Source organism: Streptomyces sp. NPDC052043, from assembly GCF_044548235.1.
GTDB lineage: Bacteria > Actinomycetota > Actinomycetes > Streptomycetales > Streptomycetaceae > Streptomyces.
Map to the genome: position 1 here is coordinate 1 of NZ_JBIUBT010000003.1, position 461,373 is coordinate 461,373.

At 71.8% G+C, this 461,373-nt stretch carries 383 protein-coding genes, 3 tRNA genes, 12 pseudogenes and 3 riboswitches (1 of these 401 only partly in view); of the genes and pseudogenes, 219 read left to right on the forward strand and 179 right to left on the reverse strand.

From position 1 onward, the window contains the following. Positions 1-227: 227 nt before the first annotated feature. Positions 228-2,603, reverse strand: coding sequence for a Tex family protein (locus tag ACIHCX_RS07980; RefSeq protein WP_400027732.1), 2,376 nt, complete (start codon positions 2,601-2,603; stop codon positions 228-230). Between the two features lie 195 nt (positions 2,604-2,798). Between ACIHCX_RS07980 and ACIHCX_RS07985 the strand changes: the two genes are divergently transcribed. Both ACIHCX_RS07985 and ACIHCX_RS07990 read left to right on the forward strand, forming a co-directional pair. After that, positions 2,799-3,761, forward strand: coding sequence for a GlxA family transcriptional regulator (locus tag ACIHCX_RS07985; protein ID WP_400027733.1), 963 nt, complete (start codon positions 2,799-2,801; stop codon positions 3,759-3,761). A gap of 20 nt (positions 3,762-3,781) precedes the next feature. Then, the gene (locus tag ACIHCX_RS07990) at positions 3,782-4,417 is read left to right on the forward strand and encodes a DJ-1/PfpI family protein (protein ID WP_400027735.1); all 636 of its coding nucleotides are present in this window, start codon (positions 3,782-3,784) and stop codon (positions 4,415-4,417) included. Positions 4,418-4,424: 7 nt separating this feature from the next. On the opposite strand, the gene ACIHCX_RS07995 is transcribed toward ACIHCX_RS07990, so the two are convergent. Then, positions 4,425-5,180 (reverse strand): enoyl-CoA hydratase/isomerase family protein, encoded by a 756-nt coding sequence (locus tag ACIHCX_RS07995; protein WP_400027736.1) that lies wholly within the window; start codon positions 5,178-5,180, stop codon positions 4,425-4,427. Positions 5,181-5,320: 140 nt separating this feature from the next. Between ACIHCX_RS07995 and ACIHCX_RS08000 the strand changes: the two genes are divergently transcribed. After that, positions 5,321-5,899, forward strand: a complete 579-nt coding sequence (locus ACIHCX_RS08000; RefSeq protein WP_400027737.1) for a DUF308 domain-containing protein — start codon at positions 5,321-5,323, stop codon at positions 5,897-5,899. A gap of 230 nt (positions 5,900-6,129) precedes the next feature. Then, positions 6,130-6,663 (forward strand): ATP-binding protein, encoded by a 534-nt coding sequence (locus ACIHCX_RS08005; protein WP_400028650.1) that lies wholly within the window; start codon positions 6,130-6,132, stop codon positions 6,661-6,663. An 81-nt stretch (positions 6,664-6,744) separates the two neighbouring features. On the opposite strand, the gene idi is transcribed toward ACIHCX_RS08005, so the two are convergent. After that, the gene (gene idi / locus ACIHCX_RS08010; RefSeq protein ID WP_400027738.1) at positions 6,745-7,335 is read right to left on the reverse strand and encodes an isopentenyl-diphosphate Delta-isomerase; all 591 of its coding nucleotides are present in this window, start codon (positions 7,333-7,335) and stop codon (positions 6,745-6,747) included. Positions 7,336-7,617: 282 nt separating this feature from the next. Further along, positions 7,618-8,556, reverse strand: a complete 939-nt coding sequence (locus ACIHCX_RS08015) for a cation diffusion facilitator family transporter (RefSeq protein WP_400027739.1) — start codon at positions 8,554-8,556, stop codon at positions 7,618-7,620. Positions 8,557-9,109: 553 nt separating this feature from the next. Here ACIHCX_RS08015 and ACIHCX_RS08020 point away from each other — a divergent pair. From ACIHCX_RS08020 to ACIHCX_RS08115, 20 genes are all read left to right on the forward strand, one after another. Further along, positions 9,110-10,915, forward strand: coding sequence for a DUF5941 domain-containing protein (locus tag ACIHCX_RS08020; RefSeq protein WP_400027741.1), 1,806 nt, complete (start codon positions 9,110-9,112; stop codon positions 10,913-10,915). Beyond that, a complete protein-coding gene (locus tag ACIHCX_RS08025) occupies positions 10,912-11,664 on the forward strand; it encodes a sugar phosphate nucleotidyltransferase (protein WP_400027742.1) in 753 nt (250 codons plus the stop codon). The genes ACIHCX_RS08020 and ACIHCX_RS08025 overlap by 4 nt, the downstream gene beginning before the upstream one ends. After that, entirely contained in the window at positions 11,652-12,716 is a 1,065-nt protein-coding gene (locus ACIHCX_RS08030) for an iron-containing alcohol dehydrogenase family protein (RefSeq protein WP_400027744.1), read from the forward strand. The genes ACIHCX_RS08025 and ACIHCX_RS08030 overlap by 13 nt, the downstream gene beginning before the upstream one ends. Then, on the forward strand, positions 12,694-13,473 hold the full coding sequence (locus ACIHCX_RS08035; protein WP_400027745.1) for a CDP-alcohol phosphatidyltransferase family protein: 780 nt from the start codon (positions 12,694-12,696) through the stop codon (positions 13,471-13,473). Before ACIHCX_RS08030 ends, ACIHCX_RS08035 begins: the two co-directional genes overlap by 23 nt. 5 nt (positions 13,474-13,478) lie before the next feature. Then, a complete protein-coding gene (locus ACIHCX_RS08040; RefSeq protein WP_400027746.1) occupies positions 13,479-14,372 on the forward strand; it encodes a glycosyltransferase family 2 protein in 894 nt (297 codons plus the stop codon). A gap of 102 nt (positions 14,373-14,474) precedes the next feature. After that, on the forward strand, positions 14,475-15,404 hold the full coding sequence (locus tag ACIHCX_RS08045; protein WP_400027747.1) for an ABC transporter permease: 930 nt from the start codon (positions 14,475-14,477) through the stop codon (positions 15,402-15,404). 19 nt (positions 15,405-15,423) lie between these two features. Beyond that, a complete protein-coding gene (locus ACIHCX_RS08050) occupies positions 15,424-16,206 on the forward strand; it encodes an ABC transporter ATP-binding protein (RefSeq protein ID WP_400028651.1) in 783 nt (260 codons plus the stop codon). Between the two features lie 360 nt (positions 16,207-16,566). Continuing rightward, positions 16,567-17,463, forward strand: a complete 897-nt coding sequence (gene hpnC / locus ACIHCX_RS08055) for a squalene synthase HpnC (RefSeq protein WP_400027748.1) — start codon at positions 16,567-16,569, stop codon at positions 17,461-17,463. Beyond that, a complete protein-coding gene (gene hpnD, locus ACIHCX_RS08060; RefSeq protein ID WP_400027749.1) occupies positions 17,460-18,407 on the forward strand; it encodes a presqualene diphosphate synthase HpnD in 948 nt (315 codons plus the stop codon). Before hpnC ends, hpnD begins: the two co-directional genes overlap by 4 nt. An 11-nt stretch (positions 18,408-18,418) precedes the next feature. Further along, a complete protein-coding gene (locus tag ACIHCX_RS08065) occupies positions 18,419-18,553 on the forward strand; it encodes a DUF6380 family protein (RefSeq protein WP_400028652.1) in 135 nt (44 codons plus the stop codon). Further along, on the forward strand, positions 18,550-19,980 hold the full coding sequence (gene hpnE / locus ACIHCX_RS08070) for a hydroxysqualene dehydroxylase HpnE (RefSeq protein ID WP_400027751.1): 1,431 nt from the start codon (positions 18,550-18,552) through the stop codon (positions 19,978-19,980). The genes ACIHCX_RS08065 and hpnE overlap by 4 nt, the downstream gene beginning before the upstream one ends. A 71-nt stretch (positions 19,981-20,051) precedes the next feature. After that, complete coding sequence (locus tag ACIHCX_RS08075) at positions 20,052-21,116, forward strand: polyprenyl synthetase family protein (protein ID WP_400028653.1); 1,065 nt, start codon at positions 20,052-20,054, stop codon at positions 21,114-21,116. Between the two features lie 119 nt (positions 21,117-21,235). Then, positions 21,236-23,275: a squalene--hopene cyclase gene (gene shc, locus ACIHCX_RS08080; protein WP_400027753.1), complete on the forward strand. Its 2,040-nt coding sequence runs from the start codon at positions 21,236-21,238 to the stop codon at positions 23,273-23,275. After that, complete coding sequence (locus tag ACIHCX_RS08085) at positions 23,275-23,916, forward strand: 1-hydroxy-2-methyl-2-butenyl 4-diphosphate reductase (RefSeq protein ID WP_400027755.1); 642 nt, start codon at positions 23,275-23,277, stop codon at positions 23,914-23,916. The genes shc and ACIHCX_RS08085 overlap by 1 nt, the downstream gene beginning before the upstream one ends. Before the next feature lie 5 nt (positions 23,917-23,921). Further along, entirely contained in the window at positions 23,922-24,944 is a 1,023-nt protein-coding gene (gene hpnH, locus ACIHCX_RS08090; RefSeq protein ID WP_400027757.1) for an adenosyl-hopene transferase HpnH, read from the forward strand. Between the two features lie 4 nt (positions 24,945-24,948). Then, complete coding sequence (ispG, locus tag ACIHCX_RS08095; protein WP_400027758.1) at positions 24,949-26,124, forward strand: flavodoxin-dependent (E)-4-hydroxy-3-methylbut-2-enyl-diphosphate synthase; 1,176 nt, start codon at positions 24,949-24,951, stop codon at positions 26,122-26,124. 30 nt (positions 26,125-26,154) lie between these two features. After that, the gene (dxs, locus tag ACIHCX_RS08100; protein WP_400027759.1) at positions 26,155-28,092 is read left to right on the forward strand and encodes a 1-deoxy-D-xylulose-5-phosphate synthase; all 1,938 of its coding nucleotides are present in this window, start codon (positions 26,155-26,157) and stop codon (positions 28,090-28,092) included. Continuing rightward, the gene (locus ACIHCX_RS08105) at positions 28,089-29,471 is read left to right on the forward strand and encodes an aspartate aminotransferase family protein (protein ID WP_400027761.1); all 1,383 of its coding nucleotides are present in this window, start codon (positions 28,089-28,091) and stop codon (positions 29,469-29,471) included. The genes dxs and ACIHCX_RS08105 overlap by 4 nt, the downstream gene beginning before the upstream one ends. 73 nt (positions 29,472-29,544) lie before the next feature. Next, positions 29,545-30,168 carry a helix-turn-helix domain-containing protein gene (locus ACIHCX_RS08110; RefSeq protein ID WP_400027762.1) on the forward strand — a complete coding sequence of 208 codons (624 nt, stop codon included), beginning with the start codon at positions 29,545-29,547 and terminating at the stop codon, positions 30,166-30,168. Beyond that, positions 30,165-30,284 (forward strand): DUF6126 family protein, encoded by a 120-nt coding sequence (locus ACIHCX_RS08115; protein ID WP_400027764.1) that lies wholly within the window; start codon positions 30,165-30,167, stop codon positions 30,282-30,284. The genes ACIHCX_RS08110 and ACIHCX_RS08115 overlap by 4 nt, the downstream gene beginning before the upstream one ends. A 42-nt stretch (positions 30,285-30,326) precedes the next feature. On the opposite strand, the gene ACIHCX_RS08120 is transcribed toward ACIHCX_RS08115, so the two are convergent. After that, positions 30,327-31,124 carry a tyrosine-protein phosphatase gene (locus ACIHCX_RS08120; RefSeq protein WP_400027766.1) on the reverse strand — a complete coding sequence of 266 codons (798 nt, stop codon included), beginning with the start codon at positions 31,122-31,124 and terminating at the stop codon, positions 30,327-30,329. Between the two features lie 172 nt (positions 31,125-31,296). Here ACIHCX_RS08120 and ACIHCX_RS08125 point away from each other — a divergent pair, with 172 nt between their 5' ends. Together ACIHCX_RS08125 and ACIHCX_RS08130 are read left to right on the forward strand one after the other, a co-directional pair. Next, positions 31,297-33,369 carry an alpha-galactosidase gene (locus ACIHCX_RS08125; RefSeq protein ID WP_400027769.1) on the forward strand — a complete coding sequence of 691 codons (2,073 nt, stop codon included), beginning with the start codon at positions 31,297-31,299 and terminating at the stop codon, positions 33,367-33,369. 145 nt (positions 33,370-33,514) lie between these two features. Continuing rightward, positions 33,515-34,300 carry an SGNH/GDSL hydrolase family protein gene (locus ACIHCX_RS08130; RefSeq protein ID WP_400028654.1) on the forward strand — a complete coding sequence of 262 codons (786 nt, stop codon included), beginning with the start codon at positions 33,515-33,517 and terminating at the stop codon, positions 34,298-34,300. A 69-nt stretch (positions 34,301-34,369) separates the two neighbouring features. Here ACIHCX_RS08130 and ACIHCX_RS08135 read toward each other — a convergent pair whose 3' ends face one another. Continuing rightward, positions 34,370-34,954: a carboxymuconolactone decarboxylase family protein gene (locus ACIHCX_RS08135; RefSeq protein WP_400027771.1), complete on the reverse strand. Its 585-nt coding sequence runs from the start codon at positions 34,952-34,954 to the stop codon at positions 34,370-34,372. Positions 34,955-35,101: 147 nt separating this feature from the next. On the opposite strand from ACIHCX_RS08135, the gene ACIHCX_RS08140 reads away from it, so the two are divergent. The 4 genes from ACIHCX_RS08140 (at position 35,102) to ACIHCX_RS08155 (ending at position 38,848) form a co-directional block, all read left to right on the forward strand. After that, positions 35,102-36,310, forward strand: a complete 1,209-nt coding sequence (locus tag ACIHCX_RS08140; protein ID WP_400027773.1) for an MBL fold metallo-hydrolase — start codon at positions 35,102-35,104, stop codon at positions 36,308-36,310. A gap of 297 nt (positions 36,311-36,607) precedes the next feature. Continuing rightward, positions 36,608-36,901, forward strand: coding sequence for a LysR family transcriptional regulator (locus ACIHCX_RS08145; protein ID WP_400027775.1), 294 nt, complete (start codon positions 36,608-36,610; stop codon positions 36,899-36,901). Positions 36,902-37,049: 148 nt separating this feature from the next. Beyond that, positions 37,050-37,532 (forward strand): cobalamin B12-binding domain-containing protein, encoded by a 483-nt coding sequence (locus tag ACIHCX_RS08150; protein WP_400027776.1) that lies wholly within the window; start codon positions 37,050-37,052, stop codon positions 37,530-37,532. Beyond that, a complete protein-coding gene (locus ACIHCX_RS08155; RefSeq protein WP_400027777.1) occupies positions 37,529-38,848 on the forward strand; it encodes a methylaspartate mutase in 1,320 nt (439 codons plus the stop codon). Before ACIHCX_RS08150 ends, ACIHCX_RS08155 begins: the two co-directional genes overlap by 4 nt. Before the next feature lie 187 nt (positions 38,849-39,035). On the opposite strand, the gene ACIHCX_RS08160 is transcribed toward ACIHCX_RS08155, so the two are convergent. The 6 genes from ACIHCX_RS08160 to ACIHCX_RS08185 all read right to left on the reverse strand — a co-directional run bounded on the left by ACIHCX_RS08160 (position 39,036) and on the right by ACIHCX_RS08185 (position 44,613). Beyond that, the gene (locus tag ACIHCX_RS08160; protein WP_400027778.1) at positions 39,036-39,503 is read right to left on the reverse strand and encodes a flavin reductase family protein; all 468 of its coding nucleotides are present in this window, start codon (positions 39,501-39,503) and stop codon (positions 39,036-39,038) included. 92 nt (positions 39,504-39,595) lie between these two features. Next, positions 39,596-40,666, reverse strand: a complete 1,071-nt coding sequence (locus ACIHCX_RS08165) for a MupA/Atu3671 family FMN-dependent luciferase-like monooxygenase (RefSeq protein WP_400027779.1) — start codon at positions 40,664-40,666, stop codon at positions 39,596-39,598. Positions 40,667-40,847: 181 nt separating this feature from the next. Beyond that, a complete protein-coding gene (locus ACIHCX_RS08170; protein ID WP_400027781.1) occupies positions 40,848-41,642 on the reverse strand; it encodes an ABC transporter permease in 795 nt (264 codons plus the stop codon). Between the two features lie 13 nt (positions 41,643-41,655). Further along, positions 41,656-42,807 (reverse strand): methyltransferase domain-containing protein, encoded by a 1,152-nt coding sequence (locus ACIHCX_RS08175; RefSeq protein WP_400027783.1) that lies wholly within the window; start codon positions 42,805-42,807, stop codon positions 41,656-41,658. Positions 42,808-42,853: 46 nt separating this feature from the next. Further along, positions 42,854-43,642, reverse strand: a complete 789-nt coding sequence (locus ACIHCX_RS08180) for an ABC transporter permease (protein WP_400027784.1) — start codon at positions 43,640-43,642, stop codon at positions 42,854-42,856. After that, a complete protein-coding gene (locus ACIHCX_RS08185) occupies positions 43,639-44,613 on the reverse strand; it encodes an ATP-binding cassette domain-containing protein (RefSeq protein WP_400027786.1) in 975 nt (324 codons plus the stop codon). Before ACIHCX_RS08185 ends, ACIHCX_RS08180 begins: the two co-directional genes overlap by 4 nt. A 382-nt stretch (positions 44,614-44,995) precedes the next feature. On the opposite strand from ACIHCX_RS08185, the gene ACIHCX_RS08190 reads away from it, so the two are divergent. After that, a complete protein-coding gene (locus tag ACIHCX_RS08190; RefSeq protein ID WP_400027787.1) occupies positions 44,996-45,529 on the forward strand; it encodes a DUF3995 domain-containing protein in 534 nt (177 codons plus the stop codon). 22 nt (positions 45,530-45,551) lie between these two features. Here the strand turns inward: ACIHCX_RS08190 and ACIHCX_RS08195 are convergent, their stop codons facing one another. The 18 genes from ACIHCX_RS08195 to ACIHCX_RS08280 all read right to left on the reverse strand — a co-directional run bounded on the left by ACIHCX_RS08195 (position 45,552) and on the right by ACIHCX_RS08280 (position 99,364). Next, positions 45,552-46,340, reverse strand: coding sequence for a thioesterase II family protein (locus tag ACIHCX_RS08195; protein WP_400027789.1), 789 nt, complete (start codon positions 46,338-46,340; stop codon positions 45,552-45,554). Further along, positions 46,337-47,608, reverse strand: coding sequence for a cytochrome P450 (locus tag ACIHCX_RS08200; RefSeq protein WP_400027791.1), 1,272 nt, complete (start codon positions 47,606-47,608; stop codon positions 46,337-46,339). Before ACIHCX_RS08200 ends, ACIHCX_RS08195 begins: the two co-directional genes overlap by 4 nt. A 141-nt stretch (positions 47,609-47,749) precedes the next feature. Continuing rightward, positions 47,750-59,452, reverse strand: coding sequence for an amino acid adenylation domain-containing protein (locus ACIHCX_RS08205; protein ID WP_400027793.1), 11,703 nt, complete (start codon positions 59,450-59,452; stop codon positions 47,750-47,752). Next, the gene (locus tag ACIHCX_RS08210; RefSeq protein ID WP_400027794.1) at positions 59,446-73,626 is read right to left on the reverse strand and encodes an amino acid adenylation domain-containing protein; all 14,181 of its coding nucleotides are present in this window, start codon (positions 73,624-73,626) and stop codon (positions 59,446-59,448) included. Before ACIHCX_RS08210 ends, ACIHCX_RS08205 begins: the two co-directional genes overlap by 7 nt. Further along, positions 73,623-87,869 carry an amino acid adenylation domain-containing protein gene (locus ACIHCX_RS08215; protein ID WP_400027796.1) on the reverse strand — a complete coding sequence of 4,749 codons (14,247 nt, stop codon included), beginning with the start codon at positions 87,867-87,869 and terminating at the stop codon, positions 73,623-73,625. The genes ACIHCX_RS08210 and ACIHCX_RS08215 overlap by 4 nt, the downstream gene beginning before the upstream one ends. 228 nt (positions 87,870-88,097) lie before the next feature. Beyond that, a complete protein-coding gene (locus ACIHCX_RS08220; protein ID WP_400027798.1) occupies positions 88,098-89,774 on the reverse strand; it encodes a phytoene desaturase family protein in 1,677 nt (558 codons plus the stop codon). A gap of 34 nt (positions 89,775-89,808) precedes the next feature. Beyond that, a complete protein-coding gene (locus ACIHCX_RS08225; protein WP_400027800.1) occupies positions 89,809-90,519 on the reverse strand; it encodes a 2-hydroxychromene-2-carboxylate isomerase in 711 nt (236 codons plus the stop codon). A gap of 44 nt (positions 90,520-90,563) precedes the next feature. Next, positions 90,564-91,310 carry a 3-oxoacyl-[acyl-carrier-protein] reductase gene (gene fabG, locus ACIHCX_RS08230; RefSeq protein ID WP_400027801.1) on the reverse strand — a complete coding sequence of 249 codons (747 nt, stop codon included), beginning with the start codon at positions 91,308-91,310 and terminating at the stop codon, positions 90,564-90,566. A 76-nt stretch (positions 91,311-91,386) separates the two neighbouring features. Further along, positions 91,387-91,872, reverse strand: a complete 486-nt coding sequence (locus tag ACIHCX_RS08235) for a 3-hydroxyacyl-ACP dehydratase FabZ family protein (RefSeq protein ID WP_400027802.1) — start codon at positions 91,870-91,872, stop codon at positions 91,387-91,389. Continuing rightward, positions 91,869-92,339 carry a 3-hydroxyacyl-ACP dehydratase FabZ family protein gene (locus ACIHCX_RS08240; protein WP_400027803.1) on the reverse strand — a complete coding sequence of 157 codons (471 nt, stop codon included), beginning with the start codon at positions 92,337-92,339 and terminating at the stop codon, positions 91,869-91,871. Before ACIHCX_RS08240 ends, ACIHCX_RS08235 begins: the two co-directional genes overlap by 4 nt. Continuing rightward, complete coding sequence (locus tag ACIHCX_RS08245; RefSeq protein WP_400027805.1) at positions 92,336-92,599, reverse strand: acyl carrier protein; 264 nt, start codon at positions 92,597-92,599, stop codon at positions 92,336-92,338. Before ACIHCX_RS08245 ends, ACIHCX_RS08240 begins: the two co-directional genes overlap by 4 nt. A 71-nt stretch (positions 92,600-92,670) precedes the next feature. Next, positions 92,671-93,774, reverse strand: coding sequence for a beta-ketoacyl synthase N-terminal-like domain-containing protein (locus ACIHCX_RS08250; RefSeq protein WP_400027806.1), 1,104 nt, complete (start codon positions 93,772-93,774; stop codon positions 92,671-92,673). A gap of 27 nt (positions 93,775-93,801) precedes the next feature. Beyond that, positions 93,802-94,842: a thioesterase family protein gene (locus ACIHCX_RS08255; RefSeq protein WP_400027807.1), complete on the reverse strand. Its 1,041-nt coding sequence runs from the start codon at positions 94,840-94,842 to the stop codon at positions 93,802-93,804. A 21-nt stretch (positions 94,843-94,863) separates the two neighbouring features. Beyond that, entirely contained in the window at positions 94,864-95,712 is an 849-nt protein-coding gene (locus ACIHCX_RS08260; protein WP_400027809.1) for an alpha/beta fold hydrolase, read from the reverse strand. After that, on the reverse strand, positions 95,709-96,671 hold the full coding sequence (locus ACIHCX_RS08265) for a beta-ketoacyl synthase N-terminal-like domain-containing protein (protein ID WP_400027811.1): 963 nt from the start codon (positions 96,669-96,671) through the stop codon (positions 95,709-95,711). The genes ACIHCX_RS08260 and ACIHCX_RS08265 overlap by 4 nt, the downstream gene beginning before the upstream one ends. Beyond that, on the reverse strand, positions 96,668-97,804 hold the full coding sequence (locus ACIHCX_RS08270; protein ID WP_400027813.1) for a beta-ketoacyl-[acyl-carrier-protein] synthase family protein: 1,137 nt from the start codon (positions 97,802-97,804) through the stop codon (positions 96,668-96,670). The genes ACIHCX_RS08265 and ACIHCX_RS08270 overlap by 4 nt, the downstream gene beginning before the upstream one ends. Next, positions 97,801-99,057 (reverse strand): beta-ketoacyl-[acyl-carrier-protein] synthase family protein, encoded by a 1,257-nt coding sequence (locus ACIHCX_RS08275; protein WP_400027814.1) that lies wholly within the window; start codon positions 99,055-99,057, stop codon positions 97,801-97,803. Before ACIHCX_RS08275 ends, ACIHCX_RS08270 begins: the two co-directional genes overlap by 4 nt. A 55-nt stretch (positions 99,058-99,112) precedes the next feature. Then, positions 99,113-99,364, reverse strand: coding sequence for an acyl carrier protein (locus ACIHCX_RS08280; RefSeq protein WP_400027816.1), 252 nt, complete (start codon positions 99,362-99,364; stop codon positions 99,113-99,115). Positions 99,365-99,710: 346 nt separating this feature from the next. On the opposite strand from ACIHCX_RS08280, the gene ACIHCX_RS08285 reads away from it, so the two are divergent. From ACIHCX_RS08285 to ACIHCX_RS08350, 14 genes and pseudogenes are all read left to right on the forward strand, one after another. Beyond that, positions 99,711-100,928 (forward strand): cytochrome P450, encoded by a 1,218-nt coding sequence (locus tag ACIHCX_RS08285; protein WP_400027818.1) that lies wholly within the window; start codon positions 99,711-99,713, stop codon positions 100,926-100,928. A gap of 136 nt (positions 100,929-101,064) precedes the next feature. Continuing rightward, a complete protein-coding gene (locus ACIHCX_RS08290; protein WP_400027819.1) occupies positions 101,065-101,289 on the forward strand; it encodes an MbtH family protein in 225 nt (74 codons plus the stop codon). Between the two features lie 130 nt (positions 101,290-101,419). Further along, on the forward strand, positions 101,420-101,614 hold the full coding sequence (locus ACIHCX_RS08295; RefSeq protein WP_400027821.1) for a ferredoxin: 195 nt from the start codon (positions 101,420-101,422) through the stop codon (positions 101,612-101,614). A gap of 403 nt (positions 101,615-102,017) precedes the next feature. Beyond that, complete coding sequence (locus ACIHCX_RS08300; protein ID WP_400027822.1) at positions 102,018-102,920, forward strand: response regulator transcription factor; 903 nt, start codon at positions 102,018-102,020, stop codon at positions 102,918-102,920. Between the two features lie 295 nt (positions 102,921-103,215). Beyond that, positions 103,216-104,916: pseudogene (locus ACIHCX_RS08305) on the forward strand (ATP-binding protein); the annotation flags it as partial. A 974-nt stretch (positions 104,917-105,890) separates the two neighbouring features. Next, positions 105,891-106,325, forward strand: a complete 435-nt coding sequence (locus ACIHCX_RS08310; protein WP_400027824.1) for a roadblock/LC7 domain-containing protein — start codon at positions 105,891-105,893, stop codon at positions 106,323-106,325. Further along, a complete protein-coding gene (locus ACIHCX_RS08315; RefSeq protein WP_400027826.1) occupies positions 106,322-106,696 on the forward strand; it encodes a DUF742 domain-containing protein in 375 nt (124 codons plus the stop codon). Before ACIHCX_RS08310 ends, ACIHCX_RS08315 begins: the two co-directional genes overlap by 4 nt. Continuing rightward, positions 106,674-107,294: a GTP-binding protein gene (locus ACIHCX_RS08320; protein WP_400027827.1), complete on the forward strand. Its 621-nt coding sequence runs from the start codon at positions 106,674-106,676 to the stop codon at positions 107,292-107,294. Before ACIHCX_RS08315 ends, ACIHCX_RS08320 begins: the two co-directional genes overlap by 23 nt. 84 nt (positions 107,295-107,378) lie before the next feature. Beyond that, the gene (locus ACIHCX_RS08325) at positions 107,379-107,969 is read left to right on the forward strand and encodes a GAF domain-containing protein (RefSeq protein WP_400027828.1); all 591 of its coding nucleotides are present in this window, start codon (positions 107,379-107,381) and stop codon (positions 107,967-107,969) included. A gap of 228 nt (positions 107,970-108,197) precedes the next feature. Then, positions 108,198-109,226 (forward strand): L-threonine 3-dehydrogenase, encoded by a 1,029-nt coding sequence (gene tdh, locus ACIHCX_RS08330; RefSeq protein WP_400027830.1) that lies wholly within the window; start codon positions 108,198-108,200, stop codon positions 109,224-109,226. 44 nt (positions 109,227-109,270) lie between these two features. Next, a complete protein-coding gene (locus tag ACIHCX_RS08335; protein WP_400027831.1) occupies positions 109,271-110,470 on the forward strand; it encodes a glycine C-acetyltransferase in 1,200 nt (399 codons plus the stop codon). Between the two features lie 42 nt (positions 110,471-110,512). Further along, entirely contained in the window at positions 110,513-111,415 is a 903-nt protein-coding gene (locus ACIHCX_RS08340) for a LysR substrate-binding domain-containing protein (RefSeq protein ID WP_400027833.1), read from the forward strand. Positions 111,416-111,498: 83 nt separating this feature from the next. Then, positions 111,499-111,858, forward strand: coding sequence for an MmcQ/YjbR family DNA-binding protein (locus tag ACIHCX_RS08345; RefSeq protein ID WP_400027835.1), 360 nt, complete (start codon positions 111,499-111,501; stop codon positions 111,856-111,858). A gap of 123 nt (positions 111,859-111,981) precedes the next feature. Then, on the forward strand, positions 111,982-113,412 hold the full coding sequence (locus ACIHCX_RS08350) for an MFS transporter (RefSeq protein ID WP_400027836.1): 1,431 nt from the start codon (positions 111,982-111,984) through the stop codon (positions 113,410-113,412). Between the two features lie 62 nt (positions 113,413-113,474). On the opposite strand, the gene ACIHCX_RS08355 is transcribed toward ACIHCX_RS08350, so the two are convergent. Next, complete coding sequence (locus ACIHCX_RS08355; protein WP_400027838.1) at positions 113,475-114,419, reverse strand: transketolase family protein; 945 nt, start codon at positions 114,417-114,419, stop codon at positions 113,475-113,477. Positions 114,420-114,524: 105 nt separating this feature from the next. Further along, entirely contained in the window at positions 114,525-115,232 is a 708-nt protein-coding gene (locus ACIHCX_RS08360; protein WP_400027839.1) for a transketolase, read from the reverse strand. A gap of 153 nt (positions 115,233-115,385) precedes the next feature. Here ACIHCX_RS08360 and ACIHCX_RS08365 point away from each other — a divergent pair. Next, positions 115,386-115,459, forward strand: a tRNA-Pro gene (locus tag ACIHCX_RS08365). A gap of 594 nt (positions 115,460-116,053) precedes the next feature. Here ACIHCX_RS08365 and ACIHCX_RS08370 read toward each other — a convergent pair. Further along, on the reverse strand, positions 116,054-116,380 hold the full coding sequence (locus ACIHCX_RS08370) for a putative quinol monooxygenase (RefSeq protein WP_400027840.1): 327 nt from the start codon (positions 116,378-116,380) through the stop codon (positions 116,054-116,056). Positions 116,381-116,382: 2 nt separating this feature from the next. After that, on the reverse strand, positions 116,383-116,769 hold the full coding sequence (locus ACIHCX_RS08375) for a VOC family protein (RefSeq protein ID WP_400027842.1): 387 nt from the start codon (positions 116,767-116,769) through the stop codon (positions 116,383-116,385). A 63-nt stretch (positions 116,770-116,832) separates the two neighbouring features. Between ACIHCX_RS08375 and ACIHCX_RS08380 the strand changes: the two genes are divergently transcribed. Beyond that, a complete protein-coding gene (locus ACIHCX_RS08380) occupies positions 116,833-117,798 on the forward strand; it encodes a helix-turn-helix transcriptional regulator (protein ID WP_400027844.1) in 966 nt (321 codons plus the stop codon). A gap of 280 nt (positions 117,799-118,078) precedes the next feature. Here ACIHCX_RS08380 and ACIHCX_RS08385 read toward each other — a convergent pair whose 3' ends face one another. From ACIHCX_RS08385 to ACIHCX_RS08395, 3 genes are all read right to left on the reverse strand, one after another. Next, positions 118,079-118,684, reverse strand: a complete 606-nt coding sequence (locus ACIHCX_RS08385) for a TetR/AcrR family transcriptional regulator (RefSeq protein ID WP_400027845.1) — start codon at positions 118,682-118,684, stop codon at positions 118,079-118,081. After that, positions 118,681-119,625 (reverse strand): SDR family NAD(P)-dependent oxidoreductase, encoded by a 945-nt coding sequence (locus ACIHCX_RS08390; RefSeq protein WP_400027846.1) that lies wholly within the window; start codon positions 119,623-119,625, stop codon positions 118,681-118,683. The genes ACIHCX_RS08385 and ACIHCX_RS08390 overlap by 4 nt, the downstream gene beginning before the upstream one ends. 139 nt (positions 119,626-119,764) lie before the next feature. Continuing rightward, positions 119,765-120,838, reverse strand: a complete 1,074-nt coding sequence (locus ACIHCX_RS08395; RefSeq protein ID WP_400027848.1) for a LacI family DNA-binding transcriptional regulator — start codon at positions 120,836-120,838, stop codon at positions 119,765-119,767. 89 nt (positions 120,839-120,927) lie between these two features. Here ACIHCX_RS08395 and ACIHCX_RS08400 point away from each other — a divergent pair, with 89 nt between their 5' ends. The 9 genes from ACIHCX_RS08400 to ACIHCX_RS08440 all read left to right on the forward strand — a co-directional run bounded on the left by ACIHCX_RS08400 (position 120,928) and on the right by ACIHCX_RS08440 (position 130,405). After that, positions 120,928-121,998: a C45 family autoproteolytic acyltransferase/hydolase gene (locus tag ACIHCX_RS08400; protein WP_400027850.1), complete on the forward strand. Its 1,071-nt coding sequence runs from the start codon at positions 120,928-120,930 to the stop codon at positions 121,996-121,998. A 26-nt stretch (positions 121,999-122,024) separates the two neighbouring features. Beyond that, positions 122,025-123,653, forward strand: a complete 1,629-nt coding sequence (locus tag ACIHCX_RS08405; protein ID WP_400027852.1) for an amidohydrolase — start codon at positions 122,025-122,027, stop codon at positions 123,651-123,653. Next, entirely contained in the window at positions 123,650-124,669 is a 1,020-nt protein-coding gene (locus ACIHCX_RS08410) for an ABC transporter permease (protein WP_400027854.1), read from the forward strand. The genes ACIHCX_RS08405 and ACIHCX_RS08410 overlap by 4 nt, the downstream gene beginning before the upstream one ends. Next, the gene (locus tag ACIHCX_RS08415; RefSeq protein WP_400027856.1) at positions 124,666-125,541 is read left to right on the forward strand and encodes an ABC transporter permease; all 876 of its coding nucleotides are present in this window, start codon (positions 124,666-124,668) and stop codon (positions 125,539-125,541) included. Before ACIHCX_RS08410 ends, ACIHCX_RS08415 begins: the two co-directional genes overlap by 4 nt. After that, entirely contained in the window at positions 125,538-126,560 is a 1,023-nt protein-coding gene (locus ACIHCX_RS08420; RefSeq protein WP_400027858.1) for an ABC transporter ATP-binding protein, read from the forward strand. Before ACIHCX_RS08415 ends, ACIHCX_RS08420 begins: the two co-directional genes overlap by 4 nt. Continuing rightward, on the forward strand, positions 126,557-127,363 hold the full coding sequence (locus ACIHCX_RS08425) for an ABC transporter ATP-binding protein (protein ID WP_400027860.1): 807 nt from the start codon (positions 126,557-126,559) through the stop codon (positions 127,361-127,363). Before ACIHCX_RS08420 ends, ACIHCX_RS08425 begins: the two co-directional genes overlap by 4 nt. A gap of 14 nt (positions 127,364-127,377) precedes the next feature. Further along, positions 127,378-129,036, forward strand: coding sequence for an ABC transporter substrate-binding protein (locus ACIHCX_RS08430; protein ID WP_400027862.1), 1,659 nt, complete (start codon positions 127,378-127,380; stop codon positions 129,034-129,036). Positions 129,037-129,201: 165 nt separating this feature from the next. Continuing rightward, positions 129,202-129,993 carry an SAM-dependent methyltransferase gene (locus ACIHCX_RS08435; RefSeq protein ID WP_400027864.1) on the forward strand — a complete coding sequence of 264 codons (792 nt, stop codon included), beginning with the start codon at positions 129,202-129,204 and terminating at the stop codon, positions 129,991-129,993. Between the two features lie 46 nt (positions 129,994-130,039). Then, positions 130,040-130,405, forward strand: coding sequence for a DUF4440 domain-containing protein (locus ACIHCX_RS08440; RefSeq protein WP_400027866.1), 366 nt, complete (start codon positions 130,040-130,042; stop codon positions 130,403-130,405). A 104-nt stretch (positions 130,406-130,509) separates the two neighbouring features. On the opposite strand, the gene ACIHCX_RS08445 is transcribed toward ACIHCX_RS08440, so the two are convergent. The 6 genes from ACIHCX_RS08445 to ACIHCX_RS08470 all read right to left on the reverse strand — a co-directional run bounded on the left by ACIHCX_RS08445 (position 130,510) and on the right by ACIHCX_RS08470 (position 138,114). Further along, positions 130,510-131,250, reverse strand: coding sequence for a TIGR03943 family putative permease subunit (locus ACIHCX_RS08445; protein ID WP_400027868.1), 741 nt, complete (start codon positions 131,248-131,250; stop codon positions 130,510-130,512). Beyond that, a complete protein-coding gene (locus ACIHCX_RS08450; RefSeq protein ID WP_400027870.1) occupies positions 131,247-132,320 on the reverse strand; it encodes a permease in 1,074 nt (357 codons plus the stop codon). The genes ACIHCX_RS08445 and ACIHCX_RS08450 overlap by 4 nt, the downstream gene beginning before the upstream one ends. Before the next feature lie 138 nt (positions 132,321-132,458). Then, complete coding sequence (locus ACIHCX_RS08455; RefSeq protein ID WP_400027872.1) at positions 132,459-133,430, reverse strand: oligopeptide/dipeptide ABC transporter ATP-binding protein; 972 nt, start codon at positions 133,428-133,430, stop codon at positions 132,459-132,461. Further along, positions 133,427-135,469 carry a dipeptide/oligopeptide/nickel ABC transporter permease/ATP-binding protein gene (locus ACIHCX_RS08460; protein ID WP_400027874.1) on the reverse strand — a complete coding sequence of 681 codons (2,043 nt, stop codon included), beginning with the start codon at positions 135,467-135,469 and terminating at the stop codon, positions 133,427-133,429. Before ACIHCX_RS08460 ends, ACIHCX_RS08455 begins: the two co-directional genes overlap by 4 nt. Before the next feature lies 1 nt (position 135,470). Continuing rightward, positions 135,471-136,421 (reverse strand): ABC transporter permease, encoded by a 951-nt coding sequence (locus tag ACIHCX_RS08465; RefSeq protein WP_400027876.1) that lies wholly within the window; start codon positions 136,419-136,421, stop codon positions 135,471-135,473. Between the two features lie 118 nt (positions 136,422-136,539). Next, positions 136,540-138,114, reverse strand: coding sequence for an ABC transporter substrate-binding protein (locus ACIHCX_RS08470; RefSeq protein ID WP_400028655.1), 1,575 nt, complete (start codon positions 138,112-138,114; stop codon positions 136,540-136,542). Between the two features lie 151 nt (positions 138,115-138,265). Between ACIHCX_RS08470 and ACIHCX_RS08475 the strand changes: the two genes are divergently transcribed. The 5 genes from ACIHCX_RS08475 to ACIHCX_RS08495 all read left to right on the forward strand — a co-directional run bounded on the left by ACIHCX_RS08475 (position 138,266) and on the right by ACIHCX_RS08495 (position 143,377). Then, a complete protein-coding gene (locus ACIHCX_RS08475; RefSeq protein ID WP_400027878.1) occupies positions 138,266-139,030 on the forward strand; it encodes a FadR/GntR family transcriptional regulator in 765 nt (254 codons plus the stop codon). A 236-nt stretch (positions 139,031-139,266) separates the two neighbouring features. Further along, positions 139,267-140,226: a dihydrodipicolinate synthase family protein gene (locus ACIHCX_RS08480; RefSeq protein ID WP_400027880.1), complete on the forward strand. Its 960-nt coding sequence runs from the start codon at positions 139,267-139,269 to the stop codon at positions 140,224-140,226. Further along, positions 140,223-141,167 (forward strand): ROK family protein, encoded by a 945-nt coding sequence (locus ACIHCX_RS08485; RefSeq protein ID WP_400027882.1) that lies wholly within the window; start codon positions 140,223-140,225, stop codon positions 141,165-141,167. The genes ACIHCX_RS08480 and ACIHCX_RS08485 overlap by 4 nt, the downstream gene beginning before the upstream one ends. Beyond that, the gene (locus ACIHCX_RS08490) at positions 141,164-141,850 is read left to right on the forward strand and encodes an N-acetylmannosamine-6-phosphate 2-epimerase (protein ID WP_400027884.1); all 687 of its coding nucleotides are present in this window, start codon (positions 141,164-141,166) and stop codon (positions 141,848-141,850) included. Before ACIHCX_RS08485 ends, ACIHCX_RS08490 begins: the two co-directional genes overlap by 4 nt. A gap of 60 nt (positions 141,851-141,910) precedes the next feature. Beyond that, entirely contained in the window at positions 141,911-143,377 is a 1,467-nt protein-coding gene (locus tag ACIHCX_RS08495) for a sialate:H+ symport family MFS transporter (protein WP_400028656.1), read from the forward strand. A 58-nt stretch (positions 143,378-143,435) separates the two neighbouring features. Here the strand turns inward: ACIHCX_RS08495 and ACIHCX_RS08500 are convergent, their stop codons facing one another. The 4 genes from ACIHCX_RS08500 to ACIHCX_RS08515 are packed head-to-tail and all read right to left on the reverse strand — an operon-like array spanning position 143,436 to position 147,496. Next, on the reverse strand, positions 143,436-143,963 hold the full coding sequence (locus tag ACIHCX_RS08500) for an NUDIX hydrolase family protein (RefSeq protein WP_400028657.1): 528 nt from the start codon (positions 143,961-143,963) through the stop codon (positions 143,436-143,438). Between the two features lie 34 nt (positions 143,964-143,997). Continuing rightward, on the reverse strand, positions 143,998-145,221 hold the full coding sequence (locus tag ACIHCX_RS08505) for an amidohydrolase family protein (protein ID WP_400027886.1): 1,224 nt from the start codon (positions 145,219-145,221) through the stop codon (positions 143,998-144,000). After that, a complete protein-coding gene (locus tag ACIHCX_RS08510; RefSeq protein WP_400027888.1) occupies positions 145,221-146,624 on the reverse strand; it encodes a glutamine synthetase in 1,404 nt (467 codons plus the stop codon). Before ACIHCX_RS08510 ends, ACIHCX_RS08505 begins: the two co-directional genes overlap by 1 nt. Before the next feature lie 59 nt (positions 146,625-146,683). Then, positions 146,684-147,496, reverse strand: a complete 813-nt coding sequence (locus tag ACIHCX_RS08515; RefSeq protein ID WP_400027890.1) for an SAM-dependent methyltransferase — start codon at positions 147,494-147,496, stop codon at positions 146,684-146,686. A 399-nt stretch (positions 147,497-147,895) separates the two neighbouring features. Between ACIHCX_RS08515 and ACIHCX_RS08520 the strand changes: the two genes are divergently transcribed. Next, the gene (locus tag ACIHCX_RS08520; RefSeq protein WP_400027892.1) at positions 147,896-148,768 is read left to right on the forward strand and encodes a Cof-type HAD-IIB family hydrolase; all 873 of its coding nucleotides are present in this window, start codon (positions 147,896-147,898) and stop codon (positions 148,766-148,768) included. Positions 148,769-148,804: 36 nt separating this feature from the next. Here the strand turns inward: ACIHCX_RS08520 and ACIHCX_RS08525 are convergent, their stop codons facing one another. The 3 genes from ACIHCX_RS08525 to ACIHCX_RS08535 form a co-directional block, all read right to left on the reverse strand. Continuing rightward, the gene (locus tag ACIHCX_RS08525) at positions 148,805-149,509 is read right to left on the reverse strand and encodes a DUF3566 domain-containing protein (RefSeq protein ID WP_400027894.1); all 705 of its coding nucleotides are present in this window, start codon (positions 149,507-149,509) and stop codon (positions 148,805-148,807) included. Between the two features lie 104 nt (positions 149,510-149,613). Then, on the reverse strand, positions 149,614-150,153 hold the full coding sequence (locus ACIHCX_RS08530) for a hypothetical protein (protein ID WP_400027896.1): 540 nt from the start codon (positions 150,151-150,153) through the stop codon (positions 149,614-149,616). A gap of 199 nt (positions 150,154-150,352) precedes the next feature. After that, the gene (locus ACIHCX_RS08535; protein ID WP_400027897.1) at positions 150,353-150,835 is read right to left on the reverse strand and encodes a Dps family protein; all 483 of its coding nucleotides are present in this window, start codon (positions 150,833-150,835) and stop codon (positions 150,353-150,355) included. Between the two features lie 270 nt (positions 150,836-151,105). On the opposite strand from ACIHCX_RS08535, the gene ACIHCX_RS08540 reads away from it, so the two are divergent. After that, on the forward strand, positions 151,106-151,879 hold the full coding sequence (locus ACIHCX_RS08540) for a sulfite exporter TauE/SafE family protein (RefSeq protein ID WP_400027899.1): 774 nt from the start codon (positions 151,106-151,108) through the stop codon (positions 151,877-151,879). Positions 151,880-151,925: 46 nt separating this feature from the next. Here ACIHCX_RS08540 and ACIHCX_RS08545 read toward each other — a convergent pair whose 3' ends face one another. Continuing rightward, positions 151,926-152,081: a hypothetical protein gene (locus ACIHCX_RS08545; RefSeq protein WP_400027900.1), complete on the reverse strand. Its 156-nt coding sequence runs from the start codon at positions 152,079-152,081 to the stop codon at positions 151,926-151,928. 314 nt (positions 152,082-152,395) lie between these two features. Here ACIHCX_RS08545 and ACIHCX_RS08550 point away from each other — a divergent pair, with 314 nt between their 5' ends. Together ACIHCX_RS08550 and ACIHCX_RS08555 are read left to right on the forward strand one after the other, a co-directional pair. Beyond that, complete coding sequence (locus tag ACIHCX_RS08550) at positions 152,396-153,532, forward strand: protein kinase (RefSeq protein ID WP_400027901.1); 1,137 nt, start codon at positions 152,396-152,398, stop codon at positions 153,530-153,532. 82 nt (positions 153,533-153,614) lie between these two features. Then, complete coding sequence (locus ACIHCX_RS08555; protein WP_400027903.1) at positions 153,615-154,100, forward strand: RpiB/LacA/LacB family sugar-phosphate isomerase; 486 nt, start codon at positions 153,615-153,617, stop codon at positions 154,098-154,100. A gap of 79 nt (positions 154,101-154,179) precedes the next feature. Here ACIHCX_RS08555 and ACIHCX_RS08560 read toward each other — a convergent pair whose 3' ends face one another. Continuing rightward, positions 154,180-155,250, reverse strand: coding sequence for a galactosyldiacylglycerol synthase (locus tag ACIHCX_RS08560; protein ID WP_400028658.1), 1,071 nt, complete (start codon positions 155,248-155,250; stop codon positions 154,180-154,182). Between the two features lie 299 nt (positions 155,251-155,549). On the opposite strand from ACIHCX_RS08560, the gene ACIHCX_RS08565 reads away from it, so the two are divergent. The 4 genes from ACIHCX_RS08565 (at position 155,550) to ACIHCX_RS08580 (ending at position 159,286) form a co-directional block, all read left to right on the forward strand. Beyond that, positions 155,550-156,398 carry an SDR family NAD(P)-dependent oxidoreductase gene (locus ACIHCX_RS08565; RefSeq protein ID WP_400027904.1) on the forward strand — a complete coding sequence of 283 codons (849 nt, stop codon included), beginning with the start codon at positions 155,550-155,552 and terminating at the stop codon, positions 156,396-156,398. Positions 156,399-156,406: 8 nt separating this feature from the next. Continuing rightward, positions 156,407-157,423 (forward strand): DMT family transporter, encoded by a 1,017-nt coding sequence (locus tag ACIHCX_RS08570; RefSeq protein WP_400028659.1) that lies wholly within the window; start codon positions 156,407-156,409, stop codon positions 157,421-157,423. Between the two features lie 181 nt (positions 157,424-157,604). Continuing rightward, on the forward strand, positions 157,605-158,369 hold the full coding sequence (locus tag ACIHCX_RS08575; RefSeq protein WP_400028660.1) for a polysaccharide deacetylase family protein: 765 nt from the start codon (positions 157,605-157,607) through the stop codon (positions 158,367-158,369). 95 nt (positions 158,370-158,464) lie between these two features. Next, the gene (locus tag ACIHCX_RS08580) at positions 158,465-159,286 is read left to right on the forward strand and encodes a cobalt-precorrin-6A reductase (protein ID WP_400027906.1); all 822 of its coding nucleotides are present in this window, start codon (positions 158,465-158,467) and stop codon (positions 159,284-159,286) included. Here ACIHCX_RS08580 and cobF read toward each other — a convergent pair. Beyond that, a complete protein-coding gene (cobF, locus tag ACIHCX_RS08585; RefSeq protein ID WP_400027908.1) occupies positions 159,237-160,016 on the reverse strand; it encodes a precorrin-6A synthase (deacetylating) in 780 nt (259 codons plus the stop codon). The genes ACIHCX_RS08580 and cobF overlap by 50 nt on opposite strands. An 84-nt stretch (positions 160,017-160,100) precedes the next feature. After that, positions 160,101-160,661, reverse strand: coding sequence for a DUF309 domain-containing protein (locus ACIHCX_RS08590; protein WP_400027910.1), 561 nt, complete (start codon positions 160,659-160,661; stop codon positions 160,101-160,103). Between the two features lie 101 nt (positions 160,662-160,762). Between ACIHCX_RS08590 and ACIHCX_RS08595 the strand changes: the two genes are divergently transcribed. From ACIHCX_RS08595 to ACIHCX_RS08625, 7 genes are all read left to right on the forward strand, one after another. After that, positions 160,763-160,836, forward strand: a tRNA-Pro gene (locus ACIHCX_RS08595). Positions 160,837-161,037: 201 nt separating this feature from the next. Then, positions 161,038-161,436: a hypothetical protein gene (locus ACIHCX_RS08600; RefSeq protein ID WP_400027912.1), complete on the forward strand. Its 399-nt coding sequence runs from the start codon at positions 161,038-161,040 to the stop codon at positions 161,434-161,436. Continuing rightward, a complete protein-coding gene (locus ACIHCX_RS08605) occupies positions 161,433-164,060 on the forward strand; it encodes an AAA family ATPase (RefSeq protein WP_400027913.1) in 2,628 nt (875 codons plus the stop codon). Before ACIHCX_RS08600 ends, ACIHCX_RS08605 begins: the two co-directional genes overlap by 4 nt. Before the next feature lie 140 nt (positions 164,061-164,200). Then, positions 164,201-164,641 carry a hypothetical protein gene (locus ACIHCX_RS08610; protein ID WP_400027915.1) on the forward strand — a complete coding sequence of 147 codons (441 nt, stop codon included), beginning with the start codon at positions 164,201-164,203 and terminating at the stop codon, positions 164,639-164,641. Then, positions 164,638-167,481 (forward strand): hypothetical protein, encoded by a 2,844-nt coding sequence (locus ACIHCX_RS08615; protein WP_400027917.1) that lies wholly within the window; start codon positions 164,638-164,640, stop codon positions 167,479-167,481. The genes ACIHCX_RS08610 and ACIHCX_RS08615 overlap by 4 nt, the downstream gene beginning before the upstream one ends. A 34-nt stretch (positions 167,482-167,515) precedes the next feature. Continuing rightward, complete coding sequence (locus ACIHCX_RS08620) at positions 167,516-170,764, forward strand: DEAD/DEAH box helicase (RefSeq protein ID WP_400027919.1); 3,249 nt, start codon at positions 167,516-167,518, stop codon at positions 170,762-170,764. A gap of 5 nt (positions 170,765-170,769) precedes the next feature. Continuing rightward, positions 170,770-171,327, forward strand: a complete 558-nt coding sequence (locus ACIHCX_RS08625) for an NUDIX hydrolase (protein WP_400027921.1) — start codon at positions 170,770-170,772, stop codon at positions 171,325-171,327. Here the strand turns inward: ACIHCX_RS08625 and ACIHCX_RS08630 are convergent. Continuing rightward, a complete protein-coding gene (locus ACIHCX_RS08630) occupies positions 171,316-172,080 on the reverse strand; it encodes an alpha/beta hydrolase (protein ID WP_400027923.1) in 765 nt (254 codons plus the stop codon). The two genes, ACIHCX_RS08625 and ACIHCX_RS08630, sit on opposite strands and share 12 nt — an antisense overlap. Positions 172,081-172,381: 301 nt before the next feature. Here ACIHCX_RS08630 and ACIHCX_RS08635 point away from each other — a divergent pair, with 301 nt between their 5' ends. Continuing rightward, a complete protein-coding gene (locus ACIHCX_RS08635; protein WP_400027925.1) occupies positions 172,382-172,792 on the forward strand; it encodes a VOC family protein in 411 nt (136 codons plus the stop codon). A 12-nt stretch (positions 172,793-172,804) separates the two neighbouring features. On the opposite strand, the gene ACIHCX_RS08640 is transcribed toward ACIHCX_RS08635, so the two are convergent. The 6 genes from ACIHCX_RS08640 to iolC form a co-directional block, all read right to left on the reverse strand. Further along, positions 172,805-173,347, reverse strand: coding sequence for a GNAT family N-acetyltransferase (locus ACIHCX_RS08640; RefSeq protein ID WP_400027927.1), 543 nt, complete (start codon positions 173,345-173,347; stop codon positions 172,805-172,807). 97 nt (positions 173,348-173,444) lie between these two features. Continuing rightward, entirely contained in the window at positions 173,445-174,230 is a 786-nt protein-coding gene (locus ACIHCX_RS08645; protein ID WP_400027929.1) for a GntR family transcriptional regulator, read from the reverse strand. A 64-nt stretch (positions 174,231-174,294) separates the two neighbouring features. Continuing rightward, positions 174,295-176,178 (reverse strand): 3D-(3,5/4)-trihydroxycyclohexane-1,2-dione acylhydrolase (decyclizing), encoded by a 1,884-nt coding sequence (iolD, locus tag ACIHCX_RS08650; RefSeq protein WP_400027931.1) that lies wholly within the window; start codon positions 176,176-176,178, stop codon positions 174,295-174,297. A 7-nt stretch (positions 176,179-176,185) separates the two neighbouring features. Then, positions 176,186-177,079, reverse strand: coding sequence for a 5-deoxy-glucuronate isomerase (iolB, locus tag ACIHCX_RS08655; RefSeq protein ID WP_400028661.1), 894 nt, complete (start codon positions 177,077-177,079; stop codon positions 176,186-176,188). 78 nt (positions 177,080-177,157) lie between these two features. Continuing rightward, positions 177,158-178,036: a deoxyribose-phosphate aldolase gene (locus ACIHCX_RS08660; protein WP_400027932.1), complete on the reverse strand. Its 879-nt coding sequence runs from the start codon at positions 178,034-178,036 to the stop codon at positions 177,158-177,160. Between the two features lie 12 nt (positions 178,037-178,048). Next, a complete protein-coding gene (gene iolC / locus ACIHCX_RS08665; protein ID WP_400027934.1) occupies positions 178,049-179,029 on the reverse strand; it encodes a 5-dehydro-2-deoxygluconokinase in 981 nt (326 codons plus the stop codon). Between the two features lie 287 nt (positions 179,030-179,316). Between iolC and ACIHCX_RS08670 the strand changes: the two genes are divergently transcribed. From ACIHCX_RS08670 to nhaA, 7 genes are all read left to right on the forward strand, one after another. Then, on the forward strand, positions 179,317-180,351 hold the full coding sequence (locus tag ACIHCX_RS08670) for a sugar ABC transporter substrate-binding protein (RefSeq protein WP_400027935.1): 1,035 nt from the start codon (positions 179,317-179,319) through the stop codon (positions 180,349-180,351). Between the two features lie 5 nt (positions 180,352-180,356). Continuing rightward, positions 180,357-181,427, forward strand: a complete 1,071-nt coding sequence (locus ACIHCX_RS08675) for an ABC transporter permease (RefSeq protein ID WP_400028662.1) — start codon at positions 180,357-180,359, stop codon at positions 181,425-181,427. 5 nt (positions 181,428-181,432) lie between these two features. Continuing rightward, a complete protein-coding gene (locus tag ACIHCX_RS08680; RefSeq protein ID WP_400027938.1) occupies positions 181,433-182,350 on the forward strand; it encodes an ATP-binding cassette domain-containing protein in 918 nt (305 codons plus the stop codon). A gap of 4 nt (positions 182,351-182,354) precedes the next feature. After that, positions 182,355-183,257: a sugar phosphate isomerase/epimerase family protein gene (locus tag ACIHCX_RS08685; protein WP_400027941.1), complete on the forward strand. Its 903-nt coding sequence runs from the start codon at positions 182,355-182,357 to the stop codon at positions 183,255-183,257. 22 nt (positions 183,258-183,279) lie between these two features. Continuing rightward, positions 183,280-184,296 (forward strand): Gfo/Idh/MocA family protein, encoded by a 1,017-nt coding sequence (locus ACIHCX_RS08690; protein ID WP_400027943.1) that lies wholly within the window; start codon positions 183,280-183,282, stop codon positions 184,294-184,296. Between the two features lie 118 nt (positions 184,297-184,414). Then, positions 184,415-185,020 (forward strand): GPP34 family phosphoprotein, encoded by a 606-nt coding sequence (locus ACIHCX_RS08695; protein WP_400027945.1) that lies wholly within the window; start codon positions 184,415-184,417, stop codon positions 185,018-185,020. Positions 185,021-185,456: 436 nt separating this feature from the next. After that, positions 185,457-187,373: a Na+/H+ antiporter NhaA gene (nhaA, locus tag ACIHCX_RS08700; protein ID WP_400027947.1), complete on the forward strand. Its 1,917-nt coding sequence runs from the start codon at positions 185,457-185,459 to the stop codon at positions 187,371-187,373. Positions 187,374-187,419: 46 nt separating this feature from the next. On the opposite strand, the gene ACIHCX_RS08705 is transcribed toward nhaA, so the two are convergent. Together ACIHCX_RS08705 and ACIHCX_RS08710 are read right to left on the reverse strand one after the other, a co-directional pair. After that, entirely contained in the window at positions 187,420-188,424 is a 1,005-nt protein-coding gene (locus tag ACIHCX_RS08705; RefSeq protein WP_400027949.1) for a Gfo/Idh/MocA family oxidoreductase, read from the reverse strand. Positions 188,425-188,523: 99 nt separating this feature from the next. Beyond that, positions 188,524-189,711, reverse strand: a complete 1,188-nt coding sequence (locus tag ACIHCX_RS08710; protein ID WP_400027951.1) for a phytanoyl-CoA dioxygenase family protein — start codon at positions 189,709-189,711, stop codon at positions 188,524-188,526. 189 nt (positions 189,712-189,900) lie between these two features. Between ACIHCX_RS08710 and ACIHCX_RS08715 the strand changes: the two genes are divergently transcribed. Further along, positions 189,901-190,935 (forward strand): LacI family DNA-binding transcriptional regulator, encoded by a 1,035-nt coding sequence (locus ACIHCX_RS08715; protein WP_400027953.1) that lies wholly within the window; start codon positions 189,901-189,903, stop codon positions 190,933-190,935. 14 nt (positions 190,936-190,949) lie between these two features. On the opposite strand, the gene ACIHCX_RS08720 is transcribed toward ACIHCX_RS08715, so the two are convergent. Then, on the reverse strand, positions 190,950-191,294 hold the full coding sequence (locus tag ACIHCX_RS08720) for a cupin domain-containing protein (RefSeq protein ID WP_400027955.1): 345 nt from the start codon (positions 191,292-191,294) through the stop codon (positions 190,950-190,952). 268 nt (positions 191,295-191,562) lie between these two features. Between ACIHCX_RS08720 and ACIHCX_RS08725 the strand changes: the two genes are divergently transcribed. Both ACIHCX_RS08725 and ACIHCX_RS08730 read left to right on the forward strand, forming a co-directional pair. Continuing rightward, the gene (locus ACIHCX_RS08725) at positions 191,563-192,513 is read left to right on the forward strand and encodes a VOC family protein (protein WP_400027957.1); all 951 of its coding nucleotides are present in this window, start codon (positions 191,563-191,565) and stop codon (positions 192,511-192,513) included. Positions 192,514-192,674: 161 nt separating this feature from the next. After that, a complete protein-coding gene (locus ACIHCX_RS08730; protein WP_400027959.1) occupies positions 192,675-194,036 on the forward strand; it encodes an MFS transporter in 1,362 nt (453 codons plus the stop codon). Positions 194,037-194,065: 29 nt separating this feature from the next. Here the strand turns inward: ACIHCX_RS08730 and ACIHCX_RS08735 are convergent, their stop codons facing one another. Further along, a complete protein-coding gene (locus ACIHCX_RS08735) occupies positions 194,066-194,983 on the reverse strand; it encodes a DUF2690 domain-containing protein (protein ID WP_400027960.1) in 918 nt (305 codons plus the stop codon). 162 nt (positions 194,984-195,145) lie between these two features. Further along, positions 195,146-195,613: an SH3 domain-containing protein gene (locus ACIHCX_RS08740; protein WP_400027962.1), complete on the reverse strand. Its 468-nt coding sequence runs from the start codon at positions 195,611-195,613 to the stop codon at positions 195,146-195,148. 256 nt (positions 195,614-195,869) lie between these two features. Between ACIHCX_RS08740 and ACIHCX_RS08745 the strand changes: the two genes are divergently transcribed. The 4 genes from ACIHCX_RS08745 to ACIHCX_RS08760 all read left to right on the forward strand — a co-directional run bounded on the left by ACIHCX_RS08745 (position 195,870) and on the right by ACIHCX_RS08760 (position 197,618). Further along, positions 195,870-196,394, forward strand: a complete 525-nt coding sequence (locus ACIHCX_RS08745) for a MarR family winged helix-turn-helix transcriptional regulator (RefSeq protein WP_400027964.1) — start codon at positions 195,870-195,872, stop codon at positions 196,392-196,394. Positions 196,395-196,474: 80 nt separating this feature from the next. Further along, on the forward strand, positions 196,475-196,837 hold the full coding sequence (locus ACIHCX_RS08750; RefSeq protein ID WP_400027966.1) for an ArsR/SmtB family transcription factor: 363 nt from the start codon (positions 196,475-196,477) through the stop codon (positions 196,835-196,837). Further along, on the forward strand, positions 196,834-197,469 hold the full coding sequence (locus tag ACIHCX_RS08755) for an SRPBCC family protein (RefSeq protein WP_400027967.1): 636 nt from the start codon (positions 196,834-196,836) through the stop codon (positions 197,467-197,469). Before ACIHCX_RS08750 ends, ACIHCX_RS08755 begins: the two co-directional genes overlap by 4 nt. Positions 197,470-197,544: 75 nt before the next feature. Beyond that, positions 197,545-197,618, forward strand: a tRNA-Pro gene (locus tag ACIHCX_RS08760). Positions 197,619-198,172: 554 nt separating this feature from the next. On the opposite strand, the gene ACIHCX_RS08765 is transcribed toward ACIHCX_RS08760, so the two are convergent. After that, entirely contained in the window at positions 198,173-199,738 is a 1,566-nt protein-coding gene (locus ACIHCX_RS08765; RefSeq protein WP_400027969.1) for a TIGR04141 family sporadically distributed protein, read from the reverse strand. After that, positions 199,735-200,826 (reverse strand): integrase core domain-containing protein, encoded by a 1,092-nt coding sequence (locus ACIHCX_RS08770; protein ID WP_400027971.1) that lies wholly within the window; start codon positions 200,824-200,826, stop codon positions 199,735-199,737. The genes ACIHCX_RS08765 and ACIHCX_RS08770 overlap by 4 nt, the downstream gene beginning before the upstream one ends. Before the next feature lie 234 nt (positions 200,827-201,060). On the opposite strand from ACIHCX_RS08770, the gene ACIHCX_RS08775 reads away from it, so the two are divergent. Next, on the forward strand, positions 201,061-201,336 hold the full coding sequence (locus ACIHCX_RS08775; protein WP_400027973.1) for a NucA/NucB deoxyribonuclease domain-containing protein: 276 nt from the start codon (positions 201,061-201,063) through the stop codon (positions 201,334-201,336). Positions 201,337-201,444: 108 nt separating this feature from the next. Next, entirely contained in the window at positions 201,445-202,044 is a 600-nt protein-coding gene (locus ACIHCX_RS08780) for a hypothetical protein (RefSeq protein WP_400027975.1), read from the forward strand. A gap of 82 nt (positions 202,045-202,126) precedes the next feature. Here the strand turns inward: ACIHCX_RS08780 and ACIHCX_RS08785 are convergent, their stop codons facing one another. The 3 genes from ACIHCX_RS08785 to ACIHCX_RS08795 all read right to left on the reverse strand — a co-directional run bounded on the left by ACIHCX_RS08785 (position 202,127) and on the right by ACIHCX_RS08795 (position 205,390). Then, positions 202,127-202,720 (reverse strand): hypothetical protein, encoded by a 594-nt coding sequence (locus ACIHCX_RS08785; RefSeq protein ID WP_400027977.1) that lies wholly within the window; start codon positions 202,718-202,720, stop codon positions 202,127-202,129. 293 nt (positions 202,721-203,013) lie between these two features. Next, positions 203,014-204,129, reverse strand: a complete 1,116-nt coding sequence (locus tag ACIHCX_RS08790; RefSeq protein ID WP_400027979.1) for an integrase core domain-containing protein — start codon at positions 204,127-204,129, stop codon at positions 203,014-203,016. Between the two features lie 373 nt (positions 204,130-204,502). Continuing rightward, the gene (locus ACIHCX_RS08795) at positions 204,503-205,390 is read right to left on the reverse strand and encodes a hypothetical protein (protein WP_400027981.1); all 888 of its coding nucleotides are present in this window, start codon (positions 205,388-205,390) and stop codon (positions 204,503-204,505) included. A gap of 675 nt (positions 205,391-206,065) precedes the next feature. Between ACIHCX_RS08795 and ACIHCX_RS08800 the strand changes: the two genes are divergently transcribed. Continuing rightward, positions 206,066-207,979 carry a LamG domain-containing protein gene (locus ACIHCX_RS08800; protein ID WP_400027983.1) on the forward strand — a complete coding sequence of 638 codons (1,914 nt, stop codon included), beginning with the start codon at positions 206,066-206,068 and terminating at the stop codon, positions 207,977-207,979. Between the two features lie 873 nt (positions 207,980-208,852). Here ACIHCX_RS08800 and ACIHCX_RS08805 read toward each other — a convergent pair. The 4 genes from ACIHCX_RS08805 to ACIHCX_RS08820 are packed head-to-tail and all read right to left on the reverse strand — an operon-like array spanning position 208,853 to position 214,632. Next, a complete protein-coding gene (locus tag ACIHCX_RS08805) occupies positions 208,853-210,553 on the reverse strand; it encodes an ABC transporter family substrate-binding protein (protein ID WP_400027985.1) in 1,701 nt (566 codons plus the stop codon). Positions 210,554-210,567: 14 nt separating this feature from the next. Then, positions 210,568-212,694, reverse strand: a complete 2,127-nt coding sequence (locus ACIHCX_RS08810; RefSeq protein ID WP_400027986.1) for a dipeptide ABC transporter ATP-binding protein — start codon at positions 212,692-212,694, stop codon at positions 210,568-210,570. After that, the gene (locus ACIHCX_RS08815; protein WP_400027988.1) at positions 212,691-213,647 is read right to left on the reverse strand and encodes an ABC transporter permease; all 957 of its coding nucleotides are present in this window, start codon (positions 213,645-213,647) and stop codon (positions 212,691-212,693) included. Before ACIHCX_RS08815 ends, ACIHCX_RS08810 begins: the two co-directional genes overlap by 4 nt. A gap of 1 nt (position 213,648) precedes the next feature. Beyond that, complete coding sequence (locus tag ACIHCX_RS08820) at positions 213,649-214,632, reverse strand: ABC transporter permease (protein ID WP_400028663.1); 984 nt, start codon at positions 214,630-214,632, stop codon at positions 213,649-213,651. 715 nt (positions 214,633-215,347) lie between these two features. On the opposite strand from ACIHCX_RS08820, the gene ACIHCX_RS08825 reads away from it, so the two are divergent. The 9 genes from ACIHCX_RS08825 (at position 215,348) to ACIHCX_RS08865 (ending at position 225,685) form a co-directional block, all read left to right on the forward strand. After that, a complete protein-coding gene (locus ACIHCX_RS08825; protein ID WP_400028664.1) occupies positions 215,348-216,568 on the forward strand; it encodes a substrate-binding domain-containing protein in 1,221 nt (406 codons plus the stop codon). Positions 216,569-216,572: 4 nt separating this feature from the next. Then, positions 216,573-217,385 (forward strand): ABC transporter ATP-binding protein, encoded by an 813-nt coding sequence (locus ACIHCX_RS08830; protein WP_400027990.1) that lies wholly within the window; start codon positions 216,573-216,575, stop codon positions 217,383-217,385. After that, positions 217,382-218,209, forward strand: a complete 828-nt coding sequence (locus ACIHCX_RS08835; protein WP_400027992.1) for an ABC transporter ATP-binding protein — start codon at positions 217,382-217,384, stop codon at positions 218,207-218,209. Before ACIHCX_RS08830 ends, ACIHCX_RS08835 begins: the two co-directional genes overlap by 4 nt. Next, on the forward strand, positions 218,209-219,096 hold the full coding sequence (locus ACIHCX_RS08840; protein WP_400027994.1) for a branched-chain amino acid ABC transporter permease: 888 nt from the start codon (positions 218,209-218,211) through the stop codon (positions 219,094-219,096). Before ACIHCX_RS08835 ends, ACIHCX_RS08840 begins: the two co-directional genes overlap by 1 nt. Next, a complete protein-coding gene (locus ACIHCX_RS08845) occupies positions 219,093-220,226 on the forward strand; it encodes a branched-chain amino acid ABC transporter permease (RefSeq protein ID WP_400027996.1) in 1,134 nt (377 codons plus the stop codon). Before ACIHCX_RS08840 ends, ACIHCX_RS08845 begins: the two co-directional genes overlap by 4 nt. A gap of 190 nt (positions 220,227-220,416) precedes the next feature. Beyond that, complete coding sequence (locus ACIHCX_RS08850; RefSeq protein WP_400027997.1) at positions 220,417-221,892, forward strand: PHB depolymerase family esterase; 1,476 nt, start codon at positions 220,417-220,419, stop codon at positions 221,890-221,892. A gap of 277 nt (positions 221,893-222,169) precedes the next feature. After that, the gene (locus tag ACIHCX_RS08855; RefSeq protein ID WP_400027998.1) at positions 222,170-223,087 is read left to right on the forward strand and encodes an alpha/beta fold hydrolase; all 918 of its coding nucleotides are present in this window, start codon (positions 222,170-222,172) and stop codon (positions 223,085-223,087) included. Between the two features lie 101 nt (positions 223,088-223,188). Further along, on the forward strand, positions 223,189-224,610 hold the full coding sequence (locus ACIHCX_RS08860; RefSeq protein ID WP_400028000.1) for an APC family permease: 1,422 nt from the start codon (positions 223,189-223,191) through the stop codon (positions 224,608-224,610). A 52-nt stretch (positions 224,611-224,662) separates the two neighbouring features. Continuing rightward, a complete protein-coding gene (locus tag ACIHCX_RS08865) occupies positions 224,663-225,685 on the forward strand; it encodes an acetamidase/formamidase family protein (RefSeq protein ID WP_400028001.1) in 1,023 nt (340 codons plus the stop codon). A 21-nt stretch (positions 225,686-225,706) separates the two neighbouring features. Here the strand turns inward: ACIHCX_RS08865 and ACIHCX_RS08870 are convergent, their stop codons facing one another. Further along, positions 225,707-226,186 (reverse strand): carboxymuconolactone decarboxylase family protein, encoded by a 480-nt coding sequence (locus ACIHCX_RS08870; protein WP_400028003.1) that lies wholly within the window; start codon positions 226,184-226,186, stop codon positions 225,707-225,709. A gap of 124 nt (positions 226,187-226,310) precedes the next feature. On the opposite strand from ACIHCX_RS08870, the gene ACIHCX_RS08875 reads away from it, so the two are divergent. Then, on the forward strand, positions 226,311-227,300 hold the full coding sequence (locus ACIHCX_RS08875; RefSeq protein WP_400028004.1) for a pirin family protein: 990 nt from the start codon (positions 226,311-226,313) through the stop codon (positions 227,298-227,300). Between the two features lie 41 nt (positions 227,301-227,341). Then, a complete protein-coding gene (locus ACIHCX_RS08880) occupies positions 227,342-227,680 on the forward strand; it encodes a GNAT family N-acetyltransferase (protein ID WP_400028005.1) in 339 nt (112 codons plus the stop codon). Between the two features lie 88 nt (positions 227,681-227,768). On the opposite strand, the gene ACIHCX_RS08885 is transcribed toward ACIHCX_RS08880, so the two are convergent. The 4 genes and pseudogenes from ACIHCX_RS08885 to ACIHCX_RS08900 all read right to left on the reverse strand — a co-directional run bounded on the left by ACIHCX_RS08885 (position 227,769) and on the right by ACIHCX_RS08900 (position 233,240). Further along, entirely contained in the window at positions 227,769-228,620 is an 852-nt protein-coding gene (locus ACIHCX_RS08885; protein WP_400028665.1) for a DUF1080 domain-containing protein, read from the reverse strand. Between the two features lie 78 nt (positions 228,621-228,698). Next, a pseudogene (locus ACIHCX_RS08890) lies at positions 228,699-230,861 on the reverse strand (ThuA domain-containing protein); the annotation flags it as partial. Between the two features lie 6 nt (positions 230,862-230,867). Then, positions 230,868-231,803 (reverse strand): annotated as a pseudogene (locus ACIHCX_RS08895) (ThuA domain-containing protein); the annotation flags it as partial. 309 nt (positions 231,804-232,112) lie between these two features. Continuing rightward, positions 232,113-233,240 (reverse strand): multicopper oxidase domain-containing protein, encoded by a 1,128-nt coding sequence (locus tag ACIHCX_RS08900; RefSeq protein WP_400028007.1) that lies wholly within the window; start codon positions 233,238-233,240, stop codon positions 232,113-232,115. A 619-nt stretch (positions 233,241-233,859) separates the two neighbouring features. On the opposite strand from ACIHCX_RS08900, the gene ACIHCX_RS08905 reads away from it, so the two are divergent. From ACIHCX_RS08905 to ACIHCX_RS08915, 3 genes are all read left to right on the forward strand, one after another. Then, positions 233,860-236,220, forward strand: coding sequence for an OmpL47-type beta-barrel domain-containing protein (locus tag ACIHCX_RS08905; RefSeq protein WP_400028008.1), 2,361 nt, complete (start codon positions 233,860-233,862; stop codon positions 236,218-236,220). A 259-nt stretch (positions 236,221-236,479) separates the two neighbouring features. Continuing rightward, on the forward strand, positions 236,480-237,661 hold the full coding sequence (locus ACIHCX_RS08910) for an ROK family protein (protein ID WP_400028010.1): 1,182 nt from the start codon (positions 236,480-236,482) through the stop codon (positions 237,659-237,661). A 269-nt stretch (positions 237,662-237,930) separates the two neighbouring features. Continuing rightward, a complete protein-coding gene (locus ACIHCX_RS08915) occupies positions 237,931-238,956 on the forward strand; it encodes a TrmB family transcriptional regulator (protein WP_400028012.1) in 1,026 nt (341 codons plus the stop codon). 123 nt (positions 238,957-239,079) lie between these two features. On the opposite strand, the gene ACIHCX_RS08920 is transcribed toward ACIHCX_RS08915, so the two are convergent. Together ACIHCX_RS08920 and ACIHCX_RS08925 are read right to left on the reverse strand one after the other, a co-directional pair. Next, positions 239,080-242,085, reverse strand: coding sequence for a M36 family metallopeptidase (locus ACIHCX_RS08920; protein ID WP_400028013.1), 3,006 nt, complete (start codon positions 242,083-242,085; stop codon positions 239,080-239,082). A gap of 333 nt (positions 242,086-242,418) precedes the next feature. Continuing rightward, positions 242,419-244,983 carry a CHAT domain-containing protein gene (locus ACIHCX_RS08925; protein ID WP_400028666.1) on the reverse strand — a complete coding sequence of 855 codons (2,565 nt, stop codon included), beginning with the start codon at positions 244,981-244,983 and terminating at the stop codon, positions 242,419-242,421. Between the two features lie 158 nt (positions 244,984-245,141). Here ACIHCX_RS08925 and ACIHCX_RS08930 point away from each other — a divergent pair, with 158 nt between their 5' ends. From ACIHCX_RS08930 to ACIHCX_RS08940, 3 genes are read left to right on the forward strand one after another with little or no spacing between them, the layout of a single operon-like run. Next, positions 245,142-246,578, forward strand: coding sequence for a S8/S53 family peptidase (locus tag ACIHCX_RS08930; RefSeq protein WP_400028014.1), 1,437 nt, complete (start codon positions 245,142-245,144; stop codon positions 246,576-246,578). 59 nt (positions 246,579-246,637) lie between these two features. Beyond that, entirely contained in the window at positions 246,638-247,213 is a 576-nt protein-coding gene (locus ACIHCX_RS08935) for an RNA polymerase sigma factor (RefSeq protein ID WP_400028016.1), read from the forward strand. Next, the gene (locus tag ACIHCX_RS08940) at positions 247,210-247,728 is read left to right on the forward strand and encodes a hypothetical protein (protein WP_400028018.1); all 519 of its coding nucleotides are present in this window, start codon (positions 247,210-247,212) and stop codon (positions 247,726-247,728) included. Before ACIHCX_RS08935 ends, ACIHCX_RS08940 begins: the two co-directional genes overlap by 4 nt. 24 nt (positions 247,729-247,752) lie before the next feature. On the opposite strand, the gene ACIHCX_RS08945 is transcribed toward ACIHCX_RS08940, so the two are convergent. From ACIHCX_RS08945 to ACIHCX_RS08970, 6 genes are all read right to left on the reverse strand, one after another. Further along, on the reverse strand, positions 247,753-248,553 hold the full coding sequence (locus ACIHCX_RS08945) for an N-formylglutamate amidohydrolase (protein WP_400028019.1): 801 nt from the start codon (positions 248,551-248,553) through the stop codon (positions 247,753-247,755). Between the two features lie 120 nt (positions 248,554-248,673). Then, a complete protein-coding gene (locus ACIHCX_RS08950) occupies positions 248,674-249,834 on the reverse strand; it encodes a homoserine O-acetyltransferase (RefSeq protein WP_400028667.1) in 1,161 nt (386 codons plus the stop codon). Next, positions 249,831-251,201 carry a bifunctional o-acetylhomoserine/o-acetylserine sulfhydrylase gene (locus tag ACIHCX_RS08955; RefSeq protein ID WP_400028020.1) on the reverse strand — a complete coding sequence of 457 codons (1,371 nt, stop codon included), beginning with the start codon at positions 251,199-251,201 and terminating at the stop codon, positions 249,831-249,833. Before ACIHCX_RS08955 ends, ACIHCX_RS08950 begins: the two co-directional genes overlap by 4 nt. Before the next feature lie 485 nt (positions 251,202-251,686). Then, entirely contained in the window at positions 251,687-253,903 is a 2,217-nt protein-coding gene (locus ACIHCX_RS08960; protein WP_400028021.1) for an NADP-dependent isocitrate dehydrogenase, read from the reverse strand. Positions 253,904-254,001: 98 nt separating this feature from the next. Next, positions 254,002-254,766 carry a crotonase/enoyl-CoA hydratase family protein gene (locus ACIHCX_RS08965; protein WP_400028022.1) on the reverse strand — a complete coding sequence of 255 codons (765 nt, stop codon included), beginning with the start codon at positions 254,764-254,766 and terminating at the stop codon, positions 254,002-254,004. 118 nt (positions 254,767-254,884) lie between these two features. Then, positions 254,885-255,853 (reverse strand): YbhN family protein, encoded by a 969-nt coding sequence (locus ACIHCX_RS08970; protein ID WP_400028023.1) that lies wholly within the window; start codon positions 255,851-255,853, stop codon positions 254,885-254,887. Between the two features lie 201 nt (positions 255,854-256,054). Here ACIHCX_RS08970 and ACIHCX_RS08975 point away from each other — a divergent pair, with 201 nt between their 5' ends. Next, positions 256,055-257,989, forward strand: a complete 1,935-nt coding sequence (locus ACIHCX_RS08975) for an ABC transporter ATP-binding protein (protein ID WP_400028668.1) — start codon at positions 256,055-256,057, stop codon at positions 257,987-257,989. A 65-nt stretch (positions 257,990-258,054) separates the two neighbouring features. Here the strand turns inward: ACIHCX_RS08975 and ACIHCX_RS08980 are convergent, their stop codons facing one another. Both ACIHCX_RS08980 and ACIHCX_RS08985 read right to left on the reverse strand, forming a co-directional pair. Further along, the gene (locus ACIHCX_RS08980; RefSeq protein ID WP_400028669.1) at positions 258,055-258,693 is read right to left on the reverse strand and encodes a DedA family protein; all 639 of its coding nucleotides are present in this window, start codon (positions 258,691-258,693) and stop codon (positions 258,055-258,057) included. A gap of 100 nt (positions 258,694-258,793) precedes the next feature. Next, positions 258,794-259,318 carry a PadR family transcriptional regulator gene (locus tag ACIHCX_RS08985; RefSeq protein ID WP_400028024.1) on the reverse strand — a complete coding sequence of 175 codons (525 nt, stop codon included), beginning with the start codon at positions 259,316-259,318 and terminating at the stop codon, positions 258,794-258,796. 115 nt (positions 259,319-259,433) lie between these two features. On the opposite strand from ACIHCX_RS08985, the gene ACIHCX_RS08990 reads away from it, so the two are divergent. From ACIHCX_RS08990 to ACIHCX_RS09025, 8 genes are all read left to right on the forward strand, one after another. Beyond that, the gene (locus ACIHCX_RS08990; protein ID WP_400028026.1) at positions 259,434-260,786 is read left to right on the forward strand and encodes an MATE family efflux transporter; all 1,353 of its coding nucleotides are present in this window, start codon (positions 259,434-259,436) and stop codon (positions 260,784-260,786) included. Positions 260,787-260,854: 68 nt separating this feature from the next. Beyond that, complete coding sequence (locus tag ACIHCX_RS08995) at positions 260,855-261,796, forward strand: NAD-dependent epimerase/dehydratase family protein (protein ID WP_400028027.1); 942 nt, start codon at positions 260,855-260,857, stop codon at positions 261,794-261,796. Next, positions 261,793-262,716: an RNA polymerase sigma-70 factor gene (locus ACIHCX_RS09000; RefSeq protein WP_400028029.1), complete on the forward strand. Its 924-nt coding sequence runs from the start codon at positions 261,793-261,795 to the stop codon at positions 262,714-262,716. Before ACIHCX_RS08995 ends, ACIHCX_RS09000 begins: the two co-directional genes overlap by 4 nt. A 13-nt stretch (positions 262,717-262,729) precedes the next feature. Continuing rightward, positions 262,730-263,275, forward strand: a complete 546-nt coding sequence (locus ACIHCX_RS09005) for a hypothetical protein (protein ID WP_400028031.1) — start codon at positions 262,730-262,732, stop codon at positions 263,273-263,275. Between the two features lie 182 nt (positions 263,276-263,457). Next, positions 263,458-264,240: an SDR family NAD(P)-dependent oxidoreductase gene (locus tag ACIHCX_RS09010; protein ID WP_400028032.1), complete on the forward strand. Its 783-nt coding sequence runs from the start codon at positions 263,458-263,460 to the stop codon at positions 264,238-264,240. A 264-nt stretch (positions 264,241-264,504) separates the two neighbouring features. Continuing rightward, entirely contained in the window at positions 264,505-265,830 is a 1,326-nt protein-coding gene (locus tag ACIHCX_RS09015; protein ID WP_400028033.1) for an MFS transporter, read from the forward strand. A gap of 44 nt (positions 265,831-265,874) precedes the next feature. Then, positions 265,875-266,360 (forward strand): DUF4265 domain-containing protein, encoded by a 486-nt coding sequence (locus tag ACIHCX_RS09020; protein WP_400028035.1) that lies wholly within the window; start codon positions 265,875-265,877, stop codon positions 266,358-266,360. A gap of 595 nt (positions 266,361-266,955) precedes the next feature. Further along, on the forward strand, positions 266,956-267,303 hold the full coding sequence (locus ACIHCX_RS09025; protein WP_400028037.1) for a VOC family protein: 348 nt from the start codon (positions 266,956-266,958) through the stop codon (positions 267,301-267,303). A 33-nt stretch (positions 267,304-267,336) separates the two neighbouring features. On the opposite strand, the gene ACIHCX_RS09030 is transcribed toward ACIHCX_RS09025, so the two are convergent. The 3 genes and pseudogenes from ACIHCX_RS09030 to ACIHCX_RS09040 all read right to left on the reverse strand — a co-directional run bounded on the left by ACIHCX_RS09030 (position 267,337) and on the right by ACIHCX_RS09040 (position 269,104). Further along, entirely contained in the window at positions 267,337-267,567 is a 231-nt protein-coding gene (locus tag ACIHCX_RS09030) for a hypothetical protein (RefSeq protein ID WP_400028039.1), read from the reverse strand. Positions 267,568-267,863: 296 nt separating this feature from the next. Then, positions 267,864-268,498, reverse strand: a pseudogene (locus ACIHCX_RS09035) (DUF6000 family protein). A gap of 90 nt (positions 268,499-268,588) precedes the next feature. Continuing rightward, on the reverse strand, positions 268,589-269,104 hold the full coding sequence (locus ACIHCX_RS09040; RefSeq protein WP_400028040.1) for a GNAT family N-acetyltransferase: 516 nt from the start codon (positions 269,102-269,104) through the stop codon (positions 268,589-268,591). 457 nt (positions 269,105-269,561) lie between these two features. Between ACIHCX_RS09040 and ACIHCX_RS09045 the strand changes: the two genes are divergently transcribed. The 4 genes and pseudogenes from ACIHCX_RS09045 to ACIHCX_RS09060 all read left to right on the forward strand — a co-directional run. After that, positions 269,562-269,888 (forward strand): hypothetical protein, encoded by a 327-nt coding sequence (locus ACIHCX_RS09045; protein ID WP_400028042.1) that lies wholly within the window; start codon positions 269,562-269,564, stop codon positions 269,886-269,888. Positions 269,889-270,251: 363 nt separating this feature from the next. Next, on the forward strand, positions 270,252-270,896 hold the full coding sequence (locus ACIHCX_RS09050; RefSeq protein ID WP_400028044.1) for a dihydrofolate reductase family protein: 645 nt from the start codon (positions 270,252-270,254) through the stop codon (positions 270,894-270,896). A 698-nt stretch (positions 270,897-271,594) separates the two neighbouring features. Continuing rightward, on the forward strand, positions 271,595-272,326 hold the full coding sequence (locus ACIHCX_RS09055) for a class I SAM-dependent methyltransferase (RefSeq protein ID WP_400028045.1): 732 nt from the start codon (positions 271,595-271,597) through the stop codon (positions 272,324-272,326). Between the two features lie 118 nt (positions 272,327-272,444). Beyond that, positions 272,445-272,797, forward strand: a pseudogene (locus ACIHCX_RS09060) (transposase); the annotation flags it as partial. On the opposite strand, the gene ACIHCX_RS09065 reads toward ACIHCX_RS09060, so the two are convergent. Beyond that, complete coding sequence (locus ACIHCX_RS09065; protein WP_400028047.1) at positions 272,716-273,078, reverse strand: winged helix-turn-helix transcriptional regulator; 363 nt, start codon at positions 273,076-273,078, stop codon at positions 272,716-272,718. The pseudogene ACIHCX_RS09060 and the gene ACIHCX_RS09065 sit on opposite strands and share 82 nt — an antisense overlap. Before the next feature lie 55 nt (positions 273,079-273,133). Here ACIHCX_RS09065 and ACIHCX_RS09070 point away from each other — a divergent pair, with 55 nt between their 5' ends. Continuing rightward, complete coding sequence (locus ACIHCX_RS09070) at positions 273,134-274,360, forward strand: MFS transporter (protein WP_400028049.1); 1,227 nt, start codon at positions 273,134-273,136, stop codon at positions 274,358-274,360. A 5-nt stretch (positions 274,361-274,365) separates the two neighbouring features. Here the strand turns inward: ACIHCX_RS09070 and ACIHCX_RS09075 are convergent. Next, positions 274,366-274,593 (reverse strand): annotated as a pseudogene (locus ACIHCX_RS09075) (transposase); the annotation flags it as partial. 106 nt (positions 274,594-274,699) lie between these two features. Here ACIHCX_RS09075 and ACIHCX_RS09080 point away from each other — a divergent pair. Further along, positions 274,700-275,263 (forward strand): DinB family protein, encoded by a 564-nt coding sequence (locus tag ACIHCX_RS09080; protein WP_400028051.1) that lies wholly within the window; start codon positions 274,700-274,702, stop codon positions 275,261-275,263. 125 nt (positions 275,264-275,388) lie between these two features. Here the strand turns inward: ACIHCX_RS09080 and ACIHCX_RS09085 are convergent, their stop codons facing one another. The 3 genes from ACIHCX_RS09085 to ACIHCX_RS09095 form a co-directional block, all read right to left on the reverse strand. After that, positions 275,389-275,766: a hypothetical protein gene (locus ACIHCX_RS09085; protein WP_400028052.1), complete on the reverse strand. Its 378-nt coding sequence runs from the start codon at positions 275,764-275,766 to the stop codon at positions 275,389-275,391. A gap of 172 nt (positions 275,767-275,938) precedes the next feature. Next, positions 275,939-276,430: a type II toxin-antitoxin system Phd/YefM family antitoxin gene (locus ACIHCX_RS09090; RefSeq protein WP_400028054.1), complete on the reverse strand. Its 492-nt coding sequence runs from the start codon at positions 276,428-276,430 to the stop codon at positions 275,939-275,941. Between the two features lie 23 nt (positions 276,431-276,453). Beyond that, entirely contained in the window at positions 276,454-277,674 is a 1,221-nt protein-coding gene (locus tag ACIHCX_RS09095; RefSeq protein WP_400028056.1) for an NUDIX domain-containing protein, read from the reverse strand. Positions 277,675-277,819: 145 nt separating this feature from the next. Between ACIHCX_RS09095 and ACIHCX_RS09100 the strand changes: the two genes are divergently transcribed. Together ACIHCX_RS09100 and ACIHCX_RS09105 are read left to right on the forward strand one after the other, a co-directional pair. Beyond that, complete coding sequence (locus tag ACIHCX_RS09100; RefSeq protein ID WP_400028058.1) at positions 277,820-278,641, forward strand: helix-turn-helix domain-containing protein; 822 nt, start codon at positions 277,820-277,822, stop codon at positions 278,639-278,641. Further along, positions 278,638-278,820, forward strand: a complete 183-nt coding sequence (locus tag ACIHCX_RS09105; RefSeq protein ID WP_400028059.1) for a DUF397 domain-containing protein — start codon at positions 278,638-278,640, stop codon at positions 278,818-278,820. Before ACIHCX_RS09100 ends, ACIHCX_RS09105 begins: the two co-directional genes overlap by 4 nt. A gap of 4 nt (positions 278,821-278,824) precedes the next feature. On the opposite strand, the gene ACIHCX_RS09110 is transcribed toward ACIHCX_RS09105, so the two are convergent. Beyond that, complete coding sequence (locus ACIHCX_RS09110) at positions 278,825-279,472, reverse strand: hypothetical protein (protein WP_400028060.1); 648 nt, start codon at positions 279,470-279,472, stop codon at positions 278,825-278,827. Positions 279,473-279,527: 55 nt separating this feature from the next. Continuing rightward, positions 279,528-280,298, reverse strand: coding sequence for a maleylpyruvate isomerase N-terminal domain-containing protein (locus tag ACIHCX_RS09115; protein ID WP_400028062.1), 771 nt, complete (start codon positions 280,296-280,298; stop codon positions 279,528-279,530). A 165-nt stretch (positions 280,299-280,463) separates the two neighbouring features. Between ACIHCX_RS09115 and ACIHCX_RS09120 the strand changes: the two genes are divergently transcribed. Both ACIHCX_RS09120 and ACIHCX_RS09125 read left to right on the forward strand, forming a co-directional pair. After that, positions 280,464-281,246 (forward strand): Fpg/Nei family DNA glycosylase, encoded by a 783-nt coding sequence (locus tag ACIHCX_RS09120; RefSeq protein WP_400028063.1) that lies wholly within the window; start codon positions 280,464-280,466, stop codon positions 281,244-281,246. A 77-nt stretch (positions 281,247-281,323) separates the two neighbouring features. After that, a riboswitch (cobalamin riboswitch) is annotated at positions 281,324-281,446 on the forward strand. Between the two features lie 117 nt (positions 281,447-281,563). Continuing rightward, positions 281,564-281,905 carry a (2Fe-2S) ferredoxin domain-containing protein gene (locus ACIHCX_RS09125; RefSeq protein ID WP_400028670.1) on the forward strand — a complete coding sequence of 114 codons (342 nt, stop codon included), beginning with the start codon at positions 281,564-281,566 and terminating at the stop codon, positions 281,903-281,905. A gap of 63 nt (positions 281,906-281,968) precedes the next feature. Here the strand turns inward: ACIHCX_RS09125 and ACIHCX_RS09130 are convergent, their stop codons facing one another. Further along, complete coding sequence (locus ACIHCX_RS09130) at positions 281,969-282,889, reverse strand: cobalamin-binding protein (RefSeq protein WP_400028065.1); 921 nt, start codon at positions 282,887-282,889, stop codon at positions 281,969-281,971. A 78-nt stretch (positions 282,890-282,967) separates the two neighbouring features. Here ACIHCX_RS09130 and ACIHCX_RS09135 point away from each other — a divergent pair. Beyond that, positions 282,968-283,147 (forward strand): annotated as a pseudogene (locus tag ACIHCX_RS09135) (acyl-CoA dehydrogenase family protein); the annotation flags it as partial. Continuing rightward, positions 283,144-284,220 carry an enoyl-CoA hydratase/isomerase family protein gene (locus tag ACIHCX_RS09140; RefSeq protein WP_400028067.1) on the forward strand — a complete coding sequence of 359 codons (1,077 nt, stop codon included), beginning with the start codon at positions 283,144-283,146 and terminating at the stop codon, positions 284,218-284,220. The pseudogene ACIHCX_RS09135 and the gene ACIHCX_RS09140, both read left to right, overlap by 4 nt. 118 nt (positions 284,221-284,338) lie before the next feature. On the opposite strand, the gene thiI is transcribed toward ACIHCX_RS09140, so the two are convergent. Continuing rightward, positions 284,339-285,616, reverse strand: coding sequence for a tRNA uracil 4-sulfurtransferase ThiI (gene thiI / locus ACIHCX_RS09145; protein WP_400028069.1), 1,278 nt, complete (start codon positions 285,614-285,616; stop codon positions 284,339-284,341). A gap of 128 nt (positions 285,617-285,744) precedes the next feature. Between thiI and ACIHCX_RS09150 the strand changes: the two genes are divergently transcribed. The 4 genes from ACIHCX_RS09150 (at position 285,745) to ACIHCX_RS09165 (ending at position 290,641) form a co-directional block, all read left to right on the forward strand. Continuing rightward, positions 285,745-286,800 (forward strand): sulfite oxidase, encoded by a 1,056-nt coding sequence (locus ACIHCX_RS09150; RefSeq protein ID WP_400028070.1) that lies wholly within the window; start codon positions 285,745-285,747, stop codon positions 286,798-286,800. Positions 286,801-287,023: 223 nt separating this feature from the next. Continuing rightward, positions 287,024-287,959: an SDR family oxidoreductase gene (locus ACIHCX_RS09155; RefSeq protein ID WP_400028072.1), complete on the forward strand. Its 936-nt coding sequence runs from the start codon at positions 287,024-287,026 to the stop codon at positions 287,957-287,959. An 85-nt stretch (positions 287,960-288,044) separates the two neighbouring features. Beyond that, on the forward strand, positions 288,045-289,157 hold the full coding sequence (locus ACIHCX_RS09160) for an SDR family NAD(P)-dependent oxidoreductase (protein ID WP_400028074.1): 1,113 nt from the start codon (positions 288,045-288,047) through the stop codon (positions 289,155-289,157). 641 nt (positions 289,158-289,798) lie between these two features. Next, positions 289,799-290,641, forward strand: a complete 843-nt coding sequence (locus tag ACIHCX_RS09165; protein ID WP_400028075.1) for a ParB N-terminal domain-containing protein — start codon at positions 289,799-289,801, stop codon at positions 290,639-290,641. 36 nt (positions 290,642-290,677) lie between these two features. Here the strand turns inward: ACIHCX_RS09165 and ACIHCX_RS09170 are convergent, their stop codons facing one another. Genes ACIHCX_RS09170 through ACIHCX_RS09180 form a run of 3 tightly spaced genes read right to left on the reverse strand, consistent with a single transcriptional unit; the run spans position 290,678 to position 294,220 of the window. Further along, on the reverse strand, positions 290,678-292,192 hold the full coding sequence (locus ACIHCX_RS09170) for a glycosyltransferase (RefSeq protein WP_400028076.1): 1,515 nt from the start codon (positions 292,190-292,192) through the stop codon (positions 290,678-290,680). Between the two features lie 49 nt (positions 292,193-292,241). Continuing rightward, positions 292,242-293,057 carry a glycosyltransferase family 2 protein gene (locus ACIHCX_RS09175; protein WP_400028077.1) on the reverse strand — a complete coding sequence of 272 codons (816 nt, stop codon included), beginning with the start codon at positions 293,055-293,057 and terminating at the stop codon, positions 292,242-292,244. 41 nt (positions 293,058-293,098) lie between these two features. After that, on the reverse strand, positions 293,099-294,220 hold the full coding sequence (locus tag ACIHCX_RS09180) for a glycosyltransferase family 2 protein (protein ID WP_400028078.1): 1,122 nt from the start codon (positions 294,218-294,220) through the stop codon (positions 293,099-293,101). 501 nt (positions 294,221-294,721) lie between these two features. On the opposite strand from ACIHCX_RS09180, the gene ACIHCX_RS09185 reads away from it, so the two are divergent. From ACIHCX_RS09185 to ACIHCX_RS09200, 4 genes are all read left to right on the forward strand, one after another. Continuing rightward, entirely contained in the window at positions 294,722-295,393 is a 672-nt protein-coding gene (locus tag ACIHCX_RS09185) for an ATP-binding cassette domain-containing protein (RefSeq protein ID WP_400028079.1), read from the forward strand. Next, positions 295,390-296,070: a hypothetical protein gene (locus ACIHCX_RS09190; RefSeq protein ID WP_400028081.1), complete on the forward strand. Its 681-nt coding sequence runs from the start codon at positions 295,390-295,392 to the stop codon at positions 296,068-296,070. The genes ACIHCX_RS09185 and ACIHCX_RS09190 overlap by 4 nt, the downstream gene beginning before the upstream one ends. 501 nt (positions 296,071-296,571) lie before the next feature. Further along, positions 296,572-297,306 carry a geranylgeranylglyceryl/heptaprenylglyceryl phosphate synthase gene (locus tag ACIHCX_RS09195; RefSeq protein WP_400028082.1) on the forward strand — a complete coding sequence of 245 codons (735 nt, stop codon included), beginning with the start codon at positions 296,572-296,574 and terminating at the stop codon, positions 297,304-297,306. Beyond that, a complete protein-coding gene (locus ACIHCX_RS09200; RefSeq protein WP_400028084.1) occupies positions 297,303-298,133 on the forward strand; it encodes a Moenomycin biosynthesis protein MoeN5 in 831 nt (276 codons plus the stop codon). Before ACIHCX_RS09195 ends, ACIHCX_RS09200 begins: the two co-directional genes overlap by 4 nt. A gap of 64 nt (positions 298,134-298,197) precedes the next feature. On the opposite strand, the gene ACIHCX_RS09205 is transcribed toward ACIHCX_RS09200, so the two are convergent. From ACIHCX_RS09205 to ACIHCX_RS09235, 7 genes are all read right to left on the reverse strand, one after another. Next, positions 298,198-299,787 carry a carbamoyltransferase C-terminal domain-containing protein gene (locus ACIHCX_RS09205; protein ID WP_400028086.1) on the reverse strand — a complete coding sequence of 530 codons (1,590 nt, stop codon included), beginning with the start codon at positions 299,785-299,787 and terminating at the stop codon, positions 298,198-298,200. Beyond that, positions 299,787-301,070 carry a hypothetical protein gene (locus ACIHCX_RS09210; RefSeq protein WP_400028087.1) on the reverse strand — a complete coding sequence of 428 codons (1,284 nt, stop codon included), beginning with the start codon at positions 301,068-301,070 and terminating at the stop codon, positions 299,787-299,789. The genes ACIHCX_RS09205 and ACIHCX_RS09210 overlap by 1 nt, the downstream gene beginning before the upstream one ends. Continuing rightward, on the reverse strand, positions 301,060-302,571 hold the full coding sequence (locus ACIHCX_RS09215) for a B12-binding domain-containing radical SAM protein (RefSeq protein ID WP_400028089.1): 1,512 nt from the start codon (positions 302,569-302,571) through the stop codon (positions 301,060-301,062). Before ACIHCX_RS09215 ends, ACIHCX_RS09210 begins: the two co-directional genes overlap by 11 nt. 66 nt (positions 302,572-302,637) lie before the next feature. Further along, positions 302,638-304,173, reverse strand: a complete 1,536-nt coding sequence (locus tag ACIHCX_RS09220) for an asparagine synthetase B family protein (protein WP_400028090.1) — start codon at positions 304,171-304,173, stop codon at positions 302,638-302,640. After that, complete coding sequence (locus ACIHCX_RS09225) at positions 304,170-305,387, reverse strand: Moenomycin biosynthesis protein MoeGT1 (RefSeq protein WP_400028092.1); 1,218 nt, start codon at positions 305,385-305,387, stop codon at positions 304,170-304,172. Before ACIHCX_RS09225 ends, ACIHCX_RS09220 begins: the two co-directional genes overlap by 4 nt. Before the next feature lie 11 nt (positions 305,388-305,398). Then, on the reverse strand, positions 305,399-307,336 hold the full coding sequence (asnB, locus tag ACIHCX_RS09230; RefSeq protein ID WP_400028093.1) for an asparagine synthase (glutamine-hydrolyzing): 1,938 nt from the start codon (positions 307,334-307,336) through the stop codon (positions 305,399-305,401). 4 nt (positions 307,337-307,340) lie between these two features. Continuing rightward, positions 307,341-308,360 (reverse strand): NAD-dependent epimerase/dehydratase family protein, encoded by a 1,020-nt coding sequence (locus ACIHCX_RS09235; RefSeq protein ID WP_400028094.1) that lies wholly within the window; start codon positions 308,358-308,360, stop codon positions 307,341-307,343. A gap of 330 nt (positions 308,361-308,690) precedes the next feature. On the opposite strand from ACIHCX_RS09235, the gene ACIHCX_RS09240 reads away from it, so the two are divergent. The 3 genes from ACIHCX_RS09240 to ACIHCX_RS09250 all read left to right on the forward strand — a co-directional run bounded on the left by ACIHCX_RS09240 (position 308,691) and on the right by ACIHCX_RS09250 (position 312,798). Further along, positions 308,691-310,415: an ABC transporter ATP-binding protein gene (locus tag ACIHCX_RS09240; protein ID WP_400028096.1), complete on the forward strand. Its 1,725-nt coding sequence runs from the start codon at positions 308,691-308,693 to the stop codon at positions 310,413-310,415. A 27-nt stretch (positions 310,416-310,442) separates the two neighbouring features. Beyond that, the gene (locus ACIHCX_RS09245) at positions 310,443-312,209 is read left to right on the forward strand and encodes an ABC transporter ATP-binding protein (RefSeq protein ID WP_400028097.1); all 1,767 of its coding nucleotides are present in this window, start codon (positions 310,443-310,445) and stop codon (positions 312,207-312,209) included. A 100-nt stretch (positions 312,210-312,309) separates the two neighbouring features. Next, positions 312,310-312,798: a GNAT family N-acetyltransferase gene (locus ACIHCX_RS09250; protein WP_400028099.1), complete on the forward strand. Its 489-nt coding sequence runs from the start codon at positions 312,310-312,312 to the stop codon at positions 312,796-312,798. A 104-nt stretch (positions 312,799-312,902) separates the two neighbouring features. Here the strand turns inward: ACIHCX_RS09250 and ACIHCX_RS09255 are convergent, their stop codons facing one another. Continuing rightward, positions 312,903-313,934, reverse strand: coding sequence for a medium chain dehydrogenase/reductase family protein (locus tag ACIHCX_RS09255; protein WP_400028101.1), 1,032 nt, complete (start codon positions 313,932-313,934; stop codon positions 312,903-312,905). Positions 313,935-314,040: 106 nt separating this feature from the next. Here ACIHCX_RS09255 and ACIHCX_RS09260 point away from each other — a divergent pair, with 106 nt between their 5' ends. Continuing rightward, the gene (locus ACIHCX_RS09260) at positions 314,041-314,718 is read left to right on the forward strand and encodes a TetR/AcrR family transcriptional regulator (RefSeq protein WP_400028103.1); all 678 of its coding nucleotides are present in this window, start codon (positions 314,041-314,043) and stop codon (positions 314,716-314,718) included. A gap of 303 nt (positions 314,719-315,021) precedes the next feature. On the opposite strand, the gene ACIHCX_RS09265 is transcribed toward ACIHCX_RS09260, so the two are convergent. Continuing rightward, positions 315,022-315,963: a LysR family transcriptional regulator gene (locus tag ACIHCX_RS09265; protein WP_400028105.1), complete on the reverse strand. Its 942-nt coding sequence runs from the start codon at positions 315,961-315,963 to the stop codon at positions 315,022-315,024. Positions 315,964-316,019: 56 nt separating this feature from the next. Between ACIHCX_RS09265 and ACIHCX_RS09270 the strand changes: the two genes are divergently transcribed. Both ACIHCX_RS09270 and ACIHCX_RS09275 read left to right on the forward strand, forming a co-directional pair. Continuing rightward, positions 316,020-317,018: an NADP-dependent oxidoreductase gene (locus tag ACIHCX_RS09270; RefSeq protein ID WP_400028107.1), complete on the forward strand. Its 999-nt coding sequence runs from the start codon at positions 316,020-316,022 to the stop codon at positions 317,016-317,018. After that, a complete protein-coding gene (locus ACIHCX_RS09275; protein ID WP_400028109.1) occupies positions 317,015-317,416 on the forward strand; it encodes a nuclear transport factor 2 family protein in 402 nt (133 codons plus the stop codon). Before ACIHCX_RS09270 ends, ACIHCX_RS09275 begins: the two co-directional genes overlap by 4 nt. A gap of 393 nt (positions 317,417-317,809) precedes the next feature. On the opposite strand, the gene ACIHCX_RS09280 is transcribed toward ACIHCX_RS09275, so the two are convergent. Then, a complete protein-coding gene (locus ACIHCX_RS09280; RefSeq protein ID WP_400028110.1) occupies positions 317,810-319,273 on the reverse strand; it encodes a PLP-dependent aminotransferase family protein in 1,464 nt (487 codons plus the stop codon). 41 nt (positions 319,274-319,314) lie between these two features. Between ACIHCX_RS09280 and ACIHCX_RS09285 the strand changes: the two genes are divergently transcribed. From ACIHCX_RS09285 to ACIHCX_RS09315, 7 genes are all read left to right on the forward strand, one after another. Further along, positions 319,315-319,839 (forward strand): carboxymuconolactone decarboxylase family protein, encoded by a 525-nt coding sequence (locus tag ACIHCX_RS09285; protein WP_400028112.1) that lies wholly within the window; start codon positions 319,315-319,317, stop codon positions 319,837-319,839. Then, a complete protein-coding gene (locus ACIHCX_RS09290; protein WP_400028114.1) occupies positions 319,839-321,266 on the forward strand; it encodes an MFS transporter in 1,428 nt (475 codons plus the stop codon). Before ACIHCX_RS09285 ends, ACIHCX_RS09290 begins: the two co-directional genes overlap by 1 nt. After that, a complete protein-coding gene (locus ACIHCX_RS09295) occupies positions 321,263-321,610 on the forward strand; it encodes a Tn3 family transposase (protein WP_400028116.1) in 348 nt (115 codons plus the stop codon). The genes ACIHCX_RS09290 and ACIHCX_RS09295 overlap by 4 nt, the downstream gene beginning before the upstream one ends. Before the next feature lie 99 nt (positions 321,611-321,709). Next, complete coding sequence (locus ACIHCX_RS09300) at positions 321,710-322,399, forward strand: ABC transporter ATP-binding protein (protein ID WP_400028117.1); 690 nt, start codon at positions 321,710-321,712, stop codon at positions 322,397-322,399. Further along, a complete protein-coding gene (locus tag ACIHCX_RS09305; protein ID WP_400028119.1) occupies positions 322,396-323,721 on the forward strand; it encodes an FtsX-like permease family protein in 1,326 nt (441 codons plus the stop codon). Before ACIHCX_RS09300 ends, ACIHCX_RS09305 begins: the two co-directional genes overlap by 4 nt. Positions 323,722-323,897: 176 nt before the next feature. After that, positions 323,898-325,220 carry a sensor histidine kinase gene (locus tag ACIHCX_RS09310; RefSeq protein WP_400028121.1) on the forward strand — a complete coding sequence of 441 codons (1,323 nt, stop codon included), beginning with the start codon at positions 323,898-323,900 and terminating at the stop codon, positions 325,218-325,220. Between the two features lie 10 nt (positions 325,221-325,230). Then, positions 325,231-325,881 carry a response regulator gene (locus ACIHCX_RS09315; RefSeq protein WP_400028123.1) on the forward strand — a complete coding sequence of 217 codons (651 nt, stop codon included), beginning with the start codon at positions 325,231-325,233 and terminating at the stop codon, positions 325,879-325,881. 137 nt (positions 325,882-326,018) lie between these two features. Here the strand turns inward: ACIHCX_RS09315 and ACIHCX_RS09320 are convergent. Beyond that, positions 326,019-326,543, reverse strand: a pseudogene (locus tag ACIHCX_RS09320) (recombinase family protein); the annotation flags it as partial. Positions 326,544-326,557: 14 nt separating this feature from the next. On the opposite strand from ACIHCX_RS09320, the gene ACIHCX_RS09325 reads away from it, so the two are divergent. Next, complete coding sequence (locus tag ACIHCX_RS09325; protein ID WP_400028125.1) at positions 326,558-327,283, forward strand: dienelactone hydrolase family protein; 726 nt, start codon at positions 326,558-326,560, stop codon at positions 327,281-327,283. 166 nt (positions 327,284-327,449) lie between these two features. On the opposite strand, the gene ACIHCX_RS09330 is transcribed toward ACIHCX_RS09325, so the two are convergent. Beyond that, positions 327,450-327,965, reverse strand: coding sequence for a DUF4188 domain-containing protein (locus ACIHCX_RS09330; protein ID WP_400028671.1), 516 nt, complete (start codon positions 327,963-327,965; stop codon positions 327,450-327,452). 102 nt (positions 327,966-328,067) lie between these two features. Between ACIHCX_RS09330 and ACIHCX_RS09335 the strand changes: the two are divergent. After that, positions 328,068-328,178, forward strand: a pseudogene (locus tag ACIHCX_RS09335) (MerR family transcriptional regulator); the annotation flags it as partial. 275 nt (positions 328,179-328,453) lie between these two features. Here the strand turns inward: ACIHCX_RS09335 and ACIHCX_RS09340 are convergent. The 3 genes and pseudogenes from ACIHCX_RS09340 to ACIHCX_RS09350 all read right to left on the reverse strand — a co-directional run bounded on the left by ACIHCX_RS09340 (position 328,454) and on the right by ACIHCX_RS09350 (position 332,059). Continuing rightward, positions 328,454-329,575, reverse strand: coding sequence for a hypothetical protein (locus tag ACIHCX_RS09340; protein ID WP_400028127.1), 1,122 nt, complete (start codon positions 329,573-329,575; stop codon positions 328,454-328,456). A gap of 118 nt (positions 329,576-329,693) precedes the next feature. After that, positions 329,694-329,913, reverse strand: a pseudogene (locus ACIHCX_RS09345) (DUF4158 domain-containing protein); the annotation flags it as partial. A gap of 460 nt (positions 329,914-330,373) precedes the next feature. After that, complete coding sequence (locus ACIHCX_RS09350) at positions 330,374-332,059, reverse strand: ribonuclease J (protein WP_400028129.1); 1,686 nt, start codon at positions 332,057-332,059, stop codon at positions 330,374-330,376. 259 nt (positions 332,060-332,318) lie between these two features. On the opposite strand from ACIHCX_RS09350, the gene ACIHCX_RS09355 reads away from it, so the two are divergent. The 3 genes from ACIHCX_RS09355 to panD all read left to right on the forward strand — a co-directional run bounded on the left by ACIHCX_RS09355 (position 332,319) and on the right by panD (position 334,733). Further along, complete coding sequence (locus tag ACIHCX_RS09355; protein WP_400028131.1) at positions 332,319-333,734, forward strand: DEAD/DEAH box helicase; 1,416 nt, start codon at positions 332,319-332,321, stop codon at positions 333,732-333,734. 251 nt (positions 333,735-333,985) lie between these two features. Next, on the forward strand, positions 333,986-334,228 hold the full coding sequence (locus tag ACIHCX_RS09360; protein ID WP_400028133.1) for a DUF5302 domain-containing protein: 243 nt from the start codon (positions 333,986-333,988) through the stop codon (positions 334,226-334,228). A gap of 85 nt (positions 334,229-334,313) precedes the next feature. After that, on the forward strand, positions 334,314-334,733 hold the full coding sequence (panD, locus tag ACIHCX_RS09365) for an aspartate 1-decarboxylase (RefSeq protein WP_400028135.1): 420 nt from the start codon (positions 334,314-334,316) through the stop codon (positions 334,731-334,733). Between the two features lie 19 nt (positions 334,734-334,752). Here the strand turns inward: panD and ACIHCX_RS09370 are convergent, their stop codons facing one another. From ACIHCX_RS09370 to ACIHCX_RS09395, 6 genes are read right to left on the reverse strand one after another with little or no spacing between them, the layout of a single operon-like run. Beyond that, the gene (locus ACIHCX_RS09370; RefSeq protein ID WP_400028137.1) at positions 334,753-336,180 is read right to left on the reverse strand and encodes an amidase; all 1,428 of its coding nucleotides are present in this window, start codon (positions 336,178-336,180) and stop codon (positions 334,753-334,755) included. A gap of 31 nt (positions 336,181-336,211) precedes the next feature. Next, positions 336,212-337,042, reverse strand: coding sequence for an ABC transporter ATP-binding protein (locus ACIHCX_RS09375; protein ID WP_400028138.1), 831 nt, complete (start codon positions 337,040-337,042; stop codon positions 336,212-336,214). Beyond that, on the reverse strand, positions 337,039-338,019 hold the full coding sequence (locus ACIHCX_RS09380; RefSeq protein ID WP_400028140.1) for an ABC transporter ATP-binding protein: 981 nt from the start codon (positions 338,017-338,019) through the stop codon (positions 337,039-337,041). The genes ACIHCX_RS09375 and ACIHCX_RS09380 overlap by 4 nt, the downstream gene beginning before the upstream one ends. Positions 338,020-338,024: 5 nt before the next feature. After that, positions 338,025-338,897 carry an ABC transporter permease gene (locus ACIHCX_RS09385; protein ID WP_400028142.1) on the reverse strand — a complete coding sequence of 291 codons (873 nt, stop codon included), beginning with the start codon at positions 338,895-338,897 and terminating at the stop codon, positions 338,025-338,027. Further along, the gene (locus tag ACIHCX_RS09390) at positions 338,894-339,847 is read right to left on the reverse strand and encodes an ABC transporter permease (protein WP_400028144.1); all 954 of its coding nucleotides are present in this window, start codon (positions 339,845-339,847) and stop codon (positions 338,894-338,896) included. The genes ACIHCX_RS09385 and ACIHCX_RS09390 overlap by 4 nt, the downstream gene beginning before the upstream one ends. Further along, a complete protein-coding gene (locus ACIHCX_RS09395; protein WP_400028146.1) occupies positions 339,847-341,499 on the reverse strand; it encodes an ABC transporter substrate-binding protein in 1,653 nt (550 codons plus the stop codon). The genes ACIHCX_RS09390 and ACIHCX_RS09395 overlap by 1 nt, the downstream gene beginning before the upstream one ends. A gap of 149 nt (positions 341,500-341,648) precedes the next feature. On the opposite strand from ACIHCX_RS09395, the gene ACIHCX_RS09400 reads away from it, so the two are divergent. Continuing rightward, entirely contained in the window at positions 341,649-342,725 is a 1,077-nt protein-coding gene (locus ACIHCX_RS09400) for a LacI family DNA-binding transcriptional regulator (protein WP_400028148.1), read from the forward strand. A 7-nt stretch (positions 342,726-342,732) separates the two neighbouring features. Here ACIHCX_RS09400 and ACIHCX_RS09405 read toward each other — a convergent pair whose 3' ends face one another. Both ACIHCX_RS09405 and ACIHCX_RS09410 read right to left on the reverse strand, forming a co-directional pair. Continuing rightward, on the reverse strand, positions 342,733-344,370 hold the full coding sequence (locus ACIHCX_RS09405; protein ID WP_400028150.1) for an amidohydrolase: 1,638 nt from the start codon (positions 344,368-344,370) through the stop codon (positions 342,733-342,735). A gap of 92 nt (positions 344,371-344,462) precedes the next feature. After that, positions 344,463-344,735 (reverse strand): hypothetical protein, encoded by a 273-nt coding sequence (locus ACIHCX_RS09410; protein WP_400028152.1) that lies wholly within the window; start codon positions 344,733-344,735, stop codon positions 344,463-344,465. Positions 344,736-344,786: 51 nt separating this feature from the next. Between ACIHCX_RS09410 and ACIHCX_RS09415 the strand changes: the two genes are divergently transcribed. After that, the gene (locus ACIHCX_RS09415; RefSeq protein WP_400028154.1) at positions 344,787-345,503 is read left to right on the forward strand and encodes a TetR/AcrR family transcriptional regulator; all 717 of its coding nucleotides are present in this window, start codon (positions 344,787-344,789) and stop codon (positions 345,501-345,503) included. 197 nt (positions 345,504-345,700) lie between these two features. Next, positions 345,701-346,348, forward strand: coding sequence for an arylsulfatase (locus ACIHCX_RS09420; RefSeq protein WP_400028156.1), 648 nt, complete (start codon positions 345,701-345,703; stop codon positions 346,346-346,348). A gap of 1,192 nt (positions 346,349-347,540) precedes the next feature. Here ACIHCX_RS09420 and gndA read toward each other — a convergent pair. Continuing rightward, the gene (gene gndA, locus ACIHCX_RS09425) at positions 347,541-348,980 is read right to left on the reverse strand and encodes an NADP-dependent phosphogluconate dehydrogenase (protein ID WP_400028158.1); all 1,440 of its coding nucleotides are present in this window, start codon (positions 348,978-348,980) and stop codon (positions 347,541-347,543) included. A 420-nt stretch (positions 348,981-349,400) separates the two neighbouring features. On the opposite strand from gndA, the gene ACIHCX_RS09430 reads away from it, so the two are divergent. Next, positions 349,401-350,570 (forward strand): transglycosylase family protein, encoded by a 1,170-nt coding sequence (locus ACIHCX_RS09430; RefSeq protein WP_400028160.1) that lies wholly within the window; start codon positions 349,401-349,403, stop codon positions 350,568-350,570. 19 nt (positions 350,571-350,589) lie between these two features. Here the strand turns inward: ACIHCX_RS09430 and ACIHCX_RS09435 are convergent, their stop codons facing one another. Further along, positions 350,590-351,816, reverse strand: coding sequence for a DMT family transporter (locus ACIHCX_RS09435; RefSeq protein ID WP_400028162.1), 1,227 nt, complete (start codon positions 351,814-351,816; stop codon positions 350,590-350,592). 243 nt (positions 351,817-352,059) lie between these two features. On the opposite strand from ACIHCX_RS09435, the gene ACIHCX_RS09440 reads away from it, so the two are divergent. The 5 genes from ACIHCX_RS09440 (at position 352,060) to ACIHCX_RS09460 (ending at position 358,658) form a co-directional block, all read left to right on the forward strand. Continuing rightward, positions 352,060-352,815, forward strand: a complete 756-nt coding sequence (locus tag ACIHCX_RS09440; RefSeq protein ID WP_400028164.1) for a (2Fe-2S)-binding protein — start codon at positions 352,060-352,062, stop codon at positions 352,813-352,815. Positions 352,816-352,849: 34 nt separating this feature from the next. Further along, a complete protein-coding gene (gene glgA / locus ACIHCX_RS09445) occupies positions 352,850-354,001 on the forward strand; it encodes a glycogen synthase (protein ID WP_400028166.1) in 1,152 nt (383 codons plus the stop codon). Between the two features lie 57 nt (positions 354,002-354,058). Beyond that, on the forward strand, positions 354,059-355,279 hold the full coding sequence (gene glgC / locus ACIHCX_RS09450) for a glucose-1-phosphate adenylyltransferase (protein ID WP_400028168.1): 1,221 nt from the start codon (positions 354,059-354,061) through the stop codon (positions 355,277-355,279). Between the two features lie 438 nt (positions 355,280-355,717). Beyond that, on the forward strand, positions 355,718-357,079 hold the full coding sequence (locus tag ACIHCX_RS09455; protein WP_400028672.1) for a wax ester/triacylglycerol synthase family O-acyltransferase: 1,362 nt from the start codon (positions 355,718-355,720) through the stop codon (positions 357,077-357,079). Between the two features lie 103 nt (positions 357,080-357,182). Further along, positions 357,183-358,658, forward strand: coding sequence for an SDR family NAD(P)-dependent oxidoreductase (locus ACIHCX_RS09460; RefSeq protein WP_400028170.1), 1,476 nt, complete (start codon positions 357,183-357,185; stop codon positions 358,656-358,658). 70 nt (positions 358,659-358,728) lie between these two features. Here ACIHCX_RS09460 and ACIHCX_RS09465 read toward each other — a convergent pair whose 3' ends face one another. After that, entirely contained in the window at positions 358,729-359,148 is a 420-nt protein-coding gene (locus ACIHCX_RS09465) for a hypothetical protein (protein ID WP_400028172.1), read from the reverse strand. A 442-nt stretch (positions 359,149-359,590) separates the two neighbouring features. On the opposite strand from ACIHCX_RS09465, the gene ACIHCX_RS09470 reads away from it, so the two are divergent. Further along, positions 359,591-359,764 carry a hypothetical protein gene (locus ACIHCX_RS09470; protein ID WP_400028174.1) on the forward strand — a complete coding sequence of 58 codons (174 nt, stop codon included), beginning with the start codon at positions 359,591-359,593 and terminating at the stop codon, positions 359,762-359,764. Between the two features lie 55 nt (positions 359,765-359,819). Beyond that, positions 359,820-360,302: a GNAT family N-acetyltransferase gene (locus ACIHCX_RS09475; RefSeq protein ID WP_400028176.1), complete on the forward strand. Its 483-nt coding sequence runs from the start codon at positions 359,820-359,822 to the stop codon at positions 360,300-360,302. On the opposite strand, the gene ACIHCX_RS09480 is transcribed toward ACIHCX_RS09475, so the two are convergent. Then, complete coding sequence (locus ACIHCX_RS09480; protein WP_400028178.1) at positions 360,283-361,644, reverse strand: amidase; 1,362 nt, start codon at positions 361,642-361,644, stop codon at positions 360,283-360,285. The genes ACIHCX_RS09475 and ACIHCX_RS09480 overlap by 20 nt on opposite strands. Before the next feature lie 211 nt (positions 361,645-361,855). Here ACIHCX_RS09480 and ACIHCX_RS09485 point away from each other — a divergent pair, with 211 nt between their 5' ends. Next, positions 361,856-362,107, forward strand: a complete 252-nt coding sequence (locus ACIHCX_RS09485) for a hypothetical protein (protein WP_400028180.1) — start codon at positions 361,856-361,858, stop codon at positions 362,105-362,107. A 78-nt stretch (positions 362,108-362,185) separates the two neighbouring features. Beyond that, positions 362,186-363,403 carry an SPFH domain-containing protein gene (locus ACIHCX_RS09490; RefSeq protein WP_400028182.1) on the forward strand — a complete coding sequence of 406 codons (1,218 nt, stop codon included), beginning with the start codon at positions 362,186-362,188 and terminating at the stop codon, positions 363,401-363,403. 32 nt (positions 363,404-363,435) lie between these two features. Here the strand turns inward: ACIHCX_RS09490 and ACIHCX_RS09495 are convergent, their stop codons facing one another. The 6 genes from ACIHCX_RS09495 to ACIHCX_RS09520 all read right to left on the reverse strand — a co-directional run bounded on the left by ACIHCX_RS09495 (position 363,436) and on the right by ACIHCX_RS09520 (position 369,612). Next, positions 363,436-364,473 (reverse strand): sugar kinase, encoded by a 1,038-nt coding sequence (locus tag ACIHCX_RS09495; protein ID WP_400028185.1) that lies wholly within the window; start codon positions 364,471-364,473, stop codon positions 363,436-363,438. Between the two features lie 79 nt (positions 364,474-364,552). Further along, positions 364,553-365,185 (reverse strand): bifunctional 4-hydroxy-2-oxoglutarate aldolase/2-dehydro-3-deoxy-phosphogluconate aldolase, encoded by a 633-nt coding sequence (locus ACIHCX_RS09500; RefSeq protein ID WP_400028187.1) that lies wholly within the window; start codon positions 365,183-365,185, stop codon positions 364,553-364,555. A 107-nt stretch (positions 365,186-365,292) separates the two neighbouring features. Beyond that, entirely contained in the window at positions 365,293-366,438 is a 1,146-nt protein-coding gene (gene dgoD, locus ACIHCX_RS09505) for a galactonate dehydratase (protein WP_400028189.1), read from the reverse strand. 168 nt (positions 366,439-366,606) lie between these two features. Further along, the gene (locus ACIHCX_RS09510; RefSeq protein WP_400028191.1) at positions 366,607-367,380 is read right to left on the reverse strand and encodes an SDR family NAD(P)-dependent oxidoreductase; all 774 of its coding nucleotides are present in this window, start codon (positions 367,378-367,380) and stop codon (positions 366,607-366,609) included. Between the two features lie 48 nt (positions 367,381-367,428). Continuing rightward, positions 367,429-368,727 carry a cellulase-like family protein gene (locus ACIHCX_RS09515; RefSeq protein WP_400028192.1) on the reverse strand — a complete coding sequence of 433 codons (1,299 nt, stop codon included), beginning with the start codon at positions 368,725-368,727 and terminating at the stop codon, positions 367,429-367,431. Positions 368,728-368,862: 135 nt separating this feature from the next. Continuing rightward, positions 368,863-369,612: a FadR/GntR family transcriptional regulator gene (locus ACIHCX_RS09520; protein WP_400028194.1), complete on the reverse strand. Its 750-nt coding sequence runs from the start codon at positions 369,610-369,612 to the stop codon at positions 368,863-368,865. A gap of 192 nt (positions 369,613-369,804) precedes the next feature. Here ACIHCX_RS09520 and ACIHCX_RS09525 point away from each other — a divergent pair, with 192 nt between their 5' ends. The 7 genes from ACIHCX_RS09525 to ACIHCX_RS09555 all read left to right on the forward strand — a co-directional run bounded on the left by ACIHCX_RS09525 (position 369,805) and on the right by ACIHCX_RS09555 (position 376,885). Beyond that, entirely contained in the window at positions 369,805-371,154 is a 1,350-nt protein-coding gene (locus ACIHCX_RS09525; RefSeq protein WP_400028196.1) for an ABC transporter substrate-binding protein, read from the forward strand. A 59-nt stretch (positions 371,155-371,213) separates the two neighbouring features. Beyond that, positions 371,214-372,116: a carbohydrate ABC transporter permease gene (locus tag ACIHCX_RS09530; RefSeq protein WP_400028198.1), complete on the forward strand. Its 903-nt coding sequence runs from the start codon at positions 371,214-371,216 to the stop codon at positions 372,114-372,116. Beyond that, a complete protein-coding gene (locus ACIHCX_RS09535) occupies positions 372,113-373,033 on the forward strand; it encodes a carbohydrate ABC transporter permease (RefSeq protein WP_400028200.1) in 921 nt (306 codons plus the stop codon). The genes ACIHCX_RS09530 and ACIHCX_RS09535 overlap by 4 nt, the downstream gene beginning before the upstream one ends. Then, complete coding sequence (locus tag ACIHCX_RS09540) at positions 373,030-375,105, forward strand: beta-galactosidase (RefSeq protein ID WP_400028201.1); 2,076 nt, start codon at positions 373,030-373,032, stop codon at positions 375,103-375,105. Before ACIHCX_RS09535 ends, ACIHCX_RS09540 begins: the two co-directional genes overlap by 4 nt. Positions 375,106-375,248: 143 nt before the next feature. Next, on the forward strand, positions 375,249-375,716 hold the full coding sequence (locus ACIHCX_RS09545) for a DUF4231 domain-containing protein (protein WP_400028203.1): 468 nt from the start codon (positions 375,249-375,251) through the stop codon (positions 375,714-375,716). Positions 375,717-375,776: 60 nt separating this feature from the next. Further along, positions 375,777-375,905, forward strand: coding sequence for a hypothetical protein (locus tag ACIHCX_RS09550; RefSeq protein WP_400028205.1), 129 nt, complete (start codon positions 375,777-375,779; stop codon positions 375,903-375,905). Continuing rightward, positions 375,902-376,885: an aldo/keto reductase gene (locus ACIHCX_RS09555; RefSeq protein ID WP_400028207.1), complete on the forward strand. Its 984-nt coding sequence runs from the start codon at positions 375,902-375,904 to the stop codon at positions 376,883-376,885. The genes ACIHCX_RS09550 and ACIHCX_RS09555 overlap by 4 nt, the downstream gene beginning before the upstream one ends. A gap of 35 nt (positions 376,886-376,920) precedes the next feature. Here the strand turns inward: ACIHCX_RS09555 and ACIHCX_RS09560 are convergent, their stop codons facing one another. Beyond that, complete coding sequence (locus tag ACIHCX_RS09560; protein ID WP_400028208.1) at positions 376,921-378,342, reverse strand: lipase maturation factor family protein; 1,422 nt, start codon at positions 378,340-378,342, stop codon at positions 376,921-376,923. Positions 378,343-378,442: 100 nt separating this feature from the next. Here ACIHCX_RS09560 and ACIHCX_RS09565 point away from each other — a divergent pair, with 100 nt between their 5' ends. Both ACIHCX_RS09565 and ACIHCX_RS09570 read left to right on the forward strand, forming a co-directional pair. Beyond that, positions 378,443-380,530 (forward strand): SpoIIE family protein phosphatase, encoded by a 2,088-nt coding sequence (locus ACIHCX_RS09565; RefSeq protein ID WP_400028210.1) that lies wholly within the window; start codon positions 378,443-378,445, stop codon positions 380,528-380,530. A gap of 59 nt (positions 380,531-380,589) precedes the next feature. Further along, positions 380,590-381,453: an Fpg/Nei family DNA glycosylase gene (locus tag ACIHCX_RS09570; protein WP_400028212.1), complete on the forward strand. Its 864-nt coding sequence runs from the start codon at positions 380,590-380,592 to the stop codon at positions 381,451-381,453. 15 nt (positions 381,454-381,468) lie between these two features. Here ACIHCX_RS09570 and ACIHCX_RS09575 read toward each other — a convergent pair whose 3' ends face one another. The 3 genes from ACIHCX_RS09575 to ACIHCX_RS09585 all read right to left on the reverse strand — a co-directional run bounded on the left by ACIHCX_RS09575 (position 381,469) and on the right by ACIHCX_RS09585 (position 383,517). Further along, on the reverse strand, positions 381,469-382,119 hold the full coding sequence (locus tag ACIHCX_RS09575; protein WP_400028214.1) for a zf-HC2 domain-containing protein: 651 nt from the start codon (positions 382,117-382,119) through the stop codon (positions 381,469-381,471). A gap of 185 nt (positions 382,120-382,304) precedes the next feature. Further along, positions 382,305-382,820, reverse strand: coding sequence for a hypothetical protein (locus ACIHCX_RS09580; RefSeq protein WP_400028216.1), 516 nt, complete (start codon positions 382,818-382,820; stop codon positions 382,305-382,307). A gap of 148 nt (positions 382,821-382,968) precedes the next feature. Continuing rightward, entirely contained in the window at positions 382,969-383,517 is a 549-nt protein-coding gene (locus ACIHCX_RS09585; protein ID WP_141355925.1) for a sigma-70 family RNA polymerase sigma factor, read from the reverse strand. Positions 383,518-383,727: 210 nt separating this feature from the next. On the opposite strand from ACIHCX_RS09585, the gene ACIHCX_RS09590 reads away from it, so the two are divergent. Next, positions 383,728-384,894 (forward strand): CapA family protein, encoded by a 1,167-nt coding sequence (locus ACIHCX_RS09590; protein WP_400028218.1) that lies wholly within the window; start codon positions 383,728-383,730, stop codon positions 384,892-384,894. A 6-nt stretch (positions 384,895-384,900) separates the two neighbouring features. On the opposite strand, the gene ACIHCX_RS09595 is transcribed toward ACIHCX_RS09590, so the two are convergent. Continuing rightward, complete coding sequence (locus ACIHCX_RS09595) at positions 384,901-385,398, reverse strand: MarR family winged helix-turn-helix transcriptional regulator (protein ID WP_400028219.1); 498 nt, start codon at positions 385,396-385,398, stop codon at positions 384,901-384,903. 57 nt (positions 385,399-385,455) lie between these two features. On the opposite strand from ACIHCX_RS09595, the gene ACIHCX_RS09600 reads away from it, so the two are divergent. After that, positions 385,456-386,280, forward strand: coding sequence for an alpha/beta fold hydrolase (locus tag ACIHCX_RS09600; RefSeq protein WP_400028221.1), 825 nt, complete (start codon positions 385,456-385,458; stop codon positions 386,278-386,280). Positions 386,281-386,488: 208 nt separating this feature from the next. Here the strand turns inward: ACIHCX_RS09600 and ACIHCX_RS09605 are convergent, their stop codons facing one another. The 4 genes from ACIHCX_RS09605 to ACIHCX_RS09620 all read right to left on the reverse strand — a co-directional run bounded on the left by ACIHCX_RS09605 (position 386,489) and on the right by ACIHCX_RS09620 (position 390,560). Further along, positions 386,489-387,901, reverse strand: a complete 1,413-nt coding sequence (locus tag ACIHCX_RS09605) for an amino acid permease (protein ID WP_400028223.1) — start codon at positions 387,899-387,901, stop codon at positions 386,489-386,491. Between the two features lie 141 nt (positions 387,902-388,042). After that, positions 388,043-388,522: a universal stress protein gene (locus ACIHCX_RS09610; protein WP_400028225.1), complete on the reverse strand. Its 480-nt coding sequence runs from the start codon at positions 388,520-388,522 to the stop codon at positions 388,043-388,045. Between the two features lie 155 nt (positions 388,523-388,677). Next, positions 388,678-389,352, reverse strand: a complete 675-nt coding sequence (locus tag ACIHCX_RS09615; RefSeq protein ID WP_400028227.1) for a class F sortase — start codon at positions 389,350-389,352, stop codon at positions 388,678-388,680. Between the two features lie 281 nt (positions 389,353-389,633). Then, positions 389,634-390,560 carry a hypothetical protein gene (locus ACIHCX_RS09620; RefSeq protein WP_400028229.1) on the reverse strand — a complete coding sequence of 309 codons (927 nt, stop codon included), beginning with the start codon at positions 390,558-390,560 and terminating at the stop codon, positions 389,634-389,636. Between the two features lie 21 nt (positions 390,561-390,581). Between ACIHCX_RS09620 and ACIHCX_RS09625 the strand changes: the two genes are divergently transcribed. Further along, positions 390,582-390,953 carry a hypothetical protein gene (locus tag ACIHCX_RS09625; RefSeq protein WP_400028232.1) on the forward strand — a complete coding sequence of 124 codons (372 nt, stop codon included), beginning with the start codon at positions 390,582-390,584 and terminating at the stop codon, positions 390,951-390,953. 133 nt (positions 390,954-391,086) lie between these two features. Here the strand turns inward: ACIHCX_RS09625 and ACIHCX_RS09630 are convergent, their stop codons facing one another. Both ACIHCX_RS09630 and ACIHCX_RS09635 read right to left on the reverse strand, forming a co-directional pair. Continuing rightward, entirely contained in the window at positions 391,087-391,515 is a 429-nt protein-coding gene (locus ACIHCX_RS09630) for a hypothetical protein (RefSeq protein ID WP_400028234.1), read from the reverse strand. A 225-nt stretch (positions 391,516-391,740) separates the two neighbouring features. Then, the gene (locus ACIHCX_RS09635; RefSeq protein WP_400028236.1) at positions 391,741-392,505 is read right to left on the reverse strand and encodes a hypothetical protein; all 765 of its coding nucleotides are present in this window, start codon (positions 392,503-392,505) and stop codon (positions 391,741-391,743) included. A 923-nt stretch (positions 392,506-393,428) separates the two neighbouring features. Here ACIHCX_RS09635 and ACIHCX_RS09640 point away from each other — a divergent pair. From ACIHCX_RS09640 to ACIHCX_RS09650, 3 genes are all read left to right on the forward strand, one after another. Then, positions 393,429-394,376: an SCO0930 family lipoprotein gene (locus ACIHCX_RS09640; RefSeq protein ID WP_400028239.1), complete on the forward strand. Its 948-nt coding sequence runs from the start codon at positions 393,429-393,431 to the stop codon at positions 394,374-394,376. A gap of 239 nt (positions 394,377-394,615) precedes the next feature. Beyond that, positions 394,616-395,428, forward strand: coding sequence for an SAM-dependent methyltransferase (locus ACIHCX_RS09645; protein WP_400028241.1), 813 nt, complete (start codon positions 394,616-394,618; stop codon positions 395,426-395,428). Continuing rightward, positions 395,425-397,566 (forward strand): putative bifunctional diguanylate cyclase/phosphodiesterase, encoded by a 2,142-nt coding sequence (locus tag ACIHCX_RS09650; protein WP_400028243.1) that lies wholly within the window; start codon positions 395,425-395,427, stop codon positions 397,564-397,566. The genes ACIHCX_RS09645 and ACIHCX_RS09650 overlap by 4 nt, the downstream gene beginning before the upstream one ends. A gap of 82 nt (positions 397,567-397,648) precedes the next feature. On the opposite strand, the gene ACIHCX_RS09655 is transcribed toward ACIHCX_RS09650, so the two are convergent. Further along, on the reverse strand, positions 397,649-399,055 hold the full coding sequence (locus ACIHCX_RS09655) for an APC family permease (protein ID WP_400028245.1): 1,407 nt from the start codon (positions 399,053-399,055) through the stop codon (positions 397,649-397,651). Between the two features lie 87 nt (positions 399,056-399,142). Further along, positions 399,143-400,780, reverse strand: coding sequence for an amidohydrolase (locus tag ACIHCX_RS09660; RefSeq protein WP_400028247.1), 1,638 nt, complete (start codon positions 400,778-400,780; stop codon positions 399,143-399,145). Between the two features lie 89 nt (positions 400,781-400,869). Here ACIHCX_RS09660 and ACIHCX_RS09665 point away from each other — a divergent pair, with 89 nt between their 5' ends. Further along, positions 400,870-401,550, forward strand: a complete 681-nt coding sequence (locus ACIHCX_RS09665; protein ID WP_400028249.1) for a TetR/AcrR family transcriptional regulator — start codon at positions 400,870-400,872, stop codon at positions 401,548-401,550. Positions 401,551-401,631: 81 nt separating this feature from the next. On the opposite strand, the gene ACIHCX_RS09670 is transcribed toward ACIHCX_RS09665, so the two are convergent. Beyond that, positions 401,632-402,519, reverse strand: a complete 888-nt coding sequence (locus ACIHCX_RS09670; protein WP_400028251.1) for a LysR family transcriptional regulator — start codon at positions 402,517-402,519, stop codon at positions 401,632-401,634. A 120-nt stretch (positions 402,520-402,639) separates the two neighbouring features. Here ACIHCX_RS09670 and ACIHCX_RS09675 point away from each other — a divergent pair, with 120 nt between their 5' ends. Genes ACIHCX_RS09675 through ACIHCX_RS09685 form a run of 3 tightly spaced genes read left to right on the forward strand, consistent with a single transcriptional unit; the run spans position 402,640 to position 406,008 of the window. Continuing rightward, a complete protein-coding gene (locus ACIHCX_RS09675) occupies positions 402,640-403,311 on the forward strand; it encodes a succinate dehydrogenase (protein ID WP_400028253.1) in 672 nt (223 codons plus the stop codon). Position 403,312: 1 nt separating this feature from the next. After that, complete coding sequence (locus ACIHCX_RS09680) at positions 403,313-405,262, forward strand: fumarate reductase/succinate dehydrogenase flavoprotein subunit (protein WP_400028255.1); 1,950 nt, start codon at positions 403,313-403,315, stop codon at positions 405,260-405,262. Next, positions 405,259-406,008: a succinate dehydrogenase/fumarate reductase iron-sulfur subunit gene (locus tag ACIHCX_RS09685; RefSeq protein WP_400028257.1), complete on the forward strand. Its 750-nt coding sequence runs from the start codon at positions 405,259-405,261 to the stop codon at positions 406,006-406,008. The genes ACIHCX_RS09680 and ACIHCX_RS09685 overlap by 4 nt, the downstream gene beginning before the upstream one ends. An 86-nt stretch (positions 406,009-406,094) precedes the next feature. Here the strand turns inward: ACIHCX_RS09685 and ACIHCX_RS09690 are convergent, their stop codons facing one another. Further along, positions 406,095-406,856, reverse strand: coding sequence for an IclR family transcriptional regulator (locus ACIHCX_RS09690; protein WP_400028259.1), 762 nt, complete (start codon positions 406,854-406,856; stop codon positions 406,095-406,097). 69 nt (positions 406,857-406,925) lie between these two features. Between ACIHCX_RS09690 and ACIHCX_RS09695 the strand changes: the two genes are divergently transcribed. The 3 genes from ACIHCX_RS09695 to dmpG are packed head-to-tail and all read left to right on the forward strand — an operon-like array spanning position 406,926 to position 409,713. Continuing rightward, a complete protein-coding gene (locus ACIHCX_RS09695; protein ID WP_400028261.1) occupies positions 406,926-407,747 on the forward strand; it encodes a 2-keto-4-pentenoate hydratase in 822 nt (273 codons plus the stop codon). Beyond that, positions 407,744-408,688, forward strand: coding sequence for an acetaldehyde dehydrogenase (acetylating) (locus ACIHCX_RS09700; RefSeq protein ID WP_400028264.1), 945 nt, complete (start codon positions 407,744-407,746; stop codon positions 408,686-408,688). Before ACIHCX_RS09695 ends, ACIHCX_RS09700 begins: the two co-directional genes overlap by 4 nt. After that, positions 408,688-409,713 carry a 4-hydroxy-2-oxovalerate aldolase gene (dmpG, locus tag ACIHCX_RS09705; protein WP_400028266.1) on the forward strand — a complete coding sequence of 342 codons (1,026 nt, stop codon included), beginning with the start codon at positions 408,688-408,690 and terminating at the stop codon, positions 409,711-409,713. The genes ACIHCX_RS09700 and dmpG overlap by 1 nt, the downstream gene beginning before the upstream one ends. A gap of 17 nt (positions 409,714-409,730) precedes the next feature. On the opposite strand, the gene ACIHCX_RS09710 is transcribed toward dmpG, so the two are convergent. Next, positions 409,731-410,381, reverse strand: a complete 651-nt coding sequence (locus ACIHCX_RS09710; RefSeq protein WP_400028268.1) for a TetR/AcrR family transcriptional regulator — start codon at positions 410,379-410,381, stop codon at positions 409,731-409,733. Positions 410,382-410,573: 192 nt separating this feature from the next. Here ACIHCX_RS09710 and ACIHCX_RS09715 point away from each other — a divergent pair, with 192 nt between their 5' ends. The 5 genes from ACIHCX_RS09715 (at position 410,574) to ACIHCX_RS09735 (ending at position 415,717) form a co-directional block, all read left to right on the forward strand. Next, entirely contained in the window at positions 410,574-412,118 is a 1,545-nt protein-coding gene (locus tag ACIHCX_RS09715) for a bifunctional 3-(3-hydroxy-phenyl)propionate/3-hydroxycinnamic acid hydroxylase (RefSeq protein ID WP_400028270.1), read from the forward strand. 91 nt (positions 412,119-412,209) lie between these two features. Beyond that, the gene (locus ACIHCX_RS09720) at positions 412,210-413,142 is read left to right on the forward strand and encodes a VOC family protein (RefSeq protein ID WP_400028272.1); all 933 of its coding nucleotides are present in this window, start codon (positions 412,210-412,212) and stop codon (positions 413,140-413,142) included. Beyond that, positions 413,142-413,987 carry an alpha/beta fold hydrolase gene (locus tag ACIHCX_RS09725; protein ID WP_400028274.1) on the forward strand — a complete coding sequence of 282 codons (846 nt, stop codon included), beginning with the start codon at positions 413,142-413,144 and terminating at the stop codon, positions 413,985-413,987. Before ACIHCX_RS09720 ends, ACIHCX_RS09725 begins: the two co-directional genes overlap by 1 nt. Positions 413,988-414,128: 141 nt before the next feature. Further along, a complete protein-coding gene (locus ACIHCX_RS09730) occupies positions 414,129-414,902 on the forward strand; it encodes a GNAT family N-acetyltransferase (protein ID WP_400028276.1) in 774 nt (257 codons plus the stop codon). Then, positions 414,902-415,717 carry a lysophospholipid acyltransferase family protein gene (locus tag ACIHCX_RS09735; protein WP_400028278.1) on the forward strand — a complete coding sequence of 272 codons (816 nt, stop codon included), beginning with the start codon at positions 414,902-414,904 and terminating at the stop codon, positions 415,715-415,717. Before ACIHCX_RS09730 ends, ACIHCX_RS09735 begins: the two co-directional genes overlap by 1 nt. Before the next feature lie 23 nt (positions 415,718-415,740). Here the strand turns inward: ACIHCX_RS09735 and ACIHCX_RS09740 are convergent, their stop codons facing one another. Further along, positions 415,741-418,092, reverse strand: a complete 2,352-nt coding sequence (locus ACIHCX_RS09740; protein ID WP_400028280.1) for an ATP-binding cassette domain-containing protein — start codon at positions 418,090-418,092, stop codon at positions 415,741-415,743. Positions 418,093-418,143: 51 nt separating this feature from the next. Beyond that, entirely contained in the window at positions 418,144-418,509 is a 366-nt protein-coding gene (locus tag ACIHCX_RS09745) for a signal peptidase I (protein ID WP_400028282.1), read from the reverse strand. A gap of 115 nt (positions 418,510-418,624) precedes the next feature. On the opposite strand from ACIHCX_RS09745, the gene ACIHCX_RS09750 reads away from it, so the two are divergent. Beyond that, complete coding sequence (locus ACIHCX_RS09750) at positions 418,625-419,581, forward strand: DUF5996 family protein (protein WP_400028284.1); 957 nt, start codon at positions 418,625-418,627, stop codon at positions 419,579-419,581. A gap of 41 nt (positions 419,582-419,622) precedes the next feature. Here the strand turns inward: ACIHCX_RS09750 and ACIHCX_RS09755 are convergent, their stop codons facing one another. Both ACIHCX_RS09755 and ACIHCX_RS09760 read right to left on the reverse strand, forming a co-directional pair. Then, positions 419,623-420,222, reverse strand: a complete 600-nt coding sequence (locus ACIHCX_RS09755) for a DinB family protein (protein WP_400028286.1) — start codon at positions 420,220-420,222, stop codon at positions 419,623-419,625. A gap of 64 nt (positions 420,223-420,286) precedes the next feature. Then, positions 420,287-421,165: a universal stress protein gene (locus ACIHCX_RS09760; protein WP_400028288.1), complete on the reverse strand. Its 879-nt coding sequence runs from the start codon at positions 421,163-421,165 to the stop codon at positions 420,287-420,289. 407 nt (positions 421,166-421,572) lie between these two features. Between ACIHCX_RS09760 and ACIHCX_RS09765 the strand changes: the two genes are divergently transcribed. After that, positions 421,573-421,866, forward strand: coding sequence for a hypothetical protein (locus tag ACIHCX_RS09765; RefSeq protein WP_400028291.1), 294 nt, complete (start codon positions 421,573-421,575; stop codon positions 421,864-421,866). 70 nt (positions 421,867-421,936) lie between these two features. Here ACIHCX_RS09765 and ACIHCX_RS09770 read toward each other — a convergent pair whose 3' ends face one another. Next, entirely contained in the window at positions 421,937-422,170 is a 234-nt protein-coding gene (locus ACIHCX_RS09770) for a hypothetical protein (protein WP_400028293.1), read from the reverse strand. 107 nt (positions 422,171-422,277) lie between these two features. Here ACIHCX_RS09770 and ACIHCX_RS09775 point away from each other — a divergent pair, with 107 nt between their 5' ends. After that, positions 422,278-422,769, forward strand: a complete 492-nt coding sequence (locus tag ACIHCX_RS09775) for a hypothetical protein (RefSeq protein ID WP_400028295.1) — start codon at positions 422,278-422,280, stop codon at positions 422,767-422,769. Positions 422,770-422,793: 24 nt separating this feature from the next. Here the strand turns inward: ACIHCX_RS09775 and ACIHCX_RS09780 are convergent, their stop codons facing one another. Continuing rightward, positions 422,794-423,009: a dodecin gene (locus tag ACIHCX_RS09780; RefSeq protein ID WP_400028297.1), complete on the reverse strand. Its 216-nt coding sequence runs from the start codon at positions 423,007-423,009 to the stop codon at positions 422,794-422,796. Positions 423,010-423,265: 256 nt separating this feature from the next. Here ACIHCX_RS09780 and ACIHCX_RS09785 point away from each other — a divergent pair, with 256 nt between their 5' ends. After that, on the forward strand, positions 423,266-424,510 hold the full coding sequence (locus ACIHCX_RS09785) for an extracellular solute-binding protein (RefSeq protein ID WP_400028299.1): 1,245 nt from the start codon (positions 423,266-423,268) through the stop codon (positions 424,508-424,510). A 22-nt stretch (positions 424,511-424,532) separates the two neighbouring features. Here the strand turns inward: ACIHCX_RS09785 and egtD are convergent, their stop codons facing one another. The 6 genes from egtD to ACIHCX_RS09815 form a co-directional block, all read right to left on the reverse strand. Continuing rightward, positions 424,533-425,495 (reverse strand): L-histidine N(alpha)-methyltransferase, encoded by a 963-nt coding sequence (gene egtD / locus ACIHCX_RS09790; RefSeq protein WP_400028301.1) that lies wholly within the window; start codon positions 425,493-425,495, stop codon positions 424,533-424,535. Further along, positions 425,492-426,283, reverse strand: coding sequence for an ergothioneine biosynthesis protein EgtC (gene egtC, locus ACIHCX_RS09795; protein ID WP_400028303.1), 792 nt, complete (start codon positions 426,281-426,283; stop codon positions 425,492-425,494). Before egtC ends, egtD begins: the two co-directional genes overlap by 4 nt. After that, positions 426,283-427,599: an ergothioneine biosynthesis protein EgtB gene (gene egtB, locus ACIHCX_RS09800; protein ID WP_400028305.1), complete on the reverse strand. Its 1,317-nt coding sequence runs from the start codon at positions 427,597-427,599 to the stop codon at positions 426,283-426,285. Before egtB ends, egtC begins: the two co-directional genes overlap by 1 nt. Then, positions 427,596-428,945, reverse strand: a complete 1,350-nt coding sequence (egtA, locus tag ACIHCX_RS09805) for an ergothioneine biosynthesis glutamate--cysteine ligase EgtA (RefSeq protein WP_400028307.1) — start codon at positions 428,943-428,945, stop codon at positions 427,596-427,598. The genes egtB and egtA overlap by 4 nt, the downstream gene beginning before the upstream one ends. A 294-nt stretch (positions 428,946-429,239) precedes the next feature. After that, a complete protein-coding gene (locus ACIHCX_RS09810; protein ID WP_400028310.1) occupies positions 429,240-429,686 on the reverse strand; it encodes a type II toxin-antitoxin system PemK/MazF family toxin in 447 nt (148 codons plus the stop codon). A 118-nt stretch (positions 429,687-429,804) separates the two neighbouring features. Then, complete coding sequence (locus tag ACIHCX_RS09815) at positions 429,805-430,188, reverse strand: cupin domain-containing protein (RefSeq protein WP_400028312.1); 384 nt, start codon at positions 430,186-430,188, stop codon at positions 429,805-429,807. 127 nt (positions 430,189-430,315) lie between these two features. On the opposite strand from ACIHCX_RS09815, the gene ACIHCX_RS09820 reads away from it, so the two are divergent. Beyond that, positions 430,316-431,008, forward strand: a complete 693-nt coding sequence (locus ACIHCX_RS09820; RefSeq protein ID WP_400028314.1) for a helix-turn-helix transcriptional regulator — start codon at positions 430,316-430,318, stop codon at positions 431,006-431,008. Positions 431,009-431,095: 87 nt separating this feature from the next. Then, a complete protein-coding gene (locus tag ACIHCX_RS09825; RefSeq protein ID WP_400028316.1) occupies positions 431,096-431,536 on the forward strand; it encodes a hypothetical protein in 441 nt (146 codons plus the stop codon). Between the two features lie 51 nt (positions 431,537-431,587). Here ACIHCX_RS09825 and ACIHCX_RS09830 read toward each other — a convergent pair whose 3' ends face one another. From ACIHCX_RS09830 to ACIHCX_RS09840, 3 genes are all read right to left on the reverse strand, one after another. Continuing rightward, positions 431,588-432,787, reverse strand: a complete 1,200-nt coding sequence (locus ACIHCX_RS09830) for a glutathionylspermidine synthase family protein (RefSeq protein WP_400028318.1) — start codon at positions 432,785-432,787, stop codon at positions 431,588-431,590. A 3-nt stretch (positions 432,788-432,790) separates the two neighbouring features. After that, the gene (locus ACIHCX_RS09835; RefSeq protein WP_400028320.1) at positions 432,791-433,159 is read right to left on the reverse strand and encodes a hypothetical protein; all 369 of its coding nucleotides are present in this window, start codon (positions 433,157-433,159) and stop codon (positions 432,791-432,793) included. Between the two features lie 202 nt (positions 433,160-433,361). Then, positions 433,362-433,925, reverse strand: coding sequence for an NAD(P)H-dependent oxidoreductase (locus tag ACIHCX_RS09840; RefSeq protein ID WP_400028322.1), 564 nt, complete (start codon positions 433,923-433,925; stop codon positions 433,362-433,364). Positions 433,926-434,028: 103 nt separating this feature from the next. On the opposite strand from ACIHCX_RS09840, the gene ACIHCX_RS09845 reads away from it, so the two are divergent. Next, entirely contained in the window at positions 434,029-434,736 is a 708-nt protein-coding gene (locus tag ACIHCX_RS09845) for a TetR/AcrR family transcriptional regulator (protein ID WP_400028324.1), read from the forward strand. Between the two features lie 73 nt (positions 434,737-434,809). Here the strand turns inward: ACIHCX_RS09845 and ACIHCX_RS09850 are convergent, their stop codons facing one another. After that, entirely contained in the window at positions 434,810-435,889 is a 1,080-nt protein-coding gene (locus ACIHCX_RS09850; RefSeq protein ID WP_400028326.1) for a MerR family transcriptional regulator, read from the reverse strand. A gap of 245 nt (positions 435,890-436,134) precedes the next feature. Here ACIHCX_RS09850 and ACIHCX_RS09855 point away from each other — a divergent pair, with 245 nt between their 5' ends. Beyond that, positions 436,135-437,169 (forward strand): LacI family DNA-binding transcriptional regulator, encoded by a 1,035-nt coding sequence (locus tag ACIHCX_RS09855; protein ID WP_400028673.1) that lies wholly within the window; start codon positions 436,135-436,137, stop codon positions 437,167-437,169. A 16-nt stretch (positions 437,170-437,185) separates the two neighbouring features. On the opposite strand, the pseudogene trxA reads toward ACIHCX_RS09855, so the two are convergent. Then, a pseudogene (gene trxA / locus ACIHCX_RS09860) lies at positions 437,186-437,569 on the reverse strand (thioredoxin); the annotation flags it as partial. Between the two features lie 129 nt (positions 437,570-437,698). Here trxA and ACIHCX_RS09865 point away from each other — a divergent pair. Continuing rightward, positions 437,699-439,129 (forward strand): dihydrolipoyl dehydrogenase family protein, encoded by a 1,431-nt coding sequence (locus ACIHCX_RS09865; protein WP_400028328.1) that lies wholly within the window; start codon positions 437,699-437,701, stop codon positions 439,127-439,129. 18 nt (positions 439,130-439,147) lie between these two features. On the opposite strand, the gene ACIHCX_RS09870 is transcribed toward ACIHCX_RS09865, so the two are convergent. Next, positions 439,148-439,792: a peptide deformylase gene (locus ACIHCX_RS09870; RefSeq protein WP_400028330.1), complete on the reverse strand. Its 645-nt coding sequence runs from the start codon at positions 439,790-439,792 to the stop codon at positions 439,148-439,150. 149 nt (positions 439,793-439,941) lie between these two features. Between ACIHCX_RS09870 and ACIHCX_RS09875 the strand changes: the two genes are divergently transcribed. Together ACIHCX_RS09875 and ACIHCX_RS09880 are read left to right on the forward strand one after the other, a co-directional pair. Continuing rightward, positions 439,942-440,367 carry a BlaI/MecI/CopY family transcriptional regulator gene (locus ACIHCX_RS09875; RefSeq protein WP_400028332.1) on the forward strand — a complete coding sequence of 142 codons (426 nt, stop codon included), beginning with the start codon at positions 439,942-439,944 and terminating at the stop codon, positions 440,365-440,367. A gap of 6 nt (positions 440,368-440,373) precedes the next feature. Continuing rightward, on the forward strand, positions 440,374-441,303 hold the full coding sequence (locus ACIHCX_RS09880) for a M56 family metallopeptidase (RefSeq protein WP_400028335.1): 930 nt from the start codon (positions 440,374-440,376) through the stop codon (positions 441,301-441,303). 4 nt (positions 441,304-441,307) lie between these two features. On the opposite strand, the gene ACIHCX_RS09885 is transcribed toward ACIHCX_RS09880, so the two are convergent. Continuing rightward, complete coding sequence (locus ACIHCX_RS09885) at positions 441,308-441,661, reverse strand: tetratricopeptide repeat protein (RefSeq protein ID WP_400028674.1); 354 nt, start codon at positions 441,659-441,661, stop codon at positions 441,308-441,310. A 306-nt stretch (positions 441,662-441,967) separates the two neighbouring features. Between ACIHCX_RS09885 and ACIHCX_RS09890 the strand changes: the two genes are divergently transcribed. Together ACIHCX_RS09890 and ACIHCX_RS09895 are read left to right on the forward strand one after the other, a co-directional pair. Beyond that, complete coding sequence (locus tag ACIHCX_RS09890) at positions 441,968-442,105, forward strand: hypothetical protein (protein ID WP_400028337.1); 138 nt, start codon at positions 441,968-441,970, stop codon at positions 442,103-442,105. An 87-nt stretch (positions 442,106-442,192) separates the two neighbouring features. Further along, entirely contained in the window at positions 442,193-443,686 is a 1,494-nt protein-coding gene (locus ACIHCX_RS09895) for an aKG-HExxH-type peptide beta-hydroxylase (protein WP_400028339.1), read from the forward strand. 105 nt (positions 443,687-443,791) lie between these two features. On the opposite strand, the gene ACIHCX_RS09900 is transcribed toward ACIHCX_RS09895, so the two are convergent. Then, positions 443,792-444,466, reverse strand: a complete 675-nt coding sequence (locus ACIHCX_RS09900; RefSeq protein ID WP_400028341.1) for a LuxR C-terminal-related transcriptional regulator — start codon at positions 444,464-444,466, stop codon at positions 443,792-443,794. 113 nt (positions 444,467-444,579) lie between these two features. On the opposite strand from ACIHCX_RS09900, the gene ACIHCX_RS09905 reads away from it, so the two are divergent. After that, positions 444,580-447,882 carry an AfsR/SARP family transcriptional regulator gene (locus tag ACIHCX_RS09905; protein ID WP_400028343.1) on the forward strand — a complete coding sequence of 1,101 codons (3,303 nt, stop codon included), beginning with the start codon at positions 444,580-444,582 and terminating at the stop codon, positions 447,880-447,882. Positions 447,883-448,038: 156 nt separating this feature from the next. On the opposite strand, the gene ACIHCX_RS09910 is transcribed toward ACIHCX_RS09905, so the two are convergent. Beyond that, positions 448,039-448,824, reverse strand: a complete 786-nt coding sequence (locus tag ACIHCX_RS09910; protein ID WP_400028345.1) for a Ku protein — start codon at positions 448,822-448,824, stop codon at positions 448,039-448,041. A gap of 111 nt (positions 448,825-448,935) precedes the next feature. Here ACIHCX_RS09910 and ACIHCX_RS09915 point away from each other — a divergent pair, with 111 nt between their 5' ends. Then, complete coding sequence (locus ACIHCX_RS09915; protein ID WP_400028346.1) at positions 448,936-449,484, forward strand: GNAT family N-acetyltransferase; 549 nt, start codon at positions 448,936-448,938, stop codon at positions 449,482-449,484. Positions 449,485-449,548: 64 nt separating this feature from the next. On the opposite strand, the gene ACIHCX_RS09920 is transcribed toward ACIHCX_RS09915, so the two are convergent. The 3 genes and pseudogenes from ACIHCX_RS09920 to ACIHCX_RS09930 all read right to left on the reverse strand — a co-directional run bounded on the left by ACIHCX_RS09920 (position 449,549) and on the right by ACIHCX_RS09930 (position 451,569). Next, positions 449,549-449,860 (reverse strand): hypothetical protein, encoded by a 312-nt coding sequence (locus ACIHCX_RS09920; protein ID WP_400028348.1) that lies wholly within the window; start codon positions 449,858-449,860, stop codon positions 449,549-449,551. 93 nt (positions 449,861-449,953) lie between these two features. Next, positions 449,954-450,109 (reverse strand): annotated as a pseudogene (locus tag ACIHCX_RS09925) (ABC transporter ATP-binding protein); the annotation flags it as partial. Positions 450,110-450,159: 50 nt separating this feature from the next. Then, the gene (locus ACIHCX_RS09930) at positions 450,160-451,569 is read right to left on the reverse strand and encodes a hypothetical protein (protein ID WP_400028349.1); all 1,410 of its coding nucleotides are present in this window, start codon (positions 451,567-451,569) and stop codon (positions 450,160-450,162) included. Between the two features lie 126 nt (positions 451,570-451,695). Next, positions 451,696-451,772: riboswitch (cobalamin riboswitch) on the reverse strand. 93 nt (positions 451,773-451,865) lie between these two features. Then, positions 451,866-452,001, forward strand: a riboswitch (cobalamin riboswitch). Positions 452,002-452,201: 200 nt separating this feature from the next. On the opposite strand from ACIHCX_RS09930, the gene ACIHCX_RS09935 reads away from it, so the two are divergent. From ACIHCX_RS09935 to ACIHCX_RS09955, 5 genes are read left to right on the forward strand one after another with little or no spacing between them, the layout of a single operon-like run. Further along, entirely contained in the window at positions 452,202-454,955 is a 2,754-nt protein-coding gene (locus ACIHCX_RS09935; RefSeq protein ID WP_400028350.1) for a prenyltransferase/squalene oxidase repeat-containing protein, read from the forward strand. After that, on the forward strand, positions 454,952-455,917 hold the full coding sequence (locus tag ACIHCX_RS09940) for a hypothetical protein (protein WP_400028352.1): 966 nt from the start codon (positions 454,952-454,954) through the stop codon (positions 455,915-455,917). Before ACIHCX_RS09935 ends, ACIHCX_RS09940 begins: the two co-directional genes overlap by 4 nt. Further along, complete coding sequence (locus ACIHCX_RS09945; protein WP_400028354.1) at positions 455,914-457,071, forward strand: energy-coupling factor transporter transmembrane component T; 1,158 nt, start codon at positions 455,914-455,916, stop codon at positions 457,069-457,071. The genes ACIHCX_RS09940 and ACIHCX_RS09945 overlap by 4 nt, the downstream gene beginning before the upstream one ends. Beyond that, positions 457,068-458,675 (forward strand): ABC transporter ATP-binding protein, encoded by a 1,608-nt coding sequence (locus ACIHCX_RS09950; RefSeq protein ID WP_400028356.1) that lies wholly within the window; start codon positions 457,068-457,070, stop codon positions 458,673-458,675. The genes ACIHCX_RS09945 and ACIHCX_RS09950 overlap by 4 nt, the downstream gene beginning before the upstream one ends. Further along, positions 458,672-459,538, forward strand: a complete 867-nt coding sequence (locus ACIHCX_RS09955) for an ECF transporter S component (RefSeq protein WP_400028358.1) — start codon at positions 458,672-458,674, stop codon at positions 459,536-459,538. Before ACIHCX_RS09950 ends, ACIHCX_RS09955 begins: the two co-directional genes overlap by 4 nt. Here ACIHCX_RS09955 and ACIHCX_RS09960 read toward each other — a convergent pair. Next, positions 459,527-460,999 carry a short-chain fatty acyl-CoA regulator family protein gene (locus tag ACIHCX_RS09960; RefSeq protein WP_400028361.1) on the reverse strand — a complete coding sequence of 491 codons (1,473 nt, stop codon included), beginning with the start codon at positions 460,997-460,999 and terminating at the stop codon, positions 459,527-459,529. The genes ACIHCX_RS09955 and ACIHCX_RS09960 overlap by 12 nt on opposite strands. 212 nt (positions 461,000-461,211) lie before the next feature. On the opposite strand from ACIHCX_RS09960, the gene ACIHCX_RS09965 reads away from it, so the two are divergent. Next, on the forward strand, positions 461,212-461,373 hold the 5' portion of the coding sequence (locus tag ACIHCX_RS09965; RefSeq protein WP_400028363.1) for an MmgE/PrpD family protein. Its footprint extends 1,347 nt past the window's final position; only the first 162 of its 1,509 coding nucleotides appear in the window; its start codon is at positions 461,212-461,214; its stop codon lies beyond the right edge, outside the window.

The window sequence follows — 461,373 nt, forward strand, 5'->3', positions numbered from 1 at the left end:
CGCCAACTTCGCCCGAGCACGGTTCACTTCATGTGCGTCCACAACGTCCAACATGCCCCAAACAGGGCCGAGAAGACCTAACGGAGCCCTACTAGGGCCGCGGCGGGCAAACGTTGCCTGTCGCGGCACCAGCGCCCCACCGACTGTCGGCAGTCATAGGTCCGTCCACGGCCGCCCTGCCCCCGGGCTCGCCCACCGGCGAGGGGCGAGCCCAGAAGGCGGACGGGTCAGCGGCGGGCGTTCTTCGGGTCGAGCAGGCCCGCGCGGCGCAGGGCGTCGGCCATCGCGCTGTTGGCGGGCGGGGGCGCCTGGCGGGAGCCGCCACCGCCACCGCCGCCGCGGCCCTGGCGCTGCTGCGGCGGACGGCCGCCGCGCCGGCGCCGCTCACCGCCGTCGCCCTGCCCCTGACGGTCCTGCGCCGCCGCCTCGTCGTCCAGACGCAGCGTCAGCGAGATCCGCTTGCGCGGGATGTCGACGTCCAGCACCTTCACCTTGACGATGTCGCCGGGCTTGACGACATCGCGCGGATCCTTCACGAACTGCTTCGACATGGCCGAGACGTGCACCAGACCGTCCTGGTGGACGCCGACGTCGACGAACGCGCCGAAGGCCGCCACGTTCGTCACCACGCCCTCCAGGACCATCCCGGACGACAGGTCGGCGATCTTCTCGACGCCCTCCTTGAAGGTGGCCGTTTTGAACGCCGGCCGCGGGTCGCGCCCGGGCTTCTCCAGCTCCCGCAGGATGTCGCTCACCGTCGGCAGACCGAACGTGTCGTCCACGAAGTCGGCCGCCCTGAGGGAGCGCAGCACCCCGGTGTTGCCGACGAGCGAGGCCACCTCCTGGCCCGTGGTCTTCACCATCCGGCGGACCACCGGGTACGACTCGGGGTGCACGCTGGAGGCGTCGAGCGGGTCGTCGCCGCCGCGGATCCGCAGGAAGCCCGCGCACTGCTCGTAGGCCTTCGGACCCAGCCGCGAGACCTTTTTCAGCTGCGCCCGCGAGGTGAACGGCCCGTTGGTGTCCCGGTGCGCCACGATGTTCTCCGCGAGCGACGAGGTGACGCCGGAGACGCGCGCGAGCAGCGGCACGGACGCCGTGTTCACGTCCACGCCGACGCCGTTCACACAGTCCTCGACCACCACGTCGAGGGAGCGGGACAGCTTCACCTCGGACAGGTCGTGCTGGTACTGGCCGACGCCGATCGACTTGGGGTCGATCTTGACCAGTTCGGCCAGCGGGTCCTGGAGCCGGCGCGCGATGGACACCGCGCCGCGCAGCGACACGTCCATGTCGGGCAGCTCCCGCGAGGCGTACGCCGACGCCGAGTACACCGACGCGCCCGCCTCCGACACCATCACCTTGGTGAGCTTCAGCTCCGGGTGCCTGGCGATGACGTCGGCGGCGAGCTTGTCGGTCTCCCGGGACGCGGTGCCGTTGCCGATCGCGATCAGCTCGACCGCGTGCTCCTTGGCCAGCCGGGCCAGCTTGGCGACGGCCTCGTCCCACCGGTTGGCCGGCACGTGCGGGTGGACGACGTCGGTGGCGACGACCTTGCCGGTCGCGTCGACCACGGCGACCTTCACGCCCGTACGGAACCCGGGGTCCAGGCCGAGGGTCGAGCGGGTGCCGGCCGGCGCGGCCAGCAGCAGGTCGCGCAGGTTGGCCGCGAACACGTTCACCGCCTCGTCCTCCGCGGCCGTGCGCAGCCTGAGGCGCAGGTCGATGCCGAGGTGGACGAGGATCCGGGTGCGCCAGGCCCAGCGGACCGTGTCCTGCAGCCACTTGTCGGCGGGCCGGCCGCGGTCGGCGATCTGGAAGCGGTGGGCCACGATCCCCTCGTACGACGACGGGCCGTCCGTCTGCTCCTCCGGCTCCAGGACGAGGTCCAGGACCTCCTCCTTCTCCCCGCGCAGCATCGCCAGGATCCGGTGCGAGGGCAGCTCGGTGAACGGCTCGGCGAAGTCGAAGTAGTCGGAGAACTTGGCGCCCGCCTCCTCCTTGCCCTCCCGCACCTTGGCGGCCAGCCGCCCGCGCCCCCACATGCGCTCACGGAGCTCGCCGATCAGGTCGGCGTCCTCCGAGAACCGCTCGGTGAGGATCGCCCGGGCGCCGTCCAGGGCCGCCTGCGGATCGGCGACGCCCTTGTCCGCGTCGACGAAGGCGGCCGCCGCCGCGAGCGGCTCCACGGCCGGGTCGGCGAGCAGGCCCTCGGCCAGCGGCTCCAGGCCCGCCTCCCGCGCGATCTGCGCCTTGGTCCGCCGCTTCGGCTTGTACGGCAGGTAGACGTCCTCAAGACGCGCCTTGGTCTCGGCGCCGCGGATCCGCGCCTCCAGTTCGTCGGTGAGCTTGCCCTGCTCGCGCACCGACTCCAGGATCGCCGTCCGCCGCTCCTCCAGCTCCCGCAGATAGCGCAACCGCTCCTCGAGGGTGCGCAGCTGCGCGTCGTCGAGCATCTCGGTCGCTTCCTTGCGGTAGCGCGCGATGAAGGGCACCGTGGAGCCGCCGTCCAGCAGCTCCACGGCGGCCTTGACCTGCCGCTCCCGTACGCCGAGCTCCTCGGCGATCCTGCCCTCGATGGACGCTGTGAGGGGTGTCGTCACGATCCCGTACCGCCTTCTCCACTCCGGTGTGCGCCGCAATTGTGGCAGGCCCCACGGACATCCGGGCCGCAGGGCGCCGTCCGGCGAGGCGAACCACCGTCAGCCACGGCATCGGTGGTGACGGAGGGGGGCGTGGCAGGAAAGGTGGGAAACCTGTCATTGCGGCCATCCTCCGGGCGGCGAAGAATCGGTCGCATGGCGCAGCGAACCGTTCTCGTCGTCCTCTTCGACGGAGTCCAGAGCCTCGACGTCACCGGCCCGGTGGAGGTATTCGCCGGCGCGGGCCGACACGTACCGGGGGCGTACCGCATCCACACGGCCTCCCTGGACGGTGGCCCCGTGCGCAGCTCCAGCGGTCTGACCCTGGCACCGAACTCCCCGCTCGCCGAGGCGCCCGCGCCGCACACCCTGCTCGTGCCCGGCGGGGAGGGCACCCGCCGGCCGGACCCGCGTCTGGTCGACTGGATCCGCGGGCACGGGCCGGGTGCCGCGCGCCTGGTCTCGGTGTGCACCGGCGCGATCCTGCTGGCCGAGGCGGGCCTGCTGGACGGCCTTCGGGCCACGACCCACTGGGCGTACTGCGCCAAGCTCGCCCGCGACCATCCCGCCGTCGAGGTCGACGCCGACCCGGTCTGGGTGCGCGACGGGCACGTGGCGACCTCGGCCGGCGTGACCTGCGGCATCGACCTGGCCCTCGCGCTCGTCGAGGAGGACCTCGGCCGTGAGGTCGCACTGAGCGTCGCCCGCCACCTGGTGGTCTTTCTGCGCCGGCCCGGCAACCAGGCCCAGTTCAGCGCCCAGCTCGCCGCCCAGACGGCCCGGCGTGAGCCCCTGCGGGACGTACAGCAGTGGATCACCGAGCATCCGGCGGACGACCTGTCCGTGGAGGCGCTCGCCGCCCGTGCCCGCCTCTCGCCGCGCCACTTCGCCCGCGCCTTCCGGGCGGAGACCGGTACGACCCCCGGCCGCTACGTCGACCGGGTCCGCCTCGAACACGCCCGCCGGCTCCTCGAGGACACTGCCGACGGTGTCGAGGAGGTCGCCCGCGCCAGCGGCTACGGCACGCCGGAGGCCATGCGGCGCGCGTTCGTCAAGGCGCTGGGCGCCGCCCCGGCCGAGTACCGGCGCAGGTTCCGCCCCGCTTCCGCCACCACCTGACACCCGACGGAGGGAAAGCCGTGCAGATCGCCATCGTGCTCTTCGACCGCTTCACCGCCCTGGACGCCGTGGGCCCCTACGAGACCCTCGGCCGCCTCCCGGGCGCGGAGACCGTCTTCGTCGCCGAGCGGCCCGGACCCGTCCGCACCGACACCGGGCACCTCGCGCTCACTGCCGACCGGACCCTGGACGAGGTCACGAACCCCGGCATCGTCGTCGTCCCGGGCGGCCCCGGCCAGTCGGCGCAGATGGACAACGAGACCCTGCTGGCCTGGCTGCGCACCGCCGACGCCACCAGCACCTGGACCACCTCCGTGTGCACCGGCTCGCTGCTGCTCGCGGCCGCCGGGCTCCTGGACGGCCGCCGCGCGACCTCGCACTGGCTGGCCCTCGACCAGCTGGGGCGCTTCGGCGCCGAGCCCACGGGGGAGCGGGTCGTCGTCGACGGCAAGTACGTCACGGCCGCCGGCGTCTCCTCGGGCGTCGACATGGGCCTGACCCTGCTCGGGCGGATCGCGGGCGACGAGCGCGCCCAGGCCGTCCAGCTGCTGATCGAGTACGACCCGCAGCCGCCCTACGACGCCGGATCCCCGGCCAAGGCGCCCGCGCACCTCGTCGAGAAGTTCCGGGCCGACAGCCGCTTCATCCTGACGTAGGCGCCGGTCACGGGCCCTGGCGCACGCTCCAGGTGAACCGGGGGGTCCGGCGCTCCAGGAACGCGGCGACCCCCTCCGCGGTGTCGCCGCTCGCGCGTGCCTGCTCGGCCCAGTGGGCGTCGCGGTCCGTGCGGCCGTCCGTGAACTCCTTCGTCGCGGCCTGCGTCAGCTGCGAGCGCGCGGCGAGGATCCCGGTGAACTCCATGATCCGCTTGGTGAGTTCGCCCTCGGGCAGTACCTCGTCGACCAGGCCCGTGCGCAGCGCGTGCTCCGTGTCGATCAACTCGCCCGAGAAGAGCAGGTACTTGGCGGTCGCCGGGCCCACCAGGGAGGCCAGGCGGCGGGTGGAGGATGCGGGATAGACGATGCCCAGCTTGGCGGGCGTCACCCCGAACAGCGCCCCCGCCTCGGCGAACCGCAGGTCGCAGGCCGCCGCGAGCTGGGCGCCGCCGCCGACGCAGTACCCGCGCACCGCCGCCAGCGTCGGCTTGGGGAACGCGGCGAGCGCCTCCTCGGCCCGCACCGCCAGGTGCTGCGCCTCCCGCGGCGAGCCGCGCAGCGTGGAGATGTCGGCACCGGCGCAGAACGTCGCGCCCGCCCCGGTCAGCACCAGCACCCGGACGTCCGGATCGGCCGCGAGATCGTCCAGGAGCGGCGGCAGTGCCCGCCACATCGCGGCGGTCATCGCATTGCGCTTGGCCGGGTGGTGGATCACGACGGTGGCCACCGCCCCGGTGACGTCGTGCAGCAACTGCGGCTCCATGCGCCGGATGCTATCCGCCCGGCCGAGCGTTTGATCAAGAAGGGTCGGGGGACAGTTACGACACGGCAGCAAAGGGAACAAAGCGGAACAAAGGAAATAAGGGTGGAAGCGGGGGTCCGTACGGCTGTGAGGAGGCGCCGATGGCCAGGTTCACCAAGCCCCGCAGCGAGACGGCGAGGATGCGCCGCAGTTTCGGCTGGCTCGCCGGACTCGGGGTGGTCCTGGTGGTCGCCGGACTCGTGGGACTCGTCTACACGGCGGCCGTCACGCTGACCTCCATGCTCCTGTTCGGCTGGCTGCTGCTGATCGGCGGTCTGGTCGGGCTGCTGCACGCGGTGCAGGCGCGCGGCTCGAACTTCTTCTGGCTCGGTGCCATCGTGGCCGCCCTGAACATCGCGGCGGGCGTGGTGATCATCGGCCATCCGCACGCGGCGGCCGCCGCGCTCACCATGTTCGCGGCCCTGCTATTCCTCACCGGCGGCCTGTTCCGGTTGGTCGGCAGCGCCGTGGTGCGCGGCCCCCAGTTCGGCTGGACGCTCCTGCTGGGTGCCTTCTACCTGCTGCTGGGCATCCTGGTGCTGGGTTCCTGGCCGAGCAGCAGCCAGTACGTGATCGGCGCGTTCTTCTCCCTCGCCCTGCTCTTCGACGGCCTCGGCCTGATCGCGACCGGCTTCGGCGGCCGCCGGGTCGTCGGCATGGTCTCCGACCGGACCGCCTAGCGCCCGTCCCGGCAAGGACGGGCGCCAGGGCGCGTGGACCGTACAACCCGAAAAGTTCGCGAAGTCGGCGCGGACGGGACAGGATCGGTCCCGCCCGCGACCGAGTCGTACGCCAACGGTCACAAAGCGCTTGAAACACGCTGACTTGTGTTCAGTCCTTGGGCTGAGAGCGGTGCGTTACCAACACTCGACGTGTGGTGACAATCGAGCGCGAGGGCGGCGACCGGACGATGGACGACCACGGGCGCGGGTACGGCTCACGCCCGGAGGGCGGCGCGGGGGCACCCCTCCACGACGTACCGCCGGATCCGCTGCCGTACGAGGGGGTCTGGCGGTTCACCGCGCCCGCCGTCGACGCCTCGGTCCCGCAGGCCCGGCGCGCGGTCCGGGACCTGCTGCTGCGCCAGGGCGTCCCGGTCTCGGACGACCTGGTCCACGGGCTGCTGCTGATCGTGTCCGAGCTGGTCACGAACGCCGTACGGCACGCGGCGCTGCTGTCGCCGATGCTCGCCGTGGAGGTCGCGGTCGGCGCCGAGTGGGTGCGGGTGTCCGTGGAGGACAACCACCCCTACCGCCCGACCGCCCTGGAGACCGACCACGGGCGCACCGGCGGGCGCGGGCTGCTGCTGGTCCGCGAGATCGCGCGGGAGGCCGGCGGGGTCTGCGACGTCGAGCACACCGCGAGCGGCGGCAAGGTGATCTGGGCCGCCCTGCCGCTCAAACCCGCGCACCGGGCGGGGCAGACGGGAATGTCGGGAATGTGACGACAGGCCTCCGGCCCGCCCGGCCCCTCCCGCCGGGCCCGACACGAAGGGCCGGGCGCGAAGGGGCGTCGCTGCCGGTCCTCACCAGCCGGCGGGACCCGTCAGCTCCCTGATCGCGGGCCGGGCCGCGTCCAGCACGGTCGGGAACCAGACGGAGAAGGGGTCCCGCGCATGCCGCTCCGCCAGCTCGGCGGGCGTCATGAACGCCGTGGCGCCGACCTCGTCGGGGTCCGGCCGCAGCGGGGACTGCACCAGGCCGACGAAGAGGTGGTTGTACTCCTTCTCGACCAGGCCCGAGTCCGGGTCCGGGTGGTGGTAGCTGACCGTGCCCGCCTCGGCGAGCAGCGACGGGGAGATCCCCAGTTCCTCGTAGGTGCGCCGGGCCGCCGCCGCCATGGGCGCCTCACCGGGGTAGGGGTGGCCGCAGCAGCTGTTGGACCACACACCGGGGGAGTGGTACTTGCCGAGCGCCCGCTGCTGGAGCAGCAGCCGGCCGCGGTTGTCGAACAGGAACACGGAGAAGGCGCGGTGCAGCCGTCCTGGTGGCTGGTGGGCGGACAGCTTCTCCGCGGTGCCGATCGTCACACCGTCCTCGTCGACCAGTTCCAGCAAGATCGCGTCCGCGGTGCCGTTCGGCGAGCTGAGCTTCGCGGTGGCAGGTGTGGTCGGCATACCCATCCTTCACTTCGGTCCTCGAGTCCCAAGTCTGCCGTACGAAACCGGCACTCCCGGCACTTCCCGGCACTCCGCATGTCCCGTTGTCCCACGCGGCGCCGTGGTACCGCGGCTCGTCATCGGCCGGGCACGTAGGTGATCGTGCCCGCCCGTGTGCGCCCGGAACCGTCCGGGTGCTCCTTGGCGAGATCACGCGCATACACCCCGCCCGCGCGGGCCGGAGCGGGTGCCGCGTGCCCGCTGGTCACCTCGCCGGCCCGGGTCGCGGGGCGGGTCCCGTCAGTGGCACAGGCGGGCCTCGTGCTCCGCGTGCCCGCTCGGCTCCAGCTGGAAGGTGCAGTGCTCCACGTCGAAGTGGTCCCCGAGGCAGCCCTGAAGGTCGTGCAGCAGCTTCTCGTGGCCGGTGGCGCTGAGCGTGTCGGAACGGACGACCACGTGCGCGGAGAGCACCGGCAGACCCGAGGTGATCGTCCAGGCGTGCAGGTCGTGCACGTCCTCCACGCCGTCCAGCGCCAGGATGTGCGCCCGTACCTCGTCCATGTCGACGTTCTTCGGGGCCGCCTCCAGCAGCACGTCGAGGGTCTCGCGCAGCAGCCGGAGGGTGCGCGGCACGATCAGCAGGCCGATGACGAGGGAGGCGACGGGGTCGGCGGCCTGCCAGCCGGTGAGAAGGATCACCGCGGCCGAGAGCATGACGGCCACCGAGCCGAGCGCGTCCGCGGCCACCTCCAGGAAGGCGCCCCGTACGTTCAGGCTCTCCTTCTGGCCGCGCATCAGCAGCATCAGGGAGACCGAGTTCGCCACCAGGCCGATCGCGCCGAACACGATCATCAGCCCGCCGTGGGTGGGAGTCGGGGCGAGGAACCGCTGGATCGCCTCGTAGAGCACATAGCTGCCGACGCCGAGCAGCAGCAGGCAGTTGGCGAGCGCGGCGAGGATCTCCGCGCGGGCGTACCCGAAGGTGCGGTTCCGGCTCGGTGGGCGGTTGGCGAAGTGGATGGCCAGCAGCGCCATGCCGAGGCCGAGGGCGTCGGTGGCCATGTGGGCGGCGTCCGCGATCAGCGCCAGCGAGTCCGCGAGCAGGCCGCCGACGATCTCCACCACCATCACGGTGAGCGTGATCGACAGCGCGATACGCAGCGTGCCGCGGTGCGCCGCGCCGGCCGTGCCGCCGGCTCCGACGCCGTGAACGTGCCCGTGGTCGTGACCGGCCCCCATGGGATGACCGCCCTTCCGTGTTGCCTCCGGGATCACAGTGAACTACGGGTGGGGGGTATCGGGCAACGCGGCACTGAACACCGTTGTCATGTGCCCTGACCTGCGCAAACGAACCGCAGGTCAGCGTGTAGCGACGCCCCGGGTGCCGTGCTGCGGCAACCGGCCCCGCCACGCCGGACGGCCCCTTTCGGGTACCCCGGAAACGGGTCCGGCGGCCCGGCTTCCGGAGTTGCCGCCCGCTTGCGCGCGGACAGGTGCACCGCCCTCGGTAATCGGCCCGTGTCGGGGGCGTTCCGCCCCTGCCGCAACCGGATGTGACGAATGCCCGATGTGGTGCGGAGTTTGTGGCCCGGCAGCCGGATCACCCATGATGATCGCGGCGCAGGCTCTGGCAGACCAGGTCGGTCGGGTCAGTGAACGGGCGGTGAACGTTGGCTTCCCGCCATCCGATAGCCTCTGCCGACATGTCGCCCGGGTGCCGCAGGCAGGCAGGCGGCGCCCCTACATGTACATGACTGGCGCGGACGCGTCGGTACCCAGGGAGTGAGTTCGGTTGTCGATCGCCATCCTGACCGGTCAGCCGGTCCCCGGATCATCGATCGAGGGCGATCTGCGGTCGCTCGGCTTCGACGTGCGGGTCGCCGCCGACGGCACCGACGCCGAGACGTTGCTGGCCCAGGTGCCCGGTGACCAGCGGGTCGCCCTCGTCGACGCCCGGTTCGTCGGCCATCCGCACGCGCTGCGCCTGGGCCTGACCGACCCCCGCTTCCCGCTCGCCGCCGTCCCCGGCGCGGTGACCGCCCGCCCGGCCGGCCGCCAGGCGCTGACCCGTGCGATGGCCCGCGAGAACTCCGCCGACGGCGTCGGCGGCGCGGTCCCCGCCGCCGGCCTCGCGGACCGGATCTCCGACGCCCTGGACGCCGACGGCACCGACGTGCACCGCCCGGTGCTCGGCAGGCTCGTCGCCGCCGTGCCCGAGGACCCCCAGGCCCGCAACGAGGCACGGCAGGCCGTCACCGCCGTCGACGACGAGGACGTCCGCCTGAAGTCGGCCGTCAAGGCCCGCGACGGCTTCTTCACCACCTTCTGCATCAGCCCGTACTCGCGCTACGTCGCCCGCTGGTGTGCTCGCCGCGGCCTGACCCCCAACCAGGTCACCACGGCCTCCCTGCTCACCGCGCTCATAGCCGCGAGCTGCGCCGCCACCGGCACCCGCGGCGGCTTCGTCGCCGCCGGCGTGCTGCTGATCGCCTCGTTCGTGCTGGACTGCGCCGACGGCCAGCTGGCCCGCTACTCGCTCCAGTACTCCACCCTCGGCGCCTGGCTGGACGCCACCTTCGACCGGGCCAAGGAGTACGCCTTCTACGCCGGCCTCGCGCTGGGTGCCGCCCGCGGCGGCGACGACGTCTGGGCCCTGGCCCTGGGCGCCATGATCCTGCAGATCTGCCGGCACGTGGTCGACTTCTCCTTCAACGAGGCCAACCACGACGCCACGGCCAACACCAGCCCCACCGCCGCACTGTCCGACAAGCTCGACAGCGTCGGCTGGACGGTCTGGGCGCGCCGGATCGTGGTCCTGCCCATCGGCGAGCGCTGGGCGATGATCGCGGTGCTGACGGCGCTCACGACCCCCAGGCTCACGTTCTATGTCCTGCTCGTCGGCTGCGCCCTGGCGGCGGCGTACACCACGGCGGGCCGCGTCCTGCGGTCGGTGACGCGCAAGGCACGGCGTACCGACCGGGCGGCGCAGGCGCTGGCGGACCTCGCGGACACCGGGCCGCTGGTCGGACTCCAGGTCCGCTTCCTGCCCGGCCGGTTCCGTGCCACCGCGCCCCTCAACGCCGCCGTCGGCGCGGTCATGGTGACGCTCGGTGCCTGGCTGTGGGGACCGAGCTGGTGGGTCGTCCTGATGGCCGGCGTCTACGTCCTGCTGTCCGGCGAAGCCCTCGACCACGCCCTCAAGGGCTCCCTCGACTGGCTCGTCCCCCCGCTGTTCCGCGCCGCCGAATACGGCACCGTGCTGATCCTCGCGGCCAAATCCGGGGTGAACGGAGCCCTTCCCGCGGCTTTCGGCCTGGTGGCGGCCGTCGCCTACCATCACTACGACACGGTGTACCGCATCCGCGGCGACGCCGGAGCGCCGCCGGCCTGGCTGGTGCGCGCCCTCGGCGGACAGGAGGGGCGCACGCTCGTCGTCGCCGTGCTGGCCGCGCTGCTCACCGCCCCACAGTTCACGGTCGCGCTCACGGCCCTCGCCGTGGTCGTCGCCCTGCTGGTGCTCGCCGAGAGCACCCGTTTCTGGGTGGCCTCTCATCTGAGGGGCGCACCCGCCGTACACGATGAAGGAGTACCCGCATGATCGGCCTCGTGCTGGCGGCCGGCGCCGGACGGCGCCTGCGCCCCTACACCGACACCCTGCCCAAGGCGCTGGTGCCGGTGGGGCCCGACGGTGCGGAGGACGGCCCCACGGTCCTGGACCTCACCCTCGGCAACTTCGCCGAGATCGGCCTGACCGAGGCCGCGATCATCGTCGGCTACCGCAAGGAGGCCGTCTACGAGCGCAAGGCGGCCCTGGAGCAGAAGTACGGCCTGAAGCTCACCCTGATCGACAACGACAAGGCCGAGGAGTGGAACAACGCCTACTCCCTGTGGTGCGGCCGTGACGCCCTCAAGGACGGCGTGATCCTCGCCAACGGCGACACCGTGCACCCGGTCTCCGTCGAGAAGACCCTGCTCGCCGCCCGCGGCGACGGCAAGAGGATCATCCTCGCCCTGGACACGGTGAAGTCGCTGGCCGACGAGGAGATGAAGGTCGTCGCCGACCCCGACAAGGGCGTCCGCAGGATCACCAAGCTGATGGACCCGGCCGAGGCCACCGGCGAGTACATCGGCGTCACCCTGATCGAGGGCGACGCCGCCCCGGAGCTCGCCGACGCGCTGAAGACCACCTTCGAGCGGGACCCGCAGCTGTACTACGAGGACGGCTACCAGGAGCTCGTCAACCGCGGCTTCACGATCGACGTGGCGCCGATCGGCGACGTCAAGTGGGTCGAGATCGACAACCACGACGACCTCGCCAAGGGGCGTGACATCGCGTGCCTGTACTGACCCGGCTCATTCCGTCGCCGGTCGCCGTCGACATCCGCCGGGGCGCGCTCGACGACCTGGCCGCGATCCTCTCCGACGAGCGGATCTCGCCCTCGGGACGGCTGGCCTTCGCCATCAGCAACGGCTCCGGCCGGGCGCTGCGCGAGCGGTTCGCCCCGGCCTTCCCGGGCGCCGACTGGTTCGAGGACGCCGACGGCACCATCGACGGTGCGGTCAGGCTCGCCGACTCCGTCAAGCGGGCCGGCCGCTACGACGCGGTGGTCGGCCTCGGCGGCGGCAAGGTCATCGACTGCGCCAAGTACGCGGCGGCCCGCGTGGGCCTGCCGCTGGTCGCGGTGGCCACCAACCTGGCCAACGACGGGCTGTGCTCGCCGGTCGCCACGCTGGACAACGACGCGGGCCGGGGCTCGTACGGCGTGCCCAATCCGATCGGCATCGTCATCGACCTCGATGTGATCCGCGAGGCTCCCGAGCGCTTCGTGAGCGCCGGCATCGGCGACGTGATCTGCAAGATCTCCGCCGTGGCCGACTGGGAGCTGTCGCACCGCGAGACCGGGGAGAAGATCGACGGCCTCGCCGCCGCGATGGCCCGGCAGGCGGCCGAGGCCGTGCTGCGGCACCCCGGCGGCATCGGCGACGACACGTTCCTGACGACGCTCTCCGAATCCCTGGTCCTGTGCGGCATCTCCATGTCGGTGGCCGGGGACAGCCGCCCGGCGTCGGGTGCCTGCCACGAGATCAGCCACGCGTTCGACCTCCGGTTCCCGCAGCGCAACGCGCTCCACGGCGAGCAGTGCGGCCTCGGCGGCGCGTTCGCCACCTATCTGCGCGGCGACGTGCAGACGGCCGGACAGATGGCCGAGGTGCTGCGCCGGCACGGACTGCCGGTGCTGCCGAAGGACATCGGCTTCACGGTGGACGAGTTCGTCCAGGTCGTCGAGTTCGCCCCGGAGACCCGGCCCGGCCGCTACACGATCCTCGAACACCTCGCCCTCAAGACCGACCAGATCAAGGACGTCTACGCCGACTATGTCAAGGCCATCGGTAGCTGAACTGAGACCGGTCGTCCATCCGGCAGGGGTGAAGGACCGGCGCAGCGGAGAGCACTGGGCGGGACGCCTCTACATGCGCGAGGTGTCCCTGCGGGTGGACCGCTACCTGGTGGGCACCAGGGTCACGCCCAACCAGCTCACGTACCTGATGACCGTCTTCGGCGTCCTGGCGGCCCCCGCCCTGCTGGTGCCGGGGATCGCGGGCGCCGTGCTCGGTGTGCTGATGGTCCAGCTGTACCTGCTGCTGGACTGCGTCGACGGCGAGGTCGCCCGCTGGAAGCAGCAGTTCTCGCTGGGCGGGGTCTACCTGGACCGGGTCGGGGCCTATCTGACCGACGCCGCCGTCCTGGTCGGGCTCGGGCTGCGCGCCGCCGACCTGTGGGGATCCGGGCGGATCGACTGGCTCTGGGCCTTCCTCGGGACCCTGGCCGCACTCGGCGCGATCCTGATCAAGGCCGAGACCGACCTCGTCGGCGTCGCCCGGCACCAGGGCGGCCTGCCGCCGGTCCAGGAGAGCGCGGCCGAGCCGCGCTCCACGGGCATGGCGCTGGCCCGCCGGGCCGCCGCGGCGCTCAAGTTCCACCGGCTGATCCTCGGGATCGAGGCGTCCCTGCTGATCCTGGTCCTCGCGATCGCCGACACGATCAGGGGCGACCTGTTCTTCACCCGGCTGGGCACGGCCGTGCTCGCCGGCATCGCGCTGCTGCAGACCCTGCTGCACCTGGTGTCCATCCTCGTCTCCAGCAGGCTGAGGTGAGCGGCATGACCCCTGCGAACGCTCCGCTCAAGGTCGGCGCCGTCGTCATCACCATGGGCAACCGCCCCGAGGAACTGCGGGCCCTGCTCGACTCGGTCGCCCAGCAGGACGGTGACCGCGTCGAGGTGGTCGTCGTCGGCAACGGCTCGCCCGTCCCGGACGTCCCCGAGGGGGTGCGGACCGTCGAACTGCCGGAGAACCTCGGCATCCCCGGCGGCCGCAACGTCGGCATCGAGGCCTTCGGGCCGGGCGGCGGCGACCTCGACATCCTGCTGTTCCTCGACGACGACGGCCTGCTCGCCCGGAGCGACACCGCCGAGCTGTGCCGCCAGGCCTTCGCCGCCGACGACCGGCTCGGCATCATCAGCTTCCGCATCGCCGACCCGGACACCGGTGAGACCCAGCGCCGCCACGTGCCGCGGCTGCGCGCCGCCGACCCGATGCGCTCCTCCCGGGTCACCACCTTCCTCGGTGGCGCCAACGCCGTGCGCACCCGGGTCTTCGCGGAAGTCGGCGGCCTGCCGGACGAGTTCTTCTACGCCCACGAGGAAACCGACCTGGCGTGGCGGGCCCTCGACGCGGGCTGGATGATCGACTACCGGTCCGACATGGTGCTGTACCACCCGACGACCGCGCCGTCGCGGCACGCGGTGTACCACCGCATGGTCGCGCGCAACCGGGTGTGGCTGGCCCGCCGCAACCTGCCGCTGCTCCTCGTCCCGGTCTATCTGGGGGTGTGGCTGCTGCTCACCCTGGCCCGCCGCCCCTCGCGTCCGGCCCTGAGGGCCTGGCTCGGCGGCTTCCGGGAGGGCTGGACCACAGCCTGCGGGCCGCGACGGCCCATGAAGTGGCGTACGGTGTGGCGACTCACCCGACTGGGCCGTCCGCCGGTCATCTGACAAGCTCGTTCCCCGCGGGTACCCGGCCCTACCCGGCCGGCGCTCCAGCCATGCCCGTACATCCGCACTGGCAGCGCATCTCGAAGACGAAAGTTTCCACTTGTGAGTGAGACAACGCATGACGGCGGGGTCGCCCTGGGCGCGGCCCCGTCGCCCGACGAGGGCCTCACCCCGGCCCAGCTTGCCGACAAGTACGGGCTGTCCGTCAGCGGCGCCCGGCCCCCGCTCGGGGCGTACGTCCGGCAGCTGTGGGGGCGGCGCCACTTCATCCTCGCCTTCTCCCAGGCGAAGCTGACCGCCCAGTACAGCCAGGCCAAGCTCGGCCAGCTCTGGCAGGTGGCGACGCCCCTGCTGAACGCCGCGGTGTACTACTTCATCTTCGGCGTCATCATCGGGGCCACCCGCGGGCTCGACCGGCACACGTACATCCCGTTCCTGGTGACCGGGGTGTTCGTGTTCACCTTCACCCAGACCTCGGTCATGGCCGGCGTCCGCGCCATCTCCGGCAACCTGGGACTGGTGCGCGCGCTGCACTTCCCGCGCGCCTCGCTGCCGATCTCGTTCGCGCTCCAGCAGCTCCAGCAGCTGCTGTACTCGATGATCGTGCTGTTCGTGGTGGTCATCGCCTTCGGCAGCTACCCGGGCCTGTCCTGGCTGCTGATCGTGCCGGCGCTGGCGCTGCAGTTCCTGTTCAACACCGGGCTGGCGCTGATCATGGCCCGGATGGGTGCCAAGACCCCCGACCTCGCCCAGCTCATGCCGTTCGTCACGCGGACCTGGATGTACGCGTCGGGTGTGATGTTCTCCCTCAGCGGCATGCTCGCCGGGAAGCCGGACTGGGTCATCCGGCTGATGCAGGTCAACCCCGCCGCCATCTACATGGACCTGATCCGCTTCGCGCTGATCGACGGCTACGACTCCTCGCACCTGCCGCCGCACGTCTGGGTCGGCGCGCTCGGCTGGGCCGTGCTCGTCTTCGTGGGTGGCTTCGTGTACTTCTGGAAGGCGGAGGAGAGGTACGGCCGTGGCTGACCGGAACCACCACCACGACATGCGCGACAGTGGGCCGCGGGTGCCCACCGTGATCGCGGACGAGCTGCACATCGTCTACCGCGTCAACGGCACCAGGGCCGGCAAGGGCAGCGCCACCGCCGCGCTCAGCCGCATTCTCAAGCGGGGCTCCGACAACGAGGCGCGGGGTGTGCGCAAGGTGCACGCCGTCAGGGGCGTCTCCTTCGTCGCCCACCGCGGCGAGGCGATCGGCCTGATCGGCTCCAACGGCTCCGGCAAGTCCACGCTGCTGCGCGCCATCGCCGGCCTGCTGCCCGCCGAGCGGGGCCGGGTCTACACCGACGGCCAGCCCTCGCTGCTCGGCGTGAACGCGGCGCTGATGAACGACCTCACGGGCGAGCGCAACGTCATCCTGGGCGGGCTCGCCATGGGCATGTCGCGCGAGCAGATCAAGGAGCGCTACGAGGGGATCGTCGACTTCTCCGGCATCAACGAGAAGGGCGACTTCATCACCCTGCCGATGCGCACGTACTCCTCCGGCATGGCCGCCCGGCTGCGCTTCTCCATCGCCGCCGCCAAGGACCACGACGTCCTGATGATCGACGAGGCCCTGGCCACCGGCGACCGCAAGTTCCAGAAGCGGTCCGAGGCGCGCATCCGGGAACTGCGCAAGGAGGCCGGCACGGTGTTCCTGGTCAGCCACAACAACAAGTCCATCCGTGACACCTGCGACCGGGTGCTGTGGCTGGAGCGCGGGGAGCTGCGCATGGACGGCCCCACCGAAGAGGTGCTCAAGGAGTACGAGGAGTTCACGGGCAAGTAGCCCGCGGGCGAGGGGCCCCGCCGGAACGCGTCCGGCGGGGCCTGTCGTTCGCAAAGGATGTGTCAACTCGCGCCGTGCTGAGGAATCTTGACACCAATCGGTGTGTTGTTGTGATGTGCAGGACACCCCCGGCGCGGCGTGCTGCGTTGTACAACGTAAGCTGTAGCGGTCCCGGAAAGCGGCAAGTGGGGAGATAATGCGCGACACCCTCCGCCGACGCCGCCGCGCGGACGGACGGGCGGCGTGTCCGAAATAGTGTGTGTTGGGTCGGCAGTGTAGAACGGGAGATGTGACGGCAATGGCTACGGAAACTCCCCAGCTCAACGGAGCAGGTGCCGTGCCCGTGCCGGGCAGTGGACGATGACGCGGACACCGACGGCGCGCGACCCCGAGCGCGCCACCCTCGACAAGGCCGCGGGTGAGAACTTCCCCGTGGCACCGTTCTTCCTGCCCAGAGCCTGGCGCCTCGACCTGATGGCCGTCTACGGCTTCGCCCGCCTCGTCGACGACATCGGCGACGGCGACCTGGCCCCCGGCGGCGCGGACGCCCGGCTGCTCGGCGTGTCGCCCGGCGAGGCCGAGGACCGCCTGGTCCTCCTCGACGCGTTCGAGGCCGACCTGCGCCGGGTCTTCGACGGCACCCCGCGCCACCCGCTGCTGCGCCGGCTCCAGCCCACCGTCCACCGCCGCTCACTGACCCCCGAGCCGTTCCTCGGCCTGATCGCCGCCAACCGGCAGGACCAACTCGTCACGCGGTACGAGACCTACGACGACCTCCTCGCCTACTGCGAACTGTCCGCCAACCCCGTCGGTCGCCTCGTCCTCGCCGTCACCGGCACCTCGACGCCCGAGCGTGTCCGCCGCTCCGACGCCGTCTGCACCGCCCTGCAGATCGTCGAGCACCTCCAGGACGTCCGGGAGGACCTCGGACGCGACCGCATCTATCTGCCCGCCGCCGACATGAAACGTTTCCACGTGCAGGAGTCCGATCTCGCCGCGCCCACCGCGGGCGCCTCGGTGCGCGCCCTGGTCGCGTACGAGGCGGAACGCGCCCGCGGTCTGCTGAATGAAGGCGCCCCCCTGGTGGGTAGCGTCCACGGCAGGTTGAAGCTGCTGCTCGCGGGGTTCGTGGCGGGGGGAAGAGCGGCGGTCCACGCGATCGCCGCCGCCGAATACGACGTACTTCCCGGCCCGCCCAAGCCCGGGAGGACCCGGTTGCTGCGCGAGGTGGGCGTGACTCTGCGAGGAGAGGGGTGATCCGGGCCGTGGAGTCGGAACACGTGTCCGCGCCGGTGCTCGCCGCCTACAGCTACTGCGAGGCGGTCACAGGGCAGCAGGCCCGCAACTTCGCCTACGGCATCAGACTGCTGCCGACGGCCAAGCGGCGGGCGATGTCGGCGCTGTACGCGTTCTCCCGGCGCGTCGACGACATCGGCGACGGAGCGCTGCCCGACGACGTGAAGATCACCCGTCTGGAGGACACGCGGGCCTTGCTCGGCCGGGTCCGCGACGGCGCGGTCGAGGACGACGACACCGACCCCGTGGCCGTCGCCCTCAGCCACGCCGCCCGGGTCTTCCCGATCCCGCTCGGCGGCCTGGACGAACTCATCGACGGCGTCCTGAAGGACGTCCGCGGCGAGACGTACGAGACCTGGGAGGACCTGAAGGTCTACTGCCGCTGTGTGGCCGGGGCCATCGGACGGCTCTCCCTCGGCGTGTTCGGCACCGAACCGGGAGCGCGCGGCGCCGAACGCGCCCCCGAGTACGCCGACACGCTGGGGCTCGCGTTGCAGCTGACCAACATCCTCAGAGACGTCCGCGAGGACGCCGAGGGCGGCCGCACCTATCTGCCCGCCGACGACCTCGCCAAGTTCGGCTGCTCGGCAGGGTTCCACGGGCCGACGCCGCCGGAGGGCTCCGACTTCGCGGGCCTGGTGCACTTCGAGGTGCGGCGGGCCCGCGCCCTGTTCGCCGAGGGCTACCGGCTGCTGCCGCTGCTGGACCGCCGCAGCGGTGCCTGCGTCGCCGCCATGGCCGGCATCTACCGCCGCCTGCTCGACCGCATCGAGCGCGAGCCGGAGGCCGTGCTGCGCGGCCGGGTCTCGCTGCCCGGACACGAGAAGGCGTACGTCGCCGTGCGCGGCCTGTCCGGCCTCGACGCCCGGCACGTCGCCCGGCAGTCCGTCAGGAGGCGTGCCTGATGGTGAGGGTGATGTCGGCGCACGGTGGGACCACCGGCGAGGAGCGGCGGGCAACCCTGCGGTGCCGGGCCGCGTCCCTGACGGCAACGGTCGCCCGCGAAGCACCCGCTCACCGCGGCGGACGCACAGGGGAGGGCGCGCGATGACCGACGGCACACGGCGGGACGGACCGCTCACGGACGCCACGGGACCGGCCGGGCGGCACGCCGTCGTGGTCGGCGGCGGCCTGGCCGGCCTCACCTCCGCGCTGGCGCTCGCCGACGCCGGAATGCGCGTGACGCTGCTGGAGGGCAGACCCCGCCTGGGCGGGCTCGCCTTCTCCTTCCAGCGCGGCGACCTCACCATCGACAACGGCCAGCACGTGTACCTGCGCTGCTGCACCGCCTACCGCTGGTTCCTCGACCGGATCGGCGGCGCCGCGCTTGCCCCGTTGCAGAACCGCCTCGAGGTGCCCGTCGTCGACGCCGCGCGACCCGAGGGCCGGCGGCTCGGCACACTGCGGCGCGACCCGCTGCCCGTACCCCTGCACCTCGGGCGCAGCCTCGCCACCTACCCGCACCTCTCGCTCGCCGAGCGGGCCAGGGTGGGCCGCGCCGCGCTCGCGCTCAAGGGGCTCGACCTCGCCGATCCGACCCTGGACGCACAGGACTTCGGCAGCTGGCTGACCGCGCACGGCCAGTCGGCGCGCGCCGTCGAGGCCCTGTGGGACCTGGTCGGGGTCGCCACCCTCAACGCGGTCGCGAGCGACACCTCGCTGGGGCTCGCCGCGATGGTGTTCAAGACCGGACTGCTGTCCGACCCGGGCGCGGCCGACATCGGCTGGGCCCGCGTCCCGCTGGGCGAACTGCACGACGGGCTGGCCCGCAGGGCGCTCGACGCCGCGGGCGTGCGTACCGAGGTCCGTACACGCGTCACCTCCCTCTCCCTCAACGGAAACGGGAGCTGGAACGTTCAGGTTCCCGGCGAGAAGCTGCTCGCCGACGCGGTCGTCCTCGCCGTACCGCAGCGCGAGGCCCACGGACTGCTGCCGCCCGGCGCCCTGGACGCCCCGGACCGGCTGCTCAGGATCGGCACCGCGCCGATCCTCAACGCCCACGTCGTCTACGACCGCACGGTGCTGAACGCGCCCTTCTTCGCGGCCATCGGCACACCCGTGCAGTGGGTGTTCGACCGCACCGAGGCGGCCGGCCTGAAGCACGGTCAGTACCTCGCGGTGTCCCAGTCGGTGGCGCAGGACGAGATCGACGCGCCGGTCGCCGTGCTGCGCGAGCGCTACCTGCCCGAACTGAGGCGGCTGCTGCCCCGCGCCCGCGGCGCCGAGGTGACGGACTTCTTCGTGACCCGGGAGCGCACGGCGACGTTCGCCCCGGCCCCCGGCGTCGGACGGCTGCGGCCCGGCGCCCGCACCAAGGCACCCGGCCTGTACCTGGCCGGAGCGTGGACCGCCACAGGGTGGCCCGCGACCATGGAGAGTGCGGTCCGCAGCGGTGTGAAGGCGGCCGAAGCCGCCCTGAGCGCCCTGGGCCGGCCCCGCCCGAGCCGTCTCTTCGCCATCGAGGAGGCGGCGGCATGACATTCGATCAGCAGCCCACGGCAGGCCCCCGCACCTCCGGCACCGCAACAAGAGGAGAGACTGTGCCCACTGTGCCCCCGGCCTCGACGGCCGCTCGGAGGACCGCGGTGGACGTGACCGCGCTGTTGGAGCGCGGCCGGACCCTGGCCACGCCGGTACTGCGGGCGGCCGTCGACCGCCTGGCGCACCCCATGGACACCGTCGCGGCCTACCACTTCGGCTGGATCGACGCCGAGGGCAACCCGGCACGCGGGGACGGCGGCAAGGCCGTGCGCCCCGCCTTGGCCGTGCTCTCCGCCGAGGTCACCGGGGCCGCGCCCGAGGCCGGTGTGCCCGGCGCGGTCGCCGTGGAGCTCGTCCACAACTTCTCCCTGCTGCACGACGACCTGATGGACGGCGACGAACAGCGCCGTCACCGGGACACCGTCTGGAAGGTGCACGGCCCCGCCCAGGCCATCCTGGTGGGCGACGCGCTGTTCGCCCTGGCCAACGAGGTGCTGCTGGAGCTGGGCACGGTCGAGGCCGGCCGGGCCGCCCGCCGCCTGACCACCGCCACCCGCGCCCTGATCGACGGGCAGGCGCAGGACATCTCCTACGAGCACCGGGACCGGGTCAGCGTCGCGGAGTGCCTGGAGATGGAGGGCAACAAGACCGGTGCGCTGCTCGCCTGCGCCTCCTCGGTCGGCGCGGTCCTCGGCGGCGCGGACGACCGCACCGCCGACACGCTGGAGACCTACGGGTACCACCTCGGCCTGGCCTTCCAGGCCGTCGACGACCTCCTCGGCATCTGGGGCGACCCGGAGGCCACCGGCAAGCAGACCTGGAGCGACCTGCGTCAGCGCAAGAAGTCCCTGCCGGTGGTGGCCGCGCTCGCGGCGGGCGGCCCGGCCTCCGAGCGGCTCGGCGAGATCCTCGCCGCCGACGCCAAGAGCAGCGACTTCGCGAACTTCTCCGAGGAGGAGTTCGCGGCCCGCGCCGCCCTCATCGAGGAGGCGGGCGGCCGGGAGTGGACGGCCGAGGAGGCGCGCCGTCAGCACACCATCGCCATCGAAGCCCTCGACGCCGTCGACATGCCCGAGCGGGTACGGGCGGCGTTCACGGCGCTCGCCGACTTCGTCGTCGTACGAAAGAGATGATCACTATCGGTCGAACCAGCCTCGCGTAGTCGCCGGCCGGTGCTGCAAGGTGGTTTCAGGCACCGGCCGACGGCGGACCCACAGCAGCACGACTTGCACGACTGCACGAAGGGGAAGCCATGACAGCGACGACCGACGGAAGCACCGGGGCGACACTGCCGACCCGCGCTGCCGCGGCCAGTGAAACCGTACTCAGCACCCCCGAGGCGGCCGGGGTACAAGAAGCCGCCGCAGCCGCCGCCCGGCGGGCGACCGACTACCTGCTCGCCCACCAGGACGCCGAGGGCTGGTGGAAGGGCGACCTCGAGACGAACGTCACCATGGACGCCGAGGACCTGCTGCTGCGTCAGTTCCTCGGCATCCTGGAGGAGGACACCACCCGGGCCGCCGCGCTCTTCATCCGCGGTGAGCAGCGCGAGGACGGCACCTGGGCGACCTTCTACGGCGGCCCGGGCGAACTCTCCACCACCATCGAGGCCTACGTGGCCCTCCGGCTGGCCGGCGACGCGCCGGACGAGCCCCACATGGCCCGGGCCTCGGCCTGGATCCGCGCGCGGGGAGGCATTGCGGCCTCCCGTGTCTTCACCCGGATCTGGCTGGCCCTGTTCGGCTGGTGGAAGTGGGAGGACCTGCCCGAACTGCCGCCCGAGCTCATGTGGTTCCCCAAGTGGTTCCCGCTCAACATCTACAACTTCGGGTGCTGGGCGCGGCAGACGATCGTTCCGCTGACCGTCGTCTCGGCCAAGCGCCCGGTGCGTCCGGCCCCGTTCCCGCTCGACGAACTGCACGCCGACCCCGGCCATCCGCGTCCGTCGCGGTCGCTCGCGCCGGCGAGGACGTGGGACGGCCTGTTCCAGCGGCTCGACATGGTGGTGCGCGGCTACCGCACCGTCGCCGTGCGCAGGGTGCGCGAGGCCGCCATGAACTCGGCCGCCCGCTGGATCATCGAGCGGCAGGAGAACGACGGCTGCTGGGGCGGCATCCAGCCGCCGGCCGTGTACTCGGTCATCGCGCTGTACCTGCTCGGATACGACCTCGAGCACCCGGTGATGCGGGCGGGCCTCGAGTCGCTGGACCGTTACGCCGTGTGGCGCGAGGACGGCGCCCGCATGATCGAGGCCTGCCAGTCGCCGGTGTGGGACACCTGCCTGGCCGCCATCGCGCTCGCCGACGCCGGACTGCCTGCCGACCACCCCCAGTTGGTCAAGGCCGCGGACTGGATGCTGGGCGAGCAGATCGTCCGCCCCGGCGACTGGTCGGTGCGGCGTCCCGGACTGCCGCCGGGCGGCTGGGCGTTCGAGTTCCACAACGACAACTACCCCGACATCGACGACACCGCCGAGGTCGTCCTCGCCCTGCGCCGGGTCCGGCACCACGACCCGGAGCGGCTGGACAAGGCCATCGGACGCGGGGTGCGCTGGAACCTCGGGATGCAGTCGAGGAACGGCGCCTGGGGAGCCTTCGACGTCGACAACACCAGCCCCTTCCCGAACCGGCTGCCGTTCTGCGACTTCGGCGAGGTGATCGACCCGCCGTCGGCGGACGTCACGGCGCACGTCGTGGAGATGCTCGCCGCCGAGGGCCTGTCCCACGATCCGCGTGCCCGGCGCGGCGTCGAGTGGCTGCTGGCGGAACAGGAGCCGAACGGCTCGTGGTTCGGCCGCTGGGGCGTCAACTACCTCTACGGCACCGGGTCGGTCGTGCCCGCGCTGACCGCCGTCGGCCTGCCCGGCTCCCACCCGGCGATCCGGCGCGCGGTGGCCTGGCTGGAGAGCGTGCAGAACGACGACGGCGGCTGGGGCGAGGACCTGCGCTCCTACGACCAGGTCGAGGAGTGGAGCGGCAGGGGCGCCTCCACCGCCTCGCAGACCGCCTGGGCCCTGATGGCCCTGCTCGCGGCGGGGGAGAGGGACTCCAAGGCCGTCGAGCGCGGCATCGAGTGGCTGGCGGCCACCCAGCGGGAGGACGGCTCCTGGGACGAGCCGCACTTCACCGGTACCGGCTTCCCGTGGGACTTCTCCATCAACTACCACCTGTACCGGCAGGTCTTCCCGCTCACCGCGCTCGGCCGGTACGTGCACGGCGAGCCCTTCACCGGCCGGCGGCCCACCGTCGGTTCCCTCGCCGACCGGCCCGGCGCCGAGGTCAAGGGGAGCTGATGCGCACACAGCCCGGACCGGCCCCGCTGCTGATCGCCTGCGCGCTCGGCATCGAACGTCTCGCCCTGCGCGCCGGCGAGCGCGGCGGAGCGGACGGGCCGGTCACCGTCCTGCGGACGGGCATGGGACCCAAGGCGGCGGAACGGTCCGTCACCCGGGTCCTCGCCGGCCCGCCGCTGGACCGGGCCGCGGTGCTCGCCACGGGCTTCTGCGCCGGACTCGCCCCGGGCATGCACCCCGGCGACCTCGTCGTCGCCGAGGAGACCCGGGACCCGCGCGGTACCGTCCCCTGCGTCGGCACCGAACTGCTCGTGAAGGAACTCACCCGGACCCTGCCCGGGCGCACCGTGCACACCGGGCCGCTCACCGGCTCCGACCACGTCGTGCGTGGACCCGAGCGGTCCGACCTGCGCGCCACCGGCGCGATCGCGGTCGACATGGAGTCGGCGGCCACGCTCCTGAGCGCGGTGCGCGAGGGCCTGCGCCCTGTTGCGGCCGTGCGGGTGGTCGTGGACGCTCCAGAACATGAACTCGTCCGTATCGGGACGGTGCGCGGTGGAATATCGGCCTTCCGTGTACTCCGTTCCGTCCTGCCGACTTTTTTCGAATGGCACCGTAATGTGCTGCTCCCCAGGAGGTGAGCCAGTTGGCCATGCCACTGCGCCAGTCCATCAAAGTCGCCACATACTTGGCTGAACAGAAGGTCCGCAAGCGGGACAAGTTCCCGCTGATCGTCGAGCTTGAACCGCTCTTCGCCTGCAACCTCAAGTGCGAGGGCTGCGGCAAGATCCAGCATCCGGCCGGAGTGCTCAAGCAGCGCATGCCCGTCGCCCAGGCGGTGGGAGCGGTGCTGGAGTCCGGTGCGCCGATGGTGTCCATCGCGGGCGGCGAGCCCCTGATGCACCCGCAGATCGACGAGATCGTCCGGCAGCTGGTGGCCAAGCGGAAGTACGTCTTCCTGTGCACCAACGCGCTGCTGATGCGCAAGAAGATGGACAAGTTCAAGCCGTCCCCCTACTTCGCCTTCGCGGTGCACATCGACGGGCTGCGGGAGCGGCACGACGAGTCGGTGGCGAAGGAGGGTGTGTTCGACGAGGCGGTGGAGGCCATCAAGGAGGCCAAGCGGCGCGGCTTCCGGGTGACCACCAACTCCACCTTCTTCAACACCGACACCCCGCAGACCATCGTCGAGGTGCTCAACTACCTCAACGACGACCTCAAGGTCGACGAGATGATGATCTCGCCCGCCTACGCCTACGAGAAGGCGCCCGACCAGGAGCACTTCCTGGGCGTGGAGCAGACCCGCGAGCTGTTCCGGAAGGCCTTCGCGGGCGGCAACAGGCGCCGCTGGCGGCTGAACCACTCCCCGCTGTTCCTCGACTTCCTCGAGGGCAAGGTCGACTTCCCGTGCACCGCGTGGGCGATCCCGAACTACTCGCTGTTCGGCTGGCAGCGCCCCTGCTACCTGATGAGCGACGGGTACGTGCCGACGTACCGGGAGCTCATCGAGGACACCGACTGGGACAAGTACGGCCGGGGCAAGGACCCGCGGTGCGCCAACTGCATGGCGCACTGCGGCTACGAGCCCACCGCCGTGCTGGCCACCATGGGATCGCTCAAGGAGTCCCTGCGCGCCCTGCGCGAGACGGTGTCCGGGAACCGGGACTGACGCCATGACAGCCATTCCTCTGGGAGTCCCCGAGGTACCGGCCCGACCGATCGCCGAGCGCCGCAGGAGCCGGCGGATCCAGGTCGGGTCGGTGGCGGTGGGCGGGGACGCGCCGGTGTCGGTGCAGTCGATGACGACGACGCGTACGTCGGACATCGGGGCGACGTTGCAGCAGATCGCGGAGCTGACGGCGTCGGGCTGCCAGATCGTGCGGGTGGCGTGTCCGACGCAGGATGACGCGGACGCGCTGGCGACGATCGCGCGCAAGTCGCAGATCCCGGTGATCGCGGACATCCATTTCCAGCCGAAGTACGTGTTCGCGGCGATCGAGGCGGGGTGCGCGGCGGTCCGGGTGAACCCGGGCAACATCAAGCAGTTCGACGACAAGGTCAGGGAGATCGCCAAGGCGGCCAAGGACCACGGCACGCCGATCCGTATCGGTGTGAACGCGGGGTCGCTGGACCGCCGGCTGCTCCAGAAGTACGGCAGGGCGACCCCGGAGGCCCTGGTCGAGTCGGCCCTGTGGGAGGCGTCCCTCTTCGAGGAGCACGACTTCCGCGACATCAAGATCTCGGTCAAGCACAACGACCCGGTCGTGATGATCGAGGCCTACCGGCAGCTCGCCGAGCAGTGCGACTACCCCCTCCACCTGGGCGTCACCGAGGCCGGCCCCGCCTTCCAGGGCACGATCAAGTCGGCCGTCGCCTTCGGCGCGCTGCTCTCCCAGGGCATCGGCGACACCATCCGCGTGTCGCTGTCCGCGCCGCCGGTCGAGGAGATCAAGGTCGGCATCCAGATCCTGGAGTCGCTGAACCTGCGGCAGCGCGGCCTGGAGATCGTCTCCTGCCCGTCCTGCGGCCGTGCCCAGGTCGACGTGTACAAGCTGGCCGAGGAGGTCACGGCCGGTCTGACCGGCATGGAGGTGCCGCTGCGCGTCGCGGTGATGGGCTGCGTCGTCAACGGTCCGGGTGAGGCCCGCGAGGCCGACCTCGGGGTCGCGTCGGGCAACGGCAAGGGGCAGATCTTTGTGAAGGGCGAGGTCATCAAGACCGTGCCCGAGTCGAAGATCGTGGAAACCCTGATCGAGGAGGCGATGAAGCTCGCCGAGCAGATGGACCAGGACGGCGCCGCATCCGATGGCGGCATCGTCGCGGGGACACCGACAGTGACAGTGGGTTGAAGCACGGCACGGACCGAGAGGGGGCCCAGCGTGACCATTCTGGAGAACATCCGGGGACCACGCGACCTGAAGGCGCTGTCCGAGGCGGAACTGGGTGAACTGTCCGACGAGATACGCGAGTTCCTGGTGGAGGCGGTGGCCAGGACCGGCGGTCACCTCGGACCCAACCTGGGGGTGGTGGAACTCACCGTCGCGCTGCACCGGGTCTTCGAGTCGCCGGTCGATCGGATCCTGTGGGACACCGGTCACCAGAGTTATGTACACAAGCTCCTGACAGGGCGTCAGGACTTCTCGAAGCTGCGCGGCAAGGGAGGGCTGTCCGGCTACCCCGCCCGGGAGGAGTCCGAGCACGACGTCATCGAGAACAGCCACGCCTCCACGGCGCTCGGCTGGGCCGACGGACTCGCCAAGGCCCGCCAGGTGCAGGGGGAGAAGGGACACGTCGTCGCCGTCATCGGCGACGGCGCGCTGACCGGCGGTATGGCCTGGGAGGCGCTGAACAACATCGCGGCCGCCAGGGACCGGCCGCTGATCATCGTCGTCAACGACAACGAGCGGTCCTACGCGCCGACCATCGGCGGCCTCGCCAACCACCTGGCCACCCTGCGTACCACCGACGGCTACGAGAAGGTCCTGGCCTGGGGCAAGGACGTCCTCCAGCGCACCCCGGTGGTCGGCACCACCCTCTACGAGTCGCTGCACGGCGCGAAGAAGGGCTTCAAGGACGCGTTCGCGCCGCAGGGCATGTTCGAGGACCTGGGGCTGAAGTACCTCGGCCCGATCGACGGACACGACATCAAGGCCGTCGAGTCGGCGCTGCGCCGGGCCAAGCGCTTCCACGGACCCGTCCTGGTCCACTGCCTCACCGAGAAGGGCCGCGGCTACGAACCCGCGCTGGCCCACGAGGAGGACCACTTCCACACCGTGGGGGTGATGGACCCGCTCACCTGCGAACCGCTCTCCCCCGCCGGGGGGCCGTCCTGGACCTCCGTGTTCGGCGACGAGATCGTGAAGATCGGCGAGGAGCGGGACGACGTCGTGGCGATCACCGCCGCCATGCTGCACCCGGTGGGCCTGGGCAGGTTCGCCGAGCGCTTCCCGGACCGGGTGTGGGACGTGGGCATCGCCGAGCAGCACGCGGCCGTCTCGGCCGCGGGGCTCGCCACCGGTGGTCTGCACCCGGTCGTCGCCGTCTACGCCACCTTCCTCAACCGGGCCTTCGACCAGCTCCTGATGGACGTGGCCCTGCACCGCTGCGGGGTCACCTTCGTCCTGGACCGGGCGGGAGTGACCGGCGTGGACGGGCCCTCCCACAACGGCATGTGGGACATGTCCGTCCTCCAGGTCGTGCCCGGCCTCAGGATCGCCGCGCCGCGCGACGCCGACCAGCTGCGCGCGCAGCTGCGCGAGGCCGTCGCCGTCGACGACGCGCCGACCCTGGTCCGTTTCCCCAAGGAGTCGGTCGGCCCGCGGATCCCGGCCCTCGGCCGGGTCGGCGGCATGGACGTGCTGCACCGCGCGGAGCGGTCCGACGTGCTGCTGGTCGCCGTGGGCGTGATGGCGCCGGTGTGCCTCCAGGCCGCCGAACTGCTCCAGGCGCGCGGCATCGGCTGCACCGTCGTCGACCCGCGCTGGGTCAAGCCCGTCGATCCGGCGCTGCCGGGCCTGGCCGCCGGGCACCGGCTGGTGGCCGTGGTCGAGGACAACAGCCGGGCGGCCGGCGTGGGCGCCGCGGTCGCCCTGGCGCTCGGCGACGCCGAGGTCGACGTACCGGTACGGAGGTTCGGCATCCCGGAGCAGTTCCTCGCGCACGCCAAGCGCGGGGAGGTGCTGGCCGACATCGGGCTCACCCCGGTCGAGGTCGCCGGCCGGATCGGCGCCAGCCTGGCCGTGCGGGAGCAGGCCGGGACGATCCCGGCGCAGGAGGGCGCCGGGGCCGTCATGGCAGTCAAGGAGACAACCGAATGAGCACGGAGTTCGACCTCGGCGCCCTGCTGTCCCAGCGGGGCGCCGAGCGCTACGAGCTGCACGCCAGACACCTCAACCACCAACTGCCGCGCATGCTGCACACGATCGGCTTCGACAAGGTCTACGAGCGGGCCGAGGGCGCGTACTTCTGGGACGCGGAGGGCAACGACTACCTGGACATGCTCTCCGGGTTCGGGGTGATGGGCCTGGGCCGCCACCATCCCGTCGTCCGCAAGGCGCTGCACGACGTGCTGGACGCCCAGCTCGCCGACCTCACCCGCTTCGACTGCCAGCCGCTGCCCGGGCTGCTGGCGGAGCGGCTGCTGGCCCACAGCCCGCACCTGGACCGGGTGTTCTTCGGCAACAGCGGCACGGAGGCGGTGGAGACCGCGCTGAAGTTCGCCCGCCGCGCCACCGGCAGAGGGCGGATCCTGTACTGCGAGCACTCCTTCCACGGGCTGACCACCGGCTCGCTGTCCGTCAACGGCGAGGAGGGCTTCCGGGACGGCTTCGCCCCGTTGCTGCCCGACACCGCCGTCCCGCTCGGCGACCTCGACGCACTCGAGCGGGAGCTGAGGAAGGGCGACGTGGCCGCCCTGATCGTCGAGCCGATCCAGGGCAAGGGTGTGCACGAGGCCCCGCCCGGCTGGCTGCGCGCCGCGCAGGAGCTGCTGCACCGGCACAAGGCCCTGCTCATCGCCGACGAGGTGCAGACGGGCCTCGGCCGCACCGGGGACTTCTACGCCTACCAGCACGAGGACGGGGTCGAACCGGACCTGGTCTGCGTGGCCAAGGCCCTGTCCGGCGGCTATGTGCCGGTCAGCGCGACCCTCGGCAGGGACTGGATCTTCAAGAAGGTCTACTCCTCGATCGACCGGGTGCTGGTCCACTCGGCGAGCTTCGGGTCCAACGCCCAGGCCATGGCGGCGGGGCTCGCCGTACTGTCCGTGATGGAGAACGAGCAGATCGTGGCCAACGCGCGGGCCACGGGCGAGCTGCTGAAGTCCCGGCTGGCGGCGCTCACCGACCGGTACGAGCTGCTCGCCGACGTGCGCGGCCGGGGCCTGATGATCGGCATCGAGTTCGGCCGGCCGAGGTCGCTGAAGCTGCGCGGGCGCTGGACCATGCTCCAGACGGCCCGCAAGGGACTGTTCGCGCAGATGGTGGTCGTCCCGCTGCTGCAGCGGCACCGTATCCTGACCCAGGTCTCGGGCGACCACCTCGAAGTGATCAAACTGATCCCGCCGCTGGTCATCGGGGAGGCGGAGGTCGACCGGTTCGTGGACGCCTTCACCGCCGTGATGGACGACGCACACGGCGGCGGACTGATGTGGGACTTCGGCAAGACGCTGGTCAAACAGGCCGTCGCCAACCGGTGAGCGGAGCCGGACAGGGCTTTGCCTCTGAGGTAAGAAATTTGCCTTAGGGGCAAAGCGGCGCTGGAATGGAGGTATGAGCTCTCCAGAGTCCCCGCCCCCGGCAGGGCCGGTCGAAGACCTGCCCGCCGTCGCGCCGCAACTGCGTGCGCTGCGCCGCCGTGCCGCGCTGACCCTGGAGGCCGCCGCCCGTGCCGCCGGGCTGTCGCCCGCCCACCTCTCCCGCCTGGAGACGGGCCGGCGCCAGCCCTCGCTGCCGATGCTCCTCGCGCTCGCCCGTGTCTACGGTACGACGGTCTCCGAAGTGCTCGGCGAGACGGTCCCCGACCGGGACGCGGTCGTGCGCGCCGGGGACCTGGAGCCGACGCGGGCCGGCGGCTGGACGTACTGGCAGGCCGGCGCGTCCGGCCGCGGCATGCAGGCCCTGCGGGTCCTGGTCCCGCACGGCTCCCAGGGCGACATCGTGCGGGTGCACCCCGGCGAGGAGTGGCTGTACGTCCTCAAGGGGCGCCTCAGCCTCCGCCTCGGCGATGCCACGCACCTGCTCGTGCCGGGCAGCAGCGCGCACTTCGACTCGCTGACCCCGCACCGCATCGCGGCCGAGAACCCGGACGGGGTCGAGCTCCTCTTCGTCCACACCCTGTTGCAGAGTCCCACGGCCGCGCTGTGCCTGGGCCCCCATATCGGAGACATGCCATGAGCAACCTGGAAGAAAAGTTCCCGCGTGCCCTGTGGGTCCGGCTCGTCATCTACACCGTCGTCGGGCACTTCTTCGCCGGGTTCGTCTGGTTCCTGTTCTCGGTCGGCTCCAAGTGACGGCCCGAGCGACGGCCCGGGTGACGGCCTGAGCAGCGCCCGTCAGTCCAGCAGTCGCTCGCGCAGCCGGTCCCGGGTGTCGGGGGCCAGCCGCAGCCCCCGCTCCAGATAGGCGTCGACGCCGCCCCAGCTCTCCTCGATGGTCTCCAGGGCCGCCGCCAGGTACTCGGCACGCGCCTCGAACAGGGGGCTGAGCAGCTCCATGACCTCGGGGGAGTAGGCCGCGGCCGAGGTCCCGCTGCGGTGCACCTTGTAGCGGCGGTGCTTGGCGTTCGACTCCAGGTAGTCGGCGACGATCGCGTCCCGCTCCACGCCGAGGGCGAGGAGGGTCACGGCGATCGACAGGCCCGCGCGGTCCTTGCCCGCCGCGCAGTGCATGAGGACCGGGACGCAGTCCTCGGCGAGCGCGTGCAGCACCTGGGAGTGCTCGCCGGTGCGCTCCTTGACGAGCACCCGGTAGGACGCGATCATCCGCTGCGCGCCCTTGTCGTCGGCCAGGACGGAGCGCAGTTCGTCGAGGTTGCCGTCGCGGACCATCATCCAGAACTCGGCGCCGTCCGCCGGGTCGCTCAGCGGCAGGTTCACATGGCGCACGCCCGGCAGTTCGACGTCCGGGCCCTCCAGCCTGACGTCGGCCGCGTTGCGGAAGTCGAAGATCGTGTGCAGGCCCAGGGAGCCGAGGTAGGACGCGTCCTGCTCGGTCGCGTGCGCGAGGTGGCCGCTGCGGAACAGCATCCCGTGCCGCACCCGCCGGCCGTCCACGGTCGGCAGCCCGCCCACGTCACGGAAGTTGCGCACGGCGGCCAGCTCGGGCTCGGTCGAGGGGACCTGCTGCGTCACGGGGACTCCTCCCTTTCGGCCCCGCCGTCACGGCGCGTCGGCGGGCACGGCTTCGACCATACGACATGGCTTCCTGGGGCAACGAGTTGTCCGGGGGCGTTGCCCCGGCGCCCGCGCGCCTCGATGATGGCGGTGCGGGCACGGACCGGTTCGGACCTGTGGGGGACGGAACATGCTGGAGACCGCCGACGACGGCCGTACGTGGCTGCTGACCGGGCCCACGAGCGGGTACGCCGTCCATCTCACCGGGCGCGGCGAACTGCTCCACCTGCACTGGGGACCGAGCATCACGCTCGCCGACGCCAAGGCCCTGGCCGCCCGTCCGCTGCCGGACGCCCGGCCCTTCGAGTCCCCGCTCGACGGACACGAGGAGTACCCGGTCGAGGGCGGCCCCCGCTTCGTGCGGCCCGCGCTGTCCGTGCGCACCGCCGGACGGCGCGGCACCGAGTGGACGTTCGGGGGGTACCGGACCGAGGACGGCGAACTGCGCCTGCTGTTCCACGACTCGGGGCTGGACATCACCCTGCACTACCGGATGCGCGGGGACGTCGTCGAGCGCTGGGTCACCCTCGCCAACCGCGGGCCCGAAGCGGTGGAGGTGCTGCGCGCCGACTCCGCCACCTGGACCCTGCCCGACCGCGAGGGCTGGCGGCTGTCGCAGCTGCACGGCCGCTGGGCCGCCGAGTCCCGCCTGGCGCGTACCGGCCTCGCCCACGGCGAGCAGGTCATCGGCAGCCGCCGCGGCCACACCGGCCACCAGCACCTGCCCTGGGTCGCCCTGGACACCGACGCCACCGAGGAGCACGGCGAGGTCTACGGCTGCGCCCTGGGCTGGTCCGGCTCCTGGCGGATCGCGGTCGCCCGGCTCCCGGACGCGCGCGTGCAGATCACCGGGGGCGCCGGGCACGACGACTCGGGGCTGCTCAGGCTCCAGGACGGAGAGACGTACGTCACCCCCGTCTTCGCCGGGCTGTGGAGCGGGAGCGGACACGGCGGCGCGAGCCGTGCCTGGCACGCCTACCAGCGGCAGTACGTCGTCCCTGACGCGGACCGGGACCGGCCGGTGCTCTTCAACTCCTGGGAGGCCACCGGATTCGACATCTCCGAGGAGCAGCAGGGGGCGCTCGCGCGGCAGGCGGCGGCGATCGGCGTGGAACTGTTCGTCGTCGACGACGGCTGGTTCGGCGCCCGCACCGGCGACCGCGCCGGGCTCGGCGACTGGTGGCCCAACCCCGACCGGTTCCCCGGCGGTCTGAAGCCGCTCGCCGACCAGGTGCACGGCCTCGGCATGGGGTTCGGCATCTGGGTCGAGCCGGAGATGGTCAACCCCGACAGCGACCTGTATCGCGCCCATCCCGACTGGGTGCAGCACCAACCGGGGCGCACACGGACGGAGTTCCGCAACCAGCTCGTCCTCAACCTCGCGCGCGAGGACGTGCGGGAGCATCTGTGGGAGCAGCTGGACGCGCTGCTCTCCAGCGCCCCGATCGACTACGTGAAGTGGGACTTCAATCGCTCCTTCACCGACCCGGGCTGGCCCGGGGAGCCGTACCCGCAGCGTCTGTGGACCGACCATGTGCGCGCGCTGTACGCCCTGCTGGACCGGTTGCGGGCCGCGCACCCCGGCGTCGCCTTCGAGTCCTGCTCGGGCGGCGGCGGCCGGATCGACCTCGGCGTCCTGTCCCGTACGGACCAGGTGTGGACCTCCGACAACACCGATCCGCTGGACCGGCTCGCCATCCAGCACGGCTTCAGCCAGGTCCATCCGGCGCGGGTCATGGCGGCCTGGGTCACCGACAGCCCGAACGTCCAGCTCAACGGGCGGGCCAGCACGCTGCGTTTCCGCTTCGTGAGCGCCATGGCGGGGGTGCTCGGCGTGGGCGGCGACCTCACCCGCTGGACGGAGGAGGAACTGGCCGAGGCCCGCGACTGGATCGCCCTCTACAAGGAGATCCGGCCGGTCGTCCAGCACGGCGACCTGTACCGGCTGCGGGACCCGCGGGGAGGGCTGAGCGCGGTGCAGTACGTCCTCGGCGACGACACCGTCGTCCTCGCCCTGCTCCAGGCGCAGCACCACGGCGAGCCCGTGCCTGCGCTGCGGCTGCGCGGCCTTGACCCGGCGGCCTCGTACGTGTGCGAGGACTCGGGGGAGGTGCACCGGGGTGCCGTGCTGCTGCACCATGGGCTGCGCACCGGGCTGCGGGGCGACTTCGACGCGACGGTCGTCCGGCTGCGGCGCGTGTGAGGGGCCCGCGTATTCCCGCCGGAGGCGATCGGGCGGAGTGGCCTTTCTCACCGCCCGTCAACCCTTTCCTACGGTCGCGTAGGTCACATTCGAAGGTGAATCATGGGCCGACGTGGCAGACGATTCGAAGAGTGACAGCAGATCAGTGATCGGGTCGTACGTGGCGGTGGGGGACAGCTTCACCGAGGGCGTCGGCGACCCTGGCCCCGACGGGGCGTTCGTCGGCTGGGCCGACCGGTTCGCCGTGCTGCTCGCCGACCGGCGGCCCGAGGGCGGCTTCCAGTACACCAACCTCGCCGTGCGCGGGAAACTGCTCGACCAGATCGTGGCCGACCAGGTTCCCCGGGCCGCCGAACTCGCCCCCGACCTGGTCTCGTTCTGCGCCGGCGGCAACGACATCATCCGCCCCGGCACCGACCCGGACGACGTGGCCGAGCGCTTCGAGAAGGCGGTCTCCCGGCTCGCCGCGGTCGCGGGCACGGTCATGGTGACCACCGGGTTCGACACGCGGGGCGTTCCCCTCCTCAAGCATCTGCGCGGCAAGATCGCCACGTACAACGGGCATGTGCGGGCCATCGCCGACCGCTACGGCTGCCCGGTGATCGACCTGTGGTCGCTGAGGGCCGTCCAGGACCGCCGCGCCTGGGACGACGACCGTCTGCACCTCTCGCCCGACGGCCACACACGGGTGGCGCTGCGCGCCGGTCAGGCTCTCGGGCTCGACGTCCCGGCCGACCCGGAGCAGCCCTGGCCGCCGCTGCCGCCCCGCGGCACGCTGGAGGTCCGCCGCGACGACGTGCACTGGGCGCGCGAGTACCTGGTGCCGTGGATCGGCCGCCGACTGCGCGGCGAGTCCTCCGGCGACCACGTGACGGCCAAGGGCGCCCTGTCCCCCGACGACATCAGGACCCGGATCACGTCGGTGGCCTGAGTCCGCACCGGCGGGCTCCGGGTCCCCTGCCGTCGTCCGCGCCCCGCGCCGGTCGGTGCGCCGTGCGGGTCAGTCCCGGGCCACCGCGTCACCGGTGTCCCGTGCGGCCTCCGGGACCTCGCACGAGTCCTTGAAGCCCTGACTCCTCAGACCCAGCGCGGAGTTCATGCGCGAGCGCAGGTTCTCGACCGCCACGATCGCCGTCAGTTCCACCAGGGCCGGCTCGCCCAGCCGGTCGCGCAGCCGGGCGGCCAGGTCGTCGTCCACCGTGGGCGGCGTGGCCGTCATGGCCTCGGCGTACGTCAGGACGTCGCGCTCCAGCGGTGTGTAGGCGTCGCTGTCCCGCCACACCGGGACGTCGCGCAGCTTCTCGGGCGCCATGCCGCGCTCCCTGGCGACCCAGTGGCCGAAGTCCATGCACCACGAGCAGCCGATCGCGGCGGCCGACGCCATCTCGGCGAGCGCCTTCAGGTCGGGGTCGAGCCTGTTCCACTTCGCCAGGGACTGCTCGAACCGCAGGTCGCTCCACAGGACCCGCGGATTGTGGGCGAGCGCCCGGGCGGGGTCCAGCACCTTGCCGTAGACGCGCCTGCTGTACCACTCGACGAGTCGGTACAAGCGGGTGCGGGGCGGGGTGAGCGAGACGCGGGCCATGGCGGCCACCTCCAGTCGTATCGGTTCCGTGGGCACCTCGCGGGTGCCCGCACCGGTACGACGGGCGGGAGCGCGCCGGTGTGACATCCGGGCCGTCGCAGGGCCCCGACATAATGGAAAGCCTGACCGACTCCACCTGGAGGTAGCGTGGCAGGATTCCGTCCTTCGAACCCGGGGCTCCGTGCACTGCGGCCCGAGGCCTTCGGCGCCGACCCCAGCGGGGAGCGCATGGCGCGCATCCGCAGATCACCCCACTTCAAGGACGGCGTCTTCCAGAACCCCGGGGGTCCCGCCCGGACCCGGCCCTCCGGCTCGACGCCGGCCTTCGCCCGGCGCTACCTCGACAAGGAGGAGCGCCGGCGCCGCGCCCCGCGCGGCACCGTGCCCGTGCATGCCACCACGCTCGCCGACCTGGCCAGGCCCGCGGCCACCGGTCTGCGGCTGACCTGGATGGGGCACTCCAGCGTCCTCGCGGAGATCGACGGGCAGCGGGTGCTCTTCGACCCCGTGTGGGGCGAGCGCTGCTCGCCGTTCCCCTTCGCCGGGCCCCGGCGGCTGCACCCGGTGCCGCTGCCGCTGGCCGCGCTCGGCCCGGTCGATGTCGTCGTCATCTCCCACGACCACTACGACCACCTGGACCTGCCCACCATCAAGTCGCTGGCCGGCACGGACACCGTGTTCGCCGTGCCGCTCGGCGTCGGCGCCCACCTGGAGCACTGGGGCGTGTCCGCCGACCGCCTGCGCGAACTGGACTGGCACGAGGCCACCAGGGTCGGCGGGCTCACCCTGACCGCCACCCCCGCCCGGCACTTCTGCGGCCGGGCCCTGCGCAACACCCAGCACACCCTGTGGGCCTCCTGGGTCGTCGCGGGCGAGGAGCACCGGATCTACCACAGCGGTGACACGGGGTACTTCGACGGCTTCCGGCAGATCGGCGCGGACCACGGCCCGTTCGACGCGACGATGATCCAGATCGGCGCCTACTCCGAGTTCTGGCCGGACATCCACATGACGCCCGAGGAGGGGCTCCGCGCCCATCTCGACCTCCAGGGGGACACGCCGTCGGGTGTGCTGCTGCCGATCCACTGGGGCACCTTCACCCTCGCCCCGCACGCCTGGGCCGAGCCCGGCGAGTGGACGAAGGACGCCGCCGAGGAGGCGGGAGCGGCGGTGGCGTTCCCGCGGCCGGGGGAGCCTTTCGAGCCCTCGGGCAAGGTTCCCGCGGAGCCGTGGTGGCGACCGGTGTCCGCGCCCCTGTCCCACCCGTGGCGCCGGGCCCGTGGACCCGAGGCCGCCCCGACGGCCCCGTCCGCCCCGTCCGTCCCGGGTGATCTGGACCTCGCCGGGGAGCGCTGACGCCGGCCCAGGGTGACCTCTTCGCCGGAAATCTCTGACAACTCCCCGATCGAGTTCGTCCCGTTTCTCCGACTCGATGCGGACATCCGGCGACTTCGGCTGCGCGGCAATGCCGACTATGCGGGGGAAGCGCATGCCGCGCAGCCGACTGGAAATGCCTAAACCTCACTGACCAGGCAAAGCTCCACAGATCCCGTTCTACACCTGCTGTGGCAGCTTCCTGCAAGCGTTGTGCCCTGCGAAGGAATCGCATGTTAATGTTTCGGCACTTGATAACCTGTTAATTGTGAGGCGATTATGCACGAACGCGAGTTGCGCGCTTTTGTCGCGATTGCCGAAATAGGCCGGATGGATCTTGCAGCCAAGAAGCTCGGATACTCGCAACCGGCAATAAGTTACCAGATCATATGCCTTGAACGATCTTTGGGTATCAAGCTGTTCACCCGGAATTCAGGCGGCACCACTTTGACCCGCGAAGGGCAGATGATCCTGTCCTCGGCGCGCGCGACTCTGATGCTGATCGAGAACATCAAGAGAGAATGCGTGGAATTCAGCAGAGCGCCCGTCGCCGTCACGAGCCTGGTGCCCTGACCCCCGGCCCGGGGCTCCCCATGACCACCTCGATCCCGAAGTGCCGTCCCGGCCGCCGCAACCGGCCGCCCGGACCGAGCACCAGGCGATGCCACCCATGTACGCACAAGGGAGAACCGTGGCACAGCGGGAAACGGAAGTCGTCGGCGTGAGCACGCCCTTGGCCCGCAGGGACGACCGGGACGACCGGGGCACCGTGGTGGTGTCGGGCCTCGCGAGCGACGCGCACACGTGGAACCTGGTCTACCTCCAACTGGTCATCGAGGAGCTCGGCTACCACGTGGTCAACCTCGGACCCTGCGTACCGGACGACGTGCTGGTCGACGAATGCCGCCGGATCGACCCGGCGCTCGTCGTCATCGGCAGTGTCAACGGGCACGGCTGCACCGACGGCCTGCGCGCCATCACCCGGCTGCGCGCCTGCCCGGAACTGGCCGCCACGCCGATGGTCATCGGCGGCAAGCTCACGGTGTCCGACGAGAACGTGGGCCACCACGCGCGGGCCCTGGTGGCCGCGGGCTTCGACGCGGTCTTCCCCGACCAGGCCTCGGACGCGGCCGACTTCACGGCGTTCGTCACCTCGCTCCCGCCCGTCGCGCGGCCGGTGCTGAGCGCGGGGAGACCCCGGTGACCGCCCTGGTACCGGGCGGGCCCGCCCCCGCCTGGCCGGGATTCGGCGCGTTCGTCCGTGCGCGGGCGCGGGCCGGCGCGCTCGTCGTGCAACCGCGGATGGGGTTCGGCGACCCGGAGCGGATGCGGGCGGGGCTGGCGGCCACCAAGGCGGCGCGCGGCCACACCGTCGGCACGCTGACCCTGGACAGCTACACCAGGGTCGGTGATCTGGCCGCGGTCGAGCACGCCCGGCGCGAGGGCCAGCCGCTCAACGGCTACCCGATCGTCAGCCACTCCGACGCCACGACCCGGGCGATGCTGGCCGGTGTCCGGGACGCGGGCTTCCCCGTGCAGGTGCGGCACGGATCCGCCCTGCCCCAGCACATCTTCCGCAAGCTGATCGCGCTGGGCCTGGACGCGACCGAGGGCGGCCCGGTGTCCTACTGCCTGCCCTACGGGCGTACCCCGCTGGCCGAGTCGGTCGCGGCCTGGCGGCAGTGCACGGAACTGTTCTCCCTGCTGCGCGACCAGGGTGCCGAACCGCACCTGGAGACCTTCGGCGGCTGCATGATGGGCCAACTGTGCCCGCCCAGCCAGCTGGTGGCGCTCAGCGTGCTGGAGGCGCTGTTCTTCCGCGCGTACGGCTGCCGCAGCGTCTCGGTGAGCTACGCCCAGCAGACCCACGCCGGCCAGGACACCGAGGCGGTGTTCGCGCTGCGCCGGCTGTGCGGTGAGCTGCTGCCCGACGTGGACTGGCACGTGGTCGTCTACGCCTACATGGGGGTGTACCCGTACACCGAGTCCGGGGCGTACCGGCTGCTCGGCGAGGCCGCCGGACTTGCCGTGCGGACCGGGTCCGAGCGGCTCATCGTCAAGACCGTCGCCGAGTCGCGGCGGATCCCCACCGTCGGCGAGAACGTGGCCGCCCTGGAGTACGCGGCACGGGTGGCCGAGACGGCCCGGCCGGTGCCCGCCCCGGACACGGACACGCAGACGTACGCGGAAGCGCTGGCGCTGGTCGAAGGGGTGCTGAACCTGCACTCCGACCTCGGCCGCGCGCTGCTGCTGGCGTTCGAACGCGGCTACCTCGACATCCCGTACTGCGTGCATCCGGACAACCGGGGCCGTACCCGCAGCCGCCTGGACGAGGAGGGCAGGCTCTGCTGGGCCCAGACCGGAGCGCTGCCGCTGACGGGTCTGGTGCGGACCGGGCAGGGCCGGAAGGTGACCGCTGCGGGTCTGCTGGCCGACCTCTCCTATCTGCGGCGCACGTTCGACCAGGAGGCGATCCAGCACCGTCCAACCGCCGCGGTGCCGGCCTCCGACCCGGCGTGACGGAGACGACGCCGGCCACACCACCCGCCCGCGACGCGGGGCGGGAAACCGCCCCGGCCGACCGCTCACGGCACCCACCGAGAGACCCGACCACGCCGCCCACCCCCCGCCGCGCGGGGGCGGCCGTGCTGGGCGTTTTCGTGTCCCCGCGTCGGGGTGTCGAGTGGGGTGGGGCGGGGGTGTCGGGTCAGGCGGGCTTCGGGGCCGGCTCGGGCCAGGCGGTGAACTGGCGGCGGCCGTAGAGCAGGGGGGCGCCGTCGGTGGAGTCGGTGCCGACCACGTCGCCGAAGACGACGACGTGGTCGCCGACGGCTTTGGTCTCGGCCACTCGGCAGGCGGCGAACGCGACGGTGTCGCCGCCGAGCCGGGGGACTTCGGCGCTGCCAACCGGTTGCCACGGCACGTGCTCGAAATGGCTCAGTGAGGAGTCGGCGAACAGACGGGCGACCCCGCTCGCGCGGACACCGAGCAGGTTCACCCCGAAGAAGCCGTGGGCGCGCAACGCGCCGAGCGTCCGGCTGGTCACCGTCAGGCAGACGGACAGGACCGGCGGATCCAGGCTGACACTCGAGAGGGAGGAGCAGGTCATTCCGCGCGGCCGGCCGTCCGTGTCGAGCGTGGTCACGACGGACACACCGGTCGGGAAGGAACTCATGAACGCGCGATACGCCCCGGCGCCGACCGGGCCCGGCTCCGGCTGCCCGCCCGTCCCCTTCGCCGTTGCGCCCGGCGCCGCGGCGCGCGCGGTCACCGAGCCCGCTCGCGTTCCCGCCACGCCTGCCCGAGCCGGTCGAGATGGACCAGGCCGGCCAGCACCTCGTCGGTCTCGACGCCGAAGTCGATCAGGCAGGAGACCTCGTCCACGCCGACCTCGTACAGCCGCTCGCACATCCGCAGGCCGTCCTCGACCGTGCCGAACAGGCCGCTGGTCTCGAAGTAGCGGTCGAACGCCTGGCCGACCAGGAAGTCGATGTCCGCGGGGCTCATCTTGTTCAGATCCAGCGCGACCGCGTTGGCGCCCGCCGCCTTGGCGGCATGGATGACCAGGTCGAAGGAGCTGGCCAGGTACTTGCTGAACGGCTCGCGGACCGTCTGCCTGACCTTCTCCCGGTCCGTGCCGATGAAGGTGTGCAGCATGAGCGCGACATGTCCGTCGCCCTCGGTCTCGTCGTGGTGGTCGCGGAAGGCCTGCCGGTACTCGCCGATCCGCTTCTCCAGCACGTCGATGCCCTGCCCCAGCAGATGGGTCAGCACCCCGGCGCCCATCTCGCCCGCCTCGCGGAAGGTCTGCGGGTTGCCCGCGCTGGTCAGCCAGACCGGCAACTCCCGCTGCACCGGCGGCGGGAAGACCGTCACGTCGACGCTCTCGCCCGCGCCGTCGACCAACGTCGCGGGCTCCTGCCGCCACAGGCTCCGGATCGTGCGCACCGAGTCGATCAGACCGGACCTGCGGGTCGGATATCCCTCCGGGCGCAGCACGAAGTCGGCCGCGTGCCAACCGGAGGCGAATGCGATGCCGACCCTTCCTTTGGAGAGGTTGTCGACGACGGACCATTCCTCCGCGATACGCACCGGATGGTGCAGCGGGGCCACCACACTCCCGGCCCGCACCGCGACCCTCTCCGTGACCGCGGCCACCGCGGCACCCGTCACCGCCGGATTCGGATAGAGGCCGCCGAACGCGTGGAAGTGACGTTCCGGCGTCCACACCGACGCGAAATCATGGGTGTCGGCGAACTTGGCACCCTCGATCAGCAGCCGGTACCTGTCGCCGGCGTCCTCCTTGTCGTTCGCGAAATAGAAAAGCCCGAAATCCATGGCGCCTCCACCATCAGCGCGTTCGGTCGGTGGCCGAGTGAAATACGGAGCGGAGCCCGATTCCGTCAGCCCGATACGCGCAGCCTAGTCAGCGGGAAAACCCGCTCCGGATCAGTTCGAAAACTCTGTGGCCGGGTTTGGGGCGAGACCGCCCCGGGCTCGTCGGGGGCCCGGGGCGGCCTCACCGCATCGGTCCGGCGCGCCCGTACGCACGCGCCGCCGCCGGAGCGGTCACGGCGATCACCAGCAGACAGAAGACGAGGGCGATCGGCGCCGCGTGACGGTCCGGAAAGCCGGCACCGGCGGCCGTCCCCTCCGTGCCCAGCAGTGCGCGCACCGTGCTGTTCACCGCGGTCACCGGGTTCCAGCCGACCACCTGACGCAGCCAGCCGGGCAGCCCGTCCGGCGGCACGAACGCGTTGGACAGGAATGTCGCCGGCAGAAGGCACACCGGGAGGACCGAGGTGACCGCCTCCGCGTTGCGGAAGGTGAGCCCGAGGAAGATGCCCAGACACGAACACCCGATGCCCAGCAGCAGTTCCAGGCCGACCGCGGCCAGCGCCGCCGTCGGCCGGACATCGCCGGCCCAGCCGGCGATCCGGGCCGCGGGCACCACACTGGCCATCGCCACCGCCACGGGCAGCGAGTCCACCACGATCCGTCCGGAGAGGATGGCGGCGCGGTCGACCGGAAGCGAGCGGAGTCGGTCGAACATGCCGTCCTGGAGGTCGTCGACGACGCCCAGCGCGGAGAGCGCGACCGTCGACACGGCGAGCGAGGTGACCACGCCCGCCGACACGTACGCGCCGTACGGCCCGCCGCCGGGAACCCGCATGCTGCCGCCGAACAGGACCCCCAGGCCCAGCACCATCGCCACCGGCATCACGGTGAACCCGATCAGTTTCTCCGGCAGCCGCAGCAGCTGCCGGAGGTGCCGGCCGGCGATGGCCCGCGTGTCGCCGAGGAACTCCGCCATGTCGCCGCGCCGGTCAGGCGTGCCCGGCGAGCAGGATCCGGTGCATCGGGGTGTCCAGCACCGCGACCCGCCGCAGTCCGGCCGAGGCCAGCCACTGGTCGTAGTCGGCCAGCAGGAAGGCGTCGCCGCCGCCGGTGGCCAGCATGGACGCGGCGAACAGCATCGCGAACCGGTCCTGGATCGACTTGGCGTCCTTCTCGTCGGTGACCAGGTGGTCGGCGATGCAGATCAGACCGCCCCGCGACAGGGCCTCCTTGGACTTGCGCAGCAGCTCCTGCGCCGACTCGGGGGTCTGGAGGTGGAAGATGTTGACGAAGACCAGCAGGTCGTGGTCGGAGCCCCAGCTCTCGGCCCAGAAGTCGCGCACCTGGACGTCGAACCGGTCGCCGACGCCGAGCCGTTCGGCCTGCGCCATGGCGATCGGGGCGATGTTCGGGGCCTCCAGGCCGGTGGCCCGCCACTGCCCGAACGCCCGCAGCAGCAACTGGCTGTACAGGCCGGTACCGCAGCCGATGTCCAGCACGGAGACCGGTCGGTCGGTGGGCCACTCCAGCGTCTCGAACCCGCCGCGCAGCGCCTCGACGATCGGCGGCGCCCAGAAGTTGATGCCGCGCACCAGGGACTCGTAGTTGTGCTCGGTGATCTGGTTGAGCTGGAGCCCGCCGGCCTCGTCGCGGTTGTCTCCGCGCACCGCGTCCGCCAGGTTGCGCCAGGAGTGCCAGGCCAGCTGACGGTCGTACTCGATCTTGCCGACCAGGCTGAACAGCCCGTCCGGCAGCAGGCATTCGTGCATCTCCTGCGACATCCGGTAGACGGCGGGGCCGTCCTCGGCCGGGACGCGGTCGACGATGTCGTAGGCGTACAGGCCGTCCATGAGCACCCGCATCGCCCGCTGGTTGGCGGCGCAGGCCCGGGCGAGCTCGTCGCTGGTCTTCGGTCCGGTGCTCAACTCGGCGAACACACCGAGATCGTGCGCGGCCTCGATGACGCCGGGCGCCCACAGCGAGATCAGATGCTCGTACACCCGGTGGGCGGAGTGCACGACCTTGCCCGCACCCCGCCAGTCGGGGAGCAGCGCGGTGTCCACGAGCGGGCGGACGTTGAGCTCCGGCGCGGGTGTGTCGCCCGCCTCGAAGTCAGCGGGCGTGGTGACACCAGGCGTCATCGCAGTGCTCCTTTGGGGGTAGGCGGCGCCTTGTCGGGCGAGCGGGTCACCGGGCCGCCGCTGTCTGGTACCTGCGCGCGGCGAGCGGCATCGCCAGCGCGATCATCACCGCGATGAGGACCACGGCGACGGGGACGGGGTGAACCGAGGGGAACGAGGTGTCTCCGACGGAGGTGGGGTTGCCGAACAGCTGGCGCAGGGCCCCGACCACCGCCGACAGCGGGTTCCACACCGCGATGGCGCGCAGCCACTCGGGCAGCCCACTGAGCGGGATGAACGCGCTGGACAGGAAGGTGAGCGGCATCATGACCATGGACATCACCGCGCTGACCGCCTCGACGTTGCGCAGGGACAGCCCGAGCAGCGCGCCGAGCCAGGCGGCACCCAGGCCGAGCAGCAGCAGGATGCCGAAGGCGGCCAGCATGCGCGGGGCGCCGGTGTGCACCCGCCAGCCGATCAGATAGCCGACCACGCCCATCACGACGATGGCGATCGTGGACAGCAGCAGGTCGGAGACGGTACGCCCGATCAGTACGGCGTAGCGGGACATGGGCAGCGAACGGAACCGGTCGACCAGGCCGTTGCGCAGGTCGTCGACCACGCCGACCGCGGTGGTCTGGAGGTTGGCCAGCATGACCTGGGCGAAGATGCCGGCCATGATGTACTCGCGGTAGTTGCCGCCCTCGACCTGCATGGCACTGCCGAACAGGAACCCGAAGACGATCACGTACATCACCGGCATCAGCGTCACGCTCAGCAGCCGCTCCGGCACCCGGGACAGGTGCCGCAGATGGCGGCCCGTCAGGGCGAGGGAATCGCTCAGGAACTCGCTCATGTCGCCGCTCCTTCGGCCACCGGCCGCTCGGCGGGGCCGGTCAGGGACAGGAAGACCTCGTCCATCGAGGGACGGCTGAGCCGGAAGTCGGCCACCCGGACGCCCGCCCCGGCCAGTTCGGTGGCCACCGCGGCGATGCCGCCGACGCCTTCGGTCATCGGCACCGAGACCGTCCGCTTCTCCTCGTCCACCACCGGTTCGTCGACGCCGAACCGGCCGAGCACCTTGGTCAGCGCGACGACGTCGTCGGCGGAGGCGGCGGTGACCCGCAGCCGGTCGTCGCCGACCCGGTCCTTCAACTCGTCCGGCGTGCCTTCGGCGACGACCCCGCCGTCCTTCAGCACGGCTATGCGGTCGGCGAGTTGGTCGGCCTCTTCGAGGTACTGGGTGGTCAGCAGGACGGTGACACCACGGCTCACCTGGGCGCGGATCACCTCCCACAGGGTCAGCCGGCTGGCCAGGTCGAGACCGGTGGTCGGCTCGTCCAGGAACAGCACCGGCGGCTCGGCGATCAGGCTGGCGGCGAGGTCGAGCCTGCGCCGCATGCCACCGGAGTAGGTCTTCACCGCACGGTCGGCCGCGTCCGTCAGGTCGAGCCGTTCGAGCAGCTCGTCCGCCCTGGCCCGGGTGGCGCTGCGGCCGAGGTGGTAGAGGGTCCCGATCAGCCGGAGGTTCTCCCGGCCCGTCAACCGCTCGTCCACCGCCGCGTACTGCCCGGTCAGCCCGATGCGCCGGCGTACCTCCTTCGCCTGGCGGCGCACGTCGAATCCGGCCACGGTCGCCTCACCGCCGTCCGCGGCGAGCAGGGTGGCCAGGATGCGCACGGTCGTGGTCTTCCCGGCGCCGTTGGGGCCGAGCAGCCCGAACACCGTGCCGGCGGGGACCGACAGGTCGACACCGTTCAGCGCGTCCTTGACCTGCTTTCCGCCGTAGCGTTTGCTCAGCCCCTCGGCCCGAATTGCTATGTCCACGCATTCACCCCCATACGCTAAAGTCCGCTGATCGCGGATCAACGGTTCAGATCGGACAACGCCGGGTTTCCTGCGGGGAACAGAGAACGCGGGCGGGTTCACCGACCGCGACGACTGCCGCATCGGCGCCGCCGACGCTAGCACCGGCGTGGCCGGAACCGGCCCCCTCATTGAAAACTCCGATATGCACGGGGTTCGCGCCTTCGTGCCCGGTGATAGCGTGCCCGCGGTGTGCTCGGGCTTCGACGTGAGGATTTGAATGGTGCACGAAACACTAATTCCAGGCGAAAGTGAAGAGAATTCTCCTGGTCGGAATCAGGGTACCGAACTGCCGCGCCGGCCGGTCTGGGTTCACCTGGCTTTCCTCTTCACGATTCTCTTCATGCTTCTTCACGTGTACTGGGCCGTGGGCGGCACCTGGGGGCTGCCGCTTCTGGCGCGGCACGACAAGTCCGCGGTGCAGGCGGTCAACTGGGTGGTGAGCGCCATCATGCTGGTCGGCGCGCTCTTCGTCCTCGCGCTGAACCGCCGCACGCAGAGCCGGGTGCGGGCCTGGGTCCTGCTGGTGCCGATGTGGATCGCGGCGGTGGTGTGCGTCTCGCACGCCCTCTACGGATTCGTCACCAAGGCCCTGTACCTGAGCGGACACCACGGAGCGGTCGACTTCCCGGTCGTGCCCGGCGTCGGCGCGGCGGAGGCGGCCGAGGCGAACCATCTCTCGGCCGTGCAGGACCTCCTGGTGTTCGAGCCGTGCTTCCTGGTCCAGGGCCTGGTGCTGGCCCTGGCCGCCTGGCAGTTCCTCCGCACCCGGGGCGCCCGCCGCAGGTGGTGGACGTCGCTGGTCGTGGGCATCCTGGTGATCGACGTGTTCGGCGCGCTGCTCTCGCTCGTGGGCGCGCGCTTCGCGGTCTCCTGACCACCCCCCCCGCGTCGCCGGCTCAGCCGGCGACGCGGGCCGCGGCGAGGTGGCCGGTCAGCCGGCCGGCCAGGTCGCGGACGAGGGACTCGGGGTCGTCCATCAGATAGAAGTGGCCGCCGGGGTACACCCGGTGGGTGAAGCGGCCGGTGGCGCTCACCGCCGCCCACTCCTGCAGGCCGTCGACCGGTACCTGCTCGTCCTCGTCCCCCACGTACGCGGTCACCGGGGTGGCCAGCGGGGTGACCGGGCGCGGGAGGTAGGTGCCGATCAGCCGGAAGTCCGCCCGGATCGCGGGCAGCACCAGCTCCCGCAGGTCCGGATCGTCCAGCACCGTGTCGGCGTCGGGGTCGCCGAGCCGCCGCACCTCCGCCACGATCGCCTCGTCGCCGCCCAGGTGCACGCTCTTGGGCACCACCCGGTGCGGCGGCAGCTGTCCGGAGGCGAACAGCCACCCCGGAGCCGAGCCGGTGCGCTGCTTCAGCCGCAGGGCCACCTCGTAGGCGACGGAGGCACCCATGCTGTGCCCGAACAGCACGAGCCGCTCGCCCGCCCAGCACTGGAGCGCGTCGGCGATCGGCGTGGTCAGCGCGCCCATCTCGTCGATGCACGGCTCCAGGACCCGGTCCTGACGGCCCGGGTAGCACACCCCGGTCACCTCGATGTCGTCGGGCAGCCACCGCGGCCAGTCACGGAACATGCTGGCCGCGCCGCCCGCGTGCGGGAAGCACACCAGCCGCAGACGGGGCCTGGCCACCTTGCGGTAGCAGCGCAGCCACTTCGACGGGCTCACCCCGGCGGACGGGCTCACGCGTGTGCTCCGTTCCCGCCGTCGTACGCCGCCAGCGCCGCCTCGTCCGGCTGGAACCGCACCGGCAGACCGCACAGCCCGGTCAGGAAGTTGGAGTGGATCCGCTGCGGCTCGCCGGTGACCTCGAAGCCGGTGCTGTAGGTGCGCAGCGCGTCCAGCATCGCGTTCACCTCGACCCGGCCCAGATACGCGCCGAGGCAGAAGTGCGGGCCGTAGCCGAAGGTGATGTGCTTGTTCGGCGACCGGTTCAGATCGAAGGTGTACGGGTCGGCGAAGACCTCCTCGTCCCGGTTGGCCGAGCTGTTCCACAGCGTGACGATGTCGCCGGCGGCGATCACCTGGCCGTGCAGCTCGATGTCGGTGACCGCGCGCCGGCCGAAGTGCATCGCCGGCGTCGCCCAGCGCAGCACCTCCTCGGTGGCCGACTCCAGCGTCACCTCCCCGTCGCGGAGCAACCGCCACTGGTCCGGGTGCCGGGTGAAGGTGCGCACCGCGTCGATCATCGAGAGGCGGCTGGTCTCGTCACCGCCGAGGATCAGGCTGTAGCAGTTGAGGACGATGACCTCCTCGCTCAGCGGCTCGCCGTTCACGGTGCTGTTGGCGAGCACGCTGATCACGTCCTCGGTCGGCTTCGCCCGGCGCTCGGCGACCAGCTCGTTGAAGTACAGCAGGATCTCGTTGCGGGCGAGCCAGGCGTCGGTCGCTGACTGGCCCTCCTCGTTCGAGCTGAGCGCCGACTTGTTGAGGTTCAGCAGGAACTCGCGGTCCGCGGTGGGCACGCCGAGCAGGTCGGAGATGGTGTTCATCGGGATGTGCTCGGCCACGTCGGTGGCGAAGTCGCACTCGCCGCGCCGGACGGCCTCCACCACCAGGCGGGTGGTGTTCGTGCGGACCCGGTCCGTGATGGGCTTGAGCGCCTGCGGGGAGAACGCCTTCAGCAGCACGTTGCGCAGGTTCCGGTGCGACGCGCCGTCGGTGACCGCGAGCATCTTGCCCGCGGCGGAGTCGCCCCCGGCGAGGAGCGTCACCAGGACGTTGCCCCTCTCCGAGGTGAGCCGCTTGTTGTCCTTGTACAGCGCCATGACGTCCGCGTAGCGGCTGATCACCCAGAAACCCGGCGCGTCACCGGTGGACGGGTGCCAGTGGAGGGGACGCGTGGTGCGCAACTGGCGCCAGTATGCGCGGAGGTCGTTCTCCTCGAACGTTCTGGGATCGGTCAGATCGACTGTGGAGACATCGTCCGGTATCGACATCGTTTGCGCAGTCATGTCTTCGCCATTCGTCGTGGGCTGCGAAAGGGAATTGCGGCGGTATTTTCGACCGAGGGGACAGCCGGTTCAGGCCCGTGGAAAAGGGTGTCCTTTTCCACGGGCCTGAACCGGTCGGTCGACATCAGCTCCGGGATCCGGCTACTTGCTTTCCCCGAGCTTTTCGGCGAGTATGCGGCCGATTTCCGCGGCCGGTTCAGCCTGCATCATATGCGCGTGGCTGCACCGCACCACCCGATATTCAATTTTTCCAGTCACGAACGGCCGCCAGCGTTCGGCCCGTTCGACGAGTTCCGTGGCGGGTACCGCCTCGTCCGGCTCGGCGACGAGGACCAGCACGTCGCCGTCGAGCGGCTGCGGTTCGAAACCGCCGATGAGCGTGCGGCTGTTCGCGAACACCCGGGCCAGTGCGGCGATGGCCGACTCGTCGAGGTTCGCGAAGACGCTCTGACGTTCCCTCAGCACCTCGGCCACCATCGCGTACTCGAGCGGTTCGTCGCCCAGGCTGTCCATGTCGTGGCCGACGAAGTCCAGCATGATCCGCAACGCGTCCTGCTGGTCGGGCAGGCGCTCCGGCTCCGGCTCGCTCCGGTCGATGGGGTACTGGTCGAGGTTGGCGAGCAGCCCGACCTCCTCGCCCGCGGCCCGCAGCTGGGTGGCCATGGCGTGGACCACCAGACTGCCCAGCGACCAGCCGAGCAGGTGGTAGGGGCCGTTGGGCTGGACGCCGCGCATCTGCGCGACGTAGTCGGCCGCCATCTCCTCGATGCTGCTGGGCAGCGTCGCCGACGGATCGGCGAGCCCCCTGGCCTGGAGGCCGTAGAGCGGGCGGTCCGCCCCGATGTGCTTCATCAGACCCGAGTAGACCCAGCTGAGGCCGCCCGCCGGGTGCACGCAGAACAGCGGTGCCTTGTCGCCCGTGGTCCGCAGCGGCAGCAGCACGTCCAGCGTGTCCCCCTCGGTGTCGCCCGCGAGCCGGCCGGCCAGCTCCGCGACGGTGGGCGCCTCGAAGATGGTGCGGATGCTCAGCCGCACGCCGAACGTGGCGCGGACCTTGGTCACCAGCCGCATCGACATGATGCTGTCGCCGCCGACGTCGAAGAAGCTGTCGTGGACGCCGACCGTCTCCAGCCCGAGCACCTCGGCGAACAGGCCGCACAGGATCTCCTCCTGCGGAGTGCGCGGGCCCGTCCAGTCCGTGGGGCTGAAGTCGGGCGCGGGCAGGGCCTTGCGGTCGAGCTTCCCGTGGGCGGTGAGCGGCAGTGCGTCGAGCTCGACGAACGCGGCGGGCATCATGTGGTCCGGCAACCGCGCGGCAAGGACGTCACGCAGGCGGGGCACCTCGATCGTCGCACCCTCCGCCGCCACCACGTAGGCGACCAGGCTCTTCGCGCCCTCCTCGTTCTCGCGGACGACGACGACCGCCCGGCCCACGCTCTCCTCCTGGCCGAGTACGGTCTCGATCTCGCCGAGTTCGATCCGGAAGCCGCGGATCTTGACCTGGTCGTCGGCCCGTCCGGCGAACTCCAGGGTGCCGTCCGGCGTCCAGCGAGCGATGTCGCCGGTCCGGTAGATGCGTGTGCCGGGCGGGCCGTAGGGGTTGGCGAGGAAGCGTTCGGCGCTCAGCGCGGGGCGGTTGAGGTAGCCGCGTGCGAGTCCTTCGCCGGTGACGTAGAGCTCCCCGGCGACGCCGACGGGGACGGGGCGGAGCCGGGCGTCGAGGACGTAGGCGCGGGTGTTGATGACGGGGGTGCCGATGGGTACCGGGCCTTGGGCGGTGAGGGGCGTGCTGATGGTGGCGGCGACGGTGGCTTCGGTGGGGCCGTAGGCGTTGATCATGCGGCGGCCGGGTGCCCAGTGGGCGACGAGTTCGGGTGGGCAGGCGTCGCCGCCGACGATCAGGGTCTGGAAGTGGGTGAGGTGGGTGGCTGCTTCGGTGGGGACGCTGGCGAGTGCGGCCGGGGGGATGAGGGCGTGGGTGACCTGGTGGTCGCGGAGGACTTCTACGAGGGTTTCGCCGACCAGAGGGCCGGGGGGCGGGACGACGAGTGCGGCGCCGGCACCGATGGCCGTGCAGAGTTCGAGTACGGAGGCGTCGAAGCTGGGTGAGGAGAACAGCAGGACCCGCGAGTCCGCGTGGACGGTGAAGCGTTCGACGCAGGAGGTGGCGAAGGCGGCCAGGCCTCGGTGGGAGACGACGACGCCCTTGGGGCGTCCGGTGGATCCTGAGGTGTAGATGACGTAGGCGGGGTGGTCCGGTCGCAGAACAGGGGTGCTGACCGGGGAGCTGTCCGTGTCCGGGTCGGTGTCGACGGTCAACCAGCTCGCTTCGCCGCCCACTTCCGCGAGCCGTGTGGCGGTCTCTTCGGTGGAGAGGATCAGGGCGGGTGTGGCGTCGCCGAGGATGTAGGCGATGCGGTCGACGGGGTAGTCGGGGTCGATGGGCAGGTAGGCGCCGCCGGTCTTGAGCACGGCGAGTTGGGCCACGATCATCTCGACCGAGCGGGGCAGCACCAACGCTACGAGGCGTTCGGGGCCCACTCCGGCGTCGATGAGGACGCGGGCGAGCCGGTTGGCTCGTTCGTCGGTCTCTCGGTACGTCAGTGACTCCTGGCCGTGCACGACCGCGACCGCGTCCGGGTCGCGTTCCACGGAGGTGGCGAACAACTGCGGGAACGTCACCGGCAGCACGTCGTCGCGCGCCGTGTCGTTCCACTCCACCAGCACCCGATGCCGTTCCTCGGGGGACAGCAACTCGGCGTCGCCGACGGCCCGGTCCGGGTCGGCACTGAACTGACCGATCAGGCCGACCAGCCAGTCCATCCAGCGCACCATCTCGGCACGCTCGAACAGCTCGCCCCGGTACTCGAACTTCAGCAGCAGCTCACTGGTCGGAACGGCGATCAGCGAGATCGGGTAGTGGTTCGCGTCCCGCGCCTCCAGGCCGGTGATCCGCTGACCCTCGGTGGGCCTGCCGAGCGAGCCGGTGTCCATCGGGTAGTTCTCGGTGACGGTGAGGGTGTCGAAGAGCTGGTCGACGCCCTGGGCGCGCAGGATGTCCGGCAGGCCGAGGTACTGGTGGCCCATCAGCTCGGTCTGCCGGCTCTGCAGGTGGCCCACCAGTTCCGCCCACGACTCGCCGGGCCGTACCCGGACCCGTACCGGCAGGGTGTTGATGAACAGGCCGACCATGTTCTCCACGCCGTCGATCTCCGCCGGGCGTCCGGAGACCGTGCCGCCGAAGACGACGTCGTCGCGTCCGGTCAGCCGTCCCAGCAGCACACCCCAGGCCGCCTGGACCACGGTGTTGAGGGTGACACCGCAGCGCCGGGCCGCCGCGTTCAGCGCGGTGGTCAGCTTCTCGGGCACACGGAACAGCAGCTCGTCCGGCACGGTCGCCCGGCGGCCGGAGTCCTCCGGCGCGATCAGCGTCGGTTCACTGACGCCTTCGAGTACCCGCTGCCACGCGGCGAGCGCGGTCCCGCGGTCCTGCCGGCCCAGCCAGGACAGGTACTCCCGGTAGGGGGTGGGCGTCGGCAGGTCACCGCCCGCGTACAGCACGAACAGATCGCGCATCACCAGCGGCGCGGACCAGCCGTCCAGCAGGATGTGGTGGGTGGTGAGGACGAACCGGCAGCGGTTGTCGCCCAGGTGGACGAGGGTGAACCGGAACAGCGGCGGCCGCTCCACCTCGAACCGGTCCACGCGGTCGGCGGCCATGAACCCGGCCAGTTCGGCGTCCCGCTCCTCGGACGCAAGACCGCTGAGGTCCACCTCGCGCCACGGCAGCTCCACCCCGCGCCGCACCACCTGCACGGGACGGTCCAGGCCCTGCTGCCGGAACGCGGCCCGCAGGTTGGCGTGCCGGTCCAGCAGCCCGGCCGCGGCCTCCCGGAGCCTCGCGGCGTCCAGGCCGCCCTCGACGTCCACTGCGATCTGGATGTTGTAGACGTCGGGGGAGTGCTCGTCGAACTGGGCGTGGAAGAGCAGGCCCTCCTGCAGCGGGGTGAGCGGCAGTACGTCTTCGAGCTGCTCCGGGTCGGCCGCCTCCACCATGTCGATCTGGGCCTGGGTCAGCGGCACCAGCGGGAGGTCGGAGGGGCTGTGGCCACCCGCCGACGGGCGTGCCACGTGTGCGACCAGGGCGCCGAGCGCCTCGAACCATGTCTCGGCGAGCTCGCGCACCTCCTCCTCGGTGAACAGCGCGTCCGCCCAGGACCAGACGGCGATCAGCCGCGGGCCGTCGGCACGGTCCTGGGTCTGCGCGTTCAGGTCGATGCTGTGGCTCAGCGGTACGTCGGTGTCGCCGCCACCGCCGAGTCCGCCGGACTCCGGGGCGGGGCTCCACTCCTCCGGCGTGGCCTGCGCCTTCTCCTCGGCGATGGCAAAGCGGCCCAGGTAGTTGAAGCCGATCTGCGGCTTGGGCAGGCCCGCCAGCATCATGCTGGTCTGCGGGTTGAGGTAGCGCAGCAGGCCGTACCCGATGCCGTTCTCCGGCAGCCTGCGCAGCTGCTCCTTGACCTCCTTCAGGGCCCGGCCGGCCGAGGGACCCCCGGCGCAGAACTCGGTCCAGTCCAGCGGGCCCGGGTCGACCCGGACCGGGAAGAGGCTGGTCAGCCAGCCGACGGTGCGGTGCAGGTCGACACCGTCGACGATCTCCTCGCGGCCGTGTCCCTCGAGGTCGATCAGCACGCCCGTGTGGTCGCCCCGGTCGTGCGTCCGCCGCCACCGTGCCACCGCCGCGCCGAACGCGGTGAGCAGCACGTCGTTCACCCGGGCGTGGAAGGCGGCCGGCACGGTGGTCAGCAGCGCCGCCGTCAGCTCGGTGGGCAGGACCAGCGACATCGTGCGCGCGGTCGCGGTGATGTCCCGTCGTGGGTCGAGGGGTTGGGGGGTCAGCAGCGGGTCGGAGTCGCCGAGCACGTCCAGCCAGGTCTCCAGCTCCCCGACCCGCTCGGCGTCCTGCGCGGCCTCGGTCAGCCGCTGGGCCCAGGTGCGCAGCGAGGTGCCCACCGGCGCCAGCTCCGGCGTCCGGCCGGCCGCCACCTCGGCCCAGGCCTGGGCCAGGTCGGGCAGCAGGATCCGCCAGGAGACACCGTCCACGACCAGGTGGTGCACGACCAGCAGCAGCCGGCCGGGGGCCCCGGGCCCCGCGTCGAACCACACCGCCTGCACCATCGCGCCGGTCTCCGGGTCCAGCCGGTCCCAGGCCGCCTGGACGTGCTCACCGATGCGGGCGTTGGTCTCCTCCCGGCCCAACCCGGCGACGTCGACCCGGCGGACGCAGTCGGCGGCGCGCAGTTCACCGCGGGGAGGAATGTCCAGGTTCCAGATCAGGCCGCCGGTGCGGCGCAGCCGCATCCGCAGCGCGTCGTGGTGGTCGAGGACCGCCTGGAGGGCGGCTTCCAGGCGCTGCAGACCGAGGTCGCCCGGGACGACCACCATCATGGTCTGGTTGAAGCGCCGGATCGGGCCGCCGCGCTCCCGCATCCAGTGGATGATCGGGAGCAGCGGCACGGAGCCGACGCCGTCGGTGTCCCCGCCGCTGCCGGAGGACGCCCCGGCACCGGGACCGCCTGCGGCGGCCGCGAGACGGGCGACGGTCTTGTGCTCGAACACGTCCCGCGCGGTGAACGCGACGCCGGCCGCGCGCGCCCGGCTGACCAGCTTGATGGAGACGATGCTGTCGCCGCCGAGGTCGAAGAAGCTGTCGTCGATCCCGACCTCGGACAGGCCGAGCACCTCCGCGAAGAGCCCGCACAGGATCCGCTCGGCCTCGTTGCGTGGCTCCCGGCCGCCCGGGGAGGAGGTGAACTCGGGCGCGGGCAGGGCCTTGCGGTCGAGCTTGCCGTGGGCGGTGAGCGGCAGTGCGTCGAGCTCGACGAACGCGGCGGGCATCATGTGGTCGGGCAGGGTGGCGCTCACCAGCTCCCGCAGCCGCGCGGTGTCGATCTCGCGGCCGGCGGCGGGCACGAGATAGGCGACGAGCTGCCTGCGGTGCTCCGCGTCCTCCCGCGCGTGCACCACGGCCCGGGCGACGGCGGAGTCTTCGGCGAGTACGGTCTCGATCTCGCCGAGTTCGATCCGGAAGCCGCGGATCTTGACCTGGTCGTCGGCGCGTCCGACGAACTCCAGGGTGCCGTCCGAGGTCCACCGGACGATGTCGCCGGTCCGGTACATGCGCGCTCCGGACTGGCCGAAGGGATCGGCGAGGAAGCGTTCGGCGCTCAGTGCGGGGCGGTTGAGGTAGCCGCGTGCCAGCCCGTCACCGGTCACGTACAGCTCCCCGGCGACGCCGACCGGGACGGGACGCAGCCAGGCGTCGAGGACGTAGGCGCGGGTGTTGATGACGGGGGTGCCGATGGGCACCGGGCCGCCGGGGTTCAGGGGTGTGCTCATCGAGACGGCGACGGTGGCTTCGGTGGGGCCGTAGGCGTTGATCATGCGGCGGCCGGGTGCCCAGTGGGCGACGAGTTCGGGTGGGCAGGCGTCGCCGCCGACGATCAGGGTCTGGAAGTGGGTGAGGTGGGTGGCTGCTTCGGTGGGGCCGCTGGCGAGTGCGGCCGGGGGGATGAGGGCGTGGGTGACCTGGTGGTCGCGGAGGACTTCTACGAGGGTTTCGCCGACCAGGGGGCCGGGGGGCGGGACGACGAGGGCGGCGCCGGCGCCGATGGCCGTGCAGAGTTCGAGTACGGAGGCGTCGAAGCTGGGTGAGGAGAACAGGAGCACGCGCGAGTCCGCGTGGACGGTGAAGCGTTCGACGCAGGAGGTGGCGAAGGCGGCCAGTCCTCGGTGGGAGACGACGACGCCCTTGGGGCGTCCGGTGGATCCGGAGGTGTAGATGACGTAGGCGGGGTGGTCCGGTCGCAGAACAGGGGTGCTGACCGGGGAGCTGTCCGTGTCCGGGTCGGTGTCGACGGTCAGCCAGCTCGCTTCGCCGCCCACTTCCGTGAGCCGTGTGGTGGTTTCTTCGGTGGAGAGGATCAGGGCGGGTGTGGCGTCGCCGAGGATGTAGGCGATGCGGTCGACGGGGTAGTCGGGGTCGATGGGCAGGTAGGCGCCGCCGGTCTTGAGCACGGCGAGTTGGGCCACGATCATCTCGACCGAGCGGGGCAGCACCAACGCTACGAGGCGTTCGGGGCCCACTCCGGCGTCGATGAGGACGCGGGCGAGCCGGTTGGCTCGTTCGTCGGTCTCTCGGTACGTCAGTGACTCCTGGCCGTGCACGACCGCGACCGCGTCCGGGTCGCGTTCCACGGAGGTGGCGAACAACTGCGGGAACGTCACCGGCAGCACGTCACCCCGCGCCGTGTCGTTCCAGTCGTGCAGCAACCGTCGCCGCTCGGGTGCCGAGAGCACATCGACCGCCCGCACGGGAAGTTCCGGGTCGGCGGCCACGGCTTCCAGGAAGCGGACCAGCCGCTCGCCCAGCTCCTCGACGGTCGAGCGGTCGAACAGGTCGAGGCGGAACTCCACGAGGCCGCTGATCCCCTGGAGTTCGCCCTCGCGGTCGACGCTCTCGTTGAAGCTCAGGGAGAGGTCGAACTGGGTGGACTTGACGGGCACTTGACGTACGGTGCAGTCCAGGCCGGAAAGGCCCATGCTGCTCTCCGGCGTGTTCTGGAGCGCCAGCGAGACCTGGAAGAGCGGGTGGCGGGCCAGCGAGCGCTCCGGGTTGAGCACCTCGACCAGCCGCTCGAACGGCACGTCCTGGTGGGCGTAGGCCGCGAGGTCCGCCTCACGCACCCGGCCCAGCAGTGCGTTGAAGGTCGGGTCGCCGGACAGGTCGGTGCGCAGCACCAGCGTGTTGATGAAGAAGCCGACGACCCGCTCCAGCGCGTCGTCCGTGCGGCCCGCGATCGGGCTGCCCAGCACCACGTCGGAGGTCGAGCCCAGCGCGGAAAGGAGCGAGGCCAGGCCCGCCTGGAGCACCATGAACAGCGTGGTGCCGGTCTGCCGGGCCAGCGCGGCCAGTTGGCGGTGCAGCTCGGCCGGCAGGTGCACCAGCACCGAGTCCGCCCGGTAGTCGGCCTCGGCCGGCCGGGGCCGGTCGGCGGGCAGGCGCAGTTCGTCCGGCAGACCCGACAACGTCTCCTTCCAGAAGTCCAGTTGCTGGTGGATCAGGCTGTCCTGGTCGTCCTCGGAGCCCAGGATCTCGTAGTTCCACATGGTGTAGTCGGCGTACTGCACCGGCAGCGGCTGCCAGTCGGGCGCCTCGCCGGCGGCCCGCGAGGTGTAGGCGCGTGCCAGATCGGCGGAGAACGGGTCGAGCGACCAGCCGTCCCCGGCGATGTGGTGCAGCACGGTCAGCAGGACGTGCGACTCGGGCCCGGTCTCGAACAGCGTGACCCGCAGCGGGGTCTCGGTGGCCAGGTCGAAGCTCTGCGCGGACGCCGCCGCGATGGCGGTGTCCAGGTCTTCCGCCGTGGTGCGGACCAGAGCCAGCTCGCAGCCCCGGTCCGGGGAGAGGATCTCCTGGCGCGGCTCGCCGTCCCGGTCCGGGAAGACGGTGCGCAGGCTCTCGTGCCGGGCGACCACGTCCCGCACGGCGGTGCGCAGCGCGTCGATGTCCAGCGGCCCGCTGATCTGCACCGCCAGGACGATGTTGTGGGCGGTGCTGGTCTGCTCGAAGCGGTTCATGAACCACAGTCGGCGCTGCGCGTGGGACAGGGGGATCTCCGCGGGACGCTCCCAGGGCCGCAGGGTGGCGCGGGCACCGGCGGCGCCACCGATCCGGCCGACCAGTTCCGCGACGGTGGGTGCCTCCCACAGCTCCCGCAGCGGCAGTTCGACCTCGAAGACCGATCTGATCCGGCTGACCACACGGGTGGCGTGCAGCGAGTGGCCGCCCAGTTCGAAGAAGTTGTCGTGGACGCCGACCGAGGTCAGGTTGAGCATCTCCGCGAACAGCCCGCACAGGATCTCCTCCTGCGGGGTGCGCGGGCCCTGGCGGGTGACCAGCGCGGTGAAGTCGGGGGCGGGCAGCGCCCCCCGGTCCACCTTGCCGTTGGGGGTCAGCGGGAGCGTGTCCAGCGGGACGAAGACGGCCGGCAGCATGTAGTCGGGCAGCCGGGTCGCCGCGTGGGCGCGCAGCGCGTCCACCGCCGGCACCGTCCGGCCGGAGACCGGGACCAGGTAGGCGGCCAGGCGGTTCTCGCCCGACTCGTCGGCCCGGACGACCACGGTGGCCTGCGAGACGTCCTCGTGCTCGGTCAGCACCGCCTCGATCTCGCCGGGTTCGACCCGGAAGCCGCGGATCTTCACCTGGTCGTCCACGCGACCGACGAACTCCAGTTGGCCGTCGTCCGCCCAGCGCGCCACGTCGCCGGTGCGGTACATGCGGGAGCCCGGCGTCCCGAACGGGTCGGCGGTGAACCGCTCGGCGGTCAGGCCGGCCCGTCCCGCGTAGCCGCGGGCCACTCCGTCGCCCGCCAGATACAGGTCTCCCGCGACGCCGGCCGGAGTGGGGGAGAGCGCGGAGTCCAGCACGTAGACGCGGGTGTTGGCGATCGGCCGGCCGATCGGCGGAAGCCCCGGCCGGGTGCCCAGCCGGGCGGCGGTGGACCAGACCGTGGTCTCGGTCGGGCCGTAGACGTTGGTGACCTCGGCGGCCAGCTCGCACAGCCGGGCGGCCAGGCCCGCCGGCACCGGTTCGCCGCCGACCAGGACCCGCAGTCCCGTCAGGGCCTTCGGCCGCTCGGAGACCAGGGCCTGCCACAGAGTGGGGGTCGCCTGCATGATCGTGGCGGAGGTGCCGGTGATCAGGCGGCCGAGCGCCGCCGGGTCCAGCACCTGCTCGCGGGAGGCGATGACCACGGTGGCGCCCGCGCTCAGCGGCACGAACAGCTCCAGCGCGGCGATGTCGAACGCGACGGTGGTGACCGCTACCAGCCGGTCGGCGGCCTCGACGCCGAACCGGGTCCCCATGTCGGCGACCAGGTTGGCGATGTTGGCGCGGGAGACCACGACGCCCTTGGGCCGGCCGGTGGAGCCGGAGGTGTAGATCGCGTAGGCCGGGTTGGCCGGACGGACCGGCGCGGTCAGCTCGGTGTCGGCCAGAGCGTCGCCGGGCAGCTGGGCGAGCGCGTCGGCGACGGAGGTCTCGTCCAGGACGATGCGCCGCACCCCGGGGGCCTCGGGCAGGCCGGTCACCGAGGAGTCGGTCAGCAGCACGCCGGGACGGGCGTCGTCGAGGATGTAGCCGATTCGGTCGGCCGGGTACTCCGGGTCCAGCGGGACGTAGGCGCCGCCCGTCTTGAGGACCGCGAGCAGCGCCGTCAGCAGCGCCGCCCCGCGCGGCAGGGCCACGGCGACCCACGACTCCGGTCCGACGCCCGCCGCCGCGAGGTGGCGGGCGAGCCGGTTGGCGCGTTCGTCGAGCTCCCGGTAGGAGATCTCGCCGTCCCCGTCGATCACGGCGACGGCGTCCGGGGTGAGCGCCGCGTTCCGCTGGAAGGCGTCGACGGGGGACGCGTCGCCGACGGGCACCGCGGTGTCGTTCCACTCCGTCAGCAGCCGGTGGCGTTCGGCCGCGGGCAGGGCCTGGGCGCGGCCGACGGGTGCCTCGGGGTCGGCGTGGATCCGGGTGAGGATGCCGACCAGCGCGTCCAGGATGCCCTGCGCGTGCTCCCGGTCGAACAGGTCCGGGCGGTAGCCGAGCCGGATCCGCATGCGCCGGCCGGGCGCCGGGAACAGGCTCAGCGGGTAGTGGGTCGCGTCCTGGCCGACCGCGCCGGTGACCCGCAGGCCCTCGGCGAGTTCGCCGAGGCCGTCGGCCTCCACCGGATAGTTCTCGAACACGACCAGGGTGTCGAACAGTTCGCCGGTCACCTTGGACTGCGCCCGGGCGTCGGCGAGCGTGACGTGGTGGTGGTCGAGCAGGTCGACCTGCCGGCGCTGCTGCCGTTCCAGCAGCCGCGCCCAGGACTCCGCCGGCCGCGCGGAGACCCGCACCGGCAGGGTGTTGATGAACGAGCCGACCATGTTCTCCACCCCGGGGACCGCCGAGGGCCGGCCGGAGACGGTGCCGCCGAACACGACGTCGTCGCGCCCGGTCAGCCTGCCCAGCAGGACGCCCCAGGCCGCCTGCACCACGGTGTTCAGCGTGACGCCGCAGCGCCTGGCCGTCTCCGCCAGCCCGCTGCTCAGCTCCTCCTCCAGCGTGACCAGCAGGTCCTGCGGGACCACCGCGCCGCGGTCGGCGTCCGGCGCGACCAGGGTGGGCTCGCCGACGTCGCCCAGCGCGTCGCGCCAGGCGGCGAGGGCGGCCCGCCGGTCCTGCCGGCCCAGCCAGGACAGATAGTCGCGGTAGGGCGTCACCGGCGGCAGCTCGCCTCCGGCGTACAGCGCGAACAGCTCCCGCATCAGCAGCGGTCCCGACCAGCCGTCGAGCAGGATGTGGTGGTTGGTCATCAGGAACCGGCAGCGGTTCTCGCCCAGCCGGATCAGGGTGAAGCGCAGCAGCGGCGCACGTCTCAGGTCGAACGCGCGCACCCGGTCGGCGGCCATCAGCTCGGCCAGCCGCTCCTCCCGCCGGTCGGCCGGACCGTCGGTGAGGTCGACCTCGGACCAGGGCAGCTCGACGCTGCGGTACACCACCTGCACCGGGTCACCGTTCTTGCGGCGACGGAAGCCGACCCGGAGGTTGGCGTGCCGGCGCAGCAGCCAGGCCGCCGCGTCACGGAGCCGGTCGGTGTCCAGGGCCCCGTCCAGGTCCACCGCGATCTGCACGGTGTAGACGTCGAGGGCCGTCTCGTCGTCCTGCGCGTACTGCGCGTGGAACAGGAGCCCTTCCTGCAAGGGCGACAAGGGCAGGAGATCCTCGATGCGCGACTGGTTCACCATGACAACCCCTCGTCGTCCAGTTCGTTCTCGAACTCGTGCAGTTCCTGCTGGTCCACCGGGACCAAAGTCGGCGTGCCCGGCCGGGCCGGTGCCGCCGTCAGGTTCCGGGCGCGGTCCACCACGGAGGTCAGCGCCCGGAACCAGGACTCGGCCAGATCCCGCACGTCCGCCTCGTCGAACATCCCGTCGGGCCAGGCCCACGCGGCGACCAGCCGCGGGCCGTCCGGGCGGTCCTCGGTCTGCGCGTTGAGATCCAGGCTGTGCGCCATGGGCATGGCGGCGTCGCCGCCGCCGGTCAGCCCGGCCATGCCGGGCGGCGGGTTCCAGTCCTGGGCCGGTGCCTCACCGCCGCCGGCGGCGAACCGGCCCAGATAGTTGAACCCGAGCTGCGGCGTGCGCAGGGTGGCCAGTTGCGGCCCCGTGCGCTCGTTGAGGTAGCGCAGCAGGCCGTAGCCGATGCCGCCGTCCGGCAGTTCGGCGAGTTGGGCGCGCACCTTGGCGAGCACGGCGTCCACCGCCTCGCCGCCGCCCCAGAAGTCGTTCCAGTCCACCTGCCCGGGGTTGAGGCGCACCGGGAAGGAACTCGTGAACCAGCCGACGGTCCGGCCCGGATCGGCCCCCGCGACCACCGGCTCGCGTCCGTGGCCCTCCATCTCGACCAGCACCGCGTTGCCGCGGGTCGGCCGGTGCCGGGCCCGCCAGGAGGCGACGGCCACCGTGTACGCGGTGAGGAGCACGTCCTTGATCCCGGCGCCGAAGGCGGCCGGCACGCTCGTCAGCAGCGGCTCGGTCACCTCCGCGGGCAGCGTGAGGTTCAGGCTCCGTGCCGTGCCGAACACGTCCCGCTCCCGGTCCAGCGGCCGGGCACCGAGCTGCGGGTCGGGGCCGCTCAGCGCCGCGCGCCACAGCGGCAGTTCCTCGACCCGGCGCCCGCTCCCGGCCTCCTCGGCCAGCCGTGTGGCCCAGGTGCGCAGTGAGGTGGGTACCGCTTCCAGCAGCGGTTCCCGGCCGGCCGCCACCTGCGACCAGGCGGCAGCGAGGTCCGGCAGCAGGATCCGCCAGGACACGCCGTCCACGACCAGGTGGTGCACGGCAAGCAGCAGCAGTCCGGGCCGGTCGGCACCGGCGTCGAACCAGACCGCCCGCACCAGCGAGCCGGACTCCGGGGCCAGTTGCCGGGCGGCCGCCCGGCCGTGCTCCACGAGCACGGCGCGCTGCGCCTCGGGGTCACCGGAGGCGGCCGTGTCCGCGAAGTCCACGCGGTCCACCAGTTGTTCGGCGCGCACCTCGCCCCGCGGGCGTACCTCGATCCGCCAGCCCTCGTCGCTCGCCCTGGTCAGCCGCAGCCGCAGGGCGTCGTGCCGGTCGAGGACGGCCTGTACGGCGGCGGTCAGTCCGGTGAGGTCGAGCGTGCCCGGAGTCCGCACCACCATTGCCTGGTGGAAGCCGTCGATCGGGCCGCCGTGCTCCCGCCACCAGTGCATGATCGGAGTCAGCGGCAGTTCTCCGATGCCCGCGTCCGGGTCCTCGGCGACGGACGCGGTCGCGGCCTCGGCGATCGCGGCGAGCGCCGCGGGCGTACGGTGCTCGAACACGTCCGCCACCGTCAGCTCGATCCCGGCCGCCCGGGCCCGGCTGACCAGCTGGATGGAGACGATGCTGTCGCCGCCGAGGTCGAAGAATCCGTCGTCGGCTCCGACCGTCTCCCGGCCGAGCAGTTCGGCGAAGATCCGGCACAGGGCGGCCTCCCGCTCGGTGGCCGGGCCGCGGCCGGGCTCGCCGGTGCCGAACTCGGGAGCCGGCAGCGCGGCACGGTCCAGCTTGCCGTTCGCGGTGAGCGGCAGCGCGTCCAGCACGGTGAAGGCGGCGGGGACCATGTAGTCCGGCAGCGCGGCCGCGACGTCCTTGCGCAGCACGGCGGGCTCCGGTGGTTCGGCGCCCTCCTCCGGGACGACATAGGCCACGAGCTGTCTGAGTCCCGGCCGCTCCTCCCGTACGACCACCGCGGCCTGGGCGAGGCCGGGCCGGGCGAGCAGGACGGTCTCGATCTCGCCGGGTTCGATCCGGAAGCCGCGGATCTTGACCTGCTGGTCGGAGCGTCCGACGAACTCCAGCTCGCCGTCGCGGTTGAAGCGCACGAGGTCGCCGGTGCGGTACATCCGGGCGCCGGGCGGCCCGAACGGGTCGGCCACGAACCGCTGCGCGGTCAGCGCCGAGCGGCCCAGGTAGCCCAGCGCCACACCGGAACCGGAGACGCACAGTTCGCCCGCGACGCCCACCGGCACCGGCCGCAGCCGCTCGTCGAGGACCACCACGCGGGTGCCCGCGACCGGGCGGCCGATCGGCGGCGTCGTGTCGCCGGACAGCGGGCCGCTGAGCGTGGCGGCGATGGTGGTCTCGGTCGGCCCGTAGGCGTTGACGACGGTACGTCCGTCCGACCAGCGGGCCAGCAGGCCCGGCGAGAGCGCCTCGCCGCCGGAGACGACGCAGCGCAGGCTGGGCAGGTCCCGCTCCGGCAGGGTGCCGAGGACCGGGGCCGGCAGCATCACATGGGTGGCGCCGGCGGCCTCGATGGCGTCGGCCAGGCCCTCGCCGACCAGTTCGCGGTCCGGGCCCGGCAGGGCGAGCGCGGCCCCGGACAGCAGGGTCATCGCCAGGTCGCCGACCGACACGTCGAAGTTGGTCGACACCACCTGGAGCACCCGGCTGTCGCCGTCCAGGCCCAGCCGTTCGACGTGGCTGTGCACGAACGACGCCAGACCGGTGTGCCCGACCAGCACGCCCTTGGGCCGGCCGGTCGACCCGGAGGTGTAGACGACGTAGGCGGGGCTGTGCGCGGTTGCCGCCGCCGGCGGGTCGGTCGCCGGGCGCGCGGCCACCGACGCGGCGAACGCGGGCTCGTCCAGGACCCAGGTCGGCACGGCCGGTGCGGCGGGCAGCAGGCCGCGGGACGCCTCGGTGGCGAGCAGGGCGGCCGGCGCGGCGTCCGCGAGCATGAACGCCACCCGCTCGGCCGGGTAGTCCGGATCGACCGGCAGGTGGACGGCGCCCGCCTTGGCCACCGCCAGCAACGCGGTCACCTGGAGGGGGGAGCGCGGGACGGCGACCGCGACGATCCGGCCCGGGGCGACCCCGCGGGCGGTCAGCTCACGGGCCAGCCGGTTGGCCCGCTCGTTCAGCTCGGCGTAGCTGGTCCGCTCGCCCTCGCACCACAGGGCGGTCGCCCGCGGGGTGCGCGCCGCCTGCGCCTCGAACAGCTCGGCCAGGGTGCCTGCCGGCACCTCCGGCTCGGTGCCGCGCCAGTCGCCGAGCAGCAGCTCACGCTCGCCCGCGGTCAGCAGGTCGTGCTCCCCGATCGGCCGGTCCGGCTCGGCAAGCAGCCGCTCGAGCAGTGCGACCAGCCGGTCCGCCAGCGACTGGACGGTGCCCTCGGTGAACAGGTCGGTGCTGTACTCGACCACACCGACGACGCCGTCCGGCCGGCCGTCCGCGTCCACCGTCTCGGCCAGGTTGAACGCCAGGTCGAACTTGGCCACCCGCAGGCCGTGGGGCTGCTGGGCGATGGCCAGGCCGTCGCCGAGGCTCAGCTCGGCGGGCGGGGTGTTCAGCAGGTTGAGCATCACCTGGAGCAGCGGGTGCCGGGACATCGAGCGGCTGGGGGAGAGCACCTCGACGAGCCGTTCGAAGGGCACGTTCTGGTTCTCGAAGGCGGCGACGTCGGTGCGCCGCACCCGCTCCACCAACGCCCGGAAGCTCGGGTCGCCGCTGGTGTCGGTGCGCAGCACCAGGGTGTTGACGAAGAAGCCGACCAGCTCGTCCAGCGCGTCGTCGGTGCGCCCGGCGACCGTGGTCCCCAGCGGGATGTCGCTGCCGGCGCCGATCCGGTCGAGCAGCGCGGCGAGCGCGGCCTGGAGCACCATGAAGGGGCTGGCCCCGGCGGTCTTCGCCAGCCCGACCAGCGCACGGTGCACCGGGGGCTCGAGCCGCAGCCGGACCAGACCGCCCCGGTGGCTGGGCCGGGCCGGGCGCGGCAGGTCGGTGGGCAGCTCCAACTCCTCCGGCATCCCGGACAGTTGCGCGCGCCAGTAGCCCAGCTCAGCCGCCAGCCGCGAGTCCTGGTCGTCCTCGCTGCCCAGCACGTCGCGCTGCCAGAGGGCGTAGTCGGCGTACTGCACGGCGAGCGGCGTCCACTGCGGCGCCCGGCCGGCCGTCCGGGCCCGGTAGGCCTCGGACAGGTCGCGCAGCAGCGGTCCCAGCGACCAGCCGTCGCAGGAGATGTGGTGGACCAGGAAGACCAGCACGTGGTCGCGCGGCCCCACGGTGAACAGGTCGACCCGCACGGGCAGTTCGGCGGCCAGGTCGAAGCCGTGGGCGACGGCCGCGGCGACCGCGGCGTCCAGCTCGTCCGGTGCGACGTCGGCGATCCGCAGCCGGGGAGTCGCCGCCGCCGGGTCCAGGATCTCCTGGCGGGGGACGCCGCCGGCCTCGGGGAACGTGGTGCGCAGGCTCTCGTGCCGGGCCACCACGTCACCGATCGCGGCCTGCAACGCCGCCACGTCGAGGGCGCCGGTGAGCCGCATGGACAGCGGGATGTTGTAGGTGGGGCTCGGGCCCTCCAGGCGGTTGAGGAACCACAGCCGGCGCTGTGCGAACGACAGCGGGACGTGCTCGGGCCGCGGCTGCGGCACCACCGTCCGCCGGGCGTCTTCGGCCCCGCCGACCAGCACGGCCAGGCCGGCCACGGTGGGGTTCTCGAAGAAGTCGCGCAGCGGCAGTTCGGCCGCGAACTCGCTGCGGATCCTGCTGACCAGCTTGGTCGCCTGCAACGAGTGCCCGCCGAGCTCGAAGAAGTTCGCCTCGACGTCGATCTCGACGTACTCGCCGCCGAGCACCTCGGCGAAGATCCGCCGCAGCCCGGCCTCGGTCTCGTTGCGCGGGGCACGGCCACCGGACGGACCGGTGGACTCCGGCGCGGGCAGCGCCCTGCGGTCGACCTTCCCGTTGGGGGTCAACGGCAGTGCCGGGAGCACCACGAAGGCCGACGGCACCATGTACTCGGGCAGGCGCGCGGCCACGTGCTCCCGCAGCGCCGCCGCCGAGGGCGCCGTACGGCCCTCCCCGGCGACCACGTAGGCGACCAGGCGCCGCTCGCCCGGCTCGTCCTCCCGGGCGAGCACGGCGGCCTGCGCCACGTCGGCGTGGGCGGCGAGCAGCGACTCGATCTCGCCCGGCTCGATCCGGAAACCGCGGATCTTGACCTGGTCGTCGGCGCGGCCGACGAACTCCAGGTTGCCGTCCGGCAGCCAGCGGACCAGGTCGCCGGTCCGGTACATCCGGGAGCCGGCGGGGCCGTACGGGTCGGCCGTGAACCGCTCGGCGGTCAGCCCCGGCCGGCCGGCGTACCCGCGGGCCAGGCCGGCGCCGGCCAGGTACGCCTCGCCGGGCGTGCCGACCGGGACCGGCCGCAGCGCCTCGTCGAGGACCAGCACCCGCACGTTCCACAGCGGGCGGCCGATCGGCGGGTTGACGCCCGCGGTGAGCGGTGCGCTGACGGTGGCGCACACGGTCGCCTCGGTCGGGCCGTAGGCGTTGAGCAGCCGCCGGCCGTCCGCCCAGCGGGCGATCAGGTCGGGCGTGGACGCCTCACCCGCGACGATCACGTTCATGCCGTCCGGGAGCGCGCCCGGCGCCAGCACCGCGAGCGCGGCGGGCGGGATGTTGGCGTGCGTGACCCGCTCCCGGGCCAGCAGCGCGGCCAGCGGCTCGCCGACCGCCAGGTCGTCCGCGGGGGCCATCACCAGGACGCCGCCGACCAGCAGCGGCGCGAGCACCTCCCAGACGGCGGCGTCGAAGCTGGCGGAGGCGAACTGGAGCATCCGGCTGCTCGCGTCGAGGCCGAACTGCTCGCGGATCGCGCCGAAGCCGCCGATGCCCTCGTGCGGGACCACCACGCCCTTGGGCGTGCCGGTGGAGCCGGAGGTGTAGATCATGTAGGCGGCGCCCGCGGGGGAGGCCGTGCGGCCCGCGTCCGGCACGGTGTCCGGCAGCGCGGCCAGTTCGGCGCGCACCCCGGCGTCGTCGAGCAGCAGCCGCGGCACGTCGGAGCCGGGCAGCCCGGTGGCGGCGGGCCCTTCGGTCAGCAGGACGGCCGGCCCGGCGTCGGCGAGGATGAAGGCGATGCGCTCGGCCGGGTAGGCGGGGTCGACCGGCAGATGGACCGCGCCGGCCTTGACCACCGCCAGCAGCGCGACCACCAGTTGCGGCGTACGCGGCAGGGCGACCGCCACCACGTCCTCGGCGCCGATGCCCCTGCGGACCAGCAGATGTGCGAGGCGGTTGGCCTCGGCGTCCAGGTGCGCGTAGGTCAGCTCCGTGCCGTCGTAGCTGATCGCCACCGCGTTTGGGGTGGCGGCGGCCTGACGGCCGAACAGCTCGGCGATCGTGCCCCGGGGCACGTCGTGCGCGGTCGCGTTGAAGTCGTGCAGCACCTGCCGCCGCTCCGCCGGGGAGAGCACCTCGAGCCGGCTGATCGGCAGGTCGGGTTCGGCGCACGCGGCGTCCAGCAGGCGCAGCAGCCGGTCGGCCATGCGTGAGACGGTCTCGGGGTCGAACAGGTCGTCGCTGTACTCGACCAGTCCGGTCATGCCGAGCGGTGCGCCCTGCTCGTCGTAGCGCTCACGCAGGCTGAACGCCAGGTCGAACTTGGCGGCGCCGATGCCGACGCCCTGCGCGCCGATCTCCAGACCGGGCAGGCCGATCTCGACGTCGCCGGTGTTCTGGAGGTTCAGCCACACCTGGAAGAGCGGATGGCGGCCCAGCGAGCGCTCGGGGTTGAGCACCTCGACCAGCCGCTCGAACGGGACCTCCTGGTGGGCGTAGGCGGCGAGGTTGTTCTCCCGGACCCGGTCGAGGAGCGCGGTGAAGCTCGGGTCGCCGCCGGTGTCGGTGCGCAGCACCAGGGTGTTGACGAAGAAGCCGACCAGCTCGTCCAGCGCCTCGTCGTCGCGGCCGGCGACCGGGGTGCCCAGCGGGATGTCGGTGCCCGCGCCCAGCCGGGTCAGCAGCGCGGTGAGCGCGGCCTGGCCGACCATGAACAGACTGGTCCTGGTCCGCCGGGCCAACCGCGCCATCCGCTCGTGCAGTTCGGCCGGGACCGCGAAGGGAACCGTGGAGCCCCGGTGGCTGGCCACCGCGGGCCGCGGCCGGTCGGCGGGCAGCCGCAGTTCCTCCGGCAGCCCGGCCAACGAGGTACGCCAGAAGTCCAGTTGCCGGGCGATCTCGCTGTCCGGTTCGCTCTCGCTGCCCAGCACCTCGCGCTGCCACAGCGTGTAGTCCGCGTACTGGACCGGCAGCGGCGCCCAGGCGGGCGCACGGCCCGCCAGGCGGGCGCCGTACGCCGCGGCCAGGTCGTGCGCCATCGGAGCCATGGACATGCCGTCGCCCGCGATGTGGTGCATCACGATCAGCAGCACGTGGTGGTCCGGACCGAGCCGGAACAGGTGTGCCCGCAGGGGAAGTTCGCCGGCCAGGTCGAAACCGCGGAAGGCGGCTTCCTCCAGGGCGGCGTCCAGACCGGCCTCGTCGGCCTCGGCGAGAACGAAGGCCGGGGCGGCCGGCCCGGCCGGGGCGATCGACTGGCGGGGGACGCCGTCGACCTCGGGGAACGTGGTGCGCAGGCTCTCGTGCCGGGCCACCACGTCACCGAGCGCGGCCCGCAGCGCCTCGACGTCGAGCGGGCCGGTCAACCGGGCCGCCAGCGGCAGGTTGTACGTGGAACTCGGGCCCTCGAGACGGTTGAGGAACCACAGCCGGCGCTGCGCGAACGACAGCGGGACCAGGTCGGTGCGGGGCATCGCGCGGACCGCGGCGCGCGCTCCGGCCGCGCCGGACGCCCTGCCGGCCAGGCCCGCCACGGTCGGCGACTCGAAGACGTCCCGTACGGCCAGTTCCACGTTCAGCGTGGAGCGGATCCGGCTGACCAGCCGGGTCGCAAGCAGCGAGTGGCCGCCGAGGGCGAAGAAGTCGTCGTCGACGCCGACCGAGCCGACGCCGAGCACCTCGGCGAACAGGCCGCAGAGGATCTCCTCCCGCGGGCCGCGCGGGGCACGCCCCTCGGGCGCCTCGGCCTCGGGCACCGGCAGCGCGGCCCGGTCCAGCTTGCCGCTGGGCGTCAGCGGGAACGCGTCCATGAGCACGAACGCGCCGGGCACCATGTGGTCCGGCAGCGCGGCCGCGACGTGCGCGCGCAGCTCGGTCCGCCCGATCGCGCCGGCCTCCGGCACCACGTAGCCGACCAGGCGGCGGCCGCCGCGCCCGTCGTCCTGTGCGACCACGGCGGCCAGCGCCACCTCGGGGTGGGTGCGCAGCACGGCCTCGATCTCGCCCGGCTCGATCCGGAAGCCGCGGATCTTCACCTGGTGGTCCGCGCGGCCGGCGTACTCCAGCTCACCGTCGCGGCTCCAGCGCACCAGGTCGCCGGTGCGGTACATCCGGGCTCCGGGCGGCCCGAACGGGTCGGCCGTGAAGCGTTCCGCGGTCAGGCCCGGACGGTCGTGGTAGCCGCGGGCCAACTGCGCCCCCGCGATGTACAGTTCGCCGGCGACGCCGGCCGGCACCGGCCGCAGGGCCGCGTCCAGTACGTACACCCTGGTGTTCCACACGGGCCGCCCGATCGGCGCGCCGGCCCGGGGCCAGGCCGACCGGTCCGCGGGCAGGGTGTGCGCGGTGACCACATGCGTCTCGGACGGGCCGTAGTGGTTGTGCAGGACGCGTTCCGTGCCCGCGCCGCACAGGTCGCGCACCCGGTCGCCCAGCACCAGCGCCTCACCGGCCTGCGCGACGTGCCGCAGGTCCGGCAGGCCGGTGCCGTGCTCCGCGACGGCCTCGCCGAGGGCGTCCAGCATCATGGTGGGCGCGTACAGCTCGGTGATGCGCCGCTCCCGCAGCCAGGCCGCGAACCGCGCCGGGTCGCGCCGGGTCTCCTCGTCCGGCACCACCAGCGTCCTGCCGTCGAGCAGGGCCGAGAGGATCTCCTGGGCCGAGACGTCGAAGCTGATCGCGGTGAACTGGGCGATTCTGGCGCCCGGTTCGGCGGGGACGTGCGCGGCGTGCCAGGACATCAGGTTGGCCAGCGCGCCGCCGGGCATCACCACGCCCTTGGGGCGGCCGGTCGAGCCGGAGGTGTAGATCAGGTAGGCGGGGTGCTGGGGCAGCAGCGGCCCGGTCCGCTCGTCGTCGCGGGGGTCGGTGTCCGCCAGCGCGGCCAGTTCGGCCCGTACGTCCGGGTCGTCCAGTGCCAGCGTCGGCCCGGCGGGCAGCCGGCCGGCGACCCCGGTGGTGGACAGCAGCACCCGGGGAGCGGCGTCGGCCAGCATGAAGGCGATCCGCTCGGCCGGGTACTCCGGGTCGACCGGCAGATAGCCCGCTCCGGACTTGAGCACCGCGAGCACACCCACGACCAGCTCCACCGAGCGGGGCAGGGCCAGACCCACGATGTGCTCGGGGCCGATACCGCGGCCGATCAGCAGCCGGGCGAGCCGGTTGGCCCGCGCGTTCAGCTCGGCGTAGGTCAGCTCCTCCTCGCCGCACACCAGCGCGGGGCCGTCCGGGTGTTCCGCGGCCTTGGCCTGGAACAGCGCGGGCAGCGAGGCGGCGGGCACCTCGTGCTCGGTGGCGTTGCGGGTCACCAGCAGTTCGTGGCGGGCGACCGGGTCCAGTACGTCGACCTTGCCGACCGGGCGGCCCGGTTCGGCGACGACGCTCTCCAGCACCCGGACGAAGGCCGCCGCGATGCGCTCCGCGGTCGGCTCGTCGAACAGGTCCGCGCTGTACTCCACGAAGCCCTCGACGCCGCCGGGGCGCCCGTCGGCCGTGTAGCTCTCGCGCAGGCTGAACAGCAGGTCGAACTTGGACACCCCGGTGTCGACGCGTTGCGTGCCGACCTCCACGCCCGGCAGCCGGAACGGCGCGGTCGGGTTGTTGTGCAGGGTGAGCATCACCTGGAACAGCGGGTGCCGGGACATCGAACGGCTGGGGTTCAGCACCTCGACCAGCCGCTCGAACGGCACCTCCTGGTGGGCGTAGGCGGCCAGGTCGGCCTCCCGCACCCGGCCGAGCAGCTCACGGAAGTCGGGGTCCCCGGACAGGTCGGTGCGCAGCACCAGGGTGTTGATGAAGAAGCCGACCAGGTCGTCCAGCGACTCGTCGCCGCGCCCGGCGATCGGGGTGCCGAGCGGGATGTCCGATCCGGCGCCCAGCCGGTGCAGCAGCACCGAGAGGCCCGCCTGCAAGGTCATGAACACGCTGGCCTGGCAGCTGCGGGAGAGCGCGACCAGGCGCTGGTGGACCTCGCGGTTGACGCGGAATCCCACCGTGCCGCCCCGGTAGGAGGGGGTCGCCGGGCGCGGCCGGTCGGCCGGCAGGTTCAGCTCGTCCGGCAGCCCGGCCAGCGTCTCGCTCCAGAAGGCCAGTTGCCGTGAGACCGCGCTGTCCGGGTCGTCCTCGCTGCCGAGCACCTCGCGCTGCCACAGCGCGAAGTCCGCGTACTGCACGGGCAGCGGCTCGAACGACGGCGCACCGCCGTCGCGTCGCGCGCCGTAGGCGGCGGACAGGTCGCGGCCGAACGGCACGGCCGACCACTCGTCCATCACGATGTGGTGCATCACCACCAGGAGCACGTGCTCCTCGTCGCCCAGCCGCAGCAGCCGCGCCCGTACCGGCGGCTCGGCGGTCAGGTCGAAGCCCCCGCCCGCGGCCTCGGTCAGCGCCGCCGCCAGACCGGCCGGATCGACGTCGGTCACCCGCAGGTCGGGGACGGTGTCCACCACGACCTGGCAGGGCGTGCCGTCACGGTCCGGGAAGACCGTGCGCAGGCACTCGTGCCGCCGGGCCACGTCGGCCAGCGCCGCGCGCAGCGCCGCCACGTCCAGCGGGCCGGTCAGCCGGGCCGCCATCGGCACGTTGTACGCCGGGTTCGGGCCCTCGAACCGGTTGATGAACCACAGCCTGGTCTGCTGGAGCGACAGCGGTACGTCGGCCGGGCGGGGCGCCGGCTCGATCCGCCGGGTCACCAGCCCGTCGGAGGTGAGCTGGTGGGCGAGCCCGGCCACCGTCGGCGACTCGAACAGGCTGCGCAGCGAGAGCCGCACGCCGAACACCGAGCGGATCCGGGTGACCAGTCGGGTCGCCAGCAGCGAATGGCCGCCGAGCTCGAAGAAGCTGTCGTCGATGCCCACGACGGACACGCCGAGGATCTCCGCGAACAGCCCGCACAGGATCTCCTCCTGGGGCGTGCGCGGGGTGCGGCCCGAGGTCACACCGGAGAAGTCCGGGGCCGGCAGCGCCCGCCGGTCCAGCTTCCCGTTGGGCGTCACCGGGAGCGTGTCGAGCACCACGAACGCGGCGGGCATCATGTGGGCCGGCAGTGCCTCGGCGACGGCGGTGCGCAGGCCGGCCACGCCCGGTGCGGCGCCGCCGGCCTCCGGCACCAGGTAGGCGACCAGCCGGTGGTCGCCCGGCCGGTCCTCGCGGACGACGACACCGGCCTGGGCGACGCCGTCCTGGGCCAGCAGCACCGACTCGATCTCGCCGGGCTCGATACGGAAGCCGTGGAGTTTCACCTGGCTGTCCGCGCGTCCCCGGAAGACGAGCCGGCCCTCCTGGTCCCAGGTGGCGATGTCTCCCGTGCGGTACATGCGGGCGCCGGCACCCTCGAAGGGGTTGGCGACGAAGCGCTCGGCGGTGAGCGCGCGGCGGCCGAGATAGCCGCGGGCGAGGCCCGCTCCGGAGACGTAGAGCTCGCCGGGGACACCGGGCAGCACCGGGCGCAGCGCGGAGTCGAGGAGGTAGACGCGGGCGCCCGTGATGGGGCCCCCGATGGGCGGTACGACCTCCCCGGCGAGCGGGGCGCTCATGGTGGCGCACACGGTGGTCTCGGAGGGGCCGTAGGCGTTGATCATGCGGCGGCCGGGGGACCAGCGGCCGACGAGTTCGGGCGCGGTGGCCTCGCCGGCGACTACCAGGGTGACGCCCTCGGGCAGGGTGTCCCGGTCGAGGACGGCGAGGGCGGCCGGCGGGATGGTGGCGTGGGTGACGCGCTGCTCGGCGACGAGGTCGGCCAGCGGCGGACCGGGGCGGAGCCGTTCGGCCGGGGCGAGGACGAGGGCCGCGCCGGTGAGCAGGCCCATGGCCAGCTCCCAGAAGGCGGCGTCGAAGCTGAGGGAGGCGAACTGCAGGACGCGGCTGCCGGGGCCGACCTCGAAGCGCTCGGTCTGGGCGGCGACGAGGGAGGCGATGCCGCGGTGGGTGACGACGACGCCCTTGGGCCGGCCGGTGGATCCGGAGGTGTAGATGAGATAGGCGGGGTGATCGGCCGTCAGGTCCGCGGCGGGGGCGCGGTCGCCGGGGGCGGCGGCGACGCGTGCGGCGGTGGCGGGGTCGTCCAGCTCGACGACGAGCCGGTCACCGGGCGGCAGGGCGGGCGCGAGGGCTGTGGTGGTGAGGACGACGCCGGGCCGCGCGTCGGTGAGCATGTGCGCGATGCGCTCGGCCGGGTAATCGGGGTCCACCGGCAGATACGCGGCACCCGCCTTGTGGACGGCGAGGACGGCGACGGCGAGGTCCGCGGAGCGCGGCAGGACCAGGGCCACGTACTGCTCGGGCCCGACCCCGGCGGCGACGAGGTGGTGGGCCAGCCGGTTGGCGCGGCGGTCCAGCTCGGCGTAGGACAGCGTGGTGTCCTCGAAGACGACGGCCGGGTCCCGCGGCGCCCGGGCGACCTGCTCCGCGAACAGCTCCGGCAGGGTCCTCGGAGGCTCGCCCCCGGTGTCGTTGCGCCGCAGCAGGACCTCTTCGCGCTCCTGCGGGGCGAGCACGTCCAGACGGCCCACGGGGCGGTCCGGGTCGCGCACCACCGCTTCCAGCACCCGCACCAGCCGGGCGCCGATCGCCTCCACGTCCGCCGGGCCGAAGACGTCCGGCCGGTAGCCGAAACGGATCCGCAGCGTCTCGCCGGGCAGGGCGGCCACGCTGAGCGGGTAGTGGTTGGCGTCCGCGCCGTGCGCGCCGACGATCGTCAGGCCGGCCAGCTCGCGGAACCCCTTCTCGTCGAAGGGGTAGTTCTCGGTGACGGTGATGGTGTCGAACAGTTCGCCGGACGCGCCGGCCAGGGCGTGCACGTCGGGCAGGTTCAGGTGCTGGTGGGACATCAGCCCGGCCTGCTGCCGCTGGAACCGGGCCAGCATCTCGCCCACCGGCTCCGACGGGTCAAGCCGCACCCGCACCGGCAGGGTGTTGATGAACAGACCGACGATGCTCTCCACACCGGGGATGTCCGCCGGACGTCCGGAGACGGTGCCGCCGAACACCACGTCGGTGCGGCCGGTCAGCCGGCTCAGGACCAGCGCCCAGGCGCCCTGGAAGACCGTGTTGACGGTCAGGTCGTGCCTGCGGGCCGTCGCCGTCAGCTCCCGGCTCAGCTCCGCCGGAACCTCCACCAGCAGGCGTTCCGGCACGACCGGGGTGCGCAGCCGGTCGTCCGACACCAGCCGGGTCGGCTCCTCGACGCCGCTCAGTACCGTCCGCCACGCCTCCTCCGCCGCGGGCCGGTCCTGCCCGGCCAGCCAGGCGAGGTAGTCGCGGTAGGGCGTCACCGGCGGCAGCGCCGATTCCTCGCCGCCCGCGGCGTAGAGCGTGAACAGGTCCGTCATCAGCCGGCCCACCGACCAGCCGTCCAGCAGGATGTGGTGGTGCGCCATCACGAGCCGGTGGGCGTGCTCGCCGTGGTGGATCAGCGTGAAGTGCAGCAGCGGCGGGCGCGCCAGGTCGAAGGTGCGCTCCGACGCGGCCGTCGTCAGCTCCCGCAGTCGCGCCGCCTGCTGCTCCTCGGGCAGGTCGCGCAGGTCGAACTCGTCCCAGGGCAGGGGGACCTCGCGGGGGATGAGCTGCACCGGGCGGCTGAGCCGCTCGTAGCGGAAGGCGGCCCGCAGATTGGGGTGCCGGCGCAGCAGCGCCGCCACCGACTCCCGCATCGCCCCGGCGTCCAGCGCGCCTTCCAGGTCGAGGCAGAGTCTCGCCGTGTAGATGTCCAGCGAGCGCTCGTGGTAGACGGTGTGGAAGAGCAGGCCCTCCTGGAGGGGCGAGAGCGGAAGGACGTCCTGGAACCCCGGCTTCGTCATGAGGAGAAGTACCTTCCGTCTGCTTCCAGTACGTCGATGTCGCCTTGGTCGAGACCGGTCAGGGAGAGGTCGGACGGGGTGTGCCCGCCGGCGTCCGCGGCCTCGGAACGGGTGATGATGGCTTCCAGCGCGCGGAACCAGTCGTCGACCAGTTCGCGTACGTCCGCCTCGCCGAACAGTTCGCTCGGCCAGGCGCAGGTCAGGGTCAGGCACGGCCCTTCGGGGCCCTGGACGACCGAAGTGGTCAGCTCCAGCGCGTGGCCGCCCGCCGGCGCCTGCTCGGTGGGTCCGGCGGACACCGGCCACTCGCCGGGTGCGGCGTCGTCGAGGCCGCCGAGGTGGGTGAAACCGATGTCCGGCGAGGGCAGTTCGGCCAGCACGGGGGCGGTGCGCGGGTTGAGGTACCGCAGCATGCCGTAGCCGACCCCGCCGTCCGGTACCGCGCGCACCTGCTCCTTGACCGCCTTGACGGCGTTGCTCACGGCCGCGCCGCGCGCGGTCAGCTCGGACCGCTCGACGGCACCGGCGTCCAGGCGCACCGGATGCGCCGTGGTGAACCGGCCCAGGGTGCGGGAGAGGTCCTGGCCCTCGGCGAACGGCTCGCGTCCGTCCCGCTCCAGGTCCACCAGGACGCCGCTGCCGCCGAGGTGGTCCCGCAGGTGCCGGCGCCGCCACTGCGGTACGGCCAGCGCCAGCGCGGTGAGCAGGACGTCCTCCACAGCGCAGTGGAACGCGGCGGGCACCCGGGCGAGCAGCGGTCCGGTCCGCGTCGCGGGCAGCGTGCGACGCAGCAGGCCGGGGGCGCCGGGAATATCGGGACCCGGGGCCGAGGGCCGGTCGGTGAGCCGGGGTTCCGCGGTGGTGAGCGTCGTCCTCCACCAGTCGAGTTCGCGCTCGCGCTCCGGGTCCTGCGCGGCGGCCACCAGGTGCTGCGCCCAGCGGCGGTAGGAGGTGCCGGCCGGGCGCGGGGCGTCCCGGCTCTCCCCGGTCAGGACCCGCCAGCAGGCGGCCAGCTCGGTGCGCAGGACCCGCCAGGACACCGTGTCCACGGCCAGCCGGTGCAGCACCACCAGCAGCCGGCCCCGCCGTCCGGGCCCGGCGTCGAACCAGACGAACCGGGCGACGTCCCCGGTCTCCGGGTCGAGGCGGTCGGCCGCCCGCCCGGTGTGCTCGCGCACCGCGGCGGCCGACGCGTCCGTGTCCAGTCCGGCGACCGTCACGTGGGCCACCCGGCCGGCGGCGTCCACGGTGCCGGGGGGCCGCACCTGAAGGCTCCACCGGACGCCGTCCTCTGTGCCGTCGTGACGGCCCAGCAGCAGCCGGAGCGCGTCGTGCCGGTCGGTGAGCACAGCCACCAGCTCGCGCAGCCGGTCCAGGCCGAGGTCGGCCGGGGCGTCGAGCAGCAGCGACTGGTGGTACGCCCGGACCGGGCCGCCCCGCTCCCGCAGCGCGTGCGCGGAGGGTGGCAGCGGGAGACCGCCGACACCGGCGTCGGGCGACTCGACGACGAGGTCGGGGACGTCGGTCGCCACGGACGCGAGCCCTTCGACGGTCCGGTGCACGAACACGTCCTCCGGCGTGATCCTCAGTCCCCTCGCCCGGGCGCGGCCGACCAGCCTGATCGAGACGATGCTGTCGCCGCCGAGGTCGAAGAAGCTGTCCCGGATCCCGACCGAGGGCAGGCCGAGGACCTCGGCGAACACCTCGCACAGCGCTTCCTCGCGCGGGGTGCGCGGCTGCTCGTCGCCGACCAGCACCGCGAAGTCCGGGGCGGGCAGCAGCTTGCGGTCCACCTTGCCGTTCGGGGTGAGCGGCAGGGCGTCGAGGGCGACGAACGCGGCCGGGACCATGTAGTCCGGCAGGACGCGTGCCGCGTGCTCCCGCATCCCGGTGGCGGCCGGCACCTCGCGACCGGGCGCCGCGACCAGGTAGGCCACCAGCCGCTTGTTCCCGTCGCCGTCCTCCCGGGCCACCACGGTGGCCTGGGCCAGTTCCGGATGGCCGGCGAGCACGGTCTCGATCTCGCCCGGCTCGATCCGGAAACCGCGCACCTTGACCTGGTCGTCGGCCCGTCCGACGAACTCCAGCTCGCCCGCGGTGTTCCAGCGGGCGATGTCGCCGGTGCGGTACATCCGGGTGCCGGCCGGGCCGAACGGGTCCGCCACGAACCGTTCGCCGGTCAGTCCGGGCCGGCCGAGGTAGCCGCGGACCACGCCGTCACCGGCGAGGTACAGGTCGCCCGCGACCCCGGCCGGCACCGGCGCGAGCCGGTCGTCCAGCACGTACACCCGGGTGTTCGCGATCGGCCGGCCGATCACCGGCGCGCCGGGCCGGTCGTCCAGTGCGGCGGTGGTGGACCACACCGTGGTCTCGGTGGGTCCGTACAGGTTGCGTACGCCCGCGGACAGTTCGCGCAGCCGGGCGGCCAGCCCGGCGGGCAGCGCCTCGCCGCCGACCAGGACCCGCAGCCCGGCGAGGGCGTCCGGGTGTGCGGACACCAGCGCCTGCCACAGCGTCGGGGTCGCCTGGACCACGGTGGCGCCCGTGCCGGTGATCAGCTCGGCCAACGCGTCGACGTCCCGCACCTGCTCGGTGGTGGCGAGCACGAGCCGGGCCCCGGCGACCAGGGGTACGTACAGTTCGAGACCGGCGATGTCGAAGGCGACGGTGGTGACCGCCACCAGGACGTCCGCCTCGCCGACGGGCAGCCGCTCGCGCATGTCCCGCACGAAGTTGGCGATGTTCGCCCGGGTGACCACCACGCCCTTGGGGCGGCCGGTGGAACCTGAGGTGTAGATCACGTAGGCCGGGTGGTCGCCGTGCGCCGTGTCCGGCAGGTCGGTGTCCGGCAGGGCGGCGATCCGCGCCCGCAGCGCCGGGTCGTCCACCGCGATCGTCTCCGCCGTTGCCGGTACGGGCAGTTCGCGGGCGAGTTCGGAGGTCGTCAGCACCAGGGCGGGCGAGCCGTCGGTGAGGATGTGCCGCACCCGCTCGGCCGGGTAGGCCGGGTCGAGCGGTATGTAGGCCGCGCCCGACTTGAGCACCGCCAGCAGTGCCACCAGCAGGTCGGCGCCGCGCGGCAGGCTCACCGCGACCCGGACCTCGGGGCCGGCGCCGCGGCCGGCCAGGTGGCGCGCCAGCCGGTTCGCCCGGGCGTTCAGGTCGGCGTAGGTGGTCTCGGCGCGGGTGGTCCCGCCGTCGGCGGCGACGACCGCGACACGGTCCGGGGTGCGGGCGGCCGCCGCCTCGATCGCCTCGGTCAGCGACCGCGGCCCGAAGTCGGCGCTCGTGGCGTTCCAGTCGTGCAGCAGCAGGGCGCGCTCGGCCGGGGTCAGGACGTCCAGGTCGCCCACGGGCCGGTCGGGTTCGGCGCACAGCTGTTCCATCAGGTGCGTGAACCGTCCGGCCAGCCCCACGACGGTGTCGTGGTCGAACAGGTCCGTGCTGTACTCGGCGACCGCGTCGATCCCGGCGGGCTCCTGCGTGTCGTCGAACAGCTCGCGCAGGTTGACGTTGAGGTCGAACTTGGCCGTGTTCAGGTCGAGCATGCGGCGCCGCGCGGACACCCCGGGCAGGTCGTAGTCGGCCTCCGGGTTGTTGTGCAGGCTGACCATCACCTGGAACAGCGGGTGGCGGGCCATGACCCGCTCGGGGTTCAGCACGTCGACCAGCCGCTCGAAGGGCACGTCCTGGTGGGCGTACGCCGCCAGGTCGGTCTCCCGCACCCGGTCGAGGAGTTCGGTGAAGGTGGGGGCGCCGGACAGGTCGGTGCGCAGCACCAGCGTGTTGACGAAGAAGCCCACCAGATCGTCCAGGGCCTCGTCCGTGCGGCCCGCGACCGGCGTGCCCAGGGGGATGTCGGTGCCCGCGCCCAGGCGGTGCAGCAGCACCGAAAGGCCCGCCTGGAGGACCATGAACATGCTGACCCCGCGGCGGCGGGCCAGGGCCGACAGGTCCCGGTGCAGTCGCGGCTCCAGCCGGAAGGTGACCCAGCCGCCGCGGTAGGTGGGGGTCGCCGGGCGCGGCCGGTCCACGGGCAGGCTCAGCTCGTCGGGCAGTCCGGCCAGCGCCTCGCGCCAGTACGCCGACTGCCGTGCGGCCACGCTGTCCGGGTCGTCCTCGTCGCCCAGCACGGCGTGCTGCCAGAGCATGTAGTCCGGGTACTGCACCGGCAGCGGCGTCCACGTGGGTGCCGTGCCCGCGCACCGGGCGCCGTAGGCGGTGGCGAGGTCCCTGCCGAACGGTCCGGTCGACCAGCCGTCGACGACGATGTGGTGCATCACGACCACGAACACCGACTCCCGCTCGCCGACCCGCAGCAGGGCGGCCCGCAGCGGCAGTTCGACGGTCAGGTCGAAGCCCTGCCCGGCGATGCGCCGCAGCTCCCTGTCCAGCTCGTGCGCCGCGACGTCGAGCACGGTGAACTCCGGTGCGGCGACCGACGGATCGAGCACCACCTGGTACGGACTGCCGTCCCGCTCGGGGAAGATCGTGCGCAGCGACTCGTGGCGGGCGACGACGTCGCCGAGCGCGGAGCGCAGCGCGGAGACGTCCACCGGACCGTCGAGGTCGAGCGCGATCGGCAGGTTGTACGTGGCGCTGTGGCCCTCGAGCCGGTTCAGGAACCACAGCCGCCGCTGGCCGTGGGACAGCGGCAGGTGCGCGGGCCGCTGGGCGGCGCACAGCGCCTGCCTGCCTTGCGGCGCCCCGCGCAGCGATCCGGCCAGGGCGGCCACGGTCGGGCTCTCGAACAGCGCGCGGATCGGCAGCTCCGTGCCGAAGACCGAACGGATCCTGCTGACCAGCCGGGTGGCCAGCAGGGAGTGGCCGCCCAGGTCGAAGAAGTTGTCGTCGACCCCGACCGCGGGCACGTTCAGGATCTGCGCGAACAGGGCGCACAGCAGCTCTTCCTGCGGTGTCCGCGGCGCGCGGCCCACGGCGGTGCCGGTGGCGGAGTGGTCCGGCGCCGGCAGGGCCCGCCGGTCGACCTTGCCGTTGGGGCTGAGCGGCAGCTCGTCCAGCACCACGAAGGCGGCGGGCACCATGTAGTCCGGCAGGTCCCCGGCCACCTCGCGGGCGACCTCCGCCCTGTCCAGCGGGCCGTCCGGCACCAGGTAGGCGATCAGGCGCTGGTCGCCCGGCAGGTCCTCCCGCAGCACGACGGCGGCCTGGGCGACGCCCGTCCGGCGCAGCAGCGCGTTCTCGATCTCGCCGATCTCCACCCGGAAACCGCGGATCTTGACCTGGTCGTCGACACGCCGCAGGAAGTACAGCTCGCCGTCCGGCCGCCACTTCACGATGTCGCCGGTGCGGTACATGCGGGAGCCGGGCGGGCCGAACGGGTTGGGCGCGAACCGCTCGGCGGTCAGCGTCGGCCGGTGCAGATAGCCGCGCGCGATGCCCTCGCCCGCCACGTACAGCTCACCGGCCACGCCCATGGGCACCGGCCGCAGGGACTCGTCCAGCACGTACAGCCAGGTGTTGGGCATGGGGCGGCCGATCGGCAGGGGGCCGCTGTCGACCGGTTCGCCGGCCCTGATCACGTGCTGGGTGCAGTTGACCGTGGTCTCGGTGGGGCCGTAGCCGTTGTAGATGTGCGCCTCGGGGTGGCGGGTACGCCACTCGGTCAGGGTCTCGCCGAGCAGCAGCTCGCCGCCCAGCATCAGTTCGCGGCTGGGGGAGAACGCGTCGGGCAGGGCCTCGAGGAGCGGCAGGTGGCTCGGGGTGGCCTTGAGGAACGTGCACGGCGTCCGGTCCAGGGCGGCCAGGGTCCGCGGATCGCCGTCGTCCAGGGTGTCCAGGATCACCGTGCCGCCGACGGACAGCGGCGTGTAGAGCGCGGTCACCGTCAGGTCGAAGGAGATCGGGCTGTGCAGTACCGCCGCTCCGGTGGTGCTCGGGTAGCCCGAGGTGCTCCAGCGCAGGTAGTCGCTCAGGCAGTGCTGTTCGGTCAGCACGCCCTTGGGGCGCCCGGTGGAGCCGGAGGTGTAGATGACGTACGCGGAGTGGTGCGGGTGGACCGGGTGCAGCCGGTCGGCGTCGGTCGGCGCCGTCACCGGGCGGCCGGCCACGGCCTCGACGGTGTCCGGCTCGTCCAGCAGCAGCCGCGGCAGGTTCTCGGCGTGCGGGATGCCCGCGCCGATGGTGGTGTCGGTGAGCAGCAGCATGGCCGAGGCGTTCTCGATCATGTACTCGATGCGCTCCGGCGGGTAGTCCGGGTCGAGCGGCAGGTAGGCCGCGCCTGCCTTCAGGACGGCCACCAGGGCGACCACCAGGTGCGGGGTACGCGGCAGGGCGACCGCGACCCAGTCCTCGGCCCCCACGCCCCGCGCGATCAGGTGATGGGCCAACCGGTTGGCGCGCTCGTCGAGTTCGCGGTAGGTCACCTGCTCGTCCCGGCAGACCAGGGCGACGGCGTCCGGGGCCGTCGCGACCTGCCGCTGGAACCGTTCGACGAACGTCGGCGCAACCTCCTCGCGGATCTCGCCGACACCGAGCGCGAGGATGCGGTGGCGGTCGGCCTCGCCGAGCAGGTCCAGCTCGCTGACCCGCTGCGCCGGGTCGGCGGCGACCGACTCCAGCAGGCGGCTCAGCCGGGCGGAGATGTCCTCGGCGGTGCCGCGGTCGTACAGGTCGCTGCTGTAGTTGAGCAGACCGGTGATGCCGGCCGGGGAGCCGTCGCCGGTGTACCGCTCGCCCACGGAGAACGACAGGTCGAACTTGGCGACCTCGGTGTTCACCGGGTGCAGGCGGGTGCGCACCCCGGGGAAGCCCAACTCCATCTCGGGGGTGTTCTCGAAGTTCAGCAGCACCTGGAACAGCGGGTGCCGGGACAGCGAGCGCTCCGGCCTCAGCGTCTCGACCAGCAGCTCGAACGGCACCTCCTGGTGGGCGTACGCGGACAGGTCCGCCTCGCGCACCCGGCCGAGGAGCTGGCGGAAGGTCGGGTCGCCGCTCAGGTCGTTGCGCAGGACCAGGGTGTTGACGAAGAAGCCGATCAGGTCGACCAGCGACTCGTCGTTGCGCCCGGCGACCGAGGTGCCGACGGGGATGTCCGTGCCGCCGCCCAGCCGGTTCAGCAGTGCGGCCAGCGCCGCCTGCATCACCATGAAGAGGCTGGCGCCGCTGCCGCGGGCGATCTCGAGCAGCCGTGCGTGCACCTCGGGGCCGACGTTGATGGGCACGAATCCGCCGTTGTGGCTGGGGACCGCGGGCCGGGGCCGGTCGGCCGGCAGGTCCAGCTGGTCCGGCAGACCGGCCAGCGTGTCCTTCCAGTAGCCGATCTGCCGCGCCAGCACGCTGTCCGGGTCCGCGAGGTCGCCGAGGACGTCCCGCTGCCACAGCGTGTAGTCGGCGTACTGCACGGGCAGCGGCGCCCACTGCGGGGCGTGCGCCGAGCGCCGCTCGGCGTAGGCGGCGGACAGGTCGCCCACCAGCGACGCGAACGACCAGCCGTCGGCCACGATGTGGTGCACCAGGACCAGGAACACCTGCTCGGTGGGGCTGAGCACGAACAGCTCCGCCCGGACGGGCAGTTCGTTCTCCAGGTCGAAGCCGCGGCGGGCGGCCGCGCTCAGCTTCGCGTCCAGTTCCGGCTCGCTCAGCTCGGTCACCGGGATCCGCAGGCGGGCCTCCCGCTCCGGCACGACGCACTGGACCGGTACCCCGTCGTGGTCGCGGAAGACCGTGCGCAGGCTCTCGTGCCGGGCCATGACGTCGTGCAGGGCCTCGTGGAGGGCGTCGCGGTCGATCCGGCCGGTGAAGCGCAGCGAGACACCGAGGTTGTAGGTCGGGCTCGGGCCCTCCAGGCGGTTGAGGAACCACAGCCGCTGCTGGGTGAACGACACCGGCAGCCGCTCCGGGCGCGGCATCGGCACCGCCCGGGGCCTGGCCGTCCCGGCGCGCTCGACCAGTTCCGCGAGCTGGGCCACCGTGGGCGCCTCGAACAGGTCGCGCACCGCGAGATCGACGCCGAGCACCGACTGGATCCTGATGATCAGCCGGTTGGCGATGAGCGAATGCCCGCCGAGGTCGAAGAAGCTGTCGTCGACGCCGACCGAGGACAGTTCCAGGATCTCCGCGAACAGACCGCAGAGCACCTGCTCCTGCGGGGTACGCGGCTGCCGGCCGCCTCGGCCGCCGGCGAACCGGGGCGCGGGCAGGGCGCCGCGGTCGAGCTTGCCGTTGGCGTTCAGCGGCAGCCTGCGCAGGGTGACGAAGGCCGCCGGCACCATGTAGCCGGGCAGGGTGGCCGCCACCAGCTCGCGCAGGGCCGCGACGTCGGCCTCGGCTCCGGAGGCGGGCACGACATAGGCGACCAGCTGCTTGTGGCGGTGCTGGTCCTCCTGCGCGACCACCACCACCTGCGCCACGGCGGGGTCCGACGCGATCACCGACTCGATCTCGCCGGTCTCGATGCGGAAACCGCGCACCTTCACCTGCTCGTCGCTGCGCCCCAGATAGGCCAGCTCGCCGTCGGCGGTCCACCGCACCACGTCGCCGGTCCGGTACAGGCGCTCGCCCGGCGGGCCGAACGGGCTGGCCACGAACCGCTGCGCGGTCAGCGCGGGCCGGTCCAGGTAGCCGCGGGCCAGGCCCGCGCCCGCCAGGTACAGCTCGCCCGCGACCCCGGCGGGAACCGGCCGGAGCCAGGGGTCCAGCACGTACACCCGGGTGTTGGCGACCGGCCGGCCGATCAGCGGCTGAGCGGGAGTGCCGTCGGAGTGCCACGCGGTCGCGTACACCGTGGCCTCGGTCGGTCCGTAGATGTTGGCGATCCGGGCCGTGGGCATGACGGCGCGGATGTCCGCCACCGCCCGTTCGGAGAGCGCCTCGCCGGCGAGCACCACGAGGTCGGCCGACGCGGACACGTTGTCCTGGCCGATCAGCTCGGCCAGCGCGGACGGCACCGCGCTGATCATGCTGCCCGACCAGCCGTCCGCCCGCTCGGCCAGCGCCAGCAGGTCGCGCACCACGTCGATGCGCCCGCCGGCCGTCAGGGGCGCGAAGATCTCGAAGACCGACACGTCGAAGCTGAGCGACGTCGACGCCAGCGGCCGGGACAGGGCGGCGGCGCCGATCTCCCGCGCCGCCCAGGTGACCAGGTTGACCACGTTGCGGTGCTCCACCACGACACCCTTGGGCGTCCCGGTCGAGCCGGAGGTGTGGATGACGTAGGCGGCGTTGTCCGCCCGCAGCGGAGCCCCGCGGTCCTCGTCGACCGGGTTCGTGCCGGGGCGGGCCGCGACCGCCTCCATCGTCCCGGGGGCGTCCAGCGCCAGCGCCGGCACCTCGGCGAAGGCCTCACGCGGCCAGCCGGACAGCACGCCCTCGGTGCTCAGCAGCAGCGCCGGGGCGGCGTCGGACAGCAGCAGCGCGACCCGTTCGACCGGATGGCCGGGGTCGACCGGCAGGTACGCCGCACCGGACTTGAGCACCGCGAGCAGCGCGACGACCAGCTCCGCCGAACGCGGCATGCCCAGCGCGACCACGCGCTCGGGACCCGCGCCCCCGGCGATCAGCTCCCGCGCCAGCCGGTTGGCGGCCTCGTGCAGGGCGCGGTACGTCATCGACCGCGCCCCGTCGCACACCGCCACCGCGTCCGGGTGCTCCGCCGCCGTCCGCTCGAGCAGGTCGACCAGTGTCCCCGCCGGGACGTCGCACTCCGTGTCGTTCCACTCGTGCAGCAGCCGCCGCCGTTCCGGCAGCGACAACATGTCGAACGCCCGTACCGGGGAATCCGGTTCGGCGACGAGCGCCTGAAGGAAACGCACCAGCCGGTCGCCGAGCATTTCCACAGTGGAGCGGTCGAAGAGATCCGTTCGGAATTCGACGACCGCGTCGATACCGCCCGGTGTTCCCGTGCCGTCGACGCGTTCGCCGAATTCGAAGGACAGGTCGAACTTGGCCATCGTGCGCACGCCCGGTTCGGCGACCGCCGTCAGGCCGGGGAATTCCACGGTGGTGTCGAGTTTCCTCTGGAGGGAGAACAGCACCTGGCACAGCGGATGGCGGGACAGTGAACGCTCCGGGTTCAGCACCTCGACGAGACGCTCGAACGGCACGTCCTGATGGGCGTAGGCCGCCAGGTCCGACTCCCTGACCCGGCCGAGGAGTTCCCGGAACGTCGGGTCACCGGAGACGTCGGTGCGCAGCACCAGGGTGTTGACGAAGAAGCCGACCAGGTCGTCCAGGGCGTCGTCGGTGCGGCCCGCCACCGGGCTGCCCAGCACCACGTCGGGACCGGCGCCCAGCACCGAGAGCAGCGAGGCCAGCCCGGCCTGGAGCGTCATGAACAGCGTGGTGCCGGTCTGCCGGGCGAGGTCGGCGAGTGCGCGGTGCAGCTCGGCCGGCAGCCGCAGTTCGACGACGTCGGACCGGTAGTCGGCCTCGGCCGGCCGCGGCCGGTCGGCGGGCAGCGTGATCTCGTCCGGCAGACCGGCCAACTCCGAGCGCCAGAAGGCGATCTGCCGTGCCATGGCGCTGTAGGGGTCCCGGTCGTCGCCGAGTACGTCGCGCTGCCACAGCGTGTAGTCGGCGTACTGCACCGGCAGCGGCCGCCAGGCGGGTCGTGCTCCGCGCATCCGGGCGGCGTACGCCGTCGACAGATCGCGGGCCAGCACCCCCAGCGACCATCCGTCCGCCGCGATGTGGTGCACCACGACGGACAGCACGTGCTCCTGCTCGCCGAGCGAGAACAGATCGACGTGCAGGGGGAGTTCCGTGGCCAGGTCGAACGCCCCGGCCGCACAGCTCGCCAGCGCCACGGGCAGTTCCTCGGCGCTGATCGCCGAGACGGGCAGCTCGATCACGGCCGTGCCCGGGTCGAGCACGACCTGGCTCGGCACGCCCTTCACATCGGGGAAGACGGTGCGCAGGCTCTCGTGCCGGGCCAGCAGGTCACCGAACGCCCCGAGCAGCGCCCCCCGGTCCAGCGGCCCCGACAGGCGCAGCACCAGCGGGATGTTGTAGGCCGAGTTGGGGCCCTCGAGCCGGTCCACGAACCACAGCCGGTTCTGCGCGTAGGACAGCGGAACGCCGGCCGGGCGCGGCAGCGGGGAGATGCCGGAGCGGGCGTTGTCGGCGCAGGTGACGCGGTCCGCCACGGCGGCGACGGTCGGCGCCTCGAACAGCGTCCGGATCTGGACCTCCACGCCGAACACCGAACGGATCCTGCTGACCAGCCGGGTGGCCAGCAGGGAGTGGCCGCCCACGTCGAAGAAGTTGTCGTCGACGGTGACCCCCGGCACGCCCAGGACCTCGGCGAACAGCCCGCACAGCACTTCCTCGACCGGGGTGCGCGGGGCGCGCCCGGCCGAGCCGGCCACGGACTCCGGTTCCGGCAGTGCCGCGCGGTCCAGCTTGCCGTTGGCGGTGATCGGCAGCCGCGGCAGCACCACGAACGCCGACGGCACCATGTGGTCCGGCAGCGCGGCGGCCACCGTCTCGCGCAGCACGCCGGGGTCGAGGGCGCCGCGCTCGCCGGCCGGCGTGACGTAGGCGACCAGCCTCCTGTCGCCGGGCTGGTCCTCCCGGACGACCACCGCGGCGTGGGCGACCTGGGCCGCGTTCTCCAGCACGGCCTCGATCTCGCCCGGCTCGATCCGGAAACCGCGGATCTTCACCTGCTGGTCGGCCCGGCCGACGAACTCCAGTTCGCCGTCCGCCGTCCAGCGGGCCACGTCGCCGGTGCGGTACATCCGGGTGCCGGGAAGGCCGAACGGGTCGGCGACGAACCGGTGCGAGGTCAGGTCGGGGCGCCCGTGGTAGCCGCGCGCGAGCCCGTCGCCGCAGACGTACATCTCCGCCGCGACGCCGGGCGGCACCGGCCTCAGCGCGTCGTCCAGCAGGCGGATCGCGAGGTCGGGGATGGGGGAGCCGATCACGCTGCCCCGCCGCCCGGCCACGGTGCCGCGGTCCAGCGCCCGATGGGTGACGTGCACCGTGGTCTCGGTGATGCCGTACATGTTCACCAGGGCCGGCGCGTCGTCCGGGTGCCGGTCGTACCAGCGCTGAAGCCGCCGCAGGTCCAGCGCCTCGCCGCCGAAGACGACGCACCGCAGCGCGGGACCGCCGCCGGCCTCCGGGTCCTCCTGGTCGGCCTGCATGAGCTGGTAGAAGGCGGACGGGGTCTGGTTGAGCACCGTGACGCGCTCGTCGGCCAGCAGCCGCAGGAACTCCTTGGGCGAACGGCTCACCTCGTGCGGGACGACGACCAGCCGGCCGCCGTGCAGCAGCGGACCCCAGATCTCCCACACCGAGAAGTCGAAGGCGTACGAGTGGAACAGCGTCCACACGTCGTCGGGCCCGAACGCGAACCACTGCTCGGTGGCGGTGAACAGCCGCAGCACGTTGTGGTGGGGGACGAGCACGCCCTTGGGCCGGCCGGTGGACCCGGAGGTGTAGATCATGTACGCCGGGTGGCGCGGGTCGAGCGGCGCGGCCCGTTCGGCGTCGGTGACGTCGCCGGTGGCCCGTGCGGCCGACTCCGCGGCGACGTGGGTGTCGTCCAGTACCAGCCGCGTGACGCCCTCGGTGTCCGGCAGGCCCCCCGCGTGCGCGCTGTCGGTCAGCACCAGGTCCGGTGCGGCGTCCGCGAGCATGAACGCGATCCGCTCGGCCGGGTAGGCCGGGTCCAGCGGCAGATAGGCGGCGCCGGCCTTGAGGACGGCCAGCAGCGCGACCACCATCTCCGCCGAGCGCGGCAGCGCCAGCGCGACGAACCGCTCCGGTCCTGCGCCCCGCTCGATCAGCGTCCTGGCCAACTGGTTGGCCCGGGCGTTGATCTCCCGGTAGCTGTGGCCCACCCCGTCGCTCACCACGGCCGTGCGCCCGGGGTGCTCGGCGGCGACCCGCTCGAACAGCTCCGGCACCGTCGCGGCGGGGGCCTTGACCGGGACGGGCGGGGTGAGCACCCGCGCGCGTTCCTCGTCGGTGGCGGTGTCCAGCCGCCCGACCGGCGTCGCGGGGTCGCAGGCGCACAGCCTGGAGAGCAGGTCGAGGAAGCGGCTCTGGTGCGTGGCGAGCGACTCCTGGTCGTACAGCGCCGAGTTGGCGTCGAAGTCGAAGCGCAGCGCGCCGTCGGTGGAGCGGGTGTCCAGCACGATCGCGAGGTCCGTGATCGGGCCGCCCGGCAGGTTGTGCACGGTCGCGCCGTGTCCGGCGAAGTCCGGGGCGTAGTCGAACAGGACCAGGTTGACGTGCGGTCCGATCAGGTGCTGCTCGGGGCCGAGTCCCAGGTCGCGCCGTATGTCCTCGTGCCGGTACCGCTGGTGGCGCACGGCCTGCCGCATCTCGGCGGAGGCGGCGGTGAGCAGTTCGCCCACCGAGGTGTCCGGTGCGGCGCCCAGCCGCAGCGGGACCAGGTTGGAGACGCTGCCGGGCACGCCGCGCAGGCCCCGGCCCTGACGCGCGGCGACCGGCAGGCCGACGACCACCTCGTCGGTGCCGGTGAGACGCCGCACGTAGAGGGCGAGCGCGGCGACCACCACGGCCGGCCAGGCGATGCCCGCCTCGCGCGCGAGCCCGCGGATCGCCTCGGTCTGCGCGGCGCCGAGCGTCTCGCTGCGGCGGATCACCCTGCTGGGCAGGTGCTGTTGGCCGCCGGACAGGCTGACCGGGGGCTGCGCGCCGGCCAGCCGCTCGGTCCAGAACGCGGCGTCGTCGGCGTGGTCAGGGGAGTCGGCGTAGGCCCGGGCGGCGTCCACCAGGCCGCGCAGCGGCGGGAAGGGGTTGGCCGGGACGGCGGTGTGCGCCGTCAGCGCGGAGTAGACCTCGGCCACCCTCGGCGCGAACAGGGCCACACCGGCACCGTCCAGCACGATGTGGTGGACGCGGAGGTACCACCACCAGCGGTCCTCGGCGAGCTTGAACAGGGCGAAGGTGAACAGCGAGTCGCCGAACAGGTCGATCGGCCGGGTCCGGTCCTCGTCCATCCACGTGTGCGCGCCGGCCTCCGGGTCGCTCTCGCCGGACAGGTCCAGGACGTGGAACGGGAAGTCGACGGCGGGCAGGATCCGTTGCTCGGGGACCTCCCCGTTCTCGGCGAACCGCACGCGCAGCGCGTCCGTCTCGCCGACCACCCGGCGCAGCGCGCTCTCGAAGCGGTCCGGATCGACAGGCCCGTGAATGTCCAGATACTCGGCGATGTTGTAGACCGTGTTGCCGGAGTCGATCCGTTGCGCGAACCAAATGCCCGATTGAGCCGGCGTCAGAGGGAGTCGGATCTCACCGGATTGAGGCACGACTACTCACTCCCCTTGAATCGGAAAACTGGTGGAGACAGCCCCCGCGGGCCACACCGATCGGGCGCATCCGGGCCGATGGGGCGATCAAATCTCGCCCCGCGCCTGGACGTTACCTGCGCACCCGGCGCCCGGGAACGGCCTTATAAGAAGCCTCGATAAACCATCGCCGCAGGTCGCCCAAGCATTTAGAGGTCGAAATGGCGCCCCGGCCGAGAATCCCCGCCGTCAGCGAGGGTGGGTGCCGCGGGGCGCCGACCCGCCGCACAGGCGCAGCGGGTCCCAGTCCGGGCCGCGCACGGGAAGCCGCCCGGGGTCGCCCAGCACCGTGCCCGCGTGCACCTCCGGCAGGAGCGGGCGGCCGAGGATCTGCCCGGCGCCGGCGATGCCGCTGACGGCGGCACCGGTGATCCCGCTGCCGTAGCGGGTGCCCTGCCCCACCACGTACAGGCCGGTCACACTGGTGCGGGTGTCCGGCCGGGCGCCCGTGCCGCCCCAGCGGGCCAGCCCGAAGGGCGATCCGCCGGTCGAGCGGGTGTAGCGGCGCTGGGTGGCCGGGGTGGCCAGCTCCAGATGGGTCACGTACCGGCGGAAGGGGCCGAGCGCGCGTTCCGCGGTGGCCAGCATCGCCTCGGTGACCCGCTCCTTCTCCGCCCGGTAGGCCGGGTCGCGGCGGTACGGTCCGCCGTCCTCGGACGCGGCCGCCGCGCCCCACGCCTGAAGGGAGCGCGGGCACAGGGCCATCACCTGGAAGTTGGCGTGCCCGGGCGGCCGGATGGCCGCGGTGTGCGGGTCCTTGAGCGAGGCGAACGAGACGAACACCGACGACGGCGCGTCGAACCGGCCCTCGGCAAGGCCGCGGAACGCCTCCTCGACGTCGGCGTTCCCGTGCCACCACAGGTTCGCTCCGGTCCTGCCCGGCAGTTCCCGGTCGAGTCCCACGTAGAGCACCACCAGGGGGAAGCCCGTCACCGCGGTTCGGGCCCGCTTCCCGATCGACGCCGGGAAGTGCTCCTCGCCGACCAGTTCCCGGACGGTGCGCACATAGTCAGCGTTGGACACCACGACCGGCGCGCGCAGCTCCCGCCCGCCGTCCAGCACGACACCGCACGCCCGGCCGTCCTCGACCAGCACCCGGTCCACGCGGTGCCCGGTCCTGACCGTGCCGCCGTGACCGGTGATCGCCTCGGTCAGCGACGCCGCCAGCACCTGGCCGCCGCCGACCGGATAGGCGGCGCCCCGCAGGTAGTGGTCGGTCACGCTCGCGTGCATGGCGACCGTGGCCTCCTGCGGGCCGATCCCGTAGTTGAGCGCCTGGGCGGCCAGCACGGTGCGCGCGGTGGCGGACAGGCCGCAGTGCTCGAACAGGTCGTGCAGCGTACGGCGGCCCCAGGCCATCGCCGTGGGGGTGCGGCGCAGCACCTCGGCCGGGTCGGCGCCGACGGCGGACAGCAGCGTCCAGCGCATCTCGGCGCCTGCCGCCGAGCACACCGCCACGAACTCCCGCAGCCCGTCCTTGTCCGCCGGCAGTACCTCGACGAGCCGGTCGAGATAGCGGTCCCAGCCGACGGGCACGGACATCCGCAGCCCGGGCAGGACGACCTCGTCGAATCCGTCCGGGTCCAGCTGCCGGAACGCGACGCGGTCGCCCAGGCCCAGTCCCCGCAGGATCGACGGCAGTACGCCGTCGGGCCCGCAGTCGCCGATGTAGTGCACCCCGGCGTCGAACTCGTAGGCCGAACGGCGGCGGAAGACGTGGCTGTTGCCGCCCAGCACCCCGGCCTGTTCGAGCACCAGCACCCGGTGTCCGGCCACCGCCAGGTACGCGGCGCAGGTCAGTCCGCCCATGCCGCTGCCGACCACGATCGCGTCCCAGTCGCCCGCGAGTCGGTGCTCGTCGCTCATCGCGTCCCCTCGGGATCGTCTCGGTGGCGGCGGCTCAGCCGCAGCCGCCGGCGTGACCGGCGTCCGCGCCCGCCACGGCCAGCTGAGGCAGCGCGGCCGCCTCCGCGTCCGGCACGGCGACGGCGGCGCGCGGCACGCCGCGCAGCGCGGCGACGAACCCGGCCACCCGGTCGACGCCCCAGAACTTCTCGTGGCCGTGGACGAAGAACGGCACCCCGAACAGGCCGTCCCTGGCCGAGTCGGCCAGGATCTGCACACCGCGGGCGCGCAGGTCCGGGTCGTCGGCCGCGCCGGCGGCCCGGTCCGCGTCCAGGCCCAGTTCACCGGCGATCGCGCCGATCACGGCGGGGTCGGAGATGTTCTTCGACTCCTGCCAGCGGGCGCGGTACACCCGGTCGACGAACTCCCTCCCCTTCCCGGCGTCCTCGGCCACCAGGTAGGCCAGGTGCGCGACCTCCCAGACCGGTTCCCGGTCGATCGGCCAGGTGACGTCGAGCCCGCGGTCCTCGGCCAGCCGGCGGGCGTCCTGGAGGATGTAGAAGTTCTTCTCCCGCGCCATCGGCACCAGCGGCAGCTCGACCCCGGCCTGCGCCAGCAGTTCCTCGCTGCGCGCATCCGGCTCCCAGAACGGGATCCACCGCACGCTGTCGAGGACGTCGGGGTGGTGCTTCTTCAGGTCGTGGTGGGCGAACCAGGAGTACGGGCTGCGCAGGGAGAAGTACCAGCGGGGCGGCTTCTTGGCCATGGCGGGGTCCTTCGGTGGGGGAGGCGGGGGAGTCGGGAGCGGGCTCAGATGGTGATGCCGCCGTCGACCTGGAAGACGGAGCCGGTGATGTAGCCGGCGCGCTCGGAGGCCAGGAAGGACACCAGGTCGGCGACCTCGTCGGCGCCGCCGAAACGGTTCAGGGGGATCGAGGCCAGCATCTGCTCGCGGACCTTGTCGCTGAGCACCGCGGTCATGTCGGTCTCGATGAACCCGGGGGCGACCACGTTGGACCGGATGCCGTAGCGGCCGACCTCCTTGGCCAGCGACTTGGCGAAGCCGATGATCCCGGCCTTGGTCGCCGCGTAGTTGGACTGGGTGGCGTGGCCGTGCACCCCGGCCACCGAGGAGATCAGCACCAGGGAGCCGGCGCGGCGCTTCATCATCTCGAACACCACCGAGCGGCAGACGTTGTAGGTGCCGTCGAGGTTGACCGCGAGCACGTCCTTCCACTGCTGGTCGGTCATCATCAGCAGCGGGTTGTCACGGGTGATGCCCGCGGCGGTGACCGCGACGTCCACCGTGCCCAGGGTCTCCTGGGTCTCGGCCACCCACGCGCGCACCGCATCCGGCGAGGCCACGTCGACCTTCCGGGCCAGCACCCGGACGTCGAACTCGCCGAGTTCCTTCTCCAGGGCGGTCGCGGCCTCGTCGTTGGACTGGTAGCAGAAGCTGACGTCGTGGCCGTCGGCGGCGAGCCGCTTCACCACGGCCCGGCCGATGCCGCGCGAGCCGCCGCTGACCAGCGCGACCGGCTTGTTGTCCTGTGCCATCAGGCGTTCCTCCATGTCGGCCGCACGCCGGCCGTACGTCGGCTGTACGTCGGCCGTAGGTCGTCTGTACGTCGGCTCAACCGGTGGACGGCAGGAGCTCGTCGGCGGGGCGGAAGGCCATCACCATCCGCTCGACCGACATCACCACCTCGCCGCCGCACGAGGTCTCGCCCTCGAAAATCGCGGTGTCGGACAGGGCGCGGGAGAGCCGGGCCCGGTGCAGGAGCACGTCCCCCGGCAGCACCGGCCGGTGGAAGACGACCCCGGAGAGGCCGCCGAGCAGCATCACCCGGTCGGTCTGCCGGGGGTCGGTCTGCTCGTCGGGGGAGCGCCAGGTCGCCAGGATGCCGGCGGTCTGGCCCCACGACTCGATCAGGAGCGTCTGCGGGTACTCAGGACAGGCGCCGGCCGTGTGCGCGCCGAGGGCCCGGTAGCACGGCTCGTTGCGGGTGATCGCCTTGGTCGCGGTGACGCTCTCGCCGGGAACCAGGTCGAGGACCCGGTCGACGAGGAGCATGGGGAACCGGTGCGGAAGCAGACGTTCGACCTCGACGGTGTTCATACGGCGACCTCACCGGACAGCCGCAGCCGCACCGACGCGGCATCGCCCCGCTCGGTGCGCGCCGTGGCACGGCAGCGCACCCCGCCCTCGTGATCGCGCAGCTCCAGCTGCACCGTGAGCAGGTCGCCGGGGTAGACGGCGCCGAGGAAACGGGTGGACTCCACCGCGAGCAGCCGGGGTTCGGGCATCCCCGACCGCTCGGCGACCGCCAGCGCGCCGCGCAGAACGCATTCGACGACGCACACCCCGGGGAAGATCGGGAAGTCGGGGTAGTGGCCGGCGAAGACGGGCTCGGCCCCGTCGATCACGACGGTGGCCACCGCGCTGAGCACGCGGCCGTCTCCTCCGGCCGCCCCGGACCGGGCCACCGACGTCACCTCGATCCCGGCGTCCACCGGGGACGGCCTCGGGGCGAAGGAGCCCCGAGTCACCGGCCCGGCGGGCGCCTCGGGCGCGGTGGCGCTCACGCCGACACCGCCAGCTTGCTCTCCAGCAGTGCGCGCGCCTGACTGAAGGTGCGGGCCGTCCGCATCTCCTCCTCGCTGAACTTGACCTGGTACTTCTTCTCCAGCACCACGACCAGTTCCAGCAGGAGCAGCGAGTCGACCTGCAACTCCTCCACGAAGTCGGTGGCCTCCTCGATCTCGGTGGCGTCGACGTCGATCACATCGGCGAGGGTCCGCCGCAGTTCTTCCTTGTCCAGCTTGTCAGTGGGCTGTGCCGTCATGACTACCGCTCTCCTCCGCTCGATTGGTTTCCGGGTACGGGGCCCGGTCGGCTCCGGGTACGGCCCGGTGCTCAGCGCAGCCGCAGCAGGGCGCAGCCGGTTCCGCCGTCGCGCTCCACCGCGGTGACCACCGCGACCCGCCCGGCGACGCCGGGCGTCCGCTCGGCGACCGCGAGCACGGAGGCGATCTGAAGACTCACCGACGCCGCCGACGCGTCCCCGAACAGGGCGGTGTTCCGCACGGGTTCGAGCGTCTCGGCGCCGAACACCTCCGCCAGCACACCGCGTTCCCGTGCGCCGAGCGCGTCGCCGGCGCCGCACGGGACGGCCGCCCACACCTGCGACGGGTCGACCCCGGCACGGTCCATGGCGCGGCGCAGGCAGGAGCGGAGCACCATCGGCAGCCGGCCCTCGGCGAACACGCCGCTCTCCACGGCGAGCACCTCGGCCAGCACGTGCTCGGCGGCGACGGACTCCTCGGGCTCGAGGAGCAGCATGCCGGCACCCTCGCCGAGCAGCGCCTGCTTCTCCTCGTCCCCCCTGGTGTGCCACTCCAGCCAGGCCCGCTCGTTGGAGTACTCCTCGGCGGAGCCGCACAGCACCGCCTCGGCCCGGCCGGCGCCGAGCAGTCTGCGCGCGTAGTTCAACGCGAGCAGCCCGGACAGCCGGCCGCCGGCGATGGTGGCGTTCGGGCCCTGGATCCGGTGCCGGATGGCGCACTGTCCTGCCGCACAGTTCATCACCGTGTTGGGCATCTGCGCCGGGTCGACGAAGTACGGCTTCTCCCCGGTCAGCGAGTCCCGGGTGAAGTCCATCATGCTCTGCGCGCTGCCGGTGGTGGTGCCGAGCACGACCGCCCCGCGCTCCCCGGTGGCGACCTCGCGGTTGCGCTCGGCGTCGTCGAGCAGCGCGCCGACGGCGCTGACCGCGAGTCCCGTCACCCGGTCCATCGAGCGGGTGCCCTTGCGGCCCAGCGCCGCGCGCGGGCTGAACCCGGGCACCAGCCTGGCCCGCTCGTCGGGCACCTGCCACTGCTCGCGGTCGATCCGGACGGCGGTCTCACCGCCGTCGTGCATGCCCTCGACGAACGCCGCACGCCCCATCCCGAACGGGGACACCGCCGACCAGGCGGTGATCACCGGTCTGCGGACGGCGCCCATGGTGTCGCTGCTCATGGCAACAGCTCCTTCTGCCGGGTCAGGTCAGCCGGCGGCGGGGGTCTTGCCGCCGAGCGCGGCCAGCACCTCGTCGTCGAAGGTGACCAGGGACCAGTCGCGCTCCGGCGACTCCTTGGTGACGTAGCCGTGCGTGATGCGTCCGGTGGCGACCGGCACCAGCGCGCCGTCACGCACCACGTAGCAGTCCATCCGGGCGGTGAACAGGACGGCCTTGAAGACGTCCTCGATCGTGAAGACCGTGTACAGCTCGTCCTCGATCCGCACCTCGTCGGTGAGTTCGATGTCGCACTTGGTCACCACCGGGATCCAGTTGCGCTCGTCCAGCAGGCGCTGGATGGCGATGCCCCGGTCGGCGACGAACAGGTGCAGCACCTCCTCCATCTGGCGCAGGAAGCCGGACATCTGCATGTGGCTGGTGAAGTGGCAGTAGAAGTAGGGCACTCGCCACTTCCAGCCGAAGGCGTTGTCGTCGCCGATGATCTCGGCCAGCACCGGGTCCCCGGAGCGCGTGGTGACGCCACGCTGCGCGGACAGGTCGATGTTGTCCACCGGGACGGCGGTGAGTTCCCTCGGCGTCGCCTGCCCCAGCCGGGGCACCACGAAGCGGGTCAGGCGCTCGGGCAGCGGCTTGGGGTCCGACACATGCTCGATGGCCCGAAGAGCGACCTCGAACTTGCTGGTCACCGCCTTGCGCGGCGCCCCGTCCCGCTCCACGGTCCCGGTGAGCGCGAAACGCAGCCGGGTGTCGGAGTCCTTGGTGACCGGCTTGACCTCGACGGCGACCGTGTCGTCCAGGGTGAGCACCGTGTGCAGTCGGGTGTCCACGGAGACGACGTCGAAGCCGACGCCGTACTCGACGTAGAGGGTCGTGGCGCCCAGACCGGCGGCGCGGAAGTGCTCGAGCACGGCGGCCTCGAGCAGGTAGTGCACGTGCTTGAAGCCGATGGTCGTGCTGATGTTGCCGCCCTCGTAGGACGGCCGCAGCGAGAAGTGGCCGGTGGCGTCGAAGAAGTCGCTCAACGACTGCTCGGTCGGCTCGGGGACGCTGCTGATGGGGGACGTCATGGTGCGCAGGCTCCTGTTCTGTCAAGCGGGTTGGTCGACGGCTGCGGGCGCGGTACGGCCGAGCGCGTCGAGGAACTCCCCGAGGGCGGCGGAGAAGGCGTCCGCCCGCTCCACCATCGGGAAGTGGCCGGCCCCGGGGATGAACCGGCAGCGGGCGTCGGGGAGAGCGGCGGCGAGTGCCGTGCTCTCGGCGGGGACGGCGGTGAAGTCGTCCTCCCCGCCGATCACCAGGCAGGGCACCGTGATCAGGTCAGTGCGCAGCCACGGCGTGTGCAGATAGCTGCGGAAGAAGCTCAGGTAGCCGTACGGACCGACCCGTTCGCAGACCCGCTGCGCCATGTCGCGGCGCAGCGAGGGGTCGAGCCGGGGCCCGGCCACCACGCGGATGCCCTCCTCCATGGTGCGGCGGAAGTTCTCCAGCATGTCGCCGACGACGCCGTACTCGAAACTCTCCGGATCACGGCGGTAGAACGGCGACACCAGGACCAGGCCCTCGATGCCGAGGCGGGCGAACGGGTCGCCACCCCGGGCGAGTTCCTCGCTGAGCAGGTCGAGCAGCAGCACGGTGGAGAAGGAGTGGGCCACGACGACGCCGGCGCCGCCGGGAACCTGTCCGAGCGCGTCCGCGACCGCCCGGGAGGCGTCCTGTCCGTAGGCCCAGTCCGGCGACCCCCCGCCGCCCCAGGGCAGTTCGGCGGCCCACAGGTCCAGGCCGCCCGCCTCGTGCCCGGCCAACTCGTCCCACACGGAGGAGCTGTTGGCCAGTCCGTGCAGCAGGAGGGCGCGCGTACCGCCCGTGGCCCGCTTGCGGTGCACCGTGCACGCCGCGGCGCCGGTCCGGCCCGGCGACCGCGGCCGGTCACGGCTCACCGGGCGTCTCCGGGGGCGAGCAGCAGGGCTCCGGCCACGCCGTCGTTCCCGCGCCCGGCCAGCGCGTACAGAGGTCCGGGCTCGCCCGCGTCGAACCGGCCGGTGGCGGCGGCGCACTGCGCCAGGCCCAGCGCACCGGAGAGCACGCCCCAGCCGTCGGGCATCCGGTGCCGGGGAACCCCGGCGAGCAGCCCCGCCGGCGGTTCGGTGCCGTCGGCGGTCTCCGGCGGAAACCAGCCGGCCGGGACGCCCGAGCCGAGCGCGTCCAGGCGTCCGACGCACTCCTCGACGTCGCCGGTGCGCACGAAGCCGCCCAGCAGGGCCCTCGGCCGCACGCCGCGCGCCCGCGCGGTCCCGGCACGCTCCAGCACCACCGCGACGGCCCCGTCCACGATCCGGTCCGCGCCGACCAGCGCGCGCACCACCTCGTTGTCCGGCTCGACCCCGACGACCAGCACCTGCTCGGCCCGGCCCGAACCCAGCATGCCCGCGGCCCAGCGCAGGGCGTCGAGCCCCGAGGCGTCGCCGTTGCAGACGGTCAGGTTCGGCCCGCCCAGCTTGAACCGGATGGCGATCTCGGAGGCGACGATGTTGCTGGAGGCGTTGGGGCTGTCCATCGGGCTCGTGCTCCGGGTCGTCTCGGCCGCGATGGTCGTGACCACCCGGCAGACGGTGTCCGCGTTGCCGTAGTTGGACGCCACCACGACACCGACGCCGTCGCCCTCGACCAGCGGGCCGTCCGCGTCCCGCAGCCCGGCGTCGCACAGTGCGGCGAAGGCCGCGCACAGACCGAGCCGGGTGGCGCGGTCCTTGTACTTCAGGCCCTTCTTGCCGAGCCGCGCGGCCGGGTCCACCGGCTCCGCGGGGAACTCCGGCCCGGCCACCAGGTCCTCCGTGCCGGCCACCCCGGGCAGGGCCGGCCCCACACCGCTGACCACGATTCTCGGGAACTCGCTCATCGGGCCGCCTCCACGATGGCCACCGCGTTCAGTCCGCCGAAGCCGAAGCCGTTGACCTGCGCCACCTCGACGCGGCCCGTGGCCTCGGTGGTGTGCACCAGCCGCAACGCGCTCACGTCCTCGGTCGGTTCGTCGAGTTCGGTCACCGGCGGGATCCGCCCGGTCGACATGGTCCGCAGGGCCGTGATGAGGCTCAGCACCCCGGCCGACCCGGCGGTGTGCCCGGTCATCGACTTGACGGCGGTCACCAGCGGCACCCTCTCGTGCTCGCCGAAGACCTCGCGCAGGGCCCGCACCTCGACCTCGTCGTTGAGCGGGGTGCCGGTGCCGTGCAGCATGACCAGGTCCACGTTCTCCGGTTTCACCCCGGCCCGCCGGTGCGCCTGCCTGATCGCGGCGGCGACCCCGGCCTGGAGCGGCGCGGTGGTGTGGTGGGCGTCGCAGTTCACGCCGACCGAGCGCACCCGGCCGTGGACCCGGGGGTGGCCGTCCACCTCGCGGGCCAGCACGATCGCGCCGGCGCCCTCGCCGAGGATGGTGCCCTTGCGGTCGACGTCGAAGGGTCTGAGCCGGCCGGGCGGCTCCAGCTGGAAGGCGTCGGTCAGCCCGAACATGCTCTCGGTGATCGAGTCGGCGCCCGCCACGATCACGTGCTCCACCGCTCCGGTCTCCAACTGGTCGACGGCGAGCGCCAGCGCGTACAGCGAGGCGGAGCAGGCGTTGGAGAAGGTGTGCGTGTCGACCGCGCCGAAGCGTTCCCGCAGGGCGGTGCCGAAGTGCATCCGCTCGGCCCCGAAATCGGCGCCGTCGCGCCACCACAGCTCCAGCGACCGCAGTTCCCGCAGTCCGGTGCCGACCAGGATCGGCACGTCGCGCAGGTCCTCGCCGAGGCCCGCGTCGCGGGCCGCCTGCCCGACCGCGTCGAGCAGGAACGCGGTCGCCCGGCCCGGCACGTCCACGCCCGGCGCGGGCCGGTCGTCGATCTCGAAGAGGTGACCGGCCTTGAACTTCGACCGGTCGAAGCCGCGCAGCGGAGCCAGTCCGCTCCGTCCGGCGCACAGGCTCTCGAACAGCTCGGACGGGTCGCGGCCGATGCTCGCGACCGCGCCGACACCGACGACGGGCCGGGTCATGAGTCCTGCTCCTCGTACTTGGCGAGGATCACGACGGCGTTGTTGCCGCCGAAGGCCATCCCGTTGTTCTGCACGATCCTCAGGTCGGCGTCGACGGCGTGGTTGGGCACGCAGTCGACCTCGCACTCGGGGTCGGTCTCCCGGTGGTTGATGGTGGGCGGGATGAACCCGCCCTCGACGGCCAGGGCGCAGGCGATCGCGGCGAGCGCGCTGGCGGCGCCCATGGTGTGGCCGAGCATCGACTTCAGCGAGACGGTGCGCGGCGGTTCCTCGCCGTAGACGTCGCGGACCGCGCGGGTCTCGGTGACGTCGTTCGCCTTGGTGCCGGTTCCGTGCGCGGAGATCAGGTCGACCTCGGACGGTTTCACCCCGGCGTTGTTCAGGGCCAGTTCCATGCAGCGGGCGATGCTGCCCTGGTTGGGTGCGACCGGGTGGTCGGCATCGCAGTTGAGCCCGTAGCCCAGCACCTCGGCGTGGATGGTGGCACCGCGGCGCAGTGCCGACTCCAGGCTCTCCAGGACCAGTACGCCGGCGCCCTCCCCGGTCAGGATGCCCTTGCGGTCCTTGTCGAACGGCCGGCAGCAGTCCGGGGCGATCGTGCCCAGCCGGTAGAAGCCGGCGAAGGTCTTGCGGCACATCGCGTCCGCGCCGCCGCACAGCGCGAACTCCACCTCGCCGGTGCGCACCGCGTCGTAGCCGTAGCCGATGGCGTAGTTGCCCGCGGCACAGGCGGTGGGGATGGTGACCGCCTCGACGTCCTCCAGGCCCAGTTCGTGTGCGACGGCCGTGGCCAGCCGGCTCGCCGGGACCCGCCGGACCACCCGCGGGTCCATCTTCTCGGGTCCGTGCTCGATCTCGGTCTCGACCAGGCGGTCGAGGTCGTGCGATTCCCCGTCGGTGGACCCGATGGAGATCAGGCCGCGCTGTCCGCGCAGGACGTCCTCGCTCAGCCCGGCATGGTCGACGGCCATCCTGGCCGCGGCCACCGAGAAGCGGGTGGCCGGGCCGAGTTCGTCGATGTCCAGGGTGCGGATCCACCGGCTCGGCTCGAAGCCGACCAGTTCGCAGCCGTTGGCGTGGGCGAACCCCTCGGTCGCGAACCTGGTGATCGGCTTGGCACCGCTGAGCCCGGCCCGCAGCCCCTCGGCGAACTCGACCGCGCCCACACCGATGCTCGAGAAGACTCCGAAGCCGGTCAGGACCACGCGATGCGCTGGTGGTGCCGACCCGTTGCTGGTTGCAGTTGCACGCATGGTCTCTCCGTCCGGTTTCGATCGGCGGTGCCGCGGTGGTACCGCTCGGTCGTGACTACTTGCCGGCGGCTTCCGCGACGACCTCTTCCACGCCCTTGAGGTTGACCATGCGGCCCAGTTCGGCCTGGTCGATGACGACGTGGAAGTGCTTCTCCAGGGAGGCGAGGATCTCGATCGCGCGCAGCGAGTCGGCGCCGTGGTCCTCCTTGAACAGGCTGCTCTCGGTGACCTCGTCCTCCTCGAGCTCGAGAATGTCGCAGACGATTTCCTTGATTTTCTCGGACATGCTCTCCGCAGAGGTCGTCATATCGCTCCTGCTCCCTCGTGATGGTGACGCCGGCCCGAACGGGCCGCGCATGGAATGGACGAGTTCGATCACCAAGGCCGGCACGGAAGTTCCGCACTCGTACTGGCAATTCGCGGTGGAATTCGGCGCATCACTCACACGCCTCGGTGAACGTAGCCGGGGTGAACCGGCGTTCACCAGACCGGTACGAAGAATTCGAATCAGCCATGTGTGGCCCGTCCCGGAGCGGCACATCGAAGATTCCACATCAGCGCTGACTACCGCGCCGCGCGGGGCCAGGCTGGTGGGCCGGACGTGCCCCGCGAGCAGGGCGGAGGCCCACCGGACGACCGCAGGGAGAGCATCGATGGCAGCCGGCGGAGCGCTTTCGAAGCACTGGATGTTCAGTGACGCATACACCCAGAACCCGTATCCGACCTTCGCCACGCTGCGCGCCGAGCAGCCGGTGACCATGGTGGAGACGCCCGACGGGGCGCGGGCCTGGGTGGTCACCCGCTACGAGGACGTCCGTGAGGCGCTGGCCGACCCCCGGCTGAGCCGGGACATCGGGAACCTGTACCGGGCGCTCGGCCGGCAGATCGGCAAGGAGCTGAAGCCGGCCGACGAGATCACCCATCACCTGGCCAACTCCGACCCGCCCCGGCACACCCGGCTGCGCAAGGCGCTGGTGTTCGCCTTCACCCCCAAGCGGGTCGCGAACATGCGCCCCAGCCTGGAGAAGGTCGTCGACGAGCTGCTCGACGAGCTGGCCGGGCAGTCGCAGCCGGACCTGCTGGCCGGTCTCACCGAGCCGCTGCCGATCATCGCCATCGCCCAGCTGCTGGGCGTTCCGGCTTCCGACTGGCGGCAGTTCAAGGTCTGGTCGAACACGATGCGGTCCACCGACGCCGCCGATCCGACCGGTGTCCTGGCCGAGCACACCAGACAACTGTCCGCGTACATGACGGATCTGATCGCGGAGAAGGAACGGCACCCGACCGACGACCTCGTCTCCGCGATGGTGCACGCCGAGGGCGACAGGCTGCTGACCCCGAAGGAGATCCTCTCCACCGCGTTCGCGCTGATGACCGGCGGCAACGAGACCACCACCGCGCTCGTGACCGGCTGCTTCGTGGGGCTGCTGACCCACCCCGAGCAGGCCGGGCGGCTCAAGGCCGACCTCGACCGGATCCCGCAGGCGGTCGACGAGCTGATCCGCTTCGCCGGTCCCATGATGTACACCCTTCAGCGGCTGACCCTGGAGGACGTCGAGATCGCGGGCACCATGATTCCGGCGGGCGAGATCGTGATGCTCTCCCCGGCCAGCGCGAACCACGACCCGGAGGCCTTCCCCGACCGGCCGGACGAACTGGACATCGACCGGCCGAAGCCCGTGCACCTCACCTTCGGCCACGGCATCCACTACTGCATCGGAACGCACCTGGCCCGCGCCCAGGCGGAGATATCGATCCGGCGCGTCTTCGAACGTTTCCCGGACGTCCGTCTCGCCGTGCATCCGTCGGAACTGCGCTATCAGCCCGCCCTGCTCGTCAGGTCACCGGCCGCGCTTCCCGTCAGGCTCTGACGTTCCCGGCGGATTGTCCCGCCAGAAATCCGACCGTCCCAGGGAGGATCGAAAAACCCGATACGAAGGATTCCCGCAATCCCCAATGGACACAACCCGGTTCAGGCGGACCGCAGCGCAGGATGGAGAAGGGCATATGAGCACCAATCCTTTCGAGGACAACGACGCCGAGTACTACGTTCTGGTCAACGACGAGGGGCAGCACTCCCTCTGGCCGGCCTTCGCCGAGGTTCCGGCCGGCTGGACGGTCGCGCACGGCCGGGACACCCGGGAGGCGTGCCTGGAGTACGTCAACGAGAACTGGACCGACATGCGGCCGCTCAGCCTGGTGCGTGAGATGGAGGCGGCGGCCGGCAAGTAGCCGGTGGCCGCGGGCTGATCTGTGCGGGGGGCGGTGACGTCCGTAGGACGGTGACGTCCGTGGGGCGGTGACGCCGCCCCCGCACGGATCGGCCCTTTCCGCGCCCCGAGGGCGTTGCGAGGAGGAAGTCATGAAGGTTCTCATCGACCAGGACACGTGCGTCGCTTCCGGCCAGTGCGTGCTGACCGCCGCCGACGTGTTCGACCAGCGGGACGAGGACGGCACCGCCGTCCTGCTCGACGACACCCCGCCCGCCGACCGCGCGGAAGACATCCGGCGCGCCGCCGCGGTCTGCCCGGCCCAGGCGATCCGACTGGAGGAGTGACGGAGGAAGCTCCGGGGGGGAGCCGAGAGGGGCCCCGACCCGTCTCCGGCGGTTTACTTGCTAGCAGAAGTTTCTTTGTTCCAGGGCCCGTTGACGTGGAACATGTCGCGGAACTAGCGTCCCGTCCAGATCAAACGTGTCCCAGGTGGGCCCCCACGTCCCATGAGGGCGGGGGACCCGCGCCCAAACCGCCGGCGCCCGTCGTCCCCATCGTGCGGCCCGGCGGCCGGCAGTGCGCGATCGGGGCGCGGGCGCGGCCTTCACCAGGCATGCCCAACGCCACGCGGTCGAGCACTCAGGCGCAGCCAGATCCGGCCAGACGGGGTGAGGAATGCGGAACGAGTTCGGGCGAAGGTCGCATGACCATGGGAGAGCCGACGGGGAGGGAACCGGCCGGCACGACATGGACAAGACCCTCCGGGACGTGCACTCCCTGATCCTCTCCACGGTGGCGAAGCACCGGGAGCACCCGGACGGGACGTCCCGCGCTCCGCTCGCCACCGCCCTGAAGCCGGTCGACACCGAGATCCTGGCCGCCGCCGCGGAGCTGGCGAAAGGGGCCGGACGCACGGTCGACGCCGTGGTCGCCTTACCCGCCCACGCGGAGGCCGCCTACACGATGCTGCGCGAACTGCTGCTCGGCCGCGACTCGGTGCGGATCCGGATCCTGTGCACCCGTGCCACGTTCGACCACGACCTGGTGCGGGAGCTTGCCCGGAGAGAATGCAAGGCCGTCCGTATCGCCCGCATTCCGCTGATGACGGCCCTGATCGCCGACGGCCGGACGGCGCTCGTGTGCACCGAGATGGCCCGCGAGCGCCAGGCGTCCGTCCTGCGGGCGTCCTCCGTCACCCAGTGCGGCCAGACCCTCTTCGACACCGTCTGGGGCCACGCCGTCGACGCCACCGCGTGGGCGGGCCTCGGCGCCCACGCCCGTGTCGAACTCGTCCAGCAGATACTCCACTACCTCCACACCGGGGCCACCGACGAGGCCGCCTCCCGCGAGCTGTCCATCTCCGTGCGCACCTACCGCCGGCACATCGCCACCATCATGGAACTCCTCGACGCCAGGTCCCGTTTCCAGGCGGGGGTGCGCGCCGCAGAACTCGGCCTGCTGACCACCGGCTTCCGCCCGGGGGCTGAACCGTCCCGCGGGCGCCCCGCGGCGGGATGGGCGGCGGGCGGCGGCACACCGCCCCACCGCGACGGCTACCCCCCGGCCGCCCTGCGCGCCGTCCAGTCCGTACCGCAGCTGGCACAGCGCCACTCCTACGAGCCCGGTCCGATCGCCGATCCCAGGTCATGACCCGCCGTCCGTTCGTGACGGCTTCCGACCGGACGGGATCGATGTGCTTCGGTTCACGGCCGCGTGGCGGCGCGGACGCTCGCTCTGTCGTGCGAACGCTCATACCAGAGCGGGACGCTTCCTGGGGGATTTCGTCAACTGTCCCCTTCGCTTGATGCGTTGGTGGCTACTGTGAGTGTCCGTGGGGCGACGCGGAGCCATGCACACGCCGCTGTCGGCCGGCACAGCGATGGCGCATGCCCGCTCGCGCCCCGGGCGCGAGTACACAGGCCCGACGGACCCGTACGAGGAGCAGATGTCTCACCTTCGTGCACCGGCCGCCCGCGCAGACCGCCGTGAGGGCGGGCGGCACGGGCGGCCGGTGACCCGCACCGTCCCCTCGCTGCCCGAGACCCGTCTACGGCGTCAGCTGCTGAGCCTGGCGGTGCTGCCGCCGACCTCGGTCGCGCTCGGCGCCGGTGCGGCCGTGCTCTTCACCGTGCGTTCCACCGGCGCGCGTCCCGGTCCCGTCCTGTGGGCCGTGCTCGCCGGAGCGCTCGCGGTCACGCTCGCGGGCATCGCGATCGCCGCCGTCGCCGCAGGCCGGGCCGCCCGGTCGCTGCACGAGCGGATCGGCGTCCTGCGCCGCGGCACCGCGCGACGCGAGGCCGAACTGCCCGCCCTCGTCGACGCGCTGCGCCGGGGCGAGGCTCCACCACGGCGCACGCCGCGCGGCGGCCCGCCGGAGGACGCCGACGAGATCGACCTCCTCGCCGCCGACCTGACGCGCGCCCACGACGGGGCCGTCGCCGCCGTCGTGGGCGCCGCCCAGTTGTCCAGCCGGACGGTCAGCGAACAGAAACTGGAGGTCTTCGTCAATCTCGCCCGACGCCTCCAGTCCCTGGTGCACCGGGAGATCTCCATCCTCGACGAGCTGGAGAACGACATCGAGGACCCCGACCTGCTCAAGGAGGTCTTCCACGTCGATCACCTCGCCACCCGGGTCCGCCGCCACGCCGAGAACCTCGCCGTCCTCGGCGGCGCCGTCTCCCGCCGTCAGTGGAGCAACCCGGTCTGCATGACGGAGGTGCTGCGCTCGGCCATCGCCGAGGTCGAGCAGTACCAGCGGGTCAAGCTGGCCCCGCCGATCGAGGGGCGGCTGCGTGGCCACGCCGTCGCCGACGTGATCCACCTGCTGGCCGAACTCGTCGAGAACGCCACGCTGTTCTCCGCCCCGCAGACCCAGGTCCTGCTGCGCGCCAGCCTCGTCACCTCCGGACTCGCGGTGGAGGTCGAGGACCGGGGTCTGGGCATGCCGGTCGGCGAGCAGGTCCGGATGAACGCCCTGCTGGCCGATCCCGACCAGGTCAACGTCGCGAGCCTGCTCGCCGACGGCCGCATCGGGCTGTACGTGGTCTCCCAGCTCGCCAGGCGGCACGGCATCACCGTCCGCCTCCAGACCAACATCTACGGCGGTGTGCAGGCGGTCGTCGTCGTGCCGCAGGCGCTGCTGGGAACGTCAACGGGAGCCTCCGGCGCGTCGTTCGGGGCGCTGGACACCGGTGTACGGACCGCGGCTCCGGCGCCGTACCCGTCGAGCGCCGCCCCGTCGCTCCCGGGCGGCGGACACGCGCACGCCGCCCCGCCGGCCCTGCACGGCGGCGGCTCCCACCGCGCGCCGGCCGTGTCCGGCGGTCGCCGGGAGCCCGTGCGAGGCGCGCACGTCCCCGGCGCACGGCCCGCGCCCAGCCCCGTCTCTCGCCTGCTGGGCGTTCCCGACCGCCCCGGCGACACACGCCGACGTGACGGCGGGATGCATCCCGTGGCAGGCGCGTACGCCCACGACGCGGGCCGCGTCCCCGGCCCACATGGAGGTGCCCTGCCACCGGCCGTACCCCGCACGAACGGTGACACCGGACCCGTCACACCCGTACCCGGCGACGACATGCCCGTGTCTGGGCCCGCGCCTGTGTCCGGTGAGGGCATGCCCGTGTCTGGGCCCGCGCCCGTGTCCGGTGAGGGCATGCCGATGTCTGGGCCCGCGCCTGTGTCCGGTGAGGGCATGCCCGTGTCTGGGCCCGCGCCCGTGTCCGGTGAGGGCATGCCCACGTCTGGGCCCGCACTCGTGTCCGGTGAGGGCATGCCCACGTCTGGGCCCGCGCCCGTGTCGGGAGGCGAGATGCCCATGCCCGCGCCGGGTGGCGACACGCCCATGCCCGTACCCGCCCCCGGCGGCGACACGCCCGCGACCGTACCCCCGCCCCTGTCCGGCCGCGACACGCCCGCGCCCGTATCCGGAGGCGATCTGCCGCCCACCCCCGCTCCCACCCCCGCTCCCACCCCCGCTCCCACCCCCGTTCCCACCCCCGCCCCGCCCGGCGACGACGGGCGGTTCGTCGAACCCGTCGACGGCGACCACCTCGGGCCGCTGCCGCGGCGAACGGCGCGTGAGGGGCAGGACAATCCCGCACAGGCCGTGCCCGGCATCCGGCCCGCCGACCGGGCCGCCGTGGCGGAGAACGCCGCTGCGCCGCCCGTTCCGCGGGCCGGAGCGGTCAGCACAAGCACGGAGAAGCCGCAACTGCCCCGGCGGCGCGCCCAGGAGCACCTCGTGCCGCAGCTGCGCGGTGACCCGCCGCCACGCCAGGAATCCGGGTACGTGGCCGGCCACGATCCCGGCCTGATGGCGGCCTTCCGGCGCGGGCTGGGACGCGCCGAGTCGGAGCAGTGCCGCAAGCCGGCCCCACCGCACGAGCCGTACTCCCCGGGCGGCGTGTCCCCCCTGGAGGCCCTGGAGGCCCTGGACGCGCTGGACCCCCATGACGCGTCCGCACCGACCGAGACGCGGCCGTCCGCGCCGTCGCCCGGTCGGCACCGCACCGTCCCCCGCGACGGGAGCGAGCCGGCCGGATGACCGGCCCGCCCAGCCCCGCCGCCTTCCCCGACCCCAGCGCTTGCGCATTCCTTCTCACCCCAAGGAGTCGATCCACCATGGCGAGCGATGCACCGACCGCCCGTGTCTCCGACCTCGACTGGCTGATGAGCGGCCTTGTGCAGCGCGTACCGCACACCACCAGCGCGGTGCTGCTGTCCTGCGACGGGCTGGTGAAGTCCGTGCACGGCCTCGACCACGACAGCGCCGACCACATGGCCGCCCTGGCCTCCGGCCTGTACTCCCTCGGCCGCAGCGCGGGCGTCCGCTTCGGCGACGGCGGCGAGGTGCGGCAGGTCGTCGTCGAACTGGACGCGACCCTGCTGTTCGTCACCACCGCCGGTTCCGGCACCTGTCTCGCCGTGCTCGCCGGCCGAGAGGCCGACGCGGCCGTACTGGGCTACGAGATGGCGATGCTGGTCAAGAGCGTCCGTCCCTACCTCGAGACCGCGCCCCGGCAGCATTCCGTCGAATCCCGGGCGCTGCGGTCTTGAGCGCGGCGGCGGCCGGCGACAGGCCCTGGCTCGACGACGCGGCCGGACGGCTGGTGCGCCCCTTCACCGTCAGCGACGGCCGCACCCGGCCCAGCATCGCGCTCGACCTCATGTCGCAGGTGATGGCGACCGGGGCGGCGGCGGCCCACCTCGGCCCGGAGCACGGCCAGGCACTCGACCTGTGCCGCGCGCCCCTCCCGGTGGTCGAGGTCGCCGCCCATCTGAAACTGCCGGCCGTGGTGACCAAGGTGCTGCTGTCCGACCTCGTCGACTGCGGGGCGCTGACCACCAGGCCCCCCGCACACCACCGCCACCCCACCGACCGGGCCCTTCTGGAGGCAGTGCTCGATGGACTACGACGACAGCTCTGACTACGACGGCGGCCTCGATCCCTTCCCGACCGCGCTGAAGATCCTGGTGGCGGGTGGGTTCGGGGTGGGCAAGACGACCTTCGTCGGCGCGGTCAGCGAGATCGCGCCGCTGAGCACGGAGGAGTTGCTCACCACGGTCAGCGCGGCCACGGACAACCTCGACGGCGTGGAGGACAAGACCGAGACGACCGTCGCGATGGACTTCGGCCGGATCACCCTCGACGCGCGGCACGTGCTCTACCTGTTCGGCACGCCCGGCCAGGAGCGGTTCTGGTTCATGTGGGACGAACTGTCCGAGGGCGCCCTGGGCGCGGTGATCCTCGCCGACACCCGCAGGCTGGAGGAGTGCTTCGCCGCCGTCGACTTCTTCGAACGGCGCGGCCTCGCCTTCGTCGTCGGCGTCAACGAGTTCGACGGCGCCCACCGCTACGACCCCGGGGAGGTGCGCGCCGCCCTCGACCTCGACCCGCGGATCCCCGTCGTCCTCTGTGACGCCCGTATCTCCAGCTCGGGCATCCAGACCCTGCTGACCCTCGTCCGGCATCTCATCGCCCGGACACCCGCCCTTCCCGCGCCGGGCCGGGGCGCGCACAGGTGACCCCGGCACAACCCCGGCACACCGACCCCGCACACCGTCACGGAGCCCGTACATGACCTACGCCGACAGCGACGGAGCCCGGCCATGAGCTACGACCCGCCCCGCCCGGCCGGACGCCTGCTGCTGACCCCCGAGGACAAGGACGCCCCCGCCCGCACCCGGCGGCTGCGCCGGCTGGGCCTGGGGGAGCGGCCCGAGCCCGCCCTGGACGCTTTCGCCGACCGCCTCGCCGCGTTCACCGGGGCGCCGTATGCGATGGTCAACTTCCCTGACGAGGAAGGGCAGTTCTTCGCCGGACTGCACCGGCCCGAGCGCGATGTCCTGACCGTCGACTCCGGCGTCGACGGCGACGGAGGCCGGCGTGAGGCGGGCCGCCGCCTGGCCCGCGACCACGGCTTCTGCCCCCATGTCGTGGTGCGGCGCAAGGCGCTGGTGCTGGAGGACGTCCGCGACTACCCGCGGTTCGCGGGCAACGCCATGGTGGACGAGTTCGGCATCCGCTCCTATCTGGGCGCCCCGCTCATCGACAGTACGCAGATGGTGCTGGGCACGGTGTGCGTCGTCGACGTCGAACCGCGACCGTGGGGCCGGGAAGGGCTGCGGGCCATCAAGGCGGCCGCGGCCGAACTCGCCCCGCGGCTGGAGCGCCGGCAGACCGAGGGTTTCCTGTTCTGACCGGCTCCGACCTGCTCTGACCTGGTCGGACGGCCGCGCGAAGGCCGCGCACCGTGCGCGGGGTCCGCCCAGGGGACGGCGTGAAGCCAAGCTGTGGCCGCGCTTAAGAAATCCTCGATGGACCAACGTGCCGCAGTACGGCAGATTGCTACCGGAATCCACCCCTCTCCCCGGCGCGGGCTGCCCCGGCATGCCCGGATCCGGGGCCGGAAGCACAGGAGCGGTAGCTTGAAGGCGCTGGTCAAGCAGAAGGCGGAGCCCGGGTTGTGGCTCGCGGACGTCCCCGAGCCCGTCATCGGAGCCGGCGACGTACTGATCAAGGTTCTGCGGACCGGCATCTGCGGTACCGACCTGCACATCAGGGCCTGGGACGGCTGGGCCCAGCAGGCGATCCGCACCCCGCTCGTGGTCGGGCACGAGTTCGTCGGCGAGGTCGTCGAGACCGGCCGGGACGTCACCGACATCGAGCCCGGCGACCGGGTCAGCGGCGAGGGCCACCTGGTGTGCGGCAAGTGCCGCAACTGTCTGGCCGGACGCCGCCACCTGTGCCGGGCCACCGTCGGACTCGGCGTCGGACGCGACGGCGCCTTCGCCGAGTACGTCGCCCTGCCCGCCACCAACGTCTGGGTGCACCGCGTCCCCGTCGACCTCGACATCGCCGCGATCTTCGACCCGTTCGGCAACGCCGTGCACACCGCGCTGTCCTTCCCGTTGGTCGGCGAGGACGTCCTGATCACCGGCGCAGGACCGATCGGCCTGATGGCGGCGGCCGTCGCACGGCACGCCGGCGCGCGCAACGTCGTCATCACCGACGTGAGCGAGGAGCGGCTGGAACTGGCCCGCAAGATCGGCGTCAGCCTCGCCCTCGACGTCTCCCGGGACACGATCGCCGAGGGACAGCGCACGCTCGGCCTGCGCGAGGGTTTCGACGTCGGCCTGGAGATGTCCGGTCGTCCCGAGGCGATGCGCGACATGATCGCGAACATGACGCACGGCGGCAGGATCGCCATGCTCGGCCTGCCCGCCCAGGAGTTCCCCGTCGACTGGGCCCGCGTCGTCACCTCGATGATCACCATCAAGGGCATCTACGGCCGCGAGATGTTCGAGACCTGGTACGCCATGTCGGTGCTGCTGGAGGGCGGCCTCGACCTCGCCCCCGTCGTCACCGGCCGGTACGGCTACCAGGACTTCGAGGCGGCCTTCGCCGACGCCGCGAGCGGCAAGGGCGGCAAGATCATCCTCGACTGGACCGTGTGACCGCGTACCCCGTTCTTCCGCCGGCACCTTCAAGGAGCACCCTGATGTTCGACTCCGTGCGCGACGACCTGCGCGCCACCCTCGACGAGATCCGCGCCGCCGGGCTGCACAAGCCCGAGCGGGTCATCGGCAGCCCGCAGTCCGCGACCGTCGAGGTCACCGCGGGCGGCCGTCCCGGCGAGGTCCTCAACTTCTGCGCCAACAACTACCTCGGCCTCGCCGACCACCCCGAGGTGATCGCCGCCGCCCACGAGGCCCTGGACCGCTGGGGCTACGGCATGGCCTCCGTGCGCTTCATCTGTGGCACCCAGGAGGTGCACAAGGAGCTGGAGGCCCGGCTGTCGGCGTTCCTCGGCCAGGAGGACACGATCCTGTACTCCTCCTGCTTCGACGCCAACGGCGGCGTGTTCGAGACGCTGCTCGGCCCGGAGGACGCGGTCATCTCCGACGCCCTCAACCACGCCTCGATCATCGACGGCATCCGGCTGTCCAAGGCCCGCCGCTTCCGCTACGCCAACCGCGACCTCGCGGACCTGGAGCGGCAGCTGAAGGAGGCCACCGAGGGCGGGGCGCGCCGCAAGCTGGTCGTCACCGACGGCGTGTTCTCGATGGACGGCTTTGTGGCGCCGCTGCGCGAGATCTGCGACCTGGCCGACCGCTACGACGCCATGGTCATGGTCGACGACTCCCACGCCGTCGGCTTCGTCGGCCCCGGCGGCCGCGGCACCCCCGAACTGCACGGCGTCATGGACCGCGTGGACATCATCACCGGCACCCTCGGCAAGGCGCTCGGCGGCGCCTCCGGCGGCTACGTCGCCGCCCGCGCCGAGATCGTCGCCCTGCTGCGCCAGCGCTCCCGGCCGTACCTGTTCTCCAACACGCTCGCCCCGGTCATCGCGGCGGCCTCCCTGAAGGTGCTCGACCTGCTGGAGTCCGCGGACGACCTGCGGGTCCGGCTCGCCGAGAACACCGCGCTGTTCCGCCGCCGGATGACCGAGGAGGGCTTCGACATCCTCCCCGGCGACCACGCCATCGCCCCGGTGATGATCGGCGACGCCGCCAAGGCGGGCCGCATGGCGGATCTGCTGCTCGAGCGCGGCGTGTACGTGATCGGCTTCTCCTACCCGGTCGTGCCGCAGGGCCAGGCCCGCATCCGCGTGCAGCTGTCCGCCGCGCACTCCGTCGAGGACGTGAACCGCGCGGTGGCCGCGTTCGTCGCGGCGCGCGCCGAGCTGGAGGGCTGAGCCGGAGGCCGACCGGCCGCAGGTCTTGCGATAATCGTTCGCATGATCGAAGCGCGGCGGCTGCACATCCTCCGTGCGGTGGCCGACCACCGTACGGTGACAGCCGCTGCCGCCGCGCTCTACCTCACGCCCTCGGCCGTCTCGCAGCAGCTCACGGCCCTGGAGCAGGAGACCGGTCACCGGCTGGTCGAGCGCGGCGCCAAGGGCGTACGGCTGACCCCGGCCGGGGAGATCCTGCTCAGCCACACCAACGCGGTCCTCGCCCAACTGGAGCGGGCGGAGGCCGAGCTCGCCGCCTACGGCTCGGGCGAGGCGGGCACGGTGACCGTCGCCGCGTTCGCCACGGGCATCGCGCAGGTGGTGGCGCCCGCGGTGGCCCGCCTGGCGCGGACGGCGCCCGGCATCCGCATCCGCGTGCGGGACGCGGAGGGCGACGCCAGCCTGCCGATGGTGCTGGACCGGCAGGTCGACGTGGCGGTCGCCGTCGAGTACCGGGGCGCGCCGTCCGCCGACGACCCCCGGCTGACCCACGTACCGCTGTACGCCGAGCCGTTCGACGCGGTCGTCCCGGTCGCCCACCGGCTGGCCGGCGCCGCCGAGGTGCCGCTCGCCGAGCTGGCCAAGGACCCCTGGATCGGCCCCTATCCCGGCAATCCCTGCCACGACGTGGTCGTCCTGGCCTGCGAGAGCGCGGGCTTCCAGCCCCGCCTGGAACACTCCTCCGACGACTTCCGCGCCGTCGTGGCCCTCGCCTCGGCCGACGCGGGCGTGGCCCTCGTCCCGCGCTCCGCGCTGCGCGGCACGGACCTCACCGGCGTGGTCGTCCGCCCCGTGGACGGTGTGGCGCCCACCCGCCGGGTCTTCGCGGCGGTGCGCCGGGGAGCTGAGGGGCACCCGCTGATCCGCCCGGTGCTCCAGGCCCTGGACGAGGCGGCGCAGGCGTAGCGCCCTGCCACACCCGCTTGCATCCCGGCTGTACCCGGTTTCCTCGGGGGCGGCTGTCAGTGGGAGGGGTTAGCGTGCGGGGCATGCCGGACGCCCATGACGTACGCCGTATCGCCCTGTCCTTGCCCGACACCGCGGAGAAGACCGCTTGGAGCATGCCCACGTTCCGGGTCGCGGGGAAGATGTTCGCCACCCTGCCGGAGGAGGAGACCTCCATCGCCGTGCGCTGCCCCAAGGAGGAGCGCGACGAACTGGTCCTGGCCGAGCCGGAGAAGTTCTGGATCGCCGGTCATGAGGCGCAGTTCGCCTGGGTACGGGTCCGGCTCGCGGAGCTGGAGGACGAGGACGAGCTGCGGGACATCCTCGCCGACTCCTGGCGCCAGGCGGCTCCGCCGCGCCTGCTGGAGGCCCATCCCGAGCTGGGACTGCCCACCGCCCGCTGAAAATCCCTCGGGCGTTGTCAGTAGGCCGTGGCATGATCCGGAGGCAGTGGGGCCGGCTGGCGCGGGAGGGGCCGCGGTCGGCCGGGGAGCCGGGGATGGGCCGGGGAGGGGAGCGTCGCAGGGATGACCGGGACGTCGTCGCAGTCGTCGCCGGGGGAGGCGGCGGGGCGGGACGACCTCGCTGCCGGAGCCGGAGCCGGAGCCGGAGCCGGAGTTGACACCGGTGCAGGTGCCGGAGTGGGCGGCGGCGGTCGCGCGCGGTCGGTGTGGTCGCGGGACTTCGCGCTGTTCTTCGTCGCGCGGGCCGTCGCCCGGCTCGGCGACACCATGCTGCCGGTCGCGCTCGCCGCGGGCCTGCTCCAGCACGGGTACGGCGCGGGCGCGGTCGGCCTCGCCATGGCCTCCACGGCCGCCGCCTTCGCCGGCCTCGTGGTCTTCGGCGGGGTCATCGCCGACCGGTTCAGCACCCGCAAGCTGATGATCGGCGCCGACCTGGTACGGCTCGGCACCCAGTCCGTGGCCGCCGTGCTCTTCTACTCCGGGCACGTGGTGCTCTGGGAGATCTGCGTGATCGGCCTGGTCAACGGCGTGGCGGGTGCCGTGTTCCAGCCCGGCGTGGCCAGCACGGTGCCCCGGCTCGCCTCCGACGTCCAGGCCGCCAACGGCGCCATACGCATCGCCGAGTCCGCGGCCCAGCTCGCGGGCCCCGCCGCCGCGGGCCTGCTCGTCGGCTTCGCCTCACCCGGCGGCGTCTTCGCGGCGCACGCCGCCACCTACGGGGTCAGCGCCCTGTGCCTGCTGGTGCTCCGGCTGCCCCCGCTCATCCGCGCCGGTACCCCGGACGCCACCGCGACCGGTGCCTTCAGGGCGGATCTGGTCGAAGGATGGCGGGAGTTCAGGGCCAGGACCTGGCTCTGGGGCGTCATCGCCGTGTGGTGCCTCTACATGATCGCCGTCTGGGGCCCGACCGTTCCGCTGGTCGCCACCGAAGTGGTCCAGCAGCACGGCCCGCGCGCCTACGGCCTGATCAACTCCGCGCTCGGCGCGGGCACCGTCGTCGGCGGCTTCCTCGCCCTGCGGCTGCGTCCCCGCCGTATGCTGCGCGCCGGTGCGTTCGCCCTGTTCGCCTTCTTCGGCTTCCCGGCGGCGGTCGGGGCCGGCTTCGGCGTGCCGGCCATGGCGGCGGGCGCGGCCGTCGCCGGGGCGGGCATGTCGTTCTGGGGCGTGATGTGGGCGACCAGTGTCCAGACCCAGGTCCCGTCCGACGTCCTCAACCGCATCCACGCCTACGACGTGGCGGGCTCCCTCGCCATGATGCCCGTCGGCCAGGCCCTGGCCGGCCCGGCCGCCTCCGCCCTGGGCGCCGACCACGTGCTGCTGGTGTCCGCCGCGACGAGCCTCGTCGTACCGACGGTGCTGCTGGCGGTGCCGGCGATACGCGGTCTCATACGGGCCGACGCGCGTGGCGCCCACGGTCCGCACACCCGCGGCCCGCACACGCACGGCGGGACCGCGGACACGGCACCAGGACGCACGCACCCCGAGCCGCACTGAAGACCGTGCCCGCGGCCGGCGCCCGCCCCCGGCCACAACACGCGGCCTCCGCACCCACACTTTCAGGCGCCTGCGGCGCCCGCGGTGTCCGCTCCGGCCGCTCCGGTCCGTGTCCCGAGGAACGCGGAGATCCGCTCCCGCAGTGACCGGGCGTCGAGCCCGTGCGCGGCGACGTGCTCCTCCACGGTCCCGTAGCGCCGCAGCTCGGCGCGGCCCACACCGAGTCCCAGGACACGGTGCGGGACGTCGCGGAGCGCGTCGTTCACCGCCGCGGACGATGTGCCCGCGAGGTACGGCTCGACCAGCACGACGTCCGTACCGGCCGCCCGGGTGGCCCGGCGCAGCGCGGCCGCGTCGAAGGGCCGGACGGTCGTCGCGTACAGCACGGTGACGTCCAGGCCCTCCGTCGCGCTGAGCACCGCGTCGAGCAGGGGGCCGACGGCGACCACCACGCCCGAGCGGCCCTCGCGGACCGTCACGACGTGCTCGCCGTCGACCGGGCGCCCGTACGCGTTCGCCTGCACGGACAGCCGTACGTAGACCTTGTCGTCGCCCGCGGCGACGGCGTGCCGCAGCAGTGTCTCGGCTTCGTCCGGGTGCCCGGGCACGTGCACGGTCCAGCCGTCCAGGGTGTCGAGCAGTGCCACGTCGCCGGGTGCCATGTGGGTGTAGCCGCCCGCGGGCCAGTCGAAGGAGGCGGCGGCGCTGACCAGCACTGCGCCCGCGCCCTGGTGCCCGAGATCCAGTTTGACCTGTTCGAAGGGGCGCTCGACGAGGAAGCTGGCGAAGGTGTGGAGGATCGGTCGCATACCGGTCAGCGCCAGCCCGGCGCCGGCTCCGACGAGGAGCTGCTCTCGGATGCCGACGTTGATGACCCGGTCGGGATGTCGGCGCAGCGCCTCGGCGAAGCCGTCCTTGCCGACCGCGGCGATGACGACCGCCACCCGCGGATCCTCGTCGAGCAGGCGCGAGGCGGTCGGTGCGAGTCGGTCACGCATGGTGTCCATGGAAGTCGATCCCTTCTACATCGGGAAATCAGGGAAGTCGAGGAAGGCAGGGAAGTCAGGGGAGCCGGGGGAGCCGTGGAAGCCGGGGGAGCCCGGGATCCCGGATCACGGGAGCTTCGGCTCCACCCGGGCCACCACCACGTGCGGGCGGCCCGGATGCGGCGCGGTGAACGCGGCGTACAGCGCCTCGTGGTCGCGGCCGTCGACACTCGCCGTCGACCAGCCCGCCGCCTCGAACCGGGCCGCGATCCCGCCGGGACGGGCATGGCTGGCGGAGGAGTTGTCGACGACGACGGCGTGCAGCTGTTGGAGTCCGGCGGGCCCGGCGAACGCGATGGCCTCGTGATTGCTGCCCTCGTCCAGTTCGGCGTCCCCGGTCAGCACCCACACCCGGGGCCGGTTCAGCCCTTGGGCGCGCAGCCCCAGGGCCGTGCCGACGGCGATGGGCAACCCGTGCCCCAGCGACCCGCTGCCGATCTCGACGCCCGGTACCAGGGTGCGGTCCGGATGGTGGCCGAGCGGGGAGTCGTAGGCGCCGAAGTCCGGCAGCCAGTCGACCGGCACGAAGCCCTTCGCGGCGAGTACCGCGTAGTAGGCCATCGGGCCGTGCCCCTTCGACAGCAGGAACCGGTCCCGCTCCCGGTCGTCCCGCTGCTCAGGGCGGACCCGGAGCACCCGGTCGTAGAGCACCCAGAGCACGTCCAGCGTGGACGTGGCAGCCGGCCCGTGCTTCTCGTCGCCCGTCATCAGCCCCATCAGCCGGGGCAGGTCGGCGTAGCCGTGGGGGCGTTCGGTCTCCTCGGTGATCGTCATGCTGACGATGGTGCGACCTCAACCAAACTTGAGGTCAAGTCGCGTCGCCCCGTCGCCGGTGCGCCGACCAAAACCCGTGCGCGATCACCAACCTGAGTGCGGTATTGTTTACCTGCGCGTTCGGCCGGGGGAAACCCCAGGTCAGACGGGCAACGGGACGTGGCGCAGCTTGGTAGCGCACTTGACTGGGGGTCAAGGGGTCGCAGGTTCAAATCCTGTCGTCCCGACGGTGATGTCGGAAATTTCTGCAGGTCAGGGGCTCTCTTCGGAGGGTCCCTGATGCGTTGGTGTGAGCGAGCTGGGAGCACTGTTCCGCTCCCGGTGCTCCCATCACTCCCAGCCGTGGTCGGCCGCGTCAATTTATGTTGACCGGCTATCGCCCGACCCGGTCGAGATGGCCGTGTTCCCAGAGCGGCGGGCCCACTGCTCCCCGCTTTTACTGGTCAAGGGGGCGGCTTGCTCCCAGCCCTTCAAGCGGGGTCGCGTGAATGAGCGCCCGCTTGTCCGATTTTCTTTCCCCTTGGCCTCGAGGGCTTCATGTCTGGATGGCCGGTGCATCTAGGGCCTGTTTCAAAAGCCCGCTTCGAGTGAGCGGTCAGTTGGCGGCGAGGATGTCGGAAAGACTCACAGCGGGGCGGCCAAGCAGCGCTGTGAGCGCGCGCTCCTGGCGCTCGGTCAAGGAGGCAACGACGGAGCTGCTCCGCCGTGCCGCCGGCGCCCATGGCGTCAGCGACGCGACGGGCATGTTGGGGCCGGTCGTACGCGCCCCGGCCGCAGGAATGACCTCCGAGCGGGCCATTCTTGCGGCCAGAGGCCGTGAGTCAGGGCTGGCCGTCGGCGGTGGGCAGGCCCACTCCGCCCAGGACAGTCAGGTCCGTGCGATGCGGTGGAGACGACAGCAGCGCGAGGACATTTGCGGGGTCGGGACCGTCGGCCCGCGACGGAGCGGCGAGGGCTGTCTGCGCACTGGCCTCGTCCAGCCAGACCTCGGTGACATGCACTGTGTCCGGATCGGCTGCGTTCTGGCTGATCAGATAGATCTCACAGCCGGGGCAGCCGTGCAGCGTCTCCGCGACCCTCAGCAGGACGGCGGCGAGTTCGCCACCCCTGCCCGGGTGCGCGGTCATGGTCATCAGTCTGCCGATCATGCTCAGACCAGAGTGGTGATGCAGAACGGGTGGCCAGCCGGGTCCAGCAGGACTCGCCACCGGTCGGGCTGGGGCTGGGTCGGGGGCTCGACAGCACCCAGGGTCAGGAGGTGAGCCTGCGCAGACTCCAGGTCGTCGACGCCCAGTTCGATGTGAGCCTGCTTCTCTTGGGAAGGGTCCGGCCAGGTGGGACGCCGGTAGTCGGCCAGCCGGTTGAACGCCAATCCGGCCGATCCCTCCTGGCCGAGCAGGATGAAGTCGTCGCTGGAGTAGGCGACGGGCAGGCCGAGGGCATCGCCGTAGAAGCGGGCCAGTTCGGCGGGGTCCGGGCAGTCGAACGTGACGGCGGCGTAGCGGATCGCGGGTGCGGACGGGTTTCCTGTGCTCATGACGAAGACGCTATGACGGGACCAGGACAGATTCGGTCCTGGTCATGCGGGACACTTCGGAACGTGATCAGCACATCCGCCCGTCTGCTGCGACTGGTCTCACTGCTGTCCGCGCGGCCGTTGTGGACCTGCGGCGAACTGGCTGACCAGATGGCGGTCACCGAGCGCACGGTGCGACGGGACATCGCCAGGCTCCGGGAACTCGGCTACGGAGTCGAGTCCGACCCCGGGCCGTGGGGCGGATATCGCCTCCGCGCCGGAGCCCGGGTGCCGCCGTTGATCCTCGACGACGAAGAGGCACTCGCCGTAGCGGTCGGGCTGCGCGAGGCCGCGCTCAGCGGCGTTCTCGGCGGTGACCAGGCCGCGCTGTCCGCTCTGCTGAAACTACGTCAGGTTCTGCCACGCCGGATCGCAGACCGACTGGGCGAGATGGACGCCGCCCTTGTGCACACCCCGAGGCTCGATGAACCGCAGATCGCGCCCGGCATGCTGCTGGAACTGGCCGGCGCGTGTCGCCGGGGCGAGCGCAGCCGCCTGTCGTACCGCGATCGAGAAGGGAAGGCGACGGTCCGGGACGTCGATCCGTACCGCCTGGTGCACACGGGACGCCGTTGGTACTTCGTCGCCCGGGATGTGACGCGGGGCGAGTGGCGGACGTTCCGGGCCGACAGGGTTGGGCTGCTACAGCCCACCGGGCGCCCGGTGGAAATCATCGACCCACCTGACCCGGCGCTGCTTGTCTCCCGCTCCATCGCGACCGGTTCCTACCCGCTCTACGTGACGATCCGCCTCCCTGTGCCCATGGAGCAGGCGCTGCGGCTGATCCCGCCGACGGTCGGCACCCACCGGCCGGAGGGCAGCGACGCCACGATCGTCGACATCGGCGGCCCCGACGCGGACGGGCTCGCCAAGTACCTCCTCAGCCTGGCCACACCACTGCGGGTCCTGTCACCGGACGACGTGCGGGAAGCGCTGCTGCGTCGTACTCGGGAACTGTTCGAGGACAACGTGAACGACCAGCCCCAGTAACGAGATGGTGTATCGGGAACGAACGCTGTCCGGTCGCCGAGGCGGTTACGAAGGAATCGGCCTCTTCTGGCCGAGGTGATGGGCGGAAGCGTCAAGGAAGTTCCAGGGCCCCGCGTTGGGTCAAAGGCTCGGCAAGTTGGTCTGGTCGTGCCAGAGCATCGGGAGTCGGCCGTGGTAGCGGCCGACGCAGTCCAGACGGAGCTTGAGCACCTCGCTGCAGCGGCGGCCGGTGAGCACGAGGGCCTAGTAAGTCCCGGCCGAGCGAAGGCCGGTCCGCCGTTTATGCGGCGGTGGCGCCCAGCAGGAGGTCGAAGGCGTCATTCACCTCGCGGAGCACCGCCGTCGCGTCGTGGCTGCCGAGGCGCCACGCCGCCTGGTAGCAGGCAACGGTCAACTGGGCGGCGAGGACGGCGGTGGCCGGCGGGCTGCCGTGGTCGATCAGGTATTTCTCGAGGAGGTCGGCGTAGTGCCGGGTCTTGCGGGTGTGGCGGTCTTCGAGCTCGGGGTGCTGCTTGACCAGACGGTGGTACACCGCGTAGTGGCCGGGGTTGCGGGCGGCCTCGGTGCAGATCGCGAGCAGCAGCCGCCGAGATGTGGCCAGTGCCTGCGCGAGATCCTGGAGCGGCTCGGTGGGCGCATCGCGCATGGCTGCGGTGAGCGCGCACAGGAAGTCGTCCTCGGTGGAGAAGACGACTTCCTGCTTGTCGCCGAAGTAGCGGAAGAAGGTGGTGCGGCCGATCTCTGCCCGCTGGGCGATCTCGTCCACGGTGACGATATCGAACCCCCGCTCCATGAAGAGCGCGAAGGCCGTCTCGACGATCCGTTCCCGGGTCTGGCGGCGTTTGCGGTCCCGCAATGACTCCACCGGAAACTTGTTCGCGCTCATTCGGCCAGGATATCCGTCCGTCCCGCCCCGCGGTCGGCGTCGACGAGGCGGGCGGCCTCGCGCCACAGCTCCTCCTCGCGGGCCTCGTCGTGCGACTCCGGCGACGACGGCACGTTGCAGCCGCGATCGAGGTAGGACCCGGTCCTGGCGGTCAGCCCGGTCAGGATCGTCTCAGCGAGCCGCGCGCCCGCCTGCTGCGGCGTCATGCCTCGGCCGAGGAATCGCTGAAGCTGGAAGAATCCGTTGAGCACGCCCCGGACGGGCGCCGGGGCGTGGCGGAAGAAATCGGTGCCCGCGACGAGCGCCGGGTTGTAGGAGTAGACGCCGACGCTGTCGGGCAGGCGGCGGGCCAGCGCGTGGGTCAGGTAGATGACGCCGAGTTTGCTGGTCGCGTACGCCCGCCCGGCTTCCCGCGCGCCACCGGCACGCGGCGTGGCCAGTCGTTCCGGCGTCTCCCAGCGCGGCGGCGGTGTAGCGCCGAGCGTATGGCGGAACTGCCCGAAGTGGCAGTCGCTCGAGGTGAGCACGATCCAGCCCGGACCGGCAAACCGGGGCAGCAGTTCCCTGACGAGCAGGTAGTGGGACAGCACATTGACCCCGAAGGTCATCTCGTACCCGTCCGTGGTGCGCTTCTCGGTCGTCGTGACCGTCAGGCCGGCGTTGCCGAGATAGCCACCGAGCGGCGGCAGGTACCCGGTGTCGAGCCCACGCAGAATCTCCTCCGCCGCCCGCCTGATCTCGGCGAGCGAAGCGAGGTCACAGTCCACGCCTGTGACCGCGGAGGCGCCGGTGGCCTGGGCGAGTTCCGCAGCGAGGCGTTCGCCGCCGCGGCGAGCCAGTACGACGTAGTGGTCCTGCGGCCTTTCCCGGATCAGCAACTCGACGGACTCGCGGCCGAAACCGCGCGTCACGCCGGTCAACACGATGGTCCGGCTGTCCATGGCGGCCTCCTCGGTATCAAGTTCCAAGTGGTACTCAGTACCGTAACATGGTGGAGGCCACCCGGGGCCGGTCGGCGACGCCGTTGGTGATCATCCGCACCGCGAGGCGGCCCAGGGCGCGGTGCGCCGGCCGAAGACCTCATCCGCCCAGTTCGGGCGGCACGTTGGTACTCGTGGGGGATGCCGCCGGGTTGATGTCGGTGCGTCGCGAGGATGCGCGGACCCGGAACCGGGTGGTCGTCAGGACCGGTCCCGCGCTCGGCTCGCCCGCGATGCGCGCCTGGAGAAGGTCGAGTAGCGCCAACGTCGTCTGCGCGGCGTTGAGTTCCAGTGCGGAGATGGCGGGCCGGCTGTGTCGGGTGTGCTCGGAGTCGGAAGCCGCGGCAAGCATCGTCCGATCGGGCACGGCGACGCCGCGAGCCGTGAGGCCCGCGAGCACGCCGGCCGCCTGACGACCGGTGTGGCACAGGATCGCGTCGGGGATCCCGTCGTCCACGATCGAGTGCGCGATGCTCTCGCCGCCCCGCTCGCCGGCGCGCTCGGCCGACGTGTAGACGCGCGGCGTGATCCCGGCGCTCTCACACCATGAGCGGTAGGTGGCCTCGCTGTCGATGTTCCACGCGTTGGGGTCGGTTCCGCGCAACAGCACGATCGACCGGGCACCGGAAGCGGCGAAGTGCTCGTAGACGCGCCGGAAGCTCGAGCCGTCGTCCTCGGTGGCCCAGTCGGTGAAATCCGGGCGGCTGGGATCGCGTCCCAGCGTCACGTACGGGATCCCCCGCCGTTCGAGGAGACCGATCACCGGATCGTCCACGTGCGGCATCGTCACGATGTAGCCGTCGAGCGACAGCGCGAGTGGTGGTGTCGGCCGCTTGGTCGGGTCGGGCACGAGCATCAGACTCAGTCCACGGTCCATCGCGTGCGCCGAAGCCGCGCCGATGTAGCGAGTGAACACGTCGACGCCGCGCGGCGCGTACTCACCCAGCGCGTCCAGCGATCGCATGACGAGTCCGATCGCCCCGACCGACGAACGCCGCAGGCCGCGCGCGAGCGCGTCGGCCTCGTACTCCATCTCCTCGGCGATGGCCCGCACGCGCAGTCGCGTGGCCGCGCTCAGCGTCCCGGTGTCATTGAGCGCCATCGAGACCGCCGCGACCGAGACACCCGCACGCCGGGCGACGTCGCGGATGGTGACGCCCTTCGAGCGACCCACGGCGCCCTCCTTCGGATGACAGAACAGCAGAAAGTGAGATGCGTAACGCCATTGTATTAAACGTTTTACCTACTTAGCGTGTCGCCACCATGAAGCTGCACACACTGCGCACGACCACCACCGACCCCCGAAACCGCGGACGCGAGATCGGCACGCGCTACGCGGACCAGGTACGTGACATCAGCGCCCGCTACCTGGCGCATTTCAAGGTTCTGGGCATCCCGGAGACGACCGTCCGCGACATCGTCGGCCACAGCCACGACGCCCTGCGCGACTGGTATCCGGGCCTGGCCGAGGAGTCCGACGGAATCGCCGAGGCGTCAGGAATCGAGCCGTGGCAGGTGGCCGCGGTCGGCGCACGGACCGAAGTACTCGCCGCCGCGCCCGGGAAGGGCGAGTGCACCACCGCCGTGCACACACCGCCCGCCGGCGGACCGCCCGAGACGATCCAGACGTGGGACTGGCACGACTCGCTCACGCCGGACGGTCTCCTGCTGTCGCTCGTGACCGGGACGCGACGCCGGGTGAAGCTCTTCACCGAGTTCGGCACGGCCGCGAAGATCGGGGTGAACGACGCCGGCCTCGGCCTGCATTTCAACATCCTGAACCATTGCTCCGACAACGCCAGCGGCGGCGTACCCGTCCACGCCGTCGCGCGTCGCGTCCTCGAGGAGGCGACCACGGTGGCCGAGGCCCGCGACCTCGTCGCCTCCGCGACCGTGAGCGCGTCCACCGTGCTGACCGTCGCGACCTACCGGGACGGCCGTGCCGCGGCGGCGTCCATCGAGATGTCACCGGCCGGATCCGCCGTGGTGCCACCCGGCACCGACGGCTGGCTCATCCACACGAACCACTTTCTCGATCCCGGCCTCGCCGACGGTGACACCAGCATCCCGGAATCGGTGTCGGCCGAGCGGTACGACCACGCGCACGCCGTGCGCGGCGACATGACCGGCCGCTGTGCCCCGGATCGCGCGGCCGCCTTCTGCGGCGGCGACGGTGCCGCCGCGGTGGTGTGCGTCCGTGCCGACGACTCCCAGCCGGGCCACGAGCAGTGGAGCACGTTGCTCACGGCCTCCCTCGACCTTCCCGGCTTCGCCCTCGAGTACCGGGCAGGCACCCCCGACGCTGCGGCCCGTGAGGGTCTCGACCGGTTCTGAGGTACCCGATGGACAAGGACACGACCATGCCCGCTCATCTCTACCGCAACGCCCGCGTCTTCACCTCCGACCGACGCCCCTGGGCCGACTCCCTCGTGGTGGTGGGCGACCGGCTCGCCTACGTCGGCGACGGGGCCACCGCCGCGCGTGTGGCCGGACCGGACGCCCTGATCCACGACCTCGACGGCGCGACCGTCCTGCCCGGATTCGTCGACGGCCATGCGCACGTGGTCGGCACCGGCGAGGCGGCGGCCCAGGTCGACCTCTGGGGCGCCAACACGGTGGAGGAGATCCAGCGGCGCGTTCGGAGGTGGGCGGACGCGCACCCCGACGCACCTCGCGTGCTCGCCACCGGATGGAAGCACGGTGACATCATCGGCGGCCTGCCTGATCGGGGCATGCTCGACGCCGTCGTCGCCGACCGGCCCGTCTACGCGCAGGCCTACGACTTCCACTCGATCTGGCTGAACTCGGCCGCCCTCGCCGAAGTCGGCATCGACGACACCACGGCATCACCCCCCGGCGGAACGGTCCACCGGGACGAGCGGGGCGCGGCCACCGGCCTGGTAGACGAGACCGCGATGCACCACCTCGTGTGGCCGGTACTCGACGGCTTCGCCACTGACTCCGACCGTGACGAGGCCCTGGCGGTCGTCCTCGCGGCGTACGCCGAGTCCGGGATCGTCGGTTCGACCGAGATGGCGCTGGGCGAGGACGACTACGAGGCGATGCGTCGCGCCGACGCGGCCGGCGCCCTGACCACGCGGATCGCCGGGTTCTGGCGCGTCCAGCCCACCGGCGACGAGGGCGGCAACCTCGCCCAGGTCGAACGGGCCGCCGAACTCGCCGCGCACCGGTCCACCCCGTTCCTGCGTGTCACCGGCATCAAGGTCATGGTCGACGGAACCGTCGACGGGTGCACCGCGGCGCTCGGCAAGCCCTATGCGAACGGCACGAACGCCGACCCGATCTGGAGCCTTGCCGAACTCGCGCCGGTCGTCGCCGCCGCGGACGCGGCCGGCCTGCAGGTCGCCCTGCACGCCATCGGCGACGAGGCGATCCGGGTCGCGATCGGCGCCGTCGAGCACGCCGCCGCTCTCAACGGCCCCAAGGAGCGCCGCCACCGCATCGAACATCTCGAAGTCGTCGACGCCGCGGACATCGAGCGGCTGGCGGCACTCGGCATCACGGCGAGCATGCAGCCCGTGCACGCCGACCCCGCCATCCAGGAGAACTGGCGACGCGTGCTCGGCGACGAGCGGGTCGACCGCGGCTTCCCCTGGCCCGAGATGACCGGCGCCGGAGCCACACTCGCGCTCGGCACCGACTCGCCCACGTCGCCGCATGCGCCGCTGCCCAACATGTTCGTCGCGGCGACACGGCGTTCGGCACTCGACCCTTCGCTGCCCGCCAACATCCCGCACTACGCCCTCCCGCTGGCCGACGCGATCGTGCACGCCACCCGCGACGCCGCCTGGGCGAGCCGCTCCGAGCACCTGCACGGCCGTCTCGCCGAGGGGCTGTACGCCGACTTCATCGTTCTCGACCGGGACATCTTCACCCGACCACTCGAGGAACTGCTCGACACGCGAGTGGTGCGGACGGTCGTGGGTGGCCGCGTGGTCCATCACGCGCAGCCAGGGGTGAACCGATGAGCCACGCGACCACGACGGCACCGGCGGGAACAGCGCAGGCGAAGGCGAAGCAGCGGCCCGCCGGGGTGATGCTGCGGTTCGTCGCCACCCGCGTCGTGGGGCTGGTGGTGACCTTGTTCATCGCGAGCCTGGTCGTCTTCGGAGCGCTCTACGCCGCGCCGGGAAGCCCGCTCACCTATCTCACGCACGGTCGCACCATGAGCCCCGAGGCAATCGCCTCGATCAAGGCCGAGTACCACCTCGACGACCCGGTCTGGCAGCAGTACCTGAGGTGGCTGGGCGGCGTGGTGCACGGCGACTTCGGAACATCGGTCATCTACAACCAACCGGTGGGGTCGCTGGTCGGAAGCCGCGCCTCCATCACCACGCTGCTCGTCGTCATGGCCGCGGTGATCGTCCTGGTGCTCGGGCTGGCCGTCGGCACTCTCGCCGGCCTCAAGCCCGGCTGGCTGTCACGGTCCGCCATGGCCGCCGCGACGGCCGTCATGGCGGTGCCGACCTTCGTCGGAGCGGTCGTGCTGATCATCGTGTTCGCCGTCGACCTGGAGTGGTTCCCGGTGTTCGGCGCCGGCCGTGCGGGCCTCGACGAGCTCTACCACATGGTTCTTCCGTCGACAGCGCTCGCGCTCGCGTCCGTCGCGTTCGTCGCACGACTCGCCCAGACCGCGATCCGGCAGGAACTGTCGGCCGACCACGTGCAGACGGCGATCAGCCGCGGACTGCCCCGCGGGGCCGTCGTACGCAGACATGTGATGCGCAACGCCGCGATGCCGGTGCTCACCGTCGCGGGTCTCACGATCGCGGGCCTGATCGCCGGGAGCGTCGTCGTGGAACAGGTCTTCCAGCTCGGCGGGCTCGGTCAGTTCCTGGTGAATTCGGTGCAGCAGAAGGACTTCCCCGTCGTCCAGGCGATCTGCCTGATGTACGTCGCCGCCTTCATCGTGCTGAACACCCTCATCGACATCGCCTACACACTGCTCGACCCCCGTGTGTCGATCGGGAAGAAGGACTCATGAGCACGACAGCAGCGGTGCGACGCATCGGAACCCGGAAGGCCGGCCGGCGGACGACCCGTCGTACGACGACCTTCGGCGTGTCCGGTCGGGCGGCGATCGCCGTCCTCGGACTCGTCGTCTGCTTCGCCGTCCTCGCGCCCCTGATCGCCCCGCACGACCCGAACGCCGTCGACCTCTCCGGGGCGTACCAGGGTTCGAGCGGTGCGCACCTGCTGGGAACCGACGCCAGCGGGCGAGACCTTCTCTCGCGCCTCATCCACGGCTCCCGGACCGCGCTGATCGGACCCTTCCTCGTCGTGGCGATCTCGACCCTCCTCGGGACGATCCTCGCGCTCGCGGCCGTGTGGTTCGGCGGCTGGTTCGACCAGATGGTGGTGCGCGTCGTCGACGCCGTGTTCGCCTTCCCCGGTCTGCTGCTGGCGATCCTGGCGACGGCCCTGTTCGGGTCCGGCCTGAACGCCGCCGTAGTGGCGCTGTCCATCGCCTACATCCCCTACATCGCGCGGATCGTGCGGAGCGCGGCGCTGCGAGAGCGCTCACTGCCCTACATCGCCGCGCTTCAGGTCCAGGGCGTGCACGGGGTGCGGATCGCCTTGCGGCACATCCTGCCCAACGTGGGCGGGCTGATCGTGGCCAACGCCACCCTCGCCTTCGGGTTCGCCCTGATGGACCTCGCCGGTCTCTCGTTCATCGGTCTCGGGGTGCAGCCACCGACATCGGACTGGGGCGCGATGGTCGGCACCGGTATGGCCGGTGTGCTGCAACAGCACCCGCAGGAGGCCCTGTTCGCCAGCACGCTCATCGTCGTCACCGTCGGTGCCGTGAACCTGCTCGGCGACCGACTCACGGAACGCTGGGAGGCACGCTCGTGAACGCACTTCTCGAAGTCGACGGTCTGACGGTTCGGTTGCCCGTCGCGGGCGAGTCGCGCACCGTGCTGCGCGACGTCTCGTTCTCGCTCGACAGCGGAAGCACCCTCGGTCTGGTCGGCGAGTCCGGTTCGGGCAAGTCGATGACCGTGCGCACCATCGCACGCCTGCTTCCCGACGGCGCCGACGTCCGGGGCGGTGTCCGCTTCGACGGCGCCGAGGTGTTCGACCTTCGCACCGACGCCCTGCGGTCCTACCGGGCGAAGGACGTCGCGATGATCTTCCAGGACGCACGGGCCCACACCAACCCCGTCCGCACGATCGGCGACTTCCTCACCGAGGCGATGCGCACCAACGACCGGATGCCGAAGCCCGCCGCGCGCAAGCGCGCACAGGAGTTGCTCGCCGAGGTCGGGATCGGGGATCCGGAGCGCCGGCTGCGGCAGTACCCCCACGAACTCTCCGGCGGCCTGCTGCAACGCGTGATGATCGCTGCCGCGGTGGCCGCTCGACCCCGGCTCATCCTCGCCGACGAGCCGACGACCGCGCTCGACGTCACCACCCAGGCGGAGGTGATGGCGACTCTCGGGCGCATGCAGCGCGAGTACGGCATGGCGATGCTCTTCATCACCCACGACCTGGAACTCGCCGGTGCCGTGTGCGACGAGACGATCGTGCTGTACGCCGGCCAGGTCATGGAGCGCCAGGCGTCGGCGCGGTTGCACCAGGACCCGCTCCACCCCTACACCGCCGCCCTGGTGCAGGCACGACCCGAGATCGACCGGCGCGTGGACCGACTGCCCGCGATCACCGGCCATCCGACCACCGCCTACGAGGCGCCGGACGGCTGCGCCTTCGCGCCGCGCTGCCGCTTCGCCGAGGAGCGGTGCGGGGCGGGAGTGCCGCCCCTGCTGCAGATCGGCCCCTCGCAGACCCGGTGCGTCCGGATGCCCGGCCTGCGCGGCCGGATGGTGCGGCAGCAGCACGTCGACTCCCCTTCGAACGAGGAGATCCAGCGATGACCGAACCGCTGCTCGTGGTCGAGCACCTGACCAAGACGTTCGGCCGCGGGCATACCGAGGCGACCGCGGTCGCCGACGTGAGCTTCGCCCTGGCCCCGGGCGGAGCCCTCGGCATCGTCGGCGAATCCGGCTCCGGCAAGACGACCACGGCGCGGATGATCATCGGCCTGGAGCGTCCCTCCGGTGGTCGCATCACGTTCCGGGGCGAGGACCGCACCCAGCCGGCGCGTTCCGCACGAAGCCGACGTGAGCGGGGCCGGGACATCCAGATCGTCTTCCAGGACCCCTACACCTCGCTCGACCGCCGTCAACGCATCGGCGACTGCCTCGCGGAAGTCGTCGGCGTCCACTTCCGGCTCGGCCGCGACGAGACCAGGAAGCGCGTGAGCGAACTCGCCGAGCTCGTCGGACTCGACGAGCGGCAGCTGGCGGCACTGCCGAGGTCGCTCTCCGGAGGACAGCGCCAACGCGTCGCCATCGCTCGCGCGCTCGCCGCAGAACCGGACGTCCTCATCCTCGACGAGGCCGTATCCGCCCTGGACGTCTCGATCCAGGCGCAGATCCTCAATCTGCTCTCGGACATCCGGCAAGAACGCGGCGTGAGCTACCTGTTCATCAGCCACGATCTCGCCGTCATCCGCCAGGTGACCGACGACACGATCGTCATGCGCCACGGCGCCGTCGTCGAGCAGGGGCCCACCGCCGAGGTGCTCGACAACCCCCAGGACCCCTACACCCGCCTGTTGCGCGACAGCGTCCCCCACGGCGGGTGGGACCCCGCAGCCATCACCGCCCGACACTGAACCGGAGTTCCACCATGTACTCACCCCGCCCCCGCCCCCGCAGACGGGCGACGGCACTCGCCGCCGTCGCCGCCGCAGCCACCCTGGTGCTGGCCGGTTGTTCCGGCGGCGCCTCCGGCACCGGTGCGACCGGGTCCTCCGACGCGCTGACCACCTTCACGCCGAAAGGCTCGGGCTCGGTCGACACGATCACCTGGAACGTCTTCCAGGGCGAGCCTCAGACTGTCGACCCCTTCCAGTCGGCCGACTACACGCCGAACATGATCAACTCGAACATGTGCGAGACACTGCTCGCCCAGACGCCCGACTTCCGGATCAAGCCCAACCTGGCGACGTCGTACTCCAACCCCGACCCGACGACCTGGGTCTACAAGCTGCGCAGCGGCGTCACCTTCTGGGACGGCTCGCCGATGACCGCCGACGACGTCGTGTGGAGCATGCGGCACAACATGACGGACAAATCGAGCTTCTACGGCTACCTGTACGCGAACGTCGCCTCGATCGCGAAGACGGGCGCCGACGAAGTGACCGTCAGGCTCAAGAAGCCCGACTACCTCTTCAACGACGAGTTGGCGAGCTTCGCCGGTGTCGTCGTCGAGAAGAAGTTCTACGAGCAGCACGGCAAGAAGGCCGGTACGCCGGGCGTCGGGGTCATGTGCACCGGCCCCTACAAGTTCGGCAAGTGGACGCAGGGCCAGTCGATCAGCGTGAGCCGCTACGACGGCTACTGGAACAAGTCGCTGCCGCTGAAGGTGAAGAACATCGACTTCACCTTCCTGACCGACGACTCCGCGATCACCTCCGGCCTCCTCTCGGGCCAGATCGACGGAACGTACGGTCCGCCGACGGCCGGGCTGGCACAGCTGAAGGCATCGTCGGCGGGCAAGCTGTACTCGGGTGCCGCGCCCCTGGCCGTCACGCTCGTGGTCGCGAACCATAAGGGCGCGATGGGCAACGCCGACGTGCGCAGGGCGCTCCAGATGGCCATCGACTGGAAGGGCATCGGCAGCCAGGTGTACGCCGGTGAGGGGAGCCCCGTCGCGCTGCAGACCGTGCCGGCCGTGTACGGCTTCGCGAAGGACGACCTGACCTCGTACGCCGACTCGGTGAAGACGGACGGCACGGCGAAGATCGACGAGGCGAAGAAGCTGCTCGCCGGTGTCCCGGCCGACGTGAAGTCCCAGCAGATCAGCCTCGTGGTGCCGCAGCAGGCGGAGACGCAGCAGTTGGGCATCGGGGTCAAGGACGCGGCCGACAAGATCGGCTTGAACTTCAAGCTCAACGTCGTACCCGCGACCGGCTACTCGAACTACTTGTACGACCCGGCGACGCGTGGCAGCACCGACCTGCTGTACACGCAGTTCTGGCCGAACATCCCGAACCCGCTCGACTGGCTGGGCCTCACCGCGGTGACCGGCGGCACCTTCAACCAGTCCGGCTACAGCGGCATCGACGGGCTCTACGCCAAGGCGATCAGCACGAAGGACGAAGGCGCCCGCTCCCGACTGGTCCTGCAGATGGAGCGGAAACTGCACGACGAGACGGATCCGATGTTCTCCGGCATCGAGCTGACGAACGACGTGTGGCTCGGAAGCCGGATCACCGGGGCGCCGGCAGCCTTCGACTACGTCTACTACCCATGGGCGGCCTACCTCGGCGGAACCGGCCACTAGTCCTCACACGGACAGCGGAGAATCCCGAAGGTCCGTTGGCGGCAGGGGAGTTCCCGCCTCCGAAGGCACATCGCCGCTGCCCTGTCCGACCCATGGACCGGAGCGCGACCGAGTACGATGATCGACAGGCGGCGGCGATTCACTTTCCGGATGACGGAGTCTGCCATGACGACGGACCATTCCCAGCTCACCCACATCAACACCAGTCGGCCCCACCCCGCGCGGGTCTACGACTGGTTGCTGGGCGGCAAGGACAACTACCCGGTCGACGAGGCGGTCGGCGAGAGACTGCCGCCCGAAGCGCGGGACGCGGCGCGGCAGAACCGCGCGTTCATGCACCGGGCGGCGGCCTACCTCGCCGCCCAAGGTGTCGACCAGTTCCTCGACATCGGCACCGGCATCCCGACCGAGCCGAACCTCCACCAGATCGTGCAGCGGACGGTGCCCACCGCCCGGATCGTCTACGCCGACAACGACCCGATCGTCCTGCGGCACGCGGAGGCCCTGCTGGTCAGTTGCCCCGAGGGTGCCACGGACTACATCCAGGCCGACGTGCGTGAGCCGGACGAGATAGTGCGGCACGCCCGGCAAGTGCTGGACTTCGACCGGCCGATCGCCCTGTCGCTGATCGCCCTGATGCACTTCATCGCGGACGACCAGAACGCCCACGGCATCGTCCGGGGCCTGGTCGACGTGCTCCCGTCCGGCAGCCACCTGGTCCTCTCGCACGCCGCGATCGACCTCTTCCCGGAGCTGGCGGAGCAGGTGATCGCCCAGTACGCCAAGGGCGGCATCCGCCTCGCCTTCCGCACCCGCGAGGAGGTGGCCCGCTTCTTCGACGGACTGGAGTGGGTGCCGCCCGGCCTGGTCACCGCCACCGACTGGTACGGCGCCGACCAGGAGCCGCCCGCCCCGGAGGACAGCGGCATCTACGCGGGTGTGGCACGCGTCCCCTGAGAACAATTCGCTGGGCCGTGGCGAGCGGCGTCCTTAGTATTCCCGTATGACGGATGAGAGCGAGCGGGCCGTGCAGGCGGCCATCGACGGGGAGATGCTGCTTCTCGATGCCGAGGTGCGCGCTTCGCCGGCCCGTGTCCTGGAGCTGCTGGATCCGGAGTTCACCGAGATCGGGGCTTCTGGACGCCGGTGGGACGCCGAGACGGTCCTCACGGTGACGAGCGGCGGCTCGGTGTCCCCGGAGTCTCCGGTCGAGGTCAGCGAGATGTCCGGAGTCGTTCTTGCCCCGGGTGTCGTCCATCTGACGTACTTCTCCGACAACCAGGGCCGTCGGGTATGGCGGAGCTCTGTGTGGCGTCTGACGGAGACGGGCTGGCGGATGTATTTCCACCAGGGCACTCTGACCGATTGAGCGGGTGAAACCGCAGCCCGCGAGGGCGGCGGGCCGGCGGGTGTCCCGCCAGGCGCGCCCCGGCCGGGCGGGACACCCGCCGGGCCGTAGGACGAAGGGGCGGCTCAGGAAGGCGCGGTGTCCCGGTAGGGGTTCTCCGGGCGGGCCATGGGCGTGAGTTCCGTGGCGTCCAGGGCCGGGACGCCGGGGCCCGGGTGCCACACGCCCGTCACGGTGACCCAGCTGTCGGCGGACGGGGCGGCGACCCCACGCACCTCGACCTTGACCACGCGGGCGTCTGCCGCGCAGCAGCTGACGATGAGTCGGGCGAGCTGCCAGGTGCCGTCCCGGCCGGGGACGGCAAAGCCCTCGAGCCGTACCGTCCGCCCCTTGAGCGACTCCGCCTCGTCCCACGCCGCCCGGGCCGTGAAGTCGCTCAGCGAGAGCGCCGGTACCCCGTCGGCGGGCAGTGCGGCGAAGGTGGTGTGGGACCGCAGGGCGACAGCGCCCGAGCCGTCCCGGGCGGCGGTGTACGCGCCGAGCGCGGGCGGGGCGAACAGGAGCAGCATCACCGCGGGCAGGGCCAGGAGCCAGGCGGTCCGGGGACCGCCGACCGGGTGACGGTGACCGTGGTGGCCGTCTTGCCCGGCGTCGTCCTCGGCGTCGTCGCCGTGGTCGTGCGAACGTGTCCGCAGCTCCTGTACGGCGCAGGCCAGGCCCAGCAGCACCAGCAGCGCCCCCGAGACGATCAGCAGCGGGCGCAGCCCCTCCTTGACGTACCGCAGCGAGAGGTCGCTGAAGAGGCTGATGCGCAGCAGCGCCGCACCCAGAAGGGCCAGCAGCGCGTTGGGCAGTTGTCGTCTCACAGGAGTGCGCCTCCGACCAGAGCGCTGCACAGGACCGCCACGACGAAGGTGGCGCTGGAGAAGCGGGCGGCGAAGGCGCGCCCGAAGGCCCCGGCCTGAAGCGAGATGAGCTTGAGGTCGACCATCGGGCCGACCACCATGAAGGCCAGGCGCGCCGTGGGGGAGAAGCCGGTGAGCGAGGCGGCCACGAACGCGTCCGCCTCCGAGCAGATCGAGAGGATCACCGCCAGCCCGGCGAGTACCAGCACCGACAGCCAGGCGGAGCCGCTGAACGTCTCCAGCACCGCGGGGGGCACGGCGACGTTGAAGGTCGCTGCCGCTGCCGCCCCGAGGACCAGGAAGCCCCCGGCCTGAAGGAAGTCGTGCCGCAGGCCGTGCAGGAACGCCGCGAGAGGAGCGCCCTGGGCGTCCGCCTCGGAAGGCCGGCGCACGCGGAGCAGCCACTCCTCACGTCCGGCCCGCAGCCAGAGCCAGCCCATCGCGACCGAGGTGGCGAGGGAGGCGCCGAGCCGGGCGAACACCATCTCGGGGCTGCCGGGGAAGGCGATCGAGGTCGCGACCAGGACGACCGGATTCACGGCCGGTGCGGAGAGCAGGAAGGCCAGCGCCGCCGCCGGGGGCACACCACGCCGGATCAGACTGCCCGCGACGGGTACGGAGGCGCACTCGCAGCCGGGCAGGGCCACCCCGGCCGCGCCGGCCACCGGTACCGCCAGTACCGGGTTGCGCGGGAGCACCCGGGCGAGGAGCCGGGGTGAGACGAAGGCGGTGATCGCCGCTGACACCACCGTGCCCAGCAGCAGGAACGGGACCCCCTGGACCACCACCGCCGCCAGGACCGTCCGCCAGGCCTGGAGTGCGGGCTGCTCGAACCACTCGAGGAACGGGGGGACCAGCACCAGCCCGGCAACGCCGATGACCAGTGCGCTGAAGGCACCCACCGTCAGCGTCAGGCCGAGCCGCGGGAGCCACAGCCAGTCCCGCGGCCCCGGCCGGCCGTCCGACTCGTCGTCCGTCAGGACGTCCACCGGAGCCGCCGCGCCGCCGGCCCTCTCGTCGGTCATGTTCACCGGTGCCTCGGTCGGTCGCCGGCCGGCGACGGGTGCAGGGATCCGCCCTTCCGGGCGGCCGGGCACGGACGTTACCACCGTTCGTGGAGACCGAGCGGGAGCGAGTCCTGGTGCCAGGGCCCGTGCGCACGGCGCTCCTTACGACCGGTCGTCCTCGGTCTGCGGGTGGACGCAGTGCCACCGGTGGGACTCGTCCGAGTCGGACCGGGCCGCGGGAAAGGCGGTCAGACAGGCGTCGTCGGCCTTCCAGCAACGGGTGCTGAAGGGGCAGCCCGGCGGCGGGTTGACCGCCGACGGCACCGGGCCGTGCAGCACGATGCGCTCGCTGCGCTCCATCAGGCTCGGGGTGGCCGACAGCAGGGCCCGGGTGTACGGGTGTGCGGGCGAGGCGGCGACCCGCCGCGCCGGGCCCTCCTCCACGATCCGGCCGAGGTAGAGCACGGCGAGCCGGTCGGCGAGGTGCCGCACGGTCTGGATGTCGTGCGAGATGAACACCATGCCGAGGTTCAACCGGTCCCGCAGGTCCACCAGCAGGTTCAGGACCTGTGCGCGTACCGACACGTCGAGCGCGCTGGTCGGCTCGTCGGCGACGATCAACTCCGGTTCCAGGGCGAGCGCGCGGGCGATGGCGACGCGCTGGCGCTGCCCGCCCGAGAGCTGGCCGGGCAGGGCCCGCAGGGTGTGCGCGGGCAGACCGACCAGGTCAAGGAGTTCCTCGACCCGCGCGTCGCGCTCCTTCACGTCGCCCCGCCGGTGCACGTCCAGCGGGTCGCGCAGGATCCGGCCCACCGGCAGCCGCGGGTTGAGGGCGGTCGACGGGTCCTGGAAGACCACGCCGACGGAGGCGCCGAACTCGCCGCGCCGCCGGGCGCCGGGCATCGCCCACAGGTCCTCGCCGTGGAAGGCGACCGTGCCCTCGGTGGGCCGCTGAAGACCGGTGAGCACCCGGGCCAGGGTCGACTTGCCGCAGCCGGACTCGCCGACCAGGCCGACGATCTCCCCGCGCCCGACCTCCAGCGAGGCGTCGGTCAGGGCGTGCACGTGGCTCCGGCCGAACAGGCCGCCGCCGCGGGCCTTGTGGCGTACGTGTACGTGGTCGAGCCGGATCATCGGTTGCTCTCCTGAAGCAGGGCGGCCGGCACGGGGTGGTGGCACGCGGTGCTGTGGTCGGGCCCGCCGCCGGGGGCGGGCGGGGTGGTGCGGCACAGGTCGGTCGCCGCGGCGCAGCGCGAGGCGAACCGGCAGCCGTCCCCGAAACGGCGGGGCGCCGGGACGATGCCGGGGATCTGGTGCAGCCGTTCGGCGCCCGACTCCAGGGACACCACCGAGCCGAGCAGCCCGCGGGTGTAGGGGTGGGCGGGCGCGGACAGCAGCGACCGGGTTCCGGCGACCTCCGCGACCTGGCCGGCGTACATCACCGCGATCCGGTGCGACAGGTCGCCGACGAGCGCCAGGTCGTGCGAGACGAGGATCATCGCGAAGCCGAGCTCGTCGCGCAGCCGTTCCAGCAGTTCCACCACCTGGGCCTGGACGGTGACGTCGAGCGCGGTGGTCGGTTCGTCCGCGATCAGCAGGCGGGGGCTGCGGGACAGCGCCATGGCGATCAGTACGCGCTGGCGCTGGCCGCCGGAGAGTTCGTGCGGGTAGCTGCGCAGGGTCCGCCGCGGATCGAGGCCGACCAGTTCGAGGAGTTCGGCGGGGGTCTGCGTACCGCCGCGGCTGGTGAGCTGCCTCAGCTGCCGGCCGACCAGCACCGAGGGGTTCAGCGAGGAGAGCGCGTCCTGGTAGACCATGGCGATCTCCGGGCCGTTGAGGGCCCGGCGCTGCCGGGGGCCGAGCTCCAGGAGGTTACGGCCGCGGTACTCGATGCGTCCGCCGACCTCGGCGTTGCGGGCCAGCAGCCCCATGACGGCCAGGCTGGTGATGCTCTTGCCGCAGCCCGACTCGCCGACCAGGCCGAGCGTTTCGCCCTCGCGGACCGAGAAGGAGATGCCGTCCACGACCCGGGTGTCGCCGTAGCGGTCCGGGAAGCGGATGGTCAGGTCCTTCACGGCCAGCAGTTCGGCCGCGTCGCCGGCGACCGGTGCGACGGAGGACGGGCCGCTCAGCACGCGCGCCGACAGCCGCGCGAGCGCGGCGTCGACGTCGGCGGCGCCGGGGTCAGCCGCGGCGCCCGGTCCGGCCGAGGCGACGCCCGGCCGGGCACCGTCGCCCGACGTGTCGGACGCATCGGCCGCGCCGGACTCACCGGAAGCGCCGGGCGCCGACGTCCGCGCCTCCCCGTCGTCCGCGCGCGCGTCGGACGGTGACGCCGCCGCGTCGGTGAGTCCCTCGGACAGGATGTTCAGGGCGAGCACGGTCGCCAGCAGTACGAGGCCGGGCAGCAGGGTGGCCCACCAGCCGCCCGACAGCAGGATCTGCCGGCCGTAGGACAGGACGTTGCCCCAGCTGGGGTCGGGGTCCTGCACACCGGCCCCGATGAAGGACAGGCTGGCCTCGAAGATGATGGCGTCGGCGACCAGCACGGTGGCGAACACCATGACGGGAGCGGCGCAGTTGACGGCCACGTGGCGGACGACGATGTACGCGCGGCGGGCGCCGATCACCTTCTCGGCGGCCACATAGTCCTCGCCGTATTGCGCCATGACGTTGGCCCGTACCACACGGGCGAGCGACGGCATGTAGACGAACGCGATGCACAGGATGAGCACGGGCAGGCTGGTGCCGAACACGGTGACCAGCACGGCCGCCAGCGCGATCGGCGGGAAGGCCATGACGATGTCGAGCGTGCGCATCACGGACTCGTCGCCCAGTTTGCGCGAGGTGGCGGCGAGCGAACCGAGGACCGCGCCCAGCACGAGGGCGGCGGCGGTCGAGCCCAGGCCGATGACCAGGGAGTACCGGGCGCCGTAGACGACACGGGCGAAGATGTCCCGGCCGACCCGGTCGGTGCCGAACCAGTGGGCACCGCTGGGCGCCTGGACGGGGACGCCGGTGGCGAGCGGATCCGCGGCGATCAGCGGGGCGAACACGGCGGCGAGGATCACCACCCCCAGCACGCCCAGGGCGAGGCGCGAGGACGGCGGAAGTGCCCGGAACCGGATGCCGGGGCGGGACAGTCTCCTGACGAGACCGCTTCTGGGGAACATGTCACACCGTCCTGATACGCGGGTTGACCAGCAGGTACAGCAGGTCGACGACGACGTTGACGACCAGGAAGGCGACGGCGATGGTGAGCACGGTGCCCTGGACGAGGGCGACGTCGCCGCCGGTGACCCCCTCGAGGATCAGCTTGCCCATGCCGGGCAGGTCGAAGATGGTCTCGATCACGACCGCGCCGCTGAGCAGGTAGCCCACCCGCACGCCGAGCACGGTCAGCGGGGTGATGAGCGCGTTGCGCAGCACGCCCCGGACGACGACGTGGCGGGGCAGCCCGTTGCCGGTGGCGGTCCGTACGTAGTCGCGGTCCAGCTCCGCCACCATGGAGGTCCGCACCAGACGGGCCAGCGAGGCCGCCACGGGGACGGCGAGGGCGAAGGCCGGCAGGGTCATGGACCTGAGCCAGCCGCTGAAGGAGTCGGCCGGGTTGACGTAGCCGCCGGTCGGGAACACCGGGTGGTTCAGGGCGAACTGCTGGATGAGCAGCACCCCGAGCCAGAACGACGGGACCGCGACGCCCGCGATCGACAGGACGCGGGTGAGCTGGTCGGGCCAGCGGTCCCGGAAGACCGCGCCGGTCACGCCGAGCACGAGCGCGAGGACGATCGCGATCACCAGGCCCAGCGCGGTGAGCTGGATGGTGAGCGGCAGCGCGACGGCGATCCGGTCGAGCACCGGCTGGCTGGGCGGCACGGTGGAGCCGAGGTCTCCGCTCAGCAGCTGCCCGAGGAAGTGGACGTAGCGCACCGGCAGCGGGTCGTTGAGGCCGTTGGCCTCGGCGAAGGCGGCGCGGGCCGCGGCCGAGGCGCCGTCGCCCAGGGCGTTGTAGGCCGGGTCGACGGGCGAGAACTGAAGCACCACGAAGACGAGCAGCGTGATGCCGAGGATCATCACCGGCATGATCGCCAGACGGCGCAGCGCGAGCCGGAGGAATGTGACCATCGTGGGTTCCTAGAGAAGGGGCGGGCACCGGGGTGCGGCGGCCGTCCGGCGGGCACCGGGTGCGGCAGTCGCCCGGCGGGCACCGGGCGGCCGCCGCGGCTCCGGGGTCAGACGCGGGTCAGGCGCGGCTGACGTCCAGGAGGGACAGGCCCGTGGTCGGCAGGGGCTTGAAGCCCTTGAGCGCCTTGTCGTTCCAGGCCGTGGGCAGCTTGCGGTGCAGGACGGGGTAGAGGGCGGCCTGCTCCGCGACCAGATCGATGGCCTGGCCCCACAGGTCCTTGCGGGTGGCCTCGTCGGTGGCCTGGGAGGCCTTGTCCAGCAGGGAGTTGACCTTCTTGTACGCGGCGGTCCCGCCCCAGCCGTAGCGGCTCTCGGGCCACAGCCCGGAGTAGTACCAGCGCATCAGCAGGTCGACGTCGTCGCCGAAGACGGACGGGTCGCCGGGGGCGAGCAGGACCGTGTAGGAGCCGGCGTCCACCTTGGCGTACTGGGCGGAGGACTGGCCGATGCTCAGCGTGGTCTTCATCCCGATGGCGTCCCAGCTCTCCTTGACCAGCGGGGCCACGTCCTTGACCCAGCCGGTGTCGGTGGTCAGCAGGGTGACCGTGAGGTTCTTGACGCCGGCTGCGGCGAGCAGCTTCTTGGCCCTGGCCGGGTCGTGCCCGTAGACCGTGGCGGCCTGGTGGAAGTCGGGGTGGGTGGGCTGGAGGTAGCTGCGGGCGGCCGAGCCGTTGCCGGCCATGGCCGTGGTGATGAGCTTGTCGGTGTCCAGCGCGTAGTGGAGCGCCTGGCGCACCCGCTGGTCGTCGAAGGGCTTCTTCCTGCAGTTGAACATCAGGAAGAGCAGGCCGAAGGACTGCACCGACTCGACCTTCACCTTCCCGGCGAGGCGGTCCACGTCCAGGTAGGGCACGTCCTCGATGGCCTGCACGCGGCCCGACTCCATGGCGCTGACCCGGGCGGCGGGGTCGGAGACCAGGCGCCAGACCATCTTCTTCGCCTTGGCCGGGTGGCTGCCGTTGTACTTGTCGTACGCCTCGAAGAGGATCTTGTCCTCGCGGGTCGCCGAGACCATCCGGTAGGGGCCCGAGCCCACGGGCAGGGCGTCGAAGCCCTTCTGGTCCGCCTCCACCAGCTTCTTCGGGACGATCTTGGCGACCGAGACGCGGCTGGGGAACAGGGCGAAGGGGTACTTCAGCTTGAACTCGACGGTCCTCGCGTCGACGGCCTTGGCGGAGTCGAGGAAGGGCAGGAACTGCGCCATCAGGGAGGCGTTCTTCTCGTCGAGGATCCGCTCGAAGCTGAAGACGACGTCCTCGGCGGTGACGTCCGAGCCGTCGTGGAAGGTGGCGCCCTCGCGCAGGGTGGCGCGGTAGGTGGTGGCGTTCACCTTGACGGGCAGGGCGGTGGCCAGGCCGGGCCGGGCCTCGAACGTGACCGGGTCCAGGTCGACCAGGCCCTCGAAGACGTGCAGGTTGGCCGCGACCGGGGTGGCACCCGAGGCGATCATCGGGTCGAAGCCGGTCGAGAGCGGGTAGGAGATGCCCGTCTCGATGGTGTCCGACCCACCGCCGCCGCTCGCGCCGGTGTCCGAGCCGGTGGAGGCCGGGCCGCCGCACGCGGAGAGCGAGGCGGTCAGGGCCGAGGCGGCCCCGAGGGCGCTCGCGTAGCGCAGAAATCTGCGACGATCCATGCCGACGGGCGTCTTGTACGACACGTGAGGTCCTCCTGGGGCGGCACAAAGCGAGGAAACAGAAGAGGGATTGAGGTCTCGTCATCAGACGTCTGATGTCCGACCTTGATAGGCTGTGAAGGTAGCTTCATTGAGCAGAAGGGGTCAAGAGGTGAATTCGTCGCGTCCGCAAGAGGTCCGGGCGGCGGCCAGGCCGTCACTGCGTCAGGAGGTCTCGGAGGCGATCAAGAGCTACATCCTCGACAATCACCTCAAGCCGGGTGACCCGCTGCCGTCGGAGGCGGAGCTGTGCACCGCCCTCGGCGCCAGCCGCTCCAGCATCCGTGAGGCCGTGAAGACCCTGGCGGTGCTGGACATCGTCGAGGTGCGGCGCGGTCACGGCACCTACGTCGGCCGGCTGAGCCTGTCCGCGCTGGTGGAGGGCCTGGCCTTCCGCGGCCTGCTCAGCCCCAAGGACGACTTCCGGATCCTGTCCGAGCTGGTCGAGGTGCGGGAGCTGATCGAACGCGGTATGGCCGCGCGCATCATGGCGACCCTCGGGCCCGAGGATCTCGACGCCCTCGACACCCTTGTCGACGAGATGGACCGCCGCGGCGCCCATGACGACCGCGGCTTCGCCGCCTGCGACCGGGCCTTCCACGAGCGGCTGATGGAGCCGCTCCAGAACGAGCTGGTCAGCCAGCTCTCGCTGGCCTTCTGGGACGTCTACGCCATCGTCGCGCCCGAGTTGGAGGGCATCTCCGAGGAGGCCGAGGCGGGCACCATCGCCGACCACCGCGCCATCGTGCGGGCGGCCAGGCAGGGGGATGTCGAGGGCTTCGTGCAGGCGCTCTCCGGCCACTACGCGCCGGTGCGCAGGCGGCTGGCGGAAGCGCAGGCGCAGGCGGGCCGGGGTGGGGTCGAGCGCCCCGCCTGACCGGTCACCGGAGCGGCCCGCCTCGCGTGGCGGGCCCCGTACGCCGTTCCCCTCGCCGGGACTTGCCGCCCGGGTCGGTCGAGAGTGTGAGCCATCCCCCTCTTGACCGACCCGGGCGGCTGCGTCTTATTGTTCAGACGTCAGACATCTGATGTCCGCTTTCCTGGAGTGGTCGCCCGCGAACAGCGGTTCCGTCCTCCAGCCCACGTTCCGTCTCAGCCCATGGAGTAGCCCCCATGCCTCTGACCGCACCCCTGCGCGGGGTCGTCCCGCCCGTGTGCACGCCGCTCGACGCCCACGGCGAGGTCGACACGGCCTCCCTGGCCCGGCTGGTCGAGCACCTGCTCGACGGCGGCGTCCACGGGCTCTTCGCCCTCGGCTCGACCAGCGAGGTCGCCTACCTCACCGACGAGCAGCGCGGCACCGCCCTGGAGACGGTGGTCAACGCGGTCGACGGACGGGTACCGGTCCTCGCGGGCGTCATCGACACCACCACCCCCCGCGTCCTCGACCACGCCCGCGAAGCGGCCCAGCTCGGCGCGGACGCCCTGGTCGTCACCGCGCCCTTCTACACCCGCACCCACCCCCGGGAGATCGCCGCCCACTTCCGCCGCATCCGCCAGACGGTGGACCTGCCGCTGTTCGCCTACGACCTGCCGGTCTCCGTGCACAGCAAGCTGTCGACCGCCCTGATCCTCGAACTGGCCGCCGACGGCACCCTGGCCGGCCTCAAGGACAGCAGCGGCGACGAGGGCTCCCTGCGCCGTCTGCTCGTCGCCCTCGGCGGACGCCAGGGCCGCGCCGGGGGACCCGCGCCCGCCTTCTCCGTCCTCACCGGTTCCGAACTGACCGTCGACGCGGCCCTCCTGGCCGGCGCGGACGGCGTCGTCCCCGGCCTGGGCAACGTCGACCCCGCCGGCTACGTCCGGCTCTACGAGGCCGCCCGGGCCGGCGACTGGGCGCAGGCCGTCAAGGAGCAGGAGCGGCTCGCCGGCCTGTTCGCCATGGTCGACGCGGGGCCCGAGGCCGAGATGGGCCGCAGCTCCTCCGCCCTGGGCGCGTTCAAGGCGGCGCTGCGCCTGCTGGGCGTCATCGACTGCGGTGACACCGCCTTCCCGCAGATCCAGCTGGGCGCCGCACCCGTCGCCGAGGTCGACGCGCGGCTGCGCGCCGCCGGGCTCACCCCGGTCCGATGACACGGACCCCGGCCCCTGGCACCGCTCCCGTCATCGGACTCGACCTCGGCGGCACCAAGATCGCGGCCGCCCTGGTCGGCCCGGACGGCACGGTCCTGCGCCGTCACACCCGCCCGACCCCGGCGCGGGCGGGTGCGCCGGCCGTGCTCGACGCGCTCGCCGAGGCGGCCCGCGCGGTGGACGACGGCGCCCGGGCGATCGGCGTCGCCGCCGCCGGTGTCGTGGACCCGCGCACCGGCACCGTCACCAGCGCCACCGACTCCATCACCGGCTGGGCCGGCACCGCGCTGGCCGCCGGCCTGTCCGAGCGCACGGGGCTGCCGGTCGCCTGCGACAACGACGTACGCGCCACGGCCGCCACCGAACTCGCCGAGGCCGGCGACCCGTTCGCCTCCCTGGTCTACGTCGCCGTGGGCACCGGGGTCGGCGGCGCCGTCGCGGTGGACGGCCGGATGCTGCACGGCAGCGCCGGCATCGCGGGCCACCTCGGTCATGTGCCGAGCCCCGAGGCCACCGGCCTGCCCTGCACCTGCGGCGGCAGCGGCCACCTCGAGGCGATCGCCTCGGGACCCGCGATCACCGCCCTGTACGAGCGGCTGAGCGGCCGGACGGCCGACCGCCTCCAGATCGTGGCGGAACGCGCCGCTGCGGGCGACGCCACCGCACGGCAGGCGATCACCACCGGGGCGCGGGCCACCGGAAGTGCCGCCGGCGGTCTGGCCAACGCGCTCGGCCCGCACCGCGTCGTGATCGGCGGCGGCGTACCGCGGATCGGCGACCTGTACTGGTCCGCGCTGACCGATGCCTTCCGCGCCGAGCTGATGGCCCCGCTGCGCCGGCTGCGCCCGGTGCCGCCGCGCCTGGGATCCGACGCGGCCGTCCTGGGGGCGGCCCTGCTCACCCGCACCGAGCCTCTGCACCGTCCAGGAGGACCACGATGACCACGACCCCTTCGCCGACAGCCGACGCCGTCGCCGGCCGGCTGATCGTCTCCTGCCAGGCCCCCGAGGGCGACCCGATGCGCGACACCGCGACCCTGGTCCGGCTGGCGCGCTCCGCCGAGGCCGGCGGCGCCGCGGCCGTCCGCGTCAACGACCCCGAGGTGGTGGCCGCCGTCACCGCCGCCGTCGCCCTGCCCGTGATCGGGCTGTGGAAGGACGGCGACACCGGCGTCTACATCACCCCGACCGTGCGCCACGCCCTCGCCGTCGCCGAGGCCGGGGCCCACGTGGTCGCCGCGGACGCCACGGCACGCCCGCGCCCGGACGGCAGTTCCTTCGCCGACCTCGTGACCGCCGTGCACTCCGCGGGCGCCCTGGTCATGGCGGACGTCGCCACGCTGGACGAAGGCCTGCTCGCCGCCCGGCAGGGCGCCGACTTCGTCTCCACCACCCTGTCGGGATACGCCCCCGGCTCCCCGCGCCAGTCCGGCCCCGACCTGGAGCTGGTCGCCGCCCTCGCCCGCGCGACCGGCACCCCGGTCGTCGCCGAGGGACGCATCGGCACCCCCGAGGAGGCGGCCGCCGCGCTCGCCCGGGGCGCCCACAGCGTGGTCGTCGGCACCGCCATCACCGCCCCGACCGCCCTCACCCACCGCTTCGCGACACACCTCACACGCCGATAGAGGCGCCTTTACCCTCCGACGGTGCTCGGCGACGAGTCCGTCCGGCATCCTGGAGCAACCGTGCACCACACCGAGCCGTCCAAGCCGCCCTGGTACCGCCAGGTGGGCCGCAGCCACTGGAAGTCGTTCTTCGCCGCCTGGATCGGCTACGTCCTCGACGGCTTCGACTTCGTGCTGATCACCCTGGTCCTCACCGAGATCAGCGCCGACTTCCACCTCGACACCGTTCAGGCGGCGAGCCTGGTCTCCGCCGCGTTCATCACGCGGTGGCTCGGCGGCGCGCTGCTCGGAGCCCTCGGCGACCGCTTCGGGCGCAAGCTCTCGATGGTGGTCAGCATCCTGCTGTACTCCCTGGGCACCTTCGCCTGCGGATTCGCCTGGGACTACACCAGCCTGTTCGTCGCCCGGCTCGCCATCGGCATGGGCATGGCCGGCGAGTACTCCTCCAGCGCCACCTACGTCATGGAGAGCTGGCCCGTGCGCATGCGCAACCGGGCCAGCGGCTTCCTGATCTCCGGCTACTCCGTGGGCACCGTGCTGGCCGCCCAGGTCTACAAGTGGGTCGTGCCGGCGCTCGGCTGGCGCTGGATGTTCTATCTGGGCCTGATCCCCGTCCTGGTCGCGCTGTGGATGCGCCGCACGCTGCCCGAGGCCGCCGACTGGAAGACCTCGGTCGCCGAGCGGGAGCAGCGGCCCAACCCCTTCCGCCCGCTGTTCGCCACCCGCGCCAGGGCCACCGTCAACGTGGTGCTCGCGGTGGCGGCCACCGTCTCGCTCTTCGCGGTCTTCACCCCGCTGGGCGACGGTCTCGTACCGGTGCTGTCGGTACTCGCCGGAGTCTGCCTGATCGCCTTCGCCGTGCAGCTGGGCGGCCGCCGCGGCTGGCTGCTGTACGTGTCGATGATCGTCACGATCTTCTTCGCGTTCCTGTACTCCTGGCCCATCCAGGCGCTGCTGCCCACCTATCTGAAGACCGACCTGGGCTACGACGCCGGCCAGGTCACCGACGCGCTCTACTACGCGGGCTTCGGCACGATGGCCGGCTGCTGGCTGGCCGGGTTCGTGGGCGACTGGATCGGCACCAGGAAGGCGTACGCCTTCACGCTGCTGGCCTCCCTGGCCTTCGTCTTCCCCGTCTTCGCGGTGCGCGACAGCCTGCCGCTGCTCGGCGTGCTGCTGTTCGCGCTCCAGGCCACCAGCTTCGGCATCTCCGGCCTGCTGCCCCGGTACATCGGCGGTCACTTCCCGACCCATGTCCGGGCCGCCGCGCTGGGCTTCACCTACAACGTGGGTGCCCTGGGCGGCGCCGTGGCCCCCGTGCTCGGCGCACGCCTCGCCTCGGGCATGGACCTGGGCCACGCGCTGGCCGTCCTCACCTTCGCCGGGACGATGATCGCCGTGGTCCTCGTCGGCTTCGACGTGCCCGGCCGGCTGGGCCGGCTCCTCGACCCGGACGGTCCGGCCGACCACCTCGTGGCGGAGGAGGACCGCGGCCCGGCCCCGGCGGCCCGCGCGACCTCCGGCTGACCGGCCCTGCCCGGGAGGGCAGGGCCGGCGCTGCCGGAGGCGCCCTTCGCGGTGCCCGTCAGTACGCGTGGCCCACGTGGGCCAGCGCCTGCTTGAGCAGCACCCCGTGCCCACCGGGCATCTCGCTCTGCAGCGCGACGGAGGCCGCCTCCTGCGGGCTGAACCAGACCAGGTCCAGCGCGTCCTGCCGGGGCCGGCAGTCACCGGCGACCGGCACGATGTAGGCCAGCGACACGGCGTGCTGACGCGGGTCGTGGTACGGCGTGATCCCGACCGTCGGGAAGTACTCGGCGACCGTGAACGGCTGGAGGGAGGCCGGCACACGGGGCAGCGCCACCGGGCCGAGGTCCTTCTCCAGATGGCGCAGCAGGGCGTCCCGCACGCGCTCGTGGTGCAGCACCCGGCCGGATACCAGGGTCCGGCTGACCGTTCCGTCCGGTCCGATGCGCAGCAGCAGGCCGATGCTGATCACTTCGCCGCTGTCGTCGACGCGCACCGGCACCGCCTCGACGTACAGGATCGGCATGCGGGCGCGCGCCGACTCCAGTTCGTCCGTGGTCAGCCAACCGGGCGTGGTTTCGGTCATGTCAGACATCGCTTGATCATACTTTCAGTGGTGCTCAATGGGGGAGTTCGGTGGCAGGGAGATCGGTGGGGTCAGCGGGGCCTTCGGGGTCGGTGGGGCCGGTCAGGTCGGTGAGTCCGTAGACCCGTCGGGCGTTGTCCCGCCCCGTCCAGCGGGCGATCCGCAGCGCGTCCGCCGGGCTCAGCTCGTCGGCGTCCACCCGCTCGCGCAGCAGCCCGGCCAGGCCCTGCCGGAAGGCCACCGCGCCGAGGTGGTGGAACTCGGCCACGCCGTAGGCGTCGGAGCTGTACAGCAGCTTGCCGAACGGCGTGATCTCCAGGGCCTCGGCCAGCACCGCCCGGGCCCGGGCGGGTCCGACGTGGTGCAGCGCCAGACCGACGTCGAGGTACACCTGCTCGAACACGGCGGCCAGATAGGCGGCCTGGCGCTGGTAGGGCCAGCAGTGCAGCAGCAGGACCGGGACCGTGCCGGCGGTCAGACGCAGCCAGTCGGTCAGCAGGGCGGGGTCCGTGCGGTGCAGGCGGAGGTCGGCGTCGCCGAACCCGGTGTGCAGTTGGAGGGGCAGACCGAGGTCGACGGCCGTCCACAGCAGATGCCGTACGAGCACCGGGTCGTCGAGACGGTCGCCCGCGCCGGCGAGCCAGCCGGCCGCCGCCCGCGCGACCTCCTCCGACGAGGGGCGTGCCGGGTCCAGGTCGAAGCCGGTGCGGTAGGCGGCCACCGACTTCACCGCGACGACGCCCGGACGCCGCACGGCGTCCTGCGCGGCCGCGCGGAGGGCGGCGCCGTACTCGCCGGGCTCGACGCCCCCGGCCGCCACGGCCTCCGCGACCCGCTCCAGCCGTACGACCTCGTACGCCACCGCACCACCGCCCGCGGCGCCGGCCAGCGCCCGCGGGGTGGTGCCGGGCTCGGGAGCGAAACCGGTGTCGACGCAGAAGACGGCCGTGCCGCAGGCGCCGAGGAAGCGCCGGTTGACCTCCGCCGCGCCCAGCTCGGCCCGGCGGGCCAGATACGCCTCGGCGGGCGCGTGGCGCGGCAGGTCCAGGACCGGGGCGCAGTGGCGGCGCACGGCCACGCCGACCGGGCTGTCGAACGGCGAGATCCCGCTGCCGGGCCACACCTCGCCCTCGGTGAGCAGGGACTCGAAGCCGGTCCGGTCCAGGTCGGCGGTGGCGACCCCGTGGCAGTGGTGGTCCACGAGCGGCAGCGCTCCGAGCATCTCGTGGACCGCCGTAGCCCCGGCCGACGCGCTCATCAGTACGTCCACCGGTAGGCCGCCGCGACCTGCTCGTCGTCCAGCCCGTCGACGGCCGCGATCTCGCCCGTGCGCACGGCGGTGACCGCGTCGGCGAGGACCGGTCCGAGAGCGGTGCGCAGCACCTCGTCCCCGCGGAACGCGGCGACCGCCTCCGCCAGCGAGACCGGCAGCCGCCGCACACCCCGGGCCGCGGCCTCCGCCTCGCCGAACCGCGCCGGGTCCCCGGTGATCTCCTCGGGCAGGGACGCGGACGACTCCGTGCCGTCCAGCCCGGCGGCGATCAGGCAGCCCAGGGCCAGGTACGGGTTGGCTGCGAGGTCGACCGGCTTGACCTCCAGGTTGGCCGCTCGCCCGCCCTGCCCCCGGGTCCCGGTGATCACCCGCAGCGCGGCCTCGCGGGTTTCCCGGCCCCAGGCGGTGAACACCCCGGCCCACTGGGAGGGTCTGAGCCTGAGATAGCTGGCCGGGCTCGGCGCGGTCACCGCCGTCAGCGCGGGCAGGTGGGCGAGGAGACCGGCCGTGAAGGCCTCGGCCTCGGCCGTCATGCCGTAGCGGCCGTCGCCCCCGGAGTGCAGGTTGGTCCCGTCGCGCCAGGCCGAGAGGTGGACATGGCCGCCGTTGCCCACGCCCCGCGCGAGGACGGCCGGCGCGAAGGAGACCCTCAGCCCGTGCCGACCGGCCACGGCCCGCACGGTCTGCCGCACCAGCACGCTGCGGTCGGCCGCTGCCACCGGGTCCAGCGCGCCGACGGACACCTCGAACTGCCCGGCCGCGTACTCGGGGTGGAACTGGTCCACGTCCACGCCCTGCGCGGCGAGGGCCGCCAGCAGGTCGGCGGCGCAGTCGCTCAGCTCCACCTGCCGCACGGCCCCGTACGCCGGACCCGACACCGCGGGCTCGAACGCGCCGCCGGGCGCGTCTTTCCGGCCGACGGCCCACTCGATCTCGACGGCCGCCTTGAAGGTGAGTCCGTGGCGCCGCTCGGCGTCCGCGGTGATCCGGCGCAGGAACGTACGGCTGCACCCGGGGTGGCGCTCCCCCTCCTGCGTGATCCGGTCGACCGGCGCCCAGGCCCAGCCGGGCTGCCCGGACAGGACCACCAGGTGGTCGAGGTCGGGGTAGAGCCGCAGATCGCCGTCGGGGGAGCCGAGAACGTTGGTGCTGACGATCGAGTCGTGCGCCAGGAAGGTGTCGAACACCGGGGACATGCCCACTCCCCAGGCCGCCGTCGAGGGGAGCTTCGCCGTCGGGACCGTCTTGACCCGGCCGATGCCCGCGGTGTCGACGTAGGCGAGGACGACACCGTGCACGCCTCGCCCGGCGAGTTCGCCGCTGAGCGCGACGGCCCGCTCGACGTCGCCGGGACGCCCGCCGGGGACGGGGTCGGCAAGGGTGGTCATGGTCCTCCTCGGCGGGCGGTGACGCGGCTCGGGCGAACCGGCGGCCGGTGCCGCCCGCGTCAGGGTTTCACGGCGACCGCGCCGAACTGCGGTACCACGGCGGGCAAGTCGCCGTCCGGGCGCCACCGCGAGCACGGCACCAGGCCGGGCTCGACCAGGTCCAGGCCCTCGAGGAAGGCGGCCACCTCGGCACGGGGGCGGGCGGTGATCGGCGGCGTGGCGTTGGCGTTCCAGAACTCCATCGCCGCGATGTTGCCGTCGCCGCCGAGGTCGGCGTCGAAGGTGGGGTGCGTCAGCACCAGGAAACTCCCCGGGGGGACCGCGGCCACGAGGCGGCGGACGATGTCACGCGCCGTGCCGGTGTCCAGGACGAAGTTCAGGATGCCCAGCATCATCACCGCGACGGGCCGGCCGAAGTCGAGGGTCGCGCGGGCACGCTCGACGATGGCCTCCGGGTCGTGCGCGTCGGCTTCGACGTAGGCGGTGGCGCCCTCGGGGGCGCTGGTCAGCAGGGTGCGGGCGTGCGCGAGGACGATCGGGTCGTTGTCGACGTACACGATCCGCGCGTCGGGGGCGATCCGCTGCGCCATGTCGTGGGTGTTGTCGACCGTCGGCAGCCCGGTGCCGATGTCGAGGAACTGGCGCACCCCGCGCTCGGCGGTCAGGAAGCGGACCGCCCGTCCGAGGAACTCGCGGTCGGCGCGGGCCACGTCGCGGATGACCGGGAACATCCCGGCGACGTGCTCGCCGACCCGCTGGTCGACCTCGTAGTGGTCCTTGCCGCCGACCCAGTAGTTCCACACGCGCGCGTTGTGCGCCACCGCGGTGTTCAGCCTCGGCGACCCGCCCGGAGAAGTGCGGCTCTCGCTCACGTCTGCGCTCCTGGTTCGTCTCGTGCCGTCTTGTGGCCGTCTCATGGCCGTCGTCGTGGCGGTCGCGCCCTGTCTGCGGTCGGTCGCGGCCGACGCCGCCATTGTGCCGCTCGGTGATCACCGTGTCCGGGAATCGGCCGAACCCGGCCGAACCCGGCCGACCGGGAAGGCCGCCTGCCCTGGGCCTCGGGCGGCCCCGGACCGCGTCGGCGGGCCCCGGTAGGCTGGCGGGCCGTGGCGCCGGCGCGGCGCCCCGGCCCGGCCGACCTGACCGACCCCGACCGGCGCCGCCCCGCCGGAGCCGGTAAGGCGCCGGCCACCGCACTTCCCGCGCACGGCAACGGAGCCGGCGCCCGTACCACCCGGACGCGCCCGCCGCGGCCGCTACAGAAGACGGACATGCCCAGCACACCCTCGCCCCTGCTCACCACCCCCGAACCCGTCACCGGCCCCGTCGACATACGGCTGATCGTCACCGACATGGACGGCACGCTCCTGGACGACGCCAAGAGACTCCCGGCCGGACTGTGGCCGACCCTGGCCGAGCTGCGCCGCCGCGGTGTGCTGTTCAGCCCCGCGAGCGGCCGTCAGTACGCCACGCTGGCCGAGCAGTTCACCGGCCACGACGAGGGCATGGTGTTCATCGCGGAGAACGGCACCTACGTCGTCCGGGACGGCGTGGAGCTGAGCTCCGACCCACTGGACCCGGCCGTCGCGGCCCGACTCGTCGGGGCCGTACGGGATCTCGTCGCCCGGGGCGCGGACGTGGGCGCCGTGGTCTGCGGCAAGAGGTCGGCCTACGTGGAGCGGACCGACGAGGCCTTCCTGGCCGAGGTGCGCAAGTACTACGTACGGCACCGGATCGTGCCGGACGCGGCGGCCGTCGACGACGACATCATCAAGGTGGCCCTGTTCGACTTCGGGTCCGCCGAGCGGACCACCGCCCCGGCGCTGGCACCGTTCGCCGCCACCCACCAGGTCGTCGTCTCGGGCGAGCACTGGGTCGACGTCATGAACCGCACCGCCGACAAGGGCGCCGCGCTGCGCCGGCTCCAGCGGGACCTGGGGATCACGCCCGCACAGACCCTGGTGTTCGGCGACTACCTCAACGACCTGGAGATGCTGGACGCCGCCGAGTGGTCCTTCGCCATGGCCAACGCCCACCCCGAGGTCATCGGCCGGGCCCGTCACCTGGCCCCCTCCAACAACGACAACGGCGTGCTGCGCACCATCGCGCGCCTGCTGCACCTGCCTCCCGCCCTCGGGGGCTGACCCGCCGGGTGCCCGGAGCCGCGGGAGTCCGGACCGTCAGCCGGGAGTCGTCTCCTCGACCCGGGTGTCCGGGTCGTCCCGGTCCCCGCGGTCACGGTCGTCCCGGCCGCGCCCGCCGTCCCGGCCGGGACCGGCGTCCTGGTCCTGCCGGTCGGTCCCGCCGCCGACCCGGCCGCGCAGCCGCCGCCACGCGTCGCCGCAGCGATCGGCGAACTCCACGTAGCGCGCGCCGCAGCCGGGAGGCGGGAACCCCAGACGGTCCTGGAGACGGTGGAACAGACGGCCGACGTCCGGCACCAGCTCGGGGCGGGGTTCGCCGGCCGCCGCCGCGTCGTCGGCCAGTGTCAGATGGACACCCCCGGCGTACTGCGAGGACATGTTGTAGAGCAACGTGCCCAGGGTCGCCAGGGCCGTACCCAGGACGACCTCCAGGGTGACGACACCGGTGGCGATGACGAGGGTCCAGCCGAAGGAGGGCCACGCCTCGGGGTCCATCGCGGTCAGCATGGCCCAGACGAGCACCGTGCAGACGAGCACGCAGATCCCGAGTCCCAGCAGCACCAGGCAGCTCGTCGCCATCACCGACCAGGGATCGGCCCGCGAGACGCGCATGCGTATCGCGGACGGCCGCGGCTGCGACGCCTGGTGCCGCACGGGCCCGTCCGGGTCCCCGCACTGCTGCGGGGCGGGCTCCTGTCCAGGGGCCTCGGCGCCGCGCTCCTGGTGCTCGGCTGGACTCATGCCTTGCTCCTCACGGTGAGTGCGACCGCCCGCGCGGCGTGCGTGCGGGGGCCGGGCCGTGGTGCCGTGGTGGCCGGGCCGGCCGTGCGGGGGCGGTGCGGGAATCAGGCGGTGGTGCCGTGGCGCCTGGCCGCGGCGACGATGTGGTGCCGGGTGATACGGCCGATCTCGTGCCAGAACGGCTTAGCCGTCAGGTAGGCGCCCAGCACGGAGAGAACCCCGAGGGAGACGTCGACGCTGATCCGGCCCTGCTTGGCCCAGTAGACGTCCTGGAGGTCCAGCAGGAGGGCGAACTCGTCGCAGATGAGGGCCGTGCCGCAGCCGTAGGCGGCCGCGACGGCGGGGTGCCCGACCGCGCGTTCGTCACCGCGAACGGCGATCAGGCCCACACCCGCGAGGGTGGCGATGCCGAAGTTGTAGTGGTGCACGTGCTCGCCACCGGCGGAGATGTTGCCCCAGGGCAGCCAGCCGCCCCGGATACCGTGCGTGATGAAGCGGACGGTGCCGAAGGTGGTTCCGAAGGAGAACCACGTGATCAGCAACGACCGTTGCAGCGGGGTCAGACGCTGGTCCGCCGTCTCACGCCACCTGCTGACGAGCAGCGGCCGGTCCCGGTCGCGGTGGCCTGCTTCGGTGAGTCTCATGGCTGACCGGCCTCCCACGCCGAACCGGCGCCCTAGAACGGCGTTCGAGCCGTTCCGGACACCGTCACTGGTGTGCGATGTCGACGTTAGGCGCGGGGATCGGGTCCCGCATGCCCGCCGCCGCGGGGCGGGGCCGCTCGGGTGACGGCGGTGCGGACGCCGGCCCGACCGGTGGCCCGCCGCAGTGCGGTGCCGGTGCTCAGCCGCGCTCGTTCACGTTCTCGGCGGCGAACATCCAGCGCTGCTTCTCCAGTTCGGCCGTGATCGAGATCAGCAGGTCCTGGGTGACCGGGTCCGGTTTCTCCGTCGCGTCGATGCGTTCGCGCAGCCGCCTGATGGCCGCCTCCAGGGACTCGACCATGACCTCGACGGCCTCCGCGTCGCGCACCCAGCCGTCCTTCGGGCCGGGCAGGGTGAAGGCCGAGGCGATCGTCTCCGGGCGCCCGTCCGGGGGAACGCCGAGCGCCGCCGCGCGCTCCGCGACGGTGTCGGCGAACTCACGGGCCGCCGCCACCACTTCGTCGAGCTGGAGGTGGATGGACCGGAACCGCGGTCCCACGATGTTCCAGTGCGCCTGCTTCCCGATCAGGGAGAGCCCGAGAAGTTCCACGAGCGTGCTCTGCAGCGCGTCCCCGGTGACCTGACGGGCCGCGTCGGGGATCGTGCTCTTCACGACAGTCATACGGTGGTTCTCCTTGTGGAGTCGTCGGAGTCGTCGGGCTCGCCCTCGCAGGTCCCGCCCCCGCCCATGCCGCGCAACCGCTCCCTGCGGGCGCGAGTGCCCTCGTCGAACGGAAGCAAACAGCCGCTTGCCCGGGTCGGACGCCCGTGGTCGGCGACCCGGAGACGGCGCGCAGCGCGGTCCGTACGTGCTCGCGGACGTCGGCCCTGGTTTCTCCAGGTGAGACGGGCCTTACGCCCCGCGTTGTCAGGACATAACATCGGTCACCGCATGAACACGATGACGTTCTGGAACATGTCAGGGTGGGGATTCACCGCGCTGGCCCTCGCGTCCCTGCTCGTCGGCTTCTCCAAGACCGCCGTCAGCGGGGCCAACACGGTCAGCCTCGCCGTCTTCGCGGCCGTCCTGCCCGCCCGCGCCTCCACCGGGGTGCTGCTGCCGGTCCTGATCGCCGGCGACGTCCTCGCGGTCCTCACCTACCGGCGGCACGCCCACTGGCCCACGCTGTGGCGGCTGTTCCCGGCGGTCGCGGTGGGCGTGGTCGTCGGCACCCTGTTCCTGGTGTGGGCCGACGACGGGGTCGTACGGACGTCGATCGGGGCGATCCTGCTGCTGATGGCGTCCGTGACGGTGTGGCGGCGGCGCACCGCCGACCGGGGTGAGGATCCGGACCCGGTCGCCGCCCGCCCGGGCCGACTCCGAGCCCGCTCCTACGGCGTCCTCGGCGGCTTCACGACCATGGTCGCCAACGCGGGCGGCCCGGTGATGTCGCTCTACCTGCTGTCGGCGGGCTTCCGCAAGCTGGGCTTCCTCGGCACGTCGTCCTTCTTCTTCCTCGTCGTCAACGTCTCGAAGGTGCCCTTCAGTGTCGGTCTCGGCCTCATCGACGGCCGCTCCCTCCTACTGGACGCCGCGCTGGTGGTCTTCGTCGTGCCCGGGGCGCTGCTCGGCAAGTGGGCGGTGCACCGCATCAACCAGCGGCTGTTCGAACGGCTGGTGATCGCGGCCACCGTCGTGGGCGGGCTTCAGTTGCTGCTGCGCTAGCCGGTCCCGCGGTCCGGCCGGTCCCTGCGGTCGGCAGGCCGCCCGGTCAGTCGGCCGCGCGGCTCAGCGCCGCGCGGAAGCGGTCGTAGCGCTCCACGTCCGACACGTCGTCGGAACGCCGCGGTCGTCCCGCGAAGAGGCCCCAGACGCTCGCCACGAACACCGTCGCCAGCGGAATGAGCAGCCATGTCAGAGGGGCCATGGTGCGTCCTCTCCTTCCCGAGTGAATCAGCCGGGTAGGGCGACGATGACATAGATGATCAGCTCTACATATTTGCATGACGGGCGACTCCGAGCTTTTCGCCGCTTTTCACTCGGAGGGCCCCGCGTCCAGAAAACGGAAGTCCGGAACCCGGAAGGTTTCTTGTCCGGACAATCCGCCCGGGAGGGCCGGGCGTGGGTCGGGAGACCCCTGAGTGATCGTTAAGATGAACCGCGGTTGCCGCGATCCGTAAGCGCTGCCCGGCTGCTGCCGCGCCCGCTGCGGGGAGCGGTCGTGAGGGCGGGACTTCGGGGATGTTGAGGGCGGGGCTACAGGTGCTGGTGGCGGGGCGGTACCGGCTGGACACGGTCATCGGACGCGGCGGGATGGGCGAGGTCTGGAGAGGCCACGACGAGGTGCTCGGCAGACCGATCGCGGTCAAGCTGCTGCTGAACGACGGGTCGGACGCCTCGGCCGAGGCCCGGTTCAGACTGGAGGCGCAGACCTCGGCCCGGCTGAACCATCCGCACGTGGTCGGGACGCTCGACTTCGGCGCCTGGGAGGACCGCTGCTTCCTGGTGATGGAACTCATCGAGGGCGACAGCCTGGCCGGCGAACTGACCGACGGCGGCCCGCTCACCCCGGAACGGCTGGCCCAGGTGGCCCAGCACTCCGCCGAGGGCCTCGCCGCCGCGCACGCCCAGGGCATCGTGCACCGCGACGTCAAGCCCGGCAACCTGCTGACCGACCAGCAGGGCATCGTCCGCATCGCCGACTTCGGCATAGCCCGCTTCGTCGACGACCCCTCCGGCGCACTCACCACCACCGGACAGATCGTCGGCACCGGCCTCTACCTGGCACCCGAACGCGCCATCGGCACCCCGGCGAGCGCGGCCTCCGACATGTACTCACTGGGCTGCGTCCTGTACCACCTGGCCGTCGGCTCCCCGCCCTTCGAGGCGTCGACCGCGACCGCCCTGCTCTACCAGCACGTCGACTCCGCGCCCGTACCGCCGCACCAGCGGGGCACCGCGCTGCCGCCCGCCTTCGAGGCGTACCTGCTCAGCATGCTGGCCAAACGGCCGGAGGAGCGGCCCACGGCCCGGCAGGCCGCGGACTGGTTCGCGGGCGGCGCGTGGCGCGGCGTGCCCGAGCCGCTTCCCGCGGAGCAGTGGGGCGGGGGCCGAGGGCAGCGTCGCGCTCCGAGCCAGCGCGGCACCGCTCCCGGGCGCCGTCGGGGCGCCTCCGCACCCACACCCCGACCCGCCCGCGCCGGGGCCGCGCCGGGGACCGCGGGCATGGACTCCGAATGGAACACCAGCGTGCACCGGGTGCCCGCGCGCCGACCCGGCCTGCGCTCCTCGCTGCGCCGCCACTCCCGTACCGCCGCCGTGGTGGGCGGGACCGTCCTGTTCGTCTCCGCGCTGCTCGTCGGGAAGGCCTGGTTCTAGACCGCGCCCGTGGGCGCGGTGGCCGGCCCGGGCGGACGGGTGGGCCTGGAGTCCGGACGGCGTGCTGAGTAGTCTCCGGCACATGCGGATCTCCGTCTCCTCGGACCTGGCCGAACCCGTCGCCCGCTCGCTGGTCGCCCTGCTGCGCGAGCGCGGGCACGAGGTGGTGACCCACGGTGCGCTGCGTTCCGGGGACGACCCCCAGTGGGCGGCCTGCTCGGCCGCCGCGGCCCGTGATGTCGCCGAGGGACGGGCCGACCAGGCCGTCGTGTGCTGCTGGACCGGCACCGGCGCGTCCATCGCCGCGAACAAGGTGCCGGGCGTACGGGCCGCCCTGTGCACCGATGCCTACACGGCGGACGGCGCCCGCCGCTGGAACGACGCCAACGTGCTGGCGCTCGGCCTGCGGCTGACCTCCGAACCGCTGCTGAGGGAGATCCTCGACGCCTGGTTCGCCGCCGCGCCGAGCGAGGACGCCGAGGACCGCGAGAACGTCGCCCGCGTCGGACGCCTGGACCTGAGGCGGGAGGAGACCGGCGCGGCGGCGAACCAGGGAGACAGGCCCTGAGAAGCCCCCACGGGCAGCGCCACGCGGACAGCCCCGAGGAGATCCGTGAGGAGATCCGTGAGGACAGGCGCCGGCGCGGTCACTGGGCAGGACGGCTCGCCCCGGTGGCCCGTACCACCAGGTCGAGCGGGTCCTGCCGGAAGAGGGCGCGCCCGGCGGCGATCCGTGCCTCGCGTGGCGCGCCCGGCGCCGTGAGGCGGGTCAGGGAGCGCAGCAGGGCGTCCGGGTCGGGCGCGTGGTCGCAGACGCCGAGGGCCGCCATGCGGCGCACGCCCTCCGCCCCGTGTCCGGGCAGCGGGCGGTGGCCGACGACGGGCAGGCCCGCGGCGAGCGCCTGCACGGCGGTCTGCCCGGCCGCGTTGTCCACCAGGGCGGCACACGCGTGCAGCAGTTCCGGCATGTCCGTCACCCAACCGGGGGTGAGGACACCCGGCGTTCCGGACAGGGCGCGCCGCAGCCGCTCGTTGCGTCCGCAGAGCACGACCGGCAGGAAGCCGTGCGCGGCGAGCAGCCGGGCCGTGCCGGCCAGGCGGCTGCCGGCTCCCCAGGCACCCGCCGAGACCAGCACCGCGGGCGGCCCGCCGCCGAACTGCTCCAGCCGGCGCCGCCACACGGCGGTCCCCGGCCCCGCGGCGAAGAACTCCGGTGCCACCACCGGACCGGCCGCCTCCGCCGCCCGGCCGGTGCCCCGCCGCACCTCCCGGGCGGTCTCCTCCGTGAGGCACACATGCAGGTCGTTGCCCGGGTGCAGCCACTGCCGGTGCGCCGCGAAGTCGACGACGACCACCGCGCTGGGCACCCGCAGCGCCCCGCGCTCCCGGAGATGGCCGGTGAGCTGGGCGGCCAGGTGGAAGACCGGCACCACGACATCGGGCCGCCACTCACCCACCAGACCCAGCAGTCGCCCGCCGGCCAGCCGTGCCAGCGGGGTGCCGCTCGGGCGCGGCCGGGAGCCGGGCGCGAGGAACAGGTCGTAGATCCCGGCGTAGACCCAGGGGGCTCCGCGGACGACGGCCCGGTAGCAGCCGCGCAGGCCGCTTCCCAGGCCGCCGGGCAGGAGGGCCAGCACGTCGACGACACGGACCTGCTTGCCGGCGGCGCGGGCGCGGCGGGCCAGCTCGGCGGCCACCGTGTCATGGCCCGCCCCCATGCTCGCGGTCACCACGAGCAACCGCTCCGCCTCCGGCGCGGACGTCGGGGCCGGCCGGGCGGGCGCACGGCGCGTCACGGGCTCACGGGCGGCGGGCAGCGGTGGCGGCACGGACGATTCGGACGACACTGGAAGTGAGTAACCCTCACCCACCGCAGTCAAACGAACGGGCACACCCTTCCGCCCGTCCCACGTTTCGGGAACAGCCCCCGGGATACTTCACCACCCCGGAGGCCGTCCCGTACCGCCGGGGCCGCACCGGCGGCCCTCGGTCCGTCCGATCCTCGAGGTGCGTCCCGATGTCCCACGCCCCCTCCCGCGTACGGTCCGGCTCCGGCACGCCGGTCGAGGCCCCGGTGGCGCCGAGCGCCGCACCCGGCCGGACCGGTGGTGCCGCGGTGCCGGGCGGGGGCGCGCTGGTGACCGGCGCCTCGTCCGGGATCGGCGCGGCCGTGGCACGGCGGCTGGCCGCGGAGGGAGGCTGGCGCCTGGTGCTCAACGGGCGCGACCGCGCACGCCTCGAGGAGGTCGCCCGGGGCACCTCGGCCGTGGCCTTCCCGGCGGACCTGTCCGGCCCGGGCGCCGAGCGGCGGCTGGCGGAGTTCGCGCTCGACAGCGTCGGCCGTGTCGACCTGCTGGTGGCGGGCGCCGGCATCGGGTGGGCGGGGCCCTTCAGCACCATGCCGCAGCCCGCCATCGACGAGGTGTTCGACGTCAACGTGCGGGCGACGCTGCGCCTGGTCCGGCTGCTGCTGCCCCAGATGATCAGTCAGGGCACGGGCCGTGTGGTCATCATCGGCTCCCTGGCCGGCACGGTCGGTGTTCGTGACGAGGCCGTCTACTCCGCCGCCAAGGCCGCGCTGGGCGCCTTCGCCGACGCCGTCCGCTACGAGCTGCGCGGCACGGGGGTCGGCATCAGCCATGTGGTGCCCGGGGTGGTCGACACACCGTTCTTCGACCGCCGCGGAGTGCCCTACCGGCGGTCCCGGCCCCGGCCCGTCCCGGCGAGCCGGGTCGCCGACGCGGTGTGGGAGGCGGTCTCGCGGGGCCGGGACGAGGTGTACGTCCCCGGCTGGACCCGGCTGCCCGGCCGGGTACGCGGGGCCGCCCCCGCCCTGTACCGCCGCCTCGCCGCACGATTCGGGTGACGCAGGGTGTGAACGCGCTCACCATCGTCCTGGCACTGTTCTCCGCGTGCGCCAACGCCGCGGCCTCGGTGCTGATGCGGCGCGCGGCGACGGAGACCCCGGACGGCGGGGGAGGCGGCGCCCGGCGCACCGGCCCCACGGTGGACGAGACGCCGCACCGGCGCGGGAAGGACGGGCCCGCCACCCGGACGGCGGACGGCGAACGCGGGACGGTCGCCGTGCCCACCCCGCACGCCGTCAAGGTCAGGCGGCGGCGGTTCTGGGTGGCCGGGGCGGCCATGCTGGCCGTGTCCGCGGTGCTGCAGGCCTCGGCGCTGGCCGTCGGGAGCCTGTCGCTCGTCCAGCCCCTGCTGGCGACCGAACTGCTGTTCACGCTGGCGATGGTCAGCATCGTCTTCCGCCGGCGGCCGGCCCGGATCACCTGCTTGTCCTTCCTGGCCCTGGCCGTCGGACTGGCCGTCTTCCTCGGCGCCGCCGCGCCGTCCGCCGGACGCGCCACGGCCGAGGGCGCGCGCTGGATCCCGGTCGGCATCGCCCTGGCCTGCCTGGTGCTCGTCCTGGTCGGGCTGGCGCGGCTGGTCAGGGGCGCACCCCGGGCCGCCGTGCTCGGTCTGGCCTCGGCGGTGCTGTTCGCTGCGACCGCCGCCCTCCTCAAGGAGGTGACGGGCCTCTACCAGCAGGGCCTGGGCGTGCTGGCGTCGAACTGGACGCCGTACGCCACGGCGGTCACCGGGCTCGCCGCCTTCGGACTGCTCCAGTGCGCCTTCCGGGCGGGCACCCTCGTCGCCTCCCAGCCCGCCCTCACCCTCGGCGACGCCCTGACGAGTGTGGCGCTGGGATGGGCGCTGTTCGGGGAACACATCGGCTTGGGCGTGCGCCTGGTGCCGGAGGCGATCGGTATCGGACTCCTCGCGGCCGGCACGATCGGCCTGTCCCGTTCCCCCGCCGTGTCGGGCAAGTGGGACGCGGAATCGGCGCCCGACGCGTCCCCCGATCCGGGGAAGGCACAGGCGGAACGCCCGTGAGAAGGGTCGGCGGGTGGCAGGTGGGGCGTTGGCGAGAAGGGTCGGCGGGTGGCAGGTGGGGTGTCGGTGAGAAGGGCCGGAAGGTGGCAGGGGAAGCATCCGTGAGCAAGGTCGGCAGTTGGCAGGCGGAGTACCGGAGAGGAGAGGTCGGCAGATGGCAGGCGGAGCGTCGGTGAGGCGGATGGGGCGGGTGGCGGGGCCGGGCAGCCGTCCCGCGCGCACCGCGGTGGCGGCCCTCGCGCCGGTGGCCGCCGTCGCGGCCGCCCACATCGTCCCGGCGGCCACCTGGCTGCCCCGCTTCCGGGCCCTGTGCTTCCCCGGCCTCGCCGGGACCGGCCGCCCGGACCACGTCGCACTGACCTTCGACGACGGCCCGGACCCGGCCTCCACGCCGTACTTCCTGGACGAGCTGGACCGGCTCGCCATACGGGCCACGTTCTTCGTCCTGGGCGAGAGGGTCGCCCGCTTCCCCGGCCTCACCCGGCACATCGCGGACCGGGGACACGAACTCGCCGTGCACGGGTGGACCCACAGCCGCCCCTGGCTGCCGACTCCGGCCCGGGACGTCCGGGAGACCGTGCGGGCGGCGCTCGTCGTGCGGGACACCACGGGCCGGCGGCCGCGCTGGTACCGGCCGCCCTACGGCATCCTCACCGCGGGCCGCTGGGCCGCCGCCCGGCGCGCCGGGCTGTGCCCCGTGCTGTGGACCGCCTGGGGCCGCGACTGGACGGCGGACGCGACCCCCGCCTCCGTCCGCACGACCGTCGCCGCGGACCTGCGCGGCGGCGGCACGATCCTCCTGCACGACACCGACCACGCCTGCGCCCCCGACTCCTGGCGGACCACCCTCGCCGCCCTGCCCGACCTGATCCGCATCTGCGACCACACCGGCTGGTCGGTCGGCCCCCTGTCCGCACACGACCTGCGCCGATCCGTACGACGCTGAGCCCACCCCGGGGCCTCCGCGTATCCATGGCGACCAACGCTCCGGACCCGACCCGGGCGCCTCGTACCCGCCGTCGCCCCTCTACGCTCGATGTCATGTCCTCGCACATCCTGGTTCTCGGCGGTACCGCCGAGGCACGTGAGCTGGCCGTGGTGCTCGCGGCGCGGGACGGCGTGCGGGTGACCAGTTCGCTGGCGGGGCGGGTGACGAGGCCGGGGGCGCTGGCCGGGGACGTGCGGGTCGGCGGGTTCGGCGGGGCGGACGGACTGGCCTCCTGGCTGCGTGAGCACCGCGTGGACGCCGTCGTCGACGCCACTCACCCCTTCGCCGAGGGGATCACGCGGAACGCGGCGCTGGCCGCGACGGCGACCGGCGTACCCGTGGTGGTGCTGCGCCGGCCCGGATGGCGGCCCGGCCCCGGGGACCGCTGGCACCCGGTCGCCTCGCTGCCCGCCGCGGCGGAGCTGCTGCCGCGGCTTGGGCGCCGGGTGTTCCTGACCACGGGACGGCTGGGCCTCGCCGCCTTCGCCCACCTGGCCGAGGCGCACTTCGTCGTACGGTCGATCGAGCCGCCCGAGCCTCCGATGCCCCCGGACACACACCTGCTGCTCGCCCGCGGGCCGTTCACCGTGGCCGGTGAGAAGGAGCTGCTCAGGGAACACCGCATCGACGTGCTGGTGTCCAAGGACAGCGGGGGAGCGGCCACCGCGGCCAAACTCTCGGCCGCCCGGGAACTCGGGCTGCCGGTCGTCGTCGTACGCCGTCCGCCGCTGCCGCCGGAGCTGACCGCGGTGCCGGACGGCACCGTCGTACCGGACGTCACGGCCGTCCTGGAACGCCTCGACCGGACCGCCCGGCCGGCTCCGCCTACTCCGCCCGGTCCTGCCGCTTCCGGCGCAGCAGATACGTGTCCATGATCCAGCCCTTGCGCTCACGGGCCTCGGCCCGCAGCCGCTCGATGCGCGGCGCGGCCTCGGCGATCGGGCCGGAGACGAGGATCTCGTCCGGGGTGCCTATGTAGGCGCCCCAGTAGATGTCGATGTCCTGGTCGGCGCAGTGCCGGAAGGCCTGGTGGGCGTCGAGCATCACCACCACGTCGTCCACGTCCTCCGGGAACCCTTCGGCCAGCCGCCGCCCGGTGGTGATCTGCACGGGCCGGGCGACCCGGTTGAGCCCCGTGCGGTGCCGGGCCACCAGGGCCGAGACACTGCTGATGCCCGGCACCACGTCGTACGCGAAGTCCACCGCGCCCCGACCCAGTACCTCCTCGAGGATGCCGAGCGTGCTGTCGTACAGCGCCGGATCGCCCCACACCAGGAACGCGCCGGTCTCGTCCTCGCCCAGGTCCCCCGCGATCATCCGCTCGTAGACGTCCGCGCGTGCGCTGCGCCAGTCGCCGACGGCGGGGGAGTAGGCGGCACCGCCCGCCGTACGGTCCCGCTCCGGGTCGCGTGCTTCCACCACGCGGTACGGCCCCTCCGGTATGTGCGTGCGCAGCATGTCCCGGCGCAGCCGAACGAGGTCCGACTTCGCCTCGCCCTTGTCGAGGACGAAGAACACGTCCGTTTCGCGCAGCGCCCTGACCGCCTGGAGGGTGAGCTGGTCGGGGTCGCCCGCGCCGATGCCGATCACATGAATCTTTCGCACGCCCCGAGTCTGCCGTACGGCACTGACAACGCGTCCACGGGTGCCACACCGACCGCTACCGGCACCGCGTACGCCGCCCGCCGGCTACGCCCCTCCGGTGTTTGCGCCGCCCGCCGGCAGCGCCCCCTCCCCACGCAGCCGAGGTGCCCGCTCCGCCGCGTCCACGGCACCCGCCCTCCCGCTGTCCACGGCGTCCGCCAGCTCCCGCGCCCACGCCACCACCCCGGGCGCGTCCATGCCGTACGGAGTCCGCTCCCCGGTGTCCGCCACCCACTCCTCCACGGCCCCCGCCCCGCGCCGCAGCAGCCGGGCGCCGCCGGTGACGTTGCCCCGGGCCGCGTGGGTGAGCCCCACCGCGAGCTGGGCCAGCCCCCGCCACAGGGCGCGCTCCGCGGGCGGCCCCGACTTCCAGGCGTCCTCGAAGACCTCGTGCGCGTGGAAGGGCTTGCCCGCGTCCAGCAGCGCCTGAGCCTCGGTCACCGTCTCCAGGGGGGTGCGCACCACGCCCTCGGGCTGCCGCGGCACCCCGTCGGCGCCGTACGGCAGGGGCCGCCCGAGCCCGTCCCGGGGCCGCGCGTTGCGCGCCCGCCCCTCGTTGTCCCGGTCCCGCGCGCCGGCCGGCCTGTCGGAGGAAGTGCCGCTCATACGCCGATTGTCCCCGACCCGGTGGCCGTTTTCGGCTTGGCCGCCGAGGTGCGGTAAAGTGACCTTCGCGCGATCACGCGGTTCACCGCAGGAACGCGCACCGGGACGTGGCGCAGCTTGGTAGCGCACTTGACTGGGGGTCAAGGGGTCGCAGGTTCAAATCCTGTCGTCCCGACAGCGATGTCGGATGTTTGATGTTCTCGCAGATCAGGGGCTCTCTTCGGAGAGCCCCTGACGCGTTTGTGCCGCGCGGGACAGGTGCGGAGTATCGTGAGTGACCGCACGGAGACGGAGCGTCACTGGTCGGTGCGGGATTGATCGGCGCTTGCGCGGGCAGGGGGTGTTCTGAACAGCGATCGGAGCGGGGGGAGTTTCGATGTGTGAGGTGCGGATCAGCGTCGAAAGGGCCGGGAGCGCCGGTTCGCTGGCCGGATGGCTGCGGCGCGACCCCGGGGTGGCCCGCTCCGGAGTGGAGATCGCCCCAGCTGGGGCGTCCCAGCCTCAGGCACCGGTGGGCTCCATGGGCACCGTGGACACGGTCACCGCACTCATGGACAGCACCGTCGGCCTGTTCGGCCTGCTGGTCGCCGTCGCTGCCTGGCGGCGGCCGCACGGTACGCCTCCCCCTACGGTGCGGATCACCGAGAGCGATGGGACCCTCCTGGAGGGCACCCCTGAGGACGTGCTCAGGGTACTGCGGGCACGCCGGGAGCAAGGCCAGGCCCAGGCCCACGACCTGGACGACAGGCGGGCACCCGAACAGGGCGACGTATGACCACCCGGCTGTCCGACCGTGCGGCCTCCCGGGCGGTCCTGATCGGCGTCGACACGTACGCCGAGGAGGCCGGTCTCGCCCAACTCCCCGCAGTGGAGCGGAACATCGCCGCGCTACGGGACGCGCTGTGCGACAACGAGGTGTGGGGCCTGGCGGGCCCGGCTTGCCAGGTGCTCGGCCCGAGATCCGACCTCGGATCCGTTATGCAGGCCATCGACAGCGCCGCGCAGCAGGCCACGGACACCCTGTTGATCTACTACGCGGGACACGGGCTGCTGCATCCCGACCGGCTGACCGAACTGCACCTCGCCCTGCACGACTCCAACGACCACCAGATGTGGCGCTCGCTTCCGTACGCCCATATTCGCGACGAGGTGCGGGCGGCGCACCGGCGACGGGGACTGAAGTGCGCGGTCATCCTGGACTGCTGCTTCAGCGGTGCCGCTGTCGAGGGCGGCATGGGGCAGCGCGAGACGCTGCTCCAGCGGGTCTCCGACATCGACGGCGTGTGCGTGCTCACCTCCAGCGCGGCCACCGAGCTCGCCTTCTCGTTGCCCGACGAGGAGCTGTCCGCCTTCACCGGGGCCCTTCTCGGCCTCGTGCGCGCGGGATTACCCGAGGCCGGCCCGGTGCTCGATTTCGGCACCCTGCACGGCTGGCTGCAACAGGAACTGGGCGCGCGCGACCAGCCTCAGCACCCACAGCTCGGTGCGCACAACTCGGGTGAGCGCATCGCCATCTTCCACAATCCCGCGCACCTGGCCCACACCTCGCCGGACGAGGTGCACAGCCCCCACCTCCCGGTGCCGCCCGAGCGGCTGTTCGGCCGCGACCGCGAGCTGCGGGAACTGGCTGCCGAGGCTGCTCGTGGTTCCGGCGCGCTGGTGGTACACGGGCCGCCGGGTGTGGGCAAGTCGGCGCTGGCGGCCGAGCTGTACCGGCGGCTCATGGCAGACCCTGCCCCCAGGCCCGCTGTCGGCGCCGTCGCACCAACCGCCGGACCTCCCCGGCCCCGTGACGCTCCGGTCGTGCTGCTCGACGACGTCACCGACGCCACCCAGGTCGCCCGGGCCATGGGGGCAGCGCCGCACGCGCTGGTCCTGGCCACCAGCCGCTCCTCGCTCACCGAAGTCGCCGCCCGCCGGTACGCGCTGGCCCCACTGGAACCGGGTCACGCGGTGGCGATGCTGCAGGACCTCAGCGGGCTCACCGGACACGACGCGGAACTCACCGAGATCGCCCGGCTGCTGAGCTGCTTCCCGCTCGCCCTGCACCCCATCGCCGCCCGGCTGCGCCGCACCCCGCCCGACCTTCTCCTGGACGCCATGCGGGAGTCGGAGCGGCCGTTGCAGTACCTGCACTCCGACGACGACCAGGTACGTACGGCGTTCACGGTGTCCTACAACGCGCTCACCGCACCCCAGAAGCAGGTGCTGCACGACTGCGCCGTCCATCCCGGCCCCGACTTCGACCGCTATTCGGCGGCCGCGATGAGCCAGATGCCGCCGGGTATCTGCGGGCTGATGCTGGAGGAGCTGGTGGACGCGGGCCTGCTGCAGCGCACGGACAGGCGCTACGCCTTCCACGATCTCTATCGCAGCTACTCGCACACAGGAGCGGACACGGAGGCCCTGCGGCGCACCTGGCTCTATCTGTACCTGTGCCGTTCCCTGCGGGACGCACGCGAGAGCGGTGCCACCCGCAAGGCCTGGCGCAGAGCCGCGCTGGCCGAGCTGCGGGCGGCGGCCCGGGCGGCACGCGAGGACAACTGGCACCTGGCGACCGAACTGAGCTGCCAGGTCGCCGACGCCCTGCGCGAGGAGCAGCGGCTCGCAGAGGCGAAGGAGGAGGCGGACGCCGCCTACAGGCATGCGACAGGCCTGCATGACGGCCGTGCCATAGCGCGGGCCCGCGGCTGCCTGGCCGTGCTGGGCGAACGGACCGGCTTCGCGCAACGACCACCGGAATTCGACGTCCCAGCCGCGCGGAAAGGGCTGGCCGGGGAACTTTGCCGCGCCGCCCAGGCGTCCCGGACCTCATCCGAACGCGCAGTCGAACGCGGGCGCCGACTGATGTCCTTGGCCGAGCGCGCGCTGGCCGCCCGCCTGGTCGACGAGGCCCTGCAGTTCCAGGCCGAGGCGTACGACCACCTGGCCCAGGCGGGCGACGCGCGGCTGCTCGCGGAATGCCTGGTCGGTCAAGCCGCGCTGCATTTGTACGTCGGCCAGTACCAGAAGGCGTCCCAGTTCGCTCAGGAAGCCGCCGGACTCCTCGACGAGCAGGGCGACCAGGAGGGAGCCGCACATGCGTACGCGTCTGCCGCGGAGGCGCTGCGCAGGTCCAGCGCTCTGGATGAGGCCGCCCATATGGCCCAACAGGCACTGGGCCGCTTCGCCGCACTCGCCGATTCCGCCGACCTCGGCTACGCCTACCGCCTCACGGCCAAGATCGCCTGGGCGCGGGGGCACCACGATCAGGCGCGTCAACTGATGCGAAAGGCACAGGAAGTGAACCGCGTCTCTCGCGCCGAGGAAGGTCCCTCAACCCACGCCATCGCCCACCCGTCACGCTCCCTGCGCGCCGATCGGTCCGAGCCTGAACCATCGGTGCCGCTGCGCCCATAGGGAATCGGACAACGGACTTCGATCAGCCAGGTCCAGCGGCCCGCTGCTGCCAACCGCACCTGCCCACGGGGCAGTTCACCGTCCGCAAAGGATAATGTCCGTTCAGGGCAGGGATCATGGGATCGTAGGGCGAGGGGGACATGATGCTGGAAGAACTGATCCTGGCCGGGGGAACCACCGTGGTCGGGGCCATGGCCACGGACTCCTGGGCGGTCGCGCGTGGTGGGATCGCGAGGCTGTTCCGCCGCCGGGGAGAGGGCCAGCAGACGGTCATCGAGGCCCAACTGGACAACAACGCGGCCCTTGTCGCGCGGGCCCGCGATGCCGAGCGGGTGCGTCAGAGCCTGCTTCCCGTGTGGCAGCTGGAGCTGGAATCGCTGCTGGACGAACACCCGGAGGCCGTCGGCGAGTTGCGGGAGCTGATCAGCGAGATCCGGGACCGCCTGCCCGACGGCCAGCGCGCCTGGGTGCAGAACAACGTCGCCAAGGACGGCGGTCAGGTCTTCGCGGTCCAAGGGGGCAACGTCGTCGTGCACCAGGCTCCCCCCGGACCGGGAGGCGGCGGCGAAGGCGCGCGGTGAGCCGCACGAGTACGGGGTCCCGGCAGGTCATCCGAGTCGAGAACGGTTTCGGCTACGGCGTCGTCGGCGCCGACCTGCATGTCTTCCCCGACCGGGGCCCGGTCTATCTGCTCTCCGAGTACGGCCCGGCCTCGGTTCCTGCGGGGCAGGACGCCGCGTGGCTCACCGCCCAGCCCAGCCGCCTGCTCAACGCCCGTTTCCAGGTCGTGGACTTCACCGGTCGCGACCGGGAGCGGACCGCGCTGGCCGCATGGCGGGACGGCGGCGGCCCGCGCCTCTCGGCCACGTGGCTGCACGGTCCCGGCGGGCAGGGCAAGACCCGGCTGGCCGCCCAGTTCGCTGCCGACAGTGCCGCGGTGGGCTGGAAGGTCGTGACGGCCGCCCACGGTTCCGGCACGATCCAGCCGTCCCCGGGAAGCCAGGACCTGCGGCTTGACGGTGCCTCCGGACTGCTGCTGATCGTCGACTACGCGGACCGCTGGCCCCTCTCCCATCTGACATGGCTGTTCAGCAACCAGCTGCTCCACCGTTCGCTGCCGACCCGGGTGCTGCTGCTGGCCCGGTCGGTCGCCCCGTGGCCCGCTGTGCGGTCCGCCCTGGAGGAGGCGGGAGCCGGGACGGGCGACTCGGCGTTGCCCCCACTCGACGAGCGGGGCGGCGAACTCGAGGAGCGGCGGGCCATGTTCGCCGTCGCCCGAGACCGCTTCGCGGCCTGCTACGGACTCGCCGACGCGACCGCCGTCGAACCCCCCGACCATCTGGGCGGGCCGGACTTCGGGCTCGTCCTGGCGCTGCACATGGCCGCGCTGGTGGCGGTCGACGCCCACACCCGGGGCAGCCGACCCCCGAAGGACATGGCGGGCCTGTCCGCGTACCTGCTCGACCGCGAACGCCGGCACTGGACCAGGCTCCACGAGAACCGCCTGGAAGGCCTGGACTACGCGACCTCGCCGAGCGTCATGGGCCACGTGGTCTTCACCGCGGCCCTCACCGGAGCCACGTCGTACGCGGACGGCACCGCACTGCTGAACGCCCTGAGCCTGGAGCACCCCGGACGGCTGCTGGCCGACCACACCACGTGCTATCCGGCACAGGAGCCCGGTGCCGTCCTGGAACCGCTCTATCCCGACCGCCTCGCCGAGGACTTCCTCGCCCTGAGCCTGCCCGGGCACGAAGCCACCGGCTATCCCGCCGCCCCATGGGCGGCGGACACCGTCGGCGTGCTCACAGCCTGTGACGGGGAGGGTGCGCCGCCCGGGTACGCGGCCCGCGCGCTGACGTTCCTGGCCTCGGCGGCGGCGCCGCACCGCTGGCCCCACACGGTCCGGCACCTGGAGGCCGTGCTGCGCGGCGACCCGGCCCTGGCCGTCGCCGCGGGCGGTGCGGCCCTGAGCGCGCTCGCCGCCGTCGACCTCGATCCCGCCGTCCTGGAGGCGATCGACGCGCACCTTCCTCAGCACGGCCAGGTCGACCTCGACGCGGGGATCGACGCCTTCACCCGACGCCTCACCGGTCATCGGCTCGCCGCCACGGACGACCCGGCCGAACACGCCCGACTGCACCAGAACCTCGGGTTCCGGATGACGCGGGCGGGGCACCGGGAGGGCGCCGTGGCAGCCACCGAGCAGGCGGTCGGCATCCTCCGGCGGCTGGCCGCCGCCGACCCCGCCGTGTACGAACCCGAACTCGCCACTGCCCTGGCCCAGTTGAGCGAGTGCGCCTTCAGGGCGGATCGCACACGGGCCAGCCGCCGGGCCGCCGAGGAGGCGGTCGGCATCTTCCGGGGACTGGCCGCCAACGACCCCGCGGCCTACGAGCCCGGCCTCGCGCTCTCCCTGTCCCACCTGGGCCACGGTATGTCGCAGGAGCGCAGGCAGGAGGAGGCCCTGAGCACCGTCCAGCGGGCCATGGGGATCTTCCAACGGCTGGCCGTGATCGATCCGGCGGTCTACGAACCGGGCCTGGCGATGACGCTGGCCCAAGCAGCCGTCTACTCGTGGCGGTTGCGTCGCTGGGCGGACGCCCTCACCTCCGCGGAGCGCTCGGTCGAGATCATCCGACGCCGCGTGGCAGCCGGGCCCGTGTCCCCCGCGTCCGGTTTCACCCGCTCCATGACGGTGGAGGAGTCCGACCTGGCGGTGGCCCTGGGCAACCTGGGATTGTTCCTGTGGGGCGCACGCCGCCGTGACGACGCGCTGGCCGCCCTGCGCGAGGCGGCCGGCATCGAGCGGCGGCTGGCGGCCGTGCACCCGGCTGCCCATGAGCCGTCCCTGGCAGGGACGTTGACGAACCTCGGCACCTACCTCGCGCTGAGCGGACACGGGACGGAGGCACTGGCCGTCACCGGGGAGGCGGTGGAGATCTGCCGGCGGCTCGCGGCGGGGTCCGCCGCCGAGTTCGAGGAGCCGCTGCGCAAGGCGCGCAAGGCCCACGAGACCGCCCAGGACCGGCTGACCGGCGCGGGACCCCGGTCCTGGACCCTGGAGGAGCACTATGTGACCCTCCTGAACCAGGACGAGGTCTGGCAGGACGCCCAGGACCGCCGCCACCGCCTCGACGACATGGAGCCCCGGTACTGCGGCAACGTGCTGCGCTTCCTCCTTCGGCAGGCCGACGACCTCTTCGGGGCGCTGGTGGACGGACTCGCGGTCTCCCCCGAGGCGCTGGGCCGTTGGGAGGGCGAGGACGCCGAGGCATGGCTGGCCCGGCAGCCGCTCGCGATCGCGCTGCGCCGCCGCTCCGAGGGCAAACCCGCCCGGCCCGGGCTCTGCTACTGCGGCTACCCGATCCAGCCCGGATGGAACCATGATCACTGCTACCCGGGCATCATCGTCGATTGACACACGTGGCCAGTCGGGCCGACAGGGGGAACCCGTGGGGGAGGCGGCCGAGTTCGGCCAGACGGTCGTGGAAGTCGTCCGCGAGCGCTGGGGCGTCGCGCTGCAGGTCGACCGGCTCATCGACCGCTTCACAGAACCGGGGTGGAGCTACGAGGAGGAGGTGCCCCGCGCCTGCCCGGAGTGCGACGGGCGTTTGTACGCGCTCCGCAGACCGTACGCATCGGGTGGGCGCGTCTACCGCTACGTGGCCGTCGTCTGCCCGGTCTGCCCGGAGGCGTACACGCTCACCGACCTCGGTGTGAAGACCTACGACAAGCTGTGGCCGCGGCCCACGGCGAGAAGGACCTCGGACCCACGGCCGAAGGCCCCTCGACTGGAGGCCCCACGGCTGAAGGTGACGGAACCGATGCCGGCGGCGAGTGTCGAGGAGGCGCTCCTCGGCCCCTGCCCCGTGGAGCCCGGAGTCACCATCACCCCCCTCACCCCCCTCAGGGTGATCGCCGCCTCCCCGGGACCGGCCTGGCCCGCGGACCTCCCGGTGCCCAGGGAGCGCGAGCGGCGCCGCCTGATGTGGTGCAAGGTGACCGACCCAGCCTGGCGACCGTCCGAGGAGGCCGTGTGGGCGGCCGACGACCTCCGCGTCATCCTCCCCGAGGGCCCCGCCTTCGACGAGTTGCGCGCGCACCTGACGGCGCGGGGCATACCGTCGCGCAGCGCCCGGCACTGGATCGAGGGCGAGCAGGTCGGCACCGTGACCGACGTCGGCACCACCTCGGGGCTGGTGGCCCGTCCGGTCCGCGCGTTCCCCGCCCATGGATCCCCGATGCCGTCCGTGCCCGTCGAGGGCCCCGGGGCCCACGCGGCCCGGGACGCGTTCGAGGCCCAGTGGGACGCCCTGAAGGACCTTCCGGCCGCCGACGACACCCCGTACGTACCGGTGACCGACCTGGTTCCCGAGGAGTGGACCGGTCTGCTGCCGTACCCCACCTTCAATCCCGCCCAGGCGGACGCCGTTCCGGCGGTGATGGAGAGCGACGACCATCTGATCGTCGTCGCCCCGACCGGCGCGGGCAAGACGCCGATCGGCATGGTCGCCGCGCTGCGGGCGCATGCCGGCGGGCGCAAGGCGGCCTGGCTCGTCCCCCAGCGGTCGCTGACCGACGAACTCGACCGTGAACTCGAGAACTGGCGGCGGCACGGGCTGGAGGTCGTCCGGCTCACGGGCGAGTACGCCGTCGACACCGAACTGATCCGCGAGGCCGACGTCTGGGTCGCCACGACCGAGAAGTTCGAGGCGATCTGCCGGAACGGATCACTTGGCGGTGCCCTTGCCGAGGTCGGCTGTCTGGTGGTCGACGAGATCCACCTCCTCGGCGATCCGGGGCGCGGCGCCGTGCTGGAAGCGGTGCTCACGCGGGTGCGCGAGGACAGTGCCCTGACCCGCATCGTCGGGCTTTCGGCCACCGTGGCCAACGCCGGCCAGGTCGCCGCGTGGCTGGGGGCACGGCTGATCCGGACCTCGTGGCGGCCCACCCGGCTGACCTGGCAGATCCCCATGCTTCCGGTGCCGCGGGACGGCGTACGGTCCACGCAGGCCGTCAAGGCCCGCACGGACACGGCCGTGCGGCTGGCCCGGGCCTTCACCGACGAGGGCGGCAGCGTGCTGGTCTTCTGCAGCAGCAAGCGCGGGGTGCGTGCGACGGCACTCGCCCTCGCGGCCGACCGGGGTGTGCCGATCCGTGGCGTCGACGCGGACGACACGGAACTCGTCGAGCGTCTGTGCGGCGGCGCCGGCGTGGGACTGCACTACCGCGACTGGCCGTTCAAACGCGAGGCCGAACGGGCCTTCCGAGCCCGCGAGATCGACGTCCTGGTCGCGACGTCCACGGTGGCCGCCGGAGTGAACCTCCCCGCCCGCGCCGTCGTCGTGCGCGACGTCCGGCTGGGCCGGAACCGGATCGAAGTGTCCATGGTGCAGCAGATGTTCGGCCGCGCCGGGCGGGTCGGCGCGGGAGAACGGGAGGGCTGGGCCTTTCTGTTGGCGGACGAGACGGAGCGTCCCGAGTGGCAGGCCCGGCTGTCCGCCGGCTACACCGTGCGCTCCCGCATCGGCGACCGGCTGCCCAACCACCTTCTCGCCGAGGTGGTGCAGGGCCGGGTGGGCTCGATGAAGGAGGCCGAGGACTGGTGGACCGGCACGTTCGCCTTCCATCAGGGGCACGACAGCGTCGAACCGCTTCATGACGCCGCGCTCTGTCTGGGGGAGGCGGGATTCCTGCGTATCTCCCCGGGCCCTCAGGGCGCGGAGTTCCTGGAAGCCACCGAACTGGGCACGCTGACCAGCCGTTTCATGGTCGATGCCGAACTCGCGCGCGAACTGGCCGAAGGCGTCGGTGGATTGCGGGTGCCGGAGGAGCCGGATCACGCCGAACTCCTCCTGACCGAGCTGCTCAGCAGGCAGCTCCCCGAACTTGCGGAAGCGGCCTTCACCGACCGTGCGCGCGCCACGCTGCGGCGGGTGCTGCACCAACGGGGCCACGCGGAAGGGCTGGAGCACGACCGGGGGCTGCCGGACAAGGACGAGGGGCTGCTGCCGGGCGACCTGGCCCACGCGGTGCTGCTGCTGGTCGCCAGGAGCCCGCGGCTGTTCGCCGCCCGCGGCGGGTACGTACTCGGCATCCCTGCCGACAGTCTGACCGGCATCCTGGACGAGGCCCAGCGCTACCTGGCCTGGCTGGGAGCCCAGGGCGAGCTGGGCACCGTCCACCCGTGGGTGGCCGTCGTGGCCGCGGACCTCGCCGAGCGCGTCCGCTGGCGGACACTCGGGCCCGGCCGCGGTGCCGGGCGGCTGCTGTGGATGTGCGGGCGCATGGCCACGCCGCAGCTCGCCGCTCGCCTCGTCCCGCGCATGTGGCGTGCCGCGCGGGACCGGGGGGTGGGCGCCCCGGACTGGACGGGCGTCACTCCGCCGCGCGACAGCGCGCTCTCACCGGAGCGTTACCGGGCCCTGCTGAAACAGCGGGCCACCGGCGCCGCGTTCGCCTCCGGCCCCGGCTCCCTGCGCGTTGAGGCCCCGCACGGTGCGGTGATCTGCCTGTGGGACGGGGCCACGACGGTCCGGTACGCGGCGGACGGCACATCGGCCCGCCTGGACCACCCGCTCAGGGACCCCGACGATCCCTCGAAGGGCCGACGGGGGGCGGCGGTCTTCACCCGCGGCGACCGCTTCGCCGCCGGTTGGCTCGCGGTGTACAACGGCGTCGGGTCCGCGAAGGAAGGCTGAGCCCCATGGGTGAACTGGTTGACCACGTTGACGAGCAGGACCGGGTAGTGGGAGTCGTCGACCGGGCCGAGGCGGTTCGCCTGGGTCGGCTGCACCGCATCGCCACGATCGTCTGCCGGGACGAGGGCGGACGGTTCCTCGTCCACCGCCGCCCGGACGACGCGGTCCGCTTTCCGGGCCGGTACAACTGGATGCTCGGCGGTGCCGCCGACGTCGGTGAGTCCTACGAAGAGGCGGCAGCCCGGGAACTGTCCGAGGAACTGGGCGTCCAGGCCGCCCCGCGCTTCGTTTTCACATTCCGGTGCGCGGGCGCGATCAGTCCCTATTGGCTTGGATTGCACGAGGTCGTCATCACGACCGTCGTCCGGCCGAATGCCCTGGAAATCGCCTGGCACGACTGGGTCACCGAGAGGGAACTCGCATCCCTCGTACGGCAGCAGCAGTTCGTTCCGGACGCCCGAGAGGCATTCGACCGGTACCAGGACCTGAGCCGGCCGACCGGACCTCAGCCGGACGCGCGAGGCGCGGTGGGTCGACCGGCAAGGTCCGGGTCAGGCCGGTGAAGTGAGCGGTCCGCCGAAGTGGCGGGCGAAGAAGCGGACCGCGCTGTCGGCCTCGAAACGGGGCAGTTCCTTGTGCCTGCCCGCGTTGGCGTGGAGGGTCTTCTCCTTCGAGGCGAAGGCGTCGAACAGCGCGAGACCGGCCTCGCGCGGGATGTGCTCGTCGTCCCACTGCAGGGCGAACTCGATCGGGACGGTGATCCGCTTCGCCTTCTCGGCCAGCGCGTCGGGCCAGTGCTGACCGAAGACCGCGGCCGTGATCCTGGGTTCGACCGCCACCAGGGGCACTCCGATCGCGGTGCCCATGTTGATGCCGAAGTAGCCGACCTGTCCGTCGGCGCCGATCTCCGGAAGTTCCTGGAGCGCGTCCAGGGTCGCCTGGTATTCGGGCACGGCGAGCTCCGCCAGGTGGGCGTTGTAACGCACGATGATCGGTCCTTCCGGCTCGCCCGCCGCCCTCGCCCGGTACAGCTCGGCGATCTCCTGCTCGTCGTGCGCGCTGCGCGGCCGGTCGCCGTGACCGGGCGCGTCGATGACGGCGACGTGGAAGCCGCAGCCGGTCACGAGGCGCTGGGCTCGGCCGGCCATCGCCGGATGCTTCTTGTGGTTGCCGCCGCCGTGGCCCATCAGGATCAGCGGCGCGCGATCGGTGCCGGGGGCCGGCGACCAGAGAACGCCGGGGACGTCGCCCACGGTGAAGTCGCGCTCGACCATGCCGTTCGACGACGACTCGGCGGTGAACTGCAGAGAATGCACAGGTGTTGCCTTTCGGGAGTGCCTTGTTGTCCAGGCGCTCCCGGCGGCACCTACGTCAGTCGCCGGCCGTGACGGAAAGGGGGAGCACCCACGTCCATACAGCGTTCATGGGTCTCACCTCCTCGGGCGGCGTCACGGTCACCTGCAAGCTACCAGCCCGATCAGCGCCCCGGCGAGCCCTTTTCGCCCGCCCGCGTGACAGACCTAGGACCAGCGCCCGATGGGCGGACGATCACTTGCTCTCTAGGCTCTTCACCACCCGCCGGTTCACGATGAGCCGCACCGAACAGGAGGCAGCACGTTGCCGGCTGACGCCACCGCTCCTATACGCATCGCCCGCCCGTCACGTGACCTTCAAGTGGCGGAACACTTCTGGGTCTCGGGTCTCGGTCTCGACGTCCTGTACCGGCACGCGGCGGACGGTACTCCTGGCCGGCACTCTCTTCTCATGGTTGGCTGGCCCGACGCCGCCTGGCACCTGGAACTCGTCCACGATCCCGCTGCCCCCATGGATCCGCGCCCGACTCCGGAGGACCTGCTGGTGATCTACCTCGGCGAGCCGGTGCCCGACTCCCTGGTGGAACGGCTCGAACGGCACGGTGGGAAGCGGGTGCCCGCTCACAACCCCTATTGGGACACCTGGGGCGTAACCCTCGAGGATCCGGACGGCTACCTGTTGGTGCTGTCCACGCGGACCTGGTCCAACAGGTAGCACATCCGCAGCCTAGGCCTTCGCGTCCGGTTTCCAGTCCTGGACGAGGAGTCCGAGGACTACGTCGTCCAGGAACTCGCCCATCACCCAGGCCGAGGAGCGCAGCACGCCCTCGCGGACGAAGCCGTTGCGCTCGGCGGAGCGCAGCATCGCGGCGTTGTCCGACAGGGTCTCGATCTGAAGCCGGTGCAGGCCGCGCACGACGAAAGCGTAGTGGCACAGCGCCGCGACCACGTCGGTGCCGTAGCCCTTGCCCCGGCAGGACGGCAGCAGCCCGAGGCCGATGTGCGCGGACCGGTTGTGGTCGTCGATGTTCCACAGCAGCGCACTGCCGACCAGCGTGCCTCCGTCCAGCTCCACCACGGAGAACGGGACGTGCCGTTGCTCCGTGTCGTCCACCACGAACTGCGATTCCTGCGAGCCGGGGGTGATCGGCCGCCACGGCCGGCCCGCGGCGCGCGAGGTGTTGACCACGTCGTCGTAGAGCTCGGCTTCCAGGATCGGGATGTCGTCCTCGTGCCGGGCTCTGAGCCCGATCTTGCTGCCCCTTAACATGCAAGCTTCCTATCCGACCGGTCCGGCCGGCGGCAAACCATTAAGCGGCAGCCACCGGTTGGCGCTGCGGCGGCTGTCACGGGGCCAGGCCATGGTGCTAGGACCTCGCCAGCAGTTGGAAGTCGAAGGTGTACCGGGACGCGCGGTACACATGGGTTCCGAGCTCGACCGGGCGGCCCGTGTCGTCGTAGGCCGTGCGCTGCATGGTGAGCAGGGCCGCGCCCTGCTGTTCGTCGAGCAGGAGGGCCTCCTCGGCGGTGGCCGCGCGGGCGCCGATGGTCTGGCGGGCGCTGTGCAGGGTGATGCCCGCCGAGCGCAGCACGCGGTACAGGCCCGTCGCCTCCAGCCGGGCGGTGTCCGGTTCGAGCAGGACCGCCGGCAGATGGTTGCGCAGGAACGCCACCGGCCGCCCGTGAGTGCACCGCAGCCGTTCGAGCACCGTGACCTCGCCGCCCTCCGCGAGGCCGAGCGCGGCGGCCACGGCGGCGGTCGCGGGCACGCGCTCGTTGCGCAGCACCCTGGTGGTCGGTCCCTGCCCGGCCGCCTCCAGGTCGTCGTACAGGCTGCTCAGCTCCAGGGAGCGCCTGACCGTGCTGTGCACGACCTGTGTGCCGATGCCGCGCCGCCGTACCAGCAGGCCCTTGTCGACCAGGCACTGGATGGCCTGGCGGACCGTGGGGCGGGACAGGCCCAGCCGCGCGGACAGGTCCATCTCGTTGCCCAGGAGGTTCCCCGGGGTGAGGAGCCCGTGTTCGATCGCGGCCTCCAACTGCTGGGCGAACTGGTGGTACAACGGCACCGGACTGTTCCGGTCCAGGGCGAAGTCCAGGGCGTCGAGCGCACAGACGGTCCCGGGACGGGACCGGTCACCGGTCGTCGCCACGGCGGCACCCCTCAGGGTCGGGCTGGGTGGACACGGGCTCAAGTGGTCTGCCTTCAGGGCGTGTTCACAGGTGGCGGCGGCGGGCGGCCGCCTCGCGGTCGTAGCGCACGCGGGCCCGGACGGCGGCCTCGTGGGCGGCGACCTCGGCCACCGGCACGTCCCACCAGGCCTCGGCCGGGGGAGCGGCCGGGGCGGGACGTTCGACGTCGGTCTCGACGTACACGCACGTCGGGCGATCGGAGGCACGGGCCGCGCCGAGCGCCCGGCGCAGTTCGCCGACCGTCTTGGCCCGCAGTACCTCCATGCCGAGGCTGGCGGCGTTGGCGGCGAGGTCCACGGGGAGGGGCGCGCCGGTGAAGGAGCCGTCGGCGGCCCGGTAGCGGTAGGCGGTGCCGAAGCGCTCGGCGCCCACCGACTCCGACAGGCCGCCGATGGAGGCGTACCCGTGGTTCTGGACCAGTACCACGTTGACGGGCAGGCCCTCCTGGACGGCGGTGACGATCTCGGTCGGCAGCATCAGGTAGGTGCCGTCGCCGACCAGCGCCCACACCGGCGTGTCCGGCGCGGCCTGCTGCACCCCGATCGCGGCCGGGATCTCGTAGCCCATGCAGGAGTAGCCGTACTCCAGGTGGTACTGGCGCGGGGACCGGGCCCGCCACAGCTTGTGGAGGTCACCGGGGAGGGATCCGGCCGCGTTGATCACCACGTCGTCGTCGCCCACGACCGCGTCCAGCGCGCCCAGCACCTGGCTCTGGGTCGGTACGGCACTGTCGTCACCGGTGCCGAACGCGGCCTCGACCACCCGTTCCCAGCGCTGCTTCCCGGCGCGGTACTCGGCCTCGTACTCGGCGTCCACGCGGTGCCCGGCCAGTGCCCGCGTGAGCGCCGTGAGGCCGGCCCGCGCGTCGCACACGAGGGTCGTGGCGGCCAGCTTGTGGGCGTCGAACGCGGTGACGTTGAGGTTGACGAAACGGACCTCCGGGTTCTGGAAGAGCGTGCCGGAGGCCGTGGTGAAGTCGGTGAAGCGGGTGCCGACGCCGACGACCAGGTCCGCGGTGCGGGCGAGGTCGTCACTGACGGCCGTGCCGGTGTGGCCGATGCCGCCGAGGTCGGCCGGGTGGTCGTGGCGCAGCGAGCCCTTGCCCGCCTGGGTGGAGGCGACCGGGATGCCGGTGGCGTCGGCGAGCGCCTTCAGCGCGTCCTCGGCCGCGCTGTGGTGGACGCCGCCACCGGCCACGACCAGCGGGCGCCGGGCGGCCCGCACGGCCCGTACGGCGTCGGCGAGTTCCGCCGGGTCCGGAGCGGGACGCCGTACCCGCCACACCCGCTCGGCGAAGAACTCCTCGGGCCAGTCGAAGGCCTCCGCCTGCACGTCCTGCGGCAGCGCGAGGGTCACCGCCCCGGTCTCCGCCGGGTCGGTCAGCACCCGCATGGCGTTCAGGGCGGAGGGGATCAGTGCCTCGGGGCGGGTGATCCGGTCGAACCAGCGCGAGACCGGGCGCAGGGTGTCGTTGACCGACACGTCCCCCTCGACGGGGTGCTCCAGTTGCTGGAGCAGCGGGTCGGCGGCGTGCGAGGCGAAGTAGTCGCCGGGGAGCAGGAGCACCGGCAGGCGGTTGATCGTGGCCAGTGCCGCACCCGTGACGAGGTTGGTGGCGCCCGGTCCGATGGACGTCGTGACCGCCTGCGTGGACAGCCGGCCGCACTGCCGGGCGTACCCGACCGCCGCGTGCACCATGGCCTGCTCGTTGCGGCCCTGGTGGTACGGCATGGCGTCCTCGCCCGCCTCCGTCAGGGCCTGTCCGAGGCCGGCCACGTTGCCGTGGCCGAAGATGCCCCAGGTGCCGGCGATCAGCCGGTGCCGTACGCCGTCCCGCTCGGTGTACTGGGCGGCGAGGAACCGCACCAGCGCCTGGGCGGTGGTGAGGCGGATCGTCGAGTGGCTCATCGTGACCTCACGGGGAAGGGGCGGTGTACAGGGGCAGGCGGGGGTCGACGGGCTGTTCGGGCCAGGTGCCGCGGATCCACGCGTGGTCGGGGTGGTCGCGGATCAGCCAGGCGCGCTCGGGGTCCGGTCCCGCCATGACGTTGAGGTAGTACATGTGGTGGCCGGGCACGGCCATCGACGGCCCGTGCCAGCCGTCCGGGATCAGCACCACGTCACCGCCGCGCACCTCGGCCAGCACGTCCGTCTCGCGGCCGTGACCGGACGGGGAGACCCGCTGGTAGCCGAGGCCGGGGGTGCTCTCGTGGCCGGCGAACTCGAAGTAGTAGATCTCCTCCAGGACCGACTCCTCGCCCGGCCGGTGCTCGTCGTGCTTGTGCGGCGGGAAGGAGGACCAGTTGCCGCCCGGGGTGATCACTTCCACCGCGATCAGCTTGTCGCACTCGAAGACGTCCGCGGCCCCGAAGTTGTTGACCTGGCGGGAGCAGGTGCCGGTGCCGCGCAGCTCCACCGGTACGCCGGCGGCCGGACCGTGGCGGGCGGGCAGGCGCCGGGTGCAGCGGGCGCCGGTGAGCGCGAACCTCCCGCCGCCGGGGGACGAGACGGTCACGCGGGTGTCGCGCGGTACGTAGGCGAAGTCGCTCACCCCGCTGAACACGCTCTCGCGGCCGGTCAGTCGGAACGTGTCGCTGCCGAAGTCGTCGTCGGCGTCGACCGTGCAGCCGCCGGCGAGCGGCAGCACGATCCACTCGCTGTCGCCGGTGTCGAAGGTGTGCGAGCCGCCCGGCGGCAGCTCCAGCACGCGCAGGCCGGCGTGGCCCCAGCCGGCGGACTCCGGGCTCACGTCCACGGCGTAGGCCCCGGAGAGGGCCTTTCCGGCGGGGAGGTGGTACGGACTGGTCACGAAGATGCCTCCTGTCACGAAGATGCCTCCTTGGGCCGTTCCGCAGGGCCCCGGTCACCCGGTCACCCACTCACTCGGTCACAGCAGGCTCACTGCCGTGTCGACCGCGTTCTCCACACTGCCCGAGGCCGGGTACAGCAGCGACCGGCCGACGACCATGCCCTGCACGGTGGGGAGTTCGAGGGCTTTGCGCCAGCGTTCGTAGGCGCCTTCCTGGTCGTCGCCGATCTCGCCGCCGAGCAGTACGGCGGGCAGCGTGGAGGTCCGCAGGACCTCGGCCATGTCGTCCGGGTCCTCGGTGACGGGCAGCTTCAGCCAGGTGTAGGCGGAGGTGCCGCCCAGGCCCGACGCTATGGCGATGGAGCGGGTGACGGCCTCGGCGGACAGGTCGTTGGCCACCCTGCCGCCCGAGCGGCGCGCGATGAACGGCTCGACGAAGACCGGCAGGTGCAGCTCGGCCATCTCGTCGACGGCCCGCGCGGTGGACTCCAGGGTGGTCAGTGAGCCCGGGTCGTCGTAGTCGATGCGCAGCAGCAGCTTGCCCGCGTCGAAGCGGAGCCGGGCGATGTCGCGGGCGCGGTGCCCGGTGAAGCGGTCGTCCATCTCGAAGGAGGCGCCGGACAGGCCGCCGCGGTTCATCGAGCCCATGACGACCTTGCCGTCGAGCACCCCGAGGAGCAGCAGGTCCTCCAGGACGTCGGCGGTGGCGAGCACTCCGTCGACGCCGGGCCGCGACAGTGCGACGCACAGGCGTTCGAGCAGGTCGGCCCGGTTGGCCATGGCGAGTCCGCGGTCGCCGACGCCGAGCGCACCGCGCGCGGGGTGGTCGGCGGCCACGATCATCAGCCGGCCGCTGTCGCCGATCAGCGGGCGGCGCACCCGGCGCGCGGCCGCCTCCGCGACGGCCTCGGGGTGCCGGGCGCGGACCGCGGTGAGGTCGGGGATGCTGAGGGTCAAGGGAGGCTCCGTTCAGGCAGTGGCTCGCGCGAGGAGGCCGTCGACCTCCGCACGGGTGGGCATCGCGGAGGAGCAGGCGAGGCGGGAGGCGACGAGGGCGCCGGCCGCGTTGGCGTACCGCATGGTCGTCGTCAGGTCCCAGCCGGACAGCAGGCCGTGGCAGAGCGAGCCGCCGAACGCGTCGCCCGCGCCGAGGCCGTTGACGACCTCGACGGGCACCGGCGGGACCTCGGCCCGGGTGCCGTCCCGGTGCACGGCGAGGACGCCCTTGGGGCCCTGTTTGACGACCGCCAGTTCCACCCCGGCGGCCAGCAGCGCCTCGGCGCAGGCCTCGGGTTCGCGCACGCCGGTGGCGATCTCGCACTCGTCGACGTTGCCGACCGCCACGGTGGCGTGCGCCAGCGCCTCGGCGTAGTACGGGCGGGCCTCGGCGGAATCCGGCCAGAACATTGGCCGCCAGTCGAGGTCGAAGACGGTGGTGCCCGCCCTGCCGCGCGCCGTCAGGGCGGCGAGGGTGGCGGAGCGGCTCGGCTCCTCGCTCAGGCCGGTGCCGGTGACCCAGAAGATCCGGGCCGCGCGGATGGCGGAGAGATCCAGTTCGCCGGTGTGGATCTCCAGGTCCGGGGCCTTGGGCCGGCGGTAGAAGTACAGGGGGAAGTCGTCCGGTGGGAAGATCTCGCAGAAGGTCACCGGGGTCGGGTACGCGGCGACCGGCGTGACCCAGCGGTCGTCGACGCCGAAGCCCTGCAGCGCCTCGTGCAGATACGCGCCGAAGGGGTCGTCGCCGGTGCGGGTGATCACCGCGGTGGAACGGCCGAGCCGGGCCGCGGCGACGGCCACGTTGGCCGCGGAACCGCCGAGGAACTTGCCGAAGGTCTCCACCCGCGCCAGGGGTACGCCGGACTCCAGGGGGTAGAGATCGACTCCGATGCGTCCCATGGTGATCAGGTCGAAGGACTGGGCGGACTCAGCGGACTCAACGGGCTCTGCCATGCGCGACGCTCCTCGAGCTGGGCTGGGGTGCGGACCCCAGGGCGCCCCGCCACGGTGGGGGCGCGGATCCCGGGACCTGCCGCCTCCCAGATGTAGGACCCGGACGGTCCCACTGTCAAGCGTTTGTTCTGACATTCGGACCAGCTCGTGAACGGATGTCTTGACAAAGTATTGACAGCGGGTGCGCCAGGGGATTGGATCCGGTCCCAACCGAAGTTCCCCCGAGTTTCCCTGAGTTCCGCCGAGTTCCCCCCGAGCTTTCCCAGCCACAGTGAGGTGCACGAAAGATGGACCGCTCTTCTCGCCGCTCCCGCCGAGTCGCCCCCGTCGTGGCCGTGGCCGTGGCCGTGGCCGCGGTGGCGGCCCTGGCCCTCGCAGGCTGTTCCAGCGGTTCGGGCGGAAAGAAGGCCGAGGGGGGCGGGGACGGGGGCGGCGGCACCGCGGGCAAGGCCACCACGCCCCGGATGACGGTCGCGCTGGTCACCCACCAGGCGCCCGGTGACACCTTCTGGGACATCGTCCGCAAGGGCGCGGAGGCGGCCGCGGCCAAGGACAACATCAAGCTCGTCTACTCCGCCGACCCCAACGCCGGCACCCAGGCCAACTTCGTCCAGAACGCCATCGACCAGAAGGTCGACGGCATCGCCGTCACCCTCGCGAAGCCGGACGCGATGCGCGACGTGCTGGCCAAGGCCGAGCAGGCCGGCATACCCGTGGTCGGGCTCAACTCCGGCCTGAACGACTGGAGGAAGCTCAACCTGCTGGAGTTCTTCGGCCAGGACGAGTCGGTGGCGGGCGAGGCGTTCGGCAAGAAGCTGAACGAGGTCGGCGCCAAGAAGGCCGTCTGCGTGATCCACGAGCAGGGCAACGTCGGCCTGACCCAGCGCTGCGACGGCGTGAAGAAGACCTTCCGGGGCTCGGTCGAGAACCTCTACGTCAACGGCGCGGACAGGCCGTCGGTGAAGTCGACGATCACCGCCAAGCTCAAGCAGGACAGCTCCATCGACCACGTCGTCGCCCTCGGTGCCCCGGTCGCGATGACCGCGGTGCAGTCGGTGGGCGACGCGGGCAGCAAGGCCAAGGTCGCCACCTTCGACCTCAACAAGGAGCTGACCGGCGCCATCAAGAAGGGCGACATCGAGTTCGCCGTCGACCAGCAGCCCTACCTCCAGGGCTACCTGGCCGTGGACGGCCTGTGGCTGTACAGGAACAACGGCAACTACAGCGGCGGCGGAGAACAGCCGGTGCTCACCGGACCGGCCTTCGTCGACACGTCCAACGTCGACAGGATCGCGGCGTTCGCCGCGAAGGGCACCCGGTGAGCGACATGTCCGAGCAGGCCGCGCCGGCGGTGGGCACACCGCCGGCTCCCGGCCCCCGGCAGACCGACGGCCGCACCGTACGGCGTTCGCCGACGCGGAGACTGCTGTCCCGCCCGGAGGTCGGGGTCTTCCTCGGCGCCGTCGCCGTGCTCGTGTTCTTCCTCGTCGCCGCGCCCTCGGTCCGCCAGGGCGGCTCCATGGCGACGGTCCTGTACCAGTCGTCGACCATCGGGATCATGGCCCTGCCGGTGGCGCTGCTGATGATCGGCGGCGAGTTCGACCTCTCCTCCGGTGTCGCCGTGATCACCTCGGCGCTCACCGCGAGCATGCTCAGCTACCAGCTCACCATGAACGTGTGGGCCGGAGTGATCGTCGCCCTGGCGGTGTCGCTGGGGATCGGCGCCTTCAACGGCTGGCTGCTGGTGAGGACCGGGCTGCCGAGCTTCCTGGTCACCCTCGGCACCTTCCTGATCCTCCAGGGCGTCAACCTCGCCGTCACCAAACTGGTCACCGGCAACGTGGCCACCGACGACGTCAGCGACATGGACGGCTTCGACCAGGCCAAGGCCGTCTTCGCCTCGTCCTTCGACATCGGCGGCGTCGAGGTGAAGATCACCGTGGTGTGGTGGCTGGTCTTCGCCGCACTGGCCACCTGGGTGCTGCTGCGCACCAAGTACGGCAACTGGATCTTCGCGGTCGGCGGCAACAAGGAGAGTGCCCGCGCGGTCGGCGTGCCCGTCACCTTCACCAAGATCACCCTGTTCATGCTGGTCGGCTTCGGCGCCTGGTTCGCCGGCATGCACCAGCTGTTCTCCTTCAACACCGTGCAGTCCGGCGAGGGCGTCGGCCAGGAGCTCATCTACATCGCCGCCGCCGTGATCGGCGGCTGCCTGCTCACCGGCGGCTACGGCTCCGCCGTCGGACCCGTCTTCGGCGCCTTCATGTTCGGCATGGTGAACCAGGGCATCGTCTTCGCGGGCTGGAACCCCGACTGGTTCAAGGCCTTCCTCGGTGTGATGCTGCTCGGTGCCGTCCTCATCAATCTGTGGGTCCGGCGCACGGCGACCCGGAGGTGACCGACATGACCAGCGACAAGGCGGCAGTCCACGGCGCCGTCCTCCCCGAATCCCCGCCCGCGGCCGACGGGCCCGTCGTCGAACTGCGCGGCGCCGGCAAGTCCTACGGCAACATCCGCGCCCTGCACGGCGTCGACCTCGCCGTCCACCCCGGGCGCGTGACCTGCGTACTCGGCGACAACGGCGCCGGCAAGTCCACCCTCATCAAGATCATCTCCGGGCTGCACCAGCACACCGAGGGCGAGTTCCTCGTCGACGGCGCACCGGTACGCTTCTCCAGCCCGCGCGACGCCCTCGCCCAGGGCATCGCCACCGTCTACCAGGACCTGGCGACCGTCCCGCTCATGCCGGTGTGGCGGAACTTCTTCCTCGGCTCGGAGCTGACCCGGGGCCCCTGGCCCGTCCGCCGCCTCGACATCGCCCGGATGAAGCGCACCGCGGACGAGGAACTGCGCGACATGGGCATCGTCCTGGACGACCTGGAACAGCCCATCGGCACGCTCTCCGGCGGCCAGCGCCAGTGCGTGGCCATCGCCCGCGCCGTCCACTTCGGCGCCCGCGTCCTCATCCTGGACGAGCCCACCGCCGCCCTCGGCGTCAAGCAGTCCGGCGTCGTGCTGAAGTACATCGCCGCCGCCCGCGACCGCGGCCTCGGCGTCATCTTCATCACCCACAACCCCCACCACGCCTACCTGGTCGGCGACCACTTCAGCGTGCTGCGCCTGGGCACCCTCGAACTCAGCGCGGACCGCAGCGAGATCGGCCTGGAGGAGCTGACCCACCACATGGCCGGCGGCACCGAACTCGCCGCCCTCAGGCACGAGCTGTCACAGGTGCGCGGGGTCGACACCGAGGAGCTCCCGGAGGCCGAGGACCTTGCGCCGCCCACCGCGCCCGCACCGGCACCCACCGAAGGGAACTGATCACATGGCCCCCGTGCTGGACCGCATCCGGGTCGGCTCCGCCCCCGACTCCTGGGGCGTCTGGTTCCCCGACGACCCGCGGCAGGTGCCGTGGCAACGCTTCCTCGACGAGGTCGCCGAGGCCGGCTACTCCTGGATCGAACTCGGCCCCTACGGCTACCTGCCGACCGACCCGGCCCGGCTCACCGACGAGGTGGCCGAGCGCGACCTGAAGGTCTCGGCGGGCACCGTCTTCACCGGACTGCACCGCGGCCCGTCGGTGTGGGAGGCCACCTGGGAACACGTCAGCCAGGTCGCCGAACTCACCCGGGCCATGGGCGCACGCCACCTCGTCGTCATCCCCTCCTTCTGGCGCGACGACAAGACCGCCGAGATCCTGGAGCCGCCGGAGCTGACCGGCGAGCAGTGGACGCACCTGACCCGGGGCATGGAACGGCTCGGCCGCCAGGTCAGGGAGACGTACGGCCTCGACATCGTCGTCCACCCGCACGCCGACACCCACATCGACACCGAGGCCCACGTCGAACGCTTCCTCGACTCCACCGACTCCGGTCTCGTCAGCCTCTGCCTGGACACCGGGCACTACGCCTACTGCGGCGGCGACAGCGTCAAGCTGATCGAGACCTACGGCGAGCGCATCGGCTACCTGCACCTCAAGCAGGTCGACCCGGAGATCCTCGCCGAGGTGGTGGCGGACGAGGTCCCTTTCGGGCCGGCGGTCCAGCGGGGCGTGATGTGCGAGCCGCCGTCCGGAGTGCCGGCCCTTGAACCGGTCCTGACGGCGGCGCAGGCGCTCGGCGTGGACCTCTTCGCGATCGTCGAGCAGGACATGTACCCGTGCGAACCGGACACCCCGCTGCCCATCGCGGTGCGCACGCGCAGGTTCCTCAGGTCCTGCGGCGCCTGACCCCGGCCGAGGAAGGACGACGATGGCCCGGTCATCGACTCTGAACATCTCCGTCATCGGCGTGGGCCGCATGGGCGCCGACCATGTGCGCCGGATCCAGGAGGCCGTCAGCGGTGCCCGGGTGAGCGCCGTCGTGGACGCCGACGCCGAGCGCGCCGAGGCCGTCGCGGCCCGCGCCGGCTGCGCCGCGTTCACCGACCCGGCCGACGCGCTGGCCGCGGCCGACGTCGACGCGGTGCTCGTGACCTCGTCGAGTCCGGCCCACGAGGCGGCCCTGCTCGCGGCCCTCGCCCAGGACCTGCCCGTCCTGTGCGAGAAGCCGCTCACCCCGGACGCGGCCTCCGCGCTGCGCGTGCTCGAAGCCGAGCAGCGGCTCGGCCGGCGGCGGATCCAGGTGGGCTTCATGCGGCGCTACGACGCCGAGTACCTCCGGCTCGAACAGCTCCTGCGGACGGGCCGGCTGGGCCGCCCGCTGCTGCTGCACCACCGCCACCGCAACGTGGCCGCCCCACCCGGATGGGCCAGCGAACTGCTCATCAGTGACTCGCTCGTGCACGAGATCGACGTGACCCGCTGGCTGCTCGGCCAGGAGATCACCGCGGTGACGGTCCTGCGCCCCACCCCGTCCTCCCATGCCCCCGACGGCGTCCAGGACCCGCAGTTCGTCGTCCTCGAAACGGACGGCGGAGTCATCGCCGACGTGGAGATCTTCGTCAACTGCGGCTTCGGCTACCAGGTCCGGGCCGAGGCCGTCTGCGAACGCGGCACGGCCCAGGTCGGCGACGGCCACGCCATGGTCACCCAGACGGACGGACGCTGGGGCGGCACCATCGCGCAGGACTACCTCGAACGCTTCGAGGACGCCTACGACCGCGAACTGCGGGCCTGGGTCGACTCCGTCCGCCGGGGCACCACCACCGGCCCCACCGCCTGGGACGGCTGTGCCGCGGCCGCGGTCTGCGCGGCGGGCGTCCGCTCCCTGACCGAGGGCGGCAGGGTGCCGGTGGAGCTGCCCGAACGCCCGGCACTGTACGGATGACACCCGCCGCCCGCCCCGCCCGCCGCGCTACAGTCGGGGCGTACGGGAAGCACGGAACGTCGCGTTCTGCGTGCCGGTGACCGACGCAGTGGCGGGCAACTCCTCGACGGGGAGCGTGATGAGCACAGCTCGTGACCTGATGATCGTCGCCCTGGATGTGGCCCCCAGCCGGTCACCGGAGCGCGGGGACCTCTCCCTGGCGCTGGCCGGCGCCGAGGCGTACGACCTGCTGCGGGCCGAGCTCCTGGAGCTGGACGGCGACCGGATCGTGCCGCGACTCGTGCCGGAGTCCGGCGACCGGCTGCTGGACGAGGCCGCCTCCTCGCTGGTGCGCCAGGTGCCCTGTGAAACCCTGGCGGACTGGCTCTGGCGGCGCGGGCGCGGCCTGGCCAGGGCCTATCTGACCGCCCTGGAGCAGGAGGGCCAGGTCACCTGGGAACGCAGCCGCTGGCTGCCCTTCCGGGGCGGCCGCACGGTCCTCAGCGACACCGAGGCACGGCGCCGCGCGGCCTACCGCTGGGCGGCCGACGAGCCGGTGCTGCTCACGCTGGCGGCGGCCGTCGGCATCCGCGACGAGCCGGCCGGTGCGGAGCCGGGCATCACGGACGACGCGGTCCTCACCGTCCTCGCCGCCGTCCACGACGCGGTGATGGAACTGGAGGCGGTACGCCAGCGCCGCGCCATCGAGGACGCCGCCTTCGCGAATGTCTGGCGGGGCGCTTAGGGCCTGTTGCGAAAGTCCCGCCTGCCTCGCGCGCCATGCACGCACTCTCGCCGCACCGGGCCCTGACCCGAGTACGTCCAGTACGAGGGCCAGGGCCCGGCACGTCGAGAGCACGCACCTGACGCCGCGAGGCCCGCCCTCCGGGCGGACGACGGGACTTTCGCAACAGGCCCTAGCCCTTGTCGACGGGCGGTACCGCCCCGGCCCTCCTAAGCTGGGGGCGGCGCGGGTCGCCCGCCCGTGCGACCCCGTCGGGGTGCGCCGCGGAATCGGGCGGCGCCCCGCGTCCCCTGCTCGTCCGGGACGGCCGCGGGCCCGTTCCCCCGCGCTTGGAGCCGGCGCATGACGCACCCGTGTCCACGACCGCGACGGGGCGCCGCCCCCGCGGCCACCGCCGAAAGCCTCGTGGTGCCGCCCACTGCCGGGAACTGACACCGTGTCCCGGGCCCCGACCACACCTCCGGCGCAGCCGCCCCTGAACGGCCAGACCTCCTGCGGCGCCGGCGCCCACGGCCCGTTGCGCACCTTCCTGCGCACCGAGACCGGAAGCGCCGCCGTGCTGCTCGCCGCCGCGGTCGCCGCGCTGGTGTGGGCCAACGTCGCGTCCGGCACGTACGAGTCGTTCTGGCGCACCCACGTGGCGTTCACCGTCGGCCCGGCCGGGGTCTCCCTGGAACTGCGGGAGTGGATCAACAGCGGGCTGATGGCGCTGTTCTTCTTCGTCGTCGGCCTGGAGGCCCGTCGGGAATTCGACATGGGGGAGCTGAGAGAACGCAGGCGGCTCGCCCTCTCGGTGATCGCCGGGATCAGCGGCATGGCCGTACCCGTGGCGATCTACCTGGCGCTCAACGCGGGCCACGCCACCGCCCGGGGATGGGGCGCGGCCATGTCCACCGACACGGCGTTCGCGCTCGGCATCCTCGCCGTCTTCGGCACCCGGCTGCCCGGCGGCCTGCGCGTCTTTCTCCTCGGGGTCGCGGTCGCCGACGACTTCCTCGCGCTCGCCGTCATCGCCTTCGCCTACAGCGGGACCCTCTACCCGCCCGCACTGCTCACCGCCTTCGGCGTCCTCGCCGTGCTGATCGCCCTGCGCGTGGCCGGCGTACGGATCTCCGCCGTGTACGCCCTGGTCGCCCTGGTCCTGTGGGGCGCGCTGCTGCGTTCCGGCGTCGATCCGGTGGTCGGCGGGCTGGTCATGGGCCTGCTCACCTACGCCCACCCCGCCCGGCGGCACGCCCTGGAACGCGCCAGCCGGCTCTTCCGGCGCTTTCGCGAGCAGCCCACACCCGAGCTGGAACGCACCCTGCGCCGGGGCCTGGCCACCGCGCTGTCGCCCAACGAGCGGCTTCAGCGCATGCTCCACCCCTGGACCAGCTATCTGATCGTGCCGCTGTTCGCGCTGGCCAACGCCGGGCTCCCGCTCGGCGCGGCCCGGCTCGCGGACGCCTTCACCTCACCCGTCACCCTCGGTATCCTGCTCGGTTACGTCCTCGGCAAGCCGATCGGCGTCGTCGGCTCCACCTGGCTCGCCGTGCGGCTGAGCCGCGGCCGGCTGCGCCCGCCGATCGGCTGGGGCGCGATCACCGCGGGCGGCACCCTGGCCGGGGTGGGCTTCACGGTGTCGCTGCTGATCGCGACCCTCGCCTTCCGCGGGACCCGGCTGGAGGAGGCGAAGATCGGCATCCTGGCGACCGTCCTGTGCTCCTTCGCGGTCACCTGGCTGGTGACCGGGGTCCTCTCCCTGCTGCCCCCGCGCAGGCGGGCCCGCGCGCTGCTGGGCCGGGGCCGGGTCATCGTCGACCTCGGCGAGCCCGTCGACCCCGAGCGCGACCACGTCCGCGGGCCGCTCGACGCCCCGGTGACCCTGGTCGAGTACGGCGACTACGAGTGCCCGTACTGCGGACTCGCCGAGCCGGTCGTGCGGGAGCTGCTCGCCGAGTTCGGCGACGACGTGCGCTACGTCTGGCGGCACCTGCCGCTGACCGACGTCCACCCGAACGCGCAGCTCGCCGCCGAGGCCGCGGAGGCCGCCGCCCGCCAGGGCCGCTTCTGGGAGCTGCACGACGTCCTGATCAGCCACCAGGGCGACCTGGACCCCAAGGACCTCCTGCGCTACGCCGAGCGGATCGGCCTCGACGCGGACCGCTTCCGCCGGGACCTGCGGGAGCGGGCGGGCGCGCAGCGGGTGGCCGACGACGTGGAGTCGGCCGACCTCAGCGCCGTCTCGGGCACCCCGACCTTCTTCGTCAACGGCCGCCGCCATCACGGCGCCTACGACATCGCCACCCTGTCGACAACGGTCCGCGCCGCCCGCGAACGCGCCGTCCTCGCGGGGGCGGGCCCGCCCACCTGACCAAACGGCCCGCGGCGGGCCGCGTCGGCGGTCCGGGCCCGGTGGGTCAGGCGGTTCGTACCTCCTCGACGCGTACCGGGCGGTGCTCGTGGAGGGACAGGGTGCAGGCCTCCGCGATCCAGCCCGCTTCCAGGGCGTCCGCGACCGTGCACGGTGAGGGCAGCCGTCCGGCCACGACCTCGGTGAACGCGGTGAGTTCGGCGCGGTAGGCGGCGGCGAAGCGGTCCATGAAGAAGTCGTGCGGGGTGCCGGTGGGGAAGGTCACCCCCGGTTCGACCGAGCGCACCGGCAGCTTGTCGTCCAGGCCGACGGCGATCGAGTCCTCGAAGCCGTGCAGCTCCATGCGGACGTCGTAACCGCGGGCGTTGTGGCGGCTGTTGGAGACCACCGCGATCGTGCCGTCGTCCAGCGTGAGCACGGCCCCGGTGGTGTCGGCGTCGCCCGCCTCCCTGATGTAGTCGGCGCCCCGGTTGCCGCCGACGGCGTACACCTCGGTCACCTCCCGCCCGGTCACCCAGCGGATGATGTCGAAGTCGTGCACCGAGCAGTCCCGGAAGATCCCGCCGGAGGCGGCGATGTACGCGGCCGGCGGCGGCGCCGGGTCGAGCGTGGTGCACCGCACGGTGTGCAGCCTGCCCGGCTCGCCCGCCCGTACGGCGGCGCGGGCGGCGGCGAAACCGGCGTCGAAGCGGCGGTTGTAGCCGATCTGCACGGGCACGCCGCTGCCCTGCACCGCCTCGAGGACCTCGACGCCCTCCGTCATGGTGCGGGCCACCGGCTTCTCGCAGAAGACGGGAACGCCGGCGTCGACGGCGGCGAGGATCAGCGCCGGGTGGGCATCGGTGGCGGCGGCCACGACGACGCCGTCCACCCCGGCGGCCAGTACCGCCTCGGGCGAGTCGGCCACCTCGGCCCCGAACCGCTCGGCGGCGGCCTTGGCGGCGTCCGCGAACAGGTCGGCGACGACGAGTGACTCGACCGCGTCGAGTCCGGAGAGGGTCTCGGCGTGGAAGGCGCCGATACGGCCGAGGCCGAGGATTCCGATACGCATGGGGCTGATGCTCCTTGGGTGCCTGAGTGGTGCTGTGGTGCTGTGGTGGGTGTGGTGCGGCGCTGGTCGGTTCGGTCCCGTCGGTTCGGTCCCGTCGGTTCAGTCCGGTCGGCCGAGCAGGTTCTGGTCGCGCCGCCCGGCGCCGGCCCGCAGCTCCGCGCGGAGCGCGTCCGGTGTCCACTCCTCACGCAGCGCCCGCCGTACGAGGTCCGCCTGCGAGGGCGGCGCCAGACCGTCCACCGGCGGATCGCTGTCGAGGTTGGTGGGGAACGGGTAGCCCTCGGCGCTCGCGGCGACGACGCGGTCCAGCCAGGCGGCGTCGGCGCCCTCCGCCTTGCGCTTGAGCAGCACTGGGAAGAGGGCGCCCGCGACGGCCTCGCGGTCGACGGTCTCCATCGCGCGTCCGAAGGCGGAGGAGACCTGGAGCAGGTTGGCCATGCGCCGGACGTCCGCCGACCGGTTCGTCCCGGCGGCGTGGAAGAGCGCCGGGTTGAAGAAGACGGCGTCCCCCTTGGCCAGCGGCAACTGCACGTGGTGGTCCTCGAAGTAGGCCTGGAACGCGGGCAGTCGCCAGGCCAGGTAACCCGGCTCGTACCGCTGCGAGTACGGCAGGTACATCGTCGGACCGGACTCCACGGGCATGTCGCAGTGCGCGACCGCGCCCTGGAGGGTCAGCACGGGGGAGAGCCGGTGGACGTGCGCCGGGTAGGCGGCGGCGACCTCGTTGGCCAGGAAGCCCAGGTGGTAGTCGCGGTGCGCGGTCTGGGCCGCGCCGCCGGGGTTGACCACGTTGATCTGCGAGGTGACCTGGTAGCCGGGGCCGAGCCAGGCCTCACTGACCAGCGCCAGGACGTCGTTGGCGTAGTAGTCGGCGAACGCCTCCGGGTCGTGCAGCGCCGTCTTCTCCAGGGCGTTCCACACCCGGTCGTTGGCGCCAGGCCTGGCGAAGTGGTCCCCGCCGCCCGCGCCCGAGGCGCGCTGCTCGGCGATCAGGGCGCGGAAGACGGCGGTGGCCCGGTCGACCACGGCGGTGTCGGGGAAGGCGCCCCGGAACACCACGATGCCGGGCCCCTCGTCCAGGGCGCGGACCAGTTCGGCCCGCAGGGCGCGGCGGTTCCCGGCCTTGCGCAGCCGCTCGGTGTCGTAGACGAGGACGCCGTGCTCCACCGACGAGGCGTGCGGATGGTCGGCGGGATCGGTCGCCCGCTCGACGAGCGCGCGGAAGGAGCCGAGGTCGCAGTCCTGCTCGGACAGCCAGGCACGGCGCTGAACGGGGGTGGAGGACATCGTCGTCCTTTCGGTCGTCGGGCGACGGCCACGGGAGGGTCGGCGGGCGGGAACGGTCCCGTGGCCGGTCGTCGGCGGAACCTGTCACGAGGGCCGTCGCGTCCTGTCATTCTTGTCAGTACAAACACCTCGAACAACCAGCGGCGAGCCATCAAAAAGCCCTCAGAGAACCTCTCAAGGAGGCTGCGCGTGGGCCACCCCTTCCCGATCCGCGAGATAGCGCGTCAGGCAGGACTGAGCGAGGCCACCGTCGACCGGGTGCTCAACGGCCGCGGCGGGGTGCGGGAGAGCACCGCGCGGGAGGTGCACCGGGCCATCGCCGACCTCGACCGCCAGCGCACCCAGGTCCGGCTGGTGGGCCGCACCTTCATGGTCGACATCGTGATGCAGGCGCCCGAGCGGTTCAGCACCGCCGTACGGGCCGCCCTGGAGGCCGAACTGCCGTCCCTGCACCCGGCCGTGGTGCGCTCCCGCTTCCACTTCCGCGAGACCGGTCCGGTGCGCGAGCAGATCGCCGTCCTCGACCGGATCGCGCGGCGCGGCTCGCAGGGTGTGATCCTCAAGGCCCCGGACGTCCCCGAGGTCACCGCGGCGGTCGGCTGGCTGGTGGCGGCCGGCATCCCGGTCGTCACCCTGGTCACCGACCTGCCGTCCAGCGCCCGGCTCGGCTACGTCGGCAGCGACAACCGGGCGGCGGGCGCGACGGCGGCGTATCTGATGGGCCAGTGGCTGGGCGACCGGCCCGGCAATGTGCTCACCAGCCTCAGCAGCGGCTTCTTCCGCAACGAGGAGGAACGCGAGATGGGCTTCCGCGGCGCCATGCGCGCCCGTCACCCCCGGCGGGCACTGGTGGAGATCGCCGAGGGGCAGGGCCTGGACGCCACGCAGTACGACCTCGTGCGGGCCGCCCTGGAGCGCGACCCGGAGATCCGCGCCGTGTACTCGATCGGCGGCGGCAACATCGCCACCCTGCGGGCCTTCGCGGACGCCGGCCGCGCGTGCGCGGTGTTCATCGCGCACGACCTCGACCAGGACAACACCCGGCTGCTGCGCGAGCACCGCCTGTCCGCCGTGCTCCACCACGACCTGCGCCAGGACCTGCGGGAGGCCTGCCACCTGGTGATGCGAGCCCACGGCGCCCTGCCGCCCGCGGGACCGACGCTTCCGTCGGCGATCCAGGTGGTGACCCCCTGCAACATGCCGCCGCACGCGATGGCCGGCTGAGTCCGGGGCGGGCCTCAGAGGTTGATCGCGTACGCCTTGCGCAGCGTCTCGTGCACCGTCCACGTCGTGCGGTCGCCCTCGCGCAGCACCGCCATGTCGCCGGGGCCGACATGCAGGGTCGACCCGCCCTCGAACTCGATGGTCGCCGAGCCGCTGACCACCACGAACAGCTCGTCCGCCTCGGTGTCGGTGACGACTCCGGGGGTGATCTGCCAGATCCCGCGGATCTGCCGGCCGTCCTCCGACTCCCAGACCACCTTGCCCGTCACCTCGGGCGTCCCGGAGACGATCTGCTCCGGTTCGAGTGGCTCGGGTACGAGGTCGGCGTCGGGAACGTGCAGAACGAAACTGTGGGTCATGCCGTGACCCTAGCCGGGGCGGGCGGCACCGGAACGCCGACAGAGTGTGGGGGATCGGTCCCGGTCCCGGGACACTTCGTCGCTTCCCGTGGCGGAGTTCCGCGGCTGCGGGCCGACAGGCGCCTCCCGCTCTTGCGAGCAATATGGCCAACGAAATTGTTGTCAATCCTGCCCCGCTGGATTTAGGTTTGACCGGCACTCACTCAGGCCCTGGCCGACCGATGCCACCCCCCGTCCCCGCCCCCGCATGACCCCCCTGGAGGCAGCAATGGCCCCGCCCCTGCGTGACATCGCCCATATCGGTCATGCCCAGCTGTTCACCCCGGACCTCGACGCCAGTGTCGCCTTCTTCACCGACTACCTCGGGCTCGCCGTCAACGGGCAGCACGGCGACACCGTCCACCTGCGCACCTTCGACGACTACGAGCACCACAGCCTGGTGCTCACCGCCCGCGACCAGCCGGGGCTCGGTCGGCTCGCCCTGCGGACGTCGAGTGAGGAAGCCCTCCAGCGCCGGGTGAAGGCGATCGAGGAGACGGGCCGCCCCGGCCACTGGACCGAGGACGAGCCCGGAATCGGCAGGTTGTACGTCACCACCGACCCCGACGGGCACGAGCACGCGCTCTACTGGGAGAGCGAGCACTATCGGGCCCCCGACCAGTTGAAGCCCGCGCTGAAGAACCAGCCCCAGGCGAAGCCCAACCAGGGCGTGGGCGTGCGACGCCTGGACCATGTCAACTTCCTCGCCGCCGACGTGCTCGCCAACGCCGAGTTCCAGCAACACGTGCTGGGCGCCCGGCCCACCGAGCAGATACGGCTGGACTCCGGCCGGATCGCGGCCCGCTGGCTCACCTTCACCGACAAGTCCTACGACGTCGTCTACACCGAGGACTGGACGGGCTCCAGCGGCCGGCTGCACCACATCGCCTTCGCCACCGACACCCGCGAGGACATCCTGCGCGCCGCCGATCTCGCCATCGACAGCGGCGTGTTCATCGAGACGGGTCCGCACAAGCACGCCATCCAGCAGACGTTCTTCCTCTATGTCTACGAACCGGGCGGCAACCGCATCGAGTTGTGCAACCCGCTCACCCGGTTGGTGCTGGCGCCGGACTGGCCGCTGATCACCTGGACCGAGGCGGAGCGGGCCAAGGGGCAGGCCTGGGGCCTGCGGACCATCGAGTCCTTCCACACCCACGGGACACCCCCGGTCGACTGAGGCGGAGGGGGCGGGGGCCGCACACGGCTGTGTGCGGCCCTCCCTCGGTGCTACCGGAGACAGCGCGACCAGATTGTCGCTGAAATTGTTGACGAAAACGTTGACTCCTCTTTCCGGGCTCCTTAGCGTCTGGCGCACCCACGTACGAGAGGGAGCAGACGATGTCCTCCTCCACCGCCCTGTCCCGGCGCGGCAGCAGACTGGCCGCGCTGGTCGTCGGCCTGTGTTGGCTGGCCGTGCTCTTCGACGGACTCGACATGTTCGTCTACGGCTCGGTGCTGCCGCACATGCTGGAACAGAAGGCCCTCGGGATCACCCCCGGCCTGGCCGGCGACCTCGGTAGCTATGCCACCTTCGGCATGCTCGTCGGCGCGCTGACCGCGGGCACGGTCGCCGACCGGATCGGCCGCAAGAAGCTCATGGTCGCCTGTGTCGCGCTCTTCTCACTGGCCTCCGGCCTGTGCGCGGTCTCCGGCAGCGTCACGGTGTTCGGCCTCGGCCGGACCATCGCGGGCGTCGGCCTCGGCGGTCTGCTGCCCACCGCGATCAGCATGGTCACGGACTACGCCCGGGGCGGCCGCGGCGCCCTCACCGTCGGTGCCCTGATGACCGCTCACCACGCCGGCGGCATCCTCTCCGCCTACGTCGCCAAGTGGCTCGTGGAGCCCGTCGGCTGGCGTGCCGCGTTCTGGGTCTGCGTGGTCCCGTTGCTGTTCGTGCCGGTGCTCGCCAAGGCCATGCCGGAGTCGCTGAGCTTCCTCGTCGCCAAGGGCCGCGCCGACGAGGCCCGCGAACTGGCCGCCCGCTACGAGGTGGAGCTGCCCGCCGCGCCCGCGCGCAAGGAGGGCACCGACCGCTGGGCCACCCTGGCCGGCCTCTTCCGCGGCGGGGAGTGGATCCAGACCCTGCTGTACTGGCTGGCCTCCTTCGGCGGTCTGCTCCTCGTCTACGGCGTCGCCACCTGGCTGCCCACCCTGATGCGCGGCGAGGGCTACAACCTGGGCTCCGCACTCACCTTCGTCGTCCTGTTCAACCTGGGCGGCATCGTGGGCATGCTCGTCGCCGGCCGCGCCTCCGACCTCCCCCACGCTCGGCTCCGCTCGCGCGGGGGGACCCCCACCGGCGCCCCGCTCATCTCCGCGATCTGGTTCGCGCTGACCGCCGTCGGGGTCTTCCTGCTCAGCGTCCACATGCCGCTGGCGCTGACCTTCACGGTGGTCTTCCTCACCGGTGTGTTCCTCAACAGCGCCCAGACCATGATCTACGCCACGGTCTCCCTCCGCTCCCACTCCGGCAACCGTGCCACCGCCGTCGGCTGGACCTCCGGCATGGGCCGCTTCGGCGCCGTCTTCGGCCCCTGGCTCGGTGGTCAGTTGCTGGCCGCCGACCGCGGCGACTGGGGATTCACCGCCTTCGCCCTGGCCGGTGTCTCCTCGATGGTCTTCATCGGCATCGCTGCCCTGCGCGGCTCGAAACACCCCGCGCAGGGCAGCCCCCGCCAGGATCTCCTGACCGCGAGCTGACACCGCCGCCCCCTGGGCGGGGCGGGGCGTCACGGGTGATCCGGTGCGTCGGGGTCCAGGCCGGTGCAGGCCAGTCTCCCCTCGACCTCGGCGCAGGCCTCCACGCCCCGCGGCGAGGAGACGTTGAGCATGGGGCTGGTGTCACTGAGGGTGTCGTCGGCGGCGTAGGTGGCGGACAGGACGTTCCCGCCCATCCGTACGGAGATCTCCCGGGCGACCGCCTTGCGTACCCGCAGCTGGGACCAGGCGGTGCGGCAGGTGGGCGAGTACCGCAGCCGCACGGTGTATGTCGCGCCGTCCACGCTGCTCTGCGTCCGCGCGTCCCCGGCACAGGCCGAGGCGTCGGGCAACGCGCCCTGGCAGGAGGCGCCGTGACAGCGCGGCGACTCCATCACCACCCGGGCGTCCGGAGGCCTGCCGGGGGAGTGCGCCAGGAGGACCGCGGCCGTCGCGGTGGCCGCGGCCGGCAGGGTGAGAGCCGTCAGTAGGAGAACGCGTCCCACCCGTGACCTGGGCGGGCCCGCCGGCCCGGAACCGGACTTGGGCTCGGAACCGGGCCGGGGGCCGGGATCGGGATCGGGGTCGCATCCGTGCTCGGGCCCGGAGTCGGGTCCGTGCTCGGGTCCGGAGTCGGCGCCGGAGTCGGGTACGGGCTGGGATTCGGGTCCGGACCCGGATTCGGACCCGGCGACCGCGGAAGGGGATGTGCCGCCGGTGTCCCACAGGGTCAGCGCCGGGGCGGGATCGGCGCCCGCGAGCCGGGCGAGCGCCTCCACGGCCGAGCGGGGTGGATGCTTGGCTCCCGTCAGATAGCGGTGCCAGGCGGACTTGCTGTACGGAGTGCGCGCGGCCAGGGCCGCCAGGCTCAGACCCGTACGGTCCCGCAGCTCGCGCAGGGCAATGGTCAACTGCCCGGGTGACGCTGCCGTTCCTTGGGGTTGCCGCATGCTGCTGCTCCCGACTCCATTCCCGCTTTGGGCGTTTCGCCCCGGTTGTCGGGATGGTTTCCCGGGATGAGGGCGCCGACACACCTCGAGTCGACGGCCCGTCCGCGGGCGTGCTGCTCGCGGACGGGCCAGGCGGTCACCTCGTACGCCCGTGACGGTGCGTCAGCACCACGGCACGGTACCCCGGATGCGGACGTAGTGCGCGGAGACGTACCCCCGCACGTGCGCGAGGCGGTACCACTGCCGTGTGCCGCTCACCCAGGACCCCTGCGTCCGGCACTTCAGTGCCACCAGCCGGTGTGCGTGCCGGGCGCCGATCACCCGGTACCGGGTGCCGGGGCCGGAGCGGACGTTCAGCGCCCGGCGGTGGGTGGTCACACGTCCGAGGGGGTGGACCGAACGGTGGTGCGTCGCCCACCGGTTGACATGACGTCCTTGCGGCACCTGCCCCACGGGGGTGACGCGGTACGTGGCCGGCGCCTGCCGGGCGGTCTCGGGCGCGAGCGGGGCGATCGCCGACACGGCCGGGCGTGAGCCGGGGGCGGCCGGTGCGGCGTCGGCCGCGGTGGGCACGAGCGCGAGCGCCGCGACCGTGGCCAGCACGCCGCTGGTGAGGGTCCGTCGGATCATGGAAACCTCCGGGCTGTCGTTCCTGTGACCACGCGTCGTGATCACACGTCGCCCAGTGTTTCCGTGCCGCGCCCCCGCGATGCCGTCCCCGCGTCCCCCGGGACGGCGGGGACGTCCCCGGGGACGGGACCGGGGGCGTGGCCACCCGGGTACGGCCGCGGGGACGGGATTCGGCTCTCCGTGCGCCGGCGTGCCGGGAGCTCCGGGTCCGCGGCAAATTACTTGAGTAAGGCAAGGATATGGTAAAGTTGCCGATATGGTTACTCCGCCGTTGCCCACCGGATCCGTCTCGCCCGAAGTGGCCGAGATCGAGCGCGCACTGATGCGCATCACCTACCTGGGTACCCGGGCCCGGCAGCATGAGAGGCTGATGACCCTGGCCGGGGTGCCGCTGGACCGGGCAGCGGTCGCCCTGCTGCGCCAGATCGCCGACTGCGAGCCGCAGCGGCCGGGGGAGCTGGCCAACCGCCTGGGTGTGGAGGCCTCCCATGTCACGCGCACGGTGCAGCAGTTGGAGCGGTCCGGCCATGTGACCCGGATCCCCGACCCCGACGACCGTCGCGCCCAGCGCATCCAGCTCACCGACCTCGGCCGGGACGCCATACAGCGCATCCGCGAGGTCGGGGCCCGCGGCATGCAGCTCGCCCTGGCCGACTGGTCCCCGGAGGATCTGCGCCGGCTCGCGACGCTCTTCCACCGCATGGTCGACGACTTCCTCGTGTACGCCCAGGACGCCGACAGCGAACAGGAGGCGGCCGAGGCGACCCGGCGCACCCGCTGAGGGCGTTCCCGGCTTCGGGTCGGCGCCGCACGTCGTATCAGTAGTGGCTTATATAAGGGGTGGGTGATACGTTGTCGGCCATGCACGCGTTCGACGTCCTCGGCGACCCCGTCCGGCGGCGGATACTGGAACTGCTCGCCGACGGCGAGCGGACCTCCGGGGCGGTCTGCGCGACCGTGACGGCGGAGTTCGGGATCTCGCAGCCCGCGGTGTCGCAGCATCTGAAGGTGCTGCGGGAGAACGGTTTCGCGACCGTCCGCCCCGAGGGCGCCCGGCGGCTGTACGCGGTGAACTCCGCACCGTTCAAGGACGTCGACGCCTGGCTCGACCGGTTCCGCGGCTTCTGGGCCCAGCCCCTGGACGCGCTGGCCACCGAGCTGGCCCGCGGCAGGCGCGAACGCCGGCTGCGCGGTGCCGACGACCCTCCGAGGAGCACCCCATGATCGACGTGACCCAGCAGATCAACGCCGTCGACCGCCGGGTCGGCCGCCGCGTCTTCAAGGCGGCCGAGGCCCGCGTGGTCACGGTGAGCCAGAGCTACGACGCCGCGCTCGACGACGTCTGGGACGCCTGCACCAACCCCGAGCGCATCCCGCGCTGGTTCCTCCCCGTCACCGGTGAACTCCGCCTGGGAGGCCGTTACCAACTCAAGGGCAACGCCGGCGGCACGATCGAACGCTGCGACCCGCCCAGGAGCTTCGCCGCGACCTGGGAGTACGGCGACGAGACCAGCTGGATCGAGCTGCGGCTGACCGCAGAGGAAGGCGGCGGCACCCGCTTCGAGCTGGACCACCTCTTCCGCATCGACGACACCAAGTGGGGCGAGTACGGCCCCGGCGCGGTCGGGGTCGGCTGGGACATGATGCTCGTCGGCCTGACCCTCCACCTGTCGAGCGGCGCTCCGGTCGACTCCGGCGAGGCCATGACCTGGATGGGCTCCGAGGACGGCCGCCGGTTCGTCGCCGCGAGCAGCGACGGGTGGTACGCGGCCAACGTCGCGAGCGGCGCGGACCCGGCCCGCGCACGCGAGGCCGCCGACCGCACCACCGCCTTCTACACGGGCGCCCGGGGATGACCTGAAATCGGCCGCACCCGCCCGCGTAAGGTAAGGTTCACCTGCGCGTTCAAGTGGATCACCGCACGAACGCACCGGGACGTGGCGCAGCTTGGTAGCGCACTTGACTGGGGGTCAAGGGGTCGCAGGTTCAAATCCTGTCGTCCCGACAGAGATGTCGGAAGTTTCCGCAGTTCAGGGGCTCTCTTCGGAGGGCCCCTGACGCGTGAGTGGGAGCAATCTGGGAGCGTTCGTCCGCTCCCCGTGCTCCCATCGCTCCCAGTCGCTGTTGGTGGCGTCAATCGATGTTGACCGGCTATCGCCCGATCCGGTCGAGACGGCCGTGCTCCCAGAGCGGCGGGCCTGCTGCTCCCAGCTTTTACTGGTCAAGGGGTCGGCTTGCTCCCAGTTCCTCGAAGGGGGTCGTGTGAATGGGCGGCCCCTTGTCCGATTTCGGTGTCCCTTGACTGCGAGGGCTTCATGTCTGGATGGCCGGTGCATCAAGATCTTGAACGCGATCGCCGGGGTCTGTGCAGGTCGGAGGGGTTGCGGCTGGGGTGCTGGGCGTCGTGTGCGTCCCCTTGTCGGCGTGGGAGCGGCGGTACGCGGCGATAGCGGGCTGTATGGAGCGGCGCTCGACCGGGCCGGGTCGCTGGTGATGACCACGGCCGTTTCATTTCGGTTAGCCAGGCTCCGTACAGGTTCGAATCCCTCCGGGGACTGATCAGGCAGCCGCGGGAAGATCGCTCACCTTGGTGCTGCTGGGGATTCCGACGACCTCCACGGTTACGCCCCGGGCCGCGAGCGCCTTCGCGGTCTGGGCGACGGTGATCTGGGAGAAGCCGAAGATCGACTCGGGAGTGAGCTCTTCACGGTTCTTGAGGAGGATGGCGAGAACCACGCGCTGAGGCGTGAAGTCCTCGGACAGCGTGTGCTTTCCCTCGCTCTCCTTGAGGACCTTCGCGGCGAACTGGGCCCGCGCGTCCGCCGACTCGTACAGCAGCTCTACCGCCACCCTGGCCTGGCTGAACAGGTGGCTCAGCGGGCTGGAGCTGCTGGCGCGCTTGACGAGGATGAGGGTGTTGTCGTCGGTGAGCACGTCGCAGATCTCGACCTGGTCGGTGCGGCGCAGGGGGTTGTTGACGTTCTTGGTGTCGAGGCAGACCCAGCCGTGGCTGTCGGCGATGGCCTTGTTGTATGTGTTCTCGGAGTCACCCTGCCGCCAGGCGGGGGCATCGAAGTACGGGATCGAGGGGAACAGTCCGGCCACGGTTGCGGCGGTCTCCTGCAGGTAAGCGGCCCCGATCTCGTACCACTCGCCGTCCATGAGGCAGAACCGGCGCGATCCCAGAGCCATCTCGGTCTCGAGCCAGTCCATGGCGCTGGTGACGGCGAGCACCTCGGAGGTCCCCGCATACCGGTCCCGCAGCAGCGTCACCGTGCCTTCCCGCAAGGCATTCAGGCGCCGGTTGGCGCGCGCGAGGCGGGCCCGGGTGAGCACGTAGTCGAGGTCGAAGGCGTCGGAGGCGAAGGCGTCCACGCTGTTGATCCTCGTGCGGTACGTGGTGGCCGTGGAGTAGGCGTCGTGGTGGTCGGAGGGGACGGAGACGGAGATCCGCCCGTCGGCGGGGCGGCCGAGCGCCTCATCGAGGGCCTGGTCGAGAGCGGCCACAGTAGGGCCGTCCTTGGCCGGCACGATGTGGTCGACGAATTCCAGCTCATGGTGCGGGGTGCGCTCACCGCAGGCCCTGGCGATCTCCCGGATGTCGGCGATCAGGTCGTGCGGTTCGATCCCGAGAGGCACCCGCAGACCGCACCCGCCGTGCGCGGTGAACGCCTTGCCGCGCGTGTAGCGGGAACGGGTCAGCGGGATGTCGTCGAGGTAACCGCCCAGACTGCGCACGATGCGCATGTGGTCCCGCAGGCCCAGCATCGGGACGGGGGCGCCGGTGGGGATCAGGGAGATGTCGGTGCGCGCCTGGCCGAGGGCCTTGGAGACGGCGCCGCGGATCAGGTTCGGGTCGATCTGCCGGATGGCGAAGGACAGGCCGAAGCGCTTGTCCTTCAAGCTCTCCGGGATCAGCCGGTACCCCTGGTCGCAGCCGACTGCGTACACCTCGTCGTCGACAGCGAGCAGCAGTACTGCGGCGGTCCGGCGCACGCTCTCCACCACGTGGATGCCGGTGGTGCGGAACATGTTGTCGCACCACGGCGCCTCGGAGCGCTCCATCCCGCAGGTGAAGTACACCGCCGGCACTGCGGGTGCCGAAAAATCATCCGGCCTGGTCATGCGGCATGTTGGTACTCGTGGAGGGTTCCGCGGAGTCGGTTTCGCCGACGGACGTTCAGGTTGCTGAGCTGTGCTGGAGGGGTGATCGGTTCGGGTAGTGGGCGCAGGGGTGCGGCTTGTCCCAGTGTTCGGTGTGGTCGGTGCTCGTTGTAGTGGGTCTCGAACGTGCGGAGCACGTAGAGGAGGTGGCTCTGGTTCCAGACGAGGATGCGGTCGAGGAGCTCTCTGCGGCAGGTCTGAATCCAGCGCTCGATGAGGGAGTTCATTCGGGGTATCCGGATGCCGGTAGTTGCGATCTCGATTCCGGCGTCGGTCATCAGGTCGTCGAAGGCGGCGGTGAACTTGGAGTCGCGGTCGCGGATGAGGAGCCTGGCTGTGCTGCCCGCGTCCTCGAGGTCCATGAGGAGGTTGCGTCCAAGCTGCACGATCCAGTCCGCGGTGGGGTGCGCGGTGGCGCCCAGGATCCTGACGCGCCTCGTGGCGTGTTCGATGACGGCGAAGGCGTACAGGCGTGCCCCGGCCAGCGTGCGGACCTCGAAGAGGTCGCAGGCGAGCAGGGCCTCGGCCTGGCTGCGCAGGAAGTCGGCCCAGTTCGTGCTCTGCCGCTCGGGCGCGGGCGGGATGCCGTGCTCGCGGAGGATCTCCCAGACGGTGGAGGCGGCGACCTCGATGCCGAGCGTGGCGAGTTCGCCGTGGATCCTGCGGTAGCCCCACGAGGGGTTTTCGCGGGCCAGGCGCAGGACCAAGGCGCGGATCGAGCGGACGGTGGGTGGGCGCCCGCGACGCTTCGGTGCGCAGGTCGCGGCATGGCGTTGCTTGAGCAGGTCGCGGTGCCACCGCAGGACCGTGTCCGGGCGGACCAGCAGCAGGAGACGCCGCAGCTTGTGCATCGGGAGGTGGTGGAGCAGGCCGGCGAGCACGGCGCGGTCGGTATTGGTGAAGACAGGCTTGCCGACCTGGCGTTGCAGGACCAGCAGTTGATGCCGGAGTGTGAGGATCTCGATGTTCTTCTCGTTGTCGCTGATCGGTAGGAGCCGCAGCAGCGCGAAGGTGTTGGTCGCGGCGAGGTAGGCCAGACGCAGCAGCACGACAGATCATGATGCCGCCGGTGCCTCGTGTAGATGAAGACCTCGGCGGGTGTCAGGCATGGTCAGGGACCGGCAATCAAGGCCGCGACCTGCACGGATGATTTATCGGCACCCGCAAGGCCAGACGCAGCAGCATGAGAGGTCATGATGCCGTTCGCACTGGGCCACGGGAAGACAAGGGGAACGGTTGGCGGCAATGCCATAGATTGACGATCAAGGCTGCGGCCTGGGCGGATGATTTATCGGCACCCGCAGAGTCGGAACAGAGAGCTCGCAGGGTGTAAGAAGCCCACATGGCAGGGGCCGCAGAGCTGCGACGAGTATCCGTTCGCCTCCACATTTGAGGGAGGTGTCGGCGCCCAGACGATGGGAGTTCCCTTGTCGGAGCAGCGTACGCAGTTCAAGGATCTCGGCAGCTTTATGGCGTCCAATAAGATTCAGAAGGGCGACCAGTTTCTGGTGACGGTGATCAACGTGCGCCAGGAATACGGTGTCTACATAGCGGGATAGAGATTTTCTGCTCCGCTTGAGCCCATTAAGGTGGAGCGGCCGGCCCGCGTTCGGCCGCTCCACTCGGATGTTTCCTTAATCGAAGTGACAGAAGGAGATGTAAGCATAATGAGTAGGTTCGAATGGTTTTATGGCTTGGAGCAAGATTATTTGTATCCCACTATTTCTGTCATTGAGGGACCCGTGCGGGAAGAAGTGATGCGGGTTTTGGGGGTGCAGGGCAATGAAAGCGAGAGGTTGAATGCCCGGGAAGCTCTTGAGAGTGTGACGCGGGACGTTGAATTGATTGGGTTGGGTGAGGATAGTGGACTACTCTTCACTGTTGAGTCGAACGGTTCGACGTTGGCGGTTCCCGGTGTGCTGCGGAAAATCTCACGGAAGGGGCGATGTGTAAGCGTAAGCTTCAGCAGTGAGGGTGTTCACAGCTTCCACTATGCCGTGAATGGGGAATTGGTTGCCTACGAATTCGATGCCCAAGATGCAATGGCTCCGCTGCGTGTCGCAGACCCTCGATGGAATCTTGGGTGGTCCGAAGTGCCGGCCGGTTTCGGTGGTGAAGATATGAGGCGGGGTGTACACCTGCTTGCTCTTGTCGAGCAGATCACAGGCCTGGCTTCGAAGGAGTGCTGGCTGAGAGAGCGGCTTCAGATGCTATCCGTTGCGTCCTCCATTCGTTTCCAGGATACACCGGCTTGGGATATCCCATAATTTTCCGCGGCGCTGTCCAGTATTGGCGCTCGATTCTTCAGCGGTCGTGAGTGGATGACTGTCACGGCAGCTGTAGTTCTGGTCATGGCTGGTCCTGGAGAGTGTGTCGGTGCTGGTGGCAGGCTTGTGCAATGGCTTGGTGGTGGTGGCGGCAGGCCATCCAGTGCAGGACGTGTTCCGGGTTCCGGACTGGTGCGGTGAGGACGAACGCCCGTAGGAGTCGGACAAGTTCGGGGCAGGTCAACGGGACGAGACGGGCCGTTCCGGCAGAGCCGACCGTGGTCGTGGCAGCAACGGTCAGAGCGAGGACGGCGGACGCGATCAATGAGAACAGTGACCAGCGCATCCACGAGTTCCAGCAGGTCACCTGCCCTTCACCCAGGCCGGTGAAGGTCTTGCCGAGCTGAAAAGTCTCCTCGATCCGCCACCGTCGGCAGATCACCTCCACCAGCTGGGCGAGGGTGACATCTTCGGGCGCCCAGCAGTGGAAGAAGGAGATCTCGCCGGTGTAGCGGTGTCGGCGGGCGACCAGGACGCTGGTGCCGTCGTCCTGGTGCCCGTCGGAGGTGTCGTCCGCGCGGACGTCGAGCCAGGCCCAGTCGTACTCGCGGGTGCCCTTCGTCCCGCGTCCGGTCTGGAGGCGCATCCACTGGCCGGGCAGCACCTTGTTGATCATCTGGCGGGCCTTCCATCTGCGGCCCGCTCAATGCGATGCGGCCAGTTCTCACGCACCGCCTCATCTCGGTCGACGACTTCCCAGCACGCGGTCATGCTCATCGACATGCTCAACCAGTTCACTCACGGCCGCGTCTGCTCGGCTCTGCCTGGGTCGACGGCGGATGGGATGGGAGCTCCCCGCGCACGCAACAACGGTGCCCTTGCCGAATACTTCATCCATGCAGGTGGGAGCGGGTTTGGGTTGTGCGTGCCGAGAATTACGTCCGCGCTGGTTAGGCGGCGTGTTGGTACTCATGGAGGATGCCGCCGAGCCGGTCGTGTCGGCGTACGTCGAGGTGAGTGATGTGATCTGGTTCGGTGATCGGTTCGGGCAGGGAGCGGAGGGGGGCCGTAGCGTGCAGTGATCGGTGGGTGCGGTGCTCGTTGTAGTGCCGTTCGTACTCGCGCAGCGCGTGGCGTAGGTGGTGTTCGTTCCATATCAGAGGACGTCGCGGCGCTGGATCCGTTGCGCGGGGGAGGGGACAACGTCCGGGTCGTCGCCTGGCGCGGGAACTGCAGGGCCCGGTGTGGCCTCCCGGTGTTGTAGTGCTCCGCGTACTCGGCGAGGACGCGGCGCGCGTGCTGCTCGTTGTAGATCAGCAACCGGTCGGTGCGCTCGGCCCGCGCTGTGCGGATGAACCGTTCGATGTGGGCGTTCATCCTCGGTGCCTGCGGCGCCGTCTTGAGGATCTCGATGCCGTCGGCGGCGAAGACGGCATCGAACGCCTCGGTGTAGCGGCTGTCGCGGTCGCGCAGCAGGTAGCGGAAGCCCGAGGACCTTTCCCCCAGGTCGGCCAGAAGGTTTCTCGCGAGCTGGGTGGCCCAGGCCGCGGTCGGGTGGGCGGTGACGCCCAGGAGGTGCACGGTGCGGGTGCCGACCTCCATGACCGCGAAGGCATACAGCCTGGTCAACGCCACGGTGTCCACGTGGAAGAAGTCAGCGGCGAGCAGGCCGGAGGACTGGGAGCGCAGGAACTGACGCCAGGTCGGAGCGGTGTCGCCGCGTCGGGGTGCCGGGCCCAGGCCGGCGCCCCGCAGGACACGCCGGACCGTCGAGGCACCCACGCGGTGGCCCAGGCGCCGCAGTTCGCCCTGGATGCGGGTCGAGCCCCAGATGGGATTCTCGCGGGCCAGGTCCAGGATGAGGGCGCTGAGCTCCTCGGAGATCGGCGGCCGACCGATACGCACGGGTTTCTGCTTCCACTTCCAGCGGAGCAGTCGGCGGTGCCAGGTGAGGAGCGTGCCGGGGGTGACCAGGCGGTGGCGGCGTAGCCGCGTCGGCAGGTGCCGGGCGAGCGGCGAGCACGACACGGTCCGGCCACGCCAGGCGCGGCGGGCGAGCACCGAGCTGGCGGCGCAGCACAGCATTCTTGTGGCGCAGCGCGAGCAGCTCGACTTCCGTGTCTTCCTCCGAGTGGGAGAGCAGCAGGAGCAGACCGAGGAGCCTCAGGAAGACCAGGTAGAGCACGCGCAACGCCATGCGAGCCGAGCCTGCCCTGATTGACGGACCCTGCAAAACCCCCTGTCAAAGAGACGACGCGACTTCTGGCACCCCACAGGCGGAACGCCCGATCTGGCGGCCAACCGCTGCAAGGGAGGTACGCACGACGGGGAGCAGATCGACTAAACCCCACAAGGCGCCCCGCAGCCACGAGCCGTGGTGCGCTCCCGCGCGAGCGTGCCGGGAGAGTCGTAGGGACTGCTGCTTAACGATCCAAGGCCCCTGGCAGTTGTCTTCGACTCATCGGAGGAAGAAGCCCGGCTCCCTCACGGTCACTGTGGACGCCAGGGCGCGCAGTTCGCCGTCAGTGACGTGCGTTCCGTACGAAGCGAGTACGGCCACGGCATCATCCCGGCGCACGAAGTAGAAGACCGAGTGCTGTTTCACGGTGCGCCAGGTGTTGGGGGCCACCGGCTTGCATGGCATGTGGTAAAAGGGGCCGCTATCGCCGTGCGCCTCGCAGACCGGTGGGTGGAAGCCGGGCTCCATCGGTGCCACGGACACATGGACTGCCCAGCCATTCGGATCGTTGGCGTCGACGCCGGGCCGCTCGGGCCACAGGCGGTAGACGAGCTCATGACCGTATCGAGTGGCCCACGGATGGTCGAGGCGGTAGCCGGTGACGTCGGGCGCAAGCAGGGGGACACCAGCATCCACGAGCTCACTGCGCTTGCTCGCTTCAGTGCGGTGGTCACCCACGAGCCCCGAAAGCGGCCACAACAGAGCAAGAGCGACAAGTAGTGCGATCCGGGGTTGCCAGAGGAGGGGACGAGGCGCGGTCAGGGCGGCGGCCAGCGCGAACAGGGCGGCCGAGGCCAGCGGGGAAACCGCTGTCGGGAGGCTCCCGGCGAGCGCCCGATCGCTCAGCTCGGCCCCGAACCAGACGAGAAGGCCGGCGAGCACAGCTACCCGCCAGGCTGGCCGGACGCCCGCCAGGCGCAGCAGCAGCCAGCTCGCCAGGAAGCCGAACACCGTTGCTGCTCCGAGTAGCAGAAGCGCCGACCCCAGGCAGTCCCACTCCTGCCGACCGCACGGGAGGAGTTCGTCCAGGGTCCATTCGGAAAGAGCGGCGGCAAGCGCCGTCAAAGCGGCGCCGAGCCCGGCGCCGACCGCGGACGACCTGGCCACACGGGTTCCCAGGAACGAGCGCCACCAGGCGGGCCCCCGATTCCCTCCGGCTTGTACCGCTGTCATTTTCTCCGCCGTCCCCTCTGCGAGCCTGACCCGGAGGCCGATCATGGCTGCGCGAGAGAGAGCGTGACATGAGTACGCGTACTCAACCGGCCCGGGTGCTTGTTACCTTGACCCGGTGACCGGCCGTTATGGCGGTGCCTGGCGACGGACGCTGAGAGCTTTGGTGCGCCGGGCTCATGCGCTCTCGGCTGGCCCTGAGAGGCGTTCAGCTCAGGCCGCTGTGGTATCTGCCCGAGTCAACTCCTCCTCGTTGTAGGTGTGAAGACGACTCTCCGCTTGCTGCGGGCCCAGGCCGCGCGCGCTGCTTCACCACGCCCAACTCGGAAAACAGCCCTGTTGTTCCAGCGTGAAATTTTTATTCCATACCGCACGATTGAAGGGCCGAGGCGGCTCATTGGTGGCCAGATATTCACTCGGAGTTCTAACTGTTGGAGGTTTGGCGGTGATTTCTCGGAGTTGCAACGCCTTGTTGTCTGCCGACCGTTGACCGTGGTTGATCAACCTTGCTTGAATCGGCGCGATCATGGCCGAGTGTGATTGAAAAGTGACGTAATGGGGTGGGTTATGACACGCCGTCAAGTTGGCGTCCGAAGATTCCCTGCACGTGGTGTGGCCGCGCTGGCAGTGCTGACGGCCCTGTTGGCGGGTCTCCCGCTGCTGGGTGTCGACGCAAGCGCTGCGTACGCGGATTCCGGGAATTCCGAGGCGTGGGCGGCTGCGAAGAAGGCAGCCGAGACCGGTGAGCGTGTGGGGGTCTCGGGGGAGCGCACAGTCGTGGGTGCCACGGCGCCCAGAGCTCCGAAGATCACCTTCGGTGGTCCGTACTCGCCGTGCACGGCGAACGCCTGTGCGGCGGCCGGAGGTCCGGGCGTCGCGGGTCAGTTCACCTTCTCCCCGGCGGCGGGGGACAACAACAACGTCGCCTACCAGTACAAGCTTTCCTCGTCGTCGGTTTGGTCCTCGGCGCTGTCGGGTTCGACGGTGCAGGCGCAGATCACTCCGCAGCTCGCGGGTACCCAGCAGTTGCAGGTCCGGGCGAAGGACCTGGCGAACAGGTGGGGTGCGGCGGCGGCTGTGGAGTTCGAGGTCGCCGAGGGGCAGACGGCCGTGGGCCGCTGGCACTTCGACGATGCGAAGCCGAACTCCGGGGTGACCAAGGCCGCGGACACGGCGACGGAAGGGGTGCGTCACCCGGCGACGCTGTACACGGCGGGGGCGGATTGGTCCGGCTTGGGGCGCCGCGGTGACGGAGACTACTCCTTGTGGTTGAACGACACGTCCAACGCCTTGCAGCAGAGCGGGTATGCGGCCACGGATCAGCCCGCGATCAACACCAAGTCGTCGTTCACGGTTTCGGCCTGGGCCTATGCGACGGACGACTCGGCGTACCGGACGGTCATGTCGGAGTTCGGGAGCGACGGCTCGGGCTTCTCCCTGTACTACTCGTCGGGGGTTCAGCGATGGGTGTTCGTGTGGTCCTGGTACGAGAACGGTGTGCACAAGTACCAAGCGGTCGACGCGGCCGCGGCGGGAATACCGCTGAAGACGTGGACGCATCTGGCGGCCGTGTACGACGCCTCGTCGTCGACCCGCACGATCAGCCTCTATGTGAACGGTCGGATCCAAGGGTCGCCTGTTGATCTCCCCAGTGGCTCGGACATGAAGATCAGCGATGGGGCGCTGCAGTTCGGCCGGGAGGCCTACCCCGCGGGCGGGGATCGATACTGGAAGGGCCGGGTGGACGAGGTCGCGGTCTGGCAGCGGCCTCTGACTGCGGACGAGATCGCTACGGAGGCCCGGCTGTTCAACGCTGACGGTACCTCTGCCGTCGAACTGGTCGCGGCCTGGGACCCGGCGGGGAAGTCCGGGACCACTCTGGCGGACACCGTCTCCGGTTACGGGCGGTCCCTTGCGCTGTCGGGTGGGGCGTCGCTGGACGGTACGAGCCTCGTGCTGGACGGAAAGGACGGGGCGGCTGTGACCGCAGGTCCTGTCGTGGACGCCACGGGTTCGTTCACGGTGAGCACCGAGGTCGCGCTGGACAGCAAGGCGCTGCTGAGCAAGCCTGACGGCTACACGGCACAGGTGCTGGGGCAGCGTGCGCCCGACGGATCCGCGTGGGGCCTTTGGTACCAGCGTACGGGCGTGGAGACCACGCTAGACGACGACTTCAATCAGGTGACGGTTCCGGCCGGCTTCTGGAAGTTCGGGCGGATGGAGGCCGACGGGATGTTCACGGGGGTGCAGTCCGATGAGACGGCCGCGCTGGACACGCCGGTGCGGATCACCGGCGACTTTGACGGCCCCTCCAGCGTGATCCGGCTCTTCCTGGACATCAACCAGAACGACGCGGGCGCCGAGTTCCCGGCGATGATGGGGCCAGGCGACTTCGCTGTCGGCAAGGGTTACGCGGCTGGAGACACGAACTGGGCCCACTATCTGCCGGGCAAGATCACTGACATCCGGATCTGGGCAGGTACGGCGGCGAGTCACGACCAGTTGAGCCACATGCTCGGCCTATAGGCGCGCGAGGTCCGGGGCCGGACGACGCCTGTTCGGCCCCGGGCTGCGAACTTCGTTCCGGCTAAACAGTTGTCGCCGTGCAGGCACAGCGGGCGCGGGCCGAGCAGTACCGCGCGTGGCCAGCGGCAGACGTCAAATCCGGGTATGTGGCTGCCCGTGAGGCGGCTCTGACGGTGGGTGGGCTTTTCCTCTGCGGTGCGGGGCCGGGGTGCTGCCCCCACGGGTGAGGTGCGGATCGAGGTTCTGGGACAGGAGCAGCCAGGCCTCCGGTAACCAGGGCGGCTGCGTCACCCGCTCCACCGGAGCCGCCAACGGTGCGGCTGGCGGCGGGTACTGGACCGCGACCACGGGTGACTGCACCGAGTGCGTCTTCGGGCTGAACACGCTCGAGGGTGCGGGCAGCGAGCACACCAACCCGGTGTGGACCGTCCCGGTCGGGCCTGGCGGTGGAGCCTGTCGCTCCAGTAACCGCGTGCGACACCCTTGCTGCGCGTTACTGCCGTCAAGCGCGTTGGGCGACCCCTCTAGGAGCAGAAGGAGAACCAACGGTGCATGAACGGGCAATGACTGCGCCCTGGGGCGCGCTACGGCGGTACAAGTCTTCAAACCAAGATCGACCGCACTGCTGGGGGTCAAGGGGTCGCAGGTTCAAATCCTGTCGTCCCGACTCGTGAGAGTCGCAGGTCGAAGGCCGCTTTCGGAGCAATCCGGAAGCGGCCTTCGATCATTCTTGGGGACCAGTGGCACCAGTTGTGTCCACTGGACGTCAACGGCGCCCGTCACCTGCCGTCACCACCGACCAGGTAACAGAGCCCAGTACGGGCCGGGGGCTCCGCCGCGTCGATGCTGCGGCGGAGCCCCCGGCGGTGCGGCTTACTTCTGCCAGCCGATCAGCTCGGGCCGGCCGAGGTTGCCGTAGCTGCCGTAGAACTGGGCCGCCCCGTAGTTGGCGAGACCCTTCTTGACGGCCCAGATGGTGGGGCCGTTGTGGATCGGCATGATGCCGTAGGTCTTCATGGCTTCCAGCTCGACCTTGTTGCCGGCGTCGAGCTGCTCGTCCAACGTCGGCAGGTTGGTGACGGCGTTGGTCTCCTTGTCCATGCTCTTCGGCACCGAGCGGGAGACGTTGAGAGTGGAGTCGGAGCAGTACATCTGGCAGATGTAGAGCATGCCGTTCGGGTCGCTCGAGATGAAGCCCATCCCGAAGATGTCGAAGGCGCGCTCGGTGAACACCTTGTTGAAGTCGGCGGAGGGGCGAGCCTCGATGTTCAGCTTGACGCCGATGTTCTTCATCATCTGGGCGATGGCGGTGGCACGGGCCTTGACGGTGGAGCTGTCACCGATGGTGGGGAAGGTCAGTTCCAGCTTCTTGCCGTCCTTGGCACGCACACCGTCGGAGCCGACCTTCCAGCCCGCGGCATCCAGTTCCTTCTTCGCGGTGGCGGCATCGAACTTCACGAGCTTGCCGAAGTTGTCCTGGTACCCCTTCTGGAAGGGGAAGAGAGTGAAGGATCCAGGCAGGGGCTCGGTGTAGCCGAGTCCCTGGAACGTGATCTTCGCGAGTTGGGAACGGTCGATTCCCTCCATCAGAGCCTTGCGCACCGCCGGGTCCTTCAACTGAGGCGAGGTGCTGTTGAAGACCAGGAGGTTGTTGGCGGTGGTGGTGCCGCGGCGAAGCTCGGTCCCCTTCACCGACTTCACCTGGTTGAGTTCCTCGGCGTTGCCTGCCTGCACCGCGTCGATCTGGCCGTTCTTGAAGGCGTTGAGACTGGCGCTGACCTCCATCTGTACGAAGGTGAGCTCGTCCAGATGCGGCTTGGCACCCCACCACTTGGGGTTGGGCTTGTAGGAGACGGTGCCGCCCTTGGCGTCGAACTTGGAGATGGTGTAAGGGCCGGCACCCCACTCCGCGTGCGGGTTGTTCACGTAGGCCTTGTTGAAGGCCTCGGCCTTGGCGATGTGCGGGTTGACGAGCTCGTAGAAGAGGGACTTCCAGTACACGAACGGGCCGTCGAAGGTGACGATCGCCTGCTTGGCGTCCTTGCCCTTCTTGACCGAGGCGATGCTGGAGTAGCCGTCGGTGGAGCTGACGTCGTACGCCTTGTCCTTCCCGTTGAGCGCGTGCCAGGTGTCCCGGAACGTCGTCCAGTCCATGTCCTGGCCGTCGTTCCACTTGGCCTTCGGGTTGATGTCGTACGTGACCTGAGTCTTGCCGTCCACCGTCGTCTGCTGGACGTCGGTGAGGTAGTCCTCGTTGAAGGTGATGTTGCCCTTGGGGTCGTTGAAGGACAGCTGCGGCGTGTAGAACCACGCGAGCTTCGCTGTGTACAGCGATGCGTTGCCCTGCATGTGGTTGAGCTGATCGGGAATCTCCACGATGGGAAGCGTCAGCTTGCCCCCCTGCTTCAGGTTGCTCGCAGGCTGGGGGTTGTACGCGGTCAGCACCTCGTTCTCCGAGGTGGCGCCCTTGGACTTCTTCTGCCCGGAGTCGTCGGTGCCACCACCGCCGCACCCGGAGAGGACGAGGGAAGCGGTGGCGGCGAACGCCAACCCGCTCAGAGTAATTCTTCTCATGACAGCCTTTCAGCTTAGTTGTCGACAGATGTGGTCGTGTCCGCGAAATGGCATGCGTCGCGGTGGTCCGGGTCTCCCCTCCCGGTGAGCTGCGGAGTGACTCCGAGACACTGCTTCTTCTGCGGCTCCGACAGCGTCAAGTGGAGCGGACACCTGGTGACGAACCGGCAACCCGGCTGATCGTCGGTCGGACTGGGAAGGTCGCCCTTGAGCAGGACTCGTTCCCGGGTGCGTTCCGCGACCGGATCGGGCAGGGGAATCGCGGAGAGGAGCGCCTTGGTGTAAGGGTGCCTGGGGTCGTCGAAGAGGGAGTCGGTGGTGCCGATCTCGACGATCCGCCCCAGGTACATCACCGCCACGCGGTCGGAGATGTGGCGCACCACCGACAGGTCGTGGGCGACGAGGAGGTAGGACAGGCCCAGCTCGGCCTTGAGGTCGTTGAGCAGGTTGATGACGCCGGCCTGCACCGAGACGTCGAGAGCCGAGACCGGCTCGTCGAGAACGAGCAGCTGCGGCTTCGTGGCGAGCGCCCGGGCGATGCCGATGCGCTGCCGCTGCCCGCCGGAGAAGGCCGCGGGGAAGCGGTCGCGGTGCTCGGGGTCGAGTCCCACGAGTTCCATGAGCTCCGCCACCTGGGTGGCGAGCACCTTCTTGTCGCGTTCACCGACCGCGCGGAGGGGTTCCGCGAGGATGTCGAAGACCGTCATGCGGGGGTCCAGTGCCCCCATGGGGTCCTGGAACATCATCTGGATGTTGCGGCGGACGGAGCTGATGTCCTGCTTCCGCTTCAGGTTCGCCGTGTCCTGGCCGCAGACGGTGATGCTGCCCTGCTCGGGCGGCTTCAGCCCCATGATCTCCAGCAGTGTGGTGGTCTTGCCGCACCCCGACTCGCCGACGAGTCCGAGCGTCTCTCCCTCGCGGATGTCCAGGTCGATGCCGTTGACGGCGAAGACGGTGCCCACCTTGCGTTTGAGCAGGCCACCCTTGGTGAGCGGGAAGGTCTTGGTGACACCGGAGAGTTCCAGGACCTTCGGCCGGTCCTCGCGGGGGACGGCCGTGGCCCGATTTTCCCTGGCGACCGGGACGGGGTAGATCGGCTCGCCGCCGATGGCGCCGTCGTCGATCTCCGCGGCTCGCCGGCAGGCGGCCGAGTGCTCCTCGCCGGTGTCGTCCTCGGCGACCGCCAGCAGGGGCGGTTCGGCCTCCCGGCAGGCGTCCTGCACCACGGGGCAACGAGCCGCGAAGGGGCAGGCGTCGGGAAGGTCCACCAGGAGCGGCGGAGTCCCCGGGACCGGGGTCAGGGCGTTTCTGGCGCGGTCGTCCAGTCGGGGAATCGCACTCATCAGGCCGATGGTGTACGGCATGCGCGGTCGCGCGAAGAGTTCCTCCACCCCGGCACGCTCGACCGGCCGACCGGCGTACATCACCATGACGTCGTCGGCCGAGCCGGCCACCACCCCGAGGTCGTGGGTGATCATGATGACCGCGGCCCCGGTCTCGCGCTGGGCGGTCTTGAGGACGTCGAGGATCTGCGCCTGCACGGTGACGTCGAGAGCGGTCGTCGGCTCGTCGGCGATGATCAGGTCGGGGTCGTTCGCGATCGCCATGGCGATGACGGCCCGCTGCCGCATACCGCCCGAGAACTCGTGCGGGAACCCCTTGGCGCGGCGGTCGGGGTTGGGGATGCCGACCAGGTCCAGCAGCTCGACGGCCCGTTTCCAGGCGGCCGCGGACGAGATGTCCTGGTGGATCTGGAGGGCCTCGACGATCTGGGCTCCGATGCTGAAGATCGGAGTGAGCGACGAGAGCGGGTCCTGGAAGATCATGCCGATGTGCTGACCGCGCACCTTCGACATCTGTCGGTCGTCGAGGTCGAGGAGGTTCTTCCCGCCGAGCGTGATCTCGCCGCTGACCGCGGCGTAGTCGGGCAGCAGCCCCATGACGGCCATGGACGTGACGGACTTGCCCGACCCCGATTCGCCCACGATGCCCAGGGTCTTGCCGCGGTGCAGGTCGAAGGAGACGCCGCGGACGGCTTCCACCCGGCCTGCCTCCGACGGGAAGGCCACCTTCAGGTCACGCACGGACAGCAGGGGCTGCTGGGTGTCGGGCTTGGGCGTGACAGCGCGCTGCTCGATCATGCGCGGCCTCCAGACTGCGAGGTGGGGTCGAGGGCGTCCCGCAGACCGTCGCCGATCAGCGCCATCGCCACGGTGAGCAGCACCACCATGGCTGCGGGCAGGTAGAACAGCCAGGGAGCGGTGGACAGGGTGTTCTGCCCGTCGGCGAGCATGGAACCCAGCGACACGTCGGGCTGCTTGACGCCAAAACCGATGAAGGAGAGCGCCGTCTCGGCCTGCACGGTCGAGGCGACCCCGAGGGTGAACGTCACGATGAGCAAGGACCCGATGTTCGGCACCAGGTGGCGGACGATGGTGCGCATCGGGCTGACGCCCATGAAGCGGGCCGCCGTCACGTACTCGCGCTCCCGCAGGGAGGTGGCCAGGGACCAGATCACGCGGGCTGTGAGCATCCAGCCGAACAGCGTGAGGACCACGACCAGAACCTGCCAGTCGCCGCGGTAGTGCGTACCGACCAGGGCGATGATGAGGAACGAGGGCAGGATGAGCAGGAAGTGCACAAGACCGAGCATCGCCCGCTCGACCTTGCCGCCGAAGTAGGCGGCGGTGGTGCCGAACAGTCCGGCGATGGCGGTGGTCAGCAGCGACACCGCCACGGCGATGATCAGCGATCTGCCGAGGCCGTGCACGAGCTGGGCGTAGACGTCGTTGCCCGCGCCGTTGGTGCCCAGCAGGTGGCCGTCGACCCCGGGGGCGACGGAGAGGGCGGTGAAGTCCGCCTCCATGTGGTCCCAGTGGGTCAGGTACCGGCCGAACACCGAGAAGAACACGAGGAGGGCGAAGAGGACCAGACCGCCGAGCGCCGGCTTGTTGCGCGCGAAGCGTCGCATGTAGAGCCTGGACGGGGAGAGGCGCTTGCCGCCGGGGCCGGCCTTCCCCAGTTCGCGCGCTTCAGCCTCGTCGGGGTGCGTCTCTGCGGCGTCGGGTCCGACACCGGGCATGTTGATGGCCACGTCAGCTCACCCTGATCCTGGGGTCGAGGGCCACGATGACGAGGTCGGCCAGAATCGCGCCGATGGCCGTCATGAGGGCACCGAAGGCTGCGACAGCGACGACGCCGTGCACGTCGTTCGTGCTGATGGTCTTGGTGAAGTACTCACCCATTCCGTGCCAGGCGAAGACCGTCTCCGTGATCACCGCGCCGGTGAACAGCGCCGGCATCGCGAACGCGACCTGAGTGGCGACGGGGATGATCGAAGTCCGCAGCCCGTGCCGGTAGATGGCCTGCTTCCGCGTCAACCCCTTGGCCCGTGCGGTACGGACGTAGTCGGAGTTGATGTGATCCAGCAGCAGCGATCGCTGCAACAGGTGGTATCCGGCGTAGGAGATGAACGTGAGCGAGATCGTGGGCAGGATCGCGTGCGTCGCCCTGGACCCGAAGACCGCCCAGAACCCGGTGACTTCGGGACTCTGCGCTCCGGCGACAGGCAGCAGCGTGCTGCCCAGGGCCTGGTTCAGCGCGATGGCCGCGAGTACCACAGCAAGGGAAGCCACCGCGGACGGCGTGTTGAAGGAGAGCACGGAGATCCCCTGCCACACCCGGTCGGCGGCCTTGTACTGGCGCGACGCGGTGTAGACGCCCAGCCCGACGCCGATGACGATGGACAGGATCGTCGCGCCCAGGACCAGCTGGCCACTGACGAAAATCCGATAGGCGACCTGGTCGTTGACGCTGCCCCCGGTCGGCGACTGGCCCCAATCGAAGTGAGTCACGATCTGGGAAATCCAGTGCCACCACCGATCCACGATCGGTTTGTCTGGATTGAGATTGTAAAGCGCCAGCGAATGGTTGATCTGGGCTGGAGTTCGAGGCGGTCGCAACGCGGTGTAGTTCGACGCAGGCTTGAGGAATGCGTTAGCGAGGAAGTACGTGAGGTTGGTCGCGATGGCGATCATCAAAAACCAGCCGACTGCTTTGCGGGCGATGTAACGCAGCACTGTGAGCCGGCCTTTCGTGATGTGGAGCGTATCGGCCCGCAAATCCAGTGAGTGGCTGGACACTTGGCCGCGTTGACCGGGCACCGGGTCGCGAGCGCTCGGACAGGACGTGCGGATCCTCGGGGGTCAGAAAATGATTGGCGCGAAGCTGCTTTGGTGTACGAGCCTGGGGTGTGCTGACCAAGCTGCACGAGTGGGTGAAGCAGGAGTGAGCAGAGCGCCGGACATGAAGCGACAACCTCGTGTGGGAGTAAGCCAGTTCAAGGCAGCCGCGTGATCCAGCAGCGCCGCTGCTGACGATTTCAACTGCCCGTATGGCACGTCAAGGCTGGTCAGGTCGCGATCCGATTAAGCCGAAGCCGCATATCACCTTTTTTTGCGACAGTTTTCAACATCGCGGCGGACGTGCGATGAACGGGAGCGCTCGGCTGAGGGGCTCTCGTGGGTCCGGGGCGCAGGATCAATGCGCGGAGGGAGCGGATCGTGGGCGGGCGCCCGCGGCGCTTCGACCATGTGTGCCGAGGACATGCCTGGCCGCCCAGGAGCGGTGGTTGACCACATGTCATACGGGCCGTGGCGCTCCTATCGTTCCGGCAACTCATCACCGCGATTCCGCCACCGCGCCTACGAGCGCCGTTCTCAGCAGAAGACGGCGCCCGGCGATGGCGGGCGGGCGACACACCGTCAGGAGCCGGTCATCATGCGTCCCAGCGTCATGGACACCGTCAGAAGCAGAACCGTCCGCGCACTCACCCTGATCGCCATCGGGGCCCTGGTCACGGGCTGCTCCGCGGCGGGCACCGCCGGCACCGCGTCCTCCAGCTCCGGCAGCAAGGACTCCGCTCCCGTGAAGGTGGGCCTCGTCTACTCCCGCAGCGGACTGCTCGCCGCCTACGGCAAACAGTACGAGGAGGGCTTCAAGGCGGGCCTGGCCTACGCCACGCACGGGACCAACAAGGCAGGCGGCCACCCGATCGAGGTCACCGAGCAGGACGACGCGGGCGACCCGGCGAAGGCCGTCGCCGCCACCAAGACCCTCGTCGGCAAGGGCTACAAGATCATCACCGGCACCACGGACTCCGGTGTGGCCCTGCAGATGGCACCACTGGCCGCGCAGAACAAGGTGCTGTACGTCGCCGGCCCCGCCGCCACCGACGCGGTCACCGGCGTCAACGGCTACACCTTCCGCTCCGGACGGCAGTCCTACCAGGACATCCTCGCCGCCGGCACACTCCTCGGCGACGCCAAGGGCAAGAAGGTCACCGTGCTCGCCCAGAACTCCGCGTTCGGGCAGGCCAACGTGGCCGCGGTGAAGGCCGTCCTGGGCGGCAAGGGCGCGAAGGTCGACTCCGTGCTGGCCCCGCCGAGCGCCACCGACCTCACCCCCTTCGCCCGCCAGACCAGGGCCGCCAAGCCGGACCTGGTGTTCGTCGCGTGGGCCGGCGCCACCGCCCCCGCCCTGTGGACCGCCCTGGACCAGCAGGGTGTACTGGACGCCGGCAAGGTCGTCACCGGACTGGCCGGGACCGCCTCGTACCCGATCTTCGGCAAGGCGGGCTCCAAGGTCTCCTTCCTCGCGCACTACTTCCCGGGCGCCGGCGGCGACAACCCGGTGGAGAAGGCGATGCTCGACGGCATCAACAAGGACGGCGGCACCCCCGACCTGTTCAGCCCCGACGGCTTCACCGCCGCACAGATGATCGTGCACGCGATCGAAGCCGGCAGCGCCACCGACACCGACGCCATGGTCAAGGCGCTGGAGGGCTGGAACTTCGACGGGCCCAAGGGCAAGGAGCAGATCCGCGCCGAGGACCACGCCCTGCTGCAGCCGATGTTCACAGCCAGGCTGAAGGGGAACGGCAGCGCCGCCCGGCCCGAGCTGATCGACAGCATCCCGATGGCGGCGGTCGCGCCTCCGGTGAAGGCGGCGGGCTGACAACATGACCTCCTCGGACACGACGCGACCGAGCGCCGTGCGGGGTCCGGGCGTCGGGGAGGCGGGCACCTCCCCGACCCCTGTCCTCCGGCTGCGTGACATCGGCTGGACGGTCGGCGGCGCGACCATCGTCGACTCCGTCTCCTTCGACGTCCACGAAGGCGAGTTCCTGGCCTTCATCGGCCCCAACGGCGCGGGCAAGACATCCCTGTTCAACCTGGTCAGCGGGATCACCCGGGCCTCCCGGGGCACGATCGGGCTCGACGGCGCCGACGTCACCGCGGAGGCCGCCTACGCACGGGCCCGGCGCGGACTCGGGCGCACCTTCCAGACCTCCAGTCTGTGGCCGGGCATGACGGTCGCCGACCATGTGCGGCTGGCGGCCCAGGCCGCCGGCGGAGGCTCCTACCGGGTCTGGCGCCGCGCCGACAGCTACCCGGAGCAGGTCGCCCGGGTACTGGAGCGCACCGAGCTCGCACACCGCGCCGACACCTGCGCCGACTCCCTCTCGCACGGAGAGAAACGCAAGCTCGAACTCGCCGTTCTGCTCGTCGGCGATCCCCGGCTGATGCTGCTGGACGAGCCGATGGCGGGCGTGAGCGCCGAGGAGGTGCCCGCACTGACCGAGCTCATCCGCTCGCTGCACCGCGAAGAGGGCCGCACCGTGCTCATGGTCGAGCACCACATGGACGTGCTCCTGGGCCTGGCCGACCGGCTCGCCGTGATGCACCACGGCACGCTGCTGGCCCTGGACACCCCGGGGGCCGTCATGGCCGACGCCACCGTTCAGCAGGCCTACCTGGGGGAGGAGCTGTGAGCACCCTGCCCGATCCCCTGCTGACGGTGCGTGACCTGAAGGTCGTCATCGGCGGCCGGCACATCCTGCACGGCGTCGACCTCGAGGTCGCCGCCTCCGGGACCACCGCCCTGCTGGGCCGCAACGGCGCCGGCAAGACCACCACCGTGCGCGGCATCCTCGGTCTCGTCCCACGCACCGGCAGCGTGCTGCTGGGCGGCGAGGAGACGGTACGGCTGGCCACCCACGCCCTGGTCCGCCGCGGTGTCGGCTACGCCCCCGAGGACCGGGGCGTCTTCGCCGCCCTCACCGTGGCCGAGAACCTCCGGCTGGCCGAGCGTCCCGGCGCCGGCGAACCGGCGTACGACCTGGTGTACGAACTCTTCCCGGAGCTCAGGCAGCGCGCCCGGCAGGCCGCCGGCACCCTGTCCGGCGGCCAGCAGCAGATGGTCGCCATCGCCCGCACCCTGCTCAACGGCAACCGGCTGATCATCGCCGACGAGCCGACCAAGGGCCTGGCACCCAAGGTCGTCACCGAGGTCGCCCGGGTGCTGGAGCGCGCCGCCGAGGCGGTGCCCGTCCTGCTGGTGGAGCAGAACCTCGCCCTGGTGCGCCGCCTCGCCCGGCACTGCGCCGTACTCGCCGACGGCCGCACCGCGCACCAGGGCCCCGCAGCCGAGCTGCTCGCCGACGCCGACGCGGCCCGCCGGCTGCTCGGTGTCGGGCGGGCGCGCCACGGGGGCACCGGCACCCCGTCCGCCGGCACACCCGACGGCGCGTCCCCCGGCACCCCCGCCCGCACCGCGGCCCACCCCGCCGCCCCGACCGCGGAGGCAGACGCCTGATGTCCACCGTCGTTCTGCTCACCCTCACCGGACTCGGCCTGGGCGCGCTGTACTTCCTGGTCGCCTCCGGTCTCTCGCTGATCTTCGGGCTGATGGACGTGCTCAACTTCGCGCACGGCGCCCTGATGTCCATCGGCGCGTACGCCACCTGGTGGGCCGCCTCCGGTCACCTGCCCGGCGCCGGATCAGGGGGCGCCGGCTTCGCCCTCGCGGTCGTCTTCGGCACGGCGGTGGGCACCGCCGCCGCGGTGCTGCTCGAACTCGCCGTCATCCGCCCGCTCTACACGCGCCCGCGCGAGCAGATCCTCGCCACCGTCGGCGTGGGCCTGGCCGTCCCTGCGCTGCTGTCCGCGATCTGGGGCGCCGACGCCCGGCCCTTTCCCGGACCCGAGGCGCTGTCCGGCACCTTCGGGCTGCTGGGCGCCGAGGTGCCGCTCAACCGCCTGGTGCTGATCGCCGCCGCCGTGGCGGTGCTGGCCGCACTCCACCTTTTCCTCGGCCGCACCCGGCACGGTCTGGTCGTCCGCGCGGGCGTCGAGGACCGGGCCATGGTCACTGCGCTCGGCATCGACGTGCGCAAGGCCTTCACCCTGGTCTTCGCCATCGGCGGGGCGGCCGCGGCCCTCGGCGGTGCGCTCGGCGGCCTCTACTTCGGCTCGGTCGACCCGGCCCAGGGCACCTCGCTGCTCATCTTCGCCTTCGTGGTCGTCGTGATGGGCGGCATGGGCTCGCTCACCGGCGCCGCGCTGGCGTCGGTCGCGGTGGGCCTCGTCCAGCAGTTCGCCAACTACTACACCACCGCCGGGCTCGGCGACCTCGCCGTCGTCGTCCTGCTCGCCGCCCTGCTGCTGGTCCGGCCGCGTGGGCTCACCGGGAGGCTCGCATGACCACCGCCACCCAGCCGCGCGGCGAGGCCCGCACGGCGGACCACCCCCGCGCGGCCCGCGCCGGGCAGCTGCGCCGCGCCGCCCGCTGGTGGCCGGCCCTGCTGCTGGTGGTGCTCTTCACCGTCCCCTACAGCGCGCTGCCCCTGCCGGGCCTGCTCGACGGCCCGATCGGCAGCCCCGGCAACCTCCAACTGCTCGCCCTGTGCCTGCTCTTCGGGGGCCTGGCCACCGGCTACGACCTGCTGCTGGGCCGCACCGGCCTGCTGTCCTTCGGCCACGCGCTCTACTTCGCCGCGGGCACGTACGTCACCAACGCCATCATGCTGGAGGCGGGCCTGCCGTTCGCCGTCTCCGCGCTGCTCGGTCTGCTCTTTGGAGTCGCGCTGTCCGCCCTGCTGGGCGCGGTCAGCCTGCGCGTGAGCGGCATCGGGTTCTCCATGGTCACCCTCGCCTTCGCACAGGCCGGGTCGATCCTCGTACAGCGCGACCCGGGTGGCATCACCGGCGGCGAGGAGGGCAGGGCCGCCCCCACCGACCAGCTGCCCGCCTCGCTGGTCGGCATCGAACACACCGCCAACCTGTACTGGCTCGCGCTCGCCTACCTCGTCGTGGTGGTGTGCGCCGTCCAGTGGGCGGTCCGTTCACCCATCGGCCGGGTCTGGGAGGGCATCAAGGAGAACGAACGCCGCGTGGAGGTGCTGGGGCTGCGGCCGTACGGCTTCAAACTGGCCGCGTTCGTCCTGGCCGGCGGCCTGGCCGCGCTCGGAGGCATCGTCTACCTCCTGCTGACCGGCGGCGCCACCCCGCAGACCACCACCTCCGACTTCACCCTGTCCCTCCTGGTGATGGTGGTGCTCGGCGGCTCCGGCACCCGCTGGGGCCCCCTGCTCGGCGGCATCCTCTACACCTGGGCCGACCACCGGCTCGGCGACCTGGCCGACTCCGGCGCGGTCGCCGGTCTGCCTGCCGTGGTCCGGGTGCCGCTCTCCCAGCCGTTGTTCCTGCTCGGCGCGCTGTTCGTCGCGGTGATCTACCTGCTGCCCGGCGGCGTCGTACGGCTGCCCGCGCGGCTGCGCGCCGCCCGCGCCTCCCGCGTCGCCACCAGCCACCAGGAGGCCTCCCAGCCGTGAGCCGCACTCCGCACAGCCGCACGACGGCCCGTCAGGACACCGCTGCCCCGCATGTCGGCCGACCGGCGCACCCCCGGGCCGTACCGGTCGGACCTCTGCGGACACGTACGGACCCGCGACATGAGAGCGCAGGGCACCGCGTCTCGTCCGCACTCCTGTTCCCCCCACCGCCACCGACTGGAGGCCCTCCATGCACTGCTCGATACGCAGACTCCTCAGGCGCGGCGTTCTGGCCGCCACGATCGGCGCCCTGGCCGCGGCCCTGACCGCTGTCACCCCGCTCGCCCCGACCGCCGAGGCTGCCGGCACCCTCCAGCAGGTCGCGAGCTTCGGCTCCAACCCCGGCAACCTCGCGATGTACGAGTACGCGCCCGTGAACCTCCCCGCGAACGCGCCGCTGGTCGTGGCTCTGCACGGCTGCAGCCAGTCGGCGAGCGACTACCACGCGCACTCCGGCTGGCAGAAGTTCGCCGACCAGTGGGGCTTCGCCGTGGTCTACCCGCAGACCAGCGCGGCCAACAACCTCCTGTCCTGCTTCAGCTGGTTCGACCCCGCCAAGGACACCCGTGGCAAGGGCGAGGCGGCCTCGGTCGCGCAGATGGTCGACACCGCCGCGGCACAGTACGGCTCGGACCGCGGCCGGATCTTCGTGACCGGCCTGTCCGCCGGCGGCGGCATGGCCGCCGACCTGCTCGCCGACTACCCCGACGTGTTCGCCGGCGGCGCCCTCGACTCCGGACTCCCCGCACAGTGCGCCACCACACAGGCCGCCGCGTCCGGCTGCCAGTACAGCAACCAGAACCTCACCCCGAAGCAGTGGGGCGACAAGGTGCGCAACTCCTACCCGGGGTACACCGGTCCGTGGCCGCGGGTCGCGATCTGGCAGGGAACCTCCGACACCACCGTCGCCCCGGTCAACGGCACCGAGCTGCGTGACCAGTGGACCGACGTCTGGGGCATCGGCCAGACGGCCTCCAGCACCCTGAACCTGACCGGCGGAACCACCGAGAGCATCTACAACGACTCCGCAGGCAAGCCCGCCGTCGCCCTCTTCTCGGTCTCCGGCATGGGCCACGGCCTCGCCGTGAACCCCGGTTCGGGCGCCGACCAGTGCGGCAGCACCGGGGCCTACTACCTCAACGCCATCTGCTCCAGCTACCACACCGCGACGTTCTGGGGTCTGGACGGGTCCGGCGGCGACGACGGCAGCGGCCCCGGCAGCGGCGCCCTGCCCGCGCCGTCCGGAGTGGCGGTCACCAGTACCACCGACACCGGCGCGTCGCTGTCCTGGACCGCCGTCAGCGGTGCCGCCTCGTACACCGTCTACCGCGACGGCACCAAGGTCGGCGCTCCGACGGGCACCTCGTACACCGACACCGGCCTGTCCGCCGGCACCTCCTACCGCTACACCGTCGCCGCGGTCGACTCCACCGGAGTCGTCGGTGCCTCCTCCGCACCGGTCACCGCGACCACGACCGGCGCCGCGCCCAAGTGCTACACCGCCAACAACTACAACCAGGTCGCGGCCGGTCGCGCCCACCAGAGCCTCGGCTACACGTACGCCAACGGCTCCGACCAGAACATGGGCCTGTACAACGTCGCCATCACCCACACCCTGAAGGAGACCTCCCCCGGCTACTTCGTCATCGCCGATTCCGGCTGCTGAACGCGAGGCAGGGGCCGGCTCCCGCCGGCCCCGCACCCCGCTGGTCATCGAGGATGTGTACGTCCGGCGTAGTAGTCATCATGCCTCCCCCCGAGGGAGGACAGCGGTCCTGCCGTGGGCGATCCTGTGGCGTGTGACAGCTGATCTCAGCGGAGTCGGTGATGCCCCACCAGCGTCCACCGCGCCAACACCCCCTGCCGATCCCGCGGCTCGGCCGCGCCGTTCACGGCCGCGGCGGTGGTTGCGGCGCGTCGCGCTGGGCTGCGTCGTCGCCTTGGTGGTCACCACCGTGGCCTCGTTCGCGTACAACGGCTTCACCGCCGGGCGCGCCGCGCCCCCGCCGGGGCTCAGGTACGTCCAGGCCGGGGATGTCCGGACGCGTTACCAGACCTGGGGTGCGACGGGCTCGCCGGTCGTCCTGGTGCACGGCGCCTTCGAGTCCGTCGACACCTGGTCGCGGCTGGCCCCGTTGCTTGCCCGCCACCACCGGGTGTACGCACTCGACCTGACCGGCGACGGGTACAGCGAGCACCGCGGCCCGTACACCGTCGACCATTTCACCCGTCAACTGCTCGGGTTCCTCGATGCCATGGACCTTGGAGGGCCCGGTGAGCGCCCGCTGCTGGTGGGGCACTCCAGCGGAGCCGCCGTGGTCACGGAGGCCGCGCTGCGCGCTCCCGGCCGGACGGGGGGTGTGATGCTGCTCGACGGCGACGCCCTCGACACGGGCGCCGGTCCACCGTCGGCCTTCAAGTACGTGCTGATCGACCCCTACCGCACCAGCCTCCTGCGGATCGGACTCGGCTACGACGGCTTGATCCGAAGGCTGTACGACGCGCAGTGCGGGCCTGCCTGCCCGCCCCTGGACGCCGCCGGTGTGGAGCAGTGGCGACGCCCGCTCCAGGTGCCCGGCGCGGAGGGTGCGCTGTGGAGCATGCTCGCCGAAGGCGTGCCGGGCCTGCCCGCCGACCGGGTGGCGCGGCTCGCCGGGCTGGACCTGCCCAAGGCCGTGGTCTTCGGTGCACAGGACGACGTGTTCACCCGGCAGACGCCGCAGCAGACCGCCCAGCGCATCGGCGCACCACCGCCGACCCTCATCCCGGGCGCCCGGCACCTGACGATGATCTCCGACCCCGAGGCGGTCGCGGCGGCCGTGGACAAACTCACGGCCGCGCCGCACGCGGCAACCCGCTGACCGCCGCTGTCATTCGTAGGAGGTCAGAACGCTTCCGTCGGGAACCGACTGGCCCTACGCTCTCCTCCGCGGTTTTGGCACCCGGCAGTGAGGAGAACGCGATGACCGAACATCCGCCTCCCGACTCGCTCCAGGACTACGGCTACCGGCAAGAACTCCACCGCTCCCTGACCTTCCGGGACCTGCTGGTCTACGGCCTGGTCTTCATGGTGCCCATCGCGCCCTTCGGCATCTTCGGCAGCGTCTTCCAGGGCTCCGGCGGCATGGTCGCCCTGACCTACGCCATCGGCATGGTGGCGATGATGTTCACGGCGCTGTCGTACGCGCAGATGGCCCGGGCGTTCCCCATGGCGGGCTCGGTCTACGCCTATGCCGGACGGGGCATCGCGGCTCCCGTCGGGTTCCTCTCCGGCTGGATGATCCTGCTCGACTACGTGCTGGTGCCCGGGCTGCTGTACCTGATCGCCTCGATCGCCATGAACTCGCTGGTCCCGGCCGTCCCGGTATGGCTGTGGCTGCTGGGTTTCGTGGTGCTCAACACCGCGGTCAACTACACGGGCATCCGGATGACCGCGCGGGTCAACAAGGTGATGCTGCTGGCCGAACTCGTCGTGCTGGCCGTCTTCGTGGTGATCGGCGTGATCGCGCTCGCCCAGGGCAAGGGCCGCGGTTTCGACTTCACCGCGGTCTACAACGGCGGGACCTTCTCCTGGGGGCTCGTCTTCGGCGCCGTCTCCATCGCCGTGCTGAGCTTCCTCGGCTTCGACGGCATCTCGATGCTGGCCGAGGAGAACAAGGACTCCGCCCGCGCCATCGGTCGCTCCATGGTGGCGGCGCTGCTGCTGGCCGGCGTCCTGTTCATCGTGCAGACCTGGCTGGCCTCCCTGCTGGTGCCCGACCCGGACAAGCTCATCGACCACGGCGACCCCGACGGCACCGCCTTCTACGACGCGGCCCGCGCGGCCTCCGGCGCGTGGCTGGCCACCCTGACCGCCGCGGCCACCGCCGTGGCCTGGGGCTTCGCCAACTCGCTGGTGGCCCAGGCCGCCACCTCCCGCCTGCTGTACGCGATGGCACGAGACCGGCAACTACCCTCTTTCCTGGCCAGGGTTCACCCGCGGCACCGGGTTCCGGTCAACGCGACCCTGCTCACGGCCGCCGTCTCCGTGGTGCTGGGCCTCTACATGAACTCCCGCGACGACGGCGTGACGCTGCTGAGCACGCTGATCAACTTCGGTGCGCTGACGACCTTCCTGGTCCTGCACGTGTCCGTGGTCGTCCACTACCTGATCCGCCGGCGCAGCCGTGACTACTGGCGGCATCTGATCGCCCCCGCCATCGGCTTCGCGATCCTGGCGTACGTCGTGGTGAACGCCGACATCGCCGCGCAGCGACTGGGGTTCGTCTGGCTGGGCATCGGTGCGGTGGTGCTGGCCGGGCTGCTGCTGACCGGCCGCCGACCTCGGCTTGCCGCCATGGAGTCCGCGGACGAGCAGGCCGCGACCCCGCCGCGCAGCGGATAGACACCGCACGCGCATGCCGCATCCCGTACTCCCTCACAACCAAGGAGGCGCATTGAACTCGCTCGCCCAGGTGATCGGCATCCCCGCGGACCCGGACCGGTACGCCTACTCCTTCGGTGGCGGGTCGCCCGTCGTGACGGTGCCACCCGGCAGCATCGTGGAGCTGACCACCGAGGACTGCTTCGGCGGCCGGGTGCGCGGGACGGCCGACCTGCCCAGCCAGGTGTGCGCCTTCCCCTGCCTCAACCCGGTCACCGGTCCCATCGCCGTCGCCGGCGCCGAACCCGGCGACGCGCTGGCCGTGCACTTCGTGGACATCTCCCCGGCCCGTGACTGGGGCGTGTCCAGCACCTTCCCGCACTTCGGCGCGCTGACCGCCACGCACACCACCGCCATGCTGCATCCGGCGCTGGAGGAGCGGGTCTGGCTCTACGCCATCGACGCCAAGGCCGGCACCTGCCGGTTCGAGGCCCGCCACGGCGACTTCGCGGTGGACCTGCCCCTGGATCCGATGCACGGCACGGTCGGCGTCGCCCCCGCCGCGGGCGAACGGCTGATGTCCATCTCGCCGGGTGTGCACGGCGGCAACATGGACACGCCCGAGCTGCGCGCCGGAACCACCGTGTACTTCGGGGTCAACGTCGAGGGCGCGATGCTCGCCATCGGGGACGGCCACGCCCGGCAGGGCGAGGGCGAGGTGTGCGGGACGGCGGTGGAGACCGCCATGAACACGGTCGTGGCCGTGGATCTCGTCAAGGGCGGCGCGCCCGCCGTGCCACGGCTGGAGAACGACGACTTCCTGCTGAGCACGGGGCACGCGCGCCCACTGGAGGACGCCTTCCGCATCAGCCAGCACGATTTGGTGCAGTGGACGGCGGACCTGCTGGGGCTCGACCGGCTGGACGCCTACCAGTTGGTCAGCCAGGCCGGTCTGGCACCGGCGGCGAACGTCTGCGACACCCAGTACACGATGGTCGCCAAGCTGCCCAAGCGGATCCTGGGCGGCGCCCGCGCCTACACCGGGGTCCACGACCGGTTGCGGGCGCTGGGCGCGGAATACCTGCGGCAGCGCTGAGCCGCCCCGGCCGGGGACCGCCTACTGCGGCCGCACCGGGTGCTTGCTCATGATCGAGACCCGGTTGAACGCGTTGATCGTGACCGCCACCCAGATCACCGCGGAGATCTGGTCGTCGGTGAGCACATCGCGAGCGGTCTCGTACGCGGTCTCCTGGAGGGCCGCGTCGCCGGGATCGGTGGTCGCCTCCGCCAGCGCGAGTGCCGCGCGCTCGTCGGGGGTGAACAGCTCGGTGTCCCGCCAGGCCGCCAGCACTCCGAGCCGCTGCGTGGTCTCGCCCGCCCGCACGGCCGCCCTGGTGTGTACGTTGAGGCAGTAGGCGCAGCCGTTGATCTGCGACACGCGCAGGTTGACCAGCTCCACGAGTGTCCGGTCGAGTCCCGCCCCGGCGGCGACCTCACGGACCGCTTCCGCGGTCTGCACCAGCGCGCGGTAGGCGGTGGGATGCTGCTTGTCGATGAAGATCCGCAGGTCCTCGGACTCCGTCGTGTGGGTGCTCAACCTGGGACTCCTCCGGGGCCTGTCCGGCTCCCTTGCCGTGTCGTGTGTACCTGCCGGTGTCAGCGTCCTATTATCGCGACACGATGGTTGAATGTAAAACGATTTGTGAGGGAGGCGGTCCACGGTGAGCAACGCCGAGACGAACCCCATGGAAGTGCGGTGCGGAGGGCCGGCCGACGGCGAGGCCGCGGCCGAGGCGGCCCGGGTCGACGTCCTGACCGCGCGGGACGTGCCTCTCGGCGGCCCCCGGGCGATGACCGTGCGGCGGACCCTGCCGCAGCGCGCCCGGACCCTGATCGGCGCCTGGTGCTTCGCCGACCACTACGGCCCCGACGACGTCTCGGTGACGGGCGGCATGGACGTCGCCCCGCATCCGCACACCGGGCTCCAGACGGTGAGCTGGCTGTTCAGCGGGGAGATCGAGCACCGGGACAGCCTGGGCAGCCACGCCTACGTACGACCCGGCGAGCTGAACCTCATGACCGGCGGGTACGGCATCTGCCACTCCGAGGTCTCCACCCCGCGGACCACCGTCCTGCACGGCGTCCAGCTGTGGGTGGCGCTGCCGGAGGAGCACCGTGACACCGCGCGCGACTTCCAGCACCACGTACCCGAGCCCGCGCGGATCGACGGGGCCGAGATCAGGGTCTTCCTGGGTTCCCTGGCGGGCCACGCCTCCCCGGTGCGGACCTTCACGCCGCTGCTCGGCGCCGAGATCGTCCTCCAGCCGCGCGCGTCCCTCACGCTCGCCGTGGACCCCGGCTACGAGCACGGCCTCCTGGTCGACCAGGGAGAGGTGCGTCTGGCCGGCACCCTGGTGGGTCCCGCGGAACTGGGCTACGCCCACCCGGGCGCCGACGCGCTGACGCTGACCAACGAGTCGGACGGCATCGCGCGGACGGTCCTGCTCGGCGGAACCCCGTTCGAGGAGGAGATCGTCATGTGGTGGAACTTCATCGGGCGCAGCCACGAGGACATCGCCAAGGCCCGGGACGACTGGCAGAACTCCTCCGACCGCTTCGGCGCCGTCGAGGGGTATCCGGGAGAGCGGCTTCCCGCCCCCGCGCTGCCGAACGCCGTCATCAGGCCGCGCCGGAACCCACCGCGCCGCTGATCCGTCCGACGTGTCACCGACCCCGTCCGAGAGGTAACCCGATGAGCCAGCCCTCCACCGCCGCGACCGTCCGGCGGGCGAACGCCAAGCACCGCTACGAGATCCTGGTCGACGGCGAGCGCGCCGGACTGACCGCCTACCGCGACCGCGGTGAACAGCGCGTCTTCTACCACACCGAGGTCGACGAAGCCTTCGCCGGACAGGGCCTGGCCGCCCGGCTGGTCCAGGAGGCGCTCACCGACGTACGCGCGTCCGGGAAGCGGATCGTGCCCGTCTGCCCGTACGTGGCCAAGTTCCTGAAGAGGCACGAGGAGTTCGCCGACATCACCGACCCCGTGACCCCCGACGTCCTCCAGTGGCTGGAGACCCGACCGGGCTGACCGCCCGCACTCTTCGAGCTGGCCGGCCGAGCGGCGAGAAGCCGGGCCCGGGGCGTCCGCCCCGGGCCCGGCTCCTGTCGTTGTCCGGCTACAGACTCCGTACCCGGATGTTGCGGAACTCGGTCAGATCGGTGTCGCTGTGGTTCTGGAGCCCCACGTACCCGCTGAGGAACTGACGCAGGTCCGTGGGCGGGTCACCCGCACGGGACGACGACTTGCCGGGCGTGTTGTCGAACTCGTTGATCACCACGCCGTTGCGGATGATCGTGTAGTGCTGTCCGACCGCACGCACCTCGTAGTCGTTCCACTGGCCCTTCGGGGTCACCCTCGCCTTGTCCAGGTCCAGCGGCCTGAAGTTGTAGACCGAACCGGTCTTCTGGACCTCACCGGTGGCCCCGTCGTAGATCTGGATCTCGTGGCCGCAGTAGATCGCGACCCACTCGGGGGCGGTGCGGGCCGAGCCGACCGTGCCGCAACTGCCGTCCGGGCGGTCGGCCAGCGGCGTCCTCGGGTCCGGGAACCGGATGAAGACCCCGCTGTTGGCGTTGGCGCTGCCAGGCGCCACATCACGGAACTGGAGCCTGACCGAGAAGTCCTTCAGCTCCTGCTTGGCGTACCACAGCATGCCCATGCCGCCGGAACTGCGCAGGGTGCCGTCCGACTGGAGCGAGAACTTGCCCGCCCCGGCCTGCCGCCAGTCGGCCAGACTCGCCGCGGTCCCGTCGAAGACGGACTTGTACCCGGCGACCTTGCCGATCTCGCTCTGCGCCGCCGCCTTGCTGATCGCCGCCGCCTCGCGGTTGTCGAGCACACCCTCCTTGCGGAGGTCGTTGACCACGGCGTTGACGTGGCTGACGAATCCCCCGTGGTTCGGCCAGGAGGCCTCGTCGTCGATCAGGTCGTTGACGGTGCAGCCGCCGCCGGCCCGGTGGTTGGTCACGCCCGTGTCGGTGTCCAGCAGATGGACGGTCGGCCGGGCGTCGGGAGCGGGGCAGCCTGCCTTGGCGTCGAACGTCGCGGTGGCCTTCTCGCCGTCGGCGTAGGTGACCGTCAGCTTCGCGTGGTACGTGCCGTAGTCGGCGTACGTGTGCGTGGGGTCGGCCTCGTGCGAGGGCTTGCTGCCGTCGCCGAAGTCCCACTCCCAGGCCACACCACCGGTCCTGGCGCTGGAGAACGCCACCGTCTTCGGCTCGCTCTGGGTGATGACCCGCGCCCCCGCGTCCTGGGGCTTCGGGGTGGCCGGGCCGCCCTGGTAGGTGATGCGGACGAGCTTCTGGTTGTTGTCCAGGCTGAAGAAGCCGTTCGCGTAGTCGAGCATGTACAGGGCGCCGTCGGGACCGAACTTGGCGTCCATCCAGCTCTGCACCTGGGTGGCGCCGCCGCCCGGCGCGATGATGCTGCGCAGGTCCTCACCGAAGGCCGGCGCGCCCTGGTCCTTGACGTGATCGGGGTCGACAGTCACCGCGACCCGGTTGTTGGCGTTGGACTCGTCACCGATGAACCACTTGTCCTCCCAGTACGCCGGCCAGGCGACGCCGCTCTTGGTGTCCACCTGGGAGCGGTGGTAGGTCGGACCGGACATGATGGCCTGGCCGCCGCCCTTGAGGTACGGCTGGGTGTAGGTGGCCTCGCTGTCGACGTAGCTGGGGACGCCGCTGCCGTCGGCGCGCTCGGGGAAGACCGGTCCGCCGCCCTGGGGCGAGTACCAGATCATGTTGTCGCGGGCCGGCGGGATGTCCACCAGGCCGGTGTTGCGCGGCGACTCGTTCTTCAGGTGGTCGCAGTCGTACCAGCCGGTGAGGACCTTGGCGTCGGTGTTGCTGCGGTCGCGGTACGGCTGCCGGTTGCCCATGCAGTACGGCCAGCCCTGGTTGCCCGCGGAGGTGATGACCGTGGCCGTCTCGTACTTGGCCGGGCCGAGGTCCGGGCTGGAGGCTCCCGCGTCCGGACCGACCCAGCCGGCGTTCAGCCAGTTGTGCACCGGGTCGACGGAGAGCCGCGCGATGTTGCGGACACCCATCACGTAGATCTCCGGGCGGGTCTTGTCCGTGCCCGGCGCGAAGAGGTTGCCCTTGGGAATGGTGTAGGTGCCGTCGGCCTCGGGGTGGATACGGATGATCTTGCCGTTGAGGTTGTTGGTGTTGCCGGAGGTGCGGCGTGCGTCCTGGAACGAGACGCCCTTGTAGTCCTGCGTCCAGTTGTTCCCGGAGTAACCGTCGGATCCGCCGGAGGAGTTGTTGTCGCCGGAGCCGATGTACAGGTTGCCGTCCTTGTCGAAGGACATGCCGCCGCCGGCGTGGCAGCAGCTGTGGATCTGTGTGTCCCAGTGCAGCAGGTCCTTGCGGGTGCCCTGGTCGATGGACTCGGACGCGAAGTCGTAGGTCAGCCGGGAGACCGTCCGCTGGCCGATCCGCTTGTCGCGGTCGATCGACTCGTGCGGCATCCAGTAGATGTAGATCCACCCGTTCTGCTCGAACTTCGGGTCGAGGGTGATGCCGACCAGGCCTTCCTCGTTCTTGACCAGTTCGTCGCCGCTGCCCCGGTTGCCCATCACGTCGAGCGTGGTGAGCAGCTTGACCTTCTTGGTCTTGGGGTCCCACTGGTGGATGGTGCCGCAGCCGAGACCGACCTTGGGGTCGTCCCAGGAGACGATCGGGCCGGACGGGCAGGCGGCCTTGCCGATGTAGAAGGCCTTGCCGTCGGGGGCCATGGTGAGGCCGTGCGGCTCACCGATCTGGTCGAGCTGCCCCGCCTGGTTCTGGGCGGTGAGCCGCTCGGTCTTGTAGTTGGACGCGATGGTCGCCTGGCAGTCGCCGCGGACCATGCCGGTGGTCCACTGGATGGCGCCGAGGAGGTGGCTCTGGAACTTCGTGTCGGTGGTGTAGCTCTCCTCGGTGCGGCCCATGCCGGTGTAGAAGGACCGGCCGCCGTCGTAGTCCCGGCACCACGAGATCGGGTGGAACGCGCCGTTGGCGCCGGCGCCCGGCTTGTACTTCCACTCCTCGACCTGCGCGACGGTGTGGACCTTGCCGATCGGGTTGGGGTCCCAGTTGATCCACTGGTCGGAACGGGTCCAGTTCAGCGGCAGGCCCTTGTTGGCCGGGTGCTGACGGTCCGTCACGTCGACGACCGCCTGCTGGACCTTGGACTCCTGCGGAGGCGTCGGGTTGGCGTCGAACAGCCGCAGCTCGGCCAACTGGGTCAGCGGCTCACCGCTGTTCGCGGTGATCTCGAGGCGGTAGTGCTGGTACGCCTCGGTGTTGGCGAACTGGAACTGCCTGGTCTGGAACCGCGACGGGAAGGTCTCGCCGGACCGGGTGTCCAGGGTCTTCCAGTTCGCGCCGTCCTGCGAGCCCTGGAGCTTCCAGTCCTTCGGGTCCCGCCCCTGGTAGTCGTTGGCGGAGGTCAGCGCGTAGTTGACCACCGCGACCGGCTTGTCCAGCTTCATGGTGACCCAGCCGGTCGGCGCGTGGGCCAGCCACTTGGTGTCGTCCTTGCCGTCGAACAGCTTGTCCTTGGTCTCGTTCGGCGGGTTGTCGTCGCTGACCGCACTCTCGACGACCTTCTCGGCGTCGGGCAGGCCCAGGGCCGGGCGGGTGCCGATCAGCCCGGTGAACCAGGAGGAGTCGGACTGGGCCCGGGCGGCGTCGTGGACGCCGACGAAGCCGCCGCCGTTGTTGATGTACGCCTGGAACGCGGCCTCCTGCTCGGCGTCGAGGGTCACGCCGTCGGCCGACAGGAACACCACCCCTCGGTACTTGGCGAGGCCGGCGGCGGTGAACACACCGGTGTCCTCGGACTCGACGACGGTGAACCCGTTCTTCGCGCCGAGGCTCTCGATGGCCGCCGTGGCCTTCTTGACGGGGTCGTCCTGCTTGGCGGCCGGTCCGTGGAAGACCAGGACGTTCACCTGGCTCCCGGCGCCTGCGGCCTGGGTGTTCTCCGCGGGCGACTGCGCGTTCGCCTGCACGGCCGGCAGCGCGCCCAGCCCCACGGTCAGCGCGGCGCTGGACAGCAGGACGACGGCGCGGCGCCAGGACCACACGTGGCCGGAGGCCCGTGCGGGACGCGACGGCGGTGCTCCGCTTCGTCGTGAGAGGGCGAACCGGTCTCTCTTGCCCATGGTTGCTCCTTGACTCGATCCGACAACGGAAGAGTGATCAGGGGATGGAGCGAGGGCTGCCGCGGACGCCCCGCCCGGCGTGCGCCGGGTGAGGCGGCTCTCGGCGGGCGGTCACGATGCCCGGGAGGACGGGTGCCGGAGGGGTGAGGTCGGAGTTCGCCTCGGGTCCTTGCGGGTCAGGACCGGCCGGCGGCAGTCGTACACGCCCGTCGGACCGTCAGGTGGTGCCGACGGGCGTGGCTTGGGGGCGTGGCTCGGGGTGTGGCTCGTGGGGGGCGGGGTCCGGAGCGCGGGCCCCGCCGCTGCCGTCTAGTGGTGGTGCATGCCGCCGTCGGAGGTCGAGCCGTCGGCCGCGGTCATCTCGTGATGCATGCCGCCGTCGGAGGTCGAGCCGTCGGCCGCGGTCATCTCGTGATGCATGCCGCCGTCGGAGGCTGAGCCGTCGGCCGCGGTCATCTCGTGGTGCATGCCGCCGCCGGGGACCGAGCCGTCCGCCTCGGTCACGAGGAACACACCGGCCATGCCCATGTCCGAGTGGCTCTGGACGTGGCAGTGGTACATCCAGGCACCCGCGCCGACCCGGTCACCCGCGATCACCTGGAACCCGAACGAGTCCGCCGGACCGACCGTTTTGGTGTCGATGACCCGGCTCACGTCCTGCGGACCCTGGAGGATCCCGGTGCGGTTGTCCACCCAGCGGTGGCCGTGGATGTGCCAGGTGTGGAAGAACTCCCCGTGTGTGATCACGATGAACTCCACCCGCTCACCGCGGACGGCCTTGAAGGTGGGCGCCTCGTGGGCGGGCTTGTTGTTGATCGCCATGTCGTTGAACACGACCGTGAACTGCTTGTCGGGCAGCACGTCACCCTTGCGGCGCACGATCACGGGGCCGTACAGGCCCTTCTTGATGCCGCCGGTGCCGTGCTCGGTGCCCACGTTGTGATCGTGATAGTGCCAGTAGCCGGCGCTGCCGGCCTCCCATGTCCCGCCCTGGTTCGACGGGGCGTGGGTGCGCCAGACATAGGTCCGCCGGCCCCCCGGCTCGACGACGCTGTCGTTCATCTTGGTGCCGTCGCTGGCGACGTCGTAGTCCAGGCCATGCACATGCAGACTCGCGGCGACGTCCAGGTTGTTGACGACCTCGATGTTCATCGTGTCGCCCTCGGTCAGCTCGATGAGCGGGCCGGGGATCGTCGCCTCGCCCGGCTTCAGGCCGTAGCCCATCTCCCCGTTCGGCAGGTTCTCCATGTACAGGGTCAGGTTGCGGACGGTGCCCTTGTTGTTTCCCTGACCGTTTCCCTGCGGCGACTTGTCCTTGGGGTCTGCGGTGGCGGTGGCGGCGCCGAGCACCGTGGGTACGACCGCCGCGGCGGCCGCCCCGGCGGCGAACGCTCGCCGGGAGAAGAGGCGTCTCGTACCTGTGCCTGAGTCGGTCATCGCTCTCCAAACCTCGATACGCGTGCGGGCCCGAAGGCGTCGCGTGGTCGTGATGTGAGCCGCCGCCGACGGCAGCCGTCCCGTCAGAGCGGTGCGCGGTGTGCGGTGGTGCGCGGGGCGTACGGGCCCGCGGGGCAGGCGGGGCGGTCGTCGGATCGGACTCCGGTGGCAGCCGCCCGGCTTGGCTCGATGCGCCGGACGCGGCGGGGTTCGGGTCGGTTGGGCGAACGGGATTCGCCTCGGGACCGCCTTACCGTAGCGGGCACCCCTCCAGTTTTTCCAGACTCAGGTCAAAGTTGGTTGGATTGCGGCCATAGACCTTGGCGAGTGGTCAAAAGCTCGGTAACTTCCCCACGTTGCCGCACTTTGAGAGAGGTGGGGTCGGGTCCGGGAGACCGCCCCCTCGGCGCGCTCATCCCGGCGACTGGTCGTCCAGCAGACGGGACCGCGAGTCCCTGCGCGGTGCCTCACAAGCGAATTCGCGAAAGGTGCAGCGGTGTTCAGAAGACTGCTCCATGCCCAGACGGATCCGCCCTCCTCAGGATCAGCGCCACGCAAACGATTCCGCGCGCACCCGGTGCTGGTGGCGCTGGTCGCCGTGGTCTTCACGGCCTTCTCGGTGGCCGTGCCGGCCGCGTACGCCGCGGTGAGCCACGGGTCGGAGAAGGCGGCTGCCCAGGTGCTCACCTGGACGGCCGGCGACGACTACACGAAGTACACGTCGGCGCCCACCACCGCGGTGGCCGGACCGGCGACGATCGTGTTCGAGAACAGCCAGGCCACCGGCAACACGACCGGCATGCCGCACACGTTGACGTTCGACGTCTCGAACTCGGACTACAACAACGACGTCAGCCTCAACATCCAGGCGAGTCCCTTCGACTCCAACGGCGGCAAGTACACGGCCGAGGTCGTCCTCACGCCCGGCGTCTACCGCTACTTCTGCGCGATGCCGGGCCACCAGACGATGACGGGCGAACTCGTCGTCACCGCCGCCCCCGGCGAGGACGACACCACCGCGCCGGAGACGTCGGCGACGGTGTCCGGGACGAAGGACGCCTCCGGGAACTACGTCGGCAGCGCGACGGTGACGGTGTCGGCGTCGGATGCCGAGTCGGGTGTGGCGAGTGTGGAGTACTCGCTGGACGGCGGTGCGTTCGTGGCTTATTCGAAGCCGGTTGAGGTGAGCGCGGTGGGTGCGCACACGTTGGCGTATCGGGCGTCGGACAAGGCGGGGAATACGTCGGCTGTGAAGTCGGTGGAGTTCACCGTGGTGGCGGCTGTGCCGGAGGATGAGACGCCGCCGGAGACGTCGGCGTCGGTGTCGGGGACGAAGGACGCCTCCGGTAACTATGTGGGTAGTGCGACGGTGACGGTGTCGGCGTCCGATGCCGAGTCGGGTGTGGCGAAGATCGAGTACTCCCTCGACGATGGTGCGTTCGTGGCTTATTCGAAGCCGGTTGAGGTGAGCGCGGTGGGTGCGCACACGTTGGCGTATCGGGCGTCGGACAAGGCGGGGAATACGTCGGCTGTGAAGTCGGTGGAGTTCACTGTGGTGGCGGCTGTGCCGGAGGATGAGACGCCGCCGGAGACGTCGGCGTCGGTGTCGGGGACGAAGGACGCCTCCGGCAATTACGTGGGTAGTGCGACGGTGACGGTGTCGGCGTCGGATGCCGAGTCGGGTGTGGCGAAGGTCGAGTACTCCCTCGACGATGGTGCGTTCGTGGCTTATTCGAAGCCGGTTGAGGTGAGCGCGGTGGGTGCGCACACGTTGGCGTATCGGGCGTCGGACAAGGCGGGGAATACGTCGGCTGTGAAGTCGGTGGAGTTCACCGTGGTGGCGGCTGTGCCGGAGGATGAGACGCCGCCGGAGACGTCGGCGTCGGTGTCGGGGACGAAGGATGCTTCCGGTAACTACGTGGGTAGTGCGACGGTGACGGTGTCGGCGTCCGATGCCGAGTCGGGTGTGGCGAGTGTGGAGTACTCGCTGGACGGCGGTGCGTTCGTGGCTTATTCGAAGCCGGTTGAGGTGAGCGCGGTGGGTGCGCACACGTTGGCGTATCGGGCGTCGGACAAGGCGGGGAATACGTCGGCTGTGAAGTCGGTGGAGTTCACTGTGGTGGCGGCTGTGCCGGAGGATGAGACGCCGCCGGAGACGTCGGCGTCGGTGTCGGGGACGAAGGACGCCTCCGGCAATTACGTGGGTAGTGCGACGGTGACGGTGTCGGCCTCGGATGCCGAGTCGGGTGTGGCGAAGATCGAGTACTCCCTCGACGGCGGCCCGTACGTCCAGTATTCGGCGCCGGTTGTGGTGAGCGCGGTGGGTGCGCATGCGTTGGCGTATCGGGCGTCGGACAAGGCGGGGAACACGTCGGCTGTGAAGTCGGTGGAGTTCACCGTGGTGGCGGCTGAGGAGAAGGACAAGACGCCGCCGGAGACGTCAGCGTCGGTGTCCGGGACGAAGGATGCTTCCGGTAACTACGTGGGTAGTGCGACGGTGACGGTGTCGGCGTCCGATGCCGAGTCGGGTGTGGCGAAGGTCGAGTACTCCCTCGACGGCGGCCCCTACCTCCAGTACTCGGCACCGGTGGTGATCGACAGGGCCGGTAGCCACACGCTCCTCTACCGGGCGACCGACAAGGCCGGCAACACGTCCACGCCGAAGTCGCTCTCCCTCACCGTCGTCGACAGCGAGCCGCCGACCGACTGTCCGGAAAGGGACGACCGGGCCACCGTGTTCGTCGGTTCGATCAACACCGGGGTCCCCAACCGCGTCACGGCCGACGGCTGCACGATCAACGAGCTGATCGAGGACCACCAGGTCTGGAAGAACCACGGCGCGTTCGTCTCCCACGTCGGACAGGTCGTCCAGACGCTGCGGGACGAGGGCGTCATCGACCAGCGGGAGGCCGCCGAGATCAAGAAGGCGGCCGGCCGGTCCGACGTCGGCAAGCCGGGCGGCGGGCCCTCCGACACGTGAGTCGGGACAGGGGCGGTGACGCCACCTGAGCCGTGAGCCCTGGCGGGCTGTGTCAGCGGCCCGCCAGGGCACCCTTCGGGACCGAGCCCATGACGCTGCTGTGAACCGGCTTTGTCCATCAGCAGATGAAAGTCGCGCACGTTGGTTCCCAAGTTTCTTTCATCAGTGGCAGCTCGGTGCTACGGTCCTCCTCAAAGTCGTGCCCCCCACGTGCCGGGCATGCGACGATTCTTGCCACGACGGGGGCGGCGTGAGGTCTATGACGGCTCGACCGGCCAATCTTCATCAGGCCCGGCTGCTCCGCCTCCTGCGCGACCTCGGCCCGCAGTCCCGGGTCGCCCTGGGGGAGCAGGTCGAACTGTCGCGCTCCAAGCTCGCGTTCGAGATCGACCGGCTGCTGGAGACGGGCCTGGTCGTCCAGGACGGCCTCGCCGCTTCCCGCGGCGGCCGCCGCTCGCACAACGTCCGGATCGCCCCGTCGCTGCGGTTCCTCGGCGTGGACATCGGCGCCACCTCCGTGGATGTCGCGGTCACCAACGCCGAGTTGGACGTCCTCGGCCACGTGGCCGAGCCACTGGACGTCCGTGAGGGCCCGGTCGCGGTCTTCGAGCGGGTGCTCGCTCTGGCCGGCAAGCTGCGCGAGGCGGGGTTGGCGGACCACTTCGACGGCGCCGGGATCGGCGTGCCGGGACCCGTCCGGTTCCCCGAGGGCGTCCCCGTCGCGCCGCCGATCATGCCCGGCTGGGACGGATTCCCCGTCCGTGAGGCGATGAGCCAGGAACTGGGCTGCCCCGTCCTCGTCGACAACGACGTGAACCTGATGGCGCTGGGCGAGCAGCAGGCCGGCGTCGCCCGCTCCGTACGCGACTTCCTGTGCGTGAAGCTCGGAACCGGCATCGGCTGCGGCATCGTCGTCGGCGGCGAGGTCCACCGTGGGGTCACCGGCAGCGCCGGCGACATCGGCCACATCCAGGCGGACCCGGACGGGCCGCGGTGCGCCTGCGGCAACATCGGTTGTCTGGAGGCGTACTTCGGCGGCAGCGCTCTCGTGCGCGACGCGACCGCGCTCGCCCAGTCCGACCGCTCGACGGAACTGGCCGGACGGCTCGAAGCGGCCGGGAGGCTGACCCCCGAGGACGTGTCGGCCGCCGCCGGCGCCGGGGACGCCGCGTCCCTGGAGCTGATCCGCATGGGGGGACGACGCACCGGTCAGGTCATCGCCGGCCTGGTCAGCTTCTTCAACCCCGGCCTTGTGGTCATCGGGGGAGGGCTCACCGGGCTGGGGCACAACCTCCTCGCGAGCATCCGCACCCAGGTCTACCGCCAGTCCCTGCCGTTGGCGACCGGCAACCTGCCGATCGTCCTCGGCGAACTCGGCCAGGTCGCCGGCGTCGTCGGCGCCACCCGGCTGATCAGCGACCACGTCTTCTCACCGGCCTGATCCACCCGGCTTGATCCACCCGGCTTGATCCACTCGGTCTGATCCACCCGGTCCGACGCTCCTGGCCGGAGCATGAGCACCCGATGAGGTTCCCCTCATGCGGTGCGCGGGCGCGAGCCCGTAGCCCGTGCGCCAGAGCGCGATCTCCGGCTGTCCGCACTCTGGCGCGAGTGGACGTTGACACGTCAAGATCTCCTCCGCGGCGACTCCGTCGGCGGGGAGCCGGTTCCGGGGAGGGCCGGTGCACGACCGGAGGGGAGAGGAGCGACATGTACGAGAGCGCCAGTCTTGACTCCGTGGAGGTACGTGCGTACCGCAACCTGGTCAGGGTGCGGGAGGCGACGCCGTCCCAACTCGCCCGCCGCCTCAATCTGTCGGGGCGGGAGGCGGCCAGGCTCCTCGCCACGCTGGAGGCCAAGGGGCTGGTGAGCCGCGCCGAGGGTTCGGCGCAGCGCTTCCGTGCGTCGCCGCCGGATCTCGCGCTCGGCCCGCTGCTGCTGAGCCGGCAGCAGGAGTTGCATGCTGCGGAGTCGGTGATGGCGGAACTCACCGAGGAGTACCGCAGGCAGACCCGGCGCCGGGGCTCGGTCGAGACGGTCGAGACGGTGACCGGGGCACCGGCGATGGCCCGGACCTTCGACCAGCTCCAGCGCGGCGCCCGGGACGAGATCCTGGCGCTGTGCAAGCCGCCGAGCGTGGCCGTGCCGTCCCGGGGCAACGACACTCAACTCGAGGTCCTGGCCTCGGGGGTGCGCTACCGCGCGCTCTACGAGCGGTCGGCGCTCGAGGTGCCGCCCGAGGTGTTCCGGATCCGCGAGTTCGTCGCATGCGGGGAACAGGCCCGGGTCGCCGCGGAGGTCCCGGTGAAGATGGCGGTCGCCGACCGGCAACTGGCCATGCTGGTGTCCTCGCCCCTACCCATCTTGGACGCGGGCGGACCGGCCGCCACCCCCTGCGCCGAGCCCACGGCTCGGCCGTCCGCCGTCCTGGTCCGCCCCGGCGCACTGCTCGACGCTCTGATCGCGTTCTTCGAGAGCCTGTGGGCGGGCGCCTCCCCGCTGGCGCTCACCGAGGACGGACTGGTCGGCGAGAGGGAATCCGACCGGACCCCTCCGCCGGAGGACCTGCTCCTGCTCTCACTGCTGCTCACCGGGCTGACGGACACCGCCGTCGCCGGCCAACTGGGCACGAGCCTGCGCACCGTCCAGCGCCGCATCCGCGATCTGATCGAGTTCGCCGGGGTCCGTACCCGGATGCAGCTGGCCTGGGAGGCCTCCCGCCGCGGCTGGCTGTAGTGCCCGTCGCACCGGGCCCGATGCGACGGGCCCGGTGCTACAGGCTTGGGATCAGCCGGGACCACCTGGGGCGACCCCTGTACGGGGCGGCTCCGGTACGTCCGTACCGGAGCCGCCGGCGGATCACTTCTCGAAGACCTGGAACTCCGCGGCCCGGACGTTGAACGCCGCCGGGGAACCGGTGGCGCAGTCCGTCACGTTGTTCGGGTCGTTGTCCTGCTTGCCCGCGTAGGCGGGGTTGCCCACGCACTGGTTGGTGATCGCCTCGACGCGCAGGTCGGTGGCCGAGGTCGCCGGGATGTCGAAGCCGCGCATGACCAGGTCCGGCGCCGCCGGGCGCGGCTTCGGCGCGTCGAAGGCGTCCGCCGGGCTGAGGTAGACGACGTGGAACTGCTTGGGCTGGGAGCAGTCGACGGTCGCGGTGCGGGTGCAGGCCGAGACCTCGAACTGGCGCAGCGCCGAGAAGCGGCTCTGGCTGCCGGTGTCGCCGCCCGGGTCCTTGCTGTCCGTCGGCCGGTTGAGGGCGCTGACCTGGATGCGGCGGACCTTGGTCGGACCGTCGACGGCCAGGTGGATGTAGACGCCCTTGCCGGTCACCGAGGTGCCGGTCTTCTCACCGACGTACGCCCAGTTGGTGCCCTCGTCGTCGTCGATCAGGGCGGCCGCGTTGTACCCGTCGCCGGTCGCGGTGGCGCCGGCCGCCGCCGAGGCGAGGTTGGGCTGCATCTTCACCTTGACGGTCTGCTTGGAGGCGTCGTCGATCTGGAAGTCGAACCGCGTCAGGCCGTAGCCCGGGGCGACCGCGATGGCGTCGTAGTGGCCCTTGGTGAACAGCGCCTTCTTGTCGAGGTCGGCCGTGGTACCGGCGATCGGCGTGGTCCGGGCGCTGAACTTGCCTATGTAGATGCGGGCGTTGGGGATCTCGTCGCCGGTGTTGACCACCTTGAAGGTGATGTTGCCGTTGACCCCGGTCGGGGTGGCGAAGTCCGCGTGCGGCCGGGTGTCGCTGGTCGAGGTGGCGGTGGCGTCGATGCCCATGCCGCGCTTGGCGAAGGCGCCCCACATGACGTCGAGGTCGGCGCCGTGGTAGCGGATCTTGTCCGCGGCGAGCATCGCGTCACGGGCGTCGATCATGGTGATCTTGCCCGTGCCCATCAGCAGGTACGAGTCGAACATCAGCTGGATCCAGCGCCGGCCGCCGCCGCAGTCGTCGACCGAGGTCTTGCCGGCCGCGCACGAGGCGAGCACCTTCTTGGCCGGCTCGCCGTACTTGCCGACGAGCGCCTGGCGCACCTCGTACTGCACGGCGTTCCAGATCTCGCCGTCGGAGTGCACCTCCGGACCGCCCATGTCGTAACCGAAGTTGGAGTAGTTGAGCGGACTCCGGTCGATCGCGAAGTTGCGGATGCCGCGCTCGTTGTTGTCGGTCACGTACGGGCCGACCACCCACGGGTCCACGCCGTCCGGGACCACACCGGTCTCGATCAGCCGCTCGGTGGCGACCAGGTCGCTCCAGGACTCGCCCATCGAGCCGCCGTGCGTACCGGAGATGCCGGAGGTGCCGCCGCCGATCATGCGGTTGGTGATGGCGTGGGTGTACTCGTGGCCGATGACGGAGGCGTCGAAGTCGCCGTCGGCGCAGCGCCCGTAGAAGGCGCCGGCCTGCGGCTGCCACAGGTACATGTTGGTCAGCGCCACACCGCCGTCGGCGCCGGTGCTCTGGTTGGCGTTGTTGCGGGTGGCGGGGTTGCTGCCGCCGGAGCGGGCCACGCCCATCTCCGGGTCGCCGCCCTTGCCGCCCAGGTCGTGGTTGTCGTGCTGCATGTTCCACGTCTTCTCGGTGAACCCGAGGTGGTACGAGAAGTCGTGCATCACGTTGTGCTGGGCGAACAGGTTGCCGATCGCCGCGTCGCGGTCCGGCTTCGCGGGGTCGGTCAGCACCTTCGGGTCGCAGCCGGTGGCGTGCCAGGCGTCGGTGTAGGAGTAGTCGTAGATCCGGTCGGCCCGCACGTCCGGGGTGATGCCGAGCCAGTTGCGCCCGGTGGCCGTCAGACCGTCACTGGCGAAGGCGTTGGAGCCCAGCGTGGTGCCCAGTTTGTAGGAGCCGCCGTAGGTGCCGCCGCCCTCACCGGAGGCGATGTCCCAGGCGTGGTGCGGAGTGCCCGGGGCGGAGTCGCTCATGACGCGGTCGCAGCCCGGAGCGGCCACCCAGCACCAGGTCTCGCGGGTGTCGGCGGAGGAGTCGTCCAGCGGGGGAGAGAAGGGGAAGGCCTTCCACTGCGGGTTGCCGTCGTGGTCGTCCGCGACCCCGTCCTCGACCAGGGACCGGCGGGCCAGCACCTCGCCGGTGCGGGCGTCGACGATGCTGTCGTACAGCTCCGGCTCCTCGCCGGCGGAACCGGCCTGCACCTGGTAGGCCGAGCGTACGGTGCCGTCGGGGTCGGCGATCACGACGGGGCGCACGAGTTGCGGTCCGGACAGGCCCGAGCCCTCGAACTTCCGCCACGTGTCCGCGCTGTCCACCGCGGTCAGCTTGCCGGCGGTCAGCGCCACGTCGGCCAGCGCGGCCTTGATCGCGTCCTGCTCGGACAGGGTCGCCGGCTTGGGTGCGCCGGTGACCGGGGCCAGGGCGCCGGTGACGCTGACCACGGTGCCGTCGACCACACCCACGGAGACCTGGCCGTCCCGGCCGAACGCCTTGCCGTCCACCTCCTGGGCGAGCAGCACCGCGGCGCCCTTGCCGATCGCGGTGCTCGACACCAGCTTGAGGTCGTCGACCTGGCCGGCCGGGATGCCGAACAGGTCGGCGTTGGCCTTCAGATAGGCCCGGGCGGTCTGCTCGGGCTTGGTCGGCAACCCCGTCGCCAGGGCGGTGCCGTCGCCTTCCGGCACGACCGTGGTCGGTGTGCCGTACCGGCTCCAGCTCACCCGGGCGTCCGCCTTGGCGGCCGCGCCTCTGGCCTTGCTCGACGGGGATCTGTGGGTCCCGGGCAGGTCCTTGTCGGGCTTGCCTCGGTGGTGGGCGCCGGGCGTGCCCGGGCCGGAGTCCGCCGACCGCGGCTGCGCCGGGCCCGGGTCCGCGCCGGCCGACGGGGTCTGGATCACCGCGACGATGCACGCCGTGGCCACCGCCAGGACGGTTCGCCGAACACGTGTGGAGCGTGTGGAGTATGTGCGCACTCGTACCCCTCTCCTCATGGAAGGACCGGACGGGGATTGCCCTTCCGGCACTCGCGGAGAGTGGCACGCGGCGTGATCCAAGAGGAATGATCGCGCGTGGCGGAAACATGACAACGCACGGTTCCGCCACGGTGGCACCACAGTTTCGTCACGCTTCCGCCACAGGTTGACGCCGGTGCTCCGGTGCTCCGGTGCTCCGGTGGGCCGCGTCCGCTTCTCCTGGGCCGCCCCTCCCGCCGGTCTCAGACTCCCCGCGCCGGTCTCAAGCCCAGCCCGCAGGTCTCAGGCCGCGCCGAACGCCGCGAAGGCCCAGCCCGTCGCTTGGTGCGTCGCGTCGTCCGGCAGCGCGGCACGCGCGTCGCGCAGCGCCTCGGCCAGGGAGAGCCCGGCGTCCAGGCCCTTGTGCAGGGCGAGCATCAGGGGAACCACCGCCTCGTCGTTGACGGGGACGCTGCACGCCACCACCCCGGCGGTGCCCAGCGGCAGCAGTGCCGTGACCAGGCCCAGGAGTTCGTCGGCGCCGACCGAGGCGAACCGCGCGGTGTCGCAGCAGGACAGGATGATCCGGTACGGGCTGCGGTCCAGACGTTCGAAGTCGTGCACGATCAGCGGGCCGTCGGCCATCGTCAGCGACGAGAACAGTGGGCTGTCCGCGCGGAAGGTGCCGTGCGCCGCGATGTGCGCGAGCGCGGCCCCGTCCAACTCCCGCAGCACCCGCGACACATGCGCGTCGGCCTCCTCCAGCACGGTCGGCGTGCCGTAGCGTTCGGCGAGTTCCGGCACCTCCGCGCCGCGGGTCGCCAGACCCGGGCCGCGCACCAGCACCCGGCGGCCCCCCGGCGGCCGTTCGGTCTCGTGGGCGCGCAGCCAGCTGCTCGCCGACGGCGACACGCTCAGCACCCGCTCCCGCAACGACGGCAGCAGCGCCCACGGCACCCGGTGCAGCGAGCCAGGCGGCACCACCACGACCGGTCCGGAGCCCAGGTGCCGGGCGGCCGGGCCGAGCAGCAGCTCCTCCAGGCGGCGCCCCGCCGCCTCCACCAGCGGCAGCCGTGCCGCCGCCCCCGGGTGGGCCAGCCGCCGCAGTCCCGCCTGCACGTGCTCGGCCTCGGCCACCGCGTCCGCGAGCCGCCCGGCCTCGAAGCGCCGTACCCGCCCCTCACCGCACAGCAGCACATGCACCCGCCCGTCCAGCACGGCCAGTTCGACCAGACGCGCGTCCCCGAGCCGCGCCAGCAGCCGGCCGGGGTCGAACCGGTCGCCGCCGCCGGGCGCGTCGCCACGCAGGCGCAGGGTGCGTGAGCGGATCTCCCGTTCCAGGCGCCGCTGTTCCCGTTCCAGGGCGGGCACCGGGTGGCCGTCCTGGCGGGCGTCCTGTGCGCGGGCGGCGATCTCACGGAAGGCGGTCAGCCCGCTCAGCAGGGCCGGGTCGGCGGGCGGCCGGGTGGGCGGCGCGGACAGCACGGTGGCCCGCCAGCGCTCGCTCCACACCAGCAGCCGCCGCGGCTCACCGGAGGCCAGTGCCGCCTCCTGGGCCAGCGCGGCCAGTTCGGCGCCCTGCGCGGTCGCCCGGGCGCGCAACTCCGAGGCACCCAGCGTCATCCGGTGGTCGTCCAGCACGTCGAGCCCGCGCCGGCACGCCTCCAGCACACCGCGGCGGGAGCCCGCCGCCCGCGCCCGCAGCGCCTGCGCCGCCCAGCCCGTCATCCGGGCGAGCGGCGGTCCGCCGTGCCGGCTGCGCGCGGCGAGGGCCAGATGGCTCTCGGCGTCCGCCGGCCGGCCCAGGGCGAGCGCTATCCGGCCCGCCAGCAGCGACGCCTCCGGCGCGGCCGGCGAGCCGAAGGAGGCCAGCCGCTCGGCCACCGCCGCGGCGTCCGCGACCAGCCGGCCCGAGCGGCGCCCGTCGGCCACCCGGGCCTCGATCAGCACCAGCCGGGCGTGCGTCTCCCACCAGGTGCGCCGCTGCCCGGCGAACAGCCGCACGGCCAGCGCCGCGCGCGCGATCGCCGTGTGCGGGTCGTCCGCCAGCCGCGCGGCCCGCGCCGCGGCCAGCAGCAGCTCCGCCTTGCGGGTCGACTGGCCGCCGATACCGTCCAGTTCGGCGATCGCGGCGTCCGCCCCGGCCAGCGCCTCGGGGGCGAGACCTGCCGCCATCAGGACCTCGCAGCGCCGGATGTCCAGCATGAACGTCGGCGTGTCGAGCTTGGCGTACCGCTCCTCGGCCTCGTCGAGGAGCCGCAGCGCCGCCGGGACGTCGCCCTGCCGGAACGCCGCCAGGCCCCGGCTCTCCACGGCGTCCGCCTTGTCGTGCTCCTGGCCGGTGGTGTCCCACAGCGCCTGAGCCGCGGTGAAGTCGGCGTCCGCCCGTTCCACCGCGCCCAGCGCCAGGTGCACGGTGGCCCGCAGCGTCAGCGCCCGCGCCGTCCAGATCACGTCGCCTGCCTGCCGCAGCACGGGAATCGCCCGCCGTACGTCCTCCAGCGCCTCACGATGGCGGCCCAGCACCCACCACACGTACGCCCGCCGGAACAGCACCCGTGCCCGGGTGTGGCCCGTCCCGCGCACCACCCCGCGCTCGAACGCCGTCAGTCCCTGCCGTGTGCGCCCCGCGTGCACCAACGCGACTCCCAGCGTGGCCAGGACGTCGGCCTCCCGCTCGGCCGAGTCGGCGCGCGCCGCCAGGTCCCGGGCCCTGCGCAGATGCCGCAGGGCCAGCCGGGTGTCGCCGAAGTCCCGCTGCCAGATGCCGATCACCTGGTGCGCCACGGAGCCGTGCAGCGGCGGCGGACCGGCCTCCAGAAGCCCGCGGGCCCGCGCCAGGGCCTCGCCCGGCGCCGCGAACACCATGGGCAGCAGTTCGAGGACCGAGTCGCTTCCCGCTGTCACGGGTCGGATGGTAGTGGCCTGGTGGGGCACCTGGAACCGGCGCATGCGGGTTGACGCTGTATCAAGCGGGCGCCGAATGGCTCAGACTGACGACCGGCGCACCAACGGGAGGATCCGCCATGGCACCTCAGCGATTCAGCGAGCAGTTCGCCCAGATCCAGCGCTCGATGCCGGACGTGCCGCTGGCGATGGGCCCGGACGACGCCGCCGAGTTCTGCTACGAGAAGGGCGTCGTCCTCGCCCGCGACGGCGAGGAGGCCCGGCTGGTCGAGGACACCGTCCGCGCGCACTTCGCCGCGGCGCCCGACCTGACCGCGGACCGCGTGCGCCGGGCGGGCCCGGAGACCAACCGCACCGGCGTCACCCGTATCCAGGTCGGCGACCCGGGCCGCGGCGTCCGCGGCGGCGACCTCGACGTCACGCACGCGCTGCGCGCCCTGCGCGAGCACGAGGGCAGAGCCGGACGGCGGCTGGTGAGCCGCAACCACGTGGTGTCGATCGCGGTCAACGCCTGCCCCGGCGACGAGCCGGTGCCCGCCCCGTTCGCCGAGGGCCCCAACCCGGCGCCCGCCGAGACCGCCTACGACGAGGACACCGCCGTCGGCGTCCTCGTCGTCGACACCGGCCTCATGCACGACTACCGCTCGGTTCCGACGCTGGCCCACGTCCAGGGCGACGCGCAGGTGCGGGAGACCGACGAGGCCGGCGTCCTCCAGCAGTACGTCGGCCACGGCACGTTCATCGCCGGGCTGGTCGCGGCCGTCGCCCCCAACACCGACATCACCGTGCGCGGCACCCTCAACGACGCCGGCGCCGTCCTGGAGTCCGACTTCGGCCACCGGCTGTTCGAAGCCGTCGACGCGGGCGGCTGGCCCGACATCCTCAGCCTGTCCGCGGGCACCTCCAACGGCCGCACCGACGGCCTGCTCGGGGTGGACGCCTTCATGCGGGAGCTGCGCGCCCGGGGCACCCTGCTCGTCGCGGCCGCCGGGAACAACGCCAGCGGCACCCCCTTCTGGCCCGCCGCCTACGCCGGTCTGCCCGACTACGCCGACTCCGTGCTGTCGGTCGGCGCCCTGCGCGGCGACGGCGAGCACGGCGCCTGCTTCAGCAACCACGGCGCCTGGGTACGGGCGTACGCCCCGGGCGAGCGGCTGACCAGCGCCCTCACCGGCTTCGAGGCACCCGTGCCGTACGTCTACCAGCACTCCACCTACGACGACTGCCGGTTCGGCTTCGCCTACGCCTGCACCTGCCAGTCCCCGCGGCACACCGGGGTGCTCAGCGAGGCGGAGCAGAGCCCTCCGGCGAAGGCGGACCGGGCGATGTTCGAGGGCTTCGCGCAGTGGAGCGGCACCTCCTTCGCCACTCCCGTGGCGGCCGGCATGATCGCGGCGCACATGAGCGCGCACAAGGAGCGCGACCCGCGCGCGGCCCGGCGCCAGCTGCTCGAGTCGAACACCGAGTACGCGGAGGTACGCGGGGCGCACGTCCCGGCGCTGCGTCCGCCGACCTGGCGTCCGGTCCCGGTGGTCCGGCTCGCCCCACCGGCATGAGGTCCGGAACCGTCCCCTCCACGGCGTACGATGGCAGGCCGTATTCGAGGGGTGGGTCCGTGGATCGTGCAGAAGTCGGCGTGCTCGTCCAGTCCGCCGTCGACGGTGACGCGGCGGCCTGGAAGGCACTCGTGGAGGGACTGAGTCCGCTGGTGTGGTCGGTCGTGCGCGCGCACCGGCTCTCGGACGCCGACGGGCACGAGGTGTACCAGACCGTCTGGTTCCGCTTCGCCCAGCACCTCGGGCGGATCCGGGAACCCGACAAGGCGGGCTCCTGGCTGGCGAGCACCGCGCGCAACGAGTGCCTGAAGACGCTCAGGAGCCTGAGCCGGCTGACGGTGACGAGCGATCCGCAGCTGCTCGACCGGGTCAGCGAGGACCGTACGCCCGAGCAGTCGCTGCTCGACTCGGAGGAGGCCGCCGCGCAGAGCGAGCGGATCCGCAGGCTGTGGCAGGAGTTCGAGAAACTCGGCGACCGCTGCCGCCAGTTGCTGCGGGTGCTGATCGCCTCGCCGCCGCCCAGTTACCAGGAGGTGTCCGCGGCCCTCGGCGTCGCCGTGGGCAGCATCGGACCACTGCGCCAGCGCTGTCTGCGGCGCCTGCGCGCACGACTCGACGCACGGGGGACAGTGTGAACGACGGAAACGACACCCGTGACAACGACGGCACCGGCGACGGGCTTCTCGGCCGGGAAGGCCCGCCCGACGAGGAGGAGCTGACCGCGCGGCTGCTGGAGGAGGAATTGCGGCAGGCCGCCGCCGTCCTCGACCCGGTCCCCGACGAGCTGCGGCAACTCGCCGTCGAGGCCTTCGCGTTGCGTCAGCTCGACGCCCGGATCGCCGAGCTGACCTTCGACTCGCTGACCGACGCGATTCCGGTCCGGGGCGCGATGGACACACCGCGGATGCTGACCTTCCAGGCCGGTGAGCTGACCGTGGACGTCGAGGTCACCGGGGACGGGCTGATGGGACAGGTGCTGCCGCCGCAGCCGGCCCGGATCGAGGTGCTGGCCGGACCGCGGCGGCCGGGCCCCGTGCTCACCGCCGACGAACTGGGCCGGTTCACCGGTGACACACCGCCCGCCGGCCCGTTCGCGCTGCGGCTGAGCGCGGGCACCGAGGTCGTGGTCACGGAGTGGCTGCGGGCGTGACCGGCCCGGCCCGTCCTGCGCACATCAGCGGTGCGGACCGTCGACGAGGGCGGCCAGCGCCCCGGCGAGCCGGTCCAGCCCGGGGGCCGAGGGAACGCCGCCCGGTTCGGTCATGTACGTGTCCCGCCGGATCTCCACCATCAGGGCGCCGACGCGGTCGTCGTCGCCGTAGAACTCCAACGGGACGTACGCGCCGCTGAACGGGCTGTCCAGCCCCGTTGTGCCGCAGCGCGCGAACGCCGCGCGGGCCTGCTCGGTCAGCGCGGGCGGGGTGTGGAAGGAGTCGGTGCCCAGGCACACGGGCGGCCGCGGACCGCCGCCGTGCAGCTCGTAGGGGAGCGCGGCGCCCGGGTAGGAGTGCACGTCGATGATCACGGCACGTCCGGTGGCGGCCAGCCGGTCGGCCACGGCCTTCGTCATCGCCTCGGCGTACGGCCGGAAGTACCGCTCGATCAGCGGCTCCGGGTCGGTGCCCGCCGGCCGCAGGACCTCCCGGTGCGTGGTCCGCGTGTACACCGCGCCCATCCCGACCGCGAGCATCTCCTCCCGCTCGTCAGGAAACCGCTCCGGGTCCACCACCAGCCGGGACAGCCGGTTGACGAACCGCCACGGCGTCAGGCCCGCCAGAGCGGCCGCCGCCTCGGCGATCCGGTCGGTGTACGCGTCGGTGATGTGGTCCAGCTCCCGCTCCAGCGCCGCGTCGTCCAGCACGATCCCGGCCCGGACGTCGGCCGGTATCGCCCGCGCCGAGTGCGGCACGTGCAGGATCACCGGCGACTCGGCGGTGCCTGGCAGCAGTTCGAAGGACGGCGGGGTGTCGTGCATAGGGGGCTGTTCCTGTCTCTCTTCACGTCGCCACGCGGGTCTCGACGCCATGGCCCCGCCCATCCTGCCGCACCCCACTGACAACGCCCCACGGACAACCCGGCGCGCTGACAACGCGGCTCAGACTGCCCCCAACAACTCCCGTACCAGCCCTCCCACTTGCTCCGCCTCGAGCAGGAAGCCGTCGTGGCCGTGCGGCGACTCGATCACCCGCAGGCGGTCGGCGCCCGGTAGGTGGTCGGCCAACTCGGCCTGCTGGGCCAGCGGGTAGAGGCGGTCGGAGTCGACCCCGGCCACCAGCGTGGGGGCGGTCACCCGGCGCAGGGCGGCGCCCACACCGCCCCGGGCGCGGCCGGCGTCGTGGGCGTTCATCGCCTCGGTCAGGACGACGTAGCTCGCCGCGTCGAACCGCCCCGCCAGCTTGCCCGCGTGGTGGTCGAGGTAGGACTCCACCTGGTAGCGGCCACCGTGCCACGGATGCTCGTCGCCCTGCGGGGAACGGCCGAAACGGAGCTGGAGTTCGGCCTCGCTGCGGTAGGTGACATGGGCGAGACGGCGGGCCACCCCGAGGCCCGCGTGCGGTCCGAGACCGGTGTCGTGGTAGTCGCCGCCGCGCCAGTGCGGGTCGCTGCGGATGGCGTGCAACTGGACGTTGGCCCAGGCGATCTGCTCCGCGCTCGCCGCCGCCGTGGTGGCGAGCAGCAGCAGGGCACCCGTGCGCTCCGGGTACGACACCGCCCATTCCAGGGCCCGCATCCCGCCCATCGAACCGCCGACCACCAGGGCCCACCTCTCGATGCCCAGCGCGTCCGCCAGCTCCCGCTCGGCCGCCACCTGGTCCCGCGGGGTCACGAACGGGAAGGCCCCGCCCCAGCACCGCGCCCCGTCGGGTCGCGGCGAGGCCGGTCCCGTACTGCCCTGGCAGCCGCCGAGGACGTTCGGCGCGACGACGAACCACCGGTCGGTGTCCAGCGCCCGGCCCGGCCCGACCAGCCCCTCCCACCAGCCCGGAGTGGGATGACCGGGCCCGGCCGGCCCGGTGACATGGCTGTCACCGGTGAGCGCGTGCAACACCAGCACCGCGTTGGAGGCGTCCGGGGCGGGCTGCCCCCACGTCTCGAACGCCAGTCGCACGCCGGCCAGTTCACCGCCCGCCTCCAGCGGCAGGGGGCGGCCGAGCGTGTGCCACTGACGGCGCCCCGGCGGGTCCCCCTCCCGCCAGGCCCCCGAGGCCGGCGGGTGGGGGAGCGCGTCCGCGTGCGGGGCGAGCACGGTGTTCAGGACGCCCCCTTGGCCGCGCGGAAGCCTGCCTCCAGGTCCGCCTTGAGGTCCGCGAGGTTCTCGATGCCGACCGACAGCCGTACCAGGCCCGGCGCGGTCCCGGTCGCCGCCAACTGCTCCTCGTCCAGCTGGCTGTGCGTGGTGGACGCCGGGTGGATGATCAGGCTCCGTACGTCGCCGATGTTGGCGAGGTGGCTGAACAGCTCCACCCCGTCCACGAACCGCTTGCCCGCCTCGACCCCGTCGCGCAGCTCGAAGGAGACCACCGCCCCCGCGCCCCGCGGCAGGTACCTGCGCCCCGCCTCGTACCAGGGGCTGGAGGGAAGTCCCGCGTAGTGGACCGCGGACACCTCGTCGCGCAGCTCCAGCCACTGGGCGAGGGCCTGCGCGTTGGCGGAGTGCCGTTCGATGCGCAGGCTCAGCGTCTCCACGCCCTGAAGCAGCAGGAACGCCGAGTGCGGGGACAGCGCGGGACCCAGGTCGCGCAGCAACCGCACCCGCAGCTTGGCGGCGTACGCGCCCGGCCCGAGCGCCGGCCAGTAGCGCAGGCCGTGGTAGCTGGGGTCGGGCTCGGTGAAGTCCGGGAAGCGGTCGGCGTGCGCGCCGAAGTCGAAGGTGCCGCCGTCCACCACGACACCCGCGATGGTGGTGCCGTGCCCTCCGAGGAACTTGGTCGCCGAGTGCACCACGACGTCCGCGCCGTGCTCGATCGGGCGCAGCAGGTAGGGCGTCGGCACCGTGTTGTCCACGATCAGCGGCACGCCCGCCGTGTGCGCCACGTCGGCGACCGCCCGCACGTCCAGCACGTTGCCGCGCGGATTGCCCAGCGTCTCCGCGAACAGCGCCTTGGTGTTCGGCCGGATCGCGGCCCGCCAGGCGTCCGGGTCGTCCGGGTCGTCCACGAAGGACACCTCGATGCCGAACTTCGGCAGGGTGTGCCGGAACAGGTTGTACGTGCCGCCGTACAGCGACGTGCTGGAGACCACGTGGTCGCCGGCGCGCGCGACCGTCAGCAGCGCGAGCGTCTCCGCGGCCTGCCCGGAGGACAGCGCCACTGCGGCGACCCCGCCCTCGAGCGCCGCGATCCGCTGCTCGAAGACGTCCTGGGTGGGGTTGTGGATGCGGGTGTAGATGTTGCCTGGCTCGGCGAGCGAGAACAGGTCGGCGGCGTGCTGGGTGTCCTGGAAGACGAACGACGTGGTCTGGTAGATCGGCGTCGCCCGCGCGCCGGTCGCCGGATCGGGCGCGGCCCCGGCGTGGACCTGCTTGGTCTCGAACGACCATGCGGAGGTGCCGCTGCCGGCGGGTGCCTCCTCGGGCGTGTGACCTGCGGTGACGGCGTCGATGGGCTGGGTGGGGTCGCTCATGGTGCTCCTCGTACGGAGTGCGGCGGCGCGAGACGCCACGGGCGTGCCGCAGGTCCCGGGCGCCGGGTGGCCGAGTGCCTGGGGGACGTCGCGGGGCATGCGGGAGCGCGTACGTGACCTGTGGGAGGAAGGAGAAGAGAGTGAGAGAAAAGCAGGAAGAACAGGAAGAACAGGAAGAAGACTGAGAAGCGAGGGAAACCCGGCGAGCTGGAACGGGATACGCCGTGGGATGGTCAGCTCATGGGGATGTCAGCGGGCGAGGCGACAACCCGTGCTGGTGACACGTCCGTAGTCGATGTGGCGGCGGCTCACGAGCGCGATCATGCGACCAGGTAAGCACAGGGCCCCGAGGCGCACCAGCGCCGGAGCGGGGATGACACACAGCCGTCACAAAAGGGCTCCGCCCCGGCCGGCGGGGTGCCGGTCGGGGCGGAGCGGTGAGGGTCGTCGGGCCGCCCGGCGGGGTTGCCGGGGCCCGGGTCGGCTCAGAGGGCGGCCAGTGCCTCGTTCCAGGTGGCCGACGGGCGCATGACCGCGGCGGCCTTGGCCGGGTCGGGCTGGTAGTAGCCGCCGATCTCGACCGGCTTGCCCTGGACGGCGATCAGCTCGTCGACGATCTTCTGCTCGTTGGCGGCGAGGGTCTCGGCGAGCGGCGCGAAGGCCTCGGCCAGAGCGGCGTCGTCGGTCTGCTTCGCCAGCTCCTGCGCCCAGTACATGGACAGGTAGAAGTGGCTGCCGCGGTTGTCGATGCCGCCGACGCGACGGGTCGGGGACTTGTTCTCGTTGAGGAAGGTCGCCGTGGCCCGGTCCAGGGTGTCGGCGAGGACCTGGGCGCGGGCGTTGCCGGTGGTCTTGGCGTACTGCTCCAGGGACGGCACCAGGGCGAAGAACTCGCCCAGGGAGTCCCAGCGCAGGTAGTCCTCCTTGACCAGCTGCTGCACGTGCTTCGGCGCGGAGCCGCCGGCGCCCGTCTCGAACAGGCCGCCGCCCGCCATCAGCGGGACCACGGAGAGCATCTTGGCGCTGGTGCCCAGCTCCAGGATCGGGAACAGGTCGGTGAGGTAGTCGCGCAGCACGTTGCCGGTGACCGAGATGGTGTTCTCGCCGCGGCGGATGCGCTCCACCGACAGCTTCGTCGCCTCCACCGGGGACAGGATCCGGATGTCCAGGCCCTCGGTGTCGTGCTCCGGCAGGTACTGCTTCACCTTGGCGATCAGGTTGGCGTCGTGGGCGCGGCCCTCGTCCAGCCAGAACACGGCCGGGTCGCCGGTGGCGCGGGCGCGGGTGACGGCCAGCTTCACCCAGTCCCGGATCGGGGCGTCCTTGGTCTGGCAGGCGCGGAAGATGTCACCGGCCGAGACGGTCTGCTCGAGCACGGCGTTGCCGGCCTGGTCGACCAGGCGGACGGTGCCGGTGACCGGGATCTCGAAGGTCTTGTCGTGGCTGCCGTACTCCTCGGCCTTCTGCGCCATCAGGCCCACGTTCGGGACCGAGCCCATGGTCGACGGGTCGTAGGCGCCGTGGGCGCGGCAGTCCTCGATCGCGACCTGGTAGACACCGGCGTAGGAGGAGTCCGGGAGGACCGCGAGGGTGTCGTGCTCCTGGCCGTCCGGGCCCCACATGTGGCCGGAGGTGCGGATCATGGCCGGCATGGAGGCGTCGACGATCACGTCGGAGGGCACGTGCAGGTTGGTGATGCCCTTGTCGGAGTCGACCATGGCCAGCTCCGGGCCCTCGGCGAGCTCGGCGTCGAAGGAGGCCTTGATCTCGGCGCCCTCCGGCAGGTTCTCCAGGCCCTTGTAGATGCCGCCCAGACCGTCGTTCGGGGTCAGGCCGGCCGCCGCGAGGGCCTCGCCGTACTGCGCGAACGTCTTCGGGAAGAAGGCACGCACCACGTGACCGAAGATGATCGGGTCGGAGACCTTCATCATCGTGGCCTTCAGGTGCACGGAGAACAGCACGCCCTCCTGCTTGGCGCGGGCGATCTGCGCGGTGAGGAACTCGCGCAGCGCGCCGACGCGCATCACGGAGGCGTCGACGACCTCGCCCTTGAGCACGGGCACGGACTCGCGCAGCACCGTGGTGGAGCCGTCGTCGCCCTTCAGCTCGATGCGCAGGGCGCCGTCCTCGGCGATGACGGCGGACTTCTCGGTGGAGCGGAAGTCGTCGGCGCCCATGGTCGCCACATTGGTCTGGGACTCGGCGGTCCAGGCGCCCATGCGGTGCGGGTGGGTCTTGGCGTAGTTCTTCACCGAGGCGGGGGCGCGGCGGTCGGAGTTGCCCTCGCGCAGCACCGGGTTCACCGCGGAACCCTTGATCTTGTCGTAGCGGGCGCGGATCTCGCGCTCCTCGTCGCTCTTCGGGTCGTCCGGGTAGTCCGGCAGCGCGTAACCCTGGCCCTGGAGCTCGGCGATCGCGGCCCTGAGCTGCGGGATGGAGGCCGAGACGTTCGGCAGCTTGATGATGTTGGCCTCGGGCGTCTTGGCGAGCTCGCCCAGCTCGGTCAGCGCGTCCGGGATCCGCTGGTCCTCGGTGAGGTACTCCGGGAACACGGCGATGATGCGCCCGGCCAGCGAGATGTCACGCGTCTCCACCGCGACACCCGCCTGCGAGGCGTACGCCTGGACCACCGGCAGGAAGGAATACGTCGCCAGGGCCGGGGCCTCGTCAGTGTGTGTGTAGATGATGGTCGAGTCAGTCACCGGGTGCTCCGCTCCACGTCTGCAACATTGCTCGACATCAAGATATCTCGTGGCGAGCCCCGACTCGACAGGGGTCCGCCCGGACCCGGAGGGCGGGCTCACTCGTCCGCGAACGAGCCGTGCCGTCCCGCCCCGGCGGTGAACCGGGCCGCGCCCTCAAGACCCTCGGCCAGTACGTCCGTGCCGTGCCGGAGTTCCGCGCGCAGGGCCGACGCCTCGTCCAGGGACTCCTGGTCCAGGATCGAGGCGCGGTCCGAACGCAGGCAGGCCTGGGGGAAATCGGCGATCCGGGCGGCCAGCCGCTCCGCCTCGGCGCGGGCCCGACCGGTGGGGACGACCCGGTTCGCCAGGCCCATCGCGTACGCCTCACGGGCCGGGACCGGCCGTCCGGTGAGGATCATGTCCATGGCGCGGCTGGTGCCGATCAGCCGGGGCAGCCGTACCGTGCCGCCGTCGATCAGCGGCACGCCCCAGCGGCGGCAGAACACACCGAACACGGCGTCCTCCTCCGCCACCCGCAGATCGCACCACAGCGCCAGTTCCAGACCGCCCGCCACGGCATGGCCGGCCACCGCCGCGATCACCGGCTTCGACAGCCGCATCCGGGTCGGCCCCATCGGCCCGTCGCCGTCCCGCGCGACCCGGTTGCCCCGTTCGGTGCCGACCGCCTTCAGGTCCGCGCCCGCGCAGAACGTGCCGCCCTCGCCCCACAGCACCGCCACCCTGGCCTCCGCGTCGGACTCGAACCGGCGGAAGGCGTCGGCGAGTTCGGCGGCCGTCGGGCCGTCCACCGCGTTACGGGCCCCGGGCCGGGACAGGACGACCGTGGTGACGTGCCCCTGGTGCTCGATCCGGACCGGCATGGCGGCGACCTCCTGCTGCGTGGTGGGACGGCAGGTTACTCCCCGGTCACCTCGTACGGGAGCCGGAAGCGTGCGAGAGCCGAGGGTCCGGCCGCCTGCCGGGGTGAAGCGGCGGAAGTCAGATGACCTTCAGCCGCACCAGCGCCCCCAGCGTGAGCGCTCCCGGCAGCAGCGGCAGCCACACGGTGATGATCCGGTAGGCCACCACCACCGCCGTGACGACCGCGGCCGGCCCGCCCGCCGCCACCAGCGCCACGACGAGCGCGGCCTCCACCGAGCCGAACCCGCCGGGCGTGGGCACCAGCGCGACGGCGGTGGTGGCCGCGAGATAAGCCAGCGCCATGTGCGTGGACGGCACCGGCAGCGCCAGCGCCCGCCCCACCGCGACCAGGGAGACCGCCTGAAGGGCCGGGAAGGCGAGCGAACCGCCCCACAACGCCAGCGCCCGCGCCGGACGGGAGTGCACCGTGCGCGCCTCGCTCAGCGCGGTGCGCACGAAGGCGGCCACCGCCGCGCGCAGCCGCCGTACGCACAGCGCCGCCCCGGCCGCGGCGACCAAGGCCCCGCCCACCGCGTACAGCAGCGGACCGGCCACACCCGAAGGCAGCAGGCCGCCCAGCCGCAGCGCGTTCGGGAAGGCGAGGAGCAGGGCGGCGAGCAGGGCCAGCCGGGCGACGCTCTCCGCGAGCATGTACAGCGCGAGCGCGGCGGAGGACCGGGCCAGGGAGACCCCGCACACCGTCAGGAACCGCAGGTTCACCGCGCTCGCCCCGAGGCCCGTCGGCAACAGGTGGTTGGCGGCTCCGGCCGCGAACTGGGTGGCGAGCAGCCGCCGTCTCGGCAGCCGCTGGACGACCGCGCCCTGCCGGGTGACGGCCGCCGCGACCCAGGTCAGGCAGGTCGTGCCGACCGCGGCCAGCAGCCACGGCCACTCGGCGTTCCGCAGGTGCGCGAAGCCCTCGGCCAGCACCGACCGGTGCTGTACCGCGGCCACCGCCACGAGCAGCACCGGCAGCAGGCACAGCACCTGGCGGACGGGCAGGCGCCGCGGGAGCCGTCCTGGCCGCGGATCGGGGAGTTCGACCACTGTCGCATCCGCTGTCGGACGCACTGTCGCTTCCGGGGTCACATCCGGAGAGGTTCCCCCCGCCACGCCAACGGCCGGTGGCGATACCGGGGACGGCGCCTTACGAGCGGGAAGCGGGTGGGGAGGCGGACTCGGCGGGACCTTCGGGGTGCGCACATTGACCTCAACGATGCTTGAGGTTCTAGGTTCTGCTCCATGAGTATGGAGACCACCGCCTGGACGCAGCTGCACAGCGTCATGACCGCCCAGCAGGAGCGGCGTCCGCTCGCCCGCGCGACACTGCGCCGCGTCGGCGCGTTCGCCCGGCCCCACCGCCGCCGTATCGCACGGTTCGTCGCCCTCGGGGTGGTGACCGCGCTGCTCGCGGTGGCGACCCCGGTGCTCGCCGGGCGCGTCGTCGACGTGATCGTGTCACGGGGCGACCAGGGGACCGTCGTACGCCTGGCCCTGCTCATCGCCCTGATCGCGGTGGCCGAGGCGGCGTTCGGCATCCTCGGCAGACGTCTGTCGGCCACGCTCGGCGAGGGACTCATCCTCGATCTGCGCACGGCGGTGTTCGACCATGTGCAGCGCATGCCGGTGGCGTTCTTCACGCGTACGCGTACGGGAGCGCTCGTCTCCCGGCTCAACAACGACGTCATCGGCGCCCAGCGGGCCTTCAGCAACACCCTCTCGGGTGTCGTCAGCAACGTGGTCACGCTGCTGCTCACCCTCGCCGTGATGCTCACCCTGTCCTGGCAGATCACCCTGCTCGCCCTCGTGCTCCTCCCGGTGTTCGTGGTGCCGGCCCGGCGGATGGGCAGCCGGATGGCCCGTATGCAGCGGGAGGCGGCCACGCTGAACGCGGCGATGGGCACCCGGATGACGGAGCGCTTCTCCGCCCCTGGCGCCACCCTGGTCAAGCTCTTCGGCCGCCCGGAGCAGGAGTCGGAGGAGTTCGCGGCCCGCGCCGGCCGGGTGCGGGACATCGGCATCCGTACGGCGACGGCGCAGTCCGCCTTCATCACCGCGCTGACCCTGGTCTCCTCCCTGGCGCTGGCCCTGGTCTACGGGCTCGGCGGGTACTTCGCCCTGCGGGGCACCCTGGAGCCGGGCGCCGTCGTCTCGCTCGCCCTGCTGCTGACCCGGCTGTACGCGCCGCTCACCGCGCTCGCCGGGGCGCGTGTCGAGGTGATGAGCGCCCTGGTCAGCTTCGAGCGGGTGTTCGAGGTGCTCGACCTCAAGCCGCTGATCGAGGAGAAGCCGGACGCCCGCCAGGTGCCCGAGGGGCCCCTCGCCGTGGAGTTCGACGGCGTCCGCTTCGGCTACCCGTCCGCCGACAAGGTCTCCCTCGCCTCCCTGGAGGAGGTTGCGGGACTCGACACCCGCGACGGCGCCGAGGTCCTGCACGGCGTTTCCTTCCGCGCCGAGGCGGGGCAGACCGTCGCCCTCGTCGGCTCCTCCGGCGCCGGCAAGTCGACGATCGCGCAGCTGCTGCCGCGCCTGTACGACGTCGACGAGGGCGCCGTGCGCATCGGCGGCGTCGACGTACGCGACCTGACCTCCGCGTCCCTGCGGGCGACCCTCGGCATGGTCACCCAGGACGGCCACCTCTTCCACGACTCCGTGCGCGCCAACCTGCTGCTGGCCCGGCCCGCGGCGACCGACGCGGAACTGTGGGACGTCCTGCGCCGGGCCCGCCTCGACGACCTCGTGCGCTCCTTGCCCGACGGCCTCGACACCGGCGTCGGCGAGCGCGGCTACCGTCTGTCCGGCGGCGAACGCCAGCGCATGACCATCGCCCGGCTGCTGCTGGCCCGCCAGCGGGTGGTCATCCTCGACGAGGCCACCGCCCACCTCGACAACACCTCGGAGGCGGCCGTGCAGGAGGCGCTGACCGAGGCTCTGGCGGGCCGGACCGCGGTGGTCATCGCCCACCGGCTGTCCACCGTGCGGGCCGCCGACCTCATCCTGGTCGTCGAGAACGGACTGATCGCCGAACGCGGCACCCACGACGAGCTCCTGGCGGCGGACGGCCGGTACGCGGAGCTGTACCGCACACAGTTCGAGCAGCGGTCGGAGGAGGCAAGGGGCGCGGGGGCCGTACGGGAAGCGGGGGAGGTACGGGAGATCGTGGCCGGGGAGGCGGTGGCGTAGGCGACACCGAGGTGGGGGAGCCGCCCGCTACCAGCGGCGGTCCCCCGCTCACCGCTGGGGCGTGCTCACCCCGACGGCGGTTGCCGGGTGCGCCGCGCACGCCGTGCCTGCACCAGCAGGGGCACCAGCGAGAGCACGATGAGCACGGCGACCATCACCAGGAGGTAGTCGCCGATGCGGGGGACCGACGCCCCCAGGCCGTACCCGGCCAGCACCAGGCTCTGGGTCCAGAGCACGCCCCCGACGGCCGCCCAGAGCGTGAAGGTCCGCGTGGGCACGCCGAGCGCCCCGGCCGCGGGGTGCAGGACGGACCGCAGCATCGGGATGAAGCGGCCGATCACGAGCGCCTTGCCCTGCCCGTAGCGGGCCAGGAGTTCCTGCGCCCGCGCCGCCCGCTCCTTCAGACGCCGGCTGGAGGAGCGGGCCAGGAGGGTCCGCCCGCCCCGCCGCCCGAGCAGGAACCCCACCTGCCCGCCCGCCACCGCGCCCACGGCGGCGCACAGCAGCACCTGCCACAACGCCAGCCGCGGCGCATGGCTGTCGCTCTGCGCGCACAGCACACCGGCCGGGATCAGCAGCGTGTCACCGGGAAGGAAGAAGCCGACCACGAGCAGACCCGACTCCGCGAAGGTCACGACCAGGACCCCCAGCGCACCGAAGGCGGCCAGCACCGAGGCGCTGTCCGTCGGGTTGACGGCGAACACCGTCGTCATCGCCTCACGGCCCTCCTCACTGTGCACACGTCGGGCCTCCGCTGGATGAGTACCCCTGCGGCACCGAAAACGGTCTGAGGGGTGACCGCGCTCAGCTCTCCAGTCTGCCGATCGCCTCGGCGAGCCACTTCCTCTCCTCGGCTCCCGTGGCGCGGGCGATGCGCAGCATGCCTTGCCGGAACAGGTCCGGCGCCTCCTCGGCCCGTACGGGCTCGCCATCGCGGTAGAAGAAGCTCGCCGGAGTATCGAGGAATGCCTGCCGACGCCGCAGGACGGTCGCCTGCTCGGCACGGTCCGGAAGGTGTCGCAGGAACGCGAGCAGCGTGAAGAAGCGCTGCCCGTCGGTGATTTCGACCTCCTTGGGGCCCCTCAGGCGCCCCAGGAGTTCGGTCCGGCCCGCCTCCGTGAGGGACAGCGTCCGGCGGTGCGCGGCACCACTTCCGGGCTCGGTGCGCTGCTCGACCAGGCCCGCCTTCACCAGCCGGGTGATGGCGGGGTAGAGCGCGCCGTCGCTCACAGGGCGGATGTGACCGCTGAGGCCCTGGATGCGCGCCTTCAGTTCGTAGCCGTGCAGGGGAGCTTCGTAGAGGAAGCCCAGGATCGACAACTCCAGCATGAACCGGTCCCCTTCGGTGCCATCCGCACGCTTGTCCGCCCGAGGCCGCCATGCTATCTCTTTTCGCTGTACCTCGAATCGAGGTACAGCGAAAAGAGGGGGGTGTGGGGGTGTGATGAGCGCAGCGGAACACCGTCGCAGGCTGATGTCACTCGCGGTCCCGGTCTACTTCGAGCTCCTCGCCGGGGTCATGGCCGGGATCATCAACATGGTGTGGGTGGCCCGGCTCGGCGGGCAGGCCGTCGCCGCGGTGGCGGTCGCCACGAACGTCGAGAACCTGCTGCTCGGCGTCATCCTCGTCGCCGGCTCCGGCACGACCGTGCTGGTCGCACGGGCCAGGGGCGCGGGGGATCCGGCGGCGCTGCGTTCCGCCGTGCGCGGCGGCTGGGCGCTGTGGGCACTCGTCACCCCCGTCGTCGCCATCGGCGGACTCCTCTGCCGCGAACCGCTGGCCCGCCTCGTGCTCGGCGGCGGCGAAGGCCGTCCGCTGTCCCTCGCCACCGGGTACTTCTCGATCGCGCTGCCCGGGATCGCGGTGTTCTTCGCCACCAACGTCGTCGACGGCATCCTCAAGGGCACGGGCGACACCCGCACCCCGATGAAGCTCTCCCTGCTCGCGAACGGGCTGATCCTCGTGCTGGATCCCCTGTTCATCCTCGGTCTAGGACTCGGGGTGCGCGGGGCGGCGATCTCCACCGTCCTGGGGAGGACGGCCGCGCTCGTGTGCGGCTTTCGCACGCTGCTCCGCGACGGCACACTCCCTCGGGCTGGCGGAGGAACCCCGCTCAGCGTCAGGGAACTGGGCGCCGACGCACGCAGGACGGCCGTGACCGGGCTGCCGATGTCCGCCGACTTCGTCGTCAGAATGGCCGGGACGCTCGCCCTGGTCGCCGTGGTCGCCCGGATCGGTGTCGGCGACCTCGCCGCGTACGGGATAGCGACCAAGGCGATGTACGTCGCCACCATGGCCTTCTACGCGGTGCGTCAGGCCGCCGCCATCCACACCGCCCATCAGCTCGGCGCCGGTCAGGACGAGCGCCGGACCGTCGGACGCCAGGCGCTGCTCCTCGCCGGGGCGCTGGGGCTCGCAGCCGCCCTGGCGCTGCTGGCCACGGGACCGTGGATCATGCGCGCCTTCGGCGCCGGCGGCGCGGTGGCCGAGGCGGGAACGCTCTATCTGCGCTGCGTGGGGCCCTACTTGCTGTTGCTGGCGTGCTTCATCGCGCTGGGCGGCGTGTTCGAGGGCAGCGGCGGCAGCCCGGCCCTCGCCCGGATCACCACGTGCGGGGTGGTGCTCCAACTGGCGCTCGCGTACGGCCTGTCGGGCTGGGGCCTGCCGGGCATCTGCGCGGCCATGGCACTGTCGACGGCGGTCCAGTGCGCGGCCGTAGCCGGCACGTACAGGCACACGAAACCGAAGCACGTGCCGGGTGGCGGTGGTACGCGACGTCATGGCGCGTGCCGGTGATGTCACAGCCGGACGGGGCTGTCTCGTCTCGGGTCTGAGGTCGTGAGACCGATTCGAGATCGAGGACGGTGAATGCTGTGCGGGTGTTCGTGGCGGGTGGGACCGGTGTTCTGGGTCAGCGGTTGGTGCCGCAGCTCGTGGCCCGGGGCCACGAGGTGACGGCGACGACGACGAACGCGGCCAAGGTGGGGCTGCTGGAGCGGTTGGGCGCGGAGCCGGTGGTCATGGACGGACTGGACGCGGCGTCGGTCGGCGAGGCGGTGGCCACGGCCCGCCCGGACACGATCGTGCACCAGATGACCGGGATCTCCATGGCGCACGCCGGCCGGCCCGACTTCAGGCATTTCGACCGGTGGGCCGTTCCGACGATCAGGCTGCGCACCGAGGGCACGGATCATCTGCTGGCCGCCGCGGAGGCGAGCGGCGTGTCCCACTTCGTCGCGCAGGGTTACGCGTGCTGGAACGGGATGCGCGAGGGCGGCTGGGTGAAGACCGAGGAGGACCCGCTGGACCTCGAGGAGGGGACGGCCGCGTACACGTCGATGCAGGCCCTGCGCCACGTCGAGGAGGTCGTCGGCCAGGCCGGCGGAGCGGTGCTGCGCTACGGGGGGCTCTACGGGCCCGGGGCGATCGACGACCAGGTCACGCTGGTGCGCCAACGCAAGTACCCGCTGGTCGGGCGCGCAGGCGGCTATCACTCGTGGGTCCACCTCGACGACGCGGCGAGCGCTACGGTGCTGGCGGTGGAGCAGCAGGCGGCCGGCGTGTTCAACATCGTCGACGACGAGCCCGCGCCGGTGAACGAGTGGCTGCCCCACCTGGCGAAGTGCGCCGGGGCCAAGCGGCCGATGCGGGTTCCCACGTGGCTGGCCCGCATGCTGGCCGGGGAGGTGCCGGTGATCATGATGACCGAGGCCCGCGGCTTCTCCAACGCCAAGGCCAAGCGCGAACTCGGCTGGCAGTTGCGGTACCCGTCGTGGCGCCAGGGCTTCCAGGAGGAACTGGCGTGAACCGAGCCGAGGAGTTCGAACAGCTGCGACCGCTGCTGTTCTCGATCGCCTACCGGATCCTGGGCAGCGTGAGCGAAGCCGAGGACGCCGTCCAGGAGACCTGGCTGCGCTACGAGGCCACAACGACCGAACCCGCCTCGGCCAAGGCGTTCCTGTCGGCGGTGGTCGCGCGCATCTCGATCGACGTGCTGCGTTCGGCGCGCGTCCGCCGCGAGGAGTACGTCGGGCCGTGGATTCCCGAGCCGCTGCTGGCCGACCCGTACGAGGACCCGGCGCGATCGGCCGAGCTGGCCGATTCGGTGTCGATGGCGGCCCTGCTGCTGCTCGAACGGCTCAGCCCGCTCGAGCGGGCGGTGTTCGTGCTGCGCGAGGTGTTCGGGTTCGGCTTCGGCGAGATCGCCTCGGCGGTCGGGCGTTCGGAGGCGGCCTGCCGTCAGCTCGCGGTGCGCGCACGCCGGCACATGGACGCCGGACGCCCGCGTTTCGAAGCCGACCGCCGCGAGCGCGAGCAGCTCGCCGAACGGTTCTTCGACGCCTTCCGCGAAGGAGACCTCGACGGGCTGCGGGACCTGCTGGCCGCCGACGTGCACATGATCGGCGACAGCGGCGGCAAGGGGCCTCAGCTGGCCGCCCAGCTGGTCGGCGCGCAGAACGTCGCCCGGGTGCTCGCCGCTCTCGTCCCGTCGTTCCTGCGGCTCGGCGGTGTCATGCAGTCCCACGAGGTCAACGGGCAGCCCGGCGCGATCTTCCGCGACCGGCACGGCAACGTCGTCAACACCTGGGCGCTGGACGTCGTCGACGGGCAGATCCAGACGATCCGCTCGGTGATCAACCCCGACAAGCTCGCCCACGTCGGCCCGGTCGCCGACGCGTGGGCAGTCTTCCGCGAGGCCCATCATGCCCGCCAGTCCACGAACTGACCGGACACTCCTCATGCGAGCCGGGCCATCGCGTTCGGGGCGGACCGGCGACCGCCTCGCGTGGCCGGCCTACGCGGCGCTCGCGTGGATCGTCGTGTTCTTCGCCTTCCACGTCTACTGGTACGCCGGCGGAACCTTCGGGCGCGGCGGCGTGCTGCCCGGCCTCCTGCCGCACTCGGTGATCGGCTGGATCTTCGAGGTGGCGGTCGTGGCCGCCTTCCCGATCGGGGCGTGGGCCTGCCTGGCGATCGCGCGCGGGCGGCCGCGGGGTCGGCTGCGCCGTCCGGCCGTGTTCCTGGTCTGGTTCGGCTGCGCGCTGCTGACCCTGCGCGGCGCCTCCGGCCTGGTCGACGACCTGACCCGCGCGATCGGCCTGCTGCCCGAGGGGATCACCGGCCTGTCGATCGAGGATGCGACGGGCACGGCCCACCCGTCCGCGTCCGTGCTGTGGTCCGGCCGCGCGACCGACGCCTACTTCTTCGCCGGCGGGCTCGTCTTCGGCCGGCTGGCCTGGCGCTACCGCAACCGCCCGGTCGACGCCCCCACCCCGGCCGGCTGAGCGGGTACCGAGCACCACCGGCCGGCCCAGCGCGGGTCAACCGGCTGCTCGTGCTCAACCGGCTGCTCGTGCTCAACGGGGAACCCCACCCCGGCCGGGCCGCCGCCCTGCTGCTCCGCGAAGCCATCGGCTTCTGAGCGCGCGCTGCCCACCATCATCCGAACGTAGAGGAGTACCAGAACATGGATCTGCAATTGACGGGCAGGACGGCCCTCGTGACCGGGGCCAGCCGCGGGATCGGGCTGGCCGTCGTCCAGGCGCTCGTCGCCGAGGGCGCGAACGTGATCGGCTCGGCCCGCACCGTGTCGCCCGAACTCGCCGATTCCGGCGCACACGCGATCACCGCCGACCTGGCCACGCCGGACGGTCCGGGCGAGCTCGTGCACGCGACCGTCGCAGCCCACGGCGACATCGACGTCCTGGTCAACTGCGCCGGCGGCGGTGACGCCACGGACCTGCGCGCGTTCTTCGACTACGACGACGCGTTGTGGCACAAGACGTTCGACCTGAACTTCTACTCCGCCCTACGCACCTGCCGGGCCGCGATCCCCGGCCTGATCCGCCGGCACGGCCTGATCGTCAACATCTCCTCGGTGGGCGCCCGCCTGCCGCACAACGGCCCGGTGCCCTACAACACCGCCAAGGCGGCGCTCACCGCGTTCAGCAAGGCGCTCGCCGAGGAGTACGGGGACCAGGGCGTGCGCGTCGCGACGGTCGCCCCGGGACCGACCCGCACGCCCGTATGGACCGCCCCGGACGGCATCGGCGCCGCCCTCGCGGCCGCGCAGGGAATCTCGCACGACGACCTCCTGGCCGGCCTGGCCGCGGCGTCCGGCATCCGCTCCGGCCAACTCGTCGAGCCCGAGCAGGTCGCCTCCCTGGTCGCCTACCTCGCCTCGCCCCTGGCGGCCAGCATGACCGGCCAGGAGTACCTCGTCGACGGCGGCTTGATCAAGACGATCTGACCCGGTCGAGCACCATCACGACTGCACCATCGCCCCGTCCCACGCCCGAGGCGGCTGCTAGCGTGTGCTCGTGCCGAAAACAGACAAGGTGCGCCGTCGCTGAGAGCGACGGCGCACAACCCCAGTTCTCGCCGTCGCTCCTGACCCCTGGCCAGGAGCGCCTTTGTGGCGCTCGGATTTCCCCGTTCCGGAGCGCACTCCATGTTTGCCTTGTCTGCTCGTCAACGTCGGCGTGTCCTTGTTGCTGACCTCATCTCCACAGCCGTGTTCCCCCTCGCCATCACGGGATCGACGGCTGTCGTCCCCAAGGTGACCGCCCAACTGCCGGGGGCGGCTGCTCTGGGTCCGTGGATCGTCCTCGCCTACAACGGGCTCTTCGCAGCCACTCTGCTGCTGGCGGGAGCGACAGCGGACCGCTGCGCCCGCACCCGGTTCTTCGCCATCGGCAACATCGTCGTCGCAGCCACGGGGTTCGTGTCCGCCCTCGCTCCAGACCTTTGGTCTCTGGTGGCCCTTCGCGCGGTCGCCGGTATCGGGGCGGCCATGTGCGCCGCTGGCGGATCGTCGATGCTCTTGGCCGTGTACCCGCCACAGGAGCGGCGTCGGTTGTACGGCTACGCGGGTGCCGTGCTGGGCAGCAGTCTGGCGTTGGGACCGTTGGTTGCCCAGGCCCTCATGGCCGCCGGGGGCTGGCCCCTCGTCTTCGTCGCGCCGGGGGCTGTTGCCACGGTCGCCGCCTTGGCCACGCTCACGCTTCCGGGCCTTCGCAGCCCCGCGGTGTCAGAGAACTTCGACCGTGCCGGCGCTGTCCTCTTCGGGGTGACCGTCGCCACCGCAGTGACCGCACTCGGACTGGGCTTCGGGGCCGGCGTCCCGTGGTGGTGGCCGGTCTCACTCGTCCTCGTCGCGGCAGCCGGCGCCATCGGACTCGTCCGCGTCGAACGGCGTGCGTCCGATCCCGCGATACCCATGGACCTGTTGCGGATCCCCGCCTATCGGGCGTACGCGCTGGCGACGGGCGCCTTCATGGGAATGCTCGTGGTGGGGTTGGCCGTGCTCCCTCAGCTTGGCTCCGTCCAGGGCATGGGCGCGGGCGAGGCAGCGACGATGCTCAGCCTGCTGACCGTGCCATCGACGCTCCTTCCCCTTCTTGCCGCACGGATCGCGCGCCGACGGGCACGGCCGCTGGTGACCACCGCGCTGTTCACCTGCGCCGTCACCGCGGTCATCCTCCAGGCGACCCACCATCCTGCGGCCCTTCTCCTCGCGGCCGCGGTCATCGGGCTGTGCCTTGGACTGACCGAAGGCGTGCCTGACGGGCAAGCACTCCACTACGTACCCTCCGAGCGCGGAGGGGCCGGCGCCGCGCTGTTCAGCACCACGCGGATGAGCCTGGAAACCTTCACCCTGGCAGCTGCCACCGGACTGATGTCGGCCCTCGGTCCCTCATCCGGAATGGCAGTCGCTGGAGCCGTGTGCCTCATCGCGGCCCTCGTCGTCCGAAAAGCTGTCCCCTCCCGCGACTCCCGGTCACAGCCCGGGAGTCTGGGCACGGACATCAGCGGACAGGCCACCCGGCAGTTGCCCTGACCCCCACCTGTGACGAGCGCGGAAGGGCTGTGCATCCTGGGCCCATGACCAACCCCGAAGGCCCGTACGTCAAGGTGAACTTCCGGCTGGAGATCGAGGACGACTGGCCCCCGGCCTCAGTGGAGAGTCTCGGGGCCGTCGACCAAGGCGACGGCACCGTGCGGCTCGACAACATTCCCTGGTTCGTTCGCGGCGTCGCTTGCGGGGACATCGTGGCCACCGCGCCCGACGAGGACGGCGTGCGGTGGGCCGGCGAGGTGGTTCGGCGTTCGGAGAACTGCGCCATCCGCCTCATCGTGTTCCGTGACGGCGGCTCGGGACCGGCACGGCAGAGCGTGATCAACGCTTTTCAGGACCTCGGCGTCGACGGCGAGGGCATGGAACGATTCGGCATGGTCGCCCTGGACGTCCCACCCACCGCCGATCTCGCCAAGGTACAAAAGCTGCTCAACCACGGTGCAGCCGAGGAGTGGTGGGACATGGAAGAGGGGTGCACCACCGCGCAGTGGCGAGCCGCTTCCGCCAACTGACGCCGTTCAGGTGATCCACGGCTGCGCCGTCCCTGGGCGGTCCGAGGCCGCTCGACAGCAGCCAACGATGACCGACGTCGCCCCCGACGAGGTGGGGCGCGCTCACCGCTCGCCACCGCTGTTGGGTGGACTCGGCAAGCTTGACGAAAGGCAGCAGGTCGGCCCATGGCTGGGCCGACTTGCCGATCCCCTTTTCGCGAGTCTGCCACTGCGGGGTCGCCCACACGGCCACGACGGCCACGACCGCCAGGACGACACCCGCCACGGGTACGGTGACCGCGGCCGTCCCTGCGAGTGCCAGCAGGACCAAAGGGACGACGGCGTGCCGACGGCGGACGGATACGGCGGTAGGGCTCTCTCCCAGCGCGCTGGCCGCGATCGAGCGGGGGTCGCCCAGACGCGCGAACACGGCGAGGATGACCTGGTCATCGGGGTCGGCCTCCTTTCCAGGGCGACGGCGATGTGTTCGTCCAGGTCGGCGATCAGCTCATTGCGGCGCTCCTGAGGCGTGTATCGAAAGTGCATGCGGCTGCGGGCGTGCCGTAGTACTCCTGGGGAGACACAAAGACAGGTTCGTTCTCGCTTGGAGTCATCGATGGCCGTTCGTCGTGTCGTACCCAACATCCGGTCGGAGGCCGCGCAGGAGAGCCGGGAGTTCTATGGCCTGCTGGGCTTCGAGGAGGTCATGAACCACGGCTGGATCATGACGCTCGCCTCCCCGTCCAGCCCAGCAGCGCAGATCAGCGTCATGGCCGGCGACAAGACCGCGCCTGTCGACCCCGAGATGAGCGTCGAGGTGGACGACGTGGATGCGGCTTACGCGGTCATGCGGGAGAGCGGTGCGGAGATTATTTACCCCTTGCAGGACGAGGAGTGGGGTGTGCGGCGGTTTTTCGTTCGCGACCCCAGCGGACGGGTGGTCAACGTGCTGGGTCACCGCTGACGGCCTCTCCCGCGCCCCTGGTGAATGTGCTGGTCACAGCCACTCATTGATGGCCGGGATCAGGAGGGTTGCTTCGTAGCGGACGGCGAGTTTTTCGTAGCGCGCGGCCACTGCCTGGTGCCTCTTGAGGCGGTTGATGCCACACTCCACCGCGTGGCGGATCGGCCGCAACGAGAGCCTGCTCGCAGAGCTCGACCGGATCCGCAGCCGCTGGCACCGCACGTAACCCCGTCCGCCCCGGCCCTCCCACAACAGCGCGAGCACGCAGTACTCGCCTTTGCGTAGCTGGCTCTCCGCCTTGCCTCCAGCAAGTGGTACCTGGTGTTGACCGTGTTTGGGAGAGGCGTGCCAGACCCGTGCCAGATCGTGCGGGGGGCCACGGGGAACAGCGGGGATCGCGACAGAGACTGGCCGGAGCCCGAGGCCACTCGACTGCACGTCAGGGCGGCCTGGGCCGGCCCCAGATCATCTGAGCTTCCCAAGCTGAGAGCGTCATGCGGTGACCGATCTGATGCCCACAACGGTCCGCTCCTCACCTCGGCGGCTCGGCTCTGTGGTGGCTACCTCCGGTGAGTGCTCACACCGTTCCTGCGTACCGGACAGTGCTTGGCAGCTTCATCAGCGAAGGTGCAGAGCTGGGCGATGAACTCGCGGTAGGTGTCGGGGGCGTCGCGTTCCTTGCTGGGCGGCCCGTCGATCCATTGCTGCCAGAGTCCGTCCGGGGTGAGGAACCGGGCCACGCGGTCCGTGCCGAGCTTGGCGTCGAGTAGCAGGAGCGTGCCGAGTGCGGCTGTCTGGTCGTAGTAGAGGTCGGGACGCAGCAGGTAGTGTCGAGGTACGCGACCAACAGGTCAGCGTCGGCAGAGGTGCCGAAAGTAGCCAGTGCGACGCAGTACGCCTGCCCGGCGTAGGGTCCATCGCTGGCGAGCAGGAGTTCGCCGAGACGTTCCCGGAACTCGGTTCTGCCGGCAACGGCGATGAGCCATGCTGCCGTCTTCCGCTCGCGCCACCCTCGGTCGAGCAGTACGCCAAGTTCATGGGAACTGATCTCATCGGCAGCTTTGCCCAGCTTCTGCAGGAACTTGGCTCGGTCTCGCTCACTCATGCCGACAAGGACGCCACCGAGTTTGAGGTACCGCCGACCAGGCGTGACGTAGCGGCGGATCAACCTGTTCTCATCGTCAGTGCGGAGCATGGCAGCATCCTTGTACGGACGAAGCCGTTGGACCAGCGATCTGGCGGGCCGGACGCGGTCACGTCCGCGCGTCGAGGACGAGTGGCTGCGTCAAGTCAGAGCTCCTGCCGCATCCGGCACTGGGTGCAGGTCCAGCATCATGTCGAGCGACAGAGAGCCGTCCGCCTCAGCGAAGAAGCCGACCGATTGGAAGCCGTTTTTCTCGTAGTAGCGGATGGCGCGAGGATTGTTCGCGCGGACGCCGCCCCACAGGATGATCCTCGTCCTGCCAAGCAGCCGTGCGACCTCCGTGACAAGGGGGAGGACGAGCGTCCCGACGCCCCGGCCCTGGTAGTCATCAGCCAAAGTGGGACCGAAGCGGCAGTCAGTCGTCTCAGCGAGACGGATACCCGCTTCCTGATAGCGCGCGATGTCCCCGGGAGTCAGATCGAGGCTGAATTCGGCAAGGCCGACGATCCTGCTGGACGGTACGTCCTCGAGCACCAGCCTGAGCTTGTCGTAGCGCGCGATCGCGTCACACAACTCCCGGGCGGTCGCGAGGTCGTACCCGTCGAACGTACTGAGCCGCCTCGTTTCTGAGGACAGAGGGTCGAGGAACCCGGCCAAGCGCTTTGCATCGGCATGCGTAAGGGGTCACAAGACGACATCTGAACCCTCCTGGGGGCTTCAGACGGCTCGTCAGATACAGGGGATCCACAGCAATCTCCGTCAGCGTAAGCACCCCAGCAGCCTCTCTCCGTACCAGCTTCGATGGGACAAACCTACCGGCTACCGAGTTTTCGAAAGAATGATTAGTCCTTGTTGGGCCCGAACCCCGTCGGCCTGACACCGGCCTCAGCTCAAAGTTACTGCTCGCCCACCGGTGGCTGTCGGGCCAGGAACTCCTCGAATACCGCTGCCTGTTTCCGCCGGGCGGTTTTGGCCCCACTTTTGAGCCGTGTGGGGGAACGGTGCAGGAGGGCTGAGGGAAGAACGGATTGTTCTGGCCCCACCCTCGATCGGGCGCCTTGTTCCCCCGTCCGACGATGGTCGAGTTAGGGTCTGTTCGAACGGAACCGGGGGGATGATGGAACAGTGGCCTGAGGGACCTGCCGCTGAGCCGAAGGCGGCCCGGGAGCGCTATGCCTCTGACATGCGGGCGTCTCGCAAGGCTCTGCGAGAAGTGATCAGGGCCGACCTGCCTGCCGCGCACTTCGGCCTTGGAATCGTCGTTGTGGCAAGTGTGGTCGTGGGCCTGTTCGCGGGGGCGATTACTGGAGCCCTCGTGGCTGGATTCTTTGCCGCTCTGTTCCTTGTTGCACTGGCGGTCATGCTCCGTCGGGGCATCAGGGGCATGGACGCAGGTCGCCGGGCCTATCTCTTCACCTTCGGCTGGGCAAACTGGGTCTAGTGCTGTGACCGCATAGACACCTCAGGCGCCTAACTCGCAGAGGTCACCTGGTCGGAGTTTCCCGGATGTCCCGCCGCGATCCCGGCGCTGCTGCATGCCCTGCTCGATCCGGCTGCCGCGGTCGAGGCCCAGCGTGTGCTCACCAACAGCATGTTCAGCATCGCCGAGATGAACGCGGCTAAGCCGGAAGTTCCAGGGCATCCGCTGGGGCGGACGCCCTCTCACATCCGCAGCCTGACCAACCAGGCGAACCTCCCAGGCAGGGCAGCAGGTAGCCCAATTTCTCGCCGGCCGCGGACGCAGCGATGAGTTTTTTCGGTCCGGAGAGTCTCACCACCGTTGTCGACAACACAGGAGGAACAGGTGGCTCAGCTACTGAGAGTCCAGAACTTCACCGTCTCGAGTGACGGGATCGGTGCCGGTGAGGACCAGAGCCTTGAGAGGCCGTTCGGCCACGTCGATCCCGGGAGGCTGTTCGCCTGGGCCGGCGCCACGGCGAGCTGGCCCATGCGTACTGACCCCGGGGGGAGCCGGGGTCTTGACGACTACTTCACGCGGGACTTCGCCCGCAACATCGGTGCCGAGATCATGGGCCGCAACAAGTTCGGGCCCCAGCACGGCCCCTGGCAGGACATCGAGTGGCGTGGCTGGTGGGGTGACGAGCCCCCGTTCCACACCCCGGTGTTCGTCATGACCCACCACAAGCGTCCGTCGTTCACACTCTCCGACACCACGTTCCACTTCGTCGACGGCGACCCGGCCACGGTCCTCGAGCAAGCGCGCAAGGCGGCACAGGGCAAGGACGTCCGACTCGGCGGCGGGGTCACCACCATCCGGCAGTTCCTCGACGCCGACCTCGTCGACACCATGCACGTGGCGGTCTCGCCGGTGAAGCTCGGATCCGGGCTACGGCTCTGGGAGTCCCCCGAAGAGCTGCTCGACCGGTTCCACCTCGAGGTCGTGCCCAGCCCGAGTGGCATGACGCACCACCTGTTCTGGCGCAAGTGACACGAGGGCCCACTCGGGAATGTCAACACAGCCGATGCGGGCGTGCCAGTAAATGATCGCGTAGTTGCGGGTGAGTTACCGATACAGGCCGCGGTACTCGCCCGCAGCTACCGAACAGCCAGCTGGGGAGCGGACCTGCTTGGCTGCTGTGCGGTTCGAGGGCATCGCCCAGCCGAACAGGTCCGGATACCGCCTGCCGCGAACCACGATCTGCCGCAGCCGTGGTCCCTCCTGATGCGCCAGCCTGGGGCCCCTGATCGATTCAGCCACTATGCGCCCCTGACGCGACGTCGGATGCACGCCGCACATCCAACCCGCCCCGGCCCCCGAACGCGACCACCGACCCGGCGAACCTTCCCGGTCACAGCACTAGGCTGCCCAGGGCCTTCGGTATCGGCCTGGACGGCCCGCAGGATCGTCTCCCACGTCCCGTCCGTTGATGACCAGGCGGCTGGCACCGCCGATATTCCACTTCTGCAGTGAGGTTCGAGCCGAGCTCGTCAAGCCGGCAAAACCTCCGGGCGCGACCAGCCGGCCGGCGGCCTGGATCCACCCGATCGGACGGCGGACATGTCGTTGGTCATCGACGCTCTATCGGTGACGGTGTGGTCATGTGTGGTCCGTGCCGCACCGAAGTCCTGACTTGCGTCGCGGGTAAATCGGTTGAGGACGCACGAGCGTCGGCGGACACTGCCTCGGTGTTCTCCGACGCTGACGCTGCCGCGCTGTATGACGTGCTGAACCCGTGGGCCCCCGATCACCACCCGGGAGATCGCTTCTATGACGACCTGATCATGGCTGCGGACTCTGTCTTGGACATCGGTTGTGGCACGGGTGCGATGCTGCATCTTGCACGCGAGCAGGGCCATCGCGGCCGGCTTGTCGGTCTGGACCCGGATCGCGCCGCGCTGGACCGGGCTCGGCGTCGGGCCGATATCGAGTGGGTCGAGGGCACCGCGGCGGAGGCGAGCAGCGGGGCAGACTTCGATCTTGCGACGATGACCGGCCACGCTTTCCAGTTCCTCGTCACCGACGAGGAAGTGCGTGCTTCACTCGCTGCAATCCATGGGGCATTGCGCCGGGGCGGTCGTTTTGTGTTCGAGACACGGCATCCCCAGGCGCGGGCCTGGGAGGAGTGGAATGCGTCGCCTCCGGAGGATCTTGTCGACGCTCATGGGCGAGCCTTGCGTGTGTGGCACGAGGTCGACTCCGTCATCGGCGATGTCGTCACCTTTCACGAGACGACGGCTGCCCGGGATGGCACGGTGCTCCGTATCGATCACGCGAGCTTGCGCTTCCTCGACGTTGCGGTGCTCAACGGGTTCCTCGGCGGCGTGGGCTTCGAGATCGAGGCGCAGTACGGCGACTGGCACGGAGGGGCTATCAACGCCGACAGCCGGGAAATCATCACCGTTGCCTGTCGCAGATAGCCCAGGCGGGTCCTCCGGGCTTCCCCATCGATACCAGAGCGTGTGGTGCCATTCATCGGCGCCCGGGCCAGGTCGTTGCACGACTGGGAACGGGCCTGGGCCGGTCTCGGTGAGGTGGATCCACTTGATCACCGAGCGGACCCGACTGCCCCTGTCGATCGGCATCTCTGCCGCGAACACCCATGACAGTCAAGGGCTGGAACCCTGGTACGGGGTATCCCGCCGATCCGCTTCCGACGCGGACCACGTCGGCGACGGCCTGACAAGCTCCACGCCGACAAGGGCTACGACGACTACGACCATCTGCGAAGGTGGCTCCGGGCGCGGAACATCACCCCACGCATCGCCCGCAGGGGCATACGGCCAACCGCACCCATCGGCGAACGGAGTCACCGTTGCGCATCGGCTTGTGCGCGGGCGCGTTCAATGTCGGAGACGTGGCTCTCGGCCCATTCCCGGACGGCACGTAGGGGCGTCAACAATGACTGCCCGAGGTCGGTGAGGGCGTACTCGACATGCGGGGGATGTGCGGGAACCTCCGTGCGAGAGATCAGACCGTCGTACTCCATCGCGCGAAGTGTCTCGGTGAGCGCCTTCGATGTGATCCCCCGGATGTGCTTCTTGAGCTCGGTGAATCGCATCGGCCTGTTGTCCAGCGCGTTGACGACGAACACCGTCCAGCGCGCCCCGATCCGGTGCAGAACGGTGCGACTGGGGCAGGTCGCGGCCATGACATTGTAGGCGTTACCCATGCACGACTCCCGGTAGCGTTGTAGATACCGGTATCAAATCTATACCGTCCGGGATGTGACTCTTCCCGATTGCGCGGTCCGTCCCTCGATGGCTCGGCACCGCCGTTTCGTCGCAGCGATCGTCATCGACTCGATCGGCACCGGTGTCTTCGTCCCCGTTTCGATGCTGTACTTCCTGGCCACGACGTCGCTGACGCTGGTGCAGGTGGGCGCGGCACTGACGACGGCCGGGCTGCTGGCGCTCCCGGTGGGCCCGATGGCCGGAGGGCTGGTCGACAGGTACGGCGCCAAGCCGGTACTGCAGGCGGCGAACCTGGCCCAGGCGTTCGGCTTCGCCGGGTATCTCCTCGTGGGCCAGACATGGCAGATCGCAGTCTGTGCCTGGTTGAACAGTGCCGGGCGGGCGGTGTTCTTCAGCTGCTACGGCGCGACCGTCACGGCGTTGGCCGCGCCCGGCCAACGAGAGCGCTGGTTCGGTCTTCTGGGATCGGTACGCAACCTCGGCTACGCGCTCGGCGGCCTCCTCACTGCCGTCGCCGTCAGCTTCGGTACTCACGGCGTCTACGCCGCGATCGTGGTCGTCAATGCCGTGTCCTATCTCACCGCCTTCGTTCTGATGCGGGCCGTGCCGAATACCCGTCCCGAGGTGGGCCAGGACGCTGCTGGGGGCTGGGGGCGCGTACTCCGGGATTTGCGGTACCTGTCAGTGGTCGCGCATCAACTGTGCTTTGCGATCTCCTTGTTCGCCCTCAACATCGCGATACCGGTCTACGCCGTGGACGTGCTGGGACTGCCTGGCTGGACCGCCGGCGCTGTCTTCACGCTCAACACCCTGATGGTCGGCTTGGCCCAAGGCATCATCGTCGGGTGGCTGAGCGGGCGGATCCGCAGCCGCATCCTCGTCGCCGGACACGCCTGCTTTGCGACCAGCTACCTTCTGTTCCTCGCCGCCGACCGCGTGGCTGCAATCGCCCTCGCGGTCGGCGTCGTGCTGCTCGGTGCAATCAGCTACACCTTCGGTGAAATCGTCGGCGGCCCCATCACGTCGACTGTCGCCGCGGAGAGCGCCCCGGACGCTCTCCGCGGCCGGTACTTGGCCCTCAACCAGCTCGCCGTAAGTGTCGCAGGAGCGGTCGCTCCAGCCGCCCTCTCGGGGTTGCTGTCCACCGGGGCAGCCGCGATCTGGCTGACCCTGGTCGGCGTCAGCGTCCTCGGAGCCACGCTCGCCACCACGATCGGCACAGTGGTGCCAGCGGCGCAGAGCCACGTCGGAGGTGTCTAGTGCCCTGGGTTCGCCCGGATTGGCGTCACGATCGCTTGCGCCAACTCGCCTTTGATCGCGAAGGTCCGCTCGTCCGGGATCTTCGCCGCCGGGCAGCGTTCACGATCCGAGGTCCAGGCTTTGGGCAGATACAACTCGCGGTTGACCAGGGCCCGTCCTCGTGCGGTGGCACAGGCGGCGAACACCCCGATCTGGCAATTGTCGATCTTTCCAGAGGTGCCGGTGTACTGCCGCAGCCCCCAGCGTCATCTCGCGGTGCGGTACGCTCTCGCGGCCCACGGCCGGCGACGGTGTCCGCGAGGGTCGCATCCAGATCTTCGTTGTATGTAGTGTGCGGAAATGACAAGAAGCGAGCGACTCGCGGACCAGCTGGACTGGTACTGGCACAAGAACCTACGGCCGCGGCTGGACGGTCTTACCGATGAGGAGTACTTCTGGGAGCCGGTGCGCGGCTGCTGGAGTATCCGCCCACGTGGCACGTCGGCCGCACCGATGTCGGCGGGTTCGGGGGAGTGGACGATGGACTTCGCGTCCCCTGGCCCGGAGCCGGCGCCGGTGACCACGGTTGCCTGGCGGCTGGCGCACATCATCGTCTCCTGCCTGGGCTATCGGGTCGGATGGTACTTCGGCGGCCAGGACGTCGACTTCCAGACATTCGCCTACGCGGGGACCGCTGACGAGGCGCTGAAGCAGCTCGATGAGATGTATGGGAGATGGAACGCGGGGGTCCGCGAGCTCTCGGACGCTGACCTGGACAATGCGCCCACGGTGGGTCCCGAGCGGTTTCCCATGGAGAACAGGGTCCTGCACGTCAACAGGGAGCTGATCCATCACGGCGCCGAGATTTCCCTGCTGCGCGACCTCTACCGCTGGCAGGACGGAGCCGTACCGCGCCGAACATGACTGTCCGTCAACCGGCGATCGAGCTTCGGAAACCTCCGTGGACTCCGTGACGCTCCGTGGCCGCGAGCTTCAGTGAAGCTGCGCCCTCGTCAGCCGAGATCAGGCCGTGGTGCTCTGACTTCACGTCACCAGATGAGGACTCCGCCTCCCATCGCGAGGCCTCGCCTCGCCGCGTCCTCAACGTTTGCCAACCGGGCGGAGATCGCGTCCCTGTAGTCCGTGGTCGTCCGCACGGGTTCTATACCTGCAACGATCTTCTCCAGGTTCTCGCGAAGCAGGAGGCACTCGCGCAGGAACGCCGGGACCTGCTCGGGATCGACCTGCAGGTCGGTGTCGGCCAGGACCGGAAAGAAGCCGGCCCCTAGCGACCGCACCACTTGCGAGCCCCACACGCGAGTGCGCCAGTTCTCGAAGCCCGCGGAGTCAGAGCATCCGTCGGGAACATCCTGTACCTGCCTCTCACCATCCGCGCCAACAACGAAGACATCCACCGACAAGCTCATGAGCACAGTGGATCACAGCCTTGACAGGGCGATCCAAGGGGTTTGTGGTCGCGGAGCTGTGGTCAGTGCGACCGGAGGATCATCCGATCCGGTCAAGTGCAGAGAACGCGTAGGAATCCGACCCTGCCTTAAGCCCGATTCCCGGCGGCCTGGGACCGGGCTCAGCCCAAAGTCACTGCTCGCCGACCGGTGGCTGTCGGGCCAGGAACTCCTCGAATGCTGCTGCCTGCTTGGGGTCCATGTATCCCTGGCGCTGGTGCATGGCTCTGTCCTCAAGCCACGCCGCCTCGTCGGCAGCCAGTTGCACGGCCACCATGGTCCCGCTCCGGGCGAAGCTCACGCGCCTGCCGTCGGCGCGGACGTACCGGGTGTAGGGCCCGTACTCCTGCGGATGGGCCAACGGCTCGATTCGCAGCCGACCGACGTCCCACCTCGGCGGGTTCGTGTCCTCCTCTTCTTCGTCCTGCGGTATCGGTGCGGGCGCGGGGAAGTCGGCGCGGGCCCAGTGCTCCAGCCGGGCCACTACCCCTGCCGGGAACAGGACACTCACCGGGACGCCGCGCTCGGTGAGCACGACGCGTTCGCCGGTGGACTCGACCAACGAGACGAGGCGCTCGTAGTCGATCGGGTCCGGGGCGTACTGACGCTCAACAACGATCTTCACGGCATCATCCGTGGAGCTGGACGCTACCGGGAGGGGTTGGGCTGTTCGTTCGTCCTTGCAGGCGTCGGTGGTCGGTCTGCGTACGGAGTGAAGTGGGCCGGTGCGTGGTCGATGGGCGGCAGGTCGGAGCGCCAGGACGTGAGGATCTGGGCGCTGCACTCGAACAGGCCCTGGGGAAGCTGGTCCAGGGGCCACCAGCGCCAGTCGCCCACGCTTTCGTGCGGCTGGTCGGCGGGCTCGCCCCGCCAGGCCGTGACGACGGCGCCGACGGTGACGCGTACGACGTCGTCGACGTGGTCGAGGAGCGTGCCAAGGAGCGTCACATCCTCAACGCGGGCGATGAGCCCGGTTTCCTCGGCCAGTTCGCGTACGACGGTGTCGTGGAGGGACTCGCCGGGCTCGACGGTGCCCCCGGGCAGCTCCCAGGTGCCGTGCCGGTGCCGTCCCAGCAGCAGGCCCCGTTCGCCGAACACGATGGCCCCGACGCCGATCGCGGCGTGGGGTACGGGCGGTCGGGCGGTCCGTGGGCGACTGGTCAGAGGAGGGCGGCTGGGCGTGTGGTGGCGTCGGGCCCGGGCGAGTTGGAGGATCGCGGGGCTGTCGGGCTTCGGCGCGGTGAGGAGTTCGATTCCTTCCACCCGGAAGCCGTACTCGGTCAGGAGCTCTTCCCAGAGTCGCGGAGTGAGCACCCACATCCGGGTGGGGATGGGCTCCCCGTCGCGCAGCCGGATCAACTCCCGCCGTGGCACCACCTCGTCGGACGGCCCCTGTGCGTCGGCGTCGGTGTGGAGGGCGGAGAAGACGAGAGGCGCTCCGTCGACCAGCCCGTCCCGCAGGGCCGGCAGCAGGTGGTGCGGGTCGATGCAGGCGAAGGTGCGGATGCCGTAGGCGGCCTCGTACGGTTCCGCGTGACGCAGGTGCTCGGCGACGTCGCCGCGGACGAACCGGACTCCGGGCTCGCTGCCGTGAGCGTTCAGGGCGCGCCGGTGCTGGGTGGGGGACAGGTCGACGCCGTCCACCAGCGCGCCGTACTCGCGGGCCAGGTGAACGGCGTGATGTCCGGGACCGGATCCCACGTCGAGGATCCGCTTGCCGCGGATGTCTCCGAGGATCTCGGCTCCGGGGCCCTGGCCGGGCGAGAATCCCCAGTCGACGCGGTCCGGTACCGGGGGCGAGTAGCCGTAGTCCAACTGGCGTTGACCGTAGATCGTCCAGCTCTGCTCGTATGTGGAGTGTGCCGTCACAGATCAGTTCCTTCCGGCGGTGTGGTGCTGCCCGTACAAGCCGTCCTGTACTGGTTCCAGCCGCGCCGGGCAAGTAACCCCCGCTCAGGGTTGAACCGTTGTACCTGCTGCAAGAGGTGACGGGTGTGACAGGGGGTCGTCGTTCATGGCAGGTGGCAGTGCGCTTGATTCGTCCGGCAGTTTGAAGGCGTTCGGGGCGGCCTTGAAAGTCTTCCGTGAACGGGCCCTGCTGACGCAGGAACAGCTCGCCGAGCGGCTCAACTACTCGCATGCCTCGGTCGCTTCGGTGGAGCAGGGCCGGCGGATGCCCACCGCGCACTTCGTCGAGCGGGCGGAGGAGGCGCTGGAATCGTTCGGTGTACTGCGGGCCGTGGCCCGGCACGTGGGGCGGCAGCGGGGGCTGGCGGTCTGGTTCCGGGAGTGGGCGCAGATGGAGGAGACGGCGGTGAGCCTGTGCACGTACGAGTGCCGGGTCGTGCCGGGGCTGCTCCAGACCGAGGCCTACACGCGCGCGGTGATGCTCAACGTGCCGCCTCCTCCTACGGAGCAGCAACTGGAGGAGCGGATTGCCGCCCGGCTGGCGCGGCAGGAACTGCTGACGCGCAAGCCGCCGGTCGCGTTCAGTTTCATCGTCGAGGAGTCGGTACTGCTGCGGCACACGGGAGGTGAGGATGTCACCCGGGAACTGCTCGACCACCTGCTCGTCCACATGGAGTTGTGGAACCTGGAGCTTCAGATCATGCCTCAGCGGCAGCCCTTCCACGCGGGTACGGACGGGCCCATGCAACTTCTTGAGACCTCGGAGCGCCAGTGGTTGGGGTACTCGGAGGGACAGAAGACCGGGCAGCTGGTTTCTGACCGGGAAGCAGTGAGCGTGATGCAGATGCGCTATGCCAAGATGCGATCGCAGGCTCTGTCCCCCGCGGACTCGGCCGAGTTGTTGCAGCGGATGCGAGGAGCGCTATGAACACCAACGGTGAGCTGGACTGGTTCAAGAGCAGCTACAGCGGTTCCGAAGGCGACAGTTGCGTGGAAGTCGCCCACGCCCCCGGAGCCGTGCACGTACGCGACTCCAAGCAGGCTGACGGACCGCGGTTCGAGGTCGCCTCCTCGGCGTGGGTGGATTTCCTCGGGCTCGTGGTGTAGTGCGTCACCCCGAGGTCGGCCGTCTGGGACGGATGAGGACCTCGCTGCCCAGGGGGCTGTAGCCCGCTGCGAGGAAAGCCCGAAGGGATCGTGCGTTGCCCGGGGCGACAGCGGCGAAAACCGGCTCACCGGTGGGGACCAGGGTGAGAGCGTCACCCAGCAGGGAGCGGCCGAGCCCAGCCCCACTGCTACCGGTGTGGTGGAGTTCGATGCTTGTCTCGCGTCGTCCAGCCAGGCCGCCGGCCAGGGTGACAAGGCCCCGTTCATCTCCGTAGACACGGACGTCGGTACGCAAAGCCCGAGCACGACGCACACGCGGGTGGTCGTCGACATCAAGACGTTCGGGCAGGCGGTGAGGGGCCGGCACGCCACGCGCGACGAGTGTCACGTCGACACTGTCGATCCACCCCTCGCGACCTGCGAGGTAACGCAGGAAGTCCGGAGCCATGGAAGCCCCGAACCCGTCGGCTCCTTGAGCCCGGACGTCGGAAGCGGACAGGGCGGTGGCGATCACGGCGTGCCCGGTGAAGGCGACCGAGCACTCCAGCCCACCCGGCAGAGGGGGAAGAACGGTCACGCGGCCGTCCGCAGGCGGGAAGCGTCCGTCGGCAGCATTGAGGAACATGCCCAGCAGCGGGTGAGACTCGGCCATGACGGTCCACCCTACGAGGAGTTGCCCCGCCGTGGCAGCCACACGCGACGACGGCTCAGTAGCCGCCCAGGAGGGTCCGTACCCTGCGCAACGACTCCGGGCCCGCGGCGCTGTGCCAGCGGGTGGGGTCGGCGGGGCGGCGGCCCCACAGGAGCAGGACGCGTGTCGCCGCGTCGCTTTCGATCGTGGCCGGGCCCTCGGGGGCGGCGAACCGGATGGTGCCGCCCTCCGCGTCCGCGGTCACCACGACGTCGTCCGTGCCCGGAGTGCGCAGGCGGCCCTCGACCTGCCCCTCGGCCCCGAGGTCCAGATCGGCGCGGCCCCGGATCAGCAGGGGCCGGCCGACCGACACCACGCTGTGCTCGGTCATCCACGGCTCGGTCAGGGACTGCACGGCCGTCCGGTCGTCGCCGGTCAGGTCCCAGCGGTGGAGGATCAGTTCCTCACGCATGTGTTCCGCGAAGAAGGGGACCTTCACGGAACGGCCGGTCCACATGACCTCGGTGTCCGGGGACAGAGCCCGCGCGGCGGCCGCGGTGACCTCGGTGAGCTGTTTGCAGTTGGTCAGGAACGCCGCCCAGAGCTCGGCGTCCGACATCCGCCGGTAGGGAGCCTCACGCTCGAAGCTTCTGGTCTCCACCGGTGTGCCCGCAAGGAAAGCTCGCAGCACCCGGGCCAGTTCCTCGGCGTTCCCCGTCTGGTGGACCAGGACGTCACGCACCGTCCACGCCTCGCACCACGTGCCGTCGTCGGGCCTTCGGCCCTGCACGGCGTAGACGAAGGGCGCCAGTTCCGGGAGCGTTTCGTCGACCTTGGACGGAATCACGTGCCATGGGTATCCCGGTCGGGCCGTCCGCCAAACCGGCTCGCGTCCGATCGGAGGCATGAGGCCCGGGGGCGGGGTGCGGAGCGCGTGGGCTCGCCCTCCGCGGGTACCCGGCGGCGCGTACGGCGGTCCGATGACCGTACGACCAGGAGCCCGGACGCACGCATGCCCGAACTGCCGGATGTCGAGGGATTCCGCGAGGTGCTGACGGCCTGCGGCCGGCACCGGCGTGTCACGGACGTCGAGGTGCGGGACGCCGGGGTGCTGCGGGGGGTCAGCGCGCAGCGGCTGCGGAGGGAACTGAAGGGCAGGCGTCTGGGGGAGGCGTGGCGGCACGGCAAGTGGTTGTTCGTGCCGACGGGTCACGACGGTCCGACACTGGTGTGGCATTTCGGCATGACGGGGTCGCTTCGGTGCTGTTCCCCGGACGAACCGGTCGAACGGCATGACCGCATCCTGCTGACGCTCGACGACTCCCGGCAGCTGCGCTACCGCGATCAACGCAAGCTCCAGGGCGTACGGTTGGTCGACGACACGGAGGTCGAGCGCATCACCGACGGTCTGGGTCCCGATGCCCTCACCGTGCGCGGAGCGGAGTTCCGGGAGCTGCTGTCGGGACGACGGCGTGCCGTCAAGAGCGTGCTGATGGACCAGTCCGTGATCGCGGGTCTCGGGAACCTCCTGTGCGACGAGATCCTCTGGCGGGCCCGGGTGGCTCCTCGGACCCCGGCGCGGGACCTGAGCGAGACCGCACTTCGGCGTGTCCATGCACGAATGGGCCGGGTCCTCGAGACGTCCGTGCATGCCGGGTGCGTGCCACCGAGGCCCTCCTGGCTCACCGGGCACAGGGACGACAGCGATCCGACGTGTCCCCGCTGCGGGTGGCTCCTGAGCTCCCACCGCGTCGGCGGACGCCGCACGGTCTGGTGCCCGCGGTGCCAGGGATGAGCGACGCCGGCCGGTGCGGAGGGGCGGGCGGAACCGATCATGGGATGATGACCGGCGACATAAGGCGACGGCGGTCCGAGGAAGCCGGTGTGAATCCGGCGCGGTCCCGCCACTGTGACCGGTGAGCGAGTTCCGGGATGCCACCGCCCCGCCCGGGGTGGGAAGGCGGGACGAGTGAAGACCCGGGAGCCAGGAGACTCACGCGGTCGCCTCCTCGAGCGACACCGGGGCGGATCTCCCCGGGAGGGGAGTGGTGCGGCGTGCCCGAAAGGCCGACGGACGAGGCGCCGGACGGTGCCGTGGCGGGGAGCGGTTCGGTGCCGTGCCGGGTCGTCGTGTGCCGGGACTGCTGCTGCGGCAGCCCCAAGGTGCCCGGGGTCGACCACGCGGCGCAGACCGCGCGGCTGCGGGCGGAGGTGCCGGTGCGCATCTCCGACTGCCTCGACGTGTGCGAGCAGGCGAACGTCATCGTGGTCCAGCCGTCCTCCGCGGGCCGGGCCGCCGGTGCGCGGCCGGTCTGGCTCGGGCTCGTCAACGACGAGGGCGGCACCGAGGACATCGTCGCCTGGGTGCGGGAGGGCGGCCCGGGCGTGGCACCCCTGCCGGAGATCCTCGGCCTGTACGCCATCACCCCGCCACGGCGACCCACGGACTCCTGAGGCCCGTGCGCGCCAGGACGCACGCGCCAGGACGATCGCACGTGCGAGGTGACCAGCCCGTCGTCACCGGACGGGGAACGGCCGGGCCTCCGCCGACGTGACCGCCTCGCCGGCCTGCACGCCGTGCAGGACCTGGGCGAGCACCTCCGCCCCGCGCACCACCCGAGGTCCCGGCCGGTTGAAGTAGGACGGTCCGTCCAGTACCCAGACACGGCCGGACCGTACGGCGGGCAGATCCGTCCAGCCGGGCAGCCCGGTGAGCAACGCGGCTTCGCGCAGGGTGCGTTCGGGAGGGAAGCCGCACGGCAGGACGAGGATTACGTCCGGCCGCGCGGCGCGTACCGCCTCCCAGGTCGTCGGCCCGGTGTGCTCGCCGGGCGCGGCGAGCAGCGGTTCGCCCCCGGCGGTGGTGATCTGCTCGGGCACCCAGTGCCCGGCGGGCCACAGCGGGTCGAGCCACTCGATCGCCACCACCCGGGGCCGGTCGAGGCCGGCGACCGCGCCGCGGACCCGGTCGAGGCGAGCCCGCAACGCGGCCCGGCGCCGCTGCGCGCGTTCGTGCACGCCGAGCAGGTCGCCGACGGTGACCAGGCAGTCCAGTACGTCGTCGAGCGTGCGCGGCTCCAGGCTGAGGACCCGGGTGCCGGCGTCGAGCAGCCGTACGGTCCGGCTGACCTTCTCGTACGACACCGCGCACACGTCGCACAGGTCCTGGGTGAGCACCACGTCGGGGCGCAGGGCGGCGAGGGCCTCGGTGTCCAGCGTGTAGAGCGACGAACCGGAGTGCGCCGCCCCGCCGACGGCGTCGGAGATCTCCCGGCTGGTGAGCGCGTCCTGGTCCAGGTCCGCCCCGGTCACCACGGGTACCGAGGCGACCTCGCGCGGCGGCCAGTCGCACTCGTGGGTGCGGCCGGCCAACTGCTCCGAAAGGCCGAGTTCGGCGACGATGTCGGTCGCGGCGGGCAGCAGGGAGACGATGCGCATACCTCGACTGTAGGAGGCCTCGCGGATCCGCTGATTCCGGCGCCCGGCGTGCAGGGCCTGCACGGCGTGATCGCACCGACCGGCACCGGCTGCTCGGCCACCGACCGGGCGCTCCAACTGTACGGCCGTTACCTCTACCTCAGCGAGTACGGCCTTGAGAAGATCGTCCGTGACCCGCGCGTCCAACAGATCCTGGAAGGAACCGACGAGATCATGCGTGTCCTCATGGCCCGCGGCCTGACGGAGGCGTTCGGATGACCGCCGCCGAGGAACCCGTCCTGTTCCACACCGACGGACGGGCCGCCCATATCACCCTCAACCGGCCGAAGGCCCTCAACGCCCTCACCCACGAGATGGTGCGCCGCATCGACGAGGCGCTGACGGCCTGGCAACACGACCCGGCCGTGAAGACCGTCGTCATCAGCGGCGCGGGGGAGCGCGGCCTGTGTGCGGGCGGCGACATCCGCGCCATCCACGACGACGCCCGCGACGGGGACGGCACCGCCTCGGCCGCCTTCTGGCGCGACGAGTACCACCTCAACGCCCGTATCGCCCGATATCCGAAGCCGTACGTCGCCGTCATGGACGGCATCGTGATGGGCGGCGGCGTCGGCGTCTCCGCGCACGGCAGCGTCCGGATCGTCACCGAGCGCTCGCGGATCGCCATGCCGGAGACCGGCATCGGCTTCGTCCCCGACGTCGGCGGCACCCATCTGCTGGCCCTCGCCCCCGGGGAACTGGGCACCCATCTCGCGCTGACCGGTGCGCAGATCGGCGCCGGCGACGCCGTGCTCTGCGGGCTCGCCGACCACTACGTGCCGTCAGCGACCCTGCCGACCCTCATCGACGACCTGGCCGGCACGCCCGTACGGGAGGTGCTGGCACGCCATGCCCGACCGTTGCCGCAAGGGGAGTTGGAGGAGCAGAGGGAATGGATCGACCCCTGTTTCGCAGCCGCGACGGTCGAGGGCATCGTGGGCCGGCTGCTCGACCACGGCGAGCCCGCCGCCAAGGAGGCGGCCGAAACCCTGCTCACCAGGTCACCGACCGCTGTGAAGGTCTCCCTGGCCGCCGTGCGCCGCGCCCGCCGTCTCGGATCGCTGGAGCCGGCCCTCGACCAGGAGTACCGCGTCTCCTGCGCCGCCCTGAGCAGCCCCGACCTGGTGGAGGGCATCCGTGCCCAGGTCATCGACAAGGACCGCGACCCACGCTGGTCCCCCGACACCCTCGCCGAGGTGACCGACGCCGACGTGAACCGCTTCTTCGCCCCGCTCGGCGACCGTGAACTGGGCCTCGCCGGCCCTGGCGCCGATGCGGAAGCGGCCTGGTGAGCAGGACCGTCGCGCTGCTCGGACCCGGGCACATGGACGCGCCCATGGCCGTGGACCTGGTCCAGGGCAGTCACCGTGCGCGTCGGGTCCAGCCGACGGTGGCACGTCGACCATCCGGTCAGGCAGGTGCCCGGCAGCCGTCGCCGGCGACCGGCGCCTCCTCGTCCACGCCGGGGCGGAGCACCTGCACGGAAGCGAGCAGTGCCTCGACCACCTCCTCCAGGTCGAGGCGCCGCTCCACCGACCGCAGGTGCGGCAGCCGCGCCCCGGTGCTGACCCGGGGAGGGGCGAGCAGGTTGCAGCAGTCCTCGTCGGGCAGGACCGAGATACCGGCGGTGCCGATGGACCGCGCCTCGTCGATGATCTCCTGCTTCTCCCAGCCGATCAGCGGACGCAGGACGGGCAGCGCCGCCGCCTCGTCCACCGCGACCAGGTTGGCCAGCGTCTGACTGGCGACCTGCCCCAGGCTGTCGCCCGTCACCAGCGCCTGGGCGCCGATACGGTCCGCCAGCGCGGAGGCGGTGCGCACCATCAGCCGGCGCTGGGCGACCACCTGGAGCCGCCCGGCCCCTGCCACGGCGAGCTGCTTCTGCGCCTTGCCGAGCGCGACGACGTGCAGGGTGCCGGCCGGCTGGAAGCGGTTCAGCTCACGGGCCAGGGCGTACGCCTTGTACACGGACGACGGGTTCGTGTAGGGAGCGCCGTTGAAGTGCACGAAGTCGCACGCCAGTCCCCGCCGCATGGCCCGGTGGGCGGCGACCGGGGAGTCGTAGCCGCCGGAGAGCAGGACCAGGGCCCGCCCGCTGGTCCCGACGGGCAGCCCGCTCAGACCGGGGAGGCGTTCGCAGGAGAGGTACGTCTCCTTGCGGTCGATCACGACGTGCAGGGTCACGTCGGGCGTGGTGAGGTCGACCGTCAGCGCGGGCACGGCGCCGAGTACCCGGGACCCCAGGAGCACTTCCATACGGGAGGAGGTCAGCGGGAACTGCTTGTCCCGCCGACGCACCCGCACGGCGAAGCGGAGCCCCCGGCGCTCGCCGCTCACGGCACGCAGGGCGTCGATCGCCGCCTCCGTGACACTGTCGAGCGTGCTGGGCACGCGGACGGCCGGCTCGACGGTGTTGAAGCCGACGACCCGCCGGGCCCGCTCCACCAGGGCCTCGACCGGGACCTGCCCGCCCAGCACGGTGACGCTCTGCATGCTCTTGATCCAGGTCGAGCCGCCGACGCCGCGCAGGGCGACGCGCAGGTTGTCGTGCAGCCGCTCGGTGAAGCGGTGGCGGTTGCGGCCCTTGAGGAACACCTCGCCGTGCTTGAGCAGCACGCACGGGCCGTAGGAGGCGGGGGCGGCACCGGAGGAGTCCCGGGGATCGGGTACTCGTAGTTCGTCGGACATGGGGGTGAGCCTCTCAGATGTCCCCCCTTGGTGATTCTCATCCTGGTGGCGTCGTGGCGAGCGGGCTGGCGTCCGTGTCCGACGTGATGGACATTGACCTCATGGATGAATGGGGTAAATGCGATGAAATGCTCGTCCATCAGGACGAGCCCTACAACGCCGAAACGCCCCCTGGCGCTCTCGCGGCCCGGATCACCTCCCTGGACGCCTTCTACAGCCGCAACCACGCGCCGATCCCCCACGTCGACTCCGCGAGCTGGCGGCTGCGGGTGGAAGGTCTGGTCGATCGTCCCCTGGAGTGGTCGATGGACGACCTGCGCCGCCTCCCCGAGCGGACGGTGGTGGCGACGCTGCAGTGCGCCGGCAACCGCCGCGCCGATCTCATCGAGGTCAGGGACATTCCCGGGCAGGTCCCCTGGGGTCCAGGGGCCGTCTCCACCGCGAGGTGGAGCGGGGTGAGCCTGGCAGAGGTACTGGCCAGGGCCGGAGTGCGGCCGGAAGCGGCCCACATCGCCTTCACCGGCGTCGACGTGTCACAGCAGGCCGCCCCACCCCAGCCCTTCGGTGGCTCCGTACCAGTGGCCAAGGCGACCTCCAGCGAGGTACTCCTGGCCTGGGCCATGAACGGTCAGCCGCTGCCCGCCGCGCACGGCGCCCCCCTGCGCGTGATCGTTCCGGGCTGGATCGGCGCCCGCAGCGTCAAATGGCTCCATCGCATCACCGCACAGGCCGAACCGACCGACAACTACTTCCAGGCCGAATACAGCGTCCTGCCCCCCGAGGCCGACCCCGAGGCCGCCCGACCGGGCGACGGCATCACGCTCGGCCCGGTCGCCCTCCACTGCGCCATCCTGCGGCCCGGCAGGAACGACCACCTGCCCTCCGGACCGACCGAGGTCAGCGGGTTCGCCTTCGCCGGGGACGACCGAACCGTGGCACGCGTGGACGTCTCCGCCGACCACGGCCACACCTGGGTCCCCGCGGATCTCGACCCCCCGGAGAATCCCTGGACCTGGCAGCACTGGCGCGCCACGGTCACCCTGCCCGCCGGCGAGGCCGAGCTCGTCGCACGCGCCTGGGACTCCACCGCCGCCGTGCAGGCCGAATCCCCGGCGACCGTCTGGAACCCCAGGGGATACGCCAACAACGCCGCGGCGCACCTGCGCCTCACATGCCGTCCCTGAGGAACCGGAAGACCCTCACCCTCAAGGAATGAGCCTCTTCCCACCTCACGTCGAGGGTGCGCGGGGAGGGACGCCCAGCCCTTGCCCGACACGCCGGACCCAGCCTACGAGCCGGCCCCCCAGGTGACAACGGCTCAAGGAACGCCCCGGGTTCACCACTGCACAAGGGAGCGTGGTGTCGCTAGCATCTGCCGACCGGAGGCCAGGGCTCGGGGGGTGACGCGTGAGGGTTCTCGTCGTTGGCGGAAGCGGGTTTCTGGGACAGGAACTGGTCCGTCAGGTCGTGGGCCGGGGCTGGACGGCGGCGGCCACCCACAGGTCGGGCCCGGGAAGTGGGCCGGCCGTCGACTGGTACCGCGTCGACCTCCGTCACCCCCGCCGCTTCGAGGACGTACTCGCCGACGTGGCTCCGGACGCCGTCATCAACGCGTCGAACGGCCAGGCCGACTGGGCGGTGACGGCCGACGGCGCGGCCCACGTCGCCAACGCTGTGGCGAACAGGGGGTGCCGACTGGTCCATGTCTCCAGCGACGCCGTGTTCTCCGGCGCGGACGTGCACTACGGCGAGGACGCGCTTCCCGACCCGGTCAGTCCGTACGGCGCCGCGAAGGCCGCGGCGGAGACGGCCGTGAGGGTGTTTCTCCCTGACGCGGCCGTGGTGCGCACGTCGCTGATCATCGGGCACGGCCGGTCCGCTCATGAACGGGCCGTGCACGCCCTGGCCGCCGGCACGCGTACTGGCGTGCTGTTCACGGATGACACCCGTTGCCCCGTCCATGTCGTGGACCTGGCGGCCGCACTTCTGGAGATCACGGAGTCGGGCGCGCCCGGAATGTTCCACGTGGCGGGGCCCGACGCGCTCAACCGTCACGACCTGGGGGTGCTCATCGCCCGGCGCGACGGTCTGGACCCGGATCGCCTTGCCCCGGGCCTGCGGAGCGACGTGGCGCCGCCCGGAAACCTCGACATCCGCCTCGCGTGCCGCGCCACCCAGTCCGGACTTCGGACGCGTCTGCGCGGTGCCCACGAATTCCTTGCTGTGCGGGCCGGCCCGCGGACGCCGTGTTCAAGTGCGGAAAGTCGGCGGTTGAACACCTCGGCCGGGACGGCCGCAGAGCTTGCGCCGACCCCCCGAGAACGTGGGACGAGACTCGACTGATTGCCTGGCCAACCGGTAGCGTCCCGGCCGCTGCGTTCCGCCGATGTGAAAGTCGTGACGATCACGAACAATGGAAGGGTGCTGCATGCTTGAGAACGTTGCAGCGCGTGGCGCGGATCCTCTTGGTGGTCGTGCGGCTCCCGACATCGCGAGAATCCTGGGGCGATCGGAAATTCGCACGGGTCTCGAGAGCAGTGCGGGGTACCTGCGCGGGCGCCGGATTCTCGTCACGGGTGCCGGTGGTTACATCGGATCCGAACTGTGCCGGCAGTTGAGTCGCTGGGCGCCCGAGCGCCTTTTGCTGCTCGATCGGAACGAGACCGCGCTCCACCTGGCGGTTTCGAGTATTCAGGACAATGCCCAAGCGCGGTCATCCGTCCTTCTCGCCGACATTCGGGATACGAGAGCGCTCGTCCGGTTGTTCCGCGACCAGCGGCCGGACATCGTCTTCCACGCGGCGGCACTGAAATGGGTTCCGATGCTCGAGGAGTTTCCCGGCGAAGCGCTGAAGACGAACGTCTTCGGTACACAGGCGGTTCTCCAGGCCGCGCTCACCGCCGACGTGGAGTTCCTGGTGAACATCTCGACCGACAAAGCCGTCGATCCGGTGGGCGTGCTCGGATACTCCAAGCGCATCGCCGAGGGGCTCACCGCGGCGGCCGCGATCGAGGTGGGCCGGCCCTACGTGAGTGTCCGGTTCGGGAACGTGCTCGGGTGCCAGGGGTCGTTTCTCGATGTGTTCGCCCGGCAGATAGCCGCGGGCAGGCCGCTGACGGTCACCCACCCCGAGGCGACGCGGTACCTGATGACCGTCGAGGAAGCCGTCGAACTGGTGATCCAGTCCGCGGTCATGGGCAGCGTCGGCCACGCCCTGGTGCTGGACATGGGGGAGCAGGTCCGGATCCTTGACCTGGCCCAGAGGCTCATAGGGCTTTCGGGCTCCGAACTCTCCATCCAGTACGTCGGTCTGCGGCCGGGTGAGAAAATCACGGAAGCGCTGATCGGGGCGTCCGAGACTGTCGTACGGCACGTACACCCGAAGATCATGGAGGTGCCCGTACCGCCGTTGAACTCCGGGGAATGCCTTGACCTCGACGCGTGGGGCGAGGACAGCGGCATCGTCGACGCCATGCGCCGGCTCTGCTCGGACATGGCGGTGGACCGGGCCATGGGGCACGCCGGTTCCCAGCCGGCGTGAAAGGAGTCGGGAAGCGGTGTGCGTATTGCGAAATCTTCGAGGAATGGCTGTCGTCCAGTGTGGCCGAAAAGTCATGGCAGGGCCTGTGGTGCGCGGGGGACCGCATTGACCTGAACCAATGGCCGGGGATAGTGTGCTCGAGATCTCGGCCGGCTGTGTCACAGCAGTGACGCGTGAGGGGGACAAGGTGGTCCGGGCGGGCGTCGGAATTGCGGCTGTTCAAGTCGCCTGACCTGCCCTTTTGGATATCACACCCCTCGGAAATCCACGCTCCTCCGGCCGTTGGCGCTCAGCGACGCGTTGCGCACGGCCGGCATCAGCTGAAAATCCACGTTCCGGAGGTGTGGGAAGGCGTGGCGACGGGGGAAGTCACCGAAGCGGCAGTGCTTGGAGCGGAGCCGGACCAGACCTGTACTCGGGCGACGGCAATTCCATCGGATGCGTCAAGCCATGAGAGCGCCACGTCTGTGACGTCTTCAGTGACACTCTCCGGAGCATTCGCCCATGCGGCAGACCGGAACGAAATCGAGCTCTCGGCGGTGCCGGTCGACCTGATTCCGGTGACGGCGTTGGAGCAGGACGCCGCCATTTTCCCGCGGTCCGCCGGAGTGGACTCGGAGCATCTCAAGATACTTTACGAGGTGGGTTCCGAGGCGCCGCCCATCGTGGTGCACCGGCAGACCATGCGGGTGATCGACGGTGTGCATCGGTGGTGCGCCGCCAGACTGCGCGGCGACCAGTACATCAGGGCCAGGCTTGTCGACGGCCGGGACGACGAAGTGTTCCTGCTGGCCGTGAAGCTCAACGTGGAGTACGGGCTGCCGTTGTCGCGCGGCGACCGGATCGCCGCTGCGCAGCGCATCATGCGGAGCTACCCGGCCTGGTCCGACCGGCGTATCGCCCGGGCGAGCGGCCTGTCCGGCAAGACGGTCGCCTCGCTCAGGAACTCGGCCCCGGGGGCACTGTCCGCGAGCAGACGGGTCGGGTGCGACGAACGAGTACGCCCGCAGGAGATCGGCGAGGGCCGTTCCCGGGCGGCGGCGCTGTTACGGGAGAATCCCGGCCTGTCCCTGCGGGAGATCTCCCGGGCAGCGGGAATCTCGGTCGGAACCGCCCGGGACGTCAAGCTGCGTGTGCTGCGGGGAGCCGACCCCCTGCCACCGAAGCAGCGACGGTCGAAAGACCCCGGCACCTCGTCACCGCCCCCGGCCGAGCACCGTCCGGCACGCCTCAAGGCCCAGGACAGGCAGCGCACCATCGCCCGGCTGGCGCGTGACCCCTCGCTGCGGCAGACCGAGACAGGTCGCGCGGTGCTGCGGATGCTGGCCGCCCACTGCGTGGGGGCGGACGAGTGGGAACGCCTGGCCCGGTCCGTGCCTCCGCACGGAGTCGACGCGGTGCTGGCGCTGGCCCGGGCCTGCGCCGAGGACTGGTCCTCCTTCGTGCGGTACCTGGAGTCCGGCCGTCCGGCCGGCGCGACCTGAGGAACAGGCGCGGGGACCGGTGTCCTCATCAGGTCCTCACAGGTATCCGACGCCCCGTCGCAGACTGCCTGCCAGGAACCCGGCGAGACGAGCCCCGTAACGGACCCAGCGGCGCCGCAGGAGCGGCGAGCGGGCGAGGTCGGGCACGTGGACGAGGAGCCAGCACCAGTTCATGACGACCGTGCGGGCGCGCCGCCGCTGGTAGCCGGCGTGCCTGTACTCGGCGTACAGCTGGGCACCCGACTTGCCGTAATTCCATTTCTGCCGTGCCAGCGAGGACAGTTCGTCACGCAGCCGATAGTGCATCCGCGCCTCGGCCGCGTAGGCGACGCGGTAGCCGCAGAGATGGGCCCGCCAGGAGAGGTCCATGTCCTCGCCGCCGCCCCGGTAGTGCTCGTTCCACCCGCCGATCACGCTCAGTACGTCTTTCCACGCGGCGCAGTTGGCGCCTCTGGCGAACGGCAGGAAGTCCGTCTGCGCGTCCATCGGCAGCGGTTGTTCGTCACCATGTCCCGGGCTGAGGAGCTCCGTCTCCAGGCTGCCTCCCACCACATGAGCCTCCTTGGCGGCCTCCGCGAGAGCGGCCAGCCAGCCGGGATGCGCCACGTCGTCGGCATCGCAGAAGGCGACGAAGTCGCCCTTCGCCTCGGCGATCCCCCGGTTGCGGGCGCAGCTCTCCCCGGCGCGGCCGGAGGCGTCGACGACGCGCAGGCCCGGCAGCATGCCGCGGGCCCCTTCGGCCACCTGACGGGTGGCATCCGTCGAGCCGTTGTCGACGACCAGTACCTCCCACGGAACCGTGGCGGTCTGGCCCGCCAGGGCGCGCAGTTGGGCGCCGAGTGTGCGGGCCCCGTTGCGTACCGGGATCACCACCGAAACCAGCTCGGGAGCGCTGCCGTCACGGGGGCGCCGGTCGGCGGCAGGCCGGGGGGTGCCGCGGGTCGGCCGGGAACCGCGAATGACCCGCGCGCCGGGTGCGTGGACTGCCACGTTCGAGCCGCCGGCCCGGCGGCGGACCAGGAGCAGAGGCACGGTGACCGCCACCGCGGCTTCGTCCTTGCCCGGCCCCAGCAGGTCACGCCGGACCGCGTGGACACCGTCGGCGAGGTCGGCGGGTACCGGACGGGTACCGGGTGTCGCGGGCGGCAGGGCTGTCCCGTCGACCAGTCCGTCGGCCCGCAGGCGCAGCACGCCGCACTGGAGCAGGCCGACCGGTTCGCCGGCGTCACCTGCTCCGTGGTGGGCCGCCCGGGACAGGTGCCACAGCCAGTCGGGAAGGGCTTCGTCACCTCCGTCGAGGAAGGCGACGTATTCGGCATCCGTGGCGAGGGCCGCCTCCACGCATGCGGCACCGAGCTCCTCCGGGGCACATCCGACGGTCCGCACCCCGCGGTCGGCCTTCCCGCCCGGAGCGCCGCCGGCTGTGGCGGTGACCACGGTGATCCGGGCTGCCGGCGTCGACTGGCGCAGGAGACTGCGCACCGCGCGTTCCGCATCGCCCCCGGGGGCCACCACCACGACACCGAAGCGGGGGAACATCACGTCGTCCACGGCCTCCTCGTCTCTGACGTGCCGCGCACGCCCCTCGTGTTCCGTGCCATCAGTGGATGTCGACCGGCGTCAGGGCGAAGTCGACGTCATTGGGCGGGGCGACCAGCAGGGGCATCAGCTCGGCCCGGGTACGCGCCTGCCGTCGTCGCTGTTCCTGGGCGTTCATGGCCTTGGTGTAGGCGAGGCGTTCCGCCGACCCGAAGCCGGTGTCCGGGGCCTGCGTGAGCGACTTGGGCCAGATCCGGTACCGGTAGAGCACCTTGCGTACGCTGCGCAGCCGGTAAAGACGGGCCACCCTGAGGTGGAAGTCGGTGTCGGCACCGAGCCGGGCCGTGCCGTCGAAGCCTCCCAGCGCCCTGAGCACCGTGCTGCGGACCACCGAGGACGGATGCAGCACCACGGTGGACCTGCCCAGTCGCATCCAGAGGTTGCCGTTGCGGGGCATCCGGCGCCGCCCGGTCGTGCGGCCCACGCCGTCGATGTACTCGTAGGCGCAGCCCACCAGGTCGGCTCCGTCCCTTTCCAACAGGGCGAGTTGATGCCGCAGACGGCCGGGCAGGCTCATGTCGTCGGCGTCCTGGAAGGCCACGTACGGGGTGGTCACGCTCTCCAGCACCTTGTTCTTGATGCGCAGGTGACCGACGTTCACGGACGTGCGCAGCACGGTCAGCCGATGATCGCCCGCGTACGGGAGGAGGCCCGAGACCCACTCCTCGCCGGGCGTGCAGTCGTCGACGACCGTCAGGCGGAGGTCCGGGCGGTCCTGGGCGAGGACGGAGCCCACCGCCGAACTCAGGTACTCCGCGCAGTCGTGATGCGGGAGGATGACCGTAACCGCTGCCGGAACGTTCCCAGATGGGGCCACCGAATCTCCTTTCGGCCGCCCCTTGCGGGCGGCCCGCTGTGTCACGCTCCGGCGGGTGCGCCGGCTGCCGGTTCTGCGACGGTGGGGCTGCGGAAGTCACCCTCGTCCCCCCACGACACATGGCGCAGCGGCCGGCGCGCCATTCCCCGCACGGCCAGTTCCGCCGCCACCCGGCAGAACCAGGTGAAGTGCAGGGCCTTGACCGCCCACCGCTTGACCCCGCGCACCGGTCCCCGGCTTCCGTCCCACGGCGCGAGCGGCCACAGGCCGTAGAACAGGACGCGGGTCAGATAGACGCGCGCGACCGGCCAGGGATAGTCGGCGACACACGTCACGTGGCTGTACAGGGAGCGACGCAGCCGCTGGAGGGTGTCGTGGGTGCGGCTGACGCGGTAGAAGCTGATCGTCGCGTCGGGGACTACCTCGAGATCGTGCAGCGGATCCGGCGCGTCGGCGTCGAGCAGTTCGAACAGCACGAACCCGTCATCGGTCAGCCGGCGGACCGGAATGCCCGCACGCACCACGTCGGTCGCCACCATGACGCAGGCCGCCGCCGGGTAGGCGTTCGGCGGAGCCGTGACTGTGCCGATCCTGCCCATGGTCCGTGCCGCGACCGAATCACGGGGCAGAATCACGGGGGAGGCGCCGACCGCGCCGCGGCACCCCCGCTCGTGGAAGCGGGAGACCAGCCGGGCAAGGCAGCCGGGATCGATCTCGATGTCGTCGTCGGTCCACAGCCAGCCCGCGTAGCCCAGCCCCGCGGTCAACCGCAGAACGGTGTTGAGGGTGCGGATCTTCCCCGGCCCCGGCAGCGCCACGCCGACGACGGTGAGGGTCTCGTCCTGTGCGCCGAGGGCGGTCATCCGGCGCAATCTGCGCAGCGCCTCCCGGTATTCGCCGGAGCCGTACTGCATGGCCACCCAGACGGTCAGGTGAAGACCGGGACGGGAAGCCCTCACCTCGGCCAGGCGTTCCAGCAGGTGGTGGAAGGTCTCCTGGTGAGCCTGCGCGTCGCACCGCCCCACATAGGTGGGCAGGAGAACTCCGATGCCGCCGGACGGCAGCGTCCCGGTCACCGAGCCGTCCGGCACCATGTGGACGCCGTCGTCGGGCAGCTCGCCGCGGGAGTCCTCCTCGGCATGCTCGCCGGGTCGCACCAGCACAAAGGGAATGCGCGGTGCGGAGGGCGGAGCGAATCCACGGGAAACGGCTCGTTGCCACCAGAGACGACCACCTTGAATTCGCCTGCGCATCCATATCCCTTCGTCGGCCCGGGCCGTGGTCACCGCATACAGGCGCACGGGGGCACCGCACGCGCCGGCCGCCCGGGTGTCGGGAAGAACAAAGTGTCGAGGAAAGCCGAGGAAAGCCGAGGAAAGCCGAGGAAAATCGAAGAAAGCCGAAGAAAGCCGGAGAAGGCAGAGGAAGTCGAGGAGGGCCATAAGCTAACGAGCACCGGGTTCGGTTCACAAGAGCGGTGTGTCCACGCCCACAGGGGCTGGCCGAAACCGTGTTGTCCCCCCTGTGCCCGGCGGCCCCCGCCCTAGGATCGCCCGGAGTCGCCGTCTTCGTCGAGCCGCGCACACGGACGAAACCCGTGCTTCGGGACCGGGGCGGCCGGCATGCGGCGCCTGATCGTCAAGGCAGGCAGAGAGGTGGCGTACATGAAACACCCGATCGGCGCACGGCAGATGGGGGGCACGTCCCCGTCGGCCGAGCGCAAGGTCCTGCTCCAGGCGCACGGGATCGTCAAACGCTACAAGGGCCGTCGTGTCCTGAACGGGGTCGACCTCGTCGTCCACGCGGGGGAGGTCGCGGCCATCGTGGGCAGCAACGGAGCCGGCAAGTCGACCATGCTCAAGATCTGTGCCGGCCTGCTCTCACCGGACAAGGGGCAGGTGAGGGCCGGAGGCAACCTCGGCTACTGCCCGCAGAACGCCGGCGTCATCGGCTTCCTCACCCCTCGTGAGCACTTCACGCTCTTCGGCACCGGCCGGGGTCTGAGCCGCAGGGAGGCGGAGCGCCGCGGCCGCAGGCTGGGGACGCAACTCGACTGGAACATCGCGCGGAACGTGCTGGCCAAGGACCTGTCGGGCGGCACCCGGCAGAAGCTGAACGTCGCGCTGTCGGCCCTCGGGGACCCGGACCTGCTGCTGCTCGACGAGCCCTACCAGGGCTTCGATCACGGCTCGTACGTGGACTTCTGGCACAACGTCTGGTCCTGGCGCGAGGCGGGCAAGGCGGTCGTCGTCGTGACCCACATGCTGAACCAGCTCGACCGAGTGGACCAGGTGCTGGATCTCACCCCCGCGACGAAGAGGGAGAACGACCGATGACGGCCACGGCCCGCATGGCGGAGATGACCCTCCGGGAACTGCTGCGCCGGCGCGGGGTGCTGGGGCTGCTCCTGCTGGTGCCGCTGGTGTTCTACCTCGGCCGCCACGACGAGACCGGGCAGGCCGTTCGCTTCGCCAGCCTCGGTGTCGGATTCGCCGTCAGCGCCGCCGCCCTGTTCTCCACCGTCGGGGGCAGGGAGATCGAGCCGCTGCTGGTGCTGGCCGGATTCCGGCCGTACCAGCTCTTCCTCGGCCGTGTCCTGGCACTCGTCACGGCCGGTCTGTGCGTGTCCGCCCTGTACGGCGCGGTCATCCTGGTGGACCAGGACGTGCAGAACCCGCGGGCCCTGGCCGCGGAACTGGTGCTGACCACGGTCGTCGCCGTACCGCTCGGGCTCCTGCTGGGGCTGATCGTGCCCCGGGACATGGAGGGCGCACTGCTGCTGATCTCCGTCATCGGGGCCCAGATGGTGATGGATCCGGCCAAGGACTCCGCCAGGATTCTGCCGTTCTGGTCCACCAGGGAAATCATCACCTATGCCGTCGACGGCGCGGAGCACGGGTCTTTCCACCATGGCGTCGCTCATGCCGTCGGGGTGGTGACCGTGCTGGCCCTGGTGAGCTGCGGTGCCATGGCGGTCCGTCTGCGACGCCGGGCACATCTCCAATTCGTCTGATCCGTCTGAACCCCTGGCCGCAAGGCTCAGCCGGTCATGCGTCCTCGGCCGTGCAATACGTCCCTACCTCCCCGGAAACGACCGCGTGTAGCATCGCCGAACGTCTTGCCACGCAGCGTCCTCGTCGGCGCCCGGTGGGCATCGCTCGAAAGGGTCGGGCATGCCGAGAGTCCCGCCGGGACATCGCGTAGCCCGCCTCCCGTGCGGACCGAGACGCCGCACCGCCGTGCCCGATCACCCGGCACACCGGCAAGCCGCAGAAACCGTCGCCGCGGGGCACCGCCGGGCACAGGCCCGGCCCACCGCCGAACGCTTGGCACCTCCTGGCCGAACACGCGACGCGGGCGAGACACGTCATGGCGCGACACGACCGGACGACAAGGGGAAATGCTGGTGAATGCCTCGCCGCAGCTGGTTGACCGCAGGGAAGTCCAGGCCGCAGCGCCGCTTTGGCGCCCAGGGGAGGTCCTCGCCCGGCTGCGTGAGCATCGGCCAGGCCCCGTGCACATCATCGACCCCTTCAAGATCCCGGTGGGGGAAGCGGTCGAGAAGGCGGCCGAACTGGACCGGCTCGGGTTCGCGGCCGTCTTCCTGGCGAGCACCGACTACGAGTCGTTCGAGTCGCGCATGGAGCCGTACGTGGCGGCGGTCAAGGAGGCCACCAGCCTGCCGGTCATCCTCCACTTCCCGCCCCGGAGGGGGATCGGCTTCCCCGCGGTGGGCGGCGCCGACGCGATGCTGCTGCCCGCCCTGCTGGGCTCCGACGACGACTACTTCGTCTGGAAGAGCTTCCTGGAGACCCTGACCACCCTGCCCGGACGCATACCCGAGGAGAGCTGGCCGGAGCTTCTGCTCACCGTCGCTCTCACCTTCGGCGAGGACCGCCGCACCGGCGACCTGCTCGGCACCGTGCCGGTGACGACGTCCTCCACCACGGAGATGGACCAGTACCTCGCGGTCGCCGTCACCTTCGGCTTTCACCTGGTGTACCTCTACTCCCGGCACGACCAGGTGCCGCCGGAGGCCGTGCGCCACTTCCGCAAGACGCTCCGCCCCGAGCAGATCCTCTTCGTGAGCGGCAACGTCCGCACGCGCCGGCAGATCACCGAGTACCTCGACGCCGGAGCCGACTACGTGGGATTCGCCGGGGCCCTGGAACACCCCGACTGGCGGTCCACGCTCGCGGAGATGAGCGGAGAGCGCCCCGCACCGAGCCGGCCGCGGAGCACGTCGTGACGGCGGTCGCCCCCACTCCGCTGCCCACGGACTACACCGAGTCCATGCTGGCCGCCGAATCCGCCAACCGACGGCACGTCACGGAGTGCGTGGTCGGCACCGGAGGATCGCAGGCCCTGGTGGACCACACCGCCGCGCTGCGTCTGTATCTGAGGGTCCCGCACTTCCTCACCGAGTGGATCACCGACCGGGCCCGGCGGGCGGAGGTGTCCCGTGCCCTCGCGCTGGACATCGTCTCCATGAAGCTCCTGGACGATCTGATGGACGACGACACCGGACTGGACCGGGTCGAACTCGCCTGCGTCTGCCTGCGCATGCACCTGCGCGCCCTGCACGACATGGCCGTCCTCGCCCGGGACCTCAAGTCGGTGACCGACATCCTGGAGGACGACGCCGTCTTCCTCTGCGGCGGTCAGATACGCACCAAGCGGGAGCGGGCGCGGAACCTGCGCGAGTGGCGCGCCCACGCGAACACCTACGGTGCCGCCTTCCTCGGCCGCTACGGGTCACTCGCGGCCGCCTGCGGGCGCACTGAGGAATCGGCCGACGAGGTACGGCAGTTCGCCGAGGCGTTCGCCCTGACCATCACCATGGCCGACGACCTGACCGACTACGAGCGCGACGGCGAGCGGGAGGGCAACCTCGGCCATCTCATGCGGATCGGCGCGGTCGCCGAGCACGAGGTCCGGGACCTGCTGGAACAGCTGCGTGCACAGGCCCTCGCCGCGGCGCGGAAGCACCCGGCCGCCCACGGCCTGGTCCCGGTGGTCCACCTCTACACGGACGACGTGCTGCACCGTCTGCTCCCCAAGTACGGCGCACGGTGACCGTCCGCCGGCCGGAGCGCGCTCCGGCCGGCGGACCCGGTCCGCACCCGGGGACCCCGACGGGTCATCCCGCTGCGGCGTAAGCCATCAGGTCGTCGAACACGAACAGGTCGACACTGGTGTCCGCGAAGTCGTCCAGCACGTCCCGAGCCGTGTGCGCGATGGGCCTGCCCGGCCCGTTGAGCGACGTGTTGATCAGTGCCGGTACGCCGCTGACCTCTTCGAACCGGGCGAGCAGACCGTACAGGCGCTCCTCACCGGATGCGAGCGTCTGGATGCGGCAGGTCCCGTTGGCGTGCCGGGCCTCGGGTGCCACCCCTTCCGGCAGCCGGTACTCGAAGAGCATGTACGGGGACGGATGGTGGCCCGGGTACAGCGCCGTGAAGCGTTCGTCGCGCATCACGGCTCCCAACGGTCGGTACCACTCGCGTTGCTTGAGCTCCTCACTCATCCGCTTGCGCATGCCGGGCACCGCCGGATTGCCCAGCAGCGACCGGTGCCCCAGGGCGCGCGGCCCCAGTTCCGCCGATCCCTGCGTCAGGGCCACCACGCCGCCGTCCGCCAGCAGCCGGGCGACCGCCGCCTCGTCGTAGGGCAGGGCCCGCAGCCCCGCGCCGTCCAGGGCGTTCAGGACATCGGCGCGCGACGACGGCGCGCCGTTGCTGTAGACGCCGAGCGGTTGCGGCGTCACCCCGGCGACCTGAGTGAGGGCGTAGATCCCGGCACCCACCAGATGCCCCGCGTCTCCGCAGGCGGGCGGAATGGCGATGTCACGTCCGAAGGCCTCCCGCAGCGCGGAATTGGCCACGATGTTCAGGGCGCAGCCGCCGCCGAGGGCGATGGGCCCCACCCCGGTGTCCCCGCGTGTCACGTGCCGGGCGAGTGTGCTCCTGACCGTGTCGGTGAACATCTCCTGGAAGGTGGCCACCACGTGCGAGGCGGTCTCGAAACCGGAGCCGAACCGCGGACGGGCCGCCAGGTCGGCGCGGACCCGTTCGGCCAGTTCCCGGTCGTTCATCACGTTCGGGTCCACCGCCAGCAGTTGCTCGCGTATCCGCTCGTCCGGCTCCCCGTAGCCGCCCATGGCCATCACCTTGCCCGCCACGCTGGGGCTCGGGCCGAAGCCGAGGAGAACACCGATCGCCGTCCAGCCGAAGCCGTTGCCGTACCAGGGCAGCGGGTCCTTCTCGACCCACTCCAGCCGGCCGCCCGCGACCCGGAACAGGGAACTGCGAGTGAGCTGGCCACGGCCCTCGTTGACCAGGACGACAGTGCCGTCCTCGAAGTCCGCGTAGTGGCCGGCGAGGGCCGCGTGCGAGACCTCGTGGGTGACCACGACACAGTCCACGCGCCGCCCGAGCATCTCGCAGACGGTCCGGTGGTGCAGCGCTCCCGCCCCGATCCGCTCCATGGCCCGGTCCAGGTCGGGAATGCGCAGGAGGGCACTGCGGACCGGTGTACTGACGGCCACCAGGTCGATGCCGTCGACGTCCACGCACTCCTGGGCGAGCACATGCCGCAGAGCGACGTCGGAGCTGTGGGCGTGCTTGACCCGGGTCAGCCGTTCCGCCTCGATCGCGAAGACGAGCCGTCCGTCCTCGAAGTACGCGACACCGGTGTCGTGTCCGGCAGAGTGGAGTGACAGTACCTTCATCAGCGCTCCTGAGGCGTGGACGGGGACGACGGAGTGAGTCTGCGGACGTCCGAGTACGGGGCCCACTCGATGCGCCGCAGTGGCCTTCGGAACAGCCCGCGCAGGTACAGTTCGCTCCCGATGGCGGCGAACCAGGCGAAGTAGAGCCACTTGATGAACGCCTTCGTCAGCCCGTGGCGCACGCCCCGCGAGGAGTCGAGGCCGGTGAGCGGCCACATGCCGCCGAACAGGACGTGCCGGAAGTAGTGGCGGACCACCGGCAGGGGCCAGTCGGCCAGGTCGACGAGGTGGTTGAGGAGCAGCCTGCGGATCCTGCGGCGGGTCTCGCCGGCCGGGCCCGCCACGTAGTAGTGGCACAGGGCGTCCGGCACCAGGCGCAGGTGGGCGAGCGGGTCGGGCAGGGACGGGTCGAGGAGCCGGAAGCACACGTACCCGTCGTCGGAGGTGTAACGGCCCGGCATGCCGCCCGCCACCACGTCGGTCGCCACCAGGATGCAGCACCCGTGGGGGTAGTTCATGGCCGGCGCGGCAACCGCCTTGGCCCTGGACAGCAGCCGCGCGGTGGCGAACTCACGCACATGAGGGATCTTGGTGGCGCCCACCGCTCCCGCGCAGCCCGCCGCCAGGAACTCCCGTATCAGCCGGGACAGGCAGCCGTCCTCGAGGGTCACGTCGTCGTCGACCCAGCCGACCCCGGCGCAGCCGAGGAGTTCCGCCACCGCGATGGCCGCGTTCAGCGTCCGGGGCTTGCCCGGACCCGGCAGGGACAGACCGCACACCCGCAGGTCCGGCAGGCGGGTGCGCGCCTGACGCAGCAGCTGACGAAGGCGCCGGAGCGACTCGTCCTCCTCCGCGGCCGACGACCACTGCATACCGACGAAGAGCACCACGGGCACCCGCGGATGCTCCCGGGCCACCTCGGCCAGCTGGTCCACGAGCGGGTCGAGCCGCTGGCGCTGCTGCGCGAGCGGCGCCCGGGAGACGTACGTCGGCGCGACCAGCGCGATCACCGGCGCGGTGGGAGTCCGCAGTGCCTCGGCCGCGTCCCCGGCGCACGTGGTTCCGTCGGCCGGCAGACCGGGCAGGACGTGCCGCACGGGCACCGCCCAGGAGTCCGGGGGCAGAAAGCCGCGGGCCATGGTGCTCCGCAGGTGGTGCGTCCAGAACGGCTCGTCGCCGCGCCGGCGGCCGCGGCGGGGCAACGGCCGGTTCACACGCGGCGGCGGGCTCGTCCGCACCGGCAGGTGCGGGCGCGCGGCCGGGCGCGCGGCCTCAGAAGTCACGGTCGGTGTTGGAGGTGGACCGGGCAAGACTGCGCAGACCGTCCAGCGTATGACGCCACTGACCGGTGACCGCCATGTGCCCCAGCAGCGGCTTGATCATGGAGCGACGCAGGAAGAAGGACCGGTACGCGATCTGGGCGCGCTGCTGGGCGTCGGGAACCAGGTAGCCGATCCGGGAGTCGAAGTCGCCCTGCACGAACTTGTCCCAGTAGTCCGCCGGAATCCGGCCGGCCGCCACCGACTCCGTGTGCAGTGGCGTGCCCGGCAGCGGCGTCGCCGTGTAGAAGCTGGCGTAGTCCAGCGGCAGGCGACAGGCGAGGTCGACGGTGCGGCGGAACTCTTCCTTTGTCTCCCCGAGCCAGCCGACGATGAAGTAGCCGAAACCCTTGATGCCGGCCTCGTGGGCCGAGGTGACAGCCGTCTCGATCTTCTGGATGTCGCTCTCCTTGCGCATCCGCTGGAGAATGCCGGAGTCGCCGTGCTCGATGCCGAACCGCAGGCGCACGCAGCCGGCCCCGGCCATCGCCTTCAGCAGCGGTTCGGGCACCAGGTCGACCCGGGTGGGCGCCTCCCAGCGGACCTTGAGCCCGGTGTCGCCGATCAGGGCGCAGATCTCGCGTACGCGGCCGCGATGCAGGGTGAACACGTCGTCGTAGAACATGATCTCCTTCACCCCCCACCGCTCCTTGAGCTCCGTCATCTCGCCCACCACGTCCTCGGGGCTGCGGTACATGGACTTCTTGTCCACCGCCTGCTTGAAGCAGAAGCTGCACTTGAAGGGGCAGCCCCGGCTGGAGATCATGGTGGTGAACGGGCGGGGCGCCATGATCGAGTAGTAGCTGTCCGTCGGGAGGCCGTCGCGTACCGGCCAGCCCACGTCCTCCAGGTTCACCATGGGTGCGGCGCCGCCGTCGTGCTCCCGGGTCACCAGTCCCCGTATGCCCTCCGGTTTCTCGCCCTGCTCGAGCGCCTCGGCCAGCTCCTGCATGATGGTGATGCCTTCGCCCACGCCGACGTAGTCGATGCAGTCGTGGACGAGGTTCTCGCTCGCGTACACCTCGGTGTGCGGCCCGCCCAGGATGACCTTGGCCCCGGTGGTCTTGGCCGCCTGGCACGCCTCGAGGGCGCCCGGGAGGCCCGGCGTCGTCGTGCTCACCCCGACCAGGTCGGGGCCGAAGTCGGCGAGCAGCTTGCGCAGTCCCTCGCTGTCCAGCCCGAGGGCCGGGGTGTCGACCTGGATGACCTGGTGGAACCCGGCCGACTTCAGTGCCCGGTGGATGTATCCCAGGCCGAGGTGGGGCAGTACGCCGGCACGCTTCTGGACGCGCGTGATCTGGCGGGTGTTCAGGCACAGGTCGTGATGACGGACCAGGGCGATGCGCAACGTGCGCTTGCGCCACCGTGGTATCCCGGGGCGGGCCGGCGACGGCTGGGGCGTCGAGCACCCGCCCGAGGCTCCGGACGGGATGCCCGTGCTGATCACGGGCAGTGTCTTGCGCATTCGGTGTCCTCCCTCTGCTTCCTGCGGGGTGATGTCCACATGGGGTGCGAAGGCATGGAACGGGCCCTAGTGACCACCGCCCGTGCCGTGCCGGGCGACGGTCTCCAACGTCAGCAGGTAGAGCGCCAGCGGCTGCAGCCGGCTCACGCGCTGCGGCGCCCCGGGGCCCCGGCCCGCGGCCAGCAGCCGCTGCAGATACCTTTCCGGGCTGCGCCACCAGCCCCGCTCCGTGGTCAGCGCGTGGGCGAGGAACCGCAGCAGGTACCGCAGCCGGTGCGCGACCAGGACCGGCCCGTGCCGCTGGGGGATCGCCGACGCGAAACCGAGATCCGCGTGCTCGGGAAACGCCGTGCGCAGCGCCTGGTCGTGGAAGGTCCCCTCGGCAAGGAAGTGGGCGGGCACCGTGCTGAGGTGGTCGAACAGGGCGTGGTCGAGATACGGCGTGTGCAGGAGCAGGCGGGGGTCCCCGAGGGCGAACGGAGCCAGCGCGAGGGAGCGCCGGGTCCGGTTCCAGAAGTAGAAGCTGCCGAGCGGAAGGGCCGCGTCCGCGTGCCGGGCGAGCTCGGTGACCAGGCGCTGCCGGGCCCGCTCCCTGCTCCACAGGACTGCTGTGTGCGGGCCGAGCAGGTGTTCCACATGAGGACCGAGCCGTTCGGCGTTCAGCAACCGGTCGGCCAGAGCGGGCAGATCCGCCGGATCGTACGGGGTGCCGCGGATGAAACCGACGCTCTCGTTCTGGGACAGCTCACCGCCGCCCAGGCCGTCGTACGAGAGGCGGCTGTGCCGGCTCAGGTGGGCCAGCACCGGCTGCGCCCACGCACCGTCCAGGGTGCCCATGCCCTGCCCCGTCAGCGCGGCGAGCTCCGCCCGGAACTGGGCACGGGGCCGAGGGACGACGGCATGGGGCAGGCCCAGCCGGCCGGCCAGCCCGGCCGCCACCCGCGCGTCGGCGCCCGGGTCGGGCGGGAACTTGGCACCACTGACACAGAGCCTGGGCGGCGCGCCCTGGCGGCACAGCTCCAGCAGGATGTGGCGGGAGTCCCGGCCGCCGCTCAGCGGCAGGTCGTACGGCTCGCCGGGCAGCCGGCGGGTGACGGCCTCCCGGAACAGGTCGACGAAGCCGTCGACGGCCTGGGCCCGGGTCAGCGGTACCGCCCCGGACGGCCGTTGCGCCTGCGACCGCAGCCACAACCCGCTGCCGTCCCAGGTCATCGTGGCTGCCGGAGGCAGGGCGCGGACACCGGCGAAACAGGTGTCCTCGCCGAGGAAGAACCCGAGCCGTACGAAGACGGCGAGGGCGTCGTGATCCAGCTCGGCGGGCCGGTCGTCCGGCAGCAGCGCCAGCGGATCGGGGGACAGCCGCAACGAGGTGGCGTCCGCCCGGTAGAACAGCGGCTGGATGCCGTAGCGGTCGTTGCGGGCCAGCAGGCGCTCACCGTTCCAGGCCCACCCGGCGAAGACCCCCTCGGCGGGCGGGCCCGGGTCCAGGTGGTCACCCGTGAGGGGGTGCCCGAGCCGGATCTCCTTGTCCCCTTCCGCCCGCACGCCGTCCGGTCCCGAGACCAGCACGATCCGCGGCGCGGCCGGCCTCCCCGGGCTCACGGCGCCTCCAGCAGGGGCCGGACGGCGGCACCGATCCGCTCCGCCACCGCGTCCTGGTCCAGCACCGCCTCGGCGAAGGAGAGCGCGGCCTTCTTGTGCACCTCGATCGCCGCGGGGCGCCCGAGCCATTCGTCCACCGTGCCGAAGAGCTCGTCCGGGGTGCCGCAAGCCCTGCCCAGGCCCTCCTGGTGGATCAGCCCGGGAACCCACTGCTCCATCGGCAGCCCCGACTCGAGCATGAGCACGGGTATGCCGAAGTAGGCCGCCTCCAGGGTGGTGTTGGGCCCGGCCTTCGAAATCAGCAGGCCGTACCGGGACCTGGAGGCACGCTGGATGTAGTCGAAGTACTCGGCCTGGGCCAGGACACTGTGGAACCGCCAGTGGGTCACCCCGGCCCGAGCGGCGTCCGAGGCCGCGCGGCGGGCGAGTTCGGGGTCGCCGTAGCCGACGAACACCAGGTCGATGTCGGGATGCCGACGGGCCAGACGCCTGATCAGTTCCGGGTACGTGTCGCCGCCACGGTTGGAGAAGACGAGGACACGGGGACGGTCCGGGCCCAGGTCGTCACCCCAGGGGCCGGTGTCGGACGTGACCGACTCGCTGGTCATGAAGTCCCGCAGATCGTGCTGGGCGACGAGCGGGCCCACCGTCCGGACGCGCTCCGGGTCGCAGCCGGCCGTCGCGACGAGGTGGTCCTTCGCGTGAGGGAAGCCGACGAGCGTGAGGTCCGGGTACCTGCTGCGGTGCAACGGCAGGTGCAGCAGGCCGGGGTTGGTGACATGGCTGACGACGCGGGTACGGGACCCGGCCAGCCGGACGGCGGCGGCGCACAGCCGGGCCACGAACCCCTTGGTGCCGACCACGACGTCCGGTGCCGTGGCGCGCAGGTGTTCGGTGAGCGGCTCGATGGCCGCCTCCTGGGCGGGGGTCGGGTGGGCCTCGAACCCCTCGGGGAAGCGTTCCTGGAGCCGGGCCATGAGCGCCATGTACCGCGCGTTGCGCACCGTGGCGTCGGGGCTCTCCAGCGAGATCGCGCGGATCTCCGCGCCGGCCTCGCCGATCCACGGCAGAATCGGTTCGGCCTCCAGCAGGGTCACCTCCGCGTCCACCACGCCGCCAAGGACGCGTGAGAAGCGGGTCGCGGCGAGATAGTTGCCGAACTCCCCCCAGGTGCGTGGGGAGAGCACCTGGATGTGCGGACGGACAGGAGCCATCGTCGGATCTCCTAGAAGTGGGCCGGACAGGCAGGGGATGTCGAGGTGTGCCGACCGGCCGTCAGGTTCTCGAACCAGAGTTGGTAGACCAGCAGCGCCCACAGCTTGCGGGACACCTCCCGACGGCCGGTGAGGTGATCGTCGGTGAGTTTTTGCACGGCCTGGGCGTCGAACAGCCCGCCACGGCGCAGCGCGGCGCCGGAGAGGGTGTCCAGGAGCAAGGGCCGCAGCTCACCGCGCAGCAGAGCGGCCAGCGGTGCCCTGAAGCCCAGCTTGGTACGCCGTACGACGGTCGGGGGCAGCCAGCCGGCGGCCACCTCGCGGAGCAGGAACTTGCCGGTGAACCGGCGCAGTTTCAGGCTGGTGGGCAGGGAGTTGCAGTATTCGACCAGGTCCAGGTCGAGGAACGGGGAGCGCAGTTCGAGCGCGCTGCGCATGCTGCCCCGGTCGGTCTTGGTCAGGACGACGTCGCGCAGGAAGTGGGTGAAGACGGCGACCTGGCTGCGCTCGACGCCCGTCAGGCCGCTCTGTCCCTCCAGCAGCCTGGCGATCTCCGTGAACGGGTCGTGCCCCGCCAGGTCGGAGCGCGCCTCCGGAAGCAGCAGTTGCCGCAGTTCACCCGGTCCGAAAGGTGCGGTCGAGAGATAGAAGCGGTGTTCCGGGGCCGCACGCAGGCCGCGGGCGAGCAGACCCAGGGCGGCCGCCGCGGGCAGGTTCCCGGACCGGGCGGGCAGCCGGCGCACCAGGAACCCGGCCAGCGCCTCGAGCCCGGGCGCCGGCAGGACCCGCAGCAACAGCTCGATCACCCGCTCGGCCTGGAAGTACCGGTATCCGAGCAGGAGTTCGTCGGCACCGTCGCCGGTGAGGACTCCCCGGACGTGCCGGCGGGCCTGACGGCACACCAACCGCATCGGCAACAGGGACGGATCCGCCAACGGCTCGTCCGCCGAAGCGAACTCGGCCTCGACCACCCCGGCGAGATCGGCGCCGTCGATCCTCACCAGGTGGTGCTCGGTGCCGAGATGACGGGCGACCGCCTCGGCGTGCCCGCTCTCGTCGAAGTCCGGGTCCGCGAACCCCGCGCTGAAGGTCGGCACCGGCCGGCCCGGGGACAGGTCCTGGGCCACCGCCGCGACCGCACTGGAGTCCAGGCCGCCGCTGAGCAGCACACCGAGCCGGTGACCGGTACTGGTGACCCGCCGTGCGACAGCGGCCCGGAAGAGTTCCTCGAACCGCTTTGCGGCCTCCTTGCGCCCCGGGCTCGCGGCCGGGTGGATGCGGGGCCGCCAGAACTCCGTCTCGTGCACCTCCCCGTCGGCGTACGTCACACAGGTGCCGGGGCGAACCTTGCGGACCCCGGACACCGCCGACGCGGGCGCGGTGAACGCCTGGAGCATCAAGTAGTCGGCGAGGGCCGCGACATCGGGGGTGGACGACACCTGCGGATGCCGCAGCAGCGCGGTCAGCTCGGACGCGAAGGCGATCCCGTCCCGCACCCGGGCGTAGTAGAGAGGCTTCTTGCCCATCGGGTCACGGGCCAGCACGGTGCGCCCGCTCCGTGCGTCGTGCAGGGCGAAGGCGAACATGCCGCGCAGCCGCTCCAGCATGCGTGTCCCGTACAGCTCGTACAGCTCCACCAGGACCTCGGTGTCGCTGCCGGTGCGCAGGCGGACGCCCGCCGCCCGCATCTCCGCGCGCAGGTCGGCATGGTTGTAGATCTCGCCGTTGAAGACGACCACGGTGGAGCCGGACGCGGAGACGAACGGCTGGGTGCCGCGCTCCGGATCGACGAAGGTCAGGGCACAGTGCGCCAGGGTGACACCGTCACGGTGGCACCAGTCGGAGCCGTCAGGACCCCGGTGTGCCACCGCGGCCAGCATGCGCCTGGCCGTGTCCTGGGAGGCTGCCCGCCCATGGGCAGGATCGGTGAATCCGGCGAAACCGCACATGCGGCTACGACCGGGACGCCGGTGCCGTCCCCGCGACCGGAACGGCGCCGTGCGGGGTCTGGGACGGCGACCGCCTGGTCCACTCGATCTGCGTGGCGAGCCCCTCGCGCAGTCCCGTCAGCGCCGTGAACCCGAGTTGCCGTTGGGCACGGCCGACATCCGCGGTGGTCGAGCGGACGTCACCGATGCGCGCGGCGCCGTACTCGGCAGGCGGGGTCATTCCCGTCAACGCGGCGGTGAGGGACACCACTTCGTTGACCGAGGCGGCGCTTCCCGTGCCGATGTTCAGCACGGTGCTGCGGCCGTGCCCGACCGTGCCGGCCAGGATCAGGGCGCGCACGACGTCGGACACATGAATGAAGTCGCGGATCTGCGTTCCGTCGCCGTAGATCTCGATGGGCTCCTGCCGCAGGGTCGCCCGGATCAGGCGGGAGATGAACATGTCCGGGCGCTGACCGGGACCGTAGACGGTGAAGAACCTCATGGCCGAGACCGCCAAGGAGGCGTCCTTGCGGGCGGCGAAGGCGAGAGCCAGCCGTTCCGCGGCGAGCTTGCTCACCCCGTAGGGCGAGAGCGGACGGGGCAGGTCGTCCTCGTTCATCGTCCCGTCGGCGCCCCCGTAGACACTGGACGACGACGCCATGACCAGGCGCGGGACTCCGGCCCGCACACAGGCGTCGAGCAGTCTCTGGGTGGCCAGTACATTGCAATGGAGATACTCGGGGAATTGAGACCAGGACGGCCGGACGCCGGGCAACGCGGCCAAGTGGAAAACCGCCGAGGCCTTTTCCAGGCACTCCGTCAGATCCAAGCCGACGAGGTCACCGCGTATGACGTGAAGTCCCCCTGCCGCGGGGTGCGACTCATTCCCGTCATCGACGCGAACCGGCCTGCGGTCCACGGCGATGACGTCTTTACCGGCCCGCCTCAGCTCTGCCACCAGGTGTGAGCCGATGAAACCCGCGGCACCGGTGACCACCACCTGGTCACCCGATAATTCCGTGCTGCGCACGTCGCCTGCCACAAAACCCCCTTGGGATGCTCATGTCCGGCTGATCGAGGTGCTTCTTCCACTGACGCCCATTTCCGGGCGGATTCACCCTGGCCCTCGGCGCCCGGCCGGCACGGTGCGACGGGTCACCGAAAAGCCACTGACCGGGCCCATGAGAACGAAAATGCCTGCATGGGCCGAGAAGCCCGAGGAGCCTAACAGCGGCATTGATCACCAGCAATGCTGTTCAACGACACCCGGCAAGGGACTTGAGGTCACATTCCCAAGAGGCCCGGGCGCATTTATGCTGGGGCCCTTCGCCGTCCCGGCGAACCGGGGGAGGACACGTTGGCAGGCAGTCCGTTGCGGCAACTTTCCTTACTCGCGCGCTATCTGCGCGGCGAACGGGCCGCCCTCACACTGCTCGCCCTGCTGGTTCCCCTGGGCATCGGACTGCAATTGGCGGCGCCCTACCTCTTACGGCAGTTCATCGACGGAGCACTGTCGGGACAGACCCGCCGAACGCTGCTCGTCGTCGCCGTCTGGGTCCTGACGGCCGCCCTCGGGCTGCTGGTCGTCACCATCGGCAGCGAAGCCGTCTCCTCGCGCCTCGCCTGGCGCAGCACCAATCGCCTCCGCGCCGACCTGGTCGAACACTGCCTGCGCCGGTCCCCGGCCTTCTACCGCAGACACCCACCGGGCGAACTCGTCCAGCGCATGGACAGCGACGTGGGCCGGCTCACCGCGGTCATGTCGACACTCGTCGTCGAACTGGTGGCGCAGGCACTGCTCGTCGCCGGAATCCTGCTGGCCCTGTTCCACATGGAGTGGCGACTGGCTCTGGTGTTCGCCCCGTTCGCCGCCGGGACCCTCCTGCTGCTGCGCAGGCTGGTGGGCCGTGCCATGCCCTTCGTCACGGCACGGCAGACGGTCGCGGCGGACCTCCAGGGCTTCCTCGAGGAGCGGCTCGCGGCGGCCGAGGAGCTGCGCGCCAACGGTGCCGCGCGCTACACCCTGCGGGAGCTCGAACACCGGCAGAGCGAGCTGTACCGGCGGGCCCGGCAGGCCGCCCAGGCGTCGATCCGCTGGCCCGCGACGGTCCAGGGCCTGTCAGCCGTCAGCGTGGTGCTGGCCCTGGCGGTCAGCGCCTGGCTGCACGGGCAGGGACGGCTCTCCACCGGCACCGCCTTCGCCTCGCTGTCCTACGCGATGCTGCTGCGCCGCCCCCTGCTCAACATCACCACGCGCTTCAGGGAACTGGAGGACGCCGCCGCGGGCGTCGGCCGCCTCCAGGAGCTGCTCGAGCAGGAGGACCCGCAGACCCACCAGGGAACGGCCGCCCTGCCGCGACGGCGTCCGGACGTCGGCTTCGACCAGGTCTCCTTCTGCTACGAGCCGGGCGAACCGGTGCTGCGCGGCGTCTCGTTCACCGTGCGTCCCGGCGAACGGCTGGGAGTGGTCGGCCAGACCGGCAGCGGCAAGTCCACGGTCGTACGGCTGCTGTTCGGACTGCACCAGCCGGTGGGCGGCGCGGTATCGGTCGGCGGCGTGGACCTGCGGGCCATGGACATCCGGGCGCTGCGCGAACGGGTCGCACTGGTCACGCAGGAAGTCCAGGTCTTCCACGCGTCCTTGCGCGACAACCTCACCTTCTTCGACTCCTCCGTGGACGACGACCGGCTGCTGGCCGCGCTCGGCGAGGCCGGCCTGGCCCCCTGGGTGCGTGACCTGCCCGACGGTCTGGAGACGGTGCTCGGCTCCGGCGCCCGAGGCATGTCCGCCGGCGAGGAGCAGAAGCTCGCGCTGGCCAGGGTGTTCCTCCGGGACCCCGGGCTGGTCCTGATGGATGAGCCCACGGCACGGCTGGATCCGCACACCGAGCGCCTCCTCAGACCGGCGTTGGAGCGTCTGCTGCGGGGCCGCACGGCCGTCGTGGTGGAACACCGCCCGCACCTGCTCCGACATGTGGACCGGGTCCTGGTCCTCGACGACGGATCCGTGGCCGAGCACGGCGAGCGGACGGTCCTCGCGGCCGACCCCATGTCGCGATTTCACGACCTCCTCCATACGGCCGAAGGCACCCGCTGAGGGCGCCACCAGCAGGGGAACGGGTGGATGACACACGCCGGGAATCAGTCCGTGTTCGGCAGGCTCGCCGACGCGCTGCGCGGCTCGGCACGCGCCTATTGGATCCTCACCGGTCTGTGGGTCCTGCTGCGCGCCGCGACTCTCGTGGTGGGGCTGCTGTTCCAGTGGCTGTTCGACGAACTGGGCGCGGGCGGGGACGTATGGGCGATCATCGCCCTGGTCGCCGCGATCGAGGCCGGGCGGTTGTTCCTCCAGTTCGGCCTGATGATCAACAAGCTGGAGCCGCGGATCCAGTACGGCACGGAGGCGCGACTGAGGCACGCTCTGCTCGACACGGCGCTGCGCAGGCCGGAGGCAACGGCCCGGACTCCTCACGGCCAGGCGCTGGCGACGGTCGGCGAGGACGTCGACGAGACGGGCTTCTTCGTCGCCTGGGCTCCGACCAATCTCGCCCACTGGCTGTTCGTCGTGGGGTCGGTCACCGTGATGATGCGGATCGATCCCCTGGTCACCGTCGCGCTGCTGAGCCTGCTGGTCCTCATCACGCTGGCCACGGTGGTGGCTCACAGCCGGTTCCTGCGCTACCGCCGCGCCACACGCGAGGCGTCGGCGAAGGTGACCGGCGTACTGCGCGAGATGGTCGAGGCCGTCGGCGCCGTACAGGCGGCGGCCGCCGAGCCACAGGTGACCGCGCACATCGGCCGTCTCAACGGGGCGCGGGCCCAGAAGGCCGTGCGGGAGGAACTGTACGCCGCGGCCCAGCGCTCCGTGATCGGCAACGCGGCTCCGCTCGGGATCGGCGTGGTGCTGCTGCTGACCGCGGGACGCATCCAAAGCGGCGCCTTCAGCGTCGGTGAGCTCGCGCTGTTCACCTTCTACCTGCAGATCCTGACGGAGGCCCTGGCCTCGATCGGCATGCTGTCCGTCCTGCTGCAGCGCGTCGCGGTGGCCCTCGGCCGGATCGCCGACTACCTCGGCGGCAGGCTGCGCCCCGCCCTTCAGACGGCGGAACCCTCCGGCACGGAAGGGCACTTGCCGACGCCCCGCGAGCCCGATCCCGGCCTGCAGGAGCTCACCGTCCGGGGGCTGACCGCGCGCCACCCGGGAACCGACCACGGGGTCGAGGACGTGGACCTGACCGTCGAACGGCACACGATCACCGTCATCACCGGCCGGGTCGGTGCCGGGAAGACGACCCTGATCCGGGCGATCCTCGGACTGCTACCCCGCGACCGGGGCACCGTGCTGTGGAACGGGGAGCCGGTCGCGGACCCGTCGTCCTTCCTGGTGCCACCGCGCTGCGGCTACACGCCGCAGGTCCCACGCCTGTTCAGCGGGACGGTGCGCGACAACGTGCTGCTGGGGCGCCAGGGCGGCGAGGCCGGCGACGAGGTCTTCGACACGGCCGTGCGTACCGCTGTGCTGGAAGCCGATCTCGCGGTGATGAGGGACGGGGCCGGGACCGTCGTGGGCCCTCGCGGGCTCCGGCTGTCCGGCGGGCAGGCCCAGCGGACGGCCATCGCCAGGATGATGGCCGGCAGCCCCGACCTCCTGGTGCTGGACGACGTCTCCAGCGCCCTGGACCCTCCCACCGAACAACGTCTGTGGGACAGGCTGCTGCACTCGACCCGCACCGTGCTCGCGGTGTCCCACCGTCCGGCGCTGCTGCGCGCCGCCGACCGGATCGTGGTGCTCAAGGACGGCCGGGTGGAAGCCGTCGGAACCCTCGGGGAGCTGATGGAGTCGTCGGCCGAGATGCGCGTGATCTGGGCCGACGCCGGTTCCCAGGGGTGAACTCCGGGGCGCCGCGCGCCTGGCCTGTAGGGGGACGGTGAGGGCGTGGCTCAACCGACCCGCCGCACGAAGGCACTCCCCGGTGCGAAATACTCTCGCGATGAGTTCACGCACTTCCCCGATCAGCCAGCTGATCACGATACGGAGGGCCGTCGCGCGGGATGCCAAACGGCTCACGCGGCTCGTGCGTGGCTCAGGAGCCTACGAGGGCAAGTACGCAGCCGCAGTCGCGGGCTACCGGGTCGGTCCTGATTACATCGAGGCCCACCGAGTCTTTGTGGCCGTCGGCGCCGACGAGCACGGTGGCCGGGTCCTCGGGTTCTACTCGCTCGTCCTCGCTCCACCGGAGCTCGACCTGCTGTTCGTCGCCGACGAAGTGCAGGGACGGGGTATTGGACGGCTGCTCGTCGCGCACATGCAGTCCGAGGCCCGTGCTGCCGGGATCGACCGTCTCAAGGTCGTGTCGCACCTTCCCGCCGAGGACTTCTACCACCGCGTCGGCGCGGTGCGGACCGGGACCGCGTTCGCGAACCCGCCCGCCGTGCCGTGGGACCGTCCCGAATTCGAGTTTCGCATTCCTTCGGAATGACGCGGTGGGCCGGTGGGCGGGGCACCGGCTTCGACGTGACCGGTCGCGCGTGCGTGGAGTCGGGCCTCGGTGGCAGGTCACTGGCGGCCGGTGCGGGCCGGGGCTCAGGGCGTCAGGACGATCTTGCCGGTGACGGTGCCGGACTCCGCCAGGCGCAGGGCTTCGGCGGCCTGGGTGAGCGGGAGTCGGGCGGCGATGCGGGCGGTGACGTCACCACGGCGCAGAGCGGCGAACACCTCCGTGAGGTCGGTGCGCAGTTGGGCGCGGAAGCGGTCCTTGCTCAGGGCGCGGCCGGCCCAGATGTTGTAGAAGTACGCGCGCCGGCCGTTGGGGAGGGTGTTCCAGAGCCAGGTGCGGGCGAGGATCTTCAGGACCGGCCACTGCTTGGAGCCGGTGTCGTCGCGGGTGGAGGCGCTGCCGTAGGCGACGAGCGTGCCGCCGGGGGCGAGCAGGTGCCAGGAGTCGATGACGCTGCGGCCGCCGACGTGGTCGAAGACCGCGTCCACGCCGCCGGGCGCCAGCTCCCGGACCCGGGAGGCGACGTTCCCTGCGCGGTAGTCGACGGGGATCACGCCGAGCTCCCGCAGGGCGTCGTGGTGGCGGGCGGACGCCGTGCCGATCACGGTCGCGCCGGCCGCCCGGGCGAGCTGGACGAGGACGGAGCCCACTCCGCCGCTGGCGCCGTGGACCAGGACGGTCTGCCCCGCCCGTACCCGCGCCCGGCGGTGCAGCATCTGCCAGGCGGTGATGCCGTTGACCACGACGGTCTCCGCCTCGGCGGCGGTGAGCCCCTCTGGGACCTCGACCGCGTCCGCCGCGTCGAGCACCGTGTGGCTGGACCACCCGCCGACCTTCACCAGCGCGGCGACCCGCCGCCCGGTCAGCCCCGGGTCGACGCCGTCGCCGGTGGCCAGCACCCGGCCCACCAGGTCGTACCCGGGGACGAAGGGGAAGGGCGGCTGGTCGTAGTACCGACCGCGGCGCATCTGCTGCTCGGCGAACGAGACGCCGCTCGCCTCCATCTCGACGACGATCTGCCCGTGGCCGGCCTGCGGCACGCGTCCGTGGCGGATCTCCAGTCCCTCCGGCGCCACGACGCCGGGCAGAACGACCTGGATCATGCGGTCGGTCTCCATGACCGGCCTCCCTTCGAAGAGCTTGTTGCGTTCGCTAGAAGTTATAACTCACTCTTCCGCGAGAGGCAAGAAGAAGAGTGATAACCTCTAACTCAACGTCGGCGCCATGGCTGACCGAGGCCTGGAGGCAGCAGTGGCCGAGTCGGACGCGAGAACTCCTCGGGAGCGCTACCGCGCCCAGGTGCGGGAGGAGATCAAGAAGCACGCGTGGGAGCAGATCGCCACCGCCGGGGCCTCGGTGCTGTCCCTTAACGCCATCGCCAAGCAGATGGGCATGAGCGGTCCCGCCCTCTACCGGTACTACGCCAACCGCGACGAATTGATCACCGAGCTCATCACGGACGCCTACCGCAGCCTCGCCGACGCCTTCCACGCCCGCGCCCGGGTCGGCGCCGACCTGGCGGACCTGGCCCATGTCCTGCGGGGCTGGGCGCTCGACGACCCCCAGCGGTACCTCCTGGTCTACGGCACGCCCGTGCCCGGCTACCAGGCGCCCCAGGACACCACCCGGATCGCCTCCGAGATCATGGCCGTCCTCGTCGACGCCTGCACCGCCGCCGGGACGCCCGCCATCGCCGCAACAGCCCTCGACGACCACCTTGCCGACCACCGCGCATGGGCCGGCGACCACCCGGCGCCGCCGTCGGCACTCAGTCACGCCTTGACCGTCTGGACCCGCCTGCACGGCGTGCTGTCCCTGGAACTCGCCGGCCACTTCGCCGGCATGGGGTTCGACCCGGCCCGCCTCTACGCCGCTGAGACGGACGCCCTCACCAGCCGCTGACCACGAGGGCCGCGCTGGCCAGGCCCTCCCCTGACGTTGCCGTCAACCAGGCCCGGTTCTCGTATAGCTACGGACAGGTGTCGTCTGCGGGTATCCGCCCTGGTCAGTGGTGGGGACGTCCGTCGCGGGATGCTGTGCCCTCTACGAGGAGAGCACAGGCCGTGGTCGTTTCCCGAGAGCAGTTGCCGACAAGACGGGCAGTTCCTTTTTCGAGCGGTGTTCAGCCTGCGGTGAGCCGGCGGAACTCCACTCGGAGGCCGTGGGAGACCTGCCGCCCATGGTCATCGCCCGACCTGGTCCCGGTCAGGGTGCCGGGGCGGTCAGGACGGCCTTGGCAGCCAGCCGGAGATTCCTGATCATCGGATTCGGGTCGCCCTCGCGGCTGACCAGGACGACCCGGCTGGGGGGAGCGCCCTCGACCGGGACGGTGACGAGGTTGGGACGCAGTGAGCTACGCCGATCGCCGACCGGTAGCACGGCGATGGCCCTGCCACTTGCGACGAGTTCGAGCTTGTCCTCGTAACTCTCGATCGGCGGCACGCCAGCCCCGAGGATCCGGTAGGAAGCCCAGTCTGCGGTCTCGAACGCGCACGGCGCCGCCTCTTCGCCGGCCAGTTCTTCCGCGGTCACCGACGCGCGGTCGGCCAAGGGATGGCCGCGCGGGACCACGAGCATCCGGGGCTCCTCGTACAGCGGGGTGGTGAACACGTCGTCGTCGGCGAACGGCAGCGGGGCCCGCGCGACCAGGGCGTCGACGCGCTTGTCGGACAGTGCCCCGACGTCGCGGCAGTTCAGATGCCGGGTGGCGATCTCGGCGTCGGGGTAACGGCGGCGCAGTTCCCGCACGGCGGCAGTGATCACCAGGTCTTCGACGTAGCCGATGGCGATTCGTTCGGTCTGGGCTTGTTCACGCACGGCCAACTCGGCCTGACGGGCGGCCTGCAGCAAGGCTTGGGCCCGGGGGAGGAACGTCTGGCCGGCCGGAGTGAGCCGGGTGCCCTGGGGGGTGCGGTCCAACAGTCGTGTGCCGAGATATTTCTCGAGCCGTTGGATCTGACGGCTCAGCGCCGGCTGGGCTACGTGCAGGTCGGCGGCGGCCCGGCCGAAGTGCTGGTGCGCCGCCACCACGGTGAAGTAGCGCACGAGCCGCAGTTCAAGGTCCTGTCCGAGATCGTTCACCCTTACACGGTACGTGTCATGCCGTTTCGGAATGATCAGGTTGCCGAACCGGTCTTGGACGGCCATGCCGTCCCGGGCCTTGACTGAAGGAGCAACGTTTCCCCGAGAAAGCGACAGGCGCGATGAAGGCGATCCAGTTCCACGAAGCGGGCGGGCCGGAAGTTCTGCAGTACGACGAGGTGCCGGTTCCCGAGATCGGCCCGGGCGAGGTGCTCGTCCGGGTGCACGCGGCGGGCATCAACTCGCCGGACTGGTACCTGCGTGAGGGGATGAAGGTCATGCCGGTCGAGATGAGGCCGGCGCTGGAGTTCCCCCTGACCCCTGGAACGGACATGTCGGGCGTGGTCCAGGCGGTCGCTCCGGACGTGCAGGGGTTCGCCGTCGGTGACGAGGTCTTCGGCATGCTGCGGTTCCCCGGATTCGACGGCCGGACGTACGCCCAGTACGTGGCCGCGCCGGCTTCTGACCTGGCTCACAAGCCGACCGGTATCGACCACGTGCAGGCGGCTGGGGCGCCGATGGCCGTGCTTACGGCCTGGCAGTACCTGGTTGATCTCGGCCACGACGTGCCGTCTCCTTTCACCGGCCAGGTGCACCAGCCGGTGCCGATCACGCCAGGGCTGACCGTGCTGGTCAACGGGGCCGCCGGTGGAGTGGGCCACTTCGCGGTGCAATTGGCGAAATGGAAGGGGGCACACGTCATCGCGGTGGCCTCAAGCCGGCACGAGCAGTTCCTGCGCAAGCTCGGCGCCGATGAGTTCATCGACTACACCACGACGCAGGCCGCGGACGTGGTCAGCGGTGTCGACCTGGTGATCGACACCGTCGGCGGCCCGGACAGCCCACGCTTCCTGACCGTGCTCAAGCGCGGAGGCACCATGCTTCCGGTGTTCTTCGCTCAGTACGACCCGGAAGAGACGGCGCGTCTGGACATCACCGTCTCGAACATTCAGGTACGTTCCAACGGCCCCCAGCTTGCCGAGATCGGGCGCCTGTTCGACGAGGGCCAACTCAAGGTCGGGGTGGACAGCACCTACCAGCTGTCCGAAGCGGTCAGCGCACACACGCGAGCCGCGCAGGGCCACATCCAAGGCAAGATCGTGCTGACGGTGGCCTCGTGATCGCCGAACTCCAGCAGGCGGTGGCGAACTACGCCCACGCCCTGGACGAGCTGAATGTGCCGCAGCTGGAAACGGTCCTGACCGAAGACACCACCTGGACCTTTACGATGCCCGGACAGGTGATGCTCGGCCCGGTCGCCGGACGCGCGGCGGTGCTCGACTTCATCCGTGACGGGCACACGGCCCAGACCGGAAGGGTGCGGCACCACCTCGGCAACGTCGTGGTCACGACGACGGACGCAGCCACCGCCGAGGTGCGGGCCTATCTGCTGCAGACGAGGAACACCGGCGAGAGCATCCAGATGATCTCGACCGGGGTCTACACGTTCAGCCTGCGACGGTCCGACGGTAGGTGGCGGATCGCCGAGCTCGCCCTGACGCTGGACAACGCCTTATAGGGCGAGGCCAGGCAGTGCGCCCGGCGATCATCGGATGTCTGGCGACGGCGGCCGGCTACCGATTGGGCCGACGACGAACAGCACGGCCCTGTCCAGGGAGACGATCAGGCGGCCGATGCGCTGTTGCACGCCAGCAGGCTCGGCTGCCCCCTGGCAGATCGGGCAGGCGGTCGGCGACAGCCAGAGCGGTGATGGCCTTTCCGACGGTCGCGGGGTCAGGGTGAAGGTGAGGGGGCTTGGGTTGGCACTGGCTGTCGTACGGGACCCGCGCGATGTGCGGCCGCTGGCCACGGCGGAGGAGCTGGAGCAGTTCGAGACCGACGTGCTGTCCGGGGTCGTCCGCGCGCGAGCCTCGGCGGGACTGACGGAAGGCGTGATCCGCAGGGACGTCGGTCACCTGGAAGGGCTTTCGGAGGAGGCCTCGGAGGGTGGCAGGGCCCGGAGTAGCGCTTCGACCGCCGCCCCGTACGCGTGTTCCGCTGGCGTCGAGTACCCGATGACCAGACCGTCCCCCGCCGGCATCGCGGCCCGTGGGTGCCGGAACTCGGCGAGGCCGTCCAGCGCGATCCCCTGCCAGGACGCGGCCTTGACCGCGGACGCCTCCGTGCCGGGCGGCAGCCGAAGGACCGCATGCAGTCCCGCCGCGATGCCGGTGGCCGTGATGTGCGGGGCCCGTTCGGCGAGGGCGGTGACGAGCTGGTCGCGGCGGTGCCGGTAGCGCTGCCGCATCCGGCGGATGTGACGGTCGTACTGCCCGGAGGCGATGAAGTCGGCGAGCGTGAGCTGGTCGAGGACGCTCGCCCACGCCTCCCGCTTGCCCTTGGCGGCGAGCACGCCGTCGACAAGCTGCATGGGCAGCACCATCCAGCCGATGCGCACCGCGGGGGACAGGCTTTTGCTGACCGAGCCGAGGTAGACGACCCGTTCGGGGTCCAGGCCCTGCACGGCGCCGACGGGCACGCGGTCGTAGCGGAACTCCCCGTCGTAGTCGTCCTCGAGGACCAGGCCGCCACTGGTGCGGGCCCAGTCGATGACCGCGGCGCGCCGGGCCGGGTGCAGCGGGCCGCCAGTCGGAAACTGGTGTGCGGGCGTGAGCAGTACGCCGCGTATCCGTGGTTCCTCGATCAACTCCTCGACGCGGGCGCCCTGTTCGTCCAGGTCCAGCGGCACCGTCTGTACGCCTGAGCCCTCCAGGATCTCGCTGTGGAAGCGGAGCCCGTACGACTCCACGGCGAAGGGACCGCGCAGCGCCCCGCCGCCCGCGCCACGCGAACCATCGAACAGCAGCCGCAGCGCGTGCGCGAAGCCGGAGCACACCACGATCCGCTCGGGGTCGACGCGCACCCCACGAGCGCGCGCCAGATAGTCGGTGAGCGCGCGGCGCAGCTCGATGCGGCCGCGGGGATCGCCGGGCCCGAAGGCCTCGTCGGGTGCGGCGCTCAGCGCGCGCCGGGCGGCCGCGAGCCAGGCCGTGCGGGGGAAGGAGGCGGTCTCCGGAGTGCCCTGGCGCAGGTTGTGCGCGGGGGTGGCGGGCCGCACGGGAGCGGGCTTCGGCTTCCGGGCGCGCTTGGGCGGCGCGGCACGTTCCGCCACCCGGGTCCCGGAGCCCTGGCGCGCGGTCAGCCAGCCCTCGGCGACCAGTTCGGCGTAGGCGTCGGCGACCGTGTTGCGGGCCAGACCCAGGTCGGCGGCGAGTGAGCGGTAGGGCGGCAGGCGGGTGCCCGGCGCGAGCCACCCCTCGCGCACGGCGTCCCGCAGCGCGCGGATGAGAACGGCGCGACGACTGCCGGGACCGGACAGGTCCACGTGCAGGTCACTGCCGATACGCTCCGCCAAATTGACCCATGATTCCGGCATGAGAATGAACCTTACCCGAGGTCTTTCCCGGCCCTAGATTCATGGTCATGACGGACAACGCGCACACCACTCAGACCGCTCGCCACACACCCGCCACCGCTCACGGCCACGCCCCGCGCATCAACTTCGCCAAGGCCGCCCCCAAGGCGTTCAAGGCCCTTATCGGCTTCGACGCCGCCGCCCGCGACGGCCTCGACCCGGCCCTGGTCGAGCTGATCCAGATTCGCGCCTCGCTCCTCAACGGCTGCGCCTACTGCCTCCACATGCACACCTCCGACGCCCGCAAGGCCGGCGAGGACGAGGCCCGGCTGCACATGATCGGCGTGTGGCGCGAGGCCCGTAACTTCTTCACGGAGAAGGAGCAGGCCGCCCTCGCCCTGACCGAGGCCGTCACTCTCGTCTCCCACGGCGGCGTCCCCGACGACGTCTACGCGCAGGCCGCCCGTCACTTCGACGAGCCGGAACTGGCCCGTATCCTCGCCCTGATCTTCACCATCAACACCTGGAACCGCATCGCCCTGAGCACCGCCAAGGTCGCGGGCGAGGACAAGAGGGTGGCCCACTGATGGCGACCCTGGAGACGGCGGCCGACCCACGCCCGGCCCTCACCGCCCTCGCACGGCGCGGGAGGGCGAGCGCCGCGACCCTCGCCCTCCTCGCCTTTGCCCAACTGATCATCTCCGTCGACTACAACATCGTTTATGTGGCGCTACCCCAGATCGGCAGGGGCCTGGGCTTCTCCGCGCAGCACCTCCAGTGGGTGATCAGCGCGTACGCCGTCTCCTTCGGCGGCTTCCTGCTTCTCGGCGGCCGTGCCTGCGACCTGTTCGGCCCACGCCGCACGTTCGTGCTCGGACTGAGCCTGTACGGGGTCTCGTCGCTGGCAGGCGGCCTAGCCACAGGACCCAGCCTGCTGATCGCGGCCCGCGCCGTACAGGGCATCGGCGGCGCGTTCCTCTTCCCTGCAACGCTCACCCTCGTCGGCACGCTCTTCGCGGAGGGCCGCGAGCGCAACCGCGCCTACTCGGTGTGGGGCGCGGCGGGCGGCAGCGGACTCATCGTGGGCGCACTCCTCGGCGGCGTACTGACTCAACTCTTCGGCTGGCGCTCGGTGCTGTACGTCAATGTCCCGCTGGCCCTGATCGCGGTGGAGGCCGCCTTCCACCTCATCACCCCGGGCACCGCTCGGCGGGCTGGCCGCCGGATCGACCTGCCCGGCGCCCTGACCTCCACGCTCGGCGTCACGGGCCTGGTCGTCGCCCTGGTCCAGGGCCCGAAGTCGGGCTGGCTGTCCGCGACGGTCGCGTTCTCCGCGGCGGCGGGCGCGACCCTGCTGGCCACCTTCCTCCTCATCGAGGCCCGCACCCGCGACCCCCTGATGCCCCTGCGGCTGCTCCGTGGCCGCGGCCTGCGCACCGGCATGGCCGTGACGTTCCTCTACATGGCTACGCTCGGCAGCCTCGCGTACTTCCTCACCGTCTATTTCCAGAACGTGCTCGGCTACGACGCCTTGCGCACCGGCCTCGCCTACCTCGTCCCGATGCTGGCGATCACCGCGGGCTCGCTACTCGCGGGCCGGATCACCACGCGGCTCGGCACCCGCACGGCGATGACCGGCAGCCTTGCGCTCGGCGCGGCGGGCACGGCGATGGTGGCCCTCGCCATGGCCGCCGACGGCTCATACGCCGCGCTGATCCCAGGCTTCCTGGTCCTCGGCCTCGGCCAAGGGGCGGGCTACACCCTGATGTTCGGCGCCGCCGCCGCGGGCATCGCGGGCCGCGAGCAGGGCATCGCCTCCGGCATGGCGTCCACGGCCCAGCAGGTCGGCGGCGCGGTGGGCCTGGCGGTCCTGGTCGGCATTGCGGGCCTCGGCGAGCACACCTCGGCGGCGGCCACGGTGGACGGCACGCGCACCGCCCTCTTCGTGGCAACGGCGGGCATCGCCCTGACGGCCGTGGTGGCCCTCGGCTTCCCCCGCAGGGCCACACGATGACACCGCGTACGACGACGGCCGACCCCCGCGGAATTCCCCGCGGCGCCCGGCCGTCAACGTACGTATGCAGAGCCGACGCCCTGCTCACCAACGCGGTCACTTTTCACAACGCCCCGGACATCGCGGAGATCGTCCGCCAGCTCCTGGAAGAGGGCTGGACGATCGAGCCTGAGGACCTGGCCCACATCTCGCCGTACTTGACCGAGCACATCAACCGGTTCGGCGAGTACTCCGCCCACGAGCTCGGCATCCAGCCCGACGCGTACGGCCCGAAGCTGGACGCCGACTTCACCCAGCTCCGCGACGGCAACGTGACCGCCGAAGGCTTCGGTCAGGCCGCCTGACACGGCCACGGCCGCCCGCAGGGTTCGGAATATCCGACCCCCATACTCGGGTGCCCGCCCCATCGCGCCGCTGACTAGCGGATTCGTACGGTCGATGGTATGGAAGCCATCCTCGAACTCGACCGGGTCACCCGGACCTACGGCCGCGGCCCGCACACCGTGCACGCGCTGCGCGACCTCGACACGCGACTCTACGCGCACTCCCTCACCGCCGTCATGGGCCCTTCCGGGTCCGGGAAGTCGACCTTCCTGCAGTGCGCGGCCGGGCTCGATAGACCGACGTCGGGGAGCGTGCGACTGGCCGGGCAGGACATCTCGGGCATGGGCGAGCGGCAGCTGACCCGGCTGCGCCGGGCCCGCATCGGGTTCGTGTTCCAGTCCTTCAACCTGCTGCCGACCCTGACCGCCGAGGAGAACGTGCTGCTGCCTCTGCGCCTCGACGGCAAGCGCAGGGACCCCGCGAGGGCACGGCGGATGCTCGCCCGTGTCGGCCTCGACGGCCGCGCGGATGCGAAGCCCGGTGAGCTGTCCGGCGGCCAGCAGCAGCGCGTCGCCGTTGCCCGCGCGCTGATCACTGAGCCGGACGTGGTTTTCGCCGACGAGCCGACCGGCTCCCTCGACACGGAGACCGCGGCCGGGGTGCTGGCACTGCTGCAAGAGGCGGTGAGCGCGTACGGGGCCACGGTCGTGGTCGTCACGCACGACCCGGCGGTGGCCGAGCGCGCCGACCGGGTGCTGTGGCTGGCCGAGGGGCGCCTTGTGGCGGACACCGTGGGGGCGCCGGCATGAGCGTCTTCGCACCCAACGGCCTGGCCACCGCCTCCGTCAGGGCCCGGCCCTCCGCGTTCGCGGGGACCTTCGCCGCGCTGGTGTTCTGCGCGACCGTCGTCACCGCGAGCGTGGCCGTAGCGATTTCCGCCTCCCGCGTGCCGTCCTCCCCGGAGCAGTACGCGGTGTACGAAATGGGCCTCGTCTTCAGCCAGATCACCGTCTACCTGTCGATCTTCGTCATCGGCCAGGTGATGTCCCTGGCTGTGAGCCAGCGGGGACGGGAGAGTGCGCTGCTGCGCGCCGTCGGCGCCGGGCCGTGGCAGATCCGGCGGATGGTGGCGACGGAGGCGCTGGTCACGGCGCTGCTGGCGCTGCCGGTCGGATACGGGCTCGGGGCGCTGGTCGCGTGGGTATGGTTCGGCGTGCTCGACGCCGGCGGAATGCTCCCGGCCGGGATGGCGCTGCACATCGGACTCGGGCCACTGTTCGCCGCGCTCGGGACGCTGGTGGTGTGCTCACAGCTCGGCGGCCTCATCGCGGCGCGGCGCAGCTCCCGTATCCGCCCGTCGGCCGCGCTGTCGGTGACGCAGGTGTCGGGCGCGGAGCAGGCGGGCAGGGTACGGGGCTTGGTCTCGCTGGTGTTCCTCGCGGGCGCGGTCGTGCTCACCGGGGTGGCCGCCGCGGGGTCGGCCGAGAACGCCGGGGACGTGATCCCGCTGGTGCTGCTCGCCTACCTGGTGGCCACCGGCGTCGGCGGGCTCTGGCTTGGGCGGCTTGCGACGCGACTGGCGGCTCCGGTATTGCGCAGCCTTGGCGGCGTGGCCGGCGAACTCGCGGTCGCGGGTTTCCATGCGCGGGCCCACCGCCTGTCGGCTGCGATCACGCCGATCGCGATGGTGACGGCCTTCGCGCTGGCCCAGTTCGTCTCGCTGGCCGCAAGCGACGACATCGATGCCACGGCACTCTTCGGCACCCTGCTGTACGCCGCCTTCGCGGGCCTGATCGCCGCCAACACACTGGTGATGCTGACGCTGGAGCGGCTGCGGGAGTTCTCGCTGCTGCGCGCGATCGGCGCCGAGAAGCACCAGGTGCGCGCGGTGGTGCTGGCCGAGTCGGCGATCACGGCTCTGGCCGGAGTCGGCACGGGCACGGCGATCGGCTGCGCGGTGATGGCCCCGCTCGGCGGCAAGACGGGCACGCCGCTGTCCGGCCTTCCGCTGTGGGCGTGGGCGGCGACGCTGGGCGCGGGGGCCGTCCTGGTGTGGGCGGCGTCCGCCGCCCCGCTGGGGCGAATGTTCAGGGTGCGTCCGATCGACGGCGTGACACGAAGGAGCGTCTGAGGGATGGCAGGCTCCAGGCTGTGGGCACCGGCTCCGCCCGAGGGGCGGTGCCCACGATGAGAAGAGTCGGCCCGCCCTGGCGTATCGCGGTCACGCCCACCACGACCACACCGAGACTCGCAGGGCGGGTACAGCCGAATCCCAGCCATGTCCGTCCGAGAGGCATCAAGGACCTGATGCGCCAGCTCCACAAGCTGTCCCGCCCCCTCCGTCAGGCCGCGCAGCTCCTGCCCGGCTCGCCCCGCCGGGCCGTGAGCGTCCTGCTCGGTTCCCCCGGTGAGGCTGCGTACGCCGTGCTCGCCCCCGCCCTCGGGCTCGTCTGCGGGCTCGCCCTGCTGATGCTGCTCGCTACCTCCCTCGTCACCGCGATCGTCCAGATCGGCTTGGTCCTCCTCATCGGCACGCTCGCCGCCGCCCGCGCCACCGGCGCCCTGCACCGCGCCCTGCTACGTGGCCTGCTCGGCGAGGACATCCCGGCACCGGCCAAGCGCCCGCGCGGCGTGCGCTCCGCCCTCACCGACGGCGCCGGCTGGCGCGCAGCCGCCTTCACCGTCGCGTACACACCCATCGGCCTCATCCTCTTCGCGGTGACGGTCATGGGCAGGTTCTACGGTCTCGCTGCGCTCACCTATCCCTTCTGGTGGCGGGCACTCGAAGAGGACGGCCACTACGGCATCGGCTTCGGCTTCGGCATCGAACCCGACACCTGGCCTCAGGCCCTGCTCACCGCCGTGACCGGCGCCGGCATCCTCGCCTTCACCACCTGGTTGACGCGTGGGCTGCTCGACCGCGTCGTACGCCCCATGGCCCACGCGCTGATCGGGCCTGGACGGCTCGAGTCCCGGGTCCAGGAGCTGCAGGAGACCCGTGCCTTGGCCGTCCAGGACTCCGCCGCCACCTTGCGCCGCATCGAACGCGACCTGCACGACGGCGCCCAGGCCCGCCTCGTCGCGGTCGCGATGGCCCTCGCCGGCGCGAAGGACCAACTCGCCTGCGTCCCTGGAGATGCCCCCGCGCTGGCCCACAGCCGCACGTTGGTGGACTCCGCCCTCGACGGTGCCCGCACCGCGATCAAGGAACTCCGCGACCTGGTGCGCGGCATCCACCCACCGGCCCTCAACGACGGCCTCGACGTCGCCCTGGAAACCCTGGTGTCGGACTACGCGCTACCGGTGACTCTTGACGTGGACCTGCCCGAGCGGCCCGGAGAGGCAACAGAGACCATCGCGTACTTCTGCGCGGCCGAGCTCCTCGCCAACGCCGCCAAGCACGCAGGCGCGACCCGCGCCGAAGTGGCGGCGTATGCGAAGGACGGGGCGCTGCACCTGTCCATACACGACGACGGGCGCGGCGGCGCACGGCCGCGCACGGGCGGCGGAACCGGGCTGGCGGGACTGTCGGAGCGGGTCAGTACGGTGGACGGGCGGCTGCTGATCGACAGCCCCGCCGGCGGCCCGACCACCGTCACCGTCGAACTGCCGCTGGGCCCCAGGTCCTAGGATCCGCCACATGCGCATCGTGATCGCCGAAGACGCCGCCGTCGTACGCGAGGGCCTGGTCCAGCTCCTGCGTGACCGGGGCTTGGACATCGCCGCCGCGGTGGGCGACGCCGAGGCACTGCTCGAGGCAGTCGAGGAACACCGGCCGGACGTCGTCGTCGCGGACATTCGCATGCCGCCCACGCACCGCGACGAAGGACTGCGCGCCGCGCTCACCCTGCGCGAGCGCTATCCGGACCTCGGGGTGCTGCTCTTCTCGCAGTACGTGGAAACGCGCTACGCCAACCGGCTCGCCGCCACCGGCATGTCCGGCTTCGGCTATCTACTCAAGGAACGCGTCGTTGACGTCAGCGACTTCGTCGACGCCCTGCACCGGGTGGCCGCGGGCGGGACCGCGCTCGATCCGGAGGTGGTCTCAAAGCTGCTGGCCGCCCAGCACACAGCACACGGCCTGGCGGAGTTGACCGCGCGCGAGCACGAGGTCCTCGGGCTGATGGCTCAGGGCCACACAAACGCAGCGATCGCCGAGGGGCTCGGCATCTCCCAGCGCGTGGTGGAGAAGCACACCGCAAGCATCTTCACCAAGCTGGACCTGCCGCGCACGGAGGCCGGCCACCGGCGGGTCCTCGCGGTGCTGCGGTATCTGCAGGGCGGGGGCTGAAGGCGAAAGGCAGGTGCCGCGCGCCGAGTGGGGGCCGGGCACGATCCCGTCCTCTTCTCGCCTGCCGGGGCGCTGGGCAGTGGGGACGCCTCGGCGGCATTGGGGTCGTAGATCCCGGTGAGCGGGCCGGTGAGGAGTTCGAGCTGGATGCCGCCGGCCTGGAGCTTGGCGGACAGCGCCATCAGCTCAGCCGCGTTGCGCGCGAGGCGCTTGAGCTCGTGCACCGTGAGGATGACGGGCGTCTCGGGGGCGGCCTCCTTGAACTGGTGGGCCAGGGCGAGCGCCTTCTCCAGTTCGGGGCGGACTTTGACGCGGGTGCTGATCTGCTCCTTGAAGACCTTGTGGCACTCCGCGCGGTGGAGGGCTTCGAGCTGGCTCGCCAGCTCCTGTCGCGCGGTCGATGTCCTGGCGTAGCCGATGCGGACCGGGCGCTCGGTGCGGGGCGCGGGCACGACGGCGAGCGCGGGGCCGGCCTTCCACGCAGGGCCCGGGTGACGGTCGGAGGGGACGAGGACTTCGAGGACTTTTGCGAACGGTGTGACCTTCAGAGCTTCATGCCCTCGAATCTTCAGCGGTATCTGGCGAGGAGGGGCGATTCCAGAGGGACACCCGCGCTGTTCTGCCAGCGGCAGAACAGCGGCTCGACCGGGCTCGACGATCACTACAGTCCAGTCCCATGGCGACGATTACAACGCGCACGGTCGAATACCCGGCCGACGGTCTGACGATGGTCGGGCACCTAGCGCTCCCCGTTGGCGCCGGCCGCCGGCCAGCAGTCCTGATCGGGCCCGAGGGGATGGGGCTCAGCGACGTTGAGCGCCGCCGGGCCGATGCGCTCGCCGAGCTGGGATACGTAGCGCTGGCCTTCGACCTCCATGGCGGGCGCTATTTGGGCGACCCCGAGGAGATGCTGTCCCGTTGCATGCCGCTGCTCGCCGACCCCGACCGGATGCGGGGCATCGGCCACGCGGCGCTCGACGTGTTGCTCGCCGAACCGCCGACCGACCCTGACCGGATCGCCGCCGTCGGCTACGGCACCGGGGGCGCCATCGGGCTGGAACTCGGGCGCGACGGCGTCAACCTACGCGCGATCGCGACAGTCAACGCGCTGACCACGGGCCGACCGGGCGAGGCGGCGCGTATTCGCTGCCCGGTGTGGGCCGGGGTCGGGTCGGAAGACCCGATCATGCCGCCGGCACAACGGGACGCGTTCACCGCCGAGATGCAGGCCGCGGGCGTCGACTGGCGCCTCGTGGTCTATGGCGGCGCCTTGCACGCCTTCCACCACCCGCCGGTCGACCACACCGTGGTCCCCGGCGTCGGCTACCACCCACGGCACGCGCAGCGAGCCTGGCACGACGTCGTCGACCTGCTCACCGAGTGCCTGCCCGTGACGGAGTGATCTGGTCACGGTCACCCATGCAGGTTGTTGGCGTATTCGGTCACATCCCTTTCAGCGGCGCATGACGTTGACGACGCGCTCGCTGCCCAAGATCGGGACGTCCATGCACCTTTCGGGTCGGTCCGGCGAAGCAGGCTTCGCCGGACCGACCCGAAAGGTGTTTGCCCTACACCGACGACGGCTCCCCCTGCCCGGCTTTCGCTGTGCGGTACGCGAACCGGTCCTTCGCCCGGCGCCCCCGCTTCTCGAGGGGCAGGACGCCGTGCGCGGCGCCGAGCCCGAAGGGCGGCATGTCACCGTAGATCGACTCGTACGAGCCCTCGGGCACCACATAGGTCTCGTGCCAGATCCCCACGTGCTGCCGCAGCTTCCCCGCCTTCTCCTTGCGGTTGATGTCCGCCCAGGCCTTGTGATGCAACATGTCGGACGCCGACGCGTAGGCGTACAGCTTCTCCTTGGACTCCCAGTACTGCACGACGTAGTACGTCCGCGGGGACGCCGTCAGCAGGACGTGTCCGAGCAGACCGCGCCCGGGTTGCTTCTTCAGCTCACGCAGCATGCGGGGCATTGCCAGGAACACCGGCAGCCAGTGGTGCGCCGCCCAGAAGTGGTTGATCCGCATGCCGATCAGCAGGACGACCACGTCCCCTTCGGCAGCCGCGGTGGTACGGCTCACGACCATGGGTTTTCCGAACACGGCGCCCCCCTCGCAGCCATTGGCCGGCGACACTGTCCGACTGCTCCATGCTTGGATGGTGACGCGACCCAAGGAAGGGCGCAAGACATGCGGTTGGCGGAGTTGAGCGAGCGGAGCGATGCGTCCACCGCGACGATCAAGTACTACTTGCAGGAAGGGCTGTTGGCGCCGGGCCGCCAGGTGAACACTGCGCTCGCTGTTCCGGCACGTGAAGAAGAACGGGCTGGTCTTCCGCAACCCCACGATCCGCCTCCGTGTCCCCCGGCAGACCGGCGGCCTCCCCCAGGCCCCGGGCTCCTATCTCCACCAGGGGACAAGTATCCGGCGGGTAGCGTCGCCCGAGTCGATCGTTTGCCGACGTTGATTGCCGACACCGGTTACCGACACCGCCGACCTGCGGAAACGCTCCGGCTGAGTCGAGTGTCGATAGATCCCTCGTTTGACGACACCGACTTCAGCCGGTGTGCACTTGCCTAGGAACGCTCGCGCCAGGTGTAGGGCGGGATTCCTGCGGTGTCGAGGTCCGCATCGGGCCAGCGTCGGCGCAGCACTGCGGCAGTGGACCTGCACCAGCCGGCCAGGTCGGGCAGGACGGTATGCGCGTCAGCGGTCCGTGCCCCAGTTTCCAGCAGCATCACAAGCTGAGCGCGGGAGGCATCGCCCGGCAGCCGCGCATCCCGCTTGCCTACCTCGCCGGCGCGGACCGCCACCCAGATCATGGCGGCGGAAGCGAGGCCGAAGCCGAACCGCCGGTCGTCCTGCGCCTCCGGGGCGGCACGGGCCAGCGCGGTGCGGAACGCGGCGAGCTGCCGCGGCCCGGATACCGCCATCCACAGCGGCCCCGGCACGCAGAAAACGGCTGCGGCCGTCAGGGCGTGACGGAAACCCGCTCCTTCAAAGTCGATCAGACGACCGTCTCCGTCAAGCGAGGTGAGGTAGTTGTGGGCCTCGGGGTCGCCGTTGGTCAACGCCAGAAACGGGCCGGGTTCGGCGAGTTCGGCCGCGGCCGCCCGCAGGTCGCGCTCGGCGGCGTCAGACATCGGGACGCCGAAGTCCGCGGCCCGCTCGGCGGTGGTGCGCCACCCGCTCCCCCAAGCGTGCTCGCGGTCCCCGAGCGCCTTCGCAGAGCTGCCCAGTACGGTGCGGCGTGCGGCGAACGACTCGGAGCACCCGATGGAGGCGGCAGCGAGCGCGCCCAGGGCGGTGGCGAAGTCGGTGAGCCGGTCGTCCAGCTCCGGCGTGAGGCCATCACGGCGCAGCAGTTCGGCGAGCTCGACGCGTGGAGCGAGGTCCTCGATCACCAGCATCCGGGTGTCGGGCGCTGCGGCGAGCAGCCGCGGGCCCGAATCGGCGAGGCCCAGGTCGTCGAGCAGCTCCAGCGCGGCCCGCTCGCAACGCATCAGTTCTGCGGCGGAGCGCAGGCCGTAGCCGCCGGGGCGGAGGCGTTTGACGATGCGGGTGCGGCCATCGGCGAGGTGGGCGCGCAGCACCCATGGGTGCCCGCCCAACTCCTCCAGGTGGGCGACGGGGGTGCCGAGCAGGTCCTCGATTTCGGCGGAAACGGCAGCGGCCACGGATTCCACGGGTGAGGGCATCGGAGGATCATCGCACGCCCCTCAGGAGGATCACCGGCCTTGGGGAGCAGCGGTACAGCGGTTAACGCTAAGCCGGTGATCATGCCCGCGGCGGGGGAAGTTTGAGAGATGCTCCCCCCGGCCACGGCGCCGCGAGCGGGTCCTCCAGAAACAGGCCGACGTACCGCACCGTGCACATCTGGAGCGCCGAGCTGCTGGTGCTTCGTCCGCCGCAGGGCGATCAAGTCCCGGTCCACGTCGTCCAGGAAGAAGAACCGCTCCAGCTCGGGCCTCGTCGGCTCCTCGGCGAACGACCTGTGCACCTCGGCCTGCTCATCACTCAGAAATTCCACCGGCACGAGCCGGACCGTAGCCAGCCCCGACACCTGCCCAACGATCTTTCGTGAACCCCGGCAGAGCCCCCAGCCGGTGTGATAGCCGACCATGATCATTCTCGGCGCCAACGGCTGTACCGATGTTCCCGAGGCCGATACCGCACCGTGTGCCACTCACCGGAACATCGCCGTTCAGCACGGCGGCACACAGGGCCGCCGGGCCAAGTGCCGACGCTCTTACTTCCGCACCGATGGCACGGACCGCGATGACCAGTACCGACCACACCCTCCTCGCCGAGCCGCCGAGCCGCCGAGCCGCCGAGCCGCCGAGCCGCCGAGCCGCCGAGAGTCCGGGAGATGCCGGACGCCGCGATAGCGATGGCGTGCCACCCCGGCCTCCCGGGGTGGCTGCTGACTCCCGTGCCCGACCTCGATGCCGGCGGGGCCGCGGCCCTAACCAGGGACCGTGCTGCCGGGCTGGGGCTCAGGCGTCGATGATGACGGGGATGATGAGGGGCTTGCGGCGGTGGGTGCGGAACGCCCAGTTCGCCACGGCGCGGGCGACGAGTTGTTCGAGTTGGCGCGCGTCCCCGACGCCCTCCTCGGCCGCGGTGGCCAGGGTCTTCTCGATGACGGGGATGACCGGCTCGAAGGTGGCGTCGTCGTGGACGAAGCCGCGGGCCAGGAAGTCGGGGGCCTCGGCGAGGGCGCCGGTGTCCGCGTCGACGATCGCCACCACCGTGACCACGCCTTCGGCGGCGAGGGTGAGGCGGTCCTTGAGGGACGCCTCGGTGGCGCCGCCGACTTCCATGCCATCCACGTAGACGTTGCCGGCGGGGACCTTGCCGGTGATGGACGCGCGCCCGTCGACCAGGTCGACGACGACGCCGTCCTCGGCGATGACGACGCGGTCGGGGTCGACACCGGTACGGATGGCGAGGTCGCCGTTGGCCCTCAGGTGGCGCCATTCGCCGTGCACGGGCATGACGTTGCGGGGTTTGACGATGTTGTAGCAGTAGACGAGTTCGCCGGCGCTGGCGTGCCCGGAGACGTGCACCTTGGCGTTGCCCTTGTGGACCACGTGGGCGCCCCACCGGGTGAGTCCGTTGATCACCCGGTAGATGGCGTTCTCGTTGCCGGGGATGAGGGAGCTGGCGAGCAGGACGGTGTCGCCCTTGCCGATGCGGATCATGTGCTCGCGGTTGGCCATCCGTGACAGCGCGGCCATCGGTTCGCCCTGGGAGCCGGTGCACACCAGAGTGATCTTGTGGTCCGGGAGCTTCTCCAGCTCCTTGGTGCTCACGACCAGACCGGAGGGGACCTTCAGATAGCCCAGGTCACGGGCGATGCCCATGTTGCGGACCATCGACCGGCCGACGAAGGCGACCTTGCGGCCGTGCTGGTGGGCGGCGTCCAGGACCTGCTGGATGCGGTGCACGTGGCTGGCGAAGCTGGAGACGATGACCCGGCGTGGCGCGGTGCGCATCACCTGCTCGATCGCCGGGTTCAGCTCACGCTCGGAGGTGGTGAAGCCGGGTACTTCGGCGTTGGTGGAGTCGGTGAGGAACAGGTCCACGCCCTCCTCGCCGAGGCGGGCGAAGGCGCGCAGATCGGTGATGCGGTCGTCGAGAGGGAACTGGTCCATCTTGAAGTCGCCGGTGTGCAGCACCATCCCGGCCCGGGTGCGGATCGCGACCGCGAGGCTGTCGGGGATGGAGTGGTTGACCGCCACGAACTCGCAGTCGAAGGGCCCGAAGCCACGCCGGTCGCCCTCCCGCACCCGCACCGTGCGCGGCCGGATTCCGTGTTCCTTGAGCTTGGCCTCCAGGAACGCCAGTGTCAGCTTGGAGCCGACGAGGGGAATGTCGGACCTCTCGCGCAGCAGGTACGGCACGCCGCCGATGTGGTCCTCGTGGCCGTGGGTGAGGATCACGGCGACGATGTCGTCCAGCCGGTCCCGGATCGAGGTGAAGTCCGGCAGGATCACGTCCACGCCGGGCTGGGTCTCCTCGGGGAACAGCACGCCGCAGTCGACGATGAGCAGCTTGCCCGCGTGCTCGAAGACGGTCATGTTGCGGCCGATCTCACCCAGGCCGCCCAGGGCGATCACCCGCAGCCCTCCTTCGGACAGGGGAGGGGCGGCTTTCAGTTCGGGGTGCGGATGACTCATACCTTGACGTTACCCGGAGAGTGGGACGGGGTGATCCATCGCCTCCGTGATCTCTGTGCCGGAAAGGCTGTCGGGCTGCGTCGGGTCAGCGATGCGGGTGGGGCGATCGGTATCACGGGCGCGATGTTATGCCCTGTGTTACTGTCATGCGTTTGCGTGGTTGTCGCGGTGGGCGATTTCGCTTGTTCGGTTCCGCCTGTGTGTGGGCTGTTCGATCCTGCCGGGCCTTCCTCGGTACGTTCCCTGCGGAAGGCTGTTCATGACACATCCGGATGACTCCGGCATCGCTCACGGCGGTCCCGCCCAGTCCGAGGCCACGACCCCGGCGCTGCCCCCGGCCGTCTCCTTCGCCGGTATGGAACTGCCGGTGGAGGTGCTGCGGACACTGAGCGGACTCGGGGTGCGCGAACCCTTTCCGATCCAGGCCGCCACAGTGCCCGATGCCCTGGAGGGGCGCGACGTCCTGGGACGCGGGCGCACCGGATCGGGCAAGACGCTCGCCTTCGGCCTGCCGCTGCTGACACGTACGGCTGGGCGGCGCGCCGAGCCGAAGCAGCCCTTCGCTCTGATCCTTGTGCCCACCCGGGAGCTGGCCCAACAGGTCACCGAGGCGCTGGCGCCGTACGCCGAGGCACTGCGGCTGCGGATGGCCACGGTCGTCGGCGGCATGTCGATCGGCCGGCAGATTGCCGCGCTGCGCCAGGGAGCCGAGGTGGTCGTCGCCACCCCCGGACGCCTGCACGACCTGATCGAGCGCAACGCCTGCCGCCTGGGACGGGTGAGGATCACCGTGCTGGACGAGGCCGACCAGATGTGCGACTTGGGATTCCTGCCGCAGGTTGTCGACGTGCTCGACCAGGTGCACCCCGACGGTCAGCGGATGCTGTTCTCGGCCACTTTGGACCGCGACGTCGATCAGCTGGTCCGCCGTTACCTCCACGACCCCGTCGTCCACTCGGTCGACCGGTCGGCGGGCACGATCACGACGATGGAGCACCACGTTCTGGTCGTCCACGGCCCTGACCGCTACGCCGTCACCACGGAGATCGCCGCCCGTGACGGCCGCGTACTGCTGTTCCTCGACACCAAGCACGCCGTCGACCAGCTCACCCGGCATCTGCGGGCCAGCGGGGTGCACGCCGGGGCCCTGCACAGCGGCAAGTCCCAGCCACAGCGCACACGGACCCTGGCGCAGTTCAAGAACGGCGAGATCACCGTTCTGGTGGCGACCAATGTCGCGGCCCGTGGCCTGCATGTCGACGACCTCGATCTCGTGGTCAACGTCGACCCGCCCACCGACCCCAAGGACTATGTGCACCGGGCGGGCCGCACCGCCCGCGCCGGTGAGTCCGGCAGCGTGGTCACGCTCGTGCTGGCGGGCCAGCGCCGCGAGACGAGCCAGATGATGGCCGGGGCCGGCATCGAGGCAACCGTCACCAAGGTGCGCTCCGGCGAGGCGGAGCTGAGCCGGATCACCGGCGCCAAGGCTCCCTCCGGGACCCCGCTCGACGGCGGGCCCGTCGTCCCTCGGCCCAAGAACACCAACGCTCCCTTCCGCGGCCTCGGCACCAGCAAGGGCACCTCTCGCGGCGCCGGCGGCAAGTCCCGAAAGGCCGGCGAGGCCCGCAAGCTCGCCGAGGCCCGCAAGGCCGCCCTCGTGCGTCGCAACGGCTGAGAGCCGTCGCCCTGGCAGTGAACGACCCAGTGCCGCGACGGGGCGAACGTTGCCTGTCGGGGCACTGGCCACGGGATCGACAACCCTCGGGCCGGCCCCAAGCCGTCCTGTGCGCCTCACCTGACGAAGCGAACGCCCTTGGCCGCGAGAGGGATACCCGCCGAAACGGAGCAGGATGGTGTTGCCGACGCCCCGCACCGCGTCCGGCATGGCAAGCTGTGCTTGCCCACCCCCGAACCCAGGAGGTCACCATGACCGCAGAGCCCGTGTCCACGGAAGGTTCGGAGCCGGCCGCCCCCGAGACGTCCCCTCTGGCGCCGGACAGTGACGGCAACTACGACCTCAAGCGCAAGTTCCGCGAAGCCCTGGCGCGCAAGCGCGGTGCGCAGGCGGACGGCGCCGATGTTGCCGCCAACCCCGACGCGTCGAAGGTGCGTGCGGCGCACGGCCCGGCTACGAGCCAGCGGTCGTTCAGGCGCAAGAGCGGCGGCTGAGTCGATCCAGGGCATGCCGATGTACAGTGAAGGACGCCCCTGACCTGCAGAAAGCCGGCGGGGAGCCGTCTTCCAGGAGTCCAAAGTGCTGCGCACCATGTTCAAGTCCAAGATCCACCGCGCCACGGTCACCCAGGCCGACCTGCACTACGTGGGATCGGTGACCATCGACGCGGACCTGCTCGACGCAGCCGATCTGCTGCCCGGTGAGCTCGTCCACATCGTCGACGTCACCAATGGCGCCCGCCTGGAGACGTACGTCATCGAGGGGGAGCGCGGGTCCGGGGTCGTCGGGATCAACGGGGCTGCCGCGCATCTCGTGCACCCCGGGGATCTGGTGATCATCATCAGCTATGCCCAGGTCACCGACGCGGAGGCGCGGGCCTTGCGGCCGCGGGTCGTCCATGTCGACGCGGACAACCGTATGGTGGCGCTCGGCGCCGACGCCTCCGAGCCGGTGCCGGGTTCCGACCAGGAGCGCAGCCCGCAGGCCGTATCGAGCTGATCGACCAGGAGGCGTCGAGTCAGAGGACCGGGACCCCGTTCCAGGGGCGGACGGCCTCGATCGCCGCCGCGGCGCGGAACACCGTGGTGTCGTCGTAGGTGCGCCCGACGACCTGCACCCCCGTCGGCACTCCGGTCGAGGCGAAACCGGACGGGACGCTCAGCACCGGGCAGCGGCTGGCGATGTTGAACACCGTGGTCATTGCGGATTCCAGGTAGAAGTCCAGCTCGACGCCGTTGATCACGACCTTGGTCGAGAGGTGGTCGTCGTCCGCCTTGAGCGCCGGGACGGCGGTGGTCGGGCACAGCAGGACGTCGTAGCGGTCCAGCAGGGCGCCGAGCGTCGTCTGCACCGCGGCCTCGATCTCGAGGCCCTGCAGGAAACTGCCGGGCTCGCGGACGGCCTCGGCGGCCCGCCGGGCGAAGTCGAGCGCGTATGTGGTGAGCTGGTCACCGTGTTCGGCGGCGACCGACCCGATGTAGGGGCCGAAGACGGAACCGAAGTGGATCATCGCCGCCCGCATCACGTCCGCCCGCATGATGGGGACCTCCACCTCCTCGACGACGGCCCCGGCCGCGTGCAGTGCCTGGGCGACCGCACGGGTGTTGGCCTCGACCTCCGGATCGACCGGCCAGTCCCCGAGGGTGACCGACAGTGCCACCCGCAGCCCCTCGGCGCTCTCGAACCGTTCGGGCAGCACGAGTTCCGGCCGCAGCGAGACCGCGTCCAGCGGGTGGGGCCCCGCGATGACGTTCTCCAGCAGAGCGCAGTCGGCGACGGTGCGCGCCATCGGACCGTCGTGGCAGTACGTGTCGAGGTTGAACGGCGTCATCGCCGGCACGCGCCCGTACGGCGGCTTGAAGCCGACCGTGCCCGTGTACGAAGCGGGGATGCGGATCGAGCCGCCGATGTCGGAGCCGGTCGCAAGTGTCGTCTCGCCCGCCGCGAGCGCGGCGCCCGCGCCGCCCGAGGAACCGCCCGGAGTGAATTCCAGGTTCCACGGGTTGCGGGTGACGCCCCACAGCCGTGACTGCGTGTACCCCGCACAGCTGAACTCCGGGGTCGTCGTCCGGGCGTGCACGATGCCGCCGGCAGCCTGGATCCGCTCGATGACCGGGTGCGTCTGCTCGGCGATCTCGTCCTGGAACGCCAGGGATCCGTCCGTACTGCGGCGGCCGGCGATGGGCTGCTCCTCCTTCGTCGCCACGGCGAGACCCTCCAGCGCGCGGGGCCCCTCGCCCCTGCCCGCGTACCGCGCCTCGGCCTCCCGGGCGGCGGCGAGGGCCTCCTCGAAGGTCCGCTCGGCGAGGGCGTTGATCTTCGGCTCGACGGCTTCGGCGCGCGCGACGATCGCGGTCATCAGTTCGACTGGTGACAGGGAGCGGTCACGGAACCGGCGCAGGGCCTCGGTGGCCGGCAGATGGGCGAGGTCGGTGAGATCGGTCATGTGATGGTCCTTCGGGACGAGGTCAGAGGGGTCAGGCAAGCGCGCGGCGGCCTGCGGAGATACGGGCCGGATCCCATCCGGGCCGCGGTACGGAGTCGAGCAGGAGGCGGGTGTAGGGATGCCCGGGGCCGGTCAGGACGGATGCCGTGGGGCCGGATTCGACGATCCTTCCGGCCCTGAGCACGACCACCTCGTCGGTGATGTGCCGGACGACCGCGAGGTCGTGACTGACGAAGAGGAAGCCGATGCCCTCGTCGCGGCGGATGCCGGCAAGCAGGTCGAGGATCTGCGCCTGGATGGAGACGTCGAGGGCGGCCACCGCCTCGTCGAGGATGAGCACCTGCGGCCGGGCCGCCAACGCCCGGGCGATCGCCACGCGCTGACGCTGCCCTCCGGACAGCCGGCGGGGCAGCGCCGCGGCCTCGCGCTCTCCCAGCCCCACCTGGTCGAGGAGTTCGGCGACCCGCCTGCGCCGCGCCGGGGCGGCGTCCAGTGGGAAGTGCAGGCGCAGGACCTCCTCGATGCACGCGCTCACACTGATGCGCGGGTCGAGGGAGAGGTACGGGTCCTGGAACACCATCTGGATCTCGCGGGCCCGGGCCAGGCGCTCGGCCCGGCTGCGGGCACGCGCCGAACGGTCGCGCCCACCCAGGTGGACCGTGCCGGCGTCGGGCGTCTCGAGGCCGACGAGCATGCGTGCCGTGGTGGTCTTGCCGCATCCGGACTCGCCGACGATGCCGAGTGAGCCACCCGGCCGCAGGGTGAAAGAGACGCAGTCGACCGCCGTGTGGCCGCCGAACTCCTTGCGCAGGCCGTCCACCACCAGACCGGACGCGCCGGTGCTCTCGGTCAGGGCAGTCACAGCAGGATCCCTTCTTCGGCGCGCAGGCAGGCGGCCAGGCCCTGGCCGCCTGCCTGCCGCAGGGCGGGCTTCTCGACCGAGCAGCGCTCCTGCGCGTGCGCGCAGCGCGCGGCGAAGGCGCACCCGGCCGGGGACTCGGCGAGCGAGACCGGGCGGCCGGGGATGGGCCGTGGCGGTGCCGCGTCGGGTTCGACGCGGGGTGTGCAGGCGAGGAGGCCGGCCGTGTACGGGTGGCGCGGGCGCTCGAACAGGTCGCCCGCGGCCTGCGTTTCGACGATCCGTCCCGCGTACATGACGTAGACGCGGTCGCAGATGGCCGAGGCCAGTTCCAGGTCGTGGGTGACGAAGAGCATCCCCGTGCCGCGCTCGGCCTGCAGACGGGTGAGGATCGCGATGACCTCGGCCTGGGTCGTGACGTCCAGCGCGGTCGTCGGCTCGTCGGCGACGAGCAGTGAGGGCCGGCTCGCGAGTGCCGCCGCGATGACGACCCGCTGGAGCATGCCGCCGGAGAACTGGTGCGGGTGGCGTCGCAACGCGCCTCGCGGGTCGCGGATGCCCACGGCGTCGAGGAGTTCCTCGGCACGGTCCGTTGCCGCCGCCGCAGGTACGCCGACGGCACGCATTCCCTCGGTGAGGAAGTCGCCGACGCGGCGCATCGGATTGACCGAGGCACGCGGGTCCTGGAAGATCATCGAGACCTGACGGGTCCTCAGTTCCTTGAGTCCGTCGCGGTCCAGCGTCAGTACGTCGCGGCCCGCCACACGGACCGCGCCGTCCGTCCGCGCCTTGTCGGGCAGCAGCCCGAGCACGCTGCGGCAGGCGACCGACTTGCCCGAACCGGATTCGCCGACCAGGCCGACGGTCTCACCCGCCGCGACGCGCAGGGACACGCCGTCCAGGATCGGCCGGGCCGCGCGCCCCTCGGGCAGCCGCACGGTGAGGTTGTCGATTTCAAGCAGATTCTGCTGCACGGTCATTCGCCTCACCGATCCCGCTTCGCGACCCGGTCGGCGATGCCCTCGCCGACGATGCTGAACGCCACGACGGCGAGCACGATGCATAGGGACGGCGCGAGCGCGGGCAGCAGCGCGCCCTGCAGCAGCGCGCCCTCACCCTCGTTGATCATCGCGCCCCAGTCCGCGGTGGGCGGCTGTATTCCGAAGCCGAGGAAGGAGAGCGCCGCGAGGTCCATCAGGGCGTACCCGAAGTTGATCGCAGACTGGGCGAGCACCGTAGGCGCGATGTTGGGCAGCAGGTGCCGGACGCAGATCGTCCAGCCCGACCAGCCCTGGACGAGGTACGACTCGATGTACGGACGGGCCTTCTCCTGCTGGGCGATACTGCGCACCAGGCGGCCCACGTACGGTGTGTACGCGACCGCCATGGCGACGACCGGCGCGGTCATGCCCGGTCCGGTGACCGCCACGAACATGATCGCCACAAGCAGGCCGGGGAAGGAGAACACCAGGTCCATCGACCGGGAGAGGACCGTGTCCACCCAGCCGCCGCGCCAGGCGGCCGCGACGCCGACCAGGATGCCGAGGAGGGTCGACAACGCGACGACGACGAGCGGTCCCAGCAGCCCGGAGCGCGCGCCGTACAGCAGGCGCGACAGCACGTCGCGGCCCGACTGGTCGGCACCCAGGAGGTGGTCGCCGCTGCTCCCGGCAAGGGTGGCCTGCAGGTCGAGGGTGTCGGGGTCGTACGGCGCGAGCAGCGGCGCGAACACGGCGACGGCCACCAGCACGGCCAGCAGCAGGATGGCCGCGACGAACAGCGGCCCCTGCCCGAACACTCGCAGGCGGCGCAGGCCCGGACGCCGGCGCAGCGGGGTGACGTCGACCGTGGTGGTCATGAGGCACCTCGCCGGGTGAGGCTCAGCCGGGGGTCGATGAGCGGCGCGAGAAGGTCCACGACCAGGTTCACCAGGACGAACGCGGCCACGGTGATCAGCGTGATCGCCTGCACCACGGGGAAGTCCTTGACCGCCACCGCCTGCACGAGCAGTGAGCCGACCCCGGAGACGTTGAAGGCGGTCTCCACGATCGAGGTGCTCACCAGGAGTCCGGCGAGCATCGTGCCGCCGACGGTGACGATCGGACCGAGCGCGTTGCGCAGCACGTGCCGGCGCACCACGTCGCCTTCGGCGACCCCGCGGGAACGCGCCACCTCGACATGCTCCCGCCCCAGTTGGTCGAGCATCGAGGAGCGGGTCACCCGGGCCAGCAGCCCGGCGAGGGTGACGGCGAGCGCGACGGCGGGCAGGGTCAGGTGGTAGAGCCGGTCGGTGAAACCGGTGCCGGTGGCACCGGGGCCCGGGAACCAGCCCAGCTGCACCGAGAACACCGAGACCAGCACGATGGCGCTGACGAACGGTGGGGTCGCCGTGGCCACGCCGGTGCACAGGAGCACCACGCGGTCGACCGCGCCGGGACGCAGCGCGGCGAGGATGCCGGCCAGCACGCCGCCGAGGCAGACCAGCACGGCCGAGTACCCGATGAGGAAGGCCGTGCCCGGCAGGCGCGACCCCACGAGGGAGCCGACGTCCTGCCGGAACTGCACGGAGCGTCCGAAGTCGCCGTGCAGCACGTTGCCGACCCACTTCACGTACTGGGTGAAGAACGGGTCGTCGAGGTGGTATTGGGCGCGGATCGCGGCCTTGGTCTCCGGCGACACCGGGTGGCCCTTGAGGAGGAAGGACACCGGATCCCCGGGGGCCAGGTGCACTGCGCTGAAGACCAGGAAGGAGGTGATCAGCAGCACTGCCACCAGCCCCAGGAGCCGGCCGAGGAGGTAGCGGGTCATCAGTTCGCGGAGCCGATCTTCGCGGCCCAGGGGTAGTACAGCTGGGCGATGCCGGCCGGGGCGCCGGTGATCCGGCTGCCCAGGAACACCGAGTGGGGAGCCTCGTAGATCGGGATCCCGGGCAGGTCGTGCACCGTGATCTCCTGGAGCTTGGCGGTCAGGTCGGCACGGGCCGCCGGGTCGTCGGTCGCGGCCGCCTTGTCGTAGAGCGCGTCGTAGTCGGGGTTCGAGTACTTGCCGTAGTTGGCGAAGTCGCCGGTGCGGAACGACTGGTAGAACTCCAGCGGGTCCGGCGAGTTGATGTAGCCGTTGGTGAAGACCAGATCGATGTCCGCGCGGGCGTGCGGGTCGGTGAACAGCGCGCTGTACCCGTCCGGCGAGACCGGCTTGAGCTGCACGTCCAGACCGATCTGCCTGCCCGCTGCCTGGACGGCGTTGGCGACGACAGTGATCTCCGGAGCGAGCGTGCTGGTGGCCATGACGACCTTCTTGCCGGTCGCTTTGGCCTGCTGGATCAGCTTCTTGGCGCCGTCGACGTCGTACACCGGGTCGGGCAGGGCGTCGAAGTAGTGGGCCGTCCGCTCCGGGACGGTCAGCCAGGCACCCTGTGCGGCCGGAGCCTTGGCCGGGAGGCCCACCCCGCCGGCGGCGGCCTTGATGATGCTCTTGCGGTCCAGCGCCATGGACAGGGCCTGGCGGACCTTCAGCTCGCTGAGCGTGCCCTTGAGGTTCATCACGGCCAGGTCGGAGGCAGCGGTGTTGGGGCCGAAGTACAGCTTGCCCTGGGAGGCCGACCTGAGCTGTGCGAAGGCGGTGGAGGGGACCAGGTACCCGCCGTCGACCGTGCCGGAGAGCCAGGCGTTGGTGCGTGCGGCCGGGTCCGGGATGAAGACGAACTTCACGCTGTCCGCCTCGGGGGTCAGCGAGGTGTCCCAGTAGGAGGGGTTCTTCTTCAGGGTGATGCTGTCGCCCTGCGCCCATTTGTCGAGTGCGTAGGGGCCGGTGCAGTCGACGCCGCCCTTGGGGCTGCCGTAGTCCCGGCCGGCCTTGGCCAGGAAGGCCGCGCTCTCGATGGTGCCGGGGGAGGCCGCCAGCATCTCGTTGAACAGCACGTCGGGTTTGCTGAGCTTGATCGTCACTTCGAGCGGGCCGGTCTTGGTGATCGAGGCGACGTTCCTGAAGGTGCTGTCCCAGGCCGATCCCACGCGCGGGTCGAGGTGGCGCTTGAGGGAGGCGACGACGTCGTCCGCGGTCATGGTCTCACCGCTGTGGAACTTCACTTCGGGACGCAGGGTGTAGACCCAGGTGAGTGGGTCGGGATGGGTCGACTTCAGAGCCAGGCTCGGCACGATCCTCATGTCCGGCTCGGTGCGGAACAGCTGCTCGCAGACGTTCGCAAGGACGGTGTTGGGCGGGTAGTCGTAGGCCTGCGTGTAGTCGAGGGAGTAGGGCTCGGCGAAGAGCGACCAGGTGAACGACGGGATCGGGCCCTTGGCTGCGGGAGTGTCCGCGGAGATCTGGTAGGCGCCGCCCCTGGGGGACTTCCCGCTCACGGACGAGGCGCCGGAGCAGCCGGAGACGGTCGCGGCCAGGACGGCGGCTCCGGCGAACAGGACGGTGGATCTCAGGGTGGTGGATCTGGAGACACGCAAGGAACCCACCCCTTTCGAGGGTAGTGGGGGTGCTGTGGATGGCAGCGAGTATTGATGCGGGAACGTTCCTTCACAAGGGTTTGCGGGAACGGTTTTTTTGAGGTCAGAGGCGGGTGACGGCGGCGCGCGGGGCTGGCACCATTCAGCGCATGACCGAACCTCCGCGCCGCAGCGGACACGGCCTCTCGGCCGCCGTGCCCCGGGTCCGCCTCGTCGACGTCGCCCGCGAGGCGGGCCTGTCCAAGACCACCGTCTCCGCCGCGCTCAACGGCACCGGACGCCTTTCGCCGGCCGTACGCGAACGCGCCCGCGAGACCGCACGGCGCCTCGGCTACCGGCCCAACGCGACCGCGCGGCTGCTGCGCGCCGGGCACGCCAGGCTGATCGGCTACGCCGTCGGGGAGTACCCGACAACCCCCGGGTCCTACATGAACTCCCCCTACTTCGCCCAGCTGACCAGCGCCATCGCGACCGCAGCCCTGCACCACGGCTACGCCCTGGTGCTGCTGCCCACCAGTTCCTCGCCCAGCGAGTGGGCCGATCTACCGCTGGACGCCGCGATCGTCGCGGACCCGCTCGAGGACGATCCGCTGATCGAGGACTTCATCGCCGCCCGTGTCCCGCTGTCCACCGACCGTTCGGTCGAGGGCCGCCCCGGCACGCACTGGGTGGACATCGACACCGACGCCGCCATGCGCGAGGTGCTGGACCACCTGCACGCCCAGGGCGCGCAGCGGATCGCGGTCGTCGCGCCCGACACCCCGACCCGCTTCAACACCAAGGCCCTGGACGTCTACCGGCGCTGGTGCGCCGGGCAGGGTGCCGCGCCTCGGATCACGCTGTCGGTGCGGCCGGGCAACGGCCCTGCCGTCGAAGCGGTCGAGCGGGCCCTCAGCGCTCCCGACCGGCCCGACGCCCTGTTCGTGCTGACCGAGGCCAACCCGCCGCTGGTGCTCGACGCCGCGCGCCGCCTGGGCCTGTCGGTGCCGGGAGACCTGCTGCTGGTGTGCGCGAGCGAGGACTCCTCGGCCGCGCACGCCGACCCGCCCGTCACGACCCTGAGCCTGCAGCCGGAGCGCGTCGCGGCAGCGGGCATCGAGCAACTCGTCGCGGCGCTCGAGAGCGGGAGTCAGGAGCCGACGGGCACCTTGGTGCGCGCGAAGCTGGAGATCAGGGTGTCGTCACAGCGCGGCGGCGAGCCCACGGCCGGTGCCGCGCCCCGATGACGATCCGTCAGGATGCGGAGTGCACCAGCGCTCCCCCCACGTAGGTCCGCAGAACCCGGGCCGTGTGGATCTCCTCGGCCGGGGCGGTGAAGATGTCCCGGTCGAGGACCACCAGGTCGGCGAGGTGGCCCGGCCGCAGGGTGCCGGTGTCGTCCAGGCCGTTGACGTGGGCCGAACCCGCCGTGTAGGCCGCGACCGCGGTGGGGAGGTCGAGTCGCTGTTCGGGCAGGAACACCCGGCCGCCGGTCGCCCCCGGCTGCATCCGGTTGACGGCGACGTGGATCCCGGCGAGGGGGTCGGGACTGCTCACGGACCAGTCGCTGCCCGCCGCCAAAGTCGCGCCGGCGCGCAGCAGGGAGGCGAACGGGTACTGCCGGCCGGCGCGTTCGGGCCCCAGGAAGGGGATGGTCAGCTCGTCCATCTGCGGCTCGTGGGAGGCCCAGAGCGGCTGGATGTTGGCGATCGCGCCGAGCCGGGCGAAGCGCGGGATGTCGTCGGGGTGGACCACCTGCAGGTGGGCCAGGTGGTGCCGGGTGGCACGGCGGCCGTTGGCGGCACGGGCCGCCTCGATCGCGTCCAGCGCCTCGCGTACCGCGCGGTCGCCGAGGGCGTGGAAGTGCACCTGGAAGTCGAGCGCGTCGAGTTCGGTGACGTGCGAGCGCAGCGCGAGCGGGTCGACGAAGCTCAGGCCGCTGTTGGCGGTGGCGCAGCCGCAGCCGTCCAGGTAGGGGCTGGTCATCGCGGCGGTGAAGTTCTCCGCGATGCCGTCCTGCATGATCTTCACCGAGCCGGCCCGGAACCTGCCGTGGGTCAGTTCCTTGCGGCGGGAGACCAGTTCCGGGATCTGGTCGGAGCCTCGGCCACGGTCCCACCAGAGCGCGCCGTTGACCCGGGCGGTGAGGGTTCCCTCGCGCGCGGCGGTGAGGTACGCGTCGGAGGGGTCGGGCTGGCCGTTGAACTCGCCGAGCAGGGCGTCCTGCCAGCCCGTGATGCCGAGCGAGTGCAGCAGCCGCTGAGCGCGCAGCAGGCCGTCGAGGCGGTCGGCGGCGGTCTTCCGGGGCACCAGGCGGGCCACCAGGCCGGTGGCTCCCTCCTGGAGGACGCCGCTCGGCGTGCCGTCGCCCTCTCGTTCGATCCGGCCGTCGTCGGGGTCCGGGGTGTGTCGGGTGACGTCGGCGAGTTCGAGCGCGCGGGTGTTGGCCCAGGCACCGTGGTGGTCGCGGTTGACCAGGTACACCGGCCGATCCGGCACCACGGCGTCGAGCAGTTGCCGGGTCGGCAGGCCGCCCTCGAAGCTCTCCATGGACCAGCCCCCGCCGGTGATCCAGGCGCTGTCGGGGTGGGCGTCGGCGAACTCGCGGATCCGGCGCAGGTATTCGTCGACTCCCACGGTGCCGCTGAGATCGCACTCGGCGAGCTCCATGCCACCGTAGACGGCGTGGACGTGGGAGTCCTGGAAGCCGGGAAGCAGCAGCTTGCCACCGAGGTCGACCACTTCGGTCCTCGGGCCGATCAGCTCCCGTACCTCGTCGTGGCCGACGGCCGTGATCCGCTCCCCGGTGACGGCGAGGCTGCTCGCCCGGGTGCGGGCGGAATCCCCGGTGTGCACGGGGCCTTGGGTGAAGACCAGATCGGCCTTGGTCATGGGAGATGCTCCTGGTGGTCGGCGGCCCACTCGTGGGCCGTGGGAGACGAACGAGGTGTCGCGGTCCGCGTCGTGCGTCCGCGGGGTGCTGGTCAGCCGGTGCTGGTCGGCTTGTTGCCGGCGGCGGCATCGTGGGGGCGGGCGAAGCAGGGCGACCTGCGGTGCAGCAGCGTGATCGCCGGCAGGTGCGGGCCGACGATGCTCGCCATCGGACCGAGTCCGATGCCGGTGCTGCCGGCGGCCGCGGTGCTCGACGCGGCGAGAACCATGCCGTCGACGACACCGATGGACTTCCGCTGGTACTGCCAACGATCTTCGCCTTGCTGGTAGGGGGAAGCGGCCGAAGGGGCCGGATGGCAGGTCATGAAATCCTCCTCCACTTCTCACGTCAATGGTGTTGTCATAAGCTCCGGCTCATGGTTGAGCGTGTGGTTCCGGAGCCGCAGAGGCGGCGGAGAAGGCCGACGAAGCAGGGCACGGTGCTGTCCGAGCGGGTCATCGTCGAGACGGCCCTGCGCCTGGTCGGCCAGCACGGTGCGGAGGCGTTGACGGTCCGGCGGCTGGGCGGCGCACTGGGCGCCGATCCGAGCGCGCTCTACCGGTACTTCCGCGACACCGACGACTTGCTGCTGGCCATCGCCGACGAACTCATCGGCCGTGCCCAGCACGGCTGGCAGCCCATCGGCGACTGGCGTACCGACCTGTGTGAGCTGGGCCTGCGTGTCCATGCCTCGTACCAGGCGCACCCGCAGGCCGCTCTGCTGGCGGCGCACCGCACGACCGGGCGGGACAACGAGATGAGGGCCGTGGAGATGATCCTCGGCGTCCTGCGGTCGGCGGGCTTCCACGACCAGGAAGCGGTGCGCATCTACCACGCCTTCGTGGACCAGGCGCTAGCCTTCGCGGTCCTGGACGCGGCGGCGCTGGCCATGCCCGCTCCCGCGCAGGCGGCCGACCGCCAGGTGTGGCTGGTCCGCTACGGCGGCCTGGACGCGAGCACCCACCCCAACATCGCCGCCACCGTCCGTCTGCTCGCCGCCGACATGCCGCTCAGCGCCTACCCGTTCGCGCTGGAGTTGCTGCTCGAGGCCGTCGCGGCCAGGGTGCCCGGGGCGGGTGGTGGAGCGGGCTGAGGCCGGATGCCTGGATCACGCGCTCCTGCCACGTGCCGCGCCGGGATCCGGCCTGACGGCGTGCCACTGGCTGTACGGTGTCGCAGGCCGTATCGAGCTGATCGACCAGGAGCGTGACCGTGAGCGACGTTCGACACTTCGTCCTGGAACGACCCGGGCGGTCGCTCGCGGCGCGTCCGGAACGGTTCTGAGCGGCGATGCTCGCCCTGCTGCACACCTCGCCGGTGCACGTCCCCGTCTTCGACGCGTTGCGCGACGAGACCCACCCCGGCCTCCGGCTACGGCACTTCGTCGACGAGGAGTTGTTGGGCCGGGCCCGCCGGGAGGGTCCGGGGGCGGTGGCGGACGCGGTGGGGGCGGTGCTGGGCCGGGCGGTCGCCGAGGGGGCCCGGGCGGTCCTGTGCACCTGCTCGACCCTCGGAGGCGTCGCGGAGGAGGCAGGGGCGGCGGGGCTCGCCGCGCCGGTGTTGCGGGTGGACCGGCCCATGGCGGCCGCCGCGGTCGCCGCCGGGCCGCGGGTGGTCCTCCTCGCGGCGGTGGCGAGCACTCTCGCGCCGACCACCGCGCTCATCGAGGAGGAGGCCCGGCGTGCCGGGCGCGCCGTCACCGTCCGGCCTGTGCTCGTCGACTCCGCATGGTCCCGCTTCGAGGCCGGTGACACCGGGGGATACGTGCGCGAGGTGGCCGCCGCGGCCGACCGGGTCACCCACGCCGACGCCGTCGTCCTCGCCCAGGCCTCCATGGCCCCCGCCCAGCACCTCACGACGACGCCGGTTCCCGTCCTCTCCAGCCCGCGACCGGGCTTCGAGGCAGCGGCACGCGCGGCCCTGCACCGCCCCGCCTGACCGCCCCACCCGGCTGCTGGCCGCTCCCGGCACGTGCCGCGACCCGAGGGCGTCGCCGAGGGAGCCGCAGGTGGCCGACGGGCCCGGCGAACGGCACGCCCTGCCCAAGGTCCTGACCGGCGGGTCGCCCCGCACGCGAGGGGGACGGCCCCGGACGAGTGGGCGACGGGGCGGCCGGCCTCCAGCGGGACACGCCGCGTGTCCGGTGAGTCCGCCCGGCTGCTCGCCGTGCCTCCGTCGGGTGACTGGTGGCGCGGGGGTCGGGTAGGTGGGGGAGTAGTCCAGAGCCGATGTCGACCGACTGGCCGGAGGACGCCATGACCGAGCCGTACCCGGACCCCACCTCGCCCTCGCCCATGCCGGGTCCGGACCCCCAGCATCCGCAGCCGCGACCGCACCCCGTGCCCCCACCGGAGCCGCCCCCGGCCCCGGAGCCCCCTCCGGCACCGGGCCCGCCGCCAGGTCCGCCGCCGGGCCCCGGTCCGACCCCGCCACCACCACCGGGCCCGCCGCCCAGTCCGCCCCCGGGCCCCGGCCCGACCCCGCCTCCCGCGCCTCCTCCCCCGGCCCCGCCGCCGGGTCCAGGCCCGATCCCGCCCGCGCCCCCGGGCCCGATCCCCGGCCCTCCGCCCAGTCCTCTGCCGCCGGAGCCTCCGCCGTCCCCGATCCCGCCGGGCCCGGAGCCGGCCCCGAACCCGGAGCCGGGACCACCCCTGACCTGAAGTTCGGCCAGCCGTCGGGCCCAGTCCTGACCTGTCGCTAGGCCCGCCGCCAGGTCCGCTGCCGGGCCCCGGTCCGACCCCGCCACCACCGCCGGGCCCGCCGCCAGGTCCCGGTCCGACCCCGCCCGCGCCCCCAGGCTCGATCCCAGGCCCGCCGCCGGGTTCTGGCCTGCTGTTCGACCCTGGCGCCGAGCTTCTGGTCTGACGCCCGGTCTGCCGCCGGGGCCCAGGCTCGACGCCCGACCCGGCGTCCGCCCCGGCACCTGACCTGACCCCGGACTGGTCCCCGGACTGGTCCCTCGTCTGGACGACGGTCTGGACGCCGGACCGGACCCCAGGGCCGTGCACGCGTCCGCACCCCTCGCCCCGCCCCCGAACGAAGGAAGACGGTGGGCGGCTCGTCGGCCGCTCACCGTCTTCTGCCTGCTATGCGGCCACCCCCGGTCGAGGCGGCCGGTGGAGCCGTACCCCTACGCCGTCACCTCCGAGCGGTCGCCGCCCCACAGCGTGTGGAAGGAACCGTCCCGGTCCACCCGCCGGTACGTGTGCGCCCCGAAGAAGTCCCGCTGCGCCTGGGTGAGCGCGGCGGGCAGCCGCTCGGCGCGCAGGGCGTCGTAGTACGCGAGGGCGGCGGAGAAGCCGGGGGCGGGCACGCCCTGCCGGGTCGCGGCGACCAGGACCTCGCGCCAGTCGTCCTGGGCCGCCGCGATCTCCTGGGCGAAGGTGTCGTCGGACAGCAGGCTCGGCAGGTCCGGGCGGGCGTCGTACGCGGCGCGGATCCGGTCCAGGAAGGCCGCGCGGATGATGCAGCCCCCGCGCCAGATGGCGGAGACGGCGCCGAGGTCGATGTCCCAGCCGTACTCCGCGCTGCCCGCGGCGATCTCGTGGAAGCCCTGGGTGTAGGACACGATCTTCGAGGCGTACAGCGCCTGCTCCACCCGGTCGGCGAAGGCGGCCGCCTCCGACTCGCTCAGCGGGGACGCCTTCGGGCCCGCCAGTCCGCGCGAGGCCTCCCGCAGGTCCGCGTGGCCCGACAGGGACCGGGCGAAGACCGCCTCCGCGATGCCCGAGACCGGCACGCCCAGGTCGAGGGCGATCTGGACCGTCCAGCGGCCGGTGCCCTTCTGCTCGGCCTGGTCCACCACCACGTCCACGAACGGCTTGCCGGTCGCCGCGTCCACGTGGGACAGGACCTCCGCCGTGATCTCGATCAGGTACGAGTCGAGCCGGCCCGTGTTCCAGGTGCGGAAGATCTCCGCGATCTGCGCGGGGGAGTACCCGGCCACGTCCCGCAGCAGCTGGTACGCCTCGCCGATCAGCTGCATGTCGGCGTACTCGATGCCGTTGTGCACCATCTTCACGAAGTGCCCGGCGCCGTCGGGTCCGACGTGCGTGACGCACGGCGCGCCGTCCTTCGCCTTCGCGGAGATCTTCTCCAGCATCGGGCCCAGCGAGGCGTACGACTCCTTCGACCCGCCCGGCATGATGCTCGGCCCGTGCAGCGCGCCCTCCTCGCCGCCGGAGATCCCGGCGCCGACGAAGTGGATGCCCTGCTCGCGCAGTTCCCGCTCCCGGCGCCGGGTGTCCGCGAAGTGCGCGTTGCCGCCGTCGATGATCATGTCGCCGGGCTCGAGCAGCGGGGCGAACTCCTTGATCACCGCGTCGGTCGGCTCGCCGGCCTTCACCATGATCATCAGGCGGCGCGGCCGCTCCAGGGCCGCCACGAACTCCTTCGCGGTCTCGGCCGGGACGAAGTCCCCCTCGTTCCCGAACTCCTCGACCAGGTCGTGCGTCCGGGCCACCGTCCGGTTGTGCAGTGCGACCGCGTAGCCGTTGCGCGCGAAATTGCGGGCGAGGTTGCGGCCCATGACCGCGAGTCCCGTGACGCCGATCTGGGCTGTAGTGCTCATACCGCCTGCTCCTCGAAATTCCGGTGAATCGTCAGGTGAATCGTCAGGTGGAACGCTGGGGCCCCGGCGCCGTCGGCCGGTCCGTCGCCGGTGTCGCCGCCTACCGGTCCGCCGAAGGTCCCGGCGGCTGCCGGTCCCCTCGCCGGCCCGCCGTCCGTCGCGCCGCCGTGCCCGCCAGTATTGCCGCTCATGCCCTTTCGGCCATCCTGACGTGCCGGTACGGCACGCGCACATCCGGAACCCGGCACCCCTCCATACGTGCGCCGGGTGCCCGATGGCTCAGCGCGTGGCCCGCCGATCCGGCAAACCAGCGGCCGCAACCGGCCACTTGGGGTGACGAACCGGCCGATAGCCGTCTTGTCACGGCCTGTTCGCGGCGGTTACTTTCGCCCCTCCTGACGCATGTCGAGGAGGCTTGAGATGGCCGTACGCGGCCGGCACCGCCGGTACCAGCCGAACAGGATCAACCGCGCCTCGCTCACCGTCACGGCGGGCGGCGCCGGGATGGCCATTCCGCTCATCGGCGCCGGAGCCGCGCACGCCGCCGACGCCTCCACCTGGAACAAGGTGGCCGCCTGCGAGTCGAGCGGCAACTGGCAGATCAACACCGGCAACGGCTACTACGGCGGGCTCCAGTTCACCCGGTCGACCTGGGCGGCGTACGGCGGGACGCGGTACGCGCCCCGCGCCGACCTGGCCACCCGGGACCAGCAGATCGCCGTCGTGGAGAAGGTGCTCGACGGGCAGGGCCCCGGCGCCTGGCCGGTGTGCTCGACACGGGCCGGTCTCACCCGGGGCGGCGGCACCCCCGACGTCCACCCGGACACCGCCGCACAGCGCACCGCGCGCGGCGCCAAGAGCGCCGCCCGCGAGGTCGACGTACGGCCGCAGACCGCGCCGCAGGCGCGGGCCGGCAGCGCCGAGATGTACACGGTGGTCCGCGGCGACTCCCTCTCCGGCATCGCCGAGGAGCGTCATGTATCCGGCGGCTGGCGGCAGTTGTACGCCGCCAACCGCACGACCGTGGGCGCCGACCCGAACCTGATCCTGCCGGGCCAGCGGCTCGCGGTGCCCAGGTCGCGCACGGTCGCCGAGCCGCACCGCAAGCCGTCGACCGCCTCGCGCCCGGCCCGCGAGGCCAAGCCCGCCTCCGGCACGGCCAAGTCCCCGTCCCGCTCCGCCCAGCACACCCTCGTCGCCCCCGTCAGCGGCGGCATCGGGACCCCCTACCACGCGAACGGCGCCCTCTGGTCGAAGGGCTACCACACCGGCGTCGACTTCGAGGTCCCCACCGGGACCTCCGTGAAGGCGGCCGCGGCCGGCCAGGTGGTCAGCGCGGGCTGGGGCGGCGCCTACGGCTACCAGGTTGTGCTCCGGCACGCCGACGGCCACTACACGCAGTACGGCCATCTGTCGGCGATATCCGTGCGGGTCGGGCAGACGGTCTCCGCCGGGCGCGGCATCGGCCGTTCCGGGGCCACGGGCAACGTCACCGGACCGCATCTGCACTTCGAGGTCCGTACGGGACCCGGCTTCGGCACCGACGTCGACCCGCTCGCCTATCTGAGAGCCGGCGGCGTCAGGATCTGACGGCGCGGAGCCCGCGGCGTCAGGAGGCGACGCGGGAACCCTGGCGGTCGGGCGCGGGCAGCGGGATGCAGGCGTTCGCGTAGATCTGCCAGCCGTGGCACGAGGAACCGTGGAACGGACCGAGCACCAGCAGCGGTTCGCCCGGCACGGGGTGCCGCTCCCACGCCGCCGCCGGGACCGGCACGAGGGGCGCGTCGGGCGGCACGACGACGGCGTCCGCCGGCACGGCCCGCCCGGCGGCCCCGGGCGCCTCGGTGGACAGCGTCTCCTCGGCGGATGCCGCCACTTCGGCCCGCGGTCCCCCTTCTTCGGCGGACGGCGCCACTTCGGCCCGCGGTCCCTCTTCGTCCCGCAGCCCTTCTTCGGCCCGCGGTCCCTCTTCGGCGGGCACCGGCCCCGCCACCACGACCGGAGCCGTACGCTCGATGCGCTCGGTCATCAGCAGGATCAGCCCGCCCGAGGCCACCACACCGCAGCCGAGGGCGAGCACGGTGCCCGCCGTGCCGTAGCGGAAGGTCTCGCCGAACAGCGTGATCCCGACCGCGGCCGCCAGCACCGGGTTCACCACCGTCAGCGTCGCCAGCGGCGCCGCCAGACCGCCGCCCCGGTACGACGCCTGCGACAGCAGGATCCCGGCCGTGGCCAGGACGCCTATCACGGCCAGGGACGGCAGTTCCGCCGCCTCGATCCCGTCGGTGAAGTCGACCGCGACGGTCTTGGTGAACACCGACGACATGCCGAAGGCCGCGCCGGAGCCGGTGGCGAGCAGCACGCTGCGCACCGCCGGATGCCGGTGGGCCGCCCGGCCCGCGACCGTCAGGGCCGCGAGCACACCGGCGGTCACCACGGCCAGGCCCGCGCGCTGCGCGCTGCTCAGTGACTGCGCCTGGGACTCGCCCACCAGGGACAGCAGACCCGCGAGCCCCACCGTCGCCATGATCACGCCGCGCCAGGCGGCGGCGCCGGCCCGCCGGCCGACGAACAGCGCCGCCATCGGCAGCGCGAACACGATGGTCAGGGCGCCCAGCGGCTGAACCAGGCTGAGCGGGCCGTAGGCCAGGGCCACCACGTGCAGCAGTCCGCCGAGACCGTTCAGCGCCAGCGCCGCCCACCAGGCGGGCCGGCGCAGCGGCGCGTACTGCTCGCCGGGGGAGGACACCGCGACCCGCTCCTGGACTATCGCACCGCCGGCGTAGGCCACGGCGGACACGAAGGACAGCAGCACGGACAGCGCGAGGGCGCTCATGAGCTGCTCCTCCGCGTGGGGCCGGGGCGGCGGCCCCGGCACGACGAACGGTCGGCTTCCATAGTTGACCAGCCTGCCGTGCCGATCGGCTCCCGTCGTCGTCCCTGAGCAGTCAATGGGTCCTACTGCCGATGGAGTACGCCCCGCCCGCCGTCCTCCCCCGGGTGGGCGACACGGGACGGAGGAGCCCCTGCGGGAAGCCCCTTGCGCATCCCTCCGAGGGCCTTGGTAGTACTGCTTCCCGTGAACCTCACCCCCGACCTCGCCGCACTGAACGACCTCGGCGGCTTCTTCGCCCTGCGCACGGGCACCCCGCCGCGCCGGCCGCTGCCCACCCTCGCCCAGGCCTACGCGGACCCCGCCACGGATGCCGTGACGCATCCCCTCATGGTCAGGGTCCGCCGGGTCGCCGACGGCATCGGCGCCCCCGAGGCGAGGGTCGCCGCGTCGGTCGCGCACCAGGGGCTCGCCGCCCGGCTGTGGTCGGCCGCGCTCGGCTGCGCCGTGCTCTACGGGCGGCTCCCCGACCTGGACGCCCGCCTGATCCGCTGGGACCCCGCCGGCAGCGCCCCGGACGACCTCTGGCTCACCGAGGTGCGCGCCCGCCCGGCGGACCCGGGGACGGTCGCGGACATCGTCCTGCACGGGCACCTCGAACCTCTGGCGGCCGCCCTGGTCGCCCGCTACCGGCTCGCGCCGGGGCTGCTGCGGGGCAACGCGGCCTCCGCGCTGGCGGCCGCGGCACGCCTGCTGGAGAACCGGGCGCGCGACACCGGGCGTACCGCGGCCGGCGACCGCGTCCGGGAGCTGAGCGCGCGACTCCTCGCCCATCCCCTCCTCGACGGGGCGGGCACGCTCACCGGAACCGGCGCGGGCACCGGCTTCCGGCGGCGCAGCTGCTGCCTGTACTACCGCGTCCCCGGCGGCGGACTCTGCGGGGACTGCTGCCTCACCCGGGTGCCGGGCTCTTCCCCGCAGGCCGCATCCGAGTCACCATGAAGGCGACCGGCCGCTTCGGACCAGGGGGTTGCGGGTGCGCGTGGGACTGCTGACCCGGGAGTACCCGCCGGACGTGTACGGCGGCGCGGGCGTCCACGTCGAGTTCCTCGCGCGGGAGCTCGGGCCGCTGGTGGACCTGGAGGTGCACTGCTGGGGCGAGGGCCGCGCCGACGGCGTCGTACGCCACCGCCCCTGGCCCGCGCTGGACGGCGCCAACGACGCGCTGCGCACCTTCTCCGTGGACCTCGCCATGGCCGCCGCGCTGCGCGGCCGCGAACTCGTCCACTCCCACACCTGGTACGCCAACCTCGCAGGGCACCTCGGCAAACTGCTGTACGGCGTGCCGCATGTGATGACCGCGCACTCCCTGGAGCCCCTGCGCCCCTGGAAGGCCGAACAGCTCGGCGGCGGCTACGCCCTGTCGGGCTGGGCCGAGCGCACCGCGATCGAGTCCGCCGACGCGGTCGTCGCGGTCTCCGGCGCGATGCGCGAGGACATCCTCGGCTGCTACCCGGCGCTCGACCCGGCCCGGGTGCACGTCATCCACAACGGCATCGACACCGGCCTGTACCGTGCGGACCCCGGCACGGACGCCCTCGACCGGGTCGGGCTCGACCCGGACCGCCCGTACGTGCTGTTCGTCGGCCGCATCACCCGGCAGAAGGGCGTGCCCCAACTGCTGCGGGCGGTCCGGGGCATCGACCCGGCCGCGCAGGTGGTGCTGTGCGCGGGGGCGCCGGACACACCGGAGATCGACCGGGAGTTCCGGGACCTGTACCAGGAGCTGAGCCGGACCCGCGAAGGCGTGCACTGGATTGCGCGGATGCTGCCGCGCCCGGACGTGATCCAGCTGCTCACTCATGCCGCCGTCTTCGTCTGCCCCTCGGTCTACGAGCCGCTGGGCATCGTCAACCTGGAGGCGATGGCGTGCGGCACCCCCGTCGTGGCCTCCCGGGTCGGCGGGATCCCCGAGGTGGTCGAGGACGGCCGGACGGGGGTACTCGTGCCCGTGGACGACGATTTCGAGGCCGGGCTCGCCCGCGCCCTCGACTCGGTGCTCGCGGACCGCGGCGGCGCCCGCCGCATGGGTGAGGCCGGACGACGGCGCGCGGTGGAGGAGTTCGGCTGGGACGCGGTCGCCCGGCGCACCGTGCGGCTCTACGAAGAGATCCTCGGACAGGGTTAGGGCTCAGTTCCTCCTGCCCAGGGGCAGGAGGCAGGCAACCGGGTGAGGGGAGCGGCCATGCGTCGTGGTGGACCTTCGGTCCTCGGAATCGTCCTCGCGGGCGGGGAGGGCAAACGGCTGATGCCCCTGACCGCGGACCGCGCCAAACCCGCGGTCACCTTCGGCGGCACCTACCGGCTCGTCGACTTCGTCCTGTCCAACCTCGTCAACGGCGACATCCTGCGCATCTGCGTGCTGACCCAGTACAAGTCGCACTCCCTCGACCGGCACATCACCACCACCTGGCGGATGTCCAGCCTGCTCGGCAACTACATCACCCCGGTGCCCGCGCAGCAGCGGCTCGGACCCCGCTGGTACCTGGGCAGCGCCGACGCGATCCTTCAGTCGCTCAACCTGATCCACGACGAACAGCCCGACTACGTCGCGGTGTTCGGCGCCGACCACGTCTACCGCATGGACCCGCGGCAGATGCTCAGGGAGCACATCGAGAGCGGCGCGGGCGTGACGGTCGCGAGCATCCGGGTGCCGCGCTCCGAGTCGTCGTCGTTCGGTGTGGTCACGCCCGGTTCGGACGGGCAGGCCGTGCAGCGCTTCCTGGAGAAGCCCGCCGAGCCTCCGGGGCTGCCCGACGACCCGGAGCACGTCTTCGCCTCCATGGGCAACTACGTCTTCACCACCAAGGTGCTCGTCGAGGCGCTCCAGCGGGACGCGGAGGACGACCGGTCGGTGCACGACATGGGCGGCTCGATCCTGCCGCGGCTCACCGACCGCGGCGAGGCGCGGCTGTACGACTTCGGCGCCCACCACGTGCCCGGCGAGACCAGCCGCGACCAGGGCTACTGGCGGGACGTGGGCACGCTCGACGCGTACTACGACGCCCACATGGACCTGATCGCCGAGCGCCCCGCGTTCAACCTCTACAACCGCGACTGGCCGATCTACACCCATTCGGGTCAGCTCTCGCCGGCCCGGTTCAACGCGGGAGGGATCGCGGGCGAGTCGATCATCAGCGCCGGCTGCCTGATCCGCGGGCAGGTCACCCGCTCCGTGCTGTCGCCGGGTGTCCGGGTCGACCCGGGCGCGGTCGTCCAGGGCTCGGTGCTGCACGACAACGTCCGGGTGGGCCGGGGCGCCATCGTGCGCGGCGCGGTCCTGGACAAGAACGTCGAGGTGCCCCCCGGCGCGACGATCGGCGTCAATCCCGAACGGGACGCCGAGCTGTACACCGTCTCCCCGGGCGGAGTGATCGCCCTCGGGAAGGGACAGCACGTCCCGTAGCCCCGACAGCGGGTTCCGTACCCCCCGGCAACGCGTCGTTCCGTAGCCCGCCGGGCGCCGACGGGACCGGCCCGAACGCTCGGGCCGGTGCGTCCGGCGGTGCGTCCGGGGGCGTGCGCGAGGCGCCGAGCCGCGACGCGTCGCGCGCGACACCCGCCGGTTGCCGGGCTGACCGGCCTCGAGCCCGGATCATGCAGGCAGTGACGTCTTACCCGGAGGTCTTCCCGCATGAGATCGACCCGCCGCCGCACCGGCCGCCGAGCCGCGCGACAACCGGCTCGGGGGCGAAGTGACCCCAAAGGGCCCAAGTGTCCCACCCCTTTCTCCCGGGGTCGGACTTAATCTGTTGTTAACTGAGAGTAGCTTGATCGTACTTGACTGTAATCAGTCGAGGGCGGTTGACTGCGCACACACCCACCGCCGATGCGAGGCAAGCCATTGACTCCCGACCTGCTCGCTCCCCTCGACCTGGCGTTCTGGAACATCGAGTCCGCCGACCACCCCATGCACCTCGGCGCCCTCGGGGTCTTCTCCGCGCACTCGCCGACCGCCGGAGCGCACGCGGCCGACCTGCTCGCCGCCCGCGCGGCCGCCGTGCCCGGCCTGCGCATGCGCATCCGGGACGTGTGGCGGCCGCTCGACCTGCGCCGGCCCCTCGCCCAGGGGCTGCGCCCGCCGCTCGGCTTCGGCGGCGCGGCCCGCGAACCCGATCCCGGCTTCGACCCGCTCCACCACGTCCGGCTGCACGCCCCGGCCAGGGACTTCCACGCGGCCGCGGGCCTGCTCATGCAACGCCCGCTGCAACGCAACCGCCCGCCGTGGGAGGCGCACGTGCTGCCGGGCGAGGACGGCGTGTCCTTCGCCGTGCTGTTCAAGTTCCACCACGCCCTCGCCGACGGCCTGCGCGCCCTGACTCTCGCCGCGGCCGTCCTGGACCCCATGGACCTGCCCGCCGTGCGACCCCGTCCGGCCGCGCCCGCACGTGGTCCGCTGCCCGACGTCCGCAAGCTGCCCGAGGCGCTGCGCGGCGCGCTGTCCGACGTGGGCCGCGCCCTGGACATCGGCGCCTCGGTCGCCCGCACGTCCCTCGCCACGCGTTCCACCCCGGCGCTCACCGCCGAGCCCACCGGGACCCGGCGCACGGCCGGGGCGGTCGTCGACATCGACGACGTGCACCTGGTCCGCAAGGCCGTCGGCGGCACCGTCAACGACGTACTGATCGCGGTCGTCGCCGGTGCGCTGCGGCGCTGGCTCGACGAGCGGGGCGAGGGCACCGAGGGGATCGCGCCCCGCGCCCTGATCCCGGTCTCCAGGCGCCGCCCGCGCAGCGCCCACCCGCAGGGCAACCGGCTCTCCGGCTACCTGATGGAACTCCCCGTCGGCGACCCGGACCCGCTGCGCCGGCTCGGCGCCGTCCGCGCGGCCATGGACCGCAACAAGGACGCCGGCCCCAACCGGGGCGCGGGCGCCGTCGCGCTGCTCGCCGACCACGTGCCCGCCCTCGGCCACCGGCTCGGCGGACCGCTGGTCGCCCAGGCCGCCCGGCTGTGGTTCGACATCCTGGTCACCAGCGTGCCGCTGCCCGGCATCGGCCTGAAACTCGGCGGTCACCCGCTCACCGAGGTCTACCCCTTCGCGCCGCTGGCCCGCGGCCAGTCCCTGGCCGTCGCCATCTCCACCTACCGCGGCCAGGTCCACTACGGGCTCGTCGCCGACGCGAAGGCCGTGCCCGACCTGAGAAGGCTCGCCCGCGCCGTGACGGAGGAGGTGGAGACGCTGATCACGGTCTGCGGCCCCTGATCACCGCCGTTTGGCCTACGGACCCGGCGCTGCCGTAAAATCCCCGGTTCGAAAGCAGGCGCGAGTCGGAGCGCCGCACGGGTGATCAGGGAACGGCAGCGCGATGACGGTGACAGACGACGGCTCGACGGCCACGGACGAAGTGGTGTACGGGCCCGGTATCGACCCCGAACGCCTCGCCGTGTGCCTCGATGTGCTCAGGGAGCTCGACGAGATCGAGGTGGACCACCCGGACGCCGTCGTCGTGCGCCGGGCCACCTCGCACATCTACCGCACGGTCAAGCAGCGCCGCCGCCAGGAGCGCCGGGCCGCCAAGACCGCGAACGACAAGGCGGTCACGGAGGCCACGGCCACCGGCTCCGCGCAGCGCATCGACGACGAGACCGAGGGCATCCTGCCCTCCTCCGTGACCGGGGCGGGGCAGATCGCGGGCATACTCCAGCGCCCGCGCTCCTGCTACGTCTGCAAGACCCGCTACGTCGAGGTCGACTACTTCTACCACCAGCTCTGCCCGCGGTGCGCCGACGAGAACCGCGCCCGCAGGGACGCCCGCGCCGACCTCACGGGCAAGCGCGCCCTGCTCACCGGAGGCCGCGCCAAGATCGGCATGTACATCGCGCTGCGGTTGCTGCGTGACGGCGCGCACACGACGATCACGACCCGTTTCCCCAGCGACGCCATCCGCCGCTTCAAGGCCCAGCCCGACAGCGCCGACTGGATCCACCGGCTGAAGATCGTCGGCATCGACCTGCGCGACCCGGCCCAGGTGGTGGCCCTGGCCGACTCGGTCGCGGCCGAGGGACCGCTGGACATCCTGATCAACAACGCCGCCCAGACCGTACGGCGCTCCCCGCAGGCCTACAGCGAGCTGGTCGCCGCCGAGTCGGGGCCGCTGCCGGCCGGTGAGCTGCCCGCGGCCGAGGTGATCGGCACGTTCGGCTCGGGGGCGGTCGCGGAGCTGCCGGTGGCGGGCGGCGGCGCGCTCACCGCCCAGGACGTCACCGACCTGGCCCTGGTCTCCGGCTCGGCGTCCCTGGAGCGGATCGCGGCCGGCACGGCCATCGACGCCGGCGGTCTGGTGCCCGACCTGCACGACACCAACAGCTGGGTCCAGGCGGTGGAGGACGTCACGCCGGTGGAGCTGCTCGAGGTCCAGCTCTGCAACTCGACGGCGCCCTTCATCCTGATCAGCCGGCTGCGTCCGGCGATGGCGGCCGCCGCGGCCCGCCGCACCTACATCGTCAACGTCTCCGCCATGGAGGGCGTGTTCGACCGCGGCTACAAGGGCGCGGGCCACCCGCACACCAACATGGCCAAGGCCGCCCTGAACATGCTCACGCGCACCAGCGCCGAGGAGATGTTCGAGAAGGACCGCATCCTGATGACGGCCGTCGACACCGGCTGGATCACCGACGAGCGTCCGCACCCCGACAAGGTCCGTCTCGCCGAGGCCGGCTTCCACGCCCCGCTCGACCTGGTGGACGGCGCCGCCCGCGTCTACGACCCGATCGTCCGCGGCGAGGCGGGCGAGGACCTGTACGGGGTCTTCCTCAAGGACTACGCGCCGGGCAAGTGGTGAACCGCTGACCCGGACGGCCCTCTCCGGCCGCCGGGGCCGGGTTGACGCCGTGTCAGTCGTGCCCGTTGCGTCAATCCACGGTCCGCAGCCGGAAGTTGCCCGCCGCGACCAGCTCCAGGACCGTGCGCCAGTCCTCCAGGACGCCCGCGTCGAAACCGGTGGTGCGGGCCTCCTCGGCCGCCTGGCGCAGCGACAGCGCGTCCTCCTCGGACAGGCGGGCGTCGGCGGGCGCGGCGTGCCGCCGTACGAGGCGGGAGACGCGCTCGCCGAGCAGCGCGCGCACCGCGCCCGCCGCCCGGTCGGCCGCACCGGCCCCGCTGCCCGGCCGCAGGAGGCGGCCGATGCCGTGCACGAGGCCCGCCACCTGGAGTTCCTTGTCGGCCGGATGGTGCCGGCGCAGCAGGGCGGCGGTGCGCAGCGCGTGGGTGCGGGTGTCGGGCGGGCAGGCGTACAGCAGGTCCATCAGCTCCTCGGCGCTGCGCAGCTCCATGCGTCGGTCCTCCCGCGAGAAAGCCGTCGTGGTGGGTCAGCAGAACATGGCGAGCTTGCGGCGCGGCCAACGGAACCTGAACTGTCCCACGAGTGCGCCGGGTAGCCCTCAGGAGTGAATCCGGCTCGGCACATGATGCGACAAATCGGCCTGTAAGTGGTCCAATCAACACGCGTGACGTCAGATAGTTACCTGCTTTTTGCAGCCCCATCGAGCGGGGGGCCGCTCATTTGGTTAATCTGGGGTGGACGGACAGCGACTAGGGGTTCCATCCACACCCATGGTCCGTCCCGGGGCAAGCCGGTGCACCACGGCCTGCTCGCACCTCAGTTGCCGACGCCACCGCGTCCGAGATGCCATGACCAGACCCGAGCGGGCTTCGGGCGGCGCGGTGCCGACCGGCCGCATGCCCCGAGGGTGACCGACACATAAGGAGTGCGCGGTGACACCGGAGAAGACGAATCGCGAGCAGCGACCCGACGAACGCACGGAGCGCGCGGGCCGACGGCCCGCAGACCTGGGCAGCCTCGACGTGTGGGCCCGCTCGGCCCCGATCCGCCTGGCGGGGTACGAGGACGACCTGGCCGAGCCGCACATCCTGCCCAGCGTGGACTGACCCGGCCAGAACCCGTCGCGATCGCCGACCGCATGGGCGTGCCAGACTCACGCCCATGCAGATCAGAGAAGCCACGGCCGAGGACTGGCCACGGATCTGGCCCTTCTGGCACCGGATCGTCGCCGCCGCCGAGACCTATGCCTGGGACCCGGACACCTCCGAGGAGGAGGCCCGCGCCCTGTGGATGGGCCCCGCCAAACGCGTGTACGTCGCCGAGGACGACACCGGGGCGGTCCTCGGCTCCGCCTACATCACCCCCAACTACGGTGGTCCCGCCGCCCGCGTCGCCAACGCGGGCTTCATGGTCGACCCCGACCGGTCCGGCAGGGGCGCCGGCCGCGCCCTGGCCGAGCACGTCCTCGAGGCCGCGACGGCCGCCGGCTACCGGGCGATGGTGTTCAACGCCGTCGTCGAGACCAACCCCGCCGTCGGGCTGTGGACCTCGCTCGGCTTCCGGATCCTCGGCACGGTCCCGGAGGCCTTCGAGCACCCCCGGCACGGCCTGGTCGGCCTGCACATCATGTACCGGGCCCTCTGAGGGGCAGGTCCGCCGTCCGGGGCCACGGACGCAGCCGCTCGATCTGCTCCGCCAGGTCCAGCAGATCCGCCTCCGAGCCCGGACGTCCCACCAGTTGAACGGCGCACGGGGCGCCCGAGGGCAGCGTGCCGAACGGCACCGCCATCGCGGGCCAACCGGTCAGGTTCCACGGCGGGGTCATCGGCGAGTAGCCGGTGTCGGCCAGCACGTTGCGCAGCCAGCCCCGCTCGTGCCAGGGCCCGGCCTGCGGGGAGCGGCGGGCCAGCGCGGGCGTGAGCAGCACGTCGTACTCGGCGAAGAACGGCTCCAACCGCCGCCGCAGCGCCTCCCGGCGCGTGTCCGCGCGCACCCCCTTCAGGAACCGTCGTCCCACGGCGGCGTGCACCCGGGTGCGCCGGGCCAGCCGCCGCGGGTCCAGGCCCGCCGCGTCCACGGTCGTGCCCGCCGTCCAGTACCGCAGAGCCGTCACGCCCAGCGACATCGGATACGGCGGCTCGGCCCGGCGGACCCGGTGGCCGGCCCCCGCCAGCAGCCGTGCCGCGTCCCTGGTCGCGGCGGCGTAGGGCCTGCTCACGTTCACCCCGGCGAGCGGGCTGCGCACGGAGACGGCGATCGCGCGCGGGGCCGCCTCCCGACGGCGTACGGGCTCGGTGCCGGCCAGCACGGAGAGCATCAGCCGCGCGTCCTCGACGGTCGTGGCGAGCGGCCCGTTCTCGGACATGCCGAACCAGTCGCCCTCACCGATCCCGGCGGGCACCACCCCGTGCCCCGGCTTGAGGGTGACCAAGCCGCAGTTGGCGGCCGGGATGCGCAGCGAGCCCATGCCGTCGTTGCCGAGGGCGATCGGGACCATGCCGGCGGCGACCGCCGCCGCGCTGCCGCCCGAGGAGCCGCCCGCGTTCCGGGTGGTGTCCCAGGGGTTGCGGGTGATGCCGTGGACGCCCTCCGTGGTGCCGAAGACGCACAGCTCGGGCACGTTCGTCAGCCCGACGACCACCGCGCCCGCCGCCCGCAGCCGGGCCACCGTGACATGGTCGTCCGCGGCCGGTGTGTCCGGGGTCGCGGCCGACCCCGCGCGGCCGGACTCGCCCCGCACCGCCAGGTTGTCCTTGACGGCCACTGGCACTCCCGCGAGCGGCAGTCCGGCCAGGTCGCCGCGGGCCGCCACCTCGTCGGCCTCCGCCGGCGCCGCCTCGGCGCGGACGGTGCGGAAGGCGCCGACGCGGCCGTCGAGCCGCTCGATCCGGGCGAGGTGCTCGGCCACCACCTCGCGGGGCGTGGCCCGTCCCTCGCGGACGGCGGCGGCGATCTCGGCGGCACTGCGGCCGGCCCAGTTGGTCACGGGCGCTCCTCGGAAAGGGGACGGGCGGTTCTGTACTCGCGAGTACGCAGCGAGGACGTAGGGAGCACTGTGCCCGGCGGCCGGTGCCGCGTCGAGAGGGTGACCGTCGCGCAAAGGCCGGTGCAGCGGCGTATGCGGCCGGTTCGAGTGGGTCTAAGGTCGAAGGCAGAGGACGCGTACGAGGGGAAAATACGAGGGGAACCGGTCGGCGATGGCACAGGACGAGGCCGTGATCGGCTGCACGGGGGAGCTTCTCGTCGGAACGCGCGGTACCGCCGGTCCGGGCGAGATCCTGGTACGGGTCAGAGGCGGTTCCGAGACCTTCCTCGCCTGGTCGCAGGAGCCGCTGCCGATCGGTGCGACGGTGCTCGTGGTCGAGTCACGCGGATGCCGTGAGGTCGACGTCATCGCGTGGGGCGACCCCCTGGAGAGATTGCGGGACGATTCTGTCGATCTGGACTGATCCGGTTGGTGTGGCTGATCCGGTTGATCCGGCTGAGTCAGAGCAACCGGACTGACCCGGGCTAAGGAGAACAAGACCATGTTCGGTTACCGCGTTCCCGCCCCCGACGAGGCGATGCTGATCTCCGGAGGCAGGCGGGGACTGGGGGGCGCACCGTTCCGGGTGGTGACGGGCCACGGCAAGTTCGTGCTCCCCGTCTTCCGCAAGGTCCGCTTCCTCACCCTGTCCATGTGCGAGTCCGAGGTCGTCGAGACCTGCGTCACCAAGCAGGGCATCGCGCTGCACGTGCGCGCCGTCATCGCCTTCAAGGTCGGCAACGACACCGAGAGCATCATCAACGCGGGCCAGCGGTTCCTCTCCGACCAGGACCAGATGTCGGTCCTGACCGGCCGGATCTTCGCCGGTCACCTGCGGGCCATCATCGGCTCGATGACGGTCGAGGAGATCGTCACCGAACGGCAGAAGCTCGCCGCCGAGGTGCTGGACACCTCGAAGACCGAGATGGCGAAGATCGGCCTGATCGTGGACTCGCTGCAGATCCAGTCGATCGACGACGGGGACACCGGCTACATCGACGCGATGTCCGCACCGCACAAGGCGGCCATCCGGCGGCAGGCCCAGATCGCCCAGGCCCAGGCCAACCAGGCCGCCGCCCAGGCGGAGCAGGAGGCGGCGCGCAAGCAGGCCGAGTACGCCCGGCAGACCGCCGTGGTGAAGGCCGAGTACTCGGCCGAGGTGGACCGGGCCCAGGCGCAGGCGGCCCAGGCCGGCCCGCTGGCCCAGGCGCACGCCCGGCAGGAGGTGCTCGACGCCCAGACGGAACTGGCCCAGCGGCAGGCCAGGCTGCGCCAGCAGGAGCTGGTGGCCGAGATCGTGAAGCCCGCCGAGGCCGAGGCCGAGCGGGTCAGGGTCCTCGCCGCCGCGGAGGCGCAGCGGATGAAGGTCCAGGCCGAGGCCGCGGCGTCGTACGACCGTGTCGCCCTGGACCGGATGCTGATCGACCAGCTGCCGCTGATCGTGAAGGAGGCGGCGGGAGGCCTCTCCGGGGCCAACGTCAACGTCCTGAACGGCGCCGACGGGCTCGGCGAGATCGCGGCGGGTCTGGTCGCCCAGGGGCTGACGATCCTGGACTCGGTCCGGCAGAACCTGAACGGCCACGGCGACCGGAACCCCGGCGGCGCCCGCCCCGGGCAGAGCGACGGACTGCCCGAACTGCGGGGCCCGAACACGCCGCGGCCGGACACCGACGCGAGGACGCCGGGCGACGGGGAACAGCCGGGCTCTGCCACGTCGTGAGGACCTGACCGGCCGGCCGTCACCCCGAGGGGTCACTGTCCGGGCTCAGGAAGAGAGGAGGGGTGCCCGACGTCCTCGGGGTACGCGATGCCCACCGTCCCGGCCCAGGCCGGGTCATCCGCGTCGAGCAGTGCCTCCAGGAGATCGCCGGGCGGCAACGGGCCGTGGTCGGCGGTGACCCTCAGCGCGGACACCGCCGTGAGATGCCCGCGCCGCAGCGCGCGGACCGGATCGCTGCCACGGAGGAGTCCGGCCAGGAAGCCGGCGGCGAAGGCGTCGCCGGCCCCCACCGGTTCCACCACCTCGACCGTCAGGGCCGGCACGGTCACCGTCGCGGAGCCGAGGAAGGCCGTGGCGGCACGGGCACCGTCCTTCACCACGAGCACCGCGGGTCGCGGGATCAGTGCCCTGACGGCTTGGGCGTCGGCCAGTTCGCCGCCCCACAGCATCCGGGCCTCGTCGAGGCCGACGAAGACGATGTCGGCGCGGTCGGCCAGGGTGCGCAGAGTCTTCGCCGCCGTCCCGTCCGCCCACAGTGCCGGCCGGTGGTTGACGTCGAAGCTCACGGCGTAGGGCCGGTCGGCCGGGTCGGACGGCAGGGCGGCCTCCACGAGCGCACGGCAGGACGCGGAGAGCGCCGGGGTGATGCCGCTCAGGTGGAGCAGCGCCGCGCCACGCACCGGGTCGCCCGCCAGGACCCGCGGGTCCATCGCGGAGGCCGCCGAGGAACTCCGGTAGTAGTGCACCCGGGTGCCTTCCGGCCCGGGGTCCTTGACGATCAGCCCGGTGGGCCGGGCCGGGTCGATGCGCACGCCGGACACCCCGACTCCGGACGCGCACATGCGGTCGAGCACCCGCTGCCCGAAAGGGTCGTTCCCGAGCGCGGACACCCAGTGCACGGGCACGCCGTGGTCGGCAAGGTACCTCGCCACGTTGGACTCCGCCCCGGCCACGTCCAGCCGCAGCAGGTCGGCGGAGCGCAACGGCGCGACGGGCTCGGGGGCCAGTGCTGCCATGGTCTCGCCGATGCAGACCACCGGTCCGGGAGCCGGCCGCCAGGAGAAGGTCATCGGCGGCCCCCGGGCCGGTAGCGGTGCACGGCTCCCGCTCCCCGGACGGCGACCCGGAGCCCCCCGTCCGCGTCCACGGTCATGCCGTCCGCTCCCGGACCACGGCGAGGAAGGAGCGCGCCCGCACACGCAGGGTGTCGAGGTCGCCGCCGTCGGCCGCGTCCCCGACCAGGGGGCCGCCGACGCCGACCGCGGTGGCGCCTTCGGCGAGATGGCGGCGGGCGGCGTCGGCGTCCACTCCGCCGACCGGCACGAGGGGCGCGTCGGGGAAGGGGCCGCGCAGCGCTCGTACGAACTCCGGGCCGCCGGCCTGGGCGGCCGGGAAGAGTTTCAGTGCGCTGACGTCCTGCTGGAGCGCGGCCATGAGTTCGGTCGGGGTCATGACCCCGGCGAGCACGGGCAGCCCCAGCCGCCGGGCTTCGAGGACTCCTGCCCCGAGCCCCGGGGTGACGATGAAGTCCGCACCGGCGCGGTGGGCGCGACGGGCGTCGTCGGTGGTGACCACGCTACCCGCGCCCAGCGGGGCATCGGGGCCGAGAGCGGCCCGGGCCCGGGACAGGACGTCCAGGGCGTCACGGCCGGAGAGCGAGACCTCGACCAGGACCACGCCCTCCTCGACCAGGGCGAGCACGGTCCGCAGTGCGGCCTCGGGGTCGCTGCCACGCACGACGGCGAGCAGGCGGTGGGCGCGCAGAGCGCCGAGCAGGTCCATGCGGTCGGCTCCTTTCACGTCGGGACAACTGCGGCCGGAGGTCACGGAGTCGGTGGGCGGTCGGCGGACGTCACCGGCTTCGCCGGGACCGCCGGCCATGGCCTGGCTCACCATTCGGCGAAGGAGCCGTCGGGGTGCCGCCACACCGGGTTGCGCCAGGCATGCCCGTGCCGGTCGGCGGCCCGTACGGCCGCCTCGTCCACGGTGACGCCGAGCCCCGGCAGGTCGGTGCGTCGGGCGTGGCCGTCGACGAACCGGAAGGGTTCGGGGTCGACCAGGTAGGACAGCAGATCAGCGTCCTTGTTGTAGTGGATGCCCAGGCTCTGTTCCTGGATCAGGAAGTTGGGCGTGCTGAACGCGATCTGCAGGCTGGCGGCGAGGCTGATGGGACCCAGCGGGCTGTGCGGGGCCAGGTGAGCGCCGTAGGTCTCCGCCAGGGCGGCGATCCGGTGCACCTCGGAGATGCCGCCGGCGTGCGAGAGGTCGGGTTGGGCGACGGCGATGCCGGCCGTGAGTGCGGGCAGGAATTCCGCCCGGCCGTACAGCCGTTCGCCGGTGGCGATCGGCACCGGGCTGCTGTTCACCAACGAGGCGAGCAGGTGGCCTTGTTCGGGCAGGACCGGTTCCTCGACGAACAGGGGGTGCAGGGGAGCGATCGCGGCCAGGACACGGCGGGCGGAGGCCGGTGTGAACCGACCGTGGCAGTCGACGGCGACGTCCCGGTGGGGGCCCAGGATGTCGCGGGCGGCGGCCACCCGTGCGACGACCGCCGCCGTCTCGGCGGCGGTGGTGATCGGAGAGGTGCGGCCGGCCGCGTTCATCTTCACGGCGGTGAAACCGGCCTCGATCTGCGCGGTGATCTGCTCGGCGAGCTCGACGGGCTCGTCGCCGCCGATCCAGGCGTACACCCGGACCGTGTCGCGCACCGGGCCGCCGAGGAGGGCGTGCACGGGGGCGCCGTAGAACTTCCCGGCGATGTCCCACAGGGCCTGGTCGACACCGGCGACCGCGCTGGACAGGACCGGCCCCCCGCGGTAGAAGCCGCCTTTGCTCAGCACCTGCCAGTGGTCCTGGATGCGCAGCGGGTCCTTCCCCACGAGGTATTCGGCGAGAACGTCCACGGCTGAGCGGACGACCTCGGCTCGGCCCTCGACCACGGGCTCGCCCCAGCCCACGACACCGTCGGCGGTCTCGATCCGGCAGAACAGCCAGCGGGGCCGAACGAGGAACGTTTCCACGCGAGTGATCTTCACCTGCGGCTACCGGCCTTTCCTTCAGTGGGGCGGCGGGCCGTGCCGGGGTCGTACACGGCCTCGTCGAGCGGGGCGCCGACGGCTCCCCGCGTGGTCCTGCCGCGCACCCCGCGGCTCACCTGCCCGGGCACGGGGCCCTCGTCCCTGGACGGCGGTGCGGACCGGCACTCATGCCGAGGCCTTGACGACGCTCCAGCCTCCGTCGACGAGCAGGCTCGCGCCGGTGATGTAGGAGGCTTCGTCCGAGGCGAGGAAGGCGATGGCCGCGGCGACCTCCTCGGGCCGGCCGAAGCGGCGTGCGGCGGTCTCGGCCACACTGCGCCGGCGGTCCTCCTCGGACACCCTGTCCCAGGCCCCGGTCAGGATCGGCCCCGGCAGCACCGCATTGACCCGCACCTCGGGCCCGTACTCGGCGGCGAGCTGGCTGCACAGCGAGAGCAGTCCGCCCTTGGCCGCAGCGTAGGCGGGATGGCCGGGGATGCCCTTGTGGGCGTGTACGGAGGAGGTCAGCACGACCGCGCCGCGCCGCTCGCGAAGATCCGTCAGCGTGGCGCGGAACCCGAGGAAGCCGGCCGTGAGGTTGACCGCGAGCTGCCGATCCCAGGAGGCCGTCGAGGTTTCGTGGGCCGGGGCCACGTCCACCGTGAAGGCATTGCTGACCAGGACGTCGATCGGGCCGAAGGCGTGAGCGGCGGCGATGACGCGCTGCCAGTCCTCTTCGCCGGCCGCGTCCGCCCTGACGAACGCGGCCCGGCCGCCGCGCCCGCGGATCTTCTGAGCGGCACGCTCTCCGCGCTCGGCGGCGATGTCCGTGAGCACGACGGCGGCCCCCTCGTCGGCCAGGCGGGCGGCGCTCGCCGCGCCGATTCCCGAGGCCGCGCCGGTCACCACGGCCACCCGGCCGGGGAAGCGGGCGCCGTTGCCAGGTGCCTGTCCGCTCACGGGTGTGCTCCTTCGACTGAGTCTGCTGGGGACGGTTTCCGGGGCCGGTCAGCCACCCTTGGTGATACGTGCGTTGATGCGGCGCAGCCATGCCTGGTCGGTGTGCCACATGGGATGGTGCGGCGCGGCGTTGGAGGTCGGGACGACGCCCCAGAAACCCGCCTGCAGGCATCGGTCGACGACGTACTCCGCGATCTCCCGGCCGGCCGCGTCCTCTTCGAACCGGGCCAGACGGGGGGTGTAGCCCACGACGCCTTCGCCGAGAACGGCCGGGACGTGGTGGTCGCGCGCGAAGCCCGCCACAGCGTCGACCCAGGTGGACAAGGTCTCGAGCATGGCTTCGCGATGGGCGGGATAGTGGTCGTACAGCCACTGGTCCCACCGGTCGGGGTCGACCCAGTCGTGCACGTAGAACAGCTCACGCGGAATTCCGGTGGCGGCAAGCTGCCAGGGCTGGTCGGGCCGGTGGTCGCCGAAGTCGGCTGCGTCGTGGCGCAGCATGGCGACGAGTTCGGGGGTCGGCCACCGGGTGGTCCTCGGCCGTTCCTGTGTGCCGTGTCCCAGGCCGACGGCCTCGTAGAGGGATCCGAGCACGCCGTAGACGTAGAAGTGGAAGTGGGCCACCTGCGCCTGCGCCGGCAGGTCGGAAAACTCCTGCGGCCAGGGTTCGCCCAGCGAATAGGTGACGGGTATCCGGGGGTGACGTGCCCGGAGAAGGTCCACGGCACGTCCCAGTGGGTCACGCAGCCGGGCGTAGTGGCCGCGGTCGTCGGCCGGAACGAGGGCACAGTTGTCGACCTCGTTGTGCACCTCGACGTAGGCGATCGGGTCGGCCAGGCCGTGCGCGCCCAGGAAGTCCACGAGATCGGCCAGCGCCTCGGCCATCACCTCCGCACGCCGTCCGGGCGGGACGTCGGACAGGGCGCGATGCCACCGGTCGCTGTCGACGAAACACGGGGACTGCTGGTACTCCCACGAGGAGACGATGACCCGGCAGTCGTGGCGGGCGGCGGCCTCGAACAGACCGAGGAGCCGCTGTCGCCCGTCGAGCCGGTACCCGCCGCGCACGTCGTACCAGCGTGTGCGCCGGCCGAAGTCGTCGCCGAGGCCGCGGATTCGCAGCGATGACTGGTCGGGGACACGGCCGGAGAACAGCAGGAAGGGCATGGCGCAGATGCGCACCGTGGTGAAGCCGCGGTCCACGGCCTGGGCGAAGGCCTCGTCGATGTCGGCGAAGGGCTCCCCGGGCCCGGCCTGGGTGTACCAGCTGAAGTCCCACAGGGTGATGGCCAGTCGGGTGGGGGAGGGTGGCGGGGGAGCGGCGGTTGCGGTTCCATCGGTGTTCACGGCTCATCCATCGGGTCGGAGTTCGGTGCTCGTACACGCGATGTGACAGGGTGCCGGTCTGGTCGGGGGGCTGGTGGGGGATCGGTGCGCCGGTGGCGTGCAGGTGCCGTTGCCGGTCGGCCGGGGCTGCTCGCTTCAGGGCACGTGTGCCGGTGCGGTCTGTGGGGCGGTGGCTGCCCGGCGTCGGTCGGAGTTCTGCAGACTGTCCAGATCCTGGCGTGCCTGTGCCAGCAGTGCCCGCATGGCATGTTCCGCGTCGTTCGAGCGCCCGGCACGGACGGCCTCGAGGACCGCCCGGTGGCTGGGCACGGGGTCCTGCGCATGGGAGCCGGCGTGGACCAGCCTGTCCCGTTCGGCCAGGCCCACGGTGATGACGACTTCCGTCTGCTGGAGAAGTTCGTTGTGCGCGGCCGCGAACAGCGCGCGGTGGAAGGCCAGGTCGGCGTCCACGGCGTCGGCGGCCCCTGCGACGGCCGCGTCCATGGACGCGATCGCCTCGTCGAGGCGGGCGAGATCCTCGTCGGTCCGCCGTTCGGCGGCCAGCCGTGCCACGGCCGGTTCGACGATGCCGCGGACCTCTGCCAGTTGGTCGAGGACGGCCTGGTTGTCCTGCTGCGCGAAACGCCAGCGCAGCACGTCCGTGTCGAGCAGGTGCCAGTTCTCCCGCGGGAGCACGATGGTGCCGCGTTTCTGCCGGGCCTCCACCATGCCCTTGGCCGTCAGAACCTTGAACGCCTCGCGCAACACCGTACGACTGACGCCGAGTTCCTCCTCGAGTGCGGGTATGTCCAGCACATCGCCGGGTCCAGCACGTCCGGACGTGATCCTCGTGGCGAGCTCGTGCACGATCTGCCCGTGCAACCCCCGCCGGGTGTAGGCGTTCACAGGCCCTCCCGTTTCCTCTTCCGGCCGACGCGGGTCCACCCGCCGAGCGTCACGGTACATCAATTCATTTTTTATTACTAATACTTGACAGGGTGACAGCCCACCCCCACTCTCAAGGCCAACGGACAAGGGCCTGTCAGGCAGGCGGCACATGGACGTGCTCCGTTCGCCGCCCGGAGGAAGGACACCCTCATGAGCATCTCCTTACGCAGGCGCTGGGGCGGCCTCGCCGCCCTGCTGGCGGCCACCCTGCTGACCAGCGCTTGCTCCGGTTCCGACGGCGGCCACGGGACGGCGTCCGGCGACGGCGTCCAAAAGGCCCACAAGGCGGGCCAGAAGGTCACGCTCACCTTCTGGTCCTGGGTCCCCGGCGTCGACAAGGCGGTCGACCTGTGGAATTCCCAGCACCCCGACGTCCAGGTCAAGCTGGAGAAGATCCCCTCGGGCAACGCGGGCGGCTACGCCAAGATGCACGCCGCCCTGAAGGCCGGCACCGCCCCGGACCTGGCGCAGGTGGAGTACCAGGAGATCCCGTCCTTCCTGCTCGACAACAGCCTGGTCGACCTCGGCACGTACGGCGTGCGGAAGTACCAGGACAAGTTCATCGACTGGCAGTGGCAGCAGGGCGTCTTCGGCGACGGCGTCTACGCCGTTCCCCAGGCCTCCGGACCGATGGCGATGTTCTACCGCGCGGACCTGTACAAGAAGTGGGGCATCACGCCGCCCAGAACCTGGGACGAGTTCGAGCAGGACGCCAAGAAGATCCGCTCCGCCGATCCCAAGGCCTACATCTCCACCTTCCCGCCCGGCAACTCGGCCTGGTTCACCGCACTGGCCTGGCAGGCGGGCGCCAAGTGGTTCGACGTCAAGGGCGACAGCTGGGTCGTCGACATCGACAACCCCCAGACGGAGAAGGTCGCCGCCTACTGGGACCGGCTCCGGCGGGAGAAGCTCATCAAGACCGAGCCGGACTTCGCCAACGGCTGGTACAAGGACCTGCAGGACGGCGGCGTCGTCTCCTGGGTCAGCGCCCAGTGGGGCGACGCCATCATCAGCGGCAACGCCCCCAAGACCGCCGGCGACTGGCGGGTCGCCCCGATGCCCCAGTGGTCCGCCGGCCAGAACGTCTCCGCCAACTGGGGCGGCTCCTCCACCGCCGTCCTCAAGGGGGCCGAGCACACCCCCGAGGCCCTGCAGTTCGCGGTGTGGCTCAACAGCGACCCCAAGAGCATCGACCTGCTCATCAAGGGCGGCTACGGCTGGCCGGCGGCCACCGACGCCTTCAAGGGCTCGGCGCTCGACCAGCCCTCGGAGTTCTTCGGGGGACAGAAGTACAACGACCTGTTCGCCGCGGCGGACAGGACCATCGACAAGAGCTGGAAGTGGATTCCCACCGTCGACGCCACCTACCAGCACCTCAACGACGGCTTCCAGGCCGCGGTCGCCGGCCGGGGCACCTTCGTGGACGCGGTCAGGAAGGCGCAGCAGCAGACCGTCGCCGACCTGAAGGCCAAGGGACTCAAGGTCTCCACCGGCCAGTGAACGTCCGATCCCGGGGCGGCCTTCCACGGCCGCCCCGGGCACCGAAGAGGGAGAGATCCATGCCCATCCGCGCACGCGGACGGCGCAACCTCGCCCCAGTGGCGTTCGTGGCGCCGTTCCTGAGCCTGTTCGCGCTCTTCTTCGTCCTCCCCATCGGCTACGCCGTTCACCAGAGCCTGATGGGGGTCGAACGCACCGGGCCGCTGGGACTCGGCGGCACCAGGGACGTCTTCGTCGGCCTGCACAACTACGGCCGCGCCCTGTCGGAGGGCGCCTTCGTCCACAGCATCCTGCGCGTCCTGCTGTTCGCAGCCGTCCAGGTGCCCGTGATGATCCTCCTGTCCACCGCACTCGCGCTGCTGCTGGACACCGCTTCCGCCCGCGGCGTGCGCTTCTTCCGCACCGCCTACTTCCTCCCCTACGGCGTGCCCGGCGTCATCGCCTCCATCCTGTGGGGCTTCCTCTACGTCCCCGGCGTCAGCCCCCTGGTGGACCTCCTCGACGCCACCGGCATCCACCTCGACCTCCTCGGCGGCACCACCGTGCTGTGGTCCATCGTCAACATCGTCACCTGGGAGTTCGCGGGCTACAACATGCTCGTCATCGTCGCGCAACTGCGCACCATCCCCGGCGAGCTGTACGAGGCCGCACGCATCGACGGCGCCACCGGATGGCAGACCGTGCGTCACGTCAAGCGGCCACTGCTCCGCCCGGCCCTGGTCCTCACCACGGTCTTCACCCTCATCGGCACCCTCCAGCTGTTCGCCGAACCGCTGGTGCTCAAGCCGGTGTCGACCAGCATCGGCAGTACCTACACCCCCAACCTCAGCGCCTACAACGAGGCGTTCACCAACAACGACTACAACCTCGCCGCCGCCGAGGCCGTGCTGCTCGCCCTGGCCGCCTTCGTCCTCTCCTTCGGCTTCCTGCGGCTGATCAACCGAAGGAGCCAGGACACATGAGCGTGGACACCCCCGCCCGTTCCACCCCTTCGCCCACCGCCGTCCCGCCGGCCACGCGCCGCCGGACCGGGACCAGCGGCGTCACGCTCAGAAGCCGCATCGTCGTGGTCGGCCTGCTGACCGTGGCGGCCGGGTACTTCCTGCTGCCGGTGTACTGGCTGCTGGTCGCCGCCACCAAGTCCACCGGCAGCCTGTTCGGGAGCTTCGGCCTGTGGTTCTCCCACCCGCAGTTCCTGCACAACCTGCGCCACCTCCTCAGCTACGACGGCGGCATCTACCTGCGCTGGGCGTTCAACAGCGTGCTGTACGCCGGCGTCGGAGCAGCCGTGGCCACCTTCCTGTCCGCTCTCGCCGGCTACGCCCTGGCCAAGTACCGCTTCCGGGGCAGGGAGACGATCTTCAACATCATCCTGGGCGGCGTGCTGATCCCGGGCACCGCCCTGGCCCTGCCCCTGTACCTGATCTTCAGCCGCGTCGGCCTGGCCAACACCTACTGGGCCGTCCTGCTGCCCAGCTTCGTCAGCCCCTTCGGCGTGTACCTGTGCCGCATCTACGCGGCCGCCTCCGTCCCCGACGAACTCCTCGAAGCCGCACGCCTGGACGGAGCCGGGGAGTTCCGCATCTTCCGCGTCGTCGGCCTGCGGATCATGACCCCGGCACTGGTGACCATCTTCCTGTTCCAGTTCGTCGGCGTGTGGAACAACTACTTCCTGCCGCTGGTCATGCTCTCCGACCCGAAGCTGTACCCCATCACGCTGGGGCTCACCTCGTGGCAGTCCTTCGCCGACCGTCAACCCGACCTGTACCAGCTCACCGTCGGCGGAGCCTTCGTCTCCGTGGTCCCGCTCATGATCGCCATGGTCGTGCTCCAGAGGTTCTGGCGCGCCGGCCTGACCCAGGGGAGTGTCAAAGCATGATCCACCATGACGGTTCCGGTACCGGCCCCGCCGACCGCCTGCGCGCACGCCTCGGGCGCATCGCCTTCGGCGGCGACTACAACCCGGAGCAGTGGCCGGAGGAGGTCTGGGCCGAGGACATGCGGCTCATGAAGGAGGCCGCGGTCTCCATGGTGAGCGTGGGCATCTTCTCCTGGGCCGAGGTCGAACCGCGTCCGGGGCAGTTCGACTTCACGCGGTTCGACCGGATCATGGACAACCTGGCGGCCAACGACATCGCCGCCTGCCTGGCGACGATGACGGCGTCCCCGCCGCCCTGGCTCTCCCACCGGTACCCGCAGTCGCTGCCCGTCCGGGCCGACGGTGCCCGCATCTGGCCGGGCGCCCGCCAGCAGTACTGCCCGTCCAGCCCGGTCTACCGTGAGTTCGCCGGACGCCTCGTCGACCGGGTCGCCGGCCGCTACGCCGACCACCCCGCGCTCGCGCTGTGGCACGTCGGCAACGAGTACGGCTGCCACATCTCCGACTGCTACTGCGATGTGTCGGCGGCGGACTTCAGGCGCTGGCTGCGCGAGCGGTACGGCAACCTGGACGGACTCAACGACGCCTGGTCGACGAGCTTCTGGTCGCAGCGGTACGGCGACTGGGACGAGATCCTGCCCCCGCGCCTGGTCTCCGGCTTCGGCAACCCCGCGCAGCGCGTCGACTTCGCCCGGTTCAGCTCGGACGCGATGCTGGACTGCTTCCTGGCGGAGAAGGAGATTCTCCGCCGGATCACTCCCGAGGTCCCCGTCACCACGAACTTCCTGTCCGTGTGGAAGCCGGTGGACTGCTTCCGCTGGGCCGAGCACCAGGACGTCGTCAGCCACGATTCCTACCCCGACCCGCACGACCCCGACTCCCACGTCGAGGCTGGGTTCGCCTACGACCTCATGCGCTCGCTGGGGCACGGCCGGCCCTGGCTGCTGATGGAGCAGGCTCCCAGCGCGGTCAACTGGCGCGAACGCAACGGCCCCAAGGCTGCGGGCCTGATGCGCCTGGGGAGCTGGCAGGCGGTCGCTCAGGGAGCCGACTCCGTCATGTACTTCCAGTGGCGCCAGTCCCGTGGAGGCGCGGAGAAGTACCACTCCGCGATGGTGCCGCACGGCGGGAGCGGGACGCGGACCTTCCGCGAGATCCGGGCGCTCGGCAACGAGCTGGCGGGCCTTTCGGAACTGGTCGGCTCGACGGTCGGGGCCGACGCCGCACTCGTCATGGACTGGTCGAGCTGGTGGGGGCTCGAGCTCGACTCGCATCCGTCGTCGGACCTGCGGCAGATGGACGCGAACCTCGCGCACTACCGGCCGCTGTTCGAGGCGAACGTCACCTGCGACGTGGTCCATCCGAGCTGGGACCTGTCGGCGTACGGACTGGTCGTCGTCCCCAACCTCTACATGGTCGACGAGGCGGCCGCCCGCAACCTGGCCGAGTACGTCAGAGAGGGCGGGCATCTGGTGGTCTCGTTCTTCTCCGGAATCGTCGACGAGTGCGACCGTGTCCACCCCGGCGGGTACCCGGCTCCGCTGCGCGATCTGCTGGGCCTGCGGGTCGAGGAGTTCTGGCCGCTGCCCGAAAACGGCAGTATCGACCTCTCCTTCACCGACGCGCCCGGGCAAGTCCCCCGCACCGGTGCCACCGGACGCCTGTGGTCGGAGGACATCCACCTCGAGGGCGCGCAGGCGGTGGCGACCTTCGCCTCTACCGAGCTCGCCGGCGGGCCCGCGGTGACACGCCACGGCTTCGGCGAGGGTGTCGCCTGGTACCTCGGCACCCGCCCGGACCCGGCGGCGACGCGGGCGTTGTTCGACCGGATCCGCCAGGAGGCCGGTGTCGACCCGGTGCTGCCCGGCCTCCCGGAAGGGGTGCAGGCGGTGGTGCGCCGCGGCAACGGGACCCGGTACCTCGTCCTGCTCAACCATTCCGGCTCCGACGCCCGCGTCCAGCTGCCCCGCCCGGCCCGTGACCTGCTGTCGGGCGGCTCGCCCAGCCTCGTCGTCGATCTCGGACCGGCCGGCGTGGCCGTCCTGGCAACGGAATCCGACCTCCCCCGCTGAGCGTCAGCGGGGCGAGCGAGAGCCTGGTCGAAGCCCGCCTCCGGAGGGTGCGGCGCGCGTGACACCCAGGACCGGGGGCGGCGCGGCGGGATCGCGCCGCGCCGCCCCTTCCCGGTGGGGTGCGGGGCCACGATGATGTGGCGATGACACGAAGAACGGTGCCCGACCACTCCTGGGCCGCTCAACCGGATCCCCTGCTGGCCCTGGCCGACCGGGAGTTGACGTTCTACATCCGGTCCTGCGAACGGGCCAGGCGGCTGCACCGCGGCACCGAGCTGGGCGCCCTCGCCACCACCTGTGTGACGGTCGTCGCCGCCGGTCTGCACGCGCCGGCCTGGCTGACCGCGATGATCGCGGGCGGTGCCGTGTTCTTCACCGGCATGCGCCAGCTGTTCGACCCCGGCTCCCGCTGGGTGCTCACCGCGCAGGCACGGGAGACCCTGCGCCGGGCCGTCGACCGGTACCTGCTCCTGCCCGAGCCGGAACGCGACGCCGCGGCCCGGCAGACCCTGCGGGCGGTGATCGAGGAGGTCGGAGCCGACGAACTGCGCGCATGGTCCGAGTCCCGGACCCGCAGCCCCGAACCACCGCTGCCGGCCCCCGGTCCCTGAGCACGACCGGAACCCCGCGCCGACCGCGAGCGTCCCCCACCACCGACCGAAAGGCCCTCCGTGCCCCCGACACCCGCCCGCATCACCGCGGTCGACCCCTACGACCCCTACGACAGCTACCACACCAGCGACACCCGTTTCCCCGCCCACGGCACGCGGGGCCCGCTGCCGTGCCCGGAGGCCCGGTGAGGACGCTGGGCAGGAGCGGGGTCGAGGTCAGCGCTCTCGGCTTCGGTGCCGCCGCCCTCGGCAACCTCTACACCGAGGTGGACGAGGAGCAGGCACGAGCGGCCGTGACCGCCGCCTGGGAACAGGGCATCCGCTACTTCGACACCGCCCCGCACTACGGCCTCGGCCTGTCCGAACGCCGCCTCGGCGCGGTCCTGCGCGGCCTCTCGCGGTCGGCGTACTCGGTCTCCACGAAGGTGGGCCGCCTGCTGGAGCCCGCGGACGCGGGCGGCAGCGATCTCGCCCACGGTTTCGCCGTGCCCGCCACCCACCGACGGGTGTGGGACTTCAGCGCGGACGGGGTGCGGCGCGGTCTGGAGGCCAGCCTCGAACGACTCGGCCTGGACCGCGTCGACGTCGTCTACCTCCACGACCCCGACGACCACGCCGAGCAGGCCTTCCGCGAGGGCTACCCGGCGCTGGAGGACCTGCGCGCCCAGGGCGTGGTCGGGGCCATCGGGGCGGGCATGAACCAGGCGGAGATGCTGACCCGCTTCGTCCGCGACACGGACGTGGACGTGGTGCTGTGCGCCGGCCGGTACACCCTGCTCGACCAGCGCGCCCGTACGGAGCTGCTGCCCGCGGCCGTCGAGCGGGGCGTGTCCGTCGTCATCGGCGGCGCCTTCAACTCGGGTCTGCTGGCGGACCCCAGGCCCGGAGCCACGTACAACTACGCCAGTGCGCCACCGGAGCTGGTGGACCGTGCCCAGCGCATGAAGGCGGTGGCCGACCGGTACGGCCTCACCCTGCGGGGCGCCGCCCTGCGGTTCTGCGCCGACCACCCGGCCGTGGCCTCGGTCCTGGTCGGCACCCGCTCGGCCGGCGAAGTGCGCGACTGCGCCGAGCAGTTCGCCGCTTCGGTGCCCGCCGCCTTCTGGCAGGAACTGGAAGACAGCGGACTGCTGCCCCCGCGGGAACCGCCGGGAGAAGGGACGCCGTGACCGTCGGTTCCTCTCCCTCTCCACGCGCGCGGCTCTCAAGGCTCCCGGGTGTCGGTGGCCAGCCGGATCGGCGGCAGGAACTCCCGCACATAGGTGCGGTCCCAGCAGGCGCCGGTTGCCCGCAGCTGCCGCCAGGTGGTGTAGCGGTAGCGGAAGAGCCGGGCGCGGACGTAGCGCGGGGGCTCGTCCGGAGGGAAGGGGGAGCGGCGCAGCAGCCGGAGCGTGTGGCGGTCGTTCTCCAGGAGCCGCTCCACCATCGCGCCGAACCAGACGTCCGCGTAGGCCGGGGACAGCGCGGCGAACCACATCATCCAGTCCAGGCGCAGATGGTAGGGCGCGAACTGGCGCGGCCAGTGCCGGGGAGCACCGGGCTTGCCCCGGAACTCGTACTCCCGCCAGTCCGCGTCCTCGTGCGGCACCTCGTCCAGCGTGCCCTCGACCACCACCTCGTAGCGGACACGGCTGACGCTGCCGAACGCGCCGTAGGTGTTGACCAGGTGCAGCGGGTCGAAGGAGCGGTTCATGACCTGCCGGCGGGAGACCATGTTCACCACCGGGTGGTAGCTGAGGAGGACCACCAGCGCGGCCACGGCCAGGACCACGACCTCGTACCACAGCGGCGCGGTGGTCCCGGGCGACGCGCTCCCCGGGAAGCGGACCGCCGACAGCGCCAGCACGATCGTGAGCCAGTTCAGCCAGGCGAAGTTCCCGGACAGCACCAGCCACAGCTGGGTGACGATCATCAGCGAGGCGCCGACCGTGGCGATCGGCTGCGGGGTGAACAGCAGGAACGGCACGATCAGCTGCGTGACGTGGTTGGCGGCCACCTCCGCCTTGTGCAGGGGCCCGGGCAGATGGTGGAAGAACCAGCTCAGCGGGCCCGGCATCGGCTGCGTCTCGTGGTGGTAGTGCAGACAGGTCAGCTTCCGCCAGCACGCGTCGCCGCGCAGCTTGATCAACCCGGCGCCGAACTCGACGCGGAAGAGGATCCAGCGCAGCAGGAACAGCACCACCACGGGCGGGGCCACCTCGTCGTTGCCGAGGAAGACCGCGAGGAACCCGGTCTCCAGCAGCAGCGACTCCCAGCCGAAGCCGTACCAGGTCTGCCCCACGTTGACGATCGACAGGTACAGCGCCCAGGGGACGAGCCACAGCAGCATCGCGGCCCACAGCGGCACCAGCGAGTCCACGCCCGCGACCAGCGCCGCCGACACCGCGCACCCGGTCCAGGCGACCGCCGCGAAGAGCCGGTCGGAGTAGCGCAGGTGGAACAGGCTCGGCGCCCGGGTGAACGGCACCCGCTCGAGGAAGCGGGGGATCGGCAGCATGCCCCGTTCGCCGAGCAGCGCGCGGAACTGGAGGGCCGCCGTCAGGAACGCGACCAGATACACCGCGGCCAGCGCCCGCTGGAAGACCAGCCGGCTCAGCCAGTACTCGGATGCGGTGAACCACCCCACGATCGAGCGCTCCTGTCCTCTCGTCCTCCCGGAACGTCACGGGCCCCGGTTACCCCACCCCCGGCTCGAAGAATCAGCCAATCCCTGGCAAGGTGTCCCCATGGCTGAACAGGGAGCGCCCGCCCTGTCTCTCCCGGAGGACTGGCCCGCCCATCCGAATCCCATCCTGGCGCTCAACGGCATGGGCACCTTCGACTGGGACCTGGACGCCGGGCTCGTGCACATGGACGCCCAGGCCCACCGGATCTTCGACCTCACCCCCGAGGAGAACGACGGCCGTCCGCAGACCGTGGGCGAGCGGCTGCTGCGGTCCGAGCGTGAGCGCCTGGACGCGCTGGTGGCCCGGACGATGAAGGAGGGCCGCCAGAACTACGGCACCTACGTCCGCCTGCGCCGCCGCGACGGCGGTCTGCGCTGGGCCCACGTCCAGGGCTACATCCAGCGCGACGAGGCGGGCCGGCCGCGCAGGATCATCGGGATCCTCCGGGACGCCTCCGAGGAACTCGGCGACATCGCCGCGCGCCGCGAGCGGGCCGCCCAGGCCGTGGCCCGGCGCAGGCAGACCAACGTCGTGGAGGCCGCCACCGCCGCCCTCGCCCACGCGCGCACCGTGCAGGACGTCATCGACGTGGTCAAGGACTCCCACGGACTGGCCCTCCTCGGCTCCAAGAGCCTGGTCCTCGGCCTGGTCGAGGCCGGCCGCATCCGCCTCGTCGCCGAGGGCCCCGACGGCTCCTCCGTGCCGGGCACCAGCGTCACCCGGATCGACGATCCCTACCCGATGAGCGAGGCCGTGCGCACCCTCAGCCCCTGCTTCATCGAGTCACCGGAGGAGTTCGCCGAGCGCTACCCCATCCTGTGGCCGCACATCACGGGTCTTGACATCACCGCGGCGGCCTATCTGCCGCTGATCGCCCAGGCCCGCCCGATCGGCGGCATGGGCCTGCTCTACAGCGACCGCCGGGGCTTCACCCTGGAGGAGCGCAACGTCCTGATCGCCCTCGGCAGCAGCATCGCGCAGAGCCTCCAGCGGGCCATGCTCTACGAGCAGGAGAAGGACCTCGCCCAGGGCCTGCAGCAGGCCATGCTGCCGCGCACCATCCCCAGCGTGCCCGGCGCCGACGTCGCGGTCCGCTACCGCTCCGGCTACGCGGGCGGCTCCCTGGGCCGGGACATCGGCGGCGACTGGTACGACCTGATCCCGCTGCCCGGCGGCCGGATCGGCGCCGTCATCGGCGACGTCCAGGGTCACGACACGCACGCCGCCGCCGTCATGGGCCAGTTGCGCATCGTGCTGCGCGCCTACGCCGCCGAGGGCCACGCGCCGGCCACCGTGATGGCCCGCGCCTCGGTCTTCCTGCACGAACTCGACACCGACCGCTTCGCCACCTGCCTGTACGCGGAGGCCGACCTGTCCACCGGCGTCGTGCAGCTGGTGCGGGCCGGGCACATCGACCCGCTGGTCCGGTACGACGACGGAACCTGCCGCCGGATCGCCGTCGACGGGGGCCTGCCGCTCGGTCTGTCCGCCGAGTTCGGCAGCCTGGACTACCCGGTCGGCACCATGGAACTCGACCCCGGGCAGTGCCTGGTGCTGTGCACCGACGGTCTGGTGGAGGAGCCCGGCGCCGACCTGGACGACGGCATACGGGCCCTGGCGCGGTCCGTCGCCGCCGGACCCGACGACGTGGGGGACCTCGCCGACCGGCTGATCGCGATGGCCGAGGCGCGCGGCGGCGACGACGACGTGGCCCTGCTGGTGCTGCGCCGCCAGGTGCCGGCCGAGCGGCAGCCCGTCGGCCGGCTCCAGCGCTACGTGGCCCCCGGCGACCCCGAAGCCCTGGCCCGGACCCGGCACATGATCCGCACCGCGCTGCGGGACTGGGGCATCCAGAAGGACTCGTACGAGGTCGAACTCGTGGCCGACGAGCTGATCACCAACGTCCTGATGCACACCGAGGGCGCCGCGATCGTCACCCTGCGGGTCCTCGGCGGACCCGACCGGCGGCTGCGGATCGAGGTCGAGGACTCCTCCAGCGCTCTGCCGCGCCGCCGCGACCCGGGAGAGCAGGGCGTCTCCGGCCGGGGACTGCTGCTCGTGGACCGGCTCACCGACGTGTGGGGCGTGGAGGCGCGCGGTGGCGGCAAGTGCGTGTGGTGCGAGTTCGCGGTGCCCGAGGAGAGCTGAGGGCCGGGACGTTCGGCGCACCGCGTGGCGTCCCGGGGCTCCGGTGGCACTCTGGACTCATGCCGGAACTGCCCGAGGTCGAAGCGCTCAAGGACTTTCTGACCGACCACCTGGTCGGCCACGAGATCGTGCGCGTGCTGCCGGTCGCGATCAGCGTGCTGAAGACGTACGACCCCCCGGTCACCGCCCTGGAGGGCCGCGAGGTCACCGCGGTGCACCGGCACGGCAAGTTCCTGGACCTGAGCACCGACGGGGGCCCGCACCTCGTCACCCACCTGGCGCGCGCGGGCTGGCTCCAGTGGAAGGACCGGCTGCCCGACGGCGCGCCCAGACCGGGCAAGGGGCCGCTCGCCCTGCGCGTCGCACTGGAGACCGGCGCGGGGTTCGACCTCACCGAGGCCGGCACCCAGAAGCGGCTCGCGGTGTACGTCGTAGGGGATCCGCGGGAGGTGCCCGGCGTGGCCCGCCTCGGCCCCGACCCGCTGGCCGACGACTTCGACGAGGAGCGGTTCGCCCGGCTGCTCGCGGGAGAGCGGCGCCGGATCAAGGGCGCCCTGCGCGACCAGAGCCTGCTCGCGGGGGTCGGCAACGCCTACAGCGACGAGATCCTGCACGCGGCGCGGATGTCCCCGTTCAAACTGGCCGCCTCCCTGACACCGCAGGAGACGAGCACCCTCTACGAGGCGCTGCGCACCACCCTGACGGAGGCGGTCGCGCGTTCCAGGGGCCTTGCGGCCGGACGGCTGAAGGCGGAGAAGAAGGGCGGACTGCGGGTGCACGGTCGGACCGGCGAGCCCTGCCCGGTGTGCGGGGACACCATCCGTGAGGTGTCCTTCAGCGACTCCTCGCTCCAGTACTGCCCGACCTGCCAGACGGGCGGGAAACCACTGGCCGACCGGCGGCTGTCCCGGCTGCTCAAGTGAGGCCCGCCGGACGGCTCAACGCGAGTCGAGGGTGACCAGGGGCCGTCCGTCCGCGGTGCGCACCTCGAAGCGGGCGATCTGGCCGGGATGCAGGGTCGTGCCGCCCGCCACCGTGCTGGTCCCCGTGTCCTGCGGGGAGGCGCTCCAGGTGGTCACGGTCTGCTCCGAGCCGTCGCGGGCGACCACGACGAGCCGGCAGGAACGGGGGCCCGCCCCGCCCCTGACCCGCACCTCCACATCGCTGCCCCAGTCGCGGTCGGCGGCCCTGACCTCGGCCCACACCCCCGTGGCCGCGTCGGTCGCCGTGTACCGGGCGGGTCCGCCGTGGTGCCCGGCGACGGCGGCGACCGCGGGTCCGGACACGGCGAGCACCACCGAGGCGGCCAGACCGTAGAGGACACGCCGCCGTCCGGCCCGGCGCCGCCGCGCCACCTCGCCGACCAGACGGTCCAGCAGCGCGGGGCCGGGCCGGGTCATGGGGTGCACGAAGCGCGGCGTGGCCCGCCGGTACAGCATCAGCTGCCGCGCCGTGGGCCCGAACTCGGTGACCTGCGCCGCGCAGCGAGGGCACTCCATGAGGTGGTCCTCGAAGCGGAAGGAGTCCGCCTCGTCCAGCATGCCGAGCGCGTACGCGCCGACATCGCGATGCCGTTCCAGGGACCTCATGCCGAATCCTCGTGCCTGTGAGTGCGGGTGGGGTTACTCCTTGCTCCGACCCGTACGCACCCGGCACCGAAATCACTCAGCCACGTTCCGAATCGTAATCAAGACCTTCGGGGCGTCCCCTCCCGCGGTCCGGTGCGCGTCCGAGAAGGCCCTGGAGGACGAGAAGGCCCTAGAACGAGAAGGCCCTAGAAGAGGTGGATGGCCAGATGCCCGAGGGGCAGTCCGAGCTGCCAGGCGGGCGTCCACACCTTCGGTCCCTCGTCCTCGCCGACCACGCCCGCACCGCCCGGCACCGCGTCCAGGTCGGGCGCGAGCAGTTCGGTCTCCTCCAGCCAGCGCCAGGCCGCCCCGGCCAGCGCCAGGTCCGGCGAGGGCACGCCGCCGGCGTCCGCCTCGGCCGCCAGGCCGGCCATCCGCTCGCCCACCCAGTCCTGCCACGGCTGGTCGTACGCGGTCAGGGACAGCCACGTCTCCAGTTGGGAGACCACCCGGACGCGGGACAGCTCACCGCCGGTGTCGGAGAGGAAGATGGTGAGCGCCAGCGCGTCCCGCCCGGCGCGGAACTCGAACGACGTCGGCGGCATCAGATCGCCGGTGCGCAGCAACTCGTCGGCGATGTACTCGGCGTACAACCAGGCCATGGGGACGGCCAGTTCGCCGCCGCCCGGGCCGTCCGTGCTCTCGTGACCTCTGTGCAGCATCCCTTCCCGCCTTCCTCCGGTGCGCGCTCCTCGTCCGACCCCGGGTCCCGGGGTCCGCCCCCCTGTCGGAACACGGATGAGGACAGCCGATTACCCAACGGTGGTCCACGGCAAGGCGCTTTACGGAGGTTTGACTCGGGAGTCGGTTTCACCGCAGGTCGGCCGCGTATCCCGGAAGCATCCGGCGCAGGGCGCGCAGCGCGTAGTACGCGCGGGACTTCACGGTACCGGGCGGAATCCCCAGGGTCCGGGCGGCCTCCGCCACACTGGCCCCCCGGAAGTACACCAGCACCAGGACTTCACGGTGCTCGGGAGTGAGTGTCTTCACAGCCTCCCGGACGTCGAGCGTCGCGGCGGACCGCTCGGCGTGGTCGGCGATGACCCGCGCGTTCTCCAGGTCCGCGTCCCCGACCTCCGGCGGCCGGGCCTGCCGGGCGCGGCGCGCGTCGATGGCGAGCCGGCGCGCCACGGTCAGCAGCCACGGCCGCACCGAGTCGAAGGCGTCGGCGCGCAGCGCCTCGGGGTGCTGCCAGGCGCGCACGAGCGTCTCCTGGAGCAGGTCCTCGGCGCGCTGGCGGTCGCCGTCGCACAGGCGCAGCAGCAGTGCGAAGAGCGGTCGGCCGTGCTCGCGCTGCAGTGCGGCGAGCTCGTGCTCGGCGGTCGTCGTCCCGTGCGGGAGGGTGGTTCCGGCCGTCATGGCCGTATCGCATCGCAGAGGGTCGCACGGGGACAGGGAGCGCGCACCGCTGTGCGACGGACGGTCGATCGCGTCGACGAACGGTACGACGAACGGTCCGTCAGGCCCCTTGTCGGACACGGACGGGCTAACGGAGGGCCGATACCGTTTGCGAAAGCCGTCAGATTCGTACCCATTTGTCTGTCCATACGACCGCCATGGGGTGAACTGATGATCGCACGCAGACAGCAGGTGTCCCTGGTCGTGACGGCCCTGCTCACCGCGGCCGCCGCCTGCCAGGCCAACCATCGGGAACAGCAGCCCGCTCCGCCCGGACGGGCGGCCCCGACGGCGACAAGAGCCGCGGCCGCCCCCGGCGCCTTCACGCTCGTCGCCTCCGGCAGCATCCTGCCAGAGAGCTCGGTCCTCGAACGGGCCGCCTTCGACGCGGGCGGCCAGAGCCACGACTTCCGACCGATGCTCGCGGGTGTCCAGGACATCGTCTCCCGGGCGGATCTGGCGCTGTGTCACCTGGGCACCGCCCTCGGCGCCGGCCCGCCCTACACCGGCGCCCCCCGCTACAAGTCCCCGCCCGAACTGGCGCCGTCCCTCGCCGCGGCGGGGTACGACAGCTGCGCCACCGCCTCCGAACGCGCCCTGGCCGACGGCGCCGACGGCGTCCGGAGCACCCTGGACGCCCTCGACCAGGCCGGGCTGCACCACGCCGGTTCGGCGCGCGGCGAGAGCGAGGCGCGCGGCACGCTCCTCCAGGCCGGGCACGCCGTCGTCGCCCACCTCGCCTACACCTACGGCACGGACGACGCCCTCCCGCCCGACCAGCCGTGGGCCGTCCGGGTGATCGACGAGAAGCGGATCGTCGAGGACGCCCGGGCCGCCCGCCAGGCGGGCGCCGAGGTCGTGGTCGTCTCCCTGAACTGGGGCCGGGCGTGGCAGGACGCGCCCGACGCACAGCAACTGGACCTCGCCCGGAAGCTGACCGCCTCACGCGACGGCGGCCGGCCCGACATCGACCTGATCCTCGGCAGCCACGCCCATGTCCCGCAGGCCTACGAGAAGGTCAACGGCACCTGGGTGGTCTACGACCTGGGCGACCAGATCGCCGGCCAGCCGGCCGACGAGCGCGGCCGGCAGAACCCGCGCGCCAACCAGAGCACCCTCGCCCGCTTCACCTTCTCCCCGCCCGCCCGGCCGGGCGGGCGCTGGGAGGTGTCCCGGGCCGAGTTCGTCCCCGAGGTGTTCGACATCGACGCCGGCCGGGTGGTGAACGTGGGCAAGGCCATCGCCCAGGGCGCCGACCTCCGGGGCGTGCGCGACCGGATCAGCGCCGCGGTGCTCAGCCGGGGCGCGGCGAAGGACGGGCTCGTCATGGGGGAGTGAGGCCGGTCAGTCGACGTCGACGTGCTCGAAGAGGTCGAGCATCTCCCCGAGCACGCGCAGGCACGCCCGTACCTCGGGCTCCGTCAGATCGCCCCCGACCCGGCGCAGCAGCAGGTGCTCACGCTCCAGCACCGCGGTGATCGCCGCCCGGCCCGCGTCCGTGAGCCGGATCAGCGACGAGCGCTGGTGCGCCGGGTTCGGGACGCTGCGCACCAGGTCGCGGGCCGTCGCGTCGTTCACCATGCGCTGCACGAACTGGCGGCTGATCGCCTGCGCGCGCCCCATCTGCGGGACGGTCATCGGGCCGTGCTTGTGCAGCAGGTCGAGCACGGCCCGTACGCCGACGGACAGACCTTCGACGGCCTCGCCCTGCTCGACCTCGCGCTGCACCCGCCGGTACAGCGGGCCCACCAGATCGAACACCTCGGTGAGGCGGTGGCCGAGTTCGTCCGGCGGGAGGGGGGTGTCGGGTCCGTCGCCGACGGCGGTCTCGATGTCGCTCATCACCCCATCATGACACCTTGGTTGCCAAACCCTCCGCAGAATGACACCCTGGTTGTCATGACTGCTGCTGTGGATCCGTGTTTCCTCCCCTCCTCCGACGGTGACCTCGCCTACCTCGACACCGGCAGCGGGGACCCGGTGGTCCTGCTGCACTCCGGCTGGGTCGACCACCGCGTCCTCGACGCCCAGATCGCGGCGCTCGCCGCCGAGTTCCGGGTCATCGCCCCGGACGCACGCGGCCACGGCTTCTCCGCCAACGCGACCAGGCCGTTTTGCTGGGCCGACGACGTCGCCGCACTGCTGCGCCACCTCGACGCCGGCCCGGCGGTCCTCGTCGGCGTCTCGATGGGCGGCGCCATCGCCACCGACACCGTCCTCGAGTACCCGGAACTGGTCCGCGGGGTGGTCGTCTGCGGCGCCGCGACGAGCGAGTTCCAGTACACCGACCCCTGGGCGCGGCGGATCCAGGCAGAGTCGGCCCGCGCCCTGGGCTCCGGCGACATCGACGGCTGGCTCACGTCCTTCCTGAGCTTCGCGCCCGGTCCGCACCGCGCCCTGGAGGACTTGGACGAGGACATCCCGCGCCGGCTGCGCGACCTGGCCCTGCACACCCTGTCCAAGCACACCGCGGACGAGAAGGACTGGCGGGTGCCCCTGACCGGCACCTGGGACCGCGTGCCGAAGGTCGGCGTCCCCGTGCTCACCGTCAACGGCGCCCTCGAAACACCCGACCTCGTCGCGGAGGCCGAACGCCTCGCCCGCACCGTCCCCGACGGCCGCTCCGTGACGATCGAGGGCACCGCCCACTACGCCAACCTGGAGAAGCCGGAGGAGTTCAACACGATCGTCGCGGACTTCCTCCGCGCCCTGCCCGCCCGCTGAGCGCCCTCGGTCCGGCGGTCCCCGGCAGGGCTTAGGGCCTGTTGCGAAAGTCCCGCCTGCCTCGCGACGCCATGCACGCACTCTCGCCGCACCGGGCCCTGACCCAAGTACGTCCAGTACGAGGGTCAGGGCCCGGCACGCCGAGAGCACGCACCTGACGCCGCGAGGCCCGCCCTCCGGGCGGACGACGGGACTTTCGCAACAGGCCCTAACGCCCGGCCAGCTCCGAGCGTTTGTACGAGTACCCGAAGTAGATCACGCACCCGATCAGGAACCACACGGCGAACCGCACCCAGGTCTCCCACTTCAGGAACGTGATCAGCCACAGCGAGAAGACCACACCCAGCGCCGGCACGAACGGCATCCACGGTGTGCGGAAGCCGCGCGGCAGGTCCGGCTGCCGGTAGCGCAGCACGATCACCGCCGTGCACACCACCACGAACGCCAGCAGGATGCCGATGTTGGTCAGTTCGGCCGCCTCCGCGATCGGCAGGAACCCCGCGATGACGGCCGACGCCACCCCGACGATCCACGTCACCCGCGTCGGCACGTGCCGCGTGGGGTGCGTCTTCGCGAACCACTTGGGCAGCAGCCCGTCCCGGGACATGGCGAACCACACCCGGGTCACGCCCAGCATGAACGTGAACATCACGGTCAGGATGCCGATGATCGCGCCCACCGCGATCACGTCCGCCAGCCGGGTCAGCCCCACCGACTTGAACGCGGTGGCGAAGCCGCTCTCCTTGTTGATGTCCTTGTAGTTCTGCATGCCGGTCAGCACCAGGCACGCCGCCACGTACAGCACCATCGCGATCGCCAGGGAGTAGATGATCGCCTTCGGCATGTGCCGCTGCGCGTCCTTGGACTCCTCGGCCGCCGTCGACATCGCGTCGTAGCCGAAGACCGCGAAGAACACCGTCGCCGCACCGGTGAACGCCCCGCCGACGCCGTAGGGGAAGAACGGGTGGTAATGGGCGGTGTTGACGTGGAACACGCCCACCCCGATCACCACCAGCACGACCAGTACCTTCAGCACCACCACGATGGTCTCGAAGCGGGCCGCGCTGCGGATGCCGAGGTTCAGCAGCCAGGCGATCAGCAGGCACAGGATCGCCGCGAAAAGGTCGACCCGGTGCCCGGCGCCGGTGCCGGGCGCGCCCAGCATCCAGGCGGGCAGATGCGCGCCCATGTCCTGGATCAGGAAGCTGAAGTAGCCGGAGATGCCGATCGCGACCACCGCCACGATCGCCGTGTACTCCAGGAGCAGGTCCCAGCCGATGAACCAGCCGGCGAACTCGCCGAGGACCGCGTAGCCGTAGGTGTAGGCCGAGCCCGCCTTCGGGATCAGGCTCGCGAACTCGGCGTACGACAGGGCGGCCGCCGCGCTGGCCACACCGGCGACGAGGAAGGACACCAGCACCGCGGGACCCGCCGTGCCGTTGGCCACCGTGCCGGCGAGCGTGAAGATGCCCGCCCCGATGATGCCGCCCACACCGATCGCGGTCAGCTGCCACAACCCGAGTGATCGCTGAAGGCGCGGTCCTTCGGTGGCTTCCGTCTCCTCGATGTGTTCGATGGGTTTACGGCGGAGAATGCCCTCACCCATCCGGAGCCCGGCCATACGTCTCACCTCTTCGCAGACGGCAAACGGCTGACGGCGGATCATGATGGCCCAGCACCGGCTGGTACGGAAGACGTCACGCAGGTACCGGGCGGCGGCCCCTGGCCGCCCGCCGCGGTGTCCCGGCGCGGGGAACGGCCCCTACGGGACGACGGTCACCGGCCAGCGTCCCGCCTTCACCAGGCGGATCGCGACCGAGCCGATGATCCGGTGGCCGGCCTGCTCCGAGGCGCCCACCACCACCGCGTCCGCCCGCAACTCGTCGGCGGCCGTCACCAGGCCGTTGTACGGGTCGCCGGGGAAGGTGTGGAACTCCCAGCGGACCTCGAATATCCCCTTCAGCCGCTCCGCGGACTCCCGGATGTACTGCACGAGGTCCTCGGCGATCTCGTCGGTCGTCTCCGCCACGGGGGCGCCGAGCGCCGCCCCCGCCGTCATCACCGGCTGCACGTACACCACGGCGAGCAGCGCGCCCTGCCGGCGGGCGAGACCGGCGGCGTACGCGGCGGCCCGCATCGAGGAGTCCGAGCCGTCCACGCCGACGACGATGACCTTCGGCCCGTCCGTGCCCCGCTCGAACCGGTGCGCGTGCCGCTCGTGCTGCTCGTGCTGTTCCGTCACATGTGCGAGGCTATCGGAATCCCCGGTTCCCAACGCCGTGCGGGCCCCGCGCACCGCTGCCGCGGGGCGCCGCGCGCAGGCGACGCCCCGCGGCGGACGCACCGGGAGTACACCTGAGCGGACCCCGGCCCGGCGCCCGCCCGGGCGGGGTCCGCTCAGCGGACCTCGGTCAGGCGGGCGAACACGACGACGTTCCCCTGGTATCCGGTCTGTTTCGTGTAACCGCCGCCGCAGGTGATGACCCGCAGTTCCGGCGCGCCCTTCGAGCCGTACACCCGGTCGCCGGGGAAGTTGTTCTTCGCGAACACCTCGACGCCGTACACGTCGAACACGGCCGTCTTGCCGTCCTGGCGGTGGATTTCGATGCGATTTCCCTTCCGCAGGGCGCCGAGCCCGTAGAACACCGCGGGTCCCGCGGCGTTGTCCACATGGCCGTCGACGACCGACGTGCCCTTTTCCCCGGGCGTGACCGCGCCGTTGAACCAGCCGGCCAGATTCGGGTCCGCCGGCGGTGGCGCGGCGACCCAGCCGTCCGGGTCCACGCCGACCGGTGTGATCGGCGCGTCGATCTGGAGCACGGGGATCCTGATCCGGTCCGGCACCGAGCGCGACAGAGGTGGCAGGGCCGCGCCCGAGGGGAGCGGCGTGTGCGCGATGTCCGGCGCGGCTGCGGTCGCGGGCTGCGGCGGGCTGACGTCGAACTCTCCCGAGCCGTTGCGGATCAGGGCGAGTCCGGTCAGCAGCGCAAGCGCTATCACACCCCACGGCGCGCGCTTCCTCGGTGCCTCCCGCTCCTCCTCGATGAATCCGGTCAGCTCTTTCGCAGGCATTCGGCATCCCCTCTCGACCCGGCCGTCGCCGCGTCGGTCGCGCATGCGAGAACGCTAAGTCCGGCGCGCGCAACCGGCGACGGGACGCACGCGAACGGGTGGCCGCGCCTTTTTTCCGTGCGCCATCCGAGGCGGCCCGTAAGAGTCATTTCTGACGGTCCGTGACCTGCGCCGATATTCAATGGGGTGAAGGTCCCGAGGAATTGGCTCACCGATACGGACCAGCCCCGAAATGCGCCCGCGTGGAGCGCGTCCGAGGGTCGGTGGCGGGAGGTGCTTTGTCACCGATCGACCGGGTACGGGTCCCCGGGGCGCCTTCCACGGAGGATCACATGCGTACTACTCGTACCCTCTTGGCCCCCTCGGCCCCCTTGGTGGTGCTGGCCGCGGCGGTCGCCGCGGTCGGGCTCGCCGCCCCGCCGGCCGGGGCGAAGGGCAGCGAAGTCCCCGTCATCACACGGGACGGCGGCGTGGGAGGGGGGCAGGGAGGCGGTGCAGGAGGCGGTCCGGGCGTCGGCGTGGGCCCGGGAGGTGGTGGAGTCGGCCCCGGAGTCGGCCCCGGAGTCGGCCCGGGAGTCGGCCCGGGAGTCGGCCCCGGGTTCGGGACGGGGGTGGGTCCGGGGTTCGGGACGGGTGTGGGGCCGGGTGTGGGTCCGGGGTTCGGGACAGGGCTGGGTCCGGGGTTCGGGTTCGGTCCCGGATTCGGTCCGGGGATCGGGCCGGGCCGTGGACAGGTCGGCGGATTCGGTGAGTTCCGTGGTTTCGGCGAGTTCCGCGGCGGTGACCGGGGCGACCGGTTCGGTGAGTTCCGTGGTTTCGGCGAGTTCCGCGGCGGTGACCGGGGCGACCGGTTCGGCGAGTTCCGCGGGTTCGGTGAGTTCCGCGGCCCGGGCCGGGGAGACAGGTTCGACGAGTTCCCCGGCCGCGGCGTCGGCGGCTTCGGTGGAAACTTCGGTGGGAACTTCGGCGGTCCCGGCGGTCCCGGTGGCCCTGGTGGCCTGGTCGGTCCTGTCGGCCCCGGTGGCCTGGGGGGCTTGGACAAGGGCGGCGAGGGCGCGGGCCCGGGCGTCGGAGTGGGCGGCCTGGGGGGTACCGGCGACAAGGGCGGCGAGGGCGCGGTTCCCGGCGCCGGATCGGGTGCCCTCCCCGGGGGCGGTACGGGCGCCGGTCTCGGCGGCGCGCCCGGCCACGGCGCGGGCGGCGTCCACAGCATCCTGCCCTCGCCCGGCGTGATCGCCCGCGGCGGTCAGCTGGTGGTCACGATCGACGGCTGCCGCGAGGGCGGGACCATGTCGTCCCACGTGTTCTCCCAGGCGATGCTGCGGCCGTACGACGGCGCCGGTGAGCACGCCAGGGGCGTCGTGACGATCCGCGACGACGCCCGTCCCGGGACCTACGACCTCACGGTCGACTGTGACGGCCGGCGGATGACCCAGCCCAGCGCCTTCACCGTCGTCGGCGCTGTCCAGGGCGGAGTGGGCGGTGGCACCACCACCGGCGCCACCCCGACCGACATGGCCATCGGCGGCGGGCTGATGGCGGCGGGCGTCGTCGGCGGCGGCGTGCTCTGGATGCGGCGCCGGTCCGGCAGGCGCTCCTGACGGCTCCTCCCCCTGATCCGGCCCCGCTCCCGTGTGCGGGGCCGGATCTCTTCCTGCTCCCGGCGTACACCGCAAGGCGCCCCGGACCTGGAGAGGTCCGGGGCGTAGGCCTGTCCCGAGGGGAGAGGAGCGATCAGGCGGCGCTCTCCTCGCCGGTGCGTCGGCGGGAGAAGTAGTACGCCGTGCCGATCGAGCCGCCGATGAGCACGGTGCCCATGCCGATCTGCTTGAGGTCGAAGCCGGTGCCGGTCCCGCCCACGCCGGCGCGGACGCCGTGCTGGAAGTGCTCCGATCCGCTGTCGCCGCGACCGCCGAAGCGGCCCTCGTCGTCATCGCCGTAGCCCGAGCTGCCGCTGCCGCTGTACGAGCGGCTGTCGCCCCCGCTGTAGGAGCGGCCCTCGTCGCCGCCTCCGCCGCTGCTGTAGGAGCGGCTGTCACCGCCACCACCGCCGCCGCCGTAGGAGCGGCCGCCGTCCCCGCCGCTGGCGACGGCGGCCGGCGCGCAGAAGGTGAGGGCGCCGACGCCCAGTAGTGCGGCCGAGACAACACCTATTACGCGCATGATGGGTCCTCCGGTCCCCGAGGAGCAGCAGCGGACCTTTTCCGCTTGTTCCGTGTATGCGCCTCGCTGACCAAAACGCTAGGGAGATGTCCACTCCGGCGCGATTGCACCCGGGCGAACGGGGCAACCGTTGGGCCGCACAGGGGATTCACAGGGGCCGCACGGGGGATCCGTTTCCGTCCGTCCTCGCGCACGACGGCCGGCCCCCGGCACGGCGCGGGACCGTCAGCCCGTCAGATGGGGGAACAGGTCCAGGAACGGTCCGGCGGTGGCCGCGACGCCGCGGCTGTAGGGGGCGTCGAAGTCCCAGATCAGGAAGAGGAGGAAGGCGATCAGCGCGGAGAACAGCCCGGCGAGGACCAGCTCCCGTTTCGTGCGCCGGATCTGGAGCGCGAACACCATGCCGATGGTGATGACGCCCCCCGAGATGAGGCCGAACCACACCACGCCCGGCATCGTCGCCCCCATGGAGCCGGCGCGTGCGGTGCGGGCCTGGGCGGCGGCGGCCACCTGGTCCACCAGCGGCTGGTAGGCCTGCGCCTCGAAGTCCGACTTGGGCTGGTAGTCGGTGACGTCGGCACGGACGCGGTCGAGCAGCTCGTCGCCCCGCTCGGTGACATGGCCGTGGTCGGCCATGGTCTTCCACTCGGTGGTCACGACGTGTCCGGCATAGGCGTTGACGTCGACTCGGATGTGGTCGCGGACGTCGGGCGGATAGACGCGGACGCGTTCGGAGACCTCGTGCAGCGCCAGGGCCTCCGCCTGGACGTGGTCCTGGGCGGCGACGCGCGCCTCCCAGACACCGGCGATGGCCAGACCCAGCACGATGGCGTAGACCACGCCGATCCACATGGTCATGTACTCGATGACGTCCGGGGTCTCGGTGGGGTCGTCGTCCACCGCCTTCGTGCGGTGCCGCAGGAGGGTGATGACCACGACCACCGCGCAGGCGGCCAGCATCGCGAGAAGGAGAACAAGCCATTCCGACAACGGGTTCCTCCAGGGGTCAGCGCGGGCGGAGCGCGGCCACGGCGGCCAGGGCGGGTACCGCGATGAGCAGGACGTAGGTCAGGGGTGAGGGACTGCGCCGGGGTGTCGGCCGGTGCGGAGGGGTGTGGTGGCGCGGGTAGGTCACCGGTGCCGCGGACGGGTGGGGGCGGGGCGTGGGCGCCGGCTTCGGGACCGGCGGCGCGGGGGGCGGAGGTGGCGCGGGCGGTGGGGGAGTGGGGCGGGGCCGCGGGGCGGTGGGCGTCGGGCGCGGGGGTGGCGGGGGCTTGGGAGTGGGGGTGGGCTTCGGCTTCGGCGGCGGCGCGGGCTTCGGCGCCGGAGGCTCCGGTGTGGGTGTGGGTGTGGGTGTGGGTGTTGGGGTCGGTGGGGGAGTCGGGCTGGGTGGCGGCGTCGGCCGTGGGCACGGCGGCGGAAGGGCCGGAAGGGCCGGAAGGGGTGGCAAAGAGGGCCAGGAGCCGCCACCGGCCACCGCGACCGCCTCCGTGCCCTCCGGGCCCGTGGAGGCGTACGCGCAGGCGTCGGCCGCGGCCGGGGCGGCGACCCCGCCCACACAGGTCCACGCCAGCAGCGCCGGCGCCAACACCCGCAGTGACAGGGCGAGTCGCGTCGGTTCGGGTCGTTGCACGAGCGAGATCATGAGCTGTCGTGGACCGTGGCACGCCACGGTGGGCGCGGATTGCCCCGAAGGTGGGAAGCCGCAGGTCGGAGGTTTGATCGGCGGGCTGGTGCGGCGCCCTCGATGGGTACGCGCGTACGGGGGCGGCGGGAAACGTGCCGCAGATTCGGAAACCTCCGGAGGAAATCTCCGCCGCGGTTGAACACAACCGCCCGCGCCATGCGTACCCAGTGTCGTGCGGCGGCGCAGCAGGGCGCTGCAACACCCTTAAAAGTATGGGGAGTTGACGATGAACACCTCCTGGCGGAGCGCCTCACTCGTGGCGGCGGCCGCGGCCGTGCTGGCGCTGACGACGGCGTGCGGTCAGGAAGGCGCCCCTTCGGCGGGCGGCCAGAACGTGGGTGCGACCGCCCAGGCCGGCGGATTCGGCAGCGCCGGGACGAGCGGCGACAACGGCATCGGCAACGGGTACGGCGCAAACGGCCGACAGGACTCCGCGGATGCCGCCCAGCCCGCCGGGGAACTCGCGGTCGCCGCCGACGCGCAGTTGGGCAAGGTGGTCACCGACAGCGCCGGGATGACCCTGTACCGCTTCGACGACGACACGGCCAAGCCCCCCAACTCCCACTGCGAAGCCGACTGCGCCACGGCCTGGCCGCCGGTTCCCGCGGACGACGCCACGGCCGGTGCCGGGATCGACAAGGCCCTGCTGGGCCAGGTCACCCGCGCCGACGGCACCAAGCAGCTGACCATCGGCGGGTGGCCCGCCTACCGCTACGCGAAGGACACCAAGGCCGGCCAGACCAGCGGCCAGGGCGTGAACGGCAAGTGGTTCGCGCTGGCGCCCGACGGCAAGAAGGCCTCGCTGGCGAAGCTGCCGGGCCTGTCCGTGAAGAAGACCGAACTGGGCGACGTCGTCGTCGACAAGAACGGCATGACGGTCTACCGCTTCACGAAGGACCAGGCGTGGCCGAAGTCGGTCTCCGCCTGTACCGGTTCCTGCCTGGAGAAGTGGCCGGCGGTGGCGCCCGTCGCCTCCGACGACACCAAGGGCGTGGTGAAGAAGGGCCTGATGCCCTTCACCCGGCCCGACGGCGTCAAGCAGATGACCGTCAACTGCTGGCCCCTGTACACCTTCTCCGGCGACAAGCTGCCCGGAGACGTCAACGGCCAGGGAGTCGGCGGCACGTGGTTCGCCGTCTCCCCCGACGGAAAGGCGATCGGCGCCCCGCAGTAGCAACCGGCGCCCCGACAGGTCGGACCCGGACCGGACCGCCCCCTCCGCACCGCGCGGAGGGGGCGGTCCGCCGTGTGCGCAGATCAAGGCAATTCACCGCGATGCGGGTGCGTGGAGCGGGCCGAAGCGCAGGTGGTGGCCGGGAACGGATGGTCAATTTCCGTTTCCGGCTCGCCCGTTCGGCGGGCGGTCAGTAGCCTCAGCTCGAACACTGGCCCGCCTACGCAGTGGAGAGACGGATGGAGCGTCCCGCCTGGGCGCCGCGGAGCATCGACATCTCGGTGCCGAGCGTCGCTCGCATCTACGACTTCTACCTGGGCGGTTCGTACAATTTCGAGGTCGACCGGGAAGCGGCCCGCAGGGCCATGGAGTTCATGCCGGGGCTGCCCAAGGTCATGCAGGCCAACCGGGCCTTCATGCGCCGGGCCGTGGAGTTCGCCCTGGACGAGGGCGTCACCCAGTTCCTGGACATCGGGTCCGGCATCCCGACCTTCGGCAACGTCCACGAGGTCGCCCAGGCCGCCCGGCCCGGCGCGCGGGTCGTGTACGTCGACCACGACCCGGTGGCCGTCAGCCACAGCAAGGCCGTTCTGGCGGGTAACGGGGACGCGGACGTGGTCGCGGCCGACCTGCGCAAGCCTCAGGACATCCTCGCGAGCCTCCGGTTGGGGCGGCTGATCGACCTGAAACGGCCGGTCGCCCTGCTTCTCGTTGCCATACTGCACTTCGTGGAGGACGCGGACGACCCCTACGGTGCGGTGGCGGAGCTGCGCGACGCGCTCGCGCCGGGCAGCCTGCTCGTCCTCACCCATGCCTCGTACGAGGGAATCCCGCTGCCCGAGACACGGAGCAGGTCCCTGGTGGACGTGTACAAGGACATACGCAATCCGCTGATCATGCGCTCGCGCGAGGAGATCGCGCGGTTCTTCGAGGGGTACGACATGGTGGAACCCGGGCTGGTGCCGATGCCGAACTGGCGGCCCCGTACGGCGTCGGAGGACGAGGACCCTTATGCCTTCTCCGGTTTCGCCGGCGTGGGGCGTACGGCGTGAGCGCGGAGCCGGACGGGCCGGAGGACAGACTGCGCAGGCTGACGACGATCTGGAGCCGGGCCGTCTTCCCGGTCACCTCGACGTCGCTGACGCGCCCGGAGTTCGAGGAGCGGCTCCTGCCGCTGGCCCGCCGGTTGAGCGCGGCGCTGCGGGAGAGGACCTTCGACGCGGGGGAGGGCGAGGCGGTCGGCGCGGCCCTGGTCGACACGCACTGCACCGCGCCCGAGGCGCTCAGCCGCTCCCTTGACTGCCTCGACTCCTACCTCGTGCTGTACTGCGGCGAGGGCGGCGACCAGGAGGACCTGCGGGCCCGCTCCGCGCGGTTGCAGCACTCGATGGCGGCCGGGTTCGCGCGGGCCCTGCGGGAACGCACGCTGGCCGAGCAGGAGGCGATAGCCCAGGCGGCGCTGCGCGCCCAGGGCGTGGTCGCGCAGGCCCTGCACGCCAGCGAGGCCCGCTTCCGCGCCGTGTTCGAAGGCGCCGCGATCGGTATCGCCATCGCCGACCTGGAGGGCAACGTCCTCCAGGTCAACAGCGCGCTGCTGCGCATGTTCGGCGGCTCCGAACAGATCGTGCGCGGCCGCAACGTGCGCGAGTGGACGCACGCCGACGACGCCCCGCACATGTGCCGACTGTACGAGGAGCTGGTGCGCGGCGAGCGCGAGCACTACCACGTGGAGAAGGCCTTCTACCGGCCGGACGGAACGGTTCTGTGGACCAACCTGACCGTCTCCCTGCTCCGCGACGCCGACGGCTACCCGCAGTACCAGCTCGCCCTCATGGAGGACACCACCGAGCGGCGGCTGCTCAATCTGAGACTGCGGTACGAGGCCACCCACGACGCGCTCACCGGCCTGCCCAACCGCACCCTGTTCTTCGAACGCCTGGAGAAGGCGCTGAACGCGGGCGAGGGCCGGCGCTTCGGCCTGTGCTATCTCGACCTGGACGGCTTCAAGACCATCAACGACAGCCTCGGCCACGCGGCCGGCGACCGGCTGCTGGTCGAGGTCGCCGACCGGCTCCAGGCCTGCGCGACCGGGCCCGGAGAGATGGTCGCCCGGCTCGGCGGTGACGAGTTCGTCGCGCTGACCACGGGACCCGGCTCCCGGCACGAGGTCGACGAGCTCGCCGGCCGGATCATGAACGCGCTGGTCGCCCCCATCCGCATCGACGGCCGGGAACTGGCCGTACGCGGCAGCGTCGGCATCGTCGAGGGACCAGCGGGCGAGCGCAGCGCCGCGGAGGTGCTGCGCAGCGCGGACATCACCATGTACCGGGCCAAGTCGGCCGGCGGCAACCGCTTCGAGCTCGCCGACCCGGAGGCCGACGCCCGCGCCATCACCCGGCACGGACTGACCACGGCGCTGCCGGCCGCGCTGGACCGCGGCGAGTTCTTCATCGAGTACCAGCCGCTGGTGCACCTCGGCGACGGCAGCGTGCGCGGCGCCGAGGCGCTGGTGCGCTGGCTGCACCCGCAGCACGGCGTCCTCGGCCCCGACCGGTTCATCCCGCTCGCCGAGCACACCGGGCTGATCGTCCCGCTGGGCCGCTGGGTCATGGAGCAGTCGGTGCGCCAGGCCCGCCGGTGGCGGGAGCTGCACGAGGACGGCACCGGGGGCCCGCTGCGCATCAACGTCAACCTCTCGCCGTGCCAGCTCACTCACCCCGGGCTGGTCCAGGACACCGTCGACATACTGGAGCGCGCGGGTGTGCGGCCGGACGCCCTGTGCCTCGAGGTCACCGAGTCGGCGCTCATCGGCGCCGACGACGACCTGCTCAAGCCGCTGCGCCGGCTGGCCGAGATGGGCGTCGACATCGCCCTGGACGACTTCGGCACCGGCTACTCCAACCTGGCCAACCTGCGCCGGCTGCCGGTGAGCGTGCTCAAGCTGGACCGTTCCTTCACCCAGGGCATGCAGCAGTTCCCGGCCGACCCCGTCGACCTGAAGATCGTCGAGGGCATCGTCACGCTCGCCCACAGCCTGGACCTCGCGGTGACCGTGGAGGGCGTGGAGACCGCAGCCCAGGCCGAGCAACTGCGCGTCCTGGGCTGCGACACCGCCCAGGGCTGGTACTACGCCCGCCCGGGCCCCCCGGAACGCCTGCACGAACTGGCCCTGGCGGACGCGACGAGCTGACCGGAGCCGGCGCGAACCCGACACGGCCGAGGGCCTGCCGACACCCCGTCGGCAGGCCCTCGGCCGTGGCACTGGAAGACAGTCAGACGTGCGGCACCGCCTGCGTACCCGCTCCCCGGTCGTCGCCGGGAGCGGCCTTCGCCTCCGCCCGGTTCTCGCTGAAGCTCATCACCGGAGGCTTCCGCGTGAGCGCGCGGGTCAGGAACAGCAGGTACAGGAACCCGGCCAGCATCCAGCAGAGCCCCACCTCGAAGGTGATGCCCTCCAGGCTGGTCCACAGCCAGACGGTCAGGGCGAATCCGACCAACGGCAGCAGCCCGTAGGAGAGCAGGTCGCGCCCGCCGCGGCGGCCCTGGTCGACCAGGTAGTGCTTGACCACGCTCAGGTTGACCATCGAGAAGGCGATCAGGGCACCGAAGTTGATCATCACCACGGCGTTGTCGAGGCTGATGAACAGGGCGACCAGCGAGACCGCGGACACCAGGCAGGTCGCGATCACCGGGGTGCGGAGGCGGGGGTGGAGGTAGCCGAACACCCGCTTGGGCAGCACCCCGTCGCGTCCCATCGAGTACAGGATCCGGGACACGCTCGCCTGCGTGGTGACCCCGGAGCCGAAGGCGCCCGCGACATAGACGGCCACGAAGAACGAGGTGAAGGCCGAGCCGCCGAGCGTGCGCATGATGTCCAGGCCCGCGCTGTCGGGGTCGCTGAACGTGGAACCCGGGTGCACCAGCGCGCCCATCCAGGACACCACGATGAACAGCACGCCGCCGATGGCCGTGGTCAGCACGATGGCGCGGGGGATGGTGCGCCGGGGGTCCTTGGCCTCCTCCGACATGGTGGAGACCGCGTCGAACCCGAGGAAGCTCAGTGCGAGGATCGCCGCCCCGGAGAGCGCCGCCGAGGTCCCGGAGCCGCCCGGCAGGAACGAGGTGAACGGTTTGGCGGCACCGTGGCCGAGCGTGTGGTGGACGGACAGGGCGACGAAGAGCACCACGAGCACCCCGGCCAGGCCCACGACCAGGACGCTGAGCCGGCTGATGGAGTCCACGCCGAGCACGTTGACGAGCAGCGCGAGCAGCAGTGCGGCGAGCACGAACACCCGGGCGGGAATCGACGGGAACTGGCTGTGCAGATAGATGCCGATCAGCAGGAAGTTGATCATCGGCAGGAAGAGGTAGTCCAGCAGCAGGGTCCAGCCGACCATGAAGCCGACGTGCCCGCCGAAGGACTGCTGGGTGTAGGTGTACGCCGACCCCGCGGTCGGGAACGCCCGCACCATCCGCCCGTAGCTGACGGCCGTGAACAGCATGACCACCAGGGCGATCACATAGGCGGCCGGCAGATGGCCGTTGGTCACGCCGGTGACCGCCCCGTAGGTGGTGAACACGGTCACCGGGGCGAGATAGGTGAGACCGAAGAGGGTGAGTCCCGGTAGCCCGAGGACTCGCTTGAGTCCGTTTTCCGCGGGGATTTCCTTGTCCGTCATGAAGTGTTCCTTCCGCAGAAGAATGAGGCATTGCCAGGGGCCCGGCAAGGGCGGGGGCGGGACGCTCGGCGGTGCCCCGCCGTGGGGTCACCCCTGAGTGCCGTGGGTGCCGTGGGTGCGCTCGCCCGCCAGCCAGGTGCCGAGCACGGCGACGGCGGGCACGTCGTGCGGGTCGCAGTCGCGTGGGTCCCGGTCGAGCCAGACCAGGTCGGCGACCCGTCCGGGGGCCAGGACACCCCGGTCGTCGGCCATCGCCTGGTGGGCGACGCCGGCCGTGTAGCAGGACATCGCGGTCTCGATGTCGATCCGCTCCCGGGGCAGCCAGCCGCCCTCGGGGAGGCGCTCCGGCGTCTGCCGGGTCACCGCGACGGGGAGGCCGGTGAGCGGCCGGTGGTCGGTGACCGGCCAGTCGCTGCCGAACGAGACCCGGGCGCCGCTGTGCAGCAGCGAGCCCAGCGGGTACTGCCGCAGGGACCGGATCTCGCCCAGGCGGGGCATGGTGAGGTCGGTCATCGCCGGGTCGGGCTGCAGCCACAGCGGCTCGATGTTGGCGATCACCCCCAGTTCGGCGAAGCGGGGCAGGTCGTCGGGGTCGACCATCTGCACGTGCGCGATCACCGGACGGCGGTCCCGGGGGCCGCGCGCCTCGGTGAGACGGGCGAGGGCGTCCAGGGCGGTGCGGATGCCGGCGTCGCCGATCGCGTGCAGATGCGGTTGCAGTCCCAGCCGGTCGATCTCCACCAGGGCCTCGCGCAGCTCCGCGGCGGCCCAGATCGGCATGCCCCGGGTGCAGGGGTCGTCGGCGTACGGCTCGAGCAGCGCCGCGGTGCGGTTCTCGATGATGCCGTCGACGAAGAACTTGACGGTGCGGACGCTGAGCCGGTCGAGCCCCGCCGCCTCGATCCGGTCGCGGTCGGCCGCGAACTCGGCGAGCTGCTCGCGCCACCGCGACGGGTCGGCGCGCAGGGCGAGGTTCACCCGCGTGGCCAGGGCGCCCTGCCGGGCCGCCGCCAGATAGGCATCGACGGCCTCGTGCTCCACCCAGGCGTCCTGGATCCAGGTGACCCCGGACTCGGCGTAGGCGCGGGTGGCCAGGGCCAGGGCCTGTACGCGTTCGTCCAGGGTGCGCGGGGGCGCGGCGCCGAGGACCGCGTCGACGGCGTCCCACTCGACCATGGTGCCCAGCAGGCTGCCGTCGAGGCGGCGTGCGAACCGCCCGCGTTCGGTGTCCTGGACCGAGCCGTCGAGGCCGGCCCGGCGCATGGCCTCGGTGTTGCACCACAGCGTGTGGTAGTCCCACGCCCGCAGGGCGACCGGGCGGTCGGGTACGACGGCGTCCAGCCAGCGGGCGTCGAAGAGGCCGTCGGGGGCGAGCGTGGAGTCGTAGCTGCCGCCGAGGATCCAGTCGGCGTCCGGGTGCTCGGCGGCGTACCGGCCGACCTCCGCGACCAGCTCGTCCACGCTGGTACAGGGTCGGATGCGCGGGCCGAGCGCTTCGAATCCGCCCTGGTCGGGGTGGCAGTGACCGTCTCCGAACGCCGGCATGAGCAGCCCCCCGCCGAGGTCCAGCAGTTCGTCGGCGGCGTCGGCGAGCGCCTCGGCCGCGGCGCCGACGGCCTCGACGCGGCCGTCCCGCACGGCCAGTGTGGTCGGCGGCTGCCCGGTGCCGGAGGGTGCGGGCAGACCGGTCCACACGGTGCCGTTGCGGAAGACGGTGAGGGACATGCGTACTCCCCAAAGCGAATGCCGTTCGTTTTAGTGGACGCAGGTTAGACTCACGCAACGACGCTTGGGAAGAGGGGCGGGGACACCGGATGAGCGCCGGGACGCGAAGGACGGGACGCCCGAGCACGCCCGTACTCGATCGCGAGGTGATCGTGCGCGGGGCGCTGGACCTGATCGACGAGGTCGGCGCCGAGGAGTTCTCCATCGCCCTGCTGGCCCGGCGGCTGCGGGTCCGGCCCTCCTCGCTGTACAACCACGTCAAGGGCAAGGACGACATCCTCGCCGGGGTGCGCGAACTGGTGGCCGACCCGATCGACGCGAAGGACTTCGACGTGCTGCCCTGGGACGAGGCCCTGGTCAGCTGGGCCAGGCTCTACCGGGCGGCCTTCGCGGCACATCCGCGGACCATCTCGCTGCTGGCCACCATGCCGGTGTCCGGTGCCCACCGCACCCTGCGGATGTACGAGTCGGTGGTGGCCGGGCTCGAGCGCGGCGGATGGCCGACCGCCTCGGTCATCCCCGTCATGGTCGGCGTGGAGTCGTTCGTCCTGGGTTCGGCGCTGGACCTGGTGGCGCCGGCCGCGATGTTCGACCCGGGACCGGACTCGCCCCAGGTGCCCAGGTTCACCGCCGCGGTGCACGCCCGGGACGAGGTCTCGGCCGCGCAGGGGCGGCCCGCCGCCGACCTGGCCTTCGAGATCTCCCTGGCGGCACTGGTCGACGGCCTGCGCGCTCGGCTGGCCGCGGAAACCGCCTCTGACGCACGATAGTTGACGTTGAGTCAGGCTGACGTGCCGTCAAGCTGACGGGAAATCAAGTACGGGGCCGGAAGCGCGAGGCGCGCTCAACGGTCATCGCTCCAGCAGCATCCGCTGGAGTTCCCTCGCGGCCCTCGGCGGCGCCACGTCGCTGCGGTGGGCCAGCGCGATCGTGCGGTGCAGTCCGGGCCGGGCCAGCGGGGTGACCCGCAGCCCGTGGCCGGAGCGCGTCGCGACCATGCTCGGGACGACGGCCACCCCGAGGCCCGCCCGTACGAAGCCCAGTACCGCGTCCATCTCGCCGCCCTCGACGGCGAGGTCCGGCTCGAAACCCTCGGCGCGGCACGCGGCGACCGTCAGCTCCCGCAGGTCGTAGCCGTGCCGGAACATCACCAGGCGCTCGCCCTCGAGATCCGCGATGGCGACCGAGCGCCGCCCCGGGCCACCGGGCGCGGGCGCCTCCGGCGAGGAGACCACCACCAGGTCCTCGCGCAGCAGCTCCACCGTGGTCAGGGCGGGCGAGGGGGTGGGCAGCGGGAGCACGACCAGCGCCAGGTCCAGGGCGCCGCGGGCCAGCTCGCGCACCAGGTCGTGGGAACCCCCCTCCTCGACCAGCAGCCGGATGCCGGGATAGCGGTCGTGGAAGGCGCGCAGCACGTCCGGCAGCAGGCCGGTGCACAGGCTCGGGGTGGCGCCGAGCCGCACCCGGCCCCGGCGCAGCTGCACCAGTTCCTGCACCTCGTGCCGCGCCGTGTCGGCGTCGGCGAGGATGCGCCGGGCCAGCGGCAGCAGCGCCTCCCCGGCGTCGGTGAGCGTGATGTTGCCCCGGGCGCGCAGGAACAGATCCGCGCCGAGCTCCCGCTCCAGCGCCTTGATCTGCTGCGACAGCGACGGCTGGGCGACATGGACCAGATCGGCCGCCCGGGTGAAGTGCCGGGTCTCGGCGACCGCCACGAAGTACTGGAGTTGCTGGAACTGCACGACCCCAGCATAGCCAGTCCCTATCGAAACGAGCCGGACCATGTCTTGGACCGATGGGGTCCTTCGGCCCTAGCGTTCTGAGACATGGCACTGGCAACGCGGACGGACCGACGGCCGTCCATGGCACGCACCGTGTGGGGCTCGACCGTCGGCAAGAAGACCGTGATGGCGGTCAGCGGCCTGATCATGCTGCTGTACCTGGTCGTCCACATGATCGGGAACCTGAAGATCTTCTTCGGGGCGGGTGAGTTCAACCACTACGCCCACTGGCTGCGCACGGTCGGCGAGCCGTTCATGCACTACGAGTGGACGCTCTGGCTGATCCGTGTGGTGCTCGTGGTCGCCGTCGTCGCCCACGCCGTCTCCGCCTACCAGCTCAGCCGCCGCGACATCAGGGCGCGGCCCGGCAAGTACGTGCACTCCAGGCCCCGGGCCAGTTACGCCACCCGCACCATGCGCTGGGGCGGGATCATCCTCGGCCTGTTCATCGTGTGGCACATCCTCGACCTGACCACCGGCACCGTGCACTCCGGTGGATTCCAGCCCGGCCACCCGTACCAGAACGTCGTGGACACCTTCTCCACCTGGTACGGCAACGTCATCTACATCGTCGCCATGCTGGCGCTCGGCCTGCACATCCGACACGGATTCTGGAGCGCCGCCCAGACCCTTGGCGTTGGCAGCCGCACCCGCGACCGTGCCCTGAAGATTGCCGCCAACGTTCTCGCACTGCTGCTCACGGCCGGCTTCATCGCCGTCCCGGTGGGCGTCATGACCGGAGTGGTGAGCTGACATGACCTCCTACGCCGACTACGCGACCGGTGCGCCGGTCGCCGACACCACGGCCCCGTCCGGCCCGATCAACGAGCGCTGGGACACGCGCCGCTTCGAGGCCAAGCTGGTCAACCCCGCCAACCGGCGCAAGCACACGGTCATCGTGGTCGGCACCGGCCTCGCGGGCGGCTCGGCCGGCGCCACCCTGGCCGAACAGGGCTACCACGTCGTCCAGTTCTGCTACCAGGACTCCCCGCGCCGGGCCCACTCCATCGCCGCGCAGGGCGGCATCAACGCGGCGAAGAACTACCGCAACGACGGCGACTCCATCCACCGCCTGTTCTACGACACCGTCAAGGGCGGCGACTTCCGCGCCCGCGAGTCCAACGTGCACCGCCTCGCGCAGATCTCGGTGGAGATCATCGACCAGTGCGTGGCGCAGGGCGTGCCGTTCGCCCGCGAGTACGGCGGCCTGCTCGACACCCGCTCCTTCGGCGGCGTCCAGGTCTCCCGCACCTTCTACGCCCGCGGCCAGACGGGCCAGCAGCTCCTGCTCGGCGCCTACCAGGCACTGTCCCGGCAGATCGCCGCCGGCAACGTCGAGATGCACGCGCGCACCGAGATGCTCGACCTGATCGTCGTCGACGGCCGGGCCCGCGGCATCGTGGCCCGCGACCTGATCACCGGGAAGATCGACACCTACTTCGCGGACGCGGTCGTCCTGGCCAGCGGCGGCTACGGCAACGTCTTCTACCTGTCGACGAACGCCATGAACTCCAACGCCACCGCGATCTGGCGGGCGCACCGGCGCGGCGCGTACTTCGCCAACCCCTGCTTCACCCAGATCCACCCCACCTGCATCCCGCGCACCGGCGACCACCAGTCCAAGCTCACCCTGATGAGCGAGTCGCTGCGCAACGACGGCCGTATCTGGGTCCCGAAGGCCAAGGGCGACAACCGCCCGCCGAACGAGATCCCCGAGGACGAGCGCGACTACTACCTGGAGCGCATCTACCCCTCCTTCGGCAACCTCGTCCCACGTGACATCGCCTCCCGCGCCGCGAAGAACGTCTGCGACGAGGGCCGCGGCGTCGGCCCCGGCGGCCAGGGCGTCTACCTGGACTTCGCCGACGCGATCCGGCGGATGGGCCGCAAGAAGGTCGAGGAGAAGTACGGCAACCTCTTCGACATGTACGAGCGGATCACCGCGGAGAACCCGTACGAGGTACCGATGCGGATCTACCCCGCCGTGCACTACACGATGGGCGGCCTGTGGGTCGACTACGACCTCCAGACCACCGTCCCCGGCCTGTTCGCGGTCGGCGAGGCCAACTTCTCCGACCACGGCGCCAACCGCCTCGGCGCCTCCGCGCTGATGCAGGGCCTGGCCGACGGCTACTTCGTCCTCCCGGCCACGATCAACGACTACCTGGCCCGCAACCCGCACCAGGAGGCCGTCACCGTGGACCACCCCGCCGTCCGGGAGACCGTCGCCGAGACCGAGGACCGCCTCAACCTGCTCCTGTCCGTCGACGGCGACCGCACCCCCGACTCCTTCCACCGCGAAGTCGGCGAACTCATGTGGGAGTTCTGCGGCATGGCCCGCACCGACGCCGGTCTGCGCAAGGCACTGGACCGCATCCCGCAGATCCGTGAGGAGTTCTGGCGGCGCATCAAGGTGCCCGGCACCGGCGAGGAGTTCAACCAGTCGCTGGAGAAGGCCAACCGCATCGTCGACTACCTGGAGCTCGCCGAGCTCATGTGCCTCGACGCGCTGCACCGCGCCGAGTCCTGCGGCGGCCACTTCCGCGAGGAGTCCCAGACCCCCGACGGCGAGGCGGCCCGCCGGGACGAGCAGTTCGCCTACGCGGCGGCCTGGGAGTTCACGGGCACGGGCGAGGCGCCCACCCTGCACAAGGAAGACCTGGTCTTCGAGTACGTCCACCCCACCCAGCGGAGCTACGCATGAGGCTCACCCTGCGCGTCTGGCGGCAGAAGAACGCCGACGCCGACGGCGCCATGTCCACCTACGAGGTGGACGACATCTCGCCCGACATGTCCTTCCTGGAGATGCTGGACGTCCTCAACGAACAGCTCATCCTCTCCGGCGAGGACCCGGTCGCCTTCGACCACGACTGCCGCGAGGGCATCTGCGGCGCGTGCAGCCTGGTCATCAACGGCGACGCGCACGGCCCCGAGCGCACCACCACCTGCCAGTTGCACATGCGGTCCTTCCGGGACGGCGACACGATCGACATCGAGCCGTGGCGCGCGGCCGCCTTCCCGGTGGTGAAGGACCTGGTGGTGGACCGCTCGGCCTTCGACCGGATCATCCAGGCCGGCGGCTACATCAGCGCCCCGACCGGCTCCGCGCCCGAGGCCCACGCCACGCCGGTACCCAAGCCGGACGCCGACTTCGCCTTCGAGCACGCCGAGTGCATCGGCTGCGGGGCCTGTGTCGCCGCCTGCCCCAACGGCGCGGCGATGCTGTTCACCTCCGCCAAGGTCAACCACCTCAACGTGCTGCCGCAGGGCGCGCCCGAGCGCGAGACCCGCGTCCTGGACATGGTGGCCCAGATGGACGAGGAGGGGTTCGGCGGCTGCACTCTGACCGGCGAGTGCGCCACCGCCTGCCCCAAGGGCATCCCGCTCGTGTCGATCACCGGCATGAACAAGGAGTGGCTCCGCGCGACCCGCAAGGCGTCCAAGCGGTAGCCCGTCAGGGAACGTTCGCCAGGGGGCGGACGGGCGGGGCCGGGGTGGTGCTCATCCTCGGTCCCGTCTCGCTTTTCCGCGGCGGTTCAGCGCAGGAGGTCGCGCCGGGTCAGCGTGCTGCCCAGCGCCGCCGCGGCGGCGCGTACCGCCGTCGTGTGCCCCTCGGGACGGAACCGGCTGGTGGGACCGGCCACACTGATCGCGGCGATCGGCTCGTCCCGGCGCCCCAGCACGGGCGCGGCGACGCACACCAGCCCCACCGCCGACTCCTCCCGCTCGAACGCGACACCCGTCTCGGTCACGCTCTGCAACTGGCGGCGGAGGATGCCCGGGGCCACCACGGTGTGCGGCGTGCGCCGCTCCAAAGGACCGGTCAGCACGGCACGCCGCAGATCGGCGTCCGCGTGCGCGAGCAGCGCCTTGCCGATCGCGGTGCAGTGCAGCGGCATCCGGCCGCCGGTGCGGGAGGGCACCCTGGCCTGTCGGTGTCCGCCGATCTTGGCGACGTACACGACGTCATGGCCCTCGCGCAGCCCGAGGTGCACGGTCTCGTGGGTGCGTTCGTACAGATCCTGGAGGAACGGCATCGCCACCTCCAGCAGGCTGCGCTCCAGCGAGGCGAGCATGCCCAGCTCGAACAGGCCGCCGCTGAGCCGGTAGCCGTCGTCGGCGCGTTCCAGCAGCCGGTTGGCGACCAGTTCGCCGGACAGCCGGTGCACCGTCGCCTTGTGCAGGCCGGTGCGACGCACCAGTTCGGCCAGGCCCACCGCCTGGTCGTCGGGCCGGAAGGCCCGCAGAATCGTCACCGCCTTGCCGAGCACCGTGTTGAGGTCCGCCGTCTCCGACATGCCTGCCAGCGTATCGCTGAGCGAGACGAAGTGCTGGCTCGGCGTCCGGCCCGACCGCACAGTGAGGGCGTGAACGAAAGCAACCGGCTCGCCACCGCGAGCCCCTCCGACATAGCGGCCGCGGCCGAGCGGATCGCCGGAGCCCTGGCCTCCGGCGTACCGTGCCCGCCCGTGCGCGATCTGATCGGCCGGGAGGACCTGGCCGCCGCCTACGCCGTGCAGGCCGCGCTCACGGAGCGCCGGCTCGCCGCCGGCGCGTCGGTCGTCGGGCGCAAGATCGGCCTGACCTCGCAGGCCGTGCAGCAGCAGCTCGGCGTCGACCAGCCCGACTTCGGAGTCCTCTTCGACGACATGGCGTACGCCGACGGCGACACCATCCCGTTCGGGCAGGTCCTCCAGCCGAGGGCCGAGGCGGAGATCGCGTTCGTGCTGGGCGCCGATCTGGCCGAGGGGCCGCTCTCCCGCACGCAGGTCCGTGAGGCGATCGACCACGGCGTGGCCGCCCTCGAGATCTGCGGCAGCCGGATCGCCGGGTGGGACATCAGCTTCGGCGACACCGTCGCCGACAACGCCTCCTCGGGGGCGTACGTCCTCGGGACCGAGCGGCTGCGCCTGGACGAGTTCGAGCCGGCCGACGTCGCGATGTCCATGGCGATCAAGGGCGTCGAGGTCTCCACCGGGTCCGGCGCGGCCTGTCTCGGCGATCCGGTCGAGGCGGTCGTGTGGCTGGCCCGTACCCTCCGGGACCTCGGCGCGCCGCTGCGCGCCGGGGAGGTCGTCCTCTCCGGCGCCCTGGGTCCGATGCGCCCGGTCGCCCCCGGTGACACCGTCACCGCCACCCTGTCCGGCCTCGGCGCCGTGACGGTCCGCTTCGACGAGGGAGCCGCATGAGCAGGACGAAGGTCGCGATCATCGGGTCGGGAAACATCGGCACCGACCTGATGATCAAGGTGCTGCGCGGGGCACGGCACCTGGAGATGGGCGCCATGGTCGGCATCGACCCCGCGTCGGACGGCCTGGCCCGCGCCGCCCGGCTCCGCGTCCCAACCACCCACGAGGGCGTGGACGGGCTGATCGCGCTGCCCGGCTTCGACGAGATCGAGATCGTCTTCGACGCGACCTCGGCCAAGGCCCACGAGGCGAACGCCGCCAAGCTGCTTCCGCTCGGCAAGCGGCTGATCGACCTGACGCCGGCGGCGATCGGGCCGTACGTCGTGCCGGCCGTCAATCTGGGCGAGCACCTCGACGCGCCCGACGTCAACATGGTCACCTGCGGCGGCCAGGCCACCATTCCCGTGGTCGCCGCGGTCGGCCGCGTGGTGCCGGTCGAGTACGCCGAGATCGTCGCGTCGATCGCGTCGAAGTCGGCGGGCCCGGGCACCCGCGCCAACATCGACGAGTTCACCGAGACCACCTCGGCCGCCATCGAGCGGGTCGGCGGGGCACGCCGCGGCAAGGCGATCATCGTCCTCAACCCGGCCGAGCCGCCGCTGATGATGCGGGACACGGTCTTCTGCCTGGTCGCGGCGCCGGACCCGGCGACCCACGAGGAGATCCGGCGGTCGGTCGAGAAGATGGTCGCCGACGTCGCCGCCTACGTCCCCGGCTACCGCCTCAAGCAGCAGGTGCAGATCACCGCGCTGCCCGCCGACCAGCCGGTCGGGACGCTGCTGCCCGAGGGCGCCGCCCGGCCCACCCATCAGGTGTCGGTCTTCCTCGAGGTCGAGGGCGCCGCGCACTACCTCCCGGCCTACGCCGGCAATCTCGACATCATGACCTCCGCCGGCCTCCAGGTCGCGGAGCGCATCGCGGAACGGAAGGCGGGCCACTGATGGGCACCCCGATCTTCGTCCAGGACGTGACCCTGCGCGACGGCATGCACGCCGTACGGCACCGGATCACCCCCGAGGACGTGAAGCGCGTCGTCACGGCGCTGGACCGGGCGGGCGTCGACGCGATCGAGGTCGCGCACGGCGACGGACTCGCGGGCGGGTCGGTCACCTACGGACCCGGGTCGCACACCGACTGGGAGTGGATCGAGGCGGCGGCCTCCGTGCTGGAGCGTGCCCGCCTCACCACGCTGCTGCTCCCGGGCGTCGGCACCATCCACGAGCTGAAGCACGCGTACGACCTCGGCGTCCGCTCCGTCCGGGTCGCCACGCACTGCACCGAGGCCGACATCGCCGCCCAGCACATCGCCGCGGCGCGCGAACTCGGCATGGACGTCTCCGGTTTCCTGATGCTCTCCCACATGGCCCCGCCCGGGGAACTGGCCCGGCAGGCGAAGCTGATGGAGTCCTACGGCGCGCACTGCGTCTACGTCACCGACTCCGGCGGCAGGCTCACGATGAACGACGTGGCCGCGCGGGTGCGGGCCTACCGCGACGTCCTGGACGCCGGGACCGAGATCGGCATCCACGCCCACGAGAACCTCTCGCTGTCGGTCGCCAACTCGGTGGTGGCCGTCGAGAACGGCGTGCGCCGCGTCGACGCCTCGCTCGCCGGGCACGGCGCGGGCGCGGGCAACTGCCCTCTGGAGGCGTTCGTCGCGGTCGCGAACATCTCGGACTTCGAGCACGGCTGCGACCTGTTCCGGCTCCAGGACGCCGCCGACGACATCGTCCGCCCGCTCCAGGACCGCGCGGTGCGCGTCGACCGGGAGACGCTCACCCTCGGGTACGCGGGTGTCTACTCGTCGTTCCTGCGGCACGCGGAGGCCGCCGCCGCGCGCTACGACGTCGACGTCCGCGACATCCTGATGGAGTGCGGCCGCCGTCGTCTGGTGGGCGGCCAGGAGGACATGATCGTCGACATCGCGCTCACGATCGTCGCCGAACGCGGGAAGCAGCCGGCCTGACCACGGGGCCGGCCGCCTCAGCGAGGGGCGAGGAGCGCCTCGCCGAGCGCCACCGCGGCGTCGGCGAGTTCCTCCATGAACTGCGAGACCGGCTTGCCGTCGGCCGACTGGAAGGAGACGAACGCGCCGTCGAACCCGGCCATGCAGAAGTGGGCGAGGGCGTCGGCGACCGTGTCGGCGGCGGCGTCGCCCTCGCCGGCGAACGCGGAGTGGATCATGTGCCGCATATAGGCGCGGCCCTCGTCCCGGACGGCCTGCACGGTGCGCAGGGCCTCCGGCGCCTCGGCCGCCTCATGGCTCATCACCAGCACCAGGAGCAGCCGGAGGAACTCCTCCCGGTTCTCGATGACTTCACCGGTCCTGCGCAGGTACCAGCGCATGCGCTCGCCCGGCGTGCCGCCCTGCGGCGGGTCGCGGTGGGCGTCGCGCATCGCGGCGAAGAAGCCCTGCGCGCCCTGCACCATGACCGCCGAGAGGAGGCCGGCCTTGGACTCGAAGTGGTGGTAGAAGGCGCTCTTGGGCAGGCCCGTCTCCTTGACGAGCGTCGACATCGACGTGCCGGCGTAGCCGCGCACGGACATCACGCGGGCGGCCGCGTCGAGGATCTCCTGCCGTGATCTGCGGCCGCGACGGTTGCTGGTGTGCGCTTTCGGCGCGGGCGTTTCCACTCGTCGCAGTCTAGGCGGGTGCCGGGGCACGGTGATCCGCCCCCCGTTCCCGGGTGTTGATCCATTATCACGTGATCTTGAAGCGGGTATTGACATACCGCGGACATGGCTTGTTAACCTCCCCACAAATGGACCGACCGATCGGTCCAAAACTTCCGCACGAGACTGCGGATGGGACAACGGAGTCTGCGCATGACCCACAGTTACGACGCGGATGTCGCGATCGTCGGATACGGGCCGACCGGCGTGGTCGCCGCCCTCACCCTCGCCCGGTACGGCGTCCGCGCCGTCGTCTTCGAACGGGACAAGGACCTCTACCCCCGGGCCCGTGCGGTGACCGTCAACGACTGGACGATGCGGATCTTCCAGGACCTCGGCATCGACGAGCGCGTCGAGAAGAAGATCGACCCGCAGCGGGCCCTGCGCTGGATGACCTACGACGGCACGGAGATCATGCGGATCGAGCACCCGCCGTCGACACTGGGCCGCACACCGCGCTTCTACAACATCTACCAGCCCACGATGGAGACCGAACTGCGCGCCGCCGCCGAGGAGTACGGCGACCGCATCACCGTCCACTACGGCGCCGAGGTCACCGGCGTCGACCAGGACGACCACGGGGTCACCCTCACCGCGACGGACACCGCGACCGGCGCGATCCGCACCGTCCGCGCCCGCTACGCCATCGGCGCCGACGGCGGCAGCAGCGCGACCCGGGGCCGGGTGGGCTGTCAACTGCTCGGTGACACCCACCACGTCACCTGGGTGGTCATCGACTGCCGCGTCAAGCGCTGGTGGCCCGACCGCGACTTCCTGACCTTCTGGTCCGACAAGGAGCGCCCGGTCGTCGACATCGCCCTGTCCGCGGGCAACCACCGCTGGGAGATCCCGCTCAAACCCGACGAGTCCCCGGAGGACTACCCGACCAGCACCGAGGTGTGGCCGCTGCTCGAGGCGCTCGGCGTGACCGAGGACGACGTCGAGATCCACCAGCACGCCTTCTACCGGCACCACGTGCGGATGACCGACACCTGGCGCCGGGGCCGGGTCTTCCTGGCCGGCGACGCGGCCCACCTGATGCCGCCGTGGGCGGGCGCCGGGATGCAGACCGGTATGCGCGACGCCCACAACCTGGGCTGGAAGCTCGCCGGCGTGGTCAAGGGCGAGCTGCCCGAGAGCTGGCTGGACACCTACGAGGCGGAGCGGCGCCCCAACGCCGAGTTCTACACCGCCCTCGCGGTCGGTCTCGGACGGGTCATCAAGCGGGAGGCCTCCGAGGAGGAGCAGGCTGCCATGACCGCGGTGCCTCAGAACACGGTGACGCCCTACGAGCCGCCGCTGACCGCCCCGCCGGTGCTGGAGGGCGGATGGCTGAGGGGCCCGCTGGGCGACGCCAGCATCGTCGGCCGGATGGTGCCGCAGCCCATCGCCGGCGACACCGTCGGCCGGATGGCACGGCTGGACGACCTCCTCGGCCGCGGTTTCGTCCTGCTCGGCGACGACGTCGACCCCGCGACCCTGCTGACGCCCGAGGAGAAGGCGGCCTGGGACGCACTCGGCGCCCGCTACGTCGCCGTGCGGCCCAAGACGTCCTACACGCGCGGCCCGGACGAACTGGTCGACCTCGACGAGGTCCTGCTGCCGTGGCTGCGCCGCTACGGGGCCCGCGCCGTGGCCCTGCGCCCCGACAGGTTCGTGGCCGCGGCCGACACCGGCGGCCTCGCCGTCCCCGCCTGAGACCGGCCGCACCGGAACCACCGGCCTGAGCATCCAGAGCACCCAGAGCGCTCTGAGCACCCTGAGCACCCTGAGAACAAGGAGAACGGACATGTCCGGAGTCAAGGAACTCGGATACGTCGTCTACGAGGTCACCAGCCTCGCCGACTGGGAGCACTTCGGCGTCGACCTGCTGGGCATGCAGTACGGCGAGAGGACGGACGACGGCTTCACCCTGCGCACCGACGAGAAGGCCCACCGCTGGGTCGTCACCGAGGGCCCCGCCGACGACCTGGTCGCCACGGGCTACGAGGTCTCGGACGCGGCCGCGCTCGACGCGCTCGTCGCCAGGCTGCGCGCGGCCGGGATCGAGACGACCGAGGGCGACGACGCCCTCGCCGCCGCCCGCAAGGTGGAACGGATCTTCGTCACCACCGACCCGATGGGCAACCGCGTCGAACTGGTCACCGGCCTCGCCGACGCCACCACGCCGTTCGCGTCCGCGAAACTGCTCGGCGGTTTCGTGACCGGCGCCGGCGGCGCGGGCCACCAGGTCCTCCTGGCGCACGGCGTCACGCGCGAGACCTACCTCGGCTTCTACATCGACCTGCTCGGCTTCAAGGTCAGCGACATCATCGTCGAGGAACTGGCCCCGGGCGTCGTCGCCGACCTGATCTTCCTGCACTGCAACGGCCGCCACCACACCGTCGCCTTCGGCGACCTGCCCTCGCCGAAGCGCACCCACCACTTCATGGTCGAGGTCACCGACATCCGCGACGTCGGCCTCGCCTACGACCGCTGCATGGACGCCAAGCAGCCGTTCGAGATGACGCTCGGCATGCACCCCAACGACCAGATGTTCAGCTTCTACGTCTTCACCCCCTCGGGCTTCAGCATCGAGTACGGCTGGGGCGGGCTGATCATCGACGACGAGACCTGGGAGGTGAAGACGCTCGACAAGCTGCACAGCTGGGGCCACCGTCCCCCGGGCGTCGTCGCCGACCTGCTCGCCGCCGCACCCACGCCGCACGGAGAGGCCCACTGATGACCCTCGACCCGCACGCCATCGCGCGCACCGTCCAGACCGCCGACTGGAAGCTCCGCTACTACGAGGCGGGCTCCGGCCACCCGGTCGTCCTGCTGCACGGCAGCGGGCCCGGCGCGACCGGCTGGAGCAACTTCGCCGGCAACATCGAGGCACTGGCCGAGCACTTCCACGTGTACGCCGTCGACATGCCCGGCTGGGGCGAGTCGTCCGCGGCGACCGTCGACCAGCTCGACCACGTGGCGGCGGCGATCCAGTTCCTGGACGCCCTCGGCATCGAGAAGGCCGCCTTCGTCGGCAACTCGATGGGCGGCCAGACCTCGCTGCGCCTGGCCACGGAACACCCCGACCGCATCTCGCACCTGGTCACCATGGGTCCGCCGGTCGGCCGGACGCCCACCCTCTTCGGCCCCGGCGGTGGCCCCTCCGAAGGCCTCAAGGTGCTGATCGAGGCCTACCACGACGCGAGCCCGGAGAACATGCGCCGCCTCGTCGAGATCATGGTCTACGACAAGGCCCGGTTCGCCACCCCCGAACTGTGCCAGGCGCGGTCGGACGCCGCACTCGCCCGCCCCGACCACCTGCGCAACTACGTGGACGGCCTGCCCAAGGGCGCACCGCTGCCGAAGTGGGTCGAGCCCGAACTGCTGCCGGGGATCCAGGTACCGACCCTGCTCGTCCACGGCCGTGACGACCGCGTCGTCTCCTACGAGACCTCGCTGTACCTGCTGGCGAACATCCCGAACAGCCGGCTGGTGGTGCTCAACCACTGCGGCCACTGGGCGATGATCGAGCACGCGGACGAGTTCAACCGGCTGGTCGTAGACTTCGTCGCGAACAACTGATCCGGCGCATCCCCGCCGCCCCACCCGTTCAACAACCGCACATCCGCTCTCCTGGCACAGGTCACGCGCGCGCCAACAGCCGTCGGAAGAACTGGGGATGTCCCCGACGTCGCCGCACCGGCCCGTGACCAGGAGAGAACCATGACCGGCGTCTCCACGCTCGAAAGCCCCCCGCAGCCCGCGCCCCCCGCCCGCTACACCGTCGCCCTCGCCCGTGACGAGGCCGACGTACGAGCCGCGCAGCGATTGCGCCACGACGTCTTCGCCGGGGAGATGGGCGCCCTGCTGTCCACCCCGCAGCCGGGGTACGACGTCGACCCCTTCGACGCCTACTGCGACCACCTGCTCGTGCGCGACACGTCGACCGGGCAGGTCGTCGGCACCTACCGGCTGCTGCCGCCGGAGCGGGCCGCGATCGCCGGACGGCTCTACGCGGAGAGCGAGTTCGACCTCACCGCGCTGGCCCCGATCCGTCCCGGCCTGGTCGAGGTGGGCCGCTCCTGCGTGCACCCCGACCACCGGGACGGCGCGGTGATCGGACTGATCTGGGCCGGTCTTGCCCGCTACATGGTGGACCGCGGCCACGAGTGGCTGGCGGGCTGCTGCTCGATACCGCTGGCCGACGGCGGCGCCCTCGCCTCCGCCACCTGGGAGCGGGTACGCGACAAGCACCTGGCACCGGAGGAGCACCGGGTGGACCCGCTGCTGCCGTGGATCCCGCGGGCCGACCTCCCGGCCGCCCCCCGCACCGAACTGCCCGCCCTGCTGCGCGGCTACCTCCGGCTCGGCGCGCAGGTCTGCGGCGCGCCCGCGCACGACCCCGACTTCGGGGTCGCCGACCTCTACGTCCTGCTGTCGATGCGCCGGGTCAGCCCGCGCTACCTGCGGCACTTCCTCTCCCTCGTACCGGCCTGATGAGCGTCTGGCTGCCCAGCGCGCCCTGCACCCCGGGGGCGTGTGTGGAGGAGGGCCGGGGCTCCGCGGCGGCCGTACCGCGCGCGGTGCTGCGGCTGACGCTGGTCGCGACCCTCGTACTCGCCGGGGCCCTGCTGTCACCCCTCGGCAGGAGGATTCCCGCCGGCTGGGTCCGGCGCTGGTGCCGGGCGGTCGTCAGGGCCGCGGGCGTCCGGGTCCGCATCACCGGCGCCGCCCCGCCCACCGGCGGCCTCCTGCTGGTCGCCAACCACATCTCCTGGCTGGACATCCCGCTGCTGGCCGCGGTCCGACCGGCCCGGATGCTCGCCAAGACGGAGATCCGCCGCTGGCCGGTGGCCGGCGCGCTCGCCGCGCGCGGCGGCGCCCTGTTCCTCGAACGGGACCGTCTGCGCGCCCTGCCCGCGACGGTGGCGCACATCGCCGGGGAACTGCGCGCGGGCGCCGCGGTCGCCGCCTTCCCCGAAGGCAGCACCTGGTGCGGCCGTGCCCAGGGCGACTTCCACCGCGCCGTCTTCCAGGCCGCCCTCGACGCCGGGGTGCCCGTCCAGCCGGTCCGCATCCGCTACCTGCGGCTCATTGGGGGAGGCACCAGCACGGCCCCGGCGTTCGTCGGCGACGACTCCCTGCTCGCGTCCCTGTGGCGGGTGGCCACGGCACGCGGCCTGGTCGCCGAGGTCGAGATACGTCCCACCATCGCCCCGGGCACCCACCCCGACCGCCGCACCCTGGCGCGCGCGGCCCAGCAGGACCGGGCACCCGAGCCCTGCTGGACGCACGCGGCGCTGGTCGCGTAGGAGTCGCGGCCGCACCAGGTTCCTCACCGGGGGCGCTGAGAGTTCCCGCTCAGCGCCCGCGCCAGATAAGGCCCCGTGGCACTCCCCTCCGCCCGCGCCACTTCCGTCGGTGGCCCCGCCGCCACGATCCGGCCGCCCGCGTCGCCACCGCCCGGACCGAGGTCGACGACCCAGTCGGCGTCGGCCACGACGGACATGTCGTGCTCGACGACGATCACGGTGTGCCCGGCGTCGACCAGTCCGTGCAACTGCCGCATCAGCACCTCGACGTCGGCCGGGTGCAGGCCGGTCGTCGGCTCGTCGAGGAGGTAGAGGGTGTGGCCGCGGCGGCCGCGCTGCAGCTCGCTGGCGAGCTTGATGCGCTGGGCCTCCCCGCCGGACAGCTCGGTGGCGGGCTGCCCGAGGCGCAGATAGCCGAGGCCGACGTCGAGCAGGGTGCCGAGACTGCGGGCCACGGCCGGGGTGTCGGCGAAGAACTCCGCCGCGCTCTCCACCGTGAGGTCCAGCACCTGACCGATGTTTTGCCCGCGGTACGTCACGTGCAGCGTCTCGGGGTTGTAGCGGGCTCCGCCGCAGTCCGGGCAGGGAGCGTACGTGCTCGGCAGGAACAGCAGCTCCACACTGACGAACCCCTCGCCCTGGCAGGTCTCGCACCGACCCCCCGCCACGTTGAAGGAGAACCGCCCGACCCCGTAACCGCGCGCCCGCGCCTCGTCGGTGTCCGCGAACACCTTCCGTACCACGTCGAACAGCCCGGTGTAGGTGGCCAGGTTGGAGCGCGGAGTGCGCCCGATCGGCTTCTGGTCGACGCGGACCAGCCGCCCGACACCGGCCTGTTCCTCCGTGATCTCGCCGATGAGCGTGGACTTCCCCGACCCGGACACCCCGGTGACCGCGGTGAACGCGCCGAGCGGGAACTCGGCCGTCACCGAGCGCAGGTTGTGCCGGGTGACCGGACCCACCTTCAACTGCCCGCGCGCACACCGCACTTCCCGCACCGGCCCGGGGGAGCCGTCGAACAGGAACCGGGCCGTCGCCGACTCCGCGACCTCCGCCAGTTCGGCGACCGGCCCGCTGTGCAGCACCCGCCCGCCGTGCTCCCCGGCCCGCGGTCCGACGTCGACGACCCAGTCGGCACCGCGCACCACGTCGAGGTGGTGCTCCACCACGAACACGGAGTTGCCCGCCGCCTTCAGCCGTTGCAGGACCGTGAGCAGGGCCTCGGTGTCCGCCGGGTGCAGCCCCGCCGACGGCTCGTCGAGCACGTACACCACCCCGAACAGCCCCGACCGCAGCTGTGTGGCCAGCCGCAGCCGCTGCAACTCGCCCGCCGACAGCGTGGGCGCCGCCCGGTCGAGGCTGAGATAGCCCAGGCCCAGTTCGACCACGGGCGCGATACGGGACTTCAGGTCCGCGGTGAGCACCCGCGCCACCTCGGAGGTGCCCCGCAGGTGCTCCGCGAGCCCGGTCAGCGGCAGCGCGGCCAGTTCGGCGATGGTGCGCCCCGCGAAGGTCACGGCCAGCGCCTCGGGCCGCAGCCTGCTGCCACCGCAGGCCGGGCAGGGGGCGGCGGTGAGGAAACGCTCGGCCTTGGCCCGCAGGGCAGCGCTCTTCGAATCGGCGAACGTCTTCATCACATACCGCCGGGCACTCATGTACGTACCCTGGTAGGGCCGTTGGATCCGCTCGGCGTCCCGCACCGGGTGCACGGTCACCACCGGCTGCTCGTCCGTGAACAGGATCCACTCCCGCTGTTCGGCGGGCAGCTCACGCCACGGCCGGTCCACGTCGTACCCCAGCGCGTCGAGGATGTCCCTCAGGTTCTTGCCCTGCCAGGCGCCCGGCCAGGCGGCGATCGCGCCCTCGCGGATCGACAGCGAGGCGTCGGGCACGAGCAGCGCCTCGTCCGTCCGGTGCATCTGCCCCAGACCGTGGCACCGAGGGCAGGCCCCGGCCGCCGTGTTCGGCGAGAACGCATCCGAGTCCAGCCGCTCGGCCCCCGGCGGGTAGTCACCGGCCCGGGAGAACAGCATCCGCAGCGAGTTCGACAGGTTGGTGACGGTGCCCACGGAGGACCGCGACGTCGGCGCCGCCCGCCGCTGCTCCAGCGACACGGCCGGCGGCAGCCCGGAGATCTCCCCGACCTTCGGCGCCCCCACCTGGTGGATCAACCGCCGCGCGTAGGGCGCCACGGACTCGAAGTACCGCCGCTGGGCCTCCGCGTAGATCGTCCCGAACGCCAGCGACGACTTCCCCGACCCCGACACTCCCGTGAACACCACCAGCGCGTCCCGCGGCACATCGACGTCCACCCCCTGGAGGTTGTGCTCACGAGCACCACGGACACGGACGTACGGGTCGTGCGGGCTGTGCATGGGGAGGGCTCCGTGGGGGAGTGCGAGCAGGAAGGGGTAAACCACGCAATTCTACGAGTGCGCCGCGTAGCCGGGCACGGACGGCCACCGCACGGTCAGCACCACCGACTCCTCCTCCGCGTACCACGAGTGGTCGACTCCGCGCCCCCACACCACGTAGTCGCCCTGTTCCTCCAGAAGGACGCTCCGGCCCGGGAGTTCCACCCGGAAGCGGCCACTGATGAGCACCAGCAGAGCGGTGCGCTCCTCACCCTCCACCCACCGCAACCGCTCCTCACCACGGGGATGGACCCCCCACTTGATCTCCACGTCCGCGCTGTGACGCGGATCGCCGACATCCTTGAAGTGCCCGAGAATCCACCCCCGGTCCAGCGCCGCGTCCTTGCCCGCGTTCCCCACGTACACACCGCCACTCACGCGGCCGGACGTTAGCAGGCGGGATGCGGGTCGGCGTACGACAATGGTGGGGAGCAGTGCGGTGTTGCCGGTGTTTCCCGCGCGAACCGCTGATCGACAGGCTGGGAGGCTCGTCGTGAGCGCACCCCTCCACGCGTGGCCGGTGCTGGTCCACGAGGACCTGGCTCCGATGGTCGCCTACGTGAACCGGTTGGTACAGATCGCGGGTAAGTACACCCTGGACGAGCCGTTCGAAGTCGGCTGGGGAAACATCGTCCTCGAGGTCACCCCCCGTGGGCTCAGGACGCCGACGCTTCGGCAACAGGACGTGACCTTCACCGTGCATCACCGTCTGCTCGACGCCGACGTGGTCATCGAGACCGACAGGGGCTCGCGGACGCTGCCCATGTCCGACGGGTCACTCGCCTCGTTCTACACGTCGTTCTGCGGCGCGGCGGGAGAGCTCGGTCTGCGCGGGCCGCGCACGTCGCTGATCTGCGAGATTCCCGGCGCCCCGCCGAACTTCGGAGACGATCAGGTCGAACGCCACTGGGATCACCGCGCGGCGCGGCTGATGTGGACAGCGCTGAATCTCGCCGCCGACGGACTCGAGGAGTGGCAGGCGCCCTACCTGGGGCACCGTCCGCGGGTCGGGGTGATGTGGGGCGGCTTCGACCTGTCCGCCACGCGCTACCGTGCGCAGCCCACTGTGCCACCGGCCCACGGTCCGGCCTTTCAGCAGAACGCCCAGACCGAGGCGTATGTCTCGGTCGGGTTCTCCTTCGGCAGTACCGGGGCGCAGGACCTGGGTATGTACGCCTACATCTGGCCCCAGCCGGACGGTCTGGAGGACCGGTCGTGGGGTGTCGACGGCGCGGCCTGGCATCCCGACGCGGGTCTGGTCCTTCTGCCGTGGGACGCGCTCAGGGAGACCGCCGACCCGCACCACGCCATCGTGGCGTTCGGTGACGCCGTCTACGACACCGCCGTCGCAACGGCAGGCTGGCCGTCCGACCTCGTCGGGGCCCGCTGCGACGGTTGGTACATGAGCAGGGTGCCGCCCGCCCTGGCCCGCACCCGGTACCACCACTGACAGAGGCGAGCGGCAAGCCAGGGAGCAGGCCCAGCCCTGTATCAGGCCTCGCCCGCCTCCCGTGCGACGCGCTCCAGCCGGCGTCGGTGGTTCTCCCACCAGGCGCGGTCGCCCGTGGGGAGGCTGTCGGAGGCCTTCGACAGGCCTGCGGTCCCGTCGATGAGTTCCCGGACGATGTCGGCGTGGCCGGCGTGCCGCTGGGTGTCGGCGATCACGCGGACCAGGATGTGGTGCAGGGTCACCTCTCGCCGCTCCTCGGGCCACCACGGGACGTGACCGGTCGCATCGAGCGGCAGCCGCGCTATCGTCCCGTCCGCGTGCTCCCAGGCCTGCCGGTAGAGCCCGACGATCTCCTCGCGGGACTCGTCCGCGGTGGCCCACATGTCCGCGTTGGGCTCGGCGTCCTCCGTGTACCACCAGGCCGGCCGCTCCTCCTTGAAGAACGGCCGTCCGAACGTATCGCCGAAGTAGCCGAGTTCCACGCCGGCGACGTGCTTGACCAGTCCCAACAGGTTGGTGCCGGTGGGGGTCAGGGGACGCCGGACGTCGTATTCGCCGAGCCCTTCGAGCTTCCACAGCAGGGCGTCGCGAGCGTCTTGCAGATAGCGGAGAAGGTTCGCCTTCGGGTCTGCTTCGATCATGCCGGGCAGTCTTCCACCCACCACTGACAGTCGGGCCCGACCACCGGGCCCGTCCGTCTCCCGCTCACCCGCGGGTCGGAACGGCGATGACAGGGCAGCCGGCGTGGTGCAGCACGCCTTGGCTGACCGAGCCCAGCAGCATACCGGCGAAGCCTCCGCGGCCCCGGGTCCCCACCACCAGGCCCAGCGCGTGCGCCGAGGCGTCCGTGAGCACCTGCACGGGATGCCCGACGACCACGTCGTGGCGCAGCTCCACCTCGGGGAAACGGGCGCGGCGGCCCGCCACGATCTCGGAGAGCAGGCGGCGGCACTCCTGCTGCGGCTCGTGCTGGTCGAAGATCCTGAGCGGCCCCGGCTCCCATACGAACACCGCCCGCAGCTCGGCGCCGCGCAGGGCCGCCTCCTCGAACGCCACATCGACCGCGGCGGCGGAGTGTTCGCTGCCGTCGACACCGACGACGTAGTGCGCGGGGTCCTGGGGGCTGTGTTCCGGCTCGGGGACGACCACCAGGGGACAGCGCGCATGGGCCATGACCGGCAGGGCGACCGACGCGGAGCCGAACACCTCCTGCCTCCGGCTCGGATGCCCCGATCCCAGCACGAGGGCGGTGGCGTCGCGACTCTGCTCGCGCAGCACCCACACCGGGTCGCCCTCCGCCAGCAGGGTGTCCACCTCGAGCCGCGGGTGCCGGGCCGCGACGAAGGCCGCGGCCTCCTTGAGCACCTGCTGCCCGGCTCCGTGCAGCGCCTCGTTCCACTTCTCCCACGACGGCGGGACCGCCTGCGGCCGGTAGCCCCGGGTCGGTACGCCCTCGACGTGCACCGGACGCAACGGCAGTCCCCGGCGGGCGGCCTCGTCGGCCGCCCAGGACAGTGCCGCGCGACCGTCGGGATCAGGTCCGACGCCCACGACGACGGGTCGCCGGTCACCGGGCCGGGACATGGTCACCTCCGGCCGCCGATCCGTCCGGACGACGGAGCCCGGGGATCTCGCCGCCTGCCGCGACGGCCGGGTCGTTCCTCCGCACTGGTGCGGGAGCTGGCATCGCCCTCGCCTCCTCCCTGACCGACGGACCTGGCGGCCGACGGCGCCGGCGCCTCCTGCGGAAGTCGGAGGCGGCGCTCCTTCACCTCACCACCGTGTCCAGTGTCCATCGTGCGGTGCGATGCCCGCGCCCCGAAACCGGACGGCACGCCGGGCCGTGCGGGCCGGGCGGCCCGTGCGGGGCGCCACCCGTGGGGCCGACGGCCTGGGGTGAGGCCATGCGGCCCCATGACACGGGCGGCCTGGTGGGCGACTGTGGAAGGGCGCGGGGTCCGACCGCGGGAGAAGGAAGAAAGGGTGACGTCATGGCCTGGGCATCTTGGACCACCCCCGGGGTCTTCACCGGCCGGGGCGGCGTACGGACCGACGAGGCGGGGGTCGTCACCGGCGACCTGACCGTCCACACCACCTGGGACGGCAACGAGGCGGACGTGACGGTCGGGTACACCGGCACCTCCGAATGGTTCACCGTCACCGGAAGCCCCGTGCCCTGCCGTTCCGAGCGGCACAGCCGGGAACTGCACCAGGCCGTGGTGGCCGCCGTCGGCGCGGGTGGCGCGGCCACCGTCGGACAGACGCGGGTGCGGGAAACGACCTGAACCGTGGCGACCGTGCCCGGTGTTGTCCCGGCTGTCCCGGCTGTTCCGGCGCGGACCGTCCCCACGGCGCTCAGGCGCGCGTGTCGTCGGGCTCGGGACCCCAGTATTCGGGGCCGCCCCCGCGCCAGTCGATCAGCGGGGAGACCGAGACCTCCACGGGATCGACGTCCAGCCCCGCGCGGCGCAGGAACTCCGCGACGTCGGCGACGCTGTAGGCCAGCCCCAGGATCTCGCCGTTCACACGGACGCGCCGACCGCCCGTCGGGGAGGGCGGGTGCACGATCACGGGCAGTGCTCCGGGCATGTACCCAGCATCGGATGCGCTCGCGCGGCCCGCATCCGGACGGCGGTCGTGAGCGCCCCGGCCCGGCTCGGGGAGGGCCCCGTCGCGCGCCCGATTACGCTGGCGGAGTGACGGACAGCAACAGACGGCCGCTCGCCGTGTTCGACCTGGACAACACCCTCGCCGACACGGCGCACCGGCAGCGCTTCCTCCAGCGCCGCCCCCGCGACTGGGACGCCTTCTTCGCCGCCGCGCCCGACGATCCGCCCCTCGGGCAGGGCGTGGAACTGGCCCGCGGGCACGCGGCGGAGTGCGAGGTCGTGTACCTCACCGGGCGGCCCGAGCGGTGCCGCCGGGACACCCTGGACTGGCTGGCCGCCCATGGGCTGCCCGAGGGCCGCGTGCACATGCGGCGCGACGGCGACCGCAGGCCGGCCCGCCGCACCAAGCTGGAGATCCTGCGGCGGCTCGCCCGCGACCGGGAGATCCGGGTCCTCGTGGACGACGACGAGCTGGTGTGCGTGGACGCCGAGCAGGCGGGGTTCCGCGTCCTGCGCGCCCGCTGGACGGCGCCGTCCGCCGAGTTGAGGACCGCGCAGGAGACCGAGGGACGTAGCTGAGCCGCAGGCTGGACTACGCGGGCGTCAGTCCCCGTCCTCGATCCGGAAGCCGACCTTCAGGCCGACCTGGTAGTGCTCGATCTGCCCGTCCTCGATCTGGCCCCTGACCTGGGTCACCTCGAACCAGTCCAGGTTGCGCAGGGTCCGCGAGGCGCGGGTGATGGCGTTGCGGATGGCCTGGTCGACGCCTTCGTGCGAGCTGCCGACGATCTCCGTGACCCGGTAGGTGTGGTCGGTCATGAGGGTGGCTCCTCTCGGCGGGCGGCGCCGGTGACGCGGGCACGGGGCGTCATGACCCCCGGGCGCACGTGTGGCGCGCGTCACTCCACCGTGCCGTAAGCGGAGGCGGGGCGCGAGACGAAGAAGTACGGCGAGCCGGACATCACTTGACCCGGGCATTGGTCCATACCAAAATCGCAGCCACACCCGCGCGAGCCCCTGCTCGTCCCCCCACGTCGGGCCCCTTCCCTGTGCGTCGGAAAGAACAGGACCCCTCGTGAGACCTCGCCTGCTCGCTCTGCTGTGTGCGTCCTCCCTCCTGGTCAGCGGCTGCGGTGTGCTGTCGGGCGGAGGAGGGCGGCACACCGTCACCGTGTGGATGATGAAGGGCAGCGCGTCCCAGGACTTCCTGGACCGCTTCACCGAGGACTTCGAACGCACCCACGGCGACCTGCGTCTCGACATCCGCATCCAGGAGTGGACCGGCATCGGTCCGAAGGTGCAGGCCGCGCTCGCGGATCGCGGCGAGCACGGCCCCGACGTCATCGAGGTCGGCAACACCCAGGTCTCGCAGTACGCCAAGGGCGGCCGGCTGACCAACCTGACGCTGGAGTCGATGCGGGACTGGGGCATGCGGGACTGGCTGCCCGGCCTGGCCGAACCGGGGCTGGACAACTCCTCCCAGTACGGCATCCCGTGGTACGCGGCCAACCGGGTCGTCATCTACCGCAAGGACCTGTTCGAGCAGGCGGGCGTCGCCACACCGCCCCGCACCCGGGCCGAGTGGCTCGCCGCGAGCAAGAAGCTCGACTCCGGTGGCAACCAGGGGATCTACCTCGCCGGGCAGGACTGGTACACGCTCTCCGGCTTCATCTGGGACGAGGGCGGCGACCTCGCCACGGAGACCGACAACGGCTGGGAGGGCTCCCTGGACAGCGATGCCGCGCTGCGCGGCATGGAGTTCTACCGGCAGCTCCAGTCGCTCGGCCGGGGCCCGGTCGACGCCGACGAGGAACACCCGCCGCAGGCGGAGGCGTTCGCCGAGGGGAAGGTGGCGCAGATCGTGGCGGTGCCCGGCCTCGCCCAGACCATCGTGGAGAAGAACCCCGCGCTCAAGGACAAGCTGGGCTTCTTCCCGGTGCCGGGCAAGACCGCCGGCCGGCCGGGCGCGGTGTTCACCGGCGGCTCCGACCTCGTCGTGCCCCGCAACACCACCGACCGGGACGGCGCCGTCGCCGTGGTCGCCGCCCTCACCTGTGCCAAGTGGGACACCGACCTGGCCCGCGCCATGAACTACGTTCCCAACAAGACGACTCTCGCCGCCGCCGTCGCGGGCGAGGAGGGGATGGCGGCCATGGCGGCGGGTGCCGCACACGGCCGAGCGACCCCCAACACGCCCGAGTGGGCCACGGTCGAGGCCGACAACCCGATCAAGGACTACATGACGAAGGTGCTCTCCGGCGGCGACCCGGCGACAGAGGCCCGCAAGGCCTCACGACGCATCACCGAACAACTCGCGTAGTCGTCGGCCCCGGTCGTCCCCGTTACCCTGCCACGCTCAGTGACAGTGCGAAGCGGTTCTCGGTGTCGGTCCACCAGTGCGTCAACTCGAGTTCCGCGGTGGCCAGTTCCGTGGTCACCCGGGTCCGGTGGAACTTCGCCGAGACCTCCGTGCGCAGCTCCTCGCCGGCCGCGAAGTGGACGGCGAGATCCAGCGCGGGCACCTTGACCGTCTGGGCGGTGCGCGAGCGCAGCCGCATCTCGATCCACTCGTTCGCCGCGTCCCACAGCGCCACATGGTCGAAGGCGTCCGGCTCGAAGTCGGCGCCCAGTTCGCGGTTGACCACGCTCAGGACGTTCTTGTTGAACGCGGCCGTCACCCCGGCCGTGTCGTCGTACGCCCTGACCAGCACGTCCTCGGCCTTGACAAGGTCGGTGCCGAGCAGCAGCGCGTCGCCGGGCGAGAGCAGGCCCCGTACGGCGGCCAGGAACGCGGCGCGCTCGCCGGGCAGCAGATTGCCGATCGTGCCGCCGAGGAACGCCAGCAGTCGTGGGCCCGGGGAGTGGGGCAGGGTGAGGCCGGCGGTGAAGTCGGCGATCAGCGCGTGCACGTTCAGCCCGGGCCGCTCGGCGACCAGGGCCCGCCCGGCCTGTTCCAGCGCGCTGTCGCTGACGTCCACGGGGACGTAGGTGTGCAGCCGGGGCAGCGCGTCGATGAGATGGCGCGTCTTCTCCGAGGAGCCGGAGCCCAGTTCGACCAGTGTGCGGGCGGGCAGCGCGGCGGCGATCTCGGCGGCGCGGCCGGCGAGGATCTCCCGCTCGGCACGCGTCGGGTAGTACTCGGGCAGTTCGGTGATCCGCTCGAACAGCTCGCTGCCGTGCGCGTCGTAGAACCACTTCGGCGGCAGCGTCTTGGGGTCGGAGGTCAGCCCGTTCAGGACGTCCGCGCGCAGGGCGGCGGCCATGGCGTCCTCGGGCAGGATGCGGGTGACATGGAACTCACTCACGTGCGGGGCTCCTCGGATCGTGCGGGTGCCAGGTCGTCGGTGGGGTCCTTGAGCGGGGTGAGCAGGACGTCCGTGCGGCTCGCCGCGAGCAGGGTGCGGTCGGGCACCTGACGCCAGTGCGGGTCGTCGTCGTAGGGTTCGGAGGCCACCACCGTGCGGCGGCCGGGCTCGGCCAGGTACCACAGGCTGTCGCCCCAGGCGGTCGCGGTGATCGTCTCGCCGTTGGTGAGCAGCAGGTTGAGCCGCGAGCCGGGGGCCGCCGCGGCGACCTCCAGGACGGTGTCGGCGAGCGCCTGACCCTCGTCGTCGCCGCCGCGGAGCCGGGCCAGCACCAGCGCCCACACGAGCGCCGAGTCGTTGCGGGCCTCCAGTGCCAGCAGGTCCCGCGGCGGCAGGGTCCGGGACACCGCGGCGAGCGAGTCCGGCCAGCCGGTGACGGCGCCGTTGTGGCTGAACAGCCAGGTGCCCGCGGCGAACGGCGCCGCCGCGGCCTCCGCGTCCGCGCCCGAGAGCGTCGCGTCCCGCACCGCGGCGAGCAGCGCCGAGGTGCGCACGACCCGGGCCAGGTCGGCGAACGACAGGTCGGCCCAGACGGGCCCGGCCCGGCGGTAGCGGGCCGGCACCGGGTCGCCCTCCGCGTACCAACCCACCCCGAAGCCGTCGGCGTTGACCGTCCCGTGCCGCTGGTGCCGGGGGGCCCACGCCTGCCGGTACAGGCTGTGCGCCGGTTCCACCAGGTACCGGCCGAGCGGCTCCTCGGGTCCCAGATACGCCAGGTGACGGCACATCAGAGGGCCTCCGAACGGGCCGTGCGGAACCCGGAGAAGATCTGCCGCCGGATCGGATAGTCCCAGTTGCGGAACGTGCCCCGGCAGGCCACCGGGTCCACCGCGAACGAACCGCCGCGCAGCACCTTGTACTCCGGCCCGAAGAACACCTCCGAGTACTCCTTGTACGGGAACGCGGCGAAGCCCGGGTAGGGGAGGAGGTCGCTCGCCGTCCACTCCCACACGTCCCCGATCAACTGCCGTACGCCGAGCGGCGACTCCCCGTCCGGGTAGCTGCCGGCCGGCGCCGGGCGCAGGTGCCGCTGACCGAGGTTGGCGTGCTCGGGCGTGGGGTCGGCGTCGCCCCACGGGTAGCGCGTCGAACGCCCGGTCACCGGATCGTGGCGCGCCGCCTTCTCCCACTCGGCCTCGGTGGGCAGCCGGCGCCCGGCCCAGCGGGCGTAGGCGTCGGCCTCGTACCAGCAGACATGCAGCACCGGCTCGTCGGGCGGTACGGCCTCGGTGACGCCGAACCTGCGGCGCCGCCACCGCCCGCCGTCACGCCGCCAGTACAGCGGCGCGTCGATGCCGTGCCGCCGTATGTGGGCCCAGCCGTCCGGTGCCCACCAACGGGGTTCGCCGTAGCCGCCGTCGGCGACGAACGCCTGATAGGCGGAGTTGGTCACCGGGGTGGTGTCGATCCAGAACGACGGGATCTCACGCACGTGCGCGGGCCGCTCGTTGTCCAGCGCCCAGGGCTCGGTGGAGGTGCCCATGGTGAACGGGCCGCCGGGGACGAGGACTTCGGGCGGCCCGGTGAACGGCGGCGCCGGCTCGGGGTCCGGTGCGGTCAGGGCCCGGGGGCCCCGTCGGAGCTGGTGGGTGATGAGCATGGTCTCGTCGTGCTGCTGCTCGTGCTGCGCGATCATGCCGAAGGCGAAGCCGGCCTCGGTCAGCCGGGTGCCGTGGAACGCGGTGGACTCCAGGACGTCCAGCACCCGCCCGCGTACCTCGGCCGCGTAGCCGCGGGCCTCGGCCGGGGCCATCAGCGGCAGCGAGGGGCGTTCGGCACGCGGGTGCTCGAAGGCGTCGTAGAGGGTGTCGATCTCGGGGCGCATCGCCTCCCGGCCGGCGACCGCCCGCAGCAGCCACAGCTCCTCCTGGTTGCCGATGTGGGCGAGGTCCCACACCAGCGGGGACATCAGCGGCGAGTGCTGGGCGGTGAGGTCCGGCTCCTCCACGCAGCTGGTCAGCAGCGTGGTGCGGTCACGGGCCGTGCTGAGTGAGCGCAGCGCCCGCTCGCGCAGCGCCTCGGGATCGAGGGCGGGATCGGTCATGGCGCGATGTCCTTCCCGTGGGCGCAGGGGATTCCCCGGCGCGAGCGAGGTCGGGACCCGGGGTGCTCCGAGCCGCGCAGCCGGTCCAGCAGGTCGTCGGCGGGACAGCGGCCCCGGCGGACGTAGCGGTCCTGGAAGGCCGCGACGGCGTCCATGACCTCGGTGGTGGCGCCGAGCCGGGGCAGGGCCTCCAGGGCGGCGGCGAAGCAGGCGACGGCCGCCTCGCGCAGATCGGGGTCGGCGAGCCCGGAGCGGGCCGCCTCGGTCCACAGCGGATTGTGCGGCGCGGGCAGTGGCCCGGACCGCTCGGCGAGGGGCTTCACCACCCGGTAGACGGTCTCCGCCGCCTGCGGGTCGTCGAAGAGCGCCGCGGTGACCGCCAGCGGCACGATCCATCCGCCGTCGCCGGGCTGCGCGTCGATCATGCGCAGTTCCAGGTGGCCCCGCGGCCGGACCGGCGGGAACAGCGTGGTGAGGTGGTAGTCGAGATCCTCCCGGGTCGGCGGCCTCGGCCGGCGCGAACGGATCCACCTGCGGAAGGTGAGCCCGTCGGGCACCTCCCACGGCCGGTCGTCGTGTCGTACGCACATCACCGGCGCGTCCAGCACGTGCCGGGCCCAGGCGGTGCGGGGACGGCCGTTCAGCGCGGGGGCGCCGGCCCGGCCCGGGCCGATCTCCATCCACATCAGCTGCCGGGTGGAGAGCCAGCCGCTCGGCCGCCGCGCCACCAGCGGGGAGTGGGCGAACGCGGCCACCAGCACCGCGCCCAGCTGGTGCGCCAGCCACCAGCGGCGCCCGTGGCCGAGCGGTCCGGGCTCCTCGTGGCCGGCGTCGACGCAGACCTGCACGGACGCCGAGGCGCACATCATGTGCCGGCCGGCCGGCCCACCGCGGTCCAGACAGGCCTCCAGGGCGTCGTAGCGCCGCTCGCGCAGGAATCTGCCGGGGGTGTGCCAGGGATCGTGGCCGACACCGACGAGACGGAGCCCGTCCTCGGCCAGTACGGCGCGGACGGTGTCGAGGTCGGCGGAGACGGTACCGATGCACTCCATCAGGGAGGCGGCGGGCGGCGAGCTCAACTCCAGCTGGCCGCCGGGTTCGACGGTGAACGCCGACCTCAGGGGCATGGTCCGCAGTGCGGCGTAGGCCGCTTCGAGACGTTCGGGTGGGACGGGGAGCCGCGGCGTACGCAGCTCGTGGACGAGCCATTCCACTTCGACCCCGAGGGTGCGGGGCGGTCCGGTCTTGAAGCAGATGCCGCTGACCAGAGCCTCGGCCTCGGCTTCGGAGACGGCGGCACGGGGGTCCACACCGCCGCCCGCCGAGGTGGCTTGCGCATCGGACATGTCGGGATCCTCCTGAGATTCCACCATGCCACCGGCCCGGCGGTCGGAGGGCAGGGCCGGGGTCGCACCGTCCCAGCCAAAACCCTCCGACCGATTCGCACAAGGGTGCAATTCGCGACAATCGTGGCGCCGAAATTCCGTGTCCGCGAGATGTCGGGCGGTCACCCGCACTGCCCGGGCCCGGCGCGTTGTGCCCGTGTCCGCTTCCTGTGCGGGCGTCCCGCGGTCACCCGGCCCCGTGCCCGGTGCTGCTCCGACCGGGTGATGCGCGCGCCGCATCACGCGGCCCTCGGGTCAGCTCCAGCCGTAGCGCTCCCGCAGGCGGTGCACCACGAGGCCGAACCGCATCCGGTCCAGCGCGCACGCCTCGCGGCGCATGCCGTCCTCGTACAGCCGCAGCACCCGGTCGACGTCCACCCACGAGTCCCGTCCCGACCGGTCCCAGGGGCCGCTGCCCAGGGGCACCCACTCGCGGTCGCCGTCGTGCGCCTTGCTGGACAGCTGTACGGCCAGGAGCGTCCCCGCGGACTCCCGCGCCACCACCAGCACCGGCCGGTCCTTGCCCCGGCCGTCGTTCTCCTCGAAGGGCACCCAGGTCCAGACGATCTCCCCGGGGTCGGGGGCGCCGTCGTGCGCGGGCGCGTACTCGGTGTGCACCCGGCCGACCTCGCGCGGGTCGGCCTCGGTGGTGGCGGTGGGGCCGTAACGGCCGGGCACGTTGTCATCGGTAAACGTAGTCACGGCAGAACCCTAGCCAGGGTCTGTCGCCGAACTCCCGTCTGCCGTACGGCGCCTGGCACGCGTGCACGCAGTACTCACGCGCTCACGCACGCATGCCGTGCGCGGGTCCCCGGGCGGCTCAGGAATCCTCGCCGCGGGGGCGGATCCGCATGCCCGGGCGGCGTCGGTGGACGGTGAAGTAGGTCAGGCCCTCCGGGCCGGCGGTGAGGCTGCGCGTGGAGCCGTGCGGCAGCCAGACCGCCGCGCCCTCCGTCAGCCGCCGCGGCTCGTCACCGGTGCCCGCCCCGAGCACACCGTCGCCCGCGACGACGAACAACAGGACGTCCAGGTCCGGTTCGCGGTGCGGGGCCACGGCCGTGCCGGGGGCCAGCCGTACGACGTTCGCGTCGAGCTGGCGTCCGGACTCCGCCAGCTTCCACAGCACGCCGCCCGGGACCGGCGGGGTGTCGGCCAGCGCCCGGGCGTCGCACAGGACGCGTGGTTCCGGCTCCGGCGATGTCATCGTGCACCCCTCATTCCCCCGGGAACGACCGCGTCCCCGGGCCCACGATTATTACATGTAGGATTCGTGAAAACCGTCTTCGGCGGACAGGGCCTCGGATGAGAAGGGGCGAAGGGAGCTGAGTGACGTGACCACTCCACGGGAGAGCCCCCGCCGGCGCGAGGTGCTGGACCTGCTGCGGGCCGCGGCCGAGCCGCTGGGGGTCGCCGAGGCGGCCGAGCGGATCGGGCTGCACCCGAACACCGTGCGCTTCCATCTGGACGCCCTGGTGGCCGAGGGCGTCGTCGTACGCCAGGTCGAGGAGCCCTCGGGGCCCGGCCGGCCCCGTACCGTCTACGCCCCCCGGCCAGGCATGGACCGCCGGGGCACGCGCGGCTACCGGCTTTTGGCGCAGATCCTGCTCGGGCAGCTGGCGTCCCAGGGCCCCGGGGCGCGGGAGGCCGCGACGGAGGCGGGCCGCGCCTGGGGCGGTTTCCTGGTCGATCCGCTGCCGCCCTCGGCGCCGCCCACGGCCGAGCGGTCGGCGGCCCGGCTCGTCGCCCTCCTGGACGACCTGGGCTTCGCCCCGGAGCCCGAGGGCGGCGGCGCCGGCAAGCCGCCGGAGCGGATCCGGCTGCGCCACTGCCCCTTCCTCGAACTGGCGGAAGGACACGGGGAGTTGGTGTGCCCGATCCATCTGGGTCTGATACAGGGTGCGCTGGCGGAGCTACGGGCGCCACTGGCCGCGACCGGCCTGGAACCGTTCGCCGAACCGGACTCCTGCCTGGCCCACCTGGCCACCCGGCCGGCAGGGACGCCCGCACCGGCGCGGGGTGGGTGACGTGCACGACGGGGGGACAGCACACCTGCCCACCTGCTCGGCTCCTCAGCTGCTCAGCCGGTCATCCTGAAGAAAGGCGACACAACGATGAACACCACGGCGGCGGCCGTCGCGAGTGCGGTCAGCTTCGTCTGGCTCGGCATGGTGCTGGCCATCTCCTTCCTGGAGGCCCCGCTGAAGTTCCGGGCTCCCGGCGTGACCATCCCCATCGGACTGGGCATCGGCCGGCTGGTCTTCCGGGCGCTGAACCTCGTCGAGACCGCCCTGGCCGTCGTGGTGATCGCCGCGGTCGCCGCGGGCGGACCCCCGGCCGGGGTCGCCGGGCTGACCGCGGCCGTCGCGGTGCTGCTGCTGGCCCAGTTGGTCTTCGTCCGCCCCCGCCTCAACCGCAGGTCCGACCGGGTCCTGGCCGGCGAAGCGGCCGGCGAGGACCGTCCCCGCTCGCGCGGCCACCTGGCCTACGTGGCCCTGGAGATCGCCAAGGTGGGCGTCCTGATCGCCCTCGGCATCGGCCTGCTGACGGTGTGACCGGCGGCCCCGGGAGCCGCGGACGCGGGTCCCCGGGCACACCCGCCGCGCTCAGCTGTTCCGCAGCCACCGCGCGACCTGCTCCGCGGTGGAACGCGGCGCGTCGATGAGGTGGGGAACGAAACGGGACCGGCGGTCGGTGACGATCCCGTTGGATTCGCGGATGCCGACGCCGGCCGACCTGCCGCCGACGACCCACGAGCCGATCACCATGTGGTTGCCGTCGAAGGCCGGCGGCCGGTGGAACTCCTGGAACAGGAACGGGCCGTCGTCGAACGCGCCCGCCTGGTCGAAGTGGTGCTCCGCGGAACGGACCTTGATCGAGGCGCCCTCCCAGCCCCACAGCGGCTTGGCGACCCACTCGGCCAGGTCACGGCGGCCGTCGAGGTAGGACGGCAGGAGGTTGGGGTGTCCGGGGTACAGCTCCCACAGCACCGCGAGGATCGCCTTCGTCGACAGCAGCGCCTTCCACATCGGCTCGAGCCAGTGCGTCGAACGGGGCTCGGCCTCCAGCTGCGGGGCGTAGACGCTCTCGAACGCCCAGTCCCACGGGTACATCTTGAAGCAGGAGTCGATGGGGACGTCACTCAGGTCCACGAAGCGCCGGATGCCGCTGTGCCAGCCGATGTCCTCCATCGTCAGGCCCACCGTGGGAAGGCCCGCCTCGACGGCCGTGTCCCGCAGGTACGCCGTGGTGATGATGTCCTCGTCCGGCTCGTCGGCGGAGTGCGCGAAGTGGACCCGGCCGCCCAGCCTCGGGGCCAGCCGCTGCCACGTCCGCACCAGGCGCTCGTGGATCGTGTTGAACTGGTCGCGGTCCGGGTGGACGTCCTCCAGCCACTGCCATTGCAGCACCGCGGCCTCGAGCAGCGCCGCCGGCACGTCGCCGTTGTACTCGTACAGCTTGGCGTCGCCCGTGCCGTCCCAGGCGAAGTCGAATCTGCCGTAGATGCTCGGTGACTCGTTCTCGAGGGTCTCGAGCATCGGTGCGGCCCAGCGGGAGTCGATGCCGAGGCGTTCGACGTCGCCCTTCTCCAGGACGTGCCGGGCCGCCGTCACGCACATCGCGTGCAGCTCCTCGGTGACGTCCTCCAGGTAGTCCACCTCACGCGAGGTGAGGACGTAGGCGGCGCTCTCGTTCCAGTAGGGCAACCTGCGGCCGTCGGGCAGTGTTTCGGTGTGGAACGGAAGGCCGGACCGGAGGACCGTCTGCTCCCAGCCGGGCCTCGGGGTACGGGTTTCACGTCTCATGGATCAGCCGCCGACGGATCCGGCCTTGCCGCCCTTGGCGGAGAAGCCGCCGCGGGAGACGCTGCCGGACTTCGGCGCGGTGAACGAGCCGCCGCCCTTGCTGAGGTCGACCTTCTGTCCGACGGCGGGGACGTCCTTGCCCCGCGGGGTGTACCACCAGGCGTAGCTTCCCCCGCCGGCCCCACCGCCCCCACCGGAGTTGCAGTGACTGTCCGTCACGCGCTTCTGCGTCAGCTTGTTCATGCAGGTACCCTGGTAGTCCGGGCCGCTGGAACAGCCGCTGAGGGCTATCGCCATCGCGACCGCACCCACGGCGCCGACCGAGACCTCGATGGAGCGGCGACGTGAACCGGTGCGCTGCTGACTCGTCACGAACAGATCCCCTTCCCTCGCCATGTACAGGTACGTGGCCCGTCAAACATACCGTCGGCGCGTGCGCACAAGTACGGCAGAGTCATGCACGGGCTGCGGCAAGGGAGTTGATCGGAAACGCAGGTGTCGGCCTCCGTCACGCGGTCTCGCGGAAAGCCGGAAGGGGCCGGCGCCCAGCAGGCGCCGGCCCCTTCCGGGGTGCTCAGGCGGCGGCCGCGTCGCCGGTGTGGCCGTGCAGGCGCGCGACGACCTCGGTCAGCTGGGCGGCGACCTCGGCGTCGTCGACCGGGTGGGTCTCGGCGAAGCGGGTCACGGAGCCGGGGATGGAGAGCTTGATGTCCTCGATCACCTTGCCGCCGGCGATGCCCGCGGCCTTGCGGGTGTCGTCCTGCGCCCACACGCCGCCGTACTGGCCGAAGGCGGTGCCGATGACGGCGACGGGCTTGCCGACGAAGGCACCCGCGCCGTACGGGCGGGACAGCCAGTCGATGGCGTTCTTCAGGACGGCCGGGATGGTGCCGTTGTACTCGGGGGAGAACAGCAGGAAGGCGTCGGCGGCACCGGCGACCTCGCGCAGCTTGGCGGCGGCGGCCGGCACGCTGCCCTCGACGTCGACGTCCTCGTTGTAGAACGGGACGTCGGCCAGGCCCTCGAACAGCTCGACCTCGGCGCCCGCGGGAGCGAGCTTGATCGCGGCCTCGGCGAGCTGGCGGTTGTGCGAGCCGGCGCGGAGGCTGCCGACGAGCGCGAGGATGCGAACTGACATGGGGGACTCCAAGGGGGGATGACACAATGGTGTTACGGATCCGGACCGAGGTCCGTTTATTTTTCTACCACCCTAAGCGGACCGCGGTCCAGTTTTGCCTCCGATGCTTTACGCTGTCTTCATGTCCCGCCCCTTGTCGCCCCTTCCGAAGCCCCAGGAGCCTCAGGAAACTCAGGAGACCCGGGAGCTGTCGGCGCAGCCGGTGTTGCTCGCGTTCGGTACCGGCGAGGACGAGCCCTGCCTGCGGGCCGACGCGGCCCGCAACCGCGCCCGGCTGCTGGACGCCGCCGCGCGCCTGGTCGCGGAGCACGGCGCGGCCGGAGTCACGATGGAGGCGGTCGCCGCGGCGGCCGAGGTGGGCAAGGGGACGGTCTTCCGCCGCTTCGGCGACCGCACCGGCCTGCTCAGGGCGCTGCTGGACCACTCGGAGCGGAAGTTCCAGGCCGCGTTCCTCAGCGGGCCGCCGCCCATGGGCCCGGGCGCGCCGCCCGCCGAGCGGCTGCGGGCCTTCGGCTGCGTGGCGCTGCGCCGCGCGGCCGCCGACCTGGAACTGCAACTGGCGGCCGATCCGGGTCCGGACCGGCGTTTCGTCGTACCCGCCCGCCAGGTCCAGTACGCCCACGTGGCGATGCTGCTGCGGCAGGCGGTCCCGGACGCGGACAGCGAACTGCTCGCGCACACGCTGATGGGGTATCTCGACCCCGCCCTCATCCACCACCTGACCAGGCAGTGCCAGATGCCGATGGAGCGGTTGCAGACCGGCTGGCACGACCTGGTCGTGCGGATCACCTCCACCGAGCCGCACTGCTGAGAGCAGGGGGCCGGACCGGCCGGACCTGACGGCCCGTCCGGACCAGCCGTGCGCGGCGACGGTGCCCCCGCTCCTACCGCTGGAGCTCCATGACGTCGGCGACCACGCAGCTGACGTTGTCGGGACCGCCGGAGCCGTTGGCGAGGGCGACGAGTCGGCGGACCGCCTGCTCGGGCTCGCCGGCCTCGGCGATCACCCGGTGGATCTCGCCGGCCGGTACGACGGTCGACAGGCCGTCGGAACAGAGCAGGTACCGGTCTCCCCGCCGGGCGTCGTGCAGGCGCAGGTCGGGCGTGCTGTCGGTGCCGCGGCCCAGCGCGCGTATCAGCAGTGACCGCTGGGGGTGGGAGGCGGCTTCCTCCGGGCTGAGGCGTCCTTCGTCGACCATCGACTGCACCATGGTGTGGTCGTGCGTGATCTGGAACAGTTCTCCGTCGCGCAGGAGGTAGACGCGCGAGTCGCCGATGTGGACCAGGGCGAGTTGCGAGCCGGTCCAGAGCATCGCGGTGAGGGTGGTGCCGGCCTCTTCGGGGGACGAACCGCTCCCGGCGACGCCGTGCACGGCCTGTTTGACGTGGTCGACGGTGTCTTCGAGGACGTTGAGGAGACTGCCGGCCGGGACGCCGTCGGTTTCGAGGTGCTTGAGCGCGTCGACGGCGGCCGCGCTCGCGGGGGCCCCGTGACGGCCGAAGCCGTCGGCGACGGCGAGCAGACGGGAGCCGGCGTAGACGGTGTCCTGGTTGCTCTCGCGGACCAGGCCCCTGTCGGACAGGGCGGCGTAGCGGATTCCGAGCGGCTTGGCGGTAGGGGGCACGGCAGGGTCCTTCCGGGACAGGTGGTCGATGAGGAAGGTGGCCAGATCCCGCCGAGCGGCGGTGTCGGCTTCGACCTGGGCCCAGAACGCACGGATCTCCTGAGCTGCCGGCCCCGCCTCCAGCGTGCGGATCTGCTGGATGCGGGCGAGGGGCATCCCCAGCCGTCGGAGCCATGCGACCAGCCGGGCCTGGTCCAGTTGTTCCGGCGCGTAGAAGCGGTAGCCGGTCACCGGGTCGACGCGAGCGGGGGTCAGCAGACCGAGTTCGTCGTAGAGGCGTAGCGCCTTCGGCGACAGCCGGGACGCCTTCGCGAACGCCCCGATGGTCAGCAACCCCATGCTCGTTCCTCCTCATGCCGAGCGCGTCGCCCGGCCCCACCGATGCTGCGGGCTCCCCCAAGGTGAAGGTCAACCGACGTCAACCGAGGTCACCCACGGTTTCTGCCCGGCCCCGGCCGGTGGTCTCCCACGCTCCGTCAGGTGCGTGACGGGCTCACCACATCTGTTGGTGTTTCAACTTCCGTCTGGAATGGGGCAGTTCACCAGGCGGACGGTCCGTGGCTTCTGCCAAGATGCGGTACGTCATGGTGCAGATTCCCAAACCCGCCGCGTCCCCGTCGCCCGCCCCGTGCTCCGTGCCCACGAGCGCGGACGTGGCCCGACTGGCCGGCGTCTCACGCGCGACCGTCTCCTATGTCCTGAACAACACCAGAGCGGTCCGCATCAGCGAGCCCACCCGCCGCCGGGTCCACGAGGCCGCCGAGGAGCTCGGATACGTGCCGCACGCGGCGGCGCGCAGCCTGCGCGCGGGGCACAGCCGCATGGTCCTGATGCCTGCCCCGGCCCTCCCGGCCGGCCCGCTCTACGGCCGCTTCCTGGAGGAACTCCAGTGGGCGCTCGGCCTCCTCGACTACACCGTCGTCCAGCACGCCACGGCCTGCCTGTCCGGTGACGGGGCCGCCCGCTCGTGGGCCGAACTGCGCCCGGTCGCCGTCCTGGTGTCCGGAGAGGGCCTCGGACCCGGCGGAGTGGCCGTACTCAAACGCTCCGGCGCGCGCGCCGTCGTCACCCTCGGCCCGGAGCCCGTCGAGGGGGCGCACGCGCTGCTCATGGACCACGAGAGCGTCGGCCACCGGGCCGGTGCCCACCTGTATGCCCGCGGCCGGCGCCGCATCGGCGTGGTGGTGCCGGAGGAACGCGGACTGGACATGTTCTCCCGGCCCCGGCTCGCCGGGGTGCGGCACGCCCTGCGCGGCACCGACGGCAGCGTGACCGAACTGCCCCTCGGCTACGACGAGCGATCCGCCGCCCGCCTCGCCGCCCGCTGGCGCGACCTCGACCTCGACGCGGTGTTCGCCTACAACGACGAGTACGCCATGCTGCTGATGCGCGCCTTGCAGGACAGCGGCGTACGCATCCCCGAGGAGACGGCCGTGATCGGCGCCGACGACCTCATGCTCGGACGGCTGCTGCGGCCCCGGCTGAGCACCGTCCGCATCGACCTGCCCTCCGGCCGCGACCTGGCCGAACTGGTCGACCGCGCCGTACACGACCCCACCGCCCCGCCCGAACGGCACGCGGTCCTGGGCGCGACGGTGGTCCACCGCGAGTCCACCTGACCCGCGTGTGAGCGGTCTACTGACCGTTCTGCTGCTCGGCGACCGCCTTGCGGACCTCGTCCATGTCCAGCTTGCGGGCCTGCCCGATCACGTCCGTCAGAGCAGCCTCCGGCAGCGCGCCCGGCTGGGCGAACACGGCGACCTGGTCACGGACGATCATCAGCGTCGGAATGGACTGGATGCCGAAGGCCGCCGCCAGCTCCGGCTGGGCCTCCGTGTCCACCTTGCCGAACACCAGGTCGGGGTTGTCCTCGGCCGCCTTCTCGTAGACCGGGGCGAACTGACGGCACGGACCGCACCAGGACGCCCAGAAGTCGATGAGGACGAATTCGTTGTCCGTGACCGTCTGGTCGAAGTTCTCCTTGGTCAGCTCCACGGTGCTGCTCATGGCGTATCCCTCTTCCTGGTGCTTCCTGGTGTCGGCTTACCGGCGTGGGGCGAAGCCGTGGGCACAACACGGCCGACCCTACGGGTATTCCGCGCACGTACCCGTGTGGCCAGGTCGCACACCACCCACCAGACTGACCCCATGACCGAAACGGAAACCATCGCGTACGACGTCGTGGTGCTGGGCGCCGGACCCGTGGGGGAGAACGTGGCCGACCGCACCCGGGCGGCCGGTCTGTCCACCGCGATCGTGGAGAGCGAACTGGTCGGCGGCGAGTGCTCGTACTGGGCCTGCATGCCCAGCAAGGCCCTGCTGCGCCCGGTCATCGCCCGCGCCGACGCCCGCCGTCTGCCGGGCCTGAGCCAGGCGGTGCGCGGCCCCCTCGACGACGCCGCGGTCCTCGCCCGCCGGGACGAGTACACCGCGCACTGGCACGACGACGGCCAGGTGCGGTGGCTGGTCGGCACCGGCGCCGACCTCCACCGCGGGCACGGGCGGCTGGCGGGCCCGCGTACGGTCACGGTCGACGCCCCCGACGGCACGCGCAGGACGCTGACCGCCCGGCACGCCGTCGCCGTCTGCACCGGAACCAGCGCCCGGTTGCCGGACCTGCCAGGACTCGACGCCGTCAAGCCGTGGACCAGCCGCGAGGCCACCAGCGCCGAGCAGGTTCCCGGACGTCTTGTCATCGTCGGCGGCGGTGTCGTCGCCACCGAGATGGCCACGGTCTACCAGGCGCTCGGCTCGCAGGTCACCGTCCTGGTCCGGGGCAAGGGACTGCTGCCCCGCATGGAACCGTTCGCCGGCGAGCTGGTCACCGACGCCCTCACGGAGGCCGGCGCCGACATCCGCACCGGCACCACGGTGGAGTCGGTCGCCCGCGAGAACGGCACCGTGGTGGCCGTGACCGGCAGCGGTGACCGTGTCGAGGCCGACGAGATCCTCTTCGCCACCGGGCGCGCACCGCGCACCGACGACATCGGTCTGGAGACGGTGGGCATGGAGCCCGGTTCCTGGCTGCCGGTCGACGACAGCCTGCGCGTGCAGGGCAGCACCTGGCTGTACGCGTGCGGCGACGTGAACCACCGCGCACTCCTCACCCACCAGGGCAAGTACCAGGCCCGGATCGCGGGCGACACGATCGGCGCCCGCGCGGCCGGCGTCCCCCTGCTGGAGACGGACGAGTGGGGCGCGCACGCCGCGACCGCCGACCACCACGCCGTACCGCAGGTCGTCTTCACCGACCCGGAGGCCGCGGCCGTGGGCCTGTCCCTCGCCGAAGCCGAACAGGCCGGCCACCGCGTCCGGGCCGTCGACGTCGACCTCTCCTCGGTCGCCGGGGCCGGCCTGTACGGGGACGGCTACCGCGGGCGTGCCCGTATGGTCGTCGACCTCGACACCGAAATCCTGCGCGGTGTCACCTTCGTCGGCCCCGGCATCGGCGAACTGCTCCACTCGGCGTCCGTCGCCGTGGCCGGCCAGGTTCCGATCAGCCGCCTGTGGCACGCGGTCCCTTCCTACCCGACGATCAGCGAGGTGTGGCTCCGCCTGCTGGAGGCCTACCGGGGCTGACCGCGCGCCCGCGTGGCCCTACGGCAGCTCGAAGCAGAGGGCCTTCGCGGCCTGTGCCGGGGTCGGCTGCGTCCAGCGGTGCGCCATCGCGTCGTTGGAGGACAGGGAGCGGATCTCGGCACGGTCGAGGTAGAGGGTGCCGTCGAGGTGGTCGGTCTCGTGCTGGACGATCCGGGCGGGCCAGCCCGAGAACACCTCGTCCACCGGGCGCCCCCGCTCGTCCAGGGCCCGCAGGCGCACCTCGGTGTGCCGCGCCACCACGGCCTGCCAGCCCGGGACGCTCAGGCAGCCCTCGTAGAACGCGGCGCGCGCGGTGCCGACCGCCTCGTACGACGGATTGACCAGCACGCGGAAGGGCAGCGGCACCCGCCCGCGCGCCACGCGCACCTCGTCCGGCACCGGTGCCGGGTCCTCCACGACCGCGATCCGCAGCCCCACCCCGACCTGCGGCGCGGCCAGTCCCACTCCTGGTGCCTCGTGCATCGTCAGGCGCATCGCCTGCACGAATCGGGCCAGCAGCGCGGGGTCCAGCTGGCCGTCGAACGGTTCGGCAACGTGCCGCAGCACCGGGTCACCGGCGGCGACGATCGGCAACGGGCCGCCGTCGGCGAGGAGTTCCTCGACCTGCTCGGCCAGGGGCGTACGCGCACGGGGAGAAGCCATCACGCCAGGATGCCACGGCGCTCGCCCGGCCCGGCGGCCTACCTGGTGCGGGCAGGCCGGCGACCTGTCCCGGAACCGCGGCGCCCCCGGGCCACGCCTCCCGTGTGAAGTAGCGTGGTGCGACACGCCGACGCCGGAGGGAGACGCACATGACGCCACAACACCGGCGGGCCCGGCGCGGGCAGGGCGAACTGGAGAGCCAGGTGCTCGGCGCGCTCCGCGAGGCGGACGGACCGGTCACCGCGGCCTGGGTGCGGCAGCGGCTCGGCGGCGACCTCGCCTACACCACCGTGGTTACCATCCTGACCAGGCTGCTCGCCAAGGACGTCGTCTCCCGCGAGCGCCGGGGCCGCTCCTTCGTGTGGACCCCGACCGCGGACGTCGCCCGTCTCGCGGCCCTCCGGATGCGCCGGACGCTGGACGGTGAACGGGACCGGGTGGCGGTGCTGACCAGCTTCGTCACCGCGCTGCCGCCCGGCGACGAGCAGGTGCTGCGCGCACTGCTTGACAGCGTGGAGAGCGGCGACGCCGCGGAGGGCACCCCACGCCCGAGGGGCGACGGCAGGGAACACTGACCTCCCATGGGGCTCTCCGTCTTACTGCCGCTGGTGCTTCCGCTGTCCGCCTGGCCCGTCGCACGCCTGGCCGCACCGCGCCTGCACCCGCGCACGGCCACCCGGCTGCTGACCCGGGTGGCCGCCGTCATGGGCGGATGCAGCACGCTGTGCCTCGCCCTGCTCACGGTCGTCGCCACCACTCAGCTGACCGGCGGCCCGGTTGTGGACCTGTGGGCCGATCCCGAGATCAGGGCGGCCGTCTCACGCGACCGGGTCGTGGGCCGCGCGGCGGTCCCCGCCCTGGGACTGGTCGCGGTGGCCTGCGGGCGCGCGCTGTGGCGTCACCGGCGGGTGGCCCGCCGCGCCCACCGGGCGCTGACCGGGCTGCGCGGCGCACCCGTCGTGGTCCTGCCCGACAGCATGCCGTACGCCTACGCCCTGCCCGGCAACCACGAACGGATCGTCGTCACCACGGCACTTCTCGACGCCCTCGCCCCGGACGAACGGCGTGCCCTGTTCGCGCACGAACGCGCCCACCTGGCGGCCCGCCACCACCGTCACCTGCTCACCGTCCACCTGGCGGCCTGCGCCAACCCCTTCCTGCGGCCGCTGCGGTCCGCCGTCGCCTACACCGCCGAGCGCTGGGCCGACGAGGACGCGGCCCGCGCGGTGGGCGACCGGCGCGTGGTCGCGCGGGCGATCGGCAAGGCGGCCCTGCTGTCGTCCGGCGCGCCGGCGCCCACCTTCGCCGCGGTGGCTGCCGGCGGTCCGGTGCCGCGCCGGGTCGCCGCCCTGCTGGCACCGGCACCGGCGGGCCCGGACCGGCCGCCGCTCTTCACGGCGGTCGGCGCCGCCGTGTGGGGCGCCGCCGCCGGTGCGACGGTGTCCGCCATGTCCTCGGTGAACTCCGCGGTCACCCTGTTCCTGCTCCTCCACCCGGCGGCGGCGCTCTGACCGCCTACTCGCTCCGTTCCCCGAAGTCACCCGCGAGGGCGGAGGCGACGCGCAGATGCGTCTCGGCCTCGTCCTGGCGGCCCTGCCGCTGGAGGGTGCGGCCCAGCATCAGCCGGGCGTAGTGCTCCACCGGGTCGCGCTCGACGATGACGCGCAACTGGGCCTCGGCCCGGCGCAGTTGAGCCGAGTGGTAGTAGGCGCGCGCCAGCAGCAGCCGGGGCCCGGTCTGCTCCGGCACCTCCTCGACCAGCCCGTCCAGCACGCGCGCCGCGGCGGCGTAGTCCCGGGCGTCGAAGAACATCCGCGCCCGCTCCCAGCGCTCCGCCGGGGTGCCGTGCTCGTAGTACGGCGTGTCCACGTACGTCGTGTCCACCTGTGACCTCCTCCAGTGCCTCGTTCGGAGCCACCGGCCGCGTCAACGGAAGCGGTTGGTTGAATATTCCACTACGCAGCTTTTGCCGGAGGGCCCGAGCCGCTTCCGTCCGCCCGCAGCTTGAGCAGAACCGCACAGTCCTGTTCGGGACGGCCGCTGTCACAGCCTTCCCGTCAGGGGCGCGTCAGGGCGGACCGGGACAGAACAGGGACAGCCGCCCTATGACGGCAGGACCCGGTAGAGCCCATCCTTGCCTGGTCCACACGACCGAACCAAGCGAAGGAGGGGCCTATGTCCCAGCACGAGATCGCCTTCCCGCAGACGGCGGAGAACTGGCTGACGATCGACAACGCTCCGGGGATCGCCACCGACTCCGTCGAGGAGCGCGCCTGGGTCCCGGCCTACGGGGCGACGCCCGCCAAGGCCTGAACCATCCGCGGCGGGGGCCGGCGCGAGGCCGGCCCCCGCCGTGCGGAGCATCGGCAATTCCGTACCGAACGGCGGAGGGCGAGCGCAATGGCGATTGCGGAATCAACCAACTCTTCTCAGGACATCGTGCGCCAGGCCGACACGATGCTGGTCACCGACCACCAGTTCGGTGACTCCCGGACCATCGAATCACGCAACGTCCAGCGCTTCGCGGTGGGGCTGTGTCTGATCGCCGAGGCGGACCCGCAGCACGCGCACACGCTGCGCCGCCTCTCGGAGCTGACGCCGGATCGGCTGCTGCCCCTGATGCTCGACCCCGTCGTCCGCAACGTCTTCGAGGACGACCTGGCCAAGCTGGAGAACGGCGTCAGGGACAGCTGTGGACTCGGCCGGCTCATGGCGGCGCCGGCCGGCAAGCCGGATGATCTCGGCCCCTGCGAGCGGATGGCCGCACCCCATGTGCGGCCATGGCCCGCCTACGGCGACGCCTGGCTGTGGACCGAACTGCACCCCACCGACGAAGCGTCCGCCGATCTGGCCGCGCACCTCCGTCGGCTGTATGACGGGAGCATCGAAGGCGGCCCGGCGACGGAACCGGTCATCCCGACCCCGGACATGAGCCGTCGTCTGACGCAGGGAGCCGAGCTCCTGACCCGGCTGCTGCCCCAGGTCGGGACGAGCGTGCTGCGCCACGTGTCCGTGCTCGGATTCACCCGGGCCGAGACGTCGGACGGTCCGCTGCAGTCGCTGTCGGGCGGTGATCCGCTGCCCTCGGCCATCCTGATGGCCCCGGAACGGCTCGCGGACCCTTGGACGGTCGCGGAGACCCTGCTGCACGAAAGCGCGCACCTCAAGCTCTTCGACGCCCTGCGCGCGTGTTCGCTGCTGACCGACGCCGACCAGCCGGTGCCGATCCCCTGGCGCAAGACGCCCTGGCGGCTGGTCCGCGTGCTGGTGGCCCTCCACTTCTACGCGCATCTCCTGGTGTTCGAGCAAGCCGTCCAGCAGGCCGGCCCCGAACTCCGCGCAACCTTTGGGGAGCCGCCCGCACACCAGGTGGTCGACGAGGTGAGCCCAGGCACCGAGGCTGCCCGAAACGGCACCTACGGCTCCAGCGCGGAGCGCGCCCGCTACCTCGCCGAACACGTCCGGACGCTGCCCGCGGGCACCCTGACACCGGACGGCACGCGTTTCATGGCCTGGATCTCCGAGGCGCTCACTCTCGTCACGGGGGAGACGAACACGGACCGGTCGGCGCGGCCCTCCATAGCCGGTTCGGTGGACGGCCCGGATATGGAATACGCGGCCGGAACGGTCGTACGGAGGACGGACGGCGTGCTGGGCAGGCCGCTGCCCGAATGCGGGCAGTTACTCCTGGCCAACAAGGCATCGGGCCGTATGCACTGGCTCAACGCCCGGTCCTGGTTGATCTACTCACTGTGCGGGGACGACGAGGTCCGCACGGTGACGGCCGAATACGGCCGACGCAGCGGCACGGACCTGCAGACGTCGCGCCGGCACGTCACGGCCTGCCTGAGGGAACTCACGGTCCTCGGCCTGGTCGGCACCGCGGGGAAGTAGCCGGGGCAACGGCGGCGGTCCTGCGCCGCAGCGGATGGCCCCACCGCCTTCTCCCCTGCCTGTGGCGCCATGGCAGGGGAGAAGACAGCGCTGTGGAGGCGCACCTCAGCGCGTCAGTCCGAATCCGGCTTCGCGGGCGCGGACCACGGCCTGGGCACGGCTCTGCACGTCGAGCTTGCCGAAGATGGCGGAGACGTGGTTGCGTACCGTCTTGTCGGCCAGCGTCAGCGACCGTGCGATGCGGCGGTTGTCGTATCCCCGCGCGATCAGTTCGAGCACCTCGAGTTCTCGCCGCGTCAGCACCGACATCATGGTGGACTCGAGGGGCGGTGTGGTGTTCCTGAGCAGCCGGGCTACCAGACGTGCGGCCGCATGGCCGACGACGACGGAGCCGCCTGCCAGCGCCCGTACCGCGCCGACGACTTCCGCCGCCTCCGCCGACTTGGCCAGGTACCCCCTTACGCCGGCCGCCAACGCCGAGCGCAGCAGCATGCTGTCCTCACAGCGCCGGGTCATCGCCAGAATCCCCCGCACCCCGACCTTCCCCGTCAGGAGTCCGCACATCTCGAGCGCGTTCGTCCCCTGCCAGTCCAGATCGAGGACGACGACGTCCGGAAACGACGCCGTGATCAGCGGGACGGCCCGATCGAGTTCCCCGGTCTCCGTGATGACGTCGATGCCGTTCGCGGACAGTGCCGCTCGAGTGTCTCTCCGCAGCAGCGGATCGCGCTGCACGAGGGCGACCCGGATCGCGTTGGTGTCGAACAGGTGCCTGGTCATGAGTACCTCCCGTACGCCTTGGCGGGGGAAGCATGTGAGCGACGTGCTAGCGGATGGCTAGCGCCGGTTCCCTCAGCCCTCCCGTAGACTGAGCCCGGCAAGGGGGGAAGGGGATGTTCGACTTCCGCATTCTGGGGCCGCTGGACGCACGCTGGGCGGGGGAACCCCTCTCCATCACGGCTCCCAAAGAGCGGGACCTGCTGGCACTGCTGCTGCTCAGGGCGGACCGGACGGTTTCCGCGGAGGAGCTGATCGACGGTCTGTGGGGGAACAAGCCGCCTGCGACAGCTCGCACCACCTTGCACAACTACGTCAAGCGACTGCGCCGCGGACTGCTCACGGCAGGCGGGGACCGAGAGGTCCTCAGCACCAGCCCGGGCGGCTATGTGCTCAGGCTGGACAACGCCACGCTCGATCACCGTGAGTTCGAAAAGCTCAACCACCGAGCGTCCGAGGCCAGGGAACGCGGAGAACTCGTCCCGGCGGCAGCACGGCTGCGGGCGGCGCTGGCGCTGTGGCGGGGCGACGCGCTGGCCGACAGCCGCGCGGACCATCTGGTACATGTCGAGGCCCCCCGTCTCAACGACGGCCGTATCTTCGTCTTCGAGCAGTGGATCGACGTGGAGTTGAGGCTCGGCCGCCACAAGGAGGTCATCGCCGACCTCCAGGCCGAGGTCGCCGGCCATCCCCTCTGCGAGGGTCTGTACGTCCGGCTCCTGGTTGCCCTGTACCGGTCGGGCCGCCGCAATGACGCGCTGATGGTGTATCAGCGGGCACGCAGCCGACTGGTCCGGGACATCGGGCTGGAGCCCGGTCCCGAACTGGCGGCGGTGCACGGGCGGATCCTGGCGGACGACGCCTCCCTGCTGGACCCGGGTGCCCACGTCGAGGACGGGGTCGGCGCCTCGGTGGACGCCTCGCCCCCGGAGAGCTCCGGGTGGGTACTGCCCGCCCAGTTACCTCCGTCGAACCCCGCCTTCATCGGACGCGAGCCGGCGATGCGGCGCCTGGACTCGCTCCTCCCGAACCGCGAGGGCGTTTCAGGGGCGGCCGGCATCGCTCTCGTCACCGGACAGGCGGGCATCGGCAAGACAGCACTCGCCATCCACTGGGGGCACATACGACGTGACCACTTCCCGGACGGACAACTCCATGCCAACCTGCACGGCTACGACAACGGGCGACCGGCACGGCCCATCGATGTCCTGAGCGGATTCCTCCGCGCGTTCGGGGTTCCGGCACAGCGCGTCCCGGCCGAGGAGGAGAGTGCCGCCGCTCTGTACCGGTCTCTCTGCGTGGGCAAGCAACTGCTGGTGGTCCTCGACAATGCACGCTCAGCCGCTCAGGTCCGGCCGCTCGTTCCCGCCAGCGGTGGTTGCCTGGTCGTGGTGACCAGCAGAGATGTCCTCGGCGGACTCGTCGCGCGGGACGGCGCCGTACCGGTGCCGCTCGCCGTACTGGAGCCGTCCGAGGCCGAGCAACTCCTGGTCAAGATGGTCGGTGCCGCCAGGGTGCAGGCCGAACCCTCCGCCGCGGTGGCGTTGACGTCTGCCTGCGCCTGTCTTCCTCTCGCCGTCGGCGTTACGGCGGCGGACCTGGCTCTCCATCCTGACCGGTCCCTCACCGATCAGCTGTCCCGGCTGGGCGGCGACCGCTTGACCGCGCTGCAGATCGAGGGTGACGAGCGGAGTGCTGTGCGGGCGGTGCTGGACACGTCGTACACGGCTCTGGAACCTGAGGCCGCCCGCATGTTCCGGTTGCTCGGGTTGATGCCAGGGGCCGACGTACCGTTACCCGCGGCGGCGGCGCTGGCGGGCGTGCCCGAAAGTGAAGCGGTCGGGCTGCTGAATCAGCTGACACGTACCTACCTTCTGGATGAACACACTGTCGGCCGCCACACTTTCCATGACGTGCTGCGGGCCTACGCCCGGGAGCGCGCCCACCAACTGGACAGCGAGGACGAGCGCACGGAGGCCTTGGCACGGCTGAACCAGTGGTATCTGGCGTCCGTCGGCGCCGCAGTTCGTGTCTATCTTCCCGAGGCGCTGCGCCTGCCCGTCGCGGACACCGGCGGCGGGCTCACCTTCGCCGACGCCGGCGCGGCCCTGGAATGGCTGGACACTGAGCGGGCGAACATCGTCGCCGTCGTACAGCACACTGCCCAGTACGGTCCCTGGCCGGTCGCATGGACCCTCGCCGATGCCCTTCGCCCGTACCTGATGCAGCGTGCGCATGCCAGCGATTGGCTCAGCGTGGCCTCTGCGGGCCTCGCCGCAGCTGAGGCCGACAGGAGCCTGCCCGGTCAGGCGGCAGCCCATCGCAGCCTCTCAAGCGCCTACGTGAATCAGAGTACTTATGAGAAGAGCAGGTTCCATGATCTGAGAGCGCTGGACCTCTATCGCCGGATCGGTGCCGCCGAGGGCCAGTCCGCGGTCCTCAACAGCCTGGCCCTGACCTCGTGGTATACCGGAGAACTCGAGCATGCCCTGCTCTACGGCGAGCAGAGTGTGACCACGTGCAGGGGAGCGGGCTTCAGGATGGGCGAGGCCATCGCTCTGGGGAACCTGGGGGCGGTCCTGCACGAGATGGGGCGGCTGCCCGAGGCGCAGACACGTCTCACCGAAGCACTGGCCGTCTGCGAGGACATGAGCCCGGGCCTGCCGACGCTCGCCGCCATCGCGCGACGCAACCTGGGCGTGGTTCTTCACGACCGGGGCGATGTTCGAGAATCGGTGGCGGCCCTGACCGAGGCGGCCGACATGCAGCGCGGCCGGGGCAGCCACATCGACCTCGTCTACACCCTGTGCTGGCTCGCTGTGGCATCGCTTCAGTCAGGAGACCGGGCCGCGGCGCTGGCGTACATTGACGAGGCGACCGCGTTGAAGACCGGCGAGACGCGTGCTCAATCCCATGTCCAGACCGCGCGGGGACTGCTCTCCCAAAGTATCGGCAACCACAGCAGCGCGGTACGACGTTTCCAGGAGGCCCGGAAACTGGCCGGAGGCTGTGACGCGCGCACCCAGGAATTGCGCGCGCTGGTCGGCCTGGCCGACAGCAGTCTGCGGTTGGGCAGGCTCGCGGAGGCGCGCACGTATGCGGCAAGTGCGCGCACGGTCGCGGGAGCGGGAGGGTACGGCCTCCTTCACGCCAAGGCACTGACATCGCTGGCTGAAGTCGATCTGGCCGAGGGGAGAGGGACCGCTGCTGTGCGACTCGCGGAGCAGGGGCTCGCCATCTGCGCGGCGGCAGGACATCCGATCGGCATCGCCGATGCCATGGTCGTGCTCGGACGCGGGCTGCGTATGTCGGGCGACGAGGAAGGGTGCATGCGCAGGTGGCAGGACGCGCTGGACCTGTACGTGGAACTCGGCGCCGGCCGGGCTTCGGAAGTCCGTGCCCTGCTCCGGCAAAGCTGACGGTGCGGGTGGCCACCGCGCCGTGACGACTGGGGCGGCGCGGGCGGAATCAACCCCTGGCCGCACCCCTCCACGAGTCCGGGGCCCGTCCGAGAGCGGGCCCCGGAGCGAGCTCGTCGTCAGGCGCCCCGGCGCACGGCGATCGGAGGCTGCTGGTCAGCCTGGCGTGCGGCCCTGGCCGGCGGCTCTGCGCAGGCTCTCCTCCAGCGCGGCCGGCAGGTCCACCGCCGGCTCGGGCTCGGCGGGCCGCGGCAGTCGGCCTCCGGATTCCTTCGCCGCCACCAACTGCTCCAGTGCCGCGGCGGAGTCGTCGTGCAGGTCGGCGAGGTCGACATCGGACATCTGGGCCATCAGCAGGGAGGCGAGTTCCAGTTCCTGCCCGGTCACCGACGTGGCCGGTGCGGTGTTCCCGGGTTCGCGGACTTCATCGGGCCACAGAAGTGTCTGGACGACGAGTGTGTCCCGGCGCGGCCAGACCGCTGCCAGGCGTTCCCTGGTGTGCAGCGTCACCTTGGCCACGGCCGCGCGCTCGATCCAGGTCAGCGCGGCCACCAGCAGCGCGTAGGGCCGCTGACCGGCCTGCCCGTACGGTGCGGCGTAGTAGGCGCGCGAGAACAGGATCGGGTCCAGGCCGTCGACGGGGACGAATCCGAGGACGTCGATGACGTGCCTGCTGGGCAGCGGCAGGGCCCGGAGATCTGCTTCTTCGAGCACCACCATGCGCCCATCAGGGGTTTTGTACCCCTTCGTGATCTCCCGATGGTCGACCTCGCGGTGCTCGGCCTGGCATACACACCGGTATTGGACGGGGGAGCCGTCCGCGGCATGCGCCTCGTGCAGATCCGCACCGTGTCGTCGCGTGGCCGGGAACAACTGCACCGGCAAGCTGACCAGGCCGAACGTGATCCAGCCCGTCCACACTGCCTGCGTGGGCACATTCATACCTCCAGCCTCCGCCGCGGCAGGCCCCGGTGCACCTGGGAGTGGCCCGAGGGGTGCCTCGATCGGATTCGCCCAGGGCGCGCCGTCGGGGCCTGCGATAGGTTGCCCGCCATGACCGGACCCGGACCCGTCGCCTGGCCCCCCGCCCCGACAACGACCGAACGGCTCGTGCTCCGCGAGTCCGAGGCCCGAGACCGTGCGGCGTTCATCGAGCTGTTCGCCTCGCCGGAGGTCGGCACCTACCTCGGTGGCCCTCGACCGCGCGACGAGCTCGAACACGCGGTGCCGGACGTGCCCGGGCGGCGCCTCGGCCTTTTCGTGGTCGACCTCGAAGGAGCGATGATCGGCATGATCACGCTCGATCGGCGCGACGCGGAGCGTCCGGGGCACGTCCGTCCGGATGCCGGGGAGGCGGAACTCGGTTACATGTTCCTGCCGGACGCATGGGGACGCGGGTACGCCGCCGAGGCGTGCGCAGCGGCACTCGACTGGTTCGCCGAGGCGTTTCCCGGCGAGCCGGTGGTGCTCTGCACCCAGACCGCGAACAAGCCCTCGATGCGCCTCGCGGCCAAGCTGGGGTTCACCGAGGTGGAGCGGTTCGAGGAGTTCGGCGCCGAGCAGTGGTTCGGCGTGTGGCCCTCGGTCACGCCGTCCGGCTGAACTCGCGCTGTGACGGGGAAGGTTCACCGGTCCGCGGCCGGCCGGTGCCGCGTGCCGCAGGTCACTACAAGAGCATCAGGATCAGGGCCAGCGCGACGGGTGTGAAGAGCATCGTGGCCAGGTGGCTGAACAAGGCCCGCGTCATACCCAGCACGGAGAACAGCAACAGGCCGCCCGCGAGCCAGCACCCAAATGTCTGGCCCGCGAGAGTCCGAGCGGCGGTCTCCTGCTCCCTGGTGGTGGCCTCGAAGCCCAGCGCCCCGCCGATCATCATCAAGAAGAGCACGCCGCAGAGCAGCAGGTTCCCCGCGCCGACGATGACAGCGACCGGCTTGTCCACCCGGCGTATTCGTCTCCAGAGTTGTATGACGCTCACAGGAACGGAGCCTATCCAGAGGTGCGCCCACGGCTGCGACTGCCGGATTGCGCGTAGGCCGACGAACGGCGCCCAGTGCTGCGCCCGGTCGGTGGCCGTCAGGGTGGCCCAGTGGACGGTGCGGTCGCACCGGCGGTGCAGCAGGGTGCGGTCGTGGCCGACGGCGAGGAGGCCCGCGCCGGTGGCGGCACGGTAGTCCTCGACGACCGCGACCAGGGCGGCCGTCGAGGAGGCGTCGAGCGTCGCCGAACTCGGTCATCCGCCGGGCGCCCGGCGTCACGCGGCCCGTCGTCGTTCCGTCAGGCGCCCCGGCGCACGGCGATCGTGTCGCCGACACCCACGGTCGTCCCGCGCGTCGCGGTGGTGAACGCCGAGCCGTCGATACTGACCTTCCAGGTGTCCGAGCCGCTGTTGGCCCTGCCGTTGAGGGAGGTGAGGGCGCCGGTGCCGGAGGACGGGGTCACCCCGGTCACGCAGCCCGACGGGGTGGCGCCGCTCGTGGCCGCGTCGAGGACGGCGCCGAGCGTGGTCGTCGCGCCGGTCGGGGTCAGGGCGACGGAGCACACCGTGACGCCGTCCGTGCCGTCGTCCACGCTCAGCGCCACCTTCGTCGCCGTACCGGAGGTGAAGGAGCCCTGACCCACCCACTGCGGGGCGCCCGTCGCGGTCGGAACGGGCGGGGCCGCCGTGAAGCCGCCGCCGGCCACGGCCCGCAGCCCGTCGATCGACGCGTAGGCCGACGGGCTCGTGTCGCCGGGCAGGTACCGGAAGCCGCCACCCGGGTTGAACTGCTGCGCGATCAGGAAGTCGACCGGGGTCTTGCCCATGGAGGTGAGGAAGTCACCGGTCTGGGCGTTGACGCCGCAGGCGTTCAGGCCGGACACCGCCCAGCCGTTGGAGTCGGTGTTGGCGCCGAACATGCCGTTGAACGCGCCGCTGTTCGCCACGAGTTTGCTCTTCAGGAACGCCTTGGCCTTGATGACGCCCGCGTCGGTGTTCGGCACACCGGAGACGCACAGGGCGGCCATCGCCGCGCCGGTCATGTCGATGTCGCTCGTCGCGGCCTGCTGGCCCGGGTCGCCCTCGGCCCTGCTGAAGTTCCAGCCGCCGTCGTTGTGCTGGTTGGCCCGGATCCGGGTGACCATCGCGTCCCGGAGCACCTGCGGGATACGGCCCTGCCCGGACCGGGTCTTCGCCCCGTTCAGGGCGAGCGCGGCGAAGACGGTGCCGTTGAAGTTGGCGGACGGCCCGAAGTAGCCGGGTTCGGCGGTCTGCCAGTAGCCGTAGACGTCCGCGACCAGGTTGCGGGAGGCCGAGACACGCGCCGGGTCGATGCCCGCCGCGTAGGCGTTGAGCATGCCGCGCTCGTAGTCGGTGACGACGGGGGAGGAGGACGGCCAGCCGCTGGTGGAGAGCAGGTCGCGGTACACCGTTCTCGCGTTCTTGGCGGTGTCGCCGCCGGGCGTGACGTCCACGGCGGCCGTACCGGCCGCGGCGAACGCGCTGAACGCCCACTCGTTCGACAGTCCGGCGCCGGCGTACGAACCGTCCGGCGCCTGGAGGGACTTGAGGTATCCGACGCCGTTCGTCCTTGCGACGGTGAGCTGCGCGGGTGTGGTGGTGGCCGCCGCGGGCAGCGTGGTCAGGGCGAGGGCGCCGAGGACGGTGGCCGCGGTGACGGCCGAACGGCGGGACAACGAAAGGGACATGGCCTGCTCCTCAGGGTGAAGGACGCCGACCCGACCCGGGTGCGTCCCTCGCCGACAGGGCGGGAGCAGCGGGTGCGGCCGCCGCCCGGAACGCGTGGATCGGCTTCCAACGGTGCTTCACCGCCTGGGCATTCGGGCTCGGGACGGCCCCGCCGTCCCACACCGCTGCGCGTCAGCCCCGGACTCCCACCGGGTTCCCCCATTCGGCAGTCCGGGACGGTACCCGAGGGGCATCCCGGTCGCCAGAGGGTGCCCTCGGACACCAACGGCCCGTGCCCGCGGATGCCTTGACGCTCTGAGGCACCCCGTGTTCCAATCCGGCTGATACGCAATCAGTTCCAGGGGAAGCCGGTCGAAGTCCGGCGCTGACCCGCAACCGTAGGCCCGGCACCCGCCGGGCGAGCCGGAATGCCTGGAGCGTGTTCTTCAGCAACAGACGCCGTCGCGGACTACGGCGTGGTGCGACCGGCCCTGCCGGGGCGCGGGCTCTCCCGCCCACCCCCGGATGAAGGCTCCTCAACCACGCCTCCACGCGGGGGCAGACACGAGGGGCCGTGGTGGGGACCGAGAAGCGAAGAGACGGACGGGCCGGGAAGAGCGCCTCGAAGAGACCGGGGCCGAGACCGCGCCCCGTGACGGCACTGGTGTCGGCATGGCTCGTCGTGCTGGCCGGCTGCGTGACCTTCCTCACGACGACACCGGCCGCGGCCGACCCCGTCGGGGACTGCACCGCCACCAAGGGCGCGATCGTCGCCGTCGACTTCGGGCCGTTCGGCGGCAAGGTCGAGCGGGGCTGCGACACCACGCCGACCACGGGCTACGATCTGCTCCACGACGCCGGCTTCACCACCGAGGGCACCCAGCACGACGGTCCCGCCTTCATCTGCCGCATCGGCTACGGGCCCTTCGACTCGGGCACCCAGTACCCGACGCCGGACACGGACTCGTGCGTGCTGACTCCGCCGGTCACCGCCTACTGGTCCTACTGGACCGCCTCACCCGGGCAGCACGCCTGGACGTACAGCCAGTACGGCGCGATGGCCCGCAAGCTGAAGGACGGCGACGTCGACGCCTGGGTCTACGGCGGTACGAACCTCGGCGGCACCACCGGCGGGCCCGCCTTCAGTCCCGACGACGTCCGCGCGGGCGGCGCCACCACCCCCGACCCGGGCTCCACGCCCACCGGGGGACCCGGGCAGGTCGACCTCGCGGGTGCCGCGGCGTGGCTCAAGGGCCTTCTGACCGACGGCGAACGGATCGTCGACGAGGGTGCCGACACCCCCAACCACCTGCTGACCACGGAAGCGGCCTACGCCCTCGCCGCGGTCGACGGCCGGAGCACGGCACTCGACAAGGTCACGGACTTCCTCGCCGCCCACACGGACGACTACGCCTACCCGGACGGCACGGACCAGGCCCCGGACGCCACGGCGGCCGCCCGCCTCGCCCTCCTCGCCGAGGTCACCGAACGCGATCCGCACGCCTTCGGCGGCCACGACCTCCCCGCCGACCTGACGCGGAACGTCTGCGCGGCGGGCCCCGAGTCCGGCGAACCGACCCCCGGCTGCACGGCCAAGGGTGACTTCAGGAACGCCACCTACGCCGACGGCCAGGCGCTGTCCGTGCTGGCCCTCCTCCGGGCCGGAACCACCCCGCCCGCCGCCGCCGTCGACCGGCTGACGCAGATCCAGTGCGCGGACGGCGGCGTCACCAGCATCCTCATCCGCCCCGGCGAGTACTGCGACGGCGACCCCGCCACCACCGGGCTCGTCGCCCTCGTCCTGCACCGGGCCGGCGGCCACGACGACGCCGTGGACCGTGCCCGCGCCTACCTCACCGGGGCCCAGCGCACCGACGGCGCCTTCCCGGGCTACACCGGCGCCGAAGCCGGCAGCGTCACCGCGACGGCGTACGCCGCCCAGGCCCTGCGCGCGCTCGGGGACACCGACCGCGCGGACGCGGCCGTCGCATGGCTGTCCCGGCAGCAACTCGACGACGGCGGCCTCGGCTTCGAGGAGGACGCCACCGACCCGGCCATCTATGCGACCTCGCCGACCGTGCTCGCCGGAGCCGGCACCAGCCTGGTCACCCTGACGGTGAAGGAGGCCGAGCCCACCGACCCGCCGACCACCACCCCCACCGGCACCCCGACCACCCCCGTCCCGACCACTCCGGCCCCGGGCGCCGGCCCCGACCTGAAGAAGGGCGTCGCGTACCTCACCAGCGCCGCCCACCTCAAGCAGGGCCAGTACTACACCGACGGATCCGGTTCGGCCCGCGCCGACTTCGGCCTCACCATCGACGGCGCCTACGCGCTGGCCGCCACCGGCCTGAACAACGCCAAGCTGCGCGGCATCGTCGACTTCCTCGACCACGGCGGCAAGGACGGCGAGGGCCGCACCGTCAACGACTGGACCTCCGTCGGCACCGCGTACGCGGCCGGCGGTTCCCTCGGCAAGACGGCGCTGCTCGCCGAGGCCGTCGGCCGTGACCCGCGCGACTTCGGCCGCCACGACCTCATCGCCGCCCTCGACCAGGCCGTGTGCGCGAAGCCGAGCACCGCCCCCGACCGCTCCTGCGCCGCCAAGGGCGCCTACACCAACGCCCCTTCGGTGTTCTCCCAGTCCCTCGCGGTCATGGCGCAGCTGCGCGCGGGGGAGGAGACGGCGGTCGAGCAGCCGATCGCGTACCTGGAGAGCCTTCAGCAGGACAGCGGCGCCTGGCCGAGCCTGATCCCGTCCACGAACGACTCCGACGTCGACTCCACCGCGATCGCCGCCATGGCCCTGGACCTGGCCGGTGGCGACACGGCGGACAAGGCGGTGGACAGGGCCCTGGCGTGGATCGCGTCCCGGCAACTGCCCGACGGCGGTTTCCCCGGGACCGCGGGCGACTCCGTCAACTCGGCGGCGCTCGCGGTGCAGGGTCTGTCCCTGGACGCGGACACGTACCGCGCCGAGATCGCCCGAGCCCTGAAGTTCCTGGCCTCGCAGCAGAACGCCGACGGCGGCTTCCGGGTGGCCAAGGAGGGGCAGGACGAGTCCGACCTGCGCGCCTCCACCCAGGCGGTCGGCGGCGCGACCGGCATCAGCTTCGGCCGCCTGGAGCGCAGCCTGACCGGAACCTCGCCGCAGCCCACCCCGAGCCCGAGCGGCCCTGGCGGCTCGGACGGCGGCATCCCGGAGATCGTCACGCCCGGCGACACTGGTGGGACCGACGGCGGCTACGGCACCGGCGGTGGTACGGGCGGCGGCGGTGGCGGTGTGCTGGCCTCCACCGGCGCCCAGGTCGGCGCCCTCGCGGGGATCGCCCTCGTCCTGGTGCTCGCCGGCTGGCGCACCGTCGTCGTCGCCCGCAGGCGCGCCGAGAGCGGAGCGGGGCGATGACCTCCTCGCCCCTCCTGGCCGTGGTGGCGCGGGCCGGGGCGGCGCTCGGTCTGACCGCCGCCGCCCTCGGGGCGGCGGCGGCCCCGGCGGCCGCCGACCCCCAGCCGATGGGCCGCTGCACCACGACCTCCTCAGTGGTGCTGGCCGTCGACTTCAGCCACTGGGGCGGCCCGATCTTCCGTGCCTGCGGCACCACGCCCACCACCGGCTACGAGCTGCTCAACCAGGGCGGCTGGCGCACCACCGGCACCGGTCACGACGGTCCGGCCTTCATCTGCCGTATCGGCTACAGCGGTTACCAGAACGGCAAGCAGTTCCCGCCCCCGGCCCAGGACGACTGCGTCCTGACCCCGCCCGCCTCCGCGTACTGGTCCTACTGGCACGCCGATCCGGGCGCCGGCGACTGGAGCTACAGCCAGCTCGGCGCCATGCTCTACAAGCCGAAGCCCGGCAGCGTCGACCTGTGGATCTTCGGCGGTACGAACATCGAGGGCACGGAGGGGCGGCCGAAGGTGACCCCCGACCAGTTGCGCGCCCACAACACCCGCTCGCAGGGCGACGCGGGCCGGCCCGCGTCCACCGCGAAGGCGCCCGTGCTGCCGCCGGACGTCGACACGGGCCCCGCGCCCGAACAGCGGTCCAGCCGGCGTTCCGAGCCGCCCTCGCCCAAGCCGGAGAAGCCGAAACCCAGCAGGACCCCGTCGCCGTCGCCGAAGCCGAGCAGGACCCCGACGCCCAGCCCCTCGCACAGCGTCACGCCCAGCCCCTCGGAGAGCGTCACGGACAGCCCGTCGGCCCTGGCGGCGCCGAGCTCCGGCACCAAGGTGGTCGACGCGGCCCCCGCCGGCGACGCCCCGCACGACCCGGGCTCGGTCGTGCCCGTCGTCGCGGGCGCCTCGCTCGTCGTACTGATCGGCGGCGCGGCCGCGTTCGTGGCGCACCGCCGTCGCCGTACCGAGTGACCGCCGTGGCCGGTACGACCGCGGAGCCGGCGCCCGCCCCCTCCGGCCCACTGCCGGACCGGGGCGGCCGCCGCCTGCCGCGCACCCTGCACCCGGTGGCCTGGTGGGTGTGGGCCCTCGCCCTGGCCACCGCCGTCAGCCGCACCGACAACCCGCTGCTGCTGTTCCTGGTCCTCGCCGTCCTCGGCTACGTCGTCACGGCACGGCGCACCGAGGCGCCCTGGGCGCGGGGCTTCAAGTACTACCTCTGGCTGGCCCTGACGGTCGTGGCGATCCGCGTCGTCTTCAGGGCCGTGTTCGCCACCGGCATCACGCCGCGCGACCACTTCCTCTTCTCCCTCCCGCACCTGCCCACGCCCGACTGGTACGCCGGGATCCGCATCGGCGGCCCGGTCTCCCTCGAGGCGCTGCTGTCGGCGGCGACGGACGGGCTGCGGCTGGCGTGCATGCTGTGCTGCATCGGCGCCGCCAACACCCTCGCGAACCCCAAGCGCGCCCTGCGGGTCCTGCCGGGCGCCCTGTACGAACTGGGCGTCGCCGTCACCGTCGCGATCAGCGTCGCGCCGCAGCTCGTGCGCAGCGTCCAACGCGTCACGCGGGCACGGAAGCTGCGGGCCGGGCGGGCCAAGGGGGTGCGGGCGCTGCGCGGCATCGTGGTCCCGGTCCTGGAGGACGCCCTGGAACGCTCCCTGCGGCTGGCCGCCGCCATGGACTCCCGCGGCTACGGCCGAGCGGGCACGGCCACGCGCACCTCCCGCCGCGTCACGGGCGCGTTGATGCTGCTCGGCATGTGCGGTCTGTGCGCCGGGGCGTACGGCCTGCTGGACGCCACCGCGCCCGCCTTCCTGGGGCTGCCCGCGATGGCGGTGGGCGCGCTGCTGTGCGTGGCGGGGCTGCGGCTGGGCGGGCGCCGGGTCACCCGCACCGCGTACCGTCCCGACCCGTGGCGGCTGCCGGAGTGGGCCGTCGCGGGCAGCGGGGTGCTGTCCGCCGTGCTGCTCTTCGCCGGCCTCGGCTACGACCCGGCACAGCTCAACCCCACCTTCTATCCGCTGACCTGGCCCGAGCTGCCCCTGGTGCCCACCGCCGCGATCCTGCTCGCCGGAACCGCCGGATTCCTCGCGCCCGAACCTCACAGAGCGGACGCCCCGTGATCACTTTCGACCAGGTCACCGTCCACTACGACGACGCCCCCGAACCCGCCCTGCGCGACGTCGACCTCAGAGTGGAGGAGGGCGAACTCTGCCTCGTCGTCGGCCACACCGGCGTCGGCAAGTCCACCCTCCTCGGCGCGGTCAACGGTCTGGTCCCGCACTTCACCGGCGGCACCCTGTACGGCCGCGTGATCGTCGACGGACGCGACACCGCGGACCACCCTCCCCGCGAACTCGCCGACGTCGTCGGGGTGGTGGGCCAGGACCCGATCGACGGGTTCGTCACCGACACCGTCGAGGAGGAACTCGCCTACGCGATGGAGCAGTTGGCGATCCCGGCCGCCACGATGCGCAAGCGCGTCGAGGAGACCCTGGACCTGCTCGGCCTCGCCGACCTGCGCCACCGCGCCCTGCACGAACTCTCCGGCGGCCAGCAGCAGCGGGTCGCCATCGGCTCGGTCCTCACCGCCCACCCCCGCGTCCTGGTCCTCGACGAGCCGACCTCCGCCCTGGACCCGACGGCGGCCGAGGAGGTGCTGGCCGCCGTCACCCGCCTGGTCCACGACCTCGGCGTCACCGTCCTCATGGCCGAGCACCGCCTCGAACGGGTCGTGCAGTACGCCGACCGCGTGATCCACCTGCCGGGCGACGGCACCGCCCGCATCGGCCCGGCGGCCGACGTCCTGCGCACGTCCACGATCGCGCCGCCGATCGTGGAACTGGGACGCGCGGCGGGCTGGTCCCCGCTGCCGCTGTCCATCCGCGACGCCCGCCGCGCCGCGGCGCCCCTGCGCGCCGGACTCGCGGACCGGGTCCCGGCCCCGGTCCGCCCCGTCCCCGCCGAGGAACGGGCCCGGCTGCTGACCGCGCGCGGCGTCACCGTCACCTACCGGGGCGTGCCCGCCGTCCGCGAGGTGGACCTCGACCTGCGCGCGGGCGAGGTGACCGCGCTGATGGGCCGCAACGGCTCCGGCAAGTCGTCCCTGCTGTGGGCAATTCAGGGCTCCGGACCACGCCGCGCCGGTACCGTGCGGGTGGCCGGCGGAACGGATCCGCACACCGTGCCCGCCGCCCGGGCCCGCGAGCTCGTCGGCCTGGTCCCGCAGACCCCCGCGGACCTGCTCTATCTGGAGAGCGTCAAGGGGGAACTCGCCCAGGCGGACGCCGAGTCGGGCACCGGCGTGAGCGCCCGTGCCGTCCTGGACCGGCTCGCACCCGGCATCGACGACGCGACCCACCCACGCGACCTGTCGGAAGGGCAGAAGCTCGCCCTCGCGCTCGCCATCCAGCTCTCGGCCGCACCGCGGATCGTGCTCCTGGACGAACCGACCCGCGGCCTCGACTACCGCGCCAAGACCGAGCTGACCGGCGTCGTCGACGCCCTCGCCGCCGAGGGGTGCGCCGTCGTCATCTCCACCCACGACGTCGAGTTCGCGGCCCGTGCCGCCGACCGCGTGGTCGTCATGGCCGAGGGAGACGTCGTGGCCGACGGTCCCACCGCCGAAGTCATCGTCTCCTCACCCGTGTTCGCCCCTCAGACGGCCAAGATCCTCGCGCCCCTGGCGTACCTGACGGTCGACCAGGTGAAGGCGGACCTGTCATGACGGCCGCCGCCATCCGGCTGACCCCGCGCGTCGGTGTCGCCATGAGCCTGGCCGCGTTCCTCGGACTCGTCGCGTTCTTCTGGCCGTTCGTGGTCGCCCCGGGCAGGTTCGGTTCGAACTACGTGCCCCCGCTGATCTTCGGCGTGCTCCTGGTGCTCGTGCTGTGCGTGGTGCTCTCGGAGATCGCCGAGGGCGGCATCGACTCCAAGGCACTGGCCATGCTGGGCGTCCTGTCCGCGGTCAACGCGGCCCTGCGGCCCCTGGGCGCCGGCACCGCAGGCGTCGAGACCGTCTTCTTCGTCCTGGTGCTGGCCGGGCGGGTGTACGGACCGGGCTTCGGCTTCACCCTCGGCTGCACCTCGCTGTTCGCCTCCGCGCTCATCACCGGAGGGGTCGGCCCGTGGATGCCGTACCAGATGTTCGGCTGCGCCTTCGTCGGGATGCTCGCCGGTTTCCTGCCGCGCGCCACCGGCCGGCGAGAGGTGCTGCTGCTCGCCGTCTACGGCTCGCTGTCCGGCTACCTCTTCGGCTTCCTGCTCAACCTCTCCTTCTGGCCGTTCTCCCTGGACCCGAACAGCTCCATCGCCTACCTGCCCGGACTGCCCTTCACCGAGCAGTGGCACCGCTACGTCGCCTTCGACCTGGCCACGTCGCTGGGCTGGGACACCGGGCGCGCGGTCACCAACTTCGTGTGCGTGCTGCTGGCGGGTCCTGCGGTGCTGACGACCTTCCGGCGCGCCGCCCGGCGGGCCCGGTTCCGGGCGCCGGTGCGCTTCGCCGCGCCTCGGACCGCCGACCCGGAGCCCCACGCGCCCTCGACCGGCTCCACCGGCTCCACCGGCTCCCAGGAGTCAGCGCGCTGAACCCGCGGTGCCCGCGGTGCCCCCGTCGTGTGTCTGCACCGGATACGGCACGTAGGTCCGCCGGTCGGGATCGATGGCCAGCCGTCCGCCGGCCGGGGGCCGGGCCCGCTGCGCGCAGTCGCGGCGCTCGCAGATCCGGCAGCCCAGGCCGATCGGCGTGGCCGCGCGCGGATCGTCCAGGGCGATTCCCTCGGCGTAGACGAGCCGGTGCGCGTGCCGCAGTTCGCAGCCGAGCGCGACGGCGAACTCGGCGCGCGGGGCGTGGTGCCCGAAACCGCCGCGGGTGATGGTCCGCGCGATCCAGAAGTACCGCTTGCCGTCCGGCATCTCGGCGACCTGGGGCAGAATGCGGCCGGGTGCGGAGAACGCCTCGTACACCGTCCACAGCGGGCAGGTGCCGCCCAGCCGGGAGAAGTGGAAGTCGGTCGCGGACTGCCGTTTGGAGATGTTGCCGGCCCGGTCGACGCGCAGGAACGAGAACGGCACTCCCCGGCGGCCGGTGCGTTGCAGGGTGCTCAGCCGGTGGCACACCGTCTCGAAGCCGACGCCGAAGCGGGCGGACAGCAGCTCGATGTCGTAGCACACCTCCTCGGCGGCGGTGTGGAAGGCGGTGTACGGCATGAGCAGGGCGCCCGCGAAGTAGTTCGCCAGGCCGATCCGGGCCAGTGCCACCGAGTCCGGCGAGGTGAGTTCCGTGGCGCTGTCGGCGAGCCGGTCGAGCAGTGGGGAGAGTTCCAGCAGGGCCAGCTGGGTGGCGAGCTGGAAGGCGCGCCGGCCGTCACTGAGCCACGGGGACAGGAACAGCAGGCCGGTGGCCGCGTCGAAGCGGCGGGCGTCGGCCAAGCGGCCGGGACCGGCCTGGAGCACCCGCACCCCGTGCCGCTCGGCGAGCCGGGCGGCCAGCGGGTCGGCCGCGCGGCCCGGCCGGAGCGCCAGGGCCTCGGCGATGCGCTCGGCCGCGGTGTCGAGCGGCTCGAAGTGGTTGTGGTGGGTGTAGAAGAAGTCCCGCACCTCGTCGTGCGGTTCGCCGGGCGGCGGCGGGGGGCCGCCCGGGCCCGGTGAGGCGAGGGCGGCGGCCTGCTCGGCGGCGTCGCGGTAGCGGCGGTGCAGGGCGACCAGGGCGCGGGCCACCTCCGGGTGGTCACGGGCGGCCTCGGTGATCTCCTCGGTGCCCGGCAGCGGCACCCCGCACGCCTCGTCCGCGAGCGCCGTCCGCAGATCGGCGGCGAGCCGGTCCTCGTCGGCCTCGGAGAAGAACTCCGTGTCCACGCCGAACACCTCCGCGATCCGCAGCAGCACGGGCGCGGTCAGCGGGCGCTGGCTCTGCTCGATCTGGTTGGCGTAGCTGGTGGAGATGCCGAGGGCGCGGGCCATGTCGACCTGGTTCATGCCGTGCTCGCGGCGCAGCCTGCGCAGCTTGGCGTGGGCGTAGACCTTGCGGTCGGCCGGGCGTCGGGCCATGGCGTACCTCCTCGTCGCGTCCGGTGCCGCGCCCGGGCCGCCGCGCCCGGCGGCGGACTCTTGCGAAGATAGCATCCGCACTCTTCGCAACCTTCGCAGATTCGCAGCCCCTCCCTGTACGGATTCCGCAGATTGGAGCCGTGGCGGGGCACGGCCGGGGCGGGCAGGCTCGATCACGTCAGCACCGTCAGGACCGTCCTTCGAGGAGCCCCGTGATCGAGCACCACGTCCGTGTCCGTCCCAGCGCCGACCGGCTGCCCCGGGAGGACCAGTTCGCCTGGAAACTCGCGGCCGTCGCCACGAGCACCGGGGAACTGGACGCCGACAGCGTCACGATGGCCGTCAACCGGGTGATCGACAACGCCGCGGTCGCG

Coding starts and splice junctions, on each gene's coding strand:
- ACIHCX_RS09940 (WP_400028352.1), top strand. CDS start 454,952: ATGACCTCCTCGCCCCTCCTGGCCGTGGTGGCGCGGGCCGGGGCGGCG.
- ACIHCX_RS09605 (WP_400028223.1), bottom strand. CDS start 387,901: ATGGCCGGGCTCCGGATGGGTGAGGGCATTCTCCGCCGTAAACCCATC.
- ACIHCX_RS08765 (WP_400027969.1), bottom strand. CDS start 199,738: ATGACCAGGCCGGATGATTTTTCGGCACCCGCAGTGCCGGCGGTGTAC.
- ACIHCX_RS09915 (WP_400028346.1), top strand. CDS start 448,936: ATGACCGGACCCGGACCCGTCGCCTGGCCCCCCGCCCCGACAACGACC.
- ACIHCX_RS08320 (WP_400027827.1), top strand. CDS start 106,674: ATGGACTACGACGACAGCTCTGACTACGACGGCGGCCTCGATCCCTTC.
- ACIHCX_RS09100 (WP_400028058.1), top strand. CDS start 277,820: ATGGCAGGTGGCAGTGCGCTTGATTCGTCCGGCAGTTTGAAGGCGTTC.
- ACIHCX_RS09910 (WP_400028345.1), bottom strand. CDS start 448,824: ATGAATGTGCCCACGCAGGCAGTGTGGACGGGCTGGATCACGTTCGGC.
- ACIHCX_RS09655 (WP_400028245.1), bottom strand. CDS start 399,055: ATGACGGACAAGGAAATCCCCGCGGAAAACGGACTCAAGCGAGTCCTC.
- ACIHCX_RS08505 (WP_400027886.1), bottom strand. CDS start 145,221: ATGAGCGCGTCGGCCGGGGCTACGGCGGTCCACGAGATGCTCGGAGCG.
- ACIHCX_RS08345 (WP_400027835.1), top strand. CDS start 111,499: ATGCCGGACGCCCATGACGTACGCCGTATCGCCCTGTCCTTGCCCGAC.
- ACIHCX_RS09360 (WP_400028133.1), top strand. CDS start 333,986: ATGACCGCAGAGCCCGTGTCCACGGAAGGTTCGGAGCCGGCCGCCCCC.
- ACIHCX_RS09500 (WP_400028187.1), bottom strand. CDS start 365,185: ATGGACCTGCTCGGCGCTCTGCGCGCCCACCGCCTGCTCGCCGTCGTG.
- ACIHCX_RS08160 (WP_400027778.1), bottom strand. CDS start 39,503: ATGAGTTCCTTCCCGACCGGTGTGTCCGTCGTGACCACGCTCGACACG.
- ACIHCX_RS09740 (WP_400028280.1), bottom strand. CDS start 418,092: ATGCACAGCCCGCACGACCCGTACGTCCGTGTCCGTGGTGCTCGTGAG.
- ACIHCX_RS08735 (WP_400027960.1), bottom strand. CDS start 194,983: ATGCGGCAACCCCAAGGAACGGCAGCGTCACCCGGGCAGTTGACCATT.
- ACIHCX_RS08440 (WP_400027866.1), top strand. CDS start 130,040: ATGACGGATGAGAGCGAGCGGGCCGTGCAGGCGGCCATCGACGGGGAG.
- ACIHCX_RS09590 (WP_400028218.1), top strand. CDS start 383,728: ATGATCGCACGCAGACAGCAGGTGTCCCTGGTCGTGACGGCCCTGCTC.
- ACIHCX_RS08490 (WP_400027884.1), top strand. CDS start 141,164: ATGACCACGACCCCTTCGCCGACAGCCGACGCCGTCGCCGGCCGGCTG.
- ACIHCX_RS08740 (WP_400027962.1), bottom strand. CDS start 195,613: ATGATCCGACGGACCCTCACCAGCGGCGTGCTGGCCACGGTCGCGGCG.
- ACIHCX_RS08165 (WP_400027779.1), bottom strand. CDS start 40,666: ATGGATTTCGGGCTTTTCTATTTCGCGAACGACAAGGAGGACGCCGGC.
- ACIHCX_RS08280 (WP_400027816.1), bottom strand. CDS start 99,364: ATGACGACCTCTGCGGAGAGCATGTCCGAGAAAATCAAGGAAATCGTC.
- ACIHCX_RS09870 (WP_400028330.1), bottom strand. CDS start 439,792: ATGGCTTCTCCCCGTGCGCGTACGCCCCTGGCCGAGCAGGTCGAGGAA.
- ACIHCX_RS08725 (WP_400027957.1), top strand. CDS start 191,563: ATGGCCCCGCCCCTGCGTGACATCGCCCATATCGGTCATGCCCAGCTG.
- ACIHCX_RS08500 (WP_400028657.1), bottom strand. CDS start 143,963: ATGACCGAAACCACGCCCGGTTGGCTGACCACGGACGAACTGGAGTCG.
- ACIHCX_RS09840 (WP_400028322.1), bottom strand. CDS start 433,925: ATGTCAGTTCGCATCCTCGCGCTCGTCGGCAGCCTCCGCGCCGGCTCG.
- ACIHCX_RS09390 (WP_400028144.1), bottom strand. CDS start 339,847: ATGACCCGCTACCTCCTCGGCCGGCTCCTGGGGCTGGTGGCAGTGCTG.
- ACIHCX_RS09905 (WP_400028343.1), top strand. CDS start 444,580: ATGTTCGACTTCCGCATTCTGGGGCCGCTGGACGCACGCTGGGCGGGG.
- ACIHCX_RS09280 (WP_400028110.1), bottom strand. CDS start 319,273: ATGCCGGAATCATGGGTCAATTTGGCGGAGCGTATCGGCAGTGACCTG.
- ACIHCX_RS08035 (WP_400027745.1), top strand. CDS start 12,694: ATGTCAAGGCCATCGGTAGCTGAACTGAGACCGGTCGTCCATCCGGCA.
- ACIHCX_RS09680 (WP_400028255.1), top strand. CDS start 403,313: ATGACCTCCTACGCCGACTACGCGACCGGTGCGCCGGTCGCCGACACC.
- ACIHCX_RS08325 (WP_400027828.1), top strand. CDS start 107,379: ATGAGCTACGACCCGCCCCGCCCGGCCGGACGCCTGCTGCTGACCCCC.
- ACIHCX_RS08125 (WP_400027769.1), top strand. CDS start 31,297: ATGCTGGAGACCGCCGACGACGGCCGTACGTGGCTGCTGACCGGGCCC.
- ACIHCX_RS09185 (WP_400028079.1), top strand. CDS start 294,722: ATGAAACACCCGATCGGCGCACGGCAGATGGGGGGCACGTCCCCGTCG.
- egtB (WP_400028305.1), bottom strand. CDS start 427,599: ATGACCGATCCCGCCCTCGATCCCGAGGCGCTGCGCGAGCGGGCGCTG.
- ispG (WP_400027758.1), top strand. CDS start 24,949: ATGACAGCCATTCCTCTGGGAGTCCCCGAGGTACCGGCCCGACCGATC.
- ACIHCX_RS09735 (WP_400028278.1), top strand. CDS start 414,902: ATGAGCGTCTGGCTGCCCAGCGCGCCCTGCACCCCGGGGGCGTGTGTG.
- ACIHCX_RS09720 (WP_400028272.1), top strand. CDS start 412,210: ATGTCCGGAGTCAAGGAACTCGGATACGTCGTCTACGAGGTCACCAGC.
- ACIHCX_RS09535 (WP_400028200.1), top strand. CDS start 372,113: ATGAGCGTGGACACCCCCGCCCGTTCCACCCCTTCGCCCACCGCCGTC.
- ACIHCX_RS08115 (WP_400027764.1), top strand. CDS start 30,165: ATGAGCAACCTGGAAGAAAAGTTCCCGCGTGCCCTGTGGGTCCGGCTC.
- ACIHCX_RS09265 (WP_400028105.1), bottom strand. CDS start 315,963: ATGGCCGTCCAAGACCGGTTCGGCAACCTGATCATTCCGAAACGGCAT.
- ACIHCX_RS08750 (WP_400027966.1), top strand. CDS start 196,475: ATGCACGCGTTCGACGTCCTCGGCGACCCCGTCCGGCGGCGGATACTG.
- ACIHCX_RS08720 (WP_400027955.1), bottom strand. CDS start 191,294: ATGACCCACAGTTTCGTTCTGCACGTTCCCGACGCCGACCTCGTACCC.
- ACIHCX_RS08040 (WP_400027746.1), top strand. CDS start 13,479: ATGACCCCTGCGAACGCTCCGCTCAAGGTCGGCGCCGTCGTCATCACC.
- ACIHCX_RS09435 (WP_400028162.1), bottom strand. CDS start 351,816: ATGAGCGCCCTCGCGCTGTCCGTGCTGCTGTCCTTCGTGTCCGCCGTG.
- ACIHCX_RS08145 (WP_400027775.1), top strand. CDS start 36,608: ATGCACGAACGCGAGTTGCGCGCTTTTGTCGCGATTGCCGAAATAGGC.
- ACIHCX_RS09105 (WP_400028059.1), top strand. CDS start 278,638: ATGAACACCAACGGTGAGCTGGACTGGTTCAAGAGCAGCTACAGCGGT.
- ACIHCX_RS08470 (WP_400028655.1), bottom strand. CDS start 138,114: ATGGATCGTCGCAGATTTCTGCGCTACGCGAGCGCCCTCGGGGCCGCC.
- ACIHCX_RS08110 (WP_400027762.1), top strand. CDS start 29,545: ATGAGCTCTCCAGAGTCCCCGCCCCCGGCAGGGCCGGTCGAAGACCTG.
- ACIHCX_RS08285 (WP_400027818.1), top strand. CDS start 99,711: ATGGCAGCCGGCGGAGCGCTTTCGAAGCACTGGATGTTCAGTGACGCA.
- ACIHCX_RS09755 (WP_400028286.1), bottom strand. CDS start 420,222: ATGATCGAAGCAGACCCGAAGGCGAACCTTCTCCGCTATCTGCAAGAC.
- ACIHCX_RS08295 (WP_400027821.1), top strand. CDS start 101,420: ATGAAGGTTCTCATCGACCAGGACACGTGCGTCGCTTCCGGCCAGTGC.
- ACIHCX_RS09530 (WP_400028198.1), top strand. CDS start 371,214: ATGCCCATCCGCGCACGCGGACGGCGCAACCTCGCCCCAGTGGCGTTC.
- ACIHCX_RS08200 (WP_400027791.1), bottom strand. CDS start 47,608: ATGACTGCGCAAACGATGTCGATACCGGACGATGTCTCCACAGTCGAT.
- ACIHCX_RS09305 (WP_400028119.1), top strand. CDS start 322,396: ATGAGCGTCTTCGCACCCAACGGCCTGGCCACCGCCTCCGTCAGGGCC.
- ACIHCX_RS09725 (WP_400028274.1), top strand. CDS start 413,142: ATGACCCTCGACCCGCACGCCATCGCGCGCACCGTCCAGACCGCCGAC.
- ACIHCX_RS08480 (WP_400027880.1), top strand. CDS start 139,267: ATGCCTCTGACCGCACCCCTGCGCGGGGTCGTCCCGCCCGTGTGCACG.
- ACIHCX_RS08670 (WP_400027935.1), top strand. CDS start 179,317: ATGGACCGCTCTTCTCGCCGCTCCCGCCGAGTCGCCCCCGTCGTGGCC.
- ACIHCX_RS08465 (WP_400027876.1), bottom strand. CDS start 136,421: ATGGTCACATTCCTCCGGCTCGCGCTGCGCCGTCTGGCGATCATGCCG.
- ACIHCX_RS09255 (WP_400028101.1), bottom strand. CDS start 313,934: ATGGAGACCGACCGCATGATCCAGGTCGTTCTGCCCGGCGTCGTGGCG.
- ACIHCX_RS09290 (WP_400028114.1), top strand. CDS start 319,839: ATGGCGACCCTGGAGACGGCGGCCGACCCACGCCCGGCCCTCACCGCC.
- ACIHCX_RS09355 (WP_400028131.1), top strand. CDS start 332,319: ATGACACATCCGGATGACTCCGGCATCGCTCACGGCGGTCCCGCCCAG.
- gndA (WP_400028158.1), bottom strand. CDS start 348,980: ATGAGCACTACAGCCCAGATCGGCGTCACGGGACTCGCGGTCATGGGC.
- ACIHCX_RS09845 (WP_400028324.1), top strand. CDS start 434,029: ATGCTTTACGCTGTCTTCATGTCCCGCCCCTTGTCGCCCCTTCCGAAG.
- ACIHCX_RS09270 (WP_400028107.1), top strand. CDS start 316,020: ATGAAGGCGATCCAGTTCCACGAAGCGGGCGGGCCGGAAGTTCTGCAG.
- ACIHCX_RS08405 (WP_400027852.1), top strand. CDS start 122,025: ATGCCCGCTCATCTCTACCGCAACGCCCGCGTCTTCACCTCCGACCGA.
- ACIHCX_RS09780 (WP_400028297.1), bottom strand. CDS start 423,009: ATGACCGACCACACCTACCGGGTCACGGAGATCGTCGGCAGCTCGCAC.
- ACIHCX_RS08545 (WP_400027900.1), bottom strand. CDS start 152,081: ATGGCCCCTCTGACATGGCTGCTCATTCCGCTGGCGACGGTGTTCGTG.
- ACIHCX_RS08265 (WP_400027811.1), bottom strand. CDS start 96,671: ATGAGCGAGTTCCCGAGAATCGTGGTCAGCGGTGTGGGGCCGGCCCTG.
- ACIHCX_RS08810 (WP_400027986.1), bottom strand. CDS start 212,694: ATGATCGAGCAGCGCGCTGTCACGCCCAAGCCCGACACCCAGCAGCCC.
- ACIHCX_RS08600 (WP_400027912.1), top strand. CDS start 161,038: ATGTGTGAGGTGCGGATCAGCGTCGAAAGGGCCGGGAGCGCCGGTTCG.
- ACIHCX_RS09205 (WP_400028086.1), bottom strand. CDS start 299,787: ATGAAGGTACTGTCACTCCACTCTGCCGGACACGACACCGGTGTCGCG.
- ACIHCX_RS09160 (WP_400028074.1), top strand. CDS start 288,045: ATGCTTGAGAACGTTGCAGCGCGTGGCGCGGATCCTCTTGGTGGTCGT.
- ACIHCX_RS08625 (WP_400027921.1), top strand. CDS start 170,770: ATGGGTGAACTGGTTGACCACGTTGACGAGCAGGACCGGGTAGTGGGA.
- ACIHCX_RS09110 (WP_400028060.1), bottom strand. CDS start 279,472: ATGGCCGAGTCTCACCCGCTGCTGGGCATGTTCCTCAATGCTGCCGAC.
- ACIHCX_RS09490 (WP_400028182.1), top strand. CDS start 362,186: ATGTTCGGTTACCGCGTTCCCGCCCCCGACGAGGCGATGCTGATCTCC.
- ACIHCX_RS08355 (WP_400027838.1), bottom strand. CDS start 114,419: ATGGACACCATGCGTGACCGACTCGCACCGACCGCCTCGCGCCTGCTC.
- ACIHCX_RS09340 (WP_400028127.1), bottom strand. CDS start 329,575: ATGCCCTCACCCGTGGAATCCGTGGCCGCTGCCGTTTCCGCCGAAATC.
- ACIHCX_RS08375 (WP_400027842.1), bottom strand. CDS start 116,769: ATGAGCACAGGAAACCCGTCCGCACCCGCGATCCGCTACGCCGCCGTC.
- ACIHCX_RS09485 (WP_400028180.1), top strand. CDS start 361,856: ATGGCACAGGACGAGGCCGTGATCGGCTGCACGGGGGAGCTTCTCGTC.
- ACIHCX_RS09120 (WP_400028063.1), top strand. CDS start 280,464: ATGCCCGAACTGCCGGATGTCGAGGGATTCCGCGAGGTGCTGACGGCC.
- ACIHCX_RS09960 (WP_400028361.1), bottom strand. CDS start 460,999: ATGGCCCGACGCCCGGCCGACCGCAAGGTCTACGCCCACGCCAAGCTG.
- ACIHCX_RS09380 (WP_400028140.1), bottom strand. CDS start 338,019: ATGACCGTGCAGCAGAATCTGCTTGAAATCGACAACCTCACCGTGCGG.
- ACIHCX_RS07985 (WP_400027733.1), top strand. CDS start 2,799: ATGGCGCAGCGAACCGTTCTCGTCGTCCTCTTCGACGGAGTCCAGAGC.
- iolC (WP_400027934.1), bottom strand. CDS start 179,029: ATGGCAGAGCCCGTTGAGTCCGCTGAGTCCGCCCAGTCCTTCGACCTG.
- ACIHCX_RS08685 (WP_400027941.1), top strand. CDS start 182,355: ATGGCCCCCGTGCTGGACCGCATCCGGGTCGGCTCCGCCCCCGACTCC.
- ACIHCX_RS08235 (WP_400027802.1), bottom strand. CDS start 91,872: ATGAACACCGTCGAGGTCGAACGTCTGCTTCCGCACCGGTTCCCCATG.
- ACIHCX_RS09565 (WP_400028210.1), top strand. CDS start 378,443: ATGGCTGAACAGGGAGCGCCCGCCCTGTCTCTCCCGGAGGACTGGCCC.
- ACIHCX_RS09570 (WP_400028212.1), top strand. CDS start 380,590: ATGCCGGAACTGCCCGAGGTCGAAGCGCTCAAGGACTTTCTGACCGAC.
- ACIHCX_RS08755 (WP_400027967.1), top strand. CDS start 196,834: ATGATCGACGTGACCCAGCAGATCAACGCCGTCGACCGCCGGGTCGGC.
- ACIHCX_RS09475 (WP_400028176.1), top strand. CDS start 359,820: ATGCAGATCAGAGAAGCCACGGCCGAGGACTGGCCACGGATCTGGCCC.
- ACIHCX_RS09955 (WP_400028358.1), top strand. CDS start 458,672: ATGACGGCCGCCGCCATCCGGCTGACCCCGCGCGTCGGTGTCGCCATG.
- ACIHCX_RS09575 (WP_400028214.1), bottom strand. CDS start 382,119: ATGAGGTCCCTGGAACGGCATCGCGATGTCGGCGCGTACGCGCTCGGC.
- ACIHCX_RS08135 (WP_400027771.1), bottom strand. CDS start 34,954: ATGGCCCGCGTCTCGCTCACCCCGCCCCGCACCCGCTTGTACCGACTC.
- ACIHCX_RS09690 (WP_400028259.1), bottom strand. CDS start 406,856: ATGTCGGAGACGGCGGACCTCAACACGGTGCTCGGCAAGGCGGTGACG.
- ACIHCX_RS09415 (WP_400028154.1), top strand. CDS start 344,787: ATGGTTGAGCGTGTGGTTCCGGAGCCGCAGAGGCGGCGGAGAAGGCCG.
- ACIHCX_RS09430 (WP_400028160.1), top strand. CDS start 349,401: ATGGCCGTACGCGGCCGGCACCGCCGGTACCAGCCGAACAGGATCAAC.
- ACIHCX_RS08520 (WP_400027892.1), top strand. CDS start 147,896: ATGCCCAGCACACCCTCGCCCCTGCTCACCACCCCCGAACCCGTCACC.
- ACIHCX_RS08550 (WP_400027901.1), top strand. CDS start 152,396: ATGTTGAGGGCGGGGCTACAGGTGCTGGTGGCGGGGCGGTACCGGCTG.
- ACIHCX_RS08525 (WP_400027894.1), bottom strand. CDS start 149,509: ATGAGTCCAGCCGAGCACCAGGAGCGCGGCGCCGAGGCCCCTGGACAG.
- ACIHCX_RS09770 (WP_400028293.1), bottom strand. CDS start 422,170: ATGCCCGGAGCACTGCCCGTGATCGTGCACCCGCCCTCCCCGACGGGC.
- ACIHCX_RS08385 (WP_400027845.1), bottom strand. CDS start 118,684: ATGAGCGCGAACAAGTTTCCGGTGGAGTCATTGCGGGACCGCAAACGC.
- ACIHCX_RS08390 (WP_400027846.1), bottom strand. CDS start 119,625: ATGGACAGCCGGACCATCGTGTTGACCGGCGTGACGCGCGGTTTCGGC.
- ACIHCX_RS09850 (WP_400028326.1), bottom strand. CDS start 435,889: ATGGGGTTGCTGACCATCGGGGCGTTCGCGAAGGCGTCCCGGCTGTCG.
- ACIHCX_RS09730 (WP_400028276.1), top strand. CDS start 414,129: ATGACCGGCGTCTCCACGCTCGAAAGCCCCCCGCAGCCCGCGCCCCCC.
- ACIHCX_RS08785 (WP_400027977.1), bottom strand. CDS start 202,720: ATGATCAACAAGGTGCTGCCCGGCCAGTGGATGCGCCTCCAGACCGGA.
- ACIHCX_RS08225 (WP_400027800.1), bottom strand. CDS start 90,519: ATGGCCAAGAAGCCGCCCCGCTGGTACTTCTCCCTGCGCAGCCCGTAC.
- ACIHCX_RS08005 (WP_400028650.1), top strand. CDS start 6,130: ATGGACGACCACGGGCGCGGGTACGGCTCACGCCCGGAGGGCGGCGCG.
- ACIHCX_RS08410 (WP_400027854.1), top strand. CDS start 123,650: ATGAGCCACGCGACCACGACGGCACCGGCGGGAACAGCGCAGGCGAAG.
- ACIHCX_RS09370 (WP_400028137.1), bottom strand. CDS start 336,180: ATGACCGATCTCACCGACCTCGCCCATCTGCCGGCCACCGAGGCCCTG.
- ACIHCX_RS09400 (WP_400028148.1), top strand. CDS start 341,649: ATGACCGAACCTCCGCGCCGCAGCGGACACGGCCTCTCGGCCGCCGTG.
- ACIHCX_RS08990 (WP_400028026.1), top strand. CDS start 259,434: ATGAGCGCAGCGGAACACCGTCGCAGGCTGATGTCACTCGCGGTCCCG.
- ACIHCX_RS08915 (WP_400028012.1), top strand. CDS start 237,931: ATGTACGAGAGCGCCAGTCTTGACTCCGTGGAGGTACGTGCGTACCGC.
- ACIHCX_RS09080 (WP_400028051.1), top strand. CDS start 274,700: ATGACAAGAAGCGAGCGACTCGCGGACCAGCTGGACTGGTACTGGCAC.
- ACIHCX_RS08455 (WP_400027872.1), bottom strand. CDS start 133,430: ATGATCCGGCTCGACCACGTACACGTACGCCACAAGGCCCGCGGCGGC.
- ACIHCX_RS09900 (WP_400028341.1), bottom strand. CDS start 444,466: ATGACCAGGCACCTGTTCGACACCAACGCGATCCGGGTCGCCCTCGTG.
- ACIHCX_RS09830 (WP_400028318.1), bottom strand. CDS start 432,787: ATGAGACGTGAAACCCGTACCCCGAGGCCCGGCTGGGAGCAGACGGTC.
- ACIHCX_RS09815 (WP_400028312.1), bottom strand. CDS start 430,188: ATGACATCGCCGGAGCCGGAACCACGCGTCCTGTGCGACGCCCGGGCG.
- ACIHCX_RS08175 (WP_400027783.1), bottom strand. CDS start 42,807: ATGACGCCTGGTGTCACCACGCCCGCTGACTTCGAGGCGGGCGACACA.
- ACIHCX_RS09330 (WP_400028671.1), bottom strand. CDS start 327,965: ATGGTCGTGAGCCGTACCACCGCGGCTGCCGAAGGGGACGTGGTCGTC.
- ACIHCX_RS09010 (WP_400028032.1), top strand. CDS start 263,458: ATGGATCTGCAATTGACGGGCAGGACGGCCCTCGTGACCGGGGCCAGC.
- ACIHCX_RS08790 (WP_400027979.1), bottom strand. CDS start 204,129: ATGCTGTGCTGCGCCGCCAGCTCGGTGCTCGCCCGCCGCGCCTGGCGT.
- ACIHCX_RS08860 (WP_400028000.1), top strand. CDS start 223,189: ATGACCGAACATCCGCCTCCCGACTCGCTCCAGGACTACGGCTACCGG.
- ACIHCX_RS08415 (WP_400027856.1), top strand. CDS start 124,666: ATGAGCACGACAGCAGCGGTGCGACGCATCGGAACCCGGAAGGCCGGC.
- ACIHCX_RS09045 (WP_400028042.1), top strand. CDS start 269,562: ATGATGGAACAGTGGCCTGAGGGACCTGCCGCTGAGCCGAAGGCGGCC.
- ACIHCX_RS09715 (WP_400028270.1), top strand. CDS start 410,574: ATGACCCACAGTTACGACGCGGATGTCGCGATCGTCGGATACGGGCCG.
- ACIHCX_RS08710 (WP_400027951.1), bottom strand. CDS start 189,711: ATGTCCTCCACCCCCGTTCAGCGCCGTGCCTGGCTGTCCGAGCAGGAC.
- ACIHCX_RS09020 (WP_400028035.1), top strand. CDS start 265,875: ATGACCAACCCCGAAGGCCCGTACGTCAAGGTGAACTTCCGGCTGGAG.
- ACIHCX_RS08690 (WP_400027943.1), top strand. CDS start 183,280: ATGGCCCGGTCATCGACTCTGAACATCTCCGTCATCGGCGTGGGCCGC.
- ACIHCX_RS08535 (WP_400027897.1), bottom strand. CDS start 150,835: ATGACTGTCGTGAAGAGCACGATCCCCGACGCGGCCCGTCAGGTCACC.
- ACIHCX_RS09875 (WP_400028332.1), top strand. CDS start 439,942: ATGACGCCACAACACCGGCGGGCCCGGCGCGGGCAGGGCGAACTGGAG.
- ACIHCX_RS09465 (WP_400028172.1), bottom strand. CDS start 359,148: ATGGAGCTGCGCAGCGCCGAGGAGCTGATGGACCTGCTGTACGCCTGC.
- ACIHCX_RS08695 (WP_400027945.1), top strand. CDS start 184,415: ATGAGCACAGCTCGTGACCTGATGATCGTCGCCCTGGATGTGGCCCCC.
- ACIHCX_RS09640 (WP_400028239.1), top strand. CDS start 393,429: ATGAACACCTCCTGGCGGAGCGCCTCACTCGTGGCGGCGGCCGCGGCC.
- ACIHCX_RS09675 (WP_400028253.1), top strand. CDS start 402,640: ATGGCACGCACCGTGTGGGGCTCGACCGTCGGCAAGAAGACCGTGATG.
- ACIHCX_RS08560 (WP_400028658.1), bottom strand. CDS start 155,250: ATGGGGGCGGGCCATGACACGGTGGCCGCCGAGCTGGCCCGCCGCGCC.
- ACIHCX_RS09005 (WP_400028031.1), top strand. CDS start 262,730: ATGCGAGCCGGGCCATCGCGTTCGGGGCGGACCGGCGACCGCCTCGCG.
- shc (WP_400027753.1), top strand. CDS start 21,236: ATGACAGCGACGACCGACGGAAGCACCGGGGCGACACTGCCGACCCGC.
- ACIHCX_RS08000 (WP_400027737.1), top strand. CDS start 5,321: ATGGCCAGGTTCACCAAGCCCCGCAGCGAGACGGCGAGGATGCGCCGC.
- ACIHCX_RS09880 (WP_400028335.1), top strand. CDS start 440,374: ATGGGGCTCTCCGTCTTACTGCCGCTGGTGCTTCCGCTGTCCGCCTGG.
- ACIHCX_RS09545 (WP_400028203.1), top strand. CDS start 375,249: ATGACACGAAGAACGGTGCCCGACCACTCCTGGGCCGCTCAACCGGAT.
- ACIHCX_RS08805 (WP_400027985.1), bottom strand. CDS start 210,553: ATGAGAAGAATTACTCTGAGCGGGTTGGCGTTCGCCGCCACCGCTTCC.
- ACIHCX_RS08350 (WP_400027836.1), top strand. CDS start 111,982: ATGACCGGGACGTCGTCGCAGTCGTCGCCGGGGGAGGCGGCGGGGCGG.
- ACIHCX_RS08050 (WP_400028651.1), top strand. CDS start 15,424: ATGCGCGACAGTGGGCCGCGGGTGCCCACCGTGATCGCGGACGAGCTG.
- ACIHCX_RS08025 (WP_400027742.1), top strand. CDS start 10,912: ATGATCGGCCTCGTGCTGGCGGCCGGCGCCGGACGGCGCCTGCGCCCC.
- ACIHCX_RS08705 (WP_400027949.1), bottom strand. CDS start 188,424: ATGCGTATCGGAATCCTCGGCCTCGGCCGTATCGGCGCCTTCCACGCC.
- ACIHCX_RS09310 (WP_400028121.1), top strand. CDS start 323,898: ATGCGCCAGCTCCACAAGCTGTCCCGCCCCCTCCGTCAGGCCGCGCAG.
- ACIHCX_RS09065 (WP_400028047.1), bottom strand. CDS start 273,078: ATGGGTAACGCCTACAATGTCATGGCCGCGACCTGCCCCAGTCGCACC.
- idi (WP_400027738.1), bottom strand. CDS start 7,335: ATGCCGACCACACCTGCCACCGCGAAGCTCAGCTCGCCGAACGGCACC.
- ACIHCX_RS09600 (WP_400028221.1), top strand. CDS start 385,456: ATGACTGCTGCTGTGGATCCGTGTTTCCTCCCCTCCTCCGACGGTGAC.
- ACIHCX_RS09130 (WP_400028065.1), bottom strand. CDS start 282,889: ATGCGCATCGTCTCCCTGCTGCCCGCCGCGACCGACATCGTCGCCGAA.
- ACIHCX_RS08460 (WP_400027874.1), bottom strand. CDS start 135,469: ATGTTCCCCAGAAGCGGTCTCGTCAGGAGACTGTCCCGCCCCGGCATC.
- ACIHCX_RS08590 (WP_400027910.1), bottom strand. CDS start 160,661: ATGAGCGGCACTTCCTCCGACAGGCCGGCCGGCGCGCGGGACCGGGAC.
- ACIHCX_RS09700 (WP_400028264.1), top strand. CDS start 407,744: ATGAGCAGGACGAAGGTCGCGATCATCGGGTCGGGAAACATCGGCACC.
- ACIHCX_RS09895 (WP_400028339.1), top strand. CDS start 442,193: ATGGCGATTGCGGAATCAACCAACTCTTCTCAGGACATCGTGCGCCAG.
- ACIHCX_RS08435 (WP_400027864.1), top strand. CDS start 129,202: ATGACGACGGACCATTCCCAGCTCACCCACATCAACACCAGTCGGCCC.
- ACIHCX_RS08900 (WP_400028007.1), bottom strand. CDS start 233,240: ATGACCGACTCAGGCACAGGTACGAGACGCCTCTTCTCCCGGCGAGCG.
- ACIHCX_RS08290 (WP_400027819.1), top strand. CDS start 101,065: ATGAGCACCAATCCTTTCGAGGACAACGACGCCGAGTACTACGTTCTG.
- ACIHCX_RS09630 (WP_400028234.1), bottom strand. CDS start 391,515: ATGCGCGTAATAGGTGTTGTCTCGGCCGCACTACTGGGCGTCGGCGCC.
- ACIHCX_RS09685 (WP_400028257.1), top strand. CDS start 405,259: ATGAGGCTCACCCTGCGCGTCTGGCGGCAGAAGAACGCCGACGCCGAC.
- ACIHCX_RS08830 (WP_400027990.1), top strand. CDS start 216,573: ATGACCTCCTCGGACACGACGCGACCGAGCGCCGTGCGGGGTCCGGGC.
- ACIHCX_RS08605 (WP_400027913.1), top strand. CDS start 161,433: ATGACCACCCGGCTGTCCGACCGTGCGGCCTCCCGGGCGGTCCTGATC.
- ACIHCX_RS09410 (WP_400028152.1), bottom strand. CDS start 344,735: ATGACCTGCCATCCGGCCCCTTCGGCCGCTTCCCCCTACCAGCAAGGC.
- ACIHCX_RS08845 (WP_400027996.1), top strand. CDS start 219,093: ATGACCACCGCCACCCAGCCGCGCGGCGAGGCCCGCACGGCGGACCAC.
- ACIHCX_RS09540 (WP_400028201.1), top strand. CDS start 373,030: ATGATCCACCATGACGGTTCCGGTACCGGCCCCGCCGACCGCCTGCGC.
- ACIHCX_RS08250 (WP_400027806.1), bottom strand. CDS start 93,774: ATGAGCAGCGACACCATGGGCGCCGTCCGCAGACCGGTGATCACCGCC.
- iolD (WP_400027931.1), bottom strand. CDS start 176,178: ATGAGCCACTCGACGATCCGCCTCACCACCGCCCAGGCGCTGGTGCGG.
- ACIHCX_RS08640 (WP_400027927.1), bottom strand. CDS start 173,347: ATGTTAAGGGGCAGCAAGATCGGGCTCAGAGCCCGGCACGAGGACGAC.
- ACIHCX_RS08680 (WP_400027938.1), top strand. CDS start 181,433: ATGACCAGCGACAAGGCGGCAGTCCACGGCGCCGTCCTCCCCGAATCC.
- hpnE (WP_400027751.1), top strand. CDS start 18,550: ATGACCGACGGCACACGGCGGGACGGACCGCTCACGGACGCCACGGGA.
- ACIHCX_RS08085 (WP_400027755.1), top strand. CDS start 23,275: ATGCGCACACAGCCCGGACCGGCCCCGCTGCTGATCGCCTGCGCGCTC.
- ACIHCX_RS08925 (WP_400028666.1), bottom strand. CDS start 244,983: ATGGTGTTCGCGGCGCCGGGCGAGGCCCTGGCGCGGGCCCGCGGGCTT.
- ACIHCX_RS08555 (WP_400027903.1), top strand. CDS start 153,615: ATGCGGATCTCCGTCTCCTCGGACCTGGCCGAACCCGTCGCCCGCTCG.
- ACIHCX_RS08850 (WP_400027997.1), top strand. CDS start 220,417: ATGCACTGCTCGATACGCAGACTCCTCAGGCGCGGCGTTCTGGCCGCC.
- ACIHCX_RS08775 (WP_400027973.1), top strand. CDS start 201,061: ATGATTTATCGGCACCCGCAGAGTCGGAACAGAGAGCTCGCAGGGTGT.
- ACIHCX_RS09645 (WP_400028241.1), top strand. CDS start 394,616: ATGGAGCGTCCCGCCTGGGCGCCGCGGAGCATCGACATCTCGGTGCCG.
- ACIHCX_RS09665 (WP_400028249.1), top strand. CDS start 400,870: ATGAGCGCCGGGACGCGAAGGACGGGACGCCCGAGCACGCCCGTACTC.
- ACIHCX_RS09315 (WP_400028123.1), top strand. CDS start 325,231: ATGCGCATCGTGATCGCCGAAGACGCCGCCGTCGTACGCGAGGGCCTG.
- hpnC (WP_400027748.1), top strand. CDS start 16,567: ATGACGCGGACACCGACGGCGCGCGACCCCGAGCGCGCCACCCTCGAC.
- ACIHCX_RS08985 (WP_400028024.1), bottom strand. CDS start 259,318: ATGCTGGAGTTGTCGATCCTGGGCTTCCTCTACGAAGCTCCCCTGCAC.
- ACIHCX_RS08880 (WP_400028005.1), top strand. CDS start 227,342: ATGAGCCAGCCCTCCACCGCCGCGACCGTCCGGCGGGCGAACGCCAAG.
- glgC (WP_400028168.1), top strand. CDS start 354,059: ATGCGTCGTGGTGGACCTTCGGTCCTCGGAATCGTCCTCGCGGGCGGG.
- ACIHCX_RS08190 (WP_400027787.1), top strand. CDS start 44,996: ATGCTTCTTCACGTGTACTGGGCCGTGGGCGGCACCTGGGGGCTGCCG.
- ACIHCX_RS09260 (WP_400028103.1), top strand. CDS start 314,041: ATGGCTGACCGAGGCCTGGAGGCAGCAGTGGCCGAGTCGGACGCGAGA.
- dmpG (WP_400028266.1), top strand. CDS start 408,688: ATGGGCACCCCGATCTTCGTCCAGGACGTGACCCTGCGCGACGGCATG.
- ACIHCX_RS08105 (WP_400027761.1), top strand. CDS start 28,089: ATGAGCACGGAGTTCGACCTCGGCGCCCTGCTGTCCCAGCGGGGCGCC.
- ACIHCX_RS09890 (WP_400028337.1), top strand. CDS start 441,968: ATGTCCCAGCACGAGATCGCCTTCCCGCAGACGGCGGAGAACTGGCTG.
- ACIHCX_RS09215 (WP_400028089.1), bottom strand. CDS start 302,571: ATGCGCAAGACACTGCCCGTGATCAGCACGGGCATCCCGTCCGGAGCC.
- ACIHCX_RS08400 (WP_400027850.1), top strand. CDS start 120,928: ATGAAGCTGCACACACTGCGCACGACCACCACCGACCCCCGAAACCGC.
- ACIHCX_RS09025 (WP_400028037.1), top strand. CDS start 266,956: ATGGCCGTTCGTCGTGTCGTACCCAACATCCGGTCGGAGGCCGCGCAG.
- ACIHCX_RS09660 (WP_400028247.1), bottom strand. CDS start 400,780: ATGTCCCTCACCGTCTTCCGCAACGGCACCGTGTGGACCGGTCTGCCC.
- ACIHCX_RS09350 (WP_400028129.1), bottom strand. CDS start 332,059: ATGAGTCATCCGCACCCCGAACTGAAAGCCGCCCCTCCCCTGTCCGAA.
- ACIHCX_RS08180 (WP_400027784.1), bottom strand. CDS start 43,642: ATGAGCGAGTTCCTGAGCGATTCCCTCGCCCTGACGGGCCGCCATCTG.
- ACIHCX_RS07995 (WP_400027736.1), bottom strand. CDS start 5,180: ATGGAGCCGCAGTTGCTGCACGACGTCACCGGGGCGGTGGCCACCGTC.
- ACIHCX_RS08310 (WP_400027824.1), top strand. CDS start 105,891: ATGGCGAGCGATGCACCGACCGCCCGTGTCTCCGACCTCGACTGGCTG.
- ACIHCX_RS08205 (WP_400027793.1), bottom strand. CDS start 59,452: ATGGTGAACCAGTCGCGCATCGAGGATCTCCTGCCCTTGTCGCCCTTG.
- ACIHCX_RS09460 (WP_400028170.1), top strand. CDS start 357,183: ATGACGGTGACAGACGACGGCTCGACGGCCACGGACGAAGTGGTGTAC.
- ACIHCX_RS08610 (WP_400027915.1), top strand. CDS start 164,201: ATGATGCTGGAAGAACTGATCCTGGCCGGGGGAACCACCGTGGTCGGG.
- ACIHCX_RS09325 (WP_400028125.1), top strand. CDS start 326,558: ATGGCGACGATTACAACGCGCACGGTCGAATACCCGGCCGACGGTCTG.
- ACIHCX_RS09495 (WP_400028185.1), bottom strand. CDS start 364,473: ATGACCTTCTCCTGGCGGCCGGCTCCCGGACCGGTGGTCTGCATCGGC.
- ACIHCX_RS08930 (WP_400028014.1), top strand. CDS start 245,142: ATGGCACCTCAGCGATTCAGCGAGCAGTTCGCCCAGATCCAGCGCTCG.
- ACIHCX_RS09825 (WP_400028316.1), top strand. CDS start 431,096: ATGAACACCACGGCGGCGGCCGTCGCGAGTGCGGTCAGCTTCGTCTGG.
- ACIHCX_RS09085 (WP_400028052.1), bottom strand. CDS start 275,766: ATGAGCTTGTCGGTGGATGTCTTCGTTGTTGGCGCGGATGGTGAGAGG.
- ACIHCX_RS09295 (WP_400028116.1), top strand. CDS start 321,263: ATGACACCGCGTACGACGACGGCCGACCCCCGCGGAATTCCCCGCGGC.
- ACIHCX_RS09525 (WP_400028196.1), top strand. CDS start 369,805: ATGAGCATCTCCTTACGCAGGCGCTGGGGCGGCCTCGCCGCCCTGCTG.
- ACIHCX_RS09150 (WP_400028070.1), top strand. CDS start 285,745: ATGCTCGTCCATCAGGACGAGCCCTACAACGCCGAAACGCCCCCTGGC.
- ACIHCX_RS09225 (WP_400028092.1), bottom strand. CDS start 305,387: ATGGCTCCTGTCCGTCCGCACATCCAGGTGCTCTCCCCACGCACCTGG.
- ACIHCX_RS09855 (WP_400028673.1), top strand. CDS start 436,135: ATGGTGCAGATTCCCAAACCCGCCGCGTCCCCGTCGCCCGCCCCGTGC.
- fabG (WP_400027801.1), bottom strand. CDS start 91,310: ATGGCACAGGACAACAAGCCGGTCGCGCTGGTCAGCGGCGGCTCGCGC.
- ACIHCX_RS08565 (WP_400027904.1), top strand. CDS start 155,550: ATGTCCCACGCCCCCTCCCGCGTACGGTCCGGCTCCGGCACGCCGGTC.
- ACIHCX_RS09245 (WP_400028097.1), top strand. CDS start 310,443: ATGACACACGCCGGGAATCAGTCCGTGTTCGGCAGGCTCGCCGACGCG.
- ACIHCX_RS08510 (WP_400027888.1), bottom strand. CDS start 146,624: ATGACCACCCTTGCCGACCCCGTCCCCGGCGGGCGTCCCGGCGACGTC.
- ACIHCX_RS08955 (WP_400028020.1), bottom strand. CDS start 251,201: ATGAGCGACCCCACCCAGCCCATCGACGCCGTCACCGCAGGTCACACG.
- ACIHCX_RS08425 (WP_400027860.1), top strand. CDS start 126,557: ATGACCGAACCGCTGCTCGTGGTCGAGCACCTGACCAAGACGTTCGGC.
- ACIHCX_RS09615 (WP_400028227.1), bottom strand. CDS start 389,352: ATGCCTGCGAAAGAGCTGACCGGATTCATCGAGGAGGAGCGGGAGGCA.
- ACIHCX_RS08730 (WP_400027959.1), top strand. CDS start 192,675: ATGTCCTCCTCCACCGCCCTGTCCCGGCGCGGCAGCAGACTGGCCGCG.
- ACIHCX_RS09190 (WP_400028081.1), top strand. CDS start 295,390: ATGACGGCCACGGCCCGCATGGCGGAGATGACCCTCCGGGAACTGCTG.
- ACIHCX_RS08745 (WP_400027964.1), top strand. CDS start 195,870: ATGGTTACTCCGCCGTTGCCCACCGGATCCGTCTCGCCCGAAGTGGCC.
- ACIHCX_RS08015 (WP_400027739.1), bottom strand. CDS start 8,556: ATGGGGGCCGGTCACGACCACGGGCACGTTCACGGCGTCGGAGCCGGC.
- ACIHCX_RS08965 (WP_400028022.1), bottom strand. CDS start 254,766: ATGCCGGTCCGGATCGAGCACCAGGGGCACGTCACCACGGTCGTCCTG.
- ACIHCX_RS08840 (WP_400027994.1), top strand. CDS start 218,209: ATGTCCACCGTCGTTCTGCTCACCCTCACCGGACTCGGCCTGGGCGCG.
- ACIHCX_RS09250 (WP_400028099.1), top strand. CDS start 312,310: ATGAGTTCACGCACTTCCCCGATCAGCCAGCTGATCACGATACGGAGG.
- ACIHCX_RS08370 (WP_400027840.1), bottom strand. CDS start 116,380: ATGATCGGCAGACTGATGACCATGACCGCGCACCCGGGCAGGGGTGGC.
- ACIHCX_RS09765 (WP_400028291.1), top strand. CDS start 421,573: ATGGCCTGGGCATCTTGGACCACCCCCGGGGTCTTCACCGGCCGGGGC.
- ACIHCX_RS08340 (WP_400027833.1), top strand. CDS start 110,513: ATGATCGAAGCGCGGCGGCTGCACATCCTCCGTGCGGTGGCCGACCAC.
- ACIHCX_RS08910 (WP_400028010.1), top strand. CDS start 236,480: ATGACGGCTCGACCGGCCAATCTTCATCAGGCCCGGCTGCTCCGCCTC.
- ACIHCX_RS08220 (WP_400027798.1), bottom strand. CDS start 89,774: ATGAGCGACGAGCACCGACTCGCGGGCGACTGGGACGCGATCGTGGTC.
- ACIHCX_RS08575 (WP_400028660.1), top strand. CDS start 157,605: ATGGGGCGGGTGGCGGGGCCGGGCAGCCGTCCCGCGCGCACCGCGGTG.
- ACIHCX_RS09420 (WP_400028156.1), top strand. CDS start 345,701: ATGCTCGCCCTGCTGCACACCTCGCCGGTGCACGTCCCCGTCTTCGAC.
- thiI (WP_400028069.1), bottom strand. CDS start 285,616: ATGTCCGACGAACTACGAGTACCCGATCCCCGGGACTCCTCCGGTGCC.
- ACIHCX_RS08275 (WP_400027814.1), bottom strand. CDS start 99,057: ATGCGTGCAACTGCAACCAGCAACGGGTCGGCACCACCAGCGCATCGC.
- ACIHCX_RS08530 (WP_400027896.1), bottom strand. CDS start 150,153: ATGAGACTCACCGAAGCAGGCCACCGCGACCGGGACCGGCCGCTGCTC.
- ACIHCX_RS09585 (WP_141355925.1), bottom strand. CDS start 383,517: ATGACGGCCGGAACCACCCTCCCGCACGGGACGACGACCGCCGAGCAC.
- ACIHCX_RS08065 (WP_400028652.1), top strand. CDS start 18,419: ATGTCGGCGCACGGTGGGACCACCGGCGAGGAGCGGCGGGCAACCCTG.
- ACIHCX_RS08360 (WP_400027839.1), bottom strand. CDS start 115,232: ATGACGATCACCGAGGAGACCGAACGCCCCCACGGCTACGCCGACCTG.
- ACIHCX_RS08540 (WP_400027899.1), top strand. CDS start 151,106: ATGAACACGATGACGTTCTGGAACATGTCAGGGTGGGGATTCACCGCG.
- ACIHCX_RS08210 (WP_400027794.1), bottom strand. CDS start 73,626: ATGACGAAGCCGGGGTTCCAGGACGTCCTTCCGCTCTCGCCCCTCCAG.
- ACIHCX_RS09865 (WP_400028328.1), top strand. CDS start 437,699: ATGACCGAAACGGAAACCATCGCGTACGACGTCGTGGTGCTGGGCGCC.
- egtC (WP_400028303.1), bottom strand. CDS start 426,283: ATGTGCCGTCACCTGGCGTATCTGGGACCCGAGGAGCCGCTCGGCCGG.
- ACIHCX_RS08300 (WP_400027822.1), top strand. CDS start 102,018: ATGGACAAGACCCTCCGGGACGTGCACTCCCTGATCCTCTCCACGGTG.
- ACIHCX_RS08335 (WP_400027831.1), top strand. CDS start 109,271: ATGTTCGACTCCGTGCGCGACGACCTGCGCGCCACCCTCGACGAGATC.
- ACIHCX_RS08170 (WP_400027781.1), bottom strand. CDS start 41,642: ATGGCGGAGTTCCTCGGCGACACGCGGGCCATCGCCGGCCGGCACCTC.
- egtA (WP_400028307.1), bottom strand. CDS start 428,945: ATGTCCGATGCGCAAGCCACCTCGGCGGGCGGCGGTGTGGACCCCCGT.
- ACIHCX_RS09285 (WP_400028112.1), top strand. CDS start 319,315: ATGGTCATGACGGACAACGCGCACACCACTCAGACCGCTCGCCACACA.
- ACIHCX_RS09300 (WP_400028117.1), top strand. CDS start 321,710: ATGGAAGCCATCCTCGAACTCGACCGGGTCACCCGGACCTACGGCCGC.
- ACIHCX_RS09760 (WP_400028288.1), bottom strand. CDS start 421,165: ATGTCCCGGCCCGGTGACCGGCGACCCGTCGTCGTGGGCGTCGGACCT.
- ACIHCX_RS09140 (WP_400028067.1), top strand. CDS start 283,144: ATGACCGCCGCCGAGGAACCCGTCCTGTTCCACACCGACGGACGGGCC.
- ACIHCX_RS08485 (WP_400027882.1), top strand. CDS start 140,223: ATGACACGGACCCCGGCCCCTGGCACCGCTCCCGTCATCGGACTCGAC.
- ACIHCX_RS08430 (WP_400027862.1), top strand. CDS start 127,378: ATGTACTCACCCCGCCCCCGCCCCCGCAGACGGGCGACGGCACTCGCC.
- ACIHCX_RS09405 (WP_400028150.1), bottom strand. CDS start 344,370: ATGACCAAGGCCGATCTGGTCTTCACCCAAGGCCCCGTGCACACCGGG.
- ACIHCX_RS08780 (WP_400027975.1), top strand. CDS start 201,445: ATGAGTAGGTTCGAATGGTTTTATGGCTTGGAGCAAGATTATTTGTAT.
- ACIHCX_RS08945 (WP_400028019.1), bottom strand. CDS start 248,553: ATGCACGACACCCCGCCGTCCTTCGAACTGCTGCCAGGCACCGCCGAG.
- ACIHCX_RS08270 (WP_400027813.1), bottom strand. CDS start 97,804: ATGACCCGGCCCGTCGTCGGTGTCGGCGCGGTCGCGAGCATCGGCCGC.
- ACIHCX_RS09930 (WP_400028349.1), bottom strand. CDS start 451,569: ATGTCCCTTTCGTTGTCCCGCCGTTCGGCCGTCACCGCGGCCACCGTC.
- ACIHCX_RS09385 (WP_400028142.1), bottom strand. CDS start 338,897: ATGACCACCACGGTCGACGTCACCCCGCTGCGCCGGCGTCCGGGCCTG.
- ACIHCX_RS08675 (WP_400028662.1), top strand. CDS start 180,357: ATGTCCGAGCAGGCCGCGCCGGCGGTGGGCACACCGCCGGCTCCCGGC.
- ACIHCX_RS08245 (WP_400027805.1), bottom strand. CDS start 92,599: ATGACGGCACAGCCCACTGACAAGCTGGACAAGGAAGAACTGCGGCGG.
- ACIHCX_RS08580 (WP_400027906.1), top strand. CDS start 158,465: ATGTCCTCGCACATCCTGGTTCTCGGCGGTACCGCCGAGGCACGTGAG.
- ACIHCX_RS09595 (WP_400028219.1), bottom strand. CDS start 385,398: ATGAGCGACATCGAGACCGCCGTCGGCGACGGACCCGACACCCCCCTC.
- ACIHCX_RS08825 (WP_400028664.1), top strand. CDS start 215,348: ATGGACACCGTCAGAAGCAGAACCGTCCGCGCACTCACCCTGATCGCC.
- ACIHCX_RS08975 (WP_400028668.1), top strand. CDS start 256,055: ATGGAGACCACCGCCTGGACGCAGCTGCACAGCGTCATGACCGCCCAG.
- ACIHCX_RS08255 (WP_400027807.1), bottom strand. CDS start 94,842: ATGACGTCCCCCATCAGCAGCGTCCCCGAGCCGACCGAGCAGTCGTTG.
- ACIHCX_RS09580 (WP_400028216.1), bottom strand. CDS start 382,820: ATGCTGCACAGAGGTCACGAGAGCACGGACGGCCCGGGCGGCGGCGAA.
- asnB (WP_400028093.1), bottom strand. CDS start 307,336: ATGTGCGGTTTCGCCGGATTCACCGATCCTGCCCATGGGCGGGCAGCC.